Source organism: Nesterenkonia sandarakina (assembly GCF_014138825.1).
Taxonomy (GTDB): Bacteria; Actinomycetota; Actinomycetes; order Actinomycetales; family Micrococcaceae; genus Nesterenkonia; species Nesterenkonia sandarakina.
Map to the genome: position 1 here is coordinate 1,537,228 of NZ_JACJIH010000001.1, position 461,373 is coordinate 1,998,600.

General features: G+C 68.1%; 395 protein-coding genes, 6 tRNA genes, 5 pseudogenes and 6 riboswitches (1 of these 412 only partly in view). Of the genes and pseudogenes, 162 read left to right on the top strand and 244 right to left on the bottom strand.

The annotated features are described in order from the left end of the window. Positions 1-26 precede the first annotated feature (26 nt). Positions 27-440 (top strand): VOC family protein, encoded by a 414-nt coding sequence (locus tag HNR24_RS06975; RefSeq protein ID WP_182495408.1) that lies wholly within the window; start codon positions 27-29, stop codon positions 438-440. Between the two features lie 55 nt (positions 441-495). Here HNR24_RS06975 and HNR24_RS06980 read toward each other — a convergent pair whose 3' ends face one another. Beyond that, complete coding sequence (locus HNR24_RS06980) at positions 496-1,725, bottom strand: cysteine desulfurase family protein (protein WP_058888437.1); 1,230 nt, start codon at positions 1,723-1,725, stop codon at positions 496-498. A 43-nt stretch (positions 1,726-1,768) separates the two neighbouring features. On the opposite strand from HNR24_RS06980, the gene HNR24_RS06985 reads away from it, so the two are divergent. The 8 genes from HNR24_RS06985 (at position 1,769) to rraA (ending at position 10,682) form a co-directional block, all read left to right on the top strand. Beyond that, on the top strand, positions 1,769-2,827 hold the full coding sequence (locus HNR24_RS06985) for a DnaJ domain-containing protein (RefSeq protein WP_182495409.1): 1,059 nt from the start codon (positions 1,769-1,771) through the stop codon (positions 2,825-2,827). 148 nt (positions 2,828-2,975) lie between these two features. Then, positions 2,976-3,608 (top strand): AmiS/UreI family transporter, encoded by a 633-nt coding sequence (locus HNR24_RS06990; RefSeq protein WP_058888435.1) that lies wholly within the window; start codon positions 2,976-2,978, stop codon positions 3,606-3,608. A 9-nt stretch (positions 3,609-3,617) separates the two neighbouring features. Then, positions 3,618-3,908 (top strand): FmdB family zinc ribbon protein, encoded by a 291-nt coding sequence (locus HNR24_RS06995; protein ID WP_182495410.1) that lies wholly within the window; start codon positions 3,618-3,620, stop codon positions 3,906-3,908. A 36-nt stretch (positions 3,909-3,944) separates the two neighbouring features. Continuing rightward, positions 3,945-5,201, top strand: coding sequence for a formamidase (gene fmdA, locus HNR24_RS07000; protein WP_182495411.1), 1,257 nt, complete (start codon positions 3,945-3,947; stop codon positions 5,199-5,201). A 123-nt stretch (positions 5,202-5,324) separates the two neighbouring features. Continuing rightward, a complete protein-coding gene (locus HNR24_RS07005; RefSeq protein WP_182495412.1) occupies positions 5,325-7,670 on the top strand; it encodes an FdhF/YdeP family oxidoreductase in 2,346 nt (781 codons plus the stop codon). 105 nt (positions 7,671-7,775) lie between these two features. Continuing rightward, positions 7,776-8,249, top strand: coding sequence for a tRNA (cytidine(34)-2'-O)-methyltransferase (locus HNR24_RS07010; protein ID WP_232301744.1), 474 nt, complete (start codon positions 7,776-7,778; stop codon positions 8,247-8,249). 58 nt (positions 8,250-8,307) lie between these two features. After that, positions 8,308-10,155, top strand: coding sequence for an anti-sigma factor domain-containing protein (locus tag HNR24_RS07015; RefSeq protein ID WP_182495413.1), 1,848 nt, complete (start codon positions 8,308-8,310; stop codon positions 10,153-10,155). 14 nt (positions 10,156-10,169) lie between these two features. After that, a complete protein-coding gene (gene rraA, locus HNR24_RS07020; RefSeq protein ID WP_058888429.1) occupies positions 10,170-10,682 on the top strand; it encodes a ribonuclease E activity regulator RraA in 513 nt (170 codons plus the stop codon). Between the two features lie 152 nt (positions 10,683-10,834). Here the strand turns inward: rraA and HNR24_RS07025 are convergent, their stop codons facing one another. Together HNR24_RS07025 and HNR24_RS07030 are read right to left on the bottom strand one after the other, a co-directional pair. Beyond that, a complete protein-coding gene (locus HNR24_RS07025; protein ID WP_220477175.1) occupies positions 10,835-11,647 on the bottom strand; it encodes a PIG-L deacetylase family protein in 813 nt (270 codons plus the stop codon). Then, positions 11,634-13,481 carry a S1C family serine protease gene (locus HNR24_RS07030; protein ID WP_182495414.1) on the bottom strand — a complete coding sequence of 616 codons (1,848 nt, stop codon included), beginning with the start codon at positions 13,479-13,481 and terminating at the stop codon, positions 11,634-11,636. The genes HNR24_RS07025 and HNR24_RS07030 overlap by 14 nt, the downstream gene beginning before the upstream one ends. 265 nt (positions 13,482-13,746) lie before the next feature. Here HNR24_RS07030 and HNR24_RS07035 point away from each other — a divergent pair, with 265 nt between their 5' ends. The 6 genes from HNR24_RS07035 to HNR24_RS07060 all read left to right on the top strand — a co-directional run bounded on the left by HNR24_RS07035 (position 13,747) and on the right by HNR24_RS07060 (position 20,396). Then, on the top strand, positions 13,747-15,243 hold the full coding sequence (locus tag HNR24_RS07035) for a hypothetical protein (RefSeq protein WP_157075411.1): 1,497 nt from the start codon (positions 13,747-13,749) through the stop codon (positions 15,241-15,243). A 125-nt stretch (positions 15,244-15,368) separates the two neighbouring features. Further along, positions 15,369-16,175: a PspA/IM30 family protein gene (locus tag HNR24_RS07040; protein ID WP_058888842.1), complete on the top strand. Its 807-nt coding sequence runs from the start codon at positions 15,369-15,371 to the stop codon at positions 16,173-16,175. A gap of 116 nt (positions 16,176-16,291) precedes the next feature. Continuing rightward, the gene (gene pdxS, locus HNR24_RS07045) at positions 16,292-17,203 is read left to right on the top strand and encodes a pyridoxal 5'-phosphate synthase lyase subunit PdxS (RefSeq protein ID WP_375139267.1); all 912 of its coding nucleotides are present in this window, start codon (positions 16,292-16,294) and stop codon (positions 17,201-17,203) included. After that, positions 17,200-17,811, top strand: a complete 612-nt coding sequence (gene pdxT, locus HNR24_RS07050) for a pyridoxal 5'-phosphate synthase glutaminase subunit PdxT (protein WP_058888424.1) — start codon at positions 17,200-17,202, stop codon at positions 17,809-17,811. Before pdxS ends, pdxT begins: the two co-directional genes overlap by 4 nt. 74 nt (positions 17,812-17,885) lie before the next feature. Continuing rightward, positions 17,886-18,962 (top strand): variant leucine-rich repeat-containing protein, encoded by a 1,077-nt coding sequence (locus HNR24_RS07055; protein WP_182495415.1) that lies wholly within the window; start codon positions 17,886-17,888, stop codon positions 18,960-18,962. Positions 18,963-19,064: 102 nt separating this feature from the next. After that, positions 19,065-20,396 carry a variant leucine-rich repeat-containing protein gene (locus HNR24_RS07060; RefSeq protein WP_182495416.1) on the top strand — a complete coding sequence of 444 codons (1,332 nt, stop codon included), beginning with the start codon at positions 19,065-19,067 and terminating at the stop codon, positions 20,394-20,396. A gap of 71 nt (positions 20,397-20,467) precedes the next feature. Here the strand turns inward: HNR24_RS07060 and HNR24_RS07065 are convergent, their stop codons facing one another. Beyond that, positions 20,468-20,893: a DUF1801 domain-containing protein gene (locus HNR24_RS07065; RefSeq protein WP_182495417.1), complete on the bottom strand. Its 426-nt coding sequence runs from the start codon at positions 20,891-20,893 to the stop codon at positions 20,468-20,470. A 34-nt stretch (positions 20,894-20,927) separates the two neighbouring features. After that, on the bottom strand, positions 20,928-21,920 hold the full coding sequence (locus tag HNR24_RS07070) for a bile acid:sodium symporter family protein (RefSeq protein WP_058888420.1): 993 nt from the start codon (positions 21,918-21,920) through the stop codon (positions 20,928-20,930). Between the two features lie 235 nt (positions 21,921-22,155). Here HNR24_RS07070 and HNR24_RS07075 point away from each other — a divergent pair, with 235 nt between their 5' ends. Next, positions 22,156-23,583 carry a hypothetical protein gene (locus HNR24_RS07075; protein ID WP_182495418.1) on the top strand — a complete coding sequence of 476 codons (1,428 nt, stop codon included), beginning with the start codon at positions 22,156-22,158 and terminating at the stop codon, positions 23,581-23,583. 91 nt (positions 23,584-23,674) lie between these two features. Here the strand turns inward: HNR24_RS07075 and HNR24_RS07080 are convergent, their stop codons facing one another. The 9 genes from HNR24_RS07080 to HNR24_RS07125 form a co-directional block, all read right to left on the bottom strand. Next, the gene (locus tag HNR24_RS07080) at positions 23,675-24,883 is read right to left on the bottom strand and encodes a cation:proton antiporter domain-containing protein (RefSeq protein ID WP_058888418.1); all 1,209 of its coding nucleotides are present in this window, start codon (positions 24,881-24,883) and stop codon (positions 23,675-23,677) included. A 201-nt stretch (positions 24,884-25,084) separates the two neighbouring features. Further along, positions 25,085-25,672 carry a hypothetical protein gene (locus tag HNR24_RS07090; RefSeq protein ID WP_182495419.1) on the bottom strand — a complete coding sequence of 196 codons (588 nt, stop codon included), beginning with the start codon at positions 25,670-25,672 and terminating at the stop codon, positions 25,085-25,087. A 191-nt stretch (positions 25,673-25,863) separates the two neighbouring features. Then, positions 25,864-27,810 carry an alpha/beta hydrolase gene (locus HNR24_RS14265; protein WP_182495420.1) on the bottom strand — a complete coding sequence of 649 codons (1,947 nt, stop codon included), beginning with the start codon at positions 27,808-27,810 and terminating at the stop codon, positions 25,864-25,866. Positions 27,811-28,034: 224 nt separating this feature from the next. Further along, the gene (locus HNR24_RS07100) at positions 28,035-28,382 is read right to left on the bottom strand and encodes a hypothetical protein (RefSeq protein ID WP_182495421.1); all 348 of its coding nucleotides are present in this window, start codon (positions 28,380-28,382) and stop codon (positions 28,035-28,037) included. Between the two features lie 519 nt (positions 28,383-28,901). After that, a tRNA-Met gene (locus tag HNR24_RS07105) sits at positions 28,902-28,975 on the bottom strand. A gap of 148 nt (positions 28,976-29,123) precedes the next feature. Then, complete coding sequence (locus HNR24_RS07110; RefSeq protein ID WP_182495422.1) at positions 29,124-32,243, bottom strand: UPF0182 family membrane protein; 3,120 nt, start codon at positions 32,241-32,243, stop codon at positions 29,124-29,126. A gap of 89 nt (positions 32,244-32,332) precedes the next feature. Further along, positions 32,333-33,424 carry a YlbL family protein gene (locus HNR24_RS07115; protein ID WP_182495423.1) on the bottom strand — a complete coding sequence of 364 codons (1,092 nt, stop codon included), beginning with the start codon at positions 33,422-33,424 and terminating at the stop codon, positions 32,333-32,335. A gap of 52 nt (positions 33,425-33,476) precedes the next feature. Further along, entirely contained in the window at positions 33,477-35,021 is a 1,545-nt protein-coding gene (locus HNR24_RS07120) for a zinc-dependent metalloprotease (protein ID WP_058888415.1), read from the bottom strand. Positions 35,022-35,191: 170 nt separating this feature from the next. After that, positions 35,192-36,241 (bottom strand): hypothetical protein, encoded by a 1,050-nt coding sequence (locus HNR24_RS07125; RefSeq protein ID WP_058888414.1) that lies wholly within the window; start codon positions 36,239-36,241, stop codon positions 35,192-35,194. A 73-nt stretch (positions 36,242-36,314) separates the two neighbouring features. Between HNR24_RS07125 and HNR24_RS07130 the strand changes: the two genes are divergently transcribed. The 3 genes from HNR24_RS07130 to HNR24_RS07140 all read left to right on the top strand — a co-directional run bounded on the left by HNR24_RS07130 (position 36,315) and on the right by HNR24_RS07140 (position 39,978). Next, a complete protein-coding gene (locus HNR24_RS07130) occupies positions 36,315-36,854 on the top strand; it encodes a M48 family metallopeptidase (protein WP_083504771.1) in 540 nt (179 codons plus the stop codon). A gap of 238 nt (positions 36,855-37,092) precedes the next feature. Then, entirely contained in the window at positions 37,093-38,727 is a 1,635-nt protein-coding gene (locus tag HNR24_RS07135; protein ID WP_083504770.1) for an AbgT family transporter, read from the top strand. Between the two features lie 105 nt (positions 38,728-38,832). Beyond that, positions 38,833-39,978 carry a M20 family metallopeptidase gene (locus tag HNR24_RS07140; RefSeq protein ID WP_310735401.1) on the top strand — a complete coding sequence of 382 codons (1,146 nt, stop codon included), beginning with the start codon at positions 38,833-38,835 and terminating at the stop codon, positions 39,976-39,978. A 129-nt stretch (positions 39,979-40,107) separates the two neighbouring features. On the opposite strand, the gene HNR24_RS07145 is transcribed toward HNR24_RS07140, so the two are convergent. Both HNR24_RS07145 and nudC read right to left on the bottom strand, forming a co-directional pair. Then, entirely contained in the window at positions 40,108-42,297 is a 2,190-nt protein-coding gene (locus HNR24_RS07145; protein ID WP_182495424.1) for an ATP-dependent DNA helicase UvrD2, read from the bottom strand. Beyond that, positions 42,294-43,361: an NAD(+) diphosphatase gene (nudC, locus tag HNR24_RS07150; protein WP_182495425.1), complete on the bottom strand. Its 1,068-nt coding sequence runs from the start codon at positions 43,359-43,361 to the stop codon at positions 42,294-42,296. The genes HNR24_RS07145 and nudC overlap by 4 nt, the downstream gene beginning before the upstream one ends. A gap of 167 nt (positions 43,362-43,528) precedes the next feature. On the opposite strand from nudC, the gene HNR24_RS13800 reads away from it, so the two are divergent. The 3 genes from HNR24_RS13800 to HNR24_RS07165 all read left to right on the top strand — a co-directional run bounded on the left by HNR24_RS13800 (position 43,529) and on the right by HNR24_RS07165 (position 47,528). Next, positions 43,529-45,307 (top strand): phosphotransferase, encoded by a 1,779-nt coding sequence (locus HNR24_RS13800; protein WP_310735402.1) that lies wholly within the window; start codon positions 43,529-43,531, stop codon positions 45,305-45,307. Between the two features lie 219 nt (positions 45,308-45,526). Then, entirely contained in the window at positions 45,527-46,774 is a 1,248-nt protein-coding gene (locus HNR24_RS07160; protein ID WP_182495426.1) for an MFS transporter, read from the top strand. A 49-nt stretch (positions 46,775-46,823) separates the two neighbouring features. Next, positions 46,824-47,528 (top strand): TenA family protein, encoded by a 705-nt coding sequence (locus HNR24_RS07165; protein ID WP_182495427.1) that lies wholly within the window; start codon positions 46,824-46,826, stop codon positions 47,526-47,528. Here HNR24_RS07165 and HNR24_RS14370 read toward each other — a convergent pair. The 3 genes from HNR24_RS14370 to HNR24_RS07180 are packed head-to-tail and all read right to left on the bottom strand — an operon-like array spanning position 47,525 to position 55,864. Further along, positions 47,525-48,454 carry an HNH endonuclease gene (locus HNR24_RS14370; RefSeq protein ID WP_375139268.1) on the bottom strand — a complete coding sequence of 310 codons (930 nt, stop codon included), beginning with the start codon at positions 48,452-48,454 and terminating at the stop codon, positions 47,525-47,527. The genes HNR24_RS07165 and HNR24_RS14370 overlap by 4 nt on opposite strands. Positions 48,455-48,509: 55 nt before the next feature. Continuing rightward, positions 48,510-52,202 carry an ATP-dependent helicase gene (locus HNR24_RS07175; protein ID WP_182495429.1) on the bottom strand — a complete coding sequence of 1,231 codons (3,693 nt, stop codon included), beginning with the start codon at positions 52,200-52,202 and terminating at the stop codon, positions 48,510-48,512. Continuing rightward, a complete protein-coding gene (locus HNR24_RS07180; protein WP_182495430.1) occupies positions 52,199-55,864 on the bottom strand; it encodes an ATP-dependent DNA helicase in 3,666 nt (1,221 codons plus the stop codon). Before HNR24_RS07180 ends, HNR24_RS07175 begins: the two co-directional genes overlap by 4 nt. A gap of 116 nt (positions 55,865-55,980) precedes the next feature. On the opposite strand from HNR24_RS07180, the gene HNR24_RS07185 reads away from it, so the two are divergent. Continuing rightward, entirely contained in the window at positions 55,981-56,787 is an 807-nt protein-coding gene (locus HNR24_RS07185; protein ID WP_058888398.1) for a 3'-5' exonuclease, read from the top strand. On the opposite strand, the gene HNR24_RS07190 is transcribed toward HNR24_RS07185, so the two are convergent. Then, entirely contained in the window at positions 56,765-57,820 is a 1,056-nt protein-coding gene (locus tag HNR24_RS07190; protein ID WP_182495431.1) for a formylglycine-generating enzyme family protein, read from the bottom strand. The two genes, HNR24_RS07185 and HNR24_RS07190, sit on opposite strands and share 23 nt — an antisense overlap. Positions 57,821-57,973: 153 nt before the next feature. Here HNR24_RS07190 and betC point away from each other — a divergent pair, with 153 nt between their 5' ends. Continuing rightward, positions 57,974-59,581, top strand: coding sequence for a choline-sulfatase (gene betC / locus HNR24_RS07195; RefSeq protein WP_182495432.1), 1,608 nt, complete (start codon positions 57,974-57,976; stop codon positions 59,579-59,581). 158 nt (positions 59,582-59,739) lie between these two features. Continuing rightward, positions 59,740-60,780: a zinc-dependent alcohol dehydrogenase family protein gene (locus tag HNR24_RS07200; protein ID WP_182495433.1), complete on the top strand. Its 1,041-nt coding sequence runs from the start codon at positions 59,740-59,742 to the stop codon at positions 60,778-60,780. Positions 60,781-60,837: 57 nt separating this feature from the next. Here the strand turns inward: HNR24_RS07200 and hemL are convergent, their stop codons facing one another. The 9 genes and pseudogenes from hemL to hemE form a co-directional block, all read right to left on the bottom strand. Further along, a complete protein-coding gene (hemL, locus tag HNR24_RS07205) occupies positions 60,838-62,145 on the bottom strand; it encodes a glutamate-1-semialdehyde 2,1-aminomutase (protein WP_182495434.1) in 1,308 nt (435 codons plus the stop codon). Positions 62,146-62,387: 242 nt separating this feature from the next. Beyond that, positions 62,388-63,362 (bottom strand): annotated as a pseudogene (gene hemB, locus HNR24_RS07210) (porphobilinogen synthase); the annotation flags it as partial. 129 nt (positions 63,363-63,491) lie between these two features. Continuing rightward, positions 63,492-64,304 (bottom strand): uroporphyrinogen-III synthase, encoded by an 813-nt coding sequence (locus HNR24_RS07215; protein WP_182495436.1) that lies wholly within the window; start codon positions 64,302-64,304, stop codon positions 63,492-63,494. Positions 64,305-64,356: 52 nt separating this feature from the next. After that, positions 64,357-64,824: a hypothetical protein gene (locus HNR24_RS07220; RefSeq protein WP_182495437.1), complete on the bottom strand. Its 468-nt coding sequence runs from the start codon at positions 64,822-64,824 to the stop codon at positions 64,357-64,359. Positions 64,825-64,834: 10 nt separating this feature from the next. Beyond that, positions 64,835-65,854: a hydroxymethylbilane synthase gene (gene hemC / locus HNR24_RS07225; RefSeq protein ID WP_058888393.1), complete on the bottom strand. Its 1,020-nt coding sequence runs from the start codon at positions 65,852-65,854 to the stop codon at positions 64,835-64,837. Continuing rightward, the gene (locus HNR24_RS07230; protein ID WP_375139269.1) at positions 65,855-67,180 is read right to left on the bottom strand and encodes a ferrochelatase; all 1,326 of its coding nucleotides are present in this window, start codon (positions 67,178-67,180) and stop codon (positions 65,855-65,857) included. Continuing rightward, positions 67,177-67,905, bottom strand: a complete 729-nt coding sequence (gene hemQ / locus HNR24_RS07235) for a hydrogen peroxide-dependent heme synthase (RefSeq protein WP_182495438.1) — start codon at positions 67,903-67,905, stop codon at positions 67,177-67,179. The genes HNR24_RS07230 and hemQ overlap by 4 nt, the downstream gene beginning before the upstream one ends. A gap of 101 nt (positions 67,906-68,006) precedes the next feature. Then, a complete protein-coding gene (hemG, locus tag HNR24_RS07240) occupies positions 68,007-69,599 on the bottom strand; it encodes a protoporphyrinogen oxidase (protein WP_182495439.1) in 1,593 nt (530 codons plus the stop codon). Positions 69,600-69,610: 11 nt separating this feature from the next. Next, positions 69,611-70,831: a uroporphyrinogen decarboxylase gene (gene hemE / locus HNR24_RS07245; protein ID WP_182495440.1), complete on the bottom strand. Its 1,221-nt coding sequence runs from the start codon at positions 70,829-70,831 to the stop codon at positions 69,611-69,613. Between the two features lie 59 nt (positions 70,832-70,890). On the opposite strand from hemE, the pseudogene HNR24_RS07250 reads away from it, so the two are divergent. Beyond that, a pseudogene (locus tag HNR24_RS07250) lies at positions 70,891-72,219 on the top strand (glutamyl-tRNA reductase); the annotation flags it as partial. Between the two features lie 287 nt (positions 72,220-72,506). On the opposite strand, the gene HNR24_RS07255 reads toward HNR24_RS07250, so the two are convergent. The 9 genes from HNR24_RS07255 to HNR24_RS07295 all read right to left on the bottom strand — a co-directional run bounded on the left by HNR24_RS07255 (position 72,507) and on the right by HNR24_RS07295 (position 80,221). After that, positions 72,507-73,412: an ABC transporter substrate-binding protein gene (locus tag HNR24_RS07255; RefSeq protein ID WP_058888390.1), complete on the bottom strand. Its 906-nt coding sequence runs from the start codon at positions 73,410-73,412 to the stop codon at positions 72,507-72,509. 94 nt (positions 73,413-73,506) lie between these two features. Then, positions 73,507-74,199: an ABC transporter permease gene (locus HNR24_RS07260; protein ID WP_179441786.1), complete on the bottom strand. Its 693-nt coding sequence runs from the start codon at positions 74,197-74,199 to the stop codon at positions 73,507-73,509. Next, entirely contained in the window at positions 74,196-74,873 is a 678-nt protein-coding gene (locus HNR24_RS07265; RefSeq protein WP_179441785.1) for an ABC transporter permease, read from the bottom strand. The genes HNR24_RS07260 and HNR24_RS07265 overlap by 4 nt, the downstream gene beginning before the upstream one ends. Continuing rightward, positions 74,870-75,703, bottom strand: a complete 834-nt coding sequence (locus HNR24_RS07270; RefSeq protein ID WP_182495442.1) for an ABC transporter ATP-binding protein — start codon at positions 75,701-75,703, stop codon at positions 74,870-74,872. Before HNR24_RS07270 ends, HNR24_RS07265 begins: the two co-directional genes overlap by 4 nt. Beyond that, positions 75,700-76,605 carry a DNA-methyltransferase gene (locus HNR24_RS07275; protein WP_179441783.1) on the bottom strand — a complete coding sequence of 302 codons (906 nt, stop codon included), beginning with the start codon at positions 76,603-76,605 and terminating at the stop codon, positions 75,700-75,702. Before HNR24_RS07275 ends, HNR24_RS07270 begins: the two co-directional genes overlap by 4 nt. Positions 76,606-76,616: 11 nt before the next feature. Continuing rightward, positions 76,617-78,314: a DEAD/DEAH box helicase gene (locus HNR24_RS07280; RefSeq protein WP_179441782.1), complete on the bottom strand. Its 1,698-nt coding sequence runs from the start codon at positions 78,312-78,314 to the stop codon at positions 76,617-76,619. Between the two features lie 11 nt (positions 78,315-78,325). Beyond that, on the bottom strand, positions 78,326-78,559 hold the full coding sequence (locus tag HNR24_RS07285) for a DUF3107 domain-containing protein (protein ID WP_058888384.1): 234 nt from the start codon (positions 78,557-78,559) through the stop codon (positions 78,326-78,328). A gap of 107 nt (positions 78,560-78,666) precedes the next feature. Then, positions 78,667-79,317: a TetR/AcrR family transcriptional regulator gene (locus tag HNR24_RS07290; protein ID WP_058888383.1), complete on the bottom strand. Its 651-nt coding sequence runs from the start codon at positions 79,315-79,317 to the stop codon at positions 78,667-78,669. Positions 79,318-79,372: 55 nt separating this feature from the next. Further along, entirely contained in the window at positions 79,373-80,221 is an 849-nt protein-coding gene (locus tag HNR24_RS07295) for a PHP domain-containing protein (RefSeq protein WP_058888382.1), read from the bottom strand. Between the two features lie 84 nt (positions 80,222-80,305). Here HNR24_RS07295 and HNR24_RS07300 point away from each other — a divergent pair, with 84 nt between their 5' ends. Continuing rightward, entirely contained in the window at positions 80,306-81,898 is a 1,593-nt protein-coding gene (locus HNR24_RS07300) for an aminopeptidase P family protein (RefSeq protein ID WP_182495443.1), read from the top strand. 161 nt (positions 81,899-82,059) lie between these two features. Next, the gene (locus HNR24_RS07305; RefSeq protein ID WP_179441778.1) at positions 82,060-82,335 is read left to right on the top strand and encodes a GlsB/YeaQ/YmgE family stress response membrane protein; all 276 of its coding nucleotides are present in this window, start codon (positions 82,060-82,062) and stop codon (positions 82,333-82,335) included. A 155-nt stretch (positions 82,336-82,490) separates the two neighbouring features. Here the strand turns inward: HNR24_RS07305 and HNR24_RS07310 are convergent, their stop codons facing one another. Further along, the gene (locus HNR24_RS07310) at positions 82,491-83,489 is read right to left on the bottom strand and encodes a YflT domain-containing protein (RefSeq protein ID WP_182495444.1); all 999 of its coding nucleotides are present in this window, start codon (positions 83,487-83,489) and stop codon (positions 82,491-82,493) included. Between the two features lie 87 nt (positions 83,490-83,576). Here HNR24_RS07310 and HNR24_RS07315 point away from each other — a divergent pair, with 87 nt between their 5' ends. Continuing rightward, positions 83,577-84,707, top strand: a complete 1,131-nt coding sequence (locus HNR24_RS07315; protein WP_083504758.1) for an Mrp/NBP35 family ATP-binding protein — start codon at positions 83,577-83,579, stop codon at positions 84,705-84,707. A 118-nt stretch (positions 84,708-84,825) separates the two neighbouring features. On the opposite strand, the gene HNR24_RS07320 is transcribed toward HNR24_RS07315, so the two are convergent. Both HNR24_RS07320 and HNR24_RS07325 read right to left on the bottom strand, forming a co-directional pair. Then, on the bottom strand, positions 84,826-85,413 hold the full coding sequence (locus HNR24_RS07320; protein ID WP_182495445.1) for a twin-arginine translocase TatA/TatE family subunit: 588 nt from the start codon (positions 85,411-85,413) through the stop codon (positions 84,826-84,828). 26 nt (positions 85,414-85,439) lie between these two features. After that, a complete protein-coding gene (locus HNR24_RS07325; RefSeq protein WP_182495446.1) occupies positions 85,440-86,333 on the bottom strand; it encodes a hypothetical protein in 894 nt (297 codons plus the stop codon). 155 nt (positions 86,334-86,488) lie between these two features. Here HNR24_RS07325 and HNR24_RS07330 point away from each other — a divergent pair, with 155 nt between their 5' ends. Then, positions 86,489-87,139, top strand: coding sequence for an O-methyltransferase (locus tag HNR24_RS07330; RefSeq protein WP_058888376.1), 651 nt, complete (start codon positions 86,489-86,491; stop codon positions 87,137-87,139). A 149-nt stretch (positions 87,140-87,288) separates the two neighbouring features. Here HNR24_RS07330 and HNR24_RS07335 read toward each other — a convergent pair whose 3' ends face one another. From HNR24_RS07335 to HNR24_RS07350, 4 genes are all read right to left on the bottom strand, one after another. Then, the gene (locus tag HNR24_RS07335; protein ID WP_083504863.1) at positions 87,289-87,459 is read right to left on the bottom strand and encodes a DUF3117 domain-containing protein; all 171 of its coding nucleotides are present in this window, start codon (positions 87,457-87,459) and stop codon (positions 87,289-87,291) included. Between the two features lie 96 nt (positions 87,460-87,555). Beyond that, complete coding sequence (locus tag HNR24_RS07340) at positions 87,556-88,005, bottom strand: DivIVA domain-containing protein (protein ID WP_058888374.1); 450 nt, start codon at positions 88,003-88,005, stop codon at positions 87,556-87,558. Positions 88,006-88,048: 43 nt separating this feature from the next. Continuing rightward, positions 88,049-88,978 (bottom strand): undecaprenyl-diphosphate phosphatase, encoded by a 930-nt coding sequence (locus tag HNR24_RS07345; protein WP_083504757.1) that lies wholly within the window; start codon positions 88,976-88,978, stop codon positions 88,049-88,051. After that, the gene (locus tag HNR24_RS07350) at positions 88,975-89,847 is read right to left on the bottom strand and encodes an SIR2 family NAD-dependent protein deacylase (protein WP_182495447.1); all 873 of its coding nucleotides are present in this window, start codon (positions 89,845-89,847) and stop codon (positions 88,975-88,977) included. Before HNR24_RS07350 ends, HNR24_RS07345 begins: the two co-directional genes overlap by 4 nt. A 102-nt stretch (positions 89,848-89,949) precedes the next feature. On the opposite strand from HNR24_RS07350, the gene HNR24_RS14270 reads away from it, so the two are divergent. Beyond that, positions 89,950-90,480, top strand: coding sequence for a DUF4870 domain-containing protein (locus HNR24_RS14270; RefSeq protein WP_182495448.1), 531 nt, complete (start codon positions 89,950-89,952; stop codon positions 90,478-90,480). A 60-nt stretch (positions 90,481-90,540) separates the two neighbouring features. Here HNR24_RS14270 and HNR24_RS07360 read toward each other — a convergent pair whose 3' ends face one another. The 5 genes from HNR24_RS07360 to dnaG form a co-directional block, all read right to left on the bottom strand. Then, positions 90,541-91,371: an ABC transporter permease gene (locus HNR24_RS07360; RefSeq protein WP_058888372.1), complete on the bottom strand. Its 831-nt coding sequence runs from the start codon at positions 91,369-91,371 to the stop codon at positions 90,541-90,543. Next, the gene (locus HNR24_RS07365) at positions 91,368-92,357 is read right to left on the bottom strand and encodes an ATP-binding cassette domain-containing protein (protein WP_182495449.1); all 990 of its coding nucleotides are present in this window, start codon (positions 92,355-92,357) and stop codon (positions 91,368-91,370) included. The genes HNR24_RS07360 and HNR24_RS07365 overlap by 4 nt, the downstream gene beginning before the upstream one ends. Positions 92,358-92,479: 122 nt before the next feature. Next, entirely contained in the window at positions 92,480-94,699 is a 2,220-nt protein-coding gene (locus HNR24_RS07370) for a prolyl oligopeptidase family serine peptidase (protein WP_182495450.1), read from the bottom strand. Positions 94,700-94,805: 106 nt separating this feature from the next. Continuing rightward, positions 94,806-97,511: a phosphoenolpyruvate carboxylase gene (locus HNR24_RS07375; RefSeq protein ID WP_220477177.1), complete on the bottom strand. Its 2,706-nt coding sequence runs from the start codon at positions 97,509-97,511 to the stop codon at positions 94,806-94,808. A gap of 192 nt (positions 97,512-97,703) precedes the next feature. Then, positions 97,704-99,650 (bottom strand): DNA primase, encoded by a 1,947-nt coding sequence (gene dnaG / locus HNR24_RS07380; protein ID WP_182495452.1) that lies wholly within the window; start codon positions 99,648-99,650, stop codon positions 97,704-97,706. 97 nt (positions 99,651-99,747) lie between these two features. On the opposite strand from dnaG, the gene HNR24_RS07385 reads away from it, so the two are divergent. Beyond that, entirely contained in the window at positions 99,748-100,245 is a 498-nt protein-coding gene (locus HNR24_RS07385; protein WP_058888367.1) for an aminoacyl-tRNA deacylase, read from the top strand. A gap of 30 nt (positions 100,246-100,275) precedes the next feature. On the opposite strand, the gene HNR24_RS07390 is transcribed toward HNR24_RS07385, so the two are convergent. The 5 genes from HNR24_RS07390 to HNR24_RS07410 form a co-directional block, all read right to left on the bottom strand. Beyond that, the gene (locus HNR24_RS07390; protein ID WP_182495453.1) at positions 100,276-101,598 is read right to left on the bottom strand and encodes a deoxyguanosinetriphosphate triphosphohydrolase; all 1,323 of its coding nucleotides are present in this window, start codon (positions 101,596-101,598) and stop codon (positions 100,276-100,278) included. A gap of 10 nt (positions 101,599-101,608) precedes the next feature. After that, entirely contained in the window at positions 101,609-102,838 is a 1,230-nt protein-coding gene (gene dusB, locus HNR24_RS07395; protein WP_182495454.1) for a tRNA dihydrouridine synthase DusB, read from the bottom strand. Between the two features lie 11 nt (positions 102,839-102,849). Beyond that, positions 102,850-103,815: a GNAT family N-acetyltransferase gene (locus HNR24_RS07400; RefSeq protein ID WP_179441760.1), complete on the bottom strand. Its 966-nt coding sequence runs from the start codon at positions 103,813-103,815 to the stop codon at positions 102,850-102,852. 127 nt (positions 103,816-103,942) lie between these two features. Further along, entirely contained in the window at positions 103,943-105,325 is a 1,383-nt protein-coding gene (locus HNR24_RS07405) for a glycine--tRNA ligase (RefSeq protein WP_058888364.1), read from the bottom strand. Between the two features lie 83 nt (positions 105,326-105,408). Beyond that, positions 105,409-106,410, bottom strand: coding sequence for a DMT family transporter (locus HNR24_RS07410; RefSeq protein ID WP_058888363.1), 1,002 nt, complete (start codon positions 106,408-106,410; stop codon positions 105,409-105,411). A 142-nt stretch (positions 106,411-106,552) separates the two neighbouring features. On the opposite strand from HNR24_RS07410, the gene HNR24_RS07415 reads away from it, so the two are divergent. From HNR24_RS07415 to HNR24_RS07435, 5 genes are all read left to right on the top strand, one after another. Beyond that, positions 106,553-106,798: an RNA-binding S4 domain-containing protein gene (locus HNR24_RS07415; RefSeq protein ID WP_182495455.1), complete on the top strand. Its 246-nt coding sequence runs from the start codon at positions 106,553-106,555 to the stop codon at positions 106,796-106,798. A 156-nt stretch (positions 106,799-106,954) separates the two neighbouring features. Then, positions 106,955-108,040 carry a glycosyltransferase gene (locus HNR24_RS07420; protein WP_058888361.1) on the top strand — a complete coding sequence of 362 codons (1,086 nt, stop codon included), beginning with the start codon at positions 106,955-106,957 and terminating at the stop codon, positions 108,038-108,040. Beyond that, on the top strand, positions 108,037-109,245 hold the full coding sequence (locus tag HNR24_RS07425) for a glycosyltransferase family 28 protein (RefSeq protein WP_182495456.1): 1,209 nt from the start codon (positions 108,037-108,039) through the stop codon (positions 109,243-109,245). Before HNR24_RS07420 ends, HNR24_RS07425 begins: the two co-directional genes overlap by 4 nt. Further along, the gene (locus tag HNR24_RS07430; RefSeq protein ID WP_182495457.1) at positions 109,242-110,153 is read left to right on the top strand and encodes a glycosyltransferase family 2 protein; all 912 of its coding nucleotides are present in this window, start codon (positions 109,242-109,244) and stop codon (positions 110,151-110,153) included. The genes HNR24_RS07425 and HNR24_RS07430 overlap by 4 nt, the downstream gene beginning before the upstream one ends. Then, positions 110,150-111,337 carry a glycosyltransferase gene (locus HNR24_RS07435; protein ID WP_182495458.1) on the top strand — a complete coding sequence of 396 codons (1,188 nt, stop codon included), beginning with the start codon at positions 110,150-110,152 and terminating at the stop codon, positions 111,335-111,337. The genes HNR24_RS07430 and HNR24_RS07435 overlap by 4 nt, the downstream gene beginning before the upstream one ends. On the opposite strand, the gene HNR24_RS07440 is transcribed toward HNR24_RS07435, so the two are convergent. Next, complete coding sequence (locus HNR24_RS07440) at positions 111,324-111,983, bottom strand: alpha/beta hydrolase (RefSeq protein WP_182495459.1); 660 nt, start codon at positions 111,981-111,983, stop codon at positions 111,324-111,326. The two genes, HNR24_RS07435 and HNR24_RS07440, sit on opposite strands and share 14 nt — an antisense overlap. A gap of 168 nt (positions 111,984-112,151) precedes the next feature. Here HNR24_RS07440 and HNR24_RS07445 point away from each other — a divergent pair, with 168 nt between their 5' ends. Then, complete coding sequence (locus tag HNR24_RS07445; protein WP_310735403.1) at positions 112,152-113,057, top strand: SGNH/GDSL hydrolase family protein; 906 nt, start codon at positions 112,152-112,154, stop codon at positions 113,055-113,057. Between the two features lie 2 nt (positions 113,058-113,059). On the opposite strand, the gene HNR24_RS07450 is transcribed toward HNR24_RS07445, so the two are convergent. From HNR24_RS07450 to HNR24_RS07475, 6 genes are all read right to left on the bottom strand, one after another. Then, a complete protein-coding gene (locus HNR24_RS07450; protein ID WP_259392573.1) occupies positions 113,060-113,473 on the bottom strand; it encodes a carbon storage regulator in 414 nt (137 codons plus the stop codon). Beyond that, entirely contained in the window at positions 113,365-114,201 is an 837-nt protein-coding gene (locus tag HNR24_RS07455; protein ID WP_182495460.1) for an ABC transporter permease, read from the bottom strand. Before HNR24_RS07455 ends, HNR24_RS07450 begins: the two co-directional genes overlap by 109 nt. Continuing rightward, complete coding sequence (locus tag HNR24_RS07460) at positions 114,201-114,986, bottom strand: ABC transporter permease (protein ID WP_182495461.1); 786 nt, start codon at positions 114,984-114,986, stop codon at positions 114,201-114,203. Before HNR24_RS07460 ends, HNR24_RS07455 begins: the two co-directional genes overlap by 1 nt. Continuing rightward, positions 114,983-115,891, bottom strand: coding sequence for an ABC transporter ATP-binding protein (locus tag HNR24_RS07465; protein ID WP_259392422.1), 909 nt, complete (start codon positions 115,889-115,891; stop codon positions 114,983-114,985). Before HNR24_RS07465 ends, HNR24_RS07460 begins: the two co-directional genes overlap by 4 nt. Before the next feature lie 9 nt (positions 115,892-115,900). After that, on the bottom strand, positions 115,901-116,968 hold the full coding sequence (locus tag HNR24_RS07470; protein WP_179441717.1) for an ABC transporter substrate-binding protein: 1,068 nt from the start codon (positions 116,966-116,968) through the stop codon (positions 115,901-115,903). Positions 116,969-117,070: 102 nt separating this feature from the next. Then, the gene (locus tag HNR24_RS07475) at positions 117,071-118,480 is read right to left on the bottom strand and encodes an amidohydrolase family protein (protein ID WP_182495462.1); all 1,410 of its coding nucleotides are present in this window, start codon (positions 118,478-118,480) and stop codon (positions 117,071-117,073) included. 178 nt (positions 118,481-118,658) lie between these two features. Here HNR24_RS07475 and HNR24_RS07480 point away from each other — a divergent pair, with 178 nt between their 5' ends. Together HNR24_RS07480 and HNR24_RS07485 are read left to right on the top strand one after the other, a co-directional pair. After that, entirely contained in the window at positions 118,659-119,699 is a 1,041-nt protein-coding gene (locus tag HNR24_RS07480; RefSeq protein WP_182495463.1) for an XdhC family protein, read from the top strand. Between the two features lie 3 nt (positions 119,700-119,702). Continuing rightward, positions 119,703-123,737 (top strand): molybdopterin cofactor-binding domain-containing protein, encoded by a 4,035-nt coding sequence (locus HNR24_RS07485; RefSeq protein ID WP_182495464.1) that lies wholly within the window; start codon positions 119,703-119,705, stop codon positions 123,735-123,737. Between the two features lie 89 nt (positions 123,738-123,826). Here HNR24_RS07485 and HNR24_RS07490 read toward each other — a convergent pair whose 3' ends face one another. The 14 genes and pseudogenes from HNR24_RS07490 to HNR24_RS07555 all read right to left on the bottom strand — a co-directional run bounded on the left by HNR24_RS07490 (position 123,827) and on the right by HNR24_RS07555 (position 138,775). Next, on the bottom strand, positions 123,827-124,438 hold the full coding sequence (locus HNR24_RS07490) for a nucleotidyltransferase family protein (RefSeq protein ID WP_058888349.1): 612 nt from the start codon (positions 124,436-124,438) through the stop codon (positions 123,827-123,829). Between the two features lie 29 nt (positions 124,439-124,467). After that, positions 124,468-124,680, bottom strand: a pseudogene (locus tag HNR24_RS14375) (helix-turn-helix domain-containing protein); the annotation flags it as partial. 144 nt (positions 124,681-124,824) lie between these two features. Continuing rightward, entirely contained in the window at positions 124,825-126,255 is a 1,431-nt protein-coding gene (allB, locus tag HNR24_RS07500; RefSeq protein ID WP_083504861.1) for an allantoinase AllB, read from the bottom strand. Beyond that, positions 126,255-127,655, bottom strand: coding sequence for a uracil-xanthine permease family protein (locus HNR24_RS07505; RefSeq protein WP_058888347.1), 1,401 nt, complete (start codon positions 127,653-127,655; stop codon positions 126,255-126,257). Before HNR24_RS07505 ends, allB begins: the two co-directional genes overlap by 1 nt. Positions 127,656-127,889: 234 nt before the next feature. Further along, the gene (pucL, locus tag HNR24_RS07510; protein ID WP_182495465.1) at positions 127,890-128,876 is read right to left on the bottom strand and encodes a factor-independent urate hydroxylase; all 987 of its coding nucleotides are present in this window, start codon (positions 128,874-128,876) and stop codon (positions 127,890-127,892) included. Between the two features lie 153 nt (positions 128,877-129,029). Then, positions 129,030-129,359, bottom strand: coding sequence for a hydroxyisourate hydrolase (gene uraH / locus HNR24_RS07515; RefSeq protein ID WP_310735404.1), 330 nt, complete (start codon positions 129,357-129,359; stop codon positions 129,030-129,032). A gap of 104 nt (positions 129,360-129,463) precedes the next feature. Next, positions 129,464-130,405 carry a MurR/RpiR family transcriptional regulator gene (locus tag HNR24_RS07520; protein WP_083504750.1) on the bottom strand — a complete coding sequence of 314 codons (942 nt, stop codon included), beginning with the start codon at positions 130,403-130,405 and terminating at the stop codon, positions 129,464-129,466. A gap of 7 nt (positions 130,406-130,412) precedes the next feature. After that, a complete protein-coding gene (locus HNR24_RS07525) occupies positions 130,413-131,654 on the bottom strand; it encodes an allantoate amidohydrolase (protein ID WP_182495466.1) in 1,242 nt (413 codons plus the stop codon). After that, entirely contained in the window at positions 131,651-132,889 is a 1,239-nt protein-coding gene (pucG, locus tag HNR24_RS07530) for a (S)-ureidoglycine--glyoxylate transaminase (RefSeq protein ID WP_182495467.1), read from the bottom strand. Before pucG ends, HNR24_RS07525 begins: the two co-directional genes overlap by 4 nt. A 52-nt stretch (positions 132,890-132,941) precedes the next feature. Further along, on the bottom strand, positions 132,942-133,433 hold the full coding sequence (uraD, locus tag HNR24_RS07535) for a 2-oxo-4-hydroxy-4-carboxy-5-ureidoimidazoline decarboxylase (protein WP_182495468.1): 492 nt from the start codon (positions 133,431-133,433) through the stop codon (positions 132,942-132,944). 11 nt (positions 133,434-133,444) lie between these two features. Then, entirely contained in the window at positions 133,445-134,758 is a 1,314-nt protein-coding gene (locus tag HNR24_RS07540) for an amidase family protein (protein WP_310735405.1), read from the bottom strand. Positions 134,759-134,877: 119 nt separating this feature from the next. After that, positions 134,878-136,017, bottom strand: coding sequence for an acetamidase/formamidase family protein (locus HNR24_RS07545; protein ID WP_083504749.1), 1,140 nt, complete (start codon positions 136,015-136,017; stop codon positions 134,878-134,880). A gap of 175 nt (positions 136,018-136,192) precedes the next feature. Further along, entirely contained in the window at positions 136,193-137,323 is a 1,131-nt protein-coding gene (metX, locus tag HNR24_RS07550; RefSeq protein ID WP_058888342.1) for a homoserine O-acetyltransferase MetX, read from the bottom strand. A gap of 15 nt (positions 137,324-137,338) precedes the next feature. Then, positions 137,339-138,775: an O-acetylhomoserine aminocarboxypropyltransferase/cysteine synthase family protein gene (locus tag HNR24_RS07555; RefSeq protein WP_182495470.1), complete on the bottom strand. Its 1,437-nt coding sequence runs from the start codon at positions 138,773-138,775 to the stop codon at positions 137,339-137,341. 131 nt (positions 138,776-138,906) lie between these two features. Next, positions 138,907-139,040, bottom strand: a riboswitch (SAM riboswitch). A gap of 486 nt (positions 139,041-139,526) precedes the next feature. Here HNR24_RS07555 and HNR24_RS14425 point away from each other — a divergent pair. Both HNR24_RS14425 and HNR24_RS07565 read left to right on the top strand, forming a co-directional pair. Further along, positions 139,527-139,940 (top strand): CBS domain-containing protein, encoded by a 414-nt coding sequence (locus HNR24_RS14425; RefSeq protein WP_269745513.1) that lies wholly within the window; start codon positions 139,527-139,529, stop codon positions 139,938-139,940. Between the two features lie 228 nt (positions 139,941-140,168). Next, positions 140,169-140,612, top strand: coding sequence for a CBS domain-containing protein (locus HNR24_RS07565; RefSeq protein ID WP_058888339.1), 444 nt, complete (start codon positions 140,169-140,171; stop codon positions 140,610-140,612). 145 nt (positions 140,613-140,757) lie between these two features. Here the strand turns inward: HNR24_RS07565 and HNR24_RS07570 are convergent, their stop codons facing one another. Then, positions 140,758-141,153, bottom strand: a complete 396-nt coding sequence (locus HNR24_RS07570; RefSeq protein WP_182495472.1) for a winged helix-turn-helix transcriptional regulator — start codon at positions 141,151-141,153, stop codon at positions 140,758-140,760. Between the two features lie 114 nt (positions 141,154-141,267). Between HNR24_RS07570 and HNR24_RS07575 the strand changes: the two genes are divergently transcribed. The 4 genes from HNR24_RS07575 (at position 141,268) to HNR24_RS07590 (ending at position 146,668) form a co-directional block, all read left to right on the top strand. After that, positions 141,268-141,642 carry a Rid family hydrolase gene (locus HNR24_RS07575; protein ID WP_259392576.1) on the top strand — a complete coding sequence of 125 codons (375 nt, stop codon included), beginning with the start codon at positions 141,268-141,270 and terminating at the stop codon, positions 141,640-141,642. A gap of 359 nt (positions 141,643-142,001) precedes the next feature. Then, on the top strand, positions 142,002-143,639 hold the full coding sequence (locus HNR24_RS07580; RefSeq protein WP_182495474.1) for a sensor histidine kinase: 1,638 nt from the start codon (positions 142,002-142,004) through the stop codon (positions 143,637-143,639). Positions 143,640-144,095: 456 nt separating this feature from the next. Then, positions 144,096-145,022 (top strand): hypothetical protein, encoded by a 927-nt coding sequence (locus HNR24_RS07585; RefSeq protein ID WP_182495475.1) that lies wholly within the window; start codon positions 144,096-144,098, stop codon positions 145,020-145,022. 158 nt (positions 145,023-145,180) lie between these two features. Continuing rightward, positions 145,181-146,668 (top strand): FAD-binding oxidoreductase, encoded by a 1,488-nt coding sequence (locus tag HNR24_RS07590; protein WP_182495476.1) that lies wholly within the window; start codon positions 145,181-145,183, stop codon positions 146,666-146,668. An 893-nt stretch (positions 146,669-147,561) separates the two neighbouring features. On the opposite strand, the gene HNR24_RS07595 is transcribed toward HNR24_RS07590, so the two are convergent. Next, on the bottom strand, positions 147,562-148,755 hold the full coding sequence (locus HNR24_RS07595) for an FAD/NAD(P)-binding protein (protein WP_182495477.1): 1,194 nt from the start codon (positions 148,753-148,755) through the stop codon (positions 147,562-147,564). A gap of 139 nt (positions 148,756-148,894) precedes the next feature. On the opposite strand from HNR24_RS07595, the gene HNR24_RS07600 reads away from it, so the two are divergent. After that, positions 148,895-148,986, top strand: a tRNA-Ser gene (locus tag HNR24_RS07600). A gap of 113 nt (positions 148,987-149,099) precedes the next feature. On the opposite strand, the gene HNR24_RS07605 is transcribed toward HNR24_RS07600, so the two are convergent. Next, positions 149,100-149,891, bottom strand: coding sequence for an AMIN-like domain-containing (lipo)protein (locus HNR24_RS07605; protein ID WP_182495478.1), 792 nt, complete (start codon positions 149,889-149,891; stop codon positions 149,100-149,102). A gap of 101 nt (positions 149,892-149,992) precedes the next feature. Here HNR24_RS07605 and HNR24_RS07610 point away from each other — a divergent pair, with 101 nt between their 5' ends. From HNR24_RS07610 to HNR24_RS07635, 6 genes are all read left to right on the top strand, one after another. After that, positions 149,993-151,033, top strand: a complete 1,041-nt coding sequence (locus HNR24_RS07610; RefSeq protein WP_182495479.1) for an NAD-dependent epimerase/dehydratase family protein — start codon at positions 149,993-149,995, stop codon at positions 151,031-151,033. Between the two features lie 141 nt (positions 151,034-151,174). Further along, complete coding sequence (gene paaI, locus HNR24_RS07615; protein WP_182495480.1) at positions 151,175-151,651, top strand: hydroxyphenylacetyl-CoA thioesterase PaaI; 477 nt, start codon at positions 151,175-151,177, stop codon at positions 151,649-151,651. Positions 151,652-151,653: 2 nt separating this feature from the next. Continuing rightward, positions 151,654-152,985 (top strand): AMP-binding protein, encoded by a 1,332-nt coding sequence (locus tag HNR24_RS07620; protein ID WP_058888330.1) that lies wholly within the window; start codon positions 151,654-151,656, stop codon positions 152,983-152,985. Between the two features lie 21 nt (positions 152,986-153,006). Continuing rightward, positions 153,007-153,627, top strand: a complete 621-nt coding sequence (locus HNR24_RS07625) for a TetR/AcrR family transcriptional regulator (protein WP_058888329.1) — start codon at positions 153,007-153,009, stop codon at positions 153,625-153,627. A gap of 360 nt (positions 153,628-153,987) precedes the next feature. Next, complete coding sequence (locus HNR24_RS07630) at positions 153,988-155,376, top strand: SPFH domain-containing protein (protein WP_182495481.1); 1,389 nt, start codon at positions 153,988-153,990, stop codon at positions 155,374-155,376. Between the two features lie 135 nt (positions 155,377-155,511). Then, on the top strand, positions 155,512-156,465 hold the full coding sequence (locus HNR24_RS07635) for a LysR family transcriptional regulator (RefSeq protein WP_182495482.1): 954 nt from the start codon (positions 155,512-155,514) through the stop codon (positions 156,463-156,465). Positions 156,466-156,484: 19 nt separating this feature from the next. Here HNR24_RS07635 and HNR24_RS07640 read toward each other — a convergent pair. Beyond that, positions 156,485-156,817: pseudogene (locus tag HNR24_RS07640) on the bottom strand (3-hydroxyacyl-CoA dehydrogenase family protein); the annotation flags it as partial. Between the two features lie 146 nt (positions 156,818-156,963). On the opposite strand from HNR24_RS07640, the gene istA reads away from it, so the two are divergent. Genes istA through HNR24_RS07650 form a run of 3 tightly spaced genes read left to right on the top strand, consistent with a single transcriptional unit; the run spans position 156,964 to position 159,358 of the window. After that, positions 156,964-158,604: an IS21 family transposase gene (gene istA / locus HNR24_RS07645; protein ID WP_182495483.1), complete on the top strand. Its 1,641-nt coding sequence runs from the start codon at positions 156,964-156,966 to the stop codon at positions 158,602-158,604. Beyond that, complete coding sequence (locus HNR24_RS14030) at positions 158,597-158,722, top strand: hypothetical protein (RefSeq protein ID WP_259392424.1); 126 nt, start codon at positions 158,597-158,599, stop codon at positions 158,720-158,722. The genes istA and HNR24_RS14030 overlap by 8 nt, the downstream gene beginning before the upstream one ends. A gap of 15 nt (positions 158,723-158,737) precedes the next feature. Continuing rightward, complete coding sequence (locus HNR24_RS07650) at positions 158,738-159,358, top strand: ATP-binding protein (RefSeq protein WP_259392578.1); 621 nt, start codon at positions 158,738-158,740, stop codon at positions 159,356-159,358. A 64-nt stretch (positions 159,359-159,422) separates the two neighbouring features. Here HNR24_RS07650 and HNR24_RS07655 read toward each other — a convergent pair whose 3' ends face one another. From HNR24_RS07655 to HNR24_RS07700, 10 genes are all read right to left on the bottom strand, one after another. Beyond that, positions 159,423-159,995: a 3-hydroxyacyl-CoA dehydrogenase family protein gene (locus HNR24_RS07655; RefSeq protein ID WP_182495484.1), complete on the bottom strand. Its 573-nt coding sequence runs from the start codon at positions 159,993-159,995 to the stop codon at positions 159,423-159,425. After that, positions 159,995-161,194 (bottom strand): acetyl-CoA C-acyltransferase, encoded by a 1,200-nt coding sequence (locus HNR24_RS07660; RefSeq protein ID WP_182495485.1) that lies wholly within the window; start codon positions 161,192-161,194, stop codon positions 159,995-159,997. Before HNR24_RS07660 ends, HNR24_RS07655 begins: the two co-directional genes overlap by 1 nt. Positions 161,195-161,237: 43 nt before the next feature. Beyond that, positions 161,238-162,467 carry an acyl-CoA dehydrogenase family protein gene (locus HNR24_RS07665; protein ID WP_182495486.1) on the bottom strand — a complete coding sequence of 410 codons (1,230 nt, stop codon included), beginning with the start codon at positions 162,465-162,467 and terminating at the stop codon, positions 161,238-161,240. A gap of 56 nt (positions 162,468-162,523) precedes the next feature. After that, complete coding sequence (locus HNR24_RS07670) at positions 162,524-162,985, bottom strand: acyl-CoA thioesterase (RefSeq protein ID WP_083504744.1); 462 nt, start codon at positions 162,983-162,985, stop codon at positions 162,524-162,526. After that, positions 162,982-164,196, bottom strand: coding sequence for a CaiB/BaiF CoA transferase family protein (locus HNR24_RS07675; RefSeq protein ID WP_182495487.1), 1,215 nt, complete (start codon positions 164,194-164,196; stop codon positions 162,982-162,984). The genes HNR24_RS07670 and HNR24_RS07675 overlap by 4 nt, the downstream gene beginning before the upstream one ends. A 48-nt stretch (positions 164,197-164,244) precedes the next feature. Continuing rightward, the gene (locus HNR24_RS07680) at positions 164,245-165,153 is read right to left on the bottom strand and encodes a 3-hydroxyacyl-CoA dehydrogenase family protein (protein ID WP_182495488.1); all 909 of its coding nucleotides are present in this window, start codon (positions 165,151-165,153) and stop codon (positions 164,245-164,247) included. 81 nt (positions 165,154-165,234) lie between these two features. After that, positions 165,235-166,053: an enoyl-CoA hydratase/isomerase family protein gene (locus tag HNR24_RS07685; RefSeq protein ID WP_058888322.1), complete on the bottom strand. Its 819-nt coding sequence runs from the start codon at positions 166,051-166,053 to the stop codon at positions 165,235-165,237. A gap of 15 nt (positions 166,054-166,068) precedes the next feature. Beyond that, positions 166,069-168,075 (bottom strand): TRAP transporter permease, encoded by a 2,007-nt coding sequence (locus tag HNR24_RS07690; protein ID WP_182495489.1) that lies wholly within the window; start codon positions 168,073-168,075, stop codon positions 166,069-166,071. Further along, complete coding sequence (locus HNR24_RS07695; protein WP_083504860.1) at positions 168,065-169,219, bottom strand: TAXI family TRAP transporter solute-binding subunit; 1,155 nt, start codon at positions 169,217-169,219, stop codon at positions 168,065-168,067. Before HNR24_RS07695 ends, HNR24_RS07690 begins: the two co-directional genes overlap by 11 nt. Positions 169,220-169,249: 30 nt before the next feature. Then, on the bottom strand, positions 169,250-170,047 hold the full coding sequence (locus HNR24_RS07700) for an enoyl-CoA hydratase/isomerase family protein (protein WP_083504742.1): 798 nt from the start codon (positions 170,045-170,047) through the stop codon (positions 169,250-169,252). A 188-nt stretch (positions 170,048-170,235) separates the two neighbouring features. On the opposite strand from HNR24_RS07700, the gene HNR24_RS07705 reads away from it, so the two are divergent. The 10 genes from HNR24_RS07705 (at position 170,236) to HNR24_RS07750 (ending at position 178,602) form a co-directional block, all read left to right on the top strand. Continuing rightward, the gene (locus tag HNR24_RS07705; RefSeq protein WP_058888319.1) at positions 170,236-171,414 is read left to right on the top strand and encodes an acyl-CoA dehydrogenase family protein; all 1,179 of its coding nucleotides are present in this window, start codon (positions 170,236-170,238) and stop codon (positions 171,412-171,414) included. Positions 171,415-171,467: 53 nt separating this feature from the next. Beyond that, positions 171,468-171,761, top strand: coding sequence for a DUF3253 domain-containing protein (locus HNR24_RS07710; RefSeq protein WP_182495490.1), 294 nt, complete (start codon positions 171,468-171,470; stop codon positions 171,759-171,761). An 18-nt stretch (positions 171,762-171,779) separates the two neighbouring features. Then, complete coding sequence (locus HNR24_RS07715; RefSeq protein ID WP_058888317.1) at positions 171,780-172,514, top strand: MerR family transcriptional regulator; 735 nt, start codon at positions 171,780-171,782, stop codon at positions 172,512-172,514. A 48-nt stretch (positions 172,515-172,562) separates the two neighbouring features. Then, on the top strand, positions 172,563-173,789 hold the full coding sequence (locus tag HNR24_RS07720; RefSeq protein WP_058888316.1) for an MFS transporter: 1,227 nt from the start codon (positions 172,563-172,565) through the stop codon (positions 173,787-173,789). An 87-nt stretch (positions 173,790-173,876) separates the two neighbouring features. Next, the gene (gene paaA, locus HNR24_RS07725) at positions 173,877-174,902 is read left to right on the top strand and encodes a 1,2-phenylacetyl-CoA epoxidase subunit PaaA (RefSeq protein WP_083504741.1); all 1,026 of its coding nucleotides are present in this window, start codon (positions 173,877-173,879) and stop codon (positions 174,900-174,902) included. Positions 174,903-174,951: 49 nt separating this feature from the next. Next, complete coding sequence (gene paaB / locus HNR24_RS07730; RefSeq protein WP_058888315.1) at positions 174,952-175,251, top strand: 1,2-phenylacetyl-CoA epoxidase subunit PaaB; 300 nt, start codon at positions 174,952-174,954, stop codon at positions 175,249-175,251. Further along, entirely contained in the window at positions 175,248-176,075 is an 828-nt protein-coding gene (gene paaC / locus HNR24_RS07735) for a 1,2-phenylacetyl-CoA epoxidase subunit PaaC (protein ID WP_058888314.1), read from the top strand. The genes paaB and paaC overlap by 4 nt, the downstream gene beginning before the upstream one ends. A gap of 11 nt (positions 176,076-176,086) precedes the next feature. After that, positions 176,087-176,599: a 1,2-phenylacetyl-CoA epoxidase subunit PaaD gene (gene paaD, locus HNR24_RS07740; RefSeq protein ID WP_058888313.1), complete on the top strand. Its 513-nt coding sequence runs from the start codon at positions 176,087-176,089 to the stop codon at positions 176,597-176,599. After that, positions 176,599-177,750, top strand: coding sequence for a 1,2-phenylacetyl-CoA epoxidase subunit PaaE (paaE, locus tag HNR24_RS07745; RefSeq protein ID WP_058888312.1), 1,152 nt, complete (start codon positions 176,599-176,601; stop codon positions 177,748-177,750). Before paaD ends, paaE begins: the two co-directional genes overlap by 1 nt. A gap of 81 nt (positions 177,751-177,831) precedes the next feature. Continuing rightward, complete coding sequence (locus HNR24_RS07750) at positions 177,832-178,602, top strand: enoyl-CoA hydratase/isomerase family protein (RefSeq protein ID WP_058888311.1); 771 nt, start codon at positions 177,832-177,834, stop codon at positions 178,600-178,602. Between the two features lie 2 nt (positions 178,603-178,604). On the opposite strand, the gene HNR24_RS07755 is transcribed toward HNR24_RS07750, so the two are convergent. Then, positions 178,605-179,570 carry an AraC-like ligand-binding domain-containing protein gene (locus tag HNR24_RS07755; RefSeq protein WP_058888310.1) on the bottom strand — a complete coding sequence of 322 codons (966 nt, stop codon included), beginning with the start codon at positions 179,568-179,570 and terminating at the stop codon, positions 178,605-178,607. A 184-nt stretch (positions 179,571-179,754) separates the two neighbouring features. On the opposite strand from HNR24_RS07755, the gene HNR24_RS07760 reads away from it, so the two are divergent. Together HNR24_RS07760 and HNR24_RS07765 are read left to right on the top strand one after the other, a co-directional pair. Continuing rightward, a complete protein-coding gene (locus HNR24_RS07760; protein ID WP_232301735.1) occupies positions 179,755-181,275 on the top strand; it encodes a GMC family oxidoreductase in 1,521 nt (506 codons plus the stop codon). 63 nt (positions 181,276-181,338) lie between these two features. Further along, the gene (locus tag HNR24_RS07765) at positions 181,339-182,739 is read left to right on the top strand and encodes an aldehyde dehydrogenase family protein (protein WP_058888309.1); all 1,401 of its coding nucleotides are present in this window, start codon (positions 181,339-181,341) and stop codon (positions 182,737-182,739) included. 33 nt (positions 182,740-182,772) lie between these two features. Here the strand turns inward: HNR24_RS07765 and HNR24_RS07770 are convergent, their stop codons facing one another. The 5 genes from HNR24_RS07770 to HNR24_RS07790 all read right to left on the bottom strand — a co-directional run bounded on the left by HNR24_RS07770 (position 182,773) and on the right by HNR24_RS07790 (position 189,754). Continuing rightward, on the bottom strand, positions 182,773-184,089 hold the full coding sequence (locus tag HNR24_RS07770; RefSeq protein WP_310735406.1) for a carboxylesterase family protein: 1,317 nt from the start codon (positions 184,087-184,089) through the stop codon (positions 182,773-182,775). A 109-nt stretch (positions 184,090-184,198) separates the two neighbouring features. Beyond that, the gene (locus HNR24_RS07775) at positions 184,199-185,767 is read right to left on the bottom strand and encodes an LTA synthase family protein (protein WP_310735407.1); all 1,569 of its coding nucleotides are present in this window, start codon (positions 185,765-185,767) and stop codon (positions 184,199-184,201) included. Positions 185,768-186,006: 239 nt separating this feature from the next. Next, on the bottom strand, positions 186,007-188,115 hold the full coding sequence (paaZ, locus tag HNR24_RS07780) for a phenylacetic acid degradation bifunctional protein PaaZ (RefSeq protein WP_182495491.1): 2,109 nt from the start codon (positions 188,113-188,115) through the stop codon (positions 186,007-186,009). 128 nt (positions 188,116-188,243) lie between these two features. After that, a complete protein-coding gene (locus tag HNR24_RS07785) occupies positions 188,244-189,260 on the bottom strand; it encodes an MDR family oxidoreductase (protein ID WP_182495492.1) in 1,017 nt (338 codons plus the stop codon). Next, a complete protein-coding gene (locus tag HNR24_RS07790) occupies positions 189,257-189,754 on the bottom strand; it encodes an Lrp/AsnC family transcriptional regulator (RefSeq protein WP_179441680.1) in 498 nt (165 codons plus the stop codon). The genes HNR24_RS07785 and HNR24_RS07790 overlap by 4 nt, the downstream gene beginning before the upstream one ends. Before the next feature lie 184 nt (positions 189,755-189,938). Here HNR24_RS07790 and pdhA point away from each other — a divergent pair, with 184 nt between their 5' ends. The 4 genes from pdhA (at position 189,939) to HNR24_RS07810 (ending at position 194,954) form a co-directional block, all read left to right on the top strand. Then, positions 189,939-191,123: a pyruvate dehydrogenase (acetyl-transferring) E1 component subunit alpha gene (gene pdhA / locus HNR24_RS07795; RefSeq protein ID WP_182495493.1), complete on the top strand. Its 1,185-nt coding sequence runs from the start codon at positions 189,939-189,941 to the stop codon at positions 191,121-191,123. A 3-nt stretch (positions 191,124-191,126) separates the two neighbouring features. Further along, on the top strand, positions 191,127-192,224 hold the full coding sequence (locus tag HNR24_RS07800; protein WP_182495494.1) for an alpha-ketoacid dehydrogenase subunit beta: 1,098 nt from the start codon (positions 191,127-191,129) through the stop codon (positions 192,222-192,224). A 1-nt stretch (position 192,225) separates the two neighbouring features. Continuing rightward, positions 192,226-193,830, top strand: coding sequence for a dihydrolipoamide acetyltransferase family protein (locus HNR24_RS07805; protein WP_182495495.1), 1,605 nt, complete (start codon positions 192,226-192,228; stop codon positions 193,828-193,830). A 128-nt stretch (positions 193,831-193,958) separates the two neighbouring features. After that, positions 193,959-194,954 carry an urea carboxylase-associated family protein gene (locus HNR24_RS07810; protein WP_259392425.1) on the top strand — a complete coding sequence of 332 codons (996 nt, stop codon included), beginning with the start codon at positions 193,959-193,961 and terminating at the stop codon, positions 194,952-194,954. A gap of 137 nt (positions 194,955-195,091) precedes the next feature. On the opposite strand, the gene glpK is transcribed toward HNR24_RS07810, so the two are convergent. The 3 genes from glpK to HNR24_RS07825 form a co-directional block, all read right to left on the bottom strand. Further along, on the bottom strand, positions 195,092-196,606 hold the full coding sequence (gene glpK, locus HNR24_RS07815; protein ID WP_058888302.1) for a glycerol kinase GlpK: 1,515 nt from the start codon (positions 196,604-196,606) through the stop codon (positions 195,092-195,094). A gap of 81 nt (positions 196,607-196,687) precedes the next feature. After that, entirely contained in the window at positions 196,688-197,431 is a 744-nt protein-coding gene (locus tag HNR24_RS07820) for an MIP/aquaporin family protein (RefSeq protein ID WP_058888301.1), read from the bottom strand. A 127-nt stretch (positions 197,432-197,558) separates the two neighbouring features. Then, positions 197,559-199,307, bottom strand: coding sequence for a glycerol-3-phosphate dehydrogenase/oxidase (locus HNR24_RS07825; protein WP_058888300.1), 1,749 nt, complete (start codon positions 199,305-199,307; stop codon positions 197,559-197,561). A 228-nt stretch (positions 199,308-199,535) separates the two neighbouring features. On the opposite strand from HNR24_RS07825, the gene HNR24_RS07830 reads away from it, so the two are divergent. Further along, on the top strand, positions 199,536-200,447 hold the full coding sequence (locus HNR24_RS07830) for a sugar-binding transcriptional regulator (RefSeq protein WP_259392581.1): 912 nt from the start codon (positions 199,536-199,538) through the stop codon (positions 200,445-200,447). Positions 200,448-200,540: 93 nt separating this feature from the next. On the opposite strand, the gene HNR24_RS07835 is transcribed toward HNR24_RS07830, so the two are convergent. From HNR24_RS07835 to HNR24_RS07865, 7 genes are all read right to left on the bottom strand, one after another. Further along, complete coding sequence (locus HNR24_RS07835) at positions 200,541-201,422, bottom strand: 3-hydroxyacyl-CoA dehydrogenase family protein (protein WP_182495497.1); 882 nt, start codon at positions 201,420-201,422, stop codon at positions 200,541-200,543. Next, complete coding sequence (locus HNR24_RS07840; protein ID WP_182496132.1) at positions 201,419-202,225, bottom strand: enoyl-CoA hydratase/isomerase family protein; 807 nt, start codon at positions 202,223-202,225, stop codon at positions 201,419-201,421. The genes HNR24_RS07835 and HNR24_RS07840 overlap by 4 nt, the downstream gene beginning before the upstream one ends. Before the next feature lie 25 nt (positions 202,226-202,250). Then, positions 202,251-203,456 carry a thiolase family protein gene (locus HNR24_RS07845; RefSeq protein WP_182495498.1) on the bottom strand — a complete coding sequence of 402 codons (1,206 nt, stop codon included), beginning with the start codon at positions 203,454-203,456 and terminating at the stop codon, positions 202,251-202,253. 174 nt (positions 203,457-203,630) lie between these two features. Further along, complete coding sequence (locus HNR24_RS07850; RefSeq protein ID WP_182495499.1) at positions 203,631-204,422, bottom strand: ABC transporter ATP-binding protein; 792 nt, start codon at positions 204,420-204,422, stop codon at positions 203,631-203,633. 1 nt (position 204,423) lies between these two features. Further along, entirely contained in the window at positions 204,424-205,374 is a 951-nt protein-coding gene (locus HNR24_RS07855) for an ABC transporter permease (RefSeq protein WP_182495500.1), read from the bottom strand. 183 nt (positions 205,375-205,557) lie between these two features. Then, on the bottom strand, positions 205,558-206,634 hold the full coding sequence (locus tag HNR24_RS07860) for an ABC transporter substrate-binding protein (protein WP_179441670.1): 1,077 nt from the start codon (positions 206,632-206,634) through the stop codon (positions 205,558-205,560). A gap of 239 nt (positions 206,635-206,873) precedes the next feature. Beyond that, positions 206,874-208,238: an MFS transporter gene (locus HNR24_RS07865; RefSeq protein ID WP_182495501.1), complete on the bottom strand. Its 1,365-nt coding sequence runs from the start codon at positions 208,236-208,238 to the stop codon at positions 206,874-206,876. Positions 208,239-208,519: 281 nt separating this feature from the next. Here HNR24_RS07865 and HNR24_RS07870 point away from each other — a divergent pair, with 281 nt between their 5' ends. From HNR24_RS07870 to HNR24_RS07915, 10 genes are all read left to right on the top strand, one after another. Continuing rightward, positions 208,520-209,557: an acyltransferase family protein gene (locus tag HNR24_RS07870; RefSeq protein ID WP_182495502.1), complete on the top strand. Its 1,038-nt coding sequence runs from the start codon at positions 208,520-208,522 to the stop codon at positions 209,555-209,557. Positions 209,558-209,579: 22 nt separating this feature from the next. Further along, entirely contained in the window at positions 209,580-212,504 is a 2,925-nt protein-coding gene (locus HNR24_RS07875) for a DNA polymerase III subunit gamma and tau (protein WP_182495503.1), read from the top strand. A gap of 49 nt (positions 212,505-212,553) precedes the next feature. Further along, positions 212,554-213,150: a recombination mediator RecR gene (gene recR / locus HNR24_RS07880; RefSeq protein ID WP_179441666.1), complete on the top strand. Its 597-nt coding sequence runs from the start codon at positions 212,554-212,556 to the stop codon at positions 213,148-213,150. Positions 213,151-213,483: 333 nt separating this feature from the next. After that, positions 213,484-214,383: a transporter substrate-binding domain-containing protein gene (locus tag HNR24_RS07885; RefSeq protein ID WP_058888290.1), complete on the top strand. Its 900-nt coding sequence runs from the start codon at positions 213,484-213,486 to the stop codon at positions 214,381-214,383. 111 nt (positions 214,384-214,494) lie between these two features. Next, entirely contained in the window at positions 214,495-215,253 is a 759-nt protein-coding gene (locus HNR24_RS07890) for an amino acid ABC transporter permease (RefSeq protein WP_083504737.1), read from the top strand. Further along, positions 215,250-215,948, top strand: coding sequence for an ectoine/hydroxyectoine ABC transporter permease subunit EhuD (gene ehuD / locus HNR24_RS07895; RefSeq protein WP_182495504.1), 699 nt, complete (start codon positions 215,250-215,252; stop codon positions 215,946-215,948). The genes HNR24_RS07890 and ehuD overlap by 4 nt, the downstream gene beginning before the upstream one ends. Further along, a complete protein-coding gene (ehuA, locus tag HNR24_RS07900; RefSeq protein WP_182495505.1) occupies positions 215,932-216,726 on the top strand; it encodes an ectoine/hydroxyectoine ABC transporter ATP-binding protein EhuA in 795 nt (264 codons plus the stop codon). The genes ehuD and ehuA overlap by 17 nt, the downstream gene beginning before the upstream one ends. Positions 216,727-216,786: 60 nt before the next feature. Then, on the top strand, positions 216,787-218,070 hold the full coding sequence (locus HNR24_RS07905; RefSeq protein WP_182495506.1) for an aspartate kinase: 1,284 nt from the start codon (positions 216,787-216,789) through the stop codon (positions 218,068-218,070). 7 nt (positions 218,071-218,077) lie between these two features. Next, positions 218,078-218,665 (top strand): GNAT family N-acetyltransferase, encoded by a 588-nt coding sequence (locus tag HNR24_RS07910; protein ID WP_182495507.1) that lies wholly within the window; start codon positions 218,078-218,080, stop codon positions 218,663-218,665. 128 nt (positions 218,666-218,793) lie between these two features. After that, positions 218,794-219,657, top strand: coding sequence for a 3-methyladenine DNA glycosylase (locus tag HNR24_RS07915; RefSeq protein ID WP_182495508.1), 864 nt, complete (start codon positions 218,794-218,796; stop codon positions 219,655-219,657). A 57-nt stretch (positions 219,658-219,714) separates the two neighbouring features. Here the strand turns inward: HNR24_RS07915 and HNR24_RS07920 are convergent, their stop codons facing one another. Then, entirely contained in the window at positions 219,715-220,371 is a 657-nt protein-coding gene (locus tag HNR24_RS07920; protein ID WP_182495509.1) for an NADPH-dependent F420 reductase, read from the bottom strand. Positions 220,372-220,587: 216 nt separating this feature from the next. Beyond that, complete coding sequence (locus HNR24_RS07925; RefSeq protein ID WP_182495510.1) at positions 220,588-221,109, bottom strand: YchJ family protein; 522 nt, start codon at positions 221,107-221,109, stop codon at positions 220,588-220,590. A gap of 435 nt (positions 221,110-221,544) precedes the next feature. On the opposite strand from HNR24_RS07925, the gene purS reads away from it, so the two are divergent. From purS to HNR24_RS07945, 4 genes are all read left to right on the top strand, one after another. Then, a complete protein-coding gene (gene purS / locus HNR24_RS07930) occupies positions 221,545-221,802 on the top strand; it encodes a phosphoribosylformylglycinamidine synthase subunit PurS (RefSeq protein ID WP_058888283.1) in 258 nt (85 codons plus the stop codon). Beyond that, the gene (gene purQ, locus HNR24_RS07935) at positions 221,799-222,578 is read left to right on the top strand and encodes a phosphoribosylformylglycinamidine synthase subunit PurQ (protein WP_058888282.1); all 780 of its coding nucleotides are present in this window, start codon (positions 221,799-221,801) and stop codon (positions 222,576-222,578) included. Before purS ends, purQ begins: the two co-directional genes overlap by 4 nt. A 20-nt stretch (positions 222,579-222,598) precedes the next feature. Next, on the top strand, positions 222,599-224,959 hold the full coding sequence (gene purL, locus HNR24_RS07940) for a phosphoribosylformylglycinamidine synthase subunit PurL (RefSeq protein WP_058888281.1): 2,361 nt from the start codon (positions 222,599-222,601) through the stop codon (positions 224,957-224,959). A gap of 80 nt (positions 224,960-225,039) precedes the next feature. Then, a complete protein-coding gene (locus HNR24_RS07945; RefSeq protein ID WP_058888814.1) occupies positions 225,040-225,414 on the top strand; it encodes a response regulator transcription factor in 375 nt (124 codons plus the stop codon). Between the two features lie 28 nt (positions 225,415-225,442). Here HNR24_RS07945 and HNR24_RS07950 read toward each other — a convergent pair whose 3' ends face one another. The 20 genes from HNR24_RS07950 to rpmB all read right to left on the bottom strand — a co-directional run bounded on the left by HNR24_RS07950 (position 225,443) and on the right by rpmB (position 243,174). Beyond that, positions 225,443-227,254: an XrtP-associated glycosyltransferase gene (locus tag HNR24_RS07950; protein WP_058888280.1), complete on the bottom strand. Its 1,812-nt coding sequence runs from the start codon at positions 227,252-227,254 to the stop codon at positions 225,443-225,445. 49 nt (positions 227,255-227,303) lie between these two features. Continuing rightward, positions 227,304-228,005 (bottom strand): sensor histidine kinase, encoded by a 702-nt coding sequence (locus tag HNR24_RS07955; protein ID WP_182495511.1) that lies wholly within the window; start codon positions 228,003-228,005, stop codon positions 227,304-227,306. Further along, positions 227,920-229,020 (bottom strand): hypothetical protein, encoded by a 1,101-nt coding sequence (locus HNR24_RS07960; RefSeq protein WP_182495512.1) that lies wholly within the window; start codon positions 229,018-229,020, stop codon positions 227,920-227,922. Before HNR24_RS07960 ends, HNR24_RS07955 begins: the two co-directional genes overlap by 86 nt. A 119-nt stretch (positions 229,021-229,139) precedes the next feature. Continuing rightward, complete coding sequence (locus HNR24_RS07965) at positions 229,140-230,093, bottom strand: L-lactate dehydrogenase (protein WP_058888278.1); 954 nt, start codon at positions 230,091-230,093, stop codon at positions 229,140-229,142. Positions 230,094-230,182: 89 nt separating this feature from the next. Continuing rightward, positions 230,183-230,536 (bottom strand): VOC family protein, encoded by a 354-nt coding sequence (locus tag HNR24_RS07970; protein ID WP_058888277.1) that lies wholly within the window; start codon positions 230,534-230,536, stop codon positions 230,183-230,185. A 150-nt stretch (positions 230,537-230,686) separates the two neighbouring features. Continuing rightward, positions 230,687-231,466 carry an amino acid ABC transporter ATP-binding protein gene (locus HNR24_RS07975; RefSeq protein ID WP_058888276.1) on the bottom strand — a complete coding sequence of 260 codons (780 nt, stop codon included), beginning with the start codon at positions 231,464-231,466 and terminating at the stop codon, positions 230,687-230,689. Next, a complete protein-coding gene (locus tag HNR24_RS07980) occupies positions 231,453-232,112 on the bottom strand; it encodes an amino acid ABC transporter permease (RefSeq protein ID WP_058888813.1) in 660 nt (219 codons plus the stop codon). Before HNR24_RS07980 ends, HNR24_RS07975 begins: the two co-directional genes overlap by 14 nt. Positions 232,113-232,126: 14 nt before the next feature. Next, positions 232,127-232,951, bottom strand: a complete 825-nt coding sequence (locus HNR24_RS07985) for an amino acid ABC transporter substrate-binding protein (RefSeq protein WP_058888275.1) — start codon at positions 232,949-232,951, stop codon at positions 232,127-232,129. A 259-nt stretch (positions 232,952-233,210) separates the two neighbouring features. Then, positions 233,211-234,050, bottom strand: a complete 840-nt coding sequence (locus tag HNR24_RS07990; protein ID WP_232301732.1) for a MetQ/NlpA family ABC transporter substrate-binding protein — start codon at positions 234,048-234,050, stop codon at positions 233,211-233,213. A gap of 122 nt (positions 234,051-234,172) precedes the next feature. Continuing rightward, positions 234,173-234,850 (bottom strand): methionine ABC transporter permease, encoded by a 678-nt coding sequence (locus tag HNR24_RS07995; protein WP_058888274.1) that lies wholly within the window; start codon positions 234,848-234,850, stop codon positions 234,173-234,175. Further along, the gene (locus tag HNR24_RS08000) at positions 234,847-235,650 is read right to left on the bottom strand and encodes a methionine ABC transporter ATP-binding protein (protein WP_182495514.1); all 804 of its coding nucleotides are present in this window, start codon (positions 235,648-235,650) and stop codon (positions 234,847-234,849) included. The genes HNR24_RS07995 and HNR24_RS08000 overlap by 4 nt, the downstream gene beginning before the upstream one ends. A gap of 26 nt (positions 235,651-235,676) precedes the next feature. Next, positions 235,677-236,153 carry a flavodoxin domain-containing protein gene (locus HNR24_RS08005; protein WP_058888272.1) on the bottom strand — a complete coding sequence of 159 codons (477 nt, stop codon included), beginning with the start codon at positions 236,151-236,153 and terminating at the stop codon, positions 235,677-235,679. A 94-nt stretch (positions 236,154-236,247) separates the two neighbouring features. After that, positions 236,248-238,236: an NHL domain-containing thioredoxin family protein gene (locus HNR24_RS08010; RefSeq protein WP_182495515.1), complete on the bottom strand. Its 1,989-nt coding sequence runs from the start codon at positions 238,234-238,236 to the stop codon at positions 236,248-236,250. Positions 238,237-238,262: 26 nt separating this feature from the next. After that, the gene (locus HNR24_RS08015; protein ID WP_058888270.1) at positions 238,263-239,114 is read right to left on the bottom strand and encodes a hypothetical protein; all 852 of its coding nucleotides are present in this window, start codon (positions 239,112-239,114) and stop codon (positions 238,263-238,265) included. Then, the gene (locus tag HNR24_RS08020) at positions 239,111-241,261 is read right to left on the bottom strand and encodes a bifunctional copper resistance protein CopD/cytochrome c oxidase assembly protein (protein WP_182495516.1); all 2,151 of its coding nucleotides are present in this window, start codon (positions 241,259-241,261) and stop codon (positions 239,111-239,113) included. The genes HNR24_RS08015 and HNR24_RS08020 overlap by 4 nt, the downstream gene beginning before the upstream one ends. Next, entirely contained in the window at positions 241,258-241,533 is a 276-nt protein-coding gene (locus tag HNR24_RS08025) for a hypothetical protein (protein ID WP_182495517.1), read from the bottom strand. The genes HNR24_RS08020 and HNR24_RS08025 overlap by 4 nt, the downstream gene beginning before the upstream one ends. A gap of 175 nt (positions 241,534-241,708) precedes the next feature. Next, positions 241,709-241,993, bottom strand: a complete 285-nt coding sequence (locus tag HNR24_RS08030) for an HU family DNA-binding protein (RefSeq protein WP_036474622.1) — start codon at positions 241,991-241,993, stop codon at positions 241,709-241,711. A gap of 469 nt (positions 241,994-242,462) precedes the next feature. After that, positions 242,463-242,768: a 30S ribosomal protein S14 gene (gene rpsN, locus HNR24_RS08035; RefSeq protein WP_036474463.1), complete on the bottom strand. Its 306-nt coding sequence runs from the start codon at positions 242,766-242,768 to the stop codon at positions 242,463-242,465. A gap of 2 nt (positions 242,769-242,770) precedes the next feature. Next, a complete protein-coding gene (gene rpmG / locus HNR24_RS08040; protein ID WP_022872124.1) occupies positions 242,771-242,938 on the bottom strand; it encodes a 50S ribosomal protein L33 in 168 nt (55 codons plus the stop codon). Continuing rightward, the gene (gene rpmB, locus HNR24_RS08045) at positions 242,938-243,174 is read right to left on the bottom strand and encodes a 50S ribosomal protein L28 (protein ID WP_036474464.1); all 237 of its coding nucleotides are present in this window, start codon (positions 243,172-243,174) and stop codon (positions 242,938-242,940) included. Before rpmB ends, rpmG begins: the two co-directional genes overlap by 1 nt. Before the next feature lie 363 nt (positions 243,175-243,537). Here rpmB and HNR24_RS14275 point away from each other — a divergent pair, with 363 nt between their 5' ends. After that, positions 243,538-244,461: a DMT family transporter gene (locus HNR24_RS14275; protein WP_182495518.1), complete on the top strand. Its 924-nt coding sequence runs from the start codon at positions 243,538-243,540 to the stop codon at positions 244,459-244,461. Here the strand turns inward: HNR24_RS14275 and HNR24_RS08055 are convergent. Both HNR24_RS08055 and HNR24_RS08060 read right to left on the bottom strand, forming a co-directional pair. Next, the gene (locus tag HNR24_RS08055) at positions 244,403-245,857 is read right to left on the bottom strand and encodes an amidase (RefSeq protein WP_058888266.1); all 1,455 of its coding nucleotides are present in this window, start codon (positions 245,855-245,857) and stop codon (positions 244,403-244,405) included. The two genes, HNR24_RS14275 and HNR24_RS08055, sit on opposite strands and share 59 nt — an antisense overlap. 117 nt (positions 245,858-245,974) lie before the next feature. Then, positions 245,975-247,051 carry a D-2-hydroxyacid dehydrogenase gene (locus HNR24_RS08060; protein WP_182495519.1) on the bottom strand — a complete coding sequence of 359 codons (1,077 nt, stop codon included), beginning with the start codon at positions 247,049-247,051 and terminating at the stop codon, positions 245,975-245,977. A gap of 127 nt (positions 247,052-247,178) precedes the next feature. On the opposite strand from HNR24_RS08060, the gene HNR24_RS08065 reads away from it, so the two are divergent. The 3 genes from HNR24_RS08065 to HNR24_RS08075 all read left to right on the top strand — a co-directional run bounded on the left by HNR24_RS08065 (position 247,179) and on the right by HNR24_RS08075 (position 250,386). After that, the gene (locus tag HNR24_RS08065) at positions 247,179-247,847 is read left to right on the top strand and encodes a GntR family transcriptional regulator (protein WP_058888265.1); all 669 of its coding nucleotides are present in this window, start codon (positions 247,179-247,181) and stop codon (positions 247,845-247,847) included. Positions 247,848-247,899: 52 nt separating this feature from the next. Beyond that, positions 247,900-248,901 (top strand): aldo/keto reductase family protein, encoded by a 1,002-nt coding sequence (locus HNR24_RS08070; RefSeq protein ID WP_182495520.1) that lies wholly within the window; start codon positions 247,900-247,902, stop codon positions 248,899-248,901. A gap of 240 nt (positions 248,902-249,141) precedes the next feature. Further along, positions 249,142-250,386: a hypothetical protein gene (locus HNR24_RS08075; RefSeq protein WP_182495521.1), complete on the top strand. Its 1,245-nt coding sequence runs from the start codon at positions 249,142-249,144 to the stop codon at positions 250,384-250,386. Positions 250,387-250,410: 24 nt separating this feature from the next. Here the strand turns inward: HNR24_RS08075 and HNR24_RS08080 are convergent, their stop codons facing one another. Together HNR24_RS08080 and HNR24_RS08085 are read right to left on the bottom strand one after the other, a co-directional pair. Further along, a complete protein-coding gene (locus tag HNR24_RS08080; protein WP_058888262.1) occupies positions 250,411-250,965 on the bottom strand; it encodes an acyl-CoA thioesterase in 555 nt (184 codons plus the stop codon). Positions 250,966-251,022: 57 nt separating this feature from the next. Further along, on the bottom strand, positions 251,023-251,835 hold the full coding sequence (locus HNR24_RS08085) for a winged helix-turn-helix transcriptional regulator (RefSeq protein WP_058888261.1): 813 nt from the start codon (positions 251,833-251,835) through the stop codon (positions 251,023-251,025). Between the two features lie 242 nt (positions 251,836-252,077). Between HNR24_RS08085 and ald the strand changes: the two genes are divergently transcribed. Beyond that, positions 252,078-253,190: an alanine dehydrogenase gene (gene ald / locus HNR24_RS08090; RefSeq protein WP_182495522.1), complete on the top strand. Its 1,113-nt coding sequence runs from the start codon at positions 252,078-252,080 to the stop codon at positions 253,188-253,190. 34 nt (positions 253,191-253,224) lie between these two features. Here the strand turns inward: ald and HNR24_RS08095 are convergent, their stop codons facing one another. Together HNR24_RS08095 and HNR24_RS08100 are read right to left on the bottom strand one after the other, a co-directional pair. Next, positions 253,225-254,340, bottom strand: a complete 1,116-nt coding sequence (locus HNR24_RS08095; RefSeq protein WP_058888259.1) for an enoyl-CoA hydratase/isomerase family protein — start codon at positions 254,338-254,340, stop codon at positions 253,225-253,227. A gap of 68 nt (positions 254,341-254,408) precedes the next feature. Continuing rightward, positions 254,409-255,254 carry an HpcH/HpaI aldolase/citrate lyase family protein gene (locus HNR24_RS08100; protein ID WP_058888258.1) on the bottom strand — a complete coding sequence of 282 codons (846 nt, stop codon included), beginning with the start codon at positions 255,252-255,254 and terminating at the stop codon, positions 254,409-254,411. Between the two features lie 562 nt (positions 255,255-255,816). Between HNR24_RS08100 and HNR24_RS08105 the strand changes: the two genes are divergently transcribed. Further along, complete coding sequence (locus tag HNR24_RS08105) at positions 255,817-256,524, top strand: GerMN domain-containing protein (protein WP_182495523.1); 708 nt, start codon at positions 255,817-255,819, stop codon at positions 256,522-256,524. Between the two features lie 78 nt (positions 256,525-256,602). Here HNR24_RS08105 and HNR24_RS08110 read toward each other — a convergent pair whose 3' ends face one another. The 4 genes from HNR24_RS08110 to HNR24_RS08125 all read right to left on the bottom strand — a co-directional run bounded on the left by HNR24_RS08110 (position 256,603) and on the right by HNR24_RS08125 (position 261,463). Beyond that, a complete protein-coding gene (locus HNR24_RS08110) occupies positions 256,603-258,147 on the bottom strand; it encodes a dihydrolipoamide acetyltransferase family protein (RefSeq protein WP_182495524.1) in 1,545 nt (514 codons plus the stop codon). A gap of 2 nt (positions 258,148-258,149) precedes the next feature. After that, entirely contained in the window at positions 258,150-259,145 is a 996-nt protein-coding gene (locus HNR24_RS08115) for an alpha-ketoacid dehydrogenase subunit beta (protein ID WP_058888255.1), read from the bottom strand. Next, positions 259,142-260,278: a thiamine pyrophosphate-dependent enzyme gene (locus tag HNR24_RS08120; protein WP_232301731.1), complete on the bottom strand. Its 1,137-nt coding sequence runs from the start codon at positions 260,276-260,278 to the stop codon at positions 259,142-259,144. Before HNR24_RS08120 ends, HNR24_RS08115 begins: the two co-directional genes overlap by 4 nt. A 78-nt stretch (positions 260,279-260,356) precedes the next feature. Further along, positions 260,357-261,463 carry a histidinol-phosphate transaminase gene (locus HNR24_RS08125; protein WP_083504734.1) on the bottom strand — a complete coding sequence of 369 codons (1,107 nt, stop codon included), beginning with the start codon at positions 261,461-261,463 and terminating at the stop codon, positions 260,357-260,359. Between the two features lies 1 nt (position 261,464). Here HNR24_RS08125 and HNR24_RS08130 point away from each other — a divergent pair, with 1 nt between their 5' ends. After that, the gene (locus HNR24_RS08130) at positions 261,465-261,854 is read left to right on the top strand and encodes a phage holin family protein (RefSeq protein WP_058888809.1); all 390 of its coding nucleotides are present in this window, start codon (positions 261,465-261,467) and stop codon (positions 261,852-261,854) included. On the opposite strand, the gene HNR24_RS08135 is transcribed toward HNR24_RS08130, so the two are convergent. Beyond that, entirely contained in the window at positions 261,810-263,315 is a 1,506-nt protein-coding gene (locus HNR24_RS08135; RefSeq protein WP_058888253.1) for an alpha/beta hydrolase family protein, read from the bottom strand. The two genes, HNR24_RS08130 and HNR24_RS08135, sit on opposite strands and share 45 nt — an antisense overlap. Positions 263,316-263,321: 6 nt before the next feature. After that, positions 263,322-263,786, bottom strand: coding sequence for a hypothetical protein (locus HNR24_RS08140; protein ID WP_058888252.1), 465 nt, complete (start codon positions 263,784-263,786; stop codon positions 263,322-263,324). A gap of 173 nt (positions 263,787-263,959) precedes the next feature. On the opposite strand from HNR24_RS08140, the gene purB reads away from it, so the two are divergent. The 3 genes from purB (at position 263,960) to HNR24_RS08155 (ending at position 266,550) form a co-directional block, all read left to right on the top strand. After that, positions 263,960-265,405, top strand: a complete 1,446-nt coding sequence (gene purB, locus HNR24_RS08145; RefSeq protein WP_182495526.1) for an adenylosuccinate lyase — start codon at positions 263,960-263,962, stop codon at positions 265,403-265,405. Between the two features lie 23 nt (positions 265,406-265,428). Beyond that, positions 265,429-266,031: a sugar O-acetyltransferase gene (locus tag HNR24_RS08150; protein WP_310735408.1), complete on the top strand. Its 603-nt coding sequence runs from the start codon at positions 265,429-265,431 to the stop codon at positions 266,029-266,031. A gap of 108 nt (positions 266,032-266,139) precedes the next feature. Beyond that, positions 266,140-266,550 (top strand): VOC family protein, encoded by a 411-nt coding sequence (locus HNR24_RS08155; RefSeq protein WP_182495528.1) that lies wholly within the window; start codon positions 266,140-266,142, stop codon positions 266,548-266,550. A 57-nt stretch (positions 266,551-266,607) separates the two neighbouring features. On the opposite strand, the gene HNR24_RS08160 is transcribed toward HNR24_RS08155, so the two are convergent. The 6 genes from HNR24_RS08160 to idi are packed head-to-tail and all read right to left on the bottom strand — an operon-like array spanning position 266,608 to position 271,320. Continuing rightward, entirely contained in the window at positions 266,608-267,480 is an 873-nt protein-coding gene (locus HNR24_RS08160) for a prenyltransferase (protein ID WP_182495529.1), read from the bottom strand. Next, on the bottom strand, positions 267,477-267,827 hold the full coding sequence (locus HNR24_RS08165) for a lycopene cyclase domain-containing protein (protein WP_182495530.1): 351 nt from the start codon (positions 267,825-267,827) through the stop codon (positions 267,477-267,479). Before HNR24_RS08165 ends, HNR24_RS08160 begins: the two co-directional genes overlap by 4 nt. Continuing rightward, positions 267,828-268,181 carry a lycopene cyclase domain-containing protein gene (locus HNR24_RS08170; protein WP_182495531.1) on the bottom strand — a complete coding sequence of 118 codons (354 nt, stop codon included), beginning with the start codon at positions 268,179-268,181 and terminating at the stop codon, positions 267,828-267,830. Between the two features lie 6 nt (positions 268,182-268,187). Continuing rightward, positions 268,188-269,840, bottom strand: a complete 1,653-nt coding sequence (gene crtI / locus HNR24_RS08175; protein ID WP_182495532.1) for a phytoene desaturase family protein — start codon at positions 269,838-269,840, stop codon at positions 268,188-268,190. Further along, entirely contained in the window at positions 269,840-270,715 is an 876-nt protein-coding gene (locus HNR24_RS08180) for a phytoene/squalene synthase family protein (protein WP_058888247.1), read from the bottom strand. The genes crtI and HNR24_RS08180 overlap by 1 nt, the downstream gene beginning before the upstream one ends. Then, positions 270,712-271,320: an isopentenyl-diphosphate Delta-isomerase gene (gene idi, locus HNR24_RS08185; RefSeq protein ID WP_182495533.1), complete on the bottom strand. Its 609-nt coding sequence runs from the start codon at positions 271,318-271,320 to the stop codon at positions 270,712-270,714. Before idi ends, HNR24_RS08180 begins: the two co-directional genes overlap by 4 nt. 268 nt (positions 271,321-271,588) lie before the next feature. Here idi and HNR24_RS08190 point away from each other — a divergent pair, with 268 nt between their 5' ends. From HNR24_RS08190 to HNR24_RS08210, 5 genes are all read left to right on the top strand, one after another. Next, positions 271,589-273,064, top strand: coding sequence for an SDR family oxidoreductase (locus tag HNR24_RS08190; protein WP_182495534.1), 1,476 nt, complete (start codon positions 271,589-271,591; stop codon positions 273,062-273,064). Between the two features lie 142 nt (positions 273,065-273,206). Continuing rightward, a complete protein-coding gene (locus tag HNR24_RS08195) occupies positions 273,207-273,938 on the top strand; it encodes a fasciclin domain-containing protein (protein WP_246310339.1) in 732 nt (243 codons plus the stop codon). 174 nt (positions 273,939-274,112) lie between these two features. Continuing rightward, positions 274,113-274,721 (top strand): sigma-70 family RNA polymerase sigma factor, encoded by a 609-nt coding sequence (locus tag HNR24_RS08200; protein WP_232301729.1) that lies wholly within the window; start codon positions 274,113-274,115, stop codon positions 274,719-274,721. Then, positions 274,718-275,524, top strand: coding sequence for an anti-sigma factor (locus HNR24_RS08205; RefSeq protein WP_182495535.1), 807 nt, complete (start codon positions 274,718-274,720; stop codon positions 275,522-275,524). Before HNR24_RS08200 ends, HNR24_RS08205 begins: the two co-directional genes overlap by 4 nt. A 45-nt stretch (positions 275,525-275,569) precedes the next feature. Then, the gene (locus HNR24_RS08210; RefSeq protein WP_182495536.1) at positions 275,570-277,249 is read left to right on the top strand and encodes a molybdopterin-dependent oxidoreductase; all 1,680 of its coding nucleotides are present in this window, start codon (positions 275,570-275,572) and stop codon (positions 277,247-277,249) included. A 12-nt stretch (positions 277,250-277,261) separates the two neighbouring features. On the opposite strand, the gene HNR24_RS08215 is transcribed toward HNR24_RS08210, so the two are convergent. The 5 genes from HNR24_RS08215 to HNR24_RS08235 form a co-directional block, all read right to left on the bottom strand. After that, on the bottom strand, positions 277,262-278,434 hold the full coding sequence (locus HNR24_RS08215) for a pyridoxal phosphate-dependent aminotransferase (protein WP_182495537.1): 1,173 nt from the start codon (positions 278,432-278,434) through the stop codon (positions 277,262-277,264). A gap of 26 nt (positions 278,435-278,460) precedes the next feature. Beyond that, entirely contained in the window at positions 278,461-280,830 is a 2,370-nt protein-coding gene (locus HNR24_RS08220) for an ATP-binding cassette domain-containing protein (protein WP_182495538.1), read from the bottom strand. Positions 280,831-280,845: 15 nt separating this feature from the next. Next, positions 280,846-282,084, bottom strand: coding sequence for a 23S rRNA (adenine(2503)-C(2))-methyltransferase RlmN (gene rlmN, locus HNR24_RS08225; protein WP_157075445.1), 1,239 nt, complete (start codon positions 282,082-282,084; stop codon positions 280,846-280,848). Between the two features lie 258 nt (positions 282,085-282,342). After that, positions 282,343-283,362, bottom strand: coding sequence for a siderophore-interacting protein (locus tag HNR24_RS08230; protein WP_182495539.1), 1,020 nt, complete (start codon positions 283,360-283,362; stop codon positions 282,343-282,345). Then, on the bottom strand, positions 283,359-284,378 hold the full coding sequence (locus tag HNR24_RS08235) for an ABC transporter substrate-binding protein (RefSeq protein WP_259392427.1): 1,020 nt from the start codon (positions 284,376-284,378) through the stop codon (positions 283,359-283,361). The genes HNR24_RS08230 and HNR24_RS08235 overlap by 4 nt, the downstream gene beginning before the upstream one ends. 117 nt (positions 284,379-284,495) lie before the next feature. On the opposite strand from HNR24_RS08235, the gene HNR24_RS08240 reads away from it, so the two are divergent. Both HNR24_RS08240 and HNR24_RS08245 read left to right on the top strand, forming a co-directional pair. Further along, on the top strand, positions 284,496-285,557 hold the full coding sequence (locus HNR24_RS08240; protein ID WP_182495541.1) for a FecCD family ABC transporter permease: 1,062 nt from the start codon (positions 284,496-284,498) through the stop codon (positions 285,555-285,557). Between the two features lie 50 nt (positions 285,558-285,607). Next, complete coding sequence (locus HNR24_RS08245) at positions 285,608-286,594, top strand: FecCD family ABC transporter permease (RefSeq protein WP_310735409.1); 987 nt, start codon at positions 285,608-285,610, stop codon at positions 286,592-286,594. A 24-nt stretch (positions 286,595-286,618) separates the two neighbouring features. Here HNR24_RS08245 and HNR24_RS08250 read toward each other — a convergent pair whose 3' ends face one another. Together HNR24_RS08250 and HNR24_RS08255 are read right to left on the bottom strand one after the other, a co-directional pair. Then, positions 286,619-288,157: an amidohydrolase gene (locus tag HNR24_RS08250; RefSeq protein ID WP_182495543.1), complete on the bottom strand. Its 1,539-nt coding sequence runs from the start codon at positions 288,155-288,157 to the stop codon at positions 286,619-286,621. Further along, positions 288,154-288,828 (bottom strand): FMN-binding negative transcriptional regulator, encoded by a 675-nt coding sequence (locus tag HNR24_RS08255; protein ID WP_182495544.1) that lies wholly within the window; start codon positions 288,826-288,828, stop codon positions 288,154-288,156. Before HNR24_RS08255 ends, HNR24_RS08250 begins: the two co-directional genes overlap by 4 nt. 49 nt (positions 288,829-288,877) lie before the next feature. On the opposite strand from HNR24_RS08255, the gene HNR24_RS08260 reads away from it, so the two are divergent. Then, positions 288,878-290,431 (top strand): M14 family zinc carboxypeptidase, encoded by a 1,554-nt coding sequence (locus tag HNR24_RS08260; protein ID WP_182495545.1) that lies wholly within the window; start codon positions 288,878-288,880, stop codon positions 290,429-290,431. A gap of 12 nt (positions 290,432-290,443) precedes the next feature. Here the strand turns inward: HNR24_RS08260 and HNR24_RS08265 are convergent, their stop codons facing one another. Beyond that, positions 290,444-294,037, bottom strand: a complete 3,594-nt coding sequence (locus HNR24_RS08265; protein ID WP_182495546.1) for a proline dehydrogenase family protein — start codon at positions 294,035-294,037, stop codon at positions 290,444-290,446. Between the two features lie 164 nt (positions 294,038-294,201). Here HNR24_RS08265 and HNR24_RS08270 point away from each other — a divergent pair, with 164 nt between their 5' ends. Beyond that, a complete protein-coding gene (locus HNR24_RS08270; protein ID WP_182495547.1) occupies positions 294,202-295,647 on the top strand; it encodes a GntR family transcriptional regulator in 1,446 nt (481 codons plus the stop codon). A 25-nt stretch (positions 295,648-295,672) separates the two neighbouring features. On the opposite strand, the gene HNR24_RS08275 is transcribed toward HNR24_RS08270, so the two are convergent. The 7 genes and pseudogenes from HNR24_RS08275 to HNR24_RS08305 form a co-directional block, all read right to left on the bottom strand. Beyond that, positions 295,673-296,227, bottom strand: a complete 555-nt coding sequence (locus HNR24_RS08275) for a dihydrofolate reductase family protein (protein WP_182495548.1) — start codon at positions 296,225-296,227, stop codon at positions 295,673-295,675. 83 nt (positions 296,228-296,310) lie between these two features. After that, positions 296,311-297,102, bottom strand: a complete 792-nt coding sequence (locus HNR24_RS08280) for an ABC transporter ATP-binding protein (RefSeq protein ID WP_058888232.1) — start codon at positions 297,100-297,102, stop codon at positions 296,311-296,313. A gap of 164 nt (positions 297,103-297,266) precedes the next feature. Then, positions 297,267-298,889, bottom strand: a complete 1,623-nt coding sequence (locus HNR24_RS08285) for an HNH endonuclease signature motif containing protein (RefSeq protein ID WP_182495549.1) — start codon at positions 298,887-298,889, stop codon at positions 297,267-297,269. A 109-nt stretch (positions 298,890-298,998) separates the two neighbouring features. After that, positions 298,999-299,619 (bottom strand): annotated as a pseudogene (locus HNR24_RS08290) (GNAT family N-acetyltransferase); the annotation flags it as partial. A gap of 146 nt (positions 299,620-299,765) precedes the next feature. Next, positions 299,766-300,638, bottom strand: coding sequence for a PhzF family protein (locus tag HNR24_RS08295; protein ID WP_182495551.1), 873 nt, complete (start codon positions 300,636-300,638; stop codon positions 299,766-299,768). Between the two features lie 59 nt (positions 300,639-300,697). Further along, positions 300,698-303,019, bottom strand: coding sequence for a heavy metal translocating P-type ATPase (locus tag HNR24_RS08300; protein WP_259392428.1), 2,322 nt, complete (start codon positions 303,017-303,019; stop codon positions 300,698-300,700). Then, on the bottom strand, positions 303,016-303,237 hold the full coding sequence (locus HNR24_RS08305; RefSeq protein ID WP_058888227.1) for a heavy-metal-associated domain-containing protein: 222 nt from the start codon (positions 303,235-303,237) through the stop codon (positions 303,016-303,018). Before HNR24_RS08305 ends, HNR24_RS08300 begins: the two co-directional genes overlap by 4 nt. 117 nt (positions 303,238-303,354) lie before the next feature. Between HNR24_RS08305 and HNR24_RS08310 the strand changes: the two genes are divergently transcribed. Together HNR24_RS08310 and HNR24_RS08315 are read left to right on the top strand one after the other, a co-directional pair. Beyond that, the gene (locus HNR24_RS08310) at positions 303,355-303,699 is read left to right on the top strand and encodes a metal-sensitive transcriptional regulator (RefSeq protein WP_375139270.1); all 345 of its coding nucleotides are present in this window, start codon (positions 303,355-303,357) and stop codon (positions 303,697-303,699) included. Between the two features lie 11 nt (positions 303,700-303,710). After that, positions 303,711-304,670: a DMT family transporter gene (locus HNR24_RS08315; protein WP_058888226.1), complete on the top strand. Its 960-nt coding sequence runs from the start codon at positions 303,711-303,713 to the stop codon at positions 304,668-304,670. A gap of 45 nt (positions 304,671-304,715) precedes the next feature. Here the strand turns inward: HNR24_RS08315 and HNR24_RS08320 are convergent, their stop codons facing one another. After that, positions 304,716-306,131 (bottom strand): hypothetical protein, encoded by a 1,416-nt coding sequence (locus tag HNR24_RS08320; RefSeq protein WP_220477183.1) that lies wholly within the window; start codon positions 306,129-306,131, stop codon positions 304,716-304,718. Positions 306,132-306,308: 177 nt separating this feature from the next. On the opposite strand from HNR24_RS08320, the gene HNR24_RS08325 reads away from it, so the two are divergent. From HNR24_RS08325 to HNR24_RS08335, 3 genes are all read left to right on the top strand, one after another. Continuing rightward, a complete protein-coding gene (locus HNR24_RS08325; RefSeq protein WP_058888224.1) occupies positions 306,309-307,088 on the top strand; it encodes a methyltransferase domain-containing protein in 780 nt (259 codons plus the stop codon). A 70-nt stretch (positions 307,089-307,158) separates the two neighbouring features. Beyond that, positions 307,159-308,217: a CPBP family intramembrane glutamic endopeptidase gene (locus HNR24_RS14280; protein WP_182495553.1), complete on the top strand. Its 1,059-nt coding sequence runs from the start codon at positions 307,159-307,161 to the stop codon at positions 308,215-308,217. 151 nt (positions 308,218-308,368) lie between these two features. Then, on the top strand, positions 308,369-308,698 hold the full coding sequence (locus tag HNR24_RS08335) for a winged helix-turn-helix domain-containing protein (RefSeq protein ID WP_058888222.1): 330 nt from the start codon (positions 308,369-308,371) through the stop codon (positions 308,696-308,698). On the opposite strand, the gene HNR24_RS08340 is transcribed toward HNR24_RS08335, so the two are convergent. The 8 genes from HNR24_RS08340 to HNR24_RS08375 all read right to left on the bottom strand — a co-directional run bounded on the left by HNR24_RS08340 (position 308,680) and on the right by HNR24_RS08375 (position 319,637). Continuing rightward, the gene (locus HNR24_RS08340) at positions 308,680-310,725 is read right to left on the bottom strand and encodes a BCCT family transporter (protein WP_182495554.1); all 2,046 of its coding nucleotides are present in this window, start codon (positions 310,723-310,725) and stop codon (positions 308,680-308,682) included. The genes HNR24_RS08335 and HNR24_RS08340 overlap by 19 nt on opposite strands. A gap of 155 nt (positions 310,726-310,880) precedes the next feature. After that, the gene (gene trmB, locus HNR24_RS08345; RefSeq protein WP_310735410.1) at positions 310,881-311,759 is read right to left on the bottom strand and encodes a tRNA (guanosine(46)-N7)-methyltransferase TrmB; all 879 of its coding nucleotides are present in this window, start codon (positions 311,757-311,759) and stop codon (positions 310,881-310,883) included. A gap of 2 nt (positions 311,760-311,761) precedes the next feature. Further along, positions 311,762-313,705 carry a penicillin-binding transpeptidase domain-containing protein gene (locus HNR24_RS08350; protein ID WP_182495555.1) on the bottom strand — a complete coding sequence of 648 codons (1,944 nt, stop codon included), beginning with the start codon at positions 313,703-313,705 and terminating at the stop codon, positions 311,762-311,764. Positions 313,706-313,776: 71 nt separating this feature from the next. After that, positions 313,777-314,271 (bottom strand): heat shock protein transcriptional repressor HspR, encoded by a 495-nt coding sequence (locus HNR24_RS08355; protein ID WP_310735411.1) that lies wholly within the window; start codon positions 314,269-314,271, stop codon positions 313,777-313,779. Further along, positions 314,271-315,263 carry a DnaJ C-terminal domain-containing protein gene (locus tag HNR24_RS08360; RefSeq protein ID WP_058888218.1) on the bottom strand — a complete coding sequence of 331 codons (993 nt, stop codon included), beginning with the start codon at positions 315,261-315,263 and terminating at the stop codon, positions 314,271-314,273. Before HNR24_RS08360 ends, HNR24_RS08355 begins: the two co-directional genes overlap by 1 nt. Positions 315,264-315,294: 31 nt before the next feature. Beyond that, a complete protein-coding gene (locus HNR24_RS14050; protein ID WP_259392429.1) occupies positions 315,295-316,113 on the bottom strand; it encodes a nucleotide exchange factor GrpE in 819 nt (272 codons plus the stop codon). Positions 316,114-316,126: 13 nt separating this feature from the next. Further along, entirely contained in the window at positions 316,127-317,983 is a 1,857-nt protein-coding gene (gene dnaK, locus HNR24_RS08370) for a molecular chaperone DnaK (protein WP_182495556.1), read from the bottom strand. A 175-nt stretch (positions 317,984-318,158) separates the two neighbouring features. After that, the gene (locus HNR24_RS08375) at positions 318,159-319,637 is read right to left on the bottom strand and encodes an NAD-dependent succinate-semialdehyde dehydrogenase (RefSeq protein ID WP_220477185.1); all 1,479 of its coding nucleotides are present in this window, start codon (positions 319,635-319,637) and stop codon (positions 318,159-318,161) included. Between the two features lie 181 nt (positions 319,638-319,818). Between HNR24_RS08375 and HNR24_RS08380 the strand changes: the two genes are divergently transcribed. Beyond that, complete coding sequence (locus HNR24_RS08380; RefSeq protein ID WP_182495557.1) at positions 319,819-321,114, top strand: aspartate aminotransferase family protein; 1,296 nt, start codon at positions 319,819-319,821, stop codon at positions 321,112-321,114. Positions 321,115-321,186: 72 nt separating this feature from the next. On the opposite strand, the gene HNR24_RS08385 is transcribed toward HNR24_RS08380, so the two are convergent. The 7 genes from HNR24_RS08385 to otnK form a co-directional block, all read right to left on the bottom strand. After that, complete coding sequence (locus tag HNR24_RS08385; protein WP_179441586.1) at positions 321,187-321,978, bottom strand: SGNH/GDSL hydrolase family protein; 792 nt, start codon at positions 321,976-321,978, stop codon at positions 321,187-321,189. A 125-nt stretch (positions 321,979-322,103) separates the two neighbouring features. Further along, complete coding sequence (otnC, locus tag HNR24_RS08390) at positions 322,104-322,733, bottom strand: 3-oxo-tetronate 4-phosphate decarboxylase (protein ID WP_182495558.1); 630 nt, start codon at positions 322,731-322,733, stop codon at positions 322,104-322,106. A gap of 115 nt (positions 322,734-322,848) precedes the next feature. Further along, complete coding sequence (locus tag HNR24_RS08395; protein WP_259392430.1) at positions 322,849-324,249, bottom strand: GntP family permease; 1,401 nt, start codon at positions 324,247-324,249, stop codon at positions 322,849-322,851. Positions 324,250-324,284: 35 nt separating this feature from the next. Further along, positions 324,285-325,244 (bottom strand): D-erythronate dehydrogenase, encoded by a 960-nt coding sequence (gene denD, locus HNR24_RS08400; protein ID WP_182495559.1) that lies wholly within the window; start codon positions 325,242-325,244, stop codon positions 324,285-324,287. Further along, positions 325,241-326,041 (bottom strand): DeoR/GlpR family DNA-binding transcription regulator, encoded by an 801-nt coding sequence (locus tag HNR24_RS08405; protein ID WP_058888210.1) that lies wholly within the window; start codon positions 326,039-326,041, stop codon positions 325,241-325,243. The genes denD and HNR24_RS08405 overlap by 4 nt, the downstream gene beginning before the upstream one ends. Then, positions 326,038-326,919 (bottom strand): 2-oxo-tetronate isomerase, encoded by an 882-nt coding sequence (gene otnI, locus HNR24_RS08410; RefSeq protein WP_182495560.1) that lies wholly within the window; start codon positions 326,917-326,919, stop codon positions 326,038-326,040. The genes HNR24_RS08405 and otnI overlap by 4 nt, the downstream gene beginning before the upstream one ends. Further along, positions 326,919-328,367 (bottom strand): 3-oxo-tetronate kinase, encoded by a 1,449-nt coding sequence (gene otnK / locus HNR24_RS08415; RefSeq protein ID WP_182495561.1) that lies wholly within the window; start codon positions 328,365-328,367, stop codon positions 326,919-326,921. Before otnK ends, otnI begins: the two co-directional genes overlap by 1 nt. Positions 328,368-328,500: 133 nt before the next feature. On the opposite strand from otnK, the gene HNR24_RS08420 reads away from it, so the two are divergent. Beyond that, positions 328,501-329,397, top strand: coding sequence for an NAD(P)-dependent oxidoreductase (locus HNR24_RS08420; protein WP_058888208.1), 897 nt, complete (start codon positions 328,501-328,503; stop codon positions 329,395-329,397). Here HNR24_RS08420 and HNR24_RS08425 read toward each other — a convergent pair. Beyond that, positions 329,388-330,539 carry a glutathione S-transferase family protein gene (locus HNR24_RS08425; RefSeq protein ID WP_182495562.1) on the bottom strand — a complete coding sequence of 384 codons (1,152 nt, stop codon included), beginning with the start codon at positions 330,537-330,539 and terminating at the stop codon, positions 329,388-329,390. The two genes, HNR24_RS08420 and HNR24_RS08425, sit on opposite strands and share 10 nt — an antisense overlap. Before the next feature lie 38 nt (positions 330,540-330,577). On the opposite strand from HNR24_RS08425, the gene HNR24_RS08430 reads away from it, so the two are divergent. Then, entirely contained in the window at positions 330,578-331,387 is an 810-nt protein-coding gene (locus tag HNR24_RS08430; RefSeq protein WP_182495563.1) for an MBL fold metallo-hydrolase, read from the top strand. Between the two features lie 31 nt (positions 331,388-331,418). Here HNR24_RS08430 and HNR24_RS08435 read toward each other — a convergent pair whose 3' ends face one another. Further along, on the bottom strand, positions 331,419-331,826 hold the full coding sequence (locus HNR24_RS08435) for a hypothetical protein (RefSeq protein ID WP_157075391.1): 408 nt from the start codon (positions 331,824-331,826) through the stop codon (positions 331,419-331,421). 94 nt (positions 331,827-331,920) lie between these two features. Between HNR24_RS08435 and HNR24_RS08440 the strand changes: the two genes are divergently transcribed. Next, the gene (locus tag HNR24_RS08440; RefSeq protein WP_083504724.1) at positions 331,921-332,871 is read left to right on the top strand and encodes an SDR family NAD(P)-dependent oxidoreductase; all 951 of its coding nucleotides are present in this window, start codon (positions 331,921-331,923) and stop codon (positions 332,869-332,871) included. An 83-nt stretch (positions 332,872-332,954) separates the two neighbouring features. Here HNR24_RS08440 and HNR24_RS08445 read toward each other — a convergent pair whose 3' ends face one another. Then, positions 332,955-334,580 carry a mechanosensitive ion channel family protein gene (locus tag HNR24_RS08445; protein WP_259392431.1) on the bottom strand — a complete coding sequence of 542 codons (1,626 nt, stop codon included), beginning with the start codon at positions 334,578-334,580 and terminating at the stop codon, positions 332,955-332,957. Positions 334,581-334,765: 185 nt separating this feature from the next. Here HNR24_RS08445 and hisD point away from each other — a divergent pair, with 185 nt between their 5' ends. Next, complete coding sequence (hisD, locus tag HNR24_RS08450) at positions 334,766-336,073, top strand: histidinol dehydrogenase (RefSeq protein ID WP_058888203.1); 1,308 nt, start codon at positions 334,766-334,768, stop codon at positions 336,071-336,073. A gap of 219 nt (positions 336,074-336,292) precedes the next feature. Here the strand turns inward: hisD and HNR24_RS08455 are convergent, their stop codons facing one another. Further along, positions 336,293-340,759 (bottom strand): SH3 domain-containing protein, encoded by a 4,467-nt coding sequence (locus HNR24_RS08455; RefSeq protein WP_182495564.1) that lies wholly within the window; start codon positions 340,757-340,759, stop codon positions 336,293-336,295. A gap of 603 nt (positions 340,760-341,362) precedes the next feature. Between HNR24_RS08455 and HNR24_RS08460 the strand changes: the two genes are divergently transcribed. The 3 genes from HNR24_RS08460 (at position 341,363) to HNR24_RS08470 (ending at position 343,058) form a co-directional block, all read left to right on the top strand. Continuing rightward, entirely contained in the window at positions 341,363-342,025 is a 663-nt protein-coding gene (locus HNR24_RS08460; protein WP_182495565.1) for a hypothetical protein, read from the top strand. A gap of 221 nt (positions 342,026-342,246) precedes the next feature. Beyond that, positions 342,247-342,645: an RNA-binding S4 domain-containing protein gene (locus tag HNR24_RS08465; protein WP_058888121.1), complete on the top strand. Its 399-nt coding sequence runs from the start codon at positions 342,247-342,249 to the stop codon at positions 342,643-342,645. A gap of 53 nt (positions 342,646-342,698) precedes the next feature. Next, entirely contained in the window at positions 342,699-343,058 is a 360-nt protein-coding gene (locus HNR24_RS08470; protein WP_058888120.1) for a non-heme iron oxygenase ferredoxin subunit, read from the top strand. A 387-nt stretch (positions 343,059-343,445) separates the two neighbouring features. Here the strand turns inward: HNR24_RS08470 and HNR24_RS08475 are convergent, their stop codons facing one another. From HNR24_RS08475 to HNR24_RS08485, 3 genes are read right to left on the bottom strand one after another with little or no spacing between them, the layout of a single operon-like run. Continuing rightward, the gene (locus tag HNR24_RS08475) at positions 343,446-344,219 is read right to left on the bottom strand and encodes a hypothetical protein (RefSeq protein ID WP_182495566.1); all 774 of its coding nucleotides are present in this window, start codon (positions 344,217-344,219) and stop codon (positions 343,446-343,448) included. Then, complete coding sequence (locus tag HNR24_RS08480; RefSeq protein WP_182495567.1) at positions 344,216-345,133, bottom strand: ATP-binding cassette domain-containing protein; 918 nt, start codon at positions 345,131-345,133, stop codon at positions 344,216-344,218. The genes HNR24_RS08475 and HNR24_RS08480 overlap by 4 nt, the downstream gene beginning before the upstream one ends. Before the next feature lie 34 nt (positions 345,134-345,167). Beyond that, positions 345,168-345,530, bottom strand: a complete 363-nt coding sequence (locus HNR24_RS08485) for a GntR family transcriptional regulator (RefSeq protein ID WP_310735412.1) — start codon at positions 345,528-345,530, stop codon at positions 345,168-345,170. 169 nt (positions 345,531-345,699) lie between these two features. On the opposite strand from HNR24_RS08485, the gene HNR24_RS08490 reads away from it, so the two are divergent. Further along, positions 345,700-346,515: an HAD-IIA family hydrolase gene (locus HNR24_RS08490; protein WP_058888116.1), complete on the top strand. Its 816-nt coding sequence runs from the start codon at positions 345,700-345,702 to the stop codon at positions 346,513-346,515. A gap of 104 nt (positions 346,516-346,619) precedes the next feature. On the opposite strand, the gene HNR24_RS08495 is transcribed toward HNR24_RS08490, so the two are convergent. After that, positions 346,620-349,223, bottom strand: coding sequence for an MMPL family transporter (locus HNR24_RS08495; protein ID WP_182495568.1), 2,604 nt, complete (start codon positions 349,221-349,223; stop codon positions 346,620-346,622). Positions 349,224-349,316: 93 nt separating this feature from the next. Next, a complete protein-coding gene (locus tag HNR24_RS08500) occupies positions 349,317-349,952 on the bottom strand; it encodes a TetR/AcrR family transcriptional regulator (RefSeq protein WP_182495569.1) in 636 nt (211 codons plus the stop codon). A 77-nt stretch (positions 349,953-350,029) separates the two neighbouring features. On the opposite strand from HNR24_RS08500, the gene HNR24_RS08505 reads away from it, so the two are divergent. Further along, entirely contained in the window at positions 350,030-351,643 is a 1,614-nt protein-coding gene (locus HNR24_RS08505; protein ID WP_182495570.1) for an anthranilate synthase component I family protein, read from the top strand. A gap of 162 nt (positions 351,644-351,805) precedes the next feature. Here the strand turns inward: HNR24_RS08505 and HNR24_RS08510 are convergent, their stop codons facing one another. Together HNR24_RS08510 and cls are read right to left on the bottom strand one after the other, a co-directional pair. After that, positions 351,806-352,696 (bottom strand): hypothetical protein, encoded by an 891-nt coding sequence (locus HNR24_RS08510; RefSeq protein WP_182495571.1) that lies wholly within the window; start codon positions 352,694-352,696, stop codon positions 351,806-351,808. Positions 352,697-352,788: 92 nt separating this feature from the next. Continuing rightward, positions 352,789-354,279: a cardiolipin synthase gene (cls, locus tag HNR24_RS08515; protein WP_182495572.1), complete on the bottom strand. Its 1,491-nt coding sequence runs from the start codon at positions 354,277-354,279 to the stop codon at positions 352,789-352,791. Between the two features lie 89 nt (positions 354,280-354,368). Here cls and HNR24_RS08520 point away from each other — a divergent pair, with 89 nt between their 5' ends. Continuing rightward, positions 354,369-355,325, top strand: coding sequence for an aminodeoxychorismate lyase (locus HNR24_RS08520; RefSeq protein ID WP_058888112.1), 957 nt, complete (start codon positions 354,369-354,371; stop codon positions 355,323-355,325). A gap of 84 nt (positions 355,326-355,409) precedes the next feature. On the opposite strand, the gene HNR24_RS08525 is transcribed toward HNR24_RS08520, so the two are convergent. Both HNR24_RS08525 and HNR24_RS08530 read right to left on the bottom strand, forming a co-directional pair. Beyond that, complete coding sequence (locus HNR24_RS08525) at positions 355,410-356,234, bottom strand: carbon-nitrogen hydrolase family protein (RefSeq protein WP_182495573.1); 825 nt, start codon at positions 356,232-356,234, stop codon at positions 355,410-355,412. Between the two features lie 3 nt (positions 356,235-356,237). Then, the gene (locus tag HNR24_RS08530) at positions 356,238-356,507 is read right to left on the bottom strand and encodes a DUF4235 domain-containing protein (RefSeq protein WP_058888110.1); all 270 of its coding nucleotides are present in this window, start codon (positions 356,505-356,507) and stop codon (positions 356,238-356,240) included. Positions 356,508-356,564: 57 nt separating this feature from the next. Beyond that, a riboswitch (TPP riboswitch) is annotated at positions 356,565-356,710 on the top strand. Positions 356,711-356,781: 71 nt separating this feature from the next. On the opposite strand from HNR24_RS08530, the gene HNR24_RS08535 reads away from it, so the two are divergent. Beyond that, entirely contained in the window at positions 356,782-357,447 is a 666-nt protein-coding gene (locus tag HNR24_RS08535) for an ECF transporter S component (RefSeq protein WP_083504698.1), read from the top strand. 67 nt (positions 357,448-357,514) lie between these two features. After that, positions 357,515-359,977 (top strand): ATP-binding cassette domain-containing protein, encoded by a 2,463-nt coding sequence (locus HNR24_RS08540; protein ID WP_182496140.1) that lies wholly within the window; start codon positions 357,515-357,517, stop codon positions 359,975-359,977. 119 nt (positions 359,978-360,096) lie between these two features. On the opposite strand, the gene mnhG is transcribed toward HNR24_RS08540, so the two are convergent. From mnhG to HNR24_RS08570, 6 genes are read right to left on the bottom strand one after another with little or no spacing between them, the layout of a single operon-like run. Beyond that, positions 360,097-360,483 (bottom strand): monovalent cation/H(+) antiporter subunit G, encoded by a 387-nt coding sequence (mnhG, locus tag HNR24_RS08545; protein ID WP_058888109.1) that lies wholly within the window; start codon positions 360,481-360,483, stop codon positions 360,097-360,099. Then, positions 360,476-361,063, bottom strand: coding sequence for an MrpF/PhaF family protein (locus tag HNR24_RS08550; protein ID WP_182495574.1), 588 nt, complete (start codon positions 361,061-361,063; stop codon positions 360,476-360,478). Before HNR24_RS08550 ends, mnhG begins: the two co-directional genes overlap by 8 nt. After that, complete coding sequence (locus tag HNR24_RS08555; RefSeq protein WP_182495575.1) at positions 361,063-361,782, bottom strand: Na+/H+ antiporter subunit E; 720 nt, start codon at positions 361,780-361,782, stop codon at positions 361,063-361,065. The genes HNR24_RS08550 and HNR24_RS08555 overlap by 1 nt, the downstream gene beginning before the upstream one ends. After that, entirely contained in the window at positions 361,782-363,512 is a 1,731-nt protein-coding gene (locus tag HNR24_RS08560; RefSeq protein ID WP_179441559.1) for a Na+/H+ antiporter subunit D, read from the bottom strand. Before HNR24_RS08560 ends, HNR24_RS08555 begins: the two co-directional genes overlap by 1 nt. After that, complete coding sequence (locus tag HNR24_RS08565) at positions 363,512-364,360, bottom strand: Na(+)/H(+) antiporter subunit C (protein WP_182495576.1); 849 nt, start codon at positions 364,358-364,360, stop codon at positions 363,512-363,514. The genes HNR24_RS08560 and HNR24_RS08565 overlap by 1 nt, the downstream gene beginning before the upstream one ends. Continuing rightward, the gene (locus tag HNR24_RS08570; protein WP_182496141.1) at positions 364,357-367,428 is read right to left on the bottom strand and encodes a Na+/H+ antiporter subunit A; all 3,072 of its coding nucleotides are present in this window, start codon (positions 367,426-367,428) and stop codon (positions 364,357-364,359) included. Before HNR24_RS08570 ends, HNR24_RS08565 begins: the two co-directional genes overlap by 4 nt. A gap of 119 nt (positions 367,429-367,547) precedes the next feature. Between HNR24_RS08570 and HNR24_RS08575 the strand changes: the two genes are divergently transcribed. Next, on the top strand, positions 367,548-368,921 hold the full coding sequence (locus tag HNR24_RS08575; RefSeq protein ID WP_220477194.1) for an MFS transporter: 1,374 nt from the start codon (positions 367,548-367,550) through the stop codon (positions 368,919-368,921). A 14-nt stretch (positions 368,922-368,935) separates the two neighbouring features. Here HNR24_RS08575 and dcd read toward each other — a convergent pair whose 3' ends face one another. After that, the gene (gene dcd, locus HNR24_RS08580) at positions 368,936-369,514 is read right to left on the bottom strand and encodes a dCTP deaminase (RefSeq protein WP_058888107.1); all 579 of its coding nucleotides are present in this window, start codon (positions 369,512-369,514) and stop codon (positions 368,936-368,938) included. A gap of 90 nt (positions 369,515-369,604) precedes the next feature. On the opposite strand from dcd, the gene HNR24_RS08585 reads away from it, so the two are divergent. The 7 genes from HNR24_RS08585 (at position 369,605) to HNR24_RS08615 (ending at position 377,031) form a co-directional block, all read left to right on the top strand. Beyond that, positions 369,605-370,063, top strand: a complete 459-nt coding sequence (locus tag HNR24_RS08585) for an SseB family protein (protein ID WP_058888106.1) — start codon at positions 369,605-369,607, stop codon at positions 370,061-370,063. 89 nt (positions 370,064-370,152) lie between these two features. Then, on the top strand, positions 370,153-371,115 hold the full coding sequence (locus tag HNR24_RS08590) for an AEC family transporter (RefSeq protein ID WP_182495578.1): 963 nt from the start codon (positions 370,153-370,155) through the stop codon (positions 371,113-371,115). 53 nt (positions 371,116-371,168) lie between these two features. Beyond that, on the top strand, positions 371,169-372,239 hold the full coding sequence (locus tag HNR24_RS08595) for a hypothetical protein (protein ID WP_058888104.1): 1,071 nt from the start codon (positions 371,169-371,171) through the stop codon (positions 372,237-372,239). Positions 372,240-372,261: 22 nt separating this feature from the next. Next, positions 372,262-374,829, top strand: a complete 2,568-nt coding sequence (locus tag HNR24_RS08600; protein ID WP_083504692.1) for an HAD-IC family P-type ATPase — start codon at positions 372,262-372,264, stop codon at positions 374,827-374,829. Between the two features lie 46 nt (positions 374,830-374,875). Further along, entirely contained in the window at positions 374,876-375,298 is a 423-nt protein-coding gene (panD, locus tag HNR24_RS08605) for an aspartate 1-decarboxylase (RefSeq protein ID WP_058888103.1), read from the top strand. 221 nt (positions 375,299-375,519) lie between these two features. Then, positions 375,520-375,969: a hypothetical protein gene (locus HNR24_RS08610; protein WP_182495579.1), complete on the top strand. Its 450-nt coding sequence runs from the start codon at positions 375,520-375,522 to the stop codon at positions 375,967-375,969. Positions 375,970-376,050: 81 nt separating this feature from the next. Further along, the gene (locus tag HNR24_RS08615) at positions 376,051-377,031 is read left to right on the top strand and encodes a hypothetical protein (protein ID WP_182495580.1); all 981 of its coding nucleotides are present in this window, start codon (positions 376,051-376,053) and stop codon (positions 377,029-377,031) included. Here HNR24_RS08615 and HNR24_RS08620 read toward each other — a convergent pair. The 6 genes from HNR24_RS08620 to HNR24_RS08645 all read right to left on the bottom strand — a co-directional run bounded on the left by HNR24_RS08620 (position 376,965) and on the right by HNR24_RS08645 (position 383,255). Beyond that, on the bottom strand, positions 376,965-378,389 hold the full coding sequence (locus tag HNR24_RS08620; protein WP_182495581.1) for an LLM class flavin-dependent oxidoreductase: 1,425 nt from the start codon (positions 378,387-378,389) through the stop codon (positions 376,965-376,967). The two genes, HNR24_RS08615 and HNR24_RS08620, sit on opposite strands and share 67 nt — an antisense overlap. After that, on the bottom strand, positions 378,386-379,606 hold the full coding sequence (locus tag HNR24_RS08625) for an acyl-CoA dehydrogenase family protein (protein ID WP_259392432.1): 1,221 nt from the start codon (positions 379,604-379,606) through the stop codon (positions 378,386-378,388). Before HNR24_RS08625 ends, HNR24_RS08620 begins: the two co-directional genes overlap by 4 nt. Then, positions 379,603-380,505 carry a MetQ/NlpA family ABC transporter substrate-binding protein gene (locus HNR24_RS08630; RefSeq protein ID WP_182495583.1) on the bottom strand — a complete coding sequence of 301 codons (903 nt, stop codon included), beginning with the start codon at positions 380,503-380,505 and terminating at the stop codon, positions 379,603-379,605. Before HNR24_RS08630 ends, HNR24_RS08625 begins: the two co-directional genes overlap by 4 nt. Next, positions 380,502-381,374, bottom strand: coding sequence for a MetQ/NlpA family ABC transporter substrate-binding protein (locus HNR24_RS08635; RefSeq protein ID WP_058888097.1), 873 nt, complete (start codon positions 381,372-381,374; stop codon positions 380,502-380,504). The genes HNR24_RS08630 and HNR24_RS08635 overlap by 4 nt, the downstream gene beginning before the upstream one ends. Positions 381,375-381,669: 295 nt before the next feature. Beyond that, the gene (locus tag HNR24_RS08640; RefSeq protein WP_220477196.1) at positions 381,670-382,338 is read right to left on the bottom strand and encodes a methionine ABC transporter permease; all 669 of its coding nucleotides are present in this window, start codon (positions 382,336-382,338) and stop codon (positions 381,670-381,672) included. Then, positions 382,338-383,255 carry a methionine ABC transporter ATP-binding protein gene (locus HNR24_RS08645; protein WP_182495584.1) on the bottom strand — a complete coding sequence of 306 codons (918 nt, stop codon included), beginning with the start codon at positions 383,253-383,255 and terminating at the stop codon, positions 382,338-382,340. The genes HNR24_RS08640 and HNR24_RS08645 overlap by 1 nt, the downstream gene beginning before the upstream one ends. A gap of 7 nt (positions 383,256-383,262) precedes the next feature. Next, positions 383,263-383,362: riboswitch (SAM riboswitch) on the bottom strand. A 121-nt stretch (positions 383,363-383,483) separates the two neighbouring features. Then, positions 383,484-383,597: riboswitch (SAM riboswitch) on the top strand. Between the two features lie 9 nt (positions 383,598-383,606). Between HNR24_RS08645 and HNR24_RS08650 the strand changes: the two genes are divergently transcribed. The 3 genes from HNR24_RS08650 (at position 383,607) to HNR24_RS08660 (ending at position 386,619) form a co-directional block, all read left to right on the top strand. Next, positions 383,607-384,494, top strand: coding sequence for an ABC transporter ATP-binding protein (locus tag HNR24_RS08650; protein ID WP_058888094.1), 888 nt, complete (start codon positions 383,607-383,609; stop codon positions 384,492-384,494). Positions 384,495-384,706: 212 nt separating this feature from the next. Then, positions 384,707-385,786, top strand: a complete 1,080-nt coding sequence (locus HNR24_RS08655) for an aliphatic sulfonate ABC transporter substrate-binding protein (RefSeq protein WP_182495585.1) — start codon at positions 384,707-384,709, stop codon at positions 385,784-385,786. After that, positions 385,783-386,619 (top strand): ABC transporter permease, encoded by an 837-nt coding sequence (locus tag HNR24_RS08660; RefSeq protein WP_058888092.1) that lies wholly within the window; start codon positions 385,783-385,785, stop codon positions 386,617-386,619. Before HNR24_RS08655 ends, HNR24_RS08660 begins: the two co-directional genes overlap by 4 nt. Positions 386,620-386,724: 105 nt before the next feature. Here the strand turns inward: HNR24_RS08660 and HNR24_RS08665 are convergent, their stop codons facing one another. Both HNR24_RS08665 and HNR24_RS08670 read right to left on the bottom strand, forming a co-directional pair. Beyond that, positions 386,725-388,128 carry an LLM class flavin-dependent oxidoreductase gene (locus HNR24_RS08665; RefSeq protein WP_182495586.1) on the bottom strand — a complete coding sequence of 468 codons (1,404 nt, stop codon included), beginning with the start codon at positions 388,126-388,128 and terminating at the stop codon, positions 386,725-386,727. Between the two features lie 162 nt (positions 388,129-388,290). Continuing rightward, positions 388,291-389,568 carry an acyl-CoA dehydrogenase family protein gene (locus HNR24_RS08670; RefSeq protein WP_182495587.1) on the bottom strand — a complete coding sequence of 426 codons (1,278 nt, stop codon included), beginning with the start codon at positions 389,566-389,568 and terminating at the stop codon, positions 388,291-388,293. Between the two features lie 5 nt (positions 389,569-389,573). After that, positions 389,574-389,660: riboswitch (SAM riboswitch) on the bottom strand. A 250-nt stretch (positions 389,661-389,910) separates the two neighbouring features. Further along, positions 389,911-389,997, top strand: a riboswitch (SAM riboswitch). Between the two features lie 8 nt (positions 389,998-390,005). Here HNR24_RS08670 and HNR24_RS08675 point away from each other — a divergent pair. The 4 genes from HNR24_RS08675 to HNR24_RS08690 are packed head-to-tail and all read left to right on the top strand — an operon-like array spanning position 390,006 to position 394,455. Then, positions 390,006-390,536: a flavin reductase family protein gene (locus tag HNR24_RS08675; protein WP_058888195.1), complete on the top strand. Its 531-nt coding sequence runs from the start codon at positions 390,006-390,008 to the stop codon at positions 390,534-390,536. 15 nt (positions 390,537-390,551) lie between these two features. Beyond that, the gene (gene acs / locus HNR24_RS08680; RefSeq protein ID WP_375139271.1) at positions 390,552-392,615 is read left to right on the top strand and encodes an acetate--CoA ligase; all 2,064 of its coding nucleotides are present in this window, start codon (positions 390,552-390,554) and stop codon (positions 392,613-392,615) included. Next, on the top strand, positions 392,612-393,919 hold the full coding sequence (locus HNR24_RS08685) for an O-acetylhomoserine aminocarboxypropyltransferase/cysteine synthase family protein (protein ID WP_182495588.1): 1,308 nt from the start codon (positions 392,612-392,614) through the stop codon (positions 393,917-393,919). Before acs ends, HNR24_RS08685 begins: the two co-directional genes overlap by 4 nt. Further along, positions 393,919-394,455, top strand: a complete 537-nt coding sequence (locus tag HNR24_RS08690) for a CoA-binding protein (RefSeq protein WP_083504686.1) — start codon at positions 393,919-393,921, stop codon at positions 394,453-394,455. The genes HNR24_RS08685 and HNR24_RS08690 overlap by 1 nt, the downstream gene beginning before the upstream one ends. Positions 394,456-394,506: 51 nt before the next feature. Here the strand turns inward: HNR24_RS08690 and HNR24_RS08695 are convergent, their stop codons facing one another. From HNR24_RS08695 to HNR24_RS08750, 13 genes are all read right to left on the bottom strand, one after another. Further along, on the bottom strand, positions 394,507-395,151 hold the full coding sequence (locus HNR24_RS08695) for an arsenate reductase/protein-tyrosine-phosphatase family protein (RefSeq protein ID WP_182495589.1): 645 nt from the start codon (positions 395,149-395,151) through the stop codon (positions 394,507-394,509). A 423-nt stretch (positions 395,152-395,574) separates the two neighbouring features. Then, entirely contained in the window at positions 395,575-397,860 is a 2,286-nt protein-coding gene (locus HNR24_RS14285) for a choice-of-anchor G family protein (protein WP_310735461.1), read from the bottom strand. Then, complete coding sequence (locus HNR24_RS14070) at positions 397,775-398,350, bottom strand: choice-of-anchor G family protein (protein WP_157075372.1); 576 nt, start codon at positions 398,348-398,350, stop codon at positions 397,775-397,777. The genes HNR24_RS14285 and HNR24_RS14070 overlap by 86 nt, the downstream gene beginning before the upstream one ends. A gap of 349 nt (positions 398,351-398,699) precedes the next feature. Then, the gene (locus HNR24_RS08705) at positions 398,700-399,989 is read right to left on the bottom strand and encodes an adenylosuccinate synthase (protein ID WP_182495591.1); all 1,290 of its coding nucleotides are present in this window, start codon (positions 399,987-399,989) and stop codon (positions 398,700-398,702) included. Positions 399,990-400,108: 119 nt separating this feature from the next. After that, positions 400,109-400,759, bottom strand: a complete 651-nt coding sequence (locus tag HNR24_RS08710) for a thymidine kinase (protein ID WP_058888084.1) — start codon at positions 400,757-400,759, stop codon at positions 400,109-400,111. Between the two features lie 36 nt (positions 400,760-400,795). Further along, on the bottom strand, positions 400,796-401,218 hold the full coding sequence (locus HNR24_RS08715; RefSeq protein WP_058888083.1) for a DUF3151 domain-containing protein: 423 nt from the start codon (positions 401,216-401,218) through the stop codon (positions 400,796-400,798). Positions 401,219-401,314: 96 nt separating this feature from the next. After that, a complete protein-coding gene (phnE, locus tag HNR24_RS08720) occupies positions 401,315-402,385 on the bottom strand; it encodes a phosphonate ABC transporter, permease protein PhnE (RefSeq protein ID WP_182495592.1) in 1,071 nt (356 codons plus the stop codon). After that, positions 402,382-403,446, bottom strand: coding sequence for a phosphonate ABC transporter, permease protein PhnE (phnE, locus tag HNR24_RS08725; RefSeq protein WP_182495593.1), 1,065 nt, complete (start codon positions 403,444-403,446; stop codon positions 402,382-402,384). Before phnE (HNR24_RS08725) ends, phnE (HNR24_RS08720) begins: the two co-directional genes overlap by 4 nt. Before the next feature lie 3 nt (positions 403,447-403,449). Next, entirely contained in the window at positions 403,450-404,229 is a 780-nt protein-coding gene (gene phnC, locus HNR24_RS08730) for a phosphonate ABC transporter ATP-binding protein (RefSeq protein ID WP_182495594.1), read from the bottom strand. A 114-nt stretch (positions 404,230-404,343) separates the two neighbouring features. Next, positions 404,344-405,375, bottom strand: coding sequence for a phosphate/phosphite/phosphonate ABC transporter substrate-binding protein (gene phnD / locus HNR24_RS08735; RefSeq protein ID WP_058888080.1), 1,032 nt, complete (start codon positions 405,373-405,375; stop codon positions 404,344-404,346). Positions 405,376-405,666: 291 nt separating this feature from the next. Next, positions 405,667-406,521, bottom strand: a complete 855-nt coding sequence (locus HNR24_RS08740) for an HAD family hydrolase (RefSeq protein ID WP_182495595.1) — start codon at positions 406,519-406,521, stop codon at positions 405,667-405,669. A gap of 129 nt (positions 406,522-406,650) precedes the next feature. Further along, positions 406,651-407,067: a hypothetical protein gene (locus tag HNR24_RS08745; protein WP_058888078.1), complete on the bottom strand. Its 417-nt coding sequence runs from the start codon at positions 407,065-407,067 to the stop codon at positions 406,651-406,653. Positions 407,068-407,222: 155 nt separating this feature from the next. Further along, positions 407,223-407,843, bottom strand: coding sequence for a TetR/AcrR family transcriptional regulator (locus tag HNR24_RS08750; protein ID WP_058888077.1), 621 nt, complete (start codon positions 407,841-407,843; stop codon positions 407,223-407,225). 71 nt (positions 407,844-407,914) lie between these two features. Between HNR24_RS08750 and HNR24_RS08755 the strand changes: the two genes are divergently transcribed. The 3 genes from HNR24_RS08755 (at position 407,915) to HNR24_RS08765 (ending at position 410,336) form a co-directional block, all read left to right on the top strand. Next, positions 407,915-409,177, top strand: coding sequence for an MFS transporter (locus HNR24_RS08755; RefSeq protein WP_083504683.1), 1,263 nt, complete (start codon positions 407,915-407,917; stop codon positions 409,175-409,177). After that, positions 409,153-409,458: a hypothetical protein gene (locus HNR24_RS08760; protein WP_182495596.1), complete on the top strand. Its 306-nt coding sequence runs from the start codon at positions 409,153-409,155 to the stop codon at positions 409,456-409,458. Before HNR24_RS08755 ends, HNR24_RS08760 begins: the two co-directional genes overlap by 25 nt. A gap of 62 nt (positions 409,459-409,520) precedes the next feature. Further along, positions 409,521-410,336: an SDR family oxidoreductase gene (locus tag HNR24_RS08765; protein ID WP_058888192.1), complete on the top strand. Its 816-nt coding sequence runs from the start codon at positions 409,521-409,523 to the stop codon at positions 410,334-410,336. Positions 410,337-410,444: 108 nt separating this feature from the next. On the opposite strand, the gene fbaA is transcribed toward HNR24_RS08765, so the two are convergent. The 3 genes from fbaA to HNR24_RS08780 all read right to left on the bottom strand — a co-directional run bounded on the left by fbaA (position 410,445) and on the right by HNR24_RS08780 (position 414,722). Further along, positions 410,445-411,467 (bottom strand): class II fructose-bisphosphate aldolase, encoded by a 1,023-nt coding sequence (fbaA, locus tag HNR24_RS08770; RefSeq protein ID WP_179441520.1) that lies wholly within the window; start codon positions 411,465-411,467, stop codon positions 410,445-410,447. A 60-nt stretch (positions 411,468-411,527) separates the two neighbouring features. Then, entirely contained in the window at positions 411,528-413,783 is a 2,256-nt protein-coding gene (locus tag HNR24_RS08775) for an MMPL family transporter (RefSeq protein ID WP_310735415.1), read from the bottom strand. Positions 413,784-414,017: 234 nt separating this feature from the next. After that, complete coding sequence (locus HNR24_RS08780) at positions 414,018-414,722, bottom strand: helix-turn-helix domain-containing protein (RefSeq protein ID WP_182495597.1); 705 nt, start codon at positions 414,720-414,722, stop codon at positions 414,018-414,020. 258 nt (positions 414,723-414,980) lie between these two features. On the opposite strand from HNR24_RS08780, the gene cynS reads away from it, so the two are divergent. The 4 genes from cynS to HNR24_RS08800 all read left to right on the top strand — a co-directional run bounded on the left by cynS (position 414,981) and on the right by HNR24_RS08800 (position 418,423). Further along, entirely contained in the window at positions 414,981-415,433 is a 453-nt protein-coding gene (cynS, locus tag HNR24_RS08785) for a cyanase (protein ID WP_182495598.1), read from the top strand. Next, positions 415,430-416,674 (top strand): CmpA/NrtA family ABC transporter substrate-binding protein, encoded by a 1,245-nt coding sequence (locus HNR24_RS08790; RefSeq protein WP_182495599.1) that lies wholly within the window; start codon positions 415,430-415,432, stop codon positions 416,672-416,674. The genes cynS and HNR24_RS08790 overlap by 4 nt, the downstream gene beginning before the upstream one ends. Further along, on the top strand, positions 416,671-417,549 hold the full coding sequence (locus tag HNR24_RS08795) for an ABC transporter permease (protein WP_083504680.1): 879 nt from the start codon (positions 416,671-416,673) through the stop codon (positions 417,547-417,549). Before HNR24_RS08790 ends, HNR24_RS08795 begins: the two co-directional genes overlap by 4 nt. 61 nt (positions 417,550-417,610) lie before the next feature. Continuing rightward, positions 417,611-418,423, top strand: coding sequence for an ABC transporter ATP-binding protein (locus tag HNR24_RS08800; protein ID WP_182495600.1), 813 nt, complete (start codon positions 417,611-417,613; stop codon positions 418,421-418,423). An 18-nt stretch (positions 418,424-418,441) separates the two neighbouring features. Here HNR24_RS08800 and HNR24_RS08805 read toward each other — a convergent pair whose 3' ends face one another. The 3 genes from HNR24_RS08805 to HNR24_RS08815 form a co-directional block, all read right to left on the bottom strand. Continuing rightward, positions 418,442-421,888, bottom strand: a complete 3,447-nt coding sequence (locus HNR24_RS08805; protein ID WP_182495601.1) for a pyruvate carboxylase — start codon at positions 421,886-421,888, stop codon at positions 418,442-418,444. 85 nt (positions 421,889-421,973) lie between these two features. Further along, positions 421,974-422,885, bottom strand: a complete 912-nt coding sequence (locus HNR24_RS08810; protein WP_182495602.1) for a GNAT family N-acetyltransferase — start codon at positions 422,883-422,885, stop codon at positions 421,974-421,976. Positions 422,886-423,117: 232 nt separating this feature from the next. Beyond that, positions 423,118-423,190: transfer RNA gene (locus tag HNR24_RS08815), tRNA-Ala, on the bottom strand. Between the two features lie 81 nt (positions 423,191-423,271). Here HNR24_RS08815 and HNR24_RS08820 point away from each other — a divergent pair. Both HNR24_RS08820 and HNR24_RS08825 read left to right on the top strand, forming a co-directional pair. Further along, on the top strand, positions 423,272-424,147 hold the full coding sequence (locus tag HNR24_RS08820; RefSeq protein ID WP_182495603.1) for a Cof-type HAD-IIB family hydrolase: 876 nt from the start codon (positions 423,272-423,274) through the stop codon (positions 424,145-424,147). Then, entirely contained in the window at positions 424,140-424,709 is a 570-nt protein-coding gene (locus HNR24_RS08825; protein ID WP_310735416.1) for a YdeI/OmpD-associated family protein, read from the top strand. Before HNR24_RS08820 ends, HNR24_RS08825 begins: the two co-directional genes overlap by 8 nt. Positions 424,710-424,743: 34 nt before the next feature. Here HNR24_RS08825 and HNR24_RS08830 read toward each other — a convergent pair whose 3' ends face one another. Next, positions 424,744-425,394 (bottom strand): TrmH family RNA methyltransferase, encoded by a 651-nt coding sequence (locus HNR24_RS08830; protein ID WP_058888064.1) that lies wholly within the window; start codon positions 425,392-425,394, stop codon positions 424,744-424,746. A gap of 90 nt (positions 425,395-425,484) precedes the next feature. Further along, complete coding sequence (locus HNR24_RS08835) at positions 425,485-426,156, bottom strand: O-methyltransferase (RefSeq protein WP_058888063.1); 672 nt, start codon at positions 426,154-426,156, stop codon at positions 425,485-425,487. A 183-nt stretch (positions 426,157-426,339) separates the two neighbouring features. Between HNR24_RS08835 and HNR24_RS08840 the strand changes: the two genes are divergently transcribed. Beyond that, positions 426,340-426,861: a GNAT family N-acetyltransferase gene (locus HNR24_RS08840; protein ID WP_182495604.1), complete on the top strand. Its 522-nt coding sequence runs from the start codon at positions 426,340-426,342 to the stop codon at positions 426,859-426,861. Positions 426,862-427,084: 223 nt separating this feature from the next. Here the strand turns inward: HNR24_RS08840 and HNR24_RS08845 are convergent, their stop codons facing one another. Next, the gene (locus HNR24_RS08845; protein ID WP_058888061.1) at positions 427,085-427,885 is read right to left on the bottom strand and encodes a GAP family protein; all 801 of its coding nucleotides are present in this window, start codon (positions 427,883-427,885) and stop codon (positions 427,085-427,087) included. Between the two features lie 138 nt (positions 427,886-428,023). On the opposite strand from HNR24_RS08845, the gene HNR24_RS14290 reads away from it, so the two are divergent. Both HNR24_RS14290 and HNR24_RS08855 read left to right on the top strand, forming a co-directional pair. Further along, a complete protein-coding gene (locus tag HNR24_RS14290) occupies positions 428,024-429,289 on the top strand; it encodes a sensor histidine kinase (RefSeq protein ID WP_182495605.1) in 1,266 nt (421 codons plus the stop codon). Further along, complete coding sequence (locus HNR24_RS08855; RefSeq protein ID WP_182495606.1) at positions 429,286-430,023, top strand: response regulator transcription factor; 738 nt, start codon at positions 429,286-429,288, stop codon at positions 430,021-430,023. The genes HNR24_RS14290 and HNR24_RS08855 overlap by 4 nt, the downstream gene beginning before the upstream one ends. Before the next feature lie 196 nt (positions 430,024-430,219). Here the strand turns inward: HNR24_RS08855 and HNR24_RS08860 are convergent, their stop codons facing one another. From HNR24_RS08860 to HNR24_RS08880, 5 genes are all read right to left on the bottom strand, one after another. Then, on the bottom strand, positions 430,220-431,149 hold the full coding sequence (locus HNR24_RS08860; RefSeq protein ID WP_182495607.1) for a DUF559 domain-containing protein: 930 nt from the start codon (positions 431,147-431,149) through the stop codon (positions 430,220-430,222). A 145-nt stretch (positions 431,150-431,294) separates the two neighbouring features. Continuing rightward, a complete protein-coding gene (locus tag HNR24_RS08865; RefSeq protein WP_058888057.1) occupies positions 431,295-432,053 on the bottom strand; it encodes a class I SAM-dependent methyltransferase in 759 nt (252 codons plus the stop codon). A 157-nt stretch (positions 432,054-432,210) separates the two neighbouring features. Then, positions 432,211-433,707: an NAD(P)-binding domain-containing protein gene (locus tag HNR24_RS08870; protein ID WP_182495608.1), complete on the bottom strand. Its 1,497-nt coding sequence runs from the start codon at positions 433,705-433,707 to the stop codon at positions 432,211-432,213. A 117-nt stretch (positions 433,708-433,824) separates the two neighbouring features. Beyond that, the gene (gene pyrE / locus HNR24_RS08875) at positions 433,825-434,442 is read right to left on the bottom strand and encodes an orotate phosphoribosyltransferase (protein ID WP_083504677.1); all 618 of its coding nucleotides are present in this window, start codon (positions 434,440-434,442) and stop codon (positions 433,825-433,827) included. 14 nt (positions 434,443-434,456) lie between these two features. Beyond that, positions 434,457-435,278, bottom strand: a complete 822-nt coding sequence (locus HNR24_RS08880) for a potassium channel family protein (RefSeq protein ID WP_083504676.1) — start codon at positions 435,276-435,278, stop codon at positions 434,457-434,459. 168 nt (positions 435,279-435,446) lie between these two features. Between HNR24_RS08880 and nadE the strand changes: the two genes are divergently transcribed. Continuing rightward, positions 435,447-436,274 (top strand): NAD(+) synthase, encoded by an 828-nt coding sequence (gene nadE / locus HNR24_RS08885; RefSeq protein WP_058888054.1) that lies wholly within the window; start codon positions 435,447-435,449, stop codon positions 436,272-436,274. Positions 436,275-436,374: 100 nt separating this feature from the next. Further along, a complete protein-coding gene (locus tag HNR24_RS08890) occupies positions 436,375-437,178 on the top strand; it encodes an exodeoxyribonuclease III (protein WP_058888053.1) in 804 nt (267 codons plus the stop codon). A 93-nt stretch (positions 437,179-437,271) separates the two neighbouring features. Here the strand turns inward: HNR24_RS08890 and HNR24_RS08895 are convergent, their stop codons facing one another. Together HNR24_RS08895 and HNR24_RS08900 are read right to left on the bottom strand one after the other, a co-directional pair. Next, positions 437,272-438,219, bottom strand: a complete 948-nt coding sequence (locus HNR24_RS08895; RefSeq protein WP_058888052.1) for a DUF4282 domain-containing protein — start codon at positions 438,217-438,219, stop codon at positions 437,272-437,274. Positions 438,220-438,636: 417 nt separating this feature from the next. After that, positions 438,637-439,215 carry a sigma-70 family RNA polymerase sigma factor gene (locus HNR24_RS08900; RefSeq protein ID WP_083504721.1) on the bottom strand — a complete coding sequence of 193 codons (579 nt, stop codon included), beginning with the start codon at positions 439,213-439,215 and terminating at the stop codon, positions 438,637-438,639. Between the two features lie 796 nt (positions 439,216-440,011). Between HNR24_RS08900 and HNR24_RS08905 the strand changes: the two genes are divergently transcribed. From HNR24_RS08905 to HNR24_RS08920, 4 genes are all read left to right on the top strand, one after another. Then, positions 440,012-443,899 (top strand): Pls/PosA family non-ribosomal peptide synthetase, encoded by a 3,888-nt coding sequence (locus HNR24_RS08905; protein ID WP_310735417.1) that lies wholly within the window; start codon positions 440,012-440,014, stop codon positions 443,897-443,899. A 58-nt stretch (positions 443,900-443,957) separates the two neighbouring features. Continuing rightward, the gene (gene dapA, locus HNR24_RS08910) at positions 443,958-444,962 is read left to right on the top strand and encodes a 4-hydroxy-tetrahydrodipicolinate synthase (protein WP_182495610.1); all 1,005 of its coding nucleotides are present in this window, start codon (positions 443,958-443,960) and stop codon (positions 444,960-444,962) included. A 128-nt stretch (positions 444,963-445,090) separates the two neighbouring features. Continuing rightward, positions 445,091-446,194 (top strand): heparan-alpha-glucosaminide N-acetyltransferase domain-containing protein, encoded by a 1,104-nt coding sequence (locus HNR24_RS08915; protein ID WP_083504674.1) that lies wholly within the window; start codon positions 445,091-445,093, stop codon positions 446,192-446,194. A 110-nt stretch (positions 446,195-446,304) separates the two neighbouring features. Then, on the top strand, positions 446,305-446,508 hold the full coding sequence (locus HNR24_RS08920) for a hypothetical protein (protein WP_157075369.1): 204 nt from the start codon (positions 446,305-446,307) through the stop codon (positions 446,506-446,508). A 68-nt stretch (positions 446,509-446,576) separates the two neighbouring features. Here the strand turns inward: HNR24_RS08920 and HNR24_RS08925 are convergent, their stop codons facing one another. Next, entirely contained in the window at positions 446,577-447,191 is a 615-nt protein-coding gene (locus tag HNR24_RS08925) for a 4'-phosphopantetheinyl transferase family protein (protein ID WP_058888050.1), read from the bottom strand. A 134-nt stretch (positions 447,192-447,325) separates the two neighbouring features. Here HNR24_RS08925 and HNR24_RS08930 point away from each other — a divergent pair, with 134 nt between their 5' ends. Further along, positions 447,326-448,627, top strand: a complete 1,302-nt coding sequence (locus tag HNR24_RS08930) for a M1 family metallopeptidase (RefSeq protein ID WP_182495611.1) — start codon at positions 447,326-447,328, stop codon at positions 448,625-448,627. A gap of 173 nt (positions 448,628-448,800) precedes the next feature. After that, positions 448,801-449,721, top strand: coding sequence for an alpha/beta hydrolase (locus tag HNR24_RS08935; RefSeq protein WP_157075368.1), 921 nt, complete (start codon positions 448,801-448,803; stop codon positions 449,719-449,721). 114 nt (positions 449,722-449,835) lie between these two features. Here HNR24_RS08935 and HNR24_RS08940 read toward each other — a convergent pair whose 3' ends face one another. Beyond that, the gene (locus HNR24_RS08940; RefSeq protein ID WP_058888047.1) at positions 449,836-451,083 is read right to left on the bottom strand and encodes a helix-turn-helix transcriptional regulator; all 1,248 of its coding nucleotides are present in this window, start codon (positions 451,081-451,083) and stop codon (positions 449,836-449,838) included. A 139-nt stretch (positions 451,084-451,222) separates the two neighbouring features. On the opposite strand from HNR24_RS08940, the gene fdhA reads away from it, so the two are divergent. Continuing rightward, entirely contained in the window at positions 451,223-452,440 is a 1,218-nt protein-coding gene (gene fdhA, locus HNR24_RS08945) for a formaldehyde dehydrogenase, glutathione-independent (protein ID WP_058888046.1), read from the top strand. 140 nt (positions 452,441-452,580) lie between these two features. Here the strand turns inward: fdhA and HNR24_RS08950 are convergent, their stop codons facing one another. From HNR24_RS08950 to HNR24_RS08965, 4 genes are all read right to left on the bottom strand, one after another. Further along, on the bottom strand, positions 452,581-453,069 hold the full coding sequence (locus HNR24_RS08950; protein ID WP_058888045.1) for a CinA family protein: 489 nt from the start codon (positions 453,067-453,069) through the stop codon (positions 452,581-452,583). A 272-nt stretch (positions 453,070-453,341) separates the two neighbouring features. Next, positions 453,342-453,414: transfer RNA gene (locus tag HNR24_RS08955), tRNA-Phe, on the bottom strand. Positions 453,415-453,475: 61 nt separating this feature from the next. After that, a tRNA-Asp gene (locus HNR24_RS08960) sits at positions 453,476-453,549 on the bottom strand. A 123-nt stretch (positions 453,550-453,672) separates the two neighbouring features. Beyond that, a tRNA-Glu gene (locus tag HNR24_RS08965) sits at positions 453,673-453,745 on the bottom strand. A 116-nt stretch (positions 453,746-453,861) separates the two neighbouring features. Here HNR24_RS08965 and HNR24_RS08970 point away from each other — a divergent pair. Both HNR24_RS08970 and HNR24_RS14295 read left to right on the top strand, forming a co-directional pair. Continuing rightward, positions 453,862-454,215, top strand: a complete 354-nt coding sequence (locus HNR24_RS08970; protein ID WP_375139272.1) for a metallopeptidase family protein — start codon at positions 453,862-453,864, stop codon at positions 454,213-454,215. A gap of 446 nt (positions 454,216-454,661) precedes the next feature. Then, on the top strand, positions 454,662-456,569 hold the full coding sequence (locus HNR24_RS14295) for a C40 family peptidase (protein WP_182495612.1): 1,908 nt from the start codon (positions 454,662-454,664) through the stop codon (positions 456,567-456,569). A 210-nt stretch (positions 456,570-456,779) separates the two neighbouring features. Here HNR24_RS14295 and HNR24_RS08980 read toward each other — a convergent pair whose 3' ends face one another. From HNR24_RS08980 to HNR24_RS08995, 4 genes are all read right to left on the bottom strand, one after another. Then, positions 456,780-457,985, bottom strand: a complete 1,206-nt coding sequence (locus tag HNR24_RS08980; protein WP_083504673.1) for a universal stress protein — start codon at positions 457,983-457,985, stop codon at positions 456,780-456,782. A gap of 84 nt (positions 457,986-458,069) precedes the next feature. After that, positions 458,070-459,125: a glycerophosphodiester phosphodiesterase gene (locus HNR24_RS08985; RefSeq protein WP_232301711.1), complete on the bottom strand. Its 1,056-nt coding sequence runs from the start codon at positions 459,123-459,125 to the stop codon at positions 458,070-458,072. 110 nt (positions 459,126-459,235) lie between these two features. After that, positions 459,236-460,216, bottom strand: coding sequence for a hypothetical protein (locus HNR24_RS08990; RefSeq protein WP_157075366.1), 981 nt, complete (start codon positions 460,214-460,216; stop codon positions 459,236-459,238). 42 nt (positions 460,217-460,258) lie between these two features. Beyond that, on the bottom strand, positions 460,259-461,373 hold the 3' portion of the coding sequence (locus tag HNR24_RS08995; protein ID WP_182495613.1) for an endonuclease/exonuclease/phosphatase family protein. 112 nt of this gene lie beyond the right edge of the window; the window shows 1,115 of its 1,227 coding nt (coding positions 113-1,227); its start codon lies beyond the right edge, outside the window — the gene reads right to left on this strand; the stop codon is at positions 460,259-460,261.

The following is a 461,373-nucleotide window of genomic DNA, read 5'->3' on the forward strand; positions in this document are numbered from 1 at the left end:
AGCACTCCCATAGAAGTGGGGTCCCGATGGACCAGCGACTCTCCCTGATCACCTTGGCCGTGGCGGATCTGCCCGCCACCCGACGCTTCTACCTCGAAGGGCTCGGCTGGGCGCCCAGCGTGGAGGCCCCCGGGGTGCTGATGCTGCGTGCCGGTGAGCACCTGCTGCTCTCGCTGTGGGATCGCGAGGAGTTCGAGGCCGAAGTGGGTCCGATCATGACCGGCACCGGCGTCGCCCCGCTGACTCTGGCGCACAACGTAACCAGCAACGACCAGGTCGATGAGATCCTGCACCTGGCCCAAGCGGCCGGTGCCAGCGCCGTCTCCCCGGCACAGCACCGCGAGTGGGGCGGCTACAGCGGCTACTTCGCGGATCCCGACGGGTTCCGCTGGGAGATCGCCTGCGCACCGGGTGAGGTCAACGACATCGTGCTGCCCTGATCCGAGGTCCCTCCCTCCTCTCCCGCTGCGTCCCCTCCCCCGGGTGCTTTCCCGCTCAGCGCCGGGCCGCGGCCATGCCCGCGCTGCGCGCCTGGGCGATCACAGCAGGCAGCGCGGCGATCAGCGCGTCGACGTCGCGCTGGGTGGTCGTCCATCCCAGTGTGAAGCGCTGGGCCCCGCGGGCCTGCTCCTCTCCCAGGCCCATCGCCAGCAGCACGTGCGAGGGGCGCGGCACCCCGGCGGTGCAGGCGGAGCCGGTGGCGGTGTCGAACCCTGCCATGTCCAGCATGAACAGCAGCGAATCGCCCTCGGCGTCCTCCACGGTGATGTGCAGATTGTTCGGCAGTCGCAGCTCCGGGTGGGTGCGCGGATCCGGTCCGCGCAGCGTCACACCCTCGAGTCCGACGACGGCGTCCAACAGCTGATCACGCAGCCCCGCCAGCCGCTGGGCCTCCTGCTGCGCAGACGCCACCAGCTCCTCGGCCACGGCGGCGAAGGCGCAGATCCCGGCGACATCGAGGGTCCCGGAGCGGATGTCGCGCTCCTGTCCGCCACCGTGGAGCACCGGGGTCAGCACCACGTCTCGGCGGACCAGCAGCGCGCCCACACCGACCGGGGCGCCGATTTTGTGCCCGCTGATCGCCAGCGTCGCCGCCCCGGAGTCACGGAAGCTCATCGGGGCCGCCCCGGCCGGCAGCGAGCCGAAGACCTGGACCGCATCGGTGTGCAGCGGGACCCCGAACCGTGCGCAGAGCTCACCGATCTGCGCCACCGGCTGGATCGCGCCGGTCTCATTATTGGCCCACATCACAGTCACCAGCGCCACGGACTCCTCCGACTGGGACAGGGTGGCCTCCAGCGCCGGAAGATCCACGATGCCCTCGTCATCCACGGCGAGGATCTCCAGCTCGGCGTCCTCGTGCGCCTGAAGCCATTCGGCGGTCTCGAGCACCGCGTGGTGCTCGATGCCGGGGAGCAGGATCCGGCGCCGTCCCGGGTCCTGGGTGCGGCGCTGCCAGTAGAGTCCCTTGACCGCCAGGTTGTCCGCCTCGGTGCCCCCGGAGGTGAAGATCACCTCTGAGGCGTGGGCGCCCGCCGCGCGGGCCAGCTGCTCCCGGGCGGAGTCCACGGCCAGCCGCGCCCGGCGGCCGGAGCCGTGCAGCGAGGAGGGGTTCGACAGCGCGGGCAGCATCTCGGTGAGCACGCGCATCGCGGTGGGCTTGATCGGGGTGGTGGCCGCGTGGTCGAAGTAGGATCCGCCGGGGGCGTCGGGTACAGATGACATCGTGTCCACGATTCTACGCTTTTGGGGCTATCGTGAATCCTCGATGAGCAGTGATTCCGGAGATCTCTACAGCGTGCTGGGCATCGGCTCCGATGCCGACGCCCAGTCCGTCCGCGCGGCCTACCGCCGGCGCGTGCGGCAGGCGCACCCGGATGCCGGAGGCACGGCCGAGGAGTTCCATCAGGTGCAGTCGGCCTGGGAGGTCCTCGGCGACGAATCTGCCCGCGCCGCCTACGACCGCAGGCTCCGCCAGCTACAGACCAGCGCCGAGAGCCCCGCAGACGAGGCCGCCGGCAGCGGCCCGATCTACGGCCGGGGTTCCGGCTTTGGCGGCTCAGGATCCGGGTTTCGGACCACCGCCTCCGGCAGCACCTCGGCGGGCTCCTCCAGCGCAGACTCCGCCCGGACGCCGTCGGGGGCCGCCCATCTGGCTCCGGTCTACATCCCTGACCTCTCGCAGCCCGAGCCGCTCTCGCTGCCGCTGACCAGCCAGCGCAGCCACGGCCGTTTCGCCTCCCGAGGACTCTTCGGCGGCGGGCGGGTGCGTCGCGCGGAGCGCATGGCCGATCTGCTGGAGAAGCATGTGCTCGCCGAGCTGCCCACGGCGCGGCTGTTCAACGCCGTGGCTCTGGAGCCGGCCGAGAAGGATCGGCGCGGAGGCAGCCGGCCCCCGCGCGGTCCCGCGGTGGATCATGTTCTGGTCTGCGGGGACACCTTGGTCGTGGTCACCTCCCTTGAGGTGCCCGCCGCCGCAGCCTCTTGGGACGGACGCCGCCTCCACGCAGCGGGCCGCTCGCTGACCCTGCCCGATCTCACCGGGGATTCCCGGCTGCTGCGGGCCACCCTCGAGGCGGCCATGCGGGAGACCGGACGGGAGACCGCCCTCAACCTGGGCCAGCAGATCGTGCTGCACTCCCCCGACGGCAGCATGCAGAGCCCGGTGATCGAGACCCGCGGCACCGGCTCCGGGCGCGCCCCGCTGGCCCCGGCGCGCGCCTTCCGCAGCATCCGAGAGCAGCTGGCCGCCTCCGACCAGGCCAACGTGATCGACCGGCACCTGCTCGCCGCGCTGCGCCGGCAGCTCCAGCACCCGCTGCAGTGACCTCCGGCTGACCTGGTCCGTAGGACCTAGGACCCTGGCCCACCTGACTGTTCCCGGCCCATGGTGAAGACACGCTCGAGGAATCACATCTCCGGGGAGCACCTCGCTGGCTCCGGACCCTCGACACAGTCGTGGAGGCGGGTGAAGCATGAGCAACGTCGGACTCTTATACGTCGGGGCGGTCCTGTTCATCAACGGGCTGATGCTGATCGGGGTGATCCCCGGCAAGTCTGCTGCCATCCTCAACTTCTTCGTCGGCGGCATGCAGGTGGTCTTCCCGACCATCGTTCTCATCCAGGCCGAGAATGACCCGGGGATCATCCTGGGAGCCGCGGGCCTGTACCTCTTCGGGTTCACCTACCTCTACGTGGGCATCATTCAGGTGACCGGCGTCAGCGGGGAGGGCCTTGGTTGGTTCTCACTGTTCGTCTCGGCGTGCGCGGTGGTGATCGGGTTCATCCAGCTGACACTGCAGGACCCGGTCTTCGCCGTCATCTGGTGGATCTGGGCGGTGCTGTGGTTCCTCTTCTTCCTGCTGCTGGGGCTGGGCATGGAATCTCTGGCGCATACCACCGGATGGTTCACGATCCTGATCAGCCACCTCACCGGCACGATCCCGGCCTTCGTCCTGCTGCTGGGCCGATACGAGTCCAACGTGCCCCTCGCCCTGACCCTCGCCGCCCTGGGATCGCTCGCGCTCCTCATCGCCATCACGCTCGGACGCCGGAGAGCAGCCGCGACGGAAGCCGAGGAATCCACCCCCGCACAACTCGTCACCTGAAAGAGGATCATGCCCACCTACGAGTTCCGATGCCCCGACTGCACCGACTTCGACCTGGTCTTCGCCATGCGCTCGGTGCCCGAGAACGCGACGTGCCCGACCTGTGGCGCGTCCGCCAGGCGCCGGGTCAGCGCGCCCAGACTCTCCCGGGCCGGTTCAGCGGCCTCCCGGGTCATCGACGCCACCGAGCGCAGCGCGCATGAACCCGAGACCGTCAGTTCGCTGCCCGGGCGGGCGCGCTCCGCCCCAGCGCAGAGATACACCTCGAACCCGCTGCATCAGAAGCTTCCGCGACCATAACCCCACGGCCCGACCTGTCCACAGAAGGAGAACACCATGCCTGAACTGCTGTTTCCGCTAGATTCTTCCAAAAAGTTCGAGGACCAGGAGAAGCTGGGGCATAACCGCTGGCATCCAGAGATCCCTCCGGTCGCCACCGTGAAGCCCGGGGACTCCTTCCGGGTGGATTGCCGCGAGTGGTTCGACGGCGCCATCGTCAACGACGACTCCGCCGAGGACATCCTCAACGCCCCGCTGCTGACGGTGCACAAGCTCAGCGGTCCCTTCGCCGTTGAAGGCGCGAAGCCAGGTGACCTGTTGGTCGTGGACATCCTCGATGTGGGCCCCATCCCGATGGAGGACTCTGGACCCCTCGCCGGTCAGGGCTGGGGGTACACGGGGATCTTCTCGCGCAACAACGGCGGCGGCTTCCTCACCGAGCAGTTCCCGGATGCGTATAAGGCCATCTGGGACTTCAGCGGCCAGACGGCCACCTCGCGGCATATCCCAGGCGTGTCCTTCACCGGGCTCATCCACCCCGGACTGATGGGAACGGCCCCCTCGGCGGAGCTTCTGGCCGTGTGGAACAAGCGTGAAGGCGACCTGATCGCCACCGACCCGCACCGGGTGCCGCCGCTGGCGCTGCCTCCGGAGCCGAGAGAGGCCGTTCTGGGGTCTCTGCCCTCGGAAGAGTTCAGCCGAGTCGCCGCCGAAGCGGCCCGGACGGCGCCCCCGCGGGAGAACGGCGGCAACCAGGACATCAAGAACCTGTCCAAGGGCACCCGCGTCTTCTACCCGGTCTTCGTGGACGGCGCGAACCTCTCACTGGGCGACCTGCATTTCTCCCAGGGCGACGGCGAGATCACCTTCTGCGGCGCCATCGAGATGGGCGGCTTCATCGACCTGCACGTGGACGTGATCAAGGGCGGCATGGAGACCTACGGGGTGAAGGAGAACGCGATCTTCATGCCGGGCAACGTCGATCCTCAGTTCAGCCAGTGGCTGGCCTTCTCCGGAACCTCCGTGACCTTGGACGGTGAGCAGCGTTACCTGGACTCGCACCTGTCCTACCAGCGCGCCTGCCTGCACGCGATCGACTACCTCACCAAGTTCGGATACTCCCCGGAGCAGGCGTATCTGCTGCTCGGGGCGGCACCGATCGAGGGCCGACTCTCCGGCGTGGTGGACATCCCGAACTCCTGTTCCACCGTCTATATCCCGACCTCGATCTTCGACTTCGATGTTCGACCCTCGGCTGCCGGACCGGTCCAGATCGACCCCGGCATCGGGGCACCGCGAGCCGCCAACCAGTGAGAACCCCACCGAGGTCCCGCCCCATCCGTGGGGCGGGACCTCGGGACATCCACCCGACTCGTGAGTCACGATGGCACCCAGAAGACTGCCGCACGCCCAGACCCCCGCCCGAAGGGATACGCGATGACTCGCCACGAGCCGCATGTGGAGGAAGCCGACGAGAACAACCTTGACGTCGGCAAGCCCAAGGACTGGGCCGCCGGCCTGCCGGGGGTGTACCACTCGATGCAGCCCGCGCTGAAACACATGGGCATCGAGCGCAGTGCTCGGACGCTGCTGGCGATGAACCAGAAACAGGGATTCGACTGCATGAGCTGCGCCTGGCCTGATCCCTCAGGTCACCGCAGCACCTTCGAGTACTGCGAGAACGGCGCGAAGGCCGTCACCTGGGAGGCCACACCCGTCACGGTCTCCTCAGATTTCTGGGCCGAGCACCCCATCAGCGAGCTGCGCGGACGCTCCGAGTACTGGCTGGGGATGCAGGGCCGGCTCACAGAGCCCGTCTACAAGGCCGCCGGATCCCAGCACTATCGACCGGTGGACTGGGACACGGCCATCGAGATCGTCGCGGAGAAGCTCAAGAGCCTCGCCTCACCCGACGAGGCCGCGTTCTACACCAGCGGACGCGCCTCGAACGAGGCGGCGTTCCTCTACCAGCTCTTCGTCCGCGGCTACGGCACCAACAACCTGCCGGACTGTTCCAACATGTGCCACGAATCCTCCGGTGTGGCGATGGGTGAGACCCTCGGGGTCGGCAAGGCCACAGTCTCCTATGACGACTTCCTCACCACGGATCTGCTGATCGTGATGGGGCAGAATCCCGGGACCAACCATCCGCGGATGCTCACCGCCATGGAGCAGCAGAAGGAGAACGGGGGCCAGATCGTCGCGATCAATCCCCTGCCCGAGGCGGGACTGCGTCGGTTCAAGAATCCGCAGAAGCCCAGGGGCGTGGTGGGCCGCGGCACCGACCTGGCGGATCAGTTCCTGCAGATCCGCGCCGGCGGAGACATGGCGCTGCTCCAAGCCGTGTCCAAGCGGGTGCTCGACGCCGAGGACCGCAACCCCGGCGGCGTGCTCGACCACGAGTTCATCACCGAGCACTGCGACGGGCTTGCCGAGCTGCGCGAACACCTCTCCCACCTTGATGAGCCGAGCATCCGCGAGGCGACGGGTCTGAGATCAGAGGAGATCGACGAGCTCGCCGAGCGGTACATGACCGCTGACTCGGTCATCGTCTGCTGGGCGATGGGCGTCACCCAGCAGAGGAACGGGGTGGGCACCATCAAGGAGATCATCAACCTGCTCCTGCTGCGGGGAAACTTCGGCCGCCCCGGAGCCGGAGCGGCACCGATCCGCGGGCACTCCAACGTCCAAGGTGACCGCACCATGGGCATCTGGGAGCAGATGCCGGCGTCGTTCCTGGACACCCTCGGCGAAGAGTTCTCCTTCGACCCGCCCCGTGAACACGGTGTCGACTCCGTGGACGCCGTGCGGGGCATGCGCGACGGCGCCATCAGGTTCTTCCTCTCCCTGGGCGGGAACTTCGCGTCCGCGATGTCGGACACCGGGGCCACCGAGGCCGCGATGGAGCACCTCGAGATGAACGTGCAGATCTCCACCAAGCTCAACCGGTCCCACACCGTGGTGGGCCAGGAGGCGCTGATCCTGCCGACCCTGGGTCGCACCGAGATCGATGTCCAGGCGTCGGGGCCGCAGTTCGTCTCCGTGGAGGACACCGTCAGCGCCGTCCATTCATCGCAGGGCAGGGTCGACCCGGTGGCGCCGAACCTGCTCTCTGAGATCGCCATCATCAGCCGCATAGCCCACGCGGTCCTGGGCGGCCGCATTGCCGCCGACTGGCAGGGATTCGAAGCGAACTACGACCTCATCCGCGATCACATCTCCCACGTGGTCCCGGGCTGCGGGGACTATAACCGGCGCATCCGCGAGAAGGACGGCTTCCTCCTGGCCAACGGGCCGCGCGACTCCCGCACCTTCAACACCGGCACCGGCAGGGCCAGGATGACCGTGAATCAGCTGGATCCGATGAACTGCCCGCCGGATCGTCTGATCCTGCAGACCATGCGCTCCCACGACCAGTTCAACACCACCATCTACGGCTACAACGACCGGTATCGCGGAATCAAGAAGGGCCGGCATGTGCTCTTCGTGAACCCCGAGGACCTCGCACGCCTGGGTTTCAGCGACGGGGACCTGGTGGACGTCCACGGGGAGTCCACGGACGGCAAGGACCGCGTGCTGCGCAGCTTCCGCGCGGTGTCCTACCCCTCGGCGCAGGGCTGCGCGGCGGTGTACTACCCCGAGGGCAACGTCCTGGTGCCCCTGGACGACACCGTGCAGGGCAGCAACACCCCGATCTCCAAGGGTGTGATCATCCGGCTCGAGCATGCGGCAGCGGCCCCGGTCGGGGACAGCAGCCAGGAGAAGGCGCCCGCGGCACGGTGACCCTGGGCAGGCGCCCGCAGCATACTGACCCTGGGCAGGCGCCCGGCCCTCCCCCGCCGGCGACGGAGACCTGACCGGTGGACGGTCGCCGGTAGGATGACCGGCGTGGAGACTGCGATACGCGTGCTGGTGGACCAGCCTGAGATTCCCGGCAACACCGGGAACCTGATCCGGCTCGCCGCCGTCACCGGCGTCGAGCTGCACCTGGCCGAGCCGCTGGGATTCGACTTCGCCGATGCAAAGCTGCGCCGGGCCGGACTGGACTACCACGACCTCGCCGTGCTCACGGTGCACCCGAGCCTGGAGGCCGCCTACGCGGCGCTCGCCCCAGAACGGATCTTCGCATTCACCGGTGAGGGCACCGTCGCCCACACTTCCATCAGCTACCGCGACGGGGATGTGCTGCTCTTCGGACGGGAATCCACCGGGCTGGATGAAGAGGTCAAGGCGGATCCGCGTATCACGCAACGGGTGCGCATTCCGATGCTCGCCTCCCGCCGGTCGCTGAACCTGGCGAACTCGGTCTCGATCGCGGTCTACGAGGCCTGGCGTCAGGACGGTTTCAGCGGCGCTGTCTGATCCCGCGGCGGGTGTTGGTGCCGCGGCGCGGCGCTGAGGATGGATACACTCACCAACCATGGACACCGCCTCTGACCGCCCTGCATCGGACCGCCCCGACGATCGTTCTGACGGCGGCCGGACCCCCGCAGATCAGCACCGCGGAACCCAGCACACCACCACCGAGACGGCGAGTCACCAGGTGCCCGCGGAACCTGACACGGATCCGCACCCGGGCACGGCCGAGACGGCGCAGCACGGGCACGCCGACGACGCTGAACACGACGCCGAGTCAGGGCACACGGCTGAGTCGGGGCACGACACTGCCCGTGGGCACACAGCTGAGCCCGAGCACACCACTGACCATGGCCACACTGCGGCCGATGACCAAAGCGCCGATCACCTGGACTCGGCCCAGTCGCTGAGCGACCCGACGCTGAGCGAGCTGCTCGCAGGGTCCGCCCGGGGTGAACAGCCTTCCTTCGCCACCTTCTACGACGCCACCTCCGACGTGGTCTACGGCCTGGCGCTGCTCATGCACGCTGACGCCCAGGGCGCCCAGGATTCCACGCTGGCGGTCTATCACCAGCTCTGGGACCAGGCCGATGAGCGCGCCCAGGATCTGCGGCTGCAGTCCCAGGCCTCGGAGCTGCTCACCGATGAGCACGCCGCCCAGGAGCAGGTCCAGGAGGAGGCCTACCGGCCCAGCGAGTATGAGCTGGTGCTGGAGTGGCTGGTGCCGCTGGCGCACCGGATCATCGTTGAGCGCTTCCGAGAAGGTCTGGCCACCCCGATCCCGCTCACCGTGGTCCCGGCCGAGCAGGGCGGCGGCATCGCCGGGCTGCCCGAGGAGATCATCGAGGACATCAGCGTCCTCTCTGACTCCCAGTCGCAGGCGCTGGCGCTGAGCTATCTGGCCGGAGGCACCCATCAGCAGGTCGCCGCGCAGGTGGGATCCGCCGTGCCCGCGGTGAAGTCGCGTCTGCGGGATGGCATGACACGGATGCATGCCCGTCGCACCACCCTGGAGGCGGAGCTGGACCCGATCCTGCGGGCTGCGGTGACCAAGAAGGACGTGGAGCGCTCCGGGGCGGTGAAACGGAACTTCACCGAGGACATCAGCTCCGACGTCGAGAACGGGCTGCTGGTGGAGCTCGCCGAGGTCCACGCCCTGGACGCGATCGACAACCGGGAACGCGCGGTGCTCGATGAAGCGGCGCTGACCGCGGACGAGGCCACCGCGCGGGCCTGGGACACCCGGGTGCTTGCCGCCCGTCGCACCCTGGCCGAGATCTTCACGGCCTACCCGGTGGTCCCGCCGAGCAACCTGCTCGATGAGGTGCTGCACAACCTCTCAGACCAGGAGGTCGGGATGGGGATGGTGGAGTCCATCTCCAGCCACACCGAGGTCACCTCCAAGCGTGAGCCGGTGATGAAACGCTGGATGATCGTGACCGGGCTGGGCGTCGTCGTACTTGCCGCGATCCTGCTGATCTGGGGTTTCGCCTCGGGTCAGGACATCCAGGCCACAGCCGACGGTGACCCGGAGGCCCGAGTGGTCGAGGGCGTGGAACTCACCGAGGGGGGCACCGCGCGGGCGGTGATATCGACCGCCGAGGGGGTCGGCTATGTCGACTTCTTTGAGGTCGGAGAGCTCGAAGGCGACACGACCTACCAGCTCTGGCTGATGCCGCGCGACGAGGGCCAGCCCAGCTCGCTGGGGAACTTCACGGCCGCGGAGCTCGAGGAGGAGATCGTCACCCTGCGAGACATCGAGGCCAACCGAGCCCTGCAGATCACCATCGAGACGATCCGCGGCGAGGAGCGGCCGACGGGTGAGACCGCCGGTGAGATTGAGCTGCGTGAACGCGTCACCGACGGGCCGCAGTACGGCGGCTCCGTGGATGAGGACCAGGAAGAGGACTGATGAGCGGAGAAACCATGTCTACCCCGAACAGCCAGCCCGAGCCCGCGGCGAGCGGTGGCACCGAGTTCGCCACCTGCGACCTCTACGACGCCGACGAGTCGCTGCAGTCGCTCTCCCTGCAGCTGCTGAACCTCGGCGGGCGCGCCCGCTTCACCGGCCAGGTGCGGACCATCAGCTGCTACCGGGACAACGGGCTGGTCAAGGAGCTGCTGAACACCCCCGGCGAGGGTTCGGTGCTGGTCGTCGACGGCGCAGGGTCCCTGGACTCGGCGCTGATCGGAGACATGATCGCCGCCTCTGCGATCGAGAACGGCTGGGCAGGGGTGGTCATCCACGGCGCCGTCCGGGACCGCGAGCAGCTCGCCGAGATGGATCTCGGGGTCCGCGCGCTGGGATCGAACCCGCGCAAGTCGGTCAAGGAAGGGCTCGGTCAGGTGGATGTGCCGCTGCAGTTCGGCGGCGTCACCTTCGTTCCCGGCGCCACGCTCTGGTCCGACGCCGACGGAGTGCTGGTCACCCCCGCCTGAGCTGCCGCTCTCCCGAGCCGCCGGTCTCCCGAGCCGCCGGTCTCCGGATGCGCCGGTCTCCGGATGCGCCGGTCTTCCGAGGCGCGAGGCGCTCCGGGGCCCGCGCATACGGTGGAGCCTACGGTGATCTCCAGTACCCGATCGAAGCGGTCTCAGAACCCGCTGATCGTGTCCGGTGCGTTGACGGTGACCCAGTGGAATTCTTCGGCGTAACCGCCGGCACCGTGGATCTGACGCATCTTCTCCAGCACATAGCCCTCCATCCGGGCAGCGTCGGGGTGCTGGCTGAAATGCGCCCGCAGTGCGCTCATCTTCACCGACTCCTGACCCGTGACGTCCAGACGCAGGTTGACCCGTTCCTGCGGGGCGGTGGTGAGCATCAGATGCCGGATCTTGAACGCCTCAAGCCCCTCGGCCGCCAGCTCCGGGTAGGCGAAGGGATTCTCGACATAGGGGTACGAGGCACGCACCACTGCCTCCCCGCAGGCCATATGGTCAGGGTGAGACTTCTGCAGCCGATCCCAGGCACGCTCGGGATGCGGAGAGATCACCAGCTCAGGCCTGACCTCACGCATGATCCGCACGATCTTCCCGACCAGCTCGGCGGTGGGGGCGACGAAGCCGTCCCGCTCATCGAGCAGGATGACCCGATCCACCCCCAGCACCGCCGCCGCCTGGCGCTGCTCCGCCTCACGCACCCGGGCCATCTCTGCGGCATCGCGGCCGGGCTCGAAGCCTCCGGCGTCACCGGCGGTGAGCAGACACAGGGTCACGGCCACCCCAGCTTCGGTGAAGGCCGCGATGCTGCCTGCCGCACCGAAGTCGATGTCATCCGGGTGCGCCCCGAATGCCAGCACCGAGCTCAGCCCATGCTCTGCGGCGAGCCGCGCCGGTGTCACCGGCGCGGAACCCGGACTTCCCGGATCGTCACCCCCGGCGGAGAGATCGGGCTCAGGTCGCGCCAAGGGTCACCTCGGTCTCTTCCTCGGCGCCGTCACGCACGTAGGTGATCGTCACGGTCTCCCCTGCGGGGTACTCCCGGATGGTTGCGGTCAGCGCGAGCGAATCCTCGATCCTCCGGTCATTGACCGCGGTGATGATGTCACCGGTGGTCAGTCCGGCGTCCGCAGCGGGCGTGTTGCCCGGGACGTCGTCGATCAGTGCGCCCACGGTGAAGCCAGGCATCACCGGAGCGACTCCGGGGTCAGTCTCCCCGGAGGCGTCCTGGGATCCGGCGGCCGCCACCGTGACTCCGAGCAGCCCGTGGGAGACCTCGCCGGTGTCGATCAGCTCCTGGGCGACCCGCTGGGCGTAGTCGATGGGCACGGCGAAGCCCACACCGATGGATCCGGCGTCGGTCTCGGCGCCTCCTCCGGAGGAGGCGATGGCCACGTTGACCCCGATCACCCGGCCTTCGTCGTCGACCAGGGCCCCGCCGGAGTTGCCGCGGTTGATCGCGGCGTCGGTCTGGATCACGTTGAGGTGGATCGACCCCTGGGTGGGTGATCCTTCCATGTCCGGGAAGTAGAACTCGAAACCGTCTTCCTCTGAGCCCTCCTCCGGAGCTTCGGGAGCATCGGCGCCGTCATCCTCCACCGCCGAGGAGGCCACGGAGATCGTCCGGTTCAGCGTGGAGACGATCCCGTCGGTGACGGTGCCGGAGAGTCCCAGCGGAGCACCGATGGCGATGCTCTGGTCCCCGACGTTGAGGTCGCCGGAGGATCCCAGCTCGGCGGGCTGGATGCCGTCGATGTTCTCCAGCTTGATCACCGCAAGATCACTGAGCGGGTCGGTGCCCACCAGTTCCGCGGCGGAGACGGACCCGTCACTCATCCGGACCTCGATCTCCGGGTCGGCAGCGGCCCCGCCGAGGGTCACCACATGGGTGTTGGTCAGCACGTGACCCTCCTCATCGAGGATGATCCCCGAACCCGAACCGCCCTGGCTGCCATCGTTGACTGCGAGGGTCACCACTGACGGGGAGGCCTTCGCCGCCGCCGCGGTGACCACCGTGGCCGAATCCGGGTTGTTGATCTCGATCCCGTCGGACGCGGAGGTGCTCACGCTTCCGCCGTCTCCGAGCACGGCCTGGGACCCCGCCACCACGCCGCCGCCGAGCAGCCCGGCCAGCAGCACCGCGAGCGCCAGGGAACCCACGCCCACCGTCCGCTTGTTCCGAGGCTGCTTCTGCGAGGAATCGGCAAAGGCCGCACCTGAGCCATACCCGGCGTAGCCGCCAGTCGCTGCATAAGCGGGATCCTGGTAGTGCTGGGACTGGGCATACTGGTCTTGGCCGTACTGGTCCCCGCCGTACTGGTCCCCGCCCTGCGGATACTGCCCGTGCGGGTTTTGACCATACTGACCGTGGCCGTACGGGTCCTGACCATGCTGGCCCTGGCCGTACTGATCCTGGCCATGCTGGCCCTGGCCGTACTGGCCCTGGCCATGTTCCGCCTGGGTGTACTGACCCTGGCCGTACTGATCCTGCCCGTACTGGCCCCCGCCGTACTGGCCCTCACCATGTTCCGCCTGGGTGTACTGGCCTGATCCGGGCTGGGAGCCGGGCGGGGCGGGGGGCGCGTCGGGCGCGTTGAGCGGGGAGGACTCCTCGGAGCTTCGGCCCTCGGGGGACGGGCTGCCGTATCCCGGGCTGCCGTGGCCCGTCTCAGGCCCGGGGGCCGACTCCCCATGAGGATCCTGCGCCTCTTCACGCGCCGGAACGGGGTCGATCCGCGCGGTGGCGTCCTCCGGAGGGTTTACCTCATCCCGGTCAGGACTGTTATGCGGATCTGAACTCATGGTGGAACCTGCCTCTGTGGTCTTGCGGTGCAATAGTGTGCCGGCCGGAGCGTGACACGCATGCTGGCCTGTGGCTCGACTGCTATTGTCCGCGCCCATTCTGTATCGACGACGATAACCGGCTGGATGCCTCCTGGACGATTCCAGGAGACGCCGATGGTCTGAGCTGGGCCTGGACGTGCCTGACACCAGCCCTCCCTACGCCCTCAGGGGAGCTGACCGTTGCCTGATAGACGATGTCATAGGCCACTTATAGACTCGGCCCATGGTGCCCGAGATAGTCCTCAGTCCCCCCATCACCCTGGGAATGATCGTGATCGGCCCGCTGCTGATCGGTGCGGTCATCTTAGGACTGATCGGTCTGGGTGCAATGTGGCTCTCGGGCGGGAAGAAGCAGGACCGCCGGCTCCAGGGCTTCGCGGATCGCCAGCGCCTCTCCTCCGGTCGGGACTCCGAACCGGTCTCCGCAGAAGAGCGTCGACTCGCTGGGATGAGCCTCGAGGAGCTGCGGCGCGAGGCGGGTTCTCTGCTGATCGCGGCCGATAATGCGGTGAACTCCTCCGAGCAGGAGATCCTCTTCGCCAGCGCCGCCTATGGCGATGAACAGGTGGCCCCGTTCCAGAAGGACGTGGACCAGGCTCGGGAGCACCTGCAGGAGTCCTTCCGGATGCAGCACCAGGTGGACCGTGACCCCCCGGAGGATGAGGCGCAGGCCCGTGAGCTGCTGCGCAAGGTGATCGCCAACTGCCAGCAGGTCAATGAGACCCTGGAGTCGCACCGCCAAGACTTCGAGTCCCTGCGCAGCCTGGAGCTCGACCCCCGGCCGGCGCTGGATCAGCTCCGTGCCCGGATCGAGGAGCTCGGCCGCCGCCGGGAGCAGGCCCAGAAGCGACTGCCAGATCTGCAGTCCACATACGACGACGACGCGCTCGCCTCCTTCACCGAAGGCCTGACGCATTCCTCGCGCAGCCTCGACCACGCCCGGCGCGCCGCCGCCGAGGCCGAGCAGGCGCTCACCGGTTCAGACGCCTCCGACGCGGTGGTCGCGATCCACACCGGCGAAGAAGCGGCCGGGGAAGCCGGGAAGCTGATCGACTCCCTGGAGGAGACCCAGCTGCGACTGCGCAGCGCCGAGCAGAACCTCAGCATCGGCCTGGACCAGACCGAGCAGGACATCGCCCAGGCCCGCGCCACCATGCAGGCAGGTCAGTCCGCAGAGCTCGCAGGACCCATCGCCGCCGCCGAAGCGGCGGTGAAACAGGTCCGCCGCGCTCTGGACTCCCAGCAGAAGACGAACCCGCTGGAGCTGCTGAACTCCCTGGAGATCGCCCACCGGGAGCTCGATGAGCCGCTGAACGCAGTGCGCGACCAGCAGGCCAGGGATCGTCGCGCCCGCGAGGTGCTCCAGACCGAGATCCTCACCGCGCGGCACCAGGTGCAGTCCTCGCGTGACTACCTGCGTTCCAAGCGCAGCGGCGCCACCTCCCGGACCCGGATGGCCGAGGCGGAGCGTACCCTCGCCGAGGCGGAGTCCATCGGGGATGACCAGCCGGCGAAGGCCCTCGAGCTGGCGACCCAGGCCAAGACGCTCGCCGTCCAGGCCGCCCAGATCGCACGCCAGGAATCGGCCGAGGACGCGCTCAGCGGGGGCGGAGGCTACGGCGGCGGGTTCGGAGGCTTCGGCATGCCCGGCGGCTACGGCTACCCCGGAGGCCGCGGAGGCATGGGCGGCGGCTTCGGACGCCGTCGTCGGATGTTCTGACGTCCCGGGCCCAGGGATTCCTGCGGCTTCCCCGGGGACCTGCCATGGCCGTGGGCAGGTGCCGTGACTAGTATCGACATGGTGAGCAGTTCAGAGACATTGATGCACAAGGAAAGGTGAACACTGTGAGCAAGCAGTCCATTTTAGGTCGCATGTCCCAGCTGGTACGCGCGAACGTCAACGCCATGCTGGATCGCTCCGAGGACCCGGAGAAGATGCTCGACCAGATGGTCCGAGACTTCACCAACAACATCTCAGAGGCCGAAGAGGCGATCGCCCAGACCATCGGCAACCTGCGCATGATGGAGGACGATTACAAGGAGGATCTCGAGAACTCCCGTTCCTGGGGGCAGAAGGCCCTCGCCGCCTCCCGCAAGGCCGATGAGTTCCGTGACGGCGGCAACGCCGAGAATGCGCAGAAGTTCGACAACCTCGCCCGGGTTGCCATCCAGCGCCAGATGGAGGCGGAGTCCTCCGCGAAGTCCTCGGAGCCGACCATCACCTCCCAGCGTGAGATCGTGGACCGGCTCAAGACCGGCCTGGAGCAGATGAAGACCAAGCGTCAGCAGCTGGTCTCCAAGCGCGACGAGCTGATCGCCCGCTCCCGCGCCGCCCACGCCCAGTCCCAGGTCCACGACGCCGTGAAGTCCATCGACGTGATGGACCCGACCTCCGAGGTGGGCCGCTTCGAAGAGAAGATCCGCCGCGAAGAGGCGAAGGTGCGCGGGCAGAACGAGCTGGCCGCCTCCTCCCTGGACGCGCAGTTCGAGTCCCTGGAGGACCTCGGCGAACAGGCCGAGGTCGACGCCCGGCTCGCGGCGCTGAAGTCCGGCAGCTCCGCGCCGGCAGCCCTGGGCGCCGGAAGCTCGGATGCTCAGGCCACCGAGGACTACGCCGCGCAGCTCGAGGCTGAGGAGCGCGATCGCGCCTGAGCGCAGCTGTATGACGTCGGTTCAGCGCTCACGCTGAAGTGATGGAACAATGGGGAGTGAACGCGATGTTCACTCCCCATTGTCATCGCAGCAACCCAACCTTCCAGGAGATCTCCGTGACCACTGAGTCCACCTCGCACACTGCTGCCGCCACCGGCGCCACCGCTGTGAACACCGGACTGGCCCAGATGCTCAAGGGCGGCGTGATCATGGACGTGGTCACCCGCGAGCAGGCCCGCATCGCCGAAGACGCCGGTGCCGTCGCTGTCATGGCCCTCGAGCGCGTGCCCGCCGACATCCGCGCCACCGGCGGTGTCGCCCGGATGTCTGACCCCGACCTGATCACCGGCATCATCGACGAGGTCTCGATCCCCGTGATGGCCAAGGCCCGGATCGGGCACTTCGTCGAGGCGCAGATCCTCGAGCACCTCAAGGTCGACTACATCGATGAGTCTGAGGTCCTCTCCCCCGCGGACTACATCCACCACATCGACAAGTCCAAGTTCAAGGTGCCCTTCGTCTGCGGCGCCACGAATCTCGGTGAGGCGCTGCGCCGGATCACCGAGGGCGCCTCGATGATCCGCTCCAAGGGCGAGGCCGGCACCGGCGACGTCTCCGAGGCGATGAAGCACATCCGCACCATCAACGCCGAGATCGCCCGGCTGACCTCGCTGGCCGAGGACGAGCTCTACCTCGCCGCGAAGGACCTGCAGGCCCCCTATGAGCTGGTCAAGCAGATCGCACGTGAAGGCCGCCTCCCGGTGGTCCTCTTCGTCGCCGGCGGCGTGGCCACCCCCGCCGATGCCGCGATGATGATGCAGATGGGCGCCGACGGAGTGTTCGTGGGCTCGGGCATCTTCAAGTCCGGCAACCCCGCCGAGCGCGCCGCCGCGATCGTCAAGGCCACCACCTACTACGACGACCCCGCGGTGGTCGCCGAGGCCTCCAAGGGTCTGGGTGAGGCGATGGTCGGCATCAACGTCGCCGACCTGCCGGCCCCGCACCGGCTGGCCGAGCGCGGCTGGTGAACACACCCCGCATCGGGGTCCTGGCGCTGCAGGGGGCCGTGGCCGAGCACGCCCGCGCCCTGCGCGCCGCGGGCGCTGAGGTCTCCACCGTGCGCCGCCCCGCCGAGCTCGAGGGCCTGGACGGGCTGATCGTGCCCGGCGGGGAATCCACGACCATGGCTCGGCTGGCCGCCCCGGTGCGACTCATGGAGTCCATCCGGGAACGGCACGCCGAAGGCATGGCGATGTTCGGAACCTGCGCCGGCATGATCCTGATGGCGGATCAGATCCTCGACGCCGAGGCGCTCACCGGGTTCGAGCGGATCGGCGGTCTGGACGTGGTGGTGCGCCGCAACGGCTATGGCAGCCAGCTGGAATCCTTCGTCGGTCCGCTGCAGGTCAGCGGGATCCCCGGGGAGGATGCGACGCCATTGCAGGCGGTCTTCATCCGAGCCCCGGTGATCGAGTCCCTTGGGCCCGAGGTGGAGGTCATCGCGTCCTGGCAGGAGCGACCGGTCGCGGTCCGTCAGGGTCGGATCCTGGCGGCAAGCTTCCATCCTGAGCTGACTCCCGATCATCGGCTGCACCGGCATTTCGTGGAGCTCAGCGCACAGCGCACCGTGAGCTGACCTGAAATTTGGTCCCGGTTCGGGCATGATGTCCCAAGAATGCCGCACGCGGGACCATCGACTCAGGAGAGATCATGACTGACGGACCACATCACGGGCAGAGTGCCACGGGACCGGCCGCTCGCGCCGCCGACCCGAACACGCCCCAGGTCCAGCTGCACATGCTCGCCGGGGACCACCCCGAGCTCCGCCCGCTGATCGCGGAGAATCCCAACACCTACCCCGAGCTGCTGCAGTGGCTCTCCGAGCTGGGCGACCCAGCGGTCGACGCCGCGCTGCGACGTCGATCCGCCGGGTCGGTGGAGCCGGGACGGGACCAGCCCACCTCGATGCTCCCGGCAGCAGGGGACCCCGCCCGGGGCCCCTCTGAGACTGACGAGTTCTCAGCGGTCCGTGAGGACCACCTCCACCCTCAGGATCACGGCTACCGGGATCAGCACGGTCAGGGCTACCCGGGGCAGCACGGTCAGGGCTATGACCCGGTGCCCTCGCGCCAGGGGTACTATCCCGCCGCACCGGCCGGCCCGGCACCCTGGCAGACCCCTGCCGCCCCGGCGTCGTACGCCGAGCCGGAACCCGAACCGCGGCGTCGCGGCGGCGGCACCTGCGCGATCCTGCTCATGATTCTGCTGCTCGCCGTGGCGGCGGTGGTCGCCGCGTACTTCCTGATCTTCAACGGTGTCCTCAGCGGCGATGACTCCGCCGAGGAGTCCTCGGTCTCGCAGGAGCAGGCCGAAGAAGGAGCGCCCGCCCCCGAGGAGGCGGCCGAGGGGCAGGACCCCGCCGAGGACGACGCCGAGCCCGCCCGTCCAGCCCCCGAGGGGGCGCAGGACATCCCCGCCTTCACCGCACCCTCGGGCAACATCAACTGCGCCATGAGCGAGGACGAGCTCGAGTGCAGCATCTTGGACTACAGCTTCGAGACCCCGGAGGACTGTGAAGGCCCGGCGCGCCTCTCGGTCGGGTCGGAAGATCCTCGACTCGAATGTGGCAGCACCGAGGGCGAGAACTCGGCGACCCTGCAATATGGCCAGTCCGCCAGCAATGGCCGGTTCGCCTGCGTCTCCTCCGAATCGGGCTTCGAGTGCTGGAACACCGAGACCGGCAACGGCTTCTTCATGGCTCGAGAGAGCTACCAGCTGCAGAACTGACGCCATGCCAGGTGCCCCGCGCAGGTAAACTTCGCTCAAACGGCACTGTTCACGCTGCACGGCAGGCCTGGTGCGCCGCCGTCGGGACCTCAGAAGGAACGCATGGCTTCGATCGACGACGAGCTCGGCCGCATCGCCTCCGATCCCGGCACGGACTGGGACACGCTGCACTGGATCGCGGAGAACCACCCGTCGCTGCGCGCGGCCGTGGCCGAGAACCCCGCGACCTACCCGGAGCTGCTGGACGCCCTCGCCTCGCTGGGTGACCCAGAGATCGACGCCGCCCTGGCCCGGCGGGCCAGCGACCCACCGGAGTCCGCCAGGCAGAGCCCCGAGACCCCCACCCCCGCCCCGCCGCCCGACGCGCCCTCGGACCACACCCCCACCCAGGACGAATCGGTGACCGCCGCGAGACTCGACGCGCAGGACACCGGCGAGGTGGACCCCGTCACCGCGACTCAGCCCGGTCACAACGCGCAGGACACCTGGTTTCCCGGGGATTCCTCCGCCAGCGACAAGGCTGCCCCCGGTCCTTCTCGCGTGACCTCCGTCGCCGGCTACGGGGCCGCGCGGCGCGCGCCGCTGCAGAGACGCCGGTCCAGGGCGCCGAAGTTCATCCTCGCGGTGCTGCTGCCGGTCCTGGTGCTGGTCGGCCTCGTCGCTATGGCGTTGTCCCTGCTGGACGGCGGCTCCCCCGCGGATGCTCCCGCCGCCGATGCCCCGGCGAGCAGCGCACCCGCAGAAGGCGGTGAGGAGGGAGCCGGTGAGGAGCCCGAGCCCAGCCCGAGCCCGGAGCCCCCTACCCCCGATGAGCTGCGCGTGGAGGTGGCAGGCCTGCCCGAGGAGTCCAGCTGCGACTCTCCCGCGCAGGACGGCGAGGTCCTCGCCGAGCTCGCCTCGGCCGCCTCGCAGGAGGGACGCTGGGTGGAGTCGTCCGATGGCGAGCTGGTCCAGGACGCGCTTCTAGGTCTCCAGGAGAACTGCGACAGCACCCATGCTGCGGCTTTGTATCTGGACCTCCGGGAGTCTGAGGAGACCGCCTCGGCGCTGCGCGGCACAGTGTCGGACATGGGCACCGCCTGGATCCAGACCTCGTTCCCGGCGCAGGGCCAGCCGTTGAACTCCTTCGTCTCCCCCGACGGCAACGTGCTCTGTGAGCTCTCGGACACGCTGCGCTGCCGGGTGCTCCAGCACAGCTTCACCGCCCCGGAGGGCTGCACCGAGGGAGCCACCTACGCCATCCGGGTGGACCGCACCGCGGAGCCGGACTGTGAGAACCCGGTGCCGCAGCAGAATCAGCCGGTGCTGGGCTATGGGCAGACGGCGTACAACGAGTTCTTCGCCTGCACATCCTTCCAGTCGCAGATGTCCTGCTGGAATCAGCTCACCGGAGAAGGCATCAACCTCTCAGCGAGCCGGAACTTCACCTACTGACCGGTCTGATGCCACACGCGCCCACCAAGACCGACCGGTCCCGGCGCGACACGCTCGTACACATCGCAGGGTCAGACCACCTCAGGGGTGAGCGCATGCGCACGTGCGATCAGGCTGCAGAACTCTGCCTGGTCCAGGTTCTCCAGCTTCGTGAATGTCAGCGCAGCGGCCCCCACCTTCACGCGTCCGAGCCGATCGGCCCGCTGCTTGAGAAGGTACGCCCCGTCCTCGACGGCATTGATGTAGACGGAGAGGTGCTTGGTCTGCTCGGCGAGCCCGATCAGGAACCAGTCCACATGGGCACCGCGCGGCCTGGGCTGGCGCAGCCTGCCGTAGCCGATGATGCTCTGCTCGGTGCCGCCCCACATCCGTCCGCGCCAGAGCACCCGACTGATCCCCGGCAGCTCGGCGGTGATCCAGCCGTCCAGCACGGTCATCTCGGCAGAACGTACCGCGGTTCTGAGGTGGTCCTCCACGCTGTCAGTGACCGGCTCCATGGCCCGAGCCTACTCGGCACGCACACCCGCGGACTCACCCCGCCCCTAGCACCCCTCTGCGGTCTTGTGGCCTGGCCGCGGGAAAGAGCACCCGCGGGATGAACCAGACGCAGAAGATCATGCCCAAAAGCTCGACGAGGGACTGCATGACCACCACGATCGCGGCAGTCTCCCAGCCCGCAGGCAGCGCCAGCGCGAAGGGCAGCACGATGAAGGAATTCCGGGTGGCCATCGAAAATGCCAGGGTGCGCCCCTGCGCCAGGCCCAGCCCCGCCATGCGGGCCAGAGCTCTCGAGAGCAGCAGACTGACCGCCAGGAACAGCATCACCACTCCAAGGACTGTCGGCAGCAGATGAACATCCTCGAGGACCGCACCGACGTTCGCCACGGCGACCAGCAGCACCACCACGGCCAGCAGCGGCACCGGCCACCAGCCGAGATGGCCGACGACGGCGGCTCCCGTTGGTCTGCGTCCGGCCCAGGCCTCAGTCAGCAGGGCCAGCCCCAGCGGCAGCAGCACGACCACGACAGCGGGCCAGATGTCTGCCGGGGCGAAGACCACCCGCAGGTCAGCGTCTGAGAGCAGCCAGAGGTAGAACGGCAGGAGCAGCAGTTGGAGCACCAGAAGCACCGGGGTCAGCGCGGTCGCCCGGGCGGCGTCACCGGAGCCCAGCTGACTGAAGCTGATGAACCAGTCGGTGCACGGCACCAGCAGCACCAGCAGCAGGCCCAGCTGCAGGGCCTGATCGTCAGGGAGGAACTGGACCAGGGCCCAGACCACTGCCGGCAGCAGCACGAAGTTCCCGAGCAGGGCCGCCGCCATGAAGCGCCGCTCGGTGAACGCCGCGGGCACCGACGCCATAGGCACCTGGGTGAACGTCGCATAGAGCAAGAGCCCCAGGACCGGCCACAGCAGCGCATCTGCGGTGCCACCCAGCTGTGGTGCCAGCTTTCCCAGGCCAAGCCCGCACAGGACCGAACTGAGGTAGAGCCAGACCTGGTGGCGCTCGAGAAGTTGGCGTCGCATCAGTCCGGCGGCTCCTTACTCTGTCGTCGCATCGGTCCGGCGGCTCATGACCCTATCCACCACCGTGTCGTTGCACCACACCCTGTCACAGGTCCGACGCTGCGACCGAGGGACCTACGGCTCTACTCGCGCGCCGCAGGTTGCTGCATGGTGGAGACAGCAGCGGCGTTCAGCCTCCGCTGATCCCCGCGCTGACGATGAGTCCGGCCATCTTCCAGACCGAGAGGCGCAGCCCGTGGGTATCACCGAAAACCGGGATCAGGAGATAGCACGGTTGTCTGCAGAGGTCGACCGGTTGCAGTCGCAGCTGCATTCCGAGCCGGTGGGACCGGTGGAGCCGCCGCCCGCGGCCCCGCACAGGACAGGACGGGGACGTGCCGTCCTCGCCGCCCTGCTGATCGTCCTCGGCGTGCTCACTGCCCCGCTCGCCGTCGGTGCCGCCTGGGCCAAGGCTGAAGTCACCAACACCGACCAGTTCGTCGCCACGGTGGCACCGATAGTCGACGACCCCGCCTTCCAGGCGTTCTTGGTCGACGAGATCACCGTGGCTATCAATGAACAGATCGACGTCGAGACGGTCACCTCCGAACTCTTCGACGGAATCGCGACCCTCGACCTCCCGCCCCGGGCCGCCGAGGCGCTCCAGCTGCTCGAACAGCCCGCGGTGGAAGGTGCCCAGTCGCAGATCCGCTCCACCACTGAGCGGCTCATCGCCTCCGACACCTTTGAACAGGTCTGGGATCAGGCGCTGCGGATCAGCCACGCCCGGCTGACCGCCGCGCTCAGCGGAGACACCTCCGGTGCCCTGGTGATCAGCGACTCCGGCGAGGTGGGCATCCAGCTCGGACCCATCATCGCCTCTGTGAAGGAACAGCTGACCGCGCAGGGGTTCGCACTGGCCGAGCGGATCCCCGAGGTGGATCGGACGGTCGTCGTCGCGCAGTCCGATGAGCTGGTCCAGGCACGAACCGCCTACCAGGCGGTGGATGTGCTCGGTTTCGTGCTCCCCTGGGTGAGCATCGGCCTGCTCACCCTCGGCGTCCTCGTCGCGGGGCGCAGGGCCAAGGCACTGATCTGGGCCGGGCTCGGTCTGGCGTTCGCGATGGCGTTCCTCGCGCTCGGCGTGGCGTTCGGACGTGTCCTCACCGTCGCCACGGTCTCACCGCAGTACCTGCCTTCAGGGGCCGCCGAGGCGATCTACGACGCGCTGGTGCCCCTGCTCTACTCGACGGCGCTCGCCGTCGGCACAGCAGGCGTCACACTCGCCGTCGTCGCGTACTTCGCCGGACCGTTCCGTGGGGCCCTCGCGGTGCGACGCCTGACCGTGGGCTCGGCCGAGCACCTCAGGGGGGCAGCGGAGGACGCCGGGGTGACCACCGGCCGGTTCGGGGCGTTCCTGCACCGTGCCCGCCGCTACATTCGGATCGGCATCGCCGTCATCGGCGCCGCGGTGGTGCTGCTTCTGAGGCCGTTGACCCCGGAGGTGATCCTGTGGACCGCATGTGGTGCGCTCCTCGCCGTCTTGCTGCTCGAACTGCTGCAGCGGCCACCCTCCGTGGAATCTGAGCCTCGCACCCAGGTCGATGGCGAGCCCGCAGGCGAGGTCGACTCCGAGCGCAACGCCGGGACCACTCCACCGGCGAAGACCGTCGAGCGCGTCTGAGCCGGCCCCCAGTGAGGCGCCCTGGGGAGAGCAGGACGGCCCGGTCGCCTCGCTGCCCTCATGCTCGCGCCTGGCCTTCGACTCGGATCGCTCAGGAGATGTCTTCTGGCTGATCCTCGGACCAGCGGTGATACGCCGCCACCAGCGGAACAGAGCTGAGTCCGTGCAGGAGGACGCTGAGCGCGATGGTGACGACCACCGTGGTCAGCACCACCTCACCCTCCGGGACCCCGCGCTCGAGGGCGATGAGCGCGAACACCAGCGATGCCAGTCCGCGCGGACCGAACCACCCGATGAAGACCACCGTCTGCCACGGGACGCCCCGGCCGGCGAACGCGATCGCCACCGGGATCATCCGGATCAGGGTCAGGCTCAGCGTGGCATAGAGGATCACCTGCCAGGTGATGTTCGGGATGACCAGTGTGAAGGCGAGGGCACCGAATCCGATCCAGACCACGGCTGCGAGGAGACCGCCGGTCTCCTCGGTGAGCGGGATGCCGGCTGACGCCTGCGCCCCCGAGACGCTTCCAAAAGCGAGCCCGCCGACGAAGGCAGCGATGAATGCGCTGCCGCCGAGCGTCAGCGCCAGCGTATAGGCCAGAAGCGCCGTGGAGAGGAGCAGCACCTGACGCCACTCGCTCCTGATCCAGCCACGTCGGTCCGCGAAGCGAAACAGCAGCCCGCCAAGGACCCCGGCGGCAAGCCCACCGGTGAGCCCCCAGCCGATCTGAGTGACCATGTTGCTGATCACCGCCGAGATGACCCTGGTCTGCAGCTCCGCGTTCGCGATCTCAAGCGCAACCAGGAAGAAGGGAACCGCCAGTCCGTCATTGAGCCCGCTCTCCACATCCAGCGAGTGCCGCACCCGGGTCATCACCGCCGGGTCGGAGACGACCTTCTGGCCGAGCGCCGCATCGGTGGGGGCCAGCATCGTGGCCAGCAGGAGCACCGAGGCCAGGGCCACGGTGGGGAAGATGAGAACCCCGACGCCGATGCCGGCGAGCATCGTCAGAGGCAGCCCGATCAGCAGGAGCCGTCTGGGCCATCCCAGCGTGTAGCGACGTGCTCCGAAGTGAAGCCGGGTGGCGTCGCTGAAGAGGATGAGAACGAGCGCGAGCTCGGCCACCCGCTGGACCGCTTCTGATTCCACCGAAATGTCGAGAACACCGAGCACCGACCCGCCGAACAGGAAGCCCGAGGCTGCGAGGAACAGTGCAGGAGTGATGCCGCGCCGGTCCAGCGGCCCGGAAAGCGCGCTCCAGATGATGATGATCGCCAATATTGTCGCTGCCACCACCATGGGAGCCCAGCTCTCGCTCGTGCCCTGTCCTGCCGCATCGAACGGTTCCTCGGACAGGATCCGGGGGTCTGGGCCCGATGCTACCTGCGGCTCCCCCTCCGAGACAGGGACCAAATACCTGCTGCGACCCTCCTTCTCCGGACATTGAGGGAGGCAGGGGTATATAGAGACACCCGCCAGTCCCCAGGTCGATGCAGAAGCTTAGCCCGACTCCCCGTCGTCCATCTCAAGTTCTTCCGGATCGATAGGAGTATCTGGACTGTACTTTTGCCTGTTTTCTTGACGAAAGTCGTCAATTATTCTTTCATAGTTGCCAATGATGGATTCGTCATCCGAATGCCGGGTCTGGTACGTAGCCCCTGCCAGCTCCGAGGAGTCTGCGGTGACGAGGAAGATGCGTCCGTCTTCTCGTCCAGCGCCGTAGTAGATACGCCCATTGGGACCGATGCCGTTGCTGTTGTTCACATTCTCAGTGAGCCCCAGTTCCTTCGCGATCTCATCTGCGAGGGCATAGGTTTCTTTCAGGTTCCCTGGAGGGATGTTGAACTCAATCCCGTGGCGATAAACACCGCCTCCCTGAGGCATTGCAGCAACCTGTGCGTCGTGGCGTTCAGCAGTCCATGGCTCGCCATCGATGGTGGCCACGTCCTCACCGAAGTGTTCTCGCATGATCTCCACGACGATCTCTAATTCTGCGAGCTGCTCGTCCTGGGTGTAGCCGCCATCGATATCGATCAACCCCGCACGCGAGGTGCTTTCACCCGATGGTGATCCATTCTCTGGATCCATTGTCGCCTCCGCACCTTCATTGGCTGGATTGTCTGTCCCTGGTGTCTGTTCTGCTTCCGAGCACCCAGCCATCACGACCGATCCGAGCAGAAGAGTGCCAACCAACCAGGCAGGCGACAACCCCCTCCGCCGGTGCAGCCGCTCCGAGACCTCAGGGCCGCCCTTTGAGCTCGTAGTCGTCAAGGTTCGCTTCACGGGCCCTCCGGTGCCGGACAGTAGTCCTTGTCAGCGTAATACTCGTTGACCAGCTTCACGGCCTCGCCCCGGGTGTCGACCTGTTCAGACTGACCTCCCAGCTCAACCCGGTACGCCGTGACCTGACGCCCCGGATTGTTCGCGACCTCCTCGACGTGCCGGTCGAAGAGGTCTTGGTAGTACTCGACAGTCGCATCTGTCATTTCGTCAACCTCGTCACCCCGACCGTCGTTGATCAGGGAAAGCGCCTCGAACGCTTGGCTGTCCCGCTCCAAGTAGCCGTATTCCTCTGCGGCAGCGAAGTTCTGGTAGTGACCGCTCACAGGATAACCAGGTGGATGTCCCATGCCATCTGAAGAAAACACATACGCGCCAAAACCTGTATCCGTAGGGTCTTGCCGTACCCCGGGGGACCGACCCACATCTGAAAGCCAGTCTGTTGAGGCATCCGTGGCGTAGACAGCTGGCCGGCCCTCGTCGGTGGTGGTCACGTTCAAGTCTGAGGCATGCTGTGCAACACCTTCGGGGATTCCGGCGGAGCCGTACATCGAATACGTGTCCACCGGGTGTGTCGTATGTGTCAGCGCACGAGCAGCGGTATTGGTCCCATATGAATGAGCATTGACGTTGACCCTCGTCCCGCCATCCTCACGGTGCGCGTCCATGGTCTCCCGGTGACCGTCCAAGGCATACGCCAATGCCCAGGACCCGTCAACGGCATGTTCATCGCGAAACACCGTCTTCAGTCCCGGCGATTCATAGCCGATCCAAGCGACCACTGCATGCTCGTTCGAAGTGTCCCGCCGTGACCCGTTGTAGAGCTGCTGAGCGTTGCCGACCTCACTCGGCATCGCGTCGGTGCCGCTGCCCATCCCGGAGACGTTGAATGTGGTTGTATCTGCCGAGTCCGGGTTTCCCACGGAGACCGCAGCCAGGGGATCCGTTGGAGCTGGGCCAGGCCCTCGACCTCTCGATACTGGCTCCTGCCCCATGTTCAGTGACAACAACACCCGTTCACCGCCACCTTCCTTCAGGGACTGCTCGATTGATTCGAGGCGGACTCGCTGGTTCCTCTGGAGATCATCCGCATCAAGTAGCTGTGTCAGCGAACGTCGATTCGCTACATTCCGCGCCGTATACGGCACGCCGTTGGTGTTGCCAGTCACGAGGGGCAAGAAGGTCGCCATGGCAACCTGAGTGCCGTTCGCTTCCAGGGTTTCCCACCAGGCGGCTCCGTCAGCACCAGTGGGCCAGGACTTGAGCTGGTCTTCATTGGTCGGCAAAGGCATCGAATACTGATTGATCTGAGGATTTGCTTCCGAGAACTCCTCGATATCGTCAGCATCCATGTCCCCGAGGTGGTCGTAGAACGCGCTGAGGTCTCTCCCAGTGACGTCATCGGATGTCACTGTCTCGTAGAGTTCGGTCGCTGTTTCCACGGCGTCATCGGTGCCGGAGTCGTTGCCGCTCCTGATCATCTGATTCACCGCGGAGTGGAAAGCGAACCCCAGACTGCCAGCACCTAGGAGGCCACGCGCCCCAAATCGATCCATCCCCGCGCTACCGCCTGCGGCATCGAAGGCGGCGGAATCAGTGTCTGCACCTGCAGAGCTGACCACAGGGATCTGATCCTGAAAACCGCCACCTCCGGCGATTGAATCGATCTCTGCTGCCGTCTGCTGCTCGAGATCCTGCCACCGAGACTCCAAGGTCATCACGTCACCGTTATGAATCTCTATCTCCCTGCGCAGCGCGTCATCTTCGAATGAAGGGCCCTCCCCACCCCCGCTGCTAAGCAGGCTGGAGCGCAATAGCCGCGCTTGCAGCCTGCTCGCCTGCCCCTCCAGGGCTGAAGCGCGTTGCTGGAGGCCATTGGCCTCGGTCGCAAAACCTTGCAGCACTTCCGAGGCCCTGCCTGCGACTTGCGCCCATTCTTGAGTCACTTCAGGCGCCTTATCCAGAGCGGTGCGGACGATCTCCTGGGTCTCCGAATCGCGATACGAGGACAGCAACCCAGTCCAGGAAGCCGCCGCAGCTCCCATCTGCTCAGCAGCTGCATAGCTCTCTGAGGCCCACGAGGACGCAGTCGCAGCCAGGGTGGACCATCTCCCATGAATCTCCATTGGCCACTTCACGGCCACCCCCGCAGCCTGCCCCTGGTCAAACATCACGCAAGAGTCCGAGTAAAGCCAGCCACGGCGTCGGCTTGTTCCGCCGAGGCCAGTGAGGTTTTGTGCATCAAGGCATCACCATCGGTGATCGCAGCGCAGGCCTGCGCCACTGCTTCGGCACACCCGGACGCGTATTCACCGCCTCGAACCCCGGTCTCACTGCGCTGCGCCCACAACCGGGTCACCGCATCGGCCACCGCCTGAGCCGAGCCACACGATGCCGCGATGCTGTGGCCTTCATTGGAGGCTGCAGCTCCACGAGATCGCGCAGCATCGGCAGCAGCTCTAACCTGGGCCAACGTCGTCGTAACCGCACTGGGAATGATGTCGTACTCCGCGCCCACCCAGGGCACCTCCTTCTATCGAGTCGCTCTCTTGCAATTCGGCCGTTGTTGCCGGTGGCAGAGTGGTTCAGGGACGGTGTTGAAGTCCCCAGCGGACTCTTCTCAGACACCGGTTGGCGGATCAACGCGATGAAAACTCAAGCTTCATTTAATTGGCCCCGTCACAGGAATTGCAACTGACGACACTGCACATCAGCACCACGTTGCTCACGGTCTTGAAATCTTCTATGAACTTTCTTACCAGAGACCCTGGGAACCCACAAGGAATCCTGGGGTTATCCGTTTTCCCGGCACTCATGGTCGGAGAGGCGACAGACTCAGGGCGAGAGCCGACCCGAACCAGCTGATCCCGTCACCGAGCAGGCCTGCGCCGCGGCCGAATGCTGACGCAATGGTCCTCTTGCGCACCTGGGAGCGGGACTGGAGACCGAACCCGCCCGGGTCAGACCGAAGTTCGGGGCCGTCTGGGCAAGCAAAAGGCCCCTGACCTGGTGTTACCAGATCAGGGGCCTCATCTCGTTGCGGGGGCAAGATTTGAACTTGCGACCTCCGGGTTATGAGCCCGGCGAGCTACCGAACTGCTCCACCCCGCGTTGCGACTTGTTTAGTCTACGCACACATATCCTGAGGGCAAAATCGAGATGAACCCTCTGGAGCGTGATCTCCGACACCCGCCTCCCCGCCCGAACCACGAGGGTCCGAGCGGGGAGATTCTGCGGGTTTCAGATCAGCTCCCGAGGATCACTCCTCGAGGTCAGCCTCGGCCTGCAGGGCATCGTCGATGGCCTGCTGCAGCTGCTCCTGCGCCTCACCGTAGGCGGCGAAGTCGCCCTCGGCGAGTGCCTCCTCGGAGTCCTGGAGCGCAGTGCCTGCGCGATCCAGGGCGTCGTTCAGACGCTCCTGCGCGGGACCGGAAGGAGCGACGGGCCCCTCGGTCTCCTCGGCGTCGGCCTCATCCTCGGTGGTGGCCTCCTCCTCAGCGGGCGCCTCGTCCTCGGTGGGGGCGGGGTCCTCTGCAGGCTCCTCCCCCTCAGGCACGTCGAGCTCGGAGTCCACGGCATCGCCGGTGACTCCAGCGCCGTCGGCCACGGCGGCTCCGGAGTCGCCGCCGAAGACCTGGTCCAGGGCCTCGTCGAGGGTGTCAGCGAAGCCGACCTCCTCGCCGTAGGCCACCAGCACCTTGCGCAGCGCCGGGTAGGCGGCCGCGGTGCCGGTGGACTGCACGTAGACCGGCTGGACGTAGAGGATGCCGTCACCGGCAGGCAGGGTGATCATGTTGCCGTTGATCACCTCGGAGGCGCCCTGACGCAGCAGGTTCAGCTCCTGGGAGATCTGCGAGTTGGAGTCGAAGTTCGCCTGGGTCTGGCCGGGGCCAGGAACCGCGGTGTCACGCGGAAGCTCCAGCAGCCGCAGCTGGCCGTAGTCCTCCGCCTTCACTCCGTCCTCACCGGTGCCGGCGTCACCGGCAGCGGCGAGGAAGCCGTAGAGCACGTTGCGCTGCTGCGCGCCTTCGGCGATCTGCGGGATGAACGTTCCGGTCAGGGAGAAGGCAGGCTCCTCCTGGTCGGGCATCTGCAGCGTCATGTAGTACGGCGGCTGCGCCATGGCGCCCTCGTCGTCGGCGGTCGGATCCGCAGGGACCGACCAGGCGTCGTTGTTCTCGTAGAACGTGCCGGGATCGGTCACGTGGTAGCGACCCAGCAGCTCGCGCTGGACCCGGAACATGTCCTCGGGGTAGCGCACGTGGTCCATCAGCTCAGCTGACATCTCCTCGTAGGGCTGCAGAGCATCCGGGAACACCTGCTGCCAGGCACGCAGGATCGGATCCTCGGTGTCCCAGGCGTAGAGCTCCACCGAACCGTCATAGGCGTCAACAGTGGCCTTCACCGAGTTGCGGATGTAGTTGACCTGACCGGCGAGCGTGGGTGCTCCCTGGGTCAGCGCATCCGTGGTGGCCTGCTCCAGCTGCTGCTGATCGGAGTAAGGGAAATCATTGGAGGTGGTGTAACCCTCCACGATCCACTTGACCCGTCCATCGACGATCGCCGGATAGACGTTCTGGTCCACATCGAGGAACGGTGCGACTTCCTGCACCCGCTCCCGCGGCTCCCGGTCGTAGAGGATCTGGGACTCTTCGTTCATGTCCCCGGAGAGCAGGATCTCTGGAGACTGGAACTGGATGGCGTAGACCAGCCGGTTGAACAGGCCGCCGACGGCGGGGCCGCCGTCGCCTTCGAAGGTGTAGACGGTCTCGGCCTCGGAGTCAGCCGCCGCAGGGCGGTCGAGCTCCAACGGATCGGCACCCTCGGGTGCCCCGACGATCGAGTACTCCGGTGAGTTCTGCCCGAAGTAGATGCGCGGCTCGTAGTCCTCATCGGATGCCAGCTCGCCGCGGGTGGGGATGCCCTGCAGCGTGAAGCTGGGGCGCCCCTCGGGGGTGACCGTGTTCGCGTTGGCCGCGACCAGTCCATAGCCGTGGGTGTAGATCAGGTGCCGGTTGACCCAGGAGGCGTCGGTGGGCACGTTCAGCTCACGGGCTGCGATCACCGTGTCGCGGCGTTCGCCGTCGATCTCGTAGCGGTCGAAGCTCAGCGTGTCTGGGAAGGAGTAGTACTGGCGGAACTGCTGGAACTGGCCGAATGCGGCCGAGACCAGGTTCGGGTCCAGCAGACGGATGTTCTCGGTGTTGGCCGCGTCCTCTGCGAGGGCACCCGGGGTGGCCGAGGCATCCGCGTCGTAGTTCTCCTGCTGGATCTCATGCAGGCCGTAGGCGTAGCGGGTGAGCTCCATGTTTCGCTCGATGTAGGGCGTCTCCAGGGTCCGCTCCGAGGGCTGCACCTGGTATTCCTGGACCAGGAACGGGTAGAGCCCGCCGCCGATGATCGCGGTGATCAGCAGCATCGCCGAACCGATGATGGAGAAGCGCCAGCGTCCGGTCACTGCCGTGACGATGAAGACCGCGGCCACCAGCACCGCGGCGACGGCGAGGATCGCCTGGGCAGGGATGACCGCGTTGACGTCGGTGTAAAGCGCTCCGGCCCAGGTACCGCTCTGGTTCTGCAAGGTCGCGTAGCGATCCAGCCACCAGTTCACGCCCTGCAGCAGCAGGAACAGCGCGCCGGTCACGGCGATGTGCCAGCGCGCGGCCTTCTCGACCACGAACTTGCCGCTGGCCTCGATGCGGATCCCGCCGAAGAGGTAATGGGTGAGGATCCCGGCGATGCCGGCGACCAGCACGGCCGAGATCAGGAAGCCGTTGACGAACCCGAGGAAGGGCAGGGTGAAGACGAAGAACCCGAAGTCCATGCCGAACTCGGGGTCGGTCATCCCGAAGGGCTGCTGGTTGATGAACAGCAGCACGTTCTCCCAGCTGCCCTGGGCTGCGGTGCCGGCGAAGAGGCCCATCAGCGCGGGCAGACCGATCATGAACAGGCGGCGCATCGAGTTCAGCGTGCGCTGGTAGCGGATCACCGACTCGTTCATCTGGTTCTGCATCACCTGGGGGCGGTGCCGGAAGGCCAGGAACAGGCTCAGCCAGACCAGGCCGGCCATCAGCAGGAACGCGACCACGAAGATCACGCCGCGGGCGATCCGCTCAGTCCAGAAGACGTCCTGGTATCCCAGCTGGTTGAACCATAGGATCTCGGCGTAGAAGCCAGAAGATGCCACGAAAATGCCGATCAGCGCGGCGATGATGATGATCGTCAGCACCAGTGCTGACGGCCGCCGCGGTCCGGAGCTCCTGGCTGGCTGGCCGGAACCAGACCCGCCGGAGCTGTCGCCGTCGTTCCCGCCCGATCCGGAGCCGAACAGGCCTCCGCCGAACGGGTTCGCGGACCCGAATCCCTGAGAGAAACTCACGGATAAACCCTCGTCTCTATATTTGTGCTCGGATACATCAATGTTGCTGGTGGGTCAGTGTGCTGACCCCGCTGGACCGGCGGGCCGGTTCAGCTTCCGCAGGGCTCGAGCCCTGCGAGGAAGTCTTCGTCTGTGTCGCGGACCGCCTCGACGATCGCGCGAGCCTCGGATACGTCGGCGACCGCGTAGGTGGAGATCCCGTCGGGCACCCGCCCGTCGAGCTCGGGACAGTTCGCGGCCGGGACCAGGAAGTTCCCGATCCCCTGGGAGTGCGCCCCGACGACCTTCTGGGCGATTCCGCCGATCGGCCCGACGGTGCCGTCGGGATCCACGGTGCCGGTGCCGGCCCAGTCTTCGCCTCCGGTCATGGACTCCTCGGTCATGGAATCCACGAGGCCCAGAGAGAACATCAGTCCCGCGCTGGGACCGCCGACGCCGTCGAGCTCGATGTCGACGTCCACCGGGAACGCGAACTCGTTCTCGAGCATGATTCCCACGTAGTAGTCGCCATCGGCCTCTTGGTAGGTGGGGACCTCGTAGTCGAGCTCCTCACCATCACGAAGCACAGTCAATGCTACCGGCTGACCTGCGGCGGTGTTGACTGCGTCACGCAGTCCCTCGAGCCCGGTGATGGAGCTTCCGGCCGCCGCGGTGACCCGGTCACCGGGCTGCAGCTGGTCATCGGTGCCCACCTCGACGGCTTCAGCGGTGAAGTCGACGACGGAGAGCTCTTGTTCGTAGTCGATGCCGAGTTCGTTCAGCGCTGCTGCCACGGCGAGGTCCTGCGAACTGGTCATCGCGGCGGTGTTCTGCTGCTGGACCTGTTCCGCGGTGGTGCCGGAGGGGTAGATCAGCTCATGCGGCTGCATGTCGGCGCCCGGGTTGAACCAGCCCAGGGCGGCGTCGGGGACCCGCACCGTGGAGGTGGGCGCCCCGCTGACGAACACCGTGGTCAGGTTCAGTGAGCCTTCGGTGGGATAGGTCTGTTCCCCGCTGACAGAGATCACGGCCTGGTCCTCGATCTCACCGATGGTGTTGAACATCGGACCCGGGCTCTCCACCAGGTAGGGGCTGGGCAGCAGCAGGCTGACCAGCCCGATCATGAGCGCAGACGTGCCCGCCACCGCCTGCAGGCTTCTCCGCAGGCTCGGCCGTCTGGGTTTCTGGGTGCGCTCAGTCATGATGATCGTCACTCATCATCTCATCTGGGACCAGCCGCACAGGAAGATGACGTCAGGCCCCCGGGGACTTGCCGTCATACCCGCCGTCAAGCAGCTTCTGCAGCTCCTCGTCGATCTTGGCGGTCTCCTCCTGACGCTCTGCGCGGCGCTGCTGGAATCCGGTGGGATCGTCGAGGTCCTGCTCGTCCGGCTGGACGTCGGGGTGGCCCCAGACGTCGTCGCGCCCGGACATCCCTTCGGTCTCGCGCAGGTGCGCCCACAGTGCGGCGGCGTCGCGCAGCCGGCGCGGCCGCAGCTCCAGTCCGACCAGCGCCGCGAAGGTGTCCTCGGCGGGACCTCCGGAGGCGCGGCGGCGGTTCATGGTCTCGCGCAGCCGGGACATCGACTCCAGATGCTCGGCGGCCTGGGTGACGACGTCGTCCACCCATCCCTCGACCAGGGCCAGGGTGGTCTCGATGCGTTTGAGCGCGGCCTCCTGCATGGGGGTCCGCTCCTCCGGGAAGAGGCCCTCGCCGAGGATGGAGTTCATCGCCTCAGGGTTGCTGGGGTCCATCTGGCTGGCGGCCTCTTCGATCCGCCCCATGTCGATGTGGATGCCGGCGGCGTACTGGCCGACCGCGTTGAAGAGGTCCTGCTCCAGCCAGGGCGCGTTGATGAACAGACGCATCCGGGCGGCCTCGCGCAGCGCCAGGTAGAGCAGCACCTCGCGCTTGTCCACGCTAAGGCCCTTGCCGAACTCGCTCACGTTCTTGGGCAGCAGGGCGGTGGTGTGACCGGCCAGCGGGAGCCCGGTGTCCGAGGAGGAGACGACCTCCTTGGCGAGCGCACCCACGGCCTGGCCCAGCTGCATGCCGAAGGCCATCCCGCCCATGGACTCGATCATGCCGGTGATCTGCTGCGCCCCGGCGCCGCCCATCATGGACTCCAGCTCCGGGGGAAGGCCCGATCCGGACTCTCCGAGCTGATCCTTCATAGCGCTGCCCAGCGCCTTGGAGACCGATTCGGCCACCGGTTCGGTGAGCCGCTTCCAGGACTCGAAGGTCTCCTCGACCCACTGGGCGCGGGACCAGGCCTGACCGATCTGCCCGGCGCTCTCAAAGCTGGTGGCCCCATCGAGCCACATATCAGCCAGGCGCAGGGCGTCGTCGATCTCCTTGCGCTCGGCTGCGGAGACGCTGGGATCATCCCCGGCGGCGGCCTGGCGTGCTGCCTGGCGAGCCATGGACCAGTTCACCGGGCCCTTGTCCTCCTCGGAGGGGTTCTGCATGGCCGAGAACATGGACTGCACCTGCCCCATGATCTGCTGCATCATCTGCGGGTTCATATCCGCCATGCCGGGGATCTGCGAAGGGTCGAAGCCGGGAGGGAAGCCGGGGAACCCGCCCTGGTCGCCAGTGCCTGCCGCGCCGCCTGCGCCGGGGGTGCCGGTGAAGCCGATGCTGGGGCCGCGCTTGGCGGCGTCGTCGGCTTCGGCGTCCTCGCCGGGGGTCTGACCGGGCATCTGCCCGCCGAAGAGCTGTTTGAAGAACTCCTCCATGGGGTCACGTGGGTCTTCCCCGTTGCCCTGGTCGTTGTTGCCGGAGTTGTTCTGGCTCATCGGACGCTCCCTGTGGTGATCCTGGTTCGGCCTGAGAGATTCCAGCGTATCCACGCTGGCTCGGTGCTGTCTGTATGGGCGCGGTCAGTTCGCCACCGGATGAAGTCTTCGGTCCTGCATTGACGATGACCGGCGGAGCTTTCCTGCGACTCGGGCGGTCTCTGCAGGGTCTAGCCGGTGGCGTGCAGCCGGCAGTCACATTCCGGGTGTGGCTGCACCGGGTGCAGATCCAGCTGTCCGGTCTGCGTGGAGACGGTGATCACCCGGGTGGCGGTCTGCGGTGTGAACTCAGCATCGATCGCGAGCTGGATCTCTCGGGTGATCAGGCTCGCGAGGACCACGGCGCACTGTGGCGCACCCGAGGTCGAAGACTTCTCCAGGGGCGGTGCTCCCAGGGACGCAGGTGTCGGGGTGGGGTTGCGGGGTGGCGCGGATGAGGTTGCGAGGGCGGTCTGCACCGCCTCCCAGTAGGGGTCCTCCGCGCGGCCGTGCAGCAGCAGGCACCGGGGACACGGTCCGTGTGCGCGGCTGAGCAGCGGCCCGATCCGCCACTGGCCGCGCTCCTGCACCACGGGAAGCACCAGCTGGGCGGTGGCCGCGGCGTCGAGCAGGCGACTCGGGGCGACGGCGCGGCGCGCGAAGATCACGTGGACATCCACCGGTTCCTGCGGCCGGGATGCGGCGGGAGGTGAGACGGAAGCGGGAGTGGCGGCGGCCGGGGCGGGAGCCGGGGAGCAGAGCAGGATCACGGCCTCGGGGTCCTGGCGCAGGCAGAGTCGGCGCACCGCGCTGGCCCGGGAGTGCCCCACCGCAGCGGCGGAGTACCCGGACGATACGTCGTGGCGATCCACCGGGTGCTCATCGCGCAGCAGCAGCGCGCCCAGCTTCAGCAGGGTCAGCTGCTCGGCGAGCAGGGCAGCGGGGCGGGGCAGTCCATCGATGAGCACAGCAGCGAGTCCACGGCGGGCGCGCACCCGGACCGCAGGGCCGTCTCCCGGTGGGACGGGGGCGCGAGGGGCGATTGTGCTGGGAAGCTGGGCGGCGCCGTCGTTCTCAACCGCCTCCTCGGAGGGTCTGCTCGGGCGCTCCTGGAGTCGCCTGAGCGTCTGCTGGGCGGGTCCGATGATCCTCACGGCACGGTCCTCGGCGCCGAGCTGGACCGTGCGCTGATCCAGCACCAAGATGTCTTCCCATTCCGCGAGCGCGGCCCAAACGTCCATGTCCCTATAGTGCCAAGCCTGGGCAGCCCCGGCTGGGTTTTCCACAGTCTCGGCCCGGGCTAGGCTCCTTCTCATGGCGTCGCGGCAGCTTCAACAACAGATCACGGTGGATGGGCACGAGGTGCTGGTCGTCCGATCGGCCCGCCGCACCCGAACGATCACCGCGGATCAGGTGGCCGGGACTCTGCGGCTGCGGGTCCCGGTGCGGCTGAGCCAGCGTGAGGTCGAGGACCACGCCCGGGCGTTCCAGAAGAAGCTCGCCCGGCGCGCGGCCCGGCGGCCTCGCAGCGACGAAGAGCTGCTGGAGAGAGCGCGCGCCCTCTCGACGCGCTACTTCGACGGGGTACCGCAGCCCGAGGCGGTGAGCTGGTCGACCCAGCAGCATCAGCGCTGGGGCTCCACGACCTCGACCACCGGGACCATTCGACTCTCTTCGCGGCTGCGCGAGATGCCCGCCTGGGTCCAGGATTCGGTGCTGGTCCACGAGCTGGCGCACCTGATCGAACCCGGTCATGGGCCGCGCTTCAAGGAACTGGTGGCGAAGTACCCGCGCACCGGGGAGGCAGACGCGTTCCTCGCCGGGGTCAGCTGGGCCGATCGCAACGCCGGCTGAGCCCTCCCTTCCTCCCTCTCTCCCGTTTTACCGGGGCGTGCGTGAAAGACCGGGGCGACGGTTCAGCGGGTAGACCTCGCAATGCCGGGTAGAACTGGGAACTGTAGAGCTGGGGACTGTAGAACTGGGGACTTTTGGGGCAATGCCCAGGCAACCGGCCCTGAACTAGACTGACCGCTCGTTGCCCGGTTCCGACCACGAAGTCCCTCCTCAGATCGAGCGGGCAGATGGGAAGCAGATGCCCCAGCAGATCGTCACCGACCAGGAGCCGCGGCCACCGCAGGAGCGTCGAGCCGGGGTGGTGGTGCGCCTGCTCCGGGTGATCGAGCGGGTCGGGAATCTGCTGCCGCATCCGTTCTGGCTCTTCGTCATCCTCTCCGTGGTGGTGGTCGTCTTCTCGGCGATCCTGGAGGCCTCAGGCCTGGGAGCCGAGAACCCCGCGGACGGCGAGTACATCGCGGTGCAGAGCCTGCTGAACCCCGAGGGCTTCCAACGGATGCTCACGGACGCAGTGGAGAACTTCGTGACGTTCCCCCCGCTGGGCCTGATCATCACGGTGATGCTCGGCGTCGCCGTCGCCGAAGGCTCCGGGCTGATCGGGGCCGCCATCCGGGTGATCGTCTCCCGGGTCTCCCGCAAATGGCTGACCTTCACGGTCGCGCTGACCGGGGTCACCGGATCCGTCGCCTCCGACGCGATCTACGTCATCCTGATCCCACTCGCCGCGGCGGCCTTCAAGGCCAGCGGCCGCTCCGCGGTCCTGGGCGCCGTGGTCGCCTTCGGGGCCGCCTCGGCCGGGTACAACGCCTCACTGCTGATCACCGCCAGCGATCCGCTGCTCGCCGGGATCTCCACCTCCGCCGCGCAGCTGGTCGAGGAGGACTACGTGGTCTCCCCGGTGGCGAACTACTTCTTCTCCGCCGCCTCCGCCGTGGTGCTCGCACTGGTGGTCACGTTGGTCACCGAGCTGCTGCTGGTGAAGATGACCGAGCGGATGCGCCATGAGGAGGACGCCTCCGGCGGCGCGGCGACGGCGGTGCTCTCCGCTGGACGCGAGAGTGCGCAGGACCGCGCCGAAGACGGCGCCATCACCGACGACGCCGAGCTGCTGAGCTACAGCCGCCGTGAGGTCTCCGCCCTGAAGGCCTCGCTCCTCGCCCTGGCGGTCTTCCTCGTCGTCTACTTCACGCTGCTGTTCCTCCCGGCGTCACCCTTCCGCGGAGAGGGCTCCGACGTCCTGGAGTCTGCCCTGCTGACCGACGTGGCCGTGCCGATCGCGCTGGCGTTCCTGGTCGTGGGCATCACCTACGGCATCAAGGCCGGCACGATCACCCGCCCCGGTGACATCCCCGAGTTGATGGCACGCTCGATCAAGGAGCTCTCGGGGGTCATCGTGCTCTTCTTCGCCGCCGCGCAGTTCATCGCCTACTTCGGCTGGTCGAACATGGGCACCGTGCTGGCCATCGAGGGCGCCCAGGTGCTCGAGCAGCTGGACCTGCCCGCCGGGGTGCTCTTCGCCGGGGTGGTGCTGCTGGTGGCCACCTTCAACTTCGCGATCACCTCCGGCTCCGCGCAGTACACCCTGATGGCCCCGGTGCTGGTGCCGATGCTGATGCTCGTGGGCACGTCCCCGGAGGTGACCCAGATGCTCTTCCGGATCGGGGACTCCCCCACGAACATCATCTCCCCGATGAGCCCGTACTTCGCGCTGGTGCTGGGATACCTGCAGCGCTACTACCCGAAGGCCGGGGTGGGCACGCTGATCTCACTGACACTGCCGGTGGCGCTCGCACTGCTGGTCTCCTGGTTCCTGTTCTTCATGCTGTGGTGGGCGATCGGGATTCCGCTGGGCCCCGGGGTCCCGGTCCGCTGATCGACCCACCTGTACACCTGCTCACCTCGAAGAAGGAGACCCATCATTCCTGAGAACCTGACACGCGCCGACACGCCCGCCCCGAGCGCAGCTGAGCTGCGCACCGTGGAGCAGTTCATCACCGAGCACCTCGACGACGTGCTGGAGGACCTGCGGCGGATCGTGCACTGCGAGACGCCGAGTCAGGACAAGACCCTGCTCGACGCCGGCCTCGCCGAGATCCGCGCGCTGGCCTGCGAGCGGCTGGGAGAGCCCGCGCATGAGGCGAGGACCCCCGGCGGTGCGTTCGGTGATGTGCTGGAGCTGCGGTGGCCGGGATCCTCGGTGGAGTCTGAGCAGCCGGTGACCTCCGTGTGCCATTACGACACGGTCTGGCCGGCGGGCACGCTCAGCGTCTGGCCGATGAGCATCGAGGGCGACCGGCTGACCGGGCCCGGGGTGCTGGACATGAAGTTCGGGATCGTGCAGACCCTCTGGGCGGTCCGCGCCCTGCGCTCCGCCGGGATCCCGCACGCGCCGCTGCGGCTGCTGCTGACCGGGGATGAGGAGATCGGCTCGGTGGCCGGGCGTCCGGTCATCGAGGCCGCCGCCGCGGACTCCCGGGTGACCCTGGTCCCGGAGCCCAGCGCGTCCGGTCAGCCGAAGGACCGCCGGAAGGGCATGGTCTTCGCCGACGTCACGGTCCACGGTGTGGAGGCCCACGCCGGGCTGGAGCCGGAGAACGGTGCCAGCGCGGTGCACGCACTCGCCGTGCTGGTCCCGCAGATCGTCGCCCTGGCCGCCCCCGAGCGGGGCACCACGGTCAACGTCGGGACCCTGCAGGGCGGGACCGGCCGCAATGTGGTCGCAGGTCAGGCGCAGTGCCTGGTCGATGTGCGGGTCACCGAGACCGCCGAGCAGGAGCGGGTGGCCGATGCGCTGCGCGCGCTGAGCCTTCCAGAGCCCTACCGCTCCGATGAGCGGCTGCGTCTGGAGCTGGACGTGGACGCAAACCGTCCGCCGATGAATCCCACCCCCGCCTCGGACGCTGCGATGGCGCAGCTGCAGCAGGTTGCTGCCGCGCTGGGGCGTGAGCTGGCACCGCGGATGGTCGGCGGCGCCTCGGACGCGAACTTCATCTCTGCGCTGGGACTGCCGGTGCTGGACGGGCTCGGCGCCGTCGGCGAAGGTCCCCACGCCTGGCACGAGCACATCCTGATCTCCGGGATCGCTCCGCAGACAGCGCTGCTGGCGGGCATGCTCACCGAATAGCCCGTGCCCTTTCGCGTTTTACCGGGCACTCCGTGATTTACCGAGACCACCGTCCCGCCGGTATTTCGCGGAAGGCCCGGTAAAACGCGAGATGGCGGAAGCGGGAGACGGGAAGCGGGACCGCGCGGGTCAGGCCTCTTTGAGGATCTCGCGGAGCCGGTCGCCGTGCTTCTCGAGCTTGCGCTCCCCGATGCCGGGGACCTTCAGCAGCGCCTCGTCGGAGGTGGGTCGGCGCTCGGCGATGACCTCCAAGGTCGCGTCGGTGAAGATCACGAAGGCGGGCACCTCGAGCTCTTTGGCGTACTCGCTTCGCCAGGTGCGCAGCTTCTCGAAGAGCGCCTCGTCGTAGCGGGCGGGGCAGCTCTCGCAGCGGCGCCGCTTGACCTCGGTGCCGTTGGTGAGCACCTTCCCGCAGGTGGAACAGGTGGAGGCCTTCTTCTTCCGCCCCGAGGCATTCGGGCTCAGCCCTGCCTCGGGGATGATCTTCCGGCCGGGTTCCTCAAGCCCCATCTCCTTACGCAGCGGGCGCAGGAACCGTGAGGGGGTGCGTCGGCCGCGGCCCCCGGTGTGCCGGGAGGCCGCGGAGGAGAGGAACAGATGCTTCCGGGCGCGCGTGATCCCGACGTAGAAGAGTCGGCGCTCCTCGTCCACCTCCTTCTGGGTCTTGGCGAAGGTGATCGGCATCAGGCCTTCGGAGAGCCCGGCGAGGAACACCGCCTCCCATTCCAGGCCCTTGGCGGAGTGCAGCGAGGCCAGCGTGACCCCCTCCACGGTCGGGGCATGCTGCGCGGCGGAGCGTTCCTCCAACTCCGCGATGAAGCTGCGCATCGTGAAGTCTTCGCGTTCGGTGGAGAGCTGGTCCGCGAGTGCGACCAGCGCAGCCATGGACTCCCAGCGTTCCCGGACCGCGCCGGTGGCCTCGGGAGCCTTCGCGGAGTAGCCGTGGGAGGAGAGGATGTCGCGCACGCTCTTGGTCACGGCGCCCCCGGCGTCGTCGACCAGCGAGGAGGTGCGCAGCGCCGCGAGCGCCTCGCGGACCTCGCGGCGGGAGAAGAACCGTTCGGAGCCGCGCAGCTGGTACGAGATCCCGGCGGTGGCCAGGCTCTGCTCGAAGGCCTGGGACTGTCCGTTGGTCCGATAGAGGATGGCCACCTCTGAGAGCGGCACACCCTGTTCCTGCAGCGTCTTGATCTCGGAGGCGATCCAGCCGGCCTCGGTGTCGTCGTCGGCGTGCTGGATCAGCTTCGGGACCGGGCCGCGCTCGCGCTGGGAGATCAGCTGCAGCGGCTCGGGCCAGGGCGCCGGGTCGCTGAGCTTCACGGACTCCCGGGTGCGGTCGGCGAGCAACGAGTTCGCCAGCTTCACCACCTCGGGGGTGGAGCGGTAGTCCCGCACCAGTTTGACCAGGTTCGCCTCGGGGTGGCGGCGCTTGAAGCCCAGCAGGTAGTTCGGGGTGGCTCCGGTGAAGGAGTAGATGGTCTGCGCGGCGTCGCCGACCACGCAGATCTCCTCCCGCCCGCCGAGCCAGAGGTCCAGCATCCGCTGCTGCAGCGGGGAGACGTCCTGGTACTCGTCGACCACGAAATGCCGGTACTGCTGGCGCACCTGGGCGGCCACCCGCTCGTCGTCCTCCAGGATGCCCACATTGAGCAGCAGCACGTCCTCGAAGTCGATCAGATGCTTGTCCAGCTTCACGTCCTCGTAGGACTGATACAGCTTCGCGAAGGTGCGGTGGTCCACTCCCCCGGGCGCGGGCCGGCCGGCGCCTTCGGCGGTGGCGACCTCCAGGTAGGACTCCGGGGTCAGCGTGGAGACTTTCGCCCATTCGATCTCACTGGCGAGGTCGCGCAGCGCGGCACGGTCGGTGGTCACGTGCAGGCGGCGCGCGGCCTCGGCGAGCAGCCGGACCTTGTGGTCGAGGATCTGCGGCATGGTCCCGCCGATCGCCACCGGCCAGAAGTACTGCAGCTGGCGCAGCGCAGCGGCGTGGAAGGTGCGGGCCTGGACGCCGGGGGCGCCCAGCGAGCTGAGCCGGGAGCGCATCTCCGCGGCGGCCCGGGCGGTGAAGGTCACCGCCAGCAGCCGGTGCGGGTCATAGACCCCGGCGCGCACCCCGTAGGCGATCCGATGCGTGATGGCGCGGGTCTTGCCGGTCCCGGCCCCGGCGAGGATGCACAGCGGGCCGGTCAGCGTGGAGGCGGCCAGGCGCTGTTCCTCGTCGAGCCCGTCGAGGATCGCCTCGGGCGGGGCCGCAGCCAGCTGGGTGGCGGAGAGGGCGTGACCGGTGGAGGCGCTGGAGCTGAAGGCGGGCTGGCTCATCGCGGCTGCTGACCTCGGGGGTGTTGACCTTGCGGGCCGGGCCGGCCGTTCGCACCGTTGACGGCGGTCCGCGGCTTCGCATCGAAGGCGGCATGGATCTGCCCGCCGTGCCAGCGTTCGATCAGCGCCCGGGAGATGGAGGGCCGGGTGGGCAGGCTCACCTCACCGGCCTGGGCGGCCTCGGCGAGCTCGGCGCGGGTGAACCAGCGCACGTCGCGGATCTCGTCCCCATCGGGCCGGGCCGCGGTGGGATCCCGGGTGACCGCGAAGTGTCCGAGCATCAGTGAGCGCGGGAACGGCCAGGACTGGGAGCCCATGTAGCGGATATCGGAGACGACGACGCCGGCCTCCTCCTCGATCTCACGGGCCAGCGCGGCCTCCACCGACTCTCCGGCCTCGACGAACCCGGCGAAGGTGGAGTAGCGGTGGGTCTCCCACCGGTTGGCCGAGCCCAGCAGGATCCGGTCCTCGGGGTCCAGCACGGCGGTGATCACGGCAGGGTCGGTGCGCGGGAAGGTCTGCGCCCCGCAGTTCGGGCAGGTGCGTCGCCAGCCGGAGACCTCCACTTCTGTGGCGGTCCCGCAGGAGGCGCAGAACGGGGTGCGGGCATGCCAGGCGGTGATCGCGAGCGCCTGGGTGAGCAGCGCGGCGTCGAGCGGGGTCAGCTGGGACCCGGCGAAGGCCAGGTCCGCCCAGGTGGTGCCGGTGGTCCCCGCGGCGGCGGTCTCGTCGGCGGGCTTGGGGTGGGCCACGGTGACCACATGCACCGGGGCGGCCGCGCCGGGTTCATCGCCGACGTCCGCGTCGGGCAGCTCGGCAGGGTCCACCGCGCCCAGAGCGACGGCCCCCTCGGGCAGCGGACCGGTGGCCGGCTCATAGTCCAACCGGTTCCCGTTGAGCCGGGCGCGGCGACCGAAGAGCCGCAGCACCCGGGTGCCGGGGGCGGACCAGACCTCGTCGAGCCACTCGGGGCGCTTGCGCTGGGCGTCGAGCCGGTCGATCCGGGCCCCGTCCTGGGGCAGGACGAGCAGACCCTCACCAGGGTCCCGGGAGTGCATATGCATACCCTCCACCGTACCGGGCGCGGGACTGCTGGGAGCACCCGAGGCGTGGATGTGGACAGTGAGCATCCCCGCATCCGCAGCGCCCGCGGGAAGGCAATCCGCCGGATTTCGTCAATTCAGCGTGCCCCGGCGCCAGGTAGCGGCTCTGACCCCATACGCTGGTCCTCGTGCGATGGACATCGATGGAACTTGCGGCCCTGGCGACCGCGGCAGTGCCGGGGCTTTCCCCTACCGGCGTGGCTGCGGCCGCTGACGACGCCCGCGACTTCACCTCCGCCGTCGTCATCGACTCCGAAGGTCACCGCTGGCGGATCCGCTCCCCTCAGCATCAGGAGGCGGCGATGCGCCTGGAGACCGAGCTGCAGGTGCTGCGCGGCTTCTCCACCGGCATCCGCGCCGAACTGCCGTTCCGGGTTCCCTCCGTCGCCGGCGCCGTGCGCCGCGGGGAGATGCGCACCTTCGTCTATAACCACCTGCCCGGCACCTCCTTCGAGCTCAGCGAGCTGGCCCAGCAGTCCCCCACCGTCATCGAGGACATCGGGCGCACCATCGCCGCGATCCACGACCTGGATGAGGCCGTGGTGGACAACGCCGACCTGCCCCGATACTCCGCCGAGCGGTACCGCCAGCGTCGGCTCAACGAGCTGGACCAGGCTGCGACCACCGGCGAGATCCCCGCGCTGCTGCTGCGCCGCTGGGAACACGCCATGGAGGACCGCGAGCTATGGCGCTTCACCCCGGCCGTCACCCACGGGGATCTGCACGAGGATTCGCTGCTGATCGAAGGTGAGCGCGTCATGGCGGTCACCGGCTGGACCGATCTGCACAGCGGGGACCCGGCGGATGACTTCGCCTGGCTCACCGCCGCCGGAGATGTGGAGTTCACCGAGAAGGTGCTCGCCGCGTACCGACGTCACCGCACCGGTGAGGTCGATGAGCATCTGATGCGCCGCGCCGCGCTGACCGCGGAGTTCGCTCTGGCCCAGTGGCTGGTGCGCGGGCACGCCAGCGAGAACCCGGAGATGATCGCCGAGGCGAAGAGTCTCCTGGAGCAGCTGAAGGTGGACATCGAGACTTACGGCGGGCAGCCGATCGCGCTGACCCCGCTGGAGGGTGAGGAGCCTGCTGCAGCGGCCGAGGTCCAGGATTCGCGTCCCGTGGCTCGGGCCGGCGCTGCGGCGACCGTGGCCGACACCGGTGAGTGGGCGGAGTCCGGTGAGGACGACGACGAGCCCGCCGTGATCACCGATGCCGGTGCCGAGCAGACCGGCCAGGACCGCGGTCACCACCCCGACCACGACTCCGACAGTGACCATGTCCACCACCAGGGCGCCAGCGAGGATGACGGTGCCACGGGCAAGGTCCCCGCGTTCGCGGCGCGTCCGCTGCCCGGAGATGAGCCCACCGGTTCGATCCCGGTGGTCAGCGATCAGCGGGTCGCCCATCAGCCGCCCACCGATCAGCCGGTCGCCGATCAGGCTGCCGCCTACGAGCCCCTTCCCGAGCGGATCTTCGAGGAGGAAGACGAGGGCGACCTGCCGATTCACCCCGACGCCGCCTCTGAGCGTCGAGCGAAGGAGAAGCACTTCTTCCCCGGCGTCGGCTCGGCCAGCTCAGCCGCCTCCACGGGCTCTGCCTCCTCGGCCCAGTCGGCCCGTTCGGCACAGTCCGCACAGTCGGCGGCCTCGGCACAGTCTGTGGCCCCGGCGCAGTCCCAGGCCGCAACCGATTCTGCTGACCCGGCACAGTCGGCGGCGCCGGTCGCTGATGACTACCCGCAGTCCGACGAAGCGTCAGCATCTCCCGGCTCGCCCGAGTCACCGGACTCGCCTGGATCGCCGGACTCGCCAGCATCTGCCGATTCGGCCTCCTCCCCGGAGACCGATGAGCACGGCGACGAGTCGATCTACCAGCGGCACCCGGGCCTGCGCCCACCGACTGGCTGAATCTCCTGGCAGCGTCTCCTCACCGCCGAGGACCCGCGTGCCCAGGATGCTTGCACACGGGTGCCTCGACGGTGAGGCGCTGCGCCATGGTCGGGAATGATCCCCGCCGCGGCGCAGTTGTCGGGTGAGTGTCTCCCCCGGCGTCCGGGTTTGGCAGGCTTCATGCGCGCTGTGACAGGTGCGCTCTCCCCTTGACCGGCTGCAGCACAGGATGACGATATGACCACGGCGGAACAGACCCCAGCGAACGCACCTGCGACGGGCGCGACCCCGGCCAAGCCGAAGTACACCCGCAGACAGGTGGCGCTGGCCATCGTCGCGCTGTCCATCGGTGGCTTCGCAGTCGGGGTCACCGAGTTCGCGATCATGGGACTCCAGCTGGAGGCGGTGGCCGATCTCGGCATCACCATCCCGCAGGCTGGCATGCTGATCAGCGCCTATGCCATCGGTGTGGTGGTGGGCGCGCCGATCCTCTCCATCCTGGGCGCCAAGCGGGAGCGGAAGTCCTATGCCCTGCTGCTGCTGGGCGTCTTCGTCTTCGGGCACGTGCTGAGCTTCTTCGCCCCGAATTACGAGACCATGCTGCTGGCTCGGTTCCTCTCCGGACTCCCCCACGGCGCGTATTTCGCCGTGGCGGCGCTGATGGCGGCAGAGATGGCCGGACCCGCCAAGCGCAGCCGGGCGATCGCCGTCGTCCTGGGTGGTCTGGCGATCTCCAACGTGCTCGGTGTGCCGCTGGTGACCGCGCTGGGTCAGGCGTTCGGGTGGCGCTGGATGTTCATCTCGGTGATCCTGCTGGCGCTGATCACGATGGCCGCGGTGGCCCGCTACGCCCCGCGGCAGATGCCCCCGGCCAAGGCCACGATGCGGTCGGAGATCAAGGGCCTGAAGAACAAGCGGCTCTGGGTGGGCATCATGCTCGCCGTGGTCGGCTTCTCCGGCATGTTCGCGCTGTACTCCTATATCGCCCCGGTCAGCACCGAGATCACCGGCTTCAGCGAAAGCTCGCTGCCCTGGGTGGTCGGGCTCTTCGGCGCCGGCATGGTGGTCGGCAACTTCGTCGGCGGCTGGGCGGCGGACAAGTCCGTGCTGGGCACCGTGGTGATCGCCATGACACTGGTGGCGGTGTTCATGGTGCTCTTCGCCTCCACGGCGCACATCCCGGCGCTGATGCTGATCTTCCTCTTCCTGGTCGGGGTCTCGGCCAGTGCGCTGGGCCCGTCAATGCAGACCCACCTGATCGACACCGCACCGGATGCACCCCAGCTGGCAGCCTCATTGCACCATTCCGCGTTCAACGCCGCCAACGCTCTGGGAGCCCTGGTGGGTGGCCAGGTGATCGCCGCAGAGATGGGTCTGCGCGCCCCGAGCTATGTCGGGGCCGGCGCCGCCGTGCTGGGCGTGATGGTCGCGCTCTACGCGATCCACCTGACCCGGAAGATGAAGACTCCGCGGACTGCGATCTGACCGCTTCACGCTGCCGCGGTGCGCTGAGCCAGGTGAGTAGGCTGAGTCCATGAGCTCCCCCAGCACCTTCTCCACCACCGCCGACGTCGCCGAGGACAGTTTCGCCGGAGCGCTGCGGCTGGCCACGGCCGAGGACTGGGACGCCTCGGTGAACCATCGGTTCGTTGACGAGCTGTTTGACGGGACGCTCAGCGATGAGGTGCTGGCTCGCTATCTGGTGCAGGACTACCAGTTTTTCGACGCCTTTGTGGCCATGCTGGGCGCCTGCGTGGCCACCACCGATTCCAAGCCGGCGCGGCTGCGCTTCGCTGCGCAGCTCGGGATGCTCGCCGCTGATGAGGATGGATACTTTCAGCAGAGCTTCGCCGAGCTGGGCGTGCCCGATTCGGATGTCGTCAGTCCGGATCTTGCCGCGCCCACGGAGGAGTTCATCGTCCAGATGTGGGAGGTAGCACGGTCCCGGGACTACGCGGACCTTCTGGTGGTGCTGGTGATCGCGGAGTGGCTATACCTGGACTGGGGCCAGCGCGATCTGCCCCTGCCTGAGGCGTCGAAGCACCGGGGCTGGATCGACCTGCACCGCGGTGAGGACTTCCGGGCGTGGACCCAGTTCCTGATCGATGAGCTGAACCGAGTGGCCCCACCGCTGGCGTCCGACGACGGCGCGCGGTTATCAGCACGGTGGAAGCGGGTCGTGGCGATCGAGCGGGCGTTCTTTGATGCGGCGTACTCGAATACGAACTTGCCGGACTAGCCAGCCGACTGAAACTCTTCGAATCGAGCTGCGAGGTGCTCCCGATTCGGCGAGAACCTGTGGTTCTCGGGGACCACTCGCAACATCTCTCGGTGACGCCTCTGGAATCCGTGCTCCAGGACAGGGCCGCCTACCTCTTGCAGGATGTCCTCACGAATGTGAATTCGATGGTCACCGTCAACGCCCATGATGTTTGCGTCGTAGGCGGCGTGATGGATTTTACAAAGCGCCAGCCCATTGCTGATCTCTGGCAAGCCACCTCGGGAGTCAGCAAGTATGTGAGCGGCATCCAATAATTGTGTCTGCCCCAGAGAGCACACGGAGCATCTGGATGTGTATGCGAACATCACATTCGATCTGAAGTCACGCTGGTGCAATCTGCGCCTGACCACTTGTCCGCGATACTCAACTTCGATTTCTCCCATCGGAGGGACAGAACCGATATCGGAACGACCGTGTGCTCCGAGTGTGTCTGTGAGATCTAAGAAAGCGACTCGGCGGTCTTCGCTGATCCCCACGACATGGACGGGGAAGTACGCGTCGTAGACAGACTTCCTTACGGCGCGGAAGTAGATAATCGGCAGTCCCTGGACATGTGCGCGTCGTAGGCCGTCGTTTTGATGCTGCTTCTTTGGAGCGTCCGTGAATGCGTACTCGACCAACCCACTTTTCGTCACTCGATCGACGTAGGGGTTGTGGCGGCTAGTCGCGACTCCGGAGGTTACTGACAGCGTTGCCATCAAGGCGGCGGGCTTCCAAATACCCTCTTGGTTCAGCAATCTGTGCGGTGCTTCCGGGGAGTGACCTTGAAACTCCTCAATCTCCTGTCTTGTCAGTGAACGGCTTCCGTGTGCTGTCTTCCCAGCCAGCCAGGCGAAGGCGAGTTCTCGGAATGCAAGATCATGTGCGAGGCCCAAGGTGACCATGTGACTTTTCCATCCGCTCAACAACTACTCGAATTAGATAACTCATTTATACATGCTATGAGAAGTAATTGCGGGCGTCTCGAAGATACTCTTCCAGCGCCTCCTCTTCCGGAAGATCCGTTCCCGGCACGGTGACGCCGTGCTCAACGTAGAAGAAGGACGCTCCGATCTGTTCCAGCGGCACTCCATAGAGCCGATGGAAGGCCAGCCGGTAGACCGCGAGCTGGATCTGCTTCTCACGCAGGTCTTTGCCGGTGGGGACCATGCCGGTCTTCCAGTCGACCAGGTCCCAATGGCACTGCTGCATCTGAGCATTACGGTCCTGCGCTGACTTCAGCTCCCAGCGCTCAAAGTCTTCGGCGGTGAGGTCCCGGCCGGCGTCGTCCTTGCCGAAGATGGCGTCGATCCGGCCACGGATCACCACCCCGTCCAAGGTGGTCTCCACCGGGATCTCGGCGGCGTACAGGCGGCGATGCGCCCACTCCGTCTGAACGAAGCGCTCTTTGACCGTAGAGAGGTCGAAGGCATCGTCCAGGTCCTCATCACCCCGGTAGGGCTCCTCGATTCCGGGCAACCTGCTGCGGGTCTCGTAGAACTCCTCGATCCATTCGTGCATGACCGTGCCGCGGCGCGCCGCCTGGGATGGCTTCACCGGCACGGGGCGCCGGGCGAACTCCGCCATGGACTCGGCGTCACGCGCCATGCCCACCACACTGGACACGCTGATGTGGGCCGGGAAATGCGGCTTCCCCGTCCCGCGCTGCTGCTCCCGCGCCCGATCCACGACCCATTCAGCCTCCTGCTCCCAAGGAGTGAGCGGTAAAGCCTCCGAGCCGGCCTCGGCGGATGTCGCGGCAGACTGCGCACGGTCGGTGATGGCGTGCTCCACCAGCGCAGCGGCCCGAGTCAACGCGGCGCGGCGGCCGGGCTGGACCTTCGGAGCCTCCACCGTGTTGATCTGCGGCAGCGCTGTCCGCTCTCCCTCATGGACCTGCCGGCGGTAGCGGCCAATCGGCAGCGGAGCCAGCGGGTCATAGGGCCACTGGGCGCCGAAGAGGTCGTTGCCCACCGGGTTGGCCTTCATATCGGGGACCTCTGCCCACTCCAATGCCGCCGCGGCGTCACCAAAACCATCGGCCACCGCGCGGATCTCCTCGAGGAATTCCGAGGGATCCTTGCCGGCGGAAGTGCCGTAGAAGCAGGCACCGGTGCATAGCAGCAGCTTCTTGGCTCGCGTCACCGCGACGTAGGCCAGGCGTCGTTCCTCCTCCCGGCTGAAGTCCTTCACGTCTTGGGTGAAGACCCGGTTGTCCTCGGTGAACTGCTTCCAGCTGCCTATCCCTGCCGAGACAGCCCAGGAGCGCAGATCGGGCTGTTCGGACTCCCACTGCGGGATGCTGCGGCGATCCCCGCGCAGCCGGGCCGGCAGCATCCCGTTGCTGCCGGTCCACCGGTCCGCCTTGGCGCTGGGGAACTTGTCTTCGCGCAGCCCGGCCACGGTGACCACGTCCCATTCCAGTCCTTTGGAGGCGTGGATGGTCATCAGTTGGATCGCCCCGGGGGTCGGTTCCACATCGGCTTGTTCCAGGCCACGTTCCTTCTCCTCGGCCGCGTCCAGCCAGTCCAGGAAGCTGCGCAGGTCCGGGGTGGTCTCGGTGGCCGCGTAGCTCTCGGCCTGATCGATCAACGCGTCCAGCTGCCGGGCGGCATGGTGCTGTTCCTCCCAGGGCCGTGCGGCGACCTCAATGTCGAGCCCGGTGTCGCTGACGATGCGCTGGATCAGCACGCCCAGGTCCAGGGTGGCCCACTGCCGCAGCCGCCGGATCTGCTCCTTGGCCAGGACCAGCCGGCGGTACCCCTCTGCGGAGAGCCCCAGCTGCTCGGCGTGGTCTGGGGAGTCCTTGAGCCGTTCCAGCGCCTCGACCAGGGAGGCGCGTTCGTCCATCTCCAGTTCGGTGGACTCATACCGGTCCTCGGCGTCCGCAGGACCACCCGTGCCGGCCGACGTCGCGTCCTCTCCGGACTGCGCGCTGCCCTCGTGCGGCTCGGTGATGGGTGCGCGAAGCCGCAGGCCCTCGAGGTCGCGCGCGGAGCGCTGCAGCTGCAGCAGGTCACGCGGGCCGATCCGATACCGGGCCCCGGCGAGGATTCGGATCAGCGCGTCGGAACGGCCGGGGTCGGCGATGACGCGCAGGTAGGCGAGCACCTCGGCGACCTCGGGGGTGCTTAGCAACCCGGAGAGCCCGACCAGCTCATAGTCCAGCCCGGCCAGGCGCAGCTGCTCGGCGATGGTCTCCAGTTGGGCGCGGGTCCTGGCAAGCACCGCGCAGCTCGGGGCCTCAGATTCTGGGCCGTGCTGCGCATCGGGGCGCAGCACCGCACTGAGTTGTTCGGTGATCGCCTGGGATTCCTCGATATCCGAGGTGTACCAGCCATAGCGCACCCTCCCGGTGTGGGCGCCGTCGGGTGGGCTCAGCGGCTTCAGCTCACCGCGCAGGTGCGCGTTATGCGCCCGCCACGGCTTGTCCAGTGAGTCTGCGGCGTCCGGCGCGAAGGGCGCGACCAGCCGGTTCGCGACGTCGAGGATCCGTTCCCCGTTGCGCCAGGCCTTGGTGAGCTGGAGCAGCGCGGCGGGTCGGCGCTGGTCGGTGTCGGGGTCCACCGCGGGGAAGGACTGCGGAAAGTCGAAGAGCTGCCCGGCGGAGGCGCCGCGGAACCCGTAGATCGACTGGTTGGGGTCCCCGACCGCGGTGACCGCGTGGCCCATCCCGCCGCCGGAGCCTCCGGCGCCGTAGAGGCTGCTGAAGAGCGCGAGCTGGGCGTAGGAGGTGTCTTGGAACTCGTCGAGCAGCACCACCTTGTACTTCTCCCGCTCGGCCTCCCCCCCGCTGGGCACGTCCTGAGCGATCTGCGCGGCGAAGCGCAGCAGATCCCCGTAGTCCATCAGCCCGTCGGTGAGCTTCTTCTCCTGATAGCGGCGGACCAGTTCGGCCATCTCCCGGCGCACCCGCAGCGCCCGGACCAGATCGATCTGCTTGCCCTTGAGCTCAGCACCTGCCTGTTCCCAGGCATCCACCCGGGCCAGTTCGACGTCGAGGTGGGCCTCTACCGCCTCCGGGGACTGCAGGTGCTCGGCGCAGTCCCCTGCCAGGCGCATCACATACCCGGCCAGGTTCCCTGCCGACTGCTCGGCCTCCACCAACACCTCGGCCCGGTCATAGGCGCTGACCAGGCGATGGACCAGCTGCCAGGCCTTGGCCTCGCCGATCAGCTGAGTCTCGGGCTCCAAGCCGATCTGCAGGCCGTACTCGGTCACCAGGGTGTTCGCATAGGAGTGATAGGTGGAGACCGCGGGGGCGAGCAGCTCGGAGATGTCGGCGTGCTCCACGGTGTCGGAGACCTCCACGGGCACCACATCGGCCGGGGAGATCAGCTCCGCCTCCAGCAGCTGCTCCAGCTTCCGAGTGATCCGCTCGCGCAGCTCACCGGCGGCCTTCTTAGTGAAGGTGACGCCAAGGATCTGATCTGGACGCACGATCCCGTTGGCCACCAGCCAGACCACCCGGTCTGCCATCGTGGCGGTCTTGCCCGACCCGGCGCCGGCGACGACGAGCATCGGGTCCAGCCCGGATTCGATGACGGCCTGCTGTTCGGCGGTGGGGTACTTCCGGTCCTCGGCGGGTGTGTCTCGCTGAAGCGCGTCGGCGATGTCTCGGGCGCTGTAGCGCATGGTCTGCAGGGCCGTCATGGCTGGGTCACCTGTTTCGTGTTCTCGCAGAGCGGGCAGAGCGAGCCGACCAGGCAGCGCTGTTGATTGGGTGAGTGGTAGGCCGCGAAGACGCTGCCGCTCATCACGTGGGCGGCCTGGGTGAGCTGTTCCAGCGGCCAGGTGTCCTCCGCCGTGAGCGGATCTTGTTTCTGCAGGTCGGTCTTGGCCACAGTGGTCCCGACGTGCAGCAGCGCAGCACCTGACCCCGGAGACGCCGCGGGAGCGTCCTGCCCGGGCGCTGCGCCGCCACCTGGCTGGGCATCCTCTGCCGCGGGTGCTGCGTTCTGGGCTTCGTGCAGGGCACGGTCCACCGCGCCGAGGGCGACCAGCAGCTGGTAGGAGCCCAGCTGCCCGTGAGTCGGGATCTCGATCTGTGCGGGTTTGTGTCGGCCAGTCTTCAGGTCGATGACGAAGAGCTCGCCGGCGTCGGTGCGTTCCACCCGGTCAATCACGCCGCGGATCTCCACGGATCGTGTCTGAGGTGCCCCACCTGGTTTTTCGGGCGGCAGCGGGACTTCCAGGCTGGCTTCGACCTGCAGCTCGCGGGCGATCACCGCACGGCCCTGGCCCTGGACGTGGCCGAAGTAACCGGCGAGCTTCTTGAGCATCACCCGGGCGCGGGCACGGTCCTTCTCGGTCTCCCACCCGGCTTCACGTCCCAGGCTGTCCCAGCGTGCGTCGAGCTCCGCGGTGAGCACCTCGCGGTCGGTCTCCGCGGGATGGTGCTCGGCGATCTCATGGATCAGCGAGCCCAGCATACGGCTGAAGTCGGTGGCCTCGACGCCTCCGGCCGCACCGGTGAACCACTGCAGGGGCGAGTCCACGGCACTCTGCACCGAGGAGGGAGAGACCCGGACCGGCTCCTCGGGCTCCAGCAGCGGTGCCGTGGTGCTGAGTTCGGGCAGACCCCACCAGGTGCCTGGCTCGGCTCCGATGAGTCCACCCTCGGCGAGCACGGCCAGCGCGCGGGCTGCCGCCTGGCGCTGGATCTCGGTCGCCTGATCACCGGAGGACTCCGCCCCGCTGGACGCCAGGGCGCCGAACGCGGCGGCGCTGGATTCAGGGAGGCGGGATCCGGCGTCGTCGAGCTGGGTCTGGATGCTGATCTCCAGGTGTCGGCGCAGCTCGGCGATCAGCCGGTGGGCGGTGATCGGACGTGGGATGGCGCCGCTGCGAGCCTCGCGCTCCCCGGGAGGCACCACCAGATCCAGGAGCATCGACGGGCTCTCCTCCTGGGCGTGCACGGCCACCGCGTAGAGCCGGTTCTTGGCGCGGGAGACCGCCGAGGCGAAGAGCCGGTACTCGTCCTGGAGCACGTTCATCCGTTTCACGAGCAAGGATTGCGCCGCAGCGTCGGCGCGACCCTCCACGACGTCGACCAGGTGTCCGCTGCCCAGCAGCTGCCCGCGCGGATTCAGGTTCGGCCAGGCGCCTTCCTGGAGTCCGGTGAGGATGACGGTGTCGAATTCACGCCCCGCCGCGCTGGCGGGGGTGAGGACCTCGATGGCGACGTCGGCCGAAGACGTCTTCGCCAGGGTGTCCATCGGCAGTTCCAGACGTTCGATGTGGTCCACGAACGCGATGGCCGAGGCTCCCGGGTTCTGGTCGGAGAAGCGTTCCGCGGCCTGGAAGAGTGCCATGACCGCGTCGAGGTCGTGGTCGGCGCGGCGACCCTCGGCGCTGGCCCAGCGGGTCAGCCCGGCCCAGTGGCGGCTGACCCCGGCGGCGTTCCAGATCTCCCAGAGCAGCTCCTCGGGTCCGCTGGAGGGGCCTGCGGCGGCGTGTCCGGCGGCGAGCATCGCGGCGACCCGCTCCAGCCCGCGGGTCAGGTGCTGGAAGCGGGCCTGGGCGCGGACTTCTTCGAACACCGGGTCCGCCGCGTTGTTCGCCGCGGCGACCAACAGCTCATCGGAGCTGCGCGGCTCAGCAGGGTCTGCCAGTGCGCGCAGCCGGCGGCGTTCCTGGCTGCGCAGCACCTGGCGCAGGCTGCGCAGGGTCATCGAGTCGGTCTCCCCGTACCGACTGGTCAGCAGCGCGAGCACCTCCGTCAGCGGCACGGGATGCTCGGTGTCAGGTTCCGGTGGGACGGTCACCAGGTGCAGCGCCCGCAGCAACGGCGCCACCGCAGGCTCCTGGTTGAGGATCACATCGCTCATGGACTGGCGCACCGGAACACCCTGGGTCTGGAACATCCGCACCAGGCGTTTGAGCAGCGCGCCGTTGCGGGCGATGACCGCGATCTGATCGAAGGGCACCCCGTGCCGGTGGTGCCGGTCCAAGACCTCCTGCAGGACGAACTGTTCGGCGAGGTAGTCTCCCGGCACGATCTCCACCGCGCAGGATCCGTTGTCTTCTGGCGCTGGGTCCTGGGGTGCGGAGTCCTGGGGTGCGGAGTCCTGGTGTGCGGTCGGGGGGTCCTGGGGTGAGGCAGCGGAGGCTGGGGATTCCGCCAACGCCTGCGGGGGTTCCGGGGCGGGCTGCGCGCTCAGCAGCTGCAGCCAGCGCTGCCGGGGCTGCTGGGGTCCCACCGGGGCGATCCGGCGCAGGGCCCGGGCGTAGGCCCGGCCCACGGTGGGACTGATCCGATGATTGCCCTCTAACACCATCACGCTGGGCTCGGCCCCGGGCAGCCCGCCGTGGGGATCTGGGGTCATGGCTCCGAAGATGCTGCGCCGGACGATGCCCGCGATCTCGGCGTCGGTCTCGGGGTTCAGCCCGAGCACGGACTCGGCGGTGACCCGGCGGGGGGCCACGGTCCAGCTGCGCAGCTTGTCCGGGCGCGCGCCCCGGAAACCCTGCACCGCGGTCTCCGGGCTGGCGAAGGCCAGCACGTCGGCGCCGGCTCCGATCAGGCGCAGCAGCCGGTAGACCGAGGGCGTGGCCTCCTGGAGGTCATCGACGATGATGCGGCGCAGCCGCTGGCGTTCGGTCTCCAGGAACTCGGGGTTCTCCTCGAGGAGGTTGCAGGCCTCGTTGATCAGTCCGGCCGGGTCGAAGGCATCGGCGTTCGCGCCGGCGTCGAGGTCCTCACGGTAGCGCTGGTAGAGCTCTGCCGCGGCCGCCCATTCCGGACGTCGGCACTGTTCGGCCAAGCCGCGCAGCTGCTCGGGTGAGACCCCGTATTCTGCGGCGCGGTCGAAGAGCTCGCGGATCTCCTTGCGGAACCCATCGGTGCCGGCGGCCTCCTGAAGCGAGGATGGCCAGTTCAGCGGCGGCAGCCCGCTGGCAGGATCGGTGGCGAGCAGCTCACGGATGATGCTGTCCTGTTCTGCTCCGGAGAGCAGCCGGGGACGGCGCGCGGTGAAGGAGAGGATCTCCCGGCGCCGGGCCTCCCCGAGCAGCCAGAAGGCATAGGAGGCGAAGGACCGGGAGGGCTGTTCCGAAAGCGAGCCGCCCCTTGAACTGGTGTCCCGCAGAGCCCAGGCCGCCTCGACCTGATCGCGCAGCACCGCCGAGGTGGCGCGGGTCGGTGAGAGCAGCAGCAACCGGGAGGAGTCCTGTCCGGACTCGAGATGACGCAGCGCAAGCTCCGCGGCCAGGGTCGATTTGCCGCTGCCGGGACCGCCGAAGCTCAGGATCGGCCCATGTCCGGGCCGCTGCGCGGCGGCGAGCAGCTGATGCTGGGACTGATCGAACTCCATGGGGATCATTCAATCAGAGCCCCCGGACATGACCTGGTGCAGCCGCGGGACACCGGCGCCCAGCGGCGCAGGGTGATGTCCACGGCCATGTCCCACCCGCGCGCTACCGTAGTGCCATGGCCGAGACCCCCACCCTCTTCGAGATCACCCCCAGCAGCGAGTCCTGGCATACCCGCCGTAGGGTCGGCTTCGACCTGGAGACCACCTCCAGGGACCCTCGGGTGGCGAGGATCGTCTCCGCGGCACTGGTAATCTTCGATGACACAGAGGTCAGCCTCGAGCCCGTGACTGTGGCCGGGACCGCGGCCGAACCCGGTGTGGCTGAGTCCGGTGCGGTCGCGTCGTCGGCTGCCGCCGGGAATCCCGTGCGGACCCGGGAATGGCTGGTAGATCCCGGGGTGGAGATCCCGGCCGAGACCACCGCGATCCACGGCATCTCCACCGAGTACGCCCAGGCCAACGGTCAGCCAGCTGCCGAAGCAGTCGCCCAGATCACCACCGCCCTCGCCCAGGAGTTCGCCGCCGGCAGCGCAGTGGTCGTGATGAACGCCCCGTATGACTTCACCGTGCTGCAGCAGGAGGCGCTGCGCCACGGGGTGGAGTTCACCGAGCCGGTGGCGGTCATCGACCCGCTGGTGATCGATAAGCAGGTGGACAAGTACCGCCGCGGCAAGCGCACGCTGAGCCAGATGTGCCTGCACTATCAGGTCGAGCTCGACGCCGCGCACTCGGCGGCACCCGACGCCTGGGCGGCCGTGGAAGTGGCCTGCGCCCAGGCGGAACGCTTCCCGCAGCTGCAGATCCCCGCTCCCGAGTTGCACCGGCTCCAGGCCGGCTGGAAGGTCGGACAGGCCGCGGACCTGCAGGAGTACCTGCGGCGCACCCGCCCTGACGCTGTGGTCAGCCCGGCCTGGCCGGTGTGAACGCCAGCCGGAATCCAGTGTGACCCAGGGAGGTCTCCGCCGAGGCGCAGGTCCGAGCCGAGGTCCGGTAGCGCCGGCAGTACGAGCTGTGGCACATATAGGAGCCCCCGCGCAGCACCGGATCAGATCCCGAACGGGCAGCACCGGAGGTCCCCGGCGCTGCCGCATCACCGCCGGTGAACCCCGAGGCGGTCCACTCCCAGACATTGCCAGTGGTGTTGTAGAGCCCATACCCGTTGGGCTCGAAAGACTTCGCAGCACAGGTGCCCACCTCTCCGACTACGCCTTGCGGAAACTCGCCGGGGAAGATGTTCATCCGGCGCCGTCCCTCTGGGTCACGCTCTGATCCCCAGGGATACGGCTGCTGATCCAGTCCGCCGCGGGCGGCATACTCCCACTCCGTCTCCGTAGGCAGCCGGGCGCCCACCCAGGCGGCATAGGCCTGGGCATCGCGCTGAGACACCTGAGTCACCGGGTGCTCCTCCCGTCCCACAGCGGTGGACCCGGGACCTTCCGGGGCGAACCACGCGGCGCCGCGCACCTGCCGCCACCAGGGGGTCAACGGCTCCGGGGCCGGCGCGGCCGCACGCTGCGCGGGCTCGAGCAGACCTTCGAACACCAGCGCATCGCCGTGCCGCTCCGCGTCGGTGAGGTGACCGGTGGCCTGGACGAACCTGGCGAACTCCGCAACGGTCACCGTGGTAGGACTGATCGCGAACGCCTCCACCCGGGCCGTCCGGACCGGGCCCTCGCCATCCTCTGAGTAGGCCTGCGGGTCCTCGCTGCCCATCCGGAACCGGTCCGCGGCGAACCCGATCAGTGAGAGCTGTGACCCGGCCGCGGCGGCCAGCCGGGACACCAGCGCGGCCCGTGCGGCCGGTTCGAGCGCGCCAGGCGGCGTCGTCGTCGGGGTGATGGTCGGGGTGTTGGTCGGGGTGCTTGTCGGAGTGCTGCTCGGTGCGTCCTGCGATGCTTCCGGGCGGCCCGGACTGCAGCAGGACGCTGGTGCGGAATGGTGCTGCGCCTCGGTCATTGTGCTCCCCTGTCTGTCTCCTGATTCTCGCTGCAGGCCCGTTGATCCCCCGGAATCCGGCAGAGGGCGGCCTGTACCCTGGCAGGGCGCGACGCCTGCACTCACGCGCGCAGCATGGACCCATCAGTGCTCATCTCGAAGGAGGGACACACTATGTCTGACCATCAGAACATCTCACACCGCACCGGAACCGTGTCTCCCCCGGAGCACTCCCCCAGCGTCTCACCCCCGAACATCGTCGTCATCCAGGCTGATCAGATGGCCGCCCAGGCGCTCGGCGCCTACGGCGACACTGCCGCGAAGACCCCGCATATGGATGCCCTGGCCGAGGAGGGCGCGGTCTTCGACCGTGCCTACTGCAACTCCCCGCTGTGCGCACCCTCCCGCGCGTCCATGATGACCGGCGTGATGCCCTCTGAGCTGGGATGTTTCGACAACGGGGACGACTTCGCGTCCTCGGTGCCGACCTTCGCGCACCGGCTGCGGCTCGCCGGGTATCACACGGCTCTGGTGGGCCGGATGCACTTCATCGGCGCGGACCAGCACCATGGATTCGAAGAACGGCTCACCACCGACGTCTACCCCGCTGACCTGGACATGGTTCCGGACTGGACGCTGCCGCTGGAGCAGAAGCTGCAGTGGTATCACGACGCCGACCCGGTCTTCACTGCCGGCGTCTCCCAGGCCTCGGTCCAGCAGGACTTCGACGACGAGGTCGGCTTCCGCACCCTGCGTCACCTCAACGACCGCGTCCGGGCGAACCAGGCGGCCGCCGCAGCGGGCGAGGAGGCGCAGCCGTTCCTCATGGTGAGCAGCTTCATCCACCCGCACGACCCCTATGAGCCGCCGCAGGAGCACTGGGACCGGTTCGCCGATGTGCAGATCCCCGACCCGGCGCACCCCGAGGTGCCCGATATCGCCGAGGACCCGCACAGCCACCGGCTGCGCGCGATGAGCGGCTTCGATGAGCGCTACCCGGACCTGGAGCAGGTCCGCAACGCCCGGCGCGCCTACTACGCGGCGGTCAGCTACATCGATGACCACGTGGGCCGGATCCGCGAGCGCCTGGACTCCCTGGGGCTCAGCGAGAACACCGTGATCCTGGTGACCGCCGACCACGGGGACATGCTCGGCGAGAGGGGCCTCTGGTACAAGATGTCCCCCTATGAGCGCTCCTCGCGGGTGCCGCTGATCGCCTACGGCCCGGAGCACCTGGTGCCCCGAGGCCGGTATCAGACCCCAGTCTCGCTGCTGGACCTGATGCCCACCCTGGTGGACCTGGCCGGCGCCCCGTCGCCAAAGGCCGCCGGTGATTCCGTGCTGCGGATCGCCCGGGGTGAGCAGGCCGGTGAGATCGGACCCGAGGACCGCCCGGTGATCATCGAGTACCTCGCCGAGGGCACCTACCGGCCGCAGCTGAGCATCATCAGTGGGCAGTACAAGTACGTGATCTGCTCGGGTGATCCCGATCAGCTCTTCGACCTCGCCACGGACCCGGATGAGCTGCACAACGCGGCGCGCGAGGAGAAGCATGCGGCCACCGTGGCGCGGCTGCGCGGCGAGCTGGACGCCCGCTATGACATGGCGGCGTTGGAGGCCGGGATCCTGGAGAGCCAGGATCGGCGCAGGCTCGTCGCCGAGGCGCTGAACATGGGACGCAAGCGGGCCTTCGATCACAACCCGGAGCCCGAGCAGCGCTACGTCCGTGGGGACTTCTGGGCTGCGCTGGACTACGGCACGATCCGCGACGGCGCCCGCTGAGCCCTGCCCCGGGTCACCCCGCGCGATCCCTGGGGCGAGAACGGGTGGAATGGTCGCCGGGATCCGGATCATTCCACCCGTACGCGCCCCGGGGATGAGTGGGTCGCTGAGGAGCGCGGTCGCGGCGGCCGCCCCCGGGATGGGTAGAGTTCAGTCCCATGCGCGCACTGGTGATGGATGAGATCGCAGGTCCCGTAGACGTCCGAGAGGTCCCCGACCCCACCCCACCAGCAGGCGGGGTCATCGTGGAGGTCCACGCCACTGGGCTCTGCGGCAGCGACTGGCATGCCTGGGCCGGACATGAGGAGCTCACCCTGCCCCATGTGCCCGGGCATGAGCTTGCCGGGGTCATCTCCGCCGTGCACCCGGAGGTGCGGCACTGGAAGGTCGGTGACCGGGTGACGGTGCCCTTCGTGTGCGGCTGCGGCGCCTGCGACTGGTGCCGCAACGGCAATGCCCAGGTGTGCCCGAACCAGCAGCAGCCCGGATTCACCCATTGGGGTTCCTTCGCGGAGCACGTCGCGCTGCACGCCGCCGACACGAACCTGGTCGCCATCCCGGACGCGGTCTCCTTCGAGGCCGCCGCCGCGCTGGGCTGCCGCTTCGCCACCGCCTACCGGGCATTGACCGCGCGCGCCCGGCTGCGCGCCGGGGAATGGCTCACCGTGGTGGGCGCCGGCGGGGTGGGGCTGAGCGCGGTGATGATCGCCAAGGCGCTCGGCGCCCGGGTGATCGCGGTGGATCGCAGCCCCGAGGCGCTGCAGGCCGCGAAAGACCTCGGAGCCGATCAGGTGATCCTCGCCGACGGGCGCGACGTGCCCGCCGCCGTCGGTGAGATCACCGGAGAGGGCAGCGACGTCAGCGTGGACGCGGTGGGCAGCGAGTCGACCTGCGCCGCGGCGGTCCTGAGTCTGCGCCGTCGGGGTCGACACGTGCAGATCGGGCTGCTGCCCACCGACACCGGGCTCTCCCAGGTCCCGATGGCCCGCGCGATCGCCTGGGAGCTCGACCTGCTGGGCAGCCACGGCATGGCCGCCGCCGACTACCCCGGGATGCTCGCCCTGATCGCGGACGGCGTGCTGCGCCCCCAGGACCTGATCGAACGTGTGGTCGGACTCGCGGAGGCCGCCCGGCTGCTGCCGGCGATGCAGCGCTCCGCGACCCCGGGGATGACCATGATCAGCCCCAGGAGCGCGTGATCAGACCTGAACCCTCAGACCCGAACCCACAGACCTGAGTCTTCAGCGCCTGAACCCTCAGGGCTGGGCCTGGGCAGCGGCCTTCGCGGCGCCCGGCAGAGCGTCCAGGATGCGGCCGATGGCGGCGTCGTCGTGCGCCGAGGAGAGGAACCACGCCTCGAAGACGCTCGGCGGCAGGTAGACCCCGGCGTCGAGCATGGCGTGGAAGAACGCTCCGTAGCGGAAGGTCTCCTGAGCCTGGGCGTGCGCGTAGTTGTGCACCCCGGTGGCCGAGGTGCCGAACGCCACCGAGAACAGTGAGCCCACCTTCTGCAGCGTGTGGTCCACCCCGGCCTCACTCAGCGCGGCGGTGAGCGCGTCGGCCACGATCTGCGCCTTCTCATCCACATGCGCGTAGACCCCAGCGGTGGCGTGCTCCAGCGTCGCCACCCCGGCAGCCATGGCGACAGGGTTCCCGGAGAGTGTGCCGGCGTGATAGACCGGCCCGGTGGGGGCGAGGTGCTCCATGATCTCGCGCCGTCCGGCCAGCGCGGCGGCAGGCAGACCGCCGCCGATGACCTTCCCGAAGGTGAACAGGTCAGGCTCCCAGCCTTCCACCCGGCCGGAGGCACCCCAGTAGCCGGACTCGGTGATCCGGAACCCGGTCATCACCTCGTCGAAGATCATCAGGGCCCCGTGGCGCTGCGTGATCTCCCGGATGAAGCTGTTGAAGCCCGCTTCCGGGACCACCACGCCCATGTTCGCAGGGGTGGCCTCGGTGATCACCGCGGCGATCCGCTCGCCGTGCTCGGCGAAGACAGCTTCCAGTGCGGCGCGGTCGTTGTACTCCACCACGATGGTCTCCGAGGCCTGCGCCTCGGTCACCCCGGCGGATCCGGGCAGCCCGAGGGTGGCGACCCCGGAGCCAGCGGCGGCGAGCAGCCCGTCGGAGTGCCCGTGATAGCAGCCGGCGAACTTCACCACGATGTTGCGCCCGGTGACCCCGCGGGCCAGCCGGACCGCGGTCATGGTCGCTTCGGTGCCGGTGGAGACCATCCGGATCATCTGCGCACCGGGGACCCGGCCCTGCACCAGCTCCGCCAGCCGCGCCTCCAGCGGGTGGGAGGTGCCGAAGCCCAGCCCGGCGTCCACGGCGGCGTGCACCGCGGCGATCACCGCAGGGTGCTTATGCCCCAGCAGCGCAGGACCCCAGGAGCCCACGAGGTCCACGTACTCGGTCCCCTCGGCATCGGTGAGGTAGGGGCCGTCCGCGGCGACCATGAAGGCGGGGGTCCCTCCGACCGAGCCGAAGGCGCGGACCGGGGAGTTCACGCCCCCGGGCATCAGTTCGCGGGCGGTGTCGAAGAGTTCCTGGTTCGTGGTCATCGCGGGACAGGGTCCTTTCAGCTGACCGGCGGGAAGCCGGCGTCGGTGCGGGGTTCGTCGGTGGAATCGCCGTCAGTATTGGTCGGTGAACTGGTCTCGGACGGCGCGGAGGCCTCCACCGGGGCGGCAGTCGTATGCGGCTCGACCCGCGGGTGCACCGGGGTGTCGGCGCTGGGGGCCGAGTCCCCGCTGGGCGAGACCGGGGCTGCCGGGACGCTCGGGCCGCGGGTGCCGGCGAGCTCCTCGCGCAGCCACCCGGCCACCTCGGCGGCGTAGTAGGTCAGCACGTTGGTGGCCCCCGCGCGGCGGATCGCGATCAATGATTCGGTGATCACAGTGCGCCGATCGATCCAGCCATTGGCGGCGGCGGCCTCGATCATCGCGTACTCCCCGGAGACCTGGTAGGCCGAGACCGGGACATCGCTGATCGCGGCGGTGTCGGAGAGGATGTCCAGGTAGGCGCTGGCCGGCTTGACCATCACCATGTCCGCACCCTCGGCGAGGTCCAGCTCCACCTCGCGCAGCGCCTCGGTGCGGTTCGGCGCGTCCATCTGGTACTGCCGCCGATCACCGGTCAGCTGGGAGTCCACGGCCTCGCGGAAGGGCCCGTAGAAGCCGGAGGCGTACTTCGCGGCATAGGCCAGGATCGGCACGTGCTGGTGTCCGGCATCATCCAGGGCCTGCCGGATCACGGCGACCTGACCGTCCATCATTCCCGAGGGTGCGACGACGTCGGCGCCCGCCTCGGCCTGGGCCACGGCCATCTCGGCGTAGACCTCCAGGGTGGCGTCGTTATCCACCTCTCCGGCCTCGTCAATCAGCCCACAGTGCCCGTGATCGGTGAACTCGTCCAGGCACAGGTCGCTCATCACCACCAGATCGTCCCCGACCAGGTCCTTCACGGCGCGGATGGAGCGGTTGAGGATCCCCTCGGGGTCGAGTCCGGCGCTGCCCTGGGCATCGCGGGCGGCGGGGATCCCCAAGAGCATGATCCCGGCGAGGCCGAGGTCTCGGGCCTGCACCGCGGCGGTGAGCAGCGAGGATTCGGTGTGCTGCACAACCCCGGGCATGGAGCTGATCGGGACTGGTTCGGTGAGGCCCTCACGGACGAAGACCGGCAGGATCAGGTCGGCCGGGTGCAGCCGGGTCTCGGCCACCATCCGGCGCATGGCGGGGCTGCGACGCAGCCGGCGGGGGCGCTGTTCGGGGAAACTCACGTGCGACTCCTGGTCATCAGGGGGACGGCGGTTGGTGCGCTTGGGCGGACGGTGCGTCGCTGCGGAGCCGGCATGTGCCGTTGCGCAGCGGGCATCCTCCAAGCGTGACGCCGCCCGTCAGTCTAGTTCTCAGCGGCCCAGGGCGGCGAGGACAGCGGCGGCGCTCGGCTCAGAGAGAACACCGGCGGCGGGGATTCCGCGGCGCGAGAGGGTCCTGGCGGTGGGCCGACCGATGGCCAGCAGCGGAACCCGCGGCGGGAGTCCCAGGTCGGCCAGCGCGTCCGCCGCGGAGGAGCTGGTGACGAGCAGGACGGTGGGGTCCATACGGGTGAGCCGGTCGCGTCGCAGATCCGCCGCCAGCTGCCTCAGGTCCAGGAGATCCTCCGAGGCAGGCGGCGGCAGCAGGCGCCGCCGCGGGTCACCGGCGGCGAGCACCCCGTCCACCACCAGAGAGTCGGTCTCATAGGCGCTGACCTGGGTGACGTCCCAGCCAAGGGCGCTGAGTCCCTCGCGCAGCTCGGAGCGGGCCTGGGCCGACTGCGGCAGCAGCAACGAGGTGCTGCCATCGGGGGCCGGTTCGGGCATCTCCTGGATCATCCCGGCCGCGCTGCGCTCGGCCTCCGGCATCCACGGCTCGGTGACACCGGTCAGCCGCTGCAACACCCGGGCCGTGCCGGGACCGACGACGCCGACGCGGGTCCGCGCCGGCAGGGACCCGTCCCAGCCCAGCTTCACCAGGGCACGCACCGTGTTCGCACTGGTGAACAGCACCCAGGCGAAGTCCCCCCGGGAGAGCCGCTCGAGCGCCGTCGTCAGCTCGCTGGCCTCTGCTGGCAGGCGCTGTTCGGTGACCGGCAGGAATCGGACCTCGAGCCCGGCGGCGCGCAGCCCGGCTTCCAGCGGTCCGGCCTGCGCGGGGTCTCGGGTCAGGGCGATGCGCATGGCGCCAGCCTACCGAGTGCTGCGGCATCGGGACCTGGATGTGCCGGAGACGTCAGTACTCGGTGTACTCCGCGCCGAGCTCCTCGGCCAGGGCTTCGAGGTCGCGGGAGTCCGGCTGCGGCGGTTCAGGGCCGTCCCCGGTCTGCGGCTGCACCGAATCTTCGGCGTCCACGACGAACCAGCCGGGGCCCTGCACGGCGGGTGATGGTTCCGAGAGATCAGCGAAGTTGCCACGGGCCTCGTCGATCTCCTCGCGGTCCTCGGACCAGGCCAGCACCATACCCTCCCCACAGGTGAGACCTTCCAGGAAGCCGCCGTCGGAGAGCGCGATGTTGATGATGTTGGTGTTGTCGAAGATGGGGCACCGCAACACCTCATCGACTGCGTCGTAGAGCGCTTCGGCGCTGTCGAAGCTGGGACCCTCGGGCTCACCCGCGTCGGGATCCGCGCTGCACCCGAGCAGGAGAGCAGATCCTGCAACGAGCGCCACAGCCGCTGACCGTCTCGCCTGGGTGAGCATGCTCAGCCCCTCAGGAGTCCACGACGTGCTTGAGCAGTCCGAAGTCCTCGGCCAGCAGCTGCTCCGCGACCAGCGTCCCCAGCTGCACCGCGCGCTCCACAGAGACCCGGCGATCCGCTCCGGCCTCGATGGAGATCTCGGCGCCGGCGCGCTGCGTCCGGCTCCCGTCGGGGGCGCAGATCACCGAGTCCAGGCGCAGGGTGGCGCCGCCGTCGGGGTTGTCGTCGTAGCGGGCCAGTCCGCCGATCGGGGCGGAGCAGCCGGCGTTGAGCCGGGCCAGCAGGCCGCGTTCCGCGGAGGTCTCCAACCGGGCGGGGATGTCGTCATAGAGCGCCAGGGCCATGCCCAGCGGCGCGGTCGGCTCGGCGTCCTCGGCGCGGACCTCCACGGCCAGTGCGCCCTGCCCGGGGGCCGGCAGCATGACCTCGGGAGGCAGCAGCTCGGCGATGTGGTGCTCCAGTCCGAGCCGCTTCAGGCCCGCTCCGGCGAGCACCACGGCGTCCAGGTCACCCCGGGCCGCGTTCGGCGCCTGCGGTGAGGCCTCGGCGGCGGACCCGTGGCCCCGGACCCGGGCCAGCCGGGTGCCGACGTTGCCGCGGATGTCCACGATCTCCAGGTCAGGTCGTGCGGCGCGCAGCTGCGCAGCCCGGCGCGGTGACCCGGTGCCCACCTTCGCGCCCTGCGGCAGGTCGCGCAGCGGCAGGTCATCGGCGGAGCACAGCGCATCGCGGACATCCTCCCGGGAGGGCACCGAGGCGATCGCGAGCCCCTCGAGGTCCTTGGCGGGGAGGTCCTTGAGCGAGTGCACGGCCACATCGCAGGTCTTCTCGAACAGCGCCTGGCGCAGCGCCGAGGCGAACACCCCGGTGCCGCCCATCTGTGCCAGCGGCCCGGTGAGGATATCGCCCTCGGTCTTGACCGTGATCAGCTCGTAGTCAGTCTCGGCGTGGGAGGCGAGCGCCTCGGCCGCCGTCGTCGTCTGGGTCAGGGCCAGCTTGCTGCCGCGCGTGCCTACCGTGAATGTCGCCATCTAGCTCCTCTGGACGTCCTTGCGGAACCGGGTGCAGTTGCAGGGTCCGCAGATGCCGGACCATTTGCCGGGCACGACCTGTTCGCCGAAGCCCACAGGTTCCCCATTGGCTCCCTTGAGGTACTCGCTGAGCACATCGACCAGCCCGGAGACGAACTTCTCCTGGATGCCAGGGGTGGCGGCCCGGTGGTAAGCCAGGCCCAGCTCGGCGGCGGTGTCCTTGGCCTCGGTGTCGAGGTCCCAGAGCACCTCCATGTGATCCGAGACGAAACCGATCGGCATCACCACCACCCCGGCGACCCCGGCCTCGGCGTATTCCTCCAGGGCGTCGTTGATGTCGGGCTCCAACCACGGGGTCTTCGGGCTGCCGGAGCGGGACTGGAAGGTCAGCGAGTGCTCCAGGCCCTCAGCCTCGGGCACGCTGGCCATCAGGTGCCGGGCGACGGCGAGGTGCTCGGCCGAGTAGACATCGGTGCCGTACTCCTCGATCACCCGGTCCGGGCCCATGGCTTCGGCGTTGCGGCTGGGGATGGAGTGGGTGACGAAGACGATCTTCGGCTGCGCCTCCGGCTTGCCGGCCTGCTCGAGCTGTTCCCGGACATCGGCGATCCCGGCGGCCAGGGCATCCTTGAACGGGTCGATGAAGGCCTTGTCCATGAAGAACTGGCGGACCTTGACCACGCTCATCTCCTCGCGGAGCTCGGTCTCATCCAGGGTCAGGGAGAAGTCCTCGCGGTACTGCCCGCAGGAGGAGTAGCCGTTGTACGCGGAGGTCACCAGCGCCAGGATCCGGCGGTGCCCGGCGGCGTGCATCTCCTTGAAGGTCTCGGTGAAGAACGGGTTCCAGTTGCGGTTGCCCCAGTAGATCGGGATGTCCAGCTGGCGGGCGGCGACCTCGGCCTCCAGTGCGCCCTTGAGGTCCCGGTTCTGCTGGTTGATCGGACTGATCCCACCGTTGGCGCGGTAGTGGGTGGCGACCTCTTCGAGCCGCTCGTCCGGGATCCCGCGTCCAGCCGTGACATTGCGCAGGAACGGGATCACGTCATCCTGGCCCTCTGGACCGCCGAAGGAGGCCAGCAGGATCGCGTCGTAGTTGCTGGGCTCGTCGGTGGTGGTGCCCTCGGCATAGTCCACCGGCAGCGGAGCCGGGGCCTCGGCGGCCTCGGCCTTGTCCTCGGTGCCCGGGGTGGGGGTGGCCTGGGAGGAGTCCGCCACGGCCGAGGCGGCTTGCTCCTCGGTGGGGTGATCGGAGGTCTCGGTGGGGTGGACCGGTCCGGTGTTCTCCGACCCGTTGTCTGACCCGGTGTTCTCTGGGGTGATCGTCACAGCAGGACCTCAGCGATCTCCGAAGCGGCCTTCAGGCGGCGTCCGGTGTAGAAGGGAATCTCATCGCGCACGTGATAGCGGGTCTCGGACTCGCGCAGCTTGCGCATCATGTCCACCAGATCGGTGAGCTTCGGCGCCTCCAGCGCGAGCAGCCACTCCCAGTCGTTCAGCGCGAACGCCGAGGTGGTGTTGGCCAGCACCGAGGGGAACTCCTGCCCGAGCATCCCGTGCTCGCGCAGCATCTTCCCGCGCTTGGCCGGGTCCAGCAGGTACCAGTCATAGGAGCGGTTGAACGGGTAGACGACCAGCCAGTCCTCCGGGGGCACACCGAGGGCGTAGGCCGGGACATGGCTGCGGGCGAACTCGGCGGTGCGGTGCACGCCCATCGCGGAGAAGGCGATCCGGGTCTTGGAGAACATCGCGGTGCGGCGGATGCGGCGCACTGCGGCCTGCAGACCTTCAGCGCTCGGCCCGGTGACCCAGGTGAGGATGTCGGCCTCGTCGCGCATGGCCGAGACGTCGTAGCTGCCGCGGAAGTCCATCTCCTGCTCGGCGAAGGATCCGGCGAGCTCATCGAACTCGACCTCCACGTCAGCGCCCTGCGGAGCGGAACCGGTCCGCGCGAAGACGGTGTAGAGGGTGAACCAGTCCTTGCCCGAGGTGTTGACCTCTTCGGGCGTTCGCTGAGCGGTGCTGCCGTAGCTCACAGATGCCTCCATCAGCATTGATCGTCCGTGTGGGACCCCAGGTGGCGATGTCCCGCATCCAGCTTATCGCCCGAGGTTGACCGGATTTCTACATGACGTCGAAAAAAGTGACCGACCGCTCAGCGGCCTGAGGCGAGGATCGTCGCGGCGGCGGCGCGCGCGTCGGGCACCACTCGGGCCAGCCCGGTGCCGGCGAACCAGGCGCCGATCATGTGGATCTCCGGGAGCCGGACTCCGCTGCCCGGATCCTGCGGGGCCCCAGCTTGGGAGGTCTGGGTCAATCGGTCGCGCAGCGCGGCGATGCGTTCGGCGTGCCCGGCGGAGGTCTGCGGCAGTGACCGGCGCCACCGGATCACGCTGGCCTCGAGGATCTGCTCCGGTTCGATCGGGACCCCGAAGAGCGACCCGACGTCCACGGTGGCCGCGCGCAGCAGATCCTCGTCGCTGGAGTCTGCCCCCAGGGCATCCTGATGGGTCTCCCCCACCCGGCCGTAGGACAGCCGCACCACATGGTGCCCGGGCCCGTGGGCGTGGGTCACGGCGGTGTCCGCCCATTCCCATTTCGAACTGATGTGTGTCATCGCCTTCGCCGCGATGGTGCTCACCTGGGGAGCCACCAGCACACCGGTGCCTCGGGGGTGGTCATCGAGTTCCGGGGCGTCCAGGATCATCGAGACCAGGGCGACGCCGGGGCCCGCCGCCTTCGCGCCGACCGCCTGCGCGCCGACCGCCTGCGCGCCGGCAGCCTGCTCCGGGAGCAGTCCGGCCAGATCAAGGCCGCTCAGGTCAACGACCCCGGAGACCAGCTGGACCGCGGCGGGCGCGTCCAGAGCGAGGATCACGTGATCCGGCGCGGACGTGCGTCCCGGGACGCCGTCTGGGCCGGTCCCGGCTGCGAGCGCGACGAGGTCGGTGATCTGCGTGTTGAGCTGGATCTCCGCGCCGAGCTGGCGGAGCTCCTGCTCCAGGGCCAGGACCAGCCGGTGCAGCCCGCCGTAGAGCGAGTTCACCGCCGACCCGGGTGGCGCCTTGGACTTCACCAGCGCCACCGCACGGGCCAGGGAGCCTTCGCGCAGCATCGCCTCGAAGAGTCCCGGCGCGGCGTTGTTCATATCCAGGTCGTCAGGATGCGCCGAATGGACTCCGGAGACGATCGGGGTGACCAGCCGGTCCAGCACGGCCTGACCCATCCGATCCCGGACCACCTCGCCCAGGGTGACCTGCCCGACCCTGGTCTCGGAGATCTCGGCCCAGTTCTGCATCGAGGTGGTCAGGTCCGCCGCGGCTCGGCGCGCCTCTGCCTCGCCCAGGATGGCCACCACATCCGGCGCCAGCGGGTCTGCGGGAATCCCCAGGATCCCGGTGGCCGGCAGCGGGGCGGCCAGATCCGGCAGCTGCAGCCAGGCCGCGGTGTGCTGCGGGGCCACCGCCTGTTCATCCAGGCCCAGCTCCGAGAGCAGCCGCGGCACCACTGGTGAGCGGGTCGCGAAGGCCTCGGCTCCGGCGTCGTAGGCCACCCCGCCCAGCACGTGGGCGCCGATGGCGCCGCCCAGCCGGTCTGAGGCTTCGAAGATCTGCACCGTGGCCCCGGCGCGCGCCAGATCCCAGGCCGCGATCAGCCCCGCGATGCCCCCGCCGACCACCACCACGTGCGGCGGGCGCACAGTTGCGGTCACGGGTTCACTCATCGAGGCGTTGCTCTGGGCGTTCATTCAGCGCAGGCTCAGTCCTCGTAGCCGATCTCGTGGATCAGGCTGACCACCCGGGTGAGCACCTCGGGGTCGGTCTCCGGGGGCACCCCGTGGCCGAGGTTGAGCACATGTCCGGCGGCGCCGGAACCGGCGGCGATGATCGACCGGACGTGACCCTCCAGCACAGACCAGTCGGCGGGCAGCAGGGCCGGGTCGATGTTGCCCTGCAGCGGAGTCTCCGCGCCCACCCGGCGGGTGGCCTCGGCGAGGTTCAGCCGGTAGTCCACCCCGACGACGTCGGCGCCGGCCGCGCGCAGCAGGTCCAGGATCTCCCCGGTGCCGGTGCCGAAGTGGATCAGCGGGGCGGTGACCCGGTGACCCTCGGGCGTGGTGCCGCCCAGGTCCTGGACGTGGGTGAAGGCCTCGGCGGAGTGGCTCAGCACGTGCCGGGCGTAGTCCTCGCGGCCGAGTGATCCGGCCCAGGAGTCGAAGAGCTGCGCGGCGGAGGCCCCGGCCATCAGCTGGGCGCGCATGAACCGGCCGGAGACCTCCGCGGCCCAGGCGGCCAGCGCGTTCCAGGTCTCGGGGTCCGCGTGCATCATGGTCCGCGGTCCCAGGTGGTCCCGGGAGGGCCTGCCCTCGACCATGTAGGCGGCCAGGGTGAACGGGGCACCGGCGAAGCCGATCAGCGGGGTCGAGCCGAGCTCGGCCACGGTGCGCTTCACCGCCTCGGTGATCGGGGCGAACGCGGCGTCGTCGAGCGTGGGCAGGGCGTCGACGTCGACGCGGGTCCGCACCGGGGAGCCCAGCACCGGACCCACCCCGGGCTGGATCTCCACGTCGATCCCGGCCAGACGCAGCGGGATCACGATGTCGGAGAAGAAGATGGCAGCGTCCACGTCGTGCCGGCGCACCGGCTGCAGCGTGATCTCCGAGGCCAGCGTCGGGTCCAGGCACGAATCCAACATGGTGGTGCCTTCGCGTAGCGCCCGGTACTCCGGCAGCGAGCGGCCGGCCTGGCGCATGAACCACACGGGGCGGCGGTGCGGGCGTGTGATCTCCCCCGCACTGTTACGCCCGCCGCGATACTGATTCAACAGCGCAGAGTCAGCGGTGAGCCCGGTGAGCAGCGGGTGGTCCTGAGGCAGCTGCCCGGTGGGGCCCTGAGAACGCACGGCAGCCCGCGGAATCGCGGTGACCGAGCCGGTGGCCGGGGAGGACGCGGCCATGCCCGCGAAAGTTCCAGAAGTCATATGCCACATTCTCCACTTTTCGGCGGCACAGTTCGACCCGCTGTAGAATCGATGACGTCGTGGTACTCATTTCCCTCGTTGCCACCCACTCGGAGCTGGACCTCGAGACGGTGGGCACGCTCAGCTCAGGAGCGGCCGAACTGGCCGGATCCGTACATATGCCTGCCGTGACGCTGGCGACCTGCAACCGCATGGAGATCTACGCCGAGTCCACCGGGTCCTCCCACGACGACGTCCAGACCACCCGGGAACAGCTGCTCGACGTGGTCGCCGAGACCTCAGGCCTGGACCGCGAACTGGTCGGACGCTCCTTCCGCACCCTGGTGGAGGACGACGCCGTCTCCCATCTCTTCGAGGTCGGGGCCGGTCTGGACTCCGCCGTCATCGGGGAGCGCGAGATCGCCGGTCAGGTGCGCAAGTCCCTGGCTGACGCCCAGCATGCCGGCACCATCTCCGGAAACCTGACCAAGCTCTTCGAGACCGCGTCACGCACCGCCAAGGACGTCGGGACCCGCACGGCGCTGGGCTCCCGCGGACGTTCCATCGTCTCGGTGGCCCTGGACATCGCCGGAGACATGCGCGGAGACGGCGCCGCCTTCTACCCCGGGGCCAAGGTCGTGCTGATCGGCACCGGAGCCTACTCCGGGACCTCGCTGGCCCAGCTGGTGGAACGCGGAGTCACCGATATCGGGGTCTTCTCGGGCTCGGGCCGGGCCGAAGACTTCGTGGCCGAGCGCGCCGGAGGTGCCCGGGCCCTGCAGATGCAGGAGCTCCCCGCCGCCTTCCGTGAGGCCGATGTGATCATCGGCTGCTCCGGCGGGAACCGTCGGATCACCGCCCGGGAGGTCGAGAACCTGGCCGGACTCACCGGGAGCTCTCCCCGGGTGAAGCCGCTGACCGTGGTGGACCTGGCGCTCTCCCATGACTTCGATCCCGACGTCGCCGAACTCGACGGGGTGGACCTGATCACCCTGGAGTCGGTGAAGATGGCCGCCCCCGGGGAGACCGAGGACTCGGTCCAGGAGGCGCGCGACGTCGTGGCCTCGGCGGTGCAGACCTACCTCAGCGAGCGCCGGGAACGCAGCGCCGACGACGCCATCGTGGCGCTGCGGCGACACACCCAGGAGCTGCTCGATGAGGAGATGAACAAGATCCGGAAGCAGCATGGCTGCACCGGAGCCGCCGAGGAGGTGGAGTTCGCGGTGCGCCGGATCGTGCGCAAGATGCTGCACACCCCCACCGTGCGGGCCCGCGAGATGGCGGCCGAAGGGCGCACCGAGGACTACGTGCGCGCCCTGCAGGACCTGCACGGCATCGAGGTCCCGGTGCGCGCCGAGACCGCCCGCGCCACCCCGGCGAAGCGACGCCGCGCGGAGGACTTCTCCGCCGCTGAGCTCGCGCAGATGGCCAGCTACCTCACCAAGGTCCCCGCCGGCGGGTTCTGCCAGCACCACCGCCCGGGAGAGTTCGCGATCGAACGCATCGACGCGGTGCGCGGTCTGCAGATCCGCCGCGCCAGCTGAGCTGCTGCTTCAGGCTGGTCCGCGTCGGGCTTGCCCCTTGAGACGAAAAAAATCGTAGACCTGCGGGTCTGTCGTAGGGCTAGAGCTCTACGATCCACCACAGGTCTACGATTTTTCCACGCACGGGAGGTGATCCCTCCCGGTGCCTCAGGTCAGTCCAGGCCCTGTTCGCTGAGCCATTCGGCGGCGACGTCGGCGGGATCGGCCTGCTCGTCCACGCTCTGGCTGTTCAGCGAGATCAGCTCTTCGCTGGTCAGCGCGGCGTTGACCTCGTCGAGCACGGCGGCTGCGGCGTCGTCGACCCGTTCTGAGACCACCGGCAGCACGTTCTGCGGCAGCACCAGCTCCTCGGGGTCTTCGAGCACCACGAGGTCCTCGGCCTCGATGACCGGATCGGCGCTGTAGATGTCAGCGACCTCCACGTCCCCGCTGAGCAGGGCGTCCACGGTCAGCGGTCCACCGGAGTCCTGGACGGTGACCACGCTGATCTCCACCCCGTAGACGTCCTGGAGGCCATCCGGGCCATAGGGGCGGGTCTCGAACTCGGAGTTCGCCGCGATGCGCAGATCCTCGATCCCGGCGAGGTCGGCGACCTCGGTGAGATCGTTCTCCTCGGCGAACTCCGAGGTGACCACGAAGCTGTCCTGGTCGGTGGCCTCGGCAGGCTCCAGGACCCGCAGACCCTCGGGCAGCGCCTCTTCGAGAGCGGCGGTGATCTCCTCCAGGGTGGCGGCCTCGGCCTCGGCGTCGTAGTACTGCAGGAAGTTCCCCGCGTATTCGGGGAAGATGTCGATGGCGCCGGATTCGATCTCCGAGACGTAGACCTCCCGCTGACCGATCTCGAACTCCCGCTCGACCTCGATGTCCTCGGCCTCCAGCGCCTGGGCGTAGAGCTCGGCGATGATGGTGTTGGAGTAGTACTGCTGGGAGCCGATCACCAGAGCCTCGCCCTGTTCCGCCTCTGACTCGCCGTCCTCGGCGAGCGGATCTCCGCCGCCGCAGCCGGTCAGCGCCAGAGCGGCGATGGTTCCTGTGACCCACAGTCCGGTGGTCCTCATGTCTGGTCCTCTTTCTCTTGGCAGCTCCCACTTCGGCGGCAACTTGTCCTGAGGGAGATCTTCGCAGAAACTCCAGCTCACGCGCAGTGTGTGATCAGCGGGCAGTCACATTCGCGGGCGCCGTGCCGGCCAGTCCCGGGACCCTGCGCAGCAGCCGCTGCCCCAGTCCGAAGGCGCCGTCGACCAGGATCGCCAGCAGGATCACCACGATAGAGGCCCCGAGCATCACGGAGTAGTCATAGGTCTGCAGCCCCAGGAAGAGTTGGCGGCCCAGTCCCCCGGCGCCGACATAGGCGGCGAGCGTGGCGGTGGCGATGACCTGCAGCGCCGCGAGCCGGAGTCCGCTGAGGATCAGCGGGAGCCCCAGTGGGATCTCCACCTGGGTCAGCACCTGCCAGCCGCTCATGCCCTGGGCACGTGCGGCATCCACGGTGGCCTGGTTCACCGACTCCACCCCGGCATAGGCGCCGGCGAGCACCGAGGGCGCGGCCAGCACCACCAGCGCGACCATCGGAGCGGTCAGCCCGATGCCGGTGAACAGCGCCACCAGGGTGAGCAGACCCAGCGTGGGCAGCGCGCGGGCGGCGCCGGTGGCCACGATCGCGATGCCGCGTCCCTTGCGGGTGTGACCGATCGCCAGGCCCAGCGGAAGCGCGACCGCAGCCGAGATCCCCAGCGCCAGCAGGGTGTATGCCAGGTGTTCCAGGGAGCGTGCCCAGAGCCCGCCAGGCCCGGCCCAGGCCTCTGCGGTGAGCAGCCACTCCAGGGCTTCGAGGATGTTGCTCATGCGGAGACCTCCCGCGCCCGTGCCAGCAGCGGACGACGGCGGCGGCCCTGCTGCCAGGGCATGAGCAGCCTCCCGGCGAGGACCAGCAGCAGGTCGCAGATCAGCGCCAGCACCACGGTCATCAGGATCCCGGCGAGGATCGAGCCCACGATGTTGCGTGCAAACCCGTCGGTGAACAGCGAGCCCAGTGAGCTGACCCCGAGCACGGCGCTGACCGAGACCAGGCTGATCGAGCTCACGCAGACCACCCGCACACCGGCGAGCAGGGCGGGTCCGGCGAGCGGCAGCTCCACGGTGAAGAACCGTCCGATTCCGGAGAAGCCGATCGCGGTGGCCGAGGTGCGGATGTCACCGGTGACCGCGTCCAGCGCCTCAGCCGCGGAGCGCACCATCAGCGCCAGCCCGAAGATCGAGAGCGCGATGACCACGTTCAGCGGGTCTCGCACCGAGGTGCCGATCAGCGCGGGAAGCAGGATGAACAGCGGAAGCGAGGGAATGGCGTAGAGCAGCCCGGTCCCGGTGAGCACCGGTTCGCGCAGCACCCGGACCCGGTTGGCACCCCAGGCCAGCGGGATGGAGAGCACGAAGGCGATGATCACCGCGGGAAGGCTCAGCGCCAGGTGCGCCAGGGTGAGCTCCCCGATTCGCGGGAGGTTGTCCAAGATCCAGGTCATGGGCGCTGCACCGGCTGGGGGTCCACCACGCCCAGAGGCCGACCCTGGGCGTCGGAGATCAGCCAGCCGCCGTCCTCGGCGGTGGCCGCGTTCAGCGAGCGTCGGCCCGAGTCCAGTCCCAGGAAGCGGGAGACGAACTCATCCTGCTGGTTCTGCACCAGCTCCGCGGGGGTTCCCGCGGCGGCCACCTCGCCACCGGCCTTGAGCACCACGATCTGGTCCCCGAGGGTCAGCGCCTCGTCGATGTCGTGGGTGACGAAGATGATGGTCTTCTTCAGCTCCGACTGGACCCGGGAGAGCTCGCGCTGCAGCTCCACGCGCACCAGCGGGTCCACCGCCCCGAAGGGCTCGTCCATGAGCAGGATGTTGGGGTCCGCGGCCAGCCCGCGGGCCACACCCACGCGCTGCTGCTGACCACCGGAGAGCTGCCCGGGGTAGCGCACGCCCAGGGAGGCGTCGAGCCCGACGATCTCCATCAGTTCGTAGCCTCGGGCCCGGGCGTCGGCGCGGGAGGCGCCGTTGAGCCGCGGCACGGTGGCGATGTTGTCGATCACCCGGCGGTGCGGGAGCAGCCCGGAGTGCTGCATCACGTAGCCGATGCGGCGGCGCAGGGCGACCGGGGCGGCGTCGGCGACGTCTTCCTCGTCGATCAGCACGGCGCCGGAGCTCGGCTCGACCATCCGGTTGACCATGCGCAGCAGGGTGGTCTTCCCGCAGCCGGAGGAGCCCAGCAGCACGGTGGTGGTGTGCGAGGGCACGGTGAGGCTGAAGTCCTTCACCGCGGCGGTCCCGTCCGGGTAGGTCTTGGTGACCTGTCGAAATTCGATCATGACGCCTCCATCAGTGCCTGTCGGTGGACCTGCGCATGCTCGCCCAGACGATTCTCCATCACATCCAGCGCCTGTGGCGAAGAATCGATGCAGATGAAGCGCCGCCCGGTCTCCGCGGCCACCGCCCCCAGGGTCCCGGAGCCGGCGAAGAAGTCGAGCACCCAGTCCCCCGGGTTCGAGGAGGCCTGGACCATCCGGCGGACAAGTCCCACAGGTTTCTGCGTGGGGTACCCGGTCTTCTCCCGCCCGGTGGGCGAGACGATGGTGTGCCACCAGACGTCGGTGGGCAGCTTGCCGCGTGCGACCTTCTCCGCGGTGACCAGCCCGGGCGCCATATAGGGCTCCCGGTCCACGGCCTCGGCGTTGAAGATGTACCGCGACGGGTTCTTCACATAGACCAGGATGGTGTCGTGCTTGGTGGGCCAGCGCTTCTTGGTGCGCCCGCCGTAGTCATAGGCCCAGATGATCTCGTTGAGGAAGCACTCCCGCCCGAAGATCGCGTCGCAGAGCACCTTCGCGTAGTGCACCTCGCGGTAGTCCAGGTGCAGGTAGAGCGTGCCCTCCTCGGCGAGCAGGCGCCAGGCGTGGAGCAGCCGGGGCTCGAGGAACTCCCAGTAGTCGGTGAAGGAGTCGTCGTATTCAGCCAGCGCGCGGCGGACCGTGTCATAGCTGCGTCCGGCGAAGCCCACCCGGTTGCCCTCACCGTCGGGACGCCGGGTGTTGGTGGTCTTGGTGGCCCGCTGGGCCCGCCCCGTGTTGAAGGGCGGGTCCAGGTAGATCACCGTGAAGGCACCGTCGGGAAGCTGCGGCAGCAGCTCGAGGTTCTCCCCCTCGAGCACCTGCGAGGCGCCGCCGGGGTCGAAGCCGCCGCCGCGCGCCGCAGCGCCCTGACCGGCACTCACATCGGTGCCGTTCAGCTCTCGCTGGAGGCGTTCTCGCCGCCCGAGCCGGAGCCGCCGCGACGACGACGCCGCCGCCTGGGCTGCGTGGGCGAATCAGAGCTCGCGGAGGACGCCTCGGCGGGAGCCGACTGGCCCTGCTGCTGGGACGCGGAGGCGCTGTCCTCACCGCTGCGGGTGCGGCGACGGTTCCGGCTGCGTGGTGCCGCTGAGCGAGAACCCTGACCCGACTCTCGCTCACCGCGTCCGCCGTTCTCGGAATCGCGCCCGCCGCGTCCACCCTTGGCACGTGAACCTCGGCCGCCGTCGCGGTCCCCGCGTCCGCCGCTGGACCGGCGCTTCTCAGGGCCGCCGAGGTCTTCGAGCTCCTCGGCGTCCAGACCGGCCTTGGAGCGCTTATGCCGGGGCAGGCGCCCCTTGGTGCCCTTGGGGATGTCGAGGTCCTCGTAGAGATGCGGCGAGGAGGAGTAGGTCTCGATCGGCTCCGGGATGCCCAGTCCGAGCGCCTTGTCGATCAGCTTCCACTTGGGCATGTCCTCCCAGTCCACGAAGGTCACCGCGATGCCGGTCTTCCCGGCGCGCCCGGTGCGACCCACCCGGTGCAGATAGGCCTTCTCATCCTCGGGGGCGGTGAGGTTGATGACGTGGGTGATGTCGGTGACGTCGATGCCGCGCGCGGCGACGTCGGTGGCTACCAGGACGTCGATCTTCTCGTTGCGGAAGGCGCGCAGGGCCTGTTCGCGGGCGCCCTGGCCGAGGTCGCCGTGGATGGCGCCGGCGGCGAAGCCGCGGGACTGCAGCTCGGCGGAGAGCCGGTCGGCCTGACGCTTGGTCCGGGTGAACACGATGGTGCGACCACGGCCCTCGGCCTGGAGCAGACGGGCGATGACCTCGTCCTTGTCCAGGTGGTGCGCCCGGTAGACCAGCTGCCGGATGTCCTTCTTGGTGATGCCCTCATCGAGCGGATCTGCGGCCGAGATGTGGGTGGGCTTGGTCATGTAGCGCCGCGCCATGGCCACGACCGGGCCGGGCATGGTCGCGGAGAACAGCATGGTCTGCCGTCCGATCTCCGGAACGGCGGAGAGCAGGGTCTCCACGTCGGGGAGGAAGCCGAGGTCGAGCATCTCATCGGCCTCATCGAGGACCACGATGTTGACGTTCTTCAGCTTCAGGTGACGCTGCCGGTGCAGGTCGATCAGGCGACCGGGGGTGCCCACGACGATCTCGACGCCGCGGTCCAGCTCTTCGATCTGCGGCTCGTAGGCGCGACCGCCGTAGATGGTGGCGACCCGGATGCCGCGGCGCGCCGAGGCGACCTTGATGTCGGAGGCCACCTGCACGGCGAGCTCACGGGTCGGCGCCACGATCAGCGCCTGGGGCGCCCCGGGGGCCGGAAGGTCGTCATAGCCGGCGTCGTCCGGGCTGGTGACGCGCTGGATGGCGGGGATGCCGAAGCCCAGGGTCTTGCCGGTGCCGGTCTTGGCCTGACCGATGATGTCGTAGCCGCCGAGCGCGATCGGCAGGGTCTCGGCCTGGATCGGGAAGGGGGTGGTGATTCCCTTGGCGGCGAGCGCCTCGACGATCTCGGGGCGGACGTTGAAGTCTGCGAAGGTGAGGCTGGAGGCCTGAACGGCCTCGGCGAGCTCGGGGTCGGCTGCCGCGATGGTGGTGTCGGTCTCGGCGGCCGAGGACTCGGTTCTCTGTTCAGTCATAGGTTCTTTCATTAGGCGACTGCGGCGGCGAAGCCCACAGTCTGTTTGGTGTCGGAGCCGATCTCCACGTAGCCGATGGAGGCGACCGGCACCACGATCTTCTTGCCGCGGCGGTCCTCCAGGCTGAGCAGCGACTGCGCGCCTTCGATGGCGGCGGCCACGGCCTGCTCGATCTCTTCAGGCTTGGCGTCGGTCTCGATGACGATCTCGCGGGAGACGTGCTGAATGCCGATACGTACTTCCATGCCAACTCCTTGAATCTGTGGGCTGCGCCCACTTCGAGGAGTCCCACATGTGCCCGGGAGCGGGCGCGTGCGGGAGAAGCGGGCGGGTTTACCTGCCTGAAGTCTACCTACTGCGCGCTCTGCGTGCTTTCAGGCTCCTTCGGGAAGCCCGAGATTCCGCGCCAAGCCAAACGCGCGGTCAGCTGGGCGGAGACCTCTCGGTCCGGGCGTTCGGAGAGTCGGCTCCAGTGCCGGGCGGCGGAGAGCGCCATGCCGATCAGCCCGTGGCCGAGCATCGTCGCTTCGGCCATCGGCTGGCCGGTGTCATCGGCGATGACCTCCGCGATCGCCCCGGCCATATCGTCATGGAAGCGCTCCAGCCGGTCTTCGACCTCGTCGTCGTTGTCCATCCCGGAGGTGAACACCAGCCGGTAGGCCTCATCCTTGCGCGAGATGAACTCGTAGAAGGCGCCCATGGTGGCCTGCACCCGGTCCTTGTTGTCCTCGCTTCTCGCCAGCGCCTGGGTGAGCTCATGCTCCAGGGCACCCAGGTGGGTGTCGAGCAGCCCGAGGAAGAGCTCGTGCTTGCCCGGGAAGTGCTGGTAGAGCACCGGCTTGGAGACCTGGGCGATCTCGGCGATGTCGTCCATCGACGCTCCGTGATACCCCTTGGCCACGAAGACCTGCAGCGCGCTTTCCAGCAGCTGGGTGCGCCGCTTCTCCCGGGGCAGCCGCTTGGCCCGCACGACTCCTGCCGGGTCGCTGATGCTCTGAGTCATGGGCACAGTCTATGGCGGGCCGCGCCGGGGCCGCCTCCGTCGTGGGTTCTGGGACTCAGGGGCGGATCGGCGCGGTGCCGGTGGCCAGGGCGCACAGCGCCTCCACGGTCTCCCAGTCGGTGGTGTTCTCCCCGAGCCGATTGTCCTTCCCGGTGCCGTGATAGTCCGAGGATCCGGTGATCAGCAGGTCGTGGCGGGACGCGAGCCCGCGGAGCACCTCCCGGCCCGATTCGGGGTTGTCCCGGTGGTAGACCTCCACGCCGGCCAGACCGGCCGCGACCATCTCCTCCAGCTGCTCGCCGCTGACCGTGCGGCCGCGCGCTGAGGCCATGCCGTGGGCCAGGACCGGGACTCCCCCGGCTTCGCGCACCAGCCGGATCGCCGTGACCGGGTGCATGTTGTCCTGGCCCACGTAGTAGGGAGAGGCGGCGTGCAGCAGGTGGTCGAAGGCTTCCTGCCGGTCTACCACCGCTCCGATGCCGACCAGGGCGTCAGCCAGGTGCGGCCGCCCGACGGTGGCCCCGGCGCTGACATGCTGCTCCACGGTCTCCCAGGTCAGCGGGAAGTCCACGGAGAGCCGGTCAGCGATCCGGCGCGCCCGGTGCAGCCGACCGTCCCGGGCCGCAGCCACGGCCTCGGAGAGGTCGGGGTGTTGCGGGTCGTGGAGGTAGCTGAGCAGGTGGACGCTGATCCCGTTCTCGGTCAGCGTGGTGATCTCCATCCCGGGCAGCAGGGCGATTCGGTGCTGGTTCGCGGCGTCGATCGCCTCGTCCCAGCCCGAGGTGGTGTCGTGATCGGTGAGCGCGAGTCCCTGCAGTCCCGCGGCCGCCGCGGCGGCGACCAGCGCCGCCGGAGATTCGGTGCCGTCGGAGACATATGAATGGGTGTGCAGGTCCACGCTCATGCTCCTCAGCCTACCGGCCAGCCCCGGCCGGCCCGGGTGCCGTGACCCAGCTCCGACGTCGAGCCCCCGCCTAGACTGGATCCCATGACCAGTTCAGAGAAGCAGGAAGAGTTCGACGTCGTCTCCCCCGCCTCCGCGGCGGGCTTCACCCCCGAGCAGGGGCAGGATCTCGGGGACCGGGTGAACAACCGTTCCCAGCGGCCCACCTCGGAGGCGTTCCAGGAGTTCATGGCCTCCAGCTGGGCTCCAGCGGAGACGGTGCACCATGAACGTGACGAGGTGGCCGAGTATGCTGCCGCCCGGCGCGGCGCGGTCTCAGCACGGTTCCCCGCAGAGCGTCTGGTGATCCCCGCCGGTCCGCACAAGGTGCGCTCGAATGACACCGATTACCGGTTCCGGCCGCATTCCGCCTTCGCCCACCTCTCCGGGCTCGGGGTGGACCATGAGCCCGGCGCGGTGCTGGTCTTCGAACCCGTGGATGAAGGGACCGGGGATCACGGTTCCGGACATGAGGTCACGCTGTACTTCAAGCCGATGGCGGGACGCGACACCCAGGAGTTCTACGCCGATGCCCGCCACGGCGAGTTCTGGATCGGCCCCCGTCCGGGTCTTGAGGAGTTCTCGCAGCGACTCGGGCTGCGCACCGCAGATGCCGGGGCCCTGGAGGTGGCGGTGACCAAGAACGCCGGGCCGGTGGAGTTCGGCGGCACCCGGATCCGTCTGCTGCGGGAGGTGGACCTGGACGTGGACGCCCTGGTGGACACCTCACGGATCAACACCACGGTGGACCTGGAGACCTCCGACGCCTTCGACGGCGAGCTCGCCGAGGCGCTCTCCGAGCTGCGACTCATCAAGGACGACTGGGAGATCTCACAGATGCGCGTCTCTGTGGACGCCACGATCGCCGGGTTCCACGACGTCGTCGCCGCCCTGCCGCGCGCAGCCGGTCACGCCCGCGGCGAGCGGATCGTGGAGGGCGCGTTCTTCGCCCGGGCCCGCCTGGAGGGCAACGACCTCGGCTATGACACCATCGCAGCTGCGGGCAACAACGCCACGGTGCTGCACTGGATCCGCAACCACGGCGCGGTGCGACGCGGGGACCTGCTCCTGCTCGACGCCGGAGTGGAGGCGGACTCGCTCTACACCGCAGACATCACCCGCACGCTTCCGGTCAGCGGGGAGTTCTCCCCGGTCCAACAGAAGATCTACGACGCGGTGCTCGCCGCGGCGGATGCCGCCTTCGCCGTGGTCCGCCCCGGGATCAGGTTCCGCGAGATCCACGCGGCTGCGGTGAAGGTCCTCGCCGAGCACCTCGATGACTGGGGACTGCTGCCGGTCAGCCTTGAGGAGGCCCTGGACGAGACCGGCCAGCACCACCGCCGCTGGATGCCGCATGGAACCAGTCACCACCTGGGACTGGATGTCCATGACTGTGCCCAGGCCAAGCGGGAGCTCTACCTCGATGGAGTGCTGGAGCCCGGGATGGTGTTCACCATCGAACCCGGTCTCTACTTCAAGGACGAAGACCTCGCGGTGCCTGCGGAGTTCCGCGGGATCGGAGTGCGGATCGAAGACGACGTGCTGGTCACCCAGGACGGCGCCGAGAACCTCTCGGCAGCGCTTCCGCGCACCGCGCAGGAGATTGAAGCTTGGATGCAGGGCATCTGGAATTCCTGAAGATCCTGATCTCAAGCCGAGAAGAAGTGTGCTACGGCGGTGATAGAACTGTGATCAAGCCGATCTCTGTCAGCGACTAAGCGTTCATGACTGCTGGGTTTCAGGCGTTAGGCTGGAATGAGTCGAACCTGTCAGGTTCAAGAATCACAGGAGGAATTTTCATGGGAATCATCGCTTGGCTCGTTCTGGGCCTCATCGCCGGCGCCATCGCCCGCCTCATCCTGCCCGGTAAGCAGGCCGGTGGCTGGATCGCCGCACTGATCACCGGTGTGCTCGGCGCACTGGTCGGCGGCTTCATCGCTTCCGCCGTCTTCGGCATCAACGTCAACGACTCGTTCTTCGACCTTGCCACCTGGCTCTTCGCCATCGGTGGCGGCGTGCTGGTGGCCTTCATCTGGCAGGCCATCACCGGTCGCCGCGGCAGCAAGACCGTCTGAACCACTTCAGCGCGGCGCGGCTCATGACTGAGCCAGGACCGCACTGAAGCGCAGATACACAGAAGCGCCCCGCTCGCCCGGGCTCCACGGAGCATCGGATGAGCGGGGCGTCTTCGTGTCTACAGACACGTTCCCTCCGGTTCTGGCCGCCGCCCTCAGCGGTGCGAAGAGTCCTCAGCGTCCTTGGAATCATCGACAGGGCGACGCTCCGCGTCCTGCTCCGGCCCTCCGTCAGCGGCCTCGGGGGCGCTGCCCTCAGCGGGGGTCTCTGCGGCGGGCACGCGCACCCCGTAGCGTGGGCGCCCGTCAGGAAGGTCGTTGTACCCCGCCGTGGGCTGGCCGGGAGCCGAGCCGGGCGCCGTCGTCGTCTCCTTCTCAGGTGCGTCCTGCCCCTGGGCATCCTGGCCCTCGGCGTCGGGCCCCTGAGCGTCCTGTCCCGGCGTGTGTGCGGCTGCGGGCGGCTGGACGAGCGCTGGGCCTCCGGCTGCCTGGCTGCCCTGATGCTGCTCTCCCGACCCGGTCTGCGGCGGCGCGGCGACCGGCTGCGTGGCAGCTGAGGCGGCGCTGCCGGAACCGGCGGGGGTTGAACCGGTGCGGGCCGGTGCGGCGGGCGTGAGCCGTGCCGACGCCTGGGTGGTCGGATCGTTATAGGCGTTCAGGCTCATCACACCGGCGCCGGGCACCAGCTGCCGGGCGCGGTGCGCCGCCGAGAACTCGCAGACCACGTCGAAGGTGGTCGCCACCAGCTGAGAGGAGGAGGCGTACTCCCGCTTCCCCTTGCGCATGGCGAAGCCCAGGACCCCGATGATCATCCAGATCGCCATGCCCAGCACCACCGAGAACAACAGGTTGTAGATGGCAGCCTCGGGGCTGAACAGGTAGAGGATCAGCCCGATGAAGGCGCCGAACATGGCGCCTTGCGCGGCGCCCCCGAGCGCCACCCGTGGGTAGGTCAGACGGGTGCGGATATGCTCCACCGAGCGCAGGTCGTTACCCACGATGCTCAGCGCCTTGACGTCGAAGTCCTCCGCCGCGGTGAGGTGATCCACCAGCTTCTGGGCGTCTTCATAGGAGCGGTACCGGCCGAGCAGCTCACCGCGCGGCAGCCCCGAGGTGTTCATTGCGCCTGCATTGGTCCCAGCGTTGATCGACATGTCCACATCATCTCAGGTGCATGCCTGTGGCGGAGCCCTGAAGAGACCGGCGAGGTCACAGAGCGTGCTGGCTCGTAGACTGGGGCGGTGTCTGATCCTGCCATCACCGAACGCATCCGCCAGCGCCTGAACGAGGTCATCGATCCGGAGCTGCGCCTGCCGATCACCCAGCTGGGCATGGTCGGCGAGATCAGTGTGGACGAATCCGGTGCCGCGCAGGTGGGGGTCAAGCTGACCATCGAGGCCTGCCCGATGCGCAGCCGGATCGTCGAAGACGTCACCGCGGCCGCGGTGCGCGCTGAGGGAGTCACCACCGCTTCGGTGCAGCTGGGCGTGATGACTCCCCAGGAGCGGGCCGAGCTGAAGGACCACCTCCGGGGTGGGGAGACAGGGAAGGTCAATCACTTCGCGCAGCCGGAGAACCTGACCCGGGTCTACGCCGTCGCCTCCGGCAAGGGCGGGGTGGGCAAGTCCTCGGTCACGGTGAACCTGGCCTGCGCGATGGCCGCGCAGGGGCTGAAGGTCGGGATCGTGGACGCGGACATCCATGGGTTCAGCGTCCCGGATCTGATGGGGATCACCGATAAGCCCACCCGGCTCGATGAGATGATCCTGCCGCCGGTGGCCTACGGGGTGAAGACCATCTCGATCGGAATGTTCGTCGAGGGCAACCAGGCCGTGGCCTGGCGCGGTCCGATGCTGCACCGGGCGGTGGAGCAGTTCCTCACCGACGTGCACTTCGGCGATCTAGACGTGCTGCTGCTGGACCTGCCCCCGGGCACCGGGGACATCGCCATCTCAGTGGCCCAGCTGCTGCCCGGCTCCGAGCTGCTGGTGGTCACCACCCCGCAGGCCGCGGCGTCCAACGTGGCCGAGCGGGCCGGCGCGCTGAGCTCGCAGACCAAGCAGCGCGTGGCCGGGGTGATCGAGAACATGGGCCCGATGACACTGCCCGACGGCTCCAGCTTCGAGCTCTTCGGCTCCGGCGGAGGCCAGCTGGTGGCAGACCGGCTCAGCGAGTCCCTTCAGGCCGAGGTGCCGCTGCTGGGCTCGGTGCCGCTGGACATGAACCTGCGCGAGGCCGGCGACGACGGCGAGCCGGTGGTGCTCTCAGCCCCTGACTCCCCGGCCGGATCCGCGCTGCGCGAGATCGCCGCCCGGTTGGCCGTGCAGCCGCGCGGCTTCAGCGGGCGCAAGCTCCCGATCAGCCCCGCCTGATTCACCCCTGCTCCCCTGCCCCAGCGTTTTACCTGCGCGTATGTGATGTACCGGGGTGACCGTCGGGGAGGTATTCCACGCATCGCGGGGTAAAACGCGTGAGGTGAGGGGTGGGCGCCTAGGTGGCCTCGCTGTCGAAGGGAGCCTTGACTGCGGTGGGCGCCTCCGCCTGATCCTCGTTCGCGGCGACCTCCGGCGTGGCTGACGCGGCGGGGTCCGGTGTGGCTGACGCGGCGGGGTCCCGCGGCGCGCCAGCTCCGGCCATCCCGGCCGCGATGGCGCCGCTGGCGGCAGCTGCGGCGGGCGAGACGCCCCCGCTGGAGGCGGCGCCGCTGCGGGCGCCGGGTGTGGAGCCGTTCTTGCTGCGGAAGAGTTCGCGCGGGTCCGTCGCCGCGCGAGCCGAGTCCAGCGTCCCGGTCACCGCAGAACGGGTCTCCCGGAAGTCGTCTCCGTATTCGTTGCTCAGGGCGTCACGGATGATCCGCCGCGGATCGTACTGCCGGGGGTCGTAGCGCTTCCAGTCCACGTCGTCGAAGTCGGTGCCGGTCTCATCCTTGAAACGGCCCTTGGCGTCCTCGGCGAGGTCCCGCGCCTGGCGGGCCCAGCGGGCCAGATTCCGGGCATACTGCGGAAGCCTCTCGGGTCCGAGGATGACGAGCGCGAGCACGATCAGGATCACGAACTCGTAGGCATTGATACCAGGCACAGCTCAACCCTACCCTCAGCGTCGGCTCAGTCGGTGAGCCAGTCCAGCAGCTCTTCGAAGCCGCGTTCAAGCCGCTCGGAGCCGGAGGGAACGATCGGCAGCACCTGCACGCGGGAGCGGTCGGTGGCCATCACCCAGTTCGAGATCTGCTCCGCAGTCTCTGTGGGCAGATCGGAGGTGACCACGTACTGCACCCGAGCGCTCTCCATCGCCGCGGTCCACTCCTTAGAGTCCTCAGACACGTAGAGCTCGCAGTCATCGCCGGTGCGCAGGGTGAGGGTCTCCCGGGCGGCGGCGGAGGTGTCCACGACCTCGCCGAGCTTGGACTCCAGCGACGCAAGCTCCAACTCGGCATCTTCCGGGCGGGTCTCGGAGATGTCCAGGCGGTGCTCGCCGTCGGTCAGCCGCACCTGCACGGTGCGTATGCCATCGACCACTCCGGTCTCGGCGTACTCGGTGGCCAGGCCGAAGCCGGAGAGATGCGGCACGGACCAGCCCAGGCTCTTGAGCTCGTTGAGGTTCTCCAGCGGGATCTGCTGGATCTGAGTGCTCTCCGGGGCTCCGGGCAGCGTCGCATCGGCGGCGTCCACCGGGATCAGGTTCAGGTCCGTGCTGGTGATCGGCGCCTCGACGACGCCGTCGTGGGTGAGACCCTCGGCTTCCTGCTGGCTGGACTGTGAGCCCTGCGGCAGCAGAGACTGCACCGAATTGATCTGCGGAAGCGCCCTGCCTCCCACCACCCAGGCGGTCACGAAGATGAGGACTCCGAGCAGCACCAGCACGAGCAGGGCCAGCGCCACAAGCCACCCGGCGCGCGGCCGGGTGGCTTCCTGAGCGACCGCTCCGCGCTGCCAGCCACGGTGTGACTCACCGGTGCCGCCTCCGCGAGCGGACGGAGTACTACGATCGAGCCTGGTCATCCTAACTATCATGAAGTGTAGAACTGGGCAGAAGCTGAAAATTTGGACATTCAACGTCACTCGGGGTCCGACCCGTCACCGCGGGCTCCACGGCGCCGGACGTGCCTGCCGATGCCGGCGCCCGGTTCCTCTCATTCGCGCGCAGAGAAGGTCCTATGAAAGCCCAGCAGTCACAGCACTCGGTCAAGCATTCAAGCTGGGCCTACGCGGAGCAGCACACCGAGGAGGAGCCAGCGCTTCTTCAAGCGCGTCGTCGTGGCGAGAACCTCGGAGTCCAGCCGGTCAGCCAAGGGGTGGCCGCGCTGCTGACCGTGCTCGCCGCCAGCAGCAGAGCGCAGGCACTGGTCGAGGTGGGCACCGGCGTCGGCGTCTCCTCCCTGGCTCTGCTCCGCGGCGCCCAGGCGAACGCCGTCCTGACCAGCATCGACTACGAGGCAGACCACATCCAGGCGGCGAAGGAGACCTTCCGTGAGGCGCGTCTGGCTTCGGCGCGCACCCGGCTGATCACCGGCAGGGCGGAACAGGTGCTCGCACGTCTGACCTCCGGGGGCTACGACCTCGTGTTCGTCGACGCCGAGGCGACGCACGCCGCAGAGTACGCCGAACAGGGCATTCGGCTCCTTCGCCCCTCAGGACTGCTGATCATCAACGACGCGCTGGATCACGATCGCCTGCCGCGGCCAGCAGTGCGCGATGAGTCCACGCAGCAGATGCGGCAGCTGGAGCGTCGGCTGTTCGAAGATGATCGTCTGCTCACGGCGATGCTGGGGGCCGGCACCGGGCTGCTGGTCGCGGCGCGGCGCTGAGCCACTGGGCGACGGCGTCGCTGCGTGACGGTCACTCAACCACGGCGTCGCCGCGCCACTGCGTGACTGAGTCACTGGCGACTGGGCGAGCGCAGCTGAGACAGTTCAGGCCGGTCGTGCAGTGCACGACCGGCCTGAACCGAAGATCATTATTCGCCGACGGCCTTGATGAGGCACTGCTTGAGTGCCTGCGCCTCGTCGTTGTTGATCTCCAACACCAGACGGCCCCCTCCGTCGATAGGCACCCGCATGATCAGGCTGCGGCCCTCCTGAGTGACCTCCATCGGACCGTCGCCAGTGCGCGGTTTCATTGCAGCCATCGAGTGCATCCCTTCCGAAGTTCTCTAGCGTGTGTGTCCATGCCTGAGAGTTCCAGCACCTGAACTGTTTCCATTATCTCGCATCTGCGAGGAATGTCACTCCACCCCTGAAGTTCCGCGCTTCGGATGGTCCTGTCGCGGGGCGCTTAGATCCTTGTCAGCCGGGCCATGAGCCTGACCCTCAGGGTCCCCGTCAGCTGTCATCCTCGCTACAGAGGTGTCCGCCTCCGGCATCGTCTGACTGATCGAAGCCTGGTGCTGCATCGGTGGGCGCTCAAGCTGGAGGTCATGGAGCTGCTTCCCGAGCGCGTCCAGCAGCCGGTCCACCTGGTCCATCCGGTAGCCGCGCACGGCGGAGTCCAGGCGCACCTCCTGGAGGTCATCCGCGGTGATCCTCGCTCCGGCCCTGAGCCGCAGCAGCTCGTCCACGCCTGAGCCGTCCAGATCCGACTCCTCGCCTGGCACGGCCGCCCCCTCCCAGCGTCCCAGCAGCGCGGCCACCACGAGACCGAGCAGCACCACGGCGAGCAGGTATAGCCAGAGCATGGGTTCAGCCTATCTCGCGCGGCGCTGACGGGGCGGAAAGGGCTCAGTGCAGCTGGACGCTGTTGATCTGGTCCTGATCCAGCGGCAGCTCGTCCACTGGCGGGGCGTCGCTGAGGTCGGGCTGGGTGAGCAGCACGAACAGCGCCAGACCCACCACGTAGACCGCGAAGACTCGGAAGTAGCCTCGATAGAGCAGCCGCAGCACCACCCACAGCGCCCCGGCTCCCACCACCGCAGCCACCAGGAACCCCAACGCATAGTCCTGCCAGCTCAAGAACAGACCACCGTCGAAGCTGGCAGGATCAAGCAGACTCAACGACTGCAGCCCGGTGGCGGCGAGGATCGTGGGGATCGCCACGAAGAAGCTGAACTGCGCGGCAAGCCGGCGATGCATTCCCATCGCCAGGGCGGCGGCGATGGTCAGACCGGAGCGACTCAGCCCCGGAAACAGCGCCGCCGCCTGGGCCAGCCCGATCACTATGGCGACCAGCAGGGTCATCTGAGCGGCGCCACGCCAGGTGGTCTTCACCGAGTCAGACCACCACAGCACTGCCCCGGTGACCATCAGCATCAGCGCCACCGCCCACGGACTGGCAAAGACGCCCGTGCCGTAGGCACGGATCAGCAGCCCGAGAACCCCGGTGATGGCGGTCGTGACCAGGCCCAGCAGCGCCAGCCTGAGGTGGATCAGGTGCCGCAGCGTTCGGCGCCTGCGCCAGAGTCCCAGCTCACGCCAGATCCCTCGGACCAGACGTTTCAGCGGCCGCCACATCACGATCGTGACGGAGACCATGGTGCCGAGGTGCACCACCAGGTTGTAGAGGATCATCTCCGGGGTGTCCGGGGAAGGCAGCGGCGACCCCTGGTCGGCCAGGTATTGCTGGATCAGGACCAGGTGACTCGACGAGCTCACCGGCACGAACATGAACAGCCCTTGGATCGCTCCTAGGAGCACCGTCTCCCACAGGGTCATCGCGCAGAGTCGGGGGCGGTCGCGTCGGTTCTCGTCGTCGTCTCCTCCGGCGCGTTCGGGGAGTCCAGGGAGTCCCCGGTGACCGCCTGGACCAGGGCCGGCAGCAGCTCCCCGGCGGGTCCGCGCAGCCGATGGTGCATGGCGTCACTGAGCTCCGTGGGTTCGGGATTGATCTCGACCAGCGGTGTCCCGCGCTCCATGCCGAGCAGCGGCAGCGAGGCGGCTGGCTGCACCAGTCCGGAGGTGCCCACGACCAGGATCAGGTCTGCGCTCTGCATCGCAGCCGCGGCGGCCTCGAACGCCGACATCGGCAGCGCCTCGCCGAACCAGACGACGCCGGGCCGGATCAGGCCCTCCCCGCATACGGTGCACTGCGGCGGGTCCTCCGGCTGTGCGGGCGCGGCGGCGCCGTCGTACTGGGGTGCCGGAAGCTCCACCGGTGCATCGCATTCAGCGCAGCGGTGAGCGGTGATGCTCCCATGCAGGTGCGCCAGCACCTCAGCCCCGGCGCGCTCGTGGAGATCATCGACGTTCTGGGTGGCGATGCTCAGGCTGCCGCCCCGCTCGGTGAGCTGCCGCTGCCAGCGGGCCAGCGCCCGATGCCCCGGGTTCGGGGCGACCTGCTGGATCAGCGCCGCCCGCCATCGGTACCAGGTGTGGACCAGTCCCGGATCGTCCTCGAAGGCCTCGGGGGTGGCGAGATCCTGCGCGGAGAAGCGCTCCCAGAGACCGCTCTGGACCTCCCGGAAGGTCGGCACGCCGGACTCGGCGGAGATGCCCGCCCCGCTGAAGACGGCGACGCGGCGGGCCGCGCGGGCAAGGCTGAGGACTTCTTCCGGAACGGCGGCGATATCGGGCTGAGCAGACATGTCCTCTACCGTATCGATCACAGCGCGCGAGGACTACGCTGGTCCTCACTCGCGGCTGACGCTGAATCCCGATCCCGCCGCGGCGAAGACCTTGGAGGAGTGATGACCCAGCCCACCCGCCCCACAGGCGCAGACGGTGAATGGCAGCAGGGACCCGATGGACAGTGGCACAAGGCGCCGCCGGAGCCGAGCATTGCCGCAGGCCCGGCGCCCTCCGGCGGACCGACAGGCGGCCCCGCCGGCGGGCAGCCAGGCAGCCCGTCCGGGGTCTCGCCCGGTGGATCCTCAGATGGGCAGTCCGGGGTCCCGGTGAGCGCCGGGGAGGAGCAGGGCTGGGGCGTCGCGATGCACCTGGGCGGGGTCTTCCTGTCCTGGCTGGTGCCGCTGGTGCTCTGGCTGGTGTTCCGGCAGCGCAGCCGGATGCTCGATGATCACGGCAAGGAGGCGCTGAACTTCCAGATCACCTTGTTCATCGCCTACATCGTCGGCGCGGCCACCACGATCATTCTGATCGGCTTCCTGATCCTGTTCCTCGCCTGGGTGCTCTCGGTGGTGTTCAGCATCCTGGCCGCCATCGCCGCCTATAACCGCCGGCCGTACCGCTACCCGCTGACCATCCGTTTCATCAAGTGAGCGCGCCCCGCCGGGCCGGCCAGACGGAGCGATCCCCTGAGCCGGCCCGGCGGAGGATGCTCAGCTCTTGCGGTTGTAGAAGTACATCGAGACCGGACCGAAGACCCCGACCAGCACGGCGCAATAGACGAGCACCAGCGTGACGGAGGAGAACTGACCGGCCCCGGCCATCAGCTCACGGATGGCGGTGACCACCACGGAGACCGGGTTGACCTCGACTGCGCCCTGCAACCAGCTGGGCATGGTCTCGGGGTCCACAAAGATGTTCGAGGCGAAGGTCAGCGGCATCATGATGAACATCGAGATGCCCATCGCGGCCTGCTCGGTGCGCACCAGCAGCGAGATCACCGTCCAGACCCAGGACAGGCTGAAGCTGAAGAGCAGCAGCAGCACGAACGCCATCAGCACCCCGGTCAGTCCGCCCTCGGGCCGGAACCCCATGACGAAGCCCACGATCAGGATGATCGCACCGGCCAGGACGTAGCGGATCTGATCCCCCAACAGCGCCCCGACCAGCTGCGCCGGACGCCAGGTGGGCAGAGACCGGAAGCGGTCGAAGACGCCCTTGGAGATGTCCCGGTTCAGGGTGAGCCCGGTGTACATGGTGATCATGATCATGGTCTGCACGAAGATCCCGGGAATCAGGAACTGCACATAGCCGTCCACCGAGCCGGCGATGGCTCCGCCGAAGATGTAGGTGAACATCACGGTCATCATGATCGGGAAGACCGTGACGTCGAAGAGCTGCTCGGGGATGTGCTTGATCTTCAGCAGCGCACGCCAGCCGTAGGTCAAGGACGCGCTGACCGCGCCCGCCGGGGCCGGCCGCTGCTCTGCCGGGACCAGCACGCTTTTGATCCGCTGGTTCTGATCCTGGGCCGTGGTGGTCACGCCGCCTCCTCCTGTGCCTCTTCGCTCACGCCGTCGCTCGCCTCGTGAGCTGTCTTATGACCGGTCAGGGCGAGGAAGACCTCGTCCAGGCTGGGCTGGCCCAGCGCGAAGGTCTCCACCGCCAGGGCGGAGTCCTGCAGGGCGATCAGTGCTGAGGCGGCCCGGGACTCGTCCTCGAGCCGGACGGTCAGCGCCGACGGGTCAGATTCCCGAATCACTTCAGCCAGCAGGGTGCGCCCGAGGATCTCGGCGGCCTCCTCGCGGCGGGTCGAGTCGACCACCCGCACCTTCAGCGCGCCGGTGCCGACCTGCGCCTTGAGCTGCCCTGGCGTGCCCTCGGCGATCACCTTGCCGGTGTCGATGACCGCGATCCGGTCAGCGAGCTGATCGGCCTCCTCCAGGTGCTGGGTGGTCAGCAGGATCGTGGTGCCGCCCTCGACCAGGGTCCGGATGATGTCCCAGACCTGGTTGCGGCTGCGCGGATCGATCCCGGTGGTGGGCTCGTCGAGGAACATCAGCTGCGGGGTCACGATCAGGGACCCGGCGATGTCCAGGCGGCGACGCATGCCTCCGGAGTACTTCTTGACCTGGCGGCCGGCCGCGTCGGTGAGGCCGAAGGCCTCCAGCAGGGTCATGCCGCGCAGCTTGGCGTCCCGGGCGCTGTAGCCGAGCAGCCGTCCCAGCAGCATCAGGTTCTCGATCCCGGTGAGATCCTCGTCCAGCGACGCGAACTGCCCGGTGAGCGCGATCTTCTCCCGGATGGTCTTGGGCTCGGTGAAGACATCATGGCCCAGGACCCGGGCTTCCCCGGCGTCAGGGCGCAGCAGCGTGGCCAGCATCCGGATCGCCGTGGTCTTCCCGGCCCCGTTGGGGCCCAGCACGCCATAGATCCCGCCCTGGGCGATGTCCAGGTCGATGCCGTCCACCGCAGCGGTGTTCCCGAAGCGTTTGACCAGTCCTCGTGTCTCGATGGCCGGCACACTCATGCGCAGCGTTCCCCCCTGGAATCCTCGGCTGTGATCTGTTCCTGATCGGTCCGCGCCGGTCCCGGCGCGCCCCGATTTCACGGGACCAGTCTAGTCCGCCGCCTCCGGGAGGGAACCCCCTCTCAGCCCAGCTGCTGCCAGAGCCAGCGGTAGATCAGCGCGTTCATCCGTGCCTGCTGCTCCGGGTTGGCCGCGCCGCCGTGGCCGCCCTCGGTGTTCTCCCAGTAGGTGACGTCGGCGCCGAGCTCCTCCAGGGCGGCGGTCATCTTGCGGGCATGCCCCGGGTGGACCCGGTCATCCCGGGTCGAGGTGGTCAGCAGCACCGGTGGGTAGTCCACGCCGCCACCGACCAGGTGATACGGCGAGAAGTCTTGGATGAACTCCCAGTCCGCCGTCTCGGGGTCGCCGTATTCGGCGCGCCAGGAGGCTCCGGCGAGCAGCTGCGCGAAGCGGCGCATATCCAGCAGCGGCACCTGGATCACCACCGCGCCGAAGAGCTCGGGGTACTGGGTGAGCATGTTGCCGGTGAGCAGTCCGCCGTTGGAGCCGCCGCGGCAGGCGAGCTTCTCCACCGTGGTCACTCCGGTGCTCACCAGGTCCCGGGCGACTGCGGCGAAGTCCTCGTAGGCGCGGTGCCGGTTCTGCTTCAGCGCGGCCTGATGCCACCCGGGACCGTATTCCCCGCCCCCGCGGATATTGGCCACGGCGAAGACTCCCCCGGCCTCCAGCCAGGCCTTTCCGGCGAGCCCGAGGTAGCTCGGGGTCTGCGAGATCTGGAATCCGCCGTAGCCGTAGAGGATCGTGGGGTGCGGCTCGGGTCCGGCGATCTGCGTGGCGCCCGGCACCGACTCGGAGTCCGCGGCCTCCGCGGCCTGCACGGCTTCGGCCCGGCCGATCAGGAAGTACGGGACCCTCGTGCCGTCCTCGCTGGTGGCGAAGCTCTGCACCCAGGCCAGCCCCTCGGAGTCGAAGCGCTCCGGTGCCTGCTTGAGCAGCTCCAACGACGCCGGCGCGCCGCTGCGCAGCCCCTGCAGGGTGCCGCGGTGGAGGCTGGTGGGGGTGATCCAGTCGGTGCTGGTGACCCACACCTCCTCGGAGTCCTCCTCGTCCACCGCCGCGACGCCGAGGGAGCCGTGGAGCTCGCCGAAGGCCGCGCAGGCGCGCCACTGGCCGGCTTCGCGCCAGTGCGCCTCGACCCGGTGCACCACGTCCTCCATGATCGTCACCAGGATGCTCTCGCGGGTGAGCGCGACTCCCAGCAGCGCCGCCGACTCGGTGGGCTCGAAGAGCACCCGCAGCTCAGGCGCCCCGGCCATGAACTTCTCGGCGTCGCCCACGATCAGGCTGCCGCCGCGGTAGTCCACCCCGTGGTGGGTGAAGTCGGTGCGCGGACGCAGCAGGATCAGATCCCGGTGGAAGCCCACCGAGACGTCGGTGGGCACCTCCACCCGGGTCATCGTCTCCGGCGCGCCAGGGTCAATCAGGTAGGTCTCGCGGTCGTAGAAGCCCAGCAGCCTCACCCCGATGTGTCGTTCATAGCCCGGGGTGCTGTCGTAGCCGGCGACGGCGCTCATATGGTCCGCCTCCACGCTGATCACCGGCTCAGCCTCGGTCAGCGCGGTGCCGCGCCGCCAGCGCCGGGCCACCCGCGGATAGCCGGAGCTGGTGACGGCATCGGCGCCGTCGTCGTGGGTGAGGTAGACGGTCTCGGAATCGATCCAGCTCAGCCCGCCCTTGCCCTGCGGCCGGTGGAACCCGCCTTCGGACTCCGGGATGAAACGCCGGGTGAGAAGGTCGAACTCACGGGTGACATCGGCGTCGGAGCCGCCCGGGGAGAGTGAGATCAGGGTGTGCCGCCAGGGGGCGGTGTCGGCCGCGGTTCTCGCGTCGGTCTCCGCGTTGCTCGGGGTGGGGGTGTCCGGCGTCGCCTCGCGCGGGCGCAGGACCTCGGCGCCGTGCCAGACCCAGGTGACCCCCTCCTCGGCGCTGAGCGCGTCCAGATCCAGCAGGATCTCCCACTCTGGGGACTCGCGGCGGTAGGACTCCTCGGTGGTGCGCCGCCAGATCCCCTGCGGATGCTCGGCGTCGGTCCAGAAGTTATACAGGTGCTCCCCGCGCTTGGTCACGCCGGGGATCCGGTCGGAGGCGTCGAGGATCTCCCGCAGCTGCGTGCGCAGCGGGTCGAACGCCTCGTCCTGGATCCGGTCCTCGGCACGAGCGTTGCGCTCGCGCACCCAGGCCAGCGCCTGCTCTCCCGTGACCTCCTCGAGCCAGAGATGCGGATCTGCCTGGGCCGGGTCGAGGTCGGGACTGATCAGGGGCTTCGCCGAGGAGACTGTCATCCCCCAATCCTAGCCACCAGCGTTTTACCGGGGCTTACGTGTCCTACCGGCGGCACCGCCCGGCCGGTAGGACACGTAAGCCCCGGTAAAACGCAGAAGGGAGGGGTCAGCCGGTGTTCTGCAGGCCGGCGGCCACTCCCTTGAGGGTGATAAGCAACAGGTTGCGCGGATCATCGATCTGATCATCGGTGAGCTTGCCGGAACGCAGCACCCGCAGGGCGCGCAGCTGGATCAGCGAGAGCGCGTCGACATAGGGGTTGCGCAGCTGCACGGCCCTACCGAGCACCCGGTGCTTCTGCAGCAGACGATCCTGGTCGGTGATCGCGAGCACCCATTTCGAGGTCAGGTCGAACTCCTCGAGGACCACCGAGGTGAGATCCGCGCGGTCCCCCAGCGCCAGGTAGCGCTCGGCGATGCGCCGGTCGGTCTTGGCCAGGGACATCTCGATGTTGTCGATGAGCGCCCGGAACAGCGGCCACTCGGCGTAGGCCTGACGCAGCTGCTCCAGGTCCTGCACCGATTCCAGGGCGCTGCCCAGTCCGTACCAGCCGGTGAGGTTGATCCGCGCCTGGCCCCAGGCGAAGTTCCACGGGATCGCGCGCAGGTCCTCCAGGGACTCCACGGAGAGTCCGCGCTTGGCCGGACGGGAGCCGATGGCGAGCAGCCCGACCTCGTCCTGCGGGGTGACCTCGGCGAACCAGGGTGCGAAGCCCTCGGCGTTGACCAGGCCATGGAACCGCTCCCGGGAGACCGCATCCATCTTCTCGGCCAGCCCGGCGTAGCGCTGGGCGGCCTCGGCGTTGCGCCGTTCGGTGGAGGGCGCCGAGGCCATCAGTGTGGCGGCGGCGACCTGCTCGATGTGGCGCAGGGCGATCTCCGGGTTGCCGTAGCGGGCGGAGATCACCTCACCCTGCTCGGTGACCTTGAAGCGCAGGTCCACCGAATGCGGGGGCTGGGCCAGGATCGCCCGGTTCGCGGGTCCGCCGCCGCGGCCCAGCGCGCCGCCGCGCCCATGGAACTGGGTCAGCGTGATCTCGTGCTTGATCCCCCAGGCGGAGATCTTCTCCTGCGCCTCATAGAGCGCGAGGGTGGCGGAGACCGGGCCGACGTCCTTGGCGGAGTCGGAGTAGCCCAGCATGACCTCCATGCGCCGGCCGGTCTGCTCCAGACGCGCCTGCACGGCCGGGTGGGTCAGCATCTCTTCGAGGATCTGCGGGGCGTTGCGCAGGTCCTCATAGGTCTCGAAGAGCGGGATGACGTCGAGCACCGGGGCGTTCTCGGGCCCGCCGAGCGCTTTCTCCGCCAGGGTGTAGACATCGGCGAGGTTCTGCGCGGACTGGGTGAAGGAGACGATATAGCGTCGAGCGGCGTCCACGCCGTAGCGCTGCTGCACCGAGGCGATGGCGCGGAAGGTCTCCAGCACCTCCTCCCCGGGCACGGCCATCTTCTCCACCGAGGCGGGGTCCTCGAGCCAGGCCAGGGTCTGGGCGTGCACCTTGGAATGCTGGCGGACCTCGAGCTCGGCGAGGTGGAAGCCGAAGGTCTGGACCTGCCAGATCAGTTCCTGCAGGTCTCCGTAGGCCGCGCGCTTGGCACCGGCCTCCACCAGCGAGTCCTGGACCACGCGCAGATCGGTGATCAGCTCTTCGGGGACCGCGTAGGCGAGGTCCGCGTTGCGCTCCCGGGTGGCCTGGATGCGTCCGGTGATCGCCAGCAGCACCTGACGGTGCGGCTCGCCCGGGGAATGCTGGGCGGCCTGCTCGGTGAGCTCCTCCGAGAGCTGGCGCAGCCGGTTCCACAGCGCCTCGAGCTTGGGGCTGGGCGGGGTGTAGCGATCATCAAGGGTCAGCGACATGCCGGTGCGCCGGGACCGCTCTTCGAGGTCGGCCAGGACCCGGTCGGCGGCCTGCGCCACGGCCTTGCGCGTGATGGTCGCGGTGACATTGGGGTTGCCGTCCCGGTCACCGGCGATCCAGGAGCCCAGCCGGATGAAGGCCGGCGCCTTCGGCGCCTGGGCTCCTGAGGCCTCCCCCTGGAGCCAGTCGTCCATCCGGCGGTAGGCCTGGGTGAACACCGAGGAGAAGGAGGAGTCGAAGATCCCCAGGGCGGTGCGGACCTCGTCCAGCGGTGACGGGCTGGAGACGCGCAGCTGCGCGGTGCGCCACATGTTGTCAATCTCCTCGAGGAGCTCCCGGCGGTTCTTCGCCAGCTCGGTGGGGCCCACCCGGGGATCATCACGCACCTCCAGCAGCGCCCCGATGCGACGCACCGAGGCGGTGATCGCGTTGCGTCGGGCCTCGGTGGGGTGCGCCGTGAGCACCGGGTGGAAGCGCAGCTCCTTGAGCCGGCGCTCAGCCTCGCGCTCGCCGACCTCCTCGGCGAGGTGGGTGAAGGCCGCTGCCACCGAGTCGGTGGGCTGCTGCTGGGCCAGCGGGAGCTCGCCGTCGCGGGTGCGCAGAGTCCGCACCCGGTGCTGCTCCTCGGCCAGGTTCGCCAGCAGGAAGTATGAGGTGAAGGCGCGGGCGACCTCTTTGGCCCGTTCCGCGGAGAAGGAGGAGACCAGCTCCTCGGCGCGCACCAGAGTCTCCCCGCTGGTGTCCTCCAGGGCGGCGATGGTCAGTTCGCGCAGCGCCTCGACGTCGTCGAGCAGGCCTTCGGAGCCGTACTCCTTGAGCACCTGGCCCAGCAGGCCACCGAGCAGGCCGACGTCGCGGCGCATCGCCTCGGGCACCTCATGGGTGGCCTGGACCCGGGTGATGCTGCCGGTGGCCGGTGAGCTGGTCTGCGCGGCGGAGGGTGTTTCCTGGGGCATGTGAATCTCCTTCTCGGATGCTTCACGTGACCCCATCGTCACGCTGATGAACTTGTGCTGCTGTTGTGCTTGATCCTCGGCGACGACGCCTGCGGCGTGGCTGCGCTCACTGTGTTCGAGGCAACACGCTATCAAGCCTGGTGCTTGCCTCGAAGTCGGCTGGTGCCGGACCGGGGTGCGCGGGCCGCAGGCTCACCCCCATTCCGCCTCCCGCAGCGCGCGACGGCGCAGCTCCAGTTCCATCAGCTCACGGTTCAGCGCCTGATGCTCCTGCGGGTTCTGGGCGGGGTCCATGCGCTGCAGCCGGCCCAGCAGGTTCGCCTTCTGGTGGGTGATCTTCAGCTCGACCAGCCGGTTCAGGATCGACTGGCAGTACTTCTCCAGGTGTTCATCGCTGTTGGTGGGCAGCGCGGTCACGGCAAGCTCGGAGACGAAGGACTTGATCGGTTCTGGCACCTCCTCGCGCACCGCCTGGACCCAGTTGCGCGGATCCGAGGCCGAGGCTGCGGCGATGCGCACACCGTCGTGGATGGCCTGGTGCGCCGGGGCGGTGAAGCGCACCGTGAAGATCTCCTCCCACTGCTCCGCGGTCAGGTGGGTGGGGTGCTGCAGGATCACCTCCAGCGCCTGGCGTTCCATCAGCACGGCCGGATCGCGGGTGTCCGGGCGCGGATATCCCGGCGCGCTGCGGCGCAGCGGCTCCCCCGGCTCCGACTGCCCGTGCGCGCTCTGTCCCTGATGCCCCGCAGCCTGGTGCCCCTGGCCCGGGCCGGTCCCGGAGCCCTTCTCCGCCTCCAGATGCGGTGAGGGCTGATGCTTCTGCGCATAGGCCACCGCCCGGTTGACGTCGTCCATCTCGGCACCCAGCCAGCCGGCCAGTTCCCGGGTGTAGGCCGGGCGCAGCGCCGGGTCCTTGATCCCACCCACGATCGGGGCGGTGGCGCGCAGCGCGCCCACCCGACCCTCGATGGTGTTCAGGTCGAATTCGCGCAGCTTGGCCCGGATCGCGAACTCGAAGAGCGGCGTCTTGGAGCTGATCAGCTCGCGGACCGCGTCGTCTCCGCGGTGCTGGCGGATGTCGCAGGGGTCCATGCCCTCGGGGCCCACCGCGATGAAGGTCTTGGCGAGGAACATATGGTCCTCCTTGAACGCCTTCAGCGCCGCCTGCTGACCGGCGGCGTCGCCGTCGAAGGTGAAGATGACCTCTCCCGCGCCGCCCTCATCGGAGATCAGTCGGCGCGCGATCCGCACGTGGCCCTCGCCGAACGCGGTGCCGCAGGTCGCCACCGCGGTCTCCACCCCGGCCACGTGGCAGGCCATGACGTCGGTGTAGCCCTCCACGACCACCAGCTGGCGCTGCTTGGCGACGTGGCGCTTGGCGTGTTCGATCCCGTAGAGCACCTGGGACTTCTTATAGATCGCGGTCTCAGGCGAGTTCAGGTACTTCGGGCCCTTGTCATCCTCGTAGAGGTGCCGTCCGCCGAAGCCCACGGTGTTCCCGGTCATGTTGCGGATCGGCCACATCAGTCGGCCGCGGAAGCGGTCATAGATCCCACGTCCACCGGAGGAGAACATGCCGGTCTCGGTGAGCTCCTCCTCGGTGAAGCCCTTGGCGCGCAGATGTTTGAGCAGGTTGTCCCACCCCTTGGGCGCGTAGCCCACGGAGAACTGGGCGGCGTGCTCCCGGGTGAAGCCGCGGCCGGTGAGCATCTCGCGGGCGGGCTGCGCCTCGGGGCTCTGCAGCGCGGCCTGGAAGAACTCGTCGGCGATCTTGTGCGCATCCAGCAGCCGCTGGCGGCGCCCGATCTCCGCCTTATCGGGTCCTTTGCCGCCGTCCTCGTAGCGCAGCTCGATCCCGACGCGGCCGGCCAGCTTCTCCACGGTCTCCTGGAAGCTGGTGTGGTCCATGCCCATCAGGAACGCGATCACGTCCCCGGACTCGCCGCAGCCGAAGCAGTGGAAGGTGCCGACCTGTGGGCGGATGTGGAAGCTGGGAGAACGTTCATCGTGGAACGGGCACAGGCCCTTCCACGAGCCGATGCCGGCGCCCTTGAGCGTCACATACTGTTCGACCACCTCGCGAAGGTCCGCGCGCTCACGGACGGCGTCGATGTCTTCGCGTTTGATCAGTCCGGCCATGGCTCTAATCTACTCGGCACGGCCAAATGCTCCCCGCTCACAGGGCGCCTGTGCAGGGACCGGGCAGCGGGTCGGTTCTCTGGCTAGGCTGGGGAACATGACTGAGCTTTCCGGACGCGCCCGGGTCCAGGCCGACGCCGATGCCCGCGCCGTGACCCTTGAATTCGTCCAGCGCGGGCCCGCCTCCAGCTTGGAGGAGGCGGCCGAGAATCTCGGGGTCGCGCCGCGGGAGATCGTGAAGACCCTGGTCGCCAAGGCCAAGCTCACCCAGTCCGCCACTGAGCACAGCTATGTGGTGGCGCTGATCCCCGGGGACAAGCAGGTGGACTGGGCGAAGCTGCGCCGGCTGGCCGGGATGAAGAAGATGTCGATGACCGCCCCGGAGGAGGCTGTGGCGGCCACCGGGTACCACCCGGGCACGATCACGCCCTTCGGTGCGCGCACCCCTGAGGGACAGACCTGGCCGGTCTATGCGGACGCCTCGATCTCCGGTCGGATCGCCATGGGAGCCGGGGAGCAGGACCTGAACCTCTTCGTGGAGGCCGATGAGCTGTTCGCGGCCTTCGACGTCGTCGTCGGCGACATCGGTAAATAGGTCCGCCCCTCAACGCGAAGGGAACGGGGGTCAGGCGAAGAGGCGATTGAAGACCGGGCGGCCGTGGACCAGGGTGGCGTACCACTCCAGTGCCGCGCCGTCGGTGAGCGAGGCGATCTGGTCGATGATCGCGCGCTGCCGGGCCGACTCGTCGCCGGCGGCGTGGAAGTCCGCCTGGAAGGGCGGCTCCAGGAACTGGTCCCCGGTCTCGACGAGCAGCCCGTAGAGGCCCTCGATGACCTCGCGCTGCCGGGCGTAGACCGGCTTCTGCTCCCGGGAGGCCATGATGTAGGTCGCCGCGATCCCCTTCATCAGCGAGACCTCCTCCACCGTCTCATCGGGCACCACCAGGTCAGCCTCGTGGCGGACCAGCGGACGGTCCCCATAGGCCTCACGGGTCGCGGCGAAGATGGCGTGGGAGAACCGCCCGATCAGCTCGCTGGTCATGTTCTTCAGCGCGGCCAGCGCGCGCCGGGAGCCGTCGGACTCCCCCACCCAGGAATCCGCCGAGGCCAGCCGATCCAGAGCGGCCTCGATCCGGGCCGGGTCGGTCTCGGGCAGATACCAGTCGTGGGTGGTCTGGACCACGCGACGGCGCTGCAGCGGATCGGTGAGGAACTTCAGCTGGAACCGGCCGTTGACCACGCCGTCCTCGATGTCATGCACCGAATACGCGATGTCATCGGCGGCGTCCATCACCTGGGCCTCCATGGACTTGCGCCGGCCCGTCACGCCGGCCCGGATCCAGTCGAAGACCTCGACGTCGTCCTCATAGGCGCCGAACTTCGCGCTGCGGCTGCCATCAGGCAGGATCGGCGCCTCATGGGCGCGCCACGGGTACTTCACCGCGGCGTCCAGGGAAGCCCGGGTCAGATTCAGCCCCGCGGAGCGGCCGTCGGAGTGGAAGCGCTTGGTCTCCAGCCGGGTCAGCAGCCGCAGCGTCTGCGCGTTGCCCTCGAACCCGCCGTGCGGGGCGGCCAGCGCGTTGAGCACGGTCTCCCCGTTGTGTCCGAAGGGCGGGTGTCCCAGGTCATGGGAGAGGCAGGCGGCATCGACGACGTCGGGGTCACAGCCCAGCAGCCGGCCCAGGTCCCGGCCCACCTGGGCGACCTCCAGCGAGTGGGTCAGCCGGGTGCGGGAGAAGTCGTCGACGTCGGGCGAGACCACCTGGGTCTTGGCGCCGAGTCGGCGCAGCGCGGAGGAGTGCAGCAGCCGCGCCCGGTCGCGCTCGAAGCTGGAGCGGTAGACGGACTTCCCGTGCTCGGGCACCCAGCGGGCCTCATCGGCCTCGGTGTATCCCGGCCTCAGGGTGGCGTATCCGCCCTCTACTCGCTCCACGTTCTGCGCGCTCATGGGTCCAACCCTATCCGCCGGAGGTGTCGACCTCTGCGGCCTGGATCATCTCGCGCTGCACCTCGTTGAGCTCCTGAGACTCCAGCCAGTCCTGGGGAAGGTGGACCTTCTTGGGTGATCCGGCCCGGCCGCGCGGACCCTCGGCGTCGGCCCCGGGGTAGCTCAGGGTCTGATCCAGCTGCCCGAGCAGGTCCTCGAGCTGGGCCATGGACTCCACTGCGACCAGCTGGGTGCGCAGCTGGGACCCCACGGCGTAGCCCTTGAAGTACCAGGCCACGTGCTTGCGGATGTCCTGCATGGCCTTGCGCTCGTCGCCGTCGAAATACGGGATCAGCATCTGCGCGTGACGCAGCAGCGTGGCGGAGACCATCGGCAGATCCGGGCGGTGCCGCTCCTCGCGACCCTCGAAGGCGGCCTGGAGGTCCCCGAAGAGCCAGGGCCGGCCCTGACAGCCACGGCCCACGACGACGCCGTCCACCCCGGTCTGCTCCACCATCGCCACGGCGTCCTCTGCTGACCAGATGTCCCCATTGCCCAGCACCGGGATGTCGGGGAGGGATTCCCGCAGCGCGGCGATCGCGGACCAGTCGGCCTGACCGGAGTAGTGCTGCCGGGCGGTGCGTCCATGCAGGGCCACGGCGGCCACCCCGGAGTCTCGGGCGATCCTGCCGGCCTCGATATAAGTGAGGTGGTCCTCGTCGATGCCCTTGCGCATCTTCACGGTCACCGGGATGTTCGCCTTGGAGGCCTCCCGCACGGCGGTGGCGACGATGGACTCGAAGAGCCGGGTCTTCCAGGGCAGCGCGGAGCCGCCGCCCTTGCGGGTGACCTTGGGCACCGGGCAGCCGAAGTTCATGTCGATGTGATCGGCGCGGCCCTCGTCGACCAGCATTCGCACGGCGTGGCCGGTGGTGACCGGGTCCACCGAGTAGAGTTGCACCGAACGCGGAACCTCGTCGGGTTCGTGCTTGATGATCCGCAGCGATTCCGGCCGACGCTCCACCAGGGCGCGTGCGGTGACCATCTCGTTGACGAAGAGCCCGCCGCCGTAGTCCCGGCAGAGCCTGCGGAAGGCGGTGTTGGTGATCCCGGCCATCGGGGCCAGCACCACCGGGGTCTGCACCGTGATCGGGCCCAGGGTCAGCGGCGGCAGCAGCGCCCCGGTGCGGGCGCCGGCTTCCGTCGCAGCGCTCTGCTGGGCGGGCTCGCGGGTGAGCGTGTCGGTGGACTCAGCGGTCATGGGCTCCCCGCTCAGGCTGCGTCTTTGGCGTAGATCAGCGCCTCGAAGTCGTACTCGGCGTCCCCGGCGGCGATCAGCTCATCGGTGACGGTCTTCAGCGGCCCCATGGCGTCGTCGACCTCGACCTTGACCGGGAAGTGCGCGGCCAGCAGCGCGAGCATCGCGCGGCAGGCGGTCTCGGCGTCGGAGTCATCCAGGGCGGTGTTCCAGCCCAGCAGCACGTCGGCTGGCTCGTCGGTGCGCTCGGAGGTGTAGCTGATCGCGAAGGCCAGGATGGCGTTGTTCCCGCCCTCGGAGGTGTCGCGCAGCACCACGGCGCCGGAGGCTCCGGTCTCCGGGCCGAGCAGCATCTGCTGGGCCTTGCCGATGGTCATCTCGGCGCGGTCCCAGGTGTGCACGGTGTTGTAGAAGTCCGCGACCATCTGGGTCAGCTCCACCGAGCCTGTGGCGAGGTCCTCGAGGTCCAGTCCGGCGCTGTCCAGGTCCGGCAGCGAGATGGCGCCGGGCTGGACGATCACCTGGCGGGAGGCCTGGATCTTGGTGAAGCCGTTGTCCTTGAGGAAGCACTGGGCGGCGGAGCGCTTGGCCACGCGCGCCTTCAGCGACTGCACCGCACAGTTGGGCACCTCGGCCTCGAGGATCTGCAGCATCTGGGCGGCGACTCCGCGGCGGCGGTGCTCCGGGGCGACCTCCGCGTAGAAGGAGAGCCGGTCCGGGTGCAGCGAGGAGCGGAAGATCGTGGCTGCGGCCACCGGCAGGCCATCCGCCTCGGCCACGATGCACCGGGACCAGGGCTCGTTGGAGGAGGGCCGCAGCAGGCTGCGGTCCTGGTGGTGCATCGAGTTCTCCGGGTCTCCCCAGACCTGGAGCAGCTTCAGGTCATCACCATCGGCCCAGGGGCGCACCGTGAGACCGGATTCCAGGGTCAGCCGGGCCGGGTTCGCGGGGCGAGCCTCGGCGTCGTGCTCAGTACTCATCACATTTCCTTAGACAAGGGCAGAAGGTGTCGTTCAGACCAACCACGCAATGGTAGTCCCGCACGCGCGGGCACACAAAGCTTGCCCTCCTCACTGTGATGCCCGGCTCCCCGGCTGCGCGGCCGACTCAGCCGAGCAGCTTCACCGCCAGGTAGGACTGCACCTTGTCCAGCGAGACCCGCTCCTGGGTCATCTCGTCGCGGTCCCGGATGGTGACCGCCTGGTCCTCGAGGGTGTCGAAGTCCACGGTGATGCAGAACGGGGTGCCGATCTCGTCCTGGCGACGGTAGCGGCGACCGATGGCGCCGGAGTCGTCGAAGTCGATGTTCCAGTGCTGGCGCAACGACTGGGCCAGGTCCTGAGAGACCCCGGCGAGCTCGGGCTTCTTCGACAGGGGCAGCACCGCGGCCTTCACCGGGGCCAGCTTGGGGTGCAGCTTCAGCACGGTCCGGGTGTCCACCCCGCCCTTGGTGTTCGGCGCCTCGTCCTCGGTGTAGGAGTCCACCAGGAAGGCCATCATCGCGCGGGTCAGGCCGAAGGAGGGCTCGATCACGTACGGGGTGTAGCGGGTGCCGCTGGCCTGGTCGAAGTACTGCAGCTTCGCACCGGAGGCCTCGGTGTGCGAGTTCAGGTCATAGTCGGTGCGGTTGGCGATGCCCATGAGCTCGCCCCAGGCCGAGCCGGCGAAGTCGAAGCGGTATTCCAGGTCGATGGTGCCAGCGGAGTAGTGCGCCCGGTCGTCCTCGGGCACGTCGAACTTGCGCAGGTTCTCCGGGTTCAGACCCAGGTCGACGAACCAGTTGTAGCAGGCGTCCACCCAGTGCTTGAACCACTCGTCGGCCTCATCCGGGTGGGTGAAGTACTCGATCTCCATCTGTTCGAACTCGCGGGTCCGGAAGATGAAGTTGCCGGGGGTGATCTCGTTGCGGAAGGCCTTGCCGATCTGGCCGATGCCGAAGGGCGGCTTCTTTCGCGCCGAGGTCACCACGTTGTTGAAGTTCACGAAGATGCCCTGGGCGGTCTCGGGGCGCATGTAGTGCAGCCCCTCCTGATCATCCACCGGTCCCAGGAAGGTCTTCATCAGCCCGGAGAACTGCTGCGGTTCGGTCCACTTCCCGGGCTGGCCGGTCTCCGGGTCGCGGATGTCAGCCAGGCCGTTCTCCGGCGGGTGCCCGTGCTTGGCCTCATAGGCCTCGATCAGATGATCGGCCCGGTAGCGGCGGTGCGTGTGGAGCGACTCCACCAGCGGGTCAGAGAACGTCTTGACGTGGCCCGAGGCGTGCCAGACCGCCTGGGGCAGGATGATCGCGGAGTCCAGCCCGACCATGTCGCCGCGGCCGCGGATGAAGGTCTGCCACCATTCGGCCTTGATGTTCTCCTTCAGCTCGGTGCCCAGCGGCCCGTAGTCCCAGGCAGAGCGAGTGCCGCCGTAGATCTCACCGGACTGGAACACGAAGCCGCGACGCTTCGCCAGGGAGATGACTTTGTCGAGTGCGGTCTCTTTGGCCATGTGGCAGATACACCTCAGGTAGAACGGGGATGAACACAGATTGCGTCAGCTTATCGCGCTGGCGCGGCAGGTGCGGAAGCGGCTCAAGCAGCGGACCGGGGACCGGGGCGCCCGCGCAGGATATCGGGCAGCGAGGCCAGGATCACCGCGATCAGGGTCAGCCCGGTGCCCAGCACCGTGGCAGTGGTGACCAAGGAGCCCGGCGTCGGGAGCAGCACGTCGAGCAGCAGCGAGCCCAGGAGCTGGCCCGCGATCATGCCCATCGCGGCGATCAGCACCCCCACCCGGGTGACCAGCAGCGCTCCCAGTGCGATGAAGATGATGCCCAGCGGTCCGCCGAGGTAGTGCCACCAGGTCAGCGACAGCGCCGGCTCCGCGCCGCTGATCAGGGCCTTGCCGGCCCAGACCAGGAGGAGGAACACCGTGCCGGCCAGGAAGTTGAACAGCGTGCCCGGCGCCGGCGAGGCATAGGCCGCGGAGTGCCGGCCGTTGATCGCCTGCTGAGCGGCTTGGAGGAACCCTCCGGAGAGCGGCAGCAGCACCAGCGCCAGCCAGGCCAGTCCCTGTCCCGGTGCGCCCAGCTGCGGAGAGACCGCCCAGAGCACCGCCAGCACGGTCAGCACGGCGCCACCCACACGGAACGGATTCAGGCGCATCCGCCCGGCCGGGCCGAGTCCGATCCGGTCCCAGAGCAGACCGCCCAGGGTCTGACCGGTGACCACGGCCACGGTGAACACGGCCACGCCGATCAGCCCGATGGTCAGGGTCTGGGTGAGCACGAAGTAGGCACCCACGCACCCTGCCAAGAAATACCACCATCGGATCCGGCCGTCGCGGACCGCCGGTGCCACTCGGGCCATCGCCCGCCGACCACGGGGTGTGCCGAAGGTCACCAGCAGCAGGATCACGCTGCCCACGGAGAAGCTGATCGTCGCCGCCAGGACCGGGTCACCGATCTCAGCGGTCAGCGCGGCATTGACCCTTCCCTGGGCGGGGATCGCCGCCCCGGAGGCGAGCATCAGCAGCAACAGGAAGACCCAGACCAGCGGGGAACGGGGCGCCGCGGCGGGCACAGCAGAACTCATGAGACTCACTGTAGCCAGCCCCCAGCCCAGCGTTTTACCGGGGGTTGCGCAGTTGACCGGGCGGCCCGTCTGGCCGGTGAAACACGGAACCCCCGGTAAAAGGATGGGTGGGGACGCTGGGAGGGCATGACAGACTTGGACCATGAATCTCGAGGTGTCTGAGGTCCCGATCCGCGATGAGTCCATCCGTCTGGGGCAGCTGCTGAAGCTGGCCGGAGTGGTGGAGAACGGCGCGATCGCCCGTGAGGTGATCGACTCCTCGGGCGTGCGCGTGGACGGTGAGGTGGAGACCCGGCGCGGCGCCCAGATCAAGCGCGGCCAGCTCGTGGAGTTCGACGGCGAGCCCTTCGGACTGCCGGCCGCCCGACTCATGCCCGTCGAAGGCTGACGGAACTGATCCTCGCTCCCTGAAACCGCGTGTACAGTGCCTCTAGGGGCGGGTGCACGCAGGTGCGCCGGGCCCTCAAAGACATTCTTCTGCGAGGTGCCTGCCGGTCTTCGATGACCGGCGCCGGGGGGCTGTGCCTCGCCCTGTGAACTAGGGGTGCGGTTGCGCATATGCATCATCGCCTCGAGCCAGTTCCCCATCAGGGAACCCTTCGCCGGGGGGCTCGAAGCTTTTACACACACGGTGGCAAGGAAGCTCATCAGCCGAGGCCACTCGGTCACGCTGTTCGCCGCGGGCGGCAGCGATCCGGAGCTGGGCGCGCAGATGCTCCTGCCGGAACGCCTCGAGCTCAGTGAGACTGCCCGCTCCGACGTCGGCGCGATGCCGGTGGACTGGATGCAGCAGCACCACGCCTACCTGGGTCTGATGCTGCGCCTGGCGGAGTCCCGGGACTTCGACGTGATCCACAACAACTCGCTGCACCACCTTCCGCTGGCGCTCTCGGCGCTGCTGCCGGTGCCGATGCTCACCACGCTGCACACTCCCCCGACCCCCTGGCTGGAATCAGCGATGACCTACGCCGCTGGCTCCTCGGTGTTCACCGCGGTGAGCTCCGCCACGGCGCGGGCCTGGGCAGATTCCGTGACTGCCAGCGTGATCCCCAACGGGATCGACACCGAGGTCTGGCACCCCGGGCCGGGAGGCAACGAATGCGTCTGGACCGGACGGGTGGTGCCGGAGAAGGCTCCTCACCTCGCGATCGACGCCGCGCGCGCCGCCGGCCGCAGCATCACCCTGGCCGGGCCCATCATGGACCGCAGCTACTTCGAGCAGCAGCTCCAGCCGCGGCTCGGTGACGACGCGGTCTATGTGGGCCACCTGCGCCACCGCGAGCTGGTCGAGCTCGTCGGCTCCTCCGCGGTCGCCGTGGTCAGCTCGCAGTGGGACGAACCCTACGGCCTGGTCGCAGCAGAGGCGATGTCCTGTGGGACCCCGGTCGCGGCGTTCCCACGCGGGGGGTTGGTCGAGATCGTCACGGAGGCCTCCGGCGCGCTCGCTGCGGAGAGTTCCGTGGCCGCGCTAGCCGAGGCGATCACCCGTGCCGCGCGCCGCGACCGCCGCGAGGTCCGCCAGCGCGCTGAAGGGGACCTGTCCCTGGAGCGGATGGTCGACGACTACGAGCTGCTCTACGCCGAGATGGCGATGGAGCCCTCCACCGAACCCAGCGCCTCCACCCGATGATCGGCTGGTACATCCACCACCAGGGCCGTGGACATCTGCACCGCGCCACCGCCGTGGCCCATGCCGCTGCCGCCCGGGGAACCCGGATCACCGGGATCTCCTCCCTGGCAGAGCCGGCAGACTGGCCCAGCGCGGCCGGCTGGGTCCAGCTCGCCCGCGATGACACCCCGATGGATGACAGCCCGATGCCGCAGAGCACCGGGCAGCCTCGCGGCGGGACAGGCGACGGCGGGCCGGATCTTGCCGGGCTGGATCTTGACCGGCCGGACGACGGCGGGCCGGTGCAGGGCGAGTTCCGGGCGCCCACCGCGGCGGGGACGCTGCACTGGGCTCCGCTGCACCACCCCGGGCTGCGCCGGCGCAGCGCGCAGCTCTCGGCCTGGATCGATCACGCCGCCCCGCAGCTGCTCGTCGCCGATGTCTCGGTGGAGATCGCGCTGCTGGCCCGACTGCACGGGATCCCGGTGGTCACCGTGGCGCTGCCCGGGGACCGCAGCGACCCGGCGCACCGGCTGGGCTATTCGGTCTCCACCGCGGTGGTGGGAATGTGGCCCGCTCAGGCCACCGGGATCCTCACCGGCGCCCCGGCAGTCCAGGCCCTGGGCGGACTCTCCCGCTTCACCCCCGCGCCACGCGATGCGCGGCCGGCCTCCCCCAGCACCGGCCACCCCAGCGCGCGCGCAGCCGCAGAAGATCCACCCCTGGAGGTCCTGGTGCTCAGCGGCGCCGGCGGAGGAGCGGTGCCCCCGGCTGCGGTCGCGCAGCTGCGCCGGGCCCTCCCGAAGGCACGGCTGCGGGTACTCGGCGGCGAGTCCGGCTGGGAGGACGACCCCTGGAAGCTGCTGCAACGTGCTGATCTGGTGCTCACCGCGGCCGGACAGAACTCCATCGCCGAGGTCGCCGCCAGTCGCACCCCCGCCCTTGTCACCGCTCTGGATCGCCCGCACCAGGAACAGCAGCACATGCTCGCCGCCCTGGAGTGCGGCCCCTGGCCCGCGGTCCGCGCCCCCGAGGCCGGCGACTCCGCAGGCTGGGACCGGGCCGTGGCGCAGGTCCTCCAGCTGCCCGGTGCGGACTGGGAGAGCTGGTGCGACGGCGCGGCCGCGCTGCGGTTCGCCGAGCTGTTAGACGCCATTCTCGACACCCCCTCCCGACATTCCCCAGCTACCAGCGGTGCAGAAGAGATCAGCGAGGTGCTCCGATGACCCTTCCCCACCGAGCTGAAGCGCGCGCCGTCGTCGTGACTGCGGTCCATGGTCGCCACGCGCATCTTCAGCGGCAGCGCGCCGCGCTGCGCACCAGCACCCACCCTCCGCTGCGCCACGTGGTGGTCGCCATGGCGGACCCCCGGGTCAGCGCGCAGCTCGACGCAGCAGGACCAGATGACGACGTCGCGCCGGACACCCAGGTGCTGAGCATCGCGCGCAGCTCTGGCCGGCTTCCGCTGGCCGCGGCCCGCAATATGGGCGCGGGCCAGGCGCTCAAGGACCTCACCGAAGCCGAGGACCTGCTGATCTTCCTGGACGTGGACTGCATCCCGGACCCCGAGCTGATCCGCGCCTACCTCCAGGCGGCGCAGCAGCGACCGGAGGACCTGCTGTGCGGCCCGGTCGCGTATCTTCCCGAGCTTCCAGCGGAGAAGCTCGACGCCGCCTCCGCACAGCAGCTTGCGAGCTGGGCCGCCCCGCATCCGGCCCGGCCAGCACCGGAGCCCGGAGAGATCATCACCGGCGGAGAGCACGCGCTGTTCTGGTCGCTGTCCTTCGCGGTGCGCCGGGACGTCTGGGAGCACATCGGCGGGTTCGACGAGGCCTACACCGGCTACGGGGCCGAGGACACCGACTTCTCCTGGCGCGCCAGGGCACGCGGGGTCGAGCTGACCTGGGTGGGAGGTGCCCGTGCCTACCACCAGCATCACCCGGTGTCCCGACCGCCGGTGGAGCACCTCCCCGACATCCTGCGCAATGGCCGGATCTTCGCGGATCGGTGGGGGCACTGGCCGATGCAGGGCTGGCTGGAAGAGTTCAAACGGCTGGGACTGATCCGCCGGGTCGGCGAGCACTGGGTCGCGGCAGCCCCCGCGGCGGAAACCCCCAGCGGGAGCTCGGCATGAGCATCACCGTGGCCTCGGTGCCCGCATCCCATGTCTACATCCGCCATCTCCAACACCCGGACGACGCAGCCCGCAGGACGGAAGCGCCGGAGCAGCCGGAACCGAGAGAGTCGGAACACCTCGTGGTGCGCCGGCTGCCGGATCCGCCCTCTCCGCGGAAGGACACCCCCACCGGGGCGCCGTGGTGGCCGCCGGCGATGCTGGACCCGGACTGGATCGCCGCGCACGACTTCGATCTGATGCACGTCCATTTCGGCTTCGACGCGCAGACCCCCGAGCAGCTCCACGAGGTCTTCGACGCGCTCGACGCCCACGGCCGACCCCTGATCTACACCGCGCATGATCTGTGGAACCCGCACCAGGAGGATCCGGCGCTGCATGAGGCCCAGCTTCAGGTGCTCTTCGCCCGGGCACGGGCAGTGATCACGCTCAGCGACCAGGCCGCCGAGGAGATCTTCACCCGCTGGGGTGTGAGCGCGGAGGTGATCCCGCATCCCCACGTGGTGGACCTGGAGCTGATCCGCAGGTACGCCGAGTCGCCGCGGCGCCGGACCGAGGAGTTCCGACTTGGCGTGCATCTGAAGAGCCTGCGCGCCAATATGGTCGGCATCGAGGTCCTCGAGGCCGCGCTCGCGGCGCTGCGTGAGATTCCCCGAGCAGTGCTGCAGGTGGACCTGCACCACGACGTGTTCGACTCCTCCGGGACACGCCACGACGCGCGGCTGGTCCGCTGGCTGAAACGTCAGGACCCTGAGCTCCTGGACCTTCGGGTGCACGACTTCTTCACCGACGCCGAGCTCTTCGACTACCTCTCGAGCCTGCACGCCTCGTTGCTGCCCTATCGCTTCGGCACGCATTCGGGCTGGATGGAGGCTGCCCACGATCTGGGCACCACGGTGATCGCCCCGGACGTGGGCTGCTACCGGAGCCAGGGAGCCGACTTCCTCTACCGCTGGCAGGACGGGCGACTCGACGCGGCGAGCCTGACCCGCGCGGTGCAGGCCGCCAGCACCCAGGCGGCCAGCACCCACGCGGCCGGCGCGCAGTCAGGCTCCTACCCCGCCGGGAACACGCCCTGGCGCGCCCCGGCGGCCCCGGCCCGTCAGGACTGGCGGGAAGAGCAGCGGCGAGCGATCGCCGCCGCCCATGCGGAGATCTACGCCAGAGTGCTCAGCGAGGGTTGAGCACGATGTGGGTCAGGAACTCCCCCACGTGGCTGATCTCCTGGGGCACCACGCCGTGCCCGGCCCCGGCGTAGAGCACCTTGGTCAGCTTCACGGTCTTGGTGGCCCAGCTGTGGGTGTACTCCACGTGCTCGGGCGGGATGATCGGGTCCTCCTGGTCGCGGCCCCAGAAGAACGGGACCTTCGCGGCGGCCAGCGCCTCGTCGTCGAAATAGTCCTCAAGCCCCTCACCACGGGTCGGGTCCACGGCAAAGCCAGAGAGTCCGACGACGGCGGCGAAGGCCTCCGGGCGGCTGCGCAGCAGCGAGGTGGCCATCGCCATGCCCATGGAGAAGCCGAGCAGGGTCACCGAGCTGTGCTGGTCCTTGACCGAGGCGATCCACTCCCAGAGATCCTCCACTGCGGCGCGAGCTGCCGAGGAGGAATAGGCGAGCCGCTCCACGTCGAGGTCGAACCAGGTGTAGCCGCCGAACTCCATCTCCACGGGGGCGCGCACGGAGGCATAGGTGAAGTCTGCCGGCAGCCCGGGGACAAGCCCGATCAGATCCTGTTCGTGGGAGCCGTAGCCGTGCAGCAGCACGACCAAGGGGGTGCCGGCGCGGTCCTCGGGCTCGCGGGACCAGGCGACGTGCGGGGTTGCAGACATGAAGAGACCTTTGCGTGACGGGAAGGGTGCCGGCTCCACTCTAATCAGCGCAGCATGTGGACCGCATCGACCGGCGCAGCGCCGCCGATGATCAGCCTCACAGATCAGCCCCAGGTATCAGCCCCTGGGCGGATGCGCCCGGAGGGGGTCGTCGGCGAGAATGGAGAGGTGAACTACACCGAAGACCTCCACAATGCCGAAGACCTCCTCGAGACCACCGACCGGCCCGCAGAGGAGGGACCGGACACCCCGCGGCACCCCTGGACCCGCTATGTGGCGCTGGGGGACTCCTTCACCGAGGGCATCGGGGACCCAGATGAGACCCGGCCGGGGTACCACCGCGGGTGGGCCGACCGGGTGGCTGAGGAGCTCGCGATCGGCGCGGCCACCGTGGCAGGGGCACCGAAGTTCTCCTACGCCAACCTGGCGGTGCGCGGGAAGCTCATCGGCCAGATCCGGGACGAGCAGATCGCGCCGGCCCTTCAGCTGCGCCCAGATCTGATCACGCTGTGCGCCGGCGGCAACGACGTCATCCGGCCCGGCGGCGACCCCGATGAGACGGCCCGGGTCCTGGACACCATGGTGCAGATCCTGAGCACCACCGGCGCCACCATCGTGCTCTTCAACGGCCCCGACGTCCGGGAGACCCCCGTGGTCGGATCGATCCGCGGCAAGGTCGCGATCTTCAACGAGAACGTGCGCACCATCGCGGCCCGGCATGACGCCCTGGTGGCTGACATGTGGTCGCTGCGCGAGCTCACCCGCCCCGAGATGTGGGATGAGGACCGGCTGCACTTCTCCGCCCTGGGCCATCACACGATCGCCCGGATGGTCCTGGAGACGCTGAACGTCAAGCATGACCTGCAGCCCCTGGAGCCGCGGCCGGTGCCGCATCGGACCTGGCGCGCGGCCCGGGTGGACGATGCCGTGTGGGCCCGTCATCACCTGTTTCCCTGGGTGGTGCGCAGGCTGCGTGGCCGCTCCTCCGGGGACGGGATCCACGCGAAGCGGCCCAACTTCGAGCCGCTCTTCGGCGGGTCCATGCCGCCGGGTGGCGGCACGATCGACGCCTGAGCTCAGCTCCGGGGCGCGGAGTGCGTGCGGTCCGGGCCGGCGGGGCCGGAACCCTGATCGTCGCCGGCGGGAGCACCGGGACTGGGTTCGGGGCCGGCATCGGGGTCCGCAGCGGAAGCGGCGTCGTCGTTGGGCGCGGCCTCGCCGTCGGACGTGCCGAAGAGCGCCTTCAGCGCGGTCTCGGCCTCTGGGCTCGCGGCCGGGGCTGCCTGCAGGTTGGTCTCGGAGACCGTGAGCAGCACCTCCCGGCGCTGGACCTTGACGTCCCGCGGGGCGTCGATGCCGATCTTGATCCCATCGCCGCGACTCAGGCCTTCTTGGCCATGTCGTAGTGCTGCAGCACCAGGTTCTCCACCAGCTGGGCGAGCATGTAGAGCACCAGGGAGACCAGCGTGATCACCACCACCAGCGCCCAGACCCGGGTGTTCTGGGAGCGGCTGACCGCGGAGACGACGGCGTAGCCGATGCCCTCCCCGGTGGCCAGCCATTGCGCCAGCAGCGCGCCGGTGAAGGCGCCGGGCACCGAGATCCGCACCGCGGAGAAGAACGCCGGCAGCGCCGAGGGCGCCGCGACCTTGCGCAGGATGTCCCAGGTGGACCCGCCGTAGACCGTGACGACGTCGCGGATCTGCGGGGTCACCGAGCGCAGGCCGAAGACCAGGGTGACCAGCGCCGGGAAGAGCACCACGATCCCGCCCATCGCGGCGACCACGGCGGTGCCGCGGCCCAGCGCGAGGATGATCAGCGGAGCCAGCGCCACCAGCGGCACCGAGCGCACGATCATCGCCAGCGGCATCACCGCCGACTCCACCACCCGGCTCATCACGATCCCCACCGCGATCACCACGGCGGCGATCATCCCGGCGGTGAAGCCGATCGCGGCGTCGCGGAGGGTCACCGCCGTGAGCCCCCACATCTCTGCGCGGATCGCGGCGGCGTCGTCGTCGAGGAAGAGGTGCTCGTAGACGTCCAGAGGGCCCTTCCCGACGAAGTCCGAGACGTCGAAGGCGCGCAGCAGACCCACCCAGAGCACCAGGATCACGGTGAGCATGATCGCGGTGTTGCCCAGCGTGCTCAGGGCGGTGCGGGTGAAGGTTCCGGCGCGGTTGCCACGGCTGACCTCCATCACTGGTGCTGCACTCATCACGCGACTCCCTTCGACCACGGTGCTGCCACCTTCCCGATCAGGCCGAAGAGCGCGTAGGCGCCTCCCGCCACGGCCGCACACAGCAGACCGATGGCCCAGGCGCGTTCCACATCGAGGTTCTGCTGGGCGATGATCAGCGCCAGCCCCACCCCCTGGCGGACACCTCCCACGTACTCGCCGAGGATCGCCCCGAGCAGGGCCGCCGGGGCGGCGATCTGCAGCGCGTTGAGGATCGCCGGCAGCGCGGCGATCAGCCGCACCTTGCGCAGCTGGGTGAGCCGGGACCCGCCGTAGACGCTGACCACGTCAAGACTCGCCGGGTCCGCAGATTTCAGGCCCAGCAGCGTGCCCACCACGGTGGTGAAGAACACCGCAAGCACCGCCAGCGCCACCGCGGTGCCCGAGGGCTCCCCGGTGGAGGGGGCGCCGATCACGATGTAGAGCACCGGAGCGACCGCCACGATGGGGATGCAGTAGCTGATCACCGCGATCTGGGTGATCAGCCGCTCGGTCCAGGGCAGCACCAGCACCACCGAGGCCAGCAGGATCGCGATCAGGTTTCCCCAGAAGAAGCCGATCGCGGCCTCCTGGATGGTCACTGAGAAGTGCTGCCAGTAGAACCCGAACCCATCCCTGAGAAGCGCCCCGATGACCCCACCGGGTGTGGGGATGCGCGCCTCGGCGAGCACCGTCACCGACCCCACCCACCACAGCAGGATCACCGCACCCAGACCGGCGGCGCTGTAGAGCGCGGATCGGCGCCTGTCGATCGCGGTGTTCATCCGTCCTCTCCCCCGGTCCCGGTCTCCTGGGAACCGAAGAGCAGTTCGGAGGCCCGGTCATGCAAGGCGTGGAACTCCGCGGTGCGCATCATCGACGGCGTGCGCGGACGCGGCAGATCCACGTCGATCACCTCCGCGATCCGTCCCGGACGGGCGCTCATCACGGCCACCTTGTCCGAGAGGTAGATCGCCTCGGCGATGCCGTGGGTGACCATCAAGGTGGTGGCCGGCTTCTCGGTCCAGATCCGCAGCAGCTCATCGTTCAGCCGCTGCCGGGTCATGTCATCCAAGGCGCCGAAGGGCTCGTCGAGCAGCAGCACCGAGGGCTGGACGACCAGGGCGCGGGCGATCGAGACCCGCTGCCGCATGCCCCCGGAGAGCTGGCCCGGTTTGGCCTTCTCGAACCCCTTCAGCCCGACCAGATCGATCAGTTCCGAGACCAGGGCATCATCGGGCTTCTGCCCGGAGACTTCGAAGGGCAGCCGGATGTTCGCGGCCACGCTGCGCCAGGGCAGCAGCGCGGCGTCCTGGAACGCGATGCCCAGTTCGGACTCGCTGCGCAGCTGGGCCGGGGTCTTCCCGTCCACCAGCGCGGCCCCGGAGGTGGGCTCCTCCAGGCCGGCGAGCACCCGCAGCACCGTGGACTTCCCGCAGCCGGAGGGTCCCAGCAGGGACAGGAAGCTGCCACGGTCGGTGTGCAGGGACACGTCATCCAACGCGGTCAGCGTCTCCCCGCCGCGGAGCTTGAAGGACTTGCTCAGCCCCTCGATCCGCAGGCCGGAGCCTGAAGGCGCGGCGCTGGTCTGGCGAGTGCCGGGGTGTTCGACGCCGGAGTGTTCGGTGCGTGTCTGGTCAGGGCTGGACTGTTCGGCCAGAGCGGCCTGCCGCTGCGGTGCCGTCATCATGGTCTGCGCTCACACTCCGTCGGGGATCTCGGCGAGCTCAGGCTTCTCCTCGAGCAGCTCGCTGAGCAGCGAGAGGTCGAAGAGCTCCTCGGCGGTGACATCCACCCCGGCCCGTTCCAGGCTGTCCACGCTCTCGGCCTGGAGATCCTCGGAGATGGTGAGCAGCCCGTTCTCCCGCACCTCGTCGGTCACCACCAGGTCCACCTGGACCTCTGCCTGGCGCAGCTCCTTGTCCATCTCCAGATCCAGGTGTGCCCCGTATTCCTCCACGGCCAGGCGGGCGCCCTCCTCGGGGTCGCTCACCGCGTCCTGCCAGCCCTGCAGCTCGGCTTCCAGGAAGGACTTGATCAGCTCTGGCTCTTCCTCGATCATCTCCTCGGAGGTGATGAGGGCCTCCGCCACGAACGGGAGTCCGTTCTCGCTGAGCATCAGGTCGGTGACCTCGTGACCCATCAGCTCCACGGTGATCGATTCGTTGATCACATAGGCGAAGAAGCCGTCCACTTCGCCGTCGAGCAGCGGTGCCGGGTCATATTCCACCGGAACCATCTCCACAGAGTCCGGGTCGATGTCGTTGACCTCCAGCAGCGCCTCGAAGAGCGCCTCATTCCCGCCTGCCTGCACCCCGATGGTCTTGCCCTCGAGGTCTTCCGGGGAGGCGATGTTGCCCTCGTCGGCGAGCGAGAGGATGGTGAACGGGTTGCGCTGGTACTTCGCGCCCACGATCTTCAGCGGGGCGTCCTCTTCGGCGATGATCTCCCCGGTGGCCACCGCGTTGGAGGTCCCGAAGGTGGCCTCACCTGAGGCCACCATGTTCTCGATGGGGCCGGGGCCGGGGATGAATTCCACCGTCTCGAAGCCGGCCTCCTCGTAGTAACCGTTCTCCTGGGCAAAGAACTCCCCGGCGAACTCGGCGTTCTCGACCCAGGACAGCGCGATGTTGATATCGCCGTAGCTGGCGTCCTCGCCCGAGTCGGCGGAGGCGCTGTCATCGCCGCCGCAGGAGGTCAGGGCCAGCAGGGCGACGGCGGAGAAGGTGGTCAGCTTCAGCCCGCGGCTGTGGACGGGATTCTTCATGGGGGTCTCCTTCATCAAGGGGTGCGGTGGGCAGTGGGTGCGATTGCTGGATACGTCTGCTGGGTGCAGCAAGTGGTGGGTGCGGGTTGTGGGTGCGGGTGGTCAGTTCAGGCCCTGCATCGAGGCGGCCGCGGCGGCGTGCCGCGGGAGCACCTCGTCGAGCTCGCCGAGCCTGAGCTCCCCGGCCTCGACGAGCGGGTTCCCGGCCACCAGGACGTACCAGCCGCTGGCAGGTCCGGAGCGCAGCCAGCCCTCCACCGGGTCGGTGAGCGCCCCGGTCTGGGACAGCTGGGAGGACTCCCAGATGACCAGGTCGGCGCAGGCGCCGGGGTTCAGGTGTCCGATCTCATCGGACCAGCCGAGGTTCGCGGCGGATCCTGCCGTGGCCATGGACAGCGCCTCCCGGGCGGACATCGCCGAGGGGCCGCTGCGGTAGCGGGCCAGCAGCATCGCGCCCCGGGTCTCCATCCAGAGGTTGGCGGAGTCTGAGGAGGCTGAGCCGTCGCAGCCGATCCCCACCGGCATGCCCATGGAGCGCAGCGCCTGGGCGTCCGCGGTGTCTCCGGCGAGGATCATGTTGGAGCTGGGGCACTGGGTCGCGCTGACCCCGGCCGCGGCGAGCCGCTGATTCTCCTCCGCGCTGCCGTAGACGTAGTGCGCCACCCAGGAGCGCGGGGTGGCCCAGCCGACGTCCTCGAAGTACTCCACCGGGCGCCGGCCGTAGACCTCAAGCGCGTAGCTGTCCTCGTCCTTGTCCTCGGCCAGGTGGGTGTGCAGGCGCACATCGTGCTGCTCGGCGAGCTCGGCGGTGGCGCGCATGATCGACTCGCTGACCGAGAACATCGAACACGGCGCCAGCGCCACGCGGGTCATCGCCCCCGGCGTCGGGTCGTGGAAGGTGCGGATCAGCCGTTCCGAGTCGCTCAGGATGGTGTCCTCGTCCTGGACCACCGATGCCGGTGGCAGCCCGCCGTCCTCGACCGAACGGGTCATCGAGCCCCGGTTGGCCATGAACCGGAACCCGATCTCGGTGGTGGCCTTGATCTGGGCGTCGATGAGATTCGGCTTCGGGTGGACGTACATGTGGTCCGAGGAGGTGGTGCAGCCGCTGAGCAGCAGCTCGGCGCAGGCCACATAGGTGGAGAGGTAGGTGGACTCCTCATCCAGGGCGGCCCAGCGGGGGTAGAGCGTGGTCAGCCACTGGAAGAGCGTGCCGTTGATCGCCGGGGCGAAGGCTCGGGTCAGGTTCTGGTACATGTGGTGGTGCGTGTTCACCAGGCCCGGGGTCACCAGTCGGCCTCCTGCATCGATGACCCGCTCGGCCGGGGGCGCTGGCTGCGTGGAGGACCCGGTGCTGTGCACCCGCCCGGCGTGCAGCGCGATCCACCCGCCGTCGATCTCCCGGCCCGCTTCCAGCGCCTGCTGCTGGGCCTGGGCACCTGTCCCGGAGGCCTCCAGCACGAGGTAGGCGTTGCGGATCAGCGTGTCGACGCGGGTCTGGGCGGGGGGCATCCGTCCTCCTGAAAGTAGATTGACCCCAACCTATGAAACGGATGTTTCTTCATTCATCCCGCCCGGTTACAGGCATGTAAATGCCGATCCTGTAACGGCGCCGTAACCCGCGCCTGCCTATGCTGGAGGCCGAATCTCCGCATTTCCCCGCACCCTGACCGCTTGAGGAGGAGGCCCCGTGCTGGATCGCATCGGCTCCTATGTGGACTGCTTCGACGAGCCCGAGAACTGGGCGGTGGCAACGATTGTTTCGGTCCGCGGCTCCGCGCCGAGCCCGGTGGGCACCTCCATGGCGGTCTCCGCGGACCTGCGGATCATCGGATCACTCTCCGGGGGCTGCGTGGAGTCCTCCGTGGCGGCCTCGGCCCAGGACGCGATCGCCGCGGGCGGCATCCGGCGCGAGTCCTATGGACCCGACGGCACCCCGTTCGGCGCGGCGGGCCTCGGCGTCGCGCTGACCTGCGGCGGGGAGATCGAGGTGCTGATCCAGCCGCTGATCAGCGCAGATCTCGACGCGCTGCGGGAGCTGGCCCGGCAGGACCCCCGCACCCGCGCCGCACTCACCCGGGAGCTCCAGGACCAGGACGGCGCACGGTTCACCGTGACCGAGCACCGGCCTGCGGCGCCTCGACTGATCCTCAGCGGGGTCCATGACTTCTCCTTCCACCTGGCCCAGCTGGGCATCCAGGCCGGCTGGCGCGTGGAACTGGTGGACCTCCGCCCCGCCTTCGCCACCCAGGAGCGCGTGCCCGCCGGGGCCCTGCTGCACGTGGGCCACCCCGCCAGTGTGATCACCGAGCTGCTGGGTCAGGACCACGACCCGCAGCAGAGCACCTGGACCGGGATCTGCGTGATGACCCATCACCCCGACCTCGACGTGCCGGTGCTGGACGCGGCCCTGCGTTGGCAGAGCCTGAGCTCCGACGACGACGCCGCCCGCTGTTTCCTCGGAGCGATGGGCTCGCGCAGCTCAGCCGCACGCCGGGACGCCGCACTGAACGAGCTGGGCCACAGCCAGGCCGCCCGAGACCGGGTGGTCTCCCCGCTGGGGCTGGACCTGGGCGCGCAGTCCCCCGCGGAGGCGGCGGTGTCCATGATGGCTCAGCTCATCGCGGCGAAGAACACCCACGCCGGCGGGACGCCCCTGAACCAGACCAGCGGCCCGATCAACACCTCACGGCCACGCAGCCTGAGCCTCATCGAAGAAATGGCAGTGTGACCCGTGGACATCACCAGCGTCGAGCAGACCCTGCACACCACGGACCCGGACGCCTTCGCACCGGGGGACTCCTGGCTGGCCGGGGGCACCGTGCTCTACTCCTACGGCTATGACTTCTCCAACCCGGCACCGAGGAGGCTGCTGGACATCACCAAGGCCGGGTGGGCCCCGCTGACCTGGCACGACGGGACAGCTGGGTGGACTGGGCTGGAGATCGCCGCGACCTGCACGATCGCTGAGTTCCATGCTGCAGCCGCGGAGCTGGCCACGCATCACTCCAGCACCGCGGGAGGGGTCCAGCTCGCGGAGCTGCCGGGGGTGCAGCTGATGGCTCCGGCCGCGGAGTGCTTCGTGGCGTCCTGGAAGGTCTGGAACACCTCCACGGTCGGAGGCAATGTGGCCACCGCCCTGCCCGCGGGTCCGATGACCTCGTGGCTGAGCGGAATGGAGGCCACTGCGCTGATCCTCTGCCCCGGCGGCACCCGGCGCACCGCGGAGGTCTCCGATCTGCTGCGCAGCACCGGGCATACCTTCCTGGCCCCGGGCGAGCTGATCCGGGCGTTCTTCATCCCGGCGCACACCCTGGCCCGACCCACGCTGATGGTGCGCGAGTCGCTCACCCGATACGGGCGTTCCGCGACGCTGCTGCTGGCCTCCCCGGTGCCGGCCGGGACCGCCGACACATCCGCACCCGGCACTGCAGGACCCACCAGCTCTGACACCGGCAGCTCTGGACCAGGCAGCTCTGAACACGGCACTTCCGAACCCGGCACCATCCGGCTGACCATCACCGCCAGCACCGTGCGCCCGGTGATCCTGCGCCTGCGCCCCAGCGATGACGTGGCCGAGGTGATCCGCACGCAGATCGACGAGTCGCTGTGGAACGACGATGTCCACGGCGATCGCAGCTGGAGGATCGAGTCCACCATCCGACTGGCATCCGAACTGCGCGAAGACCTCGCGGAGCACTCCCACAGCGGGGCTCACGGCGGGTCCATCGCGGCTTCCGCCACGGCACTGCCCGAGCCGACCTCGTCCCGGGCGGACTCCCCTACCGACCTTGCCGACGCTGCAGACCCCACCGACCCCGCCGCCCAGGCATCCCCGACTGATCCGGCTGCCCCGGCATCTTCGGCGCAGGTGACGGTGGACGGGAAGCCGCTGATCCTCGACGCGGCTCCGGGTCAGTGCCTGCGCACCTGGCTGCGCGATACCGGTTCTGCCGGGGTCAAGCGCGGCTGCGAGGCCGGGGACTGCGGGGCCTGCACGGTGCACCTGGGGCAGCCCGGGCAGGCGCCCACCGCAGTGCACAGCTGCATCGTCCCGGCAGAACGTGTGGCCGGGGCAGAGGTCACCACTGTGCAGGGTTTGAGCCCTGAGGCCACGGTTCGCGCGGCAGAGGACCAGGAGACCCAGAACAGCCAGGACCCCGAGTCGCTGCGAGCAGCGCTGCACCCCACCCAGCGGGACTTCCTGGACGCGCACGGCTTCCAGTGCGGCTACTGCACGCCGGGCTTCCTGATGACCGCCACGGCGCAGGGCCCCTACTCCCCCGCGGCCGGAACCAGCACCGACCCGGAGGATCCCGCCACGCTGCGCCGGTTCAAGGGGAACCTCTGCCGGTGCAGCGGCTACTGCTCGATCAAGGACGCCCTCAGCCAGACCCCGCGGGTCAGTGCCGAGTCGTCTCCCGGGAAGAGCCCGATGCCTCCCGCCGGCCCCGGCGTGGTCACCGGGACCGCGGCCTATACCTTCGATGAGGCCGGCGAGCGCCCTGAGGAGTCACCGCTGCACCTAGTTGTGATCCGCTCCCCGCACGCCCACGCGCGGATCCGGGGCATCGATGCCGCCGCGGCGCTGGCGGCGGAGGGCGTGGTCACCGTGCTAACCCATCAGGACGCCCCCACGGAGCACCATTCCTCCGCGCAGCACGAGCTCGTGGAGGACGACCCGGCCGACACCCGGGTTCTGGACCAGGTGCTCCGGCACGTGGGACAGCGGGTCGCCGTCGTCGTCGCGGAGTCCCGGCGGCAGGCGGAGCGCGCCGCGAAGCTGGTGCAGATCGACTATGAGCTGCTCCCGGCGGTGCTGGATCCACGCCTGGCGCAGGAGGACTCGGCGCCGGCGATCCACGGGGACAAGGACACCGCCACGCACCGGATCCTCCTCCCGCAGAAGAACCTGATCGCGGTGGCCTCCAGCTCCCAGGGGCAGCCCGCCCAGGAGCTCACCCGACTGCAGCAGGCCCAGGAGTCTGCCGGTCCGGGAGCCCCGAGGGCGCATCTCAGCAGCTCTGACTCCGGGGCCACCTACTCGGCGAGCTTCCAGAGCCACCGCACCTCCCATGTGGCGTTGGAGACCCACGGCGCCCTGGGCTGGATCGATGACCTGGGCCGGTATACCGTGCGCTCCTCCACCCAGGTGCCGTTCCTGGTCCGGCGCACGCTCTGTCGGGTCTTCGGACTGGCGCCGGAGGCGGTGCGAGTCTTCGCCCCGCGCGTGGGCGGCGGATTCGGCTCCAAGCAGGAGGTGCTCACCGAGGACCTGGTGCTGCTGGCGCTGCAGGTGCTGAAGTCTCGCGGCATCAGCCGGCCGGTGCAGCTGGAGCTCACCCGCTCCGAGGCGCTGGCTGCGACCACCACCCGCCACCCGTTCCAGATGGAGGTCGCACTGGGCGCCTCAGCCGAGGGCAGACTCCAGGCGATGCAGCTGAACGTGCTCTCCGACACCGGGGCCTATGGCAATCACGGGCCCGGGGTGATGTTCCACAGCATCACCGAGTCCATGCAGCTCTATTCGGCTCCGCATAAGCAGGTCCACGCCGAGGTGGTCTACACGAACAACCCGCCCGCCGGAGCGTTCCGTGGCTACGGGCTGAGCCAGACCACCTTCGCGGTGGACTCCGCCATGGACGAGCTCGCCCGCCAGCTCGGCGAGGACCCGCTGCGCTTCAAGGCCGCGAACATCGTCACCGAAGGGGAGGCGCTCTTCGGCGCGGAACACGATGATGTGACCGCCGACGTCGGCGGGTTGCAGCAGTGTCTGCAGATCATCGGCGAGCAGCTGCGCACCGAGGAGCTCACCGCTACCGAGCTCGCCCAGTGCGAGCGACTGCTCAGCGAGGAGCGCCACGGCGGGACTCCTGCCCGCGAGGTCTCCTCCTGGGGTCTGCCTCGTGGCGACTGGGTTGTGGGCACCGGCAGCGCGGTGGCCATGATCGACACCGTGCCGCCCAACGGACACCACTCCCATGTCACGGTCACCGCCCAGGGCCAGGGGCGGTATCTGCTCAAGGTGGGCACCGCAGAGTTCGGCAATGGCACCTCCACGGTGCACCGCCAGGTGGTGGCCGAGGTGCTGGGCACCACCGCGGAGAAGATCCAGCTGATCCAGGCAGACACCGACGCGGTGCACTATGACACCGGGGCCTTCGGGTCCACCGGCATCACGGTCGGGGTGAAGGCCGCCCACGCCGCGGCGCAGGATCTCCTGAAGAAGCTCTCCGCCGACCCGGAGGCGGACCCGGTCGGGGTGACCGGAGAGGGCAGCTGGGCCGGGACGCCCCGCTCGGTCTCCTTCAATGTCCAAGGGTTCCGGATCGCGGTGGACCGCCGCAGCGGCACCCTGGCGATCCTGCAATCGGTCCACGCCGCCGACGCCGGGGTGGTGCTCAATGAGGCCCAGTGCCGGGGTCAGATCGAAGGCGGGGTCGCCCAGGCGCTGGGGGCGGCGATGTTCGAGGAGCTCGAGATCGACGAGGCCGGACGCGTCACCACGGATATCCTGCGCAACTACCACGTGCCGCAGATGGCCGACGTGCCCCGAACCGAGGTGCACTTCGCGAAGACCCACGATGCGATCGGTCCGCTGGGCGCGAAGTCGATGTCCGAGGCGCCCTTCAACCCGGTCGCCCCGGCCCTGGGCAACGCGATCCGGGACGCCACCGGGCTGCGGATGACCCGCACTCCGTTCCGCAAGGACCGGATCCTGCAGGCACTGGACGCCGCGCCGGCCGATTCGCTGGCACTGGATCGCTGAGACCGGGCGGGCGACGCGGGGTAGGCAGCACCGAGCACGCAGCACCGGGCAGACAGCGGCGAGCACCCAGCGCCGGGCGGGTTCTTCGCTCAGCACTTCGGCCGAGAGTCGGCCCAGGCGGTGAGGTCCTCCGGTGTGTCGATGTCCTGCGCTTCGGCGAGCCCGGTGATGTCGATCGCGTCCACCAGCTCCGCGTGGGCCTGCAGGTAAGGGCGCGCGCCTTGGTCTCCGACGGCGAGCGCCGCGGCCGCCTGGGCTGCGCCGAGTTCAAAGACCACCGGATGCGTCAGTGACCCAGCCACCAGGCCGCGGGCGATGCGCCCGGGGCCATGCCCGGCCAGCACCGCCTGCAGCGCGGCGGCCCCGATGCCGGGCTGGTCCACCAGGACGACGGCGACCCGTTCGGCCCCGCGCTGGGCCGCGGCATGCACCCCGGTGCGGAAGGAGGCGGAGAGGCCCCGCTCCCAGTCCGGGCAGTCCACCGCGTCCTCCTCGGCCCAGCCTGGGGCCTGAGCCAGTGCCGCGCGCACCGGCCCTGCCCGGTGACCCAGCACCAGCAGCGGGCTGGTCCCTGCCTCGCGGGCGCTGCGCAGCGCTCGAGCGGTCAGGGTCTCTCCGTGCAGGCGCAGCAGCGCTTTGCCGTGGCCGCCGAGTCGAGTGCCCGCTCCGGCGGCGAGGATGACGGTGACATCGTGCATCATTTGGCTGCTCCCGGTCAGGCGCGCGCCGCGGCGGCCTCACCCAGGAGGATCAGCTTCTCCCCCAGGCAGTAGCTGCGGTTCGCCAGCTGCCGGATGTAGCCTTTGGCGATCATGGTGCGCAGCAGCCGGTGCGCGGTCGGGGCGGGCAGGCCGGTCTGTGTTGCGAGCTCGCTGAGACTCAGCTGCCCGCCGTGGGCGTGGATCACCTCCAGGATCTCCAGCGCCCGGTCCACCGACTGCACCCCAGCCGCGCGGCGTCGAGCTGTCTTCGGCGTGACTGGGCTGGGCGCGGTCGTGCCGGGTGTGGTCGCGCTGGGCATTGCTGCTCCGGTCGTGGCTCCGGGTGCCGCTGCCTCGCCTGAGCCCTGCTGCTCCGTCATCCCGGCTCAGCGCCCCAGCATGCTCAGCGAGGGACTGCCGATGCCCTGCAGGAAGCCGCCCACCGGGGCCAGCGGGCTGGTGGTGTCCTGGGCTGTGTAGAGCGGGGTGCCGCGCAGCACGGCGCCGACCACCGCCCCGGTGATCTCGAAGTGGTCATAGGCCGAGATCGGGTTCTTATGCGCCAGCCCGGCTGCGGAGACCATATGGGTCTGCCCCGGGTCGTAGATCACCAGGTCCGCGTCCTTGCCCAGGGCGATGCTTCCCTTCCGCTCCAGCCCGGCCAGCTGCGCGGTGTGCTTCGCCATCCAGGCGCTGACGGTCTCGATCCCGATCCCGCGCAGCCGCGCCTCGTGGGCCACGGCGGAGAACCCCACCTGCAGCCCGGAGATCCCACCCCAGGCCTGCTGCAGGTCCGGTGCGCCGCGGTGCTTCTCTTCAACGGTGGATGGCGAGTGATCGCTGACCACCGCGTCGATCAGGCCCTCACGCAGCCCGTCCCAGAGCGCCTCACGGTTCCCGGCGTCGCGGATCGGCGGGCAGCACTTGAACTCGGCGGCACCGTCCGGGATCGCCTCGGCGTCGAAGCAGAGGTAGTGCGGGCAGGTCTCCACGGTCAGCGGCAGTCCCTCCGCGCGGGCCTCGGCGATCAGGTCAAGGGCGCGGGCGGAGGCCAGGTGCAGGATGTGGGTGCGGCAGCCGGTCTCGCGCATCGCCTCGATCAGGTCGCTGACCGCCGCCACCTCGGCGTCATGGGGTCGGGTCTGGGCCCAGTCCGCGTAGTGGCTGAGCCGGCGTCGTCGTCCACCCAGGTCGGTGGCCCGCTCGATGGTCTCGGCGTCTTCCGCGTGGACGATCACCAGCCCGTCGAAGCTGGCGACCTCGGTCATCGCCTCGCGCAGCTGGGCCGCGTTGACCGGCGGGAACTCCTCGACCCCAGAGGGCAGCAGGAAGCACTTGAAGCCGAAGACCCCCGCCTCCCAGAGCGGGCGCAGCGCGGCGGTGTTGCCCGGGATGATGCCGCCCCAGAAGCCGACGTCGACGTAGGTCTGACCCGCCGCCGCCTGCTGCTTGATCCGCAGCGACGCCACATCCACGGTGGGCGGGATGGAGTTCAGCGGCATGTCCACCACCGCGGTGACCCCGCCCAGCGCCGCGGCCATGGTCCCGGTGGCGAAGCCCTCCCAGCTGGTCCGGCCCGGTTCGTTGATGTGCACGTGGGTGTCGACGTTGCCCGGGAGCACCTGGTGCCGAGGACTGACCACGGTCATACCGGCACCGGCGCCGACGTCGCTGGCCTTGACGATCTCGGCTCGGCGCCGACCCTCCCCGGGGCTGAGCCGGTGGATGCGCACGATCTCACCGGCGAGGATCTCCAGATGCGCCGGGGTGAACGCGCCGTCGAGCAGGACCTGCTCGGCGATCAGGTGGCGCAGCATCATCGGGTCTGCTCCGCATCTGCGGGGGTCCGCTGGGGCAGCACCAGGTTCATGATCACCGCGGTGAGCATGGCGGGCACGATCCCGGAGGTCAGCAGCAGCCCCAGATCCGGTGGGAACGCGGCGGTGACCTCCTCAGGGGCGAAGGAGAAGCCGATGCCGAGCCCGAGGGAGACCGCGACGATCAGCATGGCGCGGCGGTTGAGCACCTCGCTGCCGATCACCTGGATGCCTGCCGAGGCGACCATCGAGAACATCACCAGCACCGCCCCGCCCAGCACGGCGTAGGGGATGGTGCTGAAGAAGGCGGCGAACTTCGGCACGAACCCTGCGAGCAGCAGGATCCCACCGGCCAGGGCGACCACGAAGCGGCTGACCACTCCGCTGAGCACGACCACTCCGGTGTTCTGGCTGAAGGTGGTGTTGGGCATGGCGCCGAAGAGCGCGCCCAGCGAGGTGCCGATGCCATCCGCCATGACGCCGCCGCTGAGCTGGCGCGAGGTCGGGGTCTTGCCGATCGCGGTCCGCGAGACCGCGGTGAGGTCCCCGATGGACTCCATCGAGGAGGCCAGCGCGATGACCGTGATCGCGATGATGGCCCCGCTGGTGAAGTCCAGGCCGAAGTGCAACGGCGTCGGGGCGAAGAGCCAGTCCGCCTCGGCCACCGGCTGCAGGCTCACCATGCCGAAGGCCGCGGCCACCGCGTAGCCCACCAGCAGCCCGATCAGCACCGAGGCCACGGAGAGGAAGCCACGGCCGAACTGGTTGCACAGCACGGTCACCGCCACCACCAGGGCGGCGATCCCGAAGTGGAACAGCGCCCCGTAGTCTCCGGCAGCTTCGGCAGGTGCCCCGCCTGCGGCGTAGCCGATGGCGGTGGGCATCAGCTTGATCCCGATGATCAGGATGATGACCCCGCAGACCAGTGGTGGGAAGAGCCGGGAGATCCAGTGCAGCGCGCCGCCGAAGATCACCTGCACGAACCCGGCGATGAAGGCCCCACCGAAGACCGCGGCGATGCCGAACTCCTGGGCGATCGGGATGGCCACCGCCAGGAACGCGAAGCTGGTCCCCTGCATCACCGGCAGCCGGGACCCGATCGGCCCCGCGCCCAGGGTCTGCAGCAGGGTGGTCACCCCGGAGACGATCATCGCCAGCTGGACCATCAGGGTGGTCTCCCCGGCTGCCATCCCGATGGCCGTGGCCACGATCAGCGGCGGGGCCGCGTTGCCGACGAACATCGCCAGCAGGTGCTGGACCGCGAGTGGGAACGCGCGGCGCAGCGGCGGCATCTGATCCACCGGGCTGCGGGTCTCCGATGCGCTGTGTGGGTCTTCGAGCTCCCCGGAGGAGGTGTTCGCCCCGGAGCGGGGACGGGCGGCGGTGGTCTCGGCACTCATCGGAGCAACTTCCTGTCACGGGGAACCCGGTTGGCTGGTTCCACGCTAGAAGTGCGGTGTTAGCGCCGTGTTTCCTAGCGATTACCACCATAAGAAACATGCGTTCCGCGTTTCATGCAGTACGGAACACTTGTTTCCTAAGTGAGGCCGCGCCGCGGTTCAGGTGCCGCGATTCAACGGCTGCGCGACGCCGGGCTGGACAGGTCGGCACTGGACCGGTCAGCGCTGGGCCAGTCAGCAGAAGCCGCCCAGCCACTCCCAGGCATGCGGGCGGGCAGGTGCGGCTCGGCGGGTGACCGAGGCGTTCATCAATCCATAGGGACGATCCCCGGCCTGGAAGACCTCATTGGGATTCTCCAGTCCGAAGGGACTCAGGTCCACCACGTAATGGTGATTGTTCGGCATCACGAAGCGGATGTCCTCGATCTCGGGCACCGCAGCGAGCACCGCCTCTCCGGCGGCGTAGAGGGTCTGCTGCAGGGACAGCGAGTGCACCAGGGCGAACTGCTCCAGCACCTGTTGCTTGACCGCGGCGTAGATCGCGTCGAAGTCCAGCGTGGCGGGGTCCAGCGGCGCTGGGTCCAGCGTGGCGGGGTCCTGAGATGAACCCGCCCCCTGCGGCGTCCCGGCGTCAGCGCTGAAGAGCCAGCGCGCGGTGATGTCGGTGGCCATGATCCGGTCCTGGGTCTCGGGCAGGGTGGTGTAGCGGTCCCTGGGGAAACCGGAGAATTCGCTGCCGGTGGTCTTGAGCACGGTGAGGTCGCTGAAGCCGCCGAGCAGATGCTCCTTTCCGTCCTGGATGGTGAGCGCGGCGGTGCGGACCTCCTGCTTGGACTTCACGAAGGAATGCTCGTGGGCCTGGGGCTCGCCGTCACTGCCGGGCACCTGGATCCGCTCCCAGGGGTAGGACTCCGCGGTCCAGCGGCCCCCGCTGACCTCCTCCTGGTCGGTGAAGTGCCGGCCCAGCAGCAGCAGGAACTCCTCCGGGGTGGCGATCCCGTGTTCCTTGGCGAAGGCGTAGACGGTGTTCTTCTGGGTATCGGTGGCGATCACCCTGGCGTTGTCCCCGGTGGCGTAACAGTCGGCGAAGTCCCCGCGCAGCATCGAACTGACGTTGAGGTCCATGAGCTGATGCACCGGGGTCTCCCGGTTGACCCGGACCACCCGGACCTCCGCCTTGCCGTACTGATTCGGACCGAGGACGACGTCGGGACTGCTCATGAATGTGCTCCTGTTTCTGGGCGAGGCGTGGACGGGGTCTTGACGGGGTTTGGACGCAGCGGTTCGGGGTTCGGACCTGCGGTGCCGCAGTGCGGGTGGGGCTGCGTCGTGACTGCGGCGAGGCTGCTGCGAGACTGCGGCGGGGCTGCGCGTTCAGCTGCCGCGGTAGGTGGTGTAGCCGAAGGGGCTCAGCAGCAGCGGCACGTGGTAGTGCTCGGCGGAGGCCTCCACCTGGAACGCCAGCGTCACCTGGGGAAAGAAGTGATCGAGCCCGCGGGCCTGAAAGTGCGCACCGGTGGCGAAGACCAGCTCATAGATCCCCGGCGCCAGCGAGTCCGGACCGAGGTCAGCCACCCGACCGTCGTCGTCGGTGGTCCCGACGGCGATCTCGGCCTGCTCAGGCCCGCGCAGAGTGACCTGGATGCCGGCGGCGGGGGTCCCGGTGCTGGTGTCCAGGACGTGGGTGGTGATGAGGCTCATCATGGCTCCTGTGGTGGTCGTGGTGATCCCTGAAACCCGCGGGCACGGCGCGCTGCGCCGTCCCGGGCCCAGCGATCGGGCTCGATGTTCTAACTCCGCAACATAACTCAGTGTTCGAGCTCGTCGAGTTCGTCATAGGCTCGCGCGATCGCGGAGATGCGTTTGCGCCCTTCGCCGAGCTGCCGGTTCAACACACCGTTGGCCAGCAGGCTGACCAGGGACATCGCAGCGGCGTAGCTGTCGAAGGCGCCCTCAGAGTCGATCGGGCATTCGATCCAACAGTCGGCCTCCATCGCATAGTGCCGGGAGGTGCTGTCACCGATGCAGAGCAGCTGGGCCGGTGAGCTCGCCACCGCTCGCACGGCCTTGCCGAAGACCACCGGGCGACGTCGGAACCCCACCGCCACCACCAGGTCCCCGGCTCCGATGCCGGCCAGCTCCTCGCCCAGGGTCTGCCCGGGCTGCGGGGCCAGACGCACCTTGGACCGGGTCTGGATGAGCTGCTGGTGCAGGTGCAGCGCCACCGGATAGCTGTTGCGCAGTCCCAGCACGATCACTCGTTCCGCGGCGGCGAGCAGCTGAACCGCCTGCTGCAGCCGCCCCTCGGCCAGCCCGGCGCCGAGCCGGGCGAGGTTCTCATGGTCCCGCGCCTCGTGGCGCTGGACCCCGGTGGAGCCCTCATTGTCCGCCGAGGTCACCGGCGCCGCAGTGGGCACGCCCCGGCTGCGCAGGGCACGCGCATGGTCCTTGACCTCGCGGAAGTCCTCGAAGTCCAGCTTTCGGAAGAGCCGGGACACGGTGGCCTTGGAGACCCCGGTCTCCCGACTGATGTCGGCGGCGGAGAAGATCGCGAGATCACCCAGGTGCTCGAGCAGGAAGTCCGCGACCCGGCGCTCCTGCGGCGGGAGGCCGCCGTAGCGGGCGTCGATGCGGGCATCGATCCTGGTCTCCGTGTCGAGCCGAGCGTCAGTGTCCACACCGGATTCAGCGTCGGGACGGGCTTCGGTGTCGGGACGGGACTGCGCGTCCGGCTCCGGGGTCTTGATCATCTGCTGCTCACTCTCGGTGCTCGGCGGCCACGGTCCAGACGGTGCGCTCCAGGGCCTGCAGGGCCAGCGCCACGTCTGCTTCGAGCACATTCTCCTCCGGATGATGGCTGATCCCATCCTCACAGCGGGTGAAGAGCATCCCGATCTCGGTGACCGCCGCCATCGCCATGGCGTCGTGCCCGGCCCGGGAGTACAGCGTCATCGGAGCCGGGTCCCCGGTCTCGGCGACTCCGACGGCGAGCGCCTGCTTCAGCGTCGGTGAGCAGCTCACCGTGGGTGCCGAGTGGATCTCTTCCACGATCAGCTCCAGCCGCCGCTGCGCGCAGAAGCTGCTCAGCGCGGCATGGATCTCATCCCAGGCGGAGTCGCGCAGCGTATCGGACTCGGCGCGCAGGTCCAGGGAGAACTCCACCTCGCCGGGCACCACGTTGACCGCTCCGGGGTGGGCCTCGAGCTGTCCGACGGTGGCGATGACCCCGCGGTCGCGGCCGATGCGCTCGACGTCGAGCACCGCCTGAGCGGCCCCGATCAGCGCGTCGCGGCGGCGTTCATAGGGTGTCCCCCCGGCGTGCCGGGCCTCACCCAGGATGTTGAGCTTGAAGCGTCGGGCTCCGGCGATCGCGCTGACCAGTCCCAGCGGCCGCCCTTCGGCTTCCAGATATGGGCCTTGTTCGATATGGGCTTCCAGGTAGCCGACCAGGTCTTCCGGTGCCCGGGCGGCGTCCTGGATCTTCTCGGGGTCCAGCCCGAAGTCCCAGAACGCCTGGGCCATGGTGATGCCCTCGGCGTCGGTGGCTTCCCACCAGGCGGGGTCCCAGGTGCCGGCCATGGCGCGGGAGCCGAGCAGGGTGGCGCCGAACCGGGTGCCCTCTTCATCTGCGAAGGCCACGATCTCCACCGCGAAGGGCAGCTGATTCGCGTGCGGTGCCAACCGGCGGGCGGTCTCGATCCCGAGCAGCACGCCCAGGATCCCGTCATAGCGCCCGGCGTCGGGCACGGTGTCCAAGTGGGAGGCGATGACCAGGGCAGGAAGCCCGGGGCGGGCACCTTCGAGGCGTCCGCACTGATTGCCGGCGGCGTCCTGCCAGACCTCGAGTCCTGCCTCGGCCATCCAACTGGCGGCCAGGGCATTGTGCCGCCGGTGCTCCTCAGTGAGGTAGGCACGCAGGATGCCCTCGGGCATCGCGGTGATCCCGGCGAGCTCGTCGCAGCGTGCCATGATCCGGGCGGCCTCGGCCTCGCGGGTCATCGGGGGCTCCCCTGGGCGGCCGCGTCCTGGTAGACCTCGGTGGCGGCGCCGACTCCTCCGCCGGGGGTCAGGTCCGCTCCGCCGGCGCGCAGCACCTGCTCCAGCGCGGCCAGGGTCAGCAGCACCGCATCCTTGCGCGCGTTGTAGCCCATGGTGCCGATGCGCCAGACCTTCCCGTGCAGCAGTCCGAAGCTGGTGCCAATCTCGATGCCGAAGTCTTCCAGCATCGCCTGCCGGGCCGCGTCGCCGTCGATCCCGTCCGGGATGTGCACCGCGACCACGTTGTTCATCTTGTGCGCGATGTCGCCGAAGACGTCCAGCCCCAGGCCCTGGACCCCGGCGAGCATCGCCGCACCGTGGAGCTCGTGACGGGCGATGGCGTCGTCGAGTCCTTCCTCGAGCAGCAGCCGGGCGCATTCTCGGGCGCCGTAGAGCATCGAGGTGGCCTCGGTGTGGTGGTTCAACCGCTGCGGACCCCAGTAGTCCAGGATCATCGCCAGGTCGAAGTAGTTCGAGGCGATCCGGCGGCCCCGGCCCTGCGTGCCGTCGGCGATGCCCTCCTCCACGTGGCGGCGCGAGCGGATGACCTGCACCGCTCGCTCGGAGAGGCTGATCGGCGCGGAGCCGGAGGGTCCGCCGAGGCATTTCTGCAGCCCGGCGGTGACCGCGTCGATCCCCCAGTCATCGGCGCGGAACTCGTTGCCGGCCAGGGAGGCGGTGACGTCGGTGTAGAAGAGCACGCCGTGGGCGCGGCAGATCGCCCCGATGTCTTGCAGCGGCTGGTTCATGGTGGTGGAGGTGTCGCCCTGGACCAGTGCCAGCAGCGTGGGCTGTTCCTCGAGGATGGCCTGTTCGATCTCCTCCGGGGTGAAGACCTGACCCCAGGCCTTCTCGCGGACGGCGACCTCGGCTCCGGCGCGCACTGCGATCTCCTTGAGCAGGTGCCCGAAGCGGCCGAAGATCGGGACCAGCACCTTGGCGCCGGGTTCGATCAGGGAGATCAGGGCGGCCTCGATGCCGGCCCGGGAGGTACCGTCCACCAACAGGGTGGCGTCATTGGTGGTCTTGAACACCCCGCGGTAGAGCTCCATGACCTCGTTCATGTATCCGGTCATCGATGGGTCGTACTGGCCCACGAGCTGGGCGGACATGGCGCGCAGCACGCGCGGATCGGCGTTGATCGGGCCCGGGCCCATCAGCAGGCGTGGCGGTGGATTGATCTGGCTGGAGCTCATGAACACCATCGTACTGAAACTATTGTTTCATCCATGAAACGAGGACGTATCCTCAGGCAACGCTGTGTTCCAGGCGCAGAACCGCGATCTCGGAGAGCTGTTCCCGGCGGACAGCGGCCTCCTCCTCAGGAGTGTTCTGCAGCCGCAGTCGGAGCTGGGTCATCATCTGCTCCGGGGTGCGTCCGGCGGCGCGGACCAGGAAGATCCGATCGAAGCGGTCCTCATAGTCCTGGTTCGCGCTGAACCACTCCTGCTGCGCGGCCTCGTCCTCGCTCAGGCTGCCCTGTTCCCGCCGGGACGCTTGGGCCTCCCGAGTCGCACCCTGGACCTTCTCTCCGATCCGGGGGTGGTGCGCCAGGGCGGCGTCGACCTCCAGATCGGTCCAGTCCCGGGCGATCTCCGCAGCGGTCTGGGTCAGCTCCTGGAGGTCTGCGTAGGGGCGCCGGGCCAGCAGCGCTGAACGCCAGGAGGGAATCGGGGCGCAGGCCTCGAGCAGCTCGGTGAGCTCCTCAGGCGGCGCGGTGTTGAACTGATCCAGCGTCATGGGCATCCTGTTCATCGTTCTTTCGGACTCGGAATACGGCGGTGGAACGCGGCGGCCTGTCTGATCAGGGCGATGTCGCTGCCGGCCGGCCCGATCAGGCAGACCCCGGTGGGCAGATCTTCTTGGGTGCGCAGCGGGACGTTGACCGCGGGCAGCCCGGCGAGTCCCGCCAGGCAGGTCAGCAGCATGGTGCCGCGGCGGTGTTCCTCGATCAGGTTCCCGCCCAGGGCCGCGTCCTTGCGCAGCGGAGCCGGGCCGGCCGCGGAGGGCACGGCGAGGATCCCGTCCCCGACCCAGCCGCGGATGACCCGGCGCGCTCCCGCGGCCAGCGCCCGGGCCTGCATCTCCTGATCCGCAGTGAGCTCACTGGCCATGCGGAACCGGGCTCCGACGTCGGAGGCCATCGCCTCCCAGTGGCCGGTGATCCATTCGCCGTGGTTCGCCCAGGCCTCGCGGAACTGGATGATCCGGAAGGCCTCGAACCAGGCGGCGTGCATCTCCGGGGAGACACCGTCGAGCTCTTCGCGCGGGGCACCTGCGCCCTCCTGGGCCCGGAGCGCTCCGCGCACCGCCTCGGTGATCTCCGGCTGCACCTGGTCGAACAGACTCGGGATGACTTTCAGGACAGGCTCGGAGGCAAGCTTCGGCTCCTCCGCCGGCGAAGTGCCCGCCGCGCCTGCAGCATCGGTGGCCGCTTCTGTCGCCGCACCAGCAGCGCCGGTCGCCGTGCCACCCTGGGCGCCCGTCGCTGGGTCAGCCGTGGTGAGCAGCACCTGCGCGACGGCGGCGAGGGTGTCCGCGTCTCGGGTCATCCAGCCCACCGTGTCGAAGCTCTGCGCCAGTGGCATCAGTCCGTCGCGGGAGACGGCGCCGTGGGTGCTGCGCAGACCCCAGAGTCCCTGGTAGGAGGCGGGCACCCGGATGGAGCCACCGGTGTCGGTGCCCAGCCCGATGCTCGCCTGGCCCAGGGACACTGCGGCCGCGGATCCGGAGCTGGACCCGCCACTGATCCGCTCCGGTGCCGCCGGATTCGGCGGCGTCCCGTAGTGCTGATTGGTGCCCGCAAGGGAGAGCGCGAACTCATCGGTCTGCGCGAGCCCGGTCAGCGACGCCCCGGCGTCGAGCAGCTGGGTCACCGCCCAGGCGGTCCTGGTCTGCGTGGGTGTGCCGTCGAGCCAGGCAGGGTTGCCGGCCCCGATCCGCTGCCCGGCCACCGCATAGAGGTCCTTCACCGCCAGGGTGTGCCCGTCCAGGCCTCCACCCCGGGTCGCGGGCAGCAGCGGGGAGCCGCTGTCACCGCCCACCCGCCAGACCGTGGCGTCCACCCGGTCATCCGTCGATCCGGCCGGATGCGCGGTGATGGGCGGCGCAGGGTGGGGAGACACAGGGTGGGCAGGCGCAGGTGCATCACGCCCAGCTCCTGCTTGGCTCGGCTTCGGCGCTCTCACAGCCCCGCGAAGTCCTTGATGGAGACCTTCGCATGGACGCCCTTGACGATGTCGACCACCTGGGAGATGTTGAAGTCGGTGGCCGCGGAGAGGTAGGCGTAGGCATGCTCGGCGTCGAGCCCCCAGCGCGCCTGGAGCAGCACGATCGCGTTGCGCACACAGTGGCGCACCGCGATGTCCAGGTCCTCATCCATCCCGGTGGGGATCAGATGGTCGCGGGTCTCCGCGATCGGCCCGATCTGTGCACCGAAGTCCTTCAGCGCCTGGTCCCGGGGGACGACGTCGAAGCGCAGGTGTCCGCGCAGCGAGGCTTCCATGGCGGTGAGTGCGACCTCGCCGTCGCCCTGTGCGAAGTGCGGGTCCCCTACGAAGGCCAGCGCGCCGGGCACCTGGACCGGGAGGTAGAGCGAGGTCCCCTCGGTGAGCACCTTGATGTCGATGTTCCCACCGTGGGCGCCGGGGGGCACCGAATGCGGCCGGACCTCGCCGGCCACCGCCACCCCGATGGCGCCGAAGAACGGTGCCAGGTCGAAGCTGAGCTGTCGCGGGGCGCCTGCTTTCGGGGACATCCATCCGCGGGGCACACCCTCGCTGTCGTGCTTCACTGCGGCGAAGATCGACACGTTGGCCTCCCCGCGCGGGTACTCGCCGTTCAGCGCGCCCTTGCCGTGCCTGTTCGAGATGATCCCGTAGGGCACCCGGCGCTGCAGTGTCTCGATGGTGACTTTCAGCAGGTCCCCCGGCATGGCCCCCTCCACGTGGATCGGACCGGTGTTCACATGTGGTCCGTCCACGCTGGGGTCCCGGGCGTGATCGCTGGCGGCCAGCTCGATCGCGTCGGTGAGCACCTGCTCGGCAGGGACGCCGTGACCGGCGAAGTAGCGGGCCGGGTCCCGTCCCTGGTCCTCCAGGATGCCTTCATGGGAGAGCGTGTCGATGACGACCTGCTCCCCGGGCCGGATGTGCAGCACCGGAGCGTCGGTGGCGCAGGGCAGCCGGCCCCAGAAGATGTTCTCTGCAGAGGCAGGGAGGTACCGCGCCCCTTCGGGCAGGTGCTCACCGGGCTGCAGGATGCGTTCGGGACTGGACTCCCCGCGGGAAGCCGCGTGGGACGGCAGGTCAGATGGCAGGCTCATGGATCACTCTCCTCGTCCCGATCCAGTCTGCCCCACCAGGTGTTACAGCAGAATGACACGCCTGGAACCGACGTTTCAGGCACCGCTGATGCAGCGGATCCGCTGTGCCACGGGCCCAGAGGTTTCACGCACGTCGCGGGCTCAGCGGCCGCACGACCCCCACGACTGGACCGCCTCAGAGCCGGAGCGGCGTGCGGGTTCCCAGCTGCAGGGTCTCGCGCATGGCGTCGCCGAGCTGTTCGGCGCTGGTGAGGAAGCCGTCGTGACCGATCGGCGAGTCGATCATGTGCACCTGATGCTCCCCGGGGATCGCGTCGGCGATCTCCTGGGACTGGGCTGGGAAGTAGAGCCGATCCGTGGTCACGGCCGCCAGGAACGGCACGGCGGTGACCCCGGCCAGCGCCTGGTCCACTCCCCCGCGACCGCGGCCGACGTCGTGGCTCATCAGTGCCTCGGCGAGGACGATGTAGGCGTTGGGGTCGAAGCGTTTGAGCAGCTTCTCGGCCTGATGATCCAGGTAGGACTCCACCTGGTAGCGTCCGCGACGCCGCTGGGACCAGCCGAAGGGGTCTTCGGCGCCCTGCGCGGAGCGGCCGAAGCGGACCGCGAGCTCGTATTCTGCGCGGTAGGTGATGTGCGCGATCCGGCGGGCCAGTCCAAGCCCGGCCTGCGGGGCCGGGCCGCCGTAGTAGTCTCCGCCGGCGAAGTGCGGGTCGTTCTCCACGGCCAGCACCTGGGCCTGGCCGAAGGCGATCTGTTCTGCGGTGGAGGCTGCTCCGCAGGCGAACACGGCGACGCTCTCGACCATGTCCGGGTAGGTCACAGCCCATTCCAGGGCCCGGGCACCTCCCATGGATCCGCCAATCACCGTGTGGAACTTCTCGATGCCCAGGGCCTGAGCCAGCCGGGCTTCGAGGTGCACGGAATCGCGAATGGTCACGAAGGGGAATCGGGAGCCATAGGGCTTCCCCTCGGGATCCAGGGAGGCGGGTCCGGTGGAGCCGTAGCAGCCGCCGACCATGGCTGGCGCGATGACGAACCAGCGCTCAGTGTCGATCGGGCGGCCGGGGCCGAGCAGTCCCTCCCACCATCCGGTGGAGGGGTCGGCCGCGGTGGCGGCGACGTGGGAGTCGCCGGTGAGGGCATGGGCGACCAGGATGGCGTTGCTGCCGTCCTGGTTCAACGTGCCCCAGGTCTCATAGGCGAGGGTGACTTCAGGCAGCTGCCCGCCGGCTTCGAAGGTGTACGCGCCGACCGCTGCGGTCTTCAGCGCACCGGCAGGCCTGTCCCCAAAGTCATTCAGCACCTGATCACCCTAACCTCAGACCGCAGCCGCGGTTTCTTGCTTCGTCACATTCTCAGCGGTGACCTCAGAGGCCCCGTCGGGGGCAGTCTCCGAGGCCGCTGCTGCCACGGCATGAGCGGCCTTCTCAAAGCCCTGGGCCAGGTCGGCGAGGATGTCGTCGATGTGCTCCAGACCCACCGAGAGCCGGATCAGACCCGGCGTCACCCCGGCGGCGCGCTGCTCGGCGGCGCTGAGCTGGCTGTGCGTGGTGGAGGCCGGGTGGATCACCAGGGAGCGGACGTCTCCGACGTTGGCCACCAGCGAGTGCAGCTCGAGTGCGTCCACGAAGGCCTGGCCGGCCCGGGCCTGCGCCTCGTCGTCGTCGGCGGCCCCACCGGCGAGTTCGAAGGAGAGCACCGCCCCGGAGCCGCGCGGCAGGTACTTCTTGGCGCGTTCGAAGCAGGGGCTCGACGGCAGCCCGGAGTAGAAGACCCGGTGCACGTCCTGGCGGGCCTCGAGGTACTCGGCAACCTGCTGCGCGTTCTCCACGTGGCGCTCCACCCGCAGCGAGAGCGTCTCCAGGCCCAGGTTGATCTCGAAGGCGTTGTGCGGGGACAGCGCCGGACCGAAGTCGCGCAGCAGCTGGACCCGGGCCTTGAGGATGAAGGAGAGGTTGACTCCGAAGATCCCCTCGGGCCCGAGGTCCCGGCCGAAGACCAGCCCGTGGTAGCTCTCATCCGGGGTGGAGAAGCCGGGGTAGCGATCCGGGTGGGCGAAGTAGTCGAAGCGTCCGGAGTCCACGATCACCCCGGCGATGGCGGTGCCGTGTCCGCCGAGGAACTTGGTGGCCGAGTGCACGACGACGTCGGCGCCGAAGTCGAACGGGCGGATCAGGTACGGCGTGGTCAGGGTGGAGTCGATGATCAGCGGTGCCCCGAACTCGTGGGCCACCGAGGCGACGCCTTCGATGTCGAGCACGTCTCCGCGCGGGTTCGCCACCGCCTCGCCGAAGAAGGCCACCGTGTTCTCCCGGGTGGCGGCCCGCCAGGACTCCAGATCATCGGGGTCCTCCACGAAGGAGACCTCGATGCCGAACTTGGGCAGGGTGTGCTTGAACAGGTTCTGCGTGCCGCCGTAGAGCGTGGGCGAGGCGACGATGTGGCTGCCGGCGTGGGCGATGTTCAGCAGCGCCAGTGAGGTGGCGGCCTGCCCGGAGCCCACGGCGAGCGCCCCGACCCCGCCTTCCAGGGCGGCGATCTTGTCCTCCACCGCCTGGACGGTGGGGTTGCCGATCCGAGAGTAGATCGGGGCGATCTCTTCGAGCCCGAAGCGCCGCGCCGCGGCGGCGGTGTCGGGGAACACGAAGGAGGTGGTCTGCTGGATCGGCAGCGCCCGTGCACCGGTGACCGGGTCCGGGGCTGTGCCGGCGTGGATCTGCTGGGTCTCGAACTGCCAGGTGTTCTCGTGGCTCAAGGGATTCTCCGTTCAATGCGGCCCCGGAACGGGACCGAATCTGAACCTCGCTGCCGGCGAGCGTGTCTCCGGCGTCGAATCCTGTACGGCCCTGTCCTGAGGACTGGGTTGAAGGGCCCGCACTGGTGTGTGGCCCGCGCTTGCCACGGCCAGTCGATGAACCTTGTCGAAGACTGCCGCAGCCAGGTCGTCACCCGGGGCACCCCACCGCGAACTGGAGGGTTGCCGGCCAGCAAACCGGGGTTTTGCGCTGGCACTCTTGACCTAGGGATAAGTCTGCATCGCGGAATGCTCGCGTGCAAGTGCAGGCCGCGCCGAAGGGTCGCAGTTCGTCATCCTGCGACCGGGCGGGCGGGTGACATCACGGCGGGAGGAAGCATGGCCGGGCCGACCATCTACGCGGTCCCCGAGGAATGCGACGATGAGGTCCCTCGGTGGCTCGTCACGCCGTCCACCCCGGTTCCGGGAGATCCCACAGGTGGAGACCGAGGTACTGGATCGAGGGCTCGTCCACGGCAAACGAGAAACTGCGTCAAAAGTTTCCGATCGTCCGGATCACTCGGGTAGGCTGAGCTGGTAGCTCAAGCAGCGGGCTCTTGGATCAATTTTCAAGGGGTGGCTTCTTGCAGCACTTCTCTCTTCTCGACACCGCTGAACAGTCCGCCTCCGGCGCTTCTTGGCTCACCGTCCTCAGCGAGCCACTTGCCCCCGAGCTTCCCTGGAGCCCGGCGTGATGCAGGTGCTAGAGCTCATGTCCGTTGCTCCGCGGAGTGTCTGGGTGACCCAGTCTCTGCCCGACGCCGTCAGCCTGTTCGATCACCAGAACCCAGCGGTAGTCGTCGTCGATCTGCGCGAGAAACCAGTGGGCGTGATCACCAAGGCAGCGATTTCCCACGAGGCCGCGAGGAACCCCGGCCGGTGGACACGCACGAGGTGTGCGCACCTGATGGACCCCCTCACGTGCCGGCTGCGCGCAGAGGACTCACTCGAGGAAGCACTCGCCCACTACCGCGGCTGCGGACCGCGACCACTCTTGGTCTTCGACGGAGACGCCCTCATCGGCGTGCTCTACCCGGAGTACGTCCTCGCCGCGACCCCCGCATCTGACAGGCCCCCACCTCCTGCCGGGATTCCAGGCACCGACTCCTCGACCGAAACGCTCTGACTCCGGCCACCGCACGCAGACTCCAACCGGTGTTCTGTCCTGGCTCCCGATGCTCTGACGTGAGTGCCTGACGCAGCCCCACCCGTAGACCCGCCGCCTCCGGAGCAGCTCTCCGCAGCCCCCCCCCCGCGACCCGACCGGGTCTAGCCCCATCAAACCTTGCACAGGTTGCCTGGGCTGGCCCCGCGACCCCAGTTACAGACATCTTCCGAAGGAGAAACCAGCATCATGGCGAACCTCGCAGACCTGATGACCCCAGACGTGCCCCGCCTCAGCACGCATTGCACGCTGGAAGACGCCACCCAGGCCTTTGCCCAGTCCCCCCTCGACGTGCTGCCGCTCTGCGACCCAGACGGCACACTGCTCGGGGTGGTGACCCAACAGGACATCTCTCGAGCGTTCCGCTCCCTCGGAGAACTCGCGAATTCCTTGCGAGCCCAGCACCTCATGAACCCTGAAGCACCGAGCATCAGTGTCCAAGACTCGGTGGAGAAGGCGATGGCCCAGATGGCGATCCATCAGACCCAGCACCTTCCCGTCCTCGACGGGTCCACTGTCTGCGGAATGCTGTCCAGCGCACAGATCGGTCAGGCCGACACCCGAGTCAATATCGATGAGCTCATCGACTATGTGAAGCTCCCGACGGACCCCACCCAGGCGCCATCTTCCTAGGCAGCCTCCTCCGCGGACACCCTCGGTTCAGCGGCAGAGGCTATGTCTCGAGGTCTCACACAGGACGGTCGTGCGGACAGGCAACCCTTCGCTAGCGCCTTTGGGGTTGGCCGATTTCCGGGTCTCCTCGACGCTGTCCTGGTCTCTAGTGAAGGTGCGAACGGTCTGCTTCTTCATCGTCGAAATAGCGACGCGCCTCTTCGATCCGTGGCATGTGCCGTGCCGCCCATTCCAACAGCACGTCTACCGGTGGCCTCAACGTCTTCCCAAGGGCAGTGATTCGGTACTCCACCGCGACCGGTTGTGTGTCCAGGACCTCCCGGGTGACGATTCCGTTTCGCTCCAATCGACGCAGAGTTGCAGTCAGCGACTTCTGCGTGACCGCCGGGATCGCGCGCCGGAGCTCACTGAATCTGGCGGGCCGTTCACAGAGTTCGTTCAAGACCTCCAGAGACCACTTATCTAGGACTTGATCGAGCAACGCCCTGTGCGGAGCGCTGATCTCAAAGGGGTCAGCGTGAGCAGTGGCGGTATCGTCCATGACACCAAGTCTCGTTGAAGGTACCTGCAAGAACCAAGTATCAAAGGTATACCGACTATTTCTACGAGTGAGGAGACCGCTATGACAGTGCAGCTCTCATCCCCAGACTCTCTTATGCCAGCGCCCTATCAACATGTCGCTGTAGCGACCGGAACGCGGCACGTGCACGTTGCTGGCCAGATCGCGCGGGACTCTGACGGTGAACCCCTGGCCCCAGGGGATCTTCAGGGGCAGGTCGGCCACGCTTTGCGTAACGCGCACGCTGGGTTACAAAGCGTCGGCGCAGGCTTCGAGGACGTGGTTCGACTGGCCTTCTACGTCACGGCGTGGGCCCCGGAGAAGATCGAGGCCTTCATGTCTGGAGTTCACTCCGTGGCCGAAGAGCTAGGGCTGCCCATGCCGATGCCGCCAGCATCCCTGATCGGGGTGGACTACCTCTTCGAACCAGACGTCCTGGTAGAAGTGGAAGCGACAGCAGTCATCGATTGAGTCTGCCGGGAGTCATCGTCCGCACGGCATGCCACCAGCCCTGGGGAGTGCCCGCTAGCCGTCCGGCCACCGGACACTCCTGGCCCCCGGACCAGTCCCAAACCCTTCCCACCTGATGTCAACAATGATTGACTCTTCGGAAAGTACGACGACACGCGATGGGCCCCGTTCTCAAACCACTCCAATGTCGGTGGACCCCGCGCTCGTTGTTGACCTTCGCCACCTGGAGAATCACAACGCAACCGCGTCGAGCAGCTCATGCCTTGTCGCCACTGGTCTACCCCTAGGGGGCTGAGAAAGTGGTTCCTGTCCCGGACTTTCCGGGCCCCTCTTCGACTGACCCAGGTGAATCGCGCCGCTTGGGGGCCGCTCGACGTCGACACTTTCTGGAGGACCACCGAGGGCTGCTGGGCCTGCTCCAGGCGAGCCAGCTCGTGACCGGAGACCTTGACCTCGAGCAGGTTCTCCACCATCTCGCCGAGTCTGCTCGCACGCTGGTAGATGCAGAATTCGCGGCCCTCGGGGTCGTCGATGACGACGGCGCCCTGAAACGGTTCATCCACGTCGGGATGTCTCCAGAGCTCGTCAGGCGCATGGGCCCCCCTCCTCGAGGACGTGGACTCCTTGGAGCCGTCCTCACCGGAGAAGAGACCATCAGAATCACAGATCTGACCGAGGATCCTCGGTCGGTGGGCGCACCCCTGAATCATCCCTCGATGCGGGCATTCCTCGGTGTGCCCATCAAGATCCGCGGCAGCACCTATGGCGCCCTCTACCTCACCAATCCCTCCGAGACTGCATTCACCGCCAACGATGAGGCCCTGGTCGAAGCGCTGGCTGCCACCGCGGCAACCGCGATCAACAATGCGAGCCTCTACGAACAATCACGCCAGGCGCAAGAACTCAGTGAAGTGCTGAGCAATCTCGCGGCGAGCCTGCTCGAGGCTGAACACGACGAGGTGTTCAGCCTGCTCACCCAGAGCGTCGCCTCCCTCACCGGAGCGCAGCTGGTCAGCGTGGTGATCTCCGAGGCCGTGGGTGGCGAGCTTCACGTGGACACCGCCCATGGTCAAGGCGCCGCGCAGGTGGAAGGCACCTCGATTCCGTGGATGGACTGCGTGATCTCTCGTGCCATGGAGGGTGAGCCCGGCATGACCCCAGAAGGAGAGCACGAACCGGTTCCCTTCGCCGATGAGATCCCCAGCGCCTCCATGATCGCCGTACCGCTGGTCGTCGCAGGAGATCGCGTCGCAGCACTCTGCGCTGCTCGATCCGCCCTGGAGTCGCCTTTCACACCGGGTGACCTCGAGCTGCTCTCTGAGTTCGCCGCACAGGCCGGTCTTGCCGTGGCGCTGGCCTGGGCCCGGGCCGACAGGCAACGCCTGGAGGTCGTGGAGGAACGGGCTCGGATCGCCCGGGACCTCCATGACAATGTCATCCAGAGACTCTTCGGCACCGGGCTGGGTCTGGAGGCACTGGCCTCGACCTATCCGCACCTGGCCACCAGCATCGACACCCACGTGGCCGAGATCGACGCGGCGATCGCTGACATTCGCACCGCGATCTTCACACTCCAGACCCGGCCTCCGGAACAGAACATCAGGCACCGGCTTCTGGAGGTCGTCTCAGAACTCTCTCCCAGACTTTCCATCATTCCTCGGCTTACTTTCACCGGACCCGTCGACCTGATCCTGAAAGGCGCACTCGCCGATGACGCCGTCGCGGTGCTCCGGGAGTCCCTGAGCAACGTCGCCCGGCACGCTCGCGCCGAGACCGTCTCCGTGGAAATCACCGCCTCTGAAGCCCAGATCACCATCACGGTGGACGACGACGGCGTCGGGCTGCCCTCCCGCTCGACCCGGCGCAGCGGCACCAAGAACCTCAGCGCCCGCGCGCAGGCCTGGGGCGGAGACTTCACACTCTCCCCCCGCAGCACCGGAGGAACCCGCGCGCTCTGGCAGGCCCCGGTCAACTCCCGCTGCACCCATGATGCATAACCCTTCTCAGGAGTGCTCGTGCAGGGCAGGGCACTCACCGGCAAGCCTCACCACGATCGACAGCTGCTCGCGATCCATTGACGAGTCGCTTTGCAATATCAAGATTGGGGTCTTCCCAGAACACAAACGTATAGGCGGCAAAAAGACCAACACCGATTGACGCCCAATCGCACGAGCAATGTGGCGCTGGCCGCTGCTCATTGAACGCTAGACTCTAGTGGCGTAGCTCACTCAATGTAGTCGGATCAGATCTATTTTTTTGTGTTTTCTCCGAGCAGCACTGACGCATGGGCGTTACGAACCGAAAATGACAATGCATCCCGCCACGGGCCGATGAGTCGAGTCCTTCGATCAGTGAAACCCTGAATCATTGATTCGTTGCGTCCTGGTGTTGGGTGCACCACCAGATAGAGAGGGTCCAAAACGATGAGAGCTGATGGAACCCCCATCAAGGACATGACGCTGAAGACCACGGGGCTCCTTGGAATCACCCTGCTGGCACTCACGGCGTGTGGCGACGACGAAGCGACGAGCGAGTCGGCGCCCGCCGCGGAGCAGACGGATGAGGCCGGGGAAACTCAGGATGACGCGACGAGTGAGCCCGCTGAGACCGAGGAAGGAGCAGCCGTTGAGGAAGACGACGCTCCTGAAGAGGCCCCGGCGATTGCAGAGATCCACGAGGACATCTGGGAGTCGTCCCTGAACCAGGATTCAGTGTCCGTGAGCGCTGACGTGCTCCTCAGCGCCATTGGGGAAGGTGCTGAGACGCTCGGCGAAGGCACCGACGGTGAATCGGGCGAGGATGAGGTCATCCAGGTAGAGCTCTCCGGTGACATGGAGGGTGATGGCTACACCTACACCATTGCTGACGGTCTGATCGATCTCCTCGTCTTCAGCGATATGGCTCTCCAGAGCACCGATTCTGTGGTCGCAGAATACGAATCCCTCCAGGAAGAAGGACAGGGGGCATCCCCAGAAGAACTGCGGGAGGCCGTGGAGGCAGAAGGCGACTGGGTCGACATCACCAGCCTGGCTCCACAGTTCGAGACTCCCCGTGAGTTCATCGAGAATCTCCGCGCCGGCATGATGGCTTCCTCCGACGGGGAGGACCTCTCCGACTGGGACGCCACGGGTGAGTCAGATACCCGTGACGGTGAGGATGTCTGGGTCTACAGCGATGAAGGCGGCGAGGAATCACTCGAGATCGTTGTGCGTGCTGACTCTGAGGAACCGGTCTTGATGGAGATCCGGGGCGACAACGCGGGCCAGGAGACGTCGGTGACCTTCACCAGCTGGAACGAAGCCGACGCACCTGACCGCCCTGCAGATGACACGATCATCGGCGAGGAAGAGTTCCAAGGAATCACCAGTTCCATGTTCTAGGGGCCGACTCGACGTCGAAGCATCCTGCCGGGCTGCAAGCGAAGGCGTTCCACCCTCGGGCACGGCCTGCCTCGGACCTGAATGACCAGGTCTCGGGCGGGCCGCGCCTTAGGCGCGCAGCCTCACCAGGGGACACCCCTGACCTAGACTCATCTGGCATGAGCACCTCTGACGATGACGTCCTGGAAGCACTGCGCAGCACCTTCAGCCCGCACACCCTGACCACCGACCCCGCCGAGCTTGACGCCTACGCGGTGGACAAGGGGCCGCTGGAGCATTGGCAGGTGCACGTACCGCGCGCCGTCGTCTTCGCGGAGTCCGTCGAGGATGTGCAGACCCTGGTGCGGCTCTCGGCAGAACATCGGTTCCCGCTGGTCACCCGCGGGGCCGGGACCTCGGTCTCCGGCGGGGCCAACACCACCGAAGGATCCGTGGTGCTGAGCCTGACCCGGATGAACCAGATCCTCACGATGCGACCAGAGGACGAGGTCGCCGTGGTGGAACCGGGCGTGATCAACGCCGATCTGAACGCCGCAGCCGCCGAGCATGGGCTGATGTACGCCCCTGACCCTGCCAGCTACCGCATCTCCACCATCGGCGGCAACGTCGCCACCAACGCCGGCGGGCTGCGCTGCGCCAAATACGGGGTCACCCGGGATTCCGTGCTCGCCCTGGACGTGGTTCTGGCCGACGGCACGCTGATCCACACCGGACAGGCCACCTTCAAAGGCGTCGCCGGTTACGACCTGACCAGTCTGTTCGTCGGCTCCGAGGGAACCCTGGGCATCGTCGTGGGGGTCACCGTGCGGCTGCGCCACCTGAGCCGGCACACCGAGACCATCGCAGCGTTCTTCGACGAGCTGACCACCGCCGCCCAGGGGGTGCTGGAGATCGGCAAGGCCCGGGTGCAGCCGGCGATCACCGAACTGCTGGACCGCAACACCATGCTCGCCCTGGATCAGGCGCAGGGCTCTGACCTTGCCGGGCGCGGGAACACGCTGCTGCTGATCCAGACCGACGGGCACGGCGCGGCCATCGAGGCGGAGATCATCCGCGAGGTGCTGCGCGGGCTCGGAGCCACGGTGAGCGACCCTGGCTCCGCAGAGTCCGAACGGCTGATCGAGCTGCGCCGGCACGCCCGAGGCGACGGGATCGCCACCGAGGTGCGGGTGGGCGAGGACGTGGCGGTCCCGCGCTCGAAGCTGGTGGACTACATCCGCGCCATCGAGGACCTCGCCGAGGAGCACCAGGTCCAGCTCAAGGTGGTCGCCCACGCCGGGGACGGCAACCTGCACCCCACCTTCAGCGTGCCCAGCTCCGAGCTGAGCCCCGCGTCCGGTCCAGAGACATCCCCCGACGACGGCGCGGGCTCCCCTGCTCTGCCCGAGGCCGCCCCCGTGACCCTTGACGCCGCCGAGGGCGATCTGCCGGCCTCAGCGATGTCCCGGCTGCATGCAGCCCTGGACGGCTCAGTCCGGCTCGCGCTTGAGATGGGCGGAACCATCACCGGGGAGCACGGGATCGGGACGTATAAGCTGCGCTGGTTGGACTGGGAGCAGTCCGCGGAGGTCATCGCGCTGCAGCGCCGGATCAAGGACGTCTTCGACCCGGAATACCGGCTCAACCCCGGGCGGGCGATCCTGTGATCCGGTCCCGGCCGCTGGCTCTCGCGCCTGGGCTGGTGGAATCCTCCGGTCCGGCCAGCACCGCCCGCGCCGCCGCGTCGGCGTCCGCCAGGGAGCGCGCCGAGGCCGCCAGGTTCCCGCCGGCCTCGGCCGCGATCGCGGTCCCCCATTGGACCGAGCTCAGCTGCAGGCCCAGCACGTAGATCTCTTCCGGCGCAGCCCGGTCCACCGGGATCAGCCGGTGCGGCAGGGTGGTCACGTCGAAGCCCTTGCCGGCACGCGGCGCGCCGGAAGCGTCGACGAGCTCCCGCGGCCGGGCCAGGCCGCTGCGCAGCAGACCCGCGACCAGCGGAGACCGAGAGAGCTGGACCCGATTGGCCGGCATCATCGCCTCCAGCAGCCAGCGCGCCTGATACGCCGGGGCGGCGACGGCCGGGGACTCAGCGGTGTAGCAGCCAGCCTCCCGGTCCACATAGAAGATCGGCTCCGGGCCGAGGAACTCCACGATCCCGGCCCGGGTCAGCGCGGCGAGCTCCTCGATCCGTTGCAGCGGCGGACCGCTGGCCAGGCCCTCCACCAAGGATTCGAACCAGCCCTCGATCTCGCTGATCTGGCTGGACTGGGAGACCCGGCCCTGGCTGATCAGCGCCTTGACCTCCATCCGGGCCAGGTGCAGGGCGCCGATCGCCATCTTCACCGGGCTGTGCACCCCCGCCGCGGAGGTGGCGGCGTCGTCTTCGAGGTAGGTGCTCATATGCTGCTGGTACTGCTGCGCAGATTCGAAGGTCAGCCCGCCGAAGGGCCTGCCCAGGGAGCGGATGTCGAACCAGAGCACGTCGGGGGCGAGCTCGCGCAGCAGCCGCTGGCCGCGGGTCTGCAGCACCGCCTCACCCAGGTGGGTGTCCGCGAGCAGCTCATCCAGCGCCGCGCTGAAGCCGGCCTGGAAGAGCTCCGGTTCCAGCTCCACCAGCGTCCGGTAGTAGGTGCGCAGCACATCGCGCTGGATCAGCGGCCACAGGTGTGCGGAGAAGTCCAGCACATCGTGGCGCCGCTCGGCATCGGCCACCGCGGCACGGGGTCAGGTGATGCAGGCGGATGCCCACCGGCGCGAAGCCCGGGGACTCGGTGAGCGCAGTGGACTTCGCCCGGTAGGGGGTGCCCCGCCGGGAGCCGGCCACCAGGTGTGGCTCGTCACCGGTGGCGAGGTACTCCAGGCGTTGCCCGGCGGGCCGGTCGGGGTGTTCGTGGAACACTCCCCCACGGCCCACGCTGGCCTGGATCATCAGGTCGAAGAAGTTCAGGCCCATCCCCCGGACCAGGACGTTCTCCCCCGCGGGCAGTGAGTAGTAGTCCACCTCGGTCGGGATCGCAGGGGGTTGGTAGTGCAGTCCGAGCTGGCCGGCGACCTCGGTGAAGTGCTCCCCGGACTCGTTCAGCCCGGCTGGGATATGGCCCAGCGCCAGCACCACCTGGTCTGCGCGCAGCCGATCCTCCGGGGCCGGACCCGCGCCGCCGTCGTCGTGGTTGTCGTGGTTGCCTGTGTACTTGTCCTTGCCCAGGGTGAGTTCATAGCCGGACTCGGCGCGGCGCAGCCCGGTGACCTCAGCGCGCAGGTGCTCCACGCGGATCCCGGGCTGGCGCGCCAGCGCGGCGCTGACCTCAGTGTGCAGCCAGCTCAGGTACTGCCCGTAGGCCGCGCGCGTGGGGTAGTCGGTGTCGGTGTCCCCGTGGTCGATCCCCAGGACCACCGGCGGTTCGAAGCTGTCGGCGCGCACCGAGGTGGCGGTCTCCTCAGCCTCGTGTTCGTGCCGCCACTCCGCGAAGGAGCGCGAGACCGACGACGCCGGCAGCTGCTCCCGGGTGGCACCTGCCGGGGCCGCCGTGGGGAAGCTGGCGGGGGTGTTCATCAGATACAGCGGGGACTGCTGCGGGTTCCAGACCCGACCGGGCCCGTGCGGTGCCGGGTCGATCACCAGGATGCGCAGCCGGGGCGCCCGATCGCCGTCTACACCGTGCTCCACCGCCGCCAACAGGCGCTCCAGGAAGGAGGTGCCGCGGGGTCCGGCGCCGATCACCGCAACGGTGCGCTCCTGGGTCTGCTGGGGCATGGGCGGGCTGTTCTCCTGATGAACTCTTGAAGCGGGCACTCTCCGACCAGGGTACTGGGAGCACGCGCTTTGTCAGTTTCCTCGCCGAACCGCTAGTCTAGACGGGCGCATGAATCGGTTCGCCGAAATCGTGGGCACAGGAGGCGTGCCAGAGCGGCCGAATGGGCTTCACTGCTAATGAAGTGTCCGCCTCAAAGCGGACCGGGGGTTCAAATCCCCCCGCCTCCGCCATATGTGAAGCAGAACCCCCGTTGGGAGAGATCCTGCCGGGGGTTCTGCTGTATCTATGACCCGGCGCCGGCCGGTGAATCCAGGTCGGGTGGGGGGCTGATGCCTGGGGCGATCTAGTCCTGGGCGATGTCCAGCACGATCCGCACCGGATCCTGAAGCTGCTGGACCCGGTAGTCGCGCTCCTGGTCCAGGCTGACCAGCAGCTGGGACTCCCCGCCGAGCAGCTCACCGGGTTGAATATCACGGACCATCGCCGCATCGGTCTGCGGGGTCCAGGACTCGGTCCAGGCCGCGGCCTCCGCCTCGGGCCCGCCGGTGGTGCCGAGGACATCGATCAGCAGCATCGCCTCGGCCGCGTCATCGCGGACCTCGGAGAAGTTCTCCCCCTGGGTGCCGGGGTCGATGTACTTGGCCTGATGCGCCAGGTCGGTCTCCAGCGCGTATTCGAACACGATCCGCTCATAGCCTTCGTGTGAACCAAGCCGGACCTCGCTGAGCACCTGGATCGTGTTGTGGCCGACATCGAGCTGATAGTCCTCGAAGTTCTCGCTGGCCTGGGGCTGGGTGCTGAAGCCGCTGAGGTCGACCGTTTCGGAGCCCTCCGCATCGCTTGCGAAGTCCTCCTCCGGGGAAGCCGTCTCGGACTCATCAGCGTCGGCGTCCCCGCTCGGCTCGGCGGAGTCCGACTCCTCAGCCGGGTCGCTGGCCTCCTCGGTGTCACTGGCCTCGGCTGACTCATCGGCCTCGGTCGGCTCGGTGGACTCCGTCGGGTCCTCGGCGGGTGCCGGGCTCTGCTGCGTCGGTTCATCCTGTGGCAGCTCATCCTCGGAGGATCCACAGCTGCTCAGCGCAAGCGCTGCGGCAATCGCTGCGGTGGAAAGCAGTGCGTCTCTGGGGCTCATCATCCGGCGCTCATCTCAGGGGGTCGGGGTGGTTGCTCACTGGCATCTCGACTTCTGACCTGCACTAATCACCGTATCCTGCGCGAGATCGTTAGGCTCGGGACATGACTTCCTCCGCTGCCCCACTGCCCGCCGACTCCCCCGCTCCACGTGCCGTGTTAGTGGGCTGCGGCGACGTCGGCACCCGGATCGGGAACCGGCTGCTGGACCGAGGCTTCACCGTCACCGGGTGGCGGCGCAGCCCGGAGCGTCTCCCGGATGCCTTCGACGGCGCGGCCATGGACCTCGCCGAGAACTCCAGCATCCCGACCCCACCAGCGGACACCACGGCGGTGGTGTTCTCCCCCGCCGCCGGAACCCGGGACCCAGAACGCTATGAGCAGGTCTACCTGCGCGGGCTCGAGCGAGTGCTGGACCGGATCACCCAGGCCGGCCTCGCCGCGTCCGTGCAGGTGCTCCTGGTCTCCTCCACCTCGGTCCTGGGCGATGCCTCCGGCAGGCTGGATGAGTCCGCCCCGCTGACACCCGCCAGTCCCACCGGGGAGATCCTGGCCCGCACCGAGGCGCTGCTGCAGGACTGGCGGGCCGCAGGGACTGCTGGCTCGGCCCGCTCCCGCAGTGGAATCCTCCGGCTCTCCGGGATCTACGGACCGGGACGCGACCGGCTGATCCGGCAGCTGCGCTCCGGGTCGGTGGGTGAGGCCGCGGGTCAGGACGATCATGATGCCTGGAGGATCTCCAACCGGATCCATTCCGAGGACGCCGCGAGCGCCGCCGTCGAACTGCTGACCTCCTCGGCGCCACCGGAGCTGGTGCTCGGGGTGGACAAGCTTCCGGTGCCCCTGGGCGTGGTGCACAACTGGATGGCCGATCAGCTGGCCCTTCCCCGGCCGTGGAGCGATCCGCGGCTCGATCCCCAGGTGCTGGATTCGATGCCGCTGAATTCACCGGTCCGTCAGCACCCGGACTCCCCGTCAGGCGTGGCGCTCACTGATTCCGGCCTCTCTGGCGCAGACCTGTTCGCCTCGGATCTGCTAGGCGCGGGCCACGGCAAGGCACTGGACGGGTCCCTGCTGCACCGCCTGCTCGGCGAGCTGCTGCACCCGGACCTCCGTTCGGGGTACTCCGCGGCACTACGCGAATAGACGAGCCCTTGATCGGGGCGCTGTCCGCCGACGTCTGGGCCAGCAGCTGGACGGCTCCCGCCTGTGCTTGACATCACATCGACTCCGGTGTTTGAGTTGACTTACTGACCATTCGGTCTGGAAATGCGATGAGGAGCATCGATGACGGAGTCCACCCAGCTCGCCCCCGAGGTCCTGAACTCGAGCACCGCAGCCTCGGGCAGCGCGACCCAGCCGCGGCATCGGATGTTGGAGAACGATCGAGCGTCGCAGGCCCTGGGCATCGTGGTCCTGCAGGCTGACCCCGGTCACGCCCGGATCAGCATGGTGATCCGCGAGGACATGACCAACGGCTTCGACATCGCCCACGGCGGGATGCTCTTCGCGCTGGCCGACACCTGCTTCGCCATGGCGTGCAACCACCCGTACCTCGATGAGGGCACCATCACGGTGGCCTCCGGGGTGGACATCAACTTCTTGAAGCCTGCCCTGCTCGGCGAGACGGTCACCGCTGAGGCGACCGAGGTGGCGAGCACCGGCCGCAGCGGCGTCTATGACGTCAAGATCACCCGCGGAGACGACCTCCTCGGCGTCTTCCGTGGCCGCTCGCGCACCATCGCCTCCCCCGGAAAGAAGTGACCATGAGCCTGTTGAACACCGAAGCCGCCTCGATCCCCGCCACCGAGCCCGCAGCGCCCGACACCGAAGAGCTGATGAGCCGCGAGGAGATCGAAGCTCTCCAGCTCACCCGGCTGCAGCAGACCCTGCGCCACGCCTATGACAACGTCGCGGCCTACCGGGAGCTCTACGATGCCCACGGCGTCGGCCCCGAGGACCTGCAGACCCTGGAGGACCTGGCAAAGTTCCCGTTCACCGACAAGGAATTCCTGCGCGCGGCCTATCCATTCAAGGCCTTCGCGGTGCCGATGGACCAGGTCCGCCGGGTCCACGCCTCCTCAGGCACCACCGGTCGTCCCACCGTGGTGGGCTACACCGATGCGGACATCGAGAACTGGGCGACCCTGCTTGCTCGCTGTCTGCGCTACTCTGGGGTCCGCCCGGGAGATCTGGTGCACAACGCCTATGGCTACGGCCTGTTCACCGGGGGCCTGGGCGCCCACTACGGGATCGAGAAGCTCAAGGCCACGGTGATCCCGATGTCCGGTGGTCAGAGCGAGAAGCAGGTCCAGCTCATCCAGGACTTCAAGCCTCGGGTCATCCTGTGCACCCCCACCTATCTGCTCGCGCTGGCCGATGCCTTCCGTGCCGCCGGCGTGGACCCGCGGGAGACCTCACTGGAGGTCGCCGTGCTCGGCGCCGAGCCGTGGACCGACAAGATGCGCCATGAGATCGAGCAGACCTTCGCGTTGAAGGCCTGCGACATCTATGGCCTCTCCGAGGTGATGGGCCCCGGGGTGGCCGGTGAATCTGTGCAGCGCCAGGACGGTTCGACGATCTGGGAGGACCACTTCCGTCCCGAGATCATCGACCCGATCACCGAGGAGGTGCTGCGCACCGGAGAACACGGCGAGCTGGTCTTCACCACGCTGACCAAGCAGGCGCTGCCGATCATCCGCTACCGCACCCATGACCTCACCCGGCTGCTGCCAGGCTCCGAACGTCCCGGGCACCGCCGGATGGGACGGATCACCGGGCGCAGCGATGACATGATCATCCTGCGCGGGGTCAACCTGTTCCCCTCCCAGATCGAGGAGATCGCCCTGGAGATCAAGGAGCTCTCCCCGCACTTCCAGCTGCGCCTGGCCCGGCCGGGCAAGATGGATGAGATGACCGTGCACATCGAACGCCGCTCAGAGACCTCCGCCGCAGACGCTGAGGCAGCCGGAGCGGAGCTTGCGCGGCAGATCAAGGTGAAGGTCGGGTCCAGCTGCAAGATCAGCGTAGAGGAGCCAGGCTCGCTGGCGCGCTCCTCGGGCAAGCTGCGCCGGATCTATGATCAGCGGCCGCGCTAGTCCCGCGGCTAGTGTGGAGTCATGACCACCACTTCGACGACGGCGTCCGCCTCCCGCCGGGGCCGCCCCGGCTATGACCGCGAGGGGCTCATCACCGTCTGTGTCGAGACCTTCAACCGCCACGGCTACGAGGCGACCTCCATGGGGGCGCTCTCCCGCGAGCTGGGCATCTCGAAGTCCGCGATCTATCACCATGTCAGCTCCAAGGAAGAGATCCTGGACATCGCGCTGAACCGCTCGCTGGCCGAGCTGGAGCGGGTGGTCACCGAGGCTGAAGCACTGGACGCCCCCGCTCTGGCTGAGCTGGAGATGATCCTCAGTGAATCGGTGAAGGTGCTGACCACCTCGTTGCCCTATGTGACGCTGCTGCTGCGGCTGCGCGGGAACTCCGAGATGGAACTCAAGGCGCTGCAGCGGCGCCGTGAGATCACGCTGCGCATCGCGGAGCTGATCCGGCAGGCCCAGCAGGACGGTGACCTGCGCCAGGACATCGACGCACGCACCGCCTCCCGTCTGGCCATGGGCACGATCAACTCGATCGTGGACTGGTACCGCCCGGTCGGCGGAGCCCCCGACGCAGCCCTGGCCGAGACCGTGAAACAGATGATCCTGGGCGGACTGCGAGCCACCGAGCAGGGCTGAAACTTCGACACAATAGGTGCCTTCTTCAACTGCCTGCATCCGCGCCGCGACGGGCCTGACGGTCCACACACCCCTGCACCGCGCCCAAATCTCGCGGGTCACAGTCACCTGGACCTGTTGACCCAAGGATTTTGTTCAGGTTAGCGTCAGGTTGTCTCCAGGACACGTTTCGGTTCATCTTGGCTTGTCAGTGCCCCCTCCTGGGTGCTGACCAGCCGAGGTGAACTCTCTTTTCGCACCATCCGATCCAAAGTCCTGAAGATTAGCTCTTTCCGCAGGTCGCTGGCCCGCGGATCGGGGCGGCTCCTGCCGGCGCACATCGCTGGCCCCCAACACGGACGCAGATAGAGGTACTGACGGATGGATGTTCTGACAACCGGTGGGACGCTGGCTCTGATAGTCGGTCTGCTCGTGGCCGCGGTGCTCATCGGCACGGTCGGTCTGCTGATCATGCGCGCCTGGACCAAGGTCGCCCGGGCGGACGAGGCGCTGGTGGTCACCGGCAAGTCCTCGCGCTCCGATGTTCCTGGCTCGCGCCCCAAGCAGGTCATCGTCAACGGTCGGGCGCTGGTCAACCCGATCCGGCAGCGCCACGAGATCATCTCGCTGCGGTCCCGGCAGGTCTTGATGACCGTGACCGCGCAGAGCCACGACAACGTGACCATCAACGCCGAGGCGGTCGCACTGGTCAAGATCGGCAGCTCGGTGGAAGACGTCAAGGCCGCCTCCGAGCGTTTCGCCTCCCAGGACAACGCGGTGGTCGAGTACACCCAGGACCAGCTCGAAGGCGCGCTGCGCGGACTGATGGCGCAGCAGACGGTCATCCAGCTGATGCGGGACCGGCAGAAGTTCTCCGATGAGATCTCAGAATCGATCTCCCCGGAGCTGCAGACCCAGGGTCTGCTGCTGGACTCCTTCCAGATCCGTGAGATCACCGACGACTCCGGCTACATCTCCTCACTCGGCGCCCCGGAGATCGAGGCCAAGCGGCAGGCCGCAGAGATCGCTGCGACCAACGCCGAACGCGCGATCGCCAAAGAGCGGATCGCCAACCAAGAGCAGAACCTGATCGAGGAGACCGAGTACGACTCGAACCAGGCGGCCGCGACCTCACGCGTGGGTCAGGCTCGCGCGCAGGCGGAACAGGCCGAAGCCCTGGCCGGGGAGAAGGCCCGCCAGGAGGTGCTGGGGCAGCGCGCCGAGAACCGCCAGGCCGAGCTAGACGCCGAGGTCAAACGAGTTGCCGACGCTGATCTGTACAAGCAGCAGAAGCGCGCCGACGCAGAGGCCTACGAGCGCACCAAGGCAGCTGAGGCCGAGGCCCTGGTCGCCGAATCCGAGGCCCGGGCCCGCCTGCGCCGCTCCGAGGCCGAGGCCACGGCGATCCGCGAGGAAGGTGAGGCCAAGGCCGCCGCCATCCGCGCCGAGGCCGAGGCGCTGCGCGAGAACCAGGAAGCGGTGCTCGCCCGCGAGGCGCTGGCGGTGCTGCCCCAGCTCATGGAGTCCTTCGCCGCCGGTTACGCGAACATCGGCTCGATGACCCTGATCGGCGGCTCCGGCGACTCCGGAGCCTCTAAGCACTTCGACGGCGAGTCCTCCGTGGCCCTGGCCGGGGTGTTCAAGAGTGTCGAGGCCGCCACCGGGATCGACCTCGGCTCGATCCTGCAGGCGAAGGTCCAGGGAACGGCCATGGGCGAGGCGCTGGCCGAGTCCAATCACACGGGCACTGGAGTCGACCAGGAAAGATAGCGAACAACGCAGCGTCGAAAGCTTCTCGCGCGGCGACTTTGCGCCTGGCTGACGCGGCGGCGACGCTACTGAGCTTCGCCTCTCAAGCGGACGGTTCGCCATGGGAGTTGCCCTCACCGGGACTACCATGGCGGGATGGAGGTTCACAAAGCCAGGGCTTTTCTCACGGTAGCCGAGGAGTTGCACTTCGGACGTGCCGCGAAGCGCCTACATATGGCACAGCCGCCGCTGAGCCGCCTCATTCATCAGTTGGAGGCGGAATTGGGAGCCAAGCTGTTCGATCGCGACACTCGCAATGTGACTCTGACACCTGAAGGGGAAGCGATCCTCCAACCCGCTCGCGAGATGCTCATGCTTTCACAGCGGATCAAAGATGTGGTGGTGAAGTCCCAACAGGGTGAGGTGGGAGCAGCCCGGCTAGGTTTCGCCGGGGCATCCGTCAATCAATCAGTGGGGGAACTCGCAAGGCAGATCCGAAGGAAACGACCAGGGATCTCTATGAAGCTCTACAGTTCTGAGTTCTCCCACGTGGGACTGCAGAAGGTTCTAGACAAATCCCTCGACCTCGTCATCGGCCGCTGGGACTTTCTACCTGCCGAGATCAGTTCTCGGCTCGTGGGTCTGGAGGAGCTGCTGATCGCTCTTCCAGAGAACCACCCCCTCGCGGACCAGGACACCGTTGCGGCCGAAGACCTCGTCGACGAGTCCTGGATTGTTCTCCCGGGTGGGGCTGGGGCCACTCTGCCGAATCGACTCAACGCTCTCGGCGTCAACGCCGGATTTGTCCCGCGAATCGTTCAGGTGGCGCCGGACTCCGGAACTCTAGTCGTTCTCGTCGGCGCGGAAATGGGGATTGCCCTCACGCTTTCGAGCGTGCGTGATCACGTTCCTTCCCGTGGCGTTGTCTACAAGCCCTTGAGGCATCGGCAGAAGCCCGTGGAGGTGCGCCTGATCTGGCGACGCGACGATCTGAGTCCGGGACTGCGTGCTGTGGTTGATATCTCCAAGTCCGTCTTTCCCCCTCCCGACACTTTGGACACGGGATCGGACTCAGGCTCATCCGGGGGCCCGCCGCAGCAGCGATCATGAGGGTGCCATCCTCGCAGGGCTACTCGCCGTAGCGGTAGAAGCCTCTGCCGGTCTTGCGCCCCAGCTCATTTCTGGCAACCATCGCCCGCATGAGTGGCGGCGGGGTGAACCGGTCCCCCAGCTTGGACTCGAGGTACTCCGCTATTCCCAGGCGCACATCCAGGCCGACCACGTCAGTCAGAGCCAGTGGACCGATCGGGAACTTGTAGCCCAGCACCATCGCGTCATCGATGCTCTCGGGCGAGGCAACGCCTTCCTCGACCATCCGAATCGCTTCGAGGGCGATGACCAGTCCAAGGCGGGAGGATGCGAAACCAGGCGAGTCGTGAACCACTACTGGAGTCTTGCCCAGCCTGTATAGAAGGGCCTTTCGGTAGCACGCGCGTAACGACCGGGTAGCAGTGCTGTAAGGATCCGGTAGCGTTTCGGGCTGGGCTGTAACAGGATTGCTTTCACCCTCACGGCAACTGGTGTCGTGGGTGAGTGAAAGGATCGATTATGGCCGATTATCGGCTTGTGATGTCCCTGCTGGTGCGGGGCTATTCCTACCGTGAGATCGAAGCGATGGCCGGGTGTTCGCACCGGACTATCGCCAAAGCCCGCAAGGCTGTCGATGAACGCGGCCTGACCACCGTGGAGCAGGTTGAGGGCCTGGGCGCCGAAGACCTCGATGAGCTCTTCACCGATGGCAGGAAAGCCTCCTCGGAGCTATTTGTCGAGGTCGATGTTGACGCGGTGGTCAACGCCCGACTCGGGCGGAAGAAACCGCCGCTGAAAGTGCTATGGGCCAGATACCTCGACACTGATGCTCCTGCTGGAGTGCGCCATTATGGGTATGAGAGGTTCTGCCAAATCGTGGCCGAGCATGTGCGCACCCATGATCTGACGGCCCCGATCGCTCATGTGCCTGGCCATACGATGCAGGTCGACTGGGCGGGGACGAAAATGAGCATCGTCGATCCGATCACCGGCAAGGTCACCGGGGTCTCGGTGTTTGTGGCCAGCCTGCCGTTTTCAGGGATGCTCTTCGCCCGCGGCTATCTGGATGAGAGGCTGGCCTCCTGGCTGGATGCTCACCGCAGGGCCTTTGAATACTTTGACGGCGTGGCCCAGGTCATCATCCCCGACAACGCTTCCACAGCCTCGAATGCGATCAGCCGCTACGACAAGACCCGGGAAGTCAATCGTTCCTACGCTGATTTCTTGGAGTATTACCGCACCGCAGCGGTACCGACCAGATCGTACCGGCCCCGCGAGAAAGGCCATGTGGAATCTGGGGTCAAGATCGTCACCAACTGGGTGATCCATCGGTTGGCTGATCGGCGTTTCGCCGTCATCGAGGACCTCAACGAGGCGGTCGCCGATGCTGTGGAAGTCATCAATGATCGCACTCCCTTCCGCGGGGAGAACACCAGCCGAAACCAGTGGCTGGCGACCAGCGAGCATCACCAGTTGCTGCAGCTGCCGGAGAAGCCCTGGCAGCCGGTGGCCTGGCGCAGAGCCAAAGTCCACCGCGATTGGCACATCCAGCTGGATACGATCAAGTACTCGGTGCCTCATGCATTCGCCGGCCAGAATGTGGAGGCCCGCATCAGCGGCTTCGACATCGACATCATGGCCGATGGCGCGATCATCGCCTCCCACCGGCAAGGCACCCAACGCCACGGGTACGTCACCGACCCTGAGCACGCCCCGGCCTACTACGAGGCAGTATCCGGACTGTGGACCCGGGCCTATTTTCTGCGCCAAGCAGCCAAAGTCGGTCCCTACACCGTCGAAGCGCTGACCAGCCTGCTCGACGCTAAGGTCATCGAAGCCCAAGGCTTCCGGGCATGTATGAACATCCTCAGCCTCGGCAAAGGCACCAACCGACTATTACTCGAAGCCGTCTGCCAGCAGCTCTGCGACACCGAAGAACAGCGGCGACGACCGGTCAGCTACACCGCGGTCAAACACCGCCTCACCGCCATACGGGCCCGCGGCGACCAGCGTCCCACCGTCACCGAGGCACCCGCTGCCTCGGCATCGGCGCCGCTGGCCCGTGACACCAGCAGAGCGCATCTGGGCGGGGCGGATCAGTTCAGCCTCGACGCCCTGGGCCACACCAACAATTCAACCACCGGAGTAGACCATGATTGACCAGCACTTAAGCATCGATGACATGCCGATGTTCACCAGACTGCGGATGACCGCCTTCGGCGAAGCCGCCATCGACATCGCCAATGACCCCGCCTACGACGAATGGACCTTCTCCTAGAAGATCCGCCACGCCCTGGACCAAGAGAACACTGCACGGGCCGAACGCCGGATCCAGAAGCTGCTCAAAGCCTCCCGGTCACCGAACCTGACAGCCTGTGTCGAGGAGATCCACTACCTGCCCGGCCGTAACCTCAACCGCGAGGTCATCGGCCGTCTGGCAGCCTGCCGATGGATCGAGATGAGCACCAACCTGATCGTGTTGGGCCAATCCAGCGTCGGCAAAAGCTACCTGGCCCAAGCACTGGTCAACGCCGCCTGCCGCAACGACTACACCGCACGCTACTTCCGCCTCGATGACCTGGCCAACCAGCTAGCGGTCTACCACCGCACCGACCCACAGCGGCTGGCGTTCCTGGCCCAGATCCACACCTGTGACGTTCTGGTATTGGATGACTTCCTGACCACGCCGATCACCGGTGAGGCCGCCAGCGAACTGCTCAACATCCTCGCCGCCAGAGAAGGCAGAGGATCCGCACTGGTCACCTCACAATTCGACCCACAGGACTGGTACAAGTCCCTACACGACGCAGTCATCGCTGAATCGATCCTCAACCGCATCGTGACCACCGGCGAACTCATCCAGCTCGACGGGCCCAACATGAGACGCCACACCCACACCACCGAACAGGACTGAGGCACAAACCCCAGCCGAAGCGGGGGCAGGGTCACCACAGCGCTATCCGGTACCCGTGCCCCCGCTACCGGATCAATGCACACCCGCTACCGAAAGCCCCTGCTAAACACAGCCCCTCCACCCAGCCCACCGACAGCTCGCGGAGTTCCTGGCGCGTGGGCTTCGAGAGCACGACCTCGACAAGCTTCGAGGCCGGCACCGGATTGAAGAAGTGCAGGCCGCAGAACCGTTCGGGGTTCGACAGCTGCCCAGCGAGGTCATCCGCGGATAGAGAGGATGTATTGGTGGCCAGCCAGGCGTTGGCGGAGAGATGACTCTCGACCTCCTGGAGTGCGTGGACCTTCAGATCCCAAGATTCTGGGACGGCCTCGATCACGAGTTCGGCGTGCGCGAAGTCGACGTGGTCCACGCTCGTCCTGAGTCGTCCGGTGAGTTCCTCGAGACTGCCCTGCACAGCGCCTCGCTCAAGAGATTTTCTGAGATCTCTTTCGACACTTTCCTGAGCGGCTCTGGCAGACTCACCGTCGCGTTCCACGACGATGACCTGCGATCCGGCCAGCAGGAAGGAGTGCGCTATTCCGGCCCCCATACGGCCTCCCCCGAGGACTCCGACGACGGATGGCATGACGACATCCATCAGACCTTCTCCAACAGCATCGCCGTACCCTGACCGACCCCCACGCACATGGTGACCAGGCCCATCTGTGCCGACTCACGCTCCATACGCCCCAGCAGAGTGGTGGTGATCCTCGACCCGGATGAGCCCAGGGCGTGACCGAGGGCGATCGCGCCCCCGTCGTTGTTCACGGTCCCGGCATCGAGCCCGAGGCGCCTGATGCAGGCCAAGGACTGGGTGGCAAAGGCCTCGTTCAGCTCGACGGCGCCGAGGTCGTCGATGGAATAGCCGCTGCGCTCGAGCACCTTGTTGGTGGCCGGGACTGGGCCGAGCCCCATGAGATGAGGGGCCACCCCGGCGGAGGCGCCGTCCACGATCCGTGCTCGAGCGGCAAGGCCATACTTCTTGATGGCCCGCTCCGAGGCGACCAGTATCGCCGAGGCGCCGTCGTTGAGGGAGGAAGAGTTGCCGGCTGTGACGATCCCGTCGGCCTTGACCACGGGGCGCAGCCGCGCGAGGACCTCTGTGCTCGTGCCCGGTCGGGGACCCTCATCGGCGACTACGACCGTCTCGGCGCCCTTGCGGTCCTTCACCGTGACGGGAACGATCTCCTGCGAGAAGTGACCGGCCTCGCTCGCGGCGATGGCGCGCTCATGGGAGGCCACGGCGAACGCGTCGGCATCGTCTCGGGTGATGCCGTCCACGACCGCGACCTCCTCGGCGGTCTCGGGCATCGAGTAGGTCAACTTGTCGGTCTTCTTGAACTCTGGATTCGTGAACCTCCAACCGATCGAGGTGTCGAAGACCTCCCCGGGCTTTGCGAAGGCTGCGGTCGGCTTCTCGATGACCCAGGGGGCACGGGACATGGACTCGACACCACCGGCGACGACGAGGTCAGCCGCCCCGGACTTGATCATGTGTGAGGCGGTGATGATCGCCGACAGGCTGGAGGCGCACAGCCGGTTGACGGTGATCCCCGGAACAGTGTCGGGGAAACCCGCCAGCAGCCAGGCCATGCGGGCGACGTTGCGGTTGTCTTCTCCGGCACCATTGGCACAGCCAAGGATGACCTCGTCGACGTCGTGAGGGTCGATCCCCGCGTCAGCCACCGTGTGCTGGATCACCAGGGCGGCCAGGTCGTCCGGGCGGACGCTGGCCAGCGCGCCGCCATAGCTGCCCGTCGGGGTGCGAGAACCGCCGACCAAGAATGCTTCCGTCACTATCTCTTCCCATCTGTCGTGAGGTCAGGTTGTCGGGGGCTTTTCACTTGAAGGCGGAGATCCCGGTGATGTCTCGTCCTACGAGCAGGGACTGGATGGCGTCGGTGCCCTCATAGGTTGAGACGACCTCCATGTCGGTCATGTGCCGGGCGACGTGATTCTCCAGCAGGAGTCCGTTTCCGGCGAGCAGATCGCGTGCCTCGTTGCAGATCCATTTGCCCTTCTGAGCGGTCGACATCTTCACCATGGAGGCCTGCGCGTTCGTGAGCTGGCCACGGTCGGCGAGCTCAGCCATTCGGTTGCACAGAAGCTGCATCGTGGTGAGTTCGCTGAGCATGTTGGCAAGCCGCGATTGCACGAGCTGGTAACCCCCGATGACGTTGCCGAACTGCTTGCGCCTGGACGCATACTCGGCGGCAATCTCGAAGACCGCCATCGCGTGGCCCACGGCTTCCCAGGAGGCTCCCCCGCGAGTCGCCTGCAGCACCCGAGAGACGTCCTTGAAGGAGTTGCACCCCGTGAGTCTGTTCTCGTCGGGAACGCGTACACCTTCGATGGTGATATCCGCCTGCTGGATGGCCCGCTTGCCGACCTTGCCGGTGATCCGTTCAGGTTTGTACCCGGCTGGGAAATTCTGATGCTCGTCTTTCTCCACGACGAAGGCGTTGACCTTCCCGTCTTCGACGTTTCGTGCGAACAGGACAGTGACGTCGGCAGCATCTCCGTTGCCGATCCAGCGTTTGTGCCCGTCGATCACCCAGGTGTCACCTTCACGGCGGGCGCTGGTCTCCAGTGCGACCGAGTCGGAGCCGTGGTCGGGTTCGGTGAGCGCGAACGCGCCGGTCTTCTTCAGGCGCGCCATCTCAGGGAGCCACCGCTCCTTCTGCGACTCGCTTCCGAGCATGTTCAAGCTGCCCATACAGAGGTTGGCGTGTACCCCGATGAACGTATTGATGCTGCCGTCGGCACGTGACATCTCGCGGGCCACCATCCCGGCGGCTTTTCGGCTCATTCCTGGACAGCCGTAGCCCTGAATCGTGGTGCCGATGATGCCGAGCTCTGCCAGTCCAGGCAACAGCTCCCAGGGAAACTCGGCTCGCTCCCAGTAGTCGTTGATGATCGGCAGCACCTGCTGCTCGGCGAAGGACCGAACCTTGTCCCGGATGGCGATCTCTTCTGGGCTGAGATCTTCGTCGAGACGGAAGTAGTCGGCGTTGGTGGTGGTGCCGGTGGCCGCTGCGGGCGCGCTCCGGGTCGATGTAGTCGCGGTCATAGTTGGTCCTTTCGTCGACGGGTCGGCGGACCCGGCCTGGTGGTGGGTTCGTGCGTTCACTGATGTTCGGTCGAGGCACCGGGCTCAGCCCCGGGCCGCACCGGCTTCGACTGTGGGGTGAGGATCTGGGCGAGCATGCGACTCAGGCGCTCGGGAAGCGGGGCGGACCGTCCTGTGGCCGGGTCTGTCTGGACGAGCACCGTCCGAGCACGGACCGCAACCTCGCTGTGCTGGACCACTTCGTAGTCCACCGTGTAGGAGGAGCGGCCGATCGCCGAGACCCAGACACGCGCCGTCAGCTCCGGTCCATGGTCCAGGGGGCGCAGGTAGTCGACGCTGAGGGAGACGACCACCCGCGGCCGGGCTGGGTCAGGGATGCCGTCCTCGCCCAACCAGGAGGTGATCGCAGATATCCGCGCCTCCTCGATCAGGGTCACCACACGGGCATTGTTGACGTGCCCGTTGAGGTCCTGATCCGACCAGCGAACGGGCAGCACCACGAGGTGGACGGCGCTCATGAGGCTTTCCGCACTTCAGGTTCGACGCGCTCAAGCCAGGCCAGGACGCGATCTCGGTCGCCGTCGAGGAGGGGCGGAGCGTGGGTGTAGTCGACCGGGGTTCGGCTGAAATCCACCGGGTGGCGCACCGTGGGGATCTCCCGCTCTCCGAAACCTGCCATGACCACCGGCTCCAAGCCGAGGCCCTCGGCGAAGTGGACACCTTCGTCCACCCCGAGGATCGGCGCGCAAGGCACCTGCGCCGCCTTGAGCCGTTCGAACCAGTCTGCGGCGTTGCGCGTGCTGAGTCCATCGATCAGGAGCTGACGCAGCTCCACGCGGTTGGCGTTTCGCGCCCCCACGGTGGCGAAGCGCTCATCCACAGCAAGCTCGGGAGCCCCGAGGCACTGGCACAGGCGGGCGAACTGCCCGTTGTTCCCCACCGCGATCACCATGTTCTTGTCCAGAGTGGGGAATGGTTCGTAGGGATACAGGCTCGGGTGCTCGTTCCCCATGCGGGTCGGGACGCTGCCGCCGGCCACGTAGGCGGCGGACTGGTTGACCAGTCCCGAGAGCGCCGAGGTCAACAGATTGAGCTCGACGTGCTGCCCGGTCCCGGACCCCTGGCGCTCATGGAATGCCCCCAGGATGCCGGAGACCGCGTGGAGTCCGGTGATCACGTCGAAGAGCGCCACGCCGGCGCGGTAGGGTTCACCGGATGCGCTACCGGTGAGGCTCATCATCCCTGAAAGCGCCTGGGCAAGCAGGTCGTAGCCGGGAAGGTCAGCTCCACCTGCGGTGCCGAAGCCGGTGATGGAGGCGTAGACGAGATCAGGACGCCACGCGCTGACGCTGTCGTAGTCGAGGCCGTAGCGCCTGAGTCCTCCAGGCTTGAAGTTCTCCACCAAAACATCGGCCCGAGCGATGATCCCTTCCACGACCCTGAGCTGCGCCGGGTCCGAGAAGTCCAATGCGATGGATTGCTTATTGCGGTTGACCGAGAGGAAGAACGTGCTCTCCCCGTCCCGGTGCGGCGGAACCCATGCGCGGGCGTCGTCGCCGGTGGTGGATTCCACCTTGATGACGGTCGCGCCCATATCGGCGAGGAGCATCGTGGCGTAGGGCCCTGCGAGAACCCTGCTGAGATCCGCCACCACCACGCCGGCCAGCGGCCCTGTGCCACGGCGACCAAAGATCTCCTCCAGAACACCCAAGTCATCGACTCGACTCATGTCGTCTCTCTTCCTATTCTTCTGTCATCTGTTCGACGTCGGGGCTGCTCAGCCTGCGTACTCATACCAACCACGGCCGTTCTTGCGTCCGTAGCGGCCCTGCTCGTAGAGCTTCTGCACGGACGGGTGCGGCAGGTCTGCCGGGTCCCCGCTCTGCTCGTACTCGGAAAGTCGGATCAGGTACGACACATCGATCCCCACCAGGTCCATGAGCTCGAACGGACCCATGGGGTGGCCCAAGGCTGTCCGGGCGGCCACATCGATGTCCTGGTAGCTGGCCACACCGTCCGCTTCCAGCCGAAGAGCCTCGTTCCGAAGGGCGCCCAGCAGACGGTTGGCGACGAACCCCGGGATCTCCTTGTTCAATCGGACAGGCTGCTTGCCGAGTCGGTGCACCATCCCAAGAGCGGCCTCCACGGTTGCGTCCGAGGTCTGTGGGTTGCGCACCACCTCGACGCAGTTCATCACCAGGGCCGGGTTGAAGAAGTGCATGTTGCACACCCGGTCCGGCCTGGCTGTGGCATCCATGAGCAGGGACGAAGGTATCGTCGAGGAGTTGGTCGCCAGGATCACATGTTCCGGGGCGGCCTCGTCGAGGTCGGCGAAGAGCTGTCGCTTGATGTCGATCCGCTCCACGGCGGCCTCGAGCACGAAGTCGGTCGTCCGAGCCGCCTCGAGGGAGTCCGTCGTATACATCATCCGCTCCAGCGCCGAGTCGACCTCGTCGCGGCTGAATGTCCCCTTCTCGGCCAGTCGTCGGAGGCGCCGCTGCGCCTCGTCCCGCGACTGGTCGAGAGCTTCGGGGGCCAGGTCGCCTGTGGTGACGCGGTAGCCAGCCAGGGCGTAGGCCGCACCGATCTGTGTCCCCATGGCCCCAGCGCCGACGACGAGGACGTCGTCGATGGTGTCGATGGTGTCGATGGTGTCGATGGTGTCGATGGTCGAATCGGGCGTCATATCTGCTCCTTGAGGTGTTTCGCTGAAGTGCTCGGAAACTGTCCCGGGTTGGTCACGGGATCAGCGATCGGGATCTGGATGTCACTCCTCGGCGCGGAATCGCGCTCGGCGCTTCTCGAGGAACGCCGTGGCACCTTCAGCCTTCTCATCGGAGGCGTAGAGCAGGGACTGCGCCAGGCGTTCGAGCAGCAGCCCTGTGGACTGGTCCGTCTCGGCGCCGCCGCGCACGACGAGCTTGGCCAGCCGCACGGCCAACGGACCCTTGGCCAGGATCGTCTCGGCCGTGGACAGCACGGTGTCCATCAGCTCCTCCGCCGGGACCACGTTGGTCACCAGCCCGATGCGCAGTGCCTCCTCCGCGTCGATGATGCGGCCGGTGAGGATCATCTCCTGCGCCCGGCCCAGGCCGACAAGTCGTGACAGCCGCTGGGTGCCTCCGGCGCCAGGAAGAATTCCGAGGTTGGTCTCGGGCAGGCCGAATTGAGCGTTCTGCGCCGCCACGCGGATGTCGCAGGACATCGCCAGTTCGTTGCCCCCTCCCAGTGCGAATCCGTTGACCGCTGCGATGGTGGGCAGATCAGATTCCTGGATCCGGTCCCACAACCGCTGCATCCGGGCCGTGAGCCCGTCACGCAGCGTGTAGCCGATGAGTTGGTTGATGTCCGCACCGGCGACGAACGCCTTCTCTCCGTGACCGGTGAACACGATGGCACCGACGTCATCGTTGCGCTCGAGCGCGTTCAGAGCGGCCTCGATCCCATCCAGCACGCCGAAGTTCAGCGCATTGCGCACCTCCGGGCGGTTCACGGTCACAACAGCAACACCGCCTCTGATCTCCGTGGTGACGACGCTTGTCCCGGCGGCAGCACCGTTGGCGCTGGTGGTGGTGGTCTCTGTCATGTCTGGTCCTTTCGATCAGGCGACGCTTGTCGCAGACGCGGGAATCTGGGCGGGGGCAGCACCGTCGTCGGAGGGGGTCCGGGGCTTCACGGTCAGGAAGGCGAGTATGAGGCTGACAGCCACGAGCGCCAGTCCCAGGACCGCGCTGAGCGGCGCTGGCATGAACAGCAGGAACCCTCCGACGGCGCCCGCGAGGCGACCCAGGACGGGCATCCGGCGGTCGAAGCCGACCGTCCAGCCTTCGATGGCGGAGGCCAGGGCATAGACGCCCACGATGCTCAGCGCGAACGCGAGCAGCACCCGCCCGGGGGAATCTTGTGCCACGAGCGCAGGGTTGAGGGCGAATCCGAACGGAACGATGTACTTCACCGCTCCCAGCTTCATGGCGGCCACGCAGGTACCCATGGGGGAAGCCTTGGCGATGCCTGCCGCGGCGAAGGCGGCGAGACCCACGGGTGGGGTGATGTAGGAGACGGATGCCCAGTAGATGACGAACAGGTGCGCAGCGAGCGGGTTGACCCCGAGGTCGATGACCGCTGGAACCATCACGATCGCCAGGAACACGTACGCCGCGGAGATCGTCATCCCCATGCCGAGGATGAAGCAGGTGACGGCGCCGGCAATGAGGATGAGCACCACGTTGTCGCCGACCACTGCGACCAGTTCGCGGGCAAGAGAGAGACTCACCCCCGTCGCCGTGAGGCCTCCGACGATCAGGCCGACGCCGGCGATGATCCCGATGATGTTGCCCAGCGTCCGGCCGGCCGCCACCAGGAATTCGGCGAACTCCCGGAGTCCGAATTTCTGGCTTGGGCGCAGGACTGCCACGACCAGAAGCACCAGGATCACCCAGTAGGGCACCTGGGTCTCGGAATTCGTGAAGAAGAGCATCCCGGTCAGCAGACCCAGCGCCAGGATGTAGGGCCAGCCCTGCAGCAGCGTGACCAGGGTACGGGGCAGGAGGGCCGGCGATACGCCTTTCAGCCCCTTGCGGGCGGCATAACCGTCCACCTGGAGGTAGATGCCCAGGAAGAAGAGTGCTGCAGGAATGGCCGCGGCGATGAGGATCTCGGTGTAGGGAACTCCCACGAAGGAGACCATCAGGAACGCTGCGGTACCCATGATGGGCGGTGTGATGGACCCGCCGGAGGATGCCGTTGCTTCGATCCCTCCGGCGTAGGTGGGGCTGAATCCGGAGCGCTTCATGGCGGGGATGGTCATGGGTCCCGTAGTGAGGACGTTGGACACGGCGCTTCCGCTCATCATGCCCATTGATGCGCTGCTCGCCACAGACACCTTCGCCGCGCCGCCTCGGTAGCGGCCGAAGATCGACATGGAGAGCTTGTGGAAGAAGTCTGCCCCGCCGGTGTGCTGCAGGGCCACCCCGAAGACGAGAAAGCCGATCAGAATGGTCGCTGCGGTTTGGATGGGCAGGCCCAGCAGGCTCTCGGCTCCCATGGTGTGCACCTGTGCCAGGGTCTTGAGGTCGTAGGTGACACCCTGGAGGACGCCGATAGGAAGATCCGCCGCCACCAGTGGATAGAGCGAGAACAGCAGGGCGATCGCGGTGACGATCATTCCCCCGGTCCGGCGCAGCGCCTCGAGCACCACGATCCACAGCAGGAACGCTGCGACCGTCGCGGCGGTGGGCGCCATGTACTCCCAGCCGAAGTCATAGATCCGCGTCCCGTTGACGGCGAAATAGCCGCAGGCGCTCGCCGCAACCACCATCAGCAGGACATCGAAAGCCTGAACCGGGCGTTCCTTGGGAGCGACGTCGTCACCAGACGCATCCTCCGACTGTTCCGCTGCTTGGGCGAGCGGGATCTTTCGCAGGGGATTGACGATGAACACCACGGGAAGGAACACGCCCAGGATCAGATAGAGGTACGAGTTTCTCAACAGGCCCAGTCCGCCCACGTTCCAGAAGAAGACCTGATTCATGGCGATCAGCACACCCAGGACCGTCAGCACGATCACTACCGTCCGCCAGAATGGCGTCACTCGGTTCTCAGCTCTCATCGCCAGTCCTCTCGTTGCCCAAATCGTCGGCCTTCCAAGCGGCCCAGTCTCCTGCGAGCTCCTCCTCTGAGGACGACTCGACAACGTTGGGCCAGGCCTCCCGCATCCGCTCGCCACGCTCGATCAGTGCGTTGTTCTTCTCCTCGAGCTCCTCCGTCCATACGCCCCGCTCCTCGAAGAAGCGGACAGTGCCGGCATGGAAGGGAACCACCAGAGGTTCCTTGAGAACCGCGTCGAGGGAGAACTGCGGAGTGTCCGGCGTGGTGTCCTCGTAGTGCTCATAGTTCTCTACGATCGTTTTCACCAGGCGGTAGACCTCCTCGGGGTCTCGGTCCCCCATCGTGGTGATCGGAATCGTGTACTCCAGGACCTGGGCGCTCTCGCCCTCCTCCACTCCGGGGGCGTCGGTGACCTCACCGACGTTCACCATGGGCATGAGCTCGTCCCAGGTCTCGTAGCGGTCCGGGTCTTGGTCGTCGAAGGTCAGCCACTTCACATCGGTCGTGGAGGCGAGCTCCTCGATGTTGGACCCGACCACGTTCTGGTAGAGGGAGTCGATCTGACCCGCCTCGAGAGCGTCAAGCTGCTCGGCGTAGGAAATGGGAACCTTCTCGACGTCGTCGCCGGTCAGCCCGCCATAGTTGAGGAAGCCCTCCATCTTGTTGTTGATGGAGGTGTTAGCTGTCAGATCCGGGAATTTCGTGCCCTCCAGATCTTCGAAGGAGTCGATGCCGCTGTCCGCTCGGACCAACAAGCCGTAGTAGCCGAGGGGCGCCCACACCAGGCTCACGTCCTGGGGCCCCCACTGCTCGTTGGCATACTCATAGTCGCCCTCGAAGGCGTAGTAATACTCGTCCCCGGCCCGGGCATAGTCTGCGGTGCCGTTCACCAGGGGGGCCAGTCGGCCGATGCCGGTGTCCGACGTCATCAGCCGTACCTGAAGCCCCTCTTCCCCGGTCAGCGTGTTCGCGATGGCAGCGAGGTCGTTGTAAGTGCCCGTGCCCACGCTGTACGTGGACCACACCGATTGCTCCGGCAGGGCGTCGGGGTCTGCCGGATCAGCAGCGTCGCCGCTGGCACATCCGGCAAGGAAGAGCAGTGCGGCGGCGCTCAGGGCAGTTGAACGGATCTTCGCTGTCTTCATCGTGGCCTTTCGATCTACAGAGGTCGGCGCTCAGCGCCCGGAGAAGGAAGGAGCCCTCTTTTGGAGGAAGGACTGCTTGCCTTCCAGAAAGTCGGAGGTGCCGAACAGTGCCGGCTGGTGGTCCCGTTCGAATGTGAGGGCCTCCTGGTACGTGCTGGAGGCCTCACGAACTGCACGCTTGACGGCAGCGACGGCCAACGGAGCGCGGCTCGCGAGCTCCTCGGCGCGGTCAACGGCGGCGTGCAGTACGCCTTGTTCCGTGGCCAGATGATCGGCGAGACCCATGGCGAGAGCCTCCGTTGCTGTCAGCGGCGCGGCTTCGATCAGAATCCTGCGCGCCCGAGCAGCTCCCACGCGTTGGGACAGCGAGTGCGTCAGTCCTCCGTCTGCTGTGAGACCCAATCGGGTGAACGGGAACAGGAACCGCGCAGTGTCATCGATCACGACGACATCGCAGCAGCACACCAGACCAACCGCTATACCGGCTGCGGGCCCGGTCACCGCGGCGACCACTGGTTTTTCGAGGGCCGCGAACTGGAGTATGAGGGACGTGACCTCTCCCATGCGGGCGACACCATCGTCGAAGCTGCGAGGAGGCATCGCGCTCAGGTCTCCGCCTGCGCTGAAGCACTCCCCCGCACCGGTCAGAACCAGTGCCCGCACGCTCGGTTCCGTCGCAAGAGCAGTCAGCTTGGCACGCAGTTCGGAACGCATTCGGGACCCGATCGCATTGCCGCGGGGCTGATCGTCAAGCACCACCACGGCTACGGCGCCCTCACGTCGAACACGCACTCGCGCCGAGGTGTCAGCGGGAAACGGTTGCGGCATGGAGGACTCCAATGTGTACGGAAAATGTCGTGCAGATCACACTTCCATGGCCACTCATAAACTTCAAATACCTAATCAACCGTCCATTGATACCTATACGGTCATTATTCTTCGGGAAGTGTTGCCTGGGTCACAAGTGAGCAATCCTTGAAGGGAACCCCATCACGCCCGTCCTTGAGGAGGACCTCATGAACCAAGCCGCGACCGACCTGCTCGATGTCGAAGCAGATTTCAGTTCCGAAGAGCGCGAAACCCAGATGGCAGTTCGCGAGTTCGTGGATCGGCGCATCCGTCCGAATATCGCCGAATGGTACGCAGACGCGCACTTTCCGCAGGAGATCATCTCCGAGATGGCCAGGCTTGGTCTGCTCGGCATGCATATCCAGGGCTATGGCTGCGCGGGGAAGTCCGCGGTGCAGTACGGCATCGCCATGCAGGAGCTCGAGGCCGGTGATTCTGGTCTGCGCACCTTCGTCTCAGTCCAGGGATCGCTCGCCATGTCCGCGATCGCCAAGCACGGATCCGAGGAGCAGAAGCAGCGCTATCTTCCGGGCATGGCTGCCGGCGAGATCATCGGGTGCTTCGGACTGACCGAACCCACCGCAGGCTCGGATCCGTCGACCATGGCGACCACAGCAGTGCGCGAGGGTGACCAGTGGACCCTCCGGGGCGCCAAGCGGTGGATCGGCCTCGCCTCAATCGCCCACGTGGCTGTGATCTGGGCGAAAGTTCTCGATGAAAGTGGTCACGAGAGGGTCCGTGGCTTCCTTGTCCCCACCGACACTCCCGGGTTCACCGCAACTCCTATCGAGCAGAAGCTCTCCATGCGTGCCTCCATCCAGTGCGATATCACTCTCGAGAACGTCAAGCTCCCGTCCGATGCCATCCTGCCCAAGAACCCTGGGTTGCGAGGCCCTTTCTCCTGTCTGAACGAGGCCCGTTACGGGATCATCTGGGGTGCCCTGGGAGCTGCTCGGGACAGCTTCGAGGCCGCCCTGGCGTACTCGCAGCAGCGGGTTCAGTTCGACAAGCCGCTTGCGGCGTACCAGCTTTCCCAGGCGAAGCTGGTGAACATGGCCCTGGAGATCCAGAAGGGGCAGCTACTGGCGCTGCGAATCGGTCGGCTCAAGGACGAGGGGCGATTGGAGAACCACATGATCTCGGTGGGAAAGCTCAACAACTGCAGGATCGCGATCGACGTGTGCCGAGAGGCGCGCACGATGCTCGGGGGCAACGGTGTCACTCTTGAATATTCACCGCTGCGTCACTCGAACAACCTCGAGTCTGTGCGCACCTACGAAGGCACCGATGAGGTGCACAGCCTGATCCTCGGCCAGCACCTCACCGGGCACTCCGCCTTTCGTTGAGGCAGACTGCGCTCGGACTTACCCCGAGCTGACGTCTGCGACAGACTGAAGCCATGGACGAACCACATTCCGCGATCTCCGACCGCGATATGGAACGCGCGATCCTCGAGCTGCTCGCCCAGCGGGCTGCGACCGCGACAATCTGTCCCTCCGAGGCCGCCCGCGCGGTGGGCGGTGAGCAGTGGCGGGAGAAGATGGACGCGGCGCGCGCCGCCGCTTGGCGCCTCGTCGCTGCAGGCGCCGTGGAGATCACCCAGCGCGGAGAAGTGGTCGACCTGACCACGGCCCGCGGCCCGATCCGGATCCGGCGTCGTGCGGCTGGGCAGAACACCGGACAGCCGGCCTGAAGCAGAGGAGTCACACCCGTGCTCAGCAGTGAGATCGCCGACCTGGCCGGGGTGACCGTGCGCACGGTGCGCCATTACCACCAGATGGGACTGCTCCCCGAGCCTCCGCGCAGCAGCGCAGGCTACCGCCGCTATGACATCAGCCATCTGGTCCAGCTCCTGCGCATCAAGAGACTCACCACCCTGGGCGTCCCGCTCGCGGAGCTCCCCACGGTACTGGACGGTCCGTCCGCCGCAGAGGACCTGCTCGAGGAGCTCGATCTGCAGGCCGCTGCGGAGATCGACCGACTCGAGGCCCGCCGGGCGCGCATCGCCGAATTGCGCCGCAGCGGTGCTCCGCTGGATCTCCCCCCGGAGCTCGCCGATTGGCGCTCGGCTCCGGACGCATCCGTCTCTGAAGAGATCTCGCGGTATGAGCACGAGCAGCTGGTGCTGCTGGGACACCTTCTCGACGACGGCGGCCATCAGGTGTTCACCGAAGGGTTCGCGGCACTCAACGCCCGAATGATCGCACCGCTGACGGCGCGCTTCTCCGCCCTGGATGCCGAGACTCCCGAGGCTGAGGTCGACTCGCTGATCCAGGAGATGGCCTTGGTTCTGCGTCCCGTGCAGGAACGCTTCGCCGAGCTGCCGCCGCTGGATGACCAGGTCACAGCCCTCATGGAGGAGCTGAACCTGCGCAGGCTCCACCCGGTGCAACGCCGCGTCCTGACCCGGATCCAGCAGGAGTTGGAGCACCCCCAGGCGGACTGAGGCACGCGAGTTTGACCCTGACGCGACGTCATAGCCTTCACTGTGGGCATGAAAAGAACCTCCTTCTTCTATTTCGCCTCATTCGTCACCTCGCTGCTGGGCAACTCGGTCACCGCCATCGCCCTTCCGCTGCTCGTGCTCTTCACCACCGGCAGCCCGCTCGACGCCGGGATCGTAGCGATCGCGGCGGCGCTTCCGGCCGCGATCGCCGGACTCCTGATGGGTTCTCTGATCGATCGGATCAATCGCCGCACCGCCTCGATCCTCTCGGACGCCATCTCCGCCGTCGCCCTGGTCATCCTGCCCATCGTGGAGCTCACGGCAGGCCTGAACCTGGGCTGGTTCATCGCGGTGGCCATCCTGGGCTCCTTCGGTGACGTCCCCGGCATGACCGCCCGGGAGGCGATGCTGCCGGCCATCGCGAAGGCGGTGGGATCGGAGCCTGCCCGGCTCATCGGACTGCGCGAGGCAATGACCGGTGTGACCATGCTGATCGGTCCCGCAGTGGCCGGAGTGCTGGTCGCAGCTCTGGAACCGGTGACAGTCCTGTGGATCACCTCCGGGATGGCTGCCCTCGCGGTGCTGCTCACCCTCGGCATCCCGTCCGGGGCGACGGCACACCAGCGCCACCGCGACGCGGCGCCCACCACCCAGGGCGTCCGCGGACTCCTGCACGGCCTGACCTTGCTGCTCCGCTCCCCCCTGCTGCGCATGATGCTCCTGCTGGCGGTCACGCTCGGGGTCGTGCTGGCGGCCATGCAGGGCATGGTGATCCCGGTCCATTTCGCCTTCCAGGATGAGCCGCAGTTCGTCGGATTTGTGCTCAGCTCCCTGGCCGCAGGCCTGCTCGTCGGCGGCGGCCTCTTCGCCGGCCTGGCCAGCAGGATTCCGCGCCGGGTCTGGTTCATCTCCGGGATCGCCACCCTGGCGGTGGGTCTGGGCGGCCTCGCCTTCCTGGGCCCGGTCTGGTCGATCTTCGCCTCCGCAGCGGTCGCCGGCCTCGGGGGCGGCGCCATGAACGCCGTCGTCGGGCTGACCTTCGTGGAAAACGTCGCGGAGAACCAGCGCGGCAGGGTCCTCGGCGCCCAGAACGCCATCCTGACCCTCACTCCGGCCCTGGGCATCGGCGGCGGCGCCATCCTGATCGAGGGCGGCAGCCTGCACCTGGCCACCACAGTCTTCGTCAGCCTCTGGGTGATCGTCGCCCTGGCCTCGCTGCTGAGTCCGCGGGTCCGCAGACTCCGCGAACCCGCCCGGGAACTCGTCGACGCATGAGGGCCAGAGCCCAGTGTTGACCGTCACACCTCCAGTGCTATACTGAACGAACGGTCGGTAAATAATGCGACGGAATAGAGGATGACCATGTCACCCGAGAACCACCAGCACGCTCCCCTGCACCTCGCCGATGAGGCTGACGCCGCAGCGGCACTCGCCGAGGCGGAGGCCGGGCAGAACCGCTTCGACGAGATCATCGCCGAAGACTCCCGGATCGAACCGCGGGACTGGATGCCCGAGTCCTACCGGAAGTCACTGGTGCGGCAGGTCTCCCAGCACGCGCACTCCGAGATCATCGGCATGCAGCCCGAAGGCAACTGGATCTCCCGCGCCCCGAGCCTCAAGCGCAAGTCCATCCTGATGGCCAAGGTCCAGGACGAGGCCGGACACGGGCTCTACCTCTACTCCGCCGCCGAGACCCTCGGCCGCCCCCGCGAAGAGATGTACGACCAGCTCTACAGCGGCAAGGCCAAGTACTCCTCGATCTTCAACTACCCCGCCCGGACCTGGGCGGACATCGGGGCGATCGGCTGGCTGGTCGACGGCGCCGCCATCGTGAACCAGGTGCCGCTGTGCCGTGCATCTTATGGGCCCTACGGACGCGCCATGGTGCGGATCTGCAAGGAAGAGTCCTTCCATCAGCGCCAGGGCTGGGAGATCCTCTACTCGCTCTCCCACGGCACGGAAGCGCAGCACCAGATGGCCCAGGACGCCGTGAACCGCTTCTACGGGCCGGCGCTGCAGATGTTCGGCCCGCCGGACGGAGACTCCCCGAACTCCCAGCAGTCCATGGCCTGGAAGATCAAGCGCTTCACCAACGATGAGCTGCGCCAGCGCTTCGTGGACATGCTGGTCCCGCAGGTCGAAGCCCTGGGACTCACGCTTCCGGACCCTGAGCTGAAGTGGAACGAAGAGCGCGGCCACTACGACTTCGGAGACCTGGACTGGGACGAGTTCTTCGCCGTGATCAAGGGCAACGGCCCGCTGAGCCGGCAGCGCTTGGAGCACTACCGCAAGGCCCGCGATGAGGGCGCCTGGGTCCGTGAAGCCGCGGTCGCCTACGCGAACCGGCAGTCCCAGGAGCAGGATCAGGCCGCCCTGATCGGCGCCTGACCCTCTCCCCCGCCACACCCCAGCCACTCACCACGAGAAAGACGAGGCCATGACCTCCAGCGCAGATTCCAGCTCCTGGCCCCTCTGGGAGGTCTTCATCCGGTCCTCACGCGGGCTCTCCCATGTCCACGCGGGCTCGCTGCACGCACCTGATGCCACCATGGCGATCCGCAACGCCCGGGACCTCTACACCCGGCGCAACGAGGGCACCTCGGTGTGGGTGGTGCCGGCCGAGGCCATCATGGCCTCGGATCCGGACTCCAAGGGTGCCTACTTCGAGTCCGCCCAGGGCAAGAGCTACCGCCACGCCACGTACTACACCCAGTCCGAAGGGGTGAAGCACCTGTGAGCTTCGCATCGCATGATTCCGCCACCCGCCAGTCCCAGGGTGAGGCGATCACCGCCGAGGAGATCGCCGAATCCGGCGCCAAGGCCGATGACGCCACCGCCCGCTACGCCCTGCTGCTGGGAGACGACTCCCTGATCCTCGCCCAGCGGCTGAGCGCCTGGATCTCCCGGGCACCCGAGCTGGAGGAGGACGTCGCGCTGGCGAACATCTCCCTGGACCTGCTCGGACACGCCCGCTTCCTGCTCACCTACGCCGGCACCGCCTGGGGCAAGTCCGAGGACGACCTCGCCTACTTCCGCGGCGAGGAGGAATTCCGCTCCTGCCGCCTGGTGGAACAGGAGAACGGCGACTTCGGCAAGACCATCGCCCGGCAGCTGATCTTCAGCTTCTACCAGCACGAGCTCTACAGCCGGCTGGTGGACTCCACCGACGCCACCCTCGCGGCCATCGCGGAGAAGGCGCTCAAAGAGGTGGACTACCACCAGGACCACGCCGCCCAGTGGATCCTGCGGCTGGGCCTGGGCACCGAGGAGTCCGCCCGCCGAGTCCAGGACGGCCTGGACTCGGTGTGGTCCTACGTCGAGGAGCTGTTCACCGATGTGGAGCCGATGACTTCCCTCGGCGAGATCGCCGTGCTGCCCTCCACGCTGCGCGAGCCGACGCTGACCCGGCTGCACCAGGTCATCGAACAGGCCGGGCTGAGCATCCCCGACATGTCCGGCGCCCACGGGGCGGACCGCTCCGGACGGCATTCCGAGCAGCGCGGATTCATCCTGGCCGAGATGCAGGTGCTGGCCCGCCAGCACCCCGGAGCCACCTGGTGAAAGGAGCGCTGATGGCCGTGATGGGACCAGAATCCGTGACCCTGCCCGCCGACGCCACGGTCTGGGAGGTCGCCGCGAGTGTGAACGACCCCGAGATCCCGGTGCTCAGCATCGCCGATCTCGGGATCCTGCGCGAGGCCGCGGTGGAGCCCGACGGCACCGCCGTCGTCGTCATCACCCCCACCTACTCCGGCTGCCCCGCCATGGACACGATCACCGCTGACGTGACCGCCGCGCTGCGCCATGCCGGGCATGAGAAGGTGCGCATCGAGACGGTGCTGCATCCGGCGTGGACCACCGACTGGATGACCGATCAGGGCAAGGCGAAGCTGCGTGAATACGGCATCGCCCCGCCCACCGGCAAGGCCGCGCTGGGACCGGTCCGGGTGGGGCTGAGCGTGAAGTGTCCCCGGTGTGACTCCCCCAATACTCGCGAGATGACCCGCTTCGGCTCCACCGCATGCAAGGCGCTCTACCAGTGCCGGAGCTGCCTGGAGCCCTTCGACCACTTCAAGGTGCACTGATGTCCACGACCACCCGCCGCCGCGCGACCTTCACCACGCTCACCGTCTCCGAGGTGCGCCCGCTGACATCGGACTCCGTGGAGGTCACCTTCGCGGTGCCGCCGGAGCTGCAAGAGGACTTCGACTACGCGCCGGGTCAGTACGTGGCGCTGCGCACCGAGCTTGAGGGCCAGGAGGTCCGTCGCTCCTACTCCATCTGCACCGAACCCACTCCCGGTGAGATCCGGGTGGCGATCAAGCGCGACATCGGCGGGCTCTTCTCCAACTGGGCCAACGAGTCGCTCAAGCCTGGAGATCAGATGGAGGTGATGAACCCCTCCGGGGCGTTCGTCTCCAAGACCGCGATCACCTCGATGAACAACCCGGCCAAGCTCGCCGAGGAGGCCGTGGCGCAGCGCTCGGACGTGCACCTGGTCGCCTTCGCCGCCGGTTCCGGGATCACCCCGATCATGGCGATCGCCCGCTCCGTGCTGGCTGCCTCGAAGGACTCCACCTTCGACCTGGTCTACGCCAACCGCTCCGCGTCCGACGTGATGTTCGCCGAGGAGCTCGGCGACCTCAAGGACCGCTACCCCTCCCGGCTCGCGGTGCACCACGTGCTCAGCCGCGAGCAGCGGATCAACCCGCTGCTCACCGGACGGATCGACGAGGAGAAGCTCAGCGACCTCCTGGACAAGGTGCTGCGGGTGAAGGACACCGACGAGTGGTTCCTCTGCGGCCCCTTCGAGCTGGTGCAGATGGCCCGGGACTCCCTGGCCGCGCGCGGCGTCGAGGAGGACAACATCCGGTTCGAGCTGTTCACCACCGGACGCCCGGACCGCCCCGAGGGCCAGCGGGGCCGCAAGGTCGAAGCCGACCCGGAGGGTGAGAACGTGCAGATCGAGTTCACCCTGGACGGGCTCACCGGCCAGATCGCGTCGCCGGTGGTCTCGGGCGAGACCGTGCTCAACGCCGCGCTGCGCGCACGTCCCGATGTCCCCTTCGCCTGCGCCGGCGGCGTCTGCGGCACCTGCCGCGCCAAGGTGGTCTCCGGGGACTTCGAGATGGAGGAGAACTTCGCGCTGGAATCCGACGAGGTCGACGCCGGCTACGTCCTGACCTGCCAGACCCGGCCCACCTCCAAGCAGCTCGTCGTCGACTACGACGCCTGAGCCCCGCGACCACGACGCCTGAGCCCCGCGACGACGACGCCTGCGCACACCTCGACGCCTGCCACCCACACCTGGAGACCCATGATCAACCTGACCATCAGCGAGGGCGTCGCCGAGATCGTCCTCGACGCTCCGAAGAAGCTGAACTCTCTGGATGAGGGCGCGCTCGACGCCCTCGACGCCGCCTACCAGGAGGCTGAGGCCGCCGGCGTCCGGGCGCTGCTGCTGCGCGGGGAGGGCAAGGGCTTCTGCGCCGGCCGGGACATCTCCCACGTGGTGCCCGCCACCGACGACGCGCTGGGCTACCTCCAGGACAAGGTCACTCCCCTGATGCGCCGGATGGCGGCCTTCCCGGCTCCGACCTTCGCCGCGGTGCAGGGCGCCTGCCTGGGTGTGGGACTGGGCCTGGCGATCGCCACCGACGTGGTCTACGTGGCCGAGAACGCGAAGATCGGCTCCCCCTTCGCCGCACTGGGCGCCACCCTTGACTCCGGCGGCCACGCGCTCTTCGTCGAACGCCTGGGCGCCCACCGGACGCTGGACCTGATCTACACCGCGGATCTGATGTCCGGGGCCGAAGCGGTGACCGCAGGGCTCTTCTCCCGCGCCGTGCCCGCCGATGAGCTGCTGGACTTCACCCGGGGGAAGGCCGCCGTGGCCGCCGCCGGGGCGACCCTGGCGTTTCGGGAGTCCAAGGCGCTGGTGGCCGCGGTCAGGGACCAGCGGATCGGACTGTGGGCCTCCCTGGAGGCGGAGAACCACGCCCAGGGCCGGCTCTGTGACTCTGCGGACTACTCCGAGGGCTTCGCCGCCTTCCAGCAGAAGCGGAAGCCGGTCTTTCACGGGCGCTGAGCTCAGCCACCCGCCACTTCGCGTCGGAATGCTCCCGGGGAGATCCCGTATTCATGTTTGAAGGCCCGGCTGAAGCTTGACGCCTCCGGATACCCCCACCGGGCTGCCACCGCGCTCACGGAGCGGTGCGCCTGGGAGGGGTCACCGAGCTCCATCCGGCAGCGCTGAAGCCGGCGCCGGCGGATCCACTCGCTGATGGTGGTGCCCTCCTGCGCGAAGACCCCTTGCAGGTAACGCACCGAGACATGCAACGCGCGTGCCACCGAGCTGACCCCCAGATCGGGATCCCCCAGGTGATCATCGATGTGCCGGACGCCCTCGAGATAGACCACATCCCGGGTCGGCACCTCAGAGGCTGGTCGGAACCTGGAGAGCAGCGTGGCCTGGACCAGCTGCAGCACCGCGGAGGCGGCCCTCGGGTCCGGGGCCATCTCACCCTTCTGCAGCTGCTCGTCCAGGCTGCTCAGCAGCGAGGAGGTCAGCGCGCCGAGACCGGCGGAACCCGGGATCCGCTGCGCCACCACCGCACGGGCCTGTTCGGCGGAGAGTCCGAGGTGCTCCACGGCGATCTGCACCACGAACATCCGGTAGGGCTCGCCGAAGACCAGGTCATAGGGGCGGCGCGTGTCGTAGATGACCAGGTCTCCGGGCGAGAGCATGGCCTCCCGGCCGTCCTGCCGAGTCAGTGAGCTGCCCTGGACCTGCAGCGCAAACTTGAACACGCCGGGGTCTCCTGCGGCGATCGCCTGTCGGCTGCGCCGCACGGTGACCGCGTCGCCGCCCACTCCGGCGACGCTGAGCGAACCCAGTGCCAGCCCGGTCAAGGTGCCGTGGAACTGTCGCGGATCCTCGGTGCTGGCGTCCAGCGGGACGAAGGCGGTGCTCACCGCGTGCCGCCAGGCCTCGAAGCGATCCTGGGGCGCCAGCGGGCCGGGATCGAAGCAGTGCTGCCCCGTCGTCGTGCTCATCGGGTGGCCCCTTCGGCAATCAGCATTGTCCCATCCTCCCACCGGCCTGTGATCCCCGCCACAACCGTGCACCTCATGCACAGCTCCGTGCGCCTGGGATCAAGGCGGAGAAGGGCCGCACCGCGATGCTGGGGGCACTGCACTGGACCCCCGAGCCCCGTTGAGCCAAGGAGAGCTGAGAATCGTGAATCAGACCATGACCTCCGAGTACGTCGTGATCGGCGCCGGATCCGCCGGATCCGTGATCACCCGCCGCCTGCTCGACGCCGGCCACAGCGTCCACCTGATCGAGGCCGGGGGCCGCGATGAGGATCCCAACATCCACAGTCCACAGGGCTGGCCGATGCTGATGCAGGGCGTCTCCGACTGGGCGCTGAGCACTGTGCCGCAGATCCACGCGGGACACCGCAGCATCGCCTGGCCGCGCGGGAAGGTGCTCGGCGGGTCCGGATCGCTCAACGGCATGATCTACATCCGGGGCCACCGTTCGGACTATGACAAGTGGGCCGCCGCCGGGTGTGAGGGGTGGGGCTGGGAGGACGTGCTGCCGCTGTTCAAGCGCTCCGAGGACCATGAAGACGGAGCATCGGAGTTCCACGGTGCCGGTGGTGAGCTGCACGTGGAGAAGATCGTGAACCGCCACGCAAGCTCCGAGGCCTTCGTCGAAGCCGCCGGCATCCTCGGCATCTCCGAGACCCAGGACTTCAACGGCGCGCAGCTCTCCGGCGCCGGGTTCAACCACACCACCACCAAGGACGGGAAGCGACACAGCCCCTGGCGGGCCTTCATGCACCCGATCCTGGGCCACGAGCGGCTGACCCTGACCACTGACGCCCTGGTACACCGGATCACCGTGGACTCCGGACGCGCCACCGGGGTGGAGTACAGCACCTCGGAGGGCACGCAGATCGCGCACGCCACCGCGGAGATCGTGCTCTGCGGCGGCGCCATCGGCTCCCCGAGCATCCTGCAGCACTCCGGGATCGGTGATCCCGCCGACCTGCGCGAGGCGGGGATCAGCACGGTCCTCGAGCTGCCCGGAGTGGGCAAGAACCTGCACGATCACGTCCTGGCCAGTGTCATCTACGAGGCCCCGGAACCGCTGGCGGAAGGACGGCACAACCTGCTCGAGGCCCAGCTCTTCGCGCACAGCCAGCAGACCCGGGAGGAGGCGCCGGACATCCAGCCGCTCTTCATGCATTTCCCCTATCCCACCGACGGCGGCGCGGTGCCCGAGGCCGGGTTCACCATCAATGCAGGGATCGTGCGGCCGCTCTCCCGCGGCACGCTGCGGGTGACAAGCCCGGACCCTCGGGTCGCGCCGCTGCTGGACCCGAACCTGCTGGCCGAGAACTACGATCTCGAGGCGCTCTGCGACGCCATCGAGCTCTGCCGGGAGATCGGCGCCCAGGATCCGCTCACCCCCTACCGCAAGGCGGAGTTCAGCCCCGCAGCGCCGCTGCAGACCCGCGATCAGGTCCGGGCCCACGCCCGGGCGATGGCGGGGACCTATCACCACCAGGCGGGCACCTGCCGGATGGGGGTCGACGACCTCTCTGTGGTGGACCCACAGCTGCGCCTGCGCGGGGTCACCGGGCTGCGCGTGGCAGACGCCTCGATCATGCCGGCCCTGCCCAGCGGCAACACCAACGCCCCCTCGATCATGATCGGCGAGAAGGCCGCCGACCTGCTGCTGGGCCGCTGAGCCCGAAGCACCAGACCTGAACCAGACCTGAACAGACCCGCTGACGCCACCAAGGAGAACACCATGACCACCACCACGCTGCTCGAGGAGATCACCACCTCCCAGGGCCAGGAGATCCACGACCCCGCCACCGGCGAGCTCATCGGCCACGCACCGCTCACCTCGGCCGCGGACCTCGACGACGCCGTGGCCCGCGCCGTGCGCGCCCAGCCCGCCTGGGCCGCCGCCGGTCACAGCACGCGGCAGGCCGCGCTGCAGTCCGCCGCCGATGCGGTGGAGGCCCACGCCGAGGAGCTCGCCCAGCTGCTCTCCCGCGAGCAGGGCAAGCCGCTGAACGGGCCCAACGCGCGCTTCGAGGTCGGCGCCTGCGTGGCCTGGCTGCGCACCGCGGCCTCGATCCCGGTGGAGCCGGAGGTGCTGCTCGATGATGAGTCCGGCCACGCCGAGCTGCATTACCGCCCGCTCGGCGTCGTCGGCGCCATCGGGCCCTGGAACTGGCCGATGATGATCTCGATCTGGCAGATCGCGCCCAGCCTGCGGATGGGCAACACCGTGGTGATCAAGCCCTCCGAGTACACCCCGCTGAGCGTGCTGGCCCTGGTGAAGGTGCTCAACTCGGCGCTGCCAGCCGATGTGCTGATCGCGGTCCCCGGCGACGGATCCCGGGGCAGGCAGCTCACCGAGCATCAGGACATCGCGAAGATCATGTTCACCGGGTCGGTGACCACCGGCAAGGCCATCATCAAGACGGCCGCAGACACCATGAAGCGGATGACCATGGAGCTCGGCGGCAATGATGCCGGGATCGTCTTGGACGACGCCGACCCGCAGGCGATCGCGGAGGATCTGTTCTGGGGCGCCTTCATCAACACCGGTCAGACCTGCGCGGCGCTGAAGCGGCTCTACGTCCCGGACTCGATCTATGACGAGGTCTGCCAGGCGCTGACCGAGGTGGCGGCCAAGATGCCCATGGGCATCGGCCTGGAAGAGGGCAACGTGCTGGGGCCGCTGCAGAACGCGAAGCAGCGTGAGATCGTCGCGCGGCTGGTGGAGGCCGCGAAGGACTCCGGTGCCCGCGTGCTGATCGGGGCTGACCCCGACGACGACGCCCCGGGCTTCTTCTATCCCACCACCCTGGTGGCCGATATCGACCCGCAGAACCCGCTGGTCCTGGAGGAGCAGTTCGGCCCGGCGCTGCCGATCATCCGCTACACCGATCTGGAGCAGGCCATCGAATGGGCCAACGGACTCGAGGTCGGGCTGGGCTCCTCGGTCTGGTCCTCGAACCCGGAGCGCGCCACCGAGGTGGCCGCACGGATCGAGGCCGGCACCACCTGGATCAACAAGCATGGCGCGATCGACCCGCGGGTGCCCTTCGGCGGCGCCAAGCAGTCAGGCTTCGGCCTGGAGTTCGGCCTGCAGGGGCTCAAGGAGGTGGCGCAGCCGCATGTGATCAGCCGCTGAGCGAACCGGCAGCATCCCCGTCGGGCGCGCCGCTCAGGCCGAGACCCCGGGGATGCTGCCGCGCTCGGGCAGCCGCGTGCCTCGAGCGAACCCCGCCCAGAGCGCCCGGACGGCCCGGCCCGCTTCCTGAAGCTCCTCCCAGGAGGCCCCCTGCAGCATCTCCAGTCCCGCCGTGTTCTCCCGGGTGCCGAAGAGCAGCGCCAGATCGATCCCGTGGGCCGCTCCGTAGAAGTTCCCAGGCGCGGCCCAGCGGACCACGAAGTAGTGCGCTCGGCCGCCGGCGCGAGAGTGGCGCCGGAGGAAGCTGCGGATCCCGGTGACGTAGATCAGACGGGTCGCCAGCGCGCTCAGCAGCCTGGTGGCGCCGGCACCGAGCACCGGGATCTCCCGGACCCAGCTGACCGGATGGGCGACCGGGATGAACAGCCGGGTCTCCTCGGCGGTGTGCGTGATCATGATGTCGATGTGCGGCGCCACGGCCCGCCACGCGTCATCCACCTGGGTCTCCGCGGGAAGCGGGGAGGCTCCGAATGCCGGGCCGAAGGGCATGAGCCCACGCAGCCCGAACCTGGCCCCCGCGACGCGCGCCTTCTCCTGGAGCTGCAGCACCTCCTTGACGGAGGCCTGATCAGAGAGCTGTGGGCCCGCGGCGGACATGGCCGCGGTCATCTTCGCACGCCCCCGCGAGATCCCCAGCGGTGGACTCTGCATGATGCCCCGGCGGAAGAGCGTCGCGGCTCGTGGGGTGGCCATCAGGTGCGCCACGGCATCACCTCCGGCGGACTGGCCGAAGACGGTGACCGCGTCGGGGTCACCGCCGAAGGAGGCGATGTTGCGCTGCACCCATTCCAGGGCGCTGAGCTGGTCACAGAGGCCGAGGTTCGCGGTGCGACCGGGACCCCCGAGGTACCCGAAGGCCCCCAGCCGGTAGGTCACGGCGACGACGACTACCCGCTGTTCGCTCACCAGGGCCGCGGGATCGTAGATCGGGGCATCGCCGGCCCCGGTGATGTAAGAGCCGCCATGGATCCACACCATCACCGGCAGCAGCTCTCCGTCCTGCAGGTCCTTGGGCAGGGTGACCGTGAGATTCTGGCAGTCCTCCCGCTGCGGCAGCCCCCCGGTCTGACTCCCGGACACAGACTCGAGCTCCCGGATCCGCCACTGCGGACACGCAGGCGCCGGATCCATCGCGAGGCAGGGTTCGGACCAGTCGGCCACCGGGTGCGGCGGCTGGAACCGCTGGGCCCGCGCGTAGGGGATCCCCGACGCCTTGACCACCGGCCCGGCGACACGGCCGATGACCGGACCGCAGGGTGGATTGAAGCGCCGCTCAGAGTTCATGCCCATCTGCATGAGAATACGTCCCCGCAGGACACCTTCTCGGCACACCCGCTCAGCACACCCTCGCTGCGCACCCTCGCTGCGCACCGCCGTCCCAGCTGCGGCGCACCGTGGGCTACGGGGCGCCCCAGGCCTGGGAGTAGAACTCCGCGGAGCGCGAGGTGATCAGCTCGAGGTAGGCCTCTGGATTCAAGGACTGCGCCGAGTCCTCGGGCACCTCGGGGGAGAACGCGGACACCCCGAGCCCAGCCTCCCGATCCGCCACGCTGAGACCTGCGACATCGAGCAGCGTGGGGTACATGCTCAGCTGATCCACCTCGGAGCGCAACGGCGTGGGCCCGTCCGCGCCGGGGATCCAGATCCGATTGAAGATGGTGCGATCCGGGTGGTCCTGCAGCTGGTCCTGGAAGGCGTCGCCGGCGTTGATCTGTTTCAGGTGGTCGCCCATTATCACCACGGCCGTGTCCTCGAGGTAGCCCTGGTCCTCCATGTGTTCCACGAAGCCCGCCACCTCGGCCATGGAGCAGGCGAACACCGACGTGGTCGGGTCGCGGGTGTCCACATCGCAGTAGTCGAAGACATGCGTGGGCCCGTGGGTGTCCAGGGTGAGCACCGAGAGGTTGAACGGCTGCCCGCTCGCCTCGGACTCGGCGTGCAGCTCGTCGAGCTGCTCGGTCGCGTGGGCCATCAGCCTCCGGTCGCTGAGGCCCCAGTCGCTGCGAAAGCTGCTCTCCGGCTCTCCGGCGGCGCGCCAGTCGGCCAGGCCCTTCACCTCGGAGTAGCCGTGCGTCTTCAGGAAGGTGTCCTTCTCGGCGAAGGATGAGTTGGCCCCGCCGAGGAAGACGCTGGTGTAGCCGTGCTGCTCGAGCACGTCACCCAGGCAGGTGGTGCCGCCGAGGTAGGTCTTGGACTCCTCACTCTGCCCGTCCAGGGCGCCGCTGCTGGCGGCTGAGATGATCCCGCCCAGCGGGATCCCGCACTGGGTGGCGACGAGGCCCGACATGGTCCATCCCCCGCCGGCGTACTCCCGCAGGGACTCCACGCTCTGCCAGCCGTCGGCGGGATCGGTGACCGACTGCAGCGGGTCGAAGGCGTCCTTCTCGAAGAGCTCGGTGTCTTCCAGGGTCGCCTCGCCGTTCTCCAGGTAGATCAGGACCAGGTTGCGCTTATCCGACTCGCCGGTCACGCTCGGCTCCACGTGGAACTGGTCCAGGCTGTACTGAGAGTTCGCCGCCTGGATGTAGTCGGCGAGGCTCACCGAGCTGGTGAAGGACGCGGCCCCCAGGACGACCACGCTGGCTCCGGCTGTCACCCGGACGGTGCGCATCAGCCAGTGCTCGCGGAACCGCTGGCGGGGATCGCGCTTCAGACGCCGTCTGCGACGCACCTGCAGCGCTGCTGTGACCGCGATGGTGATCAGCAGCGGGAGCACGCCGATGCTCAGGATGCAGATCCAGACCAGGGCGCCGCCGCCGCCGTCGGTCTCCACGGAGACCAGGTTCAGCATCATCTGCGCAACGGTGATCTCACCCCAGAAGACGCGGATCAGGGTCGCCGCGATCAGCAGGGCGATCCCGAACCAGATCAGCAGGAAGACCGCGACCCGGCTCAGCAGGTGGCCAGATCGCTTGGCGAGGCGGATGCCCCGTCCGGAGGCAGCGCGTTCTTGGGTTCCAGCGGACACCGGGTACACCCCCTCCCTCAGCCGGGGCCCGTCTGCGGGCCGTTGCGATATGGCACCTCACAGTACCTGGTGCGGTCACGGGCATGAAGCAGGGCGGGGCCGGGGATCATCCCCCAGCCCCGCCTCGCCTCTTTCGGTGCCGCCAGTCCGCCCGAGCACCAGCCTGCGGTGAGGCTGGCCTCAGCCCGGGATCAGATCTGAATCGACCCCCGGTCAGCCCCTCTCGACGACGACCGCGCTCACGTCCACTCGGGCTTCTTCTGCTTCGCCACCCGGGTCAGCACGTCATAGGTCGCGACGACCTCGTCGTGCTGGTTGTGCAGCACGGTGTCCCAGCGAACCTCGCCATAGTCGTCGGTCTCGCGCGGGATGATCTGCTTGGCGGTCAGCGTGACCCGGATCGAGTCGTCGTAGGTGACCGGGGTCTGGAAGGAGAGGTTCTCCAGACCGGTGTTCGCCAGCACCGGGCCCGGGGCCGGCTCCACGAAGAGCCCGGCCGCCCAGGCCACCAGCAGGTAGCCGTGGGCCACACGGCGCGGGAAGAACGGGTTCGCCGTCGCCGCCTCCTCATTGGTGTGGGCGTAGAAGGTGTCACCGGTGGACTCGGCGAAGGAGGTGATGTCCTCCAGCGCCACGGTGCGCAGCCCGGAGGCGAACTGGTCCCCGATCCGCAGCTCCGCCAGGGACTTCCGGAAGGGGTGCACGGCGGTGCCATCGGCCACGGTCTCCGGGGTGGCGGTCACGGCCTTGGCGCCGCGGTGCCAGATCCCGGTGACCCCGGTGAGCAGGTCAGGTGAGCCCTGGACGGCGGTGCGCTGCATGTAGTGCTTCACGGCGCGGATCCCGCCGAGCTCCTCACCGCCGCCGGCTCGGCCGGGGCCGCCGTGGACGAGGTGCGGCAGCGGTGAGCCGTGACCGGTGGAGGTCTTGGCGTCGTCGCGGTCCAGGAAGAGCACACGCCCATGGTGCGAGGCGATCCCGCGGGCGAACTCGGCGGCGATCTCCGGGTCATGGGTGCAGACCGTGGCAACCAGGGATCCCCCGCCGAGCGCGGCGAGGTCCACGGCGTCGTCGACGTCGGTGTAACCCAGCACCGAGGTGACCGGCCCGAAAGCCTCCACCGCGTGCACCTCAGGGGTGCGGGCCTCGGCGAAGGAGAGCACGGTGGCCGGGTAGTAGGCGCCGCGGGCGGGGTCGGCCGCCCCGGTGCCCGACTCCGGGCCGCCCACGCGGACGCTGCCGCCGGCGCTGATCAGCGTGTCCACGGCGCGAGCGACCTCGTCGCGCTGATCCTGCGAGGCCAGCGGGCCCATGGTGGTCTCGGCGTCGCGCGGATCACCGAGGACCACCCGGGAGTCCAGCCGGGAGCGCAGCGCCTCCACCACCGGATCCACCTGGGCCGAGGGCACGATGACCCGGCGGATCGCGGTGCACTTCTGTCCGGTCTTGGCGGTCATCTCCAGGGTGACCGACTTGATGAAGGCGTCGAACTCCACGGTGTCCGGTCCGGCGTCGGGACCCAGGATGGCGGCGTTGAGCGAATCGGTCTCGGCGGTGAAGCGCACGCCGTGGTTCGCGACGTTCTCATGGGAGCGCAGCAGCTGTGCAGTGTTCGCCGAACCGGTGAACGCCACGTGGTCGCGGTGATCCAGATGGTCCAGCAGGTCCCGGGCTGAGCCGGAGATCAGCTGCAGCGCGCCGGCGGGGATCAGCCCGGAGTCGATCATCAGCCGCACGCAGGCCTGCGTGACATAGGCGGTCTGCGAGGCGGGCTTCACGATGGTGGGCACCCCGGCGATGAAGCTCGGGGCGAACTTCTCCAGCATCCCCCAGACCGGGAAGTTGAACGCGTTGATCTGCACGGCCACCCCGGTGAGCCGGGTATAGATGTGCTCGCCGATGAAGGAGCCGTCGCGGGAGAGCTGCTCCACCGCTCCGTCGAGGATGACGTTCGCGTTGGGAAGCTCCTTGCGCCCCTTGGAGGAGAAGGTGCGGATGGTGCCGATGCCGCCGTCGACGTCGATCAGGTGGTCGCGGCGGGTGGAGCCGGTGCGGTCGGAGAGCTCATAGAGCTCCTCGCGGTGCTCGTGCAGGTAGGCCGCCAGCTGCTTCAGGCGCAGCGCCCGCTGATGGATGGTCAGCTGCCCCAGGCTCTGCTGGCCGACCGATCGGGCATGGGCCACGGCCGCGGAGGTGTCCAGCCCCTGGGTGGAGACCAGGCAGACCGGTTCGGAGGTGGAGGCGTCGAGGATCTCGCTGACCTTCGCCGGGTCCTCCGGAGTCCACCAGGTGTCCTGGATGTAGCTGGGCAGCAGGCGCGCAGCCGCAGATGTCTCAGTGGCAGCCATGGGGTCCTCTCGACGACAGGTAGAACTGACCGAACGGTCGGTAATTAAACCCATCCTAACCCGAGAGGCGGCGATGTGACACCCCACACAAGGGCGCCGCGCCGTCGCCCCACGCTGGACCGGGGAGCTCAGCCCGCCAGATTCACCACGGTGCGTCCACGGACCTGACCTGCGAGGATCTGCTCGGCCTGGTCGAAGACCTGGTCCAGAGTGATCTCCTGGGTCATCTCATCGAGCAGCTCCATCGGCAGATCTCGGGCCAGCCGGGACCAGGCCCGGGCCCGCAGCTCGGGCGAGGCGGTCACCGAGTTGATCCCGGCCAGGGTGACCCCGCGCAGGATGAAGGGCATCACCGTGGTGGGCAGGTCATGGCCCTGCGCGAGCCCGCAGCTGGCCACGGTGCCGCCGTCGTCGGTCTGGGAGAGGATGTTCGCCAAGATGGCAGACCCCGCGGAGTCGATCCCACCGGCCCAGCGCCGCTTCTGCAGCGCAGGGCCCGTCTCGGCCAGCTCGCTGCGCTCCAGCAGATTCGCGGCACCAAGGCTGCGCAGGTACTCCCCCTGCTCCTGGGCCCGACCGGTCACCGCGGTGACCGAGTAGCCGAGCGTGTTCAGCACGGCGATGGCCACCGAACCGACCCCGCCGGCCGCCCCGCTGACGACGACCTCGCCCGCTTCGGGCCGGACGCCGCCATGCTCCAGGGCGAGCACGGCGAGCATCGCGGTGAACCCCGCCGTGCCGATTGCCGCCGCTCGGCGCTCGCTCAGCCCCTCAGGCAGCTTGACCAGGTACTTCGCGGAGACTCTGGCACGCTGAGCGAGCCCGCCGTGGGCAGCCTCCCCGATGCCTCCGCCGGTGAGCACCACCGCGTCGCCGGGCCGGAACTGCGGATCGGCAGAGGCGGTCACCTCCCCGACCAGGTCGATGCCGGGGATCAGCGGTGAGGTGCGCGCCACCCCGGGCTTGCCGGCGAGCGCCAGGCCGTCCTTGTAGTTGATCCCGGAGTAGTGGACGTCGATGTCCACCGGGGCATCTCCCCCAGCGCCGTCGAGGAACTCCTCGGGAAGGTCCTGCAGATCGGCCTGGTGGTCCTGAATGCGTCCACCGTCGAGTCTCTGTTCGATCAGGGCTGCTCGAAACGTCATGGAAGCCTCCTCGGCATCGGGTGTTCGTATTGGGTGTGGTCATCGAAGATCAGGGCGGTCTGGGAGGACTGCACGCAGGCCAGCGACTGGATCCGCTCGAAGACCACGCGGCGCAGCTCCTCCACGGTGCGGGTGCGCACCAGCAGCACGGCGTCATACTGCCCGCCCACGAGCGCCAGGTGCCGCACCGCGGGCTCATCCGCGAGCGCCCCGCGCAGCACCTCCCAGTCGTCCTGCTTCAGGGTCAGGAAGACATAGGCCGCGGTGGACATCCCAGCGGCGCGCGGGTCGACCACCGCCGTGTAGCCCTGGAGCACACCGGCCGCGCGCAGCCGCGAGATCCGGTCATAGGCGTTGGCCCGGGAGAGGTGCAGGGCTGCGGCCAGGGCGCTCACCGACTGGCGGGCGTCCTGGCTCAGCGCATGCAGGATCCGATGGTCCACAGAGTCCAGGGAGATCTCCCCTCGAACCGCCTCGTCTCGCGCATCACCCATAGTTCTGGACAATACCAGCCGTGGCGCGCCTCACACGAGCAGTTCGTCCAGCTCCGGGCGACCCCGGGTGGACGCCGTCTTGGATCTTCCGGCCCGCTGGTCTGGGGCGGATGAGCTGGGTCACACTCGTAGCAGCGGTGTGATGCACACCACCTGCAGATTGACTTTCAAGGAGGCCTGGGCGATGACCAGCGAGACACGGGACGGGACCCCGATGCAGGGCTCCCACATCAGGGAGACCAGCAGCAGCTTCGGGATCACCCCGGAGCAGTACATGCTCCCGGCCGCCCAGCAGATTCGGATGCTCGGTCCCGACGGACAGCTGATCCCCGAGGAGGCTCAGGGCACCAGCCCCGGCCATGAGTACCCGATCCCTGAGGATGACGCGTTGCTGGCCGCCTACGAGGCGCTGGTGGTCGGGCGCCGGGTCAATGATCAGAACTACGCACTGGTCCGCCAGGGCCGGCTCGCGGTGTACCCCTCCTCGCACGGCCAGGAGGCCTGCCAGGTCGGTGCCGCACTTGCACTGGGCACCGGAGACTGGATGTTCCCGACCTACCGCGACACCGTCGCCACGATCACCCGCGGGGTGGATCCGCTGGAGGTGATGGTCTCCTTCCGCGGGGACTGGCACTGCGGCTATGACCCGCTGCATTACAAGATCTCGGCGATGTCGACCCCGCTGACCACCCAGCTGCTGCACGCCGTGGGCGTGGCCCACGCCGCGAAGCTGCGCGGGGAGGACACCGTGGTGCTGGCGATGTGCGGTGATGGGGCGACCAGTGAGGGTGACTTCCACGAGGCGCTGAACTTCGCCGCGGTCTTCGAGGTCCCGGTGGTCTTCTTCGTGCAGAACAACGGCTACGCCATCTCGGTGCCGCTCTCGGCGCAGACCGCCGCGCCCTCCTTGGCGCATAAGGCCATCGGCTACGGCATGGCCGGGGAGCAGGTGGACGGCAATGACATGGTGGCCGTGCTGGCCACCCTGCGCCGCGCGGTGGACCTGGCCCGGAAGAACTCCATGCCGCTGCTGCTGGAGGCGATCACCTACCGGATGCAGGCACACACCAACGCCGACGACGACTCCCGCTACCGCGAGTCCGAGGAGGTCGAGCAGTGGAAGCAGCGCGACCCGCTGCTGCGCATGCGCACCTTCCTCACCGAGCGCGGGGTCCTGGACTCCGACGCTGAGACCCGGATCAGCGGCAAGGCCGAGGAGGTCGCGGCCGCGCTGCGCCTGGCGATGACCACCGAACCGGAGATGGACCCGCTGGAGATCTTCGACCACATCTATGCCGCCCCGACCGCCCAGCTGCGCGAACAGCGCGCCACGCTGGCCGATGAGCTCGAGCGAAGCCAGGAGGGCTGACCCATGGCCACTGCCACCACACCCGCACCCGCCGCTGCAGCTGGCACTGGCACGTCCGCTGCGGCTGCGGCCGCCAAGCCGACCACCTTCGCCGCGGCGCTGAACACCGCAATGTCTGACGCCATGGAGAACGACCGCTCGGTCTGTGTCTTCGGCGAGGACGTCGGCACGCTCGGCGGGGTCTTCCGGATCACCGACGGGCTGACCCAGCGCTTCGGCGCAAACCGCTGCTTCGACACCCCCTTGGCCGAGTCCGGCATCGCCGGCATGGCGATGGGCATGGCGATCAACGGGATGCGCCCGGTGATCGAGATGCAGTTCGACGCCTTCGCCTATCCAGCGCTGGAGCAGATCTTCAGCCATATCGCCAAGACCGCCAATCGCTCCCGCGGGCGGGTCCGGCTGCCCATGGTCATCCGGATCCCCTACGGCGGCGGAGTCGGCGGCGTGGAGCATCACTGTGACTCCTCCGAGGCCTACTACGCGCACACCCCGGGCCTGAAGATCTACACCCCGGCCACGGTCAGCGACGCCTACCTGATGCTGCGTGAGGCAATCGACTCCCCTGACCCGGTGATCTTCTTCGAGCCCAAGAAGCTCTACTGGACCAAGGAGGCCGTGGACCTCAGCGCGCTGCGCACCCAGTATGAGACCGCCGCGAGGGATGATTCCGCGCCGGCGGCCGGGGTCGGGACCGAAGGCCGCGCCGTCGTCGTCCGGGAGGGCACCGACGTCTCGCTGATCAGCTACGGGCCCAGCGTGTCCACCGCGCTGAAAGCCGCTGAGGCCGCCGCCGAGGATGGGATCTCTGCAGAGGTCCTGGACCTGCGCAGCATCGTGCCCTTCGACGACGCCGCCCTTCAGGCCACGGTGACCAAGACCGGGCGCGCCGTGGTGATCGCCGAGGCGCAGGGCTTCGTCTCGGTGGCCGCGGAGATCGTGGCGCGGATCCAGGAGCGCAGCTTCCATTCGCTGTCCTCCCCGGTCAAGCGGGTCACCGGGTTCGACATTCCGTATCCATCGCCGAAGCTCGAGGAGCACCACCTGCCCAGCGTGGACCGGATCCTGGACGCGCTCGACGAGCTGCAGTGGGAGGACTGAGGTGACCACCTTCAACCTGCCCGACCTGGGCGAGGGACTGACTGAGGCCACGCTGCTGAGCTGGCTGGTGGCCGAGGGCGAGACGATCGTGGTGGATCAGCCCATCGCCGAGGTCGAGACCGCCAAGTCCGCCATCGAGGTGCCCAGCCCCTACGCCGGTGTGGTCACCACGCTGCACGGCGCCGTGGGCGAGACCATGATCGTGGACGAGCCGCTGATCACCGTGGGCGCCGAGGACGAGGCCGGCAGCTCTGCCGGCTCCCGCTCCCCCGGTTCCAGCTCGTCCGGCTCCGAACCCGGGGCGCTGAGCTACCGCGAGGAGGAACGCGCCGGCACGGTGCCCGCCACCGGTGCGGTCACCGATCCCGAGACTGCCGGTGCCGACGCTGGGCAGGAGGAAGGCTCTGGCAACGTCCTGATCGGCTACGGCACCTCGGCCTCGAAGAACGGCCGACGACGCCGACGCCGCAACGGCACCTCCCGCCCAGGCACCACCGGCGGTGCAGCGGCCCCGGCTGCGGCCTCCTCGGCGCAGTCCGCGGAGTCCTCGACCAGCGGCGCAGCGTTCTCGACCAGCGGCGCAGCGTCATCGACGATCAGCTCGGCGCAGAAGGCCCCTCGGGTGTCCTCACCGCTGGTCCGCCGACTCGCCCGGGAGCATGGTCTTCCCCTGGCCGAGCTCACCGGCACCGGAACTGACGGGATGATCCTGCGCGCCGATGTGCTCGCAGCGATCGACTCCCCCGTGCAGACAGCTCCCTCACCGGCCTCGCAGGCCGGTGCTGCGTCTGGTTCAGCGTCTGGTTCTGCGTCGGCACCCGCGACCGGGTCGGCCGCGGCGCCGATCTCCTCCTCCGCGTCCACGGCAGGCACCCCCGCCCCGGGTGGTCTCGAGGTCCGCGAGCGCGTCCCGATGTCCGGGATGCGCAAGGCGGTGGCCACCACGCTGACCCGCTCGCGCCGGGAGATCCCGGAGGCCACCGTCTGGCAGGACGTGGACATGACCGAAGTCCTGGCGCTGCGCTCCCGACTCAAGGAACAGTCCCAGAAGGACGGGACCACCGCGCCGTCGCTGCTGGCGCTGCTCAGCCGGTTCGTGCTGGCCGGGCTCTCCCGGTATCCGGACCTGGCCACCAGGCTTGAGGACACGGCAGCCGGGACTCAGGAGATCGTGCACTATGACGGCGTGAACCTCGGCTTCGCCGCCCAGACCCCGGCGGGCCTGGTGGTCCCAGTGATCCGGCACGCTGAGCGGCTCTCCGCCCGAGGACTGCACGGGGAGATCTCCCGGCTGGTCGGTGAGGCCCGCGAGGGGAAGATCTCCGGCAAGGAGCTCACCGGAGGCACCTTCACGGTGAACAACTACGGGGTCTTCGGCTCCGACGGCGCCACGCCGATCATCAACCACCCGGAGGTCGGCATCCTGGGCATCGGACGGATCCTGGACCGGGCCTGGGTGGTGAACGGGGAGCTGGCGGTGCGCAAGGTCGCCACGCTCACCATCGCCTTCGATCACCGGGTATGCGACGGCGGGACCGCCGGCGGGTTCCTGAACTTCGTGGCCACCTGCTTGGAGGATCCGTCCTCTGCGCTGGCGGACCTCTGAGGGCGGGGCTCAGAGCATCAACAGGCTGCACCATTGAGGGATGAGCAGAACCGGCCGGGGCCGACAGTGATCTGTCGGCCCCGGCCTCTTGCCTAGACTGGGCACTTTCCCGTGCGAAGGAGACTTCCATGACCTCAGATCACACCGGTGGAGATCCCACCGACTCAGGCCCGGCCGACGCAGACCCGGCGGGCGCAGACCCCCTTGGCACAGGCCCGGCCGCTCCGAGGGCCGAGCGCACCCCGCCCACGGTCCGACGCAGCTACGATCAGCCCGCGGCCTATCAGTCGATGCCCGGGGGTCCGCTGGAGGTGGATCGCAGCTTCTACGACGCTGTGGCAGCGGCAGAGCGTACCCTGATCCGGGAGTTCGAGATCCCGGTCCGCTCCGGCCACGCCTGGGAGGTCCGGGCCGGGTCGATCGTGCGGATCAATGCCGTGGAGGGACCCCAGGTCGGTGACCTGAACCTGTGGAACCTGCACAACCCGCGGGAACGGTTCTGGGCCGCGCGCACCCGGCAGCTGCAGCGGGCCTCGATGACCACCTACGACAGGTTCTGGTCCGCGCTCCCCTACCTGCGACCCATGGCCACCGTGATCGGGGACTCCCTCGCAGACCACCCCGATGCCGACGTCATCCACGACCTGCTGGGCACACGCTGCGACCCGTACGTGAATCGGATGCTCAGCGAAGAAGACTTCGACTACCACTGCCATTCCAACCTCACCCGAGCGGTCCAGGAGCACGGGCTCACCGAGTCCGACATCCACGATGTGCTCAACGTCTTCCAGTTCGCCGGGCTGAATGAGAACCGGGAGTACTTCATGGACGCCTGCCCCACCCAGCCCGGGGACTATTTCGAGTTCTTCGCGGAGACCGATCTGCTCTGCGCACTCTCCACCTGCCCCGGCGGGGACCTCTCGGTGCACATGTGGGGACCCCATGCGGCGAGCACCGAGGAACAGCTCGAACACTGCCACCCACTCGGCGTCGAGGTCTTCTCCCTGCCGGAACGCACGCTTCAGGACTGGCAGCCGCCGCAGATCGCGAAGTATCGCGGCAGGCGTGGCCGTCATGGCCTGATGGCGGCTCCGCACCCCAGCCGCGGGCCCCGTCGCCCCTGAGCAACCGCGCGGGCCGTGGACGGCGTCCTCACCGCAACCTGGACACACAGCGGGCCCGCACCGGTGATCATTCACCGATGCGGGCCCGCTGTATGAGTTGGGGCTGCCGCTGCGCGACCTCCCCGCTCAAGAGTGCTCTACTTGACGTCCTCGTCCACCCAGTCGAAGGTCCGGGTCACGGCCTTCTTCCAGAGTCGCATCTGACGGTCACGCTCCGCCGCATCCATCGACGGCAGCCAGCGCTTGTCCTCGGACCAGTTCGCCGCCAGCTCATCGGTGTCGCTCCAGAAGCCGACGGCGAGCCCGGCCGCGTAGGCCGCGCCCAGCGCCGTGGTCTCGGTGACCTTGGGGCGCACCACGGGAATCCCGAGGATGTCGGCCTGGAACTGCATCAGGGCGTCGTTGGCGACCATGCCGCCGTCGACCCGCAGGTCCTCCATGTCGACTCCCGCGTCTGCGTTGGCCGCGTCGAGCACCTCGCGGGTCTGGAAGGCCGTGGCCTCCAGGGCGGCGCGCGCGATGTGACCCTTGTTCACGAAGCGGGTCAGACCGACGATGGCTCCACGCGCCTCGCCCCGCCAGTAGGGGGCGAAGAGCCCGGAGAACGCCGGCACCACGTAGACCCCGCCGTTGTCCTCCACGGACTTGGCCAGCTGCTCCACCTCGGGAGCGGTCTTGATGAAGCCCAGGTTGTCCCGCAGCCACTGGATCAGTGATCCGGTCACGGCGATGGAGCCTTCCAGGGCGTAGACCGGCTTGGCGTCTCCCAGCTTGTAGCAGACCGTGGTGAGCAGCCCGTTCTCGGAGCGCACGATCTCCTCACCGGTGTTCACGATCAGGAAGTTGCCGGTGCCGTAGGTGTTCTTGGCCCCGCCCTTCTCGAACGCCGCCTGGCCGAAGGTCGCGGCCTGCTGGTCGCCCAGGATTCCGGCCACAGGGGTCTCACGCAGCAGCTGCGCACCGTGGACCTTGCCGTAGACCTCGGAGGAGGACTTGATCTCGGGAAGCATCGAGCGGGGCACCCCGAAGGCCTTCAGGATCTCGTCATCCCAGCTGAGGGTCTCGAGGTCCATGAACATGGTCCGAGAGGCGTTGGTGACATCGGTGATGTGCACGCCGCCCTCGGTGCCTCCGGTGAGGTGCCAGGTGATCCAGGAATCGGTGTTGCCGAAGAGCAGGTCACCGGCCTCCGCCTTGGCGCGGGCGCCCTCGACGTTGTCCAGGATCCACTTCACCTTGGTGCCGGAGAAATAGGTGGCCAGCGGCAGCCCGACCTTGGACTTGAAGCGCTCGACCCCGCCGTCGGCGGCGAGCTCGTCGACGATCGGCTGGGTGCGAGTGTCCTGCCAGACGATCGCGTTGTAGACGGGTTCTCCGGTGTTCTTGTCCCAGACCACAGTGGTCTCGCGCTGGTTGGTGATGCCCACTGCGGCGATGTCGTGCCGGGTGAGGTTCACCTTGGAGAGCGCGTTGCCGATGACCTCCCGGGTGTTGTTCCAGATCTCCATCGGGTCGTGCTCGACCCATCCGGCCTTCGGGAAGATCTGCTCGTGCTCCTTCTGACCCGAGGACACGATGTTCCCGCTGTGGTCAAAGATGATCGCGCGACTTGACGTGGTGCCCTGGTCGATCGCAATGACGTATTTCGACATGTTGTTCTCCTCTTTGAGTGTTCTCTGCCTCGATGCTGCTGCCGTGGGCGGCTGCGAAGCCGCCGGGACGTGCTGCGGTGATCAGGCGACGGCGGGGAAGCTGACCACCATGGCCAGCAGACCTCCCAGAGCGCCACCGATCAGGGGACCGACCACCGGCACCCAGGCATAGGACCAGTCGCTGCTGCCCTTGCCCTTGATCGGCAGCAGTGCATGCACCAGTCGGGGGCCCAGGTCACGTGCCGGGTTGATGGCGTAGCCGGTGGGTCCACCCAGGGAGGCGCCGATGCCGACGACCAGCAGCGCCACGGCCAGCGGGCCGAGGCCCGATGGTGTGCTGCCCTGCGCGATGATCACGAAGACCAGGACGAAGGTGCCCACGATCTCGGTCACCAGGTTCCATCCGTTGGAGCGGATGGACGGTCCGGTGGAGAAGACCCCGAGCTTGGTGGCGGCATCGGGTTCGGCGTCGAAGTGCTGCTTATAGGCCAGGTAGCACAGCACGGCACCGATCATGGCGCCGAGCATCTGCGCTGCGAAGTAGAGCAGCACATTGAGCAGCGACTTCTCGATGTCCGGGCCCAGCGTCGCGGTCTCGGAATTGACCAGCAGGCCGATGGTGACCGCGGGGTTCAGGTGCGCCCCGGAGAGGGCGGCCACATAGACACCGGCGAAGACGCCGAGCCCCCAGCCGAAGTTGACCATGAGGAATCCGCCATTGTTGCCCTTCGTGCCTCGCAGCGCGACGTTGGCGACAACGCCACCGCCGAGCAGCAAGAGCAACATGGTGCCGAAGGTCTCGGCGACGAATGCTTCTAGAGACATCTTTGGCTCCTTTCTGTATTCATTTCTGTGGGGGCCCCAGCCGGATGCTGTGACTCCTCCGACCCCAGCGGTGACGGTGGGGAGTTCTGAGGCCGCACGGGGCAGGAGCCCCGTGCGGCGCGAGAGCCTAGGCCACCCGGGCCTTCAGCTCGACGTTGTGCCAGTCGCGCAGTACCCGCTCGGCATGCTCGATCTCGTTCTGCGTCTGCGCACCGTCCCAGTCCAGCAGCGGGGCCAGGGTCTCGCCGAGTTCGCGCAGCAGCTCCGCAGTGACCAGGCCGCGGAAGGCCAGGGAGGTGCGTCGGATCAGGACGTCGATCAGGTGACCGATCTGCTCATGCTCCACCATGTAGGCGAGCTCGCGGTGGCTCAGCTCAGATGTGGAGTCGAGGTCCTGGTCCGAGCCTGCGCGCAGGTGAGCGATGACCTCTTCTGCGCGGGTCCCGTAACGGGTCAGCAGACCCTCCACTCGCTCCGCGGAGAGGCCGTCGCCGGTGTGCGCCATGACCCAGGCCTTCTGGCCGGAGACCGTCTTGGGGAAGTCCGCGCCGCCGCCGATGGCGAGTCCTGCGGTGCTCACCGTGCGGCGCTTGCCCAGGATCTCGAGCACATCGTTGGTCATGTGCTCGGAGAGCGCCCGGAAGGTGGTCCACTTTCCGCCGACCAGGCTGAGCATGGTCACCGGCTGGTCCGCGGTGTGCACGGAGCGGTGCTCGATCCTGTAGTCCCGTGAGACGAATCCGGGCTGGGTGGCGTCGTGGCGGGGCAGCGGCCGCACCCCGGAGAAGCTGTAGACCACATGTCCCGGCTCCACCTCGATCTTGGGGAACACCTGACCGATCAGGTCGATGAAGTAGTCGACCTCCTCGGGGGTGCAGACGGCCGGTTCGTTGACATCGACGTCGATGTCGGTGGTGCCCACCAGCACCCGATCCTCGATGGGGTAGATCAGCACGATGCGACCATCGGTGTTCTCGAAGAACATCTCGCGGCCCGCGCAGGCGGCCAGCAGCTCCGGGTGGTCCAGGACGATGTGGGAGCCCTTGGTTCCGCCCATGAAGGCGCTGGGCTCACCGAGGGACTCGTTGGTCCCGTCCACCCAGGCGCCGGTGGCGTTGACGATCACATCGGCGGTGAAGGGGAACTCGTCTCCAGTGAGCTCATCGCGCAGCGTCACCGTCTCCCCATCGCGAGCCACCGCGCTGACGTAGTTGGTGGCGCGGACCTCAGCATTGGCGTTGAGGCCGTCGCGCAGCACGTCCAGGGTCATCCGCTCCGGGTTGTGCACCGAGGCGTCGAAGTAGGTCGCGGTGTAGCGAACGTCCGGACGCAGGTCGGGGAGCTGGGAGAGGGACGAGCGGCGACCGGCGAAGCGGTGGCGGGGAACGGCGCCGCCGTCGCGGGAGAACCAGTCATACATGGTCAGTCCGGCCTTGATCAGGAACGCTCCACGCTCCCGGGGCTGGCCCTGCTGACGGTGCGTGATGAACCGCAGCGGTGCCGCAAGGATCCCGGAGAAGGTGCTGAAGATCGGGATGGTGGTCTGCAGCGGCTTGACGTAGTGCGGTGCGGTCTTCAGCAGTCCGTTGCGCTCCACCACGGATTCGCGGACCAGCCGGAACTCGCCGTTCTCCAGGTAGCGGATCCCGCCGTGGATCATGTGCGAGGACGCCCCGGAGGCGCCCTGGCAGTAGTCTCCGCGTTCCACCAGTGCCACATCGACACCCTGCAGTGCGAGATCGCGGAAGGTGCCCACACCGTTGATTCCGCCGCCGATGATCAGTACGGAGGCTCGGGGGGTCTCCTTGAGCCGACGAACTTCTGCGCGCTGCGCGGGTGTGCGAGTCTCACCATTGGTCACCGTTGTGTCGGGCATCACATTCTCCTCAGGGCAGTGCTGGGTGCATCGGGGTCCTCCGTGTGCATAGGACCACTCTTGAAACTTTGAGACAGATAGTCAATGGTGGTGCACAGACGTGCAAGCTCGACGGAGGGAATCGCCATCAACGCCGCGACTGAGAAGGATAGACCCACTTCGGGTGCACATTCATCCACCCGGGAGCCGGCGCGATCTCGCAGCAGCGAGGCCCTGCGCGCGGCGCAGATGTACTACCTCCAGGACCTGACCATGAACGCCATCGCCAGGGAGCTGCGCACCTCGCGCTCCACGGTCTCGAGGCTGCTCTCACTGGCCCGGGATACCGGCCTGGTCGAGATCCAGGTCAACAATCCGGCGCACCGGGCGCCGTATCTGGAGCACGAGATCCGGCGCCGCTTCGGCGTCGAGGCCCATGTGGTGCCGGTCTCGGATCTGATCAGTGATTCCGAGGCGCTGGACCGAGTGGCGATCCAGGCGGCACGGACCATCGGCCCGCTGGTCGATTCCAACGCGATCATCGGGGTCGCCTGGGGGTCCACGCTCAGCGCGGTGAGTCAGCATCTGAGCCGACGGATCACCCATGACAGCACGATCGTCCAGCTCAATGGGGCCGGCAACACCCAGACCACCGGAATCGCCTATGCCAGTGAGATCCTGCGTCGGTTCGGTCACGCCTACGGCGCCCGGGTCGAGCAGTTCCCGGTGCCGGCCTTCTTCGATCACGCCGACACCAAGACCGCCATGTGGGCCGAACGCAGCGTGCAGCGGATCCTTGGGCTGCAGCAGCGCATGACCATGGCCATCTTCGGCGTCGGCTCGACGAACTCCGGGATTCCCAGCCACGTGTACTCCGGCGGTTACCTCGACGATGCGGACCTGCGCGCGCTGGACGCTGAGGGCGTGGTCGGGGACGTGGCCACGATGTTCTTCCGCTCCGACGGGAGCCACCAGGATCTGCAGATCAATCAGCGCAGCACCGGGCCGGACCTGGAGCTGCTGCTCCGGGTGCCGCGGCGGATCTGCATCGTCTCCGGGGAGACCAAGATCAGCGGACTCCGCGGAGCGCTGGCGGCCGGGCTGCCCACGGATCTGATCCTGGATGAGGCCACCGCACGCTGGCTGGTCCAGGAGGGGTAGCACGCGGCCCGGCGGGTGAGCCGGCTTCAGCGGCCGGCGCGTCAGTGGGGCCGCTCCAGCGGCCGGGGCTTCAGACTCTGGGAGCGCTGGACCTCAGGCTTCGGGGTAGTCGTAGAAGCCCTTCCCGGACTTCTTGCCGAGCTCACCGCGGGCGACCATCTCGCGCATCAGCTTCGGCGGGGCGAACCGCTCCCCCAGCTGCGACTCGAGGTATTCCGCGATGCCCAGCCGCACGTCCAGGCCGACGATGTCGGTCAGTGCCAGCGGACCGATCGGGAACTTATAGCCCAGCACCATCGCGTTGTCGATGTCCGCCGGAGCCGCGACGCCCTCTTCGACCATCCTGATGGCTTCAAGCCCGATGGCCACCCCCAGCCGGGAGGAGGCGAAGCCGGGTGCGTCCTTGACCACCACGGGGGTCTTCCCCAGCCCCTCGACCCAGCGCGGGCTCAGCGCGGCGAGCTCCTCTCCGGTGCGCTCGGCGAGGACCACCTCCACCAGCTTTGAGGCGGGCACCGGGTTGAAGAAGTGCAGTCCGCAGAACCGCTCGGGGCGCTGCAGCTGCTCGGCGAGATCGGTGATCGACAGTGAGGAGGTGTTCGTGGCCAGCCACGCCTCGGGCGCCAGCTGCGCCTCGGCACGGCGCAGCGACTCCACCTTCAGCGTCATGTCCTCGGGCACCGCCTCGACCACCAGGCCGCAGCGCGCGAACGCGCCGACCTCCGCGGTGGCGGTCAGCCGGTCCGTCCAGTCGGAAAGCTCACCGTTGATCTTGCCCCGGGTCAGCGAGGCTTCGAGGTCCTTGGTGATCCGTGCGGCGGCGGCCTGCGCCGCCGTCTCGGAGACATCGACGACGATGACCTCCGCGGCCCCGGCCACAAGGAAGGCGTGGGCGATCCCCGCGCCCATCCGGCCTCCCCCGAGCACGCCGACGACGGCGGGGAAGGGCTGGGCTGCTGCGCTCGGGGTGCTCATCGGTTCTCTCCTGAGGTTGATTCTGTCTTCGCGGCAGCCTTGGCCTCGCGGCGGTCCAGGAAGGCCTGCATCCGATCGAACTTGGCCTCGGACTCGAAGAGGATCGCTTGGGCGAGGTTGTCGATCTGCGGGTGGGCCTCGCGGGGCATGGCGAAGACCTGTTTGCTGATCCGCACGGCCAGCGGGTCCTGCTTGGCGATCCGGTCTGCGAGCGCGTGAGCGGCATCAAGCAGCCCCTCCGCCGGGTGGATCGCGCCCAGCAGTCCGTGCTCCAGGGCCTCCTGGGCGTCAAGGATCCGCCCGGCGAGCAGGATCTCCTTGGCGATGCCCTCCCCGGCGAGCTCGCGCAGCCGCCAGAGCGCCCCGGCGGCGGGGATGATGCCCAGCCCGGTCTCGGGCTGTCCGATCTTCACCCCCGGGGTGCCCAGGCGAAAGTCGGCCGCCCATGCCAGCTCCGCCCCGCCGCCGAGGGCGTAGCCGTCCAGTGCGGCGATCACCGGCATGGGCAGCTTGGCGAGACGTTCGAAGGCGGTGGAGTTGACCCCGCGCAGGGCGTCCGCGCGGCGTCGTTCTCTGAGTTCCGCGATGTCGGCTCCGGAGGCGAAGATGCCCTTGCCCCCGGATTCGGTCCCGGAGAGGATCAGCACCTTCGGGTGGTGCTCCAGGTGCGCGCAGACCGCGTGCAGCTCGGTGATCATCCTCGCGTCAATGGCGTTTCGGACCTTGGGACGGTCGAGCTGGGCGTGCAGCCGGTCGGGCGACTCGGTGACCGTGAGCGTGGAGAAGCCGGCGGCGTCGAGCATGGTGGAATCCTGTGCGCTCATGGCCTCAGACCCGCTCCAGCAGCAGGGCAGATCCCTGGCCCACGCCCACACACATGGTCGCTAGTCCGCGGGTCACGCCTTCATCCTCCATGCGCCGTGCCAGGGTCAGCACGATCCGGCAGCCGGAGGAGCCCAGCGGATGGCCCAGGGCGATCGCGCCGCCGTCGGCGTTGACGATGGCCGGGTCCAGGCCGAGCTGGCGCATGCTGGCCAGGGACTGGGTGGCGAAGGCCTCGTTGAGCTCCACGGCGCCGAGCTCGGGGATCTCCCACCCGGCGCGGGCCATGGCCTTGCGTGTGGCCGGGACCGGGCCCATGCCCATGATCTCCGGGGCGAGGCCGGCGTTGGCGCCGCCGGCGATCCGTGCCCGGGGGGTCAGACCGTACTTCTCGACGGCGGCCTCGGAGGCCACGATGACTGCGGAGGCGCCGTCGTTGAGCGAGGAGGCGTTGCCTGCGGTGACCACCGAGCCCCCGGCGACGACGGGGCGCAGTCCCGCCAGGGACTCCGCGGTGACCCCGCGCCGGGGGCCTTCGTCGGTGTCCACCACGGTGACCGCGCCCTTGCGCCCGTGCACCTGGACCGGGGTGATCTCCCGGGCCAGCCGGCCGGCGTCGATCGCGGCCAGCGCGCGGCGCTGGGATTCCGCGGCGAAGGCGTCGGCGTCCTCCCGAGAGACGCCCTCGACCCGGGCGACCTCCTCGGCGGTCTCGGGCATGGAGAAGGTGCGCTTCTCGATGGCCATGAACTCAGGATTGGTGAAGCGCCAACCGATGGAGGTGTCCACCACCTCGCCGGGCTTGGCGAAGGCAGTGGTGGGCTTGGCCATCACCCAGGGCGCCCGGGACATGGACTCCACTCCCCCGGCGACGACGATGTCCGCGGCGCCGGCGGCGATCATGTGCTGGGCCTGGGAGATCGCGCTCATCCCGGAGGCACAGAGCCGGTTGACCGTGATGCCGGGGACGCTGTCCGGGAAGCCGGCGAGCAGCCAGGCCATCCGGGCCACATTGCGGTTCTCCTCACCGGCGCCGTTGGCGTTGCCGAGGATCACCTCATCGACGTCGGCGGGGTCGATCCCGGACTCCTCGACCACCTGGCGCACCACCAGGGCGGCGAGGTCATCGGGACGCACCGAGGACAGCGCGCCGCCGTAGCGGCCGACCGGCGTGCGAGTGCCAGAGACAAGATATGCAGGGCTGATCGCCACGTCATGCGCCTTTCACAGGAATAACTGACCGATCGTTCACCTAGTACTCTTCCACGAGTGGCCTGTGCGGTCAATCACAGCAGGTGGCTGCTCAGCGGGTGACACAGCAAGGGGCGGCGCCTCGACCTGAGACTCCGCCCCTCACTGACCCGCCCCTGCTGTTCCGCCGCAGACCTACTGCAGCAGCGTCTTGTCGTCGACCACCGCGCCCTTGAGCTTGCCGAACTCGGCGAGCAGGTCCTGCGGGGTCATCTGCGACTTCTGCTCGGCGCCGACATCGAGGATGATCCGGCCCTCATGCATCATGATCAGCCGGTTGCCCACCTCCAGGGCCTGGACCATGTTGTGGGTGACCATCAGCGTGGTCAGGCCCTTGTCCTGGACCACGCTGCGGGTCAGCCGGGTGACCAGGTCTGCGCGCTGCGGATCAAGCGCCGCGGTGTGCTCATCGAGCAGCAGCACGCGCGGGTCCGAGTAGGTGGCCATGAGCAGGCTCAGCGCCTGCCGCTGGCCTCCGGAGAGCAGCCCGACCTTGGTCTTCAGCCGGCCCTCCAGGCCCAGCTCCAGCTGCTTGAGCGCCTCGGCGAAGCGTTCCCGCTTGGCCTTGGTAACTCCGCGGGAGAGCCCGCGCGGGCGTCCGCGGCGATCCGCCAGTGAGAGGTTCTCCTCGATGCTCAGGTTCGGCGCGGTGCCGGCCATCGGGTCCTGGAAGACCCGTCCGACTTTGGCGGCCCGCTGGTGTTCTTTGAGCCTGCTGACGTCGGCACCGTCCAGGGAGACCACACCGGCGTCCTGGTGGATCCGGCCGGCCACGGTGTTGAGCAGCGTGGACTTGCCCGCGCCGTTGGAGCCGATGACGGTGACGAAGTCCCCTTCGCTCAGCTCGAGATTCACATCCACCAGCGCGCGGCGCTCGTTGACGGTGTGCGGGAAGAACGTCTTGGAGACTGAAGCGACGGTCAACATCTCAGGCTCCCTTCTCTGCCGAGGACTTCGGCAGGTGTGCATCGGAGGTGGTCAGCGGTCCCGCGGCCTCCGCGAGCGGGGAGGAGGACTTCCGGCGCAGACTCAGCTTCGAGAAGCCCTTCCACTGCGGCAGTAGAAGCGCCGCCACGACCAGCACGGCGGACATCAGCTTCATGTCATTCGGGTTCAGCCCGACGTTGAGTGCGAGCTGGATCGCCAGCCGGTAGACCACCGCACCCAGGATCACTGCGAGGGTGGCCTGGATGACGGTGCGGCTGCCGAAGATGGCCTGCCCCACGATCACCGAGGCCAGCCCGACCAGGATCAGGCCGATGCCCATCCCGATGTCGGCGAATCCCTGGTGCTGGGCGACCACGGCGCCGGCGATGCCGACCAGCCCGTTGGAGAGCATCAGTCCGATGATCTTCTGCCGGTCGGTGCTCACGGCGAAGGAGCTGATCATCTGCTCGTTGTCACCGGTGGCGCGCAGCGCCAGACCATTATCGGTCTGCAGGTACCAGTCCATCACCAGCTTGAAGATCAGGGCGACGACGGCGAGCACCGCCACCGAGGTCCAGCCCACGCCGGTGAAGCCGCGCATCATGGAGATCACGGTGTCCTGGCCCAGCAGGGGCACATTGGCCCCGTCCATGATGCGCAGGTTGATCGAATACAGCCCGATCATCGTCAGGATGCCGGCCAGCAGGCCGTTGATGTTGCCCTTGGTGTGCAGCAGGCCGGTGATCATCCCAGCCAGGCTGCCCACCACGAAGGCCGCGGCGGTGGCCAGGAAGGGGTCCACCTCATTGGTGATCAGGATCGCCGCCGTCGCCGCGCCGGAGGTGAAGGACCCATCGACGGTCAGGTCGGGAAAGTTCAGAATTCTGAAGGTCAGGTACACGCCCAGGGCCATGATCGCGTAGATCAGCCCGAGCTCGAATGCAGTGATCATGTGTCCTCAATCATCGTCGCGGCCTCGGCCGACGGCGGGTCCACGTCCACCCAGGCCACGGGCGCCGGCACAGCCTGGTGCGGCTGTCCCGGCGCCCGGCCCGGTGGTCATCTCTTGGTGATGGCCGACGACGACGCCGACCAATCCGGTTGCGCCTGATGGCGCGGAGTCACCCGCGGTGGGTCACTCCTCTTCCTCTTCAGCGTCCTCGTCACCCTCAGCCTCGTCTGCCTCGGCGGGGTCCTCGGCCTCGACATCCTCACCGACGACGGTGTCGGCACGGTCGAGCAGCTCCTGGTCCAGCTCGACACCCATGGCCTCGGCGGCCTCGGGGTTCACGATCAGCTCCAGGGTCTCCTGGGTCTCCACGGCCATGGACGCAGGGTCCTCGCCGTCCTGCAGGATCCGCAGCGCCATCTCCCCGGCCTGGCGGCCGAGGTCGCCATAGTTGATGCCGTAGGTGGCCACAGATCCACGGATCACGGAGTCACCCTCGGAGGCGATCACCGGGATGGAGTTCTGCTGTCCGTACTGCAGCACGGACTCCAGGGCCGAGACGACAGCGTTGTCGGTCGGGACCCAGATCGCGTCGACGTCGAGGGACTCCACGCCCTGCTGGACCTCGGAGGAGTTCGAGATGGTCGCTTCCTGGATCTCCAGGCCGAGCTCATCGGCGGCCTCCTGGGCGAGCTCCACCTGCACGGCGGAGTTGGTCTCTCCGGAGGAGTAGACGATGCCCACGGTCTCAGCATCCGGGGCGATCTCCTGGAGCAGCTCGAACTGCTCCATCACCGGGTTCAGATCCGAGGCGCCGGTGATGTTGCCGCCGGGCTCCTCCCAGGAGTCCACCAGGCCGGCTTCCTCAGGGTCGGTGACCGCGGAGAACACGATCGGCTTGTCCGTGACGGCCTGGGCGGCTGCCTGGGCGGTGGGCGTGGCGATGGCATGGACCAGATCCAGATCCGAGGTCGCGAAGGTCCCGGCGATGTTGCTCGCGGTGGCCTGCTCGCCCTGGGCGTTCTGTTCATCCCATTCCACCTCGACACCGGCATCCTCGAAGGCTGCCTTGAAGCCGTCGCGGGCCTCGTCCAGGGACGGGTGGGAGACGATCTGGGTGATGCCGATCGAGTAGCTGCCGCCTTCTTCGCCGGCCTCGCCCTCGGTGTCCTCGCCCTGGGTCTCGCCGCCACAGGCGGTGAGCATCAGAGCAGTGGCGGCGAGCGCCGCCGAGAGCCTCATCGTGGTGCTGCGTGAACGCATAGGTGCTCCTCATCTAGGTGCATCATCCCCGGCGCAGATCGCCTGTGTGGATCTCCGGGTGATGCGGTGCGTGATTCAGGTATTGCGGTGATGCTGCTTCTACGGTGAAGCAGGTGGTGCGGGTGCTACAGGTGGTGCGGGTGATGCTTCTCTGTCCGGTGGCCGCCGTGTTTCCACGGTGTGGAACAGAGATTATCCTGCTCCAGGTCAGCGCCTGGGCATGTCGGCGCGTCGGCAGGTCAGCGCGACCCGGAGGTCACCGTGACCTCTTCGCGTTCGCTGTCGTCGTTGAGGTTGATGCCCTGGAGCTTCTTGGGCACCATCGAGACCGCGATAAAGGAGACCATCGCCAGGATCGCGATGTAGAGACCGATCAGCCAGGACTGGCCGGTGGTGTTCAGGATGGTCTGGGCGATGGTGGCGGCGAAGGCACCGCCGATGATGGAGCCCAGCGCGTAGCCGATGGACACGCCCGAGAATCGGATGTTCGCCGGGAACATCTCGGCGTAGAGCGCGGACTGCGGACCATAGGAGGGGCCCAGCCCGATGGTCAGGATGAAGATGGCCAGCGCGAAGAGCGGCAGCGAGGCGGTGTCCAGCAGGAACCACATCGGGATCGCCCAGACGATGATGATGCCGTAGCCGATCTGGAAGGTCTTGACCCGGCCGATGCGGTCGGAGATGTACCCGCCGAAGAGGGTGAAGATGAACCAGCCGACGCCGCCGATCAGGGACGCGATCAGGGTGTCGTTGCGGTCCATGCCCAGCGTGTTCACGCCGTAGGCGGCGAAGAAGGCGATCACCAGGTAGCCGGCGGCATTGTTCGCGGCGAAGATCAGCGCGGCGAGGAAGGTGTACTTCTTATGCGTGGTCACCAGTTCCTTCAGCGGCGCCGAGGATTCCTTCTTGCGAGCCTTCATCTCCACGAAGACCGGGGACTCGTCGACCTTGAGCCGGATCAGGAAGCCCACGATGATCAGCACGAAGGAGAACAGGAACGGCACGCGCCAGCCCCACTGGAGGAACTGCTCCTCCGTGGTCATGGCATTGAGCGCGAACATGAACCCGGTGGCGAGCAGCATGCCCAGCGGCACACCGATCTGCGGGTAGGCACCGAAGAGTCCGCGCTTGTGCCGGGGGGCGTGTTCCACAGCGAGCAGCGCTGCGCCGCCCCATTCGCCACCGGCGGAAAGCCCCTGCAGCACGCGCAGGGTGATCAGCAGGATCGGTGCCAGCACGCCCCAGGTGGCGTAGGTGGGCAGCAGACCGATGAGCACGGTGGCTCCGCCCATGCCCATCAGGGTGATCACCAGGACCATCTTGCGTCCGTACCGGTCACCGACCCAGCCGGCGAGGATCGCACCCAGCGGGCGGAAGAGGAAGGAGATGCCGACCGAGGCCCAGGCGACGATCTGCGCCAGCGCCGCGTTGTCCTCACCGAGCGGCTCGAAGTACAGCACCGCCAGCACGAAGCCGGCCGCCTGCGCGTAGATGAAGAAGTCGTACCACTCGATGGTGGTGCCGACGAGGGTTCCCGCGAGGACCTTCTTCTCCTCGCGAGTCAGGTCATGCCCCTCGTTGCTGAGGTAGGTGGTCTGGCTCATAGCTGCTCCAAAGGCTGGACACGTCACGATGACGTTCGAGTGATTCTGATGTTCGAGCGATTCTGGTGTTCGAGTGATCCTGGTGGTCGAGTGATCCCGAAGATGCTTCCTGTGACCCAGGTCACGGACACGAGCGCTAATGTACCAGAATTAATGACCGAACGGTTGGTCAGTGAGGTGAAGAGCGAGAATGCCGTCCGATACAGTGATTCCACCGGGACGCAGCACCGCTGTACGGCCCGATGACCCTCCCAGCCCTCGAGAGAACCGCGCGCAGAATCATGCCCTCGACACCCGCCCACCCCGCACCACGCATGCAGTGGATGGACCTGCTGCGCGGGGTGGCCGTGCTGCTGGTCGTGGTGCTGCATGGCTCCGACATCCCACGAGCCAATGGTCTGGGCGTGGATGAATGGGCCCAGCTGAATCTCTACCTCGAGCCCTTCCGGATGCCGCTGCTGATGTTCCTCTCCGGCACGCTGCTCCCCCGCTCCCTGGCCAAGCCCCCCGCCCTCTATCTGTGGGGAAAGTTCGCCAGCATCGTCTGGCCGCTGATGATCTGGCTCGTCGGGTTCGGCGTGCTGATCTATCACGGCGGCCCGGGACGGCTGGAGTATTGGCTCACCGGGGACTACCTCTGGTTCCTGATGGCGCTCACGATCTGCTATCTGGTGGGAATGCTGCTCAAGCCCGCAGTGTCCCGGCCCGGACCGCTCAGCGGGATCGCCGTCGTCGTCTTTCTTCTGATGCTGGTGACCAGGCACTTCACCGAGTTGGAGAACTCGCTTGTCAGCCGGACCCTCTACTACGGAGCCTTCTTCTTCCTGGGTGCGGCCTGCGCCAGGATCCTGCTTCGGTGGGCCACGGCGCCATGGCTGCTGATCGCCGCGCTCGCCGTGATCATGGCGCTGCTGGCCGATCATGGACTCGAAGATCGCGAGTTCCGCGCCGGCAGCCTCTACGCCGCCCCCACGGCGATGATCGGCATCGCGGTCATCCTCTGGGTGGCGCCGCGGATCCCTGCGGGGCGGATCAACAGGTTCATGCAGTGGACCGGCCGCAATTCCCTCGTGGTCTACGTCAGCCACTTCCCGATCATCATCCTGATCCACCGCGGACTCAGCGAGATCGGGGTGGACCCGGTGCTCCACGTCGCGGGCTGCACCATCGGCGGCCTGCTGATGAGCCTGCTCGCGGTCTGGCTGCGCCCCTGGACCCGGTGGCTCTACACCGTGCCGGGTGATCGCCGGGTGGCCTCGAGGCTCGCGGCACGGAACCAGGAGTCGAGCCAGGGCTCCGACCGCATGCGCATGTCCTAGCAAGCAGATAAGGTTTCTCACTGTGAGCACCGCCCTGTACCGCCGCTATCGACCCGACTCTTTCGCCGACGTGATCGGGCAGGAGCACGTCACTGCGCCACTGATGACGGCCCTGGGCAAGGACGCGGTCTCCCACGCCTATCTCTTCTCCGGACCGCGCGGCTGCGGGAAGACCACCTCCGCCCGCATCCTGGCCCGATGCCTGAACTGCGCGCAGGGCCCCACCGGCACCCCGTGCGGCACCTGCGACTCCTGTGTGGACCTTGCCACCGGCGGACCCGGCGCGCTGGACGTCATCGAGATCGACGCCGCCAGCCACGGCGGCGTCGACGATGCCCGGGACCTGCGCGAGCGCGCCACCTTCGCCCCGGTCCGGGACCGCTACAAGATCTTCATCATCGATGAGGCCCATATGGTCACCGCCGCAGGCTTCAACGCGCTGCTGAAGATCGTCGAAGAGCCCCCGGAACACATCAAGTTCATCTTTGCGACCACCGAGCCGGACAAGGTCATCGGAACCATCCGCTCGCGGACCCACCACTACCCGTTCCGGCTGGTCCCGCCCGAGCCGTTGATGGATTATCTGCACCGGCTCTGCGAGCAGGAGGGCGTCACGGTGGCCCCGGGCGTGCTGCCCCTGGTGATCCGCGCCGGCGGCGGCTCGGTGCGCGACACGCTCTCGGTGCTCGACCAGCTGATCGCCGGCTCCGCCGAGCGCACCTTGGACTATGACCGGGCGACGGCGCTGCTCGGCTTCACCCACGCCACGATGCTAGACGAGGTCGTCGAATCCGTGGCCGCCCTTGACGGCGCGAAGGCCTTCTCGGTGGTGGACCGCGTCGTGCAGTCAGGGCAGGACCCGCGCCGGTTCGTCGAGGACCTGCTGGAGCGGCTGCGCGACCTGATCGTGGTGAAGTCAGTCCCGGAGAACCCCGGCGCGATCCTGCGCGGGGTCCCGGAGGACCAGATCCGTTCCATGCAGACCCAGGCGGGCCAGCTGGGCTCTGCGGAACTCTCCCGCGCCGCGGACATCAGCGCTCAGGCGCTGACCGACATGGTCGGCGCCACCTCGCCGCGGCTGCATCTGGAGCTGCTGATGGCGCGACTGCTGCTGCCCCACGCCGAGCAGGGCCACGCCTCGGTGGCGGCGCGCCTGGAACGCGTGGAGCGCAGGCTCGACTTCTCCGCCGGGGCCGGGGTGACCCCCAGTCCCACGGGCGATGCCGCCGAGCCGGCCGAGGGTGCGGCCGCCTCCGCTGCGAGCTCAAGCAACGCCGGCAGTGCCGTCGCAGCAGACACCGCAGCTGGAGCCGGCTCAGCGTCTGGATCTGACTCAGCATCTGGATCCGACTCAGCACCGGGGGCCCCTGCCGAGCCGGATTCCTCGGCAGACCCGAAATGGGCCACCCCAGGAACCAGTCCTGACAGCGCTCCCGCTCCCCCTGGGGCCAAAGCGACGCAGCCGGGGACCGCGACCTGGGGCGCCTCCGGGCGCGAGACCAGCGAATCGCAGGCGCGCAGCTCGGATGGCCCCGGGCGGCAGGAGCCACAGGCCGCCGCGCCTGCCTCACCCGCCGGACCGACCTCACCCGCCGGACCGGCCTCACCGACCGCTGCCGCGCCGGCCGCTTCGACCACTGCCTCGCCGACAGCTCCAAGCACTGCCGCTCAGGGCTCGCAGGGCGCCGGGGGATCCACCGATGAGATGATGCGCCGCGCCTGGCCGGACATCGTGGACTCCCTAAAGTCCCAGTCCCGGATGCTGTGGATGCTGGTCAAGGGCAATGTCAGCATGGGCGGCTTCGACGGTCAGACCCTGGGTCTGGAGTTCGCCAATGAGGGAGCACGGACCACGTTCGCGAACCGGCACGGCGAGCAGGCGATGAACGCAGCGATCGAGGACGTCCTGGGCATGAAGGTCCGCTTCAAGCTTGGCACCGGGGGCACCTCCTCGGCGGGCGGTGGTGGGGGCCCAAAAGCTGAACGCCGGCTGAGCCCGGCGGCCACACCGGATCACCCTGCGGACGACACGCCCGCATGGGTCCTGCAGGAGCCGCCGGAGCCCTATGATCCCGGTTTCGCCGAGGCGCCCCCCGAGCGGCCCGCGGCCCCACCCTCGGAACACCCTGCCGAGTCCGACATCGCTGCCGACCTGGACACCACGGCCGACTCCCAGGACCCCGACGCGAAGGACCTGGATCCCTCGGACCCCGAGTCCACGGACTCCGAGGTCTCCGCTGCTGCGCAGTCCAGAGCAGGCGCACCCTCCGCCGTCTCCCCCGAGGCGGCACCGCACCTGAGCCCCGAGGCGCCAGCACGCTTCGACCGCGAAGCACCAGCAGCCAGCTCCGAGAGCGAGGATGCCTATAAGCCACAGGCCGAGAAGACCCCGGTGCCGGCGTTCGCCCGCCGCGCCGGAACCGGTCCGCGCTGGTCCAGTCCAGCCGATGCCGTTCAGAGTCAGGGCACCGCCTCCTCCGGTGCCGCATCCCAGGGCGCGGCATCCCAGGGCGCCGCATCCCAATGCGTCCCCTCTCCCGGCGCCTCCTCCCAGGGCAGCGCGCCGCAGCGCCCGGCCGCCGGCGGCGCCGCCGTCCCGCAGGGCTCCCCCGCACCGAGCGGCCAGCCTGGCGGTGGCGCACCGAGCCGCGCGGCGGAGATCCGGCGTCGTCTGGCCCAGCGTGGCGGTGGGCCAGGACCGGCCTACGCTGCGGAGCCGCCGGCGGATGATCCCTCGCATCCGGCTCCCCCACCGGACCCGGCATGGGATTCAGGGCCGCCGAGTGACTATGACCAGAGCGCACCGCCATCCTGGGCACAGGGTGAGCCGGAGGATGTCGCCAGCGAGGACGACGTCCCGCTGGAGCACTCCGGAGTCTTCGGGCGAAAGGCGTTCGAGAAACACCTCGGTGCCACCTTGCTGGAGGAGCGCCGGCTCAACGAGTGAGCCGGCGCTAAACTGGATCTCCACCCCTGAAGGAAGGCTCGTCCACACCGTGTATGAAGGCGCAGTCCAAGACCTGATCGACGAACTCGGGCGACTCCCCGGCATCGGTCCGAAATCGGCGCAGCGCGTGGCCTTCCACATCCTGGAGGCCGACGGCGAGGATATGAAGCGCCTGGCCGACGCGATCACCACGGTCAAGGAGAAGGTCAAGTTCTGCGCGATCTGCTTCAACGTCTCCGAGGAGAACACCTGCCGGATCTGTCAGGACAGCCGACGTGATCCCAGCCTGCTCTGCGTGGTGGAAGAGTCCAAGGACGTCATGGCGATCGAACGCACCCGCTCCTTCCGCGGCCGGTACCACGTGCTCGGCGGCTCGATCAATCCGATCGCCGGCGTGGGACCTGATCAGCTGCACATCCGCGAACTGCTCAGCCGGCTCTCCGACGACACCATCACCGAGGTCATCGTGGCCACCGACCCGAACCTCGAAGGCGAAGCCACGGCCACGTATCTCTACCGGATGCTCGGCTCCATCGGCATCAAGCTGACGCGGCTGGCCTCAGGGCTTCCCGTGGGAGGGGACCTGGAGTATGCCGACGATGTCACGCTCGGGCGGGCCTTCGAGGGCCGCACGGTGATGTCCTGAACCCTGCGCCGGGACCTCCGCACAGATAGTTATGCAAGCGTGATCAGGTAATACTCAGGTTTCTATGGGCGGGTATTTCGATCCGTTTTCGTAGGCACCGCTGGCCTTGCGGCACGGGGGAAGCAGCGGCGACGCCCGGTTCACGCTCCACAATTCTTTCTTCAATTCCATGATCCTCCGGACGCCTCCCAACCTTGTCGATCCGACAGAAATCAGTTTCCAAATCTCATTTCTCGGTCTAGCGTGTTGAGACAGGCGACACCCGGGCAGTTTTCGAGTCCGGGGTCCTGCTCACTCGCACCAGACGCACACCAGAGGATGAGGTAAGCACTGATGATGAAGAAGACTTCGATGGCAGTCCGCGCAGGCACCGTGAGCGCCGCCGCGCTGCTGGCACTGACCGCCTGTGGCGGCGGCGACGAGGGCGAGAACGGAGAGGCCGAGGGTGGCGGCGAGGATGTCATCACCGTGGCGATCGCAGGCGAACAGCCGTATTCTTACCTGAACGACGACGCCGAGCCCGAAGGCGCGACCATCGCCTTGGCCGAGGAGATCTTCGGCGAGATGGGTTACACCATCGAAGCCGAGCTCACCGACTGGGACAGCCTCATCCCGGGTCTCAACGCCGACCGTTATGACGCAGTATCGGCGGGCATGTCGATTCTTCCCGACCGGTGTGCAGAGGCTGCATTCGCCGAACCGGAGATCATGTACACCACCGCACTGTTGGTGGAGGAGGGCAATCCGCTCGGCGTGGAGGACCTCAACGACGTCGCCGAGGCGATGGAGTCCGGTGAAGACATCACACTGGCCACGCTCTCCTCCGGCGTGGAAGCCGATTACGTCGACGCACTGGGGATCGACGCTCAAGGTGTAGGTACCGCCGATGACGGCGTGGACATGGTCACAGGCGGACGGGCCGACGTGTTCGCGCTGACCGCCATCTCGCTCAGCGAGATGGCCAGCGATATGGACGGCGTTGAGGTCACTGAGGGCTTCGTCCATGAGATGGACGGGGTGATGCAGTACGGCGCAGGGTCCACGGTCTTCCCACAAGGATCCGAGCTGCTCGAGGAGTACAACGAGCACCTCGCCGAGCTCAAGGAGAGCGGCGAGCTGCTGGAGATCATCGGTGAGTACGGCTTCACCGAGGCCGAGATCCCGCCCGCTGAGCTGACTGCAGAGGCACTCTGCGAGGGCGACCTGGAGTCGCTCCAGGACATCGAAGACTGAGCGAAGAGCCTCAGAAGCCACTGGTGGTCGGCCCTGCTCAAGGGCCGGCCACCGCTTCGGTGACACCACTTCGGTGGCGCGACCTCCAGCAGAGAGGAAAGACCCCCAACCGTGGACTGGTTAGATCAACAGCAGCAGTACTTCGAGTCGTTGCAGAATTTCGGTCCCAGACTTTGGGATGGGTTCCTGCTCACCGTGCAGCTCACTCTTCTTGGTGCGGCCCTGGCGTTCGTCATAGCGGTGGTACTCGGCCTGATGGGCGGCAGCCCTAAATGGTGGCTGCGCGTCCCTGCCCGCATCGTCATCGAGTTCTTCCGAGGCACCTCGCTGCTGGTGCAGCTGTTCTGGGTCTATTACGTGCTGCCACTCTTCGGCCTCACATTGGAGAGCCCGTTCACCGTCGGGGTGATCGCCCTCGGGCTGAACTACGGAGCCTATGGCGCAGAGGCTGTCCGGGCCTCGCTGACCTCGGTGTCCTCGGGACAGTGGGAAGCCACCGTGGCGCTGTCCATGTCCTGGCCGCACAAGATCCGTCGGATCATCTTCCCGCAGGCCTGGGCACTGATGATCCCTTCCCTCGCCAACCTGCTGGTGCACCTGCTCAAAGGTTCGGCAGTGGTCTACGTCGTCGGGCTCAACGACTTCAACTTTGAACTGGATCAGCTGCGCCGGGTCACCGACGCCTGGTTCGCCTACGCCTTCGTCGGCCTGATCGGGTATTTCCTCTTCGCACTGTTGCTCACCCAGGGCATGCGACTTCTGGAGACCCGCGCGAAGAGCAAGCTGGGGCAGGGCCCGAGCATCCGAGAGATCCTCTCCACCAAACCCAAGATCGTCACCGGCGCTCGGCAGCCAGGGGGTGCCTCATGATCCCCGTCGTTCCATTCACCGCCGAACCTGCCCCAGAGACCACCGGCAACGTCTGGGACTGGGACTTCGCCATCGAGATCTTCCCGGATATCCTCGCGGCCTTCCTGCAGGTCACCCTGCTGGTCACTGTGGTCAGCACCGTGATCGCCGCTGTACTCGGCCTGGTGATCGCGATCCTGCTGCGAGTGCTTCCCCGCCCGCTGGCCTTCGTGGTGCGCTGGGTGGCGAACTTCATCCGGATGACCCCGCTGGTGGTCCAGCTGCTGGTGCTTTACTACGGCTTCACCTGGATGGACCCGCTGACCATCGGGTTCATCGTCTTTGGAATCCATTACGCCACCTACATGTCCGAGGTCTACCGGGCCGGGATCGATTCCGTGCCCAAGGGCCAGTGGGAGGCGACCAAGGCGCTCTCGATGAGCGCCGGTCGCACCTGGCGGCGCGTGATCATCCCTCAGGCGCTGCGCTCCACCATTCCCTCGCTGGGCAACTACGCGATCTCCATGTTCAAGGACACCCCGTTCCTGTTCGTGATCTCGGTGGCCGAGATGGTCCGCGTCGCGCAGACCATCGGGGCCCAGACCTTCCGCTACACCGAGGCCATCACCATTGCTGGCCTGATCTTCCTCGCCGCCAGTTACCCCACTGCACTGCTGATCAACCGTCTGGAGAAGCGCCTTGCCTACGCCAAATGATCCCGAGACTCCGGTCATCGAGTTCGTCGATGTCGAGAAGCGCTTCGGGGACAACATCGTGCTCAAAGACCTGAACTTCTCCGTCCGGCGCGGCGAGCGGGTGACCCTGATCGGCCCCTCCGGTTCGGGCAAGACCACCATCCTGCGCCTGGTGATGACCCTGGAGGAGCTCACCGGCGGCTACATCTTCGTCGACGGCGAGCCGCTGACCCACCGTGAGAAGGACGGCAAGCGCGTCGCCGTCTCCCCGAAGGAGCAGAAGCGGCTGCGCACCAGGATCGGCATGGTCTTCCAGCAGTTCAACCTGTTCCCGAACATGACCGTGCTGGAGAACATCATCGAGGCCCCGGTCCATGTGTTGGGCCAGTCCAAGCCAGAGGCCACCGCGAAGGCCCATTCCCTGCTGGAACAGGTCGGGCTGCCGGATAAGGCCGATCAGCACCCGATGAGCCTCTCCGGCGGGCAGCAGCAGCGCGTCGCCATCGCCCGTGCGCTGGCCATGGACCCGGAGATCCTGCTCCTCGATGAGGTCACCTCCGCGCTGGACCCCGAGGTTGTCGGGGACGTGCTCAACATCCTGCGCAAGGTCGCAGACACCACGAACGTCACCATGCTGATCGTGACCCATGAGATGAGCTTCGCCCGGGACGTCTCGCACAAGGTGATGATGTTCGACGGCGGCCGTGTGGTGGAGGAGGGAGCACCGGAGAAGATCTTCTCCGCCCCCACCCATGAGCGCACCCGGCAGTTCCTCAGCGCCGTGCTCCGCGACGCCTGAGCAGATTTAGACTTGACCTAAGTTCCCCCGTTCAACACACCAGAAGTGAGACAAGCTGTCATGAGCCTGATCGTTCAGAAATACGGCGGATCATCCGTTGCCGACGCCGAGAGCATCAAACGAGTGGCGAGGCGGATAGTCGACACCAAGCGTGCCGGTCACCAGGTCGTGGTGGTGGTCTCCGCCATGGGTGACACCACCGATGACCTGCTCGACCTCGCCGGCCAGATCACCGCGGCGCCGCCGTCCCGAGAGATGGACATCCTGCTCTCCTCCGGCGAGCGCATGTCCATGGCGCTGCTGGCCATGGCCATCCATGAGCTGGGCGAATCCGCGCAGTCCTTCACCGGCTCCCAGGCCGGCATGATCACCGACGCCATCCACGGCAAGGCCCGCATCATCGAGGTCTCCCCGCTGCGTGTCCAGGAATCCCTCGACGCCGGCCATGTCGGGATCGTCGCCGGGTTCCAGGGCATGAGCCGGGAATCCCGGGACATCACCACCATGGGCCGCGGCGGCTCCGACACCACCGCGGTCGCACTGGCCGCAGCGCTGCACGCCGACGCCTGTGAGATCTACACCGACGTGGACGGGGTCTTCACCGCCGACCCGCGGGTGGTCAAGACCGCCCGAAAGATCGACGAGATCTCCAGCGACGAGATGCTGGAGATGGCAGCCGCCGGCACCAAGGTGCTGCATCTGCGCTCGGTGGAGTACGCGCGCCGGTTCGGCGTGAAGCTCCACGTCCGCTCCTCATTCAGCCAGCTCGAAGGCACCTGGGTCATCCCCGACCCGAAAGACACCGTCAAGATTCAGGAAGGCGAACCCTTGGAACAGCCGATCATCTCCGGCGTCTCTCATGACGCATCCGAAGGCAAACTCACCATCACCGGTGTCCCCGATGTGCCCGGCAAGGCGGCTGAGATCTTCAACCTCATCGCCGAAGGTGCGATCAACATCGACATGATCGTCCAGGACGTCTCCATGGCGACCAAGACCACCAACATCTCCTTCACCCTGCCCGGTGAGGACGGCGAACGCGCCCAGGAGATGCTCAACGCACATAAGGACAGCATCGGGTTCGAGTCCATGGACTTCGTGCCCCAGGTCGGGAAGGTCTCACTGATCGGCGGCGGGATGCGCAACCACCCCGGCGTCTCGGCCCGGTTCTTCACCGCGCTGCGCGACGCCGGGATCAACATCGGGCTGATCTCCACCTCAGAGATCCGCGTCTCGGTGATCACCGACGTCGAGCTGCTGGACCGCGCGGTGGCCGCGATCCACACCGCCTTCGGCCTGGACTCCGACGAAGAGGCCACGGTCTACGCCGGCACCGGCCGCTAGAACCACCATGGGCACCACCATCCGCCCCGCCGTCGGGCGCTTCGAGGACTTCTACGAGGTCGTTGGGGTGAAGAAGCCCGGCGGCCTGGGGTGCTGGTGCATGTCCTACCGGGACTCCCGGGTCTCGGGTCCGGACCGGCCGGCCTTCATGGAAGAGCTCTGCCGCGCGGAGCCCGGCCCGGGAGTGATCGCCTTCGTCGATGACACCCCGGCCGGCTGGTGCTCGGTGGCCCCGCGCAGCAGCTACCGGCGGCTGATGAACTCACGGACCATCCCGTTCCTGGATGACCAGGACCCCTGGTCTGTGGTCTGCTTCGTCGTCCGCCCGGGCTTCCGCAAGCGCGGGCTGATGCATGACCTGCTCGCCGGTGCCGTGGCACATGCCGCCGAGCACGGCGCCTCGGTGATCGAGGGCTATCCGATGGAGCTCCAGGACGGCAATCGGGTGGACGTGATCAGTGGCTACGTCGGCACCAAGGAGCTCTTCGAGGCCCATGGCTTCCACGTCGCCGGGCCCACCACCGCGCACAGCGGTCACCGGCCGCGCTGGATCATGCGCCGGGAGCTGGACGGGCCTGACGCTGTCGCGGAATAGGCGACTCAAGCACACAGGCGGCAGGTGTACCCTTTACGGGTTCCCTGCCGCCTGCGCACTTGGTACGAGTGATATACCCGATGGTAACCCAGACACCAGCTTCTGTTGAGGCAACACGTGGTTTGACCGTGCTTCCTGAACGTGAGCACCGGGAACGGGCCGCCGCGCATCAGATCGCGGTGGACCGGCTCACCGAGGACTTCCTGGCGCGGCGTCATGCTGGCGCGAAGCACCCGGTGGAGGACTTCCTCTTCACCTACTACTCACACTCCCCCGGCAAGCTCTCGCGCTGGCATCCCGGGGTGGGGTTCCTCCTGGAGGGCGCGCAGGACTCTGAGCGGGCGGACTGGAAGCACTACCGGCGCACTGCTGCCGGGGTGACCCTCGACGTTGAGAGCTTCCGTGAGGACCGGGCGTCCATGATCGGTTTCGCCCGGCGTCTGTTGAGCACGACGGCGGCGGCTCCCGCTCAGCTGGGCTGCTTCGGTCTGCATGAGTGGGCCATGGTGTACAAGTCGGTTCAACACGGCCAGCGCCACGACCAGGTTCCGCTGCGGCTAGGCGCCGCGGGCACCGACGAGGTGGTGGAGGCGGCGAACATCAGGTGCACCCATTTCGATGCCTACCGGTTCTACACGCCCTCGGCGCGGCCGCTCAACGCCCTGGAACCGACCCGGGAATCTCAGACTCAGATGGAGCAGCCGGGCTGCCTGCACGCGAACATGGACCTCTATAAATGGGCCTATAAGCTCATCCCCGCGGTCAGCAGCGACCTGCTGCTGGAGTGCTTCGACCTCGCCTCGAGGATCCGTCGGCTCGACATGCGCGCCTCGCCCTATGACCTGAGCGACTGGGGCTACGAGCCGGTGCCGATCGAGACGCCATCCGGCCGCGCCGCCTACGCCCGGGCGCAGAAGGGCTTCGCCGAGGAGTCCCAGGTGCTGCGCGGGAAGCTGCTGACGGTGCTGGACCAGCTTGAAGACCAGCCCTGACCCCGTCTGATCAGGCGGATGCAAGAGCGCCTGCTCAGACGGGCCAGGGGGCACGGCTCATGCGTGGGCGAGCACCCGGCCGCATTCGCTGAGCAGGTCCCGCATCCGCGCGGCGTCGTGGCGGCCGTTGAAGATCTCGGTCCCGTTCTCGAAGGACTTCCCGGCGGCCAGCGGCCCGGCGTCCACGGCGTCATAGCCGAGGGAGTCCACGAAGTCCTGGACCAGGGCTTTGGCCGCGGTGTCATCTCCGGCGACAGCGAGCGCCCGGCGCTGCGGATGCCCTGCGGGGTAGGAGTCGATCTCCAGATCGCCGTAGCCGATGTGGTTCAGCGTCTTGACTACACGTGCATCACCGAGGAACTCGGCGATGACCTCGCTGGTGCTGGCGCCGGTCTCGAACTCGTCGATGAAGCCATCCACCGGGGCCCAGTAGTTCATGGCGTCGATGACCACCTGACCGCTGAGCACCGAGGTGTCGATGCTGCGGTACTTGTGCAGCGGCACCGCGAGCACGATGATGTCAGCCCCACGCAGCTGCTCCCGGTCCACCGCGGTGGCACCAGGCACGATCACCTCGGTGAGCAGCGCGATCTCCGCCGCGGGCTTGGCCGTGGCGATGTGCACGGTGTGACCAGCACGCACGGCCTGACGTGCGACGGCGGTGCCGACCCGGCCCGCGCCGAGCACTCCGATGGTCAGTGGCGACTGCGTCATAGCGATCCCGTCCCTCGACCAGCTCCTGGCCGATTCTTCAAAACTGCAAGATTCCGCCAGATGTAACGTGCGCCCGCGGGGATTTGTTCCACTGAGTGGATGCCGGGTGCATCACAGCGGATCCCGACGCTCAGCCGCAGGCAGGGGTTCAGGTGCTGGCATGTTCGGGTGCAGGCGTGTTCAGGTGCAGGCACAGGCTCTGGTGCAGGCACGGGTTCAGCTGACGTCCCCGTCCACGTAGAGCCACCGACCGGACTCCCGACGGAACCGGCTGAGCTCATGCAGCCTGCCCCGGACCGGGGCAGCGCCGGCTCCCCGGGTTTCGGGGCCGGCGTCGTCCTGGTAGCTGGCCACGAACTCGACGGTCCCGATGTCGTGGAACGGGCCGCCCGCCGTCGTGTCCACGATGTGCAGTCCCCGCCAGACCGGACCCGGTGCGGTGAGATCGCGCAGCGCGGGCCGGGTCTCGGCGGCCCAGGTGCGGTGCAGGTAGGTCGCGAAGAATGCCGGATCCTCACCGAGCAGGGCGTTCGCGCTGTAGCGGGACCGCATCAACGCCTCAGCGGTCGGAGTGGGCGCGCCCTGATGGAAGCGCGCACAGCAGCCGGCGTAGTTCTCGCCAGATCCGCAGGGGCAGCGCCGCGCAGGGTCGGGCTGTTCGGGGTCGGGCTGTTCGGCGTGGCGCTGCGAGGGGTCGGGCTGTCCTGCACCGGGCGGGAATCGCGGGTTCTGCGTCATCTCACCAGCATCTCACCCCGGATCCCGACGGCGCCCTCTCCCCCAGGTACCCCGGCACCCCCGCCGTCCCTCGCTCCGGCACCATCCCCGGCTCCCCACCATCCCTGGGGCGAGAACAGTTGCTTCGGGGACGGTTTCATTGAGGATTCCAACCGTATGCGCCCCAGCGATCGCAGCCGGGCACCGAACGCACGGGAATCCACCCGTTGACCGCCCGCGCGCTCCCGCAACCATCCCCGCCTCCCAGCCCCAGCCCTGAGCCCCCAACCCCAGCGGCGCCCTCCCCCGCGGGCACCCGGTAGACTGATCCGGCAAGCTCGCGGAGCGTGCCGCCGTCGTCCTCAGCCGTGCTGATCTGGACGTGGCAGCGCGTGAGACGGCACCTCGTCGCGGTCCCGCGGGCTCATCCACCCGCACCATCGCACAGGAGACCCTATGCCGCGCATCATCGTCGAGGTCATGCCCAAGCCCGAGATTCTCGATCCCCAGGGCAAGGCCATCGCCTCCGCGCTGCCCCACCTGGGCTTCACGGATTTCTCCGGGGTCCGTCAGGGCAAGCGCTTCGAGCTCACCGTCGAGGGTGAGGTCACCGAGCAGGTGCTGGAAAGTGCTCGCACGGCCGCGGCAGAGATGCTCTCCAACCCGGTGATCGAAGACGTGATCAGCGTGCGCGTCGATGAGGACGCTGCATGAGCACGGAGACTCCTCTGATCGGGGACTTCCACGCCTCCCCGGCCGCAACCCCGCTGGACGGCGCGCGCATCGGCGTCGTCACCTTTCCCGGCACCCTCGATGACCGCGACGCCGCGCGCGCGGTCCGCCTCGGCGGGGGCACCGCGGTCCCGCTCTGGCATGCGGATGAATCGCTGCAGGGCGTGGACGCGATCGTGCTCCCCGGTGGATTCTCCTATGGGGACTACCTGCGCGCCGGGGCGATCGCCCGCTTCGCCCCGATGATGAACAAGATCATCTCCGCCGCCACCGCCAGCTCAGGCACCCGACTCCCGGTGCTGGGCATCTGCAACGGCTTCCAGATGCTCACCGAATCCCACCTGCTGCCAGGCTCCATGGTGAAGAACGATCACCTGAAGTTCCTCTGCCGCGACCAGGTGCTCCGCGTGGAGAACACGTCCACCGCCTGGACCTCCCAGTTCACCGCTGATGAGCTGATCGCGATCCCGCTGAAGAACCAGGACGGTCAGTACCTGGCTGACCCCGACACCCTCGAAGCCCTGGAGTCCGAGGGCCGCGTGGTCTTCCGCTACGTGGGCGAGAACCCGAACGGATCCCGCAACGGCATCGCCGGGGTGAGCAATGAGACCGGCAACGTGGTGGGCCTGATGCCGCACCCTGAGCACGCCGTGGAGGCCGGCTACGGTCCCGATGACGCCACCGGGATGCGCAGCGGCACCGACGGACTGACCATCTTCACCTCCGTGATCGCATCTCTTGCCGGAGGTGCCCAGTGAGCCCAGTGAGCGAGCCGACTGTGACAGACAAAGAATTCAACATCGACACCGTGGAGCACGCCGCCACCACCCCGGAGACCGACCTGCCCTGGGCGGAGCTCGGGCTGAAGTCCGATGAGTACGACCGGATCGTGGAGATCCTGGGCAGGCGTCCGACGGCGGCCGAGCTGGCCATGTACTCGGTGATGTGGTCCGAGCACTGTTCGTACAAGTCCTCCAAGGTCCACCTGCGCCAGTTCGGCGAGAAGGTCACCGAGGAGATGAAGCGGGACCTGATGGTCGGCATCGGTGAGAACGCCGGTGTGACCAACCTCGGTGACGGCTGGGCGGTGACCTTCAAGATCGAGTCCCACAACCACCCCAGCTTCGTGGAGCCCTACCAGGGTGCGGCCACCGGGGTCGGTGGGATCGTGCGCGACATCATCTCCATGGGCGCCCGCCCGGTCGCGGTGATGGACCCGCTGCGCTTCGGCGACATCGACCACCCCGATACCAAGCGGGTGCTGCCCGGCGTGGTCTCCGGCATCGGCGGCTACGGAAACTCCCTGGGCCTGCCCAACATCGGCGGCGAGGTCGTCTTCGACTCCGTCTACCAGGACAACCCGCTGGTCAACGCGCTGGCAGTGGGCGTGATGCGCCACGAGGACATCCGCCTGGCCAACGCCTCGGGCGTGGGCAACAAGGTGGTGCTCTTCGGGGCGCGCACCGGCGGCGACGGGATCGGCGGCGCCTCGGTGCTGGCCTCGGAGTCCTTCGACGATTCCAAGCCCTCCAAGCGCCCCGCGGTGCAGGTCGGGGACCCCTTCGCGGAGAAGGTGCTCATCGAGTGCTGCCTCGAGCTCTTCCACGCGGAGCTGGTCGAGGGCATCCAGGACCTGGGCGCCGCAGGGATCTCCTGCGCCACCTCTGAACTGGCCTCCAACGGCGAGGGCGGGATGCACGTGGAGCTGAGAAACGTGCTGCTGCGCGACCCCTCGCTGACCCCCGGCGAGATCCTGATGTCGGAATCCCAGGAACGCATGATGGCAGTGGTCACCCCCGCCAACGCCGCCGAGTTCGAGCGCGTCATGGCCAAGTGGGAGGTCGAATACTCCTGGCTCGGCGAGGTCACCGACACCGGCCGGCTGATCATCGAATGGGACGGCGAGACCATCGTCGACGTGGACCCGCGCACCGTCGCCCACGACGGCCCGGTCTACGAGCGGCCCTACCACCGCCCGGACTGGCAGGACGCGCTGCAGGCCGACACCTTCCGCTCCTCGGCCGCGGGGCAGAACCTGCCCCAGACCGGCCAGGAGCTCGGCGCCGCCGTGGTGGACCTGATGACCAGCCCGAACATGGCCGACGTCTCCTGGATCACCGATCAGTACGACCGCTTCGTGGGCGGGAACACCGCGCTGTCCCAGCCCGATGACTCCGGGGTGATCCGGGTGGATGAGGAGACCGGGCTCGGCGTCGGGCTCTCCACCGACGCCAACGCCCGCTACGCCTACCTGGATCCCTATGCCGGTGCGCAGCTGGCACTGGCCGAGTCCTACCGCAATGTGGCCACCTCGGGTGCGATCCCGATGGCGGTCTCTGACTGCCTGAACTTCGGCTCCCCCGAAGACCCCGAGGTCATGTGGCAGTTCGCCGAGGCCGTGCGCGGCCTGGCCGACGGCTGCAAGACCCTCGGCATCCCGGTCACCGGCGGCAACGTCTCGCTGTACAACCAGACCGCCGGCCGGGCGATCCACCCCACCCCGGTGGTGGGCGTGCTGGGCAAGTTCGACGACGTCGGACGCCGCACCCCCTCCGGGTTCGAACGCTGGGCCGACGGCCAGGCGATCTACCTGCTGGGCACCACGCGCGATGAGCTCGACGGCTCCGAGTTCGCCCGCGGACGCGACCATCTGGGCGGACTGCCGCCGAAGGTGGACCTGGATGCGGAGAAGATGCTCGGTGAGATCCTGATCAACGCGTCTCGGGACGGCATGATCGACGCCGCCCACGACCTCTCCGAGGGCGGGCTCGCCGCCGGCCTGGCCGAGATGGGTCTGCGCTTCGGCGTGGGTGCCCGGGTGGCCGTGGACGGGATCTGCGAGCGCGACGGCGTGGATGCCTTCACCGCGCTCTTCAGCGAGTCCCAGGCCCGCGCCCTGGTGGCGCTGCCGCGTTCGGAGGAGCTGCGCTTCACCGATATGACCTCGGCACGGGGATTCCCTGCGCTGCGCATCGGTGTGGTGGACGCCAGTTCCGGCGATCTCGAGGTGGCCGGGCCGTATGAGGGCGGCAGCTTCACGCTGGGTCTGGATGAGCTGCGTGAGGCCTGGAGCGCGGTCATCCCCTCCCGTTTCGCCACCCTGGGTGAGGCCACCGAGGCCGTGCGTCAGGAGAAATAGGTCGGGGTCGTCCCAGGAAACCCGTGTGACCTGGGACGACCTCGCTTAGGATGGTCTTCAGATCCAAGGAGAGGAAGACCATGCAGGACACCCCGCGCGCACTGATCATCGAGGACGACGACGACATCCGCCGGCTCCTGGAGATGGTGCTGACCCAGGCCGGATTCACCGTGGACGCCGTGCCCAACGGCGAGGAGGGCGTCGCCCGGGCCAAGGACGCCAGCTACGCGCTGCTCAGCGTGGACGTCGGCCTGCCCGACATCGACGGGCTCGAGGTCGTGCGCCGCGTGCGTCCGAGCTTCGGCGGACGCATCGTGATGGTCAGCGCCCGCTCCGGCGAGTCAGATCAGTCCTCCGGGCATGCGGCGGGGGCGGATCTGTACATCACCAAGCCCTTCAGGCCGCGGGAGCTCAAGCAGAAGTTTCTCGACCTGGTCTCCGCAGACGCCCCCTGAGACCCCGAAACCGGCTGCCCCCGCGTCGCTAGGCCGTGATGAACCGTCCGCGGATCTCCTCCACCGTCTGCTCGCCCACCACTGAGATCGTGGGCAGCTCTCGGCGCAGCGCCGAGTAGTCCACCGCGTCCAGGTGCACCCCGAGGTCCCTCGCCGTCTGGGCCAGCCGCTCGGCACCGAGCATCTCGGAGGCCACCCGGATGCTGGCCAGGGCATCGATGGTGGCGGTGTGATCCTCAGCGGCCGCGGCGAGGCGCAGGTTCGCCCAGCGACGCGGCCAGATGAGGCCGAAGGTGTTGACCAGCTCTCGGGCGAAGTCCTCCGCGCCGTCGAGCTCCTCGGCGAGGGTCGAGATGATCGCCGGATCCAGCAGCGGCAGCGCCAGCAGCTCTTCGCGCAGACTCATCACCGGCAGCGCCATGTTGTCGGCGTTTCTCGCGGTCTTGGCCCAGGAGGTCCGCCCGGAGGCCATGCGGCTCATGGCGCGCGGGTAGTAGAGGTAGGTCATGTAGACGTAGAAGAGATAGCCGAACCCGTAGAAGATCCCGGCGACCAGGGTGATGTCTTCTCGGCACAGATACTTGTAGAGGATTCCCCAGAGGAAGTACGGCAGCACGATGAACACTGCGGCCAGCAGCACGATCCACTCCACGGGCTCCCCCGAGGCGAATCCGATGCGGCCCTCGATCACGGCCAGGACCAGCAGCAGCGGCCCCAGGATCAGATTCGTCATCAGCAGCCAGGGCTGGCCCATGAAGTAGTGGATTTCGGCCCATCCGGCGCCGCGGAGGTTTCCGCTGCGGCGCAGCCCGGGAAGCAGCTCGGCGCATTCCATATTCCCCTGCGCCCACCGCGTGCGCTGGGTGAGTAGCCGCCGGGTGTAGGGCAGCGCCTCCTGTGAGACGTGGGCCTCGGGGACATAGTGCGTACGGTGTCCCCCCGTGATGATGTTCAGTCCCAGCTCGTAGTCCTCGCTGAGCTTCTTGCCCCAGGGCTGGCCGTAGTCGGCCTCCAGGTCATCGAGCACCGAGAGTCGGGTGAACTGGCCGTTGCCTCCCATGCCGACGGTACCGGTCTTGACGCGCAGCATCTGCATGGCCGAGTTCGAGGTGCGGAACTCGATGTCCTGCATCCGGATCAGCGTGCGGCCCAAGAGATTCTTGAACGGCCCGGAGAGCGGCCGCGGCTGCCGATCCCCCCGGTTCTTCATCCAGACCTCCAGCTGCACGGCCCCCACAGTGTCCTCCCCGAAGGCATCAGGACCGGAGAGCAGATCCAGGGCATTGCCGGAGAGGAAGCCATCGGCGTCGAGCACGCCGATGATCGTACGACTGCGCTGGTCCGGATCCTGGCTGGCCGCCGCTGCGATCACCCGGTAGGCCGCGTTGAGGGCGTGCCCTTTTCCGGTCCTGGCGTCGGGACGACGGCGGGAAATCAGGTGGACCTTCTCATCGAAATCCTGCAGCTTGCGCACGATGCTCGCCGTGGCGTCCTCGCTGTCATCGTCGATGACCCAGACGTGGAGACCCGGGAAGGTCGTCCTCGCCGCCGAGACGGTCTCGGCGATGACGCTCTCCTCGTCGCGACAGGGGATCATCACGTGCCAGGTGAACCCGGAGGCATCCCCCGGCCGGGTCCTGCGACGGGCCGAGTAGGTGTGGACCAGCAGGCTGATGTAGGTCAGGGCGAAGGCGGAGATCACCGAGACGGTGACCAGGCCGGCATCGCGCCAGGGGTTGGTGCCGAACTGCCCGAAGGCTCCGGAGAAGCAGAACACGGAGGCCGCGAGTCCCCCGTAGACGGCGCAGAGGACGAAGACGATGGGGGAGACACGGTGCATGCGTCTCCTGGTGGAGGCGTTCCTGGGGCCGGAGTACATCGTCTCCCTCTCAGCTGGTGGCCGCGCGGGCGCGTCGAGTGCTGTCGTTGTACAGCGTGAACCGGAATCGGGAGCCCTCCCCGGGCACGGAGCGAACGGTGATGGTCCCTCCATGGGCTTCGATGATCGACTGGGACAGCGCCAGGCCCAGACCGGCGCCGGCAGTCGCCGACTGCCGGGCGGCGGGCGCACGGTAGAAGGGCGTGAAGACCTGACTGGCCTCCAGCTGGTTCATCCCCGGGCCGTCGTCCCTGACCTCGACGAACACCGCCTCCACGGCACCTTCGGCCGTGTCCGCGGCTCCCGCGGTGACCCAAACATGGCCGCCTTCAGGGGTGTACTTCAGGGCGTTGCCGACGAGATTGTCGACCACCTGGGACAGGCGCAGCACATCGGCCATGGCCGTGGTGCCCTCCTGGAGGTTCGATTCCAGCGTCATGCCGCGCGCCGCGGCCATCGGCTGGAACCCCTGGACGCAGTCCGCGACCAGCTTCTGCAGGCTGACCTGTTCCAGGTCGAGGTTCAGCTTCCCGACCGTCGCCTGCTGCTCCAGCAGCAGGTCTTCGACCAGCTTGCTCAGCTTCTCGGCGTTGCGCCGGATCACCGCCAGCTGATCCAGGGCGTCATCACGGGCTGCCGAGGGCGCGAGCTCCGTCATGGAGTCCTCGGCGAAGTCGCTGAATCCGACGATGGAGGTCAGCGGGGTCCGCATCTCGTGGGAGACGGTGGCGATGACCTCCTGCTGTGCCCGGAGCAGGTTGTACTCCTTCGTGGCGTCCCGGAAGATCAGAAATGCGGCGTCCCGGGTGCCGTCCTCGGCGGTCACCGCGCGGGAGGTCACGGAGATCACGCGCTGCTCCGGTCCGGGAGCCCCCACCAGGAACTCGAGATTGTCGAACTCCTCCCCCCCGGTTGGCGCGCGCGGCGGGCCGGTTCTGGGTGGGGATCGGGGTGCCGTCGGTGTAGTACGCCAGATGCCCGGCCTCGGTGCGGTCCAGGTTGGTCTCCGGGGAGGCCAGTGCGTGGATCTCACGCTGGGCACGGTTGGTCATCACGTCGTTGCCGCGGACGTCCATCACCAGCACGCCCACGTTGAGGTTCTCCAGCACCCCTCGCAGCAGCCGGTCAGTGCGCTCCAGCGCAGCCAGCGAGCTGCGTTCGCTGACCAGCGCCCGCTTGGCCTCGATGTTGCTGGCCTCCAGGTTCTGCAGAATCCCGATCACGGCCAGGGACATCAGCGCCAGCGCCACCGGCAGCACCGTGTAGCGCGAGATCGAGGCGAAGTTCAGACTCTCCTGGATGGCGACCAGGGAGGGAACGCTGATCGCGAGGACCACCATGAGCACCGCCACCGCGGCCCCCCGATGCCGAAAGCGAACGATCAGCCACAGCGAAGGCACCAGGCTGAGCGTGGAGATCACGGCGCCATCGGGATAGGTGGCGTAGCGACAGATGCCGCAGGCCAGGATGCTGGACACCGGGACGAGCCATTCCAGCACCGGGTGGAGTCCGCGACGCGGGGACAGGGCGACGGCAAGGGTCGCGACGATCAGCAGCCCCAGGCCCAAGGCGATGCCCGGGATCGAGGACGTCTCGGGTTCGAAGATCATGAGCAGCAACACCGGTGACGCGAGCACCGCGAGGAAGATCAGCTGTTGAATGAGGGCGAAGGTCTTGCCGCTGGAGTGGTAGAGCAGCGCTCCCACAAAGGTCCCGATACGCGTCATAATGGGATCACTTTACTGTGATTCACCACCCTGCGGGGCACCGACCTGGGGTGATTCCTGCTTCAGTGGCCCCGGCGCAGCGGAGTCAGTGACGCCTGGGCCACAGCGTCGGCCGGGGCTCAGATCCCCAGCGAGGCCTGCACCTTCCCCAGCGCCCGCGCGGACTCCCGCAGCGCCTGGGCCTCGTTCTGCGCGAACGGGGTGGTGGTCACCGGCTGCACTCCGCCGGCGGAGACCACGCTCGGGATGGACAGTGCCACTCCGCTGATGTCGAGGAACCCCTCGAGCACGCTGCTCACCGGCAGGATCGCGTGCTCATCGCCGAGCACCGCCTCCACGATCCGCGCCGCAGAGAGACCGATCGCGTAGTTCGTGGCTCCCTTGCCGGCGATGACCTGGTACGCCGCGTTGCGCACCTCCTCGGAGAGCGTCTCGAGCTCCTCGGCGTCGAAGACCCTCAGGCCGTCTCGCTCCCAGTCCAGCAGCGGGGTCACCCCGATGCTGGCTGCGGACCAGAGCGGAAACTCGGTGTCGCCGTGCTCTCCCACGATGTGGGCGTGCACGCTGGACTGCGCCACACCGGCGCGCTGCGCCAGCTTCCAGCGCAGCCGAGCGGTGTCCAGCACGGTCCCCGAGGAGAAGACCCGGGAGCTGGGCAGTCCGGTGATCTGCTGCGCGGCCACGGTGAGCACGTCGCAGGGATTGGTGACCAGCAGGAACACGGCGTCGGGGGCGCGCTCCAGCAGCTGCGGAAGCATGCCGCGCAGGATGTCCACATTCGTGCCGGCCAGATCCAGCCGGGTCTGGCCGGGGTGCTGCTTCGCCCCGGCGGTGATCACGACGACGTCGGCGCCTTCCACGTGCCGCAGGTCCGCGCCGCCGTCGATGTCCGAGGCACCGGTGAACTGACTGCCGTGGGCGAGGTCGAGGACCTCTGCCTCCACCCGGGCGGCGTCGATGTCATAGAGGCGCACATGCCGGGCGGAGCCGCGGATCATGGCCGCATAGGCGGTGGCGGTGCCCACGCTTCCGGCTCCGACGATGGCCAGGGTGGAGTTCTCGATGGCGCTCATGCGCTCAGCCTGCCACAGCTCACCGCACCCGAACAGGGGCCCTGCGAAGAAGCTGCGCGACCGCAGGGCTCAGTCCCGTTCAGTCCCGGTCAGTCCCAGCAGAGACAGAACGGATGCCCGGCGGGGTCGGCGTAGACGTTGAAGCGCTGGGTTCCGGTGGCCATCTGCAGCACCTGCGCTCCGAGCTCCAGGACCTCGGTGTGCGCGGCCGAGATGTCCTCCACGTCGAGGTCCAGATGGATCTGCTGCGGGCGACCCTCGGGCCACTGCGGTGGCTGATGCTCCGGAGCCAGCTGCACCGCGACCGGAGCGGCACCCTCGACGAGGACGGTGTGCCAGTCAGACCCGGCGCGCACCTCTCCGCCGAGCAGCTTCGCCCAGAAGCTGCTCTCGGCCTCCAGGTCCGCGGCGTCGAAGACGACGGTGTGTGCTGTGATCTTCATGCGGCCAAGTCTGCGCCGGGCCGGGTGCCCGGTCAAGGGTCGTCCTGGTCAGCGCCGTCTGACCGCTCAGCCGGGTTCAGCTCGTTCAGCCGGGTTCAGCTCGTTCAGCCGGGTTCAGCCCGTTCAGCCGCGGCGTCTGGTCTGCCCCGCTCAGAACGGGTTGAGCAGCCGGTGCACGAAGGATCGGGTGCGCTCCTGCTTCGGCGTGCGCAGCACCTCCTGGGCGGGCCCCTGCTCCACAACGACCCCGCCGTCCATGAAGGCCACCGTGTCAGCGACCTCGCGGGCGAAGGCGAGCTCGTGGGTCACCAGGACCATCGTCCAGCCCTCCTCGGCGAGCTCCTTGATCACGGTGAGCACATCGCCGACCAGCTCGGGGTCCAGCGCGGAGGTCGGCTCGTCGAAGAGCAGCAGCGAGGGCTGCTGGGCCAGGGCCCGGACGATACCCACCCGTTGCTGCTGTCCCCCGGAGAGCTGATGCGGGTAGTCGTCGCGCTTCTCGGCAAGGCCCACCCGCTCGAGCAGGCGTTCGGCCTCGGCGATGGCCTCGGCCTTGGGTCGCTTCTGGACCTGGATCGGCCCTTCGGTGACATTCTGCAGCACGGTCTTGTGCGGGAAGAGGTTGTAGCCCTGGAAGACCATCGCCGAGCGGGTGCGCAGCGACTCCTTCTCCCGTCGCGTGGTCTTCTCGGTGAAGCTCACGGCGGGGCCCCCGGCGAACTCCACGGTCCCGGCGTCGGGCTGTTCCAGGCCGTTGAGGCAGCGCAGCACGGTGGTCTTGCCGGAGCCGGAGGGCCCGATCAGCGCGAGCACCTTCCCGGTCTGCACGCTGAGATCGATGGAGCGCAGCACCTCGTTGTCCCCGAAGGACTTGTTCAGTCCGGCCACCCGCAGCAGCGGGTCGGTGCGTGAAGGTTCAGTGGGCGACATAGCGATCCAATCTGCGCTCCAGGCGGTCCTGCACGGTGGAGAGCACGAGGCAGAAGACCCAGTAGATCATGGCGGCCTCCACATAGATCAGCATGAACTCCTGGCTGAAGGCGGCGATCTCCTGAGCCACCCGGAACATCTCGGTGACCAGGATCAGCGAGGCCAGCGAGGTGTCCTTGACCAGGGAGATGAAGGTGTTCGACAGCGGCGGCACCGAGACCCGGGCCGCCTGCGGCAGGATCAGACGGCGCAGCGTCTGGTTCCGGGACATTCCGATCGTGTAGCCGGCCTCCCACTGGCCCTTGGGGACTGAGAGGATGGCCGCACGGATGACCTCTGCGGCGTAGCCGCCGACGTTCATCGAGAACGCGATCACCGCACTGGGCCAGGGGTCGATGGTGAGACCGATCGAGGGCAGCCCGTAGAAGATCACGAACAGCTGCACCAGCAGCGGAGTGCCCCGGATGATCGAGATGTAGACCCGGGCAATCCCGGAGAGCAGCCGGCTCCCGCCGATCCGCATCAGCGCCAGCACCAGGGCGAGCGCCAGTCCGAGGCTGAAGCTGGCCAGGGTCAGCGGGATGGTCCCGGTCAGCCCGCCGCGTAGCAGCGGCCAGAACGAGTCGACCGCCAGCTGCCAATTGATCTCGGCCAGCTCCATCATTGCGTGACGTCGGCGCCGAAGTACTTCTCGGAGATCTCGGTGAGCGTGCCGTCCTCGGCCAGGGTGGCCAGCGCCTCATCGACTGCCTCGACCAGGGACTCGCTGCCCTGCCGGAAGGTCAGCGCTGACTGCGACTGGTCCTCGGTCTCGGCGGCGATCTTGATGTTCTCGTTGCCCTCGGTCTCCTGGTAGTCCAGGTAGGTGAGCTTGTCATTGATGGTGGCGTCCACCCGACCCTGCTCCAGCAGGGTCACCGACTGCGCCCAGCCTTCGACGGCTTCGACGTCGGCGCCGGACTCCTGAGCCAGCTCGTTCCAGTTCGAGGTCAGCGACTGCGCGGTGGTGGCACCGTCGAGGTCCTCGAAGCTGGTGATCTCATCATTCTCGGTCAGGGTGACGATCACACCGTTGGAGACCGTGTAGGGCTCCGAGAACAGGTAGCTCTCCTGGCGTTCCTCGGTGATCGAGACCTGGTTGGCGATCACGTCGAAGCGCGCGGACTCCAGGCCGGCGAACATCGCGTCCCACTGGGTCTCCTCGAACTCGGCGTCGACGCCGAGCTCTTCGGCCACCGCAGTGACGATCTCCACGTCGTAGCCGGTGAGCTCACCCGCGCCGCCCTCGTGGAAGCTGAATGGACGGTAGGTCCCTTCGGTGCCGATGGTGAGCACCCCGGCGTCCTGCACCTGCTCCAGGGTCAGTCCTGAGGCCGACTCCTCCGACGAGGCATCGTCCTGCCCCGCGTCACCGCCGCCGCAGGAGGCCAGCGTGAGGGCCGCCGCGGCGGAGAGGGCGAGAGTCGAGAGCAGGCGTGTGGTCATAGGTGGTGCCCCTAAGGTGAAGCGTCGGTGGGACCGGCGCGTAATGGTCAGGTCATGGACAGGCAAAGAACGGTATCATTCGCGCTGCTCGGAACAGGGTGCTCTGTTACGCCAGACGTCACGCCGCCGGATCTGCCTGGCGGGATGGGCATCTGGACTCTGGACCGAGGCGGGCCGCCTCCGAGCCTGCGCCCGGAGCCGGCCTCCGCAGCTCACCCCCGGCAGCTCAGCCTCGGAGACTCAGCCCAGCGACTCAGCCTCAGAAGGCCGGCATCAGGGTCTCGTCATGTTCTTCGACGAGGAAGTCCCGGACCTCATCGCTGGTCATGGCGCGCTCAAGGGCGTCGATCTGCTCCGAGTCGAGGTCACCCTCGCGGGCCACCAGCGAGATCGCGAAGCGCTCGTCGATGTTCTCCTCCACTGCGATCGCATCCTCCGGGGTCAGCCCGAGGCTGGAGATGTAGGTCGGGTAGTTGAAGACCGCGGCGATGCCGTCCTCGTCATAGGCCGAGGTCAGGTTCAGCAGGTCCACCTGGACCCATTCCAGGTCCTTGGGGTTCTCCTCGACGTCATCGAGGGTCCCCTCAAAGCCGACCCCCTCGGCCAGGGTGATCAGCCCCTGATCGGCCAGGATCGCCAGCGCGCGACCCTCGTTGGACTCGTCGTTGGGCAGCGCGATCTGGGCGCCGTCGGGGATCTCCTCCAGCGAATCGTAGTCCCGCGAGTAGAAGCCGACTCGGGCGTTGTAGATCGGGGCGACGACGCTGAGCTCGGCGTCGTGCTCTGCGTTATAGGCCTGCATATACGGCTCATGCTGGGCGAAGTTCGCGTCGACCTCGCCGTCGGCGAGCAGCCGGTTGTACTGGACGTTGTCGCTGACCTCGACCAGCTCGATGGTGTAGCCGTCCTCCTGCGCCACCTCGGCGGCAGCCTCGACCACATCGGTCATCGGCGTGGTGTGCGAGGCGACCTGGATCACCGTGTCATCACCCTCGGCTCCGGACTCGCCTGAGGAGCAGGCGGCGGTGACGAACAGGGCGAGGACGACGGCGGCCCCGCTGAGCGCACGGACAGGACGGTTCTGCAGTTCGGCAGTCAAGATGCTCCTCGTTCGGAAGGGACGGACCCGGACCGGGCCCAGTGGTGTCAACGACGCCGACGGCTCAGTTATGCCAGCCCGGCATCACCGCGCCGGACTGGCACGGCCGCACCTGTCACGGCTCAGCGTGACCGGTGGTCCAGCGCCATGGAGAGTCGTGTGCCGGATGCCTGGATCAGCATCACGATCACCACGATCAGCGCGATGGTCACGTACATGATGTCGTACTCATAGCGCTGGTAGCCGTAGCGGATCGCGAAGTCGCCGACGCCGCCGCCGCCCACGACCCCCATGATGGTGGAGTAGGAGATCATCGAGATGGTCACCGTGGTCATCGAGAGCACCAGCCCGGAGCGCGCCTCGGGGTAGAGGAACCGGGTGACCAGCTGGAAGGTGTTCGCGCCCAGGGAGTCAGCCAGCTCCACAGTGTCCCGGGGGATGTCCACCAGGGTCTGCTCCACCCAGCGGGCGTAGAGCGCGACCGCCACGAAGGAGAGCGGGACCGCGGCCGCGGTGGTCCCGAAGGAGGTTCCCACGGCCCAGCGGGTGAACGGGATCAGCGCCACCACGAAGAGCAGGAACGGCACCGAGCGGACCACGTTGACGAAGCCGTTGAGCCCGGCGTAGACCCAGCCGCGCTCCTTCGGGCCGCCGCGGCGGGCCAGGTACATCCCGGTCCCCATGGGCAGTCCGATCAGCACCGCAGCGAGCAGGGACCAGCCGAGCATCGCCGCGGTCTCCAGGATCGAGGTGATGATCTCGTCCTGATACTCGCCCAGCCGCCGGGCCAGCTCGTTCACTCCTGGTCCCCCTCGAGGTAGGCGCGGGCCCGCTCCGAGTAGCTGTCGTACTTCTCGCGCGCACCCAGCCCGGCGATCTCCGCGATCCCGGTGAGCCGACCGGACTCCAGGATCGCGGCCCGGTCGCAGGTACCCCGAATCACCTCAAGCTCATGGCTGACCAGCAAAATCGAGGTCCCCATCTCGGCGCGCACACGCAGCAGGGTCGCGATGACCTCGTCGGTGTGCTGACCGTCCAGCGCGGAGGTCGGCTCGTCGCAGAGCAGGATGTCGGGTTCGTTGACCAGGGCTCGCGCGATCGCCACCCGTTGCTTCTCACCGCCGCTGAGCTGGGCGGGGTGCTTCTCGGCATGCCCGCCCAGGTTCACGAAGTCCAGCATCTCGCGGGCGCGGTCCTGCGTGCGTGAGGGCGGGACCTGCGCTTCGGCGGCGCGGCTGCGGAAGCCGCCGCGGGATCGGTGCAGGCTCAGCGGCAGCGCGACGTTGGCCGCCACGGTCTTGTTCGCCAGCAGGTTGAACTGTTGAAAGACCATCCCGATCCGGCGTCGTTGGGCCCGGCGGGCGCGCGGCCACAGGGCAGCGAGATTGACCCCGTTGACGGTGACAGCACCGGAGGTGGGCATCTCCAGGGCGTTGACCAGGCGCAACAGGGTGGACTTGCCCGACCCGGACTCACCGACCACCCCGAAGATCTCTGACTCACCGATGCTGAGACTGACCTCGTCCAGGGCGTTCACGGACCTGCCCCGCGGGGCGCCGCGCTGGGTGTAGCTCTTGGTGACCTGATCGAACTCGATCATCGGTGACGCAGGAACAACGGATCAGCTCAGCTCAGGCCGTAGGCGATCAACGACTGTGACCAGTCCTCGATCCCCGGCCAGTCTCGGTAGTCGGCATTCTCCGGTGCCTTGACCACCTTGAGCTGCAGCTTCTCGAAGAAGCTGAGCTTCTCGGCATCGATCGCACCCCGGAAGTAGGCGACCTCGCGGTGCGGGTAGCTGCGCAGGGTCTCGGCCAGCTCGGGCGCGAGGCTGGGTCCGCCCCCGGAGGCGAAGAGGAACAGCGGCTTGCCGCCGAGCTCGGTGCGGTTGGCGTCGAGGAACATCATCCCCGGACCCCACAGCTTCTGCCGGTAGACCGGCACGCCCAGGACCACGTTATCGGTCTCGAAGAGCCACTTCCCGGCCTCGGAGACCTCTTTGACATGCGCGGAGACGCCGCGGGCCTTCAACGTGGCGGCGATATGCTCGCCGATCTCCGCGGTGGACCCGTGCTTGCTCGCAACAACGACCATCGTGGTCATGGTTCATCCGCCCTCTCGCAGAAACTTGGGTTCTCCTCTGAGCCTATCAACGCCGGTGTCGCTGCGGGAGCGCCGGGATCGCCGAGATGCGCGCTCACCGGACTCCGCGCAGGTCCAGGGTCAGCTCATCCTGGGCACCGGCTTCCAGCCGGACCGGGATGCCCCAGTCCTGCTGGTAGAGATGGCAGGCGGCGTGCATCGGGATCTCTTCGCCCTCGGCGCCGTCGCAGGCGGCGGCGCGCGCGGTGATGTGCAGCACCCCCTCGGTGACCTCAGGGTTCAGCTGCAGCGTGCGGCGCAGCCCCTCGGAGTTCCCCGCACCGTCCAGGAGCAGGTTCTCTGGGGAGGAGGAGACCTTGAGCTGGGTGGGGTCGCCCCACCGGTCGTCGAGCTTCTGCCCGGTGGGGGCGGAGAAGCCGATGGCCAGGGAGAACTCGCCCGGAGACACCGCCGTGGCCGGTCGCTGGCTCTGCGTGGCGCCCTCATCCACGGTGAGGTACTCCTGAGGCACCGCGATGCGCACCAGCTCGTGGGCGTTGGTCTCCACGACGAGCAGGTTGGTGCCGTCGGCGTCGAGCAGGACATCTGAGGGTTCCTTCAGTCCGCGCGCCACGGTGGAGACGCTGGCCGCGACGGTGGTGCCGTCCGCAGCAAGGTGCTCACCGCGGTAGCGCCGGATCGCGCCGTTATAGGTGTCGGCCAGCAGCACAGAGCCATCTGGCAGCGCGGTCACGCCCAGCGGATGCTGCAGCCGGGCCTGCTCCGGGGCTCCGTCGCGGAAGCCGAAGTCGAAGAGGCCCTCGCCGATCAGGGTCTCCACCTCCGGGGTCGCCGCCTCGCCCGGCTCAGCGTCAGAATCAGCGCCGGTGCGGATCACGCGCAGCGAGGAGGTCTCGGAATCGGCGATCCAGATATCCCCGTCGGCGTCCTCGGTGAGCCCTGAGGTCTGCGCGAACCAGGCGGTCTCGGCGGAGCCGTCGAGCAGCCCCTCCAGGCCGGTGCCGGCGAAGATCGAGAGCTCCCCGGTGGCGGGGTCGAAGGTGAAGATCTGGTGGGTGCCGGCCATCGCGATGACCACCCGGCCCAGGGTCTCAGACCACAGCACGTCCCAGGGAGAGGACAGCGAGATCTGCAGCGGCTCGGTGCCCAGGCTGCCGGACTCGATCGCCCCGGACCGGGCGCGCTCGGCGTCGAGGAGTCGCTGCACGCCGTTGCCGGCCAGCGTGGTGACTGCTCCGGTCTCGGCGTTGATCCCACGGAGCCGGTGGTTCACCGTGTCGGCGACCACGATGTCGTAGCCGACCTGCTGCGCCAGTTCGGCCGGCAGCACGGTCAGGCCCTGAGGCTCGTTGAACCGGGCGGAGGCGGGGTCGCCGTCGCGGTGACCCTTCTCGTGGTCTGCTCCCCCACCCCAGGAGCGCACCACCGTGGTCAGGTCGGTGTCGAGCTCCACGATCCGGTGGTGGCCGGTGTCAGAGACCAGGAAGTGCCCGTGGGAGGAATCGGATTCACCGAGCTCACGAGTCACCGGGACCGCCTTGCCGGGGAAGCGCAGCGTGCGCGAGACCGGCTCGGGAGGGACGTAGGGCCCGTCGCCGCGGTGCAGGGTTCCCTTGGCCTCGTGCTCTGCCACGAGCTCCTCCACCAGCGAGGTCAGTCCGGCCACGTGGCCCTCTCCGGCGAGGTGCGCGGCGATGTAGCCCTCCGGGTCGAGAACCACCAGGGTCGGCCAGGCGCGTGCCGCGTAGGCCTGCCAGGTGGTCAGGTTCGGGTCGTCCAAGACCGGGTGGGCGATCTCGTAGCGTTCCACGGCGGCGGCGAGCGCGTCCGGGTCGGCCTCATGCTCGAACTTCGGGGAGTGCACGCCCACGGTGACCAGGACGTCGCTGAAGCGCTGCTCCAGCGGGCGCAGCTCGTCGAGCACGTGCAGGCAGTTGATGCAGCAGAAGGTCCAGAAGTCCAGGATCACGATCTTCCCGCGCAGGTCCTCCAAGGAGACGTCCTTGCCGCCGGTGTTCAGCCACCCTCGCCCCAGAAGCTCGGATGCGCGCACCCGCTCGGCACGGCGAATCGTCTCAGTCATACGGGAACTCCCTCTGTTCTGCTTGGCTATTCTTCGGTCTCCAGCGCGGCGGACGCCTCAGCGGCGATGGCCTCCGCGATCGCGGTGAACTCGGCCGATTCTGCCGCCTCCCCGCCGGTGAAGGAGACCATGATGATGTCACTGCCCACCTGCGTGAACAGGATCTGGGCGAAAGTTGTTCCATCCCCGCCGCTGCGCCGCCAGGAGTAGGCCACGGTGTCCTGAACCTGCTCCGCGGAGACCTCGTCCTGGTCCTGCAGCGTCGGCTCCTGGATGCGCAGCTCGTAGTCCACCCCGTCCAGGGTGAACTCGGTGTCCTGGCAGGATTCAAGCAGCTCCGCCACGTTCTCCCGGTGCTCGGCCACGCGCTGCTCATCCGCCGGGCTCTGCAGGGTGGCCAGCTCGATCGAACCGGCCCCGTCGAAGCTCTCGGCGAAGTAGTCTGCGCGCACGGCCTCGGCAAGCAGCAGCGGTGAGAAGTCGACGGCGGCCAGCGGCTGCGCGCAGGAGGCCGGGCTCACCTGCGCCTCGGGGTCCTCCCCTGCCAGGGAGTTCTCCTGGAGCAGCTCGCGATAGGAGTCGGCCACCTCGTCGGAGACGAATCCCATCTCGTTGAACCCGAAGCTGGAGGCACGCCCGGCGCCCTCCTGGGCCGCGGCGATCAGCCGCTCCGGGGCGCTGAGCACAGCCCCGTCCTCGCCCGTACCGTCCTCGCCAGCGCCGTCCTCGCCCGCGCCCTCGGGGGCGGTCTCCCCTGGGCTGACCCCGGCGTGATCAGCATCCTCCGGGGCTGTGGCTCCGGTGTCCGAGCCGCAGGCGGTGAGCAGCAGCACCCCGGCGAACGCCGATGCCGCTGCCGCGATCCCTGGTGGCCTCATCGTGGTCCATCCCGTTCGGCCATCTGGGCGAACATGTCGTTGTAGTCGTTGAGCTCGGCGTCTCCGGTGCGGTCGGCCTCGCGGTCCAACCGCTTGGTCTCGCGCTTATCGTCCCGGGACCAGATGACCCCGGCCACGAAGGACATCAGGATCGCGGGGATCTCTCCCAGCGCCCACATCAGTTCGCCTCCGCTGCGCTGATCCTCCAGCGCGGTGAAGCCCCAGTCGTGGCCCATGTTGCCGAACCAGGCGGCCTGGATCAGCTGGTCCGAGCTGGTCATCGCCACCGCCAGGAAGGCATGGAAGACCATGGTGGCGAGCAGGATGATCAGCCGCATCGGGTGCGCGGGCCGCGCCGGCAGGGGGTCCTGACCGATGAGCACCAGCGCGAAGATGTAGCCGGTGGCCAGGAAGTGGAAGATCATCAGCTCGTGGCCCACGTGGTACTCCAGCACCAGGCCGAAGACCGGGGTGTAGTAGAAGATCAGCAGCGACCCGGCGAAGTTCACCGCCGCGACGATCGGGTGCGTGATCACCTTCGAGAAGCGCGAGTGCACCAGCCAGAGGATCCACTCTCGGGGGCCGCGGGTGCCGTCGGTGCGCACGTCCAGTGCGCGCAGCGCCAGGGTCACCGGGGAGCCCATGACCATGAACAGCGGCGCCACCATGGTCAGCGTCATGTGCTGGATCATGTGTCCCGAGAAGAGCACCGTCCCGTAGACCGCAGGCCCGCCGGAGGTCACCCAGAGCAGCACCAGCAGGCCGAAGAGCCAGCTCGCGGTGCGCAGCACCGACCAGGAGTCCCCGCGCCGACGCAGCCGCACCATGGCGAGCAGGTACCAGGCGGCGAGGAAGACGACGACGGCGACCCACAGCCAGTCTGGGCGCCACAGGGTCAGCCAGAGGCTGCCGGTGGGCTCAGGGGGAAGGTCGTAGCCGGTGAGCGTCCGCGCCGGTGTGGCGTCGGGGGGAAGATCCTCGGGCACCGGGGGCGCGGTGCGTCCGAGGACGGCGCTGATCCCGATCACGGCCGCCATGATGGCGATCTCTACGAGGATCAGCTGGAAGAGCAGGCCGGACGGACGCGCCCCGCTGCCCAGCCGCGGAATGATCCAGGACCGGTGCATCCAGCCGATGCCCGCCAGGGCGAGGGTGGCCAGCAGCTTCGCCGAGATCATCAGGCCATAGCTGGTGGCGGTGAGCTGTTCGAGGGTCTCGATGCGCAGGCTCGCGTTGATGACCCCGGAGGCTGCCACGGTGATCAGGGCCAGTCCCGCCAGGGTGGAATAGCGCCGCAGCAGCGTCTCGGTCATACCAGGCGCCGGGGTGGCGGGGGCCTCCGCGCCGAGCGGGCCCGCCTCGGTCACAGGCGCTGCGGCTGCCGATACCCGGGTCTGGGCTGCATCTCGGCTCAGCGCCGGGCTCAGCAGCGCCAGCACCACGAGTCCGCCCACCCAGATCACGACGCCGAGCAGGTGCAGTCCCAGCGAGTTCACCGCCGCGTAGTGGTCATCGCCGGAGGCCGAATGCCCGACCAGCGCCATCGGGACGATGGCGGTGAGTCCCAGCACGGCGATGAAGAACAGTCCCGCGGGCGCGCGGACCGCGGTCACCAGGGTGGCGAAGACCGCGGCGATCAGCACCACCGCGGCCCAGGCCTGCCCGGTCGGGATGGACTGCACGTAGTCGAAGAACCCGGCGGCGAAGGAGTCCGAGGAGGAGAGCGCGAGTCCAGAGAGTGAGGAGAAGGTCAGTACCAGCACCGCCACCGCCGCCACGGTCCAGACCACTCCGGCGAGACCAGCGATCTGCATGGTCCGGGTGAACAGCGGGTGCTCGGCGGCGACACCCTCACCGGCAAGCTTCCGGCGCCGCCGAGGACCTGCCTGCGGGGGCACCGCCACAGCGGCCAGGCTCACCGCGGCGATCGCCGTGGCCATGGCGAGGTGATGGATGAAACGGGCCACCGGAAGACCCCACCGGGTGAGCGCTCCGGGGTCGGAGAGCTCGCTGGGCGCGGTGCTGCCGGAGAGGACACCGGTGACGATCAGGGCCAGCAGTCCGGCGCACAGCGCAGCGGCGGTCAGCGGCAGCGGCGCAGTCCAGACCCGGGTGCCCGAGGTCAGGGTGGGGGTGGAGGTGCTCACGCGCCGTCGTTCCTGGGCGGGTCGGTGCGGGGATCCTGCGAGGAGCCGGGCGGGGGACCCTGCTGGGGGTCATCGCGCTCGGTGTCGGGGCGGGTGGACTGCTGCCAGCGCGCTGACTCGTGCATCTTCCGCCTCGCCAGCACGATCACCAGGACCAGCACGAGCAGGCTGGCGATCCCGAAGACCAGCGGGGCCCACCCCGGCATCGCAGGCGCGGCGGCCGTGGCTGAGGCTGTAGCTGTGGCAGTGGTCAGGGTGAGTGGGGCTGTCATGGCGATGCTGCACCTTCCTGCGGGGTCGTCAGGGCTTGCGCCTGCCACGATTCTACGCCGTGTAGAAGACCCGGCTCTGACGACATCGGCCCCTCACCCGTTCTCCGGGCGAGGGGCCGATGTTCTCAGGCGGGCCGTGGCTCTCCAGTCTGCGGAGCGCCGCGGCGGCTCGGGCTCACTTGCCGGTGGCAGCGGCCTTCAGCTTCGAACCTGCGGAGAGCTTGACCGAGTAGCCCTCGGGGATCTGGATGGTCTCACCGGTCTGCGGGTTGCGTCCGGTGCGGGCGGCGCGCTTGGTGCGCTCCACGGCCAGCCAGCCGGGAATGGTGACCTTCTCGCCCTTGGACACCTGCTCGGTGAAGACCTCGAAGACCGAGTCCAGGACGCCGTTGACGGCGGCCTGGGAGTTTCCGGACTTCTCTGCGACTGCTGCGACGAGCTCGCTGCGGTTCAGTGCCATGTGTTTGTCCTCCTGGACTTATTCGGTGGCAGTCCCCGGCACGACCTGCTCAATGCGTGCCGCTGCCGCGATCTTCTGCGGCGGCGGGCCGGTCATGCCGCGTGGGGCTTTCAGAACGGCAACTTACCACGCAGGCCCGGCGGAACCAGCATGGAACCGCGTGATCCTGGGCCCGAGGGCCGCATTCTCCGCTCCGCGAACACCGCAGACGAGGATCTCAGAGGGTGCCTGGTCGCTTGGATGGGTGGCATGAAAAAACCACCCGCGGGAGGACTGATGCTGTTCCTCCAGGGGGTGAGGAACAGCAGCCTCCGCACGGGTGGCGGACTTTGCGGAGCGCACACGCTCGGTGCGCGGCTCCGGGGGTTCAATCTAGAACACAGTGTGTATCGTACAACCACTTCAAGGGGTGGGCCACCCGAAGGCGACCCACCCCTTGAAAAGGTGTTCTCGATTCAGCCTCGGCTGATCACCAGGACGACTTGGTGATGCCGGGAAGCTCACCCTTGTGAGCCATGTCGCGGAAGCGGATGCGCGAGATGCCGAACTTCTGGAAGGTGCCGCGGGGGCGACCATCGATGGAGTCGCGGTTGCGCACGCGGATCGGGGAAGCATCGCGGGGAAGCTTCTGCAGACCCACGCGAGCTGCCTCGCGGTCCTCGTCCGAGGCGTTGGGATCCACCAGGGTCTTCTTCAGCTGCAGACGCTTCTCGGCGTAGCGCTCAACGATGACCTTGCGCTGTTCGTTCTTTGCGATCTTGGATTTCTTAGCCATGATCAGCGCTCCTCTCGGAAGTCGACATGCTTGCGAACGACCGGGTCATACTTCTTGAGCACGATGCGGTCGGGGTTGTTGCGGCGGTTCTTGCGGGTCACGTATGTGAACCCGGTGCCGGCCGTCGACTTCAGCTTGATGATGGGACGTACGTCCTTGTCCTTGGCCATTAGAGCTTCTCACCCTTCTCGATCAGCTCGGCAACGACAACGTCGATGCCGCGGACGTCGATGGTCTTGATGCCCTTCACGGACAAGGTCAGCGTCACATTGCGTCCCAGCGAGGGAACCCAGTAGCGCTTCTTCTGGATGTTCGGGTCGAACCGGCGCTTGGTGCGCCGATGCGAGTGGGAGATTGAGTTGCCGAACTGCGGCCCCACTCCGGTCACCTGGCAACGTGCTGCCATGATCACTCCTCTTGCGTAAGTACGTGAATGTATACGGGCGGTCCCCGATTCTGGGTCCCGCCACCAGCTATGACACCGTTACTTCCGAGGACGGACCAGGCTGGGTGAGATCCAACCGAAGTGTCTTCTCATTCGTCCAGCGAAACGCTGAACGGACGGTGGTGCTTGATGTGGTGCTCTGGAATCCAGGCTTCACAATCGACCATGCTGCTTTCCGGCGCTGAAGCCCACCCGGTCCTCGCTCCAAGAGGACACGCATGTGCACAGCGCAGCACGGCTTGCGACTGTCTATGGTAGCCCGCGCCCGGGGATTCGGCAAAGCGGGTGCGGGAGTCGGCCCCGAGCCGGCGGTACAGTCATGGCGTGACTCAGAACGCCGCCCGCACCCTCCCCGCGCTTCCCGTGGCGGCCATCGTCGCCACGGTGCTGATGTGGGCCTCCTCCTTCGTCCTGATCCGCTACTCCGCGGGGGAGCTCTCCCCCGGCCCGCTCGCCCTGCTGCGGCTGCTCGCCGGCACGGTGACGCTGAGCGCGCTGCTGCTCTGGGTCCGCCGGAGGAACCTGCACCTGCCCAGCCGACCCGCGCTGGGGCTGACTGCTCTCTTCGGGGTCATCTGGTTCGCGCTCTACACAGTGGTCTTCAACCTCGCCGGGCACTACATCGACGCCGGGACCATCGCGATGGTGGTGAACCTGGCCCCCCTGATGGTCGGCGTCGGCGCGGTGGTGTTCTTCAAGGAGTCATTCTCCTCCCGGCTCTTCGCGGGCATGGTGGTCTCGCTGTGCGGGATCGGACTGATCACCGTGGCGGGATCCACCGGTCAGCTGGCGCTGGCCGGGCTGGGCATCGCCCTGCTCGCGGCGTTCCTCTACGCCGGGGGCATGCTGATCCAGAAGCTCGCACTGCGGCACACCGACCCGCTGACCGCGACCTGGCTGGCCTGCGCCGCCGGGACCATCGCCCTGCTTCCCTTCCTCGGCGCCACCTGGGATCAGCTGCAGACGACCTCGACCCCGGTGATCCTCGGCGCGGTGTATATGGGGATCGGGCCCACCGCTCTGGGCTTCTGGTTCTGGGGCTACGCGATGAACCACTTCCCCACCGGCAAGGTGGCCGCATGCACACTGGCGGTGCCCGCCGTCGTCGTGGTCATGTCATGGCTCACCCTCGGCGAGGTTCCGCCGCTGCTGGGGATCATCGGCGGTGCGGTGACCCTGACCGGGGTGGCTATCGCGCAGCTTCGCCGGCCGGCGCGACACGTGCCGCAGGCGCGACCGGTGCGCTGAACCTCTCCCCGCTGGCCAGCTCATAGGCCCGTGCGGCGCGCAGCACCGAGCGGTCCCGGGTCCGGGCGGCGACGATCTGCAGACCCACCGGCAGCCCGGCGCCGGTCAGTCCGCAGGGGACCGAGACGGCAGGCTGTTGGGTCATGTTGAACGGGTAGGTGTACGGGGTCCAGCTGGTCCACAGGTCCGAGCGCCAGCCCGCCGGAGCCTGCCGGCTCGCATCGAAGGCTGGGATCGGCATGGTGGGGGTCACCAGCAGGTCGTACTTCTGATGGAAGGCTCCCATCCGCACACCCATGTCCATGCGCACCCCGGTGGCGGTGAGGTAGTCCAGCGCCGAGGCGTCGGCGTACTGCTCGATTCCGGCCCGCAGCCCTGGATCCACCTTCTCCAGCGCGCCGGGGCCGTAGGCCTCCAGGACCTTCGCGGCTCCGGCGAACCAGAGCACGTGGAAGGCCTCCACCGGGTCCGTGATGTCGGGGTCCACCTTCTCGACCTGGGCGCCGAGCGAGGCCAGCACGGCTACCGCCTCCTCAACCCGGGCCTCGACCTCCGGGTCGTTGCTGCCGAATCCCAGGGTCGGCGAATACCCGATCCGCACCCCGGCCAGCGAGCCGCCGTCGACCTCGAGCTCGGCGAGGTCGGCGGAGAATGGTCGGGTCTGTGAGGGCAGGGCGGACCAGTCCCGGGCATCGAAGCCGGCGATCACATCGAGCAGCAGGGCGGTGTCGGTGACCGTGCGCGCCATCGGCCCGGCGTGGGCAAGCGTCCCGAAGGGGCTGGCCGGGTACATCGGCACGGTGCCGTAGGTGGCCTTGATCGCCACCGTGCCGGTGAACGCCGCCGGGATCCGGACCGAGCCGCCGCCGTCGGTGCCCACCGCCCAGGGGCCCATCCCGGCGCCCACGGCGGCGGCCGCACCTCCGGAGGATCCGCCGGCGGTCAGCGCCGGATCCCAGGGGTTGGTGGTCGCGCCGAAGCGCCCCGAGTCGGTGGTGCCCTTCCACGCGAACTCCGGCGTGGTGGTCTTGCCCAGCAGCACCGCACCGGTCTCACGCAGCCGCGCCACGCAGGGCGCGTCGAAGTCCCAGGGCCCGGCTTCATCGATCAGCCGACTGCCGCGCAGGGTGGGCCAGCCCACGGTGGGGAAGATGTCCTTGATCGAGGTCGGCACCCCGTCTCCGGGACCGAGGGTCTGTCCTGAGGCCCAGCGCCGCGCGGAGGCTCGAGCGGAGTCCAGCGCAGCATCCCGGTCCACCAGCACGAACGCGTTCACCGCGGCGTCGCGCTGCTCGATCCGTTCCAGGGCCGCCTCGGTGGCGTCCACCGGGGTGAAGTCACCCGAGCGGTACCCCGCGAGCAGTTCGACGGCGGTCAGGTCGGCAAGGTGCGTCATGCGCCCCTCCTCTGGATCTGGAGTCCTAGGACTCATCTGGTGCGGCTTATGGGATGGGATCGATCGGTGGTCGGCGGGCTGGGTGTCCGGCAGGGCTCGGCGGTGCTGGGGCTGGGCTCAGTGCCGGGGGACGTATCCCTTGGCGGTGTCCACGAGGTTCTTCAGCTCCTGCCCGTCGAGCCAGCGCTCGGCGTTGTCCCGGAACTGTTCCGCCAGCGCCGCACGCCAGCCGTGCACGTCTCCTGACATGTGGGCGGAGATGGTCACCGAGTCCATCGCCCAGAGCGGGGAGTCTTTCGGCAGCGGCTCCTGGGCGAAGACGTCGAGGGTGGCGCGCGCCAGGTTCCCGGTCTGCAGGGCCTCGAGAAGCGCCGTCTCGTCCACTGATTCACCGCGCCCGATGTTGATCAGGTGCGCGCCGGGGCGCACCGCTGCCAGCGACTCGGCCCCGATCAGCCCGGCCGTCTGCGCGGTGAGCGGTGCGGCATTGATGATGTGGTCGAAGCCGCCGATGTGCTGACGAAGCTGCGCACTCTGCACCACAGTGCCGAAGTCTGGGTCCTCTTCCCGCGCAGTGCGTCCGGCGCCGGTGACCTTGATCCCCACCGCACGCAGCAGACGCGCGGTCTCACGCCCGATCGCCCCGGTGCCGATGATCAGCGCGGAGGTGCCCTGCACCCTCTTGGTCTCGCGGTGGACCCACTGGGCCTGCTGCTGGTGTCGCTGGCTTGCCGCGAAGTCTTTGGCGTGGGCGAAGATCGCGGCCAGCACGTACTCCGCGATCGGACGGTCAAAGATGCCCTGCGCGTTGGTCACGACCACCTCAGAGCCGCTGAGCTCATCGAACATCAGGGCATCCACCCCCGCGGCGGCCACGTGGATCCATTCCAGGGCACCCGCCCGGGGCCAGGCCTGCTGCACCGCCGGGGAGAAGAAGTCCCAGAGGAAGAGAACCTGGGCACCTTCGATCGCGGCCCCGAGCCCGTCGGCATCGGTGTAGCGCAGCTCCGCGCGCGCCTGCAGGGACTCCAGCCCCTCAGGTCGATGCAGCTCGGGTCGATGCAGCTCGGGTCGATGCAGCTCAGGTCGATCCAGCTCAGGTCGGTGCAGCTCGGCAGGCTGATCAGCTGCTGCCGCTGCCCCGGGATCGGCTCGCGGACACAGAACGGTGATGATCGGTCGTGCTGGTGTCATATCCACCTGCCCCTCTCTGGCTCATGATGGCTGCCCGGCCGGGGCTGTCCCCCGCTGCTGAGCTTCCCTCGCCAGGTGCGGCTATGCTATGAATACCTGTGAAGATTGTCAACAATCCGGAGATGCCATGAGTTCTGCATCAGGCTTCCAGCCCGTCCCCCGCGAATCCACCTCCTCGCTGATCACCCGCCAGCTGCGCGAGGGCATCATGCGCGGCGCGCTGCCCGCAGGCGCCCAGCTCTCCGAAGCGACGCTGGCCGCCGAGTTCGGTGTGAGCCGCGGCCCGCTGCGCGAGGCCATGCAGCGACTGGTCCAGGAGGGGCTGGTGCGCAGCGAGCTCAACCGGGGACTCTTCGTGAAGGAGCTCGACGAGACCGAGATCCGCGACCTCTACCTCACCCGCACCGCGATCGAGACTGCCGCGGCCCGGGCAGTGGCCCACGGGGAGTCAGCGGGTGAAGGTGCCGCGAGACTGCGTGCCCGCGCGGCCGCGATGGCGGCGGCCGCCGCCTCCGGGGACCTGCAGGCGCTGGCAGATGCAGACTTCGCCTTCCATGAGGAGCTGGTGAGCCTCGCGGGGAGCCCCCGGCTCCACCGGGTCCACGAGACCCTGATGGTGGAGACCAGGATGTGCATGACGGCGCTGCAGGGCACCTATTTCGACCCGGAGGACCAGGTCGCAGAACACTCCCGCATCGTCGAGGCCATCGCCTCCGGTGATGACGCCGGGCTGGTGCGCGAGATCGAGGAACATATGCAGGAAGCCTTGGATCGCCTGGTCAGAGCGTCTCGGTGAACTCTTGGCCGAACCTATGGTCCGGCAGAGCCGACGGCGCTAGGGTCAAGTAATGGAATTCAGATATCTCGGACATTCAGGCTTGAAGATCTCAGAGATCACCTATGGAAACTGGTTGACCCACGGTTCCCAGATCGAGAACGAGGTCGCGACCAGCTGCGTCCACGCCGCCCTCGACGTCGGAATCACCACCTTCGACACCGCTGACGTCTATGCCAACACCGTGGCGGAGCAGGTGCTCGGCGACGCATTGGCAGGTCAGCGCCGGGAATCCCTGGAGATCTTCACCAAGGTCTACTTCCCCACCGGCCCCAAGGGCCCCAACGACACCGGGCTCTCCCGCAAGCACATCTTGGAGTCGATCAACGGCTCGCTGACCCGGCTGGGCACCGATTACGTGGATCTCTATCAGGCACACCGCTATGACCATGAGACGCCGCTGGAGGAGACCATGCAGGCCTTCGCCGATGTGGTGCGCGCCGGCAAGGCGCTCTACATCGGGGTCTCTGAGTGGACCGCTGATCAGCTGCGCGCCGGCCACGCATTGGCCAAGGACCTGCGCGTGCAGCTGATCAGCAATCAGCCGCAGTACAACATGCTCTGGCGAGTCATCGAACCCGAGGTGGTGCCGGCCTCCGAGGATCTCGGGATCTCCCAGATCGTGTGGTCCCCCATCGCCCAGGGCGTGCTGACCGGGAAATACCTGCCGGGTCAGCCCGCACCTGAGGGCTCTCGCGCCTCCGACAAGGAGGCCGGAAAGTTCATCGAGCGCTATATGGACGAGGAGATCCTCACCGCGGTGCAGAATCTCAAACCAATCGCGGCAGACCACGGGCTGGATCTCGCGCAGCTCGCCGTGGCCTGGGTGCTGCAGAACCCGAACGTCGCCTCCGCCCTGGTCGGCGCGTCCCGGCCGGAACAGATCGCCGGCAACGTCGCTGCGGCCGGGGTCACCCTTGATGATGCCGCGATGCACGCGATCGACGCGGTGATCGGGGATCTCGCCGAGCAGGATGCCCGCCTGACGAAGTCCCCCGAGACCCGGCTGAGCTGAGCACGCCCCGACTCTCCGCCGGCCGCGCAGCGGTCCAACGGTGAGGCCCCCGGTGCCGCAGCGCACCGGGGGCCTCGTCGATTCACCGGTCTCAGAATCTGGTCACCTTTACCGTATCGTTATGAAATCGGTGGCGTGGAACGTACACTGGCCGCTGGACTGAAGACATGGACAGCCGGCTGAACATGAGCGCGGCCAGATAACAGGGGGCGGGACCGGATGAAGCCTGGAGCACGGGGTGTGGCCCCCCTCGGCGGTGCCGCCCTGCTCAGCGTGACCCTGCTCCTGGGTGCGTCCCCCACGGCCGCCATCGCATCCCCCGCGCCAGTCTCGGAATCCCCTGCCACGATGCAGACCCAGGACGACGTCGTCGGTCCCAGCTCGACCCAGGACACCCAGGGCGCGAGTCCTGCGCCATCCAGTGCATCGCCGGATGCACCCTCTGAAGAGTCCAGCCCTGAACCGTCGGACCCTGTCGAGGGTCTCAGCGAGGATCCGACCGAGGCGCCGCTGGATCCGACCGTGCCGGGGGACCCCACGGAGACTCCCGCGCCGGGCCCGACGCAGCCGGAACCCACGGAACCGGATCCCACAGAGCCAGAACCCACCGAGCCGGGCCCGACACAGCCAGAGCCCACCCAGCCGGAGCCCACGGACCCCGGGAGCACCGAGCCGGATCCCGCAGATCCCAGCGCCCCGGATCCGGTGACTCCCGAGCCCGAACCCTCCGAGGAGGAGCCCCCGCCAGGCCTTCCCTCCGATCCCGGTGAGGGGACCTCGGCCCCCGCGCAGGGCGAGCACTATCTGCAGTGCGGCTCGGCATTCGCCTACCCCGGTCAGACCCAGACGCTGCGGCTTCAGATGAGCAGCAGCCTGAGCGACCTCACCGTGGGCTCGAGCCTGACCGGAGCAGAGATCTGGATCGAGGGCGGCGTGGTCTATTACCAGGCACCCTCGCCGCTGCCTCCCGGTGCCTCCCAGGATGATTTCGCGGTTCGGGGAGTCGATCCCAACGGCGACCCGGTCTCGGACCGCTGCAACATCGGTCTGGCATCCACGCCCGGCGACGCCGACGACGCCGAGCAGCCCGCCCCACCGAGTCAGCTGGATCCGGCGCCGGGCAGCCCGAGCGCAGAGCGCCCCGGGTCGGCCACCGCTCCCAGCACCGCGAGCAGCTCCCCGAGCAGCTCCGCGGGGGCGACCTCCGACTCGAGGCTCAGCGGCCCTCCCATTCCCGGCATGCCCGGCTACGCGCTGCCAGGTCAGGGATCCCCCAGCTCCCCAGACTCGGCCTCACCGACGCCTGAGCGTGGGGACTCCCACGAGGACCCGGCGGCGGCTCAGCCGGCGGAGGACTCGGCGCTCGCGGCGACCGGTTTGAGCACCGCCCAGACCGCAATAGCCCTCACGCTGGCGCTGCTGGCGATCCTCGCCGGTGCTGCGGCCATGATGCTGGCGTCTCGCCGATCAGGCTCCGCCCGCTGATCAGGCTCCGCTCGCTGATCGGGCTCACCAGGTGTTGGGGGCCGGCTTCCGCGCCGCCGGAAGCGCGGAGTCGCGGCGCCAGTTCGCAAGCTCCTCCCCGATCGTGAGGTCTTCGGGCACCTCATGCCCGAGGTCCTGGATCGCGTCGAGGATCTCGGCGTTGGAGACCGGCCCATTGCGGGAGAGCAGCCGTCCCGCGATATGCGCGCGGACGTAGATCTCGCCGTCGACCACTGCGCGCTGCTCGAAGTAGAAGCACTTCTCATCGAAGCCGATCATCCGGGTGTGGATCTCGAACCGCGTCATGAAGGTGACCGAGCGTCGGAAGGTGATCTGCTCGGACTGGACCACCGGGGACCATCCGCGCTTCTTCATCTGCGCCCACAGGCCAGAGCGCGCCATCAGATCGAATCGTCCGAGGTCAAAGAGCGAGAAGTACTGGCCATTGTTGATGTGCCGGGCGATGTCGATATCGGTGGGCAGTGCTCGCAGGGTGAGCACCGAAGACTCCCAGACAGAGATGGGAGGTCGACGTCGGGCGCGCAGCAGCACCAGCAGGGTGCGGAAGATCACATGCATGGGCACAGTGTGCCATAAGCTACCGCTGAGTAATAACTTGGTCTGCGGTGCGCGACTTCACCCCGATGCCGCGGAGGGCGCCGAGGGCGAACCAGCGGTGCTGGATTCCGCGGCGCGCAGCACGTAGCCCGCTCCGCGGACGGTGTGGATCATGCGGGGCATGTCGGCCTCGATCTTCTTGCGCACATAAGAGATGTAGAGCTCCACGATGTTCGCCTGCCCGGCGAACTCATACTCCCAGACCTGCTGCAGGATCTCCGCCTTGGGCAGCACCGTCCTGGCGTGGAGCATCAGGAGTCGCAGCAGCCGAAACTCAGTGTCGGAGAGGTCGATGTCGCGTCCGCCGCGGCGCACGGTGCGCGCGGCGGTGTCCAGCTCGAGGTCCCCGACCAGCAGCCGCTCCCCTTCACTGCGCTGCGGGAGCCGAGCCGTGATGAAGTGCAGCCGGCGCAGCGCCTCCTGCACCGTGATTGCTCCGGCCATATGGTCATCCTGGGGGTGCACGGCCCTCAGCACCGATTCCAGCTCAATCCCGGCGTCGAACCAGTGCAGCACCGCGGACGGGTCTGCGCTCGAGCGCAGGTCCTGAAGCACCCGTTCCATATCGGTCACCTGACGACTGGCGCGGGCATCGACCACGAACAGCTCCGGGTTCTCCACCTGGATCGCCTGCCGGGCGGCCTCTGCGCTGGAGGCCAGCAGCACCTTCACGTCGATCCCACGCAGTCGCTGGCTGAGCTCCGAGGCCGCCGGCGAGGGACCACCCAGGATCAGCACCGGGGAGGAGACCGCGAGCCTGGGCGGCTCGGCGGGCCGCAGGGTCGCCTCCGGGGACCCTTGCGCAGGCCCGGCACCGTTCTCCCCCGCCATGACACCTCCCGCGATTTCTTCCTGAACTGCCTCCTCAGGCGTGGCAGATGTCCCGGAACTCTACAGACTCTCGACCTTCGATCCTAGGCCGAAGCCCCAGGCGCAACAACAGTCTGACCCCTGAGCACCTCGAAGCGGGATCCGATTTCGTGAAAGACTGTCCGCAGTGACCGATATCACCCGCCGTCCGTCACTGGTTCACCCGCTGACCCGCCCTACCTGGCACCTACTGAGGAGAACAGATGATCATCGGAGTCCCCGCCGAAGTGAAGAACAACGAATATCGAGTGGCGCTGACCCCCGCCGGAGCGGTGGACCTCACGGCCCGCGGACACCGGGTGCTGCTGGAGGCCGGAGCCGGCACCGGTTCCGGCTTCACTGATCAGGACTACCGGGCCGCGGGTGCCGAGATCCTCGACGGCGCCGACGCGGTCTGGGAGCAGGCCGAGATGATTCTGAAGGTCAAGGAGCCGCAGGCGGAGGAGTTCCCCCGCATGCGCTCCGGTCAGGTGCTCTTCACCTATCTGCACCTCGCAGCGGAACCGGACTGTGCACGCGCCCTGCAGGAGCGCAGCGTCACGGCGATCGCCTATGAGACCGTCACCGGCTCCCACGGCCTGCCGCTGCTGGCTCCGATGAGTGAGGTCGCCGGGCGCCTGGCGCCGCAGGTGGGCGCCTACCACCTGATGCACTCCCAGGGAGGCCCGGGCATCCTGATCGGCGGCGTCCCCGGCGCCCGCCCCGCGAAGGTGGTCGTCATCGGCGGCGGCAAGGCCGGGGAGCAGGCGGCGCTGACCGCACTGGGCATGGGTGCCGATGTCACGGTGCTGGACCTGAACATCGAACGGCTCCGCGAGCTCTCGGCACTCTCCGGACGCGGTCTGACCACGCTGGCCTCGAACACGCTGACCCTGACCGAGGAGGTCGCCGCCGCCGATCTGGTGATCGGTTCGGTGCTGGTCCCGGGAGCCACCGCCCCGAAGCTGGTGACCCGGGAGATGGCCGCCGCCATGCGTCCGGGCTCGGTCCTGGTGGACATCGCGATCGACCAGGGGGGCTGCTTCGAGGGCTCCCGCCCCACCACCCACGCCGATCCCACCTTCCATATCGGGGAGCAGATCTACTACTGCGTGGCGAACATGCCCGGGGCGGTGCCGCACACCTCCACGGCCGCCCTGACGAACTCCACGCTGCGCTATATCTTCGCCCTGGCGGACAAGGGGTGGAAGCAGGCGCTGCGGGAGGACCCGCATCTGGCCAACGGGCTCAACGTCCACGCCGGGGAGCTCACCAACGCCCCCGTGGCCCAGGCCCTGGGGGCGCCGCACCGCGCCATGGCGGACGTGCTGGCCTGAGCAGCTGGGGCAGGCCGCTCAGGCCTGCCCCAGCTCAGAAGCTCTGGCGGTCTTCGAGCTCACGCCCGGGCACCACAGTGAAGTAGGTCTCCACCAGCGCCGCATCCACGGCCTCGAGCGTTCCGGGGTTCCAATGCGGGGTCCGGTCCTTGTCGATGACCTGGGCTCGGATGCCCTCTCGGAAGTCCGCCGAGCGCAGCATGTGCACCGCGATGGTGAACTCCCTCTCGAGCGCCTCAGGCAGGGAAAGCTCCTGGGCGGCGAGGATCGCGCGGTGCGTGACCTTCAGAGAGGTCGGGGACTTCCCGCGCAGGGACTTCACAGCGGTCGCCGCGCCTGGTGCGCTCGGCGCGAGCTCATCGAGGCGATCAAGCAGCTCCTCCACGCTCGGCGCGGCGTAGGCCTGGTCGATCCAGGCCTGCGACTGCGCAAGTGCGGAGGCCTCCGGGTTGCGGGTGAACCGAGGCAGCGCCTCGGTCACCGGCTCCGTGCTCAGCGCCTGGATCAGCTCGGGCAGGTCCTCGCCGCGCACTTCGACGTCGGCCAGGCCCAGGGCGAGGGTGTCGGCGGCGTCGAGGTGGGCACCGGTGAGTCCCGCGTGCAGCCCCAGGAAACCCGGAGCCCTGCCCAGGAGCCAGGTGCCTCCGACGTCGGGGGCGAAGCCGATGGTGGTCTCGGGCATGCCGGCGCGGGTGCGTTCGGTGACCACGCGGTGGGATCCGTGGGCGGAGACCCCGATGCCCCCGCCGAGCACCAGCCCGTCCATCAGGGCGATGTAGGGCTTGGGGTACTCGGCGATGGTGAGGTTCAGCGCGTACTCGGTGGCCAGGAAGGACTCGCTGACGAAATCGGCGGCGTAACCGGGCGTCCCGTCGGGGAGGATCCCGCCGCCGTCGTGCTCCTGGAGCCGGACCATCTCCTGGTAGAGGCTGGAGACGTCGCCGCCGGCGCAGAGACCTCGGTCTCCGGCCCCGCGGATGAGCACCTGATCCACCCGATCGTCCACGGCCCAGTCCTGGAGCTGGACCAGGATGCACTCACACATCAACTGGGTCAGCGCATTCACCGCATGCGGTCGATTCAGCGTGATGATGCCAAGATGTCCGCGCAGCTCGAAGGCCACATCACCGGTATACGTCTCCCTGCCCATGTGACAGAGGTTACACGGGGCCCGGCACGTGACTCAAAAGTGTCCTCGGCGCGAGCCTCGAATGCGGGTCAGGCGTTCCAGAGCCCGTAGGAGTCCGCCAGTGAGGCGATCTTCTGGGCCCGGGCCAGGCGCGGCAGATACGAGCCGTCGCCGATGGAGCCTCCGGCCTCGTGGGCTTCGATGAGCTCGCGAGCCCAGTTCAGCTCATCCTCTGACGGGGCCAGACCGGTGTTGATGTGCTCGACCTGCGCCCGGTTCAGCGAGAGCTTGCCGGTCATGCCCATGCTGGCGGTCACGGCGCAGGCCTCCGCGGTCTGCGCCGGATCCGCGTCGGCGGCGGTCGGCCCGTCGATGGCACCGGGGAGCCCCCCGACGCGGGAGGCGATGACCAGTCGGGCCCGCGCGTAGGCGAGCGCCATGGGGTCAGCGGAGACGCCCACGTCCTTGCGGAAGTCGTTGGTGCCGAAGGCCAGCCGGAAGGTCCCTGGGGCTGAGGCGATCTGGGTCGCGTTCTCCACGCCGAGCGCAGACTCGATGAGCGCGATGACCGGAGTCCCGGCGCGCAGTCGCATCGCGGTGTAGGTGACCTGCTCGGGGTGCTCGGTCTCGGCGAGCATCACCCCGCGCAGCCCGTCGGCCCGGGAGAGCACGGCGAGGTCCTCCTCCCAGTGCTCGGAGGTGGTGGGGCTGACCCGGACCCAGGCGGTCATGCCGCCGTTGAGCGCACGCAGCACCGCCTCACGGGCGGCGACCTTGCCGTCGTCAGGGACCGAGGCCTCCAGATCGAAGATCACAGAGTCGGCCTCGCTGGCCAGTCCGGGTGCGAAGTCCTGCTCCTTGGCGGCGTTGATCAACAGCCAGGAGCGGGAAAGTTTGGCGGGAAGCGCGGCCGCGCGACGGTTCCGGATGGGCATGGCTCCAGCCTACCGGAGATGCTCTCCAGAGCCGGTGGCGGGTGCTGCGAGAACCGCGCCCCACCAGGAGTTGCCCTGCGGCAGGCGGTGGGGGACACAGGGCGGGTGGAGGCACTCGGGGCACGCAGGGCGGGCGGGGGCACACGGGGCACGCCGTGGGCGCTGCGCACCTGGCGCTGGTGAGATGTTGACATCGGCCCGGCGGCATCGCAGACTCGAAGATGATTGAAGTTCAAGTTTGAAATATATGGCTTGGGCTTTGATCCCGGACGCGGTTTCAGGACCCCCGATCTCCTGGCCGCGCTCGCCCTGTGGGAAGGAACTGCTGGCCGGGTGCACCACTGCCGCCCCGAGTGCATCCGGTTTCCTGAACCCACGCCGCGGGCGGAGGGTCGACCCCCGTCATTGCACCCCCGCCCGCGAGGGCACCGGGCCGCGCGCCAGCCACTCCCCCCCCTGCGACACCCAAGCGATGCGCCACCCAAGCGCTGGATGCAGCCAAAGCGCACCTCAGCGAGGGAGCCGATTCGGTGTGCCGGGACCCAGCTCTTATTCTGGTGCCATGACTGCCACCCTGCGCCCCCGCGCTCGCACGCGCGCCGCTGCGAGCTGCCTCGGGCTGGCACTGCTGCTCGCGGGCTGCGGCTCCTCGGATCCGGAGTCGGGGGAACAGGACGCTGTTGAGAACGCGATTCCGCAGCCCGAGGTGGAGGGGGACGACTCGGTGCGGCTCCCGCTGGCGATGCTCAGCCCGGACGGTCAGACACAGGACACCTCGCAGCCAGGGGGCACCTTGGAAGACGACCAGGCGCCGGGCAGCCCGGTCCAGGAGACCGACGGGGCGCAGCAGACCCAGGAGATCGAGATCGCCCGGACCGAGGCCTTCGGCTGCGGCGACACCGTCTCGGTCATCCGCTCGGTGCCGATGGTCACCGAGGATCCGGCGGTCGCGGCGCTGGAGTTCCTGATCGACGACCAGCTCGTCTCCCACGGGTCGCCGGCCTTCACCAACCCGCTCGCCGCCTCCGAGGAGCTGGAAGTCGACTCCGTGGAGGTCGACGAGGACACGGCTGTGGTGGCACTGAGCGGTCAGCCGGTCAGCTCAGGAGAGTGCGAGTCCTGGCAGATCCTGACCCAGATCGAGACCACGGCCAGCATGGCCACCGGCGCCACCTCCAGCGAGGTGACCGTCGATGGTCAACCGCTGGCCCAGCTGCTGGGACTTCCCGTGGACCGCGAGCCGCTGCAGATCGATCAGATCGAGCGTTGAGCACAGGACCGACCAAAGCGCCCCACACCACCGGCGAGGTGGCTGGACGGCGGCCCCCGGGCTAGTCGATCAGCCGGGCTAGTCGATCAGCAGGCCGGGCTGTTCCATCACTGCGGCCACGTCGGAGATGAACCGGCCCGCGAGGTCCCCGTCGATGAGCCGATGGTCGAAGGACCCGCCGATCACCATCACATCCCGCGGCACGATCTGTCCCTCCACGACCCAGGGCTTCTTCCGCACCGCGCCCAGCGCCACGATCGAGGCCTGGCCCGGCGGCAGGATCGGGGTTCCGCTGTCCAGTCCCAGGGTGCCGATATTGGTGATCGAGACCGTGCCGCCCCGCATCTCCCCCGGGGTGGTCCGGCCCTCGCGTGCGTCGATGGTCAGCGCAGTGAGCGCCGCGGCCAGGCCCCGGGTGTTGAAGGCATGGGCCTCATGGATCACCGGGACCACAAGCCCGCGCGGGGTCGCCGCGGCGACTCCGAGGTTGACGTAGTTCCTCAACGTGTAGTGCGTGTCATGCCAGGTGGCGTTGACCTGCGGGTTGCGCCGCGCCGCCCAGATGATCGCCTTGGCGGCGAAGAGCATCGGGGACACGCTCAGCCCCTCATAGGAGGGGTCCTTCTTCAGCACCTGGCGCAGCTCCATGGTGCGCGTGACATCGACCTCTTTGAACACAGAGACATGCGGCACGGTGGTCGCCGAGGCGGTCACGTTGCGCGCAGTCGCCTTGCGCACACCCCGGACCTGGATGTTCTCCTCGCGCGGACCCTCGTAGAGCAGCCCCTCCTCGGCCGGAGTGGCCTTGCGATGACTGGTCGCCGGAGCCCCGGTCGCCGGGGTCTGCCCCGAGGCGCGCTGTTCCCGCTTCTGCTGCGCCTGGCGCTCCACGTCGTCTCGGGTGATCTGCCCATTGCGACCGGAGCCGACGAGCTCCCAGACGGCGACGCCGAGGCGCTTGGCCAGGGCGCGCACCGGAGGACTGGCCCGAGCGACGATGTCAGCGATGTCGGTATACGCCCCGCCGGCAGGGGCGGGGGCGGCGATCTCCAGGCCCTCGAGGTCGATCAGGTCCGGCGCCGTGGAGCGGGTCCGGACGCGGCGAGCGGTGGAGTCGGCCTTGGGGCCGGACCCGACCAGGGCCTCGTTCTGTGCGGAGCTCGACTCAGGGGTCGAGTCTGTGCGCTCGGAGCTCCCGCGCTCTGATTTCTCGCGCTTCTGGGCGGCGGCCTTCTTCGCACGCCCGGAGCGCTGGCGGCCCGGCTTCTCCTCCGCTGCGGGCTGCTCGTCGCTCTCTGGCACACCCGAGTCCGCGCCCGAGTCGGCACCTGAGCCGAGATCGGGTTCGGCGGAGCCCGAGTCCGGGTCGGTCCGGGTCTCCTCCCCCTCGGCGGCGATCCGGATCAGCGGGGCGCCGACCTCGATGGTCTCGCCCTCGGCGGCGAGCAGCTCGGTGACGACTCCGGCGTAGGGCACCGGCAGCTCGACCAGGGACTTGGCAGTCTCGATCTCGACCACGATGTCGTTGACCTCCACGGTCGCGCCCACCGTGGTGCGCCAGGTGACGACCTCGGCCTCGGTCAGGCCCTCGCCGACGTCGGGAAGGTTGAAGGTCTCAGCCATGCTCAGGCACTCCTCTGGTAGCTGAAGCTGCGGTCCACGGCTTCCAGCATCCGATCGATGTCTGGAAGGTAGCGGTGCTCCTGGGACGAGGGCGGGTAGGGCATGTGGAATCCGCCCACGCGCAGCACCGGGGACAGCAGTCGGTGATGGGCGCGTTCGGCCACGCGTGCGGCGATCTCTCCGCCTATCCCGCCGAAGGTCGGTGCCTCGTGGGCGACGATCAGCCGCTGGGTCTTCGCTGCGGAGCGGGCGATGGTCTCGTCGTCGAGCGGGCTGATCGAGCGGATGTCCACCACCTCGATGCTGCGGTCCTCCGCCCGGGCGGCCTCAGCCGCGGCCAGCGCCACCGGCACCAGCGGACCGTAGGTGGCGATCGTGGCGTCGGTGCCCTCGCGGATGACCTGGGCGCGGAACGCGTCCGGCGCTGGGTTCTCCAGGTCGACCTTGCCCTTGAGCCAGTAGCGGCGCTTGGGCTCGAGGATGATCACCGGGTCGTCGCTGACGATGGCCTGGCGGGTCATCCAGTAGGCGTCCTGCGGGTTCGACGGCGCCACGATGCGCAGCCCCGCGGTGTGCGCGAAGAGCGCCTCAGGCGATTCGGAGTGGTGTTCGATCGAGCCGATGTGCCCTCCATAGGGCAGTCTGATCGTCACCGGGACCTTGACCCGGCCGTCGGTGCGGTTGTGCATCTTGGCCAGCTGGGTGGTGATCTGGTTGAACGCGGGGAAGACGAAGCCGTCGAACTGGATCTCGGCCACCGGGCGGTAGCCGCGCATCGCCATGCCGATGCTGGTGCCGACGATGCCGGACTCGGCCAGCGGCGAGTCGATCACCCGGTGCGTGCCGAACTCGGCCTGCAGCCCCTCGGTGACCCGGAAGACGCCGCCGAGCGCCCCGATGTCCTCGCCGATGAGCAGCGTCTTCTCATCCGCGGCGAGCTCATCGCGCAGGGCCGCGGTGATCGCCTTGGCCATGACCATCTCTTTGATCGCGCTCATCCTGCGGTGCCCGCCTCCGTCTGCTCCTCGGCGAATCCTGCTTCGTAGTCCTTCAACCAGGCCTTCTCGGTCTCGACCTGGCCGTGCGGCTCTGAGTACACGGTGTCGAAGACTCGTTCCAGATCGATGGACTCCATGGCCAGCACGGAGCGCCGCATATCGGCGGCCAGGTCCTTGTACTCGGCGTCGACCTCGGCGAAGAAGCCCTCATCGGCGTGGCCTGCTGCGCGCAGCCAGGTCTGGTAGCGCGCGATCGGGTCCCGACCCTTCCAGAGCTGCTCCTCTTCGGAGCTGCGGTATTTGGTGGGGTCATCCGCCGTGGTGTGGGCGCCCATCCGGTAGGTGACCGATTCGATGAGCTTGGGTCCCGCGCCGGCGCGGATCTCTGCGGAGAGCTTGGTCGCGACCGCGTAGCTCGCCAGCACGTCGTTGCCGTCGACCCGGACGCCCTCGAAGCCGTAGCCCGTGGCGCGGTTCACCAGCGGGCTGCGGGACTGGGTCCGGGTGGGCACCGAGATCGCCCAGTGGTTGTTCTGGATGAAGTAGAGCAGGGGCAGCTCGTAGGAGGCGGCGAAGACCATGGATTCGTGGGCGTCGCCCTGGCTGGTGGCGCCGTCGCCGATGCAGGCCACGACGATCTCGTCCTCGGCGCGGTCCCGCGACAGGCTGCCCATCCGCAGGTCCTGGTTGATCCCCATCGCCCAGCCTGCGGCGTGGAGGGTCTGCGCGGCGAGCACCAGGGTGTAGATGTGGAAGTTGTGCTTGCGCGGGTCCCAGCCGGTGTGCCGGGTGGCCCGGAACATGGTCAGCAGCTCCTCCGGCGAGATCCCGCGGTAGAGCGCCATGGCGTGCTCACGGTAGGTGGGGAACACCATGTCCGAGGATTTGATCGCCGCGATGGTGCCCACCTGGGCGGCCTCTTGACCGAGCGCCGGCGCCCAGAGCGCGAGCTGGCCCTGACGCTGCAGCGAGGTGGCCTCGGCATCGAGCCGACGCTCCATGGCCATATAGCGGTAGAGCTCACGGAGCTGCTCCGCACCCAGCTCCGCGATGAACGGGGTGTAGACCTCGTTCTCGGCAAGCTTTCCCTCAGGGGTGAGCAGCTGGACGGGCTGCACCTCTTCTGGCTGCACAGTGTGATCCTCTCCGACGGCACCGCTGATGGACACCCTGCAGGTCAGGATGGCCATCGCTCATTGTGTCAGCTTGACTCAGGCTTCGAACCTGTAGGTCCGGCACAACTCGATGAATCGATCATTGGCTTCGACCTCGCCGATGGTGACCCGGACCCCCTCCCCGGGGAAGCCGCGGACTGCCAGCGCCTGCAGCCCGGCAGCCTCGGTGAACTCCGCGGTGCGCTCCCTGAGCGGGAGCCAGACGAAGTTGCCCTGCGCCTCGGGGATCGTCCAGCCAGCCTCGGCCAGAGCGGCGGCGACCCGGTCCCGCTCGGCGACCAGCGAGTCCACCCGCTCCATGACCTGATCCAGGTGCTCCAGGGAGGCCAGCGCCGCGACCTCGGCCAGGGTGGAGACGCCGAATGGTGCCGCCACCACGCGCAGGTGTCGGGTGATCTCGGGACCGGCGATGGAATAGCCCACGCGCAGCGCGGCCAGCCCGTGGGCCTTGGAGAAGGTCCGCAGCACCGCCACGTTGGGGTGCCTGCGGTACAGGGCGAGCGCGTCCAGCGGGTCCTCGGTGCGGACGAACTCCTGGTAGGCCTCATCGATGACCACGACGACGTCGCCCGGCACCTTCGCCAGGAAGGCCTCGACCTCGCTGTGCCGCAGCGCCGGCCCGGTGGGATTGTTCGGGGTGCACAGCAGCAGCACCTTGGTCTGTGCAGTGATCGCGGCGAGCATCGCCTCGAGGTCGTGACGGCCGTCTTCGGCCACCGGGACGGCGACGTCCTTGGCACCGGCTGTGCGCACCACGATCGGGTAGGCCTCGAAGGAGCGCCAGGCATAGATGACCTCGTCCTGGCTGCCGTCGCTGTTGGAACCGGCGAAGGCGTTGATGATCTGGGTCAGCGCCCCGAGGCTTCCGGTGCCTGCGACGATGTCCTCCACCGGGACCTCGAGGACCTCAGCCAGCCCGGCGCGGAGATTCTCGGCGTTGGGGTGCGGGTAGCGGTGCAAGGTGTCCACGGCTGCCATCGCCTGAGTGACCGCGGGGACCGGCCCCAGCGGATTCTCATTGGAGGAGAGCTTATACGGCGTGAGACCCTCTGCTGCCCGTGGCGGCTTGCCTGCGGCATAGGCGGGCAGAAGGCTGACGCTTTCCCGTGGGGTGATCGACCCGGCGCGTGAGAACATAGTCATCGTGAGAATCCTACTGGCAATTATTTTGAATGCCCTGGCCCTCGCCGCCGCGGCCTTCGTCATTCCCGGCATCTACATGGACGGCGCCGAACAGGGCACCGGTGCGACCATCCTGGCCTTCCTCTTCGTCGGGGCCGTCTTCGGTCTGGTCAACGTGGTGATCAAGCCGATCATCTCGCTGCTCTCGCTGCCGATCACCTGCCTCACCCTGGGGCTCTTCGCCGTGGTCATCAACGCCGGCATGCTGATGCTCACCGCCTGGCTGACCTCCTGGACTCCAGTGCACTTCGTGGTGGAGGACCTCTTCTGGAGCGCGGTCCTCGGGTCCATCGTGGTCTCCCTGGTCTCAGCGCTGCTCAACCAGTTCATCCTGCGCCCGCTCAACACCTGAGGCGCCGCGCTCGGGGAACTTCTGCAGCCGGCCCGCGAGTTCCGTCACGGCCGCCTCGAGCTGCGCCACCCCCTCGGAGTCCCATTCGGTGGAATAGACCCGGGCCTGAGGATCCCCGCGAAGTGACTCGTCGAGCTCTTCGAGCTGGGCCCGCTGACCCTCGTCCAGATGTGCGGGGGCCTCGTCCTGCAGCCGGGCGATGGCGTCGATGTTGTGGGTGAAGCTGTGGCTGGCCCCGAAGATCCCGCCGGGCTGCGCCGCGGGGTCCTGGTGCTCGTAGGTGACCCGGATCCGATCGGCGGAGAGTTCACCGGGCCCGCCGAGCAGGCCCGGCACCGGGTCATTGGCGTCCTGGAAGCTGGTGGTCCGGATGCCGGGGAGCGTGGCTCCCGCCCGGTTCGGCGCGGCCACCGTGGCGACCTGGGAGATCCGATACTTCTTCGCCAGGGCACCGCCGGAGGCGATGTTCAACGCGTGCAGCCCGCCCAGGGAATATCCGGTGATGACCAGCTCGTCGCCTGGCAGCGCTCCGGAGTCCTCCAGCGCCTGATCGATCACGCCTTGGAGGTGCGCGGAGTCGTTGGTCCCCGCGTCCAGGAGGCTGTTGAGGCCGCGCCCTGCGCTGAGATCCAGCTCGCCGGCGGCCAGGCCATCGAGATCCAGCTCCGCAAGCTCCTCGGGCAGCTCGAGCCCGGGGATGTGGATGACGTGACGCGGACGTTCGCCCGGCTGCTCCCGTGAGGAGATGCTGAAGTCTCCGAGCGCGGCGACCTCGGCCTGGGCCTGCAGGTGCTCGCTGAGCCGTTCCACCGGTTCACCGGGCAGGGCCTGGGTCTGCGGACTCAGCGTCTGGGTGCTCTCACGGGAGACCCGGCGGGCCTTCTCCAGCAGTGACTGGGTGACCAGTCCGAGCCCCTCCCCGGAGGCCCGCAGCATCGGGTGTTTCCTGGCGAGCAGGCTCAGCAGCAGCTGCGAGCCCTGACCCAGGCTGACCAGCGCGGTGCGACCCCATGCGTCGGCGAGCGCCTTGTCTCCCTGCGGATCCAGCAGGTGCGGCTGGATCTCGGGGAACTGCGCGAGGTGGCGCGCGGTGCCCAGCGCGGCCGCCAGCTGCGCCTCGGTCTCCCGGTAGCGCTCCTGGGCGGTGCGCACCGCCTGGGCCGTCTGCTCCATGGCGAAGACCCCCGCCGCCGTCTCTGCGAGGCTGATCCCCAGCTGCGCACCCAGCAGCGGGATCCGCCAGTGCAGCGCGAGCGCGGACCCGGAGCCGAAGAGCTCGGCGCTCAGAGCTCCCAGCGCGTCGCGCTGCTCCTCAGCGATGCTGCTGGCCACACTCAGCCCCTGGGCGGCGACCAGCAGACTCTCCAGCACCAGGTTCACCTCCGTGGGCCCCCCGTGGGCCTGCACGGTGAACTCACGCGGGGCGGGCCCGCCGAAATGGTCCTCGGTGATCACGAACATCGCAGCTCACCGGTCCGCTGCGGCCAGATGAGCCAGCGGGAGCCCGCCACAGGACTCCACGAAATCCAGGAACCCCTTGGCGCTCTGCGATGCGCCCCGGGCGCCGTGGATCAGTTGCTCCCGGTGACCCTCGGCTGCCATGGCGGGCAGGGCCTGCTCTGCGGCGTCCACCGCGAGAGCCAACAGACGCGCGAGGTGAGCCTGCTCGCGCAGGTCTGCGGCGATCACCCGCGCAGCGACGGACATCTCCAATGCCCGTGACTGCCGCCGCCGGCACTGCTCGACGTGGTGGAAGGTCAGCGCGGTGAACGCCTGCGCCGCGGGCGAGCGCCATTGCAGCTGCTCACACCCGGCGAAGACCGCCCGCACACAGGCATCGCCGTGCTCGACGACCTCATCCAGCCGCCGGGCCGCCTGCTCATAGTGCTCTGCCGCCTCGTCGAACTGCTGTGCCGCCCGAGAGAAGATCACGCCTGATCACTCCTTGTGCCTGGGGATTCGCGAGGCCCGCTGCTCCCGCTGAGAGTGATCAATCTAGGCACGGCAGCCGCTGGGCTTCCCGGCGCCGCGGCGCTGGTGGAAGACCCGTGACGGCGGCGTCGTCGTCGCCGGGACTGGGGAAAACTCATGAAAGAATCGACGCCATGGCCAACTCCACTGATGCTTCCGCCGCGACCACCGACTCTTCGAACCGCGTCCGGCTCGCCGATGCGCAGCCGCAGATCGCGCTGGGCGCGCTGGACGGGCGCTACCGCAGCGCCGTGGCGCCGCTGGTGGATCACCTCTCCGAGGCGGCGCTGAACCGGCACCGGCTCCACGTGGAGGTGGAATGGTTCATCCACCTCTGCGCCGAGCAGGTGCTCTCCGGGCTCCCCACCCTCACAGAGGAGCAGGTCAGCGGGCTGCGCGGCATCGTCACCGAGTTCGGCACCGAGCAGCTTCAGGAGCTAGGCGCCATCGAGGCGCAGACCCACCACGATGTGAAGGCCGTGGAGTACTTCATCGCGCGCCGCCTGGAGGGGCTGGGGCTGAGCGAGCTCACCCCGCTGGTGCACTTCGCCTGCACCAGCGAGGACATCAACAACCTCTCCTACGCGCTGGGGATCCGCGACGCCGTGGCCGAGGTCTGGCTGCCCGCCGCCCGCACCGCCCTGGACGGACTGGCCACGCTGGCCCAGGACGCCGCCGAGGTGCCGATGCTCTCGCGCACCCACGGACAGCCTGCCACCCCGACCACGCTGGGCAAGGAGGTCGCGGTCTTCGTGCACCGGCTGCGCCGGCAGCTGCGCCGGATCGAGTCCCAGGAGTTCCTGGGCAAGATCAACGGCGCCACCGGCACCTACGCGGCGCACCTGGCCGCCGCGCCCGAGGCGGACTGGCCGTCACTGGCGCAGCGCTTCGTGGAGAAGCTGGGTCTGACCTTCAACCCGCTGACCACCCAGATCGAGTCCCATGACTACCAGGCCGAGCTCTACGCGGACATGGCCCGGTTCAACCGGATCCTGCACGGGCTCTGCGTGGACGTCTGGAGCTACATCTCGATCGGGTTCTTCCGGCAGATCCCGGTGGCCGGCGCCACCGGCTCCTCCACCATGCCGCATAAGGTCAACCCGATCCGGTTCGAGAACGCCGAGGCCAACCTGGAGATCTCCAACGCGCTGCTCGACGCGCTGGGCGCCACCCTGGTGGAGTCCCGCTGGCAGCGCGACCTCACCGACTCCTCCGGTCAGCGCAACATCGGCACCGCGATCGGGCACTCGGTGCTGGCGCTGAGCAACATCAGCAAGGGACTCAAGCAGCTCGACGTCGCCGCGGAGGTGATCGCTGCGGATCTCGACGCGAACTGGGAGGTCCTCGGCGAGGCCATCCAGACCGTGATGCGCGCCGAGGCGATCGCCGGGGTCGCGGGCATGGAGGACCCCTATGAGCGGCTCAAGGAGCTCACCCGCGGTCGCCGGGTGGACGCCGAGAAGCTCAAGCGGTTCGTCACCGGACTGGGACTGAGCAAGGACGCCGAGGCTCGACTCGCCCAGCTGACCCCCGGCAGCTACACCGGCCTGGCCGCTCACCTCGCCCGAGAGTTCGGCTGATCGAGCGCATGGACCACGGAGCCGTGGACCAGAAAGACTTCGACCACGGGCCCTTCGCCGATGACCACCGGAGCCAGTACCAGCGGCTGCGCGACGGACACTGGTACCGGGCCGATGAGGAGATCCTGCAACGGGCCTTCGCGGCGCATCAGCTGGCGCACCGCTACAGCCAGGCTGCATCCCAGGGTGAGGACGACGACGCCGCCGCCCTGCTGCCCCAGCTGATCGGTGAGCTCGGCGAGGACGTGGCGATCCGTCCCCCGCTCTCAGTGGACTATGGCGCGCATATGTCCATCGGTGACCGGGTCTTCATCAACACCGGCCTGGTGGCTCTGGACGTCGCTCCGATCCGCATCGGCGCAGACTGCCTGCTGGGTCCCAATGTGCAGCTGCTGACCCCGATCCACCCGTTGGAGCCGGGCCCGCGCCGGGCCAAGTGGGAGTCCGCGGAGCCGATCACGCTCGAGGAGAACGTCTGGCTCGGCGGCGGCGTCATCGTCTGCCCCGGGGTCACCATCGGCCGCAACGCCGTGATCGGCGCCGGCTCCGTGGTCACCCGCGACATCCCCGCGAACTCCGTGGCGGTGGGAAACCCGGCACGGGTCATCCGGTCACTGCAGAGCTGAGCCGCACCCGCGCGGCGTCCGGTTCGCGGGGCCTGCAGCACTTCCGCTGGACGCGCGGTCAGGTCAGAATGGCGGGGTCAACCTGAGATCCCCCATGAAAGGCTCGTCATGACCATCGGCCTGACCCCCTACCTGCAGTTCCCCGGAACCGCCCGCCACGCCCTGGAGTTCTATCACTCGGCCCTTGGCGGAGAGCTGGAGATGATGACCTTCGGCCAGGGCATGGGCGCTGAGGATGAGACCAAGGATCTGATCATGCATGGGTCGCTCTTCCTCGACCGTGGGATGCATCTGATGGCAGCCGATGCGCCTCCAGGGATGACCAGCGTGCTGGGCACGGTCTCGCTGAGCAACAGTGAAGCCGACGACGCCGAGCATGCGACCCTGGTGCAGTGGTGGGAGAAGCTCTCTGAAGGGGCGCAGGTCACCGAGCCCCTGGCGAAGTCACCCTGGGGCGACACCTTCGGGATGCTCACGGACAAGTTCGGGGTCCCGTGGATGGTCAACGCCTCTCACTGATTCCGAACCGCCCCGCCTCACCCTGCTCCACCACGGCCTGCTCCACCACACCGCGCTTCACCACACCCAGATCAGCAGCATCGTGCCGAGGAACCCGCAGCCGTAGTTCAGCCAGATGAAGCGGCGCCACGCGGCGTTCACCCCGGCCGAGGTCGCATCGGTGACGTTGAACCAGGGCAGGGAGATCGCCATATAGGGGACCACCAGCAGCGCCGCGAGCGGGGTGGGCCATGGCGCCAGGAGCAGCAGCACACCGGCGCCGGCCCAGAGCAGCACCGCCATCCGCACCGTGGGCCGCGCCCCGATCGCGGTCGCCACCGAGGAGATCCCGCCCTCCCGGTCGGGCACCACGTCCTGGACCGCACCGAAGGCATGGGCGGCCATTCCCCAGAGGAAGAACGCGGCCAGGATGATCATCACGGTGGGACTCGGGGTGTAGCCGACCCGGTCGTGGGCGAGCGCGAAACCGACCACGGCAGGGCTCACGAAGTGCGTGCTGGAGGTCACCGAGTCCAGGAACGGACGCTCCTTGAACCGGAGCCCCTTGACCGAATAGGCGGCGACGGCGAACAGGCTCACCAGCATCGCGGCCCAGGTGGCGGGACCGCCGCCGAGCATCAGCAGCAGCGCCGGCGGCAGTGTGCTCAGCGCAGAGATCCACAGCACGGTCGAGTGCAGCGAGGGATCCAGCAGCGCGCCCTCGATGCCGCCCTTGCGCGGGTTGCGCAGGTCAGATTCGTAGTCGAAGACGTCGTTGATCCCGTACATCGCCACGTTATAGGGGACCAGGAAGAACAGCGCGCCGAGCACCAGCACCCAGTCGAGCTCGCGCGTCGCGAAGAGATACGCCGCGGCGAAGGGGAACGCCGTGTTGATCCAGCTGAACGGGCGTGAGGACAACAGCAGCTCGCGGATCAGGCCCACGTTCATCGGCGTCCCCGCCCGGGGCGGGGCTGGACCCTGGGCCCGGGCCGGTCAGCGGCGCGGGCGAGCTTCCGACGCCGCATCAGATGCCACAGAGCAGGCAGCCCCAGCACCGCGGCCAGCGAGTAGCTGAAGTCCTCCAGCGGAGCCAGGCCCAGGTAGAGGCCCATCAGCTGCTCGTGGCCGTAGCGCACGATGTCCAGGCCGATGATCACATTGTCGAACACCGCGGTCAGGCTCAGCAGGACCAGGGTCGTCAGGCCCACCGCGCCCCAGTGGATCTCGCGGCGCAGCAGCACCGCGGCGAGCACCGCCGGCACCATGAAGGCCAGGCTCAGCCACAGGTACGCCATTCAGGACACCCCCGCACTGGGTGTGCTCGAGCGGCGCTGCGCCCGGTGACTGAGGAGCTTCGCAGCACCGGTGTAGATGATCATGGTGCACAGGCTCAGAAACGCCAGGAACACCGGCTCCTCCAGCGGCATCTCAGGTCCGAGCACCACCCCGGTGAGGTAGCGGCTCTCCCCCATCAGGAAGATCCCCAGTCCTATCCCGGCGAAGTCCCAGAGCAGGAAGAAGACGACGCCGAGCAGGGTCACCAGCGTGGCCACGCGCGGATCCGCGAAGAAGAAGAGCCGGAAGCGCCGATCGATGAGCAGCATGCAGAAGGCGGCTCCCAGCAGTCCGGCCAGGTAGAGGAAGGACACGCTCGCTCAGCCCGCCTTCCCGCCAGCGCGGGTTTCCAGAGTGCCGGCGCCCAGGGAGTCCGGGCGCAGCGGGCCGGCGCTGTAGTCGCGTCGCAGATGCTTGAGCACCAGCTCCGCGCTGATCAGGCACATCGGCACCCCGATGCCCGGCGCCACGGTGCCTCCGGCGTAATAGAGGCCGCGCACCTTCGGTGAGACGTTCTGCGGGCGGAACATCGCGGACTGCCGCAGCGTGTGCGCCTGTCCCAGCACCGAACCCCGCCAGGAGTTGTAGTCCGCCGCGAAATCGGCCGGGCCGATGGTCTCGCGCAGCACGATCCTCTCTTCGAAGTCCTCGATCCCCGCCCAGCCGCCGATCTGCTCGATCGCGGCCTGTGCGATCTGCTCCACGGCCGGGTCACCGGCGCCGTCGCGGCCGCCCGCACCCAGGGAGACGTCGGCGGGGACCGGGATCAGCACGAAGAGGTTCTCATGGTCCTCCGGCGCCAGACCCGGCTCGCTTGCGCTGGCTCGGCAGACGTAGGAGGAGGCCGGCGTCGGGACGGAGGGGTTCTCCCCGAAGATGGACTCGAAGTTCGCCGTCCAGTCCTGGGTGAAGAACAGCGAGTGGTGGGCCAGCTCGGGGAGCTTCCCGCGCACGCCCAGCATCACCAGCACTGCGCCGGGGCCGGAGGTGACCTTGTCCCACCAGCTCTCGGGGTAGCTGCGGTCCACCTCGGCGAGCAGGGCGGTCTCGGTGTGGTGCAGATCGGCCGCGGAGACCACATGATCGGCGTGCTCGGTGTGCACGGTGCCATGCTCGTCGCGCCAGCGCACGCCCGTGGCGACGCGCTGTCCGCCGGTCTTGAGCCGGGAGCCGAACCCGGTGCGCGGTGAGGCTTCGGTGAGGATCTCGATGACCTCCGCGCCGGTGGTGATCTGGGCTCCCGCACCCTCAGCAAGCCGTCGGAAGCTCGCCAGGACCTCCCAGAATCCACCCATCGGGTAGCGCACGCCGTCGTCGAGGTCCAAGGCGCTCATCAGGTGGTACATGGCCGGGGCGTCCTGCGGGCGGGTGCCAAGGAAGACCGCGGGGTAGCCGAGGATCTGGCGCAGCACCGGGTGCTTGAACCGGCGCTGCACGAAACGTTCCAGCGAGGTCAGCAGCAGCTGCGCGAGCTCAGGCGCGGACTTGAGCACCTCGGGCACCGCCAGGTTGTTCAGCCGCTTGAACGGGTTGTAGAGGAAGCGCCGCTCGGCGATCGCGGTGGTGCGCTTGGCGGAGGCGATGTACTTCTCCAGGGCCGGGCCGCTGCCAGGTTCCAGCTCCTCGAAGAGTGCCCGGACCCGCTCCGCACCCTTGGGCAGATCCACCGGGGCAGGGGGCGCCTGGCCGGGTTCGGGCTCGGAGTAGACCCGGTAGGCGGGGTCCAGGTCCACCAGCGTGAGCTGCTCGGCCGCGGTGGTGCCCATCAGGTTGTAGAAGTGTTCGAACACCGAGGGCATCAGGTACCAGGAGGGCCCGGTGTCGAATCGGAAGCCGTCCTCCGCCAGCATCCCGGCGCGGCCTCCGGTCCGCTTCCCCTTCTCCAGGACCAGGACGTCATGGCCTTCTCGGGCCAGCAGCGCGGCGCTGGCAAGTCCGGCGACTCCGGCGCCGATCACTATGGTGCGAGGCATCAGTGGGTCTCCAGTCGTGTTCTCAGGGCGGCCCGGGCGGCCAGTCCTGCTTTGCAGGCGTTGGAGACCCGGACCCGGGAATGGTAGAGCTCCTCGACCGGGGTCACCGCGATCTTCTCCAGCAGCGCTTCGAAGAGTGCGCAGGCGCTGCGCACCGCGGTGCGCGCATCGCGCGGCAGCAGCGGCATGGCGGCGCGGGCATCGGCGAGCTGGAGCCGGACCGTGTTCACCCACTGTTGGCGCTGGGCCTCGGTCATCCCGGTCCCGCCGCCCAGATAGTCGCGTCCGAGCTCGCCGGTGTCCTCTGCCAGGTCGCGCAGGAAGTTGATGTTCTGGAACGCCGCTCCCAGCGCCCGTGCCCCATGGACCAGGGTCTTGCGCTCCGCCGGTGTGGGCTGCTCCTCGCGCAGGAACACCTGCAGGCACATCAGCCCGATCACCTCGGCGGAGCCGTAGACGTAGTCCTGGTGCTCGGCGGCGCCATAGGCGGCAGGTTCCAGATCGGCACGCATCGAGTCGAAGAACGGGTCGATCAGATCCGCTCCGATCTGCGCCTCCAGAGCGGTGCGCGCGAAGGCATGCACCACCAGGTCGGTGCTGTAGCCGCGCTGCAGCGCGCGGCGGGTCTCCTCGGCGTAGTGCTCCAGCGCTTCGGCCTTCTCAGCCGGGTCCAGGCCGGCGGCGCTGGCGGCGCCGTCGACGACCTCGTCGGCCACCCGCACCAGGGCGTAGAGGCTGCGCACATGGCTGCGGTGGCGCGGCCCGAGCAGCTTCGTGGCCAGTCCGAACGAGGTCGAGTAGGAGGAGATCACACGATCCGCCGCAGCACGGGCGGTCTGGGTGAAGTGCTCGGCCGGATCGACGGGTGCGCTCACGCGGGGGCACCCCAGCCGGGCCGCGGCGCGGGGCTGTTCTGATCTGCGGCGTCGGGCTGATCTGCGGGCTCGCGCTGCGCGAGGGCGGCGAGCTGCTCGACCATCCAGGGGCTGAACGCGTAGGGCGCCTCCGCCACGGCCCGCTTCAGCGCCTCGGCGTCCACCCATTGCCACTGGCTGACCTCAGCATCCGCCGGGGTGAGCTCTGAGTCCAGCACCGCAGTGAAGACCGGGCAGATCTCGTTCTCGACGACACCGCTGGCGTCCACCGCGCGATACCTGAACTCCGGCAGCAGCGGGCGGATCTCGGTGAGCTCGGCGCCGAGCTCGTCGCGGGCCCGACGGCGCACCGCCTCGGTGAGCTCCTCCCCCATGCCGGGGTGCCCGCAGAAGCTGTTGGTCCACACACCCGGCCAGGTGGTCTTCGACAGCGCCCGGCGGGTGAGCAGCAGCCTGCCCGCGGCGTCGAAGAGGTAGCAGGAGAAGCCCAGGTGCAGCGGGGTCTCGGCAGTGTGCACCGTGGCCTTAGGGGCCGAGCCGACGGGCGCACCTGCCTCGGAAAGGAGAACGACGTGTTCCTCGGTCGAGGACGTGCCTGAGGTCATGGATCGAGCATAGCTACCCGAGCCGCCCGCCCGCGGGACACATGACCGTCGCGGCGTGGATAAGACGCGCCCGTGACGCCTGTGCGACCCACTCGGGACGCCGGGGCGAGCCCGCCGAGCACCGCCGAGATCGCCGAGCAGGGGGCGGAATGACTCGGGGTGACTTTCACAGAGTCCACCGAGACGTCGGTGTTAGATTGGCCGGGACGTGCCGCGGCAGGTCAGGACTGTCCGGCCGCGGAGATCTTCGAGCGAGGATGTGGGCCAGATGGCAACAGCAGCGGTGACCGGAGCGACGGGGTATATCGGAGGGCGGCTGGTGCCACAGCTGCTCAGTGCAGGACATGAGGTGCGCGTGCTCACCCGCCGGGCGGATGCGCTGCGCGATGTCCCGTGGCGGGACGAGGTCACCGTCGTCGAAGGTGACCTGACCGACCCCGAGGCGGCCCGTGAGCTCTGCGAAGGCGCCGACACGGCGTACTTCCTGGTGCACTCGATGACCTCCGACCGCAGCTTCGAGGAGCTCGACGAACGTTGCGCCGAGGTGCTGGGCGGCGCCGCCAAGGCTGCCGGCGTCGACCACATCGTCTACCTGGCAGGTCTGCACCCGGACGCGAACGAGGGCGAGCTCAGCGCTCACCTGCGCTCGCGGGTCCATGTGGGCGAGGTGCTGGAGTCCAGCGGTGTGCCCACCCTGACCCTGCAGGCCGGACTGGTGATCGGTTCCGGCTCCGCCAGCTTCGAGATGATCCGCCACCTCACCGATGTGCTCCCGGTGATGCCGGCCCCGAAGTGGGTGCTGAACCAGATCCAGCCCATCGCCGTGCGCGATGCGCTGCACTATCTGACCCGCGCCATGGACATCGAGCTGAGCGAAAGCGTCCGCGCCGACATCGGTGGGCCAGATGTGCACAGCTACGCCGAGCTGATGAAGATCTACGCCCGCACCGCTGAGCTCAACGAGCCGCGAGTGATCGCGCTGCCGGTGCTCACCCCCTGGCTCGCCGCGCAGTGGGTCAACCTGGTCACCCCGATCCCGCGCACGCTGGCCATCCCGCTGGTGGAATCGCTCCAGCATGACTGCGTGGTCAAGGACCACGTCATCGACGACATCATCGCCCCGCCCCAGGAGGGGCTCACCGACTATGAGACCTCTGTGCGGCTGGCTCTGGACAAGATCTCCGCCGATCGGGTGGAGACCACCTGGGCCGCGGCGCACCCGCTGGACGTGCCCTCGGAATCGCTGCCCTCGGACCCGGACTGGACCGGACGCTCGGTGTTGGTCGATGAGCGTGAGCGGCTCTCCACCGCCTCACCTGACGCGGTCTTCGCGATCATCGAAGGCATCGGCGGAGAGACCGGATACTTCTCGCTCTCTCGGGCCTGGGCGCTGCGGGGACTCGCGGACAAGCTCGTCGGCGGGGTCGGCATGGGCCGCGGCCGGCGCAGCCGGGGCCAGCTCGCACTCGGTGACACCCTCGACTGGTGGCGGGTGGAGGACCTGGAGCGCGGCAGGCTGCTACGCCTGCGCGCAGAGATGAAGGTGCCCGGTCAGGCGTGGCTCGAGTTCATGGTGGAACCGGAGGGGACCGGCTCGCGCTACCGGCAGCGAGCGATCTTCTTCCCGCGCGGCCTCGCCGGTCGGGCCTACTGGCTCGGGGTGACCCCGTTCCACGCGATCATCTTCCGCAAGATGGCGGCCCGGATCCTCGCCGAGGCCGGGCAGTCGAGCACGCGCAGATGACCCGGATCTGACCCTCGGGAAAGTTTTTCAACAAATCACCATCCGATCCTGTCCCCGCTCCGAACTCTGCGTACATGGCCTGGTCGATACCCCGACCAGAGGCCGTGACACAGACCAAGTGCGATCAACAGGAGATTCAGTCATGAAGACCGAGATGCGCAAGACCTCGTCCCTGCTCGGAATCGGCATGGTGGCCCTGCTGGGCCTCAGCGCCTGCGGCGGCGACGCCGAAGAGCCGGCAGCAGAGTCCGACCAGGAGATGACCGAGGAGACCATGGAGTCAGAGGCTCCCATGGATGAAGAGACCGAGTCCATGGAGTCCGAGGAGCCCATGGATGAGGAGTCGGAGTCCATGGACGAGGCTGATCCGGCGGCCAACCTGGTCGGCGCCAGCTGTGCCGACTACGCCGAGCAGGTCCCCGAGGGCGACGGCTCGGTCGAGGGCATGGCCCAGGATCCGGTGGCCACCGCCGCCTCGAACAACCCGATGCTGACCACGCTGACCGCGGCAGTCTCCGGCGAGCTGAACCCCGATGTGGACCTGGTGGACACGCTCAACGGTGACGAGTTCACCGTGATCGCTCCCACCGATGACGCATTCGCCGCCATCCCCGAAGAAGACCTCAACGCTGTGGTCGAGGATGCCGACATGCTCACCGATGTGCTGACCTACCACGTCATCCCCGGCCAGCTCTCCCCCGATGAGATCGCCGGCGAGCACGAGACCGTCAACGGCGCCACCGTGACCGTCGAGGGCGAAGGCGACGATCTGATGTTCGACGAGGCCGGCCTGGTCTGCGGCGGCGTGATGACCGACAACGCCACCGTCTACATGGTCGACGCCGTGCTGATGCCAGCAGCTGCCGAGGAGTGATCCTCGCTGGGCTCGGTCACCGCTGAGCGCTCCTGAGCAGTTCTGAACGACCCGGCGGCGCCGCGCAACCACCCTGATCTCGGGATGCGGGCGCCGCCGTCGTCAGTTCATGCACCAGCTGCAAGACGCCAGTCGATGCGAAGGTCTCCGCCCAGGATGTGGCATCCTGTTGGGATGCAAGAGATGGGCAGGTCCGGGTCAGCGGCCGACGGCGCGCAGATTCCGGTGGACGGCTCAGCGGATCCCTGCGGCGATCTGCTGCTGCGGATCCAGCAGGGCGACGAGCGGGCCTTCGAGCAGCTCTACCGCGACCAGGGCTCGATTCTGTTGGCGACTGCACTTCGGGTGCTGCGGAATAGATCCCTGGCGGAGGAAGTTCTCCAAGAGATCTTCACCGAAGTCTGGATCAACGCCAACAGCTACCGGCCGAACGCCGGAAGCGGACGGGCCTGGCTGACCACGATGTGCCGGCGTCGAGCGATCGACCGGGTACGAGCGGTCCAGGCCCAGCAGAACCGGGACTTCACCCAGGGGGTGAAGCAGGCTCACGAACACGAGCCAGATGTCCAGGACTCAGTCCTCACACAGGTGGAGGCAGATCGGGCGCGCACCGCGCTGCAGAGACTCCCCGAAGAGCAGGCCACCGCGATTGCGATGGCCTACTACCAGGAACTGTCTCACTCAGAGATCGCCACGCGACTCGATGTGCCACTCGGGACAGTGAAATCCAGAATACGAGACGGCATGCGAAGACTCAGGGCCCAGTTAGGAGGTGCCGGATGAACGCCGATCGCGAATACTTAGCAGCCGGCCTTGCCCTCGGGACCCTGGCCGATGCCGAGATGCTCCAGGCCCTCGACCTCGAGGCCACCGACCCCAGCTTCGCCGAGGAGGTCCAGTCCTTCAGCGAGACGCTGGGACTGCTGGCCGAGTCCGATGACGCCATCGCGCCCAGCCCAGAGACCGAAGCGGCGATCCTCGCCATCCCCCGGCTGCACCAGCAGGCGGCTGACCCGGTGCCAGAACCCGCGTCAGCCCCTGTGCCAGAGCCCGCGTCAGCCCCTGACGCACAGCAGGAGCAGCAGGAGCGCCCGGCTGCGGCGTCGCGGTCGCGCCGACCGGCCACGATGCTCTTCGCGCTGGCCGCCTCCACCTTGCTGCTGCTCTCCGCGGTCCTGGCCGGAGCGCTGATCAACCAGCAGCAGGACACCACCGAGATCCAGGAATCGCTGACCGTGGCGGAGGCGGAGCGCGAGCGCACCCAGCGTCTGCTCAGCGCCTCAGATCTGGCCTTCACCGAGGCAGAGGCGACCGTGGGCGGACGGCTGACCCTGGCGTACTCGGTCTCCGAGCAGATGCTGCACCTGACACCTCACGACATGCCCGAGCTCAGCGAGGACCAGACCATGCAGCTCTGGCTGATCGATGAAGAGGGCCCGCACAGTGCCGGACTGATGACCGGCACCAGCACCGAACTGCTCACGGACCTCTCCATGGACGAGGACATGACCTTCGGCGTCACCGTGGAACCGGCGGGCGGCTCCGAGGCCCCCACCAGCGACCCCGTGGTTCTCGCGGATCTCTGACCCGGTCCACCCATCCGAGTGCCGCCTCGGCTACGAACTCAAGACATGACTGAGACAGTGCACGAGACGCCCGGCATCCAGGAACCAGCCGCAGGCCGAGATCCTCGGCGTCGGCGTGACCTGATCCCACACCTGCTGGCAGGTGTCCTTGCCGCGGCGATCTTCCTTGGCCTGGCGGATCTCATCTCCAGGCTCTTCGGTCCCGCCTCCTCTCCGCTGGTCTCGCTGGGCTCCACGATCATCACGCTCTCACCGAGCTGGCTGCAGGACTTCGCGATCTCCTACTTCGGGAGCAACAACAAGCTGGTGCTCTACCTGAGCATGGGAATCGTGGGGATGATCCTGGCGGCCCTGATCGGGGCCCTGGCCCGGCGCAGCCTGCGCCTGGCCGTGATCGTGTTCTCCGCGGTCGTGGTGACCCTGCTCGTCGTGGTGCTGCTGCGTCCCGAGAGCTCGCCGCTGGACGCACTGCCGACCCTGATCGGCGGCGGCCTCGGCATCGCGAGCCTGCTGCTGCTCAGCGGTGCGGCCACGGGCTTCACCCGCGCCTCCCAGGCCGACCGTGCTGGCTCGAGCGCTGGCTCATCCACAACCCCCTCCACTGAATCATCCGCTGCCGACCGCACCAGCACCGAGGATGAGCGCGCCCATTCGCGGCGCCGCTTCCTGGGCCTGGCAGCCGCCGGCACCGCCATCGCTGCGGGCTCGATCACCTTCGGCCGCTCGGTCAACGCCTTCGGCGTCGGCGCCGGGGAGGCCGCAGCACGGCTGGTCCTGCCCACCCCCGCGGTGCCCGCCCCAGCGATCCCGGCCGGGGCCAGCGTCGGAGTGGACGGGGTCGCACCGTTCATCACCCCGAACAACGACTTCTACCGGATCGACACCGCCCTGGTGGTGCCTGAGCTCTCCCCCGAGGACTGGACGCTGCGGATCCATGGCCTGGTCGAGGAGGAGATCACCATCGACATGGCCGAGCTGCTCGACCTGCCGCTTCAAGAGCACCACATCACCCTGGCCTGCGTGTCCAACCCCGTGGGCGGGGACCTGCTGGGCAACGCCACCTGGCTCGGCTACCCGATCCGGGAGCTGCTCGCCCGGGCCCGCCCGCTGGGCGAGGCCGATATGGTGCTCTCCCGCTCCATCGACGGCTGGACCGCCTCCACCCCGCTGGAGGTGCTCACCGATGAGGACCGCGCCTGCCTGCTGGCGGTGGGGATGAACGGCGAGCCGCTTCCCGCCCAGCACGGCTACCCGGCTCGGCTGGTGGTGCCGGGCCTCTACGGCTACGTCTCGGCCACCAAATGGGTCACCGAGCTGGAGGTCACCCGCTTCGATGCGCAGACCGCGTACTGGACCGATCGCGGCTGGGACGCCGAGGGCCCGATCCTGGTCGCCTCGCGGATCGACGTGCCCCGCCCGCTGGCCCGCGTGGACAGCGGCGAGGAGCTCGTCGTCGCCGGTACCGCCTGGGCCCAGCACGAGGGTGTCGCCGAGGTGGAGGTGCGCCTGGACGACGGGGACTGGGAATCTGTGGAGCTCGCCGATGAGGTCAACATCGACACCTGGCGGCAGTGGCGGCACACCTTCGCCGATGTCAGCTCCGGACGACATGCAGTGACCGTGCGCGCGATCAACGCCGCCGGGGAGACCCAGACCGATGAGCGCCGGGATCCGATCCCCAATGCCGCCACCGGTCAGCACCGGATCGAATTCAGTGTGGACTGAGCGGACTCATGCCTAGACGGCCTGGAATGCCAGGATCCGGCGCAGTCCCTCCGCGACAGCCTGCTCCCCCGGGGCCAGGCTGAGCCGGATCCAGTGCTGCCCGGCCACCGGATCGAAGTCGGTGCCCGGGACGACGGCGACACCGGCACCCTCCAGCAGGGCTGCGCAGTAGGCCGGTGAATCACCGAAGCGCTCGAGCTGCTCGCCCAGATGCGCGTAGACGTAGAAGGCGCCGTCGGCCGGGGCGACCTCGCCCCAGCCCAGCTGTGGGATCAGGTCAAGCACCCGCTCGCGCGCTGCGGCATAACCGCTGACCTGGGAGGCGGCGAAGTCGAGCGAAGCCGGGGTGAACGCCTGGACCGCCGCGAGCTGCGTGGCGTGCGGCGGGCACAGTGACACGTTCCCGGCGAGCCGGGACACCGGGTCCACCAGGTGCTCCGGGAGCACCATCCAGCCCAGCCTCCAGCCGGGCATCCCCCAGTATTTCGAGAAGGAGGAGATGACCACCGGATCCTCCCCCATCTCGGTGGCGCTCACGTTCTCGGACCCGTAGCTGATCCCGTGATAGATCTCATCGCTGATCAGCTGGACCCCGTGCTCGACGCACCACGCGGCGAGCTCTTCCAGCTGTGCCCGCTGAACCATGGTGCCGGTGGGGTTCGCCGGTGAGGCGAGGATCAGTCCGGCCAGGGAGTTCCCGGCGTCGAGCTGCTCCTGCAGCTGTGCGATCGTGGGCTGGAACCGCTCTTTCGGGCCGCAGTCCAGGTCCACCACCTCGATGCCGAGCGCGGTGAGGATGTTGCGGTAGGCGGGGTACCCGGGGCGCGCCAGCGCGACCCGGTCTCCCGGGTCGAAGGCCGCCAGGAAGCTGAGCATGAAGGCCCCCGAGGAGCCGGTGGTCACCGCGATCCGCTCCGGCGGCACAGTGACCCCGTACCAGCTTCCGTAGTGCTCTGCGATCGCCTCGCGCAGCGGGGCGATTCCCATGGCCGCGGTGTAGTTCAGCACCGTGTTGCTGGCGTGGATCGCCGCGGCCGCCTGGTTGACCGCCACCGGGGCGCCGGAGCCGGGCTCCCCCGCGGTCAGGGAGACGACGTCCTTCCCGGCGGCGCGCATCGCATCGATCCGCGCCAGGATGCTCATCACCTCGAAGCCGGGGACCTGTGATCTCTGCGAAGGCATCATCGCTCCAGCCTATCCAGACGCAACGATCACCCGGCGACGTAGCGCGCCAGGTGCTGCGCGGTGAGCGTCTGCGCCTGAGCGATCAGCTGGGCCGGGGTGCCGGTGAAGACCACCCGGCCGCCGTCGCTGCCTGCCCCTGGCCCCATGTCGATGATCCAGTCCGCATGAGCCATCACGGCCTGGTGATGCTCGATCACCACCACGGAGGTTCCGGAGTCCACCAGCCGGTCGAGCAGGCCCAGCAGGTTCGCCACATCAGCCAGGTGCAGCCCGGTGGTGGGCTCATCCAGGACGTAGACCCCGCCGGGGTCGGCCATCTTCGTGGCCAGCTTGATCCGCTGCCGCTCACCCCCGGAGAGCGTGTTCAGCGGCTGCCCCAGCCGCAGGTAGCCCAGGCCGACGTCGGAGAGTCGGGTCAGGATCTTCATCGCGGCCGGGACGCGGGCGGCCCCGGCGGAGAAGAACGCCTGCGCCTGGTCCACCGAGAGGTTGAGCACCTCGCTGATGTTCTTGGCTCCGCTGTGCTCGTCGCCGAGCGTGTATGCCAGCACCTCGCGCCGGAAGCGGCGGCCCTCGCAGTCCTCACAGGGGCTCGCCACCGTCTCCATGACGCCCAGTTCGGTGTAGATCACCCCGGCGCCGCCGCAGGTGGGGCAGGCGCCCTCGGAGTTCGCGCTGAACAGTGCCGGCTTGACCCCGTTGGCCTTGGCGAAGGCCTTGCGGATCGGCTCCAGCAGCCCGGTGTAGGTGGCGGGGTTCGAACGCGAGGAGCCTTTGATCCCGCTCTGGTCGATGAAGGTCACTCCCTCCCGTCCGGCGAGGCTGCCCTCGATCAGCGTGGACTTTCCCGATCCGGCCACTCCGGTGATCACGGTGAGCACCCCGGTGGGGATGTCCACATCGACCTCGCGCAGGTTGTTGCGCCGGGCTCCGCGGATCTGCATCTCCCCGGTGGCCGAGCGGACCTGGTCCTTGACCTGCGCCCGGTAGTCCAGGTGCCGGCCGGTGAGGGTGTCGCTGCCGCGCAGCTGCGCCACGGTGCCCTCGAAGCACAGCTCCCCACCGGCCTCCCCGGCCCGCGGGCCCAGGTCCACCACGTGGTCGGCGATCTCGATGGTTTCCGGCTTGTGCTCGACCACCAGCACAGTGTTGCCCTTATCGCGCAGTCGCAGCAGCATCGTGTTCATCCGGTCGATGTCATGCGGATGCAGCCCGATGGTGGGCTCGTCGAAGACATAGGTGATGTCGGTCAGCGCGGATCCCAGGTGACGGATCATCTTCACCCGCTGCGCCTCGCCGCCGGAGAGCGTACCGGCCGGCCGGTCCAGGCTGAGGTAACCCAGCCCGATCTCGATGAAGTGCTCCACGGTCTCCAGCAGCGAGGCACGCAGCGGAGCGACTCCGGGCACCTCGAGCTCGCGCAGCCATCCGGCCAGGTCGCTGAGCTGCATCGCGCAGACCTCGGCGATGTTGCGGCCCTGAACGGTCACCGAACGGGTGAGCGCGCTCAGCCGGGTCCCTTCGCACTCCGGGCAGGCCACGAAGGTGACCGCGCGGTCCACGAACGCCCGGATATGCGGCTGCATCGCGTCGCGGTCCTTGGCGAGCATGGACTTGCGCACCTGTGGGACCAGGCCCTGATAGGTCATGTTGATCCCGCTCATCTTGACCTTCTCCGGCTCGCGGTGCAGCAGGTCGTGGCGCTCCTGCTCGGAGTAGTCGCGCACCGGCTTGTCCGGATCGAAGAAGCCAGATTCGGAGTAATACCGCACCGACCAGCCCCCGGCCTTGTAGCCGGGCACCGTGATGGCGCCCTGGTTCAGCGAGAGCGACTCGTCGATCAGCTGGGCGACGTCGATGTCGTTGATCTGGCCGCGGCCGTCGCAGCGCGGGCACATGCCACCGGTGATGCTGAACTCGCGGCGCTCCTTGGTCTTCTCTCCGCCGCGCTCAAAGCTGACCGCACCGGCCCCGCTCGCGCTCGCGACGTTGAAGGAGAAGGCCTGCGGGCCGCCGATCTGCGGCTCCCCGATCCGGCTGAACAGGATCCGCAGCAGCGTGTTGACGTCGGTGACGGTGCCCACGGTGGAGCGGATGTTCGCGCCCAGGCGCTCCTGGTTGACCACGATCGCCGCGGTCAGGCCCTGCAGATCCTCCACCTCGGGCCGGCTCAGGCTCGGCATGAAGCCCTGCAGGAACGCGCTATAGGTCTCGTTGATCATCCGTTGGGACTCCGCGGCGATGGTCCCGAAGACCAGCGAGGACTTTCCCGAGCCGGAGACCCCGGTGAAGACGGTCAGCGCCCGCTTCGGGATCTGCAGGCTGAATCCCTTGAGATTGTTCTCCCGCGCACCGATGACCTCGATGACGTCGTGGGGGCGCGAGGTGTCGCTCATCTCAGTCCTCTCCGGTCACTCTTCCGCCGCGGCGAGCTGGCCGCAGGCGCCGTCGATCTCCTTGCCGCGGGTATCACGCAGCGTGGTGGGCACTCCGAGGGACTCGAGCCGGTTCACGAAGGCCCGCATCACCTCCGGCTCCGAGGAGGTCCAGATCGAGCCCGGAGTCGGGTTCAGCGGGATCGGGTTCACGTGCACCCAGCCGCGGCCGCGGGCGTTGAGCTTCTCGGCCAGCAGCTCGGCGCGCCACTGGTGGTCGTTCATGTCCTTGATCAACGCGTACTCGATCGAGACTCGACGCCCGGTGGTCTTGTAGTAGTGGTACGCGGCGTCGATGGCCTCATCGGCCTTCCAGCGCGAGTTCACCGGGATCAGCTCATCGCGCAGCTCATCGTCGGGCGCGTGCAGGCTCAGCGCGAAGGTGATCGGCAGGTTCTCATCGGCGAGCTTGCGGATCGCCGGGACCAGTCCCACGGTGGAGATGGTGATCCCGCGGGCGCTCATGCCCAGGCCCTCCGGGGCGGGGTCCACCATGCGGCGCACGGCGTTCATCACGCGCTTATAGTTCGCCAACGGCTCGCCCATCCCCATGAAGACGATGTTGGAGACCCGCTGCGGGCCCACCGAAGAGGACGACGACGCGCCCTTGCCCGCCGCTGCCGATTCCTCGGACTCGGCGAAGTCGGTCTCCTCGCCCAGGGCTGCGTGATCCTGCTCCTCGGCGAGCTCGGCCGCATTCGGGGCGTCGAGCTCACCGGCGGCGATCACCCGGTTCGCCTGGACGATCTGGTCCACGATCTCAGCCGAGGACATGTTGCGGGTCAGCCCGTTCTGTCCGGTGGCGCAGAAGGGACAGTTCATCCCGCAGCCGCACTGCGAGGAGATACACAGCGTGATCCGGCTGCGGTAGCGCATCAGCACCGACTCGACCATGGCACCGTCGAAGAGCCGCCAGAGGAACTTGATCGTGGCGCCGTCGTCGGTCTTGAGCCGGCGGACCTCGGTGAGCAGCGGCGGCAGGAACTCCTCCACCAGCTGTTCGCGGGTCTCCGCGGGCAGATCGGTCATCTGCTCCGGGTCGGAGGTGTAGTGCCGGAAGTAGTGCACCGAGAGCTGCTTGGCGCGGAACCCAGAGATCCCCAGCTCCTTGGCGCGATCGGTGCGCTCATCCAGGGTCATGTCCGCCAGATGCTTCGGCGGCTGCTTGACCTTGGGCTGGGCGAACTGCAGCTTCGGTCGCCCCTCGGCGTCCATGGGCTGCTGCCAGCCCTCCGCCTTGGGCCGGATCTGCGGGCGCGCGGCCTCCGAGGAGGGACCCGAGGCTGCCGTCCGGGGCGCCCCGGCGGCGCTGCGGGCGGCAGCCGACTTGGGCGCGGAGATCTTCGGCTCACGCTCGTCGCGGGAGCGGACTTCGTTGCGGGGATTCTTGGGATTTGCCATCCCTGCAAGTCTCCCATGGGCGCGAGTCCGGCGCACTACGTCCCCGGGGGTAGGGCCGAGGCCGCCCAGCGCTCAGCTGGCGCGGCCCTGCTTCCAATAGCCCATGAAGGAGACCTGCTTCCGGCTGAGCCCGACATCCTTGACCAGGTGACGGCGCAGGCCTGTGATGACACCGGCCTCACCGGCCAGCCATGCGTACTCGCGGAAGCCATTGGCGTCCCCGACCTCCCAGAGCAGATCGTCTTCGCCGAGCTCCGCGAGGTCCTCGGCGCCCGAGGGTGCTCCCACCGGTTCACCGCGGGCGGGCTGCCAGGAGGCGCGGCGCTGGGCGAAGATCTCCGCGCGCCGCCGGCCCCAGTTCTGCACGGCACTGGTCAGCGGAGCGCCGCGGGCGGCGCCCTCTCGGGGCAGCCAGAAGATCTCCACCCCGGAGCTGTTGGCCACGTCGAGGGCATCCGCGCGCGTGGGGATCTCCAGGTACGCCTCGCCGTGGACCCGCTCGGGCAGCATCTCCAGGATCGCGCAGATCGCGGGCACCGCCGTCTCATCGCCGGCCAGCAGGACATCGCGCGCGGTATGCGGATCGAACTCGATCCCGCCGCCGACCCGGGTGGACCGGCCGTCCGGGCCGATGATCACCAGCTCGTCGCCGACCTCGGCGCGCATCGCCCAGGCCGAGGCGGGACCCTCGGTGCCGTGGACCACGAAGTCCACATCGATCTGCTGCGCCCACGGGCGGATGGCTCGCACCGTGTAGGTCCGGATCGGGTTGCGCTCGGCGTCGGGGAGCTGACGCCAGGTGGTGTACCACTGCATCATCTCCGGCTGCGGCTGCTCGAAGAGCCCCAGATCAGGCAGCGTGCCGTCGGCGCGGGGCAGCAGCAGCTTGATCCGCTGGTCCAGCCCGCCGGTGTGGAAGTGCCGCAGCTCCTCGGCCTCGAGTGTGAAGCGCAGATAGTTCGGGCTCAGCCGCTGCACCCGTGCCACCACGGTGGCGTAGGCGCGCTGCGGATTCAGCGTGGCGGGGTCGACGGCGTCGTCATCTCCAACAGCACGGTCGGCCACCGCGGCGAGGCTTGAGCGCAGACTCATTGACCCAGGATCTCCTCGAACTCGGCGCTGAGCTCATCGAGCGCGTAGATCTGCGCCTCGGGGGTGCCCAGCGAGAAGGCGTTGGCGAGGTCTCCGGTGACCACCAGCTCGCGGCCGTCCTCGACGGCGGGAATGCTCGTCCACCCCGCATCCTCGGTGATCTCGGTCTCCTCGATGAAGATCGGGAACCCGAGGAGCAGGTCTGCGTCGAGCAGCTCGAGCTGCTCATCGGAGATGTTCACGCTGAACTCCCCCTCGTCACCGAGCTCGGCGATCTCTGGGTTCTGCTCGAACCCGAGGTCCTCCATGAAGGCGACTCGGCCGTCGGCTGCGGTGTAGGCGCCCCAGCCCTCGGCGGTGCGGGAGGCCACCGTGGCGGTCTGGCCCTCCCATTCCGGGTTCTCCTCGACGGCGGCGGCGAAGGCCTGCTCCTGCTCGGCGAGCATCTCCTCGCCCGCCTCTGGCTGGCCCAGTGCGGCGGCGATCATCGTCACCTGGTCCTCGGACTCGGTCAGGTAACCCGCTCCGCCGGGGGCCACGCCGACCGTGGGGGCGATGGAGCTGAGCCGGTCGTAGCGCGCCTGTTCGCCCGAGCTGCGCACGTCCAGGATCAGATCCGGCTCCAGGGCGGCCACCGCCTCATAGGAGAGCTCCAGGGTGCCGAGGATCTCCGGGGATTCGGTGTAGGTGTTCTCCACCCAGGGCCCGATCCCGTCCGGATCCTCGAAGCCCAGCCAGTCCGAGGCGCCGACTGGTTCGACTCCGAGGTCCAGTGCCACCTCGGCGTCGCCCCAGCCCAGGGCGACGACGCGCTCGGGTGCCTCTTCGATGGTGACCTCGCCGAACTCGGTGTCGATGGTGGCCGGGTAGGTCCCGCTGGACGCCCCGGCGTCCTGACTCGCGTCCCCGCCTTCTGCGCTGCCGCTGTCCTGCCCGGATGAGTCCGCGCAGCCGGAGAGCAGAAGGGCGGCTGCGGCGCCGAGGGCGAGGCCAGTGAGACGACGAGATCCGTGCAAGAGGATGCTCCTTGTGATGAAAGGATATGAGGATGGCCTGTTGACCACTCCCCCAGAATAGAACAAATTAGAGCACGAGACAGTATCCATTTCCCACTAAGGCGAGACTCATCCGGCATGACCGCTGAATCCGGCACGCTCAGACGCCCCGGGCTGCACCCGCATGCCCTGGGCCGCAGCGCCACGCCGCGCACCACGCTGGCCCTGCTGCTCGGGCTCCTGGTCCTGGGGCTGCTGTGCCTGGCCAGCGTGAGCATCGGCAGCCGCGGCATCGGAATGGACACGGTCTGGGCGGCGTTGAGCGGCGGGGAGGTCAGCGCGACAGACCGGCACGCGGTGCTGGGCCTGCGGGTGCCAAGGACATTGGCCGCCGTCGTCGTCGGGGCCGCGCTGGCGGTGGCCGGGGCGCTGATGCAGTCGCTGACCAGGAACCCGCTGGCCGAGCCAGGCCTGCTCGGGGTCTCCGCAGGCTCGGCCTTCGCCGTGGCGATTGCGATCGTCGGCTTCGGCATCACCTCCCCGCTGGGCTATATCTGGTTCGCCCTGGCCGGGGCGTTCTTCGCGACCGTGGCCGTGGCGCTGATCGGCGGGATGTCCGCGGGCAAGGTTGACCCGATGCGGATGGTCCTGGCCGGGGTCGCACTCTCCGCGGTGCTCTCCGGGGTCATCGGCGCCCTGCGCCTGTCGGACCCGCGCACCTTCGGCGCGCTGCAGGTGTGGGAGGCCGGGATCCTCGCCGGTCGCGGACTCGACGTGACCCTGACCGTGGCACCGCTGGTGCTGCTGGCCCTGATCGTGGCGCTGCCCCTGGGCAAGGGGCTGAACACGCTGGCGCTGGGCGATGAGCTGGCGGCCGCACTCGGGGTCTCGCTGTGGAAGACCCGGGTGCTGAGCATCCTGGCGATCACCATCCTGGCCGGAGGCGCGGCCGCGATCGCCGGGCCGATCGCCTTCATCGGGCTGATGGTCCCGCATGCCGCCCGCTTCTTCGCCGGCGCCGATCAGCGCTGGGTGCTGCTGATCTCACTGGTCTTCGGCCCGATCCTGATGCTCACCGCGGACATCGTGGCTCGACTGATCGTCTGGCCCGGCGAGATGCCAGTGGGTCTGGTGAGCGCGCTGCTCGGCGCCCCGGTGCTGGTGCTGCTGATCCGCCGACGCAGGGCGCTGAAGCTATGAGGGGCGGGGCCGGCTCGCGAACTTCCCAGGCCCGGCTGACCCACCGACCGGTGCGCTCCTGGCTGGTGGCGGCGGGCCTGCTGGCCGGCATCGCGATCCTGAGCATCACCGCACTGGGGATGGGCGACTACCCGCTGAACCCCGCCGAGGTGCTCGTGGCGCTCACCGGGGGCGGCGGCTTCGACTCCACGGTGGTGCTGCAGTGGCGCCTGCCCCGGATCACCGCCGCTCTGGTGTTCGGGACCGCCCTGGCGCTCTCCGGGGCGCTGTTCCAGACCCTGACCCGCAACCCGCTGGGCTCCCCGGACATCATCGGCTTCTCCACCGGAGCGTATACCGGTGTCCTGCTCGCCACGGTGGGACTCGGTGGCGCGACCGTGGCCGGCGGGGCGATCGGCACCTCGCTGGGCGCGCTGATCGGGGGCCTGGGCACCGCGCTGATCGTCTATCTCCTGGCCTACCGCGACGGCGTCCAGGGGTTCCGGCTGATCGTGGTGGGCATCGGGATCACCGCCGCGCTGCACGCGGTGAACTCCTGGATCCTGCTGCGCGCCCAGTCCGAGACCGCGATGGGCGCAGCCATCTGGGGCGCCGGGTCATTGGGTCTGACCAACTGGTCCGCGGTCCTGCCGGCGATCGGGATCGTGCTCGCGGTGACCCCGCTGCTGCTGCTCGCGGTGCGACCGCTGCGTCAGCTGGAACTCGGCGACGACGTCGCGGCCTCCCACGGGGTGCGCGTGGAACCGACCCGGCTCGCGATCCTGGGGATCGGGGTGCTGCTCACCGCGCTGGTCACCGCGGCCACCGGGCCGATCGCCTTCGTCGCCCTGGCAGCCCCGCAGATCGCGCGGCTGCTCGCCCGCTCGCCCGGGATCCCGCTGGTGAACTCGGCGCTGATGGGCGCACTGGTGCTGCTCGGCTCTGACCTCATCGCGCAACAAGCGCTGGCTCAGCCGATCCCGGTGGGCATGGTCACCGTGGTGCTCGGCGGTGGCTACCTGGCGGCCCTGCTGGCCTATCAGGCCCGGAAAGACTGACCCGCCTTGCGCACCTGAGACCGCTCAGCTGATCCCGTCGTAGGTCAACCGGCCGCCGAGCAGCGTCGCGGCGACTCCCATCTCGCGCAGACCCGAGCCCTCACCCGCTAGCGGATCACTCTCCACCAGCACCAGATCCGCCGCATCGCCTGCTCGGACCTGATGGCCGCCCGTCGCAGTCCCGCCCCGGGTGGCTGCCGCGAGCGCGGTGGCCGGGTCCAGACGCTGCTCCGGATGCCAGGGGTCCCGGCCGTCCCGGCTTCGACTCACCGCGGCCGCGATGGCCACCCAGGGATCCAGCGGAGAGACCGGGGCGTCGGAGCCCAGCCGCAGCGGGACCCCGGCCCGGGTGAGCGCGTCCAGCGGGAAGGCACGATCGGTGCGCCCCGCCCAGTATGCGTCGGCCACATCCCGGTCATCCATGGCATGTTCCGGCTGCACGCCGGCGGTGAGCCCCAGCCGGGCGAACCGTGGGATGTCCTCCCAGCGCAGCAGCTGGGCGTGCTCGATCACCCCCGGCATGGCCAGGGCCTCGAAGGCGTCCAGCACGGCGGTGTTGGCCCGGTCGCCGATCGCGTGGATCGCCGCAGAGATGCCGCCGTCGCGGGCCTGGCGCATCACCTCCTGGAGCTCATCCATCGGCACGGTCTGCATCCCGCAGCTGTGCGGATGCATCAGGTCCACCTCGGGATAAGGGTCCCAGCACCATGCGGTGCGGGTGTTCAGCGAACCATCGGAGATCACCTTCAGTGGCCCCATGGTCACCAGCCCGCGCTCGTCGAGCACATCGCCGGTGGAGATCCCGGCCAGCAGAGCGGACTGCAGCCGGTCGGGCCATACCGAGACCTGCACGCGCAGCGAGTCCACCCCGGCCGCGGTGCGCAGCGGCCAGGCCGAAATGTTGTCGGCGTTCTCGAACTCCACGATCCCCACCACCCCGCGCTCGGCGGCCGCCTGAGCGGTCTGCCGGTAGATCTCCGGGGTCAGCGAGGCGGGGTCCTGGAGCTGGTCCATCACCGCGAAGGAATCCGCCTCGCGCAGCAGCCCGCTAGCGTCGGTGGAGACCCCGAGCCGAGTCTGCAGCGCGGAGTTCAGCCACATGCAGTGCAGATCCCCGCTGATCAGTCCCACCGGCACCGAGCCCGTCGCCTGATCCAGGCTGCTCAGCGAGGGGAGGTCGGGCCAGAGCCCGTCCCGGAAGCCATAGCCGACGACGCCGGCGCCCGCCCCCTGCGAAGCTGCGGCGCTGAGCGCACCGCGCACCAACTGCAGCACCTCCGCCGCGCTGGTGGTGGCGGCAAGATCGAGCCGCCGCCGAGCGATCGCCCACTGCGTGAAGTGCACGTGGTGGTCCCACAGTCCGGGGATCAGGAAGCGCCCCTCGGCGTCCAGGGAGTCGGTTGCGGTGGAATCGGTTGCCGCGAGCGAGGCGATCCTCCCCTGGGTCAGCTGCACCTCGTGGAGGACATCGCTTCCGGGCAGGCGCACATTGCGCAGCAGCAGCGACTCGGGGTGAGCGGCGGCGGGGCTGGGTGTCTCAAGGCCAGCGGAGGCAGGAATCATCGAGACCCCTCCTCGAGGGCGGCCCCGTTGACCTGCTCCATCCGATCCGCCAGTGCTGGATCGGCGTAGGGTCCGGTTCCGCGCAGCTGCTCGAGGATGGTGCGCACTGAGTCCATCGGCTTGTCCTGGCTCATCTTCTCCTTGGCTTCGATGCGGGTCACGCGCATCCGGAACCCGACGGTTCCGCGCACGATGCGCTGGGCGTAGTCGCTGGTCTCCTCGGTGGAGTCCAGCAGCTGCGGGTCAGGCAGCCGGCTCTCGAAGTGCTCCACCAGCCGGTGCAGCACTGCCAGGTTCTCGGCATCTGAGAGCACCTCGGGCACGCCGTGGAGGTGGGCGGCCGCGAAGTTCCACGTCGGCACATTGGGCCCGTAGCCGTACCAGCTCGGCGAGATGTAGCCGTGGGGGCCCTGGATGATGGCGAGCAGCTCACCGGGCTCGGTCCCGTCGGCGCCGCCCAGCCCGAGCTTGGCCTCATCGGGGCGACCCACGTGGCTGAGCAGGACCAGCTCGCCGTCGTCGGCATCTGCCTGGTCATCGAGGATCACCGGGTAGTGCGAGGCGCTCAGGCCCGCCGCAGTATGGGCCACGAAGGTGCACCAGGGGTGCGCCGTGATCAGCTCCTTGATGACCTCGAGATCCTCGAGCGCGTAGTCCGGGTTGTGCCGCATCCCCCTAGGATAGGGAGCTGCCTCGGACGCACCAAGTGGAAGGACCCGCGTGACGCACACCAGCGGACTCACCGCCCTGGAACCGCTGACCAGGGAGGAAATCCTGGACCTGGCCGCGAAGCTGCCTGAGGTGCACCACTACCCCACGGTGGATGAGCTGCACGCGAGCTTCGCGGAGCTCGCTGCGCAGCATCCGGAGCAGCTCAGCGTGACCCCGTTGGGCCACTCGCGCGCCGGGGAGCCGATCCTGCTGTATTCGATCGCCGGGCCCGAGCATGATCCGGATCGCGAGCATGAGACGGCGGGGCTCTCCGGGCTGCTGGCCGGCGGGGTGCACCCGAACGAGCCGATAGGTTCCTGGACCCTGCTGCATCTGGTGCGGCAGCTGCTTGAGGACACCCAGCTGCACCGGGCCTTGGCCACCAGCTTCCATGTGATCCCCTGTGCTGACCCGGACTCGATGCGCCTGAACCAGGGATGGTTCCAGGCCCCAGCGGACCGGGCCCGGTATTTCGAGAACTTCTACCGCCCGGCAGGCCCGGAGCAGGTGGAGTGGACCTTCCCGTTCCGGTACAAGGCGGCACATTTCGACGCGATGCTCCCGGAGACCCGGGCACTGCAGCGAGCCATCGACCTGACCAGGCCAGACTTCTACATGCCGCTGCACAATGCGGAATCCGGCGGGGCGTACTACTACCTCTCCGACACGCTCTGCGCTGCGCCGTCCACCGATGCTGCGCCGTCGAGCCATGCTGCGCCGTCGAGCCACCTCAAGCCGCTGCACGAGCTGCTCAGCGAGCTCCCCGCCGCCCTGGGCATCCCGCTGCACCGGGGAGAGCCGGAGGCCGCGCATTTCAAGGTGCTCTCCCCCGGGATCTTCGCCATGGGGACCTTGGAGGAGGCTTACGACTGGGTCGAGGCGCTCGGGCTGGATCCCTTCCCGGAGGGATCCACCGGGGAGTCCTCCACCGGCTATGCGCGCCGCCACGGCACGCTCTCCATGGTCGCGGAGATGCCGCAGTGGAAGCACCTGCTCGCCGACGACGTCTCCCCCAGCGGGCAGGACTACGCCGCAGCCCTGCGATCCCAGGCCACCTGGCTGGCAGCGGCCGGGGAGCTGCTCATGGCGCAGCTCGGCCGCTGGGATGCGCACACCGAATCCGCACACGCTGCACCTGCACCTGCGCCCACCGAACCTGCGCTGCTGCGCGCCAGCCGGGCGTTCCTGCCGCTGCTGGGCCAGGCCGCGGAGTCTCAGCGCGCGCGGTCCGCGGACCCCGCCTGCCAGCGTGAGGCCACCGTGGCCGAGCTTCATGGCCTGACCGGGATCCTGCACATGCTTCGGCTGCGATTCGGCGGGATGTTCCTGCGCGCGCTGCGGGAGATCGCGGCGACGGGGCTCGACGCGACAGAGCCGTCGGCCACCGCGCTGGCGGGGGAACTGGCTGCCGAGCTGGCCGAGCTCTACGCCGACTGGCTCGCCGAGGCCGAGCTCCAGGAGGCGGATCTGGTGCCCATCCCGATCAAGGATGCTGCCGGAATGCAGTACGGCGCCGTCCTCGCCCTGGCGGCCCACACGCTGCGGCGGCGCCAGGGCGAGTGAAGCCGTCCAGCGTCAGTCCGCCTTGAGCTCCTGGGCCAACCGGTGGAAGTCCCGGGCAGGGTTGCCGAAGCGGTGCAGCGTCATGGACACCGCCTGCTCCTTGAGCCAGTAACGCAGCTCCACGCGACCCGAGGCGGTGACCTCATCGGCGAGCAGCGCCACCTCGGGGCGCTCCGCCAGCCGAGTCCGCAGCTCGGCGTCCACGGTGCCGAGCATACGCACCCGGACTCCGACGCCTCGATCGTGTTTGCCGGCGGCCAGCGCCGAGGCGAACTGGCTCGTGGTCTCCTGGACCACGGTCAGCTTCAGCATCTTGCGGCCCAGCTGGAGCGCCTTGGCGGTCGCGCTCGGGAGCTTGGGATAGGCGGAGATGCGCACATCGGCCCCGGCTCGCTGGGCGGCCATCAGCGCACGCAGCACCTGAACCGCGGTGGCGTCGACCCCGACGCGCAGCAGCACGTCCTCGCCGAGGTAGCGGAAGATGTTGGCCTCGCTGCTGAGCCCGGTGCGGTCGGTGGGCCGGCCGAACTCGGCCTCCCACCAGCGCTGGTCATCGGCAGCGGCGGCGGCCAGCCAGGCTCGGTCCGCTCCGGAGACGATTCCGGAGCTGACTGCCGAGTCCATGAGCCGGCTCACGGTCTCCTTCAGCGTGACCCCGGCTGCGCCTGCGACAGGAGCATCGGCGCCCACAGTGTCATCTTCCCAGCGCCCGAAGAGCATGACATAGTTGGGCCCGCCGGCCTTGGAGCCCAGCCCCACCGAGGACTGCTTCCAGCCACCGAAGGACTGCCGCTGGACGATGGCCCCGGTGATCCCCCGGTTGACGTAGGCGTTGCCCACCTGGACCTGATCCAGCCAGGTGCTGACCTCTGCCGGCTCCAGGGAGTGGATGCCGCCGGTCAGCCCGAAATCGACCTGGTTCTGCAGCGAGATCGCCTCGTCGAGGTCCGAGGCCTCCATGAGCCCCAGCACCGGACCGAATACCTCGGTGAGGTGGAAGAAGGAGCCTGGCTTCACGCCGTCCTTGATCCCCGGGGACCAGAGCAGTCCGGTGTCATCGAGCTGCTTGGGCTCCAGAAGCCAGGACTCTCCGGGCTCGAGCGACGTCAATGCCCGCTGCAGCTTCTCGCTGGGCGCCTCGGTGAGTGGGCCGACGGTGGCGGCGAGGCTGCTGGGCCAGTCCACGACCATCGAGGCGGCGGCGTCCACCAGCTGGCGCCGGAACCGCTCGGATTCATAGACGCTGCCGACCAGGATGCCCAGGGAGGCGGCGGAGCATTTCTGCCCGGCGTGACCGAAGGCCGAGGTGACCAGATCGGCCACTGCCAGGTCCCGGTCCGCCGAGGGGGTGACCACCAGGGCGTTCTTGCCCGAGGTCTCGGCATTGATGGCCAGATCGGGCTTCCAGGAGCGGAACATCGCCGCGGTCTCAGAGGCGCCGGTGAGGATCACCCGGTCGATCCCGTCGTGGGAGACCAGGCGCTTGCCGTCCTCTCCTTCGAAGGGGTAGACCCCGTACAGCACATCGCGGGGAACCCCAGCCTCCCAGAGCGCATCCAGGATCGCCATGGAGCAGTGCGGGGTGTGGTTCGAGGGCTTGTGGATCACCGCGGCACCTGCGGCGAGCGCCGCGAAGGTGCCGCCGGCCGGGATGGCCAGCGGGAAGTTCCACGGCGGGGTGATCAGCACCAGGCGGTCCGGGACGAAGCGGGCCTGCTCCACCTGCTCGATCTGCAGCGCGCTGTGCGCGTAATAGCGGGCGAAGTCGATCGCCTCGGAGATCTCCGGGTCTGTCTGCGCCACCGATTTGCCCACCTCGGCGGCGGCGATGGAGACCAGGTGACCCCGTCGCGCGGCGAGGATGTCGGCCGCCCGGTAGAGGATCCGAGCGCGTTCGACGGCGGGGCGCGCCGCCCACGGCTCAGCGGCCGCGCGGGCCTGGGCGACCAGCTCGTCGATCCGGTCCCCGCTGATCTTCTCCGGCAGCGACTGCGTCTCGAGCCAGCCTGGCTGCGAGGCGCGCGCGATCGCGTCTGCGGCCCAGCGCTGGTTCGCCGGCAGGGCAGGATCGGTGTCGGGCTCGTTCACGAAGGGAGGCAGGAGGGCGACGTCGTCGTCGTTCGCCAGCTCTTCACGACTCCGGTCCTGGGTGTGCTGCGGGCTGGGTGCGGTGTGGCCGTGCTTGGCGAGGATCTCCTCCAGCAGCGCCAGTGAGTGGCGGAAGCGCTGGGCCTCGCGCTCGAAGACCTCGCTGCCACGTCCGGATTCGTCCACCTCCAGCTCGAAGATGCCGGACATGAAGTTCTCGCTGGCGGCGTTCTCCTCGAGCCGGCGCACCAGGTAGGAGATGGCCACGTCGAACTCAGCGGGGCGCACGGCGGGCACGTAGAGCAGCAGCTGGCCGACGTCGGCGCTGACCGCCTCGGCCTGTTCGGTGGCCATGCCCTGGAGCATTTCGAATTCCATCTGCCCGGTGACTCCGCGCTGGTTCCCCAGCAGGTGCGCGAAGGCGATGTCGAAGAGGTTGTGGCCGGCCACCCCGATCCGGACCCCGGCCATGTTCTCCTCGGTGAGCAGCCAGTGCAGGACCAGCTTGTAGTTCGCGTCGGTGGCCTCCTTGGACTCACAGGTCACCTGCGGCCAGCCGGCGATCTCGCCGTGAACCTTCTCCACCGCCAGGTTCGCGCCCTTGACCAGGCGGATCTTGATCCCCGCGCCTCCGGCAGCCACGCGGGCGTTGGCGAACTCCGCCAGCTCCTGGGTCGCGGCGAGCGCATCCGGGAGGTAGGCCTGGAGCACGATGCCGCCCTCGTAGTGCTCCAGCTCCGGGCGGGAGAGCAGGGTCTTGAACACTGCGATGGTCAGGTTGAGGTCGCGGTACTCCTCCATGTCCAGGTTGATGAACTTGGAGCCGGCGGGCGCCTTGGCGGCCTCCTGGTACATCGGGATCAGCCGGGCGACCACGTAGTCCACGGTCGCTTCGAAGCCCCACATGGAGATCTGCGAGGCGATGGAGGAGACCTTGATCGAGACGTAGTCGACGTCCTCGCGGCGCAGCAGGTCCACGGTGTCCTGCAGGTGCTTGTCCGCCTCGGCCTCTCCGAGCACCGCCTCACCGAGCAGGTTGATGTTCAGCCGGTGCCCGTCCTGCTTGATCGAAGCGACGGCCTTGCCGAAGGGCTTGTCCCGGGCGTCGACCACCATATGGCCGACCATCGAGCGCATCCGCGCCCGGGCGGCGGGGACGACGACGTCGGGCAGCGTCTTGGCCAGCACGCTGCCGGCACGGATCTGCGCCCGGTCCAGCGAAGAGAGCGTGTCCGGGGCCAGACCGCCCAGCTCAGACAGCGCGGAGGCCGCCGCCCTGGTGTCTTCGGTGCGGATCACCCGGTCCACGAAGCCCACGGTGAAGTCCAGCCCGTTGGGGTGGGAGAGCACCGCGGAGAGCCGCTGCGCAGACTTCTCCGCCGCAGAATGGTTCTTGCTGGGCTTGGAGGCATTCCCCGCGGCCGAGGCGTGGTGGGACCCGCGCTTCAGCCACTGGGTGACCTTCGCGACCGCGGCCTCGGAGAGGTCGGTGAGCTCGGCGGTGTTCAGACTGGACATCGGGGCCTCATTTCACACGGCGATATTTCACGCGCAGGTACTGGTTCAGCTGGCGGGGCGCTCGGACTGCTGACTTCCAGTGTGTGGCGAACCACATGTGAGACGCACAGCGGCACGGGTAGGCGCGGCATCGTTTGAGTCATAAATGGGCGATACTGGCGTGTATGGAGACCGCAAGCCGGGGCCGCCCGCGCATTCAGGACACCGCAGACGACATCGTCGCCGCCGTCCTGGCCACTGCCGGGGCACGAGTGAGCACGCCCGACTTCTCCACGCGACGCGTCGCTGAGCTCACCGGGTTGAGTCAGACGCTGGTCAGCCGCGCCGGCCGGCGGCTACGACGGGCCGGAGGCAGCGCCGTGGAGAGCAGCGCTGGGGAGAGCAGCGCCGACATCGACCCCGAAATCGGCACCGGGGCGGGGCGCGCGCGGGAGCTGGTGCTGCTGGAGATGCAGGTGCGCTTCCCGCAGATCATCCTGCGGTTCACACCGGCGCCCCTTGTCTCCTCGGGAGGCCGTGGCGCAGTCACCGCCACAGCGCAGAGAACCGTCGCCGAGCGGCGAGCCACTGCCCTGATGGCCTCCCTGCATGCCTCCGAGGCTTCGAGGTGGCGGGTTCGGGACGCCGGCGAAGCGCCGTCTGCCGAGGTGATGCCCCCGGCCTCTGACCCGCTATGTGCTGTCTGGGACGCCAGGGACCGGGACTGGGAGGCCTTCCTCGACCGGACTGCGCGCCTGCTCGACCGCTGCGCCCCAACCGTCGAGGCGATCCCCGGTGATCTTCTGGACCTGCTCGCGCGCCGGGCCGGCAGGGGGCTGCACGGCAGCTCCTGGCAGCGAAGCCTCCGACAAAGCGGCTCCATTTCTGACTCAGATCAGGACAGCCTCGGACTTGCCGCGGACATGGAACGCTCGCCGCGGAACCGTTGGTTCTCGCAGGTGGAGCTTTCGGTGACCGAGCAGATCGCGATCGCACTGCGCCGGGAGATCACCAATTCGGGCTTCCGCGCGGGTGACCGGCTCTCTCCCCGGGTGCTCGCTGATCGGCTGGGGCTCAGCCGCGGGGCGGTGCGTTCAGCGATGAGTCGACTGGTCGACGACGGACTGCTCGACTCCAGTCAGGGCAGCTTCAGGGTGCCGGCGGTGACCGGGGCCGACGTCGTCGATCTCTATGCTGCGCGACTGCACCTCGGCATGGTTCTGCTGCGGGCCTGTGCCGTGCAGCCGCGTCACCAGATGCTGCCGGTGAGACTGGCGCTGGGCGCCGTGGAGGCGGCCGCCACGCAGGGCACCCGGTCCGACGTCGGACTGGCGGACCTGCAGTTCCAGCAGGAGCTGGCGGAGGCTTCGGGCTTGAGCCAGTCCGCCCGAGGGTTCCATGCCCTGACGCTGCGGGTGCGGATGTTCATCGCGGTGCTGGGTCTGGACTACAGCCCTGCGGTGGAGCGCATCGTCAGTGATGACCGGCGGATCCTCTCCGCGGTGCTTGCCGGCGACGCTGAGGCCGCGGTGCGCGCCTGGAGGCTGAAGCTGGACAACGCGGTCCGTCACATGTCGGCGCTGGCACCAGAGTCCTTCGACGCGGAGCTCTGGTCGCGGCTGAGCCGGTAGGGACTCGCCGCGCCTGCCGCTCGGATCAGGTGACGGTGTAGCTCAGCTGCACCATGCCGTTGCTGAATCGGTGCACGTCGCGCAGTGTCATCTCGACCCTGAACTCCGGGAGCATGCGGAGACCGCCTCCGATCACCACGGGGCAGATCAGCATGTGGATCTCGTCCACGAGTCCGTGGCGCAGCGCGTGCGCCGCGAGCGTGGGGCCCTCGATCGTCAAGTCTTTGGCGCTGGACTCCTTGAGCCGCTGCACCTGCGCCGGATCGAACTCGCGCTCGATCCTGGTGCGCCTGGTGGTGACCTCGGTGAGGGTGGTGGAATACACGATCTTCTCCGCGGCGGTCCAGATCTCGGCGAACTCCGCCGAGGCGGCAGAGTCTTCGGCCAAGCCGGGGTCCGTCTCCCAGACGCTCATCAGCTCGTAGATCTTCCGCCCGTAGAGGTAGGTGCCGATGTTCCGAGTCTGATCGTTGATGGCGGCCATGACCTCCTCATCGGGCTCACCCCACTGGAAGTCGCCCGCCGCATCGGCGACATAGCCGTCGGCGGAGAGCAGCATGAAGAAGATCAGGTTCCCCACGGCGACCTCCTGGATCTCTCGTGTCGGTGTCTCTCGTGCTGGTTCGCAGCAGTCTCACACGCGCGGGATCCACGGCGGAAGGCTCAGTGCACCGGCGCTTTGGGGATCATCAGCGGCTTGCCGGTCTCGGGGTCCTCGATGACGCGGGAGTCCACGCCGAAGACGCTGCGGATCGTCTCCTCGGTGCCGACCTGCTCGGCGGTTCCTTCCGCGGCGATGCGGCCGTCCTTCATCGCGACGATGTGCGAGGCGTAACGCAGCACCTGATTGATGTCATGGAGCACGGCGACCAGGGTGCGACCTTCGCGCTGGAGTCGCGAGCAGAGTTCAAGGATCTCTATCTGGTGGGCGATGTCCAAGTAGGTGGTCGGCTCGTCGAGGAGCAGCAGCGGAGTCTCCTGCGCGAGAGCCATCGCGATCCAGGCGCGCTGGCGCTGGCCACCGGAGAGGGCATCGACCTCTCGGCTGGCAAGCTGGGTCATCCCGGTGTTCTCCAGCGCGGAGCGGACTGCAGCCTCATCCTCGTGGCCCCAGCGCTTGAACATGTGCTGATGCGGATGCCGTCCCCGCGAGACCAGGTCAAAGACGGTGATGCCGTCCGGAGCGATCGCGGACTGCGGCAGCAGTCCGACCGTGCGTGCGAGTTCTTTGGTCGGCATGTTGAAGATGGATTCGCCATCGAGCAGGACCTGCCCACCGGTGGGTTTGATCAGGCGGGCGAGACTGCGCAGCAGGGTGGACTTCCCGCAGGCGTTGGGTCCCATGATGACGGTGAACGATCCATCCGGGATCCTGATGGTCAGGTCTTCAAGCACCTGGCGCTCCTCGTACCCGGAGGTGAGGCTTGAGGCGGAGAGCCGGTATTCGTCGGTCATCTGATCCTTCGTGTCGGCGGTCTCCCGCGCCGGGGGCACTGGTCGGGTTGCCCGTCGGGGGCGCCGGACGGGATGCCGTGCGGGGTGCCAGGCGGGGCGTGAGGCAAGGGACTCCTGCGTGCTGTGCTCGGCAGGAGTCTGCGGGTACTCGATCTGCGCCCAGCTTACGGGCTCGCCGGGGGCGGGCGGTCCGTGGGGATGTCTAAGAATCCGGCGGTCTTGAGTCGATGGTGTTTGCGGCACAGCGCCCAAAGGTTGGACGCCGTGGTCGCGCCGTGCGGCCAGGGAATCTGATGATCGATGTCGCAGTGCTCGGCGGCGACCATGCATCCTGGTGCCTGGCAGGTGCCATCGCGGAACTCGATCGCCCGCCGAAGCAGCTTGGGCACGAACCGGCCCTCGTAGACCCGGGCCAGAGGCTCGAGCTGCGGCGGGGGCCCGGGCCGTGGCGGGGGCTCGGGCTCGGGCAGGGGCGGGGGCTCGGGCTCGGGCAGTTGTGGGGGCTCGGGCAGTGGCGGTGACTGGGACTGAAACGCAGCGTCCTGCGGATCGCCCGTGGTCGCTGCGACGGCGCCCGCGGGAGCACCCGAAGCGGCTGCGACCGCGTTCTGGGGAGCACTCGACGTGGCTCCGCGAGGGACCGGAGTCCAGGTGATCCGGTGTTCCTCGCTGAGGATGATCCGGCGGATCATCTCTGCCGGGTAGGCGTGGCGACGATTGCGGCTCAACGCGGGCTTACCGGCGCCTGGAGTGACCCCCGTGACGGCGTAACTCATCAGCAGGGTCTCGGGCTCGATGAGGATGCCGACGTGGCCGTTGATCGGAGCACCAGAGGCGGTCTCTCCGGTGAGCAGCCAGCTCGAGAGCAGATCCGCCTCCCGCTGGGCCTGAGTCCTGGGGTCGCCGGCTTCTCGGCTCATCGGCGGCGCGGCATGCTCGAGACGGCCGCCGTCGCCCGAAGCAGCAACGCCCTCTTCGGATGGCAGCAGCGCCAGTTCGGACCCATGATGCAGCCCAGCATCGGGCCCCTCGCTCGGCAGGCCGAGCCAGTCGAATCCTCCCTGCACGGTCCCTGGATGGCATGAGCCGGGGCCTCCTTGGGATGAGGCAGACCGACCCGCAGCGGGCCGCTCCACACAGGGATCGTAGGGCACGTTCTGCTTCGGGCTCCGGGCCACATCGACAAGCCGGTTCTTGATCGCCTCGGCGGTGAGTGTGGGCAGCATCGCGTGCAGAATGCTGACTCCATCCTCCAGATGCTCCAGCCAGACCCGGCGTTCTGCGTGCCCGCGGCGACACCGCTGCTCATGCTGAGCCGGTTCGGCCCGCGCCACGAAGCGGTTCAACCAGGCCGTCAACCGCGCCGGACGATGCGTCAGAGCGTAGGCTGCGGCCTCAGCATCGAGCCGTTCGCGGTGTTTGGGAGAGACCAGGCGCTCTGCCGCGGAGACCACTCGGACCAGGGAGCGAACGGGGACATCCCCGGCACGCACGGCGCCCCACACCTGTGGCAGATGCCGGCGGGCGAAGCAGGCCTGGTGGTACTGGGTGTAGACATGCCCCTCGCTGGCGCCCATCGCCTCGGCCGCATTCATGATGGCCGCCGATTCTGCAGTTGCGCGACCGCGCGCCCTGCTCATGAACTCCGGCTCGATCACCTCGGTGTCACGCATGAACGACTCGACATAGTCCACCAGCAGTCTGAGCTGCTCCGCCTGACCTCGATTCAGCTGCCGCTGCGACTCCCGCAGCGGCTCTGCATTCGGATCAGTGAGTGCAACCTGCATGATTCGAATATACCTTCTAATCGAATGAGGCTCAAGAGTCCAGCTGCTGCCAATTTGATGTCATTTGGACACGCTTCGCGGCACGGCCGGAGAACTCGGTGGGCGACCGCTAAGGGCGCACCATCCGGGCATCCGTGATGGCGGGAGCACCCGGATCCTGCTGCTCCGCCCCGTCGAAGCGGAACCCATTGCGCAGATAGAAGGCGATGGCCCGCGGATTCTGCTTGGCCACCCAGAGGCTCACCGGCTCAACGCGGGCCCCAGCGTCCGGCGCAGCGACGGCCCCAATGCCAGCCCCAGCGCCCGCCGCAGCGCCAGCCCCAGTGCCAGACCCCACCCCGAGGGTCGAGTCCAGCAACGCCTGCCCCGCGCCGGTCCCGTGATGGCTTCGGAGGACATAGAGGGTGTAGAGGGTGCGGGAGGGCAGATCAGCCGGCTCAGCCGGCTCAGCCGCGTCCTGCGCCGGGCCTGCCATCGCGAAGCCGATGATCTCACCATCGACCTCGGCGACGCGGATGCTCCACTGACTCCTCTGCTCGGCGAGAATCCGCGCCCACATCTCGCGGCGCATGCGGGAGTGCTCTTCGGTGAAGAAGCCCTCCGGGAGCAGGTCGATGTAGGTTTCTTTCCAGGTGGCCACGTGCACCGCCGCAATGCGCTCCGCATCCTCAGGGCGCGGCTCCCGGATCACCACGGCCATGAGACCCTCCTGAGCGGCGCGGCGGGTGACGTGCCGGGCTTGCCTGAATCAGTCATTCGCCCAACCCTTTCAGCCCGAGCCTGCGCGAACTGGCCCGAGGCCGCACGAGCTGGCCCGAGTCCAGCCCCGCCAGCACGGTCATCCCCATCCAGCGCTCCGGCCACACCTCTCCGGCCTCATACCGATGCGCTCGGCTCCCCCACGTCGATGGTCCCGCTGACCACGACCTCGGCGCGGCCGCCGATCCCCCACAGGGCCTCACCCTCGCCCTCGACGTGGATCCGGCCGCGACGCTGCACCACCGTGCCCTGACCGGCCACATACGGCGGAGACATCTTGCCCGAGTACTCCAGCCACTGCGCCACGGACGCGTTCAGGCTCCCGGTCACCGGATCCTCGCGCAGCGCCCCGGCGTCGTCCGGAAAGAAGGCGCGCACCTCCAGATCGGTCTCTGCTTCCTCTGGCTGCAGGGCCACCACGCCGAGGTGACGGTATTCCGGATCGGTGATCCGAGTCAGGTCCGGGGTCACAGCGAGCACCGTCTGAACGCTGTCCAACAGGACCGCGACCCAGCCGGGACCGTTGTCCACCCAGGCCGCGTCCACCACCTGTTCGGGAGTGACGCCGAGCGCATCGGTGAGCATCTCCCGCGCCGCCTTCGGGATCGGCCCGGAACGCACCAGACCGGGTGCGCCGAAGGAGAGCGCCTGCTCTCCGAGGTGCACCGGGACCAGGCCGACACCACACTCCTGGACGACGACGCCGGCCGAACGCGGCTCGTGCCCGAGGTCCAACCAGGCGCGGGCCGAGCCCAGGGTGGGGTGCCCGGCAAAGGGCAGCTCCTTGTCCAGAGCGAAGATCCGGACCCGATAGTCCGCCTCAGGAGTGCTCGGCGGCAGCAGAAAGGTGCACTCAGAGAGATTCGTCCAGCGCGAGATGGCACGCATCTCATCGTCGCTGAGCCCCTCAGCCTCAGCGATCACCGCGACCGGATTGCCCATGAATGCTCCGTCACCGAACACGTCTACCTGGCGAAATGGCTTCAACATGGGCTCATCTTAGACAGCTGGCCTGTGGGCCGACCGCCGTCGCCGGCCTTACCTGCTCCTCAGACGCCCTTGAAGCCGCGCAGCCGCAGACTGTTGCCGACCACAGAGAGTGAGGAGAAGACCATCGCCGCCCCGGCGAGCATCGGGTTGAGCAGGCCCAAGGCGGCCAGCGGAATGGCCGCGACGTTGTAGCCGAAGGCCCAGAACAGGTTGGACCTGATCACCCGCAGCGTCCGGCGCGAGAGCGCCAGCGAGTCCGCCACCGCACGCAGGTCACCGCGCATCACGGTGATCCCGGCGGCGTTGATGGCCACATCCGTGCCGGTGCCCATGGCGATCCCGAGGTCCGCCTGGGCGAGCGCGGCCGCGTCGTTGACCCCGTCGCCGACCATCGCCACCGTCCGGCCCTGCTGCTGCAGCGCGCGGATGGCCGCCACCTTGTCCTTCGGCAGCGCCTCGGCGATCACCTCCTCGATGCCCACCTCGGCAGCCACCCGATGCGCAGCCCCGGAGTTGTCCCCGGTCAGCAGCACGGTGGAAAGGCCCATGCCGCCAAGCCGCGCGATCGCCTCGGCCGAGGTCTCCTTCACCGCATCAGAGACGATCAGCACGCCGGCGAGCCCACCGTCCACGGCGACCAGCACCGGGGTGGAGCCCTGAGACTCGGCCTGTGCGAGCAGCCCGGCCAGATCATCCGGGACCTCGATCCCCTGCTGCCGCAGCAGCTCGCGACGACCCACCATCACAGTGTGCCCTGAGACGATCCCTGAGACCCCGTAGCCCTGATGGTTGCTGAAGTCGCTCACACCAGGCAGCTTCCCCGCGACCGATCCGAGGGTCTCGCGCGCCGCGTTGGTCACGGCACGGGCGATGGGGTGCTCAGAGGCGGACTCCAAGGCTCCGGCGAGACAGAGCAGCTCGTCGTCGCCGGCGTTGCGCAGCGACCAGCCGCGCGCCGAATGCATCGCGGCCAGCTTCATCGCACCGGTGGTCACGGTGCCGGTCTTGTCCAGGACCACGGTGTCGATCCCGCGGGATGCCTCGAGCACCTCGGGGCCGCGGATCAGGATCCCCAGCTGTGCGCCGCGGCCGGTGCCGACCAGCAGCGCGGTGGGGGTGGCCAGCCCGAGCGCGCAGGGGCAGGCGATGATCAGGACCGCCACCGCGGCGGTGAACGCAGACTCCGCCGAGGGGCCTAGGATGAGCCAGACCAGCAGGGTGACCAGCGCGATCACCAGCACGATCGGCACGAAGATTCCCGAGACGCGGTCCGCCATGCGTTGGACCTCAGCCTTGCCCGACTGCGCCTGCTCCACTAGGCGGGCCATCTGGGCCAGCTGCGTGTCCGCCCCCACCCGCGAGGCACGGACGACCAGCCGACCGGAGGAGTTCATCGTGGCCCCGGTGACGCTGTCCCCCTCAGCGACCTCCACCGGCACCGATTCCCCGGTCAGCATGGACATGTCCACCGCAGAGGCCCCGGTGACCACGGTGCCGTCGGTGGCGATCTTCTCCCCGGGGCGCACGATGAACTCGTCCCCGACGGCGAGCTCGCGGACCGGTATGAGCACCTCGGTGCCCTCGCGCAGCACCGCCACCTCCTTGGCTCCCATGTTCAGCAGCGAGCGCAGCGCCTGGCCCGCCTGAGACTTCGAGCGCTTCTCGAAGTACCTGCCCAGCAGCAGGAAGACGGTGACCGCGGCGGCCACCTCGAAGTAGATGTTGGTGGCCCCCATCGCGTGGGCGGCGCCGGAGGCCCAGGGCGGTTCGGCGAAGAACACAAAGTCATGGCGCAGCCGCGGGTCCCCGGCGGCGCCGAAGAGCATCGCGTAGAGCGAGAAGAGCAGGGCCGCGAGCGTGCCCAGCGAGATCAGCGTGTCCATGGTGGCCGCGCCGGCGCGTGCGTTCAGCACCGCGGCGCGGTGGAAGGGCCAGCCGGCCCAGAGCACCACTGGCAGTGTCAGCGCCAGCGAGACCCAGTTCCACCAGGGGAACTGCAGTGCGGGGATCATGGCCAACAGCACCACCGGCAGGGTGAGCACGGCGGAGATCAGCAGACGACGACGCAGCCCCGCCAGATCCCGGGCGGCCGGGCTCGCAGCGGATGGCTCCTCGGTGAGCGGCACCGGCTCCTGCGCGCGGTACCCGGTCTTCTCCACTGCTGCGATGAGCTCGGCGACGACAGCCTCGGAGTGATCCGCGACCTGCACCGCGGCCTTCTCGGTGGCGTAGTTCACGGTGGCCGAGACGCCGTCGAGCTTGTTCAGCCGGCGCTCGATCCGCTGGGCGCAGGCGGCGCAGGTCATCCCACCGATCTCGAGATCGATGTGCGCTGCGTGCGTGGTGCTCGCCAGTTCGGCGGGCGTCTCCGCGGCGCTCATGGCTGGCGCAGGGCGTCGTAGCCGGCCTCGTCCACGGCGGCGATCACGGCATCGTCGCGCAGCACCGGGTCCTCGCTGAGCGTGATCGCCAGCTCACCGCTCTGGGCACTGACCTCCACCCCGAGGACGCCGGGAAGCTGCTCCACCTCCGAACGGATCGCGCTCTCACAGTGGCCGCAGGACATTCCGGTGACGCTGTAACGGCGAGTCTCGGTCATGATGGGCTCCTCAGCGGTGCGGCGATGCGTATGAACACACCCAAATATACCCCCTAAGGGTATATTTGTGGAGCACGGCTCATATAGTGGTGGCCTTGGCCATCTGAGGAGGATCCCATGGACAGCGCAGCGCTCGAGCACTCGACCGGCACGCCGGAACCGACCTCGACCCAGGAGCAGCATCACGGGTACATGACGCAGAAGGACCGATACCTGGGGCGGCTGCGGCGGATCGAGGGGCAGGCCAGGGGAATCCACAGGATGGTGGAGGAGGACACCTACTGCATCGACATCCTCACCCAGATCAGCGCCACCACCTCGGCACTGGAGAACGTGGCGATGGCACTGCTGGAGGACCACCTGCGGCACTGCGTGGCCGACGCGGTCGCCGTCGGCGGCGATGAGGCTGAGGCGAAGCTGAAGGAGGCCACTGCGGCCATCCGTCGCCTCGTGAAGTCCTGAGCGCGCCGGTGATGACTCCAGCGCGCGGCGTCGTCCTGATGGTGCTGGGCACCCTGGCCCTGGCCGCCTCGGCGGCGATGATCTCCGCCATCGACGGCGAACCGCTCAGCGTGGCGGCCTGGCGCTGCCTGCTCGCGGTGCCGATGCTGCTGCCGCTGGCCGCCTGGGAGCTGCTGCGCAGATCCGGGCCGGCCCGAGTCCCGGCTCGCACCCTGATCGGAGCCGTGGTCGCCGGCGTCGCCCTCGGTGTGGACTACAGCTTCTACAACACCTCGATCACCATGATCGGACCCGGCATCGCCACGGTGCTGATCAACATCCAGGTCGTGATCCTGCCGCTGATCGCCTGGGCGCTGGAGGGCGTGCGCCCGATGCGCCAGCTGGCGCTGATCATCCCGCTGATGCTCGCCGGAGTCGCGCTGACCGCCGGGGCGCTGGACCTGGAGAACCTGCAGCTGGCCGGCGTGCTCGCCGGACTCGCAGCCGGCACCGGGTATGCGCTCTATCTGGCGATCATCCGACGCACCGCGCCGCGCGCGCCGCGCCGGCACAGGTCTGCGCCGTTCACCATCCTGAGCCTGGTCTGCCTCTCGGCCGGGGTGACGACGGCGCTGACCGCCGCCGGACTGGGCCGGCTCGAGGTGCCCCAGGGGCTCCAGGAGTGGGCTCCGATGCTCGCACTGGCCTTCGTGGGGCAGGTGCTCACCTACCTGTGTTTCAACATCGCGATGACCGCGATCTCCGAGACCGCCTCCAGCACGCTGATGCTGCTCTCGGCGGTGTTCGCCGTGGCGCTGGCCGCCGTGCTCTTCGCGGACATCCCCAGCGCCTGGCAGCTGGTGGGCTGCGCGATGATCATCGGGGGCGCCTGGTGGACCGCGGTGGCGGCACGCCGAAGGGCCGGAGGCGCAGTGCCTCCGACCCTTCCAGTGGACGACCCTGCGGGTCGCCGTTCACACTCTCCGCGCTGAACATCCAGCGCTGGTCACCCGGCGTGGGGACCAGCCGCGTGGGGATCAGTGATCGTGGTCTGAGTGATCGTCGTCGTGGTCACCCTCTTCATGTTCGCCCTCGTGCTCCTGCGCCCCAACAGCTGCCCGCCCATCGACGGCGGCGATCTCGTTCGGGGTGAAGTCCAGCTCGGCGGAGTTGATGATCTCCATGGAGCCGAGATCCACCATGTGCAGGGTCTGCGCATCAGGCTCGGTGATGTAGGCGATGTCGTCGACCACGCGGATGGCCGGGCGCGGCTCCTGCCACTCCTCGGGCTCGGTCCACTCCGCCAAGATCTCCAGCTGATCGGTGAGCTCGCCGGTCTCCGGATCGATCACGTGCAGCTGACCGTCCTCAGCAAGCACCAGTGCCTCCCCCTCAGGCCCGCGGGCCAGGGAGCGGAAGTTATACGCGGCCTCGAGGTCCACGGTGGAGATCTCTCCGCTTGCGGTATCCACCAGAGAGACCTGGGTCATCGGCTCCTCACCCTCGGAGTCGGTGTTGTAGTCGCCCAGGAAGATCGGGGAGTCCTCTGCCGGGAAGAGGTTGCCGATCCGGGCATACTCCTCCTCGGCCTGAATCTTGGTGAACTCGGTGCCGTCGAAGATCAGCACACCGTCCTCACATCCCACGGCCAGCATGCCTTCGGGCCCTGCAGCTTCACCGTGCACACCGGGGCATTCCTCGCTGCGGGCGACCTCTTCGCCGTCGGCGTCGAGCACCCGGGCCCCGTTGCGCTCGTCCTCGTTGCCGAGCGTCTCGAAGCGCCCACCGTCGGGGAAGACTGCCGCGACTCCGTGGTGCGCTTCCCCGGTCTCGGCGACCTCGGTCTCGAGCTGCTCCTCGGATCCCAGGTCGAGGTCTGCAAGCTCGGAGAGCTCATAGCTGTGGATCTCACCGTTGCCGTCGAAGAACAGCGTGCCGATGCCCTCGTGGGAGACCACGTGGCCCGGAGCGGGACCGTCCACGGTGAGGTCACTGACGTAGGGATCGGTGGTGTAGAAGTGATCGTGATCCCCATGCGGCTCGCCCCAGGTACCACCATCGATCAGCCGGAAGCTCTCACCTTCGGTGAGGAAGAAGTGTCGCCCATCCCCCGCAGGGTTGACCCGGACGAACCCCTCGGCCTCATCCTCGCTGAGCACTTCCAGAGTGGCCCCGTCGAGCACGGCGACTCCGCCGTCATAGGTGACCGCCAGACGGGGGCTGGGACCGCCGGCCTCATGGGTCTCGCGGTCTGAGGGTTCCACAGCCGCGGCGTCGGAGGTCGCCTGGTCCCCTCCGCCGTCGGCGCCCTCACCGCTCTCGGAGGTCGGGGTGGCGGAGGAGGCGGGCTCCTCCTCGGAGGCGTCCCCGTCGGCGGCGGAATCAGCACAGGAGACCAGCGCGAGCGCGGAGATCATGAAAACAGAGGGCAGCGTGAGATGTTTGGTGTTCATGCGAATCATTCTTAGTTAACTCGGCTTCAATTGCGAATCGTTCGCATTAAAGCGAGGCGGGGTGCTTGGTCGTCGCGCCGCAGGGGTGCCTACACCACCTTTGCTGCGGGGAGAACCTGGTGTCGGATTATGTCGAACCCCGGGCGGTGCCGGAATTCCTCGATTTAGACTCAGACCATGCCCAGCACCCAGTGGAACCCGGGCGCGTATCTGACCTACGCCTCCGAACGAACCCAGCCCTTCATCGACCTGCTCCAGCGCGTGCGCTCCCCCAAGGCGGATCGGATCGTGGACCTCGGATGTGGCCCTGGCAACGGAATGCCGGTGCTGCGCGGGATGTGGCCCACGGCATGGATCACCGGCATCGACTCCTCTGCCGAGATGCTCCAGCGGGCCGACGCGGCCACCGACGACGAGCGCATCTCCTACGCGCAGGCCGACATTCGGGACCTGCATCTGAAGGAGAAGGCGGATCTGATCGTCTCCAACGCGGCGCTGCAGTGGATCCCCGAGCACCGTGAGCTGCTTCCGAGCATCATGGAGAACGTGGCCCCCGGCGGTGCGCTGGCCGTGCAGGTCCCGGGCAACTTCGGCGCCCCGAGCCACCGGCTGCTCGCCGAGTTCGCCGCCGCGCCCCGCTACGCGGCTCATTTCGACCCCGACTCCCTGCTCCAGCCCACCTCCGAGCTTCACGAGTACATGCTCGACGTCTCGCTGCCCGGTTGGGAGGTCGAGGCCTGGGAGACCCGCTACCATCACGTGCTGCACGGCGAGGACCCGGTCTTCGACTGGATCTCCGCCGCGGCGGCCCGGCCGGTGCTCCAGGCGCTGCCGGCGGATCTTCGGGAGGAGTTCACCGCGGAGTACAAGGCCGCGCTGCGCGAGGCCTACCCGGCAACCCGGATCGGCACCATCCTGCCGTTCCGGCGGCTCTTCTTCATCGCACGCCGGTCCTGAGCCGGGCTCGGCTGCGCGGCACGCGGGGCCCGCAGGCCGAACCGGGAGCCGGAGCCGGTAGGGTCATCGCGTGACTGTTCCCTCTCCTGTCTCGACGACGACGACGCCGCGCACACCTCTGATCGTCCTCAGCAGCTTCGTGCTGGTGGCGCTGACACTGGGCTGGCTGATCGGCCTGCCCCTGGTGCTGATGAGCCCCGAGGAGCGCAGCGCCGCACCGCTGGATCTCTACTACAACCTGTTCATGCTCACCCCGGCAGTGGCCGCGCTGGCCGCGTACCTGCTGGAGCGCCGTCAGCCGCTGAATGTGCTCTATGGCCACCGCGCCGAAGCGGCTGCCCGGGACCAGCAGCCGGACCAGCAGAAGGAACTGCAGGAAGTACAGCAACAGGCGCAGCCCGCCCGGACGCTGAAGCCGCAGAGCGTGACCGATGCCCTGGGCATCACGCCGCTGCGTCCGGTGCGCCGGCTGCTGAGCTGGTCGGTGCTCGGACTGCTGCTCTTCTTCGCCTTCAGCCTCGCCGCGCTGCCGCTTGGCGGGGCTCTGGGCGTCTACCCCTTCGACCCGTCGATGCCGCTCTTCGTCCAGGATCTGAGTTCGCGGCTGGGTCGCGACGCCACCGAGTTCATCGCCACCGGCGTGCTGGTGGAGGTCGGAGTGATCTTCACCGCCTCGGTGCTCGGGGTGTTCCTGCACGCCGGGATCGAGATGGGCTGGCGCGGCTACCTCTTCCCCAGGCTGGCGCTGCGCTGGGGACCGCGCGCCGCCGTCGTGGTGACCGGGGTGATCTCAGGGATCTGGTACGCCCCGCTGCTCGCCGCCGGGTTCTTCTATGACCAGACTCCGGTGTTCCAGGCGCTGGCGCTGATGCTGGGCTTCTCGATCATCATCGGAGGCGTGCTGGCCTGGCTGCGGATGCAGTCCGGGTCGATCTGGCCCGCGGCCTTCGCACAGTCGATGATCTCCGCGGCCGCGATCCTGCACTTCTGGTTCGCCGAGGCGGGGCAGATGGTGGATCTGCGCCAGGCCACGCTGCAGGGAGTCTCCGGGTGGATCCTGCCCGGGCTGCTGCTGGTGGGCCTGATGATCTTCGCTCGTCGCGCCTTCGGAGAGGTCACCGATCGGTGAAGAACCGCACAGCGGTGCTTGAGAGCCGCAGTGAAGTCCCGGACACATCAGCGTCACACTGCCGACAAAGCGGAGAAACGCCCTCGCTCTAGCCTGAGTCCAGACAGCCCAGCAGCTGTCTGGACTCAGGCTAGAGCGGGGAGGCACGGTGATGACGATTCCGGCACGGCCGCCGGCGGAAGCGGACTCTGCCCTGCGCCTGCACACCAGCTCCGGGGAGATCCAGGTCAGCGGTGACACCCTGCACCTGCCGCCTCCGAACACCGCGCCGGTCCAGCTGGCACCGGGGCCGCTCGCGGTGATGCGAGCGCTGATGAAGGCTCAGGGTGCGGTGCTCTCCAGGGAGCACCTGTTGGCGATGCTGCCGCACTGCGGCTCAGAACACGCCCTGGAGATGTGGGTCTCCCGACTGCGCCAGGCGCTGCCTGACCCCTCGATGGTCAAGACCGTGGTCAAGCGCGGTTACCGACTGGTGGTCTGACCCGTCTCAGGATCGGGCCCGCGGCCCGGCCTGTCACCCGGCCGCGCGCTGCCGTTCTCCGCGCCACCGGTCGCGCTGCCGTTCTCTGCGACCACGGTGCCGATCTCTCCGGTCTCGGGGTCCCAACCGTCGGCCCATTCCCCGGTGGCGAAGTCATAGCCCACCGGGGTTCCGTCCTCATCGGTGCGCTGGTACCACTCGGTGTAGTCATCGTGCTCGGAGTCCACCTCGGCCCCGGCGCCCTCACCGGGGTGGGTGGGAACCACCTCGATGGCGAAGTCGTCGCCGTAGCGCTGGACGCCGTCGAGCACGGCGTTGCTCATGGCGAGATCGGCGTACCTCTCCCGCAGCGCGTGCGGGTCGGTGGCAAGTTCACGTGACCAGGCGATCATGATCATGATCAGCACCAGGGCGAAGGGCAGCGCGGTGACGATCACCAGCGACTGCAGGCCCTCCAGCGCGATCCCATCGCCGAGCAGCAGCATCACCGTAGCCACACCGGCCATGACCAGCCCCCAGAAGACCACGACGATCTTGTTCGGGTCCTGGTCCCCGCGGGTGGTCAGGATGCCCATCACCACGGAGGCGGAGTCCGCTGAGGTGATGAAGAAGATCGAGAGGATCAGCACGACGACGATCGGCAGCCACTGCAGGAAGGGCAGCGCATCGATCACCGCGAAGAGCACCTCCGGGGCACTCAGATCCGGGCTGACATCGCCCTGGCCCTCGCGGGAGAGCCACATCGAGGTTCCGCCCATGACTCCATAGGCCACGAAGAGCAGCGAGGAGGGGACCAGGATGACGCCCAGGATGAACTGCCGGATGGTGCGGCCGCGGGAGACCCGGGCGATGAAGATGCCCACGAAGGGCGACCAGGAGATCCACCAGGCCCAGTAATAGACCGTCCACGTCGACTGGAAGTCCAGGGTGTCCTGACCCCAGGAGGCGGAGCGGCCCATCATCTCGAACATCGTCCCGAAGTACTCCATCAGCGAGGACGGCAGCAGGTTCAGCAGGAACAGCGTGGGTCCGGCGAAGAAGAACAGTGCGATGACACCGATGGTGAGCACGATGTTCAGGCTCGAGAGGTAGCGGATCCCGCGCGAGATCCCGGAGACCGCGGAGACCACGAAGCAGGCGCTCAGCACGGCGATGATGCCGATCATCATGGCGTTGGTCAGCTCCGAGGCTCCGGAGACGATCACCACTCCCTGCCCGATCTGCATCACGGCGATGCCCAGCGCCGCGGCGGTGCCGAAGAGCGTGGCGATGATGGCGAACATGTCGATCATCTGACCGGCGAAGCCCTCGGAGTGCTTCTTGCCGAAGAGCTTCTCGAAGATCGCTGACATCAGCGGGACCCGGCCGCGGCGATACGCGGCGTAGGCCACTGCGCCGCCGACCAGGGCATAGATGCCCCAGGCGTGCAGCCCCCAGTGGAAGTAGGTCTGGGCCATGGCGCTGTGCAGCGCCTGCTCCGACTCCGGCGCATGATCCAGCGGCGCTGGCACATTGTGGAAGTAGGTCAGCGGCTCGGCGGGGCCCCAGAAGAGCACCCCGATGCCGATGCCCGCGGCGAAGAGCATCGCGATCCAGGCGAAGGTGGAGTACTCCGGCTCCTCCCCGTCCTTGCCCAGCGGGATCTTGCCATAGCGGGTGAAGGCCAGGATCAGCAGGAAGACCAGGACCACGATGGCCAGCGCGTTGAACAGCCAGCCAGCGTGCTCCATGGTCCAGTCGTAGGCCCTGCCGGAGACGGTCCCGACGTTCTCCGGGCTGGTGATCCCCCAGATCACGAAGGCCACGGTGAGCACACCGGTGATCGCGAAGATCAGCCAGTCGATGCTGTAGCGCCTGCGCTGCTCATCGATGCCGATCCCGGGCACCAGCGCGGGGTGGATGTCATGCGGGTAGCTCGACCGGGACATCGGGTTCAGCTGGCCCAGCGCCTGACCGGCCTGGCGCGAGACCCGTCGGGTCTCGGCACCGAGCCGCTGGCTGCGGGTGCGTGGCTCTTCTTCGGACATCGGTGATGTACCTCTATCTTTGTCGCTCTTCCGACTCCGACGCCGGAAGATCTGTACAGGTGCGAGTCAGGGCTGTGCGTCAGTGGTGCAAGTCAGTGGTCAGCGTCAGTGGTGCGTCCCTCGGCGCACGCGTGGCGCTCGTCTTCGGCGGCGAGCTACGGCTCCCGGATATAGGTGAGGTCAAAGATCCTGCGCCCGACGGCGAGCGCCTTGGTCTCGAAGTCGGTCTGGGTGCGGCCGGAGAACCGGGGCGCCCAGCCGCCGTCGTCGTCAAGGGCCTCCTCGAGCGGCAGCGGCGCCGGCTGCCTGCCCATCGAGATCGCGTCCAGATCATGCAGACGGACCTGGGTGAGCGGGGAATCCGCTCCGGCGCGCTCCCCCGCGTGGGGATTCTTGAACTGCGGGGAGGCCCCGATCAGGGCTCGCATCTGCTCGGCATAGCCGGACCAGTCGGTGGCCAGGCGCCAGACTCCGCCTGGGGGCAGGACGCGGGCGAGGCGAGCGATGAAGTCCTCGTCGACGAGTCGGCGCTTGTTGTGCTTCTTCTTGTGCCAGGGGTCGGGGAAGAAGATCCAGACCTCGGCGAGCTGGCCGGGGGCGAAGAGCCGGTCCAGGACTTCAGGAGCGTTGGCCACGGCCACCCGGACGTTGCTCAGCCCTTCGCGGCGGATCCGGCTCACCAGCTGGGCGGCGCCGGGCTTATAGACCTCGATGGCCAGGAAGTCGGTGTCAGGGTTCTCGGCGGCGGCATGGGCCACGGCCTCCCCGGAACCGGACCCGATCTCTACGATGATCGGTGCGGTGCGGCCGAACTCTGCGGCCCAGTCGATCCGGAAACCCTCGGCCACGGAGGTGTCTCGCTGCCCGTGGGGTATGTCCAGGAGCTCGTTACCCAGAGCTGCATCCCAGGTCCGCTGGTAGCTGGGCTTGAGCCGATTGCTGCGCCGCACAAAGGAGAGCGGGCGGCGCATCGGCGGCGAGACCGTCTCGGAGTCGGAGGGATCAGGCTGGGCGGTCTCGGGCTGGGAAGTCACCGCTACAGGATAGCGGAGGCCCCCTCTAGGAACTCCTGGAGCAGCGGCCCGTTGGTGGAGCCGCCGAACTCGCCCTCCTGCAGGAAGATCGCCACTGCGAGGTCTCCCTGCATGGCGATCACCCAGGTATGGGCGTAGGAGTCGTCACCCTCTCCGGCCTCTGCGGTGCCGGTCTTGGCGTAGACCGGTTCGCCGGGAACCTCCACCAGGGACTCCAGTGAACCGAAGTTCACGGTGTCGGTCATCAGCGTGCGCAGGTCCTCAGCCTCTTCCTCGCTGAGGCCGCTGGCCTGCGACTCTGACTCATCCGAGGGCACCACCAGGTGCGGTGAGACGGTGCCTCCGGCCGCGATCGAGGCGGCCACGGTGGCCATGCCCAGCGTGGAGGCCTCCACCACGCCCTGGCCGAAGAGGTTGGAGGCATGCAGGTTCAGCTCGGAGTCCTGCGGCACGGATCCCATCCGGGCAGGCACCCCGAGGTTGGTCTCCTCGGTGATCCCGAGGTCCACCGCCGCCTGGTGGACCTCCTCGGAGGTCACATCGTCGTAGGCGTCGGCGAAGACGGTGTTGCAGGAGACGGCGACGGCGTCGCGGAACGGAATCTCGCCGAGGTACTCGGAGGGGAAGCCGGTGTAGTTGCCGAAGGACTGTCCGTGCACAGTGGTCTGGTTCGAGCAGGTCACGGTGGAGTCTGGGGTGAGCCCGTCGCGCAGCATCGCCAGCGAGGAGACCACCTTGAAGGTGGACCCGGGCGCATAGCTGGACTGGGTGGCGATCTCCACGAAGCCCTCCTGAGGGTCGTGGCTGGCGGCGGCAAGGACCCCGCCGTCGGAGGGTCGGATCGCGACGACGGCGCCAGCGGTGTCCTGATCCTCGACGATGTCCTGCGCCAGGTTCTGCAGCCGAGGGACCATGGTGGTCTCCACGTCTCCCCCGTCGGCGGCCTCCACCGAGTACAGGGTCTCCCCGTCCTTCTGGATCGCCAGGCCCGGAGCCCCGCGCAGGGTCTCCTCGTAGGAGGCCTGGATCCCGGAGGTGCCGATGGTGTCCCCGACGCTCAGGCCGGGGTCCGCCTCCAGCGCCTCAGCGGTCACCGGTCCCACCCGGCCCAGCAGCAGAGGGGCAAAGTCGCGCGAGTCGGCCAGGGACATCTGATCGTCGATGGCCAGCGCGCCCGGGATCGCGTCGACGTCGTCGGCGGTGACCTCGTCCTCGGAGCGGCGCAGCGTGATGGCCTCCACGAAGGCCAGCTCACCGCCGCCGAGCACGCTCTGAACGTAGGGATCCACAGAGATCCCGACCAGCTCGGCGAGCGCCTCTGCGGAGGAGCGCAGCGTGTCCTCATCGGCGGGTTCACCGTCCTGGGCGAGCTGAGACTTGTCGATCCCCAGCCGGACGACGTCACGGTTATAGACCATCGCCCGTCCGTCGTCGTCCATGATCCGGCCGCGGTCCGCTGCGGTGGTGGCCAGGGCGATCGACTCGCCACCGGTGTAGTCCGGCAGGACGATCGCAGGCTCCGCCTCCACTGCCCAGGTCTCGGTCTCTTCGTCATAGACCAGCTGGGCGGAGGTCTCATAGGTCCAGGCCTCGCCGTCGACGCCGAGCTCTTCGAGGTCCCAGCTGTGCTGCAGCGGCACGGTGGCGGTGACCGGGCGCGGTGAGTCCTCGGGCGGCTCGTCGAGCACGATCTCCCCGACCTCGACGTCCGGGGCGAGGTCTTCGAGGGGCGCATGCAGGTTCTCCACGGCGGCCGCCATGGTCTCGGGATCTCCGGATTCGAAGCTCAGCGCGGAGAAGTCCCCGCTGGAGACCGCGGAGGCCAGCGCGCCGGCGGCCTCCTCCACGGTCTCGGAGGGGTCGGCGCTGCAGCTGGTGAGCAGCATCAGGGCTGCGGCTGACACCACGCCGGGGAGGATCAGCCGGGAGCGTGCGGAGTCAGACATGGTCTCAGTATCGCGGTCCCTCGCGCCCGTCACAGGCAGGACTCGCGGGGCGCGGGCAAAGGGGCCCCAGGTCAGCGCCGTCGCGGGGCCGGTTCCCAGAGGACCAGCGCCTGCGTGTTGGCGCGGGCTCGACGGCCACGGTCCACGGTGACAACGTCCCCGTGCGGGCCCACCGCGAAGAATCGCGGCTTGGTGGAGTGACGCTGGGATTCCCGCAGCTCCTGGCGCAGCGCGTCCACGGTCTCCTCGAGCACCTCGACCCGGTTCTGCAGCTGCAGGATCCGGCGGATGCCTTCCAGCGAGACTCCCTCCTGGGAGAACTGCTGGATCTGGCGCAGCTGCTCGATGTTATACGGCGAGTAGCGGCGGTGCCGTCCACCCTGGCGCCGCGGGGTGACCAGACCGATCCGGTCATACTGCCGCAGCGTCTGTGGGTGCATCTCGGTGAGTTCGGCGGCCACGGAGATCACGAACATCGGGGCATGCCGATGTTCGGGCTCCAGGAGCCGCGCGTCGAGGACCCGCGGGCCCGTCGTGCGGGGTTCCCTGCTCCGGGGTTCCACCATCACAGCACCGCCTTCGCCTCGAGGCCTTTCCGGGGATCCAGCCCCTTGGTGGCCTCCGCATAGGCCTTCACGGCTTCCACCGCGTCGGCCGAGAGGTCCTTGGGAACCTGCACCTGGACCGTGACCAGCATGTCGCCGGCGATCTCCTTGCCCTTCTCCTTCCGGCGCACGCCGTGACCCTTGAGCCGCAGCACGCGTCCGGAGGTCACTCCGGCGGGGATCTTGATGTTGACCTTCTCACCGTGGACCGTCGGGACCTGCACCGTGGTGCCCAGGGCCGCCTCGTCGAAGGCGACCGGAAGGTGGATCCGGATGTCATCGCCTTCACGCTCGAAGAACTGGTGACCCGAGACGACGACCTCGACCAGGAGGTCTCCGGCTCCACCGGAGCCTCGCTGGCCCTTGCCCTTCACGCGAACCTTCTGTCCGGTGCGGATCCCCGCGGGGATCCGGACGTCGATGACCCCGCCGTCGGGCTCACGCAGCCCCACGGTGGTTCCGCGCATGGCCCCGCCGAAGGAGATCGTGGTCCGCGCGGTGCGGTCCGCGCCCTTGGCGGCGGCTCCCCCGCCGAATCGGCCGGAGCCGCCGAACCCGCCGGCTCCTCCGAAGAGGTCCGAGAGGTCGGGTCCGCCGCTGCCGCCGCGACCGAAGCCGCCGCGTGCGCCGCCGGAGCCGCCGTTGAAGAGGTTGCCGAAGAGGTCTTCGAATCCGCCGCCCCCGCCGGGGCCCGGGCCGCCCGAGAATCGGGCGCCCGAGCCCATGGCGCGCACGGCGTCGTACTGCTCGCGCTGTTCCTTGTCCGCGAGCACCGAATGGGCCTCGGCGACGTCCTTGAACTTCTGCTCGGCGGCATCATCCCCTGGGTTCTTATCGGGGTGGTGCTTCCGGGCGAGTTTTCGGTACGCCTTCTTGATGTCCTCCTCGGAGGCATCGCGGGAGACGCCAAGGATGGCGTAGAAATCTTTATCGATCCAGTCCTGTGAGGCCATGGCGCCTCCCTCCTTTCTGCTGCTCTGCGGATCAGCCCTGGTCGGGGCCGGAGGAGACTATCACCTGGGCCGCCCGGAGCAGGCGGTCACCGTGGCGATAGCCGGCGCGCAGCACGATGGCCACGTGGTCGGCGGGGATCTCCTCGTGGGGCTGGGTCATGATGGCCTCGTGCTGGTTGGGATCGAAGGCTTCCCCGATCTCTCCCACCACTTCAAGGCCCTGGCTCTGCAGCACCGACTCCAGGCGGGTCGCGATGTGCGCGAAGGGCCCCTCCTGCAGGTCTCCGGCCTGGCGGGCCGAGGAGATGTCATCGAGCACCGGCATCAGCTCGGTGATCAGCTGACCCTTGGTGCGATCACGTTCGGTGGCCCGGTCACGCTCCACCCGACGCCGGTAGTTGATGTACTCGGCCTGGAGTCGCTGCAGGTCAGCCTGCAGCTCAGCCTCGCGCACCCCTTCCTGAGCGGGAGCATCCTCGCGGATGCTGTCCTCGGCCAGGATGGCCTCGGGGTCCATCGCCATGGCGGCCTCGGCGATCGTCTCCTCCTCCGTGCCGCGGAGGAAGTCGTCGGCCGCCTGGATCCGCTCCTGCGGCTCGGTCTCGGTGCCACCGGTGATCCCGTCCTCCGCGGAGACCTCGGTGAGCTCGGGCTCCTCCTCGGTGACGGGGTCCCCGGCCGCGCCGTAGCTCTCGGACTGTCCCTGGGCACCGAGGGTCTCGGTGTCCTGGGCGTCCTCCACCGGGAGGTCCTGCAGGATCTTCTCGGCCTGGGCCAAGGGATCCTGCACCGGGTCCTGATCCTCGGGCTCTTCGCCGCTGGGAACCTCAGGGTTCTTGTGATCTGCCATGTGTGCGGCCCCCTTACTTCTTCTCGGCTTCGTCCTCTTCATCGACGACCTCTGCGTCGACGATGTCCTCATCCTCGTTCTGCGCCGGCTCGCCGGTGCCGTCGGCGGAGGCCTCGGGAGCCTGCGAGTAGAGCGCCTCACCGATCTTGACCTGGGAGGCCTGCAGCTTCTCGTAGGCGGCGTTGACCTCGGACTCGTTGTCCTGACCCTCGAGTGCCTTCTTGAGCTCGTCGACGTCGGCCTGGACCTCGGTCTTGACCTCCTCGGGCAGCTTGTCGCCGTTGTCCTTGAGCAGCTTGTCCACGGAGTAGGCCGTGGACTCGGCGGCGTTGCGCTTCTCGGCAGCCTCGCGGCGGGCCTTGTCCTCCTCGGCGTGGGCCTCGGCGTCGGCGACCATGCGCTCGATGTCTTCCTTCTCCAGCGAGGTGCCGCCGGTGATGGTCATCGACTGCTCGGTCCCGGTGCCCTTGTCCTTGGCGGAGACGTGGACGATGCCGTTGGCGTCGATGTCGAAGGTGACCTCGACCTGGGGGACCCCGCGCGGCGCCGGTGCGATGCCGGTCAGCTCGAAGGTGCCCAGCGCCTTGTTGTCCCGGGTGAACTCGCGCTCGCCCTGGAAGACCTGGACCGCCACCGAGGGCTGGTTGTCCTCAGCGGTGGAGAAGACCTCGGAGCGCTTGGACGGGATGGCCGTGTTGCGCTCGATCAGCTTGGTCATCACACCGCCCTTGGTCTCGATGCCCAGGGACAGCGGGGTGACGTCGATGAGCAGCACGTCCTTGCGCTCACCGGCGAGCACACCGGCCTGCAGAGCTGCGCCGACGGCGACGACCTCGTCCGGGTTCACGCCCTTATTGGCGTCCTTGCCGGCGAGCTGCTTGACCAGCTCGGCCACGGCGGGCATCCGGGTGGAGCCGCCGACGAGGATCACGTGGTCGATCTCAGCGATCTTGACCCCGGCTTCCTTGATGACGTCGTTGAACGGCTTCTTGGTGCGGTCCAGCAGATCCGAGGTCATGTCCTCGAACTTCGCCCGGGACAGGGTCTCGTTCACGTGGACCGGGACGCCGTCGTTCTGGGTGGCGTAGGGGATGTTGATGTTGGCGCTGGAGGTCGAGGAGAGCTCCTTCTTGGCGCGCTCGGCCTCTTCCTTCAGGCGCGGCACGGCGATCTTGTCCTTGGAGAGGTCCACGCCCTCCTTGGACTTCACCTGTGCGACCAGCCAGTCCATGATCCGCTGATCCCAGTCGTCGCCGCCGAGGCGGTTGTCACCGGAGGTGGAGCGGACCTGGATGGTGGAGAAGTCGTCCTCATCCTTGCCGACCTCGAGCAGGGAGACGTCGAAGGTGCCGCCGCCCAGGTCGAAGACCAGGATGAGCTCGTCCTCCTTGCCCTTGTCCAGGCCGTAGGCCAGCGCCGCGGCGGTGGGCTCGTTGACGATCCGGGAGACCTTCAGGCCAGCGATCTCGCCGGCTTCCTTGGTGGCCTGGCGCTCGGCGTCGTTGAAGTATGCCGGCACGGTGATGACAGCCTCGGTGACGTCCTCGCCCAGGTAGGACTCGGCGTCGTGCTTGAGCTTCATCAGGGTGCGGGCGGAGATCTCCTGGGCGGTGTACTTCTTGCCGTCGATCTCGGTGGACCAGTCGGTGCCCATGTGGCGCTTGACCGAGGCGATGGTGCGGTCCGGGTTGGAGACTGCCTGGCGGCGGGCCACCTCGCCGACGAGGACCTCGCCGGACTTGGAGAAGCCGACGACGGAGGGAGTGGTGCGGGCACCCTCGGCGTTGGCGATGACGGTGGGCTCGCCACCTTCAAGGACGGTCACGACAGAGTTCGTGGTGCCGAGGTCGATACCTACTGAGCGGGACATGCGATCTCCTTCTCGAGAGCGGTGTTGAGTGAACTGCGCTCAAGTCTTGTACTCGCTCGACGTGGTGTCAAACTGACCTGAGTGCAGGTGACTCAACTTTCTACTCCCGGTCCAACCGCGGCTCTGCGGATTCCATTCCCTTCAGCCCGCAGGCCGCGGCTGGGTGAGATCGAGTTCACATGGCGATGCCGATGTACTTGGTCTCCAGGAACTCCTCGATGCCGGTGTCCCCGCCCTCGCGGCCCAGCCCGGATTCCTTGATCCCACCGAAGGGGGCGGCCGGGTTGGAGACCGCACCCTGGTTCAGCCCCACCATGCCGGACTCCACGGCCTCGGCGACCCGGATGCCGCGACGCAGATTCTCGGTATAGACGTAGTTGACCAGGCCGTATTCAGTGGCGTTGATCCATTCGATGACCTCCTCCTCGGTGTCGAAGGGGGTCAGCGGGGCGACGGGCCCGAAGATCTCCTCCTGACGCATCCGAGCATTGGAGGGGATGTCGGTGAGCACGGTGGGCGGGTAGAAGTAGCCCTCGCGGTCCACCGGCGCACCGCCGAGCAGGACCTTCGCGCCGCCGTCCACCGCGTCGGTGACCAGCTCATCGACCTTGGCCAGCTGCTTCGCGTCGACCAGCGGCCCGACGCGCACGCCGTCCTGAACTCCGCGGCCCAGGGGCAGCTGCTCCATCTCCGCGGCGAGCTTGGCCGCGAACTCATCGATCACGCTGCGGTGGACGAAGATCCGGTTGGCAGCCGTGCAGGCCTCGCCGGTGTTGCGCATCTTCGCCAGCAGCGCACCAGCCACGGCGGCGTCGATGTCGGCATCCTCGAAGACCACGAACCCGGCGTTGCCGCCGAGCTCCATGGAGGTCCGCAGCACCCGCTCGGAGGCCTGCTCCAGCAGCTTGCGGCCGACCCCGGTGGACCCGGTGAAGGAGAGCTTGCGCGCGATCCCGGAGCGGATCAGCGGCTCCATCACCTTGCCTGCGGTGGAGGTGACCAGGATGTTCACCGCGCCGGCGGGCAGTCCCGCCTCATGCAGGATCTCCGCCAGGGCCAGCATGGAGAGCGGGGTCAGCTCGGCGGGCTTGAGCACCGAGGTGCAGCCCGCGGCGATGGCCGGGCCGAGCTTCCGGGTGCCCATGGCCAGCGGGAAGTTCCACGGGGTGATCAGGATCGTGGGGCCCACCGGCTGCTTGGCCACCAGGAAGCGGGCACCTCCGGCGGGCGCGGTCTGGTAGCTGCCGCTGATCCGGGTGGCCTCCTCGGCGAAGTGCCGGAAGAACTCCGCGGCATAGGTGACCTCGCCATAGGAATCCGCCAGCGGCTTGCCCATCTCCAGGGTCATCAGCAGTGCGAGGTCGTCCTTGCGCTCATGCATCAGCTCGAAGGCGCGCATCAGGATGTTCGCCCGCTCCCGCGGGGGCATGGCGGCGAGCCCGGGCTGCGCGGCCTCGGCGGCCTTCAGCGCGTTCCAGCCATCGCGCTCGGAGGCGTCGGCCACGGTGCAGAGCAGCCTGCCGGTGGAGGGATCGTGGACCTCCAGGGTGGCTCCGCCCTCGGCGTCCACCCATTCCCCGTTGATGTAGAGGCGCTTGGGCGTCGCCTGGATCAGGCTGGATTCGCGCTCTGCGGTGATGCTCTGCTCTGCCATGGGTCCTCCTTGAGAGGGTGCGATGGACGTGACGTGGGCCTTCGAGGGCCAGCCTACGCCGGTCATGCGGCCGCCGTCGCTGGGTGCTGAGGGAGTCCCGGGTGTGGTTCTGGCCTTGCGCCGCGATGACAGCTAACCTGGAGCGCAAGAAGATTGTCAACAATCCGAAAGGTGTATCTCGATGGCGACGCTGTCTCCCCAGCTGAAGCAGGCGACCCCCGTGGTGGCGACCCGAGGAGAGGGCGTGTGGCTCTATGACGAGGCGGGCCAGCCGCATCTGGACTTCACCGCCGGCATCGGGGTCACCAGCACCGGCCACTGCCACCCACATGTGGTCGCAGCTGCCCAGGCCCAGGTGGGCAGCCTGATCCACGGCCAATACACCACGATCATGCACCAGCCGCTGTTGGCGCTCACCGAGCGGCTCTCCGAGGTGCTGCCGGCGGGCCTGGACTCGGTCTTCTTCTCCAACTCCGGCTCCGAGGCCGCGGAGGCCGCGCTGCGCCTGGCGCGGCAGGCCACCGGGCGCCCGAACATCGTGGTCTTCCAAGGCGGTTTCCATGGCCGCACAGTGGCGGCGGCGTCGATGACCACCTCCGGCACCAAGTTCCGGGCCGGGTTCAGCCCGTTGATGTCAGGCGTGGTGGTCGCGCCGTTCCCCAATCGGAGCCACTATCGCGACTACGGCTGGGACGCGGAGCAGGCCACCGACTTCGCGCTCAAGGAGCTGGACCTGCTGCTGCAGACCCAGTCCAACCCGGCGGACACCGCGGCGTTCCTGGTGGAGCCGGTGCTCGGCGAGGGCGGGTACGTCCCGGGCAATGAGCGCTTCTTCGCCGGGCTGCGCGAGCGCGCGGACCGGCACGGGATCCTGGTGATCATCGACGAGGTCCAGACCGGCTTCGGGCGCACCGGAAAATTCTGGGGCCATGACCACTTCGTCTCCGGGGGCGCTCCACGACTGCCCGACATCATGATGTTCGCCAAGGGGATCGCCTCCGGGTTCCCGATCTCCGGGATCGCTGCCTCCGCCGAGCTGATGGCCAAGGCATGGCCGGGGTCCCAGGGCGGGACCTACGGCGCGAACGCGGTGGCCTGCGCCGCGGCGGTGGCCACCCTGGAGGTGATCGCCCAAGAGGGGCTCGTGGAGAACAGCGCGGAGCGCGGCGAGCAGCTGCGCGCCGGGCTGCGCGAGGTCGCCGCGCAGGCCAACGCCCGCGCCGGTGCGCAGCGCATCGCCGAGGTGCGCGGCCTGGGTCTGATGGTGGGCAACGAGTTCCGCGACGCCCACGGAGCGCCGGACCCGGCCACCGCCACCGCGGTGCAGCAGGAGGCTGCCCGTCGCGGGCTGCTGCTGCTGATCTGCGGCTCCTGGGGTGAGGTGGTCCGGTTCATCCCGGCGCTGGTGGTCTCGGAGTCCGAGGTGGACCAGGCGGTCGCGATGTGGTCCGAGGCGGTGGCCGCCGTCCTCGCCTGAGCGGCGGGCCGACGGTCGACGCCGGGCCGGTGCGTCAGCCGGCAGGCCGGCGCATCCGGCAGGCGGCCCCGGCTACCAGACCCGGGAGGTCAGCTGCGGGTACTTCGGGGACATGTCATCGCCCGAGGAGGTGCGGGTGACCCGCCGCCGGACCCAGGGGTAGAGGTAGTCCTTGGTCCAGGTCAGCTCGCTGATCAGGCGCTCGGGCAGGGAGGCCAGCGGTGCGTCGTCGACCTCGGGGTCCTCGATCTCGTCCTTCTCGCCGAGGACCTTGAGCACCTCCTTGGCCATCATCATGTGCCCGGCGATGCCCAGGTGCATCCGGTCCTCGTCCCAGTAGCGCCAGTCCTGGAACTCACGCATGTGCCAGAAGTCGACCAGATCCAGGTCGAAGTCGGCGGCGATCTTGCGCACGTGCTCGTTGTAGATCGCGGTCCGGCCGCGGGTGGCCTTGAACAGCGGGGCCTGGCCGGAGTCGAATCCGGTGAACAGCACCACGCGGGCGCCGCTGGCGAGCAGCTTCTCCACGCCCCAGCGGTAGCGCTCCATGAGCGCGTCGATGTTCACCGTGGGGCGCAGGATGTCGTTGCCCCCGGCGTAGACCGTCACCAGGGTGGGGCCGAGCCCGATCGCGGGGTCCAGCTGCTCGTCGAGGACCTGCTGGAGCTTCTTCCCGCGCACCGCGAGGTTCGCGTAGCCCCAGGAGGAGTCGTTGGAGATCAGCTGGCCGGCCACCCGGTCGGCCCATCCGCGCACCCCGTTGGGGCTGGACGGGTCGATATCCGCCACGCCCTCGGTGAACGAGTCCCCCAGGGCGACGAAGCGTTTCTGAAAAGGACCGTCGAGTTGATCTGATGCGGACATTGAGCCCTCCCGTTCGCATGCGGCTGGCGTACTCTCTGCTGCAACCCTACCGGTGGCCAGGACTGAACCTGGCGAGCACAGTGCTGAGCTGGGTGTGGCGGTCATGGCGGACGGGGTGACCGGTCTCAGCCGAGCAGGTCCTGGATCTGCTCCTGATTCAGCGGCCGGGTGGCCCTGCCCTCGAGCAGGAAGGCCAGCTGCGCCGAGACTTCAAGCTCCTCGGCGGCGTTGACCGCATCCTCCAGCGATCCGCCCGCCACGATCGAGCCGTGGTTGGCCAGGATCACCGCCGGGCCGCGCTCCCCCGCCGCCTGAAGATCCGCCAGGACCGCTGGTGAGCCCGGCTTGTAGTAGGGCACCGTCGGCACATCTCGACCCAGCCGCATGATGAAGTACGGGGTCAGCGGCGGGATCGCCGGCTCTGTCTCGAGGCAGCTGAGCGCGGTCACGTAGGTGGAGTGCAGGTGGACGACGGCGGCAGCCTGGGGGCGGGCCTGATACATCGCCTGGTGCATCACCACCTCCTTGGAGGGCTTGGGCCCCGCGGTGTGCACCCACTGTGGGTCCAAGACCGAGAGCGCCTCCGGGTCCAGGCGCCCCAGGGAGGAGTTCGTGGGGGTCATCAGGAAGCCGTCCTGGGTGCGCACACTGATGTTCCCGGCGCTGCCCACGGAGAAGCCGCGGTCGAACAGGCTTGCCCCCAGGGCCACGATGCGCTCTCGCAGCGCCGACTCGTTCTCAGCTGGTGGTGTCATCGGTGACGTCCTCCCCCGGCGGGCGCCGAGTCGGGCTGCGCAGGCGCAGCGGATGGGATGCGTGGCGGATGGGATGTGCAGCGGCTTCGCACAGGCCAGATTCTCATGTGCGGCTCTAGAAGATCGCACTGGCGATGAGCAGCATCACCAGGGTCGTGGCCCAGCCGATGGTGGTCGGGATGGACCAGACCAGCATCTGGTGCTTTGCGTTCTTCACCCCGAGCATCCGGTTGACCACCCAGAAGAAGCTGTCGTTGAAGTAGCCGAAGAACAGCGAGCCCAGTGCGGCGGCCTGCGCGGCGAGCACCATGTTCACGTCGGGCACCTGGGCCAGGATAGGGGCGGAGATCGAGGCTGCGGTGATGATCGCGACGGTGCCGGAGCCCTGGATGATGCGCACCACGGTGGCGATCAGGAACGGGATCATGATGGTGGGAAGCGGCAGTCCTGCGACCCAGGCGCCGATGGAGTCACCGGTGCCGCTGTCACGCAGCACCGCGCCGAGCGCTCCGCCGGCCCCGGTGACCAGCAGGATGATGCCCGCGGCCTGGACGCCGTGCTCCATGTCATCCAGGGTTCCCTGCCGGCTCTGCCTGCGGGTCAGGCCGTAGATGGCCACCAGCACGCCGGCGAGCAGCGCGATCACCGGGTTGCCGATGAAGGCCGCGATCGAGACCAGGGTCGCCGGGAGGTCGAGGATCCCGGCATCGGCGATGTAGGCAGAGATGGTGTTGAAGAAGATCAGCACGATCGGCAGCAGGATCGGCAGGATCGCGAGGAACAGCGAGGGCAGCTCCTTCTCACGCTCCTCGGCGCGGGCCTGGAACTCGTCGAAGGCCTCGGTGGGGGTCAGCGCCTCTCCGGTGTCGGCCTCGATCATCGCCTCGATGCGCGGTCCCATGATCTTGGCGTAGAGCACGATCAAAAACAGCGCGGGCAGGGTCAGGATGATGCCCCAGAGGATCATCTCCCCGATGCTGACACCGAAGATCCCGGCGGCACCGAGCGGACCGGGGGTGGGCGGCACGGCGTGATGGGTCAGGATCAGACCGCCGGCCAGCGAGATCCCCAGCGTCAGGATCGAACGCCCGGTGGTGCGGCTGAGCGACTTCACCAGTGGCGAGAGGATCACATAGGCGCTGTCCACGAAGATCGGGATCGAGATGATGAAGCCGGCGCCGGCGAGCGCCCACTCCTCCTTCTTCTTCCCCAACCAGCGGATCAAGGTGTAGGCGAGCTTCTCTGCAGCTCCGGAGACCTCCAGGATCCGGCCCATCATCACGCCCAGGCCGATGACCAGGCCGATGGTGGCCAGCGTGGAGCCGAAGCCGGTGGTGATCGAGTCGATCACCTCATCCGGGGCCATGCCCGCGGCGAGGCCGGCGATGGAGGCCGCAATGATCAGCGCCAGCACCGCGTGGATCTTCGTCCGCAGCACGAAGAAGATCAGCAGCGCCACCGCGGCCGCCAGGCCGATGATGGCCGCGAGCTCCGAGGAGCCCATCGTTTCAGTCATAGTGTCCTCCTTGACACGTCATGCGGGTCTGCAGGTCAGGCGATGAATTCCGCGTGGAACTGCCGCACTGCGGATTCGAAGCTGTTGTCCGGGGCGAAGCCCTGGGCGAGGGTCCGCTCGATGTCGAAGACGCCGGGCCAGGAGCAGACGATGTCCATGATCGATTCGTCGGGGACCTCGCTGACCAGGGCGCGGGCCTCGGCGCCGCCGACGGTCTCCAGGGCGTGGAGCATCTCGCCCACGGTGACGCTGACGCCGGGGATGTCGAGCACCCGCCAGGCGGGAAGCTCGGCGGCGGGCACCAGGTAGGCGTGGACCAGGTTGGCCACGGCGGTGTTCGGGGAGGAGAGCCACATCCGGGTGTCCAGCGGCACCGGGCACACCGCCGGGATCCCCTGAAGCGGTTCGCGGATGATCCCGCTGGCGAAGGAGGAGGCCGCGGAGTTCGGTTTGCCCGGGCGCACCGAGATGGTGGGCAGCCGGGCGATCCGTGCGTCGACCCAGCCCTTGCGCGAGTACTCATTGACTAACAGCTCACCCATGGCCTTGAACGCTCCGTAGGTGGATTCCGGCTGGGTCGCGAGGTTGCCCGGGACGACCTCGGGCATGGCTCCGCCGAAGACCGCCAGCGAGCTGGTGAAGACGAAGGTCGGCCGGGAGTCGATGGCGCGGGCTGCTTCGAGCAGCCGATGCGTCGCCTCCACGTTGACCCGGTGCGAGAGGTCGAAGTCCTCGGCCGATCCGCCGGAGAGCACCGCCGCGAGGTGGTAGATCCCCGCGGTGTCGGCGTCGACGGCCTGCCGCAGCAGAGCCGGGTCGGCGAGGTCCCCGGTGAGCGAGACCACGCGTGGGTCCTGGATCGGGCAGGCCGCCAGGTCCAGCGAGATCACCTTGGTGAGCGGGTGCGGGAGCTTCCCGGCGTCGGCGGCGGCGAGCAGTTCGGTGATGACCCGGCTGCCGAGGAAGCCGGCACCTCCGGTGACGACGATGTTCATGGCGCAGTGGTGTCCTTTCGGGTGGAAGCAGTTGCCGTGATCAGGTCCACGCCGAGCTCCGCCGCGCGCTCGCGGGCAGGCTCGGGGAGGGCTGGATCGGTGATGATGCCCTCGAAGGCCTCGAAGGGGATGGCCTTGAAGGCGGCCACCCGCCCATATTTCGAGCTGTCGGTGGCCAGATAGGCGCGCCGGGAGTTCTCGATGATCGCGCGTTTGACGATGACCTTGGCCTGGCTGTGCACCGAGAGTCCGCGCAGATCGAAGCTGGAGGCTGAGACGAAGGCCAGGTCGATGTTGAACTCGGCGAGCTCCGCGGCGGTGAGCGGACCGTCGGTGGACATGTTCCTTGAGTCCAGCCGTCCGCCCAGGACATGGACCCGGGCCTGCGGGTGCTCGCCGACGGCCGCCGCGACGAGCAGATCGTTGGTCACGACGTCGAGGCCCTCGGTCCCGGCCCGCGCCACCAGGGTGCGCGCCAGCGCGAGCATGGTGGTGCCGGCGTCGAGATAGACCAGGTCCCCGGCGGAGACCAGGTCTGCGGCGCGGGCGGCGATGGAGTCCTTCTCGCCGGGGCGGATGTCCAGCTTCGCCTGGTGGGTGGCGTCGAGCTGGATCCGGGAGGGCATGGTGACTCCCCCGCTGACCGAGACCAGCCGGCCGGCGTCTTCGAGCATCTTGATGTCGCGGCGGATGGTCATATGCGAGACGCCCAGGACCTCGGTGAGCGCGGCGATGCTCACCGCGCCCTGCTCCGCGACCATGTGCACCAGTCGACGACGACGCTCGTCCGGGATCACGGCTGGTCCCCAGCGGGAACATGACCGGCCTGCGAAGATCCAGGCTGAGTGAATCCAGGCTGGGTGAATCCGGGTCGGGTGAATCCGGGCCGGGCGGCACCGGTCTGGGTCTCTCGATGGCGGGCGAACCAGCCGAGGCCGTCCTCGGTGCTTCCGGCGGGCCGGTATTCGCAGCCGACCCAGCCGGTGTACCCCGCGGCATCCAACAGCTCGAAGAGGTAGGGATGGTTGAGCTCGCCGGAGTCGGGTTCGTGCCGCTCCGGCACGGAGGCGATCTGGATGTGATCGGCCACCGGGGCGACGCGCTTGATCAGCCGGGTGAGATCCCCATCGGTGATCTGCGCGTGGTACAGGTCCAGCTGCAGGCCGGTGTTGGGGTGGTCGATCTCCTCGAGCAGCTCCACCCCCGCGGGCACGCTGTCCACGAAGTATCCGGGCATGTCCACCGGGTTGATCGGCTCGACGAGCACGCGCACCCCGTGGGCGGCGGCCACCTCGGCGGCCTCCCGGAGTCGTCGGACATAGCGGCTCCGAGCGTCCGGATCGGCTCCCGGGATCCCTGACATCACATGGATCTGCCGGCAGTCCAGCGCCCGGGCGTAGTCCATGGCGGTCACCAGGCCGGCGGCGAACTCGTCGTCGCGCCCGGGCAGTGAGGCGATGCCGCGCTCACCTGCGGCCCAGTCCCCGGCCGGAGCGTTGAACAGCGCCTGGGTCAGACCGGCGCCGTGCAGCGCCGCCGCGACCTCCTCGGCCGAATGCTCATAGGGGAAGAGGTACTCCACGGCGCGGAATCCGGCCTCGGAGGCGGCGGCGAAACGATCCAGGAAGTCAAGCTCGGTGAACATCAGGGTGAGGTTGGCGGCGAACTGGGGCATCAGGCTCGACCTTCCTGGGTTGGGGGCTGTTGGGTCGGAAGCTCCTGGCTCGCAGGCTGCTGGGCCGCGCGCTGCTGGGAGACCAGCTGCTGGGCGGCGGTGAAGAAGTCCTCCTCGCCGAAGTTCCCGGACTTCAGCGCGAGATCGAGGGGCTCCTCGCCGGTGGCCTGCGGATGCTCGCCGGGCAGGGTTCGGGTCCACGGGACTCCCGGCGCGATCTGCGGTCCAACTTCGAATCCGCGGACTCCCAGCCCCTGGGTGACGGCCCCGGAGGTCTCCCCGCCGGCGACGATGAAGCGGCGGGTGCCGTGTTCGCGCAGGGCGCGGGCAAGCCGGGCGAAGAACTCCTCGATCGCCGCGGAGAGCTCCTGGGCGCCGTGTTCCCGCTGGGCGGTCCGGACCTCCTCGGGAGAGGCGGTGGCGTAGATCAGTGGGGCCAGCGTGTCCGCGGACTGCTGCTCTCTCACCCAGCTCACGACCTCGGTGCAATAGCCCTCCGCGTCCTCCAGCACTGAGCTGATCTCCAGGGGCAGGGCCGCGGCGCGGCCGCGGTAGTCGCGCACCTGAGCATTGGTCATCTGGGAGCTGGATCCGGAGAGCACCACGGCGGGCCCGGGGGTGAAGGTCCAGTCCGCGGCGGCAGAGCGGGAAGCCCCCGCGTCCTGTCCTGTCTCGCGGCTCTGGGTCACTGTGCGGGTCTGGGTCACAGCGCGGGTCGCGGTCGACTCGCGGCTCTGGGTCACTGCGCGGGCCAGTCCGTAGCCGATCCCGGAGCCCCCGGTGATCAGCGGCATCTCGGTGAGCGCCGCCCCGAGGGTCTCAAGGTGACGCATGTCCAGGGTGTCGGGCACGGCGTAGCGCGCGCCGGAGGACCGGGCATCCTGCAGGGCCTGCCGCACGGCCTCTGGTCCGGCCTGGACCGTGGCGTAGGGAATGACGACGGCGCTGCCCTGGGCCTGTGCCTGGATGAGTCGCACCAGGCTGGAGTCGGTCATCGGGGTGACCGGGTGGTCGCGCATCCCGGATTCATCCAGCGGCTGGTCGTGGACGAAGAGGTGCCCCTGATACACGGTGCGCCCGTTGACCGGCAGCGCGGGTGCGAGCACGGTGAAGGTCTCCCCCATGGCGTCGAGGAGGGCGTCGGTGACCGGGCCGATATTGCCCTCACCGGTGCTGTCGAAGGTGGAGCAGTACTTGAAGATGATCTGCTCGGCGCCGCGAGCTCGCAGTGCGTTCAGCGCCTGAAGGCTCTGCGCCACGGCATCGCCGGGTGCGATGGAGCGGGTCTTCATGCTGATCACCGCGGCGTCCACACGCTCGTCGAACTTCTCCGGGAGACCCTCCGGGCTGGTGAATTGGACGGTGGTCATCCCGGCTGAGACCAGGAACCCGGCGATGTCGGTGGCTCCGGTGAAATCGTCGGCCAGCACGCCTATGCGCAGCGCCATGAGGTCCCTCCCTCTCGTGTTCCGCCGGTGCGAGGACCGGCCCGTCTCTGTGTGTGAATATTCACAAGCAAGTTCACATAAGCTAACATGACGGAATCAGAATGTGAAGCCAATCACGAGACGAGGACCACAGATGAGCCAGCACTCGACCACGCAGCAGGTGACCTTCGTCGGCATCGGCGCCATCGGTCTCCCGATGGCCGCCCGCGTCGCGAGCGCGGGATTCGAGCTGACCACCGTCGACTTCTCGGCGGAGCAGCGGGCGGCGGCCGCACAGCAGGGCCTGCGAGCCGAGGACTCGGCGGCCTCTGCCGCCACGGCCGACGCGGTGATCGTCATGGTGGCCACCGGGGATCAGCTGCGCAGCGCCGCCCTGGGATCCCCGGATCAGGGATCAGCCGGTCTGCTCAGCGCGATGCGGCCGGGCTCGAGTCTGATCGTGATGAGCACGGTGGGCCCCGAGGCGGTGCAGCAGCTGAGCATCCCCGCCAGGGAGCGCGGGATCACGCTGATCGACGCACCGGTCACGGGCGGGATCGCCCGCGCCGCCGAGGGCTCGCTGCGCCTGTTCGTCTCCGCCGAATCCGCCGCGGTGGAGCAGAACCGGGCTCTGCTGGAGTCGATGGGCGGCATCGTGGAATGCGGGACCGAGATCGGCGACGGCCAGTCCTTCAAGGCGATCAACCAGCTGCTGTGCTCGGTGCACATCGTGGCCGCCGCCGAGGCGCTGGCCCTGGCGGATCGGCTGGGACTCGATCAGGCCCAGGTGCTCGAGGCGGTGGCCGAAGGCGCGGCGGGCTCATTCATGCTCAGCGATCGGGGGCCGAGGATGCTGCAGGGTCCGGATGCGCAGGTGGCCAGCGCCGTGGGAATTTTTGTGAAGGACTCGTCACTGGTGAGCGAGATTGCCAGCGCGCATGGCTTCCCGGCCCCGATGCTCGAGGCCGCGCGCGCGAAGTACCTGGAAGCCGCCGACGCCGGTCTGACCCGGCACGACGACTCCCAGGTGATCGCCACCTATCAGCCGTAGAGCGGGTTGGCTCCGGCCGGCCGCTCCGAGTCGGCCACCGGGCCGGGAGCCGTGCCGGTGCCGAAGGGCGATCCGCCCAGCGCCTCGCGCCCGTGATCGCTCAGCCAGTTCTGCAGGTCCGGGCCCGCCGGGACGATCTGAGTGGGGTTGATGTCCTCGTGGACCTCGTAGTAGTGCCGCTTGATCTGGTCGAAGTCCACGGTGTCGCCGAAGCCCGGGGTCTGGAACAGGTCCCGGGCGTAGGCCCAGAGGTTCGGCATCTCGGAGAGCTTGTTCCGGTTGCACTTGAAGTGTCCGTGGTAGACCGGGTCGAAGCGGACCAAGGTGGTGAACAGTCGCACATCAGCCTCGCTGATGTGCTCTCCCATCAGGTAGCGACTGCCAGCGAGCCGGTCCTCCAGCCAGTCCATCGCGGTGAAGAGACGGTCGTAGGCATCCTGGTAGGCGCTCTGGGAGCCTGCGAAGCCTGCCCGATAGACGCCGTTGTTGACCTCGGTGAAGATCCGCTTGATCACCGGGAGCATCTCATCGAGCTTGTCCTCGGGAAGCAGGTCGGGTGCCCCGCTCCGATGATGGGCGCTCCACTGGGTGGAGAGGTCATAGGTCAGCTGCGGGTAGTTGTTGGTGACCACACCACCGGAGGGGATGTCCACCAGAGCCGGGACGGTGATGCCCCGCGGGTAGTCGGGGAACCGGGCAAAGTAGTTCTGCTGGAGCCGCTCGGTGCCGAGCACCGGGTCGACTCCGCCGGAGTCCAGGTCGAAGGTCCAGGACCGCGCGTCGTGGGTCGGCCCGGGGGTTCCCAGTGAGATGACGTCCTCGAGTCCGAGCAGGCGGCGGATGATGACGGAGCGGTGGGCCCAGGGGCAGGCGCGGGCGGCGACGAGTCGGTAACGGTCGGGCTCGACCGGCCAGGCCTGTCCCCCCTCGGTCAGACCCGCCATGCGCGGATCACCGATGGAGGAGGACTCCTCCTGCGGAGCCGAGCGCACCGCCTGCGGATCTGCGACGACGCGATCCTCGATGTAGTTGGTGTCACGGGTGAACTCGCCGCCGGTCACGTAGGCGCCCTTGGTGGAGTGCTCCGTGCCTGCGGTCTTCTGCGGTTCGGTGGTGGGCTGAGCTTCGCTGTTCTGGGCCATGGGCTCAGCCTACGCGTGAACCTCGGTAGGCTGATTTCATGTCACAGGCCAGCCTGGTGCACTCGATCACCTGCGAGAACCCCTCCCCGATGACACTTCAGGGGACCAACACCTACGTCCTGGGCGGCGATCAGGCGCGGCAGCTGATCATCATCGATCCCGGGCCGGCCGACCACCGGGATCACCTGGATCGGGTGCGCGCCGTCGTCGGCGACCGTGAGGTGGCGCAGATCCTGCTCACCCACCGTCATGCCGACCACTCCGGGGCGGCTGCGAGCTTCGGTGCGGCCTTCGCGGCGCCGGTGCGCGGGCACAGCCCGCAGCAGTGCATCGATGCGCCCGGCCGGCCCGCCGCGGCGCTGACCGACGGGGAGGTGCTCGAGCCCGCCCAGCTCCGGCTCAGCGTGCTGCACACCCCGGGACACACCTCGGATTCGGTCTGCTTCTGGCTCCAGGGCGCTGCGGAAGGTGTTGAACAGGCCATGTTCACCGGGGATACCATCCTGGGCGAAGGCACCACGATGCTGGACCACCCTGACGGGACACTGACCGACTTCCTGCACAGCCTTCAACGTCTGGAACGGTACGTCCACGCGCGGCTCCTGCCGGCCCACGGGCCGGCGCAGCCCAGCGTCTCCGCTGCGGCGCAGCGTTATCTCATCCACCGCCAGGAACGCCTGGACCAGGTGCGCTCCCTATTGGGTGACGCGGCACAGCGGGGAGTCACCTTGGATGCGGCGGCGCTGGGCAGGCTGATCTACGGCGAGCGGGCGGGGCTGCCGGCAGGGATCACCACCAAGATCGCTGCCGCGCAGCTGAAGCATCTGGAACACCTCGGCGAGCGGTGACCCGAGCCGGTCAGCGCACCGGCAGGGGCCCTCAGAAGGGTCGCGAGATGTGATCGGCCTCGATCCAGCGGATCGATTCCACCGCGATCCCCTCGGCCGTGAGATGGTCCAGAAACGCCGAGGCGGCGGAGTTCAGCCGCGCGAACGCGTCCTCGGCGGGGCCGTTGGCCGGTCCCGCGGCGTAGAAGCTCAGCTTCAGCCCGCGCCGGCCTCGCGGGTCGTGGAACTCAGCCTTGGCCACGGCCAGCTGGCCGTCGGTAACCCCCACCAGCGGGCCCTCTGCGATGTCGGCGCGGAAGGGGTCCATGAAGCCGGTGAGCTCCTCCACCGCGTCATCCACGGCGATCAGATCCTCGGCGACGATCTCGGCATGCAGCACCGCCCATTCATCGGCCGCCAGGGGGCGGTGTCCCCATGCGGCACGTCTCTTCCAGCGCAATGACCCTCCTGGTGTGTGGATTCAAGCTCAGGACCCGACGCTCCTGACAGAACGCTGATCGCAGCGCCCACCTCTGCCCTCTAGGATAGCCAGCATGAGCAACCACACGGCCGTCATCACCGGTTCCACCGCCGGCCTGGGCGCAGCATTTGCTCGCCAGCTGGCCGCCCAGGGCTACGACCTCGTCCTGGTGGCCCGCGATGGAAAGCGTCTGCGAATGCAGGCGGAATCCATGGCTTCGCAATACGGGGTGAAGACCTCGGTCATCGTTGCCGACCTGGTCACCGACGACGGCGTGGCCGCGGTCCAGGAGCGACTCGCCGATCGCACCCACCCGGTGCACCTGTTGGTGAACAACGCCGGGCACGGGCTGGCCACAGATTTCATCGACTCGGATCTCCAGGCCGAGCGCGACCTGCTGCGACTGCACGTGCAGACCACCATGGAGCTCTCCCACACCGCCGCGAACGCGATGGCGCGCCGTCGTGGCGGACGGATCATCAATGTGGCCTCCGTGGCGGGGTACACCCCCACCGGGACCTACTCGGCGGCGAAGTCCTGGGTGATCAACTTCTCCAAGGGGCTGCACTCCCAGCTGCGCTCTCGCGGGGTGACCGTGACCGCCCTGGTCCCCGGGCTGGTGCGCACCGAGTTTCATCAGCGCTCGGGCATCACGATCAAATCGGCGAAGCGCTGGATGTGGCTGGATGCCGACGACGTCGTGCGCCAGGCCCTGACGGCCAACGCCCAGGGTGCGGCGACCTGCGTGCCGGCGCGCAGCTACCAGGTGCTCACCGCCGGGCTGCGCTTCATGCCCGATTCGATGGTCCAGTGGGCCGTGGACAAGCGCACCGGCTCCCCGGATGAGGACGCTGCGGCGCAGCGCGGCGGCGCGGACGCGGCAGTGGCGGAGTACGGCGGCGGCGACGGCACCGCGGAACCCACCACCGAGGCGATCAACACCGTGGACGCCTATAAGTCAGCCAAGGCGAAGAGCTCCGCCAAGGCCAGCGCAGCCCGGGCGGCACGTCCGCCGGAGGACTGAGCCCGCTCGCACGGCGGAGCACACGCAGGCAGGGCCCTGGGCTCGGCTCAGCGCGCGGGCAGGGCCCGGAGCGCGGGCTCGACTCAGCGCTGGGAACCCAGGCGCGGCGGCGTGCCAGGACGACGCTTGGCGGCGGCACCGAAGGTCTCCTCCGCGGCGTCCTGACTGGCTGAGACCTCACGCGTCTGCGCGGCCTCTGCCGTCGAATCGCTCCGCCGGGCGGCATCGGTCCGCGGTGCTTCGCCCTTGGGCACCTGGATCGCCTGCGTGGCGGCGACATCCTCGGGGTAGGCGGTGCCGTCGGCGTCGAGCTCCTGACCGTCCTGGCGTTCCTCCTGGCGCTCCAGCCGCTCCCGGTAGGCATCGGCACCGGGGCCGGAGAACTCTCGGTTGCGCTGGACCGCGGCGATGGAGCCGGTGAAGACCGATGCTCCCTCCCCCGCCTGGGTAACCGGCTGCGAGTCCACTCCGGAGTCCACCACGCCGACCTGGCCGGTGCGCACCGGGTCCGAGGACCGCGCCAGGGCTTCTTCGTTGGTCAGCAGCATCCGCTGGGTGAACACCGCATACGGGTGTTCGGCGCGCAGGTAGTTCACCAGGTCCTCGCGGATCAGGCAGCGCAGATCCCAGAGCTCTCCGGAGTTCCGCGCGGAGACCACCACGCGGGCCTTGACCATGCCGCCCACCGCGTCGGTGACCTGCAGCGAGTAGTCCCGGCCGTCCCAGAGCTCGGCGGAGTCCAGCAGCCGCTTCAGCCGGGCGCGCAGCGGGTCCATCGGGACCCGCCAGTCGACGTCGAGCTCCACGGTGCCAAGGATGTCGGTGCCCACCCGGGTCCAGTTCTCGAACGGGGTGGCCACGAAGTAGCTGGAGGGGTAGATGAAGCGCCGCTCATCCCAGGACTTGATGACCACGGCGGTCAGTGTGATGTCCTCCACCGTGCCGAAGTTGCCCTCGACCACGACGACGTCTCCGGCGCGGATGGAATCGGTGAAGGCCAGCTGGATGCCGGCGAACACGTTGGTGAGCACCGACTGCATGGCCAGGCCCACCACCACCGAGGCCACGCCGGCGGAGGCGAGCAGCCCCGCACCGAGCGCACGCACCTGCGGGATCATCAGCAGGATCGCCGCCACGGCCAGGGTGATGATGACTGCGGTGAGGATGCGTCGGATCAGCGAGACCTGGGTGGCCAGGCGGCGCCCGCGCCGGTCCTCGACGTCCAGCTCCCCCTCGGAGTAGCCGATGTACCGGGAGTAGATCATCGCCTCGACGATGCGCACGATCCGCAGCGCCCACCAGGCGAGACCGATCACCACGGCGACCAGCAGCACGAAGGAGACCGGCTGGAACCATGTGGCGGCGCTGAGCGTGATGTTCAGCGTGAACCAGGCGCCGATGAGCACCAGCGTGATGAACAGCGGGGTCCGGGTGCGGTTCACCGCCTGCTTGACCCCGTCGTGGTGCCGGAAGATCTGCTTGAGCAGCATCGAGGACATCACGGTGACCACCAGGGCGACCAGCAGCGCGATGACCAGGCCGGTGATGATCCCGAAGAAGGGGCCCTGCTCGACGATCAGGGACTCCAGTCCCTCCGGGACGCTCTCTTCGACGACGTCACCGACCCCCTCGGTCGGGGTCGGCTCCTCCGGGGTGACCTCCGTGGTGTCTGCCGCGGTGAAGGCAGGTGAGCTCGGTGAAGAATTCATCCGGGAAAAGACCATGGCCAGCATCTTGCCATGGCGTTCTGAACGGGCACTGGAACACCGCGGAACATCCGGTGTGTGGGCTCTCACGTCACGAAGTGGGCGCAAGGCGGCCGGTATGGAGACAATGGAGGGGTGTCCGCCCGCGAGCCCGCGGGTGAACACTGACCGCACCCACTAGGAGACCCATGCTCACCCTCAAGGATCTGCGCGGGCGCACGATCGACGCCGCCGCCGTGCTGCCCCGCGCCTCGCAGGACATCTCGACCACCATCGAGACCGTGGCCCCGATCCTTCAGAACGTGCGGCGCAATGGCGTCTCCGCCCTGTTTGAGTACTCCGAGAAGTTCGACGGCGTGCGTCCGCCCTCGCTGCGGGTCCCGGCGGAGAAGCTCCGGGAGGCGGCCGAGCAGCTGCAGCCCGAGGTCCGCGCCGCGCTTCAGGAGCTGATCCTGCGTGCCCGGCAGGTCCATGACGCGCAGCTCCCCGAATCCTCCGAGGTCTCCCCCGGACCGGACGCCCGGGTGCTCAACCGCTGGGCCCCGATCCGCCGGGTGGGGCTCTACGTGCCCGGTGGTCAGGCGGTCTATCCCTCATCGGTGGTGATGAACGTGGTTCCGGCGCAGGTGGCAGGGGTCAGCTCGCTGGCCATCGCGTCTCCGCCGCAGGCCGACTTCGGCGGACTGCCGCACCCGAGCATCCTCGGCGCCGCGCACCTGCTGGGGATCGAGGAAGTCTACGCGGTCGGCGGCGCGCAGGCGGTGGCGATGTTCGCCTATGGCGCCAAGGATGAGGCAGGCCAGCAGGTGTGCCCGCCGGTCTCGCTGATCACCGGGCCCGGGAACATCTTCGTGGCCACCGCCAAGCGCGCGGTCCAAGGGGTGGTGGGCATCGACTCCGAGGCCGGCCCCACCGAGATCATGGTGCTCGCCGACGAGGAGGCTCCCGCGGAGCTGATCGCGGCGGATCTGATCTCCCAGGCCGAGCACGACGCGCTGGCGGCAGCGGTGCTCGTGACCCCTTCGATGTCACTGGCCGAGGCTGTGATGACCCAGGTCGAGCAGCAGGCGCAGGAGACCCGGCATGTGGACCGGGTCAAGCAGGCGCTGAGCGGCGCCCAGTCTGCGGTGCTCGTGGTGGACACCATGGACCAGGGCGTGGAGATCGCCAACGCCTACGGCGCGGAGCACCTGGAGCTGATGACGCGCGATGATGCCGGAATTGTGGAGCGGATCCACAATGCCGGGGCGGTGTTCGTCGGGGCCCACACCCCGGTGTCTCTGGGCGACTACTGCGCCGGATCGAACCATGTGCTGCCCACCGGGGGCGCCAGCGCTTACTCCTCGGGGCTCAACGTCTCCAGCTTCCTGCGCTCCCAGCAGGTCATCCACTATGGACGCGAAGGACTGCGCGCGGTGGCCGACCACGTCTCGGCCCTGGCGCAGACCGAAGGCCTCCCAGCACACGGCGACGCCGTGCAGGCCCGATTCCGCTGACACGGCGCACTGCCGCTCCTCGGGACTGCTAATCACCGAGACGACGACGGCGGGCGCGACTCTCCCGCGAATCAGGGAGTCGAGCCCGCCGTCGTCGTGCGTGATCAGGTTACCCGCGCGCAGCGCGGCTGTTCAGGAAGCGGCCCCTGGTGGCGCCGCTTCCTGAACAGTCCTGGAGGGTTCTGCCGGTGCTGGGCACCGAGGGGCTGAACCGGGGGTTCAGGCCTGCAGGATGTAGCTGGTGTTGACCCAGCCGGTGTGGGTGTCCCCACCCTGGGTGTAGCGCACCTTCAGCCAGGATCCTTCGCGCTGGAGCTGCTCGAGCTGCGCGCCGCGCGGGATCTGGACGAGCTTGTCACTCGAAGTGGAGGCGGTCTCGCGCAGCGGCACGCTGTGGGAGGAGGTCCAGGTTCCGGCGGAGGAGACCGATGAGGCGGTCTTCGCGCTGGGGTGGACCTTGTAGTAGGCGTCCCCGTAGCCACCGGGGTCGCCCTTGAGGCCCAGCTGGGAGGTGCAGTGCGGCCAGGCCTTCCAGCCCTGCTTCTTCCAGAGCATGTAGGCCCGTTTGATCTGCTCCTCCTTGCTCGCCTGGTGCGGGAAGCCGGAACCGCCCACCTCTTTCCAGGACTCGGGGCTGAACTGGATGCCGCCGTAGAAGCCGTTGCCGGTGTTGATCTTCCAGTTTCCACCGGATTCACACTGGGCCAGCTTGTCCCAGGCCGAGCTGTACGGTCCGTTGGCGCTCTTCTTGTGCATGCTCGCAGTCGATGGGGCGGTGGAGGAGCCGCTGCCCGAGGACCCGGAATTCGAACCGGAGTTGTTCGAGCCGGAGGTCGCCGGGGCGGAGGTGGAGAGGTACTGCGCCGACATCCATCCGGTGGCGCCGTTGACCTTGATCTCCTGCCAGCCGCTCGACTTCTTCTCGAGCAGCTCGACCTTGGTGCCGGTGCGCACGGAGAACATGGCGCTGTTCTGTGTGCTCGGACCCATCCGGACGTTCACCTGGGCCGTGGCGTAGGCGGTCCCGACGACCTTGCTCTTGCTGTTCGTCGAGTTGGCCAGGGTGGGGGTGGAGCTGCTGGATCCGCTGTTGCTCGATCCGGAGTTGCTGGACCCGGAGCTGCTGGCGGGACCGGAGTTGATGTAGGTGGAGTCCACCCAGACGGTCTTGCCGCTGTAGACGAAGCTCACCCAGTTGCCGCTGCGACCGGTGATCTCGAACTCCCGCTTGGGGTTGAGGTTCAACACGATCGGGTGCGAGGTGGCGGGGCCGCTGCGTGCGTTCAGGTAGACGTTGTTCTTGACGTGGTACTTCCCGCTCGCCGAGGTGCTCGAACCCGTGGACCCTGAAGAGGAACCGGAGTTCGAGGAGGATCCGCTGTTCGAGCCCGCGTTCGAGGAGGAGCCGCTGCCGGAACCGTTCGAGGTGGATCCCGACGCCTGGGTCAGGTAGCCCGAGTGCACCCACAGCGTCCGGGAACCATCCTTATAGCTGACCCAGTCACCCTTCTTCCCGGTGATGGAGATCTTCGTCCCCGGGGCCAACACCTTCGCGCTGGAGCTGGTCGCCGATGCGCCGGTCCGGGCGTTGAGGTTCACACCGGACTTGACCTGGAACGTGCCACTGGCCGCGCTGGTCGAGGAAGACCCGGTGTTCGAGCCCGCGTTCGAGGAGGACCCGGAGTTCGAGCCCGTGTTGGAGGAGGAGCCGCTGCCGGAACCGTTCGAGGTGGATCCCGACGCCTGGGTCAGGTAGCCCGAGTGCACCCACAGCGTCCGGGAACCATCCTTATAGCTGACCCAGTCGCCCTGCTTGCCGGTGATGGAGATCTTCGTCCCCGGGGCGAGCACCTTCGCGCTGGAGCTGGTCGCCGATGCGCCGGTCCGGGCGTTGAGGTTCACACCGGACTTGACCTGGAACGTGCCACTGGCCGCGCTGGTCGAGGAAGACCCGGTGTTCGAGCCCGCGTTGGAGGAGGAGCCGCTGCCGGTGGAACCTGTGATCCGATCAAGGAAGCTTGCCTGCACCCACAGCGTCTGTGAGCCGTCCTTGTAGCTGAACCACGCTCCGTTCTTTCCCGTGATCTCCACGGTGGTGCCCGGATTGAGAACCTTCACGATCGAGCTCGAGGTGCTGGCGCCGCTGCGTGCGCGCAGGCTCACGCTGTTCTTGACCCGGTATGCGCCGCTGGCGGCGCTGGTGCGCTCGGCCTCCTGGCTAGCCGATGTCTGGTCCAGGTATCCCGAATGCACCCAGAGGGTCCGTGACCCGTCCTTGAAGCTGACCCATTCGTTCTGCTCACCGGTGATGGAGATCCTCGTGCCGGGTGCGAGCACCTTCGCGCTGGAGCTTGAGGTGCTCGCTCCGGTGCGCGCGTTGAGGTTCACTCCGCTCTTCACGGTGTACTGGCCGCCGCTCGTGGTGGGCGTGGAGCTGGAGGACTCTGGGCCACCGGGGATCGTCTCGGTGCCCGAACCGGAACCGGTCGAGGTGGTGACCCGGTCCAGCCAGGTGGCCTGCAGCCACAGCGTCCGGGATCCGTCGCGGTAGCTGAACCACTCACCGTTCCTCCCGGTCACACTCACGGTGGTGCCGGGGTTGAGCACCTTCACGATCGAGTTCGAGGTCCCTGGGCCGCTGCGCGCCCGCAGACTCACACCGGCCTGGACCCTGTAGGTGCCGCTGGCCGCCGTCGTCGGGGTGGTGACCTGGTCCAACCAGGTGGCCTGCAGCCACAGGGTCCGGGATCCGTCGCGGTAGCTGAACCACTCACCGTTCCTCCCGGTCACACTCACGGTGGTGCCGGGGTTGAGCACCTTCACGATCGAGTTCGAGGTGCCTGGGCCGCTGCGCGCCCGCAGACTCACACCGGCCTGGACGCGGTAGGTGCCGCTGGCCGCCGTGGTCGACCCAGTGTTCGACGAGCTGCTCGACGACGCGCTGACCTGATCCAGCCAGGTGGCCTGCAGCCACAGCGTCCGGGATCCATCGCGGTAGCTGAACCACTCACCGTTCCTCCCGGTCACACTCACCGTGGTGCCCGGGTTGAGCACCTTCACGATCGAATTGGATGTCCCTGGGCCGCTGCGCGCCCGCAGACTCACACCGGCCTGGACCCTGTAGGTGCCGCTGGCCGCCGTCGTCGGGGTGGTGACCTGGTCCAACCAGGTGGCCTGCAGCCACAGCGTCCGGGATCCATCGCGGTAGCTGAACCACTCACCGTTCCTCCCGGTCACACTCACCGTGGTGCCCGGGTTGAGCACCTTCACGATCGAATTGGATGTCCCTGGGCCGCTGCGCGCCCGCAGACTCACACCGGCCTGGACCCTGTAGGTGCCGCTGGCCGCCGTCGTCGGGGTGGTCGGCGTCGTCGTCACCTGTTCCAGGAAGCTGCCCTGCAGCCAGAGGGTCCGGGACCCATCGCGGTAGCTGAACCAGTCACCGTTCTTCCCGGTCACACTCACCGTGGTGCCGGGGTTGAGCACCTTCACGATCGAGTTCGAGGTGCCTGGGCCGCTGCGCGCCCGCAGACTCACCCCGGCATGGACCTTATAGGTGCCGCTGGCCGCCGTGGTCGGGGTCGTCGCCACCTTCGTCATGAAGTCGCTGTGGGACCAGACTGTCTGGCCGTTGCGGCTGAACTTCAGCCAGCTGCCGTGGGTGGCGATGACGGTGACCTCGGTCCCCGACGCCAGGCCCTGCTGGACGGCGTAGTTGGTTCCGGGTCCGCTGCGGGCGTTCAGCGAGGCGGTGGTCCGGTACTTGGTGGGGGTGATCGAGGTGCCCTGTGGGGCGCTCGAGGCGGGCACGGTGCCCGCGGGGCGGTTCGGCGTCACAGCCGAGTGCGCCACCCAGCCGGTGCGGCCGTTGGCCGTCACCCGCAGCATCGAGTTGCTGATGGCCCCGGGCGCCGCCTTCAGCGCGGTGCCAGCTCCAAGCTGCGTGATGACCGCCCCGGAGCTGCTCGCCGTGGAGCGCAGCGCGGTGGAGGAGGAGGTGTAGTAGTCGCAGGAGGACGGTGTCGAGATGTTGAGCACCGTGGTCGCCCCGGCGCGCAGGTTCACGCCGCGCTGAGCCAGCCAGGTGGTCGGATCATGCGAGGTGCCGTTGATCCAGGCGCCCTCCCAGATCTCCAGGTGCAGGTGGGGACCGGTGGACGGGCCCGAGTTGCCGATCCTAGCGATCGTCTGACCGGCCTGGACGCTCTGACCGACTCTGACATGGGAGTTCGCATCCCACATGTGGTAGTACGCACTGTGGAAGGTCTTGCCGCCCACCTGATGCCGCACGACGACGTAGCCGGCGTTGTACCGGTTGCCGTTGAAGGTCCGCACCACGGTGCCCTCGGCCACCGAGTAGATCGGACTGCCGTCAGCAGCCCCGAGGTCCTGCCCCAGGTGCCATGTCGAGGCACCCGGAGCTGGCATGCAGCGTGGACCGTAGGGGGAGGTGTAGCTGTAGGAGCGCTGCGCCAGCGGGAACCTGAACTGGGTGGCGTTTCGGGTGGCGGAGATGTCGACGGTGCTCAGCCCGGAGGCGTTCATCGCGGGGGCATCCACCCCGGTCGCGGGCAGCGGCATCGCGTTCAGCGGCGCGGTGTCAGCAGCGGCGGCATTCGCGGTCAGCGGCATGGTCAGGCCAACGGCCAGAGTGCCGACGACGGCAGACGAGAGTTTCTTCGGCACGGGTGCTTCCTCACTAGTCGTTCAGATCAGAACGGCTCCACGAACACCGGGGCAGCACCTGCGGCAAGCGGCTGGGGGCCTCTTTCATCGCCGGCTGGGAGACCGGGAAGCCCCTTGCGGGGTGGGTGAGGGCCAGCACGCCAAGGCACGTGCATGCAGAGTATTCATGAGCAGATATGGCGACTGGGGAAGCAGCGAACTGTACTTGATGATGGGAAATCTGCGCGTACAGCCTGCCGAGTCGTGACTACTGTAACCCATGATTAGTTGTCTGCGACAAGAGTTTTTCGAAAAGCTTCCAGCGTGACTTTAACCGGCCTGTGATCGTGGAAACGAACAGAACACGATGCGCAGGTGTTCGAGGGGAATCGGCGAAGGCTGAGCGAGGGAGCCAACCCACGCACCCGCCTGGCCGCGGGTGGAACGAAGGAAGGGCAGCGCAGCTGACGAACGTCACTACCGCAGGACGCTCGCGTGGCGCTGCACTGCCCCGCCGAAGAAGTATCCCACTGCAGTGACCGGTCAACGCTCACTCCGCCAGAGTTCGAAGCCATTGTGATAAGAACGTGACCCGCCGTGCGACGCGCGTGCAACACTGGACGCATGACACCGACCATCCCCTCGAAGACCACTCCGGAGCGAAGCGTCGAGACCACGCGGACTCGCGCCCGCGGCGCGCTCGCCCTGGTGGCGATGACACCGTTGCTGCTCCTGGGATGCATGGCAGAGGAGGATCCCAGCACCGGGAATGAGACCAGCGACGCCCCCGAGGCCCCCGGCTCCCAGGCGCCGGAGTCCTCACAGCCCAGTGGAACACCGGATTCCGGCGAGACAGAGACCCCCGAGGAGGACGCACCCAGCGAGGATCCCGGCGAGATTCCCTCGCCCGAAGGACCCAGTGGGGAGCTGCAGGATCCCGACTCGCTCGACCTGGAAAGGACCGAGGAACTTGGGGCTTACTTCTCAGAAGAAGAAGCCTGCATGTCCGTCGGATCAATGATCGATGGACTGGAATCAGATATGAATTCCGGGATTGAAGAACAAGACGTTCTAGATGACATATATTCGGCCGTCGAGCAGAACTATATCCTCGTGCCCGAGGAGCTTCGTGAGCCGCTGCGCAACATTCTCACCCTGCTTGACACCGACGTCGAGACTCTCGACGAGGAATCGGTCCTGGTGGCCGCCGAGCCGGTCGCGGGCTGGCTGACTGTGGAATTCTGCGACGGGGAGTATCACAACCAGACCCCCGGGGACGATGCCTAGCCTCCGGGCGTCGCGACTCCCTGTCCCCAGAGAGTTCCCAGCCCACAAACACCGGACACCCAAGAAGGCCTCCTAGGATGGAAAGTGCCTCTTGAAGGTGCGAGTGATTCAGCAGACCCCGCGTTTCGGAACAGTGTCCCCTCACACCTCCGGACGCGGGGTCTGTGCGTTCGCCAGCTGCCCCCCGGGCAGCGCAGGAGATGAATCTCTAGACTGAACCCATGACAGAGACCGCCGCCACCACCGGCCCCACCGGCCCGGTCCGCATCGATGCATGGCTCTGGTCCGTCCGGCTCTTCAAGACCCGCTCCGCTGCGACAGCGGCCTGCCGCGCCGGCCACATCACCATCGACGGCAATCCGGCGAAGGCATCTCTGCGCATCGCGCCGGGTACCCGGATTCATATCCGTCGCCCCGGGCATGAGCTGATCCTGGACGTGGTCCACACGCTCTCCAAACGAGTGGGGCCCCCTGTTGCCAGGGAGGCCTATCGGGACCACTCGCCGGAACGGGTCCGGCCCCGCGACGTCGGACTGCCGGTGCGCGCGCGTGGATCGGGACGTCCCACCAAACGGGAGCGCAGAAAGCTCGAGGAGCTGCGCGGCAAGCTCCCGGAGTGACCGTGTCTGAAAGAATGCAGGCGCACACAGTTCTTCGCAGAGAGGCAGTACCGATGTCCACCACCGATGCACTCCCGCCGCTCGACCTCGGTCCGGCCGATCAGTTCCCGGAGGGTGAGGTCTTCCGGGTCTCCGCCCAGGACACTGGGTGGAGCGACGACATCGCTGTGGTCCACGCCGAAGACGGCGGCTTCTACGCCTTGGACGACACCTGCTCCCACGAGGCGGTGTCACTCTCCGACGGATACGTCGAAGAGGACACCCTGGAATGCCCCATGCATGCCTCCGCGTTCTGCCTGCGTACGGGCGTCCCGGAGACCCTCCCCGCGCTGCGTCCGGTGAGGACGCACCAGATCACCATCTCCGGGGATCATCTGATGCTGCACCCCGGCACCCCGCGACCGGATCAGTAGACCGCCCGCAGCCGGGCGAAGACCTGGACTACAGAGAGTCCCAGGGATCTCCCAGGAACTGCACGGGAAATCGTCAAGAATGGCACCTAGAGTATTAATTACCTCATCAAGGTGCGAGTGATTAAGAGCCCCGAGCCAGCCAATAGATGCGTCCCCTCACGCAGGCTGACTCGGGGCTCTTCTCATGCCCAGCGCGAGGTTCTGGATTCCCAGTAGATCACCAGCCAACGGCAAGTGTCCGTTCATGGAATCCCCTTACATTAGTGACTACCTCATCAAGGTGCGAGTGATTCGGAAGCCCCGGATCGGCCCATGAAGCATCCCCCTCACGCTGGCCGATCTGGGGCTTCCTTCTTTCTGCTTCGCGGCCCTGGGGCCGGGTGAGGTTCAGACGGTGGGCACCGCTCGCCGGATCACCCCATAGTTCAGCGCGGTCACCCCCAGGACCAGCAACAACACCCACCCGGCGAAGGAGTACGCGCTCTGCGCCGCCAACCAGTCCCCCACATGGGGCCACCACTCGTTCTGCGTCGTGAGCATGACCACGACCGCCAGCAGCGCCACGAGACCCAGGATGATGACCCAGAGGAGAAGCAGGCTGACGCGCCGATACAGGATCGACCAGAAGAACCCGACCATCATGGCCGCCAGACACAGTGCCCCCGCGAGGAGCCCAGCACCCGGTACCCCGGCGTTCTGAGTCATGAAGGGCAGATCGAAGCTGTAGCTCTCGGCCCAGAACCCATTGGTCGCACGTTCAAGGAGGATGGCGATCGAGAAGAGTGCACCGAAACCGGCAGACACCGCCGCGAAGGCCAGGAACGCCCCGAGCACGAAGACCCTTCTGCTGTAGCTCAGCGCCATGGCGAAAGGGAAGGTGTGCGAGGCCGAGTAGGCGGCCATGAAGGCCAGTGCCCAGACCGTGGCCTGCGCAGCCCCGGTATACCCGGGCCCCGGATCGCCGCCTGCCAGGTAGCGCACCCAGTGGCCGATGCCGACGGCCACGGCCCAGGCACCGAAGAACACGACCAGCGGGACTCCGATCATGGCCGAAGGCACCGTGAACTGCAGCCTGAAGGCTGCGGGAACGCGGGCGAAGCTGGAGCACCTCGTTCCCACCCCCTGAGCCTCCGGAGTCGTGGGGTCAAGGGTGATGCTCATCGGGCCACCTCCTCGGTCGGATCCGCAACGGTCTGGTGAATCGAGTGCTCGCGCGCCGTGAGGCGCACGATGAGCTGCTGCAGGGAGACGGGGGCGACATCCACATCCCGCTCCTGCAACGCCCGACGTTGCGTCTCGTCGAGGGCGCCCAGGACGGTGGTCCGCACGATCCGTCCCATCGCTTCGTGGTGCAGCACCTCTCTGGCGCCGGCAATCTCTGCCACGGCGTCTGCTCGGCCAACCAGGGTGACAGCGCGGTCGCGCAGCTGCTCCACCGGCTCCTGGAGCAGGATCTGGCCCTGGTCGATCAACACGACGGTCTCTATCAGGTGCGCGATCTCATCGATCAGGTGGGAGGAGATCACGACGGTGCGCGGATGCTCGGCATAGTCCTCGAGCAGCCGGTCGTAGAACAGCTGGCGGGCCACGGCATCAAGCCCCATGTATGGCTCGTCGAAGAAGGTCACCTCGGCTCGCGAGGCGATCCCGATGATGACACCAACTGCGGAGCGCTGACCTCGGGACATCTTCTTGATCCGGGTCTTCTCCGGGACTCTGAATTCGCGGGCCAGCTGAGCGGCCAGCTCAGCGTTCCAATTCGGAAACGCCCGGCCTGCAGCTGCGAAGGCGTGCTTGGCCAGCGCGTCGTCGACGTAGCGCTGTTCCTCACGGACGAAACAGATCTTCGGAAGCACCTGCTCGTTCTCATGCGGGCGCTCTCCCAGGACCCGCACCTCTCCGCTCGAGGGCCAGTCCTGAGCTGTGGCGATGGACATCAGCGTGGTCTTCCCGGCACCGTTGCGACCGAGCAGCCCGTGGATGACGTCCTTCTCGAGCCGCAGCGAGATCTCCTGCAGCGCCGTGGCACTGCGATATCTGCGCGAGACTCGGATCAGTTCTATGGCGGTGCTCATGACCGCCTCCTTCCTTCGGCGCCCTGCGCGCTGTTCACGCCCTGGCGCGGAGCATCTCAATGATGGACTCCACCGAGAGTCCGACGGCGCGGCCCTCGGTGATGACCGGGTCGAGGTAGTTCGCGGCGAACTGCGCACGACGCTGGGCGGTGAGGATCTCCCGGGCACCGGGAGCCACGAACATGCCCAGCCCTCGGCGCTTGAGCAGGATCCCGCGGTCCACCAGCAGGTTGATGCCTTTGGCGGCCGTGGCCGGATTGATCCGGTGGAAGGATGCCAGCTCATTGGTCGAGGGGGCACGCTCGCCTTCAGCCAGGGAACCGTCAAGGACGGCGGCCTCCAGCTGCTCGGCGATCTGCACGAACAGTGCCCGACCCTCTTCCACGACCCGATCCACCTCTCCTTGAGAACACCTCGACAATACCCGGTGCGCTACCTCTATGGTTAATTACTCTACTAATGAACCATAGAGGCAGCGTTGCGTCAAGGGTGTGCATCGCGGCTGTGTCCCAGGTCCCAGGGCTGATTGCTGGTAGCCCTGTGGCCGGAAGACATAGGATCAGGTCATGAACGGTGAGAACATCGAATGCTGGCTGACCGATATGGACGGGGTGCTCGTCCGGGAGCAGGAGGCGCTTCCGGGTGCCGCAGAGCTGCTGGAGCAGTGGCGGCGCAAGGATCTCCCCTACCTGGTGCTGACGAACAACTCGATCTTCACCGCCCGGGATCTCAGCGCCCGGCTGCGACATTCCGGACTGGTCGTGCCGGAGGAGCGCATCTGGACCTCAGCGCTGGCCTCGGCCACGTTCCTGGCGAACCAGATCGACCCGGAGTCCAACGCTCAGGGCAGCTGCTACGTCATCGGCGAGGCCGGACTCACCACTGCGGTCCACGCGGCAGGCTTCATCATGACCGAGACCAATCCGGACTACGTGGTCGTCGGTGAGACCAGGAACTACAGCTTCGAGGCCATCACCAAGGCCGTCCGGCTGATCAACGACGGCGCACGGTTCATCCTCACCAACCCCGACGCGACCGGGCCGAGCCCGGAGGGCGTGCTGCCAGCCACCGGCGCCATCGCCTCACTGATCACCAAGGCCACCGGACGGGTCCCGTATGTGGTCGGCAAGCCCAACCCGATGATGTTCCGATCGGCGCTGAATCATCTCGGTGCGCATTCCATGGAGACCGCGATGATCGGGGACCGGATGGACACCGATATCGTGGCCGGCATGGAGGCCGGGATGCACACGATCCTGGTGATGACCGGGCTCTCCAGCCGCGCCAGCATCGCGGACTTCCCGTTCCGTCCGAACCAGATCATCGACGGCGTCTACGAGCTGCTCGAGGATCCCGTGGACCAGGACGACGACGCCCAGTAGATCCCTCGCACAGGACCGCCTGGCCCTGCCAGGACCGGACAGGCGATCACATAGAGTCGCCCGGCACCGCATTGCGGTGCCGGGCGACTCTATATGCGGATCGATCAGCGCGTGTGCGCAGGCTGCTTCTTGTCCCCCAGCGGCTCGATCCCATCAGAGGAGCTGGCGGGATCACTGACGACCTCGCGCTCAAGCTGAGCGCCTTCGACATCGACGTCTGGGATCAGGCGATCCAGCCACCTGGGCAGCCACCAGGCGGCGGGCCCAGCCAGGTGAAGCAGCGCCGGCACCAGCAGCAGTCGAACCACAAAGGCATCCAGCAGCACTCCCACGGAGAGCCCCAGGCCCATCGAGGCGATCATCGGATCATCGGTGAACACGAAGCCGGCGAACACCGAGGCCATGATCAGGGCTGCTGCGGTGACCACCGAGCGTCCGGCATGCAGGCCCTGGCGCACGGCCAGCCGCGGCGCGGAGCCGTGGGCGTAGGCCTCGCGCATCCCGGAGGCGGTGAAGAGCTGATAATCCATCGCCAGCCCGAACAGGATGCCGACCATCAGCACCGGCAGGAAGGTCAGGACCGGGCCCGGCGTCGTGACGCCGAAGACGTCACTGAGCCAGCCCCACTGGAACACCGCGACCACGATGCCCACAGCGGCCGCAAAGGACCCGACGAAGCCCAGCGTCGCGATCACCGGGAGCAGGATCGAGCGGAACACCATGATCATCAGCAGCAGCGAGAGCCCGATGACCAGGGCCAGGTACAGCGGCAGCGCATCGGAGATGACATCTGACATGTCGATCTGCGCCGCCGTCATCCCCGCCACAGAGAGCTGGACATCGGCAGCATCCGTGCCGGCGAGCGGGTTACCGTCGCGGAACTCATGCACCAGGTTCTCGGTGGACTCCGCGGCGGGCCCTTCCTCGGGAATGACCTGGAAGACCCCGAGCGTGTTGTCCTCGTTCAGCGCGGCGGGCACGGCTGCGGCGATGTTCTGATTCTCCAGCAGCGCGGTGCCGATCTCGATCTGATACTCCTGCGCCTGGGTCTCGTCGAGACCTTCGGGCAGATCGGCGAGGACCAGGAGCGGTCCGTTGACCCCCTGGCCGAAGGCCTCCTCGGTGGCGGTGTAGGCCTGGTAGGAGGCCGAGTCTTCGGCATTGGAGCTGGCATCGGGAAGTCCCAGGCGCAGATCGAAGGTCGGGATGGAGAGCACGCCGAGTCCGATCAGCGCCGCAGCGGCGATGCCGATCGCCTTGCCATGGCCCATCTGGGTGGTGATCTCCTTGCTGCGACGCTCACCGATGCGGCGGCGTTCCTTGCGGGCGAGGATCCGACGGCCCACCAGGGCAAGCATGGCCGGGGTCATGGTCACCGCCATGAGCACCGCGATGGCCACACAGGCGGCGGCGACGCTGCCCATCAGGGCCAGGAACGGCAGCCCGGTGACGTTCAGCGCCAGCAGCGCGATCACCACGGTGGCCCCGGCGAAGACCACGGCGTTGCCCGCTGTGCCGGTGGCCAGCGCGATCGACTTGTGGATCGCCATGCCGTCCTTCAGCTGCCGGCGGTGCCGGTGGATGATGAACAGCGAGTAGTCGATGCCCACGGCCAGGCCCAGCATGAGACCCAGGATCGGGGTCATCGACATCATCTCGACGACGCCGGAGAGCGCCAGTGCGCCGGCGACGCCGACACCGACGCCGATCAGGGCGTTGAGCAGCGGCAGTCCTGCGCCGATGAGTGTGCCGAGCATGATCAGCAGCACCGCTGCGGCGATCATCAGACCGATCAGCTCGGCGATAGAGAACAGGTGCGGGAGCTCGAAGTCCAGGTCCCCGCCGGGCAGCGCCTCGACGCCGTCGATCTCTGCCTCGGTGATCGCCTCGGAGACGGTCGCCAGGTCCTCGGCCCCGATGCTCTCCATGGGCTCGGTGAAGTTGATCATCAGCACCGCGACGTCGCCGTCCTCAGAGACCACCTGGGCCCCGGAGGAGAGCTCCAGCAGCGCGGCGCCGCGCTCGAGCTCCTCGGCGGCGGCGGTGAGCTCGTCCTCGCCGGAGTTCAGCTCCTCCTCCCCGGCCTCGAGCTCCTGCTGCGCGGCCTCAAGCTCGGCGCGGCTGGCGTCGAGCTCTGCCTGCTGCGCGTCGAACTGGGCCACGGCGGCGTCATAGATGCCCTGCTCCTGAGCATCGGCGATGGCCGCGTCGAGCTGCTCCTGGCCCGCATCGACCTGCTCGAGCCCGGACTCGATCTCCTCGCGGCCGGAGTCCAGCTCTTCGCGGTTGGTCTCGAGCTCCTGGCGGCCGGACTCAAGCTCCTCCTCACCCGAGGAGATCTCGCTGCGCGCGTCAGCGATCTGGTCCTCGGTGGCGAAGGGATCGGTGACGCCGCTGACGATGTCCTCGGTCTCGAGCTCCTCGATGAACTGCGCGACCTGCTCCTCCTGCTCCGCGGTGACCGGCTCGCCGTCCTCGGTGCGGAGCAGCGCCGAGGCGTTGCCGCCGCCGGAGTCCGGCATCTCCTCGGCCAGGCGATCCGCGACCGCGGTGGTCTCCAGGTCAGGAAGCGTGATCTGATCCGTCAGCTGTCCGCCGAAGGCGAGGAAGGAGCTGACGGCGAGGGCGAGCATGGCGAACCAGGCTGCCACGACGGTCTTGGCTCGGCGCGCGGAGAGCAGGCCGAGGCGATAAAGGAGCTTTGCCATGACACGATCATAAACGGAACGCGGCGTCTCGAAATTCTCTGCCGGGTTTGTGAAGCGGGTTTGTGAAGCAGGTCTGCGACCAGGCTCAGCGGATCAAGGGCGGTCGGTTCCCGCCTCGGGACGCAGCAGCCCGGTCAGGACGACGTCGACCAGGCTCTCCGCCCAGCCCCGGCTGGGGGCGGAGCCGATGAGCATCCGGAAGATCAGTGGGTCTCCGATCGCGGAGGCCGCCGCGGCGATGTCCACGCCCTCGCGAAGCTCACCGGCCCGCTCGGCCTCGCGGAGCCGCTCCGCGAGCAGCCCGTGATCCCACATGCTCGCCTGCTGCAGCAGGCGCTCCGTTCCAGGATCACCCTGGAGCCCGGCCGCCACGAGGCTGCGCGCCATCCCGACATGGGTCTCCCGGAAGGCTTCGACGATCATGCCGCGGATCCAGGTCAGGCAGTCCGCGCGCAGGTCACCGGTGGAGGGCATGGGGACCAGCTCGATCTCGGCGTCCCCGGTGAGCATCAACTCCAGCACCACGGCCGCCTTGGACTTCCACCAGCGATAGATGGTCTGCTTGCTCACCCCCGCCTCCGAGGCGATGGCCTCCACGGTGAGCTCCTCATAGGGGCTCGCACGGAGCAGCCGTGCCGTGGCGTCCAGGACCGCCTGGTGGGAGGCTTCGCTGCGCGGACGTCCCCGTCGCGGTTCTACGATCTCGGACCGCTGTGCCTCAGATGACATGGGCGACATCGTAGCGCGCCGAGACGCGCCCCGGGCCTGTGCCATCCTTGATCCATGACCGCTGCACCGGGGACCCCATGAGGGCTGCGCCGAGAAGCCGGCTGCTGGACCTTGACGAGCTGCTCGCCCGAGCCGGGGGCAGCGCCGGCGGAGTCCCGGACGGCATCACCGAGGATCTTGCGGCACGGCTCTTCGCTGCGCTGACCTCCCAGCTGCCGGGTGTCCCCGCCGCACTGTTGGAGAGCAGCGATCACGCCCGGACCACGCAGCCAGCCCGCAGCGCACACAGCATCTTGGCCTTCTCCTTCGGGACTCAGGCGGCGACGGTGAGCCACTCGCGGGGGCAGATGAGGGTGCGGGCCGACGGCGGAACCACCCGGCACCGGCAGCCCTTCTTCGACTGGCTCGCGGAGAACTGGCAGATCAGTCAGGGGTTCGGCGGCCCAGCACAGGCCGACGCTCCCCGGTTCGCACTCGGCTGGGTGGGCTGGCTGGGCTATGAGCTCAAGCGCGAAGCAGGCTCCCCCGACCCGATCGAGGATCCCACCGAGCCGACCGAGAGTGCCTCCCGGTCCGGCGATCTCCCCTCGGAGGAGGCCAGCCTGTTCCGCGCCACCCACGCCGTGGTCATTCATCATCACCGGGGGCAGCTGGAGCTTCAGTGCCTGGAGGCGGAGACGATGGGCGACTGGGAGGAGCGGGTGACCGGGTCCCTGGCAGGACTCCCGCGACGCCCCGCTGCGCCGGACGGGTCGGAGGGGTCGGAGCACCCCGATGCCGGGGACGCAGCGCCAGAGCAGCGCGGTGTTCTCCGTGAGGCTGCGGTCCGGGATTCCCGCAGCGCCTACCTTGCCGCGATCGTGCAGGCCAAGCGGGAGATCACCGCCGGAAACAGCTACGAGATCTGCCTGACCACCGCGATCACTGGAACTCTGACGCCGGGCAGCGCGCGCGGCGTCGAGGTGTTCTCGGCGCTGCGCGCTCGGAACCGGGCGCCCTTCACGGCGTTCCTGAGCATCGGGGAGACCGAGATCCTCTCCACCTCACCGGAGCGTTTCCTGAGCATCAGCTCCAGCGGCAGGGTGCGTTCGGAGCCGATCAAGGGCACCAGACCGCGCGGGTCCACCGAGGCGCAGGACCAGGCGCTGGTGGAGGATCTGCGCACCCACCCGAAGGATCGTGCCGAGAACGTGATGATCGCGGACCTGGTCCGCAACGACCTCTCGATCCACGCCGTGCCGGGGAGTCTGCGCACAGAGCGGCTCTGCGCCGTGGAGACCTACCCCACGGTGCACCAGCTGGTCTCCACGATCAGTGCACAGCTGCCGAAGCACACCTCCCGGGCGCGGGTCGTGGCCGATGCCTTCCCCCCGGGCTCGATGACCGGGGCGCCGAAGATCTCCACGATGGAGATCCTGCAACGGCTGGAGACCGGTGCCCGCGGGCCCTACTCGGGAGTGGCAGGGTACTTCAGCCTCAACGGCGCCTCGGACCTGGCGGTGCTCATCCGCACGGTCGTGCTCAGCGGCTCACCAGAGGCGCGCCGCTTCCACCTGGGGCTGGGCGGGGCGATCACCGCCGATTCGGAGCCCGCCGAGGAATGGGAAGAGGTGCGCACCAAGTCACGTGGCGTGCTGCAGGCCCTCGGGGCGCCGTTCCCCGAGCCAGCCGCCGCCCACCGGGAGGGGTGAGACGCACTGGCCGCACCGGCGCTGCTCAGCGCGGCCGGTCGAGGTTGCCGTGCTGCCGCGGGCTGCCGCTCGGCGCCGCCGCACTGCCACCAGCACTGCGCGCCGGTGTTGCTCGCCGCGCCGGTGTTGCTCGTCGCGCCGGTGTTGCTCGTCGCGCCGGTGTTACTCCCCGCGCTGGTGGTCAAAGGTGGCGAGCTTCTTCGCCTGCAGCTCCACGATGGCATCGAAGGTCTCGGCGTCCATATTCGCCGCGCTGACCATCAGCAGGTGCCTGCCGTAGTCCATGCTTGCCGAGAACCCGAGGACCTCCACCACGGACTCACCGTCGTGGACCTCCATGTCCAGCTCCAGGCCTCGGAAATCATGAGCCTCATAGGCCTCGAAGTCCACCGAATCGGTCTCGCCGCGCAGCGGCTGCGCGGTGCAGGCCTCGATGACCCGGTCCCAGATGGCCCCCGAGTCCGGCGACTCCTCAAGACCGAGCATCCAGACGTAGAGGCTCTCGGTGCGATCACCGAGCTCGTGCTGGTACTCCTGGACGACGCCGAGCTCTGGCCGCTCCCCGATCAGATCGGCGTTGATCCGGTCCATGGCGGAGGCACACTCCCCCTCGCCGAAGCTCTCGGTGTACACCTCGGCGGCGACTCCGAGCTGGTTCTGGAAGAAGTCCAGCCCGGTGAGCGTGGAGTGGCGGTCCGGGGTGAAGGGCAGCTCCGACTGGGTGAGCAGGATCTGTGAGATCTCGCGCTGGGTGAGCAGCTCCTGGGGCTCCGGCTCGGCCGAGGCCTCGCTGCCCGATTCGTCCTGGTCTGCGTCGTCGCCGCCTTCCGGGGAACTTCCGGACTCAGGACTCCCGGACCCAGGACTTCCAGACTCAGGACTCTCGGCTGGCAGGGAGCTCGCGGCGGCGGCATCCTGCGCGGGCTGCGGGTCCTCGGCGCCGGGCGAGCACGCAGTAATGGTCAGTGTCGCGGCGGCGAGGACGGCCAGGAGACGCGTGGTTCGGGTCGCGGAGGGCGCGGCTCGGCGGGAGCTCGAACGCAATCCGATCATGTTTCCTCAGGTCTCATCGGCACAGGTGAACGGGCCGAAGCCAGCGCTCCGGGATCCTGGGCAGAGAGTATATAGCCTCCTGGCGGAGGGCTCTACTGCAGGCCCGAGGTCAGCCGGAACGTATTGTCGAGGTACCGCACGTGCCAGGGCCTGCGCGCCCACTCCTTCTGGTCCAGCTCGGTGGAGAGCAGCAGGTATCGGGTGAAGACCTCCTCGATCTCGGCGACCTTGGCGACGTCGACGATCATCAGGGTGACTTCGAGGTTCAGCGAGAACGAGCGCATATCCATGTTCGAGGAGCCCAGCACCGCGACGTGTTCGTCGATGATCATGAATTTGGCGTGGAGCACATCAGGGTCCGGGTAGCGGAAGATGCGCACCCCCGCTTCGAGCAGGATCTGGTAGTAGGACTGCTGAGCATGTTGGACGGTGAACTGGTCGGCCTTCTTCGAGACCAGCACCATCACCTCCACGTCGCGGTGCGCGGCATTGGTCAGCGCGTAGAGCAGCGAGTCGTCGGGGACCAGATACGGCGTGGAGATGATGATCCGGTCCGTGGCCTGATAGATCAGATCGTTGAAGAGCCTCAGATTGTTCTCATCCGGGAACCCCGGTCCGGAGGGGACCACCTGGACCAGGGAGCCCCCGGATGAGGCTTCGTCGGCCTCCAGGTCCACCAGCAGCTTCTCGCCGAGGTTCTCGTTCGTCTCGGCGTACCAGTCCGAGGCGAAGACGATGTCCAGCCCGGTCACCGCCGGACCGGTGAGCACGACGTTGAGCTCCACCCAGTGGCGACCCATGCGCACCGCCGCCGGGCGCTGGTAGTGCGGTTCGATCAGGTTCGTGGAGCCGGTCAGCGCGGTGAGACCGTCGATGACGACGATCTTGCGGTGATTGCGCAGGTCAAGCCGGGAGAAGCGACGACGCAGCGGGCGGATCGGCAGCACCCGGTGCCATTCGATCTTGGACCGGCGCAGCCTGCGCTTGAGCCGGCGGTAGCCCTTGACCCGGGACGTCCCGAGGTGGTCGTAGAGGAAGCGCACCTTGACCCCGCGCTCCGCGGCGCGCTCCATCGCATCCAGGACCGGTCCACTGAACTCGGGGTCATCGCCGACGATGTAGAAGAGCACGTGGACGTATTCCCGAGCCTCATCGATCTGATCGACCAGCCAGGTGAACGTTGCCCGGTAATCCGTGATCAGCGTGAGCTGGTTGCCCTCCTGGATGGGGAAGGCTCCGAGATTGCGGTTGAGCACGACGGTGGCGCTGAGCTGTTCGTGCTCGCGCAGCTGGTCCGAGAGCTCCATCTGGCTGGTCGCCTCCAGCAGCGCCTCGTTCATCCTGCGCTGCCGCTCCTGGCGACGCGAGGAGAGCTTGCTGCGGCCCAGGAGCAGGAAGAGCGGCAGGCCCACCGCGGGGATGAAGAAGATCGCCAGCAGCCAGGCCATGGCCGTGTTGGGGCGTCGATTTGACGGGATGATCCCGATCACTGCCACCCGGACGCCGACCTCGAACACCAGGATGATCAGGAAGATCCACTGCGGGAGGTCGTCGAGTCCCAACCCGCTGAATGGCCACAGCACCGCATCCCCCCGTCCTTCCCTGCTTAAGCCTACTTGGTCCGTCCCGCACCCTCGCACCCGGTGCGCCGCACAGCGGCTAGGCTGTAGTCATGGCTGAGCACTTTCGTGATGACTCTGTGGCCGCCGTCGCCGTACGGATCGACGCCGAACACCCCCACGGTGCGGTCTTTGACCCGCACCAGCCCCAGCTGCGGGTCACCGACCTCGGTGCCATTCGCGGGGATGGGATATTCGAGACCATGTTCGCCGTCAATGGGACGCCACGAAAGCTCGATGCCCACCTGGCACGGCTGCGTCGCTCCGCGGCCATCCTCGACATCGGCGTCCCGCCTGCGGAATCCTGGGAGGCGGCGGTCGGACTGGGCCTTGAGGAATACCGCGCCCGGGGCGGGGTGCCCGAGGAGCTGGCGATCAAGCTGGTGGCCACCCGTGGGGTGGAGAACGAACCAGCCTCTGAGGACCCGGCCTTCGCCGGCACCTATTGGCTGATGCTGACCCCGGTGGCCGAGAGCATGCGCGCCAACCGCGGGAAGCCGCTGGCCGTGACGCTGCTGGACCGCGGATACGACTCCACGGCCGCAGAGCGCGCGCCCTGGCTGGTGCTCGGCGCCAAGACGTTGAGCTACGCGGTGAACATGGCGGCGCTGCGTCACGCCGAGGCCGGAGGCTTCGACGACGTCATCTTCACCACCTCCGACGGCCAGGTCCTCGAGGGCCCCACTTCCACCGTGCTGATCGCCCGGGCGGGGGGCGAGGGCGAGCCCCCGACCCTGATCACCCCGGTGCTGGAGACCGGCATCCTGCCCGGCACCACACAGGGCGCCATCTTCACCGCCGCGGAACGAGCCGGGTGGAAGCTCGGCTACGGCCCGCTCACCCCGGAAGACCTGCGGGCAGCAGACCATGTCTGGCTGCTCTCCTCGGTCCGACTCGCCGCCCCGGTGAATCGGATCGATGAGCACGAGCTCGCCGTGGACCCGGAGCTCACCGCGCAGCTGAACAGCTTCCTGGACCAGGACCTCCCGGTGAACCACCCGACGGACTGACGTCCCAGTTCGCGCGCATGCGCAGACTGTGCGGGCGCAGACGCAGACCGCGCATGCGTCAGCACAAAGCGGGCGGGCGTCGGCTCAGAGCGGGCGGGCGTTCTGCAGCACCGGAACCAGCTCTCGGGTCCGGCTGACCACGTCCACGTCCACCTCCGCGAGCAGCAGCTCCGGCGCCGCCTGGGCCTCGCTCAGCGGAACTCCCAGCGGTGAGACGATCATGGAATGCCCCACCCCGGTAGGAGCTCCCGGCACCGCATCCACGCCGGCTGCAGCAGGATCTGCCTGCCCGCAGGCAAGGATGTACTGGGTGGAGTCCAGCGCCCTGGCCTGGGCAAGCAGCCGCCACTGCGCGAGCTTGCCCTCCCCGGCGCCCCAGGAGGCCGGCACCAGGGTCACATGGGCGCCCGAACGGGCGTGGGCGGTGAACAGGTTCGGGAAGCGGATGTCATAGCAGGTCGCCAGCCCGAAGGTGACCCCGTCGACCTGGAACTGCGCCGGACTGCGGCCCGGCTGGACGCCGTCGGACTCCTTGAAGCCGAAGGCGTCGTAGAGGTGGATCTTGTCGTAGGCGACGTCGACCTCCATCTCGGAGCCGGTCGGGCCCACCGCGATCAGCGTGTTGACCACCCGGGGGCGGCCATCGGCGCTGGGCACTCCCGGGGTGAACATACCTGCGACGATCACGATCTGCGACTCCCGCGCGATGGCGCGGACCTGCTCGGCCCAGGGGCCGGTGACCGGCTCCGCGACCTCGGCGAGCGAATGCCCGAAGGCGCGCTGAGCGGCCTCGGGGAAGACCACGACGCGCGCCCCGGCCTGCGCGGCGCGCTGCGCGTAGTCGCGGATCAGCTCGAGATTGGCGTCCGGGTCCGGGCCGGTGGTGACCTGCGCAGCAGCTAAGAGCATCGATCAGACCTCCGCGCGGTCCCCGACCTTCTTGCGCAGCTTCTTCACCGTGGAGCTCGCGCCGCGCTGGGAGAGCACCTGCACGGTGGCCGAGACGGCGGCGGAGCCGATCGAGAAGGCCAGCGCGCGCTTGAGCGTCATCTCATCGTTGGCCACCCGCGGAGCGTCGTCGCCGGTGGCCTGCTTCCACACGAAGTCGAAGATGCGGGTCGCGACGAAGCCGCCGGCCAGTGAGATGCCAAGGGCCATGCCCTTGTCCAGAAGCTTGTCCACGGGGTTCTCCTCAGGTGGTGGGTCGGTGTCCTGGTGTTACTCTAGTGCACGTCATTTGAGACACGACAGGGGAGCACCCCTCGACGGAATGCCTGGCCGGAAGGCCAGCACCGCGTCGGCAGGGTGCTGAGAGTGGGCTGAAGGCCCAGACCCTCGCACCTGATCAGGTTAGGACCTGCGAAGGAAGTCGAGAATCTTCACTCGGATGCTCATGCTGCGGCGCGAGCCTCCCTCCTGCGTGCTCTTGGTCCGCCCCCACTCAGGGAGAAGCATCATGAGCAGCAGCCAGCACGCAACCTCCTCCGCCCGCAGCGGCACCGCCCACTCCCCCGCCCGGTCCTGGCGCTGGTCGGTCTCTGACATCGTGGTCGCCTCGGTGCTCGCCGTCGCCTCGGGGGTGATCTTCTGGGGCTGGAACCTCAGCTACCACCTGATCGGCAACCTCTTCGTCTTCTACCCGCCGGTGGAGACCCTGGTCCACGGGATGTGGCTGTTTCCCGCCGTCCTGGGTGCCCTGGTGATCCGCAAGCCTGGTGCCGCGATCTACTGCGAGATGGTCGCCGCGGCGGTCTCGGCGCTGCTCGGCTCGCAGTGGGGACTCACGGTGCTCTCCTCCGGCTTCATGCAGGGCCTCGGCGCGGAGCTGATCTTCCTGGCGGTGGCCTACCGCCGGTTCTCGCTGGAGTTCGCGATGCTCGCCGGGGCCGCCTCCGGACTGACTGGTGGGATCACCTATCACTGGATCGTGCCGATGTACGCCTACGCACCGGTCGAGACGGCCATCCACATCAGCTGCTTCGCGCTCTCCGGAGCGATCATCGCCGGGATCATCCCCTGGCTCGCAACCCGCGGGCTCGCGGCAGCCTCGGTGCTGGGACCGCTGGCCTCTCGCCGAGCCCACCGGGAGCCGCGGCTGAGCCTCGGGCGCTCCCGTGGGTGAGCCCGCAGGCCGCCCTGTACGTGACCACCCTGTACGTGACCACCCGGCCCCCGAGGCTGCACCGGGGCTGACGGCGACATCCCCGGGGCACCGGGAACGCGGGGTGGCCGTCACCGCGCAGCGTTGGTCCTGGACGCATTCCGAACGCCCGCATCCCGCGGTGAAGGACCTGGACCTGCGCATCCAGCCAGGCGAGAAGGTGCTTCTGGCCGGACCCTCGGGTGCTGGGAAGTCCACGCTGCTCCACGCGCTGGCCGGGGTGCTCCACGACGAGGAGGCTGAGGCCCACGGTACGCTCCTGCTCGACGGGGTCCCTCCCGAGAAGGCCCGAGGCAGGGCCGGCCTGATGCAGCAGGACCCGGAGTCTCAGGTCGTGCTCTCCCGGCTCGGCGACGACGTGGCCTTCGCCGCCGAGAACCTCTCGGTGCCCAGGGAGCAGATCTGGCAGCGGGTCCAGGCCGCGCTCAGCGATGTCGGCCTGCAGGAGCTCGGACTGGATCATCCCAGTGCGAAGCTCTCCGGGGGCCAGAAGCAGCGGCTGGCCCTGGCCGGGATCCTGGCCATGCGTCCAGGTCTGCTGCTGCTGGATGAACCCACTGCGAACCTGGATCCCGAGGGTGTGCGGCAGGTCCGTGACGCGGTGCTCGCCGCCGCTGCCGCCACCGGAGCCACGGTGATCCTGGTGGAGCATCGGCTCGAGGTCTGGGCGGAGCATATGGACACCCTGCTCATCCTGGAGACCGGAGGCGGCATCCGAGGACGACGACGCGCCGGTGACATCTTCACCGATGCGCCGCTGCGCGAGGAGCTGGGCGAGATGGGGCTCTGGGTGCCCGGCCGGGACCCGCTGCAGGGGCTGCCCCCGTGGCGGCAGGGATCCCGCGACCACCACGACGGCGCAGGTCAGCACGACGCAGCACCCGGCATGGAGCATCGAGCTGAGCCGAGCGCCGCAGAGAAGGGCGAGCCGCTGCTGCTGGCTCAGGGGCTCGCGGTCGGGCGCCACTCCCCCAAGGCCGGCTGGCGGCGGGCGCACCCCGCTCCACCGACGTTGACGGATCTCGACCTGGTGATCCGCCGGGGTCAGAGCGTGGGCATCACCGGCGCGAACGGCGCGGGAAAGTCCACGCTGCTGCTCACCCTGGCGGGCCTGCTCCCAGCGCATGCCGGCGGTGTCTCCGCCACGACGGAACTCACCGGCAGCGGACCCGGTGCGCTGGGCACCACGGACCCGCACCAGTGGCGCTCGGCGGAGCTGATCGCCCGGATCGGGGTGGTCTTCCAGGAGCCGGAGCACCAGTTCGTGCGCAGCACCGTGCGCGAGGAGCTCGCCCTGGGGGCCGAGCAGGCACGGGTGCCCGGCGGCACGGATCGGCTCTTCTCCGAGCAGCAGGTCCAGGAGCGGGTCGCTGAGCTGCTGGAGAGGCTGGGACTCACCGAGCTCGCCGAGGCCAACCCGTTCACCCTTTCCGGCGGGGAGAAGCGGCGACTCTCGGTCGGCACGGTGCTCTCGGCGGGACCGGAGGTGCTGATGCTCGATGAGCCCACCTTCGGTCAGGATGCCCGCACCTTCGCCGAGCTGATCTTGCTGCTGCGCGAGCATCTCGACTCCGGGGGGACGGTGTTGGCAGTCACCCATGATGCGGCCTTCCTGCGCGGGGTCGACGCCAGAGAGCTGAACATCCAGGCCCCTGACTCGGGCGGGCCGGCAGACCCTCCGCGTTCCGAGGCCCCCGGTGGGGAGCTCTTCGGGGCGCAGCGCTCGCTGTCCTGGCTGGGGCGGCGCAACGCGCTGGCGAAGCTTCTGGCGGTCTTCCTGATCACTGCGGCACTGGTGATGACCATCGATGTGGTCAGCTCCGGCGTCGTCATCCTGGCCAGCCTCGCGCTGCTGCCGCTGGCCGGGATCCGACCGGCGGGCTTCCTGCGGCGGATCTGGCCCTTTGCTCTCGGCGCGCTGGTGGCGGCCTGGGGCACTGCGATCGCCTCTGAGGAGTCCGGGCCGGTGGTCGCTGATCTCGGGTTCACCACGATCAGCGAGGGATCGATCGCCCTGGGGCTTGCACTGGGGGCGCGCGCCTTCGCGATCGTGCTGCCCTCGGTGATCGTCTTCTCCACCACAGACCCGACAGACCTCGCGGACTCCCTGGCGCAGCAGCTGCGACTGCCGGCTCGATTCGTGCTCGGGGCGCTGGCGGCGATGCGGCTGCTGGGGCTTCTCGCCGAGCATTGGACCACTCTCGGGCACGCCCGACGGGCCCGCGGAGTCACCGCGCAGGGAGGTCTCTTCCGGCGCATGCGCAGCACGGCCTCGCAGGGGTTCGGGCTGCTGGTCCAGGCCATCCGACTGGCCACCCGGCTCGCAGTGACCATGGAGTCTCGCGGGTTCGGCGCCGGAGCGCGCAGCTGGGCTCGTCCGGCACGATTCAGCCTGGCCGATGCCCCGGTGATCCTCGGCGGCGCCGCGATCGGGGCGCTGGCCGTGGGCGCGGCGATCCTCAGCGGCACCTGGAACCTGGTCTGGACCTGAGCCGCCCCGCCTGCGCTGACCTGCCTGCGCCGACCTGCCTGCGCCGACCTGCCTGCGCCGACCTGCCTGCGCCGACCTGCCTGCGGCGGACCCTCGCCGGTCCTCGGTGAACCGGCGGCTCAGCCGCGGGAGGGTGGGATGTCCCGGCTGATCCGCTCCACTGCGCTGGCGAGCTCGTCGTGGGTGAGCAGGTCCCGGCGCATGTGTTTGGTGCGGTAGCCGGAGCGGCCCACCACATGCGCGCTGACCGGAGCGGTGAGCAGCTGCAGCCCCCAGGCCAGCAGCACGATCGCCACCCACTCCCAGGATCGCCAGGTGATGGCGGCGGCCAGCAACAGGGACAGCAGGCCGAGCACCTGCGGTTTGGTGGCGGCGTGCATCCGCGAGTGCAGGTCAGGCAGCCGGACCAGCCCGACGCCCGCGGCCAGGGACATCAGACCGCCGATGAGCAGCAGGACCGAGGCCACGGCGTCGAGGATCAGGTCCGTGTCGAGAGCGTCAAGCATCGTGCCCCTCCTGGGTCGAAGACCTGCCTGGGGTCCGGCCCGAGGCTGGATCAGCACCGGACTCGGCCTCGCCCGAGGTGCGCGCAGGAGGGGTCGGATCATCGTGCCGGCGCGGAGTGAACCCGGAGCGGGTCAGCGCGGAGAACCACGAGGTGGACTCGTCCTCGCCCTCCTCGGCTGCCAGGCCGGGCATCCGAGGCGTGCTCACCGGATCATGGGGGGCCTCCGGTTCGTTCTCCGCGGCGACACCCGGGATGGCCGGCGCGACCGGCGGGGCAGGGTATGGGTCCTGCTCAGGAGTCTGGCTCGCCACCTCCTCCGGAGAGCGCACGACCACGTAGCGGGCGATGGCCACGGCGCCGAGGAACCCGATCACGGCGGTGATCACGACGAACATGATGAAGTCCTGGTGGTCGTTGACCACCATGTCCAGGATCATCATCGAGGCCACGATGATGAGCATGACGTCCAGACTGATCACCCGGTCCAGCACGGAGGGGCCCTTATAGACCCGGTAGACGCTGCCGAGGGCGCCCACGGCGAGCAGGACCTGGGTGATGGGCACCGCGATCTCCAGCATCAGTGCTCCACCTCCTCGATCGTGGTCCGCTCGGACGGGACGGGGCCGCCGGGGGTCTGGGTCGCGGCGGAGTCCCAGGTGGAGCGTTCGGCATCCCGGTCAGCCGCGCGCGGAGCATCTCCGCGGTGGATGAACGGGGTGTCGCGCTCGGTCTTGGAGAAGCCGGACATCCTGCCCAGTCGCTTCTCCGCCTTGACCACCGCCACATCCGAGCGGTTCCCGCAGGTCAGGATGAGCAGCGCCTCGGTCTTCAGCGCGTCCTGGCGGATCTTCTCGGCGTCCTCGTCAGAGTTCACGTCCAAGGCGTGGAGGTAGAGCGTCGCCGTCGTCCGGTCCACGTCGAGGACCAACGAGCCTGGCACCAGGGCCAGGGCGTGCCCGGTGAGGGTGACGATCAGGTCATCGTGGCTGCGCAGCTGCACGGAGATGATCGAGTTCTTCACCCTGGGCCCGACGACGATCGCGATCCAGGACACCTGGAAGGAGGCCGCGACCATCTTCATCAGGAAGCGCACGGTGAACACCAGACCCCACAGCGGGTTGAGCCGTCCGCTGCCGCGCAGCGGGGGCAGATAGAACACCCGCACGATGATCGTGGCATAGACCACACCGATGATCAGCGTCCCAAGGGTGAAGTCCTGCCAGATGGCCATCCAGAAGAAGCCGAGGAACGCGATCAGCGGCAGCTCCAGCTTCAGCGGCGTCTTAGGTCTCTTCATCACTGATCATCCTCGTCTGTGATCTCCGGGACAACCTCGGCCTCTTCGTCATCGGGCTGCAGCGAGGTCTCCACGGGGGCGTGCTCGGCGGCGCCGTCGTCGTCGAGCTCATAGTCGATCAGGAAGGTGGCGGCGTAGTCCTGAAGCTCATCGCGGACGCCCTCGGTGCGCTCGGGTCCGAAGACCGCCTCCAGGTACGGGGTGCGCTCATACATGTCCTGGGCGGCGGCCCGCGAGAAGTCCATCAGGGGTCCGGCGAAGACGGTGAAGGCCAGCGACAGCGCCACCAGCGCCGCCGTGGGCGCCACCATGGACATCGGCAGGAAACGCTTGTTCGCGGCACGCGAGTGGGCCAGCGTCTTGGACATCAGCTGACGCTCCGGGGTCTCGTCGGCGTCCTCAGGCTTGCGCCAGAAGCCGCGGGTCCAGATCCTGGCCACCGCCATCAGGGTCAGCAGCGAGGTCACCACCGAGGCGATCACCAGCGTCCAGGTGATCCAGGTGTTCTCCGCGATCCCGCCCTGCATCATGCCCAGCTTGCCGACGAATCCGGAGAACGGCGGAATCCCGGCCAGGTTCATCGCCGGGATGAAGAACAGCAGCCCCAGCACCGGCGAGATCTTCGCCAGCCCGCCCAGGCGCAGCACGTTCGAGGTCCCCGAGCGGCGTTCGATCAGCCCCGTGACCAGGAACAAGGTGGTCTGGATGGTGATGTGGTGAGCCACGTAGTAGATGGTCGCGGCCATCCCGATGATCGAGCTCAGCGCCAGTCCGAAGACCAGATAGCCGATGTGGCTGATCAAGGTGAAGGAGAGCATCCGCTTGATGTCCGCCTGGGCCAGGGCCCCGAGGATGCCCACGATCATGGTCAGCGCCGCGACGATCATCAGCGCCGTGTTGATCCGCTCCCCCGGGAAGAGCAGCGTCTCGGTGCGGATGATCGCATAGATGCCCACCTTGGTGAGCAGGCCGGCGAACACCGCGGTGACCGGAGCCGGAGCCGTGGGGTAGGAGTCCGGCAGCCAGAAAGCCAGCGGGAAGACTGCCGCCTTGATGCCGAAGGCCACCAGCAGCATCACGTGCAGGGTCAGCTGCATGCTCGGGTCGAGATCGCCCAGCTTCAGCGCCAGATCGGCCAAGTTCACGGTGCCGGTGGCGGCGTAGATCATCCCGATGGTGATCAGGAACAGCATCGAGGAGACGATCGAGACCACCACATAGGTCACGCCCGCGCGGATCCGAGACTCACCTCCGCCCAGGGTCAGCAGCACATAGGAGGCGGTCAGGAAGATCTCGAAGCCCACATAGAGGTTGAACAGGTCACCGGCGAGGAAGGCGTTCGAGACCCCGGCGACCAGGATCAGATAGGTGGGATAGAAGATCGAGACCGGACCGGAGTCGTCCTTCTCCTCCGCGGCGCCCTGGCCCACCGCGTAGAGCAGCACGCACAGGGTGATGATCGAAGAGACCAGCAGCATCAGCGCCGCGAACCGGTCGATGACCATCACGATGCCGAACGGTGCGGGCCAGCCGGCCAGGTGGATGGCGTGGGCACCGCCGTTCCAGACCTGGCTGAGCAGCGTGATCTCCAGGATCACAGTGATCACCAGCGCTCCGATGGTGATCGCGCGCTGGGCAGACTTGCTGCGGTAGAAGGCGAAGGCGAATCCGGCGCCGAAGAACGGGACCAGCACGGCCAGGGGTGTGAAGCTGAGCAGCTCGGCGTTCATCAGCGCTGACCTCCTTCGCTCGGGTCCGGGCCATCATGGGGATCGGTGGCCTGGGTCTCAGGAGGGGCCCCGCCGGCCTCAGGGTCCTCGGTGGGGTCGGCGTCCTCGGTGGGATCGGCGTCGGGCTCGACAGCGGCCTTCCGCGGCGGGCCGTCGGCGCGTCCGGCGCCGAGGGTGACATCGAGCTGATCAGGGTGCGTCCCGGCGTCGCGCACCGCATCGGTCGCATCGGCGGCCTCCGTGGTGTCGCTGACCTCAGTGGTGTTGCTGGCCTCAGTGGTGTTGCTGGCCTCCGTGGTGTCGCTGGCCTCAGTGGCCTGCGTGGTTCTGATGGCCCCTGCGGCTCTTGTGGCCCCCGTGGTCTCGGTGGCCTCGGCGGCGTCTGATCCGCGGCGCGGGTTGAGCAGCTGTCGGCCCGCGGCATCGGTCTCGTCGGTGAACTCGGTGGTCTCGGTGGCCAGCTCGGCGTCCTCCTCCACGTCGTGGACGTTGGCGTAGGAGGCGATGCGCCGGTCCTCCTCGTCATCGGCGAGCTCGTCCTGACGCGCCAACACCCAGGACCGGTAGATCAGCGCCAGCATGATGCTGACCAGGGCGAAGGCGATCACGATGGCGGTGAGCAGCAGCGCCTGAGGCAGCGGGTCGAGGTATTCCTCGGCGGCGATCTCAGGATCGTAGATCGGGGCCAGGCCGGCGCGGCCGGCGGTGTGCAGCAGCAGCAGGTTCACCCCGTTGGAGATCAGGATGATCCCCAGCAGCACCCGGGTCAGGGAACGTTCCAGGAGCAGGTAGATGCCGATGGCGAAGAGCGCGCCCATGAGCACCAGCAGCGTCAGGTTGATGGTCATCGTGCCACCCCCGCGGAGGTCTCGCCGTGGATGCCGTGGGCGGTGGTGGACGCACGCTGACCTTCACGTTCGCTGCGCACATCGATCTCCGAGCCCAGGCTGCGCAGGATGTCCACGATCAGGCCGATCACGACCAGGTAGACCCCGACGTCGAAGAGGATCGCGGAGACGAAGTGGTGCTCGCCGAGGATCGGGAGCGTGAGGTAGAAGTCGAAGGACTGGAAGGCCTGTCCACCGGCGATCAGCGGGGCCAGTCCGGTGAAGCAGGCGATCGCCAGGCCCCAGCCCATCAGGGCGCCGGCGGAGAACGGGATCGCAGCCTCCAGCTCGTAGCGTCCACCCGCCAGGTAGCGCAGCACGAAGGCCAGTCCCGCGAGCAGTCCGCCGGCGAACCCGCCGCCGGGCAGGTTGTGCCCGGCCAGCAGCAGGTAGAGCGAGATCATGATGATCCCGTGGAACATCAGTCGAGTGATCACCTCGAAGACGATGCTGCGATGCTCCGGGGCCACGGTGCGCCCGGCCACCAGCCACGCCTCCCGCGCCACGGTGGCGAAGGAGCGGGCCACCTTGATTTCGCGGACCTGACGCGGGGAGAGCGCCTTGTCCGAGAGCACCCGCCCGACGGAGCCGCTGGGCACCTCGTGGAGCTCGCGGCGCTGCACATCACGGCGCTTGACGAAGATCAGCGAGGCGACGCCGGTGGCCGCGGCGGCGAGCACGGTGATCTCACCGAAGGTGTCCCAGACGCGCAGGTCCACCAGGGTGACGTTGACGATGTTCGCACCCTGCCCGACCTCGTAGGCCATCCAGGGGTACTCCACCGAGACCGGTTCCGCGGTGCGGGCGTTCATCGACATCACCGCCACGGCCATCATGACCAGACCGAAGCCGACGCCCAGAGCGGCCCGGCCGAACTTGAACCGGGTGGGGCTCTGGGTCCAGATCCCGGCCGGCAGGCTGCGCAGCGCGAGCACGAAGACCACCAGGACGATCGACTCCACCAGCAGCAGGGTCAGGGCCAGGTCTGGGGCACCCTGCAGCGCGAAGATCCCGGCGATCCCCCAGCCGCACAGCGAGACCATCAGCACCGCCATGAAACGCTTCGGCGCCCAGATCGCGCCGCTGGCTCCGGCGAGGATGACCAGCGCCAGGACCACCTGCAGCGGCTGCTCCGCGATGATGTAGGAATCCAGCGCCCAACGGTCGGTGACCCCGGACCCACCGGGGGCGCCGAAGATGACCACCGAGAGCGGCACCAGGGTCGCCACGGCCAGGATGATGAACAGGTACCAGCCCAGCGCGCCGCGCTGGGTGCGGGCCGTGACCCAGGAGGAGAGCATGTCCACTCCACGCACGGTGGCGCGGTAGCCGCGCTCGGCGTCGAACACCGGGGACACCTTGGCCTGCCACCGGGCGAAGGGCTCCCGGGCACGGAAGAGCAGATAGCCCAGGACCCAGGTCAGCACGGAGAGCCCCAGCACCGGGGTCAGTCCGTGCCAGAGCGCGAGGTAGGTCGGCTCGACCTCCGGAGCCACCGGGTCGAACAGCGTGGAGAACGGTTCGACCAGCGCCTGCACCGGCTGCGGGAGAAGGGCGAGGACCAGTGTGGCGCTGGCGAGAATCATCGGGGCAGCCAGGAAGACGAGGGGCACCGGACCCTTGAAGACGGTCGGCGGCACCGTCGCACCGGAGGGCTCCCGCTTCGTCGCGAAGGCTCCCCAGAGGAAGCGGGCGGAGTACGCCACGGTCAGCGCCGAGCCCAGCACGACCCCGATCAGCACCAGCCAGCCCCAGGGCAGCACCGAGCCGGCGGCGGTGATCTCGGCGTAGCTGAAGAACGACTCGAAGACAACCTCTTTGGCCACGAAGCCGAAGAGCGGAGGGAGCCCTGCCATAGACGCGGTGCTGATCAGCGCGACGATGAACAGCGGCCGCTGGGTCCGCGCCAGCCCGGAGAGGCGGCGCAGATCACGAGTCCCGGACTGGTGGTCGATGATCCCGACCACCATGAACAGCGCCGCCTTGAACAGCCCGTGGGCCAGCAGCATGGCCAGTCCGGCGAGCGCCGCGTCTTCGGTGCCCAGCCCGTTGACCATGATCAGGAAGCCCAGCTGAGAGACCGTGCCATAGGCCAGCACCAGCTTGATGTCCGTCTGGCGCAGCGCCCGCCAGGCCCCGACCAGCATGGTCAGCAGCCCCAGGCCCAGCACCAGCGGCAGCCAGTAGCTGGTCTCGGAGAAGCCCGGAGCGAAGCGGGCCACCAGGTAGACCCCGGCCTTGACCATGGCGGCGGCATGCAGGTAGGCGGAGACCGGGGTCGGTGCCGCCATCGCGGCGGGCAGCCAGAAGTGGAACGGCACCAGGGCTGATTTGGAGAGGGCGCCCAGCAGGACGAGGGCCACTGCGATGTCCACGGCGGTCGCCGTCGTCGGGTCGGAGACCAATTCCGGGGCGGCGGCGAGGATCTCGGAGAGCCGGTAGCTACCGGTCAGCTGACCCAGCCAGAGCAGTCCCACCAGCATCGCCAGGCCGCCGAAGGTGGTCACCAGGAGTGCCTGGATGGCGGAGCGGCGGGCATAGATCCGGTGTGCCGAGAAGCCGATCAGCAGGAAGGACAGGATCGTGGTGAGCTCCCAGAACACGAAGAGCATCACCAGGTCATCGGAGAGCACCAGGCCGAGCATCGAGGCGGCGAAGGCGAAGAGCTGCGCCGCGAACGGGCCGGCGGCGCGCTCCGTGGCGGAGAAGTAGCGCGCGCAGTAGAGCATCACCAGGGCGCCCACGCCGAGGATCAGCACCGACATGGCCAGCGCGAGGGCGTCCATGCGGAAGGCCAGTTCCACGCCGAACTGCGGGATCCACTCGATGACTTCGGCCGGGGGAGCATTCGGCGCGCCGATGCCGGCCGCCTGGTCTGCCTCGAGCACCGTGGGGATGTAGCCGAGGATCAGGATCGTGGCTGCACCCAGGACCGCGGCGAGGAAGAAGAAGGTGCGGCGGCCGAAGCGGTGGAAGAGGAATGGGGTCAGGACGCTAAGCGCGAACAGCGCCGTCAGCATCCAAATGATCACGTACCCCGCTCCTCTCCAGTCATCAACTCCTCGCGCGCCCGACTGCGAGTCCCTGAAAACAAGGTTCTGCGGCGGCAATCCTCTCTATGTTAACAAACCAGGGTTACTATGCCGCAATGAGCACCACTGAGCCCGCCGCGGCCGCTGTCCTGGAGCCGTTGAAGAAGCGGCTGATCGCGGTCTGGAGCCTGTGGAGCTGGGGCAACGCCACAGTCAGCGCGGTCATGGTGACCTTCGTCTTCGGCACCTACATCGCCGACGCGGTGGGGCCCGGGGGTCAGGGCACGCAGTACCTGACCACGGCGAACACCATCGCCGGGCTGATCATCGCGCTCACCGCCCCGGTGATCGGGCAGCGCGCGGACAACGGCGGGCAACGACGACGCTGGCTCGCCCTCAACACGCTGATCGTCGTGGCGCTGGTCGCCGCATGCTTCTTCGTGAAGCCGGATCAGGCCTACCTGGTCCTCGGGGTGACGCTGATGGCCACGATGACGCTCTTCGACGAGTTCGCGAACCTGAACTACAACTCGATGATCACCGACATCGCGGACTCCCCGCGGATGGGTCGGGTCTCGGGGGTCGGCTGGGGCTCGGGCTATCTGGGTGGCATCGTGATCTTGGCCATCGTGTACTTCGGACTGGTCGCTGGGGAGCCGCCGCACCTGTTCGGCCTCGGCGAGGACGAGATGGTCAATGTCCGGGCCGTGGCGCTGGTGGCCGCCGCCTGGTTCCTGATCTTCTCGCTGCCGCTGCTGCTGACCCCGCTGAAGACCGCAGACCAGGAGGTCGTCCAGGAGCGGGTCAGCATCCTGGAGTCCTACCGCCGACTCCTGGGACTGATCCTCGGGCTCTGGCGCGAGGACCGGAACACCTTCTGGTTCCTGGTGTCCTCGGCGATCTACCGCGACGGGCTCTCCGCGGTGTTCACCTACGGCGCGATCCTCGGCGTCACCGTCTTCGGATTCACCACCTCAGACATCCTGCTCTTCGGCATCGCCGGGAATGTGGCGGCGGCGCTGGGGGCGTTCATCGGCGGCTGGTTCGATGACCGGGTCGGTCCGCGTCGGGTGATCGCCACCTGCGTGATCGCGCTGATCCTGACCGCCGGTCTGCTGTACTTCCTCGACGTCGAGCGCAGCCTGGGCGGGTTCGTGATCACCCCGACCGGAGCCTTCTGGGTCTTCGGGCTGATGCTGTGCGTGTTCGTCGGGCCGGCGCAGTCATCCTCCCGGGCCTTCCTCGCCCGGCTGGCCCCGCCCAGCCGGGCCGGAGAGCTCTTCGGCCTCTACGCCACGGCGGGACGCAGCGTGTCCTTCCTGACCCCCGGACTGATCGCGCTGCTGCTCTTCAGCGCCGGCGGCAGCGACAAGGCGATCATCCTCGGGGTGGTGGTGATCCTGAGCATCGGGCTGGCCACCCTGGCGCTGGTGCACAATCCCACCGGGCCGGCAAAGATGCGCGAGCACCGGGTGCTCAGCCGCAGCTGACCCGGGTCAGCGGATCAGCGGATGATCGTGCGGTGGAAGTTCGCGTGGCTGCGTGAGGCGGTGGGGCCACGCTGTCCCTGGTAGCGCGACTGGTGCACCCCGGCCCCGTAGCCGTACTCGGCCGGGGAGGTCAGCCGGAAGAAGCAGAGCTGCCCGATCTTCGAGCCCGGCCACAGCTTGATCGGCAGCGTGGCCATGTTGGAGAGCTCCAGCGTGACCTGCCCGGAGAAGCCGGGGTCGATGAAGCCCGCCGTGGAATGGGTGAGCAGCCCCAGTCGACCCAGTGAGCTCTTCCCCTCAAGGCGTGCTGCGACGTCGTCGGGGAGGGTCACCGACTCATAGGTGGCACCGAGCACGAACTCCCCGGGATGCAGGATGAAGGGCTCCTCCGGGTCCACCTCCACCAGCCGGGTCAGCTCCGGCTGGTCTGCGGCCGGGTCGATATGGGCGTATTTGTGGTTGTCGAAGAGCCGGAACATGCGCTCCAGGCGCACATCGACGCTGGAGGGTTGGATCATCGAGAGCTCCAGCGGGTCCAGGGTGATCCGCTCGGCGTCGATCTCGGCTCGGATGTCTCGATCAGATAGCAGCACCCGCCCAAAATACCCCAGCTCCCCGGTGCTGGAGGATCAGACGGGCCCGCTCGCATTGCATTCTGCGCGCGTCCGTGATCGCGTAGAGACATGACCGAGACTCCTGAAACTCAGCCCGAGCAGACCACCGCCACCGATGTGCCGACCGGCTCCGCCGCCACCCTCGAGCAGGTCCTGATCGAAGGCAAGGACGGCAAGGCCCAGGCCGGAGAGATCATCCGGACCTTCCTGACCAGCAGCGTCTTCTTCCTCAGCCCCGAGGAGGTCAACGACGAGACCGGTTCGGTGAACCCGCTCACCCTGCAGGACAACGAGGGCAACCCGCTGATCGCGCTGTTCAGCACCACCGAGAACATCCCGGATGACTACAAGGAGCACGCCCCGCACGCCGTGGAGGCCCCCGGGGTCGCCATCGTGCAGTCCATCACCGGAGCCGGCGTGATGATCGACGCCGGCCAGGAGCATGGCTTCCAGATCTCCGCAGAAGGCGTGGAGCGGATCCGCACCGACTTCATCAGCCCCGCCGAGGACGCCGAAGCCCAGTCATGAGCTGATCCGCGCGTCGCAGCGGCAGGCCCGGGGCCCCACCGGGGCTAGAGTGTTGAGCTGAATCTGCTGCGAAGACGGGGAGGAGTGTCATGGGCGCGGTCCTCTCCGGCTTCACCATCATCTGGCTGATCATCGCGGTCGGCTGGATCATCGGCAGGTTCGGGGTCCTGGGTCCCGACGCACGGGTGGCGCTGAGCCGGGTCGCGTTCTTCGTGGCCTCGCCCTGCCTGCTCTTCGTCACCATCTCCGAATCCTCGTTGCGCGCGGTGCTGGGACCGCAGTTCCTGATCGCCACCCTCGGCGCGCTGAGCACCTTGCTGGCCTTCGTGCTGATCGGACGGTTCCTGCTGCTGAAGTCGCGGCCCGGCTCCGACCTGATGATCGGCGGCATGAGCGGGTCCCTGGTCAACGGCGCGAACCTCGGATTCCCGATCGCGGCCTATGTGCTCGGTGATGTGGCGCTGGCCGCGCCGATCATCATGTTCCAGCTGGCGATCTACACCCCGATCTACGTCACCGCGCTGGACCTGCTGACCCGCGACCAGGGTTCCATGCCGAAGGTCCGCCCGCACCCACGGATCTCCGTGCTGCGCAGTCTGGGACAGTCGGCGGTGAACCCGATGATCATCGGAGCCACACTGGGCCTGCTCTTCTCCTGGCAGCAACTGAGCTTCCCCACCCCGGTGCAGGAAGCCATCGAACTCCTCGCCGGAGCCTCGATCCCGCTGATGCTGCTGGCCTTCGGCCTCTCCCTGGTGGGCAGCCGCCCCCTGGACAAGGCCACAGGCCGGCGTCGTGACGTGTTCCTCGCGGCGGGACTGAAACTCATCCTGCACCCGGTCCTGGCCTGGCTGCTGGCCGCGGTCGTCTTCGGCCTCGACGACCACCAGGTGCTCGTCGCGGTGGTCATGGCAGCGCTGCCCACGGCGCAGAACGTGCTGGTCACCGCCGTGCGCTACCAGGCCGGTGAGGTCATCGCCCGCGACACCGTGCTGCTGACCACCATCGCGGCGATTCCCACCGTGGTGCTCGTCGCCGCCCTGCTGGGCTGAGCGCAGCGTCCCGAGGCTCGGGATGCCACACCGGTCGTTGCTACGCTGAACCCATGTCGCAGGCCCATCACTCCGCCCCGCCTCCCCCGCCGGAGGCTCCGGGACGTCCATCCGCGCACCGCGGACTGCTGGTGGCCTGGTCCGCCGCACTGGTGATGGCGCTGATCGCCGGAGGGGTCGCCATCTGGCAGGTCAGCGAACGGATCTACACGCCGGGCCAGACCGCCGAAGAGTACTGGGACTCCATCACCCGGGGCAGCGGCTCCGAGGCCCTGGGCTTCTTCGACCCCTCCGTGCTGGAGGCGACGCAGGACGAGGACGTGGACAGCCTGCTGCTCGACGGTGAGCCGCTCGCGCGCAGCACCGCCGGGATCGAGAACGCCCGATTCGGCGAGGACCTCGAGCATCAGGGACGTGCGCTGATGCAGTTCGACGCCGCGGGCGAGAGCTTCGAGACCCAGCTGCCGATGACGGTGAGGCAGAGCACGCTGGGAGTCTTCGATGACTGGGAGCTCAGCGCGGCCGCGATGACCCAGATGCAGATCGACGTGCCCGGCGCCGCGGCGGGCGGCATCGCTGCGATCACCGTCAACGGGGAACCGGTGAACCTTCAGGAGGACTCCGCGACGCTGCGCAGCTATGTCCCGGCCGTGGTGGAGACCGCCGTGGAGAGCGAATGGCTGGTCGGGAGCAGCCGGTATGTGGTGGTCCAGGACGCCGCCGAGCAGGGCGAGAGCCGGACACATCAGATCGAGCTGGAGCTGGAGGCCTCCGAGGCTGCCCAAGAGCTGCTCCACGAGGAGGTCCAGGCCTATCTGGCCTCCTGCGCGGAGCAGCAGGTGCTGATGCCCGCCGGCTGCCCCATGGGCATCAACACCCCCAATCAGGTGGCCACAGAGTCGATCAGCTGGCAGATGCCGGACCCCGAGGAGCTCACCCTCGACTTCGACGATCAGGGATGGCAGATCACGGGGACCGAGATGCAGGCCACGATCCGGTTCGACTCGCGGCACTTCCACGACGGGGCGAGCCTTCAGGAGAGCCACCAGGTGAACTTCGCGCTTGACGTCGAAGTCGGTGCCAGCGGCGAGGAGCTGATCGTCGCGGTCTCCGGATCCGATTGACCCACCGGTAGACTCTCCCCCTGTGGCTGCCCAGAAGACTGCGATCCGCGACGCAGCGGAGACCCGGTCTGCCGTGGACCCCGAGGTTCTTGAAGCCGATGGGCTGAGCTCGGTCCAGGTGCTGGAGCGGCACCGGCTGGGACTGGACAACGTCCAGCCGCGGACCACCTCGCGCTCGGTCACCGATATTCTGCGCACCCACCTGATGACGCTGTTCAACCTGATCATCGGGATCTGCGCGCTGGCCATCATCGTGCTGGGACGCTGGCTCGACCTGCTCTTCGCCGTCGCCGCGGTGGCCAACGTCTTCATCGGGCTCTTCCAGGAGTACAGCGCCAAGCGCAAACTCGATGCGATCGCGCTGCTGCATCAGGACCAGGTCCGGGTGCTGCGCGACGGCATGCTCCTGGAGGTCCACCGGGAGCAGATCGTGTTGGACGACGTCGTCGAGCTGCGCCGCGGCGATGAGGTCCCCGCCGATGGTGCGGTGCTGCGCTCCGAGGGACTCGACGTGGACGAATCCATGCTCACCGGGGAATCCGACGCCGTGGCCAAACGCCGCGATGACCGCCTGCTTTCCGGGACCGCCGTCGTCGCCGGCTCCGGACGGTTCCGGGTGACCGCGGTCGGCGAACGGGCCCATGCGGTGAAGCTGGCCACCGAGGCCAAGCAGTACCAGAAGATCAACTCCGAGCTGCGCCGAGCCATGGAGAGGATCGCCTTCTGGCTCTCGCTGGTGCTGCTGCCCATCGTTGCGGTGGTGCTCAACGGGCAGATGCAGGCCTTCGGCGGCTGGGGCAGCGCCTGGGACACCGGGCAGTGGCGCGACGCCGTCCTCACCTCGGTCTCCTCGGTGACCGCGATGATCCCGCAGGGGCTGGCGCTGATGACCACCATCGCCTTCGCCGTGGCCGCGGTGAGTCTCTCCAAGGAGAACGTGCTGCTGCAGGAACAGCCGGCCGTGGAGATCCTGGCCCGCGTGGACGTGGTCTGCCTGGACAAGACCGGCACCCTCACCGATGGCACCATCGCCTTCCACGGCGCCACCGCGCTGAGCCCGCAGGGACTCCCCGCGGTCCGGCGTCGGGACCCCCGGTCCACCGCGCTGGAGGGCACCGAGGAATGGGAACAGGTGTTGGCGTTCTTCGGTGCCGACGAGCGCGCCAATGCCACTGCGGCGGCGCTGCGCGCACCGTATACCGCGCTGCCCCGGCACCGAGCGGCCAGCCAGGTCCAGTTCTCCTCGGCTCGACGCTTCTCCGCGGTCAGCTTCGCCCAGGACGCCGGCGGTCTTGCCGGGCACTGGGTGCTCGGCGCCCCGGAGATCCTGCGTGGCGAGGCCACCGACGCCCAGGTGCAGACCGAGGCGCTGCTGCGCCGCACCGATGAGCTCTCCAGCCAGGGGCTGCGCACGATGCTGCTGGCCCACGCCCCGCTGGAAGCTCCCCTGCCGGCAGAAGGGACCGGTCCGCTGGGGCGCGGGCACCGACTCCCCGAGGCCATGGTCCCGGTGGCGCTGCTGACCTTCAAAGAGAACGTCCGCCCCGAGGCGCACGCCACGTTGGAGTACTTCCGGGAGCAGAACATCGCCCTGAAGGTGATCTCCGGAGACTCCCCCAAGACCGCGGCCGCCGTGGCCCGTGAGGTGGGGATGGTCGTGGAGGGCGACGCCGTGGACGCCTCGACGCTGCCCGAGGATCCTGCGGCGCTGCGCGAGGTCCTGGAGCACCATGGCGTGTTCGGCCGGGTCTCCCCGGAGCAGAAGCGCACCATGGTGGAGGCGCTGAAGGCCGCCGGGCACGTGGTCGCGATGACCGGGGACGGGGTCAACGACGCGCTGGCCATGAAGAAGGCAGACCTGGGGATCGCCATGGGCGACGGCGCACCTGCCACCAAGGCGGTCTCCCGGATGGTGCTGCTGGACGGGCGCTTCGACCGGCTCCCCTCGGTGCTGGAGCAGGGCCGCAAGGTCATTGCGAACACCGAGCGGGTGGCGCATCTGTTCCTGTCCAAGACTGCCTACGCGATCCTGCTCGGGCTCATCTATGGGCTGCTCTTCTGGGAGTTCCCCTTCCTGCCCCGGCAGTTCTCCACCGTGGACTTCCTGATGATCGGCTTCCCCGCCTTCTTCCTGGCGCTGATGCCCAATCCGCGACGCTACCGCCCCGGGTTCCTGCGCCGCTCGATGCTCTTCTCCGTTCCGACGGCGATCGCGATCGTGCTCGCAGTGGTCACGGTCAGCGCATTCGGCCGCTACCTGCAGGAACCCTCCGCAGCCATCCAGACGGCGGCGACGCTGTGCCTGACCGCGGTGGGACTCTGGGTGCTCAACGTCGCCCTGCGCCCGCTGACCTTGCCTCGAATCGCGCTGATCGCGATGATGTACCTGCTGCTGGGCGCGGTGCTGCTGGTCCCGATCTCCCAGCAGTATCACCTCTTCGCGATGCCCTCCGCCGAGCTGCTGGCGGCCGCCTTCGTCGCCAGCATCCTGGGCTGCGGCCTGGTCGAGGTCGGCAGCCGAGCGGTCACGGCGCTGACCAGCCGGCGAGCGGCATCCGGGAATACCGGTCCTGCTGCGGACGCTGGATAATGAAGCACGTGATGAGCACCCGACCTTCTTCGAAAGTGAGCCGAACATGCTGAGGACCGTCATGGGCGGAAAGATCCACCGCGCCACCGTGACCCACGCGGACCTGCACTATGTCGGATCCATCACCGTGGATGCCGAGCTGCTCGACGCCGCCGGAATCGTGGAGGGCGAGAAGGTCCAGGTGGTCGACATCACCAACGGAGCGCGCCTGGAGACCTACACCATCGCCGGACCACGCGGCTCCAGAGTCATCGGCATCAACGGCGCCGCCGCGCACCTGGTGCATCCCGGGGATCTGGTCATCCTGATCTCCTACGTGGTCGTGGACGCCATCGAGCTCTCCGCGCATCAGCCCCAGGTGGTCCACGTGGACACCGAGAACCGCATCGTGGAGCTCGGCCACGACCCGGCGCAGCCCGTGCCCGGCGCAGTGGATCAGCTGGACCCGCGCACCGCAGTGCTCACCTGAGCCGCAGATACCACCTGAACCGCAGAGACCAGGGATCCGCCTCATCCGGGCGCCATCGACGAGAAGCCATCCGGCGCTGTTGAGCCCCGCAGGGGTCAGCCCGTGGTGGAATCAGGCCCGATCAGGGGTCATGGCCGTGACATCGGCCGGCAAAGCAGACTAAGTTCTAGAGGGACTCGTGCCACACGAGAGACTCATCCACCGTCAGAACGGAGTTGACCATGCGACTGTTCACACTGGGCGCCGGCGTTGCCATCGGCTACATCATCGGCAGCAAGCGCGGCAAGGCAGAATTCGAACGGAGCCTCAACGCCGTGAAGAAGAGCGCCGCCGAGACCTGGAAGGACCCCAAGGTCCAGGAGACGGTCACCAAGGCAGGAGAGACCGCCAAGCAGTACGTCTCCACCGTCACCGACTCGGTCAAGAAGCAGGCCAACGACGCCGCGTCACCGGTCACCGACAAGGCCGTGGAGGCCGCCGCACTGGCCGAGGACGCCGTGAAGAAGGCCGGCAGCGGGGCTGAGAAGCTGGTCGATCAGGCAGCCGAGAAGGTCGAGAAGCAGGCCGACGCCGCGGATAAGAAGGCCCGCGAGTCTTCCAACGGCACCTCGGGCTCCTCCGCCTCCTCAGGCAGCGCCGGGTCCTCCACCAAGCCCGCTGGATCCGCCTGACTCTTCGCGCACACGCCGCACCGGCCGTGGGACCAGCCCTGGAATGGGGCGGGCCCACGGCCGACCTATATCCTGAGACCTATGCCGCTTGAGACCTTCGCCGCCCGCCTGATCGCCGAGACCTTGGGCTCGGGATCGCTGAACGAGTACCCCGAGGCTCCGCGTCACGATCAGCTGCTCCGGCGAGCGCTGCGCCGGCGACGGGTCACCCTGCGACCAGTCGGGGAGAGCAGCCAGGTGTTCGTCTTCGGCGGGGTGGTCGTCGGCGGAATGGATTCGGTGGTGACCACTTTGGTGAGCGCGCATGCCCGGCGCATCACCGCAGACGCGCAGCTGCTGCGCCGGCACCTTGAGATCCAGGAGCTGCCGCTGCCCGCCGAGGACGCGGCCGCTGCCCGCCGGGCGCCAGGCGAGGCATCGGGCCCCAGCAGGGTCCGGGCCTTCGTCGTCGGCGACCGGGTCTGCTGCTCTCTGCTGCGAGTACCGGCCACCGTGCTCGGTGATGGCCGCTCAACCCTGGCTCAGCTGATCCTCCACGACGCCGGGGTGCGCTCTCGGCACGCGCTGCTGGCCGATTCGGCGGTGCCCGGCCCTGTGCATGCTCCCACCGGCACGGACGTCCCCGCCGGCACCGATGTCTCAACCAGCAGGGGTGTCTCAACCAGCACCGGTGCCTCAACCAGCACCGATGTCGCAACCAGCACGGTGCAGTCGCGGCTGCGGGACCGGGGCTTCGATCCGGAGCAGGTGCCCGCAGAAGGCAGCCTGATGCAGCTGCAGGACTCTGCGGAGCTGGCCTCCGGCGGGCTGACCATCGATGTCACCGGGATGCTCCCCGATGCCCTGCATGAGCTCGCCGCGGAAGCCGTGATGGCCGTGCCGGGGCTCTACGCCGCCGCCGTGGACCTTCTGGTCCCGGACCTGGAGTCCGCCGAGGACGCGCTCGTGCTCACGGTGCTCCCCGACGCCGACATCAGGCCAGCGCACATGCCTGCTTACGGCGAGTCCCGGGACGTGGCCGGCGCGATCGCCGATGAGATCCTGCTGCGCGCCTCGCGCTGAGCTCCTGCGCTGCAGCGGCGCGCGGGATGATCTGCGCGCAGATGCGGGCCTTCCTCCAACAGCGCCTCGCGAAGGGTCACCGGTGTCTGGGGGCGCTCCGGCAGCAGTCCGCGGCGCCGCAGCTCGGGGGTCACGAAGGTCTCGAAGCGCTCGAAGTCTGCGGGCCGGACCGCCGCCGAGATGTTGAACCCGTCCACTCCGGAGAGTTCCTGGAAGCGGACCAGCTCATCGACCACCTGCACCGGATCTCCCACGATCAGCGGCCCGCGTCCGCCGATGGAGATGAACTCCGCGACATCGCGGACCGTCCAGCGCTTGGCGGGGTCCTTGGTGAACATCGCCAGCGCGGACTGATTGGCCTCGGTCTGCACATCGCTGACGACGTCGTCCTCGGCCAGGCCTGAGAGGTCGACTCCGGTCCACCCGCCGAAGAGCGTGAGCGCCGAGGCGGTGTCCACGTAGTCCCGGTATTCCGCCAGTCGTGCCTGCGCCAGGTCCTGGGTCTCGGCCACGAGGATCGTCGCCATCGCGAAGAACCGGACCGACTCGGGATCCCGGCCGGCCTCGAGCAGCTTCCCCCGGGTGTCGGCGACCTGGTGCGCCAGTCGCTGCGGTGAGGAGCTGATGACGAAGATCGCCTCCGCGTGGTCCACCGCGAACTTCTGACCGCGCGCCGAGGAGCCCGCCTGGAAGAGCAGCGGTGTGCGCTGGGGGCCCGGGTGGGTCAGCATCTCCCCCGGCACATCGAACCACTCCCCGCGGTGGCTGATCGGGTGCACCTTCTCCGGGTCCACGAAGACCCCGGTGGACTTGTCCGCCAGCACCGAACCCGCCTCGTGGGAGTGCTCGAAGAGCTTGTACATCACCTCGAGGTACTCATCGGCACGGTCGTAGCGCTCATCATGCGGGATCTGCCCGCTGAGTCCGAGGTTTCGCGCTGCGGACTCCTGGTAGCTGGTCACGATGTTCCACGCGATCCGTCCGCGGGTGAGGTGGTCCAGTGTGGCCAGGCGCCGAGCCAGTGCGTAGGGGGCCTCATAGGTGACCGAGGCGGTCAGCCCGAAGCCGAGGTGCGTCGTCGCCGCAGCCAGGGCCGGCACCATGACCTGAGGGTCCAGCAGCGGGAACTGCACGCCACCCCTCGCGGCAGCCTCGGCGGTGCCGCCGTAGACGTCGTAGACCCCCGGGATGTCCGCGAGGAACAGCGAGGAGAATCCGGCGCGCTCCACGGTCCGGGCCAGCTCGGTCCAGTACTCGAGGGTGTCGAACTCCTCGATGCGGGAGTCCGGGTGCCGCCAGAGTCCTGGAGACTGATGCACCGGGACCACCATGTCGAAGGCGTTGAAATGGATGGTCATGACTTCTCCTTGGCCTCGCCGATGGCGTTGAGCCCCCGAGGCAGGGTGCCGTTGATCTCATGGTCCCCGAGCGAGCGGGCACGGAAGACGATCGGGTTATGCGTGGCGATGGTCTGCGCGTTGCGCCAATGCCGGTCCAGCGCCTTGGTGCGGACCGTGGCGGAGGCACCGGCGGTCTGAAACAGCTCCAAGGTCACGGCCAGCACCAGGTCCGGCACGCTGATCTGGGCCTTCTCCACGGCGATCTCTGCGTCGTGGATCTCGCGCGGCGCCGGAGCGCTGAAGCCAGGGTCACCGGTGCCGGCCTGCAGGCCCGCGATCAGCGCCCGGTCCACGGCGCGGGCCGCTTCGAGCACCGCAGCCTCGGCCACGAAGGCCTTCGAGGACATCGTCCCGACCACCTGCTGGATCAGCGGATCCTGCCGGAAGGCCTGTCCGGCGGTGGAGGTGTTGAAGGTGCGGGTGCGCCGCGCCAGCGTGGAGGTCGCGTCGGCCAGGGCGGCCTTGGCGATGCCAGCCTGGACGGCGAGCAGATAGAGCTGGAAGAACGCGGCCTCATGGACGGACTCGTGGTCGCCGGGGCTGCGCTGGAGGACCGCAAGGTCCTCCACGGCCACCGACTCCAGCAGCGTGGTCCCGGTGCCGGTGAGCTTCTGCCCGAAGCCGTCCCAGTCATCGAGCAGCGTGACCCCGGGGGCGTCGGTGGGCACCACCGCGAACCGACGTCCCTCCCCCTGCCCTGCTTGGGCGGCCGAGACGCGGGTGTAGGTGGAGAAGATCGTCCCGGTGGAGTAGTGCTTCTCCCCGGTCAGCAGAGCCGCCCCGGTCGGGCCGGATTCCAGTCGGGTGTTCAGGCTGCCCAGCGCATTCCCACCCCGCTCGGTGGAGGCGTTGCCCACGGTGCTGCCGCTGAGCACCCGGGCATACCAGAGCTCACGGATCGCCGCGGGCTGGAAGCGCAGCGACTCCACGAAGCCGAAGTGACCGCGGTAGAGGTGTGCGACGTTGGAGTCCGCCTCGGCAAGCGCGATCACCTCGCGGATCAGCTCCTCGACGCTGAGATCCGCGCCGCCGAACTCGGCCGGGACGCGCAGGGCGCCGAAGCCGGCGGCGTCGAGCCAGCCGACCTGTTCGAAGGGCAGGATCCGATCCAGCTCACGCTTGACGGCCCCCTCCCGGATCCGGGTGAGAAGCTCCTCAGGGATTGCGCAGCTCATGAGGCGTTCACCTGCTCCCATGCGGCGTCGATGTCTCGGTCAAAGGCCGGGGTGAGCAGACCGTCGAGGTAGTCCCCGTACCACCGGCGCACCGGCTGCGAATGGTAGGCCGACTTCAGCGCCTGATAGCGCTCGGGCTGCTCCTCGCGGAAGCCCGGGCGCGCGCAGACCGCGAGCGCGAACGGCAGCGCCTCCTCGGCAGATTCCATGATCAGCACCTCCTCGGGCAGCACATCGATCTCGGCCAGCAGCCGGGCGAAGCCGAAGACGGCGTCGACGTCGGAATAGATCTGGCCCACCGACTGCTGGTCCACCTCGATGAACTGCAGGTCCTTGGGGTTGGCGGTGATGTCATCCACGCTCAGCGCGGCGACAGGTTTGGACTCGTCGATCTCGATCAGGCCGCCGCGGGCCAGCAGCCGGATCCCACGTCCGTTGTTCGCAGTGTCCACCGGCAGGGCGACCTGAGCCCCGTCGGGGAGCTCCTCAAGTGAGTCGTACTGCTCCGAGTAGATCCCGGAGGGCTGCTCGAACATGAAGAAGATCGGTTCGATGTCCAAGTCGTTGTCTGCGTTGAACTGGCGCAGGTAGCTGATGTTCTGGAAGAAGTTGACGTCGTACTCGCCGTTGTTCACCGCGTGGTTGGGCTGGATGATGTCGGTGACGTAGGTGGCGTCGAACTCCCAGCCCTCGGATTCAAGGATGCGCTGTGCGATCCGGGTCGGCTCTTGGAAGGGAGCATTCTCGGTGACCACAAGGCGCAGCGTGCGGTCACCGCCGATCCGGTCCACCAGCCCGCAGCCGGAGGTGAGGCTCCCGACGCCGAGCAGAGCGGCCATGCCCAGTGAACCGCTCAATACTCGACGCCGGGAGAGTGTGGGGGCGCTGGAGGTGCTCATGCGCTGAAGTCCGTCCAGATCTCTTCGGCATTGTCGATGGTGATGAAGTCCTCGAAGTCGATGACCCCGCCCTGGTAGTCCTCGAACCACTGTTCGACCTCTTCGGACTGGAATGCGTCCTGCAGCGCCTGGGCCTGTTCATCGCTGACCCCCTCGGGGCCGACGGCGACCACGCAGGTGAACGGGGTGCGCACCTCCTCGCGACCGTCCTCGATGCTCAGCGCCGTCTCCTCCACGTCGAGGTCGGCCTCGGCGATCAGTCGGACGAAGGCGAAGCCGGCGTCCACATCGGGCAGCACCTGTGCGGCGGACTGCTGGTCGGTCTCCACGAACTGGAAGTCCCGGGGGTTCTCCGTGATGTCGTTCTGGGTCAGGTCAATGATCGAGACGCTCTCGTCGACCTCGATCAGGCCCTCGTCCGCGAGCAGCTGCAGCGCCCGGCCGTTGTTGGAGGGGTCTACCGGCAGGTTGATCTCAGCGCCGTCGGGGAGCTCCTCCAGGGAGTCATACTCCAAGGAGAACAGTCCCGCGGGGGCGTAGTAGACCGAGAACAGCGGCTGCACCGCGGTGTCGTTCGAGGCGTTGAAGTTGTTCAGGTAGGCCAGGTGCTGGAAGTAGTTGCCCTCGTACTCGCCCTGGTTGACCACCTGGTTGGGCTGGACGATGTCGGTCATGTACGTGATGTCGAGTTCGTAGCCCTGCTCTTCGAGCAGCTCTGCGGCGATCTCGGCGGGTTCCTGGAAGGGCGCGGATTCGGTGACCACGATGCTGATCGTGGAGTCGTCCTCCACCAGTCCGCAGCTGGTCAGGCCCAGCGCTGCGGTGGCGAGGACTGCGCCGGAGAGAATCCTGAGGCGTGGATGAGTCATGGTTCTGAAGCTGCTTTCTCGTGCTGGGCGCAGGGCCCAGAGGGTGTGCGGGAAGGACCCGGGCGCGACGTCGGACGCCGGCCCCGGGAATGGGGTCAGGTGATGTGTGCGGGTGGTGTCGGGCGGGGGCTTGCTTGGGGTTCTGCGTTGGATCCCGACGTGGCGCGGAGGCGGGTCAGGCGGGGACTCTGATCAGGCGGGGACTCTGATCAGGCGGGGACTCTGATCAGGCGGGGACTCTGATCAGGCGGGGACTCTGATCAGGCGGGGACTCTGATCAGGCGGTGATGCTGCTCTAGGCGGTGATGCGACGGTCCGAGGCGCGGGCGAGCCGGGTGCCGGTGAACTGCACGAGGCTCACCAGCAGCACCATCAGCACGATCGCCGCGATCATGGTGGGGGTCTCGTAGCGGTAGTAGCCATAGCGGATGGCCAGGTCCCCGATCCCGCCGCCGCCGACCAGCCCTGACATCGCCGAGTAGGAGATGAAGCTGACCGTGGTGATGGTGATGGACCCGATCAGTCCGGGTTTGGCGTCGACGAGCAGCACATTGCGGATGATCTGGCCGCGGGTCGCGCCCATCGCCCTGGATGCCTCCACCGCGCCGGAGCCCAGCTGGGTGATGTTCTGCTCCACCAGGCGCGCGAAGTAGGGGATCGCGTTGATCGTCAGCGGGACGATCACCGCGGCGGTTCCCACCGAGGTGCCCACCACGAACCGGGTGAACGGGATGATCGCGATGAGCAGGATCAGGAAGGGGAAGGATCGGATCATGTTGACCATCCCCGAGACCACAGCGTGGGATCGGGGCCGCGGGGCAAGGCCCTCCGGGGCGTGGACGAAGAGCCAGATCCCCAGCGGGGTGCCCAGCAGGACCGCCACCGGAATGGCGACCGCGATCATCGCGAAGGTCTCCAGCATGGCCTGATTGATCTCGGGCAGCCGTTCGATGACGAGGTCCATCAGCGGACACCCCCGGCGGAGCCAGCCAGCGCGGCCTGCGGTGACCGATCCGGATCAGCGTCCGACCTGGCGTCCGACCCAGCTTCCGGCCCAGCGTCCGGATCGGAGGATGCCAGGCGCGGCGCGGAGGCCGGCCCGGGTTCTGCGCTGGACCTGCGGTCGAGTCTGATCCCGTCGCTGAGCAGGTATTTCCCGATGGAGGTCTGCGGGTCGAAGTCCTCCCGGCGCAGCTGCGCGGCGGGGAACTCTTCGACCACGCGTCCGTCCTCCATGACTGCGACGTCATCCGCGAGGGCCTTGATGACCTCCATCTCATGGGTCACGATCACCACGGTGATGCCGAACTCGCGATTGACATCCGCGAGGTACTGCAGCACGGTCGCGGTGGTGAAGGGATCCAGAGCCGAGGTCGGTTCGTCGCAGAGCAGCACCTCCGGCTTGGTGGCCAGAGCTCGCGCGATCGCCACCCGTTGCTTCTGACCCCCGGAGAGCTGGGCCGGATAGACCGAAGTCTTCTCGGTGAGGTCCACGATCTCCAGCGCCTCGGACACCCGGGCCTGACGCTCCCGGCGGCTGGTGACCCCGGCGAACTTCAGTGAAAGCTCCACGTTCTGAGCGACCGAGAGGTTGTTCACGAGATTGAATCCCTGGAAGATCATGCCGATCTGATGCCGAGCCCGGCGCAACGCGGTGTCATCCAGGCTGGTCAGGTCGGTGCCTCCGACGCTGACCCTGCCCGAGGTGGGACGCTCCAGAAGGTTGATGTTTCGCAGCAGGGTCGACTTGCCGGCGCCGGAGAACCCGATGATGCCTTGGATGCTGCCGCGCGGCACCTCCAGGCTGACATCATCGACCGCGGTCAGCGGCTTTCTGCCGCGGGCGGCGAAGGTCGTCGAGACATGGGAGAGGGAAATCATGAGGCATACTCCATCGGTCCTGGCGTTAGCACCCGGCCGGAGCCTTGCGGCCCTCCGGGTTGCTGCGACGTCTTCGAGCCAGATCTCTCAGTCGCTCTGGATGGTTGAGTATCTTCACTGTAGACGTGAACATAGCCTGGAAGTCAAGTCGCCCCCGGTGTTGCGTTTTATCTCACCAGATGAACTCCACGTTGATCCGATTCCCCGCCTGGGCGTAGGCTGATCCGCGTACCATCCCGAGCGGCCGAGAGATCTGGCTCGTCGACGCCGCAGCAACCCAGGGAAGGATGCCTCCTCAAGGGGCGTCTTTTCGCCGGGTGCTACCGCCAGGATCGATGGGAGTAACCTCTGATGATTTCGCCTGCCTCCACCCTGACCGGCACCGCCGCAGCGACCGCTGCGAGCCCCGCTGAATCCGCGCAGCTCGGTGCGCCAGCCGCAGAGCAGCCTGCCGGCCGGCGGGAATACACCTCGCTCGACGTGCGGCTCTCCGCGGTGGGCCGTTCCTTCGACTCGCGCACCGTGCTGCGAGATGTCAGCCTGCAGATCACTCCCGGTGAGGTCCTGGCGATCCTGGGCTCCTCCGGGTGCGGGAAGTCCACGCTGCTGCGCGCCGTCGGCGGTCTCGACACCGGCAACACCGGGGAGATCCTGATCGACGGTTCTCCGGTGCGGCGCTATGACGAGCGCACCGCCGTCGGGTTCCAGGAGCCGCGACTGCTGCCCTGGCGCTCGATCCACAAGAACGTCAGCCTGGGCCTGCCGCGAAGCCTCTCCAAGGCCGAGGGCCGGGAACGGGTCGATGAGCTCCTGGAGCTGGTCGGGCTGCATGACCGCGCATCGCTGCGGCCTCGGGAGATCTCCGGTGGCATGGCGCAGCGCGCGTCCTTGGCCCGCGCTCTGGCTCGACGCCCCGGTGTGTTGCTGCTCGATGAGCCGTTCGGCGCCCTGGATGCGCTCACCCGGCTGAAGATGCAGGACCTGCTGCTGGATCTGCATGCCGAGACCGGCACCACGGTGCTGCTGGTGACCCACGACGTGGATGAGGCGCTGCAGCTGGCCGACCGGGTGCTGCTGCTCGGTCAAGACCCGGCTGATGCTGACCCCGCCGAGGGTGCCACGATCGCGCGGCTGCTGAGCGTCCCCGGGCAACGACCCCGGGATCGCGCCTCCGCCGAGCTGGCCGCGCTGCGCAGCGAGCTCTTCTCCGGCCTCGGCGTGGACTCACACAGCCACTGACCGACCGACCAGGCCCCAGGTGCTCCACTGACCTTGAAGGCTGCGGTGACCGAGCGTTCCGGTCATCACTTCGATCCATCCGTGGTCTGCACCCCGGTCGACTTCACGTCCTTCCGACCGGTCCCGCAGGCCAGACCCACCACACCGCCGGAGAGTCACCTCTGAGACCCCGGCACACCTTGTCCATCACTGAAGAACCGAAAGGCCCCCACATGCCCAGCCCCGCCGTTTCCCGCGCATCCCGCTCGACCCGCACCTCGCTGAAGGCAGTCTCCATGGCCGCCGCCGTCACGCTGCTCGCCACCGCCTGCAGCGGTGACGGCGGGGAGGATGAGCAGCTGGAGACGCTGAACATCGACTTCGCCACATATAACCCGTTGAGCCTGATCATTCTGGAGAACGGCTGGCTGGAGGAAGAGCTCGAGGAACTCGATGTGGACGTGCAGTGGGTGCAGTCCCAGGGCTCGAACCGTGCGAACGAGAACCTGCGGGCAGGAAACATCCATGTCGGCTCCACCGCCGGTTCGGCTGCGCTGCTGAACCGCGCCGTGGGGGCCGATACCCACACCATCCTGATCGAGAACCAGCCCGAATGGTCCGCCCTGGTCACCCAGGAGGGCTCTGACATCGAGTCTGTGGAGGACCTCGAGGGTGCCTCCATCGCGGCGACGCTGGCCACCGACCCCTACTTCTTCATGGCGCGCGCCCTGCAGGAGGCCGGGCTCAGCGAGGACGACGTCGAGGTCCAGGCGCTGCAGCACGCCGACGGCCGGCAGGCCCTGGAGAACGGCGACGTCGACGCCTGGGCGGGGCTGGATCCGATCATGGCCGGCGCCGAGGCCGAGGGAGCGGAGCTGCTCTACCGCAACGTGGACTTCAACACGTATTCGGTCATCAACGCCACCGGAGACTTCGTGGAGAACCACCCCGACGTGGCGCAGATCGTGGTCAACGTCTACGAACAGGCCCGGGAGTGGGCCACCGAGAACCCGGAGGGCACCGCCGAGATCCTCGCCGAGTACGCCGGGATCGAGCTGGAGATCGCCGAGGCGGTCATCACCGAGCGCACCAACTTCGAGGTGGACCCGGTGCCCGGCGATGACGTCTACGCCGCCATGGAGGCCGCCGGACCGTTCTTCGTGGAGAACGGGGACGTGGACAGCCAGGAGGCGGTGGACGAGGCCCTGGACTCGCTGTTCTACACCGAGTTCGCCGAGAACATCGAGGCCACCGACGCCGAGGGCACCGAGAACGCCGCCGACGAGGCTGACATCGAGGAGGACGACGAGTGAGCAGCACCATTCTCGCAGCACCTGAAGCGCAGCCTGGATACTCACCCTCCGGCGCGCCCGCACGACGCACCCGGCGCGGACTCCGCGGTGGCGGGCTGCTGATCGGCGCGATCGTCCCGGTGCTGCTGCTGGGACTCTGGTGGCTGGTCACCGAGGTCACCGGCACCTTCACCGCGATCCAGCTGCCTCCCCCACAGGCGGTCCTCACGGCGGGGATCGGCCTCTTCGAATCCGGCGACCTCTTTGAACACGTCGGGATCTCGCTGCAGCGGGTGCTGATCGGCTTCGGGATCGGTGCTGCACTGGGCCTGGCGCTCGGCTCGCTGCTGGGCCTGTCCTCCATCGCGGACAAGCTGCTGAACCCCACGGTCGGAGCCTTCCGCGCCGTGCCGTCGCTGGCCTGGGTCCCGCTGCTCCTGCTCTGGGTCGGGATCGGCGAGGACTCGAAGGTCATCCTGATCGCGATCGGCGCGTTCTTCCCGGTGTTCACCGCGATCCATTCCGCGCTGCGGCATGTGGACGCTCAGTTGGTCGAGGCCGGGCGCGCCTTCGGGTTCCACGGGATCCGGCTGCTCGGCACCGTCCAGCTGCCGGCCGTGGTGCCCAGCGTGTTCTCCGGACTGCGCCTGGGCCTCGCCCAGGCCTGGCTCTTCCTGGTCGCCGCCGAGCTGCTCGCGGCCGCCGAAGGTCTGGGATTCCTGCTCACGGAATCGCAGAACAACGGGCGCACCGACCGGCTGCTGCTGGCCATCGTGCTGCTGGCCCTGCTGGGCAAGCTCACCGACACCCTGCTCGGGGTGCTCGAGCGCAAGGCCCTTAAGACCTGGGCCTAGCTCCGCTCCCCCGTTCGCGCGTTTTACCGGGGCTTCCGCGCTCTACCGGCCACACCGTCTGCCCGGTATGACGCGGAGGCCCCGGTATTTTGCGTCCTGGGGTGCTCAGCCCTTGCGGCGCAGCTGGAACTGAGCGCCGTGGTGCTCAGCGGGCAGGTGATCTCCGGCGCCGAAGAGCTTATTGCGCAGCGTGCCCGGGGCATACTCGGTCTTATAGCGGCCGAGTCGCTGCAGCTCGGGCACCACATGCTCCACCACATCCTCGAAGGTCCCAGGGGTGATGTGGTAGGCCAGGTTGAACCCGTCCACATCGGTCTCCTCCTGCCACTCGATCAGCTGCTGGGCTGCGGTCGGGCCGTCGCCGATGATGACCGGGCCGAAGCCGCCGACGCCGACCCACTCGGCGAGCTGCCGGACGGTCCAGACCTCGTCCTCCCGGCCCGAGGCCTTCTGGAAGGTCTCCACCGTGGACTGGATGGCGTTGGACTTCACGTCTCCGATGGGCTGGTCGAGGTCGAACTGGCTCAGATCGATGCCCATCCAGCCCGACATCAGCACCAGTCCGCCCTCGGCGTCGATGTAGCGGGTGAGGTCCTCGTATTTGGCCTGCGCGGCGGCGTTGTCCTCACCGGTGACGATGGTCTGCATCGCGAAGATCCGCACCGAATAGGGGTCGCGTCCGGCCTCCGCCACGGAGGCGCGGATCTTGGCCACCGAGGCCTTGGCCAGCTCCTTGGTCGGCGGATTGATGAACACCGCCTCGGCGTGTTTGCCCGCGAAGGCGCGGCCTCGGCTGGAGGCGCCGGCCTGGTAGATCACCGGGATGCGCTGCGGGGAGGGCTCCACCACACCGATCCCGGGGGTCTTGAAGAACTCGCCGTGGTGTTCGATCCGGTGCACCTTGGTCGGGTCGGTGAACACCCCTGAGGCCTTGTCGGCCAGCACGGCGTCGTCCTCCCAGGAGCCTTCGAGGAGCTTATAGACCACGTCCAGGTACTCATCGGCGTGGTCATAGCGGCGATCGTGCTCCATCTGATCGTCCTGGCCCATGTTCTGCGCGGCCGAGGGCAGATAACCGGTGACCACGTTCCAGCCCACTCGGCCGCCGGTGAGGTGATCCAGGGTGCCCAGGCGACGGGAGAAGGGGTAGGGGTGTTCGTAAGCGGTGCCGGCGGTGATCCCGAAGCCCAGGTTCTTCGTCACCGCGGCCATCGCGGAGACCAGAAGAAACGGATCTTGCAGCGGGATCTGCGCCCCGGAACGCAGCGCGGCCTCCGGGTTCGAGCCGAAGACGTCATAGGGGCCGAGCACATCGGCGATGAACAGGCCGTCGAAGAGTCCACGTTCCAGGATCTGCGCCACTTCGGTCCAGTACCCGATGGTGTTGTACTCCCGGGCGCGGTCTTCCGGGTGCCGCCACAGGCCCGGGGACTGGTGCACCACGCAGTTCATGTCGAAGGCGTTGAAGAGGATCTCGCGCTTTCCGGATTCGGTTCTCGGGTAGGTCATTCGTGGTTCTCCTTGGGGTTCGGGCGTTCGGGGCGGGGCGGAGTGGCGAAATAGCGGAGTGGCGGTCTGACGGAGTGGCGCGGCGGGCCGAGCCTGGTCGGTGCCTGGGCGTGGACGCCGCGCTCGAGGATCCACACCGGACGCCGGACCACGGAGGGCAGATCAGGCGCCCGGTGTGACCTTCTCCGGTGCGCCTGTCGGGCCCTCAGCCGAAGGCGTGTGCGCAGCGTCAGGCTCGCCGACGCTCCACAGCCTGACCGGTGCGGTGCCGTTGACCCGGTGGTCCCCCGCGATCCGAGCCTTATAGACCCAGGGGTTGTGGCTGGTGACGGTGCGCGCGTTGCGCCAGTGCCGGTCCAGGCTGCGCGACTGGCTCACCCCGGAGGCGCCCAGGACATCGAAGACCCGGGTGAGGGCCTCCAGCACGGGGCGGTGCAGCGCCACCTGTGCGCGACCGGTGGCGAGCTCCACGGCATTGGCGGCCTCGATCTGGGCGCCCTCGGTGCTGCTCCGAGCGGCGGAGGCGGCATCCAAGCTCGCCGCGGTCGCGAGGACCTGCGCCCGCGCCAACGCCGCCACCGCATCGATCTCTCCGACAGCCTGGAGCAGCTGTGGATCCGTGCGCGGAGTGCGGGTATTGGCGTGGGAGAAGGTCCGCGAGCGCTCATGCAGCAGTGCCGCGGCATCCCGGGCGGCGGCCTCGGAGACCCCGGCGAGCACGATCAGCAGGAAGTGCTGGTAGAGCGCGGTCTGGTAGGGGAACCGATCGTTCAGTCCGCGCAGCTCGGCCTCCTCCACCACGGCGTCGGTCAGCCGAGCTGTGCCGGAACCGGTGGTGCGCTGACCGAAACCGTCCCAGTCGTCGTCGATCTCCACCCCTGACTGGTCCCGGCGGACCAGGACCGCGAGTTCGCGGCCCGCGGCGTCCCGGGCGGTGACATCGAGCCAGTCCGCGAAGATCGCGCCGGTGGTGTAGTACTTCACCCCGTTGACCACGTGCCCGTCGGTGGACTCGCTGACCACAGTGCCGGACTGGTGGAAGCCGCCCTTGCCCGGCTCGGTCCAGGCGTTGCCGACCAGCTCCCCCGCCGCGAGCCGCGCGAGCCAGCGCTGGACGAGGTCCCGGGCGTCGGGGGCGGCATCGGACTCGGCATCGGCTCGCCACAGCAGGTCCTCCTGCACTGCGAAGTGTCCCCGCAGCACCTGTGGGATGTTGCTGTCCTGGGCGGCGAGCTCCAGCAGGATCTCCGTGCTGGCCACCCAGTCCAGGCCGAATCCGCCGGCCGAGCGCGGCAGACGTAGTCGACCGATGCCGGCCGAGACGAGGTCCCTGACCTCGGTGCGGGCAAGTTCGCGGCTGCGCTCACGGTCGAGGGCGCGCAGCCCGACCCGGGCAATGGTCTCGCGCAGATCTTGGGGCACAGGCAGTTGAATGTTCATTCGATCCTCCATCGGTTCTGGCGTTAGCACCCGGCGTGTCCGGGTTGCTGCGACGTCGACGGGCCAGATCCCTCAGTCGCTCTGGATGGTGATGACGCTAAATATAGACGGCGCAGGGACGCACCCGTCAAGTCGCAACGACGCCGCACACCTGCGATCCGCCGCGGCGCCGACCAATAGGGAGGCGGTGCATATCGTTGAACGCTGTGCGCCCTGACAGCCGGGGCGACAGTGTGTTCATCCGACAGCACAGAGTCCTGCCCCACGATGCGGATGTCATCCGGCGTCTCACAGTGCGAGCAATTCTTGCTGGTCGGCGGCAGCCCGCGTAGCGTTGACCCGTCACCATCCCGAGCGGCTGAGAGATCTGGCTCAGAGACGCCGCAGCAACCCGGATACGCCGGGTGCTAACGCCAGGACCGATGGAGTTGATCTGCATGTCTGTTCCCGCACGCACCCTGGAAAACCCCACCGCCGCGTCCCGCGTAGATTCCTTCGCGCTGCGTCATGCCCTGGCGCAGTTTCCGCAGGGAATTGTCGCCGTGGGCGCCGAGGTGGACGGAGCGCCCGAGGCGATCATCGCCTCCACCTTCACGGTGGGCGTCTCGCTCGACCCGCCGCTGGTCACCCTGGCGGTGCAGCACAACTCCTCCACCTGGCCGAAGCTTGAGCGCAGCGGAGGCGAACTGGGCATCTCGGTGCTGGGCCGCGACCAGAATGGACTGTGCCGACAGATCGCCTCGAAGGACCGGGCGAACCGCTTCACCGGGGTGGACTACCAGCTCCAGGGCTCGGCGCTGCTGCTCGACGGAGTCCCGATGTGGCTGCGCACCCGGATCTACAACCAGGTCCGCGCCGGGGACCACGACATCGTGGTGCTCGAGATCCTGGACCTGGGCTTCACCGAGGGTGCTGCAGGGCTGGTCTTCCACCAGCACGAGTTCAAGACCCTGACCTCCCTGAGCTGAGCAGAAGGACCTTTGGTGACACCACTTCCGAATACCGCGGTGCCCGCTGACCCGCTGAGCGCCGATGTGCACTCCTGGGCGGACCCGCAGAACGAGGACGAGCGCCTGGCCTTCTGGTCCGCGGCGGCGAACCTGCTGGACTGGGCCGCACCCTGGCGCCAGACGCACTCCTGGACCCCACCGAACCCGGTCACCCGGCGCGGTCCGGAGATCGCCTGGTACCAGGGCGGGACCCTCAACGCGGCGGTGAACTGCGTGGACCGTCACGTCACCGCCGGGCACGGCGAGCGGATCGCGCTGCACTTCGAGGGCGAGCCCGGGGACCGCGAGGACGTCAGCTACGCGGAGCTGGGCCGCCGGGTCAACCAGGCGGCGAACGCCCTGACCTCGATGGGCATCACCCGCGGCGACCGGGTGGTGATCTATCTGCCGGTGCTGGTGGAGACCATCGTGATCACCCTGGCCTGCGCCCGGATCGGCGCGGTGCACTCGCTGGTCTTCGGCGGATTCTCCACCGAGGCGCTGAAGTTCCGGGTGGAGGACACCGGGGCGAAGCTGCTGGTCACCACAGATGGTCAGTTCCGCCGCGGCAAGGCCGTGCCGGTGAAGGCCAACGCTGATGCCGCCGTCGCCGAGGCGAGCGCTGGACACGGCGGCAACCTGGAACACGTCCTGGTGATCAACCGCACCGACTCGGACGTGGAGTGGACCCCCGGGCGGGACCTCTGGTGGCACGAGGTGGTGGAGACCGCCTCCACCGAGCACACCCCGGAGTTCTTCGACGCCGAGACCGAGCTGTTCATCATGTACACCTCCGGGACCACCGGGAAGCCCAAGGGCCTGGTGCATACCACCGGGGGCTACCTCACCGGCGCGCTCTACACCTATCTGCGGCTCTTCGCCCACCCGGATCCGGCCCGGCGCACTCAGGACGTCCACTGGTGCACCGCCGACCTGGCCTGGGTCACCGCACACACCTATGAGATCTACGGGCCCCTGGCGGCCGGGGCCACCCAGGTGATCTTTGAAGGCACCCCGAACACCCCGCATGAGGGCCGGCACTTCGAGATCATCGAACGCCACAAGGTCAGCACCTACTACACCGCGCCGACCCTGGTCCGCTCACTCATGGGCTGGTTCCCCGACGGCGTGCCGGAACACTATGACCTCTCCTCCATCCGGCTCGCCGGCACCGTGGGCGAGGCCGTGAACCCGGAGGCCTGGCACTGGATCCGCCGCGAGATCGGCCGGGACACCACCGACGACGCCGGCCAGCCTGCCCTGCCCATGGTGGACACCTGGTGGCAGTCCGAATCCGGGTCCACGGTGCTCTCCCCGCGCCCGGAGGATTCCAGGTTCAAGCCCGGAGCGGCGACCCGCGAGCTGCCCGGCTGGGGCGCCGCCGTCGTCGATGAGGCGGGCGACCCGGTGCCCAGCGGGGAGCAGGGAAACATCGTGCTCACCCACACCGGGCCCTCGATGGCGCGGACCGTCTGGGGAGACCCGGAACGCTACTTCAGCTCCTACTGGGAGAAGTACGCGCAGCGGGGCTGGTTCCTCGCCGGGGACGGGGCGCGGAAGGACGCCGACGGGGACATCTGGATCCTGGGCCGGATCGATGACGTCATCAACATCTCCGGTCACCGACTCTCCACCATCGAGATCGAATCCGCGCTGGTCTCCCATCCGGACGTGATCGAAGCCGGGGTCTGCCCGGTCTTCGATCCGATGACCGGACACGCAGCCGTCGCCTTCACCGTGCTGACCACCGCCGCACAACAGCGCCTGGACTCCGCCGGAGGCACCGGCAGCGAGTCCGAGGCGGAGCTGATCGCAGCGCTGCGCCACCACGTGGGCGAGGTGATCGGCCCGGTCGCGAAGCCGCGCACCATCATCCCGGTTCCGGAGGTCCCCAAGACCCGCTCCGGGAAGATCATGCGCCGGCTGCTGACCCAGCTCCATGACGGGGAGACCCTGGGAGACACCACGAGCCTGCAGAATGAACCCTGTGTCCCGAGAATCGAAGAGATCTGCCAACGGCGCGGAACCGCGCCGAGGAGAGAAGAGGTAGCTACATGAGCGATCGCCAGTTCGGCTTCCGCACCCGCGCCCTGCACGCCGGGGCCGTCCCCGATGCCGTCTATGGATCGCGTGCCGTGCCCATCCACCAGTCCACCTCCTTCGTGTTCAAGGACACCGACGACGCCGCGAACCTCTTCGCGCTGCAGAAGTACGGGAACATCTACTCCCGGATCGGCAACCCCACGGTCTCGGCACTGGAGGAGCGGGTGGCCTCCCTGGAGGGCGGCATCGGTGCAGTGGCCACCGCCTCAGGGATGAGCGCCGAGTTCCTGGTCTTCGCCGCACTGTGCGGGTCCGGGGACCACATCGTGGCCAGCTCCAAGCTCTACGGCGGCACCATCACCCAGCTCGACGTCACGCTGCGCCGATTCGGGATCGAGACCACCTTCGTGGACTCCCTGGAGCCGGCGGACTACGAGGCCGCGATGCAGGAGAACACCAAGGTCCTCTACACCGAGGTGGTCGCGAACCCCAGCTCGGACATCGCTGACCTGCGCGGACTCTCCGAGGTCGCGCATAAGCACGGCGTGCCGCTGGTGGTGGACTCAACCTTGACCACCCCGTACCTGATCCGGCCCTTCGAACACGGCGCGGACATCGTGATCCACTCGGTCACCAAGTTCATGGGCGGCCATGGCACCACGCTGGGCGGGGTGGTCGTGGAGTCCGGGACGTTCCCCTGGGACAACGGGAACTTCCCCGCGATGACCGAACCGGTGGCCTCCTACGGCGGGCTCTCCTGGTGGGGCAACTTCGGGGAGTACGGGTTCCTGACCAAGCTGCGCGCTGAGCAGCTGCGCGACATCGGGCCCTCGCTGGGCCCGCAGGCGGCGTTCAACCTGATCCAGGGCATCGAGACGCTGCCGCAGCGGATCGATGAGCACGTGGCCAATGCCCAGAAGGTCGCAGAGTGGCTCGAAGCCGATGACCGCGTGGACTACGTGAACTACGCCGGGCTGCCCTCCCACCCCGATCACGACCGGGCCAAGGAGATGCTGCCCAAGGGCGTCGGTTCGGTGTTCAGCTTCGGGATCCGCGGGGGCCGCGAGGCCGGGGCCCGGTTCATCGAGTCCCTGCAGCTGGCCAGCCACCTGGCCAATGTGGGAGATGTGCGGACCCTGATCCTGCATCCGGGATCCACCACCCACCAGCAGCTCTCCCCGGAGCAGATGAGCGCGGCCGGGATCCCGGAGGATCTGATCCGCATCTCGGTCGGGATCGAGGACGTGGATGACATCATCTGGGACCTGGACCAGGCGCTGGAGAATGCGCTGAGCACCGCAGTCGAAGGAGACAAGTGATGAGCGAGCAGACGTTGCAGCACGACGACGACGCCACGGCCGAACATCCCCATGGGCGCTGGGAGGCGCCGTCGCCCTCCCGCCGGCTGCAGCTGCTGCGCAGCGCGAAGTCTGTGGCGATCGTGGGCATGTCGGACAAGCCAGCCCGGGCCAGCTACTTCGTGGCCACCTACCTGCTGAGCTCCTCGAGCTACACGGTCTACTTCGTGAATCCGCGGCTCAAGGAGGTGCTGGGTCAGCCGGTTTACGCTTCGTTGAAGGACCTCCCGGAGGTCCCCGACATCGTGGACATCTTCCGTCGCGCCGAGGACGTTCCTGGGATCGCGGAGGAGGCGGCTGAGATCGGCGCGAAGACCATCTGGGCGCAGCTGGGGATCGAATCCGAGTCAGCCATGCAGCTGGCCCAGGACGCGGGGCTCAACGCGGTGCAGAACCGTTGCATCAAGATCGAGCACGGCCGCTTCCACGGAAACCTGCACCTCTCAGGCTTCAACACCGGCGTCATCTCCGCGAAGCGGCAGATCCTCGACCACTGAGCGTGAGCGGCCCGGGCATACCCGCCCGGGCACACCGGCCCCGGGGTGTGGCTATCTGGTCACGCCCCGGGTGAGTGCGTGCAGGGACCGATGGATCCCAGCGATGGCCGCGCGCACCTGTTCCGCGGATTCCCGGTAGATCTTGGGGCTGCGCTGGTAGGGATCGACCACGTCGACGGTCTCTGGGTCTCGGGGTGGGATCATCCCGCGCTGTGCGGCGACTCGTTCCACCCCTCGGCGCAGCTGGTCTGCCAGTTCCGCCGGCGCGCCGCCCGGCTGCAGGGACTCAGGCTGCCGGTCCAAGGGCTCTCCGAGGCCTTCAAGGAGGTCGACGAACTCGGTCAGCAGAAACGTCCTCCGCGAGGCCCGCGGCACCGCGCGCACCACGGCGCTGCGGTGTTCGCGCGCCATGCAGAGCACCAGGTCGGCGTCCTCGATCATCGCTGTGTCCAGCTGCCTGGCCGTGTGCTCGGTGGCTGCGGCACCGAACTTGCTGGACAGCGCAGCCGCGGGTTCGTCCATGGGCGAGCCCACCAGGGCTCGGGTCCCCGCGCTGGTGATGCGCACCGTGGAGCGCCAGGGTTCTCCGGCCTGTTCGGCCTCGGCCTGGAGCAGCTGTGCGGCCTGGGGAGAGCGACAGACGTTTCCGGTGCAGACCACCAGGATGTTGAAACCCTCGCGGTCGGAGGCAGTCATGTGCGCACCAGACTGGACATCCGAAGTGACCTGCCGAGCCGCGCAACGCATCGTCCATGCTGTGGAAGCTCCATGAGAACCTACTCTCTCGAGGAACACGAGGTGCATTCAGATTACGGCGCAGAGTCTGAAACGGACATAGTTCCCAGGAAGAATCTCGAGCAATACCGTTCACGTCCCGTGCTGAGCTCAACAGTCTGCTCGTCCCCGGTTCCGACGTGGACCATGGCGTCGTCGCAGATCGTGGCGCTCGAGCGTGGAAGGGGCGGCCCACCTGATGGTGGAACCGCCCCTGGCACTGCGCGTCCGCGACACGGCCGCACGGAACCGCGTTAGACCGTGCGCTCAGTCCACGCCGTCACCGCGCGGTGTCGTTGCGCACTGACGACTCGCATTCTGGATGCACGGTGTCGCTGCGCGGTGTCACCCTCCCTCCGCGAAACGGCGATGACGGGAGACCATGTAGAGTACCGCGCCGAGCAAGGTGAGCACGAGCGCGATCACCCCGAAGGTCGCCACTGTGGCGCCTGTGGCGGCAAGTCCACCGGATCGATCAGACCCCTCACCGGCCCCTGCCGGGGTGGCATCGCCTTCACCGTCGCGCACGCCGCCGGCACCATCCCGGTCCAGGACATCGAGGATGCCACTGCCCGCGTTGCCCGCGTCATCGGTTGCGGTGACGACAAGCTGACCTGGGGACAGGTCAGCCGGGAGCGTCCAGTCCACGAGGAACGACCCATCGTCACCGACCTGAACATCGTCGATGGTCCCGACGGTGTTGCCACCCTCGTCCACGATCTCGATGATCACCGTGCCTCCCGGGGTGAAGTCATCACCCTCGATGGTCACGGTCTCACCCGTTTCGGCAGCGTCCGGGTCGATGGAGACCCCTGGATCGAGGGCCCCATCGTCGCCGCCGCCGCCAGCACCGTTGTCACCATCGGCACCGTTGTCACCGGCACCGTCATCACCGGCACCGTCATCACCGGCACCGTCATCACCGGCACCGTTGTCACCGTCACCGTCGGGCCCCTCGTCGCCGTCAGGCCCGGTGCCGTCCACGATGACGAGGATCGCCTCGGCACTGTTTCCTTCATCGTCCTCAGCGATGATGGTGAGATCCCCCGGATCGGTACCCTCGGGCACCGTCCAGTCCTGGCTGAAGTCGCCGTCCTCATCGACCTGGACGTCTTCGATCGTGCCGATGACGTCGCCGTCCTCGTCGGTGATGACGATGTCCACGGTCGAGCCGGGCACGAAATCATCGCCCTCGATGGTGACTTCGTCACCGGGCGCTGCGCTGTCAGGCTCGACGCCCAATGAGGGGTCCACCTCGGCTTCGTCGGTGTCATCATCGTCGTCATCGTCTCCGTCTTCACCCGGAGCGAGAACCACCAGACCAGCCGTGGCCGGAGTCTGCGACTGCGCACCCTCCGCCGTGACCTCAACATCACCGGTCGGGTAATCCCCCGGCACCGGCAGATCCACCACAAACTCACCCTCAGTGTTCGTCGTGGTCTCCACTGCCACCGGATCACCACCATCGACACCCGGGATGCTCACCGTCACCGACTCCTCAGGAGCAAACCCCTCACCGGTGACTGTCGTGGAGGAGCCCTGCTCCACCTCGGAAGGATCCACACCGATCGAAGGATCAAAGACCGGAACCTCTGTGCCCGTGCCGCGCACGGTGGAGGAGGCCAGGTTGACCGTGGCCAGCGGCGCTGCAGGCAGCACCGCGACCTGCAGGGCACGGACGGTGGTTGACGCCGCACCCAGGTCCCCGGTCGCGGGCTGGACGTTGACCGTGACGGCGACGAGCTCGTTCACCAGGGTGAGAACCGGTCCTACCACCTCGGCGGCCAGCGAACCGGTGATGTCGTCGAGAGTGCCCTCGGCTTCGATGACCTCGTCGACTGCCGTCCAGAGGCTGCCGGTCACGGCGTTGACGATCGAGTTCAGGAGAGCATCGGAGCTGCCCAGCCCCAGAGCTGACACGAGCTCCCCGACGGGGCCCTCCTGGCCCTCCGCGAAGACCGCGGTCGCCTCGCCTGCCAGCAGCTCCTGGACCGTGGCATCAAGGGTGACCGCGATCTCGCCGATGAGCAGGGCGTCAATGGTGACATCGACGTCGACGCTCGCTGCCTGGATCGCGTTCTCAAGATTCTCCACCAGGGGGGAGACTGCGTCGGTCACCGCCTGGGTAATGCCGTCCGCGATCGCCGCAGTCACGCCGGCGCTCAGCAGAGGCGAGTTCGGTCCCAGGTTGTTCAGGTCGGGCAGCTCGGGGTTGGCCGCGAGCAGCGCCGCAAGATCCACGGTGACCGCGCCGCTGGTCAGGTCCACGGTCACGCCGCTGCTGGTGCCGATGACCTCGGCCGGGAGCACCTCGGAGAGATCGGGCGGAACCACGGTCACTTCGCTGTTGAGCGTCGCGAAACTGCCGAGCTCGACGCTGGCCAGCCCGCCGGAGATGGACTCCGAGAGGCCTGCGACATCAGTCTGAAGCTCTTCCACGGTGGTCTGCAGGTCCCCGTAGACCGCCTGCACCAGCGGGCTGGAGAAGTTCAGCGTCGCGCCGGCGATGTCATAGTCGGTGGTGGCCGCACCGCCGTCGAGCTGCTCAGCGCTGGAGGAGACAGCTCCGAGGTTCAGGCTCAGCGCGCTGAGGATGCTCTCCGCCTCGGTCCCGGTGAGCAGCGGGGTCAGGCTGAGGTCCGCGTTTGGCCGGGAACTCTCCCGAACCACCCACCGAGATCGCCCCCTGATCGCTGACGGCACCAGCCGCTGCTCGGGCATCGCCCTCATCGGTGGCTTCACCGAACTGGTTCACCGTGCCCAGCTGCAGAATTCCGTTGGGTCCCAGCAGCTGCAATGAACCGCCCAGGTCCACACCGACCGAGTTCAGCAGCTCGGCGCTCAGCGGGGTGGCCGAGACCGGGTTGGTGCCGCTCGGATTCTCCGCATAGGCGCCCTGGAGCTCAACGATGGCGTCCAGATTCAATCCCGCCGCGTCTCCACCGAGGAACTGGCCGAGACCCTCGGATACGTCCTCCGGCGCGGCGCTGGCGGGCACCGTCCCCGCCATGGTGAGCCCCGCGGCGAGTGCCAGGCTGGAGGCGTAGGCGGTCCAGCGCCGCCAAGGCGCCCGGTGACCGGGCGGTCTGGGCCTGGATTCTTGTCTTAGTGCGTCCCTCATACGGGATCCCCTTTGCTAGGTTCCCCCGCCCCGTGAATACGCTCTCGGCGCTTCATGCGCGACCAGGTGTGGTCATTGCTGCATCAAGACGAGGCGAGTGAATGCTTTATACCCTCTGATTTTGTTGAACAAAATGGATTCCGCATCAATCCACTGTTGCCCATCCAAACCATTCAGCAGACTGCCCGTCAAGTAATACATGAATATTTCTTGATATAATAAATGTCATTCATATGTTCCACGTCGACACTCGCCGGCATGAGAGCACAAAAAAGGCGCTGGCCTGATGAACATGTTCATCAGACCAGCGCCTTACCGCCAGCGCCCGAAGGAGGCGCCGCTGCGAGCCTCAGTCCTCGATCAGGTCGTGGATCGCGATCGTCTGGTCGCGCCCCGGTCCTACGCCGACGCCGGAAATGCGGCAGCCGCTGAGCTTCTCGAGTGCGAGCACGTAGTTTCGCGCATTCTCCGGAAGGTCGTCGAGCGTCCGGGCACCGGAGATGTCCTCAGTCCAGCCGGGGTAGTTCTCGAAGACCGGCTTCGCGTGGTGGAACTCGGTCTGGGTCATCGGCATCTCGTCGTGGCGCACGCCGTCGACCTCATAGGCCACGCAGACCGGAATCTCCTCGATCCCGGTGAGCACGTCGAGCTTGGTGAGGAAGAAATCGGTGAAACCGTTGATCCGGGAGGCGTAGCGCGCCATCACGGCGTCGTACCAGCCACAGCGCCGCGGCCGACCAGTGTTGACCCCGAACTCCCCGCCGGTCTTCTGCAGGTACTCCCCCCACTCATCGAAGAGCTCGGTCGGGAACGGGCCGGCACCGACGCGAGTGGTGTAGGCCTTCACGATGCCGATCGAGCGCTTGATCCGGGTCGGACCGATGCCGGAGCCGACGGAGGCGCCGCCCGCCGTCGGGTTCGACGAGGTCACAAACGGGTAGGTGCCGTGGTCGACGTCGAGGTAGGTCGCCTGGCCGCCCTCCATCAGGACCACTTCGTCCCGATCCAGCGCGTCGTTGAGCAAGATGGTGGTGTCCACGACCATGGGCCGCAGACGCTCGGCGAAGTCCAGGAAGTACTCGGCGATCTCATCAACCGCGATGGCTCGGCGGTTGTAGAGCTTCACCAGCAGCTCGTTCTTCTGCCGGAGCGCGCCCTCGATCTTCTGCCGCAGAATCGACTCGTCGAAGATGTCCTGGACCCGAATACCCAGGCGGGCAACCTTGTCCATATAGGTGGGACCGATGCCGCGACCGGTGGTGCCGATGGCGCGTTTGCCCAGGAAGCGCTCGGTGACCTTGTCCATGGTCTGGTGATACGGCGCCACCAGGTGGGCGTTCGCCGAGATCTTCAGCTTGGAGGTGTCCGCGCCGCGCGCTTCGAGGCCGTCGATCTCGTGGAAGAGCGCCTCGAGGTTCACAACGACTCCGTTGCCGATCACCGGAACGGCGTTCGGGGAGAGGATGCCGGCGGGAAGGAGCTTGAGCTCGAACTTCTCACCGCCGACGACGACGGTGTGGCCTGCGTTGTTGCCGCCATTGGGCTTCACCACGTAGTCGACTCGTGAACCGAGCAGGTCCGTGGCTTTGCCCTTACCTTCGTCGCCCCATTGGGCTCCGACGATCACGATGGCCGGCATGGCAGTCCTTTCCCGAGCTGAGCTGGTCTGGGAGCACCCGCAACAGCAAAGGCGTCCCTGTAGATCCTACCAACGTCGAACAACACGGGGATTGGTGCTGACATTCTCCGCCCTGTCATTCAGCCCAGCCGGCCTCCGGAGGCCTGGAGATAGCAGGCGGCGCAGAGGGATTCATACCAGATGTCGGTGCCGTCGATCGCCACCTGATCACCATCGAAGATGATCGCCTCCCCAGCCCGGCGCGTGTTGAACACGGCCTTGCGCCCGCAGCGACAGATGGTCTTGAGCTCCTCCAGCGCGTGGGCGAGGTCCATCAGCCGGGCCGAGCCGGGAAAGGCCACCGTGCGGAAGTCCGTGCGGATGCCATAGGCCAGGACGGGCACGTCGTCGAGCACGGCGATGCGCAGCAGGTCCTCCACCTGAGCCGGAGTCAGGAACTGGGCCTCATCGACCAGCAGGCAGGCCACCGGTTTGATCTGCCGGTTCAGCGCCCCGGACTCGTCTTCCATGTCATCGAGCAGCGTCCCCGGGGTGGTCCCGGCCGCGTGCTGTGCCACCAGTTCGCGCAGCGCAGCCTGCGGCGGGATCAGGAAGTCGACATTGCGGGTCACTCCCAGGCGGGAGACGATCTCATCCTCGCCCTTGGTGTCGACCTGAGGCTTGGTGAGCAACACCCGTTGGCCGCGTTCCTCGTAGTTGAACGCGGCCTGCAGCAGTCCGGTGGACTTGCCCGAATTCATGGCGCCGTAGCGAAAGTAGAGCTTAGCCATCGCGGAAACAACCCTTCAGCGTGGGCACCTCAAGGGTCAGCGCAGGCGGCTGATCGCCTCGGGTGCTGAGGGGTCGCAGTCGCGCAGCAGCGTGGTGATGCGCTCTACCTCGGCGGTCTCGCCGATCGCGGCGGCTGCCTGACCCAGTGCACCCAGGGCACGCAGGAAGCCGCGGTTGGGCTCATGGTTCCACGGCACGGGTCCGGCGCCGCGCCAGCCGGAGCGGCGCAGAGTATCGAGGCCGCGGTGATAGCCGACCCGGGCGTAGGCGTAGCCCTCCACGGTGTAGCCCTGATCCAGCGCATCCTCGGCGAGCAGCGCCCAGACCAGTGAGGACTCCGGGTGCTTCGCCGCGAGATCCACCGGCTCCTCGCCGGTGGCGAGGGATTCGGAGACTTCGGGCTCGGCCGGGAGCAGCGTGGGCTCCGGCTCCATCAAATTTTGACCAACGATGCTCATGGGCACATCCTACTGCCAAGATTCCTCGAGAAATTTCGGGTCTGCGCCCGCTCCTGGGGGCCTCCGTGCCGACTTCTCCAGAGAGTGCCTCGATGATCAGAGACCAGCGGCGGCTCGGGTCGACTTCGGGGCCGGGTCCTCCTCGACCGATGTGCCGGCCTGGGAGCCGGGGCCCGGGCCGGGACCGGTGTCGCCGTCGTCGTCCCCTTGAGGTTCTCCCCCACCGTTGCGGACCGTGGGGCCATGGATCACACGGTGCCGGATGAACGCGGAGATCTGATCCACCACCATGGTCACCAGGATGATCACGACCAGCACGATGCCGATCCGGTCCCAGTCACGGGCACCGAAGACCGTGGAGAGCAGCGAGCCGATGCCACCGGCACCCAGCACTCCGAGGATCGCGGAGGCGCGGATGTTGACCTCGAAGCGGTAGAGCCAGATCGCGATGACCTCCGGCATCACCTGGGGCAGCACCGCCCAGCGGATCAGCTGCAGGTGATTGCTGCCCGAGGCCCGGGAGGACTCCAGCGGACCGCCGTCGACCGCTTCGATGGCCTCGGAGATCAGCTTCGAGAGCGTGCCGATGGAGCTGATGCCCAGCGCCATGGCCCCAGCCAGGGCTCCACCGCCGCCGGAGCCGAAGCCGAAGAGCGGGAGCATGATCGCGATGGCGAAGATGATCTCGGGCACCGCACGGATCACCGAGAGGATGAAACGGACCACGACGTAGACCGGCAGCGGGGACATGTTCCGCGCCGCCATGAAGCCCAGCGGCAGGGAGAACAGCGCGCCGACCATGGTGCCGACCCAGGCGATCGCCACGGATTCGAACATCGCGTCGAAGGACTGGCTCCAGTAGCCGGCCACGGTCTCATCCGGGATCTGGAAGACCCCGGCAGCCATGAGCTGGCCGTATTGGATGATGCTCGCCGGCAGGTCCAACAGCGCGCGGGCGTCCATGCCGGTGCCGTAGATCGCGGCGATGAAGATGATGCCCACCGCCAGCATCCCGGCGTTGTAGCCGAGCCTGGAGGGTCGCACGGGGCGCCGGTCCAGCGCGTCCGGGGCGAAGCGCGGCTGGCCTGCTTCGGAGTTCTGGGCGGGCTGCTGGTGCTCGGGGCGCGAGGCGCTGCCCGGCCCGGCGTTGATCGGTCTCTTATTCACAGCAGCTTCCTCCGGATGTACATGGAGAACATGTCGACCAGCAGCACCACCGCGATGAGCGCGATCAGGATGGCGGCGACGTTCTCGAAGGCGAAGCGGTTCAGCTGCAGCATCATGGCCGAGCCGATGCCGCCCACCCCCACAATGCCCAGCGCTGCCGAGGCGCGGATGTTCAGCTCAAAGACGTAGAGCCCGTAGGACACGAAGCCAGGCAGCACCTGGGGCAGGATCGCGAGCCGGTTGCGCTGAGTCAGGTTCGCACCGGCGGCGTCGGCCGCTTCCACCGGTCCGGGGTTCACCGAGTCGATGGTCTCACTCAGCAGCTTGGCCACGATTCCGGTGTTGAACATCAGCAGCGCCAGGACCCCGGCCATCGGGCCCAGCCCGTGGGCAGTGCCGCCGATGAAGGCCACGAAGAGCAGCGCCCAGCCCACGTCCGGGATGGAGCGCACCACCGAGTTCACCGCCTTGATCGCCTGTGAGACCCCCTTGTTCGGGCTGGAGACCGGGGAGGCGAACATGGCCAGCACCAGTCCGATGGCGCAGCCGATCAGCGTGGCCACCACGGCCATCGAGATGGTGATCAGCCACTGGTCCCGGACCGTCCAGATGTAGCTCCAGTTCGGGTCCAGGAAGGCCCTCAGGCGGGGCTCGACGTTGGACCAGCGGCTGGGAATCTCCAACAGCGTGAAGTTCACCGTGGAACCGGCCCAATAGCTCATGATGATGAAGGCCAACACCCCGAAGGCGCCCATGGTGCCGACCTTGGCCTTGAAGCACAAGGCCAGCGCCAGCAGCATCACTGCCAGCCCGATCACCGGGTACAGCGGCGCCCAGAGCGTCACGAAGCCCAACGGGATCAGCAGGACGTTCCCGGAATCCCGAGTGGCCCAGAAGAAGATGAAGGCGAGGACGGCGAGCCCGACCAGCCCGAGGTAGACCATCCCGCTGGGTTTCGGCGCCTCGGGGCGCGGAGTCACCCCTTGAATCGCGGGTGCGTGACTTTCCGGGGATCGGTGGTCCTCGGTGGGGGTGGAGGGTGCGGCGGAGGTGGTGGCCACGCGTCAGCCCTGGGCCGTCGCGGCGCTGGCCACATCTTCGGCGGTCAGCGAGCGCTGGTAGACCTCTTCGATGACCTCATCCGTGGCTTCCTCCACGGGACCGTCGAAGACCACCTCGCCGGCGCGCATCCCGATGATCCGGTCTGCGTAGCTGCGGGCCAGATCCAGGTGGTGCATGTTGACGATGGTGGTGATGCCCAGCTCCTGCTGGATCCGGCGCAGGTCCCGCATCACCTTGTGCGCAGTGGGCGGGTCCAGGGACGCGACTGGCTCGTCGGCCAGGATCACTTCAGGGTCCTGGGCCAGCACGCGGGCGATGGCCACGCGCTGCTGCTGTCCGCCCGAGAGTGAGGAAGCGCGCGTATACGCCTTGTCCACGATCCCGACGCGTTCCAGGGACTGGAACGCCAGCTCCTTGTCCTCGGCCCGGTACCAGCCCAGCATAGACCGCCAGGTGGGCGTCTCCGCGGAGCGACCGACCAGCACGTTGTTCAGCACGGAGACCCTGGTGACCAGGTTGAAGGACTGGAAGATCATCCCCACCCGGGAGCGCAGCCGGCGCAGCTTGGCCTTGCTGCGCGGGTCCACGACCTCCTCGCCGACTCTCAGCGTGCCCGAGGTGAACGGGACCAGCCCGTTGACCGTGCGGATCAGCGTGGACTTGCCCGCGCCTGAGAGCCCCACGATGGCCACGAACTCGCCCTTGTTGATCTGCAGGTTGACGTTGCTCAGCCCCTTGAAGCCATTGGGGTAGACGACGTCGATGTTCTCGAATGTGATCATGATCTGGTGTCCTAGCCGGGTCCGGGTGCGCAGCTGACGCCTCAAGCGTAAGAGCTGCGCACCCGGACTGCCGACGGAATGCGGACTATTTCCTCTCGGAAGGGGAGTTAGAGGTCACTCGTCGCCGAAGTCGTTGTAGACCTGGCGAGCACCGTCGAGTGCTTCCTGGTCAGCTTCGACCATGCCCTCGATCTCGTAGACCTCGTCGAGTGCGGCCAGGCCGTCCTCGTCCTCGGCCACGGCGAGCCAGGCATCGGTGAGCACCTGCTGCTCCTCCTCAGAGAACTCGGAGGAGACCACGATGCCGTCGTTCGGGATCGGGCCGGCCCAGGCGAAGACCACGACCTCTTCACCCACGTCGGGGTTCTCTGCCACGACGTTCTGGCGAGCGTCGTCGAAGGAGGTGCCGATGGTGGCGTTGTCGTTGTAGACGTTGAGCACGGAGTTGTCGTGGCTGCCCGCGAACTGTTCGTCGATGTCGCCCTCACCGGGGGCGAAGCCGAGCAGGTCGTTGAGCTGGGTGGCCGGGTAGTAGTAGCCCGAGGCCGAGCCCTGGTCCACGTAGGAGACCGTGGTGCCCTCTTCGATCAGCTCGAGGGCTTCCTCGCCGACGGCGCCTGGCTCGGCCTCATCGGTGCCGTTGCAGAAGAGCATGGTGTTGCCGTCCTCGTCGGGGACGTCGACGGGCTCATCCATGCAGTAGGTGTCAGGGTCGTTGGTGAACCACTGGGTCACGTAGACGTCGGAGCCATAGCGGATCGACTGGGTGATCGGCACGGCGTCGGCCTGCTCCTCGGCCTGGATCATGCCCACGGGGCCTGACATGACGACCTGGGCGTCCCCGGTCTGCATCGCGGTGATGGCCCCGAGGTAGTCCTGGGTCTCTTCTGCCCGGACCGGGAAGCCGTCGAGGGCGTCACTGAGCGCCTCGGCCAGCGGCTCGGCACTCTCGACGATGTTGTCGATGTCATTGGAGGGGACGAGGGCGATCACGATCTCGTCCACGCTGCTGATACCAGCGCTCTCGGAGTCACCGGCTTCGGCCTCCTCGTCTCCGCCGGTCCCGCCCTCTTCGGCCACACAGCCGGCCATGGTCAGCGTCAGCACGCTCGCCAGAGCGAACGTGGACAGGGTCTTCTTACGCATAGGGATATTTCCTCTTCATCAAGGTGCAGGGCGACCCCGGTGCTGCGTCCCGCCACACCTCAAGTGCGACGAATTCCGGAGAGTCCCGCGCTCGGCCACCAGCGCCGAAGCGCCATCCTCGCGGCTGACCTCGCGCGATTCCACGATTCACTGTAAGGCGCGCATTCTGCGCCCTCCAACCTGGAACCGGTCAGTTGGACAACCTGTCACGCACTGTTAACACAGCAGCATTCTTGCTGTGACGCAGATTACATGATGAACAGGGTGCGGTGCGCCGAGCAGACGTGCGACTCAGACCGTGGCCGGGCTGTGTGTCCAGGCATCGAGAACCTCCGGAAGGGCCGCGAAGTCCCGCACCCGGTGATCCGGGGCGCCCAGGCCGGTGCCGAACCGGTCGATCAGCACGGTTCTGCCACCGAGATCATGGACATGCTCGAGGTCGTTGGCCCAGATGTCACCCACGGAGAGCACCTGATCCGGGGGGATCAGGTGCGCGGCGGCGGCACCGTTCTCACCGGCGGCCCCACCGGCGTCCCCACCGGCGGCCCGGGCCCGCTCGAGTGCCGCAGGCATGCCGAGGGGCTTGCGGGCATCATTGATGACCAGGTCAAAGGCGTCACTGAGCCCCAGGGCCTGCAGCCAGGGCGCGAACGCGTCCGCCGGGGAGTTCGTCACCAGCACGACGACGGCGCGCCGCCTGGCCTCGGCGAGCAGCTCCTGCGCCCCAGCAGGCGCATGCACATCGGTGTTCTGAAGCCCGTGGGCCAGCAGGTCCTGGCGTGCCGCGCGAAAGGCGCACCCGGAGTCGACGTCGCTCAGCCCGGCTTGGCGCGCGAGCAGCTGGACCAGCTGGTAGCCGTCCTGCAGCGGCCAGGACACCGGGTGTGCCTTGGCGTCGTCATGGGTGGCCTCGCCGCCCACGGTGAGCGGGGCGCCGGCGTCGTCGTAGGCGATCTCTGGAACCAGCAGAGAGTTCTCCGCGAAGGCGCGCGTGATGACCTCGTGGACGCTGCTGCCGGCTGACCCGCCGGTGTGGCCGCGCTCCGCGAGCAGCGCATCGACACGGTCGGCATAGAAGAGGACCGGGGCGTCACCGAGGCAGAGCGTGCCGTCGAAATCGAGCAGGAGCAGCTTCTCGCGGGTCATACACATCGCTTTCTGCTGGGGTCAGCATGCATGAGAGCAGCATGCAGGGATCGGAGGGCGGGACGCCCGGGTGGGACGTGTGGCGCACCCGCACGGGGAGGCAAGGGTCTCCCCGCGCAGGAGCGCGGCCTACTTCTTCTTGCGGGACTTCTTCCCGGAGCTGACCAGCGCCATGGCGATCGCGGCGAGCCAGGCGTCCTTCGCCAGCGGGGTGCCGTCCTGGGTGGGACGGACGCCGTCGGACTCGGTCATGCCCTCGTTGCGGAAGTACATGCTCAGCATGCCCGCGGAGAAGGTGCCCAGCGCCAGGCCTGCGACCCGGTTGCTCACGAAGGGAGCCAGCAGCGCGCCGCCCAGTGCGATCTCACCCCAGGCCAGGGCCTTGCCGAACTGCTCCGGGGAGAGCTGCTTGACCGCAGGCACACCGGTGGCGGCCATACCCTGCATGCCGGCTGCGGATTCGGCGTCGAGCTTGAGCTTGCCGATTCCGGCGTTGAGGATGAAGGCTCCGGGGACGGCGCGCAGGGCGACTGAGGACATGTTCATGAGGTTCTCCAACCATTCGAGGACGTCCGGCCGCCCGAGACGGCAGCCGTTGAAGACGATTTCCCAAGGATCAACCCTACCGATGGAGCGCCCATTCCCACGCAGGGCACCCTCAGCTCGCGGCGGCGGAGCCGGCTGCGGCGGAACCGGTGCCGTCAGCCCACGGCGGCGGAAGCGGGCGGGGTGGAGCCGGAGGATTCGGCCCAGGTGTCGACGATCAGCCCGGCGGCAGCTCGGGCCGAGGCCATGGGTTTCGCCGGAGCCCCACGCAGGAGGCTGGCAAGCACACCGTTGTAGATCAGCAGGATCGAGTCGGCGCCGAGCTCCGGGTCGGGGCAGTCGGCCTCAGCCGCCAGCGTTCTCAGCCGTGAGGTGACCATCGCGGTGTCCTGGCGGATCAGCTCGAAGACCGGGTCCTGCGCATCCGGGGCCGGAGCCGGGCGCTCCGAGGCGGTGGCGAGGAAGCAGCACCATTGCGTCTCCCCCGCTGCGGCGCGGAAGGTCTCGATCCCCGTGAAGATGGCGAGCACGCGTTCGCGCGGTGATCCGGCCGCCCCCACAGCTGCCTCCCAATGGGCGCTCCAGTCCTGCAATCGGCGGGCGAGGATCTCACGCAGCAGGTTGTCCTTGGAGCCGAAGTGCTTATACAGAGTCACGATCGAGACCCCGGCAGCGGCGGCCGCCCGGTCCACACCGGTGGTGGCGATCCCCTCCTGGAAGAACAGCCGCTCTGCCGCGTCGAGGATCCGCGTCCGGGTGAGCTGTGGGTTGGCCATGGAGATAGTATAACGTTCACTTCACTGAAACGTTCGTTATACCCCGCCTGACCATCCTTCGGAGGACCACGATGCTGGACACCACTCGACGCTCTGCCAGCCCCGTGAGGCGGGACATCGCGAGCTCATCTGCACCCGGATCGGGGCTCGGGGTGGCGGTGGCAGGAATGCTCCTGATCGCCGCGACGTACGGGATGGCGCGCTTCGGTGTGGGACTCTTCGCGCCGAGACTGGCCCAGGAGCGTCCGGAACTCATCGAGGTGCTCGGTGCGGCGGCGGCGGCCCAGTTCCTCGCCTACTCGCTCGCGGCGGTGATCGCCGGCCGGCTGGTGGATCGACGGCCGCGGGCCGGACTGGTGCTTGCCGGAAGCACCGCGACCCTGGGGTCCCTGGGGGTGGCGCTGGCGTCGGAGCCGCTGTTCTTCATCACCTCGGTGGTGATCGCAGGCATGGGCGGGGGCTTCGCCTCCCCGGCCTTGGTTCCGGTGATCGACGCCGTGGTCGCCCGAGGAGCACGCGCCACGGCGCAGTCAGTGGTGAACACCGGCACGGGCGTGGGTGTGATCGGCGCTGGGCTGGTGGCGTTCTCCGCACCCTCGGTCGGATCAGCCTGGGTGGTCATGGCCGGACTCTCCGCCGCCGCCGCGGCGGCCGTGATCTTTCCGCTCCACGGACGCACGGACCTGGGTGCGGCTGCACGCCCCGGGGGCGCCTCGCAGCCAGACATGGGCGAGGGCCCGGATCGGCAAGCCTCCACGATGGCCAGGCTCGCCTGGCGGAAGCTGCTGCTCCCGGGCACCGCCGCCGTCGTCGTCGGGGCGGGCTCGGCACTGATCTGGACCTTTGGACCGCTGCTGGCGTCTGATTCCGGGGTGGTGGCCGCGGCTCAGGTGGGCTGGCTCTGGATCGCGCTGGGAGCAGGCGGACTGCTGGGCACCTTCACCGGAGTGCTGGTGACACGTCTGGGTGAGCCTGCCGGCTTCGGCGTCACCGCCGGCGTGCTCGCGGTTGCCAGCGGGGTCCTGGCCTGGGCGCTGCTGGGGGACTCCGGCGCGGCTGCCTACGCCAGCATGGCGATCTTCGGCGCGGGGTACATGGCGCTCTCCGGGGTGCTGATCCTCTGGGCGCGGCGCGTGTGGCCCGGTCATGCCGGGGCTGGCACCTCGGTGCTGTTCATCGCCCTCGCCACAGGACAGGCGGTCGGCTCGGCCGGGTTCGGGCTGGTTCAGGGAAGCTGGAATCCGGCGGTGCTGGCCGCGGTGGCCGCGAGCCTCTGCCTGGTCGGCGGGGGCCTCGCTACGATCAGGGAATGGAAGCCTCGCGCAAAGCACTGATCGGGTGGGTGGCCGCGGCGGGACTCGCGCTCACCGGCGTCATCGTCTTGATCGTCGCCATGAACCGCCCCCGCTCCTTCGGCTGGTTCGCCTACGCACCGCTCTCGGAGACCAGCTACATGCCCGGAGCCTCGGGATCCACGCTGGCCCTCACCGCGCTGGGCATCGTGCTCCTGATCCTCGGACTTGTAGGCACAGGTTTTCTGGCAGGACTTCAGGTGGGCCGCAGGGGCCGCACGGCCTCCCCTGGGCCCGGCCGCGGCCAGGCTGGGGCGCAGTAATCCCGGAGCACCCGGTTGATCGACCGGGCCGGTTGAAACGTGTGATGTGGTGCAATGACTCCATGGAACCCTCCCCCACCACCGACCTCTCCCGTGACCCGCTCCCCCTGCGCGGGAAGAACGTGCTGGTCACCGGGGTGAGCCGGCAGGCCGGGATCGGTTACGCCACGGCGTGCCGGATGGCCGCCTATGGGGCCAGCGTCTTCTGCCACCACTTCGCACCGCACGACCGTGAACAGCCCTGGGGTGCCGATGACCTCACCCAGGTGCTCGAGGGCGTCCGCAGCCACCTGGTCGGTGACGCCCGGGTCGCCGATGTCCATGCTGACCTGGCCGACCCTGAAGGCCCGGATCTGGTGATGCAGGCCGCGGTCTCCGCGTTCGGCTCGATCGATGCGCTGGTCTGCAATCAGGGGCTCAGCGGCCAGGACGGGGCGCTCGGCGAGCTCACCGCGGCGCAGCTGGATCAGCACTGGGCGGTGAACTCTCGAGCCTCGATCCTGCTCGCCCAGGCCTATATGCGGCAGCACCCCGAGGGCACCACCGGTTCGATCATCTTCCTGACCTCCGGGCAGGGTCTGGGGCCCATGGTCGGCGAGGTGGCCTACGCCGCGGCCAAAGCCGCTCTCGCCGGAATCACCGCCACGCTCTCCGAGCAGCTGATCCGCCGCGGCATCCGGGTCAACACCGTGAACCCGGGCCCGGTGGACACCGGATACCTGAGCCCTGAACTCTGGAAGGACCTGGGCCCGATGTTCCCGCTGGGCCGCTTCGGGGAGCCCGATGACCCGGCGCGGCTGATCGCCTGGCTGAGCACCGAGGAAGCCTCCTGGATCACCGGCCAGATCATCAACACCGAGGGCGGATTCCGCCGCTGAGCCTCGGACTGAGCCAACACCAGCAACGACGACGGCGGCCGCCTTCCACGGAGAAGGAACGGCCGCCGTCGTCGTCGGTGCTCGGCGCGGGACGCCGGGCGTTGAGGCTTACTTGATGGACTTGCCTGCGGAGCCGAGGCGCTGGGAGGCCTCCACGATGCGGGCGGCCATGGACTCTTCTGCCTTGGCGCCCCAGACGCGCGGGTCGTAGGTCTTCTTGTTCCCGACCTCGCCGTCGATCTTCAACACGCCGTCGTAGTTGGCGAACATGTGACCGGCCACCGGACGGGTGAAGGCGTACTGGGTGTCGGTGTCGATGTTCATCTTGATCACGCCGTAGGAGACCGCGTCGGAGATCTCCTGCTCGGAGGAGCCGGAACCGCCGTGGAAGACCAGGTCGAAGGGTGCGTCCTTGCCGTACTTCGCGGCGGCCTGGTCCTGGATGTCCTTGAGGATCTCCGGGCGCAGCTTCACGCCACCGGGCTTGTAGACGCCGTGGACGTTGCCGAATGTCAGCGCGGTCATGTAGCGACCGTGCTCGCCCAGGCCCAGCGCCTCGATGGTCGCGGTGGCGTCTTCGATGGTGGTGTAGAGCTTCTCGTTGATCTCGTTCTCCACACCGTCCTCCTCACCGCCCACGGTGCCGATCTCGACCTCGAGGATCTGCTTGGCCGCGGCGCTGCGGGGCAGCAGCTCGGCGGCGATGCGCAGGTTCTCCTCCAGGGTCTCGGCCGAGCCGTCCCACATGTGGGAGTTGAAGATCGGGTCGCGACCGGCCTTGACCTCGGCCTCGGAAGCCTCGAGCAGCGGCAGCACGAACCCGTCGAGCTTGTCCTTGGGGCAGTGGTCGGTGTGCAGCGCGATGTTCACGCCGTAGCTCTTGGCGACTTCCTTGGCGAAGGCCGCGAAGCCCAGCGAGCCGACGACCATGTCCTTGATGCTCGCGCCGGACCAGTACGCGGCACCTCCGGTGGAGACCTGGATGATGCCGTCAGACTCAGCCTCGGCGAAGCCACGGATGGCCGCGTTCAGGGTCTGCGAGCTGGTGACGTTGACCGCGGGGTAGGCGTATCCGCCAGCCTTCGCGGAATCGATCATCTGGTTGTACTTGTCCGGGGTTGCGATAGCCACGTGTGAGCTCCTTAGGAGTTAAGTCAGATACGGCAGCGTCATTGGTGCACCGCGGTCATCCTATCGGGATAGCACCGTCGGGGCCGAGGAATCTTCCACCGAATCTGCAGATTCTCCGGGAACGCGCTGCGCCACAGCATCCGTGTCCCCATGCCCGTCCTTGCCGATCTTCGAAGGCCACCAGAAGCGGTGACCCAGGTCCACCCCGAGCGCCGGAACCTGCAGGGTGCGCACGATGAAGGTATCGATCAGCACACCCAGGGCCACCAGGAACGCCAGCTGCACCATGAACATCAGCGGCAGCACGCCGAGCGCGGCGAAGGTCGCGGCCAGCACGATCCCGGCGCTGGTGATCACCCCGCCGGTGATGACCAGCGAGTAGAGCAGCCCCTCCTTGGGTCCACGTCGGGCGGTCTCCTCACGCGCCCGGGTGGCCAGGAAGATGTTGTAGTCCACCCCCAGCGCGGTGAGGAACACGAACCCGAACAGCGGCACCGTCGGGTCGGCGCCGGGGAACCCGAAGATGTAGTTGAACACCAGCGCCGAGATGCCCAGCGCGGCGGTGAAGGAGAGCACCGTGGTGAGAAGCAGGATCAGCGGGGCCGTGACCGAGCGCAGCAGCACGATCAAGAACGCCAGGATCACCAGCAGCACGATCGGGATGATCGTGACCAGGTCTCGCTGCGCGGTCTCATTGGTGTCCAGCTGGGTCGCGGTGGTCCCGCCGACCAGGGCTTCCCCGTCCAGCGCGTTGAGCTCTTCGCGCAGCTCACCGATGGTGCGTTCCGCCTCCAGCGAGTCCCCGGAGTCGGTGAGGGTGACCGAGAGCTGGTTGTACCCGTCGACCTCGTTGGCGTCTGCAGGGCCCTGGGCCGGCGCGCCGTTCTCGGCCACCGGGTAGACCTCTCCGACGCCGTCGCTGGCCACGACGATCTCCAGAGCCTCGCCGAGTTCATCAGCAGGGACGAAGACGTTGGCGGGGGCTCCGGTGCCGGCGTCGAAATGCTCCTCGAGCATGACCTGGCCGTCCTTGGCGTCGGTCTGACCCAGCACCTGTTCAGACTGCGGGACGCCCTCGGCCCTGAGGTCGAGCACGCCCACCGAGGAGATCAGCAGCAGCCCGGTGACCACGAGCCAGATCAGGCGCGGACGCGCGCGCACCTTCTCGGCGACCACGGCCCAGAGCGTCCGGCGCCGGGAGGTGTGCCGGGTGCGGCGGGTCTGAAGGTCGGGGTTCGCGGCGCGAGCCTCCTCGACGGCGGGCTTGGGCGCGTGGGGGACCTTGGGCCAGAAGACCGGGCGGCCGAAGAGCGCGAGCATCGCGGGCAGGAAGGTCAGCGTGGCGAGCATCGCGAAGACGATGCCGGCGCTGGCCACGGGGCCCAAGGCGCGGTTGGAGTTCAGATCGGAGAAGAGCAGACACAGCAGCGCCGCGGCCACGGTGCCCCCGGAGGCGAGGATCGCCGGGGTGGATCGCCGCCAGGCTTCCCACAGTGCTTCGAAGCGGTTCTCCCGGGCCAGCAGCTCTTCCCGATACCGGGCGACCAGCAGCAGCGAGTAGTCGGTGGCGGCGCCGATGACCAGGATCGAGAGGATCCCCTGGGCCTGCCCGTTGAGCGTGATCCATTCCATCTTGGCCATCTGGAAGATCACGGTGATCGCGCTGGAGAGCGCGGCGATGGAGGAGAGCAGCACCAGGAAGGGCAGCAGCACCGAGCGGTAGACGACCACCAGAATCACGAAGACCGTGATCACCGCGACCAGCAGCAGCAGACCATCGATCCCGGCGAAGGCATTGGCGAAGTCATCCGAGAGTGCGGCGGGCCCGGTGACGTGGGTTCTCCACTCCGCCTCGGGCAGCTCAGCGTCCACAAGATCGCGCAGCTCCGCGACCGCGCCGTCCTCGACGGCGGCCTCCTCCATGAGCACCAGGACCTGAAAGGCTTCGCCGTCCTCGGAGACCTGCGACGGCAGTGACCGGTCCACACCCTGAAGCGTGTTGATCTCCTCGACCAGCGCCTCCACGGCGGCGAGCGCCTGCTCGTCGACCTCCCCACCGGCGGGCTCACCGATCAGGGTGGCCGGGACAGACTCGTCGTCGGAGAAGCCCTGGCTCAGTTCCAGCGCCCGGGTGGACTCGGCGTCGGCGGGCAGGAACGTGGTCTGGTCATTGGTGGTGACCTCGCTGACCTTGCCGAAGGTCTGACCACCCACGGCGGTCACCCCGAGCCAGACCAGCACCAGGATGACGGGGATCAGGATCCGGATCCAGCGCGGTTGGGCGGGGCTGCGGCGCCCCGAGGTCTTCGTGGTCACGTGATTCTCGCTTTTCCTCGCGCCGGACCCTCGCGAGACATCGCGCGTCATTGCGCGAGCGGCCTCAGGTGCGGACATCTCTCAAAGCCTCCGCCTCCTCGGGTGCAAGACGGCGAGGCGACGGGGACTTCTTACCGCACAACTGTACTGCCCGCCGGAGCCATCAAGTCGGCGGTCAGTCAGGGTCCCGGCACCGCGACGCCGCGACCCGTGCTCAGCCAGCCGGGGCCTGGCTCAGTCTGCCTCTGGACGCCCGACCAGGCCCCTCGCGACCACCGGTGAGTCTCCGTAGCTGCGTCTATAGGCCCGGCTGAAGGTTCCGACGTCGTTGAATCCGCTGGAGAACGCCGACTCGGCCACGCTCATCCCAGCTCGGAGCAGCTCATGGCCTCGGCTGAGACGGGCACGACGGATCTCTTGGGCGGGGGAGGTGTCGTGCTGCGCGAACACGGCCTGGAGGGTACGCAGCGAGACGCCGGCCAGCGCGGCCACCCGGGCAGGGGTGAGTGTGGGCTCTTGGCAGTGGGATTCGATATAGGCCTTGACCTCGCTGAAACCAGCTCCTGCCCCGGGATCCAGCCGGGCCGCAGACGGGCCCGAGGGTTGGCGCGGGGTAAAGGTGAGCAGCTTGTGGTCCGAGCCCTGGAGCCGACGCAGCTTCCATCGCACGCGCAGCGTCCGGCCACGACGATCGATGAACTCCTCCGCGTGGCTGTGCCCCACACTTGCGGCAGCGGTGACGATCGGGCAGGTCTCCTTGGGGTAGGGAGAACCATCTGCGTGCCGGGGATGCAGCGCTTCGTGGCTGCACCTGCCCACCAGCGCGGCGCCCTGGGTGTAGCCGAGGACAGTTGCTGCGGCCTCATTGACCAGGGCGACAGAGCCGTCGGGCTCGATCAGCCAGAGCGGGGTGGGGGCTGCGTCTATGAGGGAGCGCAAGACTCCCTCGCCGTCGAAGGTCATTCGGGAAGCGCCTCTTTCCGACACCATTGCTGACGTTGTTCCACAATCCTAGGTCCGGGCTGTTTCTCCGGGGATGCCCGAATATTTCGGTCGCGTAAAACTCCGGCCGCCTGCGCGAATTGTCGGATTCTCCGCGCAGATTGCCTTGGTGGCGCCAGTGAGACCGCCCTAGGTTCGACAAAACCCGCCGCGGCCGCACCGGCCCGGCGCCACCGACCCAGGGAGGCCCTCGTCATGGAACCGTTCATCAGCAAGAGAGACGCCGCTGAGCACATTCGGATCGCGCGTCACCGGGCCGGGATCAGCTGGGCGCAGATCGCCGAGCAGCTGGGCGTGGCCAAGGAATGGAGCACCGCCGCTCTGCTGGGCAGCCATGCGCTGAGTGCGCAGCAGTCCAACATCGTCAAGGAGCTTCTCGACCTCGATGACGCCGTCGCTGAAGCACTGCAGATGCAGCCCTACCGCGGTCCGCTCAGCGAAGACGTCCTCACCGATCCGACCATCTACCGGTTCCAGGAGGCTGTGATGGTCTACGGCCCGACCATCAAGGAGCTCATCCATGAGGAGTTCGGCGACGGGATCATGAGCGCCATCAACTTCCAGCTCAACGTCGCGCGCCGCACCGACCCCGAGGGAGACCGCGTCGTCGTGACCTTCGACGGCAAGTTCCTCGACTATAAGTGGTGACCGTGGGACACCGTCACCTCTCTCGACGCAACCTGCTCAGCCTCGGCGGCGGGGCGCTGGGCGCGAGCCTGCTCGCCGGGTGCACCCCCACCGGCGGCACCCCGAACACGAACCCGCTGGGGGTCGATTTCAGCGCGGCGCTGGGACCCGCCGGTGAGCTTGAGGTCCGCGACGTCACGCTGGGCTTCGTGCCGATCACCTGCTCCTCCCCGATCATCAACGCCGCCGCGATGGGGATCTTCGAGCAGTACGGGCTCAATGTGACGCTGCAGCGCTACACCGGATGGGGCGAGCTGTGGATCGCCTATGTCGCCGGCGAGCTCGACGCCACCCAGATGCTCAGCCCGATGCCGCTGGGCATCCATCACAACTTCGCCGCCGGTCAGCGTGACTCCCGGATGCCCTACATCACCAATATCAACGGGCAGGCGATCACGCTGGGCACGCAGCACATGGACCGGGTGCGCGGTGCGGAGGACTTCCGCGGGCTGACCATTGCGGTGCCCTTCGACTACTCGGGACACAACCTGCTGCTGCGGGACTACCTCGCCCTGGGCGGTCTGGACCCGGACTACGACGTCGGCATCCAGGTGATGCGCCCCTCGGACATGGTCGCCTCGCTCAACGTCGGTGACATCGATGGGTTCCTGGCACCGGATCCGTTCAACCAGCGCGCCGTCGCCCTCGGAGCCGGCTACCTGCACATGCTCTCGAAGGAGCTCTGGGACGGGCACCCCTGCTGCAGCTTCACCGTGGCCGAGGAGTTCGCCTCCGCATATCCGAACACCTACACCACGCTGCTGCGGGCCATCGGGGACTCCGCCATGTGGACCGACAACGCAGAGAATCGCGCCACCGCGGCGGAGACCATGGCAGGCCGCGCGTTCCTCAGCCAGGACCCCGCGGTCATCGCCGCGGTGCTCACCGGCGAGTTCCAGGATGGCACCGGGGCCACCCGGTCCGTGGAAGACCGCATCGGCTTCCGCCCCTACCCTCATGAGTCCTACGCGATCTGGGCGCTGACCCAGCTCCAGCGCTGGGACCTCGCCCCCACGGCCGGCTACGACTCGGCCGCGGACTACCAGTCCGCGGTCCGCCAGGTCCTGGACCCCGACGCCGCGACCCCGATCCTTGAGGCGCTCGGCGCCGACACCACCCCTCGGGAGACCGAGACCATCATCGGACGCACGTTCGACCCGGCGGACCCCTTGCCTTGGACCGAGAAACAGGTGAACCTATGAGCACCCAGACCACTCAGCCCGCTGAGACCACCGACGCCGCCCAGCAGCCCCGCGCCCACAGCGCCCCGGAGGCGCTGCAGCAGCGGGCGAAGGCCCAGCGCACCCGGGACCGGATCCAGACCACCGGACTCTTCGTGATCTTCTTCCTCGGGTTCATCGGCCTCTGGCACCTGGCCACCGTGGGGCTCGACGACGGCGGCCTCGCCCCCACCCCGGGGGCCACCTGGGAGCGGCTGCTGGAGATGCTCGGCACGGCCTTCCTGCTGGACGGGCCCAATAACGTGGGGATCTTCTACCACCTGCTCGCCTCCATCCAGCGGGTGCTCCTGGGCTTCGGCCTGGCCGCGCTCATCGCCGTCCCGCTGGGCCTGCTGCTGGGAACCTCCCGGGTGATCCACGACGGCATGGACCCGTTCATCCAGATCCTGCGCCCGGTCTCACCCCTGGCCTGGCTGCCGCTGGGCCTGGCGCTGCTGCGCGATTCGCAGATGACCGCGATCTTCGTGATCTTCATGGCGGCGCTGTGGCCGATCCTGGTCTCCACCATCGACGGGGTGCGTCGGGTCAACCCGCTGTTCCTGGATCTGGCGAGATCCCTGGAGACCGACACCAAGACCCGGGTGTTCAAGGTGCTGCTCCCGGCCACGCTGCCGGCCATCGTGACGGGTCTGCGCACCGCGCTCTCCACGGCCTGGCTGGTGATCGTGGCGGCCGAGATGATCGTCGGCGGCCGCGGGATGGGTCACTTCGTCTGGAACGAATGGAATGCGCTGAACACCCCCAGCATCGTGGTGGCCATCGTGATCATCGGCGGCGTCGGCTTCCTGCTCGACCGCTCGATCGCCCAGCTGCAGCGCCTGGTCCCGAAATCCTGAGCGCCCGAGCTCGCAACACCCGCCCCTGAGACCCACGCCTGAGAAACCAGGAGACACAGACATGAGCGCCGAAACTCTGACCGCAGAGCGCACCAGCACCGAACCGGTGGTGAAGCTTCAGGGCATCACCAAGGGATTCCCTGATCGCAAGAAGGGCTTCCAGCGGATCGTGGGCACCACGGACGTGGACATCGACGAAGGCGAGTTCATCACCATCATCGGACCCTCGGGCTGCGGGAAGTCCACCATCCTCAAGATGATCGCTGGTCTGGAATCCGTCGATGAAGGCAGCATCTCACTGGCCGGAGAGCCGATCACCGCACCCAGCCGGGAGCTGGGCATCGTCTTCCAGCAGCACGTGCTGCTGCCGTGGATGTCCGCGCGGCAGAACGTGATCTTCGCGCTGGAGACCGATCCTCGGCAGAAGCGAAGCAAGCAGGAACTGGAGTCGCTGGCCGATGAGTACCTGGAGCTGGTGAACCTCTCCCACGCAGCAGACCGGCGGCCCACCCAGCTCTCCGGCGGCATGCAGCAGCGCGTCGGGATCGCCCGAGCCTTTGCTCTGGAGCCCAAGGTCATGCTCCTCGACGAGCCGCTCGGCGCGCTGGATGCGCTGACCCGGCATGAGCTTCAGCTGCAGCTGCTGGAACTGTGCGAACAGCACAAGCGCACCTTCATCATGGTCACCCACGACGTGGACGAGGCACTGCTGCTCTCCGACCGGATCCTGGTGATGGGCGCCGGACCCGAGGCTCGGATCGTGCACGACATCACCGTCCCGTTCTCCCGTCCCCGTGATGTGGAGAACCTGGAACAGGATCCGAAGCACCACGAGCTGCGCAGCTTCTTGCTGAGCTCACTCACCGGACATTGAACGCGACGGCAGAGTCGGCTATTCGACGACGACGAGCAGATCTCCGCCGTCGACCTGCTGCACGCCGCTGATCACCGCCCGGGTGACGGTGCCCGCAACATGGCTGGTGATCCCGGCTTCCATCTTCATGGCCTCGATGGTGGCCACATTCTGACCCGCTTCCACGGTGTCGCCCTCTTCCACGGTGAGCGAGACCGCTCCGGCAAAGGGCGCGGCCACGTGGCCGGACTTGGAGGCATCGGCCTTCTCCGCGATGGCCACGGAGGCCTCCACCGCGTCGTCCCGGGCGCCCACCTGGCGGGCTTGGCCGTTGAGCGTGCACATCACGGTCCGGATCCCCTTGGGGTCCGGGTCCGAGACGGTCTGCAGGGTGACCAGCAGCCGCACCCCCTTGCCCAGTGAGATGACGTGCTCGTAGCCGGTGCGCAGCCCGTAGAGGAAGTCCCGGGTGTGCAGCACCTGGACGTCGCCGTACTTCTCCCGGGCGGCCTCGAAATCCTTGGTCGGTCCCGGGAAGAGCAGCCGGTTCAGCGTGCGGCGCCGCTCGGCGGGGTCTTCAGAGCGCAGCGCCTGGGAGTCTTCTTCGCTGAGCTTCTGGTCCAGAGGCTTGACCGTGCGGCCTTGAAGTGCCTTGGAGCGGAACGGCTCGGGCCAGCCGCCTGGCGGGTCCCCGAGCTGACCGGCCAGGAACTGGATCACCGAGTCCGGCAGGTCGAAGCTCTGCGGGTTGGCCTCGAACTGGTGCGGATCCACATCCATCCCGACCAGCTGCAGCGCCAGGTCCCCGACCACCTTCGACGACGGGGTGACCTTCACCAGCCGGCCCAGCATGGTGTCGGCCGCGTGGTACATATCCTCGATCGATTCGAACCGCTCCCCCAGGCCCAGCGCGATGGCCTGCTGGCGCAGGTTCGAGAGCTGGCCGCCCGGGATCTCGTGCCGGTAGACCCGGCCGGTGGGGCTGGGCAGACCGGACTCGAAGGGGGTGTAGATCGAGCGCACCGCCTCCCAGTAGGGCTCCATGGAGGCCACGGCTTCCAGGCCTAGTCCGGTGTCGCGCTCGGTGTGCTCCAGCGCTGCGACCAGGGCCGAGGCCGGCGGCTGCGAGGTGGTCGCGGCCATGGAGGCCACGGCGACGTCGACGGCGTCGACCCCTGCCTCGGACGCCGCCAGCAGGGTTCCCAGCTGGCCGCCGGCGGTGTCGTGGGTGTGCAGGTGCACCGGCACCTCGAAGCGTTCCCGCAGGGCGGTGACCAGGGTCTTCGCCGCGGCTGGTCGCAGGAGTCCGGCCATGTCCTTGATCGCGAGGATATGCGCGCCGGCGTCGACCATCTGCTGCGCCAGGTCGAGGTAGTAGTCCAGGGTGTAGAGGTCCTCGGCCGGGTCGGTGAGGTTGCCGGTGTAGCAGATTGCGGCCTCGGCCACGGCGGTGCCGGTCTTGCGGACCGCCTCGATGGCCGGGACGATCTGGTTCACATCATTGAGTGCGTCGAAGATCCGGAAGATGTCCACCCCGGTGGCGGCGGCCTCGGCCACGAACGCGTCGGTGACCTCCAGCGGGTAGGGGGTGTAGCCCACCGTGTTGCGCCCGCGCAGCAGCATCTGGATCGGGATGTTCGGCAGCTCCGCGCGCAGCAGGCGCAGCCGGTCCCAGGGGTCCTCGGAGAGGAACCGCAGCGCGACGTCGTAGGTGGCCCCACCCCAGGCCTCCACCGAGAACAGTCCCGGGGTCACATGGGCGACGGCGGGCGCGGCGGCCAACAGGTCGCGGGTGCGCACCCGGGTGGCCAGCAGCGACTGGTGGGCGTCGCGGAAGGTGGTGTCGGTGACCGCCAGGGCGGTCTGCTCGCGGAGCTTCTTCGCGAAGCCCTCGGGGCCCTCAGCGAGGAGCACCTGTCGCCAGCCCTCGGGCTTGGGGTGATCCGAAGGGCCGTCGAAGGGGCTGCGGTCGGGCTCGTCGCGCTTGTCTCCGGGGAAGTGCGGGAGCTTGTCCCGCGGGTCGATGCCCTCCACCCGGGGGCCGTGCGGCTGGTTCACCGTGATGTCGGCCAGGTACTGCAGCGCCTTGGAGCCGCGGTCCTGGGAGCGGTTGATCTTGGCCAGCTCGGGGTGCGCGTCGATGAAGTCGGTGGCCACGTCCCCGGCGAGGAACTCTTTGGAGTCCAGCACGTTGAGCAGGAACCCGATGTTGGTGGCGACTCCGCGGATCCGGAATTCGGAGAGCGCCCGGCGGGCCCGGGCAATGGCGGTCTGGTGGTTGCGGCCGCGGGCGGTGAGCTTGACCAGCATCGAGTCGAAGTGCGGGCTGATCTCAGCCCCGGCGTAGACGGTGCCGCCGTCGAGCCGGATGCCGGAGCCGCCTGCGGAGCGGTAGACCGTGACGGTGCCGATGTCGGGGCGGAACTCGTTGGCCGGGTCCTCGGTGGTGATCCGGCACTGCATGGCGGAGCCGCGCACGCGCAGGTCCTGCTGCCGGATGTCGAGGTCTTCCAGGGTCTCACCGGCGGCGATGCGCATCTGCGCGGAGACCAGGTCGATGTCGGTGATCTCCTCGGTGACCGTGTGCTCCACCTGGATGCGCGGGTTCATCTCGATGAACACGTGCTGGCCCGCGCGCTCCCCGACGGTGTCCACAAGGAACTCCACGGTGCCGGCATTGCGGTAGTTCATGGCCTTGGCGAAGGCGACGGCGTCGCGGTGCAGCGCCTGGCGGATGTCCTCGTCCAGGTGCGGGGCCGGGGCGATCTCCACGACCTTCTGGTAGCGGCGCTGCAGCGAGCAGTCGCGCTCGAAGAGGTGGACCACGTTGCCCTCGCCGTCGGCGAGGATCTGGACCTCGATGTGCCGGGGGCGCAGCACGGCCTGTTCCAGGAACACGGTGGGGTTGCCGAAGGCGGTCTCGGCCTCGTGCATGGCTGAGCGCAGGGACTCGGCGAGGTCTTCACGCTTGTCCACCCGGCGCATCCCGCGACCGCCGCCGCCGGCGACGGCCTTGACGAAGATCGGGAAGCCGATCTCCTCGGCGGCGCGGGTGAGCTCCTCGGTGTCCTTCGACGGCTCGGAGCTCTGCAGGACGGGGACGCCGGCTTCTCTGGCGGCGCGCAGGGCCTTGACCTTGTCACCGGTGGATTCCAGGACGTCGGCGGGCGGGCCGATGAAGGTGATCCCGGCGGCCTCCGCGGCGCGGGCCAGGTCGGGGTTCTCGGAGAGGAATCCGTAGCCGGGGTAGATGGCATCGGCGCCGGAGTCCTTGGCGACCCGGAGGATCTCCTCGATGTCGAGGTAGGCGCGGACCGCATGACCCTCTTCACCGATCCGGTACGCCTCGTCGGCCTTCTGACGGTGGAAGGAGTTGCGGTCCTCGTGCGGATACACGGCGACGGTGCGCGCCCCGAGTTCGACGCCGGCGCGGAAGGCGCGGATCGCGATCTCCCCGCGATTGGCGACCAGGATCTTCGAGAACATAGGTGCAATCTCCCTCAACTCATAGCGCCGCCACCTCATTGTGGCGGCGTTGGGGCGATCCTACCGGGTGCCGGGTTGAGTGCGGCTAGTCCACGGTGCGGCGCATGGCGGCCTGGGTGAGCTTCAGGGTGAAGCCCAGCCGCTCATAGAGCCGAGTCGCGCCCGTCAGCGACTCCGAGTCCACGTCGAGTTCGATGACATCGAACTCTCCAGACCGCGCGGCGGCCTCGATGGTGTGCGCGAGGACTGCGCTTCCCAGGCCATGTCCCCGGGCATCGGGGACGGTGCCGATGAGATTGACGTAGAGCTCCCGGTCCACCCACTGCCCACACAGGGAGTAGGCCACCACGGTGCCAGGCTCCGCCAGGGTCCCTGACTCATCCACCGCGATCCGCGAGACCGCATGCCGGTTGCTCCGTGCGATCCAATTCTGGTGCCACCCGGTCTCAGAGGGCGGAGCACTGCCCCAGTGGTCGACGAACGCCGCTGCGTGCGCGGCCCTGACTGCGGCCTCGTCCTGGCCGCCCGGAGGCCGAATCTCGATCCCGTCGGGGATTCCTCGTCCTTGAAGAATGGTGTCTGCGGAGTCCTGTGCGCTGAGTTCCCGGCCAAGGAGATTGAAGTACCGCGCCACGCTGTCCCCCCGGGAGAGGTGGAAGCGTCGAGCCGAGGAATCCTCGAGACCACCCCCGGTGGAGAAGTAGAACGGAGTCTCCGGGTGCCTCTCGGCGCAGAGCACCCTTCCCCGAGCTTCCAACTTCTCCATGAGAGCCGAGCCGAGACCTTCTCCCCGATGTTCAGCGTGCACGCCCCCGTCGAGGGAGACGTCGACCTTGCCACCGTGGTGGTCCACGGAGCCTGGAACCCGCACCGTGCCGAAGCCGATCATGGATTCGCCATCCCAGACCGCGAAGGTGTCCTTGGCGGGATGCATGCGCGGATTCTCGAGTTCTTCAGCGAGGTCCTCTGCCTCGAAGAACTCTTCCGTGCCATCCACGCGCGCCAGATGGTTGGTGAGCTCCGCCCACGCCTGAACATCTTGGGGATCTATGGAACTCCACCGGTAGCGACTCTGCATACGCCTAGGCTAGCGCAATCTCTGACTGTTCAACGGGGAGATCGGGGCGCCTATCAGGACGTGAGTCATTCACATTGAAACGGGCAGCCAAGCGGTTTGACCAAGGCGAGAAACCAGGAAGAGGCGCTGGGCTTAGGCACACCTTGAGATGTGGAGCTAAGGGGAGTCGAACCCCTGACCTCGTCGATGCGAACGACGCGCTCTACCAGCTGAGCTATAGCCCCGTGACCTGCGGTTCATCCAGCAAACCAGACTTCTCCGGTTCACCGGGCCCGCGGCGTCGGCCCTTACAGGATAATGGATAGGTGACTTCTTCTGCTGAGACTGCCTCATTCAACCCCGCCCCGCCCTTCGGACTGCTGCTGGATGTGGACGGGCCCATCGCCTCTCCGGTCAGCCGGACCGTCGCCATCGAGTCGATCGCCCGGGATCTGACCCTGATGGCCAATCGTGGAATCCCGGTCATCTTCAACACCGGACGCTCCGATGACTTCATCGCCCAGCAGGTGATCCCGCCGATGCGCGCCGCCGGGCTGCTCCCAGACACCCCGGTCTTCACGATCGCGGAGAAGGGCGCCGTCTGGGCCGAGGTCACCCCGGAGGGCCTGGGGGAGATCCACATCGACGAGGAGCTGAAGCTCCCCACCGCGCTCTCCGATGACATCCGTGACCTGGTGGCCGAGCGCTTCAGCGGGCACATGTTCTTCGACGAGACCAAACGCTCCATGGTCTCCGTGGAGCAGTCCACCGACGTGGAGAACAAGGACTACCTGGAAGCCCAGAAGGAGTTCGACGCCGCGATCCCACCCCTGTTAGAGAAGCACCAGTTGAAGCATGTCCGGATCGACCCGACGATCATCTCCACCGATATTGAGCACGAGGGCGTGGGCAAGGACGTGGGAGCCGAGCGGACCCTGACCCTGCTGGAGGCACGCGGGATCACCGCGCAGACCTGGTTCACCATGGGCGACTCCCGCACCGACTACGCCATGGCGACCTGGCTGCACGAGCGCGGGATCCCGGTCTCCCACGTGGACGTCCGCCCCGAGGACGGCATCCCGGAGACCGAGTACGAGGTGCTGACCTCAGAGACCGACGCGATCCACGACGAGGCCGGGGCCGAGTTCCTCCGCCGCTGGGCCGCAGATCCGGAGAACACCAGGGCTGGCCGCGGTGAGTGAGGAGCTGGAGCTGACCCTGCCCGACGTCGCCGCCTGGCGCGCCTGGCTGGATCAGCATGAGGGCAGCTCAGAAGGCGTATGGCTGGTGCTGGCCAAGAAGGGCGTCACCACCCCGACCTCGCTGAGCTATGCGGAAGCACTGCAGGAGGCGCTGTGCAGCGGGTGGATCGACGGGCAGCGCAAGGCTCGGGATGAGACCACGTTCCGGCAGCGGTTCACCCCGCGGCGCAGGGCCTCGATCTGGTCGCAGCGCAACGTGGGCTATGTGGAGGCACTGATCGCCGAAGGGCGGATGCGGGCGCGCGGCTTCGCGGAGATCGAGCGGGCCCAGTCCGATGGCCGGTGGGACCGGGCCTACTCCGGCCAGGCGTCAGCCGAGGTCCCGGCGGATCTGGCCGCTGCGCTTCAGGCCTTGCCCACCGCGCAGGCGACCTTCGAGGCACTGGGCAGCCAGGGCCGGTATCACGTGCTGCACCAGCTGATGATCGCCGCGAATCCGGCCACGCGGGCCAGGCGGATCGAGAAGTTCCTGGAGAAGCTGAGCCACGGGGAGACGCCGTAGGTCTGCGCGGCCGCCTGCGAGCTGCAGCGGCTGCTCAGTCGGTGAACCGGTGCTGCCGGATCCAGGCATGCATCGCGATACCGGCCGCCGTGCCGGCGTTGATGGACCGGGTGGAGCCGAACTGCGCGATGGAGAGCGTGTCCGTGGCGGCTTCCCGCACCTCCTCGCTGAGCCCGGGCCCCTCCTGGCCGAAGACCAGCACGCACCGCTTCGGCAGCGCGTAGGTCTCGATCGGCCTGGAGTCCGGAAAGAGGTCGACGCCGAGCACCGGCATTCGCTCGGATTCGGCCCAGGCCACGAAGTCCTCCACTGAGGGGTGGTGGCGGACGTGCTGGTAACGGTCGGTGACCATGGCCCCGCGGCGGTTCCAGCGTCGGCGCCCGATGATGTGGACCTCTTTGGCCAGGAACGCGTTGGCAGTGCGCACCACGGTGCCGATGTTGAAGTCGTGCTGCCAGTTCTCGATGGCCACATGGAAGTTGTGCCGGCGCGCATCGAGGTCGGCGACGATCGCGTCATGGGACCAGTAGCGGTACTCATCGGTGACGTTGCGGCGGTCGCCCTCACGCAGCAGCTCCGGGTCGTAGTGCTCACCCGCAGGCCAGGGCCCCTGCCACGGGCCGACCCCGATCTCGCGTTCTGCGGGCTGCCGCGCTGCGGCCTCGGCGGGCCCCTGTTCATCCATGGATTCGAGGCTATCCCACCGGTGAGGTCGCAGAGATCACGACTCTGGCGGCCCGGCACCGGCGCTGCGGCCACAGGTGTGGCGGCGGCGTCAGTTCACCCGGGCCAGCAGGAACCCGTCCCAGCCCTTGAGCCCCACGGTCTGCAGCGCGGTGGCGCTGAGCCGCTCATCGGCCTGGATCTGGGTCATCAGGGTGCGGATGCCGTGGATGTCCGGGTCGGCACTCTCCTCTTCGAGCACCGCACCGGAGCGGACCACGTTGTCGATGACGATCACCGAGCCCGGGTGGGACAGGGTCAGGGAGGCCTCAAGGTAGTGCGGGTTGTTCGCCTTGTCCGCGTCGATGAAGACCAGATCGAAGGGCCGCGCGCCCTCTGCGATCAGCGCCTGCGCGGAGTCCAGTGCCGGGCCGATGCGCACCTGCACCCGATCGGCGACACCTGCGGCGTGGAAGTTCCGGCGGGCCACCTGGGCTGCCGCCGGGTCGATGTCCAAGGTGACCACGGCGCCGTCGTCGTCCATGGCGCGTGCCATCCAGATGCTGGAATACCCCGCCAGGGTGCCGAACTCCAGCACCCTCGTGGCGCCGGTGATCTGCACCAACAGGGCCAGGAAGGCGCCCATGTTCGGGGTGACGTCGATCCCCGGGGTGACGGTCTCCGCGGAGCTGCGCCGGGTCTCCGCGAGCGCGGCGTCCTCATGCACCAGCTTCTCGATCAGGTAGGTGTCGACGGCGGCGAAGTCATCCGGTGTTGCGCCCATGGGAGCACCCGAGGGCCGGTGGCACGGTGCGCACCAGGGTGGACGGTGGGGGCGCCCCGCGTTCCGATCCGGGCGAATACCGGCAGAGTTGGGCCGAGCCGGCCAGGGCAAGGCGCCGTCGGCGGGCTGGACCCGATGACCTGCCCGACGACGACGGCGCCCACTGGGGATTATGCTCCTGCTATGCCTGACGCTGCCTCCCCGGTGCACCTGCGCGACGCCGAGCTCGCTGACCTGCCGGCCGTTGTGGAGATCCAGACGCACTACGCCCACCACACGGTGACCACGTTCAGCGAGGAGCCGCTGAGCGTGGCGGAATGGGCGCAGAGCCATGCGGAGAAGCGCTCGGCAGGACACCCGTTCCTGCTCGCGGAACAGGACGGAGTCATCCTGGGATTCGCCTACGCCGGGCACTGGCGACGCAAGTCCGCCTACCGGCACACCGTGGAGGACACGATCTACCTGCGCCCCGGCGCGGAGGGCCGCGGCGTCGGACGGGCGCTGCTCACCGAGCTGATGACCCGCTGCGAGGCTGCCGGACACCGCCAGGTCATCGCGGTGCTCACCGAGGACCCCTCGACCCGCGCCTCCTACGCGCTGCACATCAAGCTCGGTTTCACCGAGGTGGGACGGCTGGCCGAGGTGGGGGTCAAGCGCGGGCAGACGCTGAGCACGGTGCTGATGCAGCGCTCGCTGGGAAGCTGACTTCGGGCCGCCGGCTCAGGCGAGGCCGCCGCGAACATCGAGTGTGCAATCTGTGCAGGTTTCTTCGCCGATCCGGCCCGAACCGGCGGTCGAATCGCACAATGGATGCGCGGCGGGAGGTTGCGCGGCGGGAGGATGCCCGGCGGGACGTGGCGCGTCAGGGAACGCCGGCGGGGCGCCGCCTGGATGCGCGTGAGGACGGGTCAGGGCGTGAATCCGCGGCTCACACCAGCGGCACGTTCCACCCCGCATCCTGAAGCCCACCGAGTGCGTTCAGTCCCAGCCAGAGCCCCACCAGGAACAGGATCAGCGCCACAGTGCCGCTCGCATGCCGACTGAGAAACGCTTCGAGCCGGCGCAGCGGCCGCTCCAGCGCTCGGTGCGCGAACACCCGCGCGGTCAGCAGCACCAGAGCGGGCAGGATCATCACCGCGCAGTAGAACAGGATCATCACCGGGGCTATCGGCACACCCGGGTCTGCGGCGGCCACCAGCCCGATGCCCGCCAGATACGGCAGCAGGGTCGCGATCTCCAGACCTACCGCGGCCAGGCCAAGTCCCATCAGCGGGCCGAGCCCGCCTTGGGCACCCTCCCCCACGGCGCGCTCGCGGAAACGCCGCACCCGTCCTGCGGATCCGCGCGCCTCCTCGCGGCGGCGCTTCCGCTGCCTCCCCGCCTCGCTCAGTGGATCCAATCGGAAGCTGTAGCCGATCAAGCCTGCGGCCAGCGCCACCTGTGCCAGGAGCACCACGGGCCTCTGCTGGAGGTCGGCCAGCCCGTCGATCAGCTCCTCCCCGAACGCCAGCAGGCTTGCCAACAGCACCAGCCCGATCAGTGCATACGAACCCGCCACCACCCCGAGGTATATCAACACCCGGCCCGCCCGCAGCCGTCCCGAGCTCATCAGCAGCCACACCGGGATCAGCAGCGTGCCGAAGCTCGTGGAATCCAGCAGCGCCAACACCCCCAGCGCGCCCAACAGCGCCCAGATGGTATCCACTTGTCCCAGCAGTCCCTCGATCATGCGCTCAGCCTCCCCCGGGCAGCGCTTCGCGCACATCGGTCAAAGGATCGAGACCGGCGAGGCGACGTCGTCGTTCTCCATCTTTGGTCGGAGGCGGCGCGCGCCGCACTGTGGTCGAATATGAGCATGAGGCCGAGCGTGAGGGCACACCTGCAGTCGCTGCTGACGCTCGGCGTCGCGGTGCTGATCCTCGCTGTGGGCTGGGCTGGGGTGGCCGAGACGCCGTGGTGGAGCGCACTGGGCGTCAGGCCGCAGCCCTGGTGGCATCTGATCCCCTTGGCGCTGATGGCCTTCGCTCTTCTGATCCGGATCCGCCGACCGGTGCTGGCCCTGGTCCTGGGTGGCGGGTTCACGCTGCTGGATCTGAGCATCGGGGTCAACGTCGGGATCCTGCTGTGCGTCTCAGACCTGGTCTACAACTTAGGCATCCGCGGCTCGCGGCGTGCGGTGCGGGCCGGGGCGCTCTCGCTGACAGCGGGCACCCTGGCCACCGGGCTGGTGGCGCTGGCCTTCGGCGCGGGCTTGGAGGGATCGCTGAGCATCGCGCTGGTCGGCCTGGCGGTGTTGCTGATGCCGCTGTGGTGGGCGGCCGAGGTCCGGCGCGGCTACCCGTTGTGGCAGGAGCCCGATGCCCGTCACCAGCTCGAGGCCGAGCGGCACGCCAGTCTGCTGCGCCGGCAGGCGAGTCAGCGCCGGGAGGCAGTGGAGGCAGAGCGGCAGCGGATGGCGCGCGAGCTTCACGACGTGGTCTCTTCGCAGGTCTCCGCGATCGCGCTGACCTCAGGGGCTGTGCTGAATGCGGCAGCGGACACCGAGCGGGACCGCTGGGCGCTGGGCAGCATTCGAAGCACCAGCGTGGAGGCGCTGGAGCAGCTGCGTGAGATGGTGCTGCTGCTGCTGCGCGGCGAGGGCTCATCCGTGGACCCGGAGGCCAAGCACCGGCCGGAGCTGCTGGATGGGACCAGCTGGGACGACGTCCTCTCCCGGGCGCAGGAGCGCGGAATGGAAATCCAGGTGGAGGGCCAACCACCTGCAGACCTCTCCCCAGGTCAGAACCATGTGCTGCTGCGGGTGCTGCAGGAATCCCTGACCAATGCGCACAAGCATGGCCAGGCGCAGGCTGCGGTCTCTCTGCAGCGGCGGCGAGCTCGACTACGGCTCACCGTCACTTCTCCGGTCCCGTGTGAGCTTTCTGTGAAGGTGCGCACATTCGGCCAGGACGACGACGGCGGCGCGTCCCACCTCGGTGCCGGCGTGGGCCTGGCGGTGATGCGTGAACGGGTCCAGCTCATCGGAGGGTCGCTCCGCGCCGGCCCGGTGGGCCTGAAGCCGGCGTCGTCTCCCGGCGACCCACAGCTCTGGGTGGTCGAGGCCGAGCTGCCGCTGAAGGAGGTATCACCATGAGCCGGGACCGCATCACGGTGGTCCTCGCGGACGATCATTCCAGCATTCGGGCAGGTCTGCGGCTGCTGCTGGAGACTGCCGAGGGGATCGAGGTCGTCGGTGAAGCCGCCGACGGTGCCGCCGCAGTGGGGCAGGTCTCCGCTCTGCGCCCCGATGTGGTGCTCATGGACGCCCGGATGCCAGGCACCGACGGGATCACCGCCACCCGGAGGATCGTCGCGGAATCCGCGACGCAGGTGCTGATGCTGACCACCTTCGACGTCGATGAGGTGGTCTTCGGGGCGCTCCGCGCCGGCGCCGCCGGGTTCCTCCTGAAGTCGGTCGAGCCCGCCCAGCTGATCGACGCGATCCGCCGGGTTGCCGCGGGCGACGGGATACTCGCCCCGGAGGTGACCCGAAAGCTGCTGCGCGAGTTCGCGGGCGGGGGTTCGGCCGGGCCTGAGCTGGAAGCGGGGACCGAGCTGCAGCTCGCGGGTGGCGGTTCCTCACACGGACCGGCAGAGGCCCTGTCGTCGCCCGGCGCACGGCCAGGGGAACTCTCCGAGCACCTCACCCCGCGGGAGCTTGACGTCTTGGCCGCCCTGGGCCGGGGGCTCTCCAACGCGGCGATCGCACAGGAGCTCTATGTCAGCCTCGCCACTGTGAAGACGCATGTCTCCAACATCCTGGCGAAGCAGCAGCTGAACTCGCGGATGCAAGCGGCGATCCTCGCGCGGGAGGCCGGTCTGGCTTAGTCGGGTGCCCGGGCGGCGCGGCGGGGTGGCGTCAGCCCCGAACCGCCCTCCTGCATCGAGTGTGCGATCTGTGCAGGTTTCTTCCCCGATCCGGCCCGAACCGGCGGTCGAAACGCACAATGGATGCGCGTCAGGAGGTGGCGCGGTCACCCGAGGGCGAGCGCCGCGCGAACCTGCGTGGCGGGATGCTGTGCTCTCACCCGAGGGCGAGCGCCGCGCGAACCTGGGCCGCGGCACGTTGAAACCCTTCCCGCGAGTCGTCGGAGTTGAAGCGCAGCACTCGCCAACCCTCTGCCAGGAAGATGTTGTCGCGTCGTTGGTCGGCGCGCTGCTGCTGCGGGGTGAAATGGGTGTCGCCTTCGTATTGGATCGCGAGCTTCAGTGCCGGATAGCCGAGGTCCGCGCGCGGTGACCAGCGGATTCCCGGCTGCGCTGGGACCTGAAGCTCAGGCTCAGGCAACCCCGCCCGGATCAGGGCGAGCCGGAGAAGGGTCTCCTGGACGGAATCTGCGCCCACCCGGACCTCTGTCAGCGCGGTGAGGCAGCGGCGTCGTCCCGGAACGCCGCGGCATTGGTCCAGAAGGGTCGCGAGTTCCTCGATGGTCGCGTGCGGTTCCGTTCGGGATTCGAAGCGCGGGTAGGGAGAACGGACCAACTGGTCCCCGATGATGATCAGCTCGCGCACGCTGCAGAGGCCGGCGACGTCGAGCCAGGTCCGCATGGGCGAGCTCACTCTGAGACCGCGATGCGCAATGACGTCCTGCGCCCGAGCCGAGACGCGATGCCCGCAGACCCCGCGCCGCCGCACCCAAGCTTGCGTCTGCCCTGGGTGCGAGAGGTGCAGGTCGGGATCGTCGATCAGCCGTTGCGGCAGCCAGAATCCATGCAGGAGAGCCGCGCTGGCGTGTGAGACCCAGGCGTCCGGCCAGTCCTGCAGCAGGGCGTGGGCCTTGAGTTGAAGCTTTTCCCGGGCACTGGTGCTCTCGGCGAGCGCCTTCGGTGCGTACACGCCAGAGCCGAGTGCGAGGATGTCCCCGCGCTGGAGCCTGGCCCGGGTCACACCTGCCCGCTGGGCGCTACCTGCGGTGAAGGCCTGACCTGTGAGCTCAGGAGGCAGGGCTTGCATCCTCTCAGTGTGCCCGGGTCTTGAGAGGGGATCGGGTTATCCACAACCTGTCATCGAGCGTGCAATTCGTGCAGGTTTTCCGACCCAGAACGTCCCGCGGCGCGGTCGAATTGCACAATCGATGGCGGGGGGGGCGCTCAGCACATCAGGAACGGAGCCGCGCTGTCGGCCCAGGCACGGCGAAGTACACCCATTCCCGCCCCGGAGCGTAGCGAGCATCGCGCACCCCCACCATGCGGAATCCTGCCCGGTTCAGCGAGTCCTCGATCGCCTCGCGGCTGCGAAAGCGCAACGTCGAGGTGGAATCGACCCTCGCGCCGTCGGCGTGGAAGATCGTCGGCTGATCGAAGGTGACCCGCTCCCCCTCTACGGCCGCCACCTCCACCCATCGCTCCAGCATCCCGATCGTGGGCACCTCGGCGGTGTGGTGGCTGAGCTCCCGCGTCCATCGCTCCCAGGCACGGTCTTCTGCACGCCGTGCCTCGAAGATCAGGACACCGCCGGGTTTCAATCTGGCGTGGGCAGCCTCCAGGACCTCAGCCCAATCTCGATCCTCGAGGAAGACCTGCGCGACGTTCGCCGTCATGGTGATGGCATCCACCGTGGCGAAAGGAGCGTCGAACAGTGTGCCCGCAACCCAGGCGACGGAGTCCGCATCAGGCTTCCGCCGCGCGACCTCGATCGAGGCGCGCGCGGGGTCTACCCCCGTGACGCGCAGGCCGCGCGCACCGAGTCGGAGCGCGAAGGTTCCCGTCCCACAGCCGAGGTCAAGCACGCTCTCGGCGCCGAACTCGTCGACAACAGCTGCCTCATACTCGTCGAGATCGCTTCGGTCCGGGTCCAGGGCGTCGTAAACCTCGGCGAGGCGCATATCAGCGAAGACTGAATCGGGTGCGGAAGGCATCTGCTCAGCCTAGGGGCCGTTTGGCGCATCGAATGTGCAATCTGTGCAGGTTTTCGATCAAGGAACGCCAGAATCGGCGGTCAAATTGCACTATGGATGCACGGGGAGCTCGATTGGAAGGGCAGATCCGCGCGGTCAGCGCCCGGTCGCGCGGAGCTCAGCCGGTGCGGCCGTGCAGCACGCCGGTGGAGGCGCCGATGCGTGACCCTGCCGCCACGGGTTCGGGCGCGGGACTGGAACAGGACGACGCCGGCATCTGTGCCTGGTTCTGCGCGGGCGAGCTGGGCTCCGGCACGCCGCAGGACGGCGACTCCTCGGGATCAGGAGCGCCGACGCCGGAGCACACGCCGGTCTCGGGAAGGTTCAGGTCTCGGGCAGCGGCGGCCGCGTCCGCACCGGCCAGGTGCGCCGCGATGGAACGCACCTGCTCGTATCCGGTGGCGAGCAGGAACGTCGGCGCCCGGCCATAGGACTTCATCCCGGCCAGGAAGAAGCCCTCCTCCGGGTGCGCCAACACGTCCGCGCCATGGGCCTCAACGGTGCCGCAGGAATGGAACTCAGGGTCGATCAGCGTGGCCAGCCGCCGCGGGGACTCCACGGCGGGGTCGAGTTCCAACCGGAGTTCGCGCAGCATCTGAAGCTGCGGTCGGAATCCGGTGGCAGCGGCGAGGTGATCCGCCCGGAGCCGGCGACCATCGGCGAGGGCGACCTCCAGAGCGGGGAGGGCTGCGTCGTCGTCGGGATCACCACCCGACTCCCGGACGCCCGACTCCCGATCACTCGACTCTGCGACACTCAGCGCGTGGACTTCGGCCTCGGTGACCAGGGTGATCTCGCCTCCCTCCACGAGTCGGCGCAGCCGCTGCCCGAGCGCACCTCGTGCGGGGAGCTGGTCGGCGTCCCCGCCGCCGTAGACCCGCTCGGCCGATGCCCCGCGAATGGCCCAGCTGATCCTGGTCGCAGGATCTTCACGCCGAAGCGCTGCGAGATTGAGCAAGGTGTTGATGGCGCTGTGCCCGGCCCCCACCACCAGGGTGTGGCGACCGCGCAGCCGCGCCGCCTGGGCGCCGAGCACATCGGGCAGCGATCCCAGCAGCCGCGCTGCCACTGCGGGGTGGTCCTCCCCCAGCGCCGGCAGCCCGGCGGACCCGATCGGGTTCGGGGTGCCCCAGGTTCCTGAGGCGTCGATCACCGCGCGGGCCTGGAGCTGGAGCACCTGTCCGGAGTGCGCCACCTGCAGCACGAAGGGCTGGCCGGCGCGGGCAGCCACGTGGGTCTTGTCCCGCGTTCCACGGCTGATCGCGAGCACCCGGTGGTCGGTGCGGATCCGGTCTCCCAGCTCCGGCGTCCTGGCCAGCGGTTCGAGATAGTCCCGCACCAGCTCGGCGCCGGTGGGCAGCGCCGTGGCACGCGGAGGCTCCCACCCGGTGGGCTCGAGCAGCTTCGCCGCGGCGGCATCGATGTTGTACCGCCAGGGTGAGAAGAGCTTGATATGTCCCCATTCTCGGATCGCGGCGCCCACCTGGGGCCCGGCCTCCAGGACCAGCGGCTCCAGGCCGTTCTCGAGCAGGTGGGCGGCGGCGGCCAGCCCCGAGGGACCAGCCCCGACGACGACGACGGGCAGCTCAGCGAGGCTGGCGGGTGAGGACTCCATGGTGGCTCCATCTCCGGGTGCATCCAACGGGCGCGGGTGCGCCCGCGGGATGCATCGACAATGTTCGATATAGCGAGCTTAGGCGCTTTTATCGATCACCGTCAATGGAAGGAGGGGTCAGTCCAGTCCGAGGTCGTTCTTGGAATACGCGAACAGATAAGGGACTCCCGCCGTGGCTTCGATGTGTTCCTTGGCGCCGGTGTCACGATCCACGATCACCGCCACCGCCTGCACGATCCCCCCGGCGGCCCGCACGGCGTCCACTGCGGTCAGCGCGGACCCGCCGGTGGTGGAGGTGTCCTCCAGGACCACGACCTTGCGGCCCTCCACGCTCGGCCCCTCCACCTGACGTCCCATGCCATGAGACTTCTGCGCCTTGCGCACCACGAAGGTGTCGGTGGCCACCCCGTCCTGCGCGGCGGCGTGCATCACCGCGGTGCCCACCGGGTCCGCACCCATGGTCAGCCCACCCACAGCGACGTAGTTGATCCCGGCCTCGGAGAGCAGAGTGCGGATGACGCGCCCCACCAGCGGGGCGGCCTCGTGCTGGAGCGTGATCCGACGCAGATCGATGTAGTAGTCGGCCTCCTTGCCCGAGGACAGCGTGACCTTCCCGCGCACCACGGCGAGCTCACCGATGAGCTCCTTCAGGCGCTGGCGATCGGCGGCGTGGCCTGCGCGATGATCGGCGGGCTGGTCGGCGGGCTGCGGAGTTCCGGCGGCAGTCTCAGTCATGGGACCCATCCTAGCTACGGACCAGGCTGCGACCCCTCGCCCGGGGCTGACTCAGACCCACCCCTGGAGGATCCCCCACCTCTCCTGACCGGCTCGACCGTGCTCTCAGGGTGGGCGACCTGATGCTGGGCCCGCACGATGCGCTCCACGAACCAGGAGGCGATCGTGGCCGTGACCGAGCCGATCAGCGCGATCCCCGAGAACATGAGCCCGATGGCGACGAGCCTTCCCATCCCGGTCACCGGATAGTGGTCGCCGTATCCCACCGAGCTGATGGTCACGAAGGCCCACCAGAGCGCGTCCCCGAAACCCGTGATGTTCGCCCCGGGCGCGTTCTGCTCCGCATCGAGAACTCCCAGGGCGGCAACCAGCAGCAGCATCGCCGCGACGCCGGCGACGTAGACCGACACCTGTCCGCGCAGGGCGGATCCCACCGTGCGGTGCAGCACCGCGACCACCTTGACCAGGCGCAGCAGCTGCAGCGGGCGCAGGAACGGCAGTGCCGCCATCGCAAGCTCATGCAGATGGGTCACGAACCAGCGCCCCCGCTGCTGCACCAGCACCAGGCTGATCACGTAGTGCAGCACGAAGATCGACCAGACGACGAGCAGGTAGACCGCCGGCCATGGGGTCTCAGTGGGCCGGGTATTGGCGAGCACGAGGTAGGCGTACACCAGCAGGAAGGAGAACGCCACGATTGCCAACGGGAGCTCGGTGGCCCTGTCCCAGCGCCGGTACCGGGCACCGAAGTCTGCCTTGGAGGAATCCTCGACCCCTGCCCGGGATTCGGCCGCAGAGCCTCGCGGCTCCGAACCGGACATCTCTTCTGAGGCCATCACAGGTTCCCCCTCCGGGCTGCACCGCGGTGTCGATTCAGCCTACCCAGCAGGTCGGCGCGACAACCATGCCTGGCGCACCGCCTGCAGTCTCGGCCCTCGCGGGATTCTGCGAACACACAGGCCCCAGTCATCTGAGTGAAACCTGCGCCTGGGTAGACTCAGGCCATGCGTGAGCTTCAGACAGACATCGTGGAAGAGATGGGCGTCAAGCCCGAGATCGACCCGGCGCAGGAGGTCAGTCGGCGCGTCGACTTCCTCGTGGAGTACGCCCGAGCAGCCGGAGCCCAGGGCTTCGTGCTCGGCATCTCCGGTGGCGTGGACTCCTCCTTGGCAGGCAGGCTCTGCCAGCTCGCGGCGCAGAAGCTGCGCGATCAGGGCCACCCGGCACAGTTCCACGCGGTGCGGCTTCCACACGGCGTCCAGCACGACGCCGACGACGCCGCCACCGCGCTGGAGTTCATCAGCCCAGATCAGACGCACACCTTCAACATCGAAAAGGCCGTGACCGGGGTGAACATCGCCTTCGACGAGGCCTTCGGCCGCGCCATGAAGGACTACCACCGTGGCAATGTGAAGGCCCGGCTGCGCATGACGGTGCAGTACGCCATCGGCGGTGAGCACGACCTGCTGGTCGTGGGGACCGATCATGGCGCCGAGTCCATCACCGGGTTCTTCACTAAATACGGCGACGGCGGCGCGGACATCCTCCCGCTGTTCACTCTGAACAAGCGGCAGGTCCGCCAGCTGCTGAAGCACCTCGGCGCCTCGGAGACCCTCTGGTCCAAGGCACCCACGGCAGACCTGCTCGATGACAGCCCTGGTCAGCTCGATGAGACCGAGCTCGGCATCAGCTACGACCACATCGATGACTACCTCGAGGGCAGCGAGATCCCGGACAGCGAGGCCGAGATCCTGGAGAAGCACTACCTGCGCACCCGTCATAAGCGCACTGTCCCGGTGTCCATTCAGGACGACTGGTGGCGCCACGGCTGAGCCGCTCCGCGTGAATCGCTCTGTGAGACGCATCCGGTGAGCCACGAGCTCGCCTGAGCGGAGGGCCGAGCGGCGGGTCCCCGCTGGTAGTTTTGAGCCCATGCGGATTGCGACATGGAATGTGAACTCGATGCGGGCCCGGGCCGACCGGGTCGAGGCTTGGCTGGACCGCTCTGACGTGGACGTCCTGGCGATCCAGGAGACCAAGTGCAAGGACGAGAACTTCCCCTGGGAGCTCTTCGAGGCCAACGGCTACGACGTGGCGCACTTCGGCCTGAACCAGTGGAACGGTGTGGCGATCGCCTCCCGTGTAGGCATGAAGGATGTGGAGCGCACCTTCGAAGACCAGCCGGTCTTCGGCAAGGGCGGCAAGGACCCGATCCAGGAGGCACGCGCCATCGCTGCGACCTGCGGCGACGTGCGCATCTGGAGTCTCTACGTGCCCAACGGCCGTTCACTCGAGGATGAGCACATGAGCTATAAGCTCGCCTGGCTGCGTCAGCTCAACGATCACGCCCAGTCCTGGCTGAACAAGGACCCGCAGGCCCAGATCGCGCTGATGGGTGACTTCAACATCGCCCCGCAGGACGAGGACGTCTGGGACATCGACTTCTTCCGCGAACAGGGGCTCACACACGTCTCCTCCGCCGAGCGCGAAGCGTTCCAGAGCTTCCTGGACAGCGGGTACACCGACGTCGTCCGCCCACACACGCCCGGTCCCGGGGTCTACACCTACTGGGACTACACCAAGCTGCGCTTCCCGAAGAAGGAGGGCATGCGAATCGACTTCGTGCTGGGCTCCCCCGCGCTGAGCGAACGCGTGAGCACGGCCTCCATCGACCGCGAGGAGCGCAAGGGCAAGGGCGCCTCGGACCACGCCCCTGTGGTGGTGGAGCTGAGCTGATCCTGAGCCCCGACGACGACGGCGCCTGATCCTCCGCGCGGAGAGTCAGGCGCCGTCGTCGTATCCGGCCTCAGGCAGCAGCTGCCGGGCGATTCAGCCCCGGTCCTTCAACTCGGAACGCAGCGCCTCGATCTCCGAGCGGGTGCCGGCGGTGTTCTGCGAGGTGCGGACCAGCGCAATCATGAACTCCAGGGTGATCCTGATCAGGATCACGTAGAACGCCGCCGGTATCCAGCCGAACAGCAGCGCGAGCAGTCCCACCCCGGGACCCTCGGTGAATGCGGAGGCCACCACGACCAGATACCCGAGCACGACGAACGCGATCAGCAGCACATAGATGAACTTGGCGAACTTCACCGTCACGAAGCTCTGGAAGGAGAGGTCGAACAGGGCCGCGAAGAAGTTCTTGCCCTCGACCGCATTCTTACTCGGGGCGCCGGGACGCTGAGACTGTGGCGGCTGTGGATAGGGCTGCTGCTGATAGCTCGGTCCCGGGTACTGTCCGGTCAGGCCCGGCTGACCCGGGTACTGGCTGGGCTGAGCAGGGTGCTGGCCGGGCTGACCCGGGTACTGACCGGGCTGACCCGGGTACTGACCGGGCTGACCCGGGTATTGACCGGATTGACCCGGCCGCGGCTGACCAGGCTGATCCTGGCCCGACTGCGGGCGCCCGGACTGGCCCGGACCCGACTGACCGGGCCCGGACTGGCCTGGACCCGGATATCCGCCCCGGGGCTGCCCGTAACCCGCCCCGGCGCCCGCACCAGGAGCCTGCTGCGGCGAGGTTGGCCGGCCGTAGGGACCAGGACCGGGCTCACCCGCTGGGGTCGACTGACCGGGGTGATCGGGCTGCTGTGGCTGCCGGCCGGCCTGGGCGGGGCCTGGCGCTGCCGGCCGGCCCGGACCTCCGGCATCCCCGGGCCGATCACCCAGGGGGGTGGTGGGCTGGTGGCCTGGCGAATCAGTGCCTTTCTCCGGCGAGTGGGCCTTCTCCGGGTTCTCGCCTTCAGACGGTTCGTTCTGGCCTGGATGCTGAGTCATGGCGCCTCCTGTGCTGTGCGGTCGCTCCGCGTCATGCTCAACCTATACGAGCCGATCCTGAGGCGTCGAGCGTTCTCAGCGCAGGTCAGCGCGCTGCAAACCCTGCGGCTCGGTCCAGCAAGCGGCAGGCATGCACGATCGCGGCCACAGCAGGACCACCGATGGGATCTCAGTAGCCGGATGACCCTCGATGCGCGTCAGAGATCGGAGGAGGAGCGTCCGTCTTCGCCGTCCCGTTCTGATTCTGACTCTGAGGTCGCAGCGCGGATGCGTTCTTCAAGCGACGCTGGCAGAGCCTCTTCTCGCCAGCTCAGGTCGGCGGCATCAAGACGCGAAGCTGTTGCGCGGAGTTCAGCGAGTTCCGCGTCGATCGTCGGGTCTGCGGCTCGGGCCTGGTCCAGTTCCTGCCACTCGGCGTCACTGAGACTGCCCGTCAGTGCCCCTGCGATCAGTTCCTCGCGCCGCGACGGCATTTCCCCCATCGTGAGCATTACCCCCCAGTGCCCTCCGCAGTGATCTCAGCCCGTAGTACATCCGCGTCCGCAAGGTCGCGACCGGAACGCCCGTCTGTTCCGAAAGCTCCTCGTAGCCTACGCCGTTGAGCTGAACAGCGAAAATGACCTCTCGATGCTCGAAGGTGAGTGTGGCCAAGGATTCATAGAGGACCAGCCTCTCGACGATGAGCAGATCCTCGGCCACGGGTTCACTGGCCCACTCGATCTTCTCCGGGTCCGAGGGGGCGGGTCGTCGGGCGCGAGCACGCAGAGCATCGATGACGAGGTTCCGCGCAATGGCGAAGAGCCAGGTCCTGACCGAACCACGAGAACTGCTGTAGCGATCTCGGTTCCGCCAGGCGCGGATGAAGGCCTCCTGGACGCAGTCCTCCGCCTCGGACCGGTCACCGAGCGCATTGAGCGCGAACGCGAAGAGCGCCCCGCCGTGCGCGGCAAAGGCCTCCCGCACGTCGAAGGGAATGTCCTCACCTGCTGAATCCATGGCGGGCACCCCCCTGAATCAGCAGGGCCTGGAAGGACTCCGCCAATGCTGTTCGAGCTCGCAGCATTCCGACCCCGTGTCGCTGCGCGAGCTGGTGGGACGCTCGACTCTGCCCGCCAGAAGGACCGGCGCCGCGTGCCGCCGACCTTCTCGAGATGCTCCGTGAAACGGGCGGAGAAACAGACATGTGGTGGAGACCTTTCTGGGCCCCGGGCGCATCCGGTGCAAGGATGTCAGACCGGTACGGTCCTTAAGTGCTGAGAACCTCTTGTAGCGTATCCGTCCGCCGTTGAATATCACAAGATGTGACATATCTCACAATTATTACGAAGTGATCTACGGACGATACAGGTTTTGCAATCGCATCAATATTGCTGCGCATCGCTCGAAGCGATCAGATCCATAGCGTGCCACGCTCGGCCCGCCGCCCCCAACAGAAGCCGCCCGAACCCCGGCTCGCCGCCAGCCGGCTCCAAAGTTTTCACGCCGGTGATGAATGAGACCCGTGTAGCCGGCGTATCCCCTGTTACAACCGGTCCGTCCTGCGGAACCGGAAGCCCTAAGTCGTGCCTAAGTCACGATCGGGTGCCGACTTTTCCAGCCGAAAAGGTGATTTATGGTTCTATACGAAGGCTCGCCGAAGGCCCTCCCCACGGCGACCCCGGACCTTGCACTCAAGCCCCCCGCCGCCCCAGATCTGCATGCGGAGTCACCGGGTGAGGTCATTGCACTGACCGCCCCGGCTGGCGCCTCGAGACCCATCGGGAGTTGGAACAAACTTGCACCTTCAACTGCCGTGTACTCCGGCGGAGCCGTCACCGCCCCGCGCACTCTGCTGGACATCTTCTTTCACAGCGTGGACAACTTCCCTGATGCGACCGCGCTCGACGACGGCGTGGTCCAGCTGACCTACCTCGATGTCCTGAATCGCATCGAGAAGGTGTCAGTGGCCATGCGGGAAGCAGGCATCGGCACGGGTGATCGAGTCGGCATCCGGGTTCCCTCCGGGACCGTGGAGCTCTACATCGCCATCCTCGCGGCGCTGTACCGCGGCGCCGCCTACGTGCCGGTGGACCACGATGAGCCCCAGGAACGTGCGCGGCTGGTGTGGAAGGAAGCCAGCGTCACGGCCGTGATCGAGTCCGGTCTCAACGTGCGCCTGCTGCCTGATTCACCCCCGCGCGGAGAAGACCGCCCCCCTAACGGCGACGACGATGCCTGGATCATCTTCACCTCAGGGTCCACCGGAAAGCCCAAGGGGGTGGCGATCTCACACAGATCTGCGGCGGCATTCGTGGACGCCGAGGCTTCTGTGTACTGCGTCGATGCTCCGCTGGGACCGGGGGATCGGGTCCTGGCCGGGCTTTCGGTGAGCTTTGACGCCTCCTGTGAGGAGATGTGGCTGGCCTGGCGCTACGCCGCCTGCCTCGTGCCGGCACCGCGTGAAGTCGTCCGTTCAGGTGAAGACCTCGGACCCTGGCTGGCTGAGCGCGGCATCACGGCCGTCTCGACCGTGCCGACGCTGGCTGCGATGTGGCCCGCCGAGTTTCTGAAGAACGTCCGGCTGCTGATCTTCGGCGGGGAAGCTTGCCCGCCGGAACTGGTGGCACGTCTGGCGACCCCCGGCCGGGAGGTCTGGAACACCTACGGCCCCACTGAGGCCACGGTCGTCTCCTGCGGCGCCCTGGTCGATGGGTCAGGGCCGGTGCGCATCGGGCTTCCGCTGCGCGGCTGGCAGCTGGCGGTCGTCGATGCCCAGGACCAGCCGGTGCCCTGGGGCGAGGTCGGTGAGCTGGTCATCGGCGGAGCCGGGCTGGGACGCTACCTGGACCCGGTGAAGGACGCCGAGAAGTACGCACCGATGACGACGCTCGGTTGGCCCCGCGCCTATCGCAGCGGGGATCTGGTCCGCGCCGAGATGGACGGTCTGATCTTCGTCGGCAGAGCCGACGATCAGGTCAAGCTCGCCGGTCAGCGGGTCGAGCTCGGTGAGGTCGACGACGCGCTGAGCAATCTGGCCAACGTCGCCGCTGGCGCCAGCGCCGTGCAGAAAAGCCCTGATGGCAACGGGATCCTCGCCGGATACCTGGTACCCGCCTCCGGGAAGACCATCGACCTGGTTCAGGCGCGCGCCGCGCTGAGCGAGAAGCTTCCCGGGCGGCTGGTCCCTGCACTTGCAGTGATCGATGAGCTCCCGGTGAAGACATCAGGCAAAGTGGATCGCAAGGCGCTCCCCTGGCCGCTGCCGGCAGACCCGAGCGCGGCGGCCGCGGCCACTGCGCTGCACGCGGACTTCGTCTGGCTCGCCGAAAGATGGACCGGACTACTGGGGCCTGTGCCACTGACTGCCGAGAGCGACTTCTTCGCCCTGGGCGGCTCCAGCCTGACCGCCGCACAACTCGTCTCCACGCTGCGCAAGCGCTACCCGGACGTGTCGATCGCGGATCTCTACGCCCACCCCACGCTTTCTGCGATGTCCTCGCATCTCCGTCAGCTGGATCCCAGAACTTCCGTGGAGCGCACCACGCGCCCCACTCCCCGTTGGACCGGATTCCTCCAGATGCCACTGATCGCCGGCCTCTACAGCATCATCGGACTGCGCTACGTGACCGGGATCGCCATCGTCTGTCTGGTGCTGTTCCAGATCGGGGAGACACCATGGGTGCCGAACCCACCCCTGGTCCCCACGATCATCGCCTGGCTGCTGCTCTTCAGCCTGCCCGCCCGGGCACTCGCAGCGATCGGCTCGGCCCGGGTGTTGCTCTACCGCGTCAGACCAGGCATCTACCCGCGTGGCGGGGTCGTGCATGTCCGGCTGTGGGCGGCAGAACGGATTGTGACCTTCTGCCAGCTGGACGCGTTGATGGGAACTCCCTTCGCACCAGCCTTCGCACGCGCCATGGGCGCTGGAGTCGGCAAGGATGTCCACCTGGATGCCCTCCCCCCGGTCACCGGTCTCGCCGCAATAGAATCCGGGGCCTCCATCGAGCAGGACGTCGACCTCGCCGGTCACTGGCTCGAAGGCGATGAGCTGCACATCGGAGTCGTGCGGATCGGTGAGAATGCCCGCGTCGGCACCAGGTCCACCCTGCAGGGCGGAGCCGTGGTCGGCGCCAACGCTGAGATCGCACCCGCCAGCGTGGTCACCGACATGGTCCCCGAGAACGAGCACTGGGCCGGTTCCCCGCTGCAGCGGATCGGCGTCTCCGGTCAGGACTGGCCGGAGGCCGGTAAGCCCGCAGCCCGGGGACACCTCGGCATCGCGCTGATGTACCCGATCGGGCTCCTGATGCTGGGACTGCTCGCTCTGCTGGCACCCCTGCCGGGAGCGGCGCTCATGCTGTTCCTGATCTCAGGCTATGAGGCGCTGGTTCCTGCCCTGTGGACGCTCGCCGCGTGGACCCCAGTGTTCATCGTGATCACGGTGGTGACCTACCTCGGTCTGCTCGCTGGTTCGGTCCGACTGATGGGCCGGCTCATGCCTCGGGGCATCCACTCGGTGCACAGTCTTCCGGCGTGGGCGGCCTGGATGTCGGGACGCCTGATGTCGAAGTCGCTGATCAACATGTACCCGCTCTACTCCAGCATGCTCACCCCCTCCTGGCTGCGCCTGCTCGGTGCACACGTGGGCAAGGACGTGGAAGCCGCCACAGTGGAGGCAATCCCTCATCTGACCAGCGTCGGGGACAAGTCATTCCTGGCCGACCATTCCCTGGTCTCCTCCAAGTACGTCCGCCACAGCCAGCTGCGACTGGAGAGCGGCAGCGTCGGCCAGAAGGCGTTCCTCGGCAATTCGGCCATCCTGGGACCCAATCAGAGGATGCCCTCCAACTCACTGGTCGCCGTGCTCTCCACGGCACCCAAAGAGATGCCGCTGAACTCCCTGTGGCTCGGCAATCCCCCGATCGAGCTGCCCCGGGCGGCAGAGAACGTCGATGCTTCGCTGACCTATGATCCGCCGCGTCGGCTCAAGGTTGCTCGGGCAGCCGTCGAGCTGTGCCGCATCGTGCCGATGTTCATCACGGCGTGGTTGGCGCTGGCCACGGTCTACGTACTCTCCCTGGTCTACACCAGCTACGGCTTCCTCACCGCCGTGGCACTCTCCGGCCCGGTGCTGCTGGCCAGCGGGATCGCCGCCGCACTCATCGCGATGCTCGCTAAATGGCTCCTGGTCGGTCGGTTCAAAGCAACGCAGCGGCCGCTGTGGAGCTCCTTCGTCTGGCGCAATGAGCTGGCCGACTGCTTCTCCGAGGCCCTCGCTGTCCCCGGTCTGATTCGAATGAGCCTGGGAACCCCGCTGCTGAACCTCTGGCTGCGTGGGATGGGCGCGAAGATCGGACGCGGCGTCTGGTGCGAGACCTGGTGGCTGCCGGAGTTCGACCTGATCCGACTCGACAAGGGCGCCTCGGTGAACCGCGGCACCGTCTTGCAGACACACCTCTTCCACGACCGCATCATGCGCCTGGACCGGGTCCATTTCGAGGAAGGCTCCTCCCTCGGGCCGAACAGCATCGTGCTTCCCGGCAGCTCATTGGGCCCTCATGCAAGTGTCGGTGCGGGCTCGCTGGTGATGCGCTCGGAGAGCATCCCGGGCTCCACCACGTGGAACGGCAATCCGATCCGACGCACCGTCGGTGTCCTCGGAACTCGGGAATCCCTGGCAGCTTCCGGGGCAACTCGTTGAGCGAACTGAAGGCACAGCTGGCACAGCTGGCACAGCTGGCACAGAAGAAGGAGACACGATGGAGTTGACACCCGATCTCAGGTTCCGAATCACCCCGCAGTTCGGGACAGTCATGACGGCCATGGTGACCCCCTTCGACAAGTTCGGGCAGCTGGACCTCGAAGGTGCCCGCGACCTCGCGCGCTGGCTCACCCGCGACGGCTGGAGCGACGGTCTGGTGGTCAACGGCACCACCGGCGAGTCGATCAGCACCACGGATGCAGAGAAGACGGCCATGATCAGGACCGTCTCCGCCGCGGTGGGAGACCGGGCCTCGGTGATCGCCGGGGTAGGTGTGGCGAGCACCCAGCACAGCATCGAGCTGGCGCAGGCGGCCGCGGGCGCCGATGCCGACGGGCTGATGGTGGTCGCGCCGTACTACTGCCGTCCAAGTCAGGCGGGTCTGTTGCGACACTTCACCGCCATCGCCGAGAGCACCTCGCTGCCGGTCATGCTCTACGACATCCCGCGTCGCACTGGCGTGGCCATCGATCGCGAGACCCTGCTGGCCGCCGCGGAGCACCCGCGGATCATCGCGGTCAAGGACGCCAAAGGTGACCTCGCCTCGAGCTCCTGGGTCATGCAGCACACCGGTCTGACCTACTACTCGGGGGAAGATGTGCTGAACCTGCCGCTGCTCTCGATCGGCGCGGTCGGCTTCGTCTCGGTCGTCGGGCACGTCGCCGCGGATCTGCTGCGCTGCCTGCGGCAGTGCCACCTGCAGGGCCGGACGGCGCAGGCAGCGGGGATCCACCGCCAGCTGCTCGCCGTCTACGAGGGGATGTTCCGGGCTCCCGCGGCCGCGTCGGTCAAGGCAGCCCTGGCTATGCAGGGACTGCCCGGCGGCCCGGTGCGGCTGCCTCTGGTGGACTTGGACGAGTCACAGAGACAGCAGCTCTCACTGGACCTGGTCGCTTCCGACATCTCGGATCGGATGATCCCGCATCGCCCCGCGGCAGCGGCGGAGGTCCGCGACGCCGACTCTGGCCGAACCGGGCCCGTTCTGAGCTTGGGACTGCCGTGAGAGGCACGCGCAGCAGGTCCCCCGCGACTGTACCCGCCACTCCTACGTCCGCCGGGGCTGCGCCAGGAGGCACGCGCAGACGCCGCCTCACCGGGGTCGATGCGGCTCGCGGCCTCGCGCTGCTGGGCATGATGGCAATCCATATCCTTCCGTCCTGGAATGAGGACGGAGACCCGACCCTCGTCTGGTCTGCGTTCTCCGGCGTGGCAGCCACACTCTTCGCTCTCCTGGCCGGACTCACGCTGGCCTTCCTGACCGGTGGCTCCCGCCCGCTCAGCGGAGGCGCGCTGACTGCTTCCCGAGCTGGTCTTCTCGTCCGGGCGGCCCTGATCGCCGTCCTGGGGATGCTGCTCGCCGCTGTGGATCCCCCTGCGGCGATCATCCTGGTGTACTACGGGGTCATGTTTCTCCTGGCCATCCCGCTGCTTCGGCTCTCAGCCAGAGCCCTGGCGGCTCTCGCCGTCGGCATCGCAGTGCTGGGCCCCATCCTCGTGCACCTCACGCGAGACGTCCTTCCTGACCTCTCCGGCTACGACCCCACCCTGACCACCCTGTTCACCGAACCGGTGACGTTCCTCAGCGTGGTGCTATTCACCGGCAGCTTTCCGGTCATCCCGTGGATGGCCTACGTCTGTGCGGGACTCGCCCTGGGCCGTCTGGACCTGCGGGACAAGCGCACCGCACTCCGACTCTTCGCCGCTGGCGTCCTCACCGCCTTGGGCGCCTGGCTGACCTCTGCTCTGCTCCAGGGCCCACTGGGGGGTCGGGAGCAGCTGATGGCCGCCACCCCGTGGTCTGCGACCGAGATCCAAGACTTCCTCATCTGGGGGCCGCTTCCGGAGCTTCCGACGACGACGTGGTGGTGGCTCACCGTCTTGGCACCGTACACCGCCGCCCCGTTCGAGGTGTTCCACTCTCTGGGAGTCGCGGCTGCCGCGCTCGGCGCGATGCTTCTGATCGGCAGGTTCGCCGGGCGCGCACTCCGGCCGTTGACGGCCATCGGAAGTATGACGTTGACCCTGTACAGCGCACATCTGTTGCTGCTGGCCACTGGTCTGCTCGCTCAGGCCCCCTGGGCGTCGTTCATCGTGCAGACCACGGCGGCCGTAGGCTTCGCCATGATCTGGCTGCATTTCAAGGATTCCGGCCCGTTGGAGCGCGGAGTCACTGTGGCCACCCGCGCTGTCCGGGATCGGGTCTATACGCGGATCCAGCGAAAGGCGCCTGGCTAGCAAGGCGGAAGAGCCTGCGGTTTCCGGTCCATTACACTGGCACCGAGAAGCTGGCGTTGCCACGGGCGCACGACTTCTGACATGAGTTTTCCAGGGTGCCGGAGGGGTGCGTGCGCAGTAACCGGGACGAAGCAGCAAGAGCACTCTACGACGAACGACGAAAGCTGCTTGCCGGTCTGATGATGTCGGAGGCGGAGCCATGGGAAGACCTCCCCGAGGACGTGAAGGAACGGTGGCGGCAGAAGACCGAGAGCTCGGGCACCCAGGAGGGTGCCAGAGAGCCTCGGAAACACTCCGAGGGCCAGGACCACTAGCGACCTCTACTCAGCTTCGACGCCGCCCGGTTGAGGCATCTGACGCAGCGGCGAGCTCAGCGGCCGCCTCAGCGGCGAGGGTCCAGAAGCGGTCCGGAGTTCTCCGCCAGGGCAAGCATCACGGGCAGACCCTCCCGGACGTCGAGCGCAGAGTGAGAGTTCTGCGGCAAGTCGGTCAGCGTGACTGCGGGATGACTCAGACAGAGCGGGGGCTCCCAGGGCTCGTTGAGCACCACGGCCGTAGGGTGCAGACCCCCACGCCCGACGTCGAAGCCGATATGCAGCGACTTCAGCACCGCCTCCTTTCGCACCCAGGTGCGCAGCAGCCAGTAGAGTCGATCGGCGTCGTCAAGGCCCTCGGTCAGACGGAACCACGGAGATTCTTCCGGCGCCAGAATCACCTCCGCGAACCCCGCCGGCTGCGTCGTCGAACGCAGGAAGGGATCGACCAGCTCGATGTCGATGCCCAGGGAGCTGGCTTCGCCGGGGCCGGCGCAGGCTGCCGCAATCCACCCGTGAGAACGCGATCTGGAGACCTCTACCCGCTTGCCGGCGATCCTCGCTTCCGGTGCCCCACGGCGAGGGACAAGTTCCACCCGAGCAGGGTCGACACTGTGCGCCTCGGCCACCAAGGCGAGGACGATCGAGTCGGCGCTGCCGCCGGAGCTATAGGTCCACTCCATCGTCGCGCCTCCTGAGGCCTTGAACCCGTTGCACACCGACCAGGAACGGATGACCCCATCTTCACACCCTTTCGCAGTTCTTGAGGCTGCGAGCCCAACTCTGATGATCTTCGCAAAGGACGCGTGTCCCGCTCATGATCCAGCCCGACCCTTATACCCCGACCTCTGGGTCGGCTGAACTGCGTGTGGATCACTATGACCTCACGCTGGACTATGACGTCTACTCGAACCGACTCGTCGGGGTGGCCGTGCTGCACGGGCAGGTGCTCACCGACACGTCCACCCTCGCACTCGACCTGCGAGGCCTGAAGGTCAGCCAGGTGCAGCTCAACGGCAGCGCGGTCCGCTTCAAACAGACCCGCACGAAATTGGTGCTGCGCAGCCCGCTGGCGGCTGAGGACGCGGTCATCATCGAGGTCTCCTACTCCGGCAAGCCCCGAGTCCAGAAGGGGCCCTGGGGCGAAGTCGGCTGGGAGGAGCTCACCGACGGCGTGCTGGTGGCGGGGCAGCCAAACGGGGCTGCCACCTGGTTCCCCTGCAACGATCACCCCGGCAATAAGGCCACCTGGCGCTGCAGCATCGAGGTCGACGCGGACTACACAGCGATCAGCAACGGCGAACTCCTGCACTGCACCCCAGGCGACGGCCGAGCCGTGTGGGCCTGGGAGTCCAGAGTCCCACTGGCGACTTACCTGGCAACGGTGCAGATTGGGCAGTACCGGCGTGGCCCGCTGCAGAGCAAGACCCACACATCCGCGAGGGTCCCGCTCCGCCTGGCCTGTGGGGACCACCTCTGGCGACAGGGCCAGAACGCCCTGGCCAAGCAGCATGCGATGCTGACGGTCTTCGAGAAGCACTTCGGCGAGTACCCCTTCGACTCCTACGGGGTGGTCGTCACCGATGACGATCTGGAGATCCCGCTCGAATCCCAACCGCTCTCGATTCTGGGACCGAACCATCTGGGCGCGGGATGGAACTCGGAGCGCCTGATCGCCCATGAGCTCGCCCACCAATGGTTCGGCAACTCGGTGACCCCGCATCAATGGTCTGACATCTGGCTCAACGAGGGCTTCGCCAGCTACGCCGAGTGGCTCTGGTCGGAGGCCTCCGGCCAGGCCGAGGCCAACTCACGGGCAGACGCGGCCTACGAACAGCTGGCATCGATGCCGCAGGACATCGTGCTGGCCGACCCCGGCGGGCCGGAGATGTTCGACGATCGGGTCTATCTGCGTGGAGCCCTCACCCTTCATGCCCTGCGATGCCATGTGGGCGACGACGGGTTCTTTCAGACCCTGCGTTCCTGGACGGCACTGAATCGTCACGGAACCGTGTCCACCGCAGAGTTCCTGGCACACGCGCAGCGAGTGACAGGGCACCCGGCGGGGGCCCTGCTGCGGGACTGGCTGTTCGGGGCTCAGCTCCCGGATCGGCCCTGAGCCATGAAACCTCGGTGCTCCTCGTTGCAGGGCTCTCGCTCCTGCTCCACCACAATCTCTTACACTTCTCGCAGAAGCCCTCGGGCCGATGCAGGAACCCCATCAGCCCGATCGGCTGGTGTCTCCGCATACCCGCGGAGCCGCCCGGCGGCGCAACGGCAAGGATTGCAGCTATGACCAGAGGTTTAGCACGACTCCCGGTGCTGGTCGCGGCCGTGCTCGCGGTGATCCTCGTGCTTCTGGGGCTTCTCGTGTTCTTCGGCCCGACGGTGCCGTTGAGTCAGGACCAGGACCCCGAGGCGGGCGCGGCGGGCCCGGCCCGGTGTGAAGAACATGGGATCTCGTCACCGGACCCTCGGGCGGACCCGGAACCAGTCAGTGGGGCCGAGAATGAGGCCGCCGGTGCAGAGGGCGCGGTGCAGCTGGACGAGGAGTTCACCGCCGACGGTGTCACCAGTGGCTACCACCTCTACACCCGGGACGTGGACTTCGATGAGCCCGTGGGCGTGGTGGTTCGACTCCACGGTGACGGTGGGGCTGAGTATGCCGAGCCCGATGGCCTGTTGAACTGCCTCGCTGCAGTCGCCGCGTCTCACAACATGATGTTGCTGGCTCCGCTGACCCCCGATGTGAACGGTGAGGAGACATGGTGGGAAGACATCTCGACGAACCTTCCCTGGCTGCAGGACCTGCTGAGCGCACGCGTCCTTGAGACCTACGCCCCGGACACCGAAGACGTCTGGTGGATGGGATATTCCGGCGGTGCAGAGATGATCTCCTACGGGGTGCTTCCGCGCAGCCCTCAGGTGGTGACCGGCGGCGCCGTGATGATCGGCGGTGGCGGTTCACCGGGGGCTCTGCGCGAGGAACCGACGGCTGAGCAGCGAGCATCCCTCGATCTGACCTGGATCACCGGGACCCTGGACGACGGCAGCGTCCCCTACGCCCCATTCGACGCGTTGACCGCAGCTCAGGAGGGTTCCAGCTGGTACCGCGAACAGGGTTTCGAGCAGGTGCGGGCTGAGTTCCCCGAAGGAGAGGACCACTTCTCGCTCCCCCAGGCGCGGATTCTCGAGGACGCCCTGCGGCAGTGACAACCGAGGACGTCGGCCATGCGGGCGCGTCTCAGCCGGGCGCCGGGCGCCGGGACGTTGCCACCCGGCACCGGGGTGCCTGGACGCCTGGACGCCTGGACGCCTGGGCAGGGCCTATGGCTCGGTCAGGAGCACGGCAATGGCCTCCGCACGGGAGTCTGCCTGCAGGGCGTGCAGAATCCGAGAGATGTGAAACTTCACGGTGTTCTCGCTGATGCCCAGCTCTTCGGCGATGCTGCGATTGCTGCTGCCCGATGCCAGCAGGTTCGCCACCTGCTTCTCCCGAGGACGCAGCTCCGCGATGGCCGCGGTGGAGCGTCCCACCAGGGGAGGGTCCAGCGGGAGCAGTGCTGAGAGCTCTGCACCCCAGCCTGTCGTGGAGATGACCGACAGCTGGCCCCTGAGGGCCTGGACTCGCTGCTCGGCGATCTGGCGCAGCGCCTCCTGATCCGTGGGCCCACCCTCGCCGTCGTCGCGGACGTGGACGACCAGCTGGACTCCGTCGCAGTCCCACTGCACCCGCACCCGGGTGATCCCCGGGCTCTCCACGCGACGGAGAATCATCCGGTGGACCACGGCCCGGGCGCCGCGGGCGATGTCATCGGGAACCGGGTGGTGTCCCTGAGTCGGCTCCACGAACTCCAGTTCCACGTGCCAATAGCGGGCCGCGGACCACAGCTCCTCCTTCAAGCGCGCAAAGGCCAGCGTCGCCGGCTCCTGCGCCACTGCGCTTGCCTGTCCGCTGAGCATCCGAAGTCGATCCAGCCCCGCTGCGGATCGGGCAATGGCAGCGTCCCGCGCCGAGGCGTCCGACAACCGCCCAGCCCGCAGCGGGGCCAGGATCCCGTCCAAGGTCGCTGAATACTCGTCCTGGATCTCACCGAGTGCCTGCAGGCGCACCCCGGCGCTGGAGCGTGCGTGACGGAGGTAGTCCGGGCCCGCCTCGTCTGCGTGCTCCTGCACATGCAGCGAGACGATGTTCCAGACGTCGAGAAGCCGCTGCTCATCTGTCAGCGGGCCTGGGTCGGTGATCACCAGGAGCGATCCGTTGCGCGCCTGCACCTGAAGAGCCGAGCGCTCGGCGTCCCCGATCCTCAGGGCTGTCGGCTGGACGCCCTCCACGCCTCCGGCCACCCTGCGGAGCTGGTCCAGATCGAGCCCACGCACCCCGCGATGGACCGCAGGGTCGCCTGCGCACTGCAGACGACCGCCACTGGCGTCGGCGGTGAAGACCATCAGTGCCGAATGGGTCACCAACGGGCTCAACAAGTCAGAGAGGCTGCGAACGATCGAACCCAGCGGCGAGGAGAGGACGTCGAAGAGCTGGTGGAGCAGACCGTCGGTGAGGGTGACGCGTTCCATGATCCGAATACTACTGACAGGACCTACCCGAAGGTAGGGCTACAGCCCACCGCACAGGTCATTGAGGCGCGTCACACCCAGATGGAGACTTGAGGTATGTGAGGCAGTCCGCCTATCACGGTCCACCGAGAGGATAGCAATGTCTGAGAACAGAGCAATCGCGTATAAGAGCCCGGGAGTCGTGGAGGTCATCGATACCCCCTATCCGGACTTTGAACTCAAGGACGGCCCCGGTGTCAATCCCGCCAACATCGGACGCAAGGTGCCGCACGGCGCCGTGCTGCGGACCGTCGCCACGAACATCTGTGGCTCCGACCAGCACATGGTGCGCGGGCGGACCACAGCACCGGCTGGGCTGGTTCTCGGGCACGAGATCACCGGCGAAGTCGTCGAAGTGGGCCCTGACGTCGAGTTCATCAAGGTCGGCGACATCGTCTCGGTGCCGTTCAACATCTCCTGCGGGCGGTGTCGCAACTGCAAGGAGCGCAAGACCGGCATCTGTCTCAACGTCAATCCAGATCGCCCAGGCAGCGCCTATGGCTATGTGGACATGGGAGGGTGGGTCGGCGGGCAGGCTGAGTATGTCCTCACCCCGTATGCCGATTGGAACCTGCTGAAGTTCCCAGACCGTGATCAGGCGCTGGAGAAGATCCTCGACCTGACCATGCTCTCGGACATCTTCCCCACCGGTTTCCACGGCGCCTACTCCGCCGGCGTCGGGCCGGGATCCACGGTGTACATCGCCGGTGCAGGGCCCGTGGGCCTCGCCGCTGCCGTGGGTGCGCAGCTTCTGGGCGCGGGCGCGGTGCTTGTCGGGGACCTCAACGAGGAACGCCTCGCTCAGGCCCGCTCGTTCGGCTGCGAGACCGTGGACGTCTCCAAAGGTGACCCCCGCGACCAGATCGAGCAGATCCTCGGGGTGCCGGAAGTGGAGTGCGGTGTCGACGCAGTGGGCTTCGAGGCGCGCGGACACGGCGCCGATTCGGCGACAGAAGCTCCGGCGACGGTGCTGAACTCTCTGATGGATCTCACCGAGGCCGGGGGCGCGCTGGGGATTCCCGGACTCTACGTCACCGGAGACCCCGGTGGTGTCGACGCAGCCGCCCAGGTGGGCTCGCTCTCGATCCGACTAGGATTGGGATGGGCCAAGTCCTTGTCCTTCACCACCGGCCAGTGCCCGGTGATGAAGTACAACCGTCACCTGATGCAGGCGATCCTCCAGGAGAAGGTCCAGATCGCCAAGGCAGTGAAGGCCACCGCCATATCGCTGGCAGACGCGCCGGCCGCCTATGCGGAATTCGATCGGGGTGCGGCCAAGAAGTTCGTCCTGAACCCCAACGACTACATCAAGAATTGAGCCGCCGGTCCGGCACACGACGCGCGAATTCGGCCCGTCTTCTCCTGGGGCTCCTCAGCCCTGGAGGAGACGGGCCGACTCGCGCTACTCAGTGACAGCTCGCGCCGGAGCCGCCGGTGAAGGTCTTCTGGGCAGTTCCATCAAGCTGCGGCTAGGAGAGAGTGCAGCAGGCGCAGGCAGTACAGCTGGGTCTGCGCCAGGATCTCGGGGGGCTCTCCGGAGAAATGCCGCAGCTCTGTCGTCGTGGTGCCGGACACCGAGGCCGCCAACCAGGTGGTCCCAGGGGGCTGACCCTCTTGGCCCTCCGGACCTCCCGCCCCGCTGGCAGCGACGCCGGCATCGGCGTCGAACATGGCAGTGACACCCTGGGTCATGCTCCGGACTGCCTCCTCGGAGATCACCGGCCCCTCAGGCACATTCAAGACGCGGTGCTTCGACATGGTCTGGTAGGTCACAACGCCACCAGCGAACCACTCGCCGGACCCCTTCGCCGCGGCGAAGGGGTCCGCCAGCTTGCCCCCGGTCAGGGACTCCGCGACGGCGAGAGTCAGCCCGCGCTCAGCAAGCAGCCTCCCCACCGCTGCTGCGATCTCGGCTGCCTGCTCCTCGAGCTCAGCGACACGATCCATGACGATCCCCCTCCACTGTGGCCAGATGACAAGGTCGGCGCGCCGCCCGGGGCATCCGATCAAGGATCAGACTCCCAGAACGCCAGCGGCGGACAGCTGCACGCCAGGGTTCTGAGTCTAGTAAGTCCTGTCGCCAGGGCGTCAAGCGGGGAACCGGGTCCGGCCTGGGCGGCCGCCGTTCCCCGACGGATCTGCGGGGGCTGGGAAATACCCCCGGACACAAGAAAACCCCTGGAGATCCAGGGGTTTTCTCACCCGATAGCGGGCAAAGGTGGCTCCGACCGGCGTCGATCCGGTGACCTTTCGATTTTCAGTCGAACGCTCTACCAACTGAGCTACAGAGCCAGGATCGCCGACTAGTGCGACGACTCGCTCTCCGGCCAGATCCTCTGTACAGAGAGTGGAGCGACCCTGACGGGACTTGAACCCGCGACCTCCGCCGTGACAGGGCGGCGCGCTAACCAACTGCGCTACAGGGCCTTGCTGTGTGCCGCTAGGCACGGAGTGAAACTTTACCAGCTCCACCCCTTCGGACCAAATCCAACTTCCGCCGGATTCAGACCGTGACCTGCGAGTCAGACCCGCCGATCCGTCTCACCAGAGTACCCCCAACGGGATTCGAACCCGTGCCGCCGCCGTGAAAGGGCGGTGTCCTAGGCCGCTAGACGATGGGGGCCCGATCCCTGGTGGGAACCTGTAAAAGTTTAGGTCCAGCACCCGCGCAGAGCAAATCGATCGCCGAGCACTCGCACACCCGGACGGTCCTCATAAGATGAAGCCATGGCTTTCTCCATGAGTGACGAGGAGTTCGACGCCGCCACCACCGAGGCGCTCGACAGCATTCCTGCAGACCTTGCCGCGCAGTTGGACAACGTGGCGGTCTTTGTAGAGGACCGATATCAGCCACAGTCATGGGAAGACCCTTCAGTCGTGCTGCTGGGCCTCTATGAGGGCATACCGCTCACCGAGCGCGGCTCAGAAGGCTGGGCGATGCCGGATCGCATCACCCTATATAAGGAGCCGATCCTGCAGATGTGCCACAGCCGGGAAGAAGTGATCCATCAGGTCACCATCACGGTGATCCACGAAGTCGCGCACTTCTTCGGCATCGACGACGAAACTCTGCACCGCCTCGGCTGGGGCTGAATGCCGCGAGCAGCGTGCATTACCGGCCGTGGATAACGCCATTAGCACAGTGCCATTCCAATGTCGGGGAGGCTCAACCTTCAACCTACTTGAAGGTTGAGCCTTATGCTTTACCCCGCTACATCCCCGGAATGACGCGGAAGTAGCCCTCACAGTTAGATCACAGGAACGACACGACCTGTTGCCAACATGACAAATCCACAACTATCGTTGCCGGCGTAGCGCCAAAAGGCTCGATTCGCGTTTCCCATCGTTACGCTTCGGCCTCTGGATCACACGGCTATCACCGCACGGCGATCACCTTTTTGATTGAGGGTTTCCACAACTGTCTTTCCTTAGGTCCGCCTGGCCACGTGAGTCCACGAGCTGAGGTACCCGCGATTCGAGCTTTGCCCCGTGAGACGGGCTGCGGCGCTTCCCCAGTGAGGACTAAGTGAGGATCTACCGTGAAATACCGTCGCAATCTTGCGGTGGCCGCAGTCACTGCCGCCGTCGTGACGACAGCGTTGGTCGGGACAACTCTCCCCGATCTGGTGGCCGACCGAGCCGCCACTGCCGTCGAACAGAATGATCGTAATTCCGCCGATTCAGTCAGCCTGACTGAACTCCCCGCGGTTCCTTCCGCCAAAGAGATCTCGACCGCCCGAGACTCTTCTCAGGCCACCGAGCAGATGATCGACGAGATCTCCGACCGCATCTCACAGGCCAGCCAGCGCGCGCTGGAGCTGGAGACCTCGATGCAGGAACAGCACCAGGCGGCTGTCCAGGCACAGGTTGAGGCGGACGAGGCGGCGGCGGAGGCTGATGAAGCCCGCACCGCCGCGGAGGAGACCCAGGCCGCTGCGGCCCAGGAGTACCAGGAGCCGGAGACATCCGCTGCTGAGGTCCTGCTCACCGAGGAAGACAGCCTGGCAGACGCCGCCACCGGTGCCCAGCTCCAGGAACAGGCCGAGCTCGACGCGGCCGCCGCTGAGCAGGCTGCCGCCGAGGCTGAGAGCCTCGCGGAGCAGGCGCGCCAGAACTCCACCAGCGCCGCAGAGGCGGAAGAGAACGCAGATCGCGCCACCGAGACGACGCGCACTGACGTCGCAGAGGTGGGAGAGACGCTCCAGGGGCTGCTTGAGACCCTCATGGAGCTCGAGGGCTGGGAAGGGGATCTGCAGAGCTTCTTCGAGCAGATCCTTGGCAACAGTGACTTCATCGACCAGGACGGCCAGGTCGATCACGAGCAGCTGACCTACCGGATCACCACGCTGCGGGCCGACGCCGAGCAGGCACGCATCACCGACGAGGCCGCCGCTGAAGCAGCCGAAGCCGAAGAGGCAGCCGCCGCCGAAGCCGAAGAGGCAGCCGCGGCTCAGGCCGCCGAGGAGGCCGCCGCAGAAGCAGCCGAAGCCGAGGAAGCAGCAGCCGCTCAGGCCGCCGAGGAGGCCGCCGCAGAAGCAGCCGAAGCCGAGGAAGCAGCAGCCGCTCAGGCCGCCGCTGAAGCAGCCGAAGCCGAAGAGGCCGCCGCGGCTCAGGCCGCAGAGGAGGCAGCCGCCGCTGCTGCCGCTGAAGAGACTTCCTCGGAAGGTGCGGAAGGGGAAGCCGCACCTTCCGAGGAACCACAGCCTGCACCTGCTCCAGAGCCGGTCATCGCTTCGTTCAATGAGCTCAGCACCAGCATGCAGACACTGATGCGCCAGGGCGCTGAGCTGGAGTCCTCCTTCAGCGGAGGCGCTCAGGATTACTACCGGGCTGTGCTGAACAACGGGGCACTGACCAACGCCGATGGCAATGCATCGTGGAACAAGATGCGCTGGCACGTGGACTACCTCTCAGCTCAGGTAGAGCCCGAGCCGGAGCCGGAGCCCACCCGGGCCCCAGCCCCCGAGCCCACCCCGGCGCCCGCTCCGGAGCGCACTCAGGCTCCTGCGCCTACGCAGAGCCAGTCCCAGAGCCAGTCGCAGAGCCGGTCACAGTCCACGAACGTGGTCCCGGCCAGCAGCAACTCCAACGGTGCGGAGATCGCCATCAACTGGGCGGTGGCGCAGGCAAACCGTGGTGACGTCCGCTACGTCCTGGGCGCCAACGGCCCCAATGCCTTCGACTGCTCGTCCTTGGTGCAGCAGGCCTTCGGTCAGGCCGGAGTCAGCCTGAGCCGCACCACGTTCAGCCAGGTCAACGAAGGACAGGCAGTGTCTGTGGGCGATATGCGCCGTGGGGACCTGGTGTTCTTCGGCAGCGCCACGGCTCCGGGCCACGTCGGCATCTACCTGGGCAACGGCCAGATGGTCGATGCCTCCAACCCGAGCCGCGGGCTCACCGTGCGATCGGTCTACCAGACACCATCTGCAGTTCGCCGAGTGCTCTGAACCCAGAAGTCGAATGCATGACTGAATAACCTCTCACTGGATCTCCCGCTCGCGGTAGGGCGGCGAGACACATGAAAGATGAAGATGATGAAGGCCCCCGGCGTCGGACACCGGGGGCCTTCATTTCTCTGTATCAAGACATCTATGCCCACGCCCCTTCGCCAGACTCCTGGGCCCAGACCCCCAAGGCCAGACCTCCCACGGGCAGGCTCAGTCTCCGAGCACCGGGCCGAACTGCGGTCGGTTCTCCAGGCGTGAGTCCTCGTTCTCCGGGACCACCATCAGCGGACCCTCCGCATGGTGCAGCACGCCCTGGGAGGTCGATCCCAGGAGCATTCCGGCGAACCCGCCGCGGCCGCGGGTTCCGATGACGGTGAGCTGCGCTCCCCGGGTCTCCTGGACCAAGACATCCACCGCCGTGCCATCGATGACCTCGGCGTCGATCTGCAGATCCGGGTAGTGGCTGTGCAGCCAGAGCCGCCCCGCCTCGAGCTTCTCGCGGAGTTCGCGCAGTGCCGCGTCGTTGTCGATGCTGGTCGGAATCCAGACCAGGGTCGCTCCCACCGGGGGCAGCGCACATACGATCCGCAGACGCGTGCCCCGCTCACTGGCCTCACGAGCGGCCACCAGTGCGGCCACTCGACCGAAATCTGATCCGTCCACCCCAGCGGCCACCGGGCGCGTATCTCTGGACTGGATCGATGGAGCCCCTTCGGAGATCACGGAGGCCGGCCCCGCAGAGTCCGACTCTGGCGATCCTGAGTCCTGACCCGACGAGGAGCCCTGATCCGCCGTCGAGCCCTGTTGGGTGGCCCCACCCACGATGGGAATGGCGCCTGTGGCAGTGGTGACCGCATTGGACTCCTTGGAGGAGAACTTCAGCGGCACCAGGACAGTGGGACATTTCGCGTGGGCGGGAAGCGCGGAGGAGACCGATCCGAGCAGCCTCCCGAGGAACCCTCCCCTGCCTCGGCTGCCCACGACCAGGACCACGGCGTCGTGCGAGTAGTCCAGCAGCACCCCTGCGGGGTCCCCGGACTCGACCTCGTAGCGCACCTCTCCGGGGTAGTCCCGGAGGAACTCGGCGGCCTGCTCGAGGACCTTCTCTGAGCCCTGGCGCAGCGCTGCATCATCCATCAGTGCGTAGCCACCGTCCATCGATGAGGCGGCGAAGGCGGGAATCGAATAGGCCGTGACCACAGTCAGCAGAAGCCCACGGCGGTGCGCCTCGGCCGCCGCCCAGTGCGCGGCGCGCAGCGACTGCTCGGACCCATCAACCCCGACGACGACGCCACGGACCCTGCGCCGTCCCGAGCCCGTCTGACCGGCAGGCTCATCGGGGACGGAGGGTCGGGTCGAACGGTCACGCGGCGAGGAGCCGCTGTCTGGGGATCCTCGGTGCGGTGCGGGGTTCATGACGAGCTCCTGACGGCCATAGCGAACAGCGTGCGCCCATGATATCGCTCCATGTCCACTGCGACATCTGTGGGCGTCCGCAGCTCAGCGGGGTGCAGGCCCCGCGGGAGTGACCGCTTTCAGAAGCCGTGCCGGATAGTTCGTCGTGATCTCCCGCACACCGAGGTTCAGGAGCAGATCGGCATCCTCAGGGTCATCCACGGTCCAGACACGCAGCCGGGAGCCCCGCGCCAGCCACGCCTTGACCTCGGCGCGGTGCGTCTTGACGTAGGCAAGTCCCGGCCCCGCAATTCCGACGGTCCCGTTCCACACCAGCGCCTCGGAGTCCCGGCGGGTTCTGTGCATCACCGCGGCCACCACCGGCCGCACCGCGGGCCGCACCGCCGGGGCGAACGGGAGCCGGCTCAGCCGCTTCTGGACCTGAGCCCGGGTCACGGAGCTGAACAGCGCGCAGAGCTTATCGGGTGCCACCATGTCCGAGAGCCCGAGCAGCGAGCCAGGGTAGAAGCTCATGAAGGACACGGTCACCGCGTGCTCACCGCGTGCCCCGGAGGGAATCACGGAAGTCTCGGGGTCCCACCCGAAACGCAGCAGCGTGCGCAGCACGGTGTGCTCCAGCCGATCCCCGAACGGTGAGGGGTGCTTCAGCTCCACCGCGAGGTCGAGGTCACGGCCCGCCTCGGTCATCAGCTCCAGGACATCGGCGAGCGTCATCAGCTGGTCGTGGCGTCCGCCGTAGTCGCCCGGAAGCCTGGGGGTCTTCCAGGTGGAGACATCAAGGCTGCGCATGTGGGCGAGGCTGAGCTCGGCCACAGCTCCGGTGCCGTTGCTGGTGCGGTCCACGGTGGCGTCGTGGAAGCAGACCAGCTCCCCGTCGGCGGTCAGATGCAGATCGATCTCTAGACCGTCTGCGCCCTCCTCGATCGCCCTCTGATAGGCCGCCCGAGTGTTCTCTGCGAACAGCCCCGAGGCTCCTCGATGCGCGAAGATCTTCGCTCGCGCTCCGTCCCGGCGCGCGGATGCGAGGAGATCCTCAGGCTCCGCAGGTGAAGTGCAGTGAACCGGGGTGGCCATCCGGCTGACCGGTGGAGCCACGCCCAGCGCGCCTGCGAAGTCTCGGTTCCGAACCAGTTCTGGCATCACGGCCTCAGACTGGGCTCATCCGGCCAACGGGATGCGACGGGCAGGGGGCCGGTTGGAAGAAGCGCGGATGAACTTGGTGTGAACCATCCCGCAGACGCCGGCGGCGATCAGCCCTGTGGCAGCTCAGCATTGGACCGGCCGGAGTCGAGATCAATCTTCGAGACCTCGCCGGCGGAGACACGCTCGGATTCCCGCTGGGACTTTCCCTTGGAGTCCCGCTGGGCGACGAGGGCTCGCTTGCGGCTGCGGCGCTCCTTGCGCTCGGCGCGGAGCCGCTCTCGCTGCTGCGCGCGTTCCATATCAGCGACCAGCCCCTGCGGGAGCTGCTCGGGCAGATCGCCGAACGTCTTGTGCGCGGACTTCACGATCTGGCTGGCCAGACGATGATTGGCCGCGCCGCCGACCACCATGCCGATTCCAAAGGGAATGGCGCGGGCCACCATCGTGGTGCCGGAGCGGATGAAGAATCTGCGCATGAACTGACGCTTGATCTGATTGACCACCAGTCCGGAGACGCCGGAGGAGCTGCCAGTGGTCTTGATCGGAACCAGCGATGAGAACGGGCCTGCTCCCTTCCCGCCGGCCTGCTGGGAGAGCTCCCCCAGGAGCTGACGCCCCTGATCTCCGAGCATCACACCCATGACTAGCAGCTTCGCACGGTCCGGGTCTGCGGTGCTGACACCGGAGAGCTCTGCGATGGACTGCGCGTAGAGCGCGCAGGCCTCCAGGAAGCTTCCCGTGGCGGCGGCGGAGAGTCCCAGGGAGGTCACCGTGCCGACCGCCGGCACTGCGGCCGTGGCGCCGATCAGGGCACCTCCCCCGGTCATGGCCCGGGTGAAGTCTTTGTCCAGCTGCGCGGCGAGCTGGTGGTTGGAGAAGTCCGGGTGGGCCTTGCGGAGGCGGCGGATGTTCGCGAGCACCAGCGGGCGCTGCACGGTGACGGCGCGGGTCAGCCAGCTCTCTGCCCGAGGAGTCAGTCGCCCGGAATCATCGAAGGCATGACCCTTGACCATGGACACGGTCTGCTGGGCGAAGAAGCCGGAGGCCGCAGTGCCCATGAGTTTTCCGTTGACAGAGGACTTCTTCATGGGCTCAGTCTAGGCCGTGACCCCGGCAGGGTGGGAAGCGATTCAGCTTCCGGCGATGTCCAGCCAGACCAGCCGTCCAGCCGGGGAGTCTGGGTCCGCAGGGTCCACCAGATCGAAGCCGAACTCCCCTTCCGCGGGCCAGAACACACCTGAGTTGTCCACGTTCAGCGCGGCGGCGGGAAGCACATAGGAGGAACGGACTGCGGTGTCACCGCTCAGACCGTGGGTGGCCTGGGGATCAACTGTGGCATCCCGGCGCTTCGGCAGCGGCTCGTCGGTGATCGCTTCCGGGCCCGGGTCCTGGATGCTCTCGCCCTCCAGGAGGGAGGAGAGCTCGGGGACTCGCTGATTGGGCCAAGTCTGGAGCTCCTGGGCGTCGGCCAGTCCACCGGCGACCACGAACGGGGCCCCCGAGTCGAGTCCGCCATAGGCGCCGTCGTCGTCATAGAGGTACCAGGCTGCCCCGGAGACGTACTCCGAGACCATGCGGCGCTGATCCTCACTGCGCGCAGTGTCCGGCGCGGTGGGACCTGGGGGGCTGTTGAGGTCCGTTGCCACCAGGTGCACGGGGTTCGGTTCGCCGGGGACCTCCAGCGGGATGTCCCACATGCTGGTGCTGGGCAGCCTGAGCACGGACTTCTCCAGCGTGGAGAACTCCTCGGCGGGCAGCGAGTTCTCCGGCATGTCCTGCCAGAGGAACTCCTGGAAGGTGCGGACCTCGTCCTCGACTATGGGATGCACCGAGAAGACGGCCATTCCCCGCTCCCCGACGTAGCGCCCGTAGCCCAGCGCATCCCCGGGCCCACCGACCCGACCGTCGCCGTCGAGATCGGCACCCGAATCAATACCAGAGTTCGTGGGGGCGGTGTATATATGGGAGTAATCGATGCCAGTCTGGCCGTTCTGGCCCCGGGAGAGGTACTCCTCGTTGATGCTGGCGGCGATCTGCTGATGCTCGTCATAGCTGAGCCCGGTCAGCACCAGCACGTCGGGCGCATTGACCTGCACGGTCTCCGCCAGCACGCGTGCCTGCGGGTGCATCCCTCCGCTGAGCTCCTCAAGCACCCCGGCGGAGGACCCTCCACTGATCTCAGCATGGAGCGTGGCCACGCGCAGGTCACCGACCGACTTCTCCACCGTGGTGGTCGGGTCCTGAG

Bases quoted from the DNA above. Each gene is read 5' to 3' on its own strand.
- HNR24_RS06975 (WP_182495408.1), top strand. From the start codon at position 27: ATGGACCAGCGACTCTCCCTGATCACCTTGGCCGTGGCGGATCTGCCC.
- HNR24_RS06980 (WP_058888437.1), bottom strand. From the start codon at position 1,725: ATGTCATCTGTACCCGACGCCCCCGGCGGATCCTACTTCGACCACGCG.
- HNR24_RS06985 (WP_182495409.1), top strand. From the start codon at position 1,769: ATGAGCAGTGATTCCGGAGATCTCTACAGCGTGCTGGGCATCGGCTCC.
- HNR24_RS06990 (WP_058888435.1), top strand. From the start codon at position 2,976: ATGAGCAACGTCGGACTCTTATACGTCGGGGCGGTCCTGTTCATCAAC.
- HNR24_RS06995 (WP_182495410.1), top strand. From the start codon at position 3,618: ATGCCCACCTACGAGTTCCGATGCCCCGACTGCACCGACTTCGACCTG.
- fmdA (WP_182495411.1), top strand. From the start codon at position 3,945: ATGCCTGAACTGCTGTTTCCGCTAGATTCTTCCAAAAAGTTCGAGGAC.
- HNR24_RS07005 (WP_182495412.1), top strand. From the start codon at position 5,325: ATGACTCGCCACGAGCCGCATGTGGAGGAAGCCGACGAGAACAACCTT.
- HNR24_RS07015 (WP_182495413.1), top strand. From the start codon at position 8,308: ATGGACACCGCCTCTGACCGCCCTGCATCGGACCGCCCCGACGATCGT.
- rraA (WP_058888429.1), top strand. From the start codon at position 10,170: ATGTCTACCCCGAACAGCCAGCCCGAGCCCGCGGCGAGCGGTGGCACC.
- HNR24_RS07030 (WP_182495414.1), bottom strand. From the start codon at position 13,481: ATGAGTTCAGATCCGCATAACAGTCCTGACCGGGATGAGGTAAACCCT.
- HNR24_RS07035 (WP_157075411.1), top strand. From the start codon at position 13,747: ATGGTGCCCGAGATAGTCCTCAGTCCCCCCATCACCCTGGGAATGATC.
- HNR24_RS07055 (WP_182495415.1), top strand. From the start codon at position 17,886: ATGACTGACGGACCACATCACGGGCAGAGTGCCACGGGACCGGCCGCT.
- HNR24_RS07060 (WP_182495416.1), top strand. From the start codon at position 19,065: ATGGCTTCGATCGACGACGAGCTCGGCCGCATCGCCTCCGATCCCGGC.
- HNR24_RS07065 (WP_182495417.1), bottom strand. From the start codon at position 20,893: ATGGAGCCGGTCACTGACAGCGTGGAGGACCACCTCAGAACCGCGGTA.
- HNR24_RS07070 (WP_058888420.1), bottom strand. From the start codon at position 21,920: ATGCGACGCCAACTTCTCGAGCGCCACCAGGTCTGGCTCTACCTCAGT.
- HNR24_RS07080 (WP_058888418.1), bottom strand. From the start codon at position 24,883: ATGGTGGTGGCAGCGACAATATTGGCGATCATCATCATCTGGAGCGCG.
- HNR24_RS07090 (WP_182495419.1), bottom strand. From the start codon at position 25,672: ATGGATCCAGAGAATGGATCACCATCGGGTGAAAGCACCTCGCGTGCG.
- HNR24_RS07115 (WP_182495423.1), bottom strand. From the start codon at position 33,424: ATGACTGAGCGCACCCAGAAACCCAGACGGCCGAGCCTGCGGAGAAGC.
- HNR24_RS07120 (WP_058888415.1), bottom strand. From the start codon at position 35,021: ATGAGCCAGAACAACTCCGGCAACAACGACCAGGGCAACGGGGAAGAC.
- HNR24_RS07125 (WP_058888414.1), bottom strand. From the start codon at position 36,241: ATGGACGTTTGGGCCGCGCTCGCGGAATGGGAAGACATCTTGGTGCTG.
- HNR24_RS07130 (WP_083504771.1), top strand. From the start codon at position 36,315: ATGGCGTCGCGGCAGCTTCAACAACAGATCACGGTGGATGGGCACGAG.
- HNR24_RS07135 (WP_083504770.1), top strand. From the start codon at position 37,093: ATGCCCCAGCAGATCGTCACCGACCAGGAGCCGCGGCCACCGCAGGAG.
- HNR24_RS07145 (WP_182495424.1), bottom strand. From the start codon at position 42,297: ATGAGCCAGCCCGCCTTCAGCTCCAGCGCCTCCACCGGTCACGCCCTC.
- nudC (WP_182495425.1), bottom strand. From the start codon at position 43,361: ATGCATATGCACTCCCGGGACCCTGGTGAGGGTCTGCTCGTCCTGCCC.
- HNR24_RS07160 (WP_182495426.1), top strand. From the start codon at position 45,527: ATGACCACGGCGGAACAGACCCCAGCGAACGCACCTGCGACGGGCGCG.
- HNR24_RS07165 (WP_182495427.1), top strand. From the start codon at position 46,824: ATGAGCTCCCCCAGCACCTTCTCCACCACCGCCGACGTCGCCGAGGAC.
- HNR24_RS14370 (WP_375139268.1), bottom strand. From the start codon at position 48,454: ATGGTCACCTTGGGCCTCGCACATGATCTTGCATTCCGAGAACTCGCC.
- HNR24_RS07175 (WP_182495429.1), bottom strand. From the start codon at position 52,202: ATGACGGCCCTGCAGACCATGCGCTACAGCGCCCGAGACATCGCCGAC.
- HNR24_RS07180 (WP_182495430.1), bottom strand. From the start codon at position 55,864: ATGGAGTTCGATCAGTCCCAGCATCAGCTGCTCGCCGCCGCGCAGCGG.
- HNR24_RS07185 (WP_058888398.1), top strand. From the start codon at position 55,981: ATGGCCGAGACCCCCACCCTCTTCGAGATCACCCCCAGCAGCGAGTCC.
- HNR24_RS07190 (WP_182495431.1), bottom strand. From the start codon at position 57,820: ATGACCGAGGCGCAGCACCATTCCGCACCAGCGTCCTGCTGCAGTCCG.
- betC (WP_182495432.1), top strand. From the start codon at position 57,974: ATGTCTGACCATCAGAACATCTCACACCGCACCGGAACCGTGTCTCCC.
- HNR24_RS07200 (WP_182495433.1), top strand. From the start codon at position 59,740: ATGCGCGCACTGGTGATGGATGAGATCGCAGGTCCCGTAGACGTCCGA.
- hemL (WP_182495434.1), bottom strand. From the start codon at position 62,145: ATGACCACGAACCAGGAACTCTTCGACACCGCCCGCGAACTGATGCCC.
- HNR24_RS07215 (WP_182495436.1), bottom strand. From the start codon at position 64,304: ATGCGCATCGCCCTGACCCGAGACCCCGCGCAGGCCGGACCGCTGGAA.
- HNR24_RS07220 (WP_182495437.1), bottom strand. From the start codon at position 64,824: ATGCTCACCCAGGCGAGACGGTCAGCGGCTGTGGCGCTCGTTGCAGGA.
- hemC (WP_058888393.1), bottom strand. From the start codon at position 65,854: ATGGCGACATTCACGGTAGGCACGCGCGGCAGCAAGCTGGCCCTGACC.
- hemQ (WP_182495438.1), bottom strand. From the start codon at position 67,905: ATGCTGATGGAGGCATCTGTGAGCTACGGCAGCACCGCTCAGCGAACG.
- hemG (WP_182495439.1), bottom strand. From the start codon at position 69,599: ATGAACGCCCAGAGCAACGCCTCGATGAGTGAACCCGTGACCGCAACT.
- hemE (WP_182495440.1), bottom strand. From the start codon at position 70,831: ATGACTTCTGGAACTTTCGCGGGCATGGCCGCGTCCTCCCCGGCCACC.
- HNR24_RS07255 (WP_058888390.1), bottom strand. From the start codon at position 73,412: ATGAGGACCACCGGACTGTGGGTCACAGGAACCATCGCCGCTCTGGCG.
- HNR24_RS07260 (WP_179441786.1), bottom strand. From the start codon at position 74,199: ATGAGCAACATCCTCGAAGCCCTGGAGTGGCTGCTCACCGCAGAGGCC.
- HNR24_RS07265 (WP_179441785.1), bottom strand. From the start codon at position 74,873: ATGACCTGGATCTTGGACAACCTCCCGCGAATCGGGGAGCTCACCCTG.
- HNR24_RS07270 (WP_182495442.1), bottom strand. From the start codon at position 75,703: ATGATCGAATTTCGACAGGTCACCAAGACCTACCCGGACGGGACCGCC.
- HNR24_RS07280 (WP_179441782.1), bottom strand. From the start codon at position 78,314: ATGACTGAACAGAGAACCGAGTCCTCGGCCGCCGAGACCGACACCACC.
- HNR24_RS07285 (WP_058888384.1), bottom strand. From the start codon at position 78,559: ATGGAAGTACGTATCGGCATTCAGCACGTCTCCCGCGAGATCGTCATC.
- HNR24_RS07290 (WP_058888383.1), bottom strand. From the start codon at position 79,317: ATGACTCAGAGCATCAGCGACCCGGCAGGAGTCGTGCGGGCCAAGCGG.
- HNR24_RS07295 (WP_058888382.1), bottom strand. From the start codon at position 80,221: ATGAGCGTGGACCTGCACACCCATTCATATGTCTCCGACGGCACCGAA.
- HNR24_RS07300 (WP_182495443.1), top strand. From the start codon at position 80,306: ATGACCAGTTCAGAGAAGCAGGAAGAGTTCGACGTCGTCTCCCCCGCC.
- HNR24_RS07305 (WP_179441778.1), top strand. From the start codon at position 82,060: ATGGGAATCATCGCTTGGCTCGTTCTGGGCCTCATCGCCGGCGCCATC.
- HNR24_RS07310 (WP_182495444.1), bottom strand. From the start codon at position 83,489: ATGTCGATCAACGCTGGGACCAATGCAGGCGCAATGAACACCTCGGGG.
- HNR24_RS07325 (WP_182495446.1), bottom strand. From the start codon at position 86,333: ATGACCAGGCTCGATCGTAGTACTCCGTCCGCTCGCGGAGGCGGCACC.
- HNR24_RS07330 (WP_058888376.1), top strand. From the start codon at position 86,489: ATGAAAGCCCAGCAGTCACAGCACTCGGTCAAGCATTCAAGCTGGGCC.
- HNR24_RS07335 (WP_083504863.1), bottom strand. From the start codon at position 87,459: ATGGCTGCAATGAAACCGCGCACTGGCGACGGTCCGATGGAGGTCACT.
- HNR24_RS07340 (WP_058888374.1), bottom strand. From the start codon at position 88,005: ATGCTCTGGCTATACCTGCTCGCCGTGGTGCTGCTCGGTCTCGTGGTG.
- HNR24_RS07345 (WP_083504757.1), bottom strand. From the start codon at position 88,978: ATGACCCTGTGGGAGACGGTGCTCCTAGGAGCGATCCAAGGGCTGTTC.
- HNR24_RS07350 (WP_182495447.1), bottom strand. From the start codon at position 89,847: ATGTCTGCTCAGCCCGATATCGCCGCCGTTCCGGAAGAAGTCCTCAGC.
- HNR24_RS14270 (WP_182495448.1), top strand. From the start codon at position 89,950: ATGACCCAGCCCACCCGCCCCACAGGCGCAGACGGTGAATGGCAGCAG.
- HNR24_RS07365 (WP_182495449.1), bottom strand. From the start codon at position 92,357: ATGAGTGTGCCGGCCATCGAGACACGAGGACTGGTCAAACGCTTCGGG.
- HNR24_RS07370 (WP_182495450.1), bottom strand. From the start codon at position 94,699: ATGACAGTCTCCTCGGCGAAGCCCCTGATCAGTCCCGACCTCGACCCG.
- HNR24_RS07375 (WP_220477177.1), bottom strand. From the start codon at position 97,511: ATGCCCCAGGAAACACCCTCCGCCGCGCAGACCAGCTCACCGGCCACC.
- dnaG (WP_182495452.1), bottom strand. From the start codon at position 99,650: ATGGCCGGACTGATCAAACGCGAAGACATCGACGCCGTCCGTGAGCGC.
- HNR24_RS07385 (WP_058888367.1), top strand. From the start codon at position 99,748: ATGACTGAGCTTTCCGGACGCGCCCGGGTCCAGGCCGACGCCGATGCC.
- HNR24_RS07390 (WP_182495453.1), bottom strand. From the start codon at position 101,598: ATGAGCGCGCAGAACGTGGAGCGAGTAGAGGGCGGATACGCCACCCTG.
- dusB (WP_182495454.1), bottom strand. From the start codon at position 102,838: ATGACCGCTGAGTCCACCGACACGCTCACCCGCGAGCCCGCCCAGCAG.
- HNR24_RS07400 (WP_179441760.1), bottom strand. From the start codon at position 103,815: ATGAGTACTGAGCACGACGCCGAGGCTCGCCCCGCGAACCCGGCCCGG.
- HNR24_RS07405 (WP_058888364.1), bottom strand. From the start codon at position 105,325: ATGGCCAAAGAGACCGCACTCGACAAAGTCATCTCCCTGGCGAAGCGT.
- HNR24_RS07410 (WP_058888363.1), bottom strand. From the start codon at position 106,410: ATGAGTTCTGCTGTGCCCGCCGCGGCGCCCCGTTCCCCGCTGGTCTGG.
- HNR24_RS07415 (WP_182495455.1), top strand. From the start codon at position 106,553: ATGAATCTCGAGGTGTCTGAGGTCCCGATCCGCGATGAGTCCATCCGT.
- HNR24_RS07425 (WP_182495456.1), top strand. From the start codon at position 108,037: ATGATCGGCTGGTACATCCACCACCAGGGCCGTGGACATCTGCACCGC.
- HNR24_RS07430 (WP_182495457.1), top strand. From the start codon at position 109,242: ATGACCCTTCCCCACCGAGCTGAAGCGCGCGCCGTCGTCGTGACTGCG.
- HNR24_RS07435 (WP_182495458.1), top strand. From the start codon at position 110,150: ATGAGCATCACCGTGGCCTCGGTGCCCGCATCCCATGTCTACATCCGC.
- HNR24_RS07440 (WP_182495459.1), bottom strand. From the start codon at position 111,983: ATGTCTGCAACCCCGCACGTCGCCTGGTCCCGCGAGCCCGAGGACCGC.
- HNR24_RS07455 (WP_182495460.1), bottom strand. From the start codon at position 114,201: ATGAGTGCAGCACCAGTGATGGAGGTCAGCCGTGGCAACCGCGCCGGA.
- HNR24_RS07460 (WP_182495461.1), bottom strand. From the start codon at position 114,986: ATGAACACCGCGATCGACAGGCGCCGATCCGCGCTCTACAGCGCCGCC.
- HNR24_RS07465 (WP_259392422.1), bottom strand. From the start codon at position 115,891: ATGATGACGGCACCGCAGCGGCAGGCCGCTCTGGCCGAACAGTCCAGC.
- HNR24_RS07470 (WP_179441717.1), bottom strand. From the start codon at position 116,968: ATGAAGAATCCCGTCCACAGCCGCGGGCTGAAGCTGACCACCTTCTCC.
- HNR24_RS07475 (WP_182495462.1), bottom strand. From the start codon at position 118,480: ATGCCCCCCGCCCAGACCCGCGTCGACACGCTGATCCGCAACGCCTAC.
- HNR24_RS07490 (WP_058888349.1), bottom strand. From the start codon at position 124,438: ATGATGCACGATGTCACCGTCATCCTCGCCGCCGGAGCGGGCACTCGA.
- allB (WP_083504861.1), bottom strand. From the start codon at position 126,255: ATGCTGCGCCACCTGATCGCCGAGCAGGTCCTGCTCGACGGCGCGTTC.
- HNR24_RS07505 (WP_058888347.1), bottom strand. From the start codon at position 127,655: ATGAGTGCCGAGACCACCGCCGCCCGTCCCCGCTCCGGGGCGAACACC.
- pucL (WP_182495465.1), bottom strand. From the start codon at position 128,876: ATGAGCAGTCCCGACGTCGTCCTCGGTCCGAATCAGTACGGCAAGGCG.
- uraH (WP_310735404.1), bottom strand. From the start codon at position 129,359: ATGATGAGCCTCATCACCACCCACGTCCTGGACACCAGCACCGGGACC.
- HNR24_RS07520 (WP_083504750.1), bottom strand. From the start codon at position 130,405: ATGATCAAGACCCCGGAGCCGGACGCGCAGTCCCGTCCCGACACCGAA.
- HNR24_RS07525 (WP_182495466.1), bottom strand. From the start codon at position 131,654: ATGACCCGCGAGGCCGAGGCCGCCCGGATCATGGCACGCTGCGACGAG.
- pucG (WP_182495467.1), bottom strand. From the start codon at position 132,889: ATGAGCTCCAGCCAGATCAATCCACCGCCACGCCTGCTGATGGGCCCG.
- uraD (WP_182495468.1), bottom strand. From the start codon at position 133,433: ATGACGCTGGATCAGTTCAACACCGCGCCGCCTGAGGAGCTCACCGAG.
- HNR24_RS07545 (WP_083504749.1), bottom strand. From the start codon at position 136,017: ATGAGCCTGCCATCTGACCTGCCGTCCCACGCGGCTTCCCGCGGGGAG.
- HNR24_RS14425 (WP_269745513.1), top strand. From the start codon at position 139,527: ATGTCCGTTGCTCCGCGGAGTGTCTGGGTGACCCAGTCTCTGCCCGAC.
- HNR24_RS07565 (WP_058888339.1), top strand. From the start codon at position 140,169: ATGGCGAACCTCGCAGACCTGATGACCCCAGACGTGCCCCGCCTCAGC.
- HNR24_RS07570 (WP_182495472.1), bottom strand. From the start codon at position 141,153: ATGGACGATACCGCCACTGCTCACGCTGACCCCTTTGAGATCAGCGCT.
- HNR24_RS07575 (WP_259392576.1), top strand. From the start codon at position 141,268: ATGCCAGCGCCCTATCAACATGTCGCTGTAGCGACCGGAACGCGGCAC.
- HNR24_RS07585 (WP_182495475.1), top strand. From the start codon at position 144,096: ATGACGCTGAAGACCACGGGGCTCCTTGGAATCACCCTGCTGGCACTC.
- HNR24_RS07590 (WP_182495476.1), top strand. From the start codon at position 145,181: ATGAGCACCTCTGACGATGACGTCCTGGAAGCACTGCGCAGCACCTTC.
- HNR24_RS07595 (WP_182495477.1), bottom strand. From the start codon at position 148,755: ATGCCCCAGCAGACCCAGGAGCGCACCGTTGCGGTGATCGGCGCCGGA.
- HNR24_RS07605 (WP_182495478.1), bottom strand. From the start codon at position 149,891: ATGATGAGCCCCAGAGACGCACTGCTTTCCACCGCAGCGATTGCCGCA.
- HNR24_RS07610 (WP_182495479.1), top strand. From the start codon at position 149,993: ATGACTTCCTCCGCTGCCCCACTGCCCGCCGACTCCCCCGCTCCACGT.
- paaI (WP_182495480.1), top strand. From the start codon at position 151,175: ATGACGGAGTCCACCCAGCTCGCCCCCGAGGTCCTGAACTCGAGCACC.
- HNR24_RS07620 (WP_058888330.1), top strand. From the start codon at position 151,654: ATGAGCCTGTTGAACACCGAAGCCGCCTCGATCCCCGCCACCGAGCCC.
- HNR24_RS07625 (WP_058888329.1), top strand. From the start codon at position 153,007: ATGACCACCACTTCGACGACGGCGTCCGCCTCCCGCCGGGGCCGCCCC.
- HNR24_RS07630 (WP_182495481.1), top strand. From the start codon at position 153,988: ATGGATGTTCTGACAACCGGTGGGACGCTGGCTCTGATAGTCGGTCTG.
- HNR24_RS07635 (WP_182495482.1), top strand. From the start codon at position 155,512: ATGGAGGTTCACAAAGCCAGGGCTTTTCTCACGGTAGCCGAGGAGTTG.
- istA (WP_182495483.1), top strand. From the start codon at position 156,964: ATGGCCGATTATCGGCTTGTGATGTCCCTGCTGGTGCGGGGCTATTCC.
- HNR24_RS14030 (WP_259392424.1), top strand. From the start codon at position 158,597: ATGATTGACCAGCACTTAAGCATCGATGACATGCCGATGTTCACCAGA.
- HNR24_RS07655 (WP_182495484.1), bottom strand. From the start codon at position 159,995: ATGGATGTCGTCATGCCATCCGTCGTCGGAGTCCTCGGGGGAGGCCGT.
- HNR24_RS07665 (WP_182495486.1), bottom strand. From the start codon at position 162,467: ATGACCGCGACTACATCGACCCGGAGCGCGCCCGCAGCGGCCACCGGC.
- HNR24_RS07670 (WP_083504744.1), bottom strand. From the start codon at position 162,985: ATGAGCGCCGTCCACCTCGTGGTGCTGCCCGTTCGCTGGTCGGATCAG.
- HNR24_RS07675 (WP_182495487.1), bottom strand. From the start codon at position 164,196: ATGAGTCGAGTCGATGACTTGGGTGTTCTGGAGGAGATCTTTGGTCGC.
- HNR24_RS07680 (WP_182495488.1), bottom strand. From the start codon at position 165,153: ATGACGCCCGATTCGACCATCGACACCATCGACACCATCGACACCATC.
- HNR24_RS07685 (WP_058888322.1), bottom strand. From the start codon at position 166,053: ATGACAGAGACCACCACCACCAGCGCCAACGGTGCTGCCGCCGGGACA.
- HNR24_RS07690 (WP_182495489.1), bottom strand. From the start codon at position 168,075: ATGAGAGCTGAGAACCGAGTGACGCCATTCTGGCGGACGGTAGTGATC.
- HNR24_RS07695 (WP_083504860.1), bottom strand. From the start codon at position 169,219: ATGAAGACAGCGAAGATCCGTTCAACTGCCCTGAGCGCCGCCGCACTG.
- HNR24_RS07700 (WP_083504742.1), bottom strand. From the start codon at position 170,047: ATGCCGCAACCGTTTCCCGCTGACACCTCGGCGCGAGTGCGTGTTCGA.
- HNR24_RS07705 (WP_058888319.1), top strand. From the start codon at position 170,236: ATGAACCAAGCCGCGACCGACCTGCTCGATGTCGAAGCAGATTTCAGT.
- HNR24_RS07710 (WP_182495490.1), top strand. From the start codon at position 171,468: ATGGACGAACCACATTCCGCGATCTCCGACCGCGATATGGAACGCGCG.
- HNR24_RS07720 (WP_058888316.1), top strand. From the start codon at position 172,563: ATGAAAAGAACCTCCTTCTTCTATTTCGCCTCATTCGTCACCTCGCTG.
- paaA (WP_083504741.1), top strand. From the start codon at position 173,877: ATGTCACCCGAGAACCACCAGCACGCTCCCCTGCACCTCGCCGATGAG.
- paaB (WP_058888315.1), top strand. From the start codon at position 174,952: ATGACCTCCAGCGCAGATTCCAGCTCCTGGCCCCTCTGGGAGGTCTTC.
- paaD (WP_058888313.1), top strand. From the start codon at position 176,087: ATGGCCGTGATGGGACCAGAATCCGTGACCCTGCCCGCCGACGCCACG.
- paaE (WP_058888312.1), top strand. From the start codon at position 176,599: ATGTCCACGACCACCCGCCGCCGCGCGACCTTCACCACGCTCACCGTC.
- HNR24_RS07750 (WP_058888311.1), top strand. From the start codon at position 177,832: ATGATCAACCTGACCATCAGCGAGGGCGTCGCCGAGATCGTCCTCGAC.
- HNR24_RS07755 (WP_058888310.1), bottom strand. From the start codon at position 179,570: ATGAGCACGACGACGGGGCAGCACTGCTTCGATCCCGGCCCGCTGGCG.
- HNR24_RS07765 (WP_058888309.1), top strand. From the start codon at position 181,339: ATGACCACCACCACGCTGCTCGAGGAGATCACCACCTCCCAGGGCCAG.
- HNR24_RS07770 (WP_310735406.1), bottom strand. From the start codon at position 184,089: ATGGGCATGAACTCTGAGCGGCGCTTCAATCCACCCTGCGGTCCGGTC.
- paaZ (WP_182495491.1), bottom strand. From the start codon at position 188,115: ATGGCTGCCACTGAGACATCTGCGGCTGCGCGCCTGCTGCCCAGCTAC.
- HNR24_RS07785 (WP_182495492.1), bottom strand. From the start codon at position 189,260: ATGACGTTTCGAGCAGCCCTGATCGAACAGAGACTCGACGGTGGACGC.
- HNR24_RS07790 (WP_179441680.1), bottom strand. From the start codon at position 189,754: ATGGGTGATGCGCGAGACGAGGCGGTTCGAGGGGAGATCTCCCTGGAC.
- pdhA (WP_182495493.1), top strand. From the start codon at position 189,939: ATGACCAGCGAGACACGGGACGGGACCCCGATGCAGGGCTCCCACATC.
- HNR24_RS07800 (WP_182495494.1), top strand. From the start codon at position 191,127: ATGGCCACTGCCACCACACCCGCACCCGCCGCTGCAGCTGGCACTGGC.
- HNR24_RS07810 (WP_259392425.1), top strand. From the start codon at position 193,959: ATGACCTCAGATCACACCGGTGGAGATCCCACCGACTCAGGCCCGGCC.
- glpK (WP_058888302.1), bottom strand. From the start codon at position 196,606: ATGTCGAAATACGTCATTGCGATCGACCAGGGCACCACGTCAAGTCGC.
- HNR24_RS07820 (WP_058888301.1), bottom strand. From the start codon at position 197,431: ATGTCTCTAGAAGCATTCGTCGCCGAGACCTTCGGCACCATGTTGCTC.
- HNR24_RS07825 (WP_058888300.1), bottom strand. From the start codon at position 199,307: ATGCCCGACACAACGGTGACCAATGGTGAGACTCGCACACCCGCGCAG.
- HNR24_RS07830 (WP_259392581.1), top strand. From the start codon at position 199,536: ATGTACTACCTCCAGGACCTGACCATGAACGCCATCGCCAGGGAGCTG.
- HNR24_RS07835 (WP_182495497.1), bottom strand. From the start codon at position 201,422: ATGAGCACCCCGAGCGCAGCAGCCCAGCCCTTCCCCGCCGTCGTCGGC.
- HNR24_RS07840 (WP_182496132.1), bottom strand. From the start codon at position 202,225: ATGCTCGACGCCGCCGGCTTCTCCACGCTCACGGTCACCGAGTCGCCC.
- HNR24_RS07850 (WP_182495499.1), bottom strand. From the start codon at position 204,422: ATGTTGACCGTCGCTTCAGTCTCCAAGACGTTCTTCCCGCACACCGTC.
- HNR24_RS07855 (WP_182495500.1), bottom strand. From the start codon at position 205,374: ATGATCACTGCATTCGAGCTCGGGCTGATCTACGCGATCATGGCCCTG.
- HNR24_RS07860 (WP_179441670.1), bottom strand. From the start codon at position 206,634: ATGCGTTCACGCAGCACCACGATGAGGCTCTCGGCGGCGCTCGCCGCC.
- HNR24_RS07865 (WP_182495501.1), bottom strand. From the start codon at position 208,238: ATGAGCCAGACCACCTACCTCAGCAACGAGGGGCATGACCTGACTCGC.
- HNR24_RS07870 (WP_182495502.1), top strand. From the start codon at position 208,520: ATGCCCTCGACACCCGCCCACCCCGCACCACGCATGCAGTGGATGGAC.
- HNR24_RS07885 (WP_058888290.1), top strand. From the start codon at position 213,484: ATGATGAAGAAGACTTCGATGGCAGTCCGCGCAGGCACCGTGAGCGCC.
- ehuD (WP_182495504.1), top strand. From the start codon at position 215,250: ATGATCCCCGTCGTTCCATTCACCGCCGAACCTGCCCCAGAGACCACC.
- HNR24_RS07905 (WP_182495506.1), top strand. From the start codon at position 216,787: ATGAGCCTGATCGTTCAGAAATACGGCGGATCATCCGTTGCCGACGCC.
- HNR24_RS07910 (WP_182495507.1), top strand. From the start codon at position 218,078: ATGGGCACCACCATCCGCCCCGCCGTCGGGCGCTTCGAGGACTTCTAC.
- HNR24_RS07920 (WP_182495509.1), bottom strand. From the start codon at position 220,371: ATGACGCAGTCGCCACTGACCATCGGAGTGCTCGGCGCGGGCCGGGTC.
- HNR24_RS07925 (WP_182495510.1), bottom strand. From the start codon at position 221,109: ATGACGCAGAACCCGCGATTCCCGCCCGGTGCAGGACAGCCCGACCCC.
- purS (WP_058888283.1), top strand. From the start codon at position 221,545: ATGCCGCGCATCATCGTCGAGGTCATGCCCAAGCCCGAGATTCTCGAT.
- purQ (WP_058888282.1), top strand. From the start codon at position 221,799: ATGAGCACGGAGACTCCTCTGATCGGGGACTTCCACGCCTCCCCGGCC.
- HNR24_RS07945 (WP_058888814.1), top strand. From the start codon at position 225,040: ATGCAGGACACCCCGCGCGCACTGATCATCGAGGACGACGACGACATC.
- HNR24_RS07950 (WP_058888280.1), bottom strand. From the start codon at position 227,254: ATGCACCGTGTCTCCCCCATCGTCTTCGTCCTCTGCGCCGTCTACGGG.
- HNR24_RS07955 (WP_182495511.1), bottom strand. From the start codon at position 228,005: ATGCGGACCCCGCTGACCTCCATCGTCGGATTCAGCGACTTCGCCGAG.
- HNR24_RS07960 (WP_182495512.1), bottom strand. From the start codon at position 229,020: ATGACGCGTATCGGGACCTTTGTGGGAGCGCTGCTCTACCACTCCAGC.
- HNR24_RS07965 (WP_058888278.1), bottom strand. From the start codon at position 230,093: ATGAGCGCCATCGAGAACTCCACCCTGGCCATCGTCGGAGCCGGAAGC.
- HNR24_RS07970 (WP_058888277.1), bottom strand. From the start codon at position 230,536: ATGAAGATCACAGCACACACCGTCGTCTTCGACGCCGCGGACCTGGAG.
- HNR24_RS07975 (WP_058888276.1), bottom strand. From the start codon at position 231,466: ATGTCGCCCACTGAACCTTCACGCACCGACCCGCTGCTGCGGGTGGCC.
- HNR24_RS07985 (WP_058888275.1), bottom strand. From the start codon at position 232,951: ATGACCACACGCCTGCTCTCGACTCTCGCCCTCTCCGCCGCGGCGGCC.
- HNR24_RS08000 (WP_182495514.1), bottom strand. From the start codon at position 235,650: ATGATCGAGTTCGATCAGGTCACCAAGAGCTACACCCAGCGCGGCGCC.
- HNR24_RS08005 (WP_058888272.1), bottom strand. From the start codon at position 236,153: ATGACCACGATGGTCGTTGTTGCGAGCAAGCACGGGTCCACCGCGGAG.
- HNR24_RS08010 (WP_182495515.1), bottom strand. From the start codon at position 238,236: ATGACTGAGACGATTCGCCGTGCCGAGCGGGTGCGCGCATCCGAGCTT.
- HNR24_RS08015 (WP_058888270.1), bottom strand. From the start codon at position 239,114: ATGAGGCCACCAGGGATCGCGGCAGCGGCATCGGCGTTCGCCGGGGTG.
- HNR24_RS08025 (WP_182495517.1), bottom strand. From the start codon at position 241,533: ATGACAGCCCCACTCACCCTGACCACTGCCACAGCTACAGCCTCAGCC.
- HNR24_RS08030 (WP_036474622.1), bottom strand. From the start codon at position 241,993: ATGGCACTGAACCGCAGCGAGCTCGTCGCAGCAGTCGCAGAGAAGTCC.
- rpsN (WP_036474463.1), bottom strand. From the start codon at position 242,768: ATGGCTAAGAAATCCAAGATCGCAAAGAACGAACAGCGCAAGGTCATC.
- rpmG (WP_022872124.1), bottom strand. From the start codon at position 242,938: ATGGCCAAGGACAAGGACGTACGTCCCATCATCAAGCTGAAGTCGACG.
- rpmB (WP_036474464.1), bottom strand. From the start codon at position 243,174: ATGGCAGCACGTTGCCAGGTGACCGGAGTGGGGCCGCAGTTCGGCAAC.
- HNR24_RS08055 (WP_058888266.1), bottom strand. From the start codon at position 245,857: ATGACGCACCTTGCCGACCTGACCGCCGTCGAACTGCTCGCGGGGTAC.
- HNR24_RS08060 (WP_182495519.1), bottom strand. From the start codon at position 247,051: ATGACACCAGCACGACCGATCATCACCGTTCTGTGTCCGCGAGCCGAT.
- HNR24_RS08065 (WP_058888265.1), top strand. From the start codon at position 247,179: ATGAGTTCTGCATCAGGCTTCCAGCCCGTCCCCCGCGAATCCACCTCC.
- HNR24_RS08070 (WP_182495520.1), top strand. From the start codon at position 247,900: ATGGAATTCAGATATCTCGGACATTCAGGCTTGAAGATCTCAGAGATC.
- HNR24_RS08080 (WP_058888262.1), bottom strand. From the start codon at position 250,965: ATGCATGTGATCTTCCGCACCCTGCTGGTGCTGCTGCGCGCCCGACGT.
- HNR24_RS08085 (WP_058888261.1), bottom strand. From the start codon at position 251,835: ATGGCGGGGGAGAACGGTGCCGGGCCTGCGCAAGGGTCCCCGGAGGCG.
- ald (WP_182495522.1), top strand. From the start codon at position 252,078: ATGATCATCGGAGTCCCCGCCGAAGTGAAGAACAACGAATATCGAGTG.
- HNR24_RS08095 (WP_058888259.1), bottom strand. From the start codon at position 254,340: ATGGGCAGGGAGACGTATACCGGTGATGTGGCCTTCGAGCTGCGCGGA.
- HNR24_RS08100 (WP_058888258.1), bottom strand. From the start codon at position 255,254: ATGCCCATCCGGAACCGTCGCGCGGCCGCGCTTCCCGCCAAACTTTCC.
- HNR24_RS08105 (WP_182495523.1), top strand. From the start codon at position 255,817: ATGACTGCCACCCTGCGCCCCCGCGCTCGCACGCGCGCCGCTGCGAGC.
- HNR24_RS08110 (WP_182495524.1), bottom strand. From the start codon at position 258,147: ATGGCTGAGACCTTCAACCTTCCCGACGTCGGCGAGGGCCTGACCGAG.
- HNR24_RS08115 (WP_058888255.1), bottom strand. From the start codon at position 259,145: ATGAGCGCGATCAAAGAGATGGTCATGGCCAAGGCGATCACCGCGGCC.
- HNR24_RS08125 (WP_083504734.1), bottom strand. From the start codon at position 261,463: ATGACTATGTTCTCACGCGCCGGGTCGATCACCCCACGGGAAAGCGTC.
- HNR24_RS08135 (WP_058888253.1), bottom strand. From the start codon at position 263,315: ATGTTCGTGATCACCGAGGACCATTTCGGCGGGCCCGCCCCGCGTGAG.
- purB (WP_182495526.1), top strand. From the start codon at position 263,960: ATGGCCAACTCCACTGATGCTTCCGCCGCGACCACCGACTCTTCGAAC.
- HNR24_RS08155 (WP_182495528.1), top strand. From the start codon at position 266,140: ATGACCATCGGCCTGACCCCCTACCTGCAGTTCCCCGGAACCGCCCGC.
- HNR24_RS08160 (WP_182495529.1), bottom strand. From the start codon at position 267,480: ATGAACGTGGGCCTGATCCGCGAGCTGCTGTTGTCCTCACGCCCGTTC.
- HNR24_RS08165 (WP_182495530.1), bottom strand. From the start codon at position 267,827: ATGGCGTACCTGTGGCTGAGCCTGGCCTTCATGGTGCCGGCGGTGCTC.
- crtI (WP_182495532.1), bottom strand. From the start codon at position 269,840: ATGCCTCGCACCATAGTGATCGGCGCCGGAGTCGCCGGACTTGCCAGC.
- idi (WP_182495533.1), bottom strand. From the start codon at position 271,320: ATGACCTCAGGCACGTCCTCGACCGAGGAACACGTCGTTCTCCTTTCC.
- HNR24_RS08190 (WP_182495534.1), top strand. From the start codon at position 271,589: ATGGCAACAGCAGCGGTGACCGGAGCGACGGGGTATATCGGAGGGCGG.
- HNR24_RS08195 (WP_246310339.1), top strand. From the start codon at position 273,207: ATGAAGACCGAGATGCGCAAGACCTCGTCCCTGCTCGGAATCGGCATG.
- HNR24_RS08200 (WP_232301729.1), top strand. From the start codon at position 274,113: ATGCAAGAGATGGGCAGGTCCGGGTCAGCGGCCGACGGCGCGCAGATT.
- HNR24_RS08205 (WP_182495535.1), top strand. From the start codon at position 274,718: ATGAACGCCGATCGCGAATACTTAGCAGCCGGCCTTGCCCTCGGGACC.
- HNR24_RS08210 (WP_182495536.1), top strand. From the start codon at position 275,570: ATGACTGAGACAGTGCACGAGACGCCCGGCATCCAGGAACCAGCCGCA.
- HNR24_RS08215 (WP_182495537.1), bottom strand. From the start codon at position 278,434: ATGATGCCTTCGCAGAGATCACAGGTCCCCGGCTTCGAGGTGATGAGC.
- HNR24_RS08220 (WP_182495538.1), bottom strand. From the start codon at position 280,830: ATGAGCGACACCTCGCGCCCCCACGACGTCATCGAGGTCATCGGTGCG.
- rlmN (WP_157075445.1), bottom strand. From the start codon at position 282,084: ATGGACGCCGAGGGGCGACCGAAGCTGCAGTTCGCCCAGCCCAAGGTC.
- HNR24_RS08230 (WP_182495539.1), bottom strand. From the start codon at position 283,362: ATGAGTCTGCGCTCAAGCCTCGCCGCGGTGGCCGACCGTGCTGTTGGA.
- HNR24_RS08240 (WP_182495541.1), top strand. From the start codon at position 284,496: ATGACCGCTGAATCCGGCACGCTCAGACGCCCCGGGCTGCACCCGCAT.
- HNR24_RS08250 (WP_182495543.1), bottom strand. From the start codon at position 288,157: ATGATTCCTGCCTCCGCTGGCCTTGAGACACCCAGCCCCGCCGCCGCT.
- HNR24_RS08255 (WP_182495544.1), bottom strand. From the start codon at position 288,828: ATGCGGCACAACCCGGACTACGCGCTCGAGGATCTCGAGGTCATCAAG.
- HNR24_RS08265 (WP_182495546.1), bottom strand. From the start codon at position 294,037: ATGTCCAGTCTGAACACCGCCGAGCTCACCGACCTCTCCGAGGCCGCG.
- HNR24_RS08270 (WP_182495547.1), top strand. From the start codon at position 294,202: ATGGAGACCGCAAGCCGGGGCCGCCCGCGCATTCAGGACACCGCAGAC.
- HNR24_RS08280 (WP_058888232.1), bottom strand. From the start codon at position 297,102: ATGACCGACGAATACCGGCTCTCCGCCTCAAGCCTCACCTCCGGGTAC.
- HNR24_RS08285 (WP_182495549.1), bottom strand. From the start codon at position 298,889: ATGCAGGTTGCACTCACTGATCCGAATGCAGAGCCGCTGCGGGAGTCG.
- HNR24_RS08295 (WP_182495551.1), bottom strand. From the start codon at position 300,638: ATGTTGAAGCCATTTCGCCAGGTAGACGTGTTCGGTGACGGAGCATTC.
- HNR24_RS08300 (WP_259392428.1), bottom strand. From the start codon at position 303,019: ATGAGCGCCGCGGAGACGCCCGCCGAACTGGCGAGCACCACGCACGCA.
- HNR24_RS08305 (WP_058888227.1), bottom strand. From the start codon at position 303,237: ATGACCGAGACTCGCCGTTACAGCGTCACCGGAATGTCCTGCGGCCAC.
- HNR24_RS08310 (WP_375139270.1), top strand. From the start codon at position 303,355: ATGGACAGCGCAGCGCTCGAGCACTCGACCGGCACGCCGGAACCGACC.
- HNR24_RS08315 (WP_058888226.1), top strand. From the start codon at position 303,711: ATGACTCCAGCGCGCGGCGTCGTCCTGATGGTGCTGGGCACCCTGGCC.
- HNR24_RS08320 (WP_220477183.1), bottom strand. From the start codon at position 306,131: ATGAACACCAAACATCTCACGCTGCCCTCTGTTTTCATGATCTCCGCG.
- HNR24_RS08325 (WP_058888224.1), top strand. From the start codon at position 306,309: ATGCCCAGCACCCAGTGGAACCCGGGCGCGTATCTGACCTACGCCTCC.
- HNR24_RS08335 (WP_058888222.1), top strand. From the start codon at position 308,369: ATGACGATTCCGGCACGGCCGCCGGCGGAAGCGGACTCTGCCCTGCGC.
- HNR24_RS08340 (WP_182495554.1), bottom strand. From the start codon at position 310,725: ATGTCCGAAGAAGAGCCACGCACCCGCAGCCAGCGGCTCGGTGCCGAG.
- HNR24_RS08350 (WP_182495555.1), bottom strand. From the start codon at position 313,705: ATGTCTGACTCCGCACGCTCCCGGCTGATCCTCCCCGGCGTGGTGTCA.
- HNR24_RS08355 (WP_310735411.1), bottom strand. From the start codon at position 314,271: ATGGTGGAACCCCGGAGCAGGGAACCCCGCACGACGGGCCCGCGGGTC.
- HNR24_RS08360 (WP_058888218.1), bottom strand. From the start codon at position 315,263: ATGGCCTCACAGGACTGGATCGATAAAGATTTCTACGCCATCCTTGGC.
- HNR24_RS14050 (WP_259392429.1), bottom strand. From the start codon at position 316,113: ATGGCAGATCACAAGAACCCTGAGGTTCCCAGCGGCGAAGAGCCCGAG.
- dnaK (WP_182495556.1), bottom strand. From the start codon at position 317,983: ATGTCCCGCTCAGTAGGTATCGACCTCGGCACCACGAACTCTGTCGTG.
- HNR24_RS08375 (WP_220477185.1), bottom strand. From the start codon at position 319,637: ATGGCAGAGCAGAGCATCACCGCAGAGCGCGAATCCAGCCTGATCCAG.
- HNR24_RS08380 (WP_182495557.1), top strand. From the start codon at position 319,819: ATGGCGACGCTGTCTCCCCAGCTGAAGCAGGCGACCCCCGTGGTGGCG.
- HNR24_RS08385 (WP_179441586.1), bottom strand. From the start codon at position 321,978: ATGTCCGCATCAGATCAACTCGACGGTCCTTTTCAGAAACGCTTCGTC.
- otnC (WP_182495558.1), bottom strand. From the start codon at position 322,733: ATGACACCACCAGCTGAGAACGAGTCGGCGCTGCGAGAGCGCATCGTG.
- HNR24_RS08395 (WP_259392430.1), bottom strand. From the start codon at position 324,249: ATGACTGAAACGATGGGCTCCTCGGAGCTCGCGGCCATCATCGGCCTG.
- denD (WP_182495559.1), bottom strand. From the start codon at position 325,244: ATGAACATCGTCGTCACCGGAGGTGCCGGCTTCCTCGGCAGCCGGGTC.
- otnI (WP_182495560.1), bottom strand. From the start codon at position 326,919: ATGCCCCAGTTCGCCGCCAACCTCACCCTGATGTTCACCGAGCTTGAC.
- otnK (WP_182495561.1), bottom strand. From the start codon at position 328,367: ATGGCGCTGCGCATAGGCGTGCTGGCCGACGATTTCACCGGAGCCACC.
- HNR24_RS08420 (WP_058888208.1), top strand. From the start codon at position 328,501: ATGAGCCAGCACTCGACCACGCAGCAGGTGACCTTCGTCGGCATCGGC.
- HNR24_RS08425 (WP_182495562.1), bottom strand. From the start codon at position 330,539: ATGGCCCAGAACAGCGAAGCTCAGCCCACCACCGAACCGCAGAAGACC.
- HNR24_RS08430 (WP_182495563.1), top strand. From the start codon at position 330,578: ATGTCACAGGCCAGCCTGGTGCACTCGATCACCTGCGAGAACCCCTCC.
- HNR24_RS08440 (WP_083504724.1), top strand. From the start codon at position 331,921: ATGAGCAACCACACGGCCGTCATCACCGGTTCCACCGCCGGCCTGGGC.
- HNR24_RS08445 (WP_259392431.1), bottom strand. From the start codon at position 334,580: ATGAATTCTTCACCGAGCTCACCTGCCTTCACCGCGGCAGACACCACG.
- hisD (WP_058888203.1), top strand. From the start codon at position 334,766: ATGCTCACCCTCAAGGATCTGCGCGGGCGCACGATCGACGCCGCCGCC.
- HNR24_RS08460 (WP_182495565.1), top strand. From the start codon at position 341,363: ATGACACCGACCATCCCCTCGAAGACCACTCCGGAGCGAAGCGTCGAG.
- HNR24_RS08465 (WP_058888121.1), top strand. From the start codon at position 342,247: ATGACAGAGACCGCCGCCACCACCGGCCCCACCGGCCCGGTCCGCATC.
- HNR24_RS08470 (WP_058888120.1), top strand. From the start codon at position 342,699: ATGTCCACCACCGATGCACTCCCGCCGCTCGACCTCGGTCCGGCCGAT.
- HNR24_RS08475 (WP_182495566.1), bottom strand. From the start codon at position 344,219: ATGAGCATCACCCTTGACCCCACGACTCCGGAGGCTCAGGGGGTGGGA.
- HNR24_RS08480 (WP_182495567.1), bottom strand. From the start codon at position 345,133: ATGAGCACCGCCATAGAACTGATCCGAGTCTCGCGCAGATATCGCAGT.
- HNR24_RS08490 (WP_058888116.1), top strand. From the start codon at position 345,700: ATGAACGGTGAGAACATCGAATGCTGGCTGACCGATATGGACGGGGTG.
- HNR24_RS08495 (WP_182495568.1), bottom strand. From the start codon at position 349,223: ATGGCAAAGCTCCTTTATCGCCTCGGCCTGCTCTCCGCGCGCCGAGCC.
- HNR24_RS08500 (WP_182495569.1), bottom strand. From the start codon at position 349,952: ATGTCATCTGAGGCACAGCGGTCCGAGATCGTAGAACCGCGACGGGGA.
- HNR24_RS08505 (WP_182495570.1), top strand. From the start codon at position 350,030: ATGAGGGCTGCGCCGAGAAGCCGGCTGCTGGACCTTGACGAGCTGCTC.
- HNR24_RS08510 (WP_182495571.1), bottom strand. From the start codon at position 352,696: ATGATCGGATTGCGTTCGAGCTCCCGCCGAGCCGCGCCCTCCGCGACC.
- HNR24_RS08520 (WP_058888112.1), top strand. From the start codon at position 354,369: ATGGCTGAGCACTTTCGTGATGACTCTGTGGCCGCCGTCGCCGTACGG.
- HNR24_RS08525 (WP_182495573.1), bottom strand. From the start codon at position 356,234: ATGCTCTTAGCTGCTGCGCAGGTCACCACCGGCCCGGACCCGGACGCC.
- HNR24_RS08535 (WP_083504698.1), top strand. From the start codon at position 356,782: ATGAGCAGCAGCCAGCACGCAACCTCCTCCGCCCGCAGCGGCACCGCC.
- mnhG (WP_058888109.1), bottom strand. From the start codon at position 360,483: ATGCTTGACGCTCTCGACACGGACCTGATCCTCGACGCCGTGGCCTCG.
- HNR24_RS08550 (WP_182495574.1), bottom strand. From the start codon at position 361,063: ATGCTGGAGATCGCGGTGCCCATCACCCAGGTCCTGCTCGCCGTGGGC.
- HNR24_RS08555 (WP_182495575.1), bottom strand. From the start codon at position 361,782: ATGAAGAGACCTAAGACGCCGCTGAAGCTGGAGCTGCCGCTGATCGCG.
- HNR24_RS08560 (WP_179441559.1), bottom strand. From the start codon at position 363,512: ATGAACGCCGAGCTGCTCAGCTTCACACCCCTGGCCGTGCTGGTCCCG.
- HNR24_RS08565 (WP_182495576.1), bottom strand. From the start codon at position 364,360: ATGACCATCAACCTGACGCTGCTGGTGCTCATGGGCGCGCTCTTCGCC.
- HNR24_RS08575 (WP_220477194.1), top strand. From the start codon at position 367,548: ATGAGCACCACTGAGCCCGCCGCGGCCGCTGTCCTGGAGCCGTTGAAG.
- HNR24_RS08585 (WP_058888106.1), top strand. From the start codon at position 369,605: ATGACCGAGACTCCTGAAACTCAGCCCGAGCAGACCACCGCCACCGAT.
- HNR24_RS08590 (WP_182495578.1), top strand. From the start codon at position 370,153: ATGGGCGCGGTCCTCTCCGGCTTCACCATCATCTGGCTGATCATCGCG.
- HNR24_RS08595 (WP_058888104.1), top strand. From the start codon at position 371,169: ATGTCGCAGGCCCATCACTCCGCCCCGCCTCCCCCGCCGGAGGCTCCG.
- panD (WP_058888103.1), top strand. From the start codon at position 374,876: ATGCTGAGGACCGTCATGGGCGGAAAGATCCACCGCGCCACCGTGACC.
- HNR24_RS08610 (WP_182495579.1), top strand. From the start codon at position 375,520: ATGCGACTGTTCACACTGGGCGCCGGCGTTGCCATCGGCTACATCATC.
- HNR24_RS08615 (WP_182495580.1), top strand. From the start codon at position 376,051: ATGCCGCTTGAGACCTTCGCCGCCCGCCTGATCGCCGAGACCTTGGGC.
- HNR24_RS08620 (WP_182495581.1), bottom strand. From the start codon at position 378,389: ATGACCATCCATTTCAACGCCTTCGACATGGTGGTCCCGGTGCATCAG.
- HNR24_RS08625 (WP_259392432.1), bottom strand. From the start codon at position 379,606: ATGAGCTGCGCAATCCCTGAGGAGCTTCTCACCCGGATCCGGGAGGGG.
- HNR24_RS08630 (WP_182495583.1), bottom strand. From the start codon at position 380,505: ATGAGCACCTCCAGCGCCCCCACACTCTCCCGGCGTCGAGTATTGAGC.
- HNR24_RS08635 (WP_058888097.1), bottom strand. From the start codon at position 381,374: ATGACTCATCCACGCCTCAGGATTCTCTCCGGCGCAGTCCTCGCCACC.
- HNR24_RS08640 (WP_220477196.1), bottom strand. From the start codon at position 382,338: ATGGACCTCGTCATCGAACGGCTGCCCGAGATCAATCAGGCCATGCTG.
- HNR24_RS08645 (WP_182495584.1), bottom strand. From the start codon at position 383,255: ATGATTTCCCTCTCCCATGTCTCGACGACCTTCGCCGCCCGCGGCAGA.
- HNR24_RS08650 (WP_058888094.1), top strand. From the start codon at position 383,607: ATGATTTCGCCTGCCTCCACCCTGACCGGCACCGCCGCAGCGACCGCT.
- HNR24_RS08655 (WP_182495585.1), top strand. From the start codon at position 384,707: ATGCCCAGCCCCGCCGTTTCCCGCGCATCCCGCTCGACCCGCACCTCG.
- HNR24_RS08665 (WP_182495586.1), bottom strand. From the start codon at position 388,128: ATGACCTACCCGAGAACCGAATCCGGAAAGCGCGAGATCCTCTTCAAC.
- HNR24_RS08670 (WP_182495587.1), bottom strand. From the start codon at position 389,568: ATGAACATTCAACTGCCTGTGCCCCAAGATCTGCGCGAGACCATTGCC.
- HNR24_RS08675 (WP_058888195.1), top strand. From the start codon at position 390,006: ATGTCTGTTCCCGCACGCACCCTGGAAAACCCCACCGCCGCGTCCCGC.
- HNR24_RS08685 (WP_182495588.1), top strand. From the start codon at position 392,612: ATGAGCGATCGCCAGTTCGGCTTCCGCACCCGCGCCCTGCACGCCGGG.
- HNR24_RS08690 (WP_083504686.1), top strand. From the start codon at position 393,919: ATGAGCGAGCAGACGTTGCAGCACGACGACGACGCCACGGCCGAACAT.
- HNR24_RS08695 (WP_182495589.1), bottom strand. From the start codon at position 395,151: ATGACTGCCTCCGACCGCGAGGGTTTCAACATCCTGGTGGTCTGCACC.
- HNR24_RS14070 (WP_157075372.1), bottom strand. From the start codon at position 398,350: ATGAGGGACGCACTAAGACAAGAATCCAGGCCCAGACCGCCCGGTCAC.
- HNR24_RS08705 (WP_182495591.1), bottom strand. From the start codon at position 399,989: ATGCCGGCCATCGTGATCGTCGGAGCCCAATGGGGCGACGAAGGTAAG.
- HNR24_RS08710 (WP_058888084.1), bottom strand. From the start codon at position 400,759: ATGGCTAAGCTCTACTTTCGCTACGGCGCCATGAATTCGGGCAAGTCC.
- HNR24_RS08715 (WP_058888083.1), bottom strand. From the start codon at position 401,218: ATGAGCATCGTTGGTCAAAATTTGATGGAGCCGGAGCCCACGCTGCTC.
- phnC (WP_182495594.1), bottom strand. From the start codon at position 404,229: ATGATCACATTCGAGAACATCGACGTCGTCTACCCCAATGGCTTCAAG.
- phnD (WP_058888080.1), bottom strand. From the start codon at position 405,375: ATGCGTAAGAAGACCCTGTCCACGTTCGCTCTGGCGAGCGTGCTGACG.
- HNR24_RS08740 (WP_182495595.1), bottom strand. From the start codon at position 406,521: ATGACCCGCGAGAAGCTGCTCCTGCTCGATTTCGACGGCACGCTCTGC.
- HNR24_RS08745 (WP_058888078.1), bottom strand. From the start codon at position 407,067: ATGAACATGTCCTCAGTCGCCCTGCGCGCCGTCCCCGGAGCCTTCATC.
- HNR24_RS08750 (WP_058888077.1), bottom strand. From the start codon at position 407,843: ATGGCCAACCCACAGCTCACCCGGACGCGGATCCTCGACGCGGCAGAG.
- HNR24_RS08755 (WP_083504683.1), top strand. From the start codon at position 407,915: ATGCTGGACACCACTCGACGCTCTGCCAGCCCCGTGAGGCGGGACATC.
- HNR24_RS08760 (WP_182495596.1), top strand. From the start codon at position 409,153: ATGGAAGCCTCGCGCAAAGCACTGATCGGGTGGGTGGCCGCGGCGGGA.
- HNR24_RS08765 (WP_058888192.1), top strand. From the start codon at position 409,521: ATGGAACCCTCCCCCACCACCGACCTCTCCCGTGACCCGCTCCCCCTG.
- cynS (WP_182495598.1), top strand. From the start codon at position 414,981: ATGGAACCGTTCATCAGCAAGAGAGACGCCGCTGAGCACATTCGGATC.
- HNR24_RS08795 (WP_083504680.1), top strand. From the start codon at position 416,671: ATGAGCACCCAGACCACTCAGCCCGCTGAGACCACCGACGCCGCCCAG.
- HNR24_RS08800 (WP_182495600.1), top strand. From the start codon at position 417,611: ATGAGCGCCGAAACTCTGACCGCAGAGCGCACCAGCACCGAACCGGTG.
- HNR24_RS08805 (WP_182495601.1), bottom strand. From the start codon at position 421,888: ATGTTCTCGAAGATCCTGGTCGCCAATCGCGGGGAGATCGCGATCCGC.
- HNR24_RS08830 (WP_058888064.1), bottom strand. From the start codon at position 425,394: ATGGATGAACAGGGGCCCGCCGAGGCCGCAGCGCGGCAGCCCGCAGAA.
- HNR24_RS08835 (WP_058888063.1), bottom strand. From the start codon at position 426,156: ATGGGCGCAACACCGGATGACTTCGCCGCCGTCGACACCTACCTGATC.
- HNR24_RS08840 (WP_182495604.1), top strand. From the start codon at position 426,340: ATGCCTGACGCTGCCTCCCCGGTGCACCTGCGCGACGCCGAGCTCGCT.
- HNR24_RS08845 (WP_058888061.1), bottom strand. From the start codon at position 427,885: ATGATCGAGGGACTGCTGGGACAAGTGGATACCATCTGGGCGCTGTTG.
- HNR24_RS08855 (WP_182495606.1), top strand. From the start codon at position 429,286: ATGAGCCGGGACCGCATCACGGTGGTCCTCGCGGACGATCATTCCAGC.
- HNR24_RS08860 (WP_182495607.1), bottom strand. From the start codon at position 431,149: ATGCAAGCCCTGCCTCCTGAGCTCACAGGTCAGGCCTTCACCGCAGGT.
- HNR24_RS08865 (WP_058888057.1), bottom strand. From the start codon at position 432,053: ATGCCTTCCGCACCCGATTCAGTCTTCGCTGATATGCGCCTCGCCGAG.
- HNR24_RS08870 (WP_182495608.1), bottom strand. From the start codon at position 433,707: ATGGAGTCCTCACCCGCCAGCCTCGCTGAGCTGCCCGTCGTCGTCGTC.
- pyrE (WP_083504677.1), bottom strand. From the start codon at position 434,442: ATGACTGAGACTGCCGCCGGAACTCCGCAGCCCGCCGACCAGCCCGCC.
- HNR24_RS08880 (WP_083504676.1), bottom strand. From the start codon at position 435,278: ATGGCCTCAGAAGAGATGTCCGGTTCGGAGCCGCGAGGCTCTGCGGCC.
- nadE (WP_058888054.1), top strand. From the start codon at position 435,447: ATGCGTGAGCTTCAGACAGACATCGTGGAAGAGATGGGCGTCAAGCCC.
- HNR24_RS08890 (WP_058888053.1), top strand. From the start codon at position 436,375: ATGCGGATTGCGACATGGAATGTGAACTCGATGCGGGCCCGGGCCGAC.
- HNR24_RS08895 (WP_058888052.1), bottom strand. From the start codon at position 438,219: ATGACTCAGCATCCAGGCCAGAACGAACCGTCTGAAGGCGAGAACCCG.
- HNR24_RS08900 (WP_083504721.1), bottom strand. From the start codon at position 439,215: ATGGATTCAGCAGGTGAGGACATTCCCTTCGACGTGCGGGAGGCCTTT.
- dapA (WP_182495610.1), top strand. From the start codon at position 443,958: ATGGAGTTGACACCCGATCTCAGGTTCCGAATCACCCCGCAGTTCGGG.
- HNR24_RS08915 (WP_083504674.1), top strand. From the start codon at position 445,091: ATGATGGCAATCCATATCCTTCCGTCCTGGAATGAGGACGGAGACCCG.
- HNR24_RS08925 (WP_058888050.1), bottom strand. From the start codon at position 447,191: ATGGAGTGGACCTATAGCTCCGGCGGCAGCGCCGACTCGATCGTCCTC.
- HNR24_RS08930 (WP_182495611.1), top strand. From the start codon at position 447,326: ATGATCCAGCCCGACCCTTATACCCCGACCTCTGGGTCGGCTGAACTG.
- HNR24_RS08935 (WP_157075368.1), top strand. From the start codon at position 448,801: ATGACCAGAGGTTTAGCACGACTCCCGGTGCTGGTCGCGGCCGTGCTC.
- HNR24_RS08940 (WP_058888047.1), bottom strand. From the start codon at position 451,083: ATGGAACGCGTCACCCTCACCGACGGTCTGCTCCACCAGCTCTTCGAC.
- fdhA (WP_058888046.1), top strand. From the start codon at position 451,223: ATGTCTGAGAACAGAGCAATCGCGTATAAGAGCCCGGGAGTCGTGGAG.
- HNR24_RS08950 (WP_058888045.1), bottom strand. From the start codon at position 453,069: ATGGATCGTGTCGCTGAGCTCGAGGAGCAGGCAGCCGAGATCGCAGCA.
- HNR24_RS08970 (WP_375139272.1), top strand. From the start codon at position 453,862: ATGAGTGACGAGGAGTTCGACGCCGCCACCACCGAGGCGCTCGACAGC.
- HNR24_RS08980 (WP_083504673.1), bottom strand. From the start codon at position 457,985: ATGAACCCCGCACCGCACCGAGGATCCCCAGACAGCGGCTCCTCGCCG.
- HNR24_RS08985 (WP_232301711.1), bottom strand. From the start codon at position 459,125: ATGCCAGAACTGGTTCGGAACCGAGACTTCGCAGGCGCGCTGGGCGTG.
- HNR24_RS08990 (WP_157075366.1), bottom strand. From the start codon at position 460,216: ATGAAGAAGTCCTCTGTCAACGGAAAACTCATGGGCACTGCGGCCTCC.